Source organism: Saccharothrix deserti, from assembly GCF_009769385.1.
In the GTDB taxonomy this organism is placed as follows: domain Bacteria; phylum Actinomycetota; class Actinomycetes; order Mycobacteriales; family Pseudonocardiaceae; genus Actinosynnema; species Actinosynnema deserti.
The window spans coordinates 1-411,808 of record NZ_VKAB01000012.1 but is presented as its reverse complement, the minus strand read 5'-3'; the positions used below and the strand labels follow the sequence as shown (position 1 = coordinate 411,808).

374 protein-coding genes, 7 tRNA genes, 1 rRNA gene, 1 other RNA gene and 8 pseudogenes are annotated in these 411,808 nt (G+C 69.9%); 202 read left to right on the top strand and 189 right to left on the bottom strand.

What is annotated here, in order from left to right:
- The first annotated feature begins 4 nt into the window (after positions 1 to 4).
- Together rrf and FM051_RS23570 are read left to right on the top strand one after the other, a co-directional pair.
- Positions 5 to 121, top strand: a 5S ribosomal RNA gene (rrf, locus tag FM051_RS23575).
- Between the two features lie 69 nt (positions 122 to 190).
- The gene (locus FM051_RS23570) at positions 191 to 1,054 is read left to right on the top strand and encodes a GNAT family N-acetyltransferase (RefSeq protein WP_158846826.1); all 864 of its coding nucleotides are present in this window, start codon (positions 191 to 193) and stop codon (positions 1,052 to 1,054) included.
- Here FM051_RS23570 and FM051_RS23565 read toward each other — a convergent pair.
- Genes FM051_RS23565 through FM051_RS23555 form a run of 3 tightly spaced genes read right to left on the bottom strand, consistent with a single transcriptional unit; the run spans position 1,035 to position 2,351 of the window.
- A complete protein-coding gene (locus FM051_RS23565) occupies positions 1,035 to 1,241 on the bottom strand; it encodes a helix-turn-helix domain-containing protein (protein WP_158846824.1) in 207 nt (68 codons plus the stop codon). The two genes, FM051_RS23570 and FM051_RS23565, sit on opposite strands and share 20 nt — an antisense overlap.
- Positions 1,238 to 1,855 carry a DUF2975 domain-containing protein gene (locus FM051_RS23560; protein WP_158846822.1) on the bottom strand — a complete coding sequence of 206 codons (618 nt, stop codon included), beginning with the start codon at positions 1,853 to 1,855 and terminating at the stop codon, positions 1,238 to 1,240. Before FM051_RS23560 ends, FM051_RS23565 begins: the two co-directional genes overlap by 4 nt.
- A gap of 31 nt (positions 1,856 to 1,886) precedes the next feature.
- Positions 1,887 to 2,351 (bottom strand): Lrp/AsnC family transcriptional regulator, encoded by a 465-nt coding sequence (locus FM051_RS23555; protein ID WP_158846820.1) that lies wholly within the window; start codon positions 2,349 to 2,351, stop codon positions 1,887 to 1,889.
- A 79-nt stretch (positions 2,352 to 2,430) separates the two neighbouring features.
- Between FM051_RS23555 and FM051_RS23550 the strand changes: the two genes are divergently transcribed.
- The 4 genes from FM051_RS23550 to FM051_RS23535 all read left to right on the top strand — a co-directional run bounded on the left by FM051_RS23550 (position 2,431) and on the right by FM051_RS23535 (position 7,666).
- Positions 2,431 to 2,883 (top strand): rhodanese-like domain-containing protein, encoded by a 453-nt coding sequence (locus FM051_RS23550; RefSeq protein WP_158846818.1) that lies wholly within the window; start codon positions 2,431 to 2,433, stop codon positions 2,881 to 2,883.
- A 15-nt stretch (positions 2,884 to 2,898) separates the two neighbouring features.
- Positions 2,899 to 3,636 carry a type 1 glutamine amidotransferase gene (locus FM051_RS23545; RefSeq protein WP_162470735.1) on the top strand — a complete coding sequence of 246 codons (738 nt, stop codon included), beginning with the start codon at positions 2,899 to 2,901 and terminating at the stop codon, positions 3,634 to 3,636.
- 145 nt (positions 3,637 to 3,781) lie between these two features.
- Positions 3,782 to 6,724 (top strand): bifunctional [glutamine synthetase] adenylyltransferase/[glutamine synthetase]-adenylyl-L-tyrosine phosphorylase, encoded by a 2,943-nt coding sequence (locus FM051_RS23540; protein WP_158846816.1) that lies wholly within the window; start codon positions 3,782 to 3,784, stop codon positions 6,722 to 6,724.
- Between the two features lie 12 nt (positions 6,725 to 6,736).
- On the top strand, positions 6,737 to 7,666 hold the full coding sequence (locus FM051_RS23535; protein ID WP_158846814.1) for an NADP-dependent oxidoreductase: 930 nt from the start codon (positions 6,737 to 6,739) through the stop codon (positions 7,664 to 7,666).
- 77 nt (positions 7,667 to 7,743) lie between these two features.
- Here FM051_RS23535 and FM051_RS23530 read toward each other — a convergent pair whose 3' ends face one another.
- Positions 7,744 to 7,959, bottom strand: coding sequence for a hypothetical protein (locus tag FM051_RS23530; protein WP_158846812.1), 216 nt, complete (start codon positions 7,957 to 7,959; stop codon positions 7,744 to 7,746).
- A 188-nt stretch (positions 7,960 to 8,147) separates the two neighbouring features.
- On the opposite strand from FM051_RS23530, the gene FM051_RS23525 reads away from it, so the two are divergent.
- On the top strand, positions 8,148 to 8,795 hold the full coding sequence (locus FM051_RS23525) for a hypothetical protein (protein ID WP_158846810.1): 648 nt from the start codon (positions 8,148 to 8,150) through the stop codon (positions 8,793 to 8,795).
- Entirely contained in the window at positions 8,796 to 9,200 is a 405-nt protein-coding gene (locus FM051_RS23520) for a YkvA family protein (RefSeq protein ID WP_158846808.1), read from the top strand. It begins immediately after the preceding gene.
- Positions 9,201 to 9,338: 138 nt separating this feature from the next.
- Here the strand turns inward: FM051_RS23520 and FM051_RS23515 are convergent, their stop codons facing one another.
- Together FM051_RS23515 and FM051_RS23510 are read right to left on the bottom strand one after the other, a co-directional pair.
- Complete coding sequence (locus FM051_RS23515; protein WP_158846806.1) at positions 9,339 to 9,680, bottom strand: hypothetical protein; 342 nt, start codon at positions 9,678 to 9,680, stop codon at positions 9,339 to 9,341.
- Positions 9,617 to 10,240 carry a hypothetical protein gene (locus tag FM051_RS23510; protein ID WP_158846804.1) on the bottom strand — a complete coding sequence of 208 codons (624 nt, stop codon included), beginning with the start codon at positions 10,238 to 10,240 and terminating at the stop codon, positions 9,617 to 9,619. Before FM051_RS23510 ends, FM051_RS23515 begins: the two co-directional genes overlap by 64 nt.
- Positions 10,241 to 10,726: 486 nt before the next feature.
- On the opposite strand from FM051_RS23510, the gene FM051_RS23505 reads away from it, so the two are divergent.
- Positions 10,727 to 11,296, top strand: a complete 570-nt coding sequence (locus FM051_RS23505; protein WP_158846802.1) for a hypothetical protein — start codon at positions 10,727 to 10,729, stop codon at positions 11,294 to 11,296.
- A gap of 323 nt (positions 11,297 to 11,619) precedes the next feature.
- Here FM051_RS23505 and FM051_RS23500 read toward each other — a convergent pair whose 3' ends face one another.
- Positions 11,620 to 12,045, bottom strand: coding sequence for an NUDIX hydrolase (locus FM051_RS23500; protein ID WP_158846800.1), 426 nt, complete (start codon positions 12,043 to 12,045; stop codon positions 11,620 to 11,622).
- A gap of 102 nt (positions 12,046 to 12,147) precedes the next feature.
- On the opposite strand from FM051_RS23500, the gene FM051_RS23495 reads away from it, so the two are divergent.
- From FM051_RS23495 to FM051_RS23455, 9 genes are all read left to right on the top strand, one after another.
- The gene (locus FM051_RS23495; RefSeq protein ID WP_238412595.1) at positions 12,148 to 12,897 is read left to right on the top strand and encodes a GntR family transcriptional regulator; all 750 of its coding nucleotides are present in this window, start codon (positions 12,148 to 12,150) and stop codon (positions 12,895 to 12,897) included.
- A gap of 138 nt (positions 12,898 to 13,035) precedes the next feature.
- A complete protein-coding gene (locus tag FM051_RS23490; RefSeq protein WP_158846796.1) occupies positions 13,036 to 13,467 on the top strand; it encodes a hypothetical protein in 432 nt (143 codons plus the stop codon).
- A gap of 13 nt (positions 13,468 to 13,480) precedes the next feature.
- Positions 13,481 to 13,804: a hypothetical protein gene (locus FM051_RS23485; protein WP_158846795.1), complete on the top strand. Its 324-nt coding sequence runs from the start codon at positions 13,481 to 13,483 to the stop codon at positions 13,802 to 13,804.
- Positions 13,801 to 14,052: a transcriptional regulator gene (locus FM051_RS23480; protein WP_238412594.1), complete on the top strand. Its 252-nt coding sequence runs from the start codon at positions 13,801 to 13,803 to the stop codon at positions 14,050 to 14,052. The genes FM051_RS23485 and FM051_RS23480 overlap by 4 nt, the downstream gene beginning before the upstream one ends.
- Positions 14,053 to 14,207: 155 nt before the next feature.
- Complete coding sequence (locus tag FM051_RS23475; RefSeq protein ID WP_158846794.1) at positions 14,208 to 14,438, top strand: hypothetical protein; 231 nt, start codon at positions 14,208 to 14,210, stop codon at positions 14,436 to 14,438.
- Entirely contained in the window at positions 14,438 to 15,910 is a 1,473-nt protein-coding gene (locus FM051_RS23470; protein ID WP_158846793.1) for an FtsK/SpoIIIE domain-containing protein, read from the top strand. The genes FM051_RS23475 and FM051_RS23470 overlap by 1 nt, the downstream gene beginning before the upstream one ends.
- A 59-nt stretch (positions 15,911 to 15,969) precedes the next feature.
- The gene (locus tag FM051_RS23465; RefSeq protein WP_158846909.1) at positions 15,970 to 17,583 is read left to right on the top strand and encodes a replication initiator; all 1,614 of its coding nucleotides are present in this window, start codon (positions 15,970 to 15,972) and stop codon (positions 17,581 to 17,583) included.
- Positions 17,584 to 17,596: 13 nt separating this feature from the next.
- Positions 17,597 to 17,785, top strand: coding sequence for a helix-turn-helix transcriptional regulator (locus FM051_RS23460; RefSeq protein WP_158846792.1), 189 nt, complete (start codon positions 17,597 to 17,599; stop codon positions 17,783 to 17,785).
- A gap of 36 nt (positions 17,786 to 17,821) precedes the next feature.
- Entirely contained in the window at positions 17,822 to 19,021 is a 1,200-nt protein-coding gene (locus FM051_RS23455; RefSeq protein WP_158846791.1) for a tyrosine-type recombinase/integrase, read from the top strand.
- Between the two features lie 149 nt (positions 19,022 to 19,170).
- Here the strand turns inward: FM051_RS23455 and glnA are convergent, their stop codons facing one another.
- Positions 19,171 to 20,595 (bottom strand): type I glutamate--ammonia ligase, encoded by a 1,425-nt coding sequence (gene glnA, locus FM051_RS23450; RefSeq protein WP_158846790.1) that lies wholly within the window; start codon positions 20,593 to 20,595, stop codon positions 19,171 to 19,173.
- A 195-nt stretch (positions 20,596 to 20,790) separates the two neighbouring features.
- On the opposite strand from glnA, the gene FM051_RS23445 reads away from it, so the two are divergent.
- Entirely contained in the window at positions 20,791 to 21,264 is a 474-nt protein-coding gene (locus tag FM051_RS23445) for an RDD family protein (RefSeq protein ID WP_158846788.1), read from the top strand.
- A 113-nt stretch (positions 21,265 to 21,377) separates the two neighbouring features.
- On the opposite strand, the gene FM051_RS23440 is transcribed toward FM051_RS23445, so the two are convergent.
- Complete coding sequence (locus FM051_RS23440) at positions 21,378 to 22,118, bottom strand: DUF4191 domain-containing protein (protein WP_077004193.1); 741 nt, start codon at positions 22,116 to 22,118, stop codon at positions 21,378 to 21,380.
- A gap of 63 nt (positions 22,119 to 22,181) precedes the next feature.
- Here FM051_RS23440 and FM051_RS23435 point away from each other — a divergent pair, with 63 nt between their 5' ends.
- The 5 genes from FM051_RS23435 (at position 22,182) to FM051_RS23415 (ending at position 26,706) form a co-directional block, all read left to right on the top strand.
- Positions 22,182 to 24,245 (top strand): ATP-dependent DNA helicase UvrD2, encoded by a 2,064-nt coding sequence (locus FM051_RS23435; RefSeq protein ID WP_420803619.1) that lies wholly within the window; start codon positions 22,182 to 22,184, stop codon positions 24,243 to 24,245.
- Between the two features lie 632 nt (positions 24,246 to 24,877).
- Positions 24,878 to 25,276, top strand: a complete 399-nt coding sequence (locus FM051_RS23430) for a WhiB family transcriptional regulator (protein WP_158846784.1) — start codon at positions 24,878 to 24,880, stop codon at positions 25,274 to 25,276.
- Positions 25,273 to 25,497, top strand: a complete 225-nt coding sequence (locus tag FM051_RS23425; RefSeq protein ID WP_158846782.1) for a hypothetical protein — start codon at positions 25,273 to 25,275, stop codon at positions 25,495 to 25,497. The genes FM051_RS23430 and FM051_RS23425 overlap by 4 nt, the downstream gene beginning before the upstream one ends.
- Before the next feature lie 121 nt (positions 25,498 to 25,618).
- Positions 25,619 to 26,530 carry a class I SAM-dependent methyltransferase gene (locus FM051_RS23420; protein WP_238412593.1) on the top strand — a complete coding sequence of 304 codons (912 nt, stop codon included), beginning with the start codon at positions 25,619 to 25,621 and terminating at the stop codon, positions 26,528 to 26,530.
- Entirely contained in the window at positions 26,527 to 26,706 is a 180-nt protein-coding gene (locus FM051_RS23415; protein WP_158846778.1) for a hypothetical protein, read from the top strand. Before FM051_RS23420 ends, FM051_RS23415 begins: the two co-directional genes overlap by 4 nt.
- A gap of 26 nt (positions 26,707 to 26,732) precedes the next feature.
- On the opposite strand, the gene FM051_RS23410 is transcribed toward FM051_RS23415, so the two are convergent.
- The 4 genes and pseudogenes from FM051_RS23410 to FM051_RS52000 all read right to left on the bottom strand — a co-directional run.
- Positions 26,733 to 27,287, bottom strand: coding sequence for a hypothetical protein (locus FM051_RS23410; RefSeq protein WP_158846776.1), 555 nt, complete (start codon positions 27,285 to 27,287; stop codon positions 26,733 to 26,735).
- A gap of 81 nt (positions 27,288 to 27,368) precedes the next feature.
- Entirely contained in the window at positions 27,369 to 28,679 is a 1,311-nt protein-coding gene (locus FM051_RS23405; RefSeq protein WP_158846774.1) for an ABC1 kinase family protein, read from the bottom strand.
- 86 nt (positions 28,680 to 28,765) lie between these two features.
- Positions 28,766 to 29,776: a ThiF family adenylyltransferase gene (locus tag FM051_RS23400; RefSeq protein ID WP_238412592.1), complete on the bottom strand. Its 1,011-nt coding sequence runs from the start codon at positions 29,774 to 29,776 to the stop codon at positions 28,766 to 28,768.
- Between the two features lie 161 nt (positions 29,777 to 29,937).
- Positions 29,938 to 30,060: pseudogene (locus tag FM051_RS52000) on the bottom strand (DUF5679 domain-containing protein); the annotation flags it as partial.
- Positions 30,061 to 30,264: 204 nt separating this feature from the next.
- Between FM051_RS52000 and FM051_RS23395 the strand changes: the two are divergent.
- A complete protein-coding gene (locus tag FM051_RS23395; RefSeq protein ID WP_158846770.1) occupies positions 30,265 to 30,792 on the top strand; it encodes a M48 metallopeptidase family protein in 528 nt (175 codons plus the stop codon).
- Positions 30,793 to 30,815: 23 nt separating this feature from the next.
- Here FM051_RS23395 and FM051_RS23390 read toward each other — a convergent pair whose 3' ends face one another.
- Positions 30,816 to 32,129 carry a zinc-dependent metalloprotease gene (locus tag FM051_RS23390; RefSeq protein WP_158846768.1) on the bottom strand — a complete coding sequence of 438 codons (1,314 nt, stop codon included), beginning with the start codon at positions 32,127 to 32,129 and terminating at the stop codon, positions 30,816 to 30,818.
- An 81-nt stretch (positions 32,130 to 32,210) separates the two neighbouring features.
- On the opposite strand from FM051_RS23390, the gene FM051_RS23385 reads away from it, so the two are divergent.
- Entirely contained in the window at positions 32,211 to 33,296 is a 1,086-nt protein-coding gene (locus tag FM051_RS23385) for a YlbL family protein (protein WP_158846766.1), read from the top strand.
- A 130-nt stretch (positions 33,297 to 33,426) separates the two neighbouring features.
- Here FM051_RS23385 and FM051_RS23380 read toward each other — a convergent pair whose 3' ends face one another.
- Positions 33,427 to 33,969: a PPA1309 family protein gene (locus FM051_RS23380; protein WP_158846764.1), complete on the bottom strand. Its 543-nt coding sequence runs from the start codon at positions 33,967 to 33,969 to the stop codon at positions 33,427 to 33,429.
- 129 nt (positions 33,970 to 34,098) lie between these two features.
- Here FM051_RS23380 and FM051_RS23375 point away from each other — a divergent pair, with 129 nt between their 5' ends.
- The 3 genes from FM051_RS23375 (at position 34,099) to FM051_RS23365 (ending at position 37,567) form a co-directional block, all read left to right on the top strand.
- Positions 34,099 to 37,083 carry a UPF0182 family protein gene (locus tag FM051_RS23375; RefSeq protein ID WP_158846762.1) on the top strand — a complete coding sequence of 995 codons (2,985 nt, stop codon included), beginning with the start codon at positions 34,099 to 34,101 and terminating at the stop codon, positions 37,081 to 37,083.
- Positions 37,084 to 37,177: 94 nt separating this feature from the next.
- Positions 37,178 to 37,251 (top strand) — tRNA-Met (locus FM051_RS23370).
- Between the two features lie 242 nt (positions 37,252 to 37,493).
- Positions 37,494 to 37,567: transfer RNA gene (locus FM051_RS23365), tRNA-Met, on the top strand.
- A 55-nt stretch (positions 37,568 to 37,622) separates the two neighbouring features.
- Here the strand turns inward: FM051_RS23365 and FM051_RS23360 are convergent.
- A complete protein-coding gene (locus FM051_RS23360) occupies positions 37,623 to 37,820 on the bottom strand; it encodes a hypothetical protein (protein ID WP_158846760.1) in 198 nt (65 codons plus the stop codon).
- Between the two features lie 378 nt (positions 37,821 to 38,198).
- On the opposite strand from FM051_RS23360, the gene FM051_RS23355 reads away from it, so the two are divergent.
- The 6 genes from FM051_RS23355 to FM051_RS23330 all read left to right on the top strand — a co-directional run bounded on the left by FM051_RS23355 (position 38,199) and on the right by FM051_RS23330 (position 42,931).
- Positions 38,199 to 38,699 (top strand): PadR family transcriptional regulator, encoded by a 501-nt coding sequence (locus tag FM051_RS23355; RefSeq protein ID WP_158846758.1) that lies wholly within the window; start codon positions 38,199 to 38,201, stop codon positions 38,697 to 38,699.
- 51 nt (positions 38,700 to 38,750) lie between these two features.
- Positions 38,751 to 39,851, top strand: coding sequence for a peptide chain release factor 2 (prfB, locus tag FM051_RS23350; protein ID WP_158846756.1), 1,101 nt, complete (start codon positions 38,751 to 38,753; stop codon positions 39,849 to 39,851).
- 67 nt (positions 39,852 to 39,918) lie between these two features.
- Positions 39,919 to 40,608: a cell division ATP-binding protein FtsE gene (gene ftsE, locus FM051_RS23345; protein WP_158846754.1), complete on the top strand. Its 690-nt coding sequence runs from the start codon at positions 39,919 to 39,921 to the stop codon at positions 40,606 to 40,608.
- Between the two features lie 53 nt (positions 40,609 to 40,661).
- Positions 40,662 to 41,564, top strand: a complete 903-nt coding sequence (gene ftsX / locus FM051_RS23340; protein WP_158846752.1) for a permease-like cell division protein FtsX — start codon at positions 40,662 to 40,664, stop codon at positions 41,562 to 41,564.
- Positions 41,565 to 41,594: 30 nt separating this feature from the next.
- On the top strand, positions 41,595 to 42,071 hold the full coding sequence (smpB, locus tag FM051_RS23335; RefSeq protein ID WP_158846750.1) for an SsrA-binding protein SmpB: 477 nt from the start codon (positions 41,595 to 41,597) through the stop codon (positions 42,069 to 42,071).
- A 2-nt stretch (positions 42,072 to 42,073) separates the two neighbouring features.
- The gene (locus tag FM051_RS23330) at positions 42,074 to 42,931 is read left to right on the top strand and encodes an amidohydrolase family protein (RefSeq protein WP_338019493.1); all 858 of its coding nucleotides are present in this window, start codon (positions 42,074 to 42,076) and stop codon (positions 42,929 to 42,931) included.
- On the opposite strand, the gene FM051_RS23325 is transcribed toward FM051_RS23330, so the two are convergent.
- Positions 42,918 to 43,562, bottom strand: a complete 645-nt coding sequence (locus FM051_RS23325; protein ID WP_162470734.1) for a response regulator transcription factor — start codon at positions 43,560 to 43,562, stop codon at positions 42,918 to 42,920. The genes FM051_RS23330 and FM051_RS23325 overlap by 14 nt on opposite strands.
- Complete coding sequence (locus tag FM051_RS23320; protein WP_158846748.1) at positions 43,550 to 44,797, bottom strand: sensor histidine kinase; 1,248 nt, start codon at positions 44,795 to 44,797, stop codon at positions 43,550 to 43,552. Before FM051_RS23320 ends, FM051_RS23325 begins: the two co-directional genes overlap by 13 nt.
- Before the next feature lie 167 nt (positions 44,798 to 44,964).
- On the opposite strand from FM051_RS23320, the gene ssrA reads away from it, so the two are divergent.
- Positions 44,965 to 45,337: a transfer-messenger RNA gene (ssrA, locus tag FM051_RS23315) on the top strand.
- A gap of 240 nt (positions 45,338 to 45,577) precedes the next feature.
- Complete coding sequence (locus tag FM051_RS23310; protein WP_238412591.1) at positions 45,578 to 45,955, top strand: RidA family protein; 378 nt, start codon at positions 45,578 to 45,580, stop codon at positions 45,953 to 45,955.
- Here the strand turns inward: FM051_RS23310 and FM051_RS23305 are convergent.
- From FM051_RS23305 to hrpB, 3 genes are read right to left on the bottom strand one after another with little or no spacing between them, the layout of a single operon-like run.
- Positions 45,952 to 46,563, bottom strand: coding sequence for an alpha/beta fold hydrolase (locus tag FM051_RS23305; RefSeq protein ID WP_158846744.1), 612 nt, complete (start codon positions 46,561 to 46,563; stop codon positions 45,952 to 45,954). The two genes, FM051_RS23310 and FM051_RS23305, sit on opposite strands and share 4 nt — an antisense overlap.
- Positions 46,560 to 46,994 carry a hypothetical protein gene (locus FM051_RS23300; protein ID WP_238412602.1) on the bottom strand — a complete coding sequence of 145 codons (435 nt, stop codon included), beginning with the start codon at positions 46,992 to 46,994 and terminating at the stop codon, positions 46,560 to 46,562. The genes FM051_RS23305 and FM051_RS23300 overlap by 4 nt, the downstream gene beginning before the upstream one ends.
- A gap of 50 nt (positions 46,995 to 47,044) precedes the next feature.
- Positions 47,045 to 49,387 (bottom strand): ATP-dependent helicase HrpB, encoded by a 2,343-nt coding sequence (gene hrpB / locus FM051_RS23295; RefSeq protein WP_238412590.1) that lies wholly within the window; start codon positions 49,385 to 49,387, stop codon positions 47,045 to 47,047.
- Between the two features lie 20 nt (positions 49,388 to 49,407).
- Between hrpB and FM051_RS23290 the strand changes: the two genes are divergently transcribed.
- From FM051_RS23290 to FM051_RS23270, 5 genes are all read left to right on the top strand, one after another.
- The gene (locus FM051_RS23290) at positions 49,408 to 50,508 is read left to right on the top strand and encodes a glycosyltransferase (RefSeq protein WP_158846742.1); all 1,101 of its coding nucleotides are present in this window, start codon (positions 49,408 to 49,410) and stop codon (positions 50,506 to 50,508) included.
- 4 nt (positions 50,509 to 50,512) lie between these two features.
- Entirely contained in the window at positions 50,513 to 51,346 is an 834-nt protein-coding gene (locus FM051_RS23285; protein ID WP_158846740.1) for a GNAT family N-acetyltransferase, read from the top strand.
- A gap of 61 nt (positions 51,347 to 51,407) precedes the next feature.
- Positions 51,408 to 52,715: an MFS transporter gene (locus tag FM051_RS23280; protein ID WP_158846738.1), complete on the top strand. Its 1,308-nt coding sequence runs from the start codon at positions 51,408 to 51,410 to the stop codon at positions 52,713 to 52,715.
- 67 nt (positions 52,716 to 52,782) lie between these two features.
- Positions 52,783 to 53,541, top strand: a complete 759-nt coding sequence (locus FM051_RS23275; protein ID WP_158846736.1) for a DsbA family protein — start codon at positions 52,783 to 52,785, stop codon at positions 53,539 to 53,541.
- 140 nt (positions 53,542 to 53,681) lie between these two features.
- Positions 53,682 to 53,754 (top strand) — tRNA-Ala (locus FM051_RS23270).
- A gap of 206 nt (positions 53,755 to 53,960) precedes the next feature.
- Here FM051_RS23270 and FM051_RS23265 read toward each other — a convergent pair.
- Positions 53,961 to 55,493 (bottom strand): tyrosine-type recombinase/integrase, encoded by a 1,533-nt coding sequence (locus FM051_RS23265; RefSeq protein WP_158846734.1) that lies wholly within the window; start codon positions 55,491 to 55,493, stop codon positions 53,961 to 53,963.
- 1 nt (position 55,494) lies between these two features.
- Between FM051_RS23265 and FM051_RS23260 the strand changes: the two genes are divergently transcribed.
- Both FM051_RS23260 and FM051_RS23255 read left to right on the top strand, forming a co-directional pair.
- Positions 55,495 to 55,773: a hypothetical protein gene (locus FM051_RS23260; RefSeq protein ID WP_158846732.1), complete on the top strand. Its 279-nt coding sequence runs from the start codon at positions 55,495 to 55,497 to the stop codon at positions 55,771 to 55,773.
- Between the two features lie 119 nt (positions 55,774 to 55,892).
- Complete coding sequence (locus tag FM051_RS23255; RefSeq protein ID WP_158846730.1) at positions 55,893 to 56,285, top strand: helix-turn-helix domain-containing protein; 393 nt, start codon at positions 55,893 to 55,895, stop codon at positions 56,283 to 56,285.
- A 285-nt stretch (positions 56,286 to 56,570) separates the two neighbouring features.
- Here FM051_RS23255 and FM051_RS23250 read toward each other — a convergent pair whose 3' ends face one another.
- Both FM051_RS23250 and FM051_RS23245 read right to left on the bottom strand, forming a co-directional pair.
- Positions 56,571 to 57,842 (bottom strand): plasmid pRiA4b ORF-3 family protein, encoded by a 1,272-nt coding sequence (locus tag FM051_RS23250; protein WP_158846728.1) that lies wholly within the window; start codon positions 57,840 to 57,842, stop codon positions 56,571 to 56,573.
- 66 nt (positions 57,843 to 57,908) lie between these two features.
- The gene (locus FM051_RS23245) at positions 57,909 to 58,379 is read right to left on the bottom strand and encodes a UPF0158 family protein (RefSeq protein WP_158846726.1); all 471 of its coding nucleotides are present in this window, start codon (positions 58,377 to 58,379) and stop codon (positions 57,909 to 57,911) included.
- A gap of 119 nt (positions 58,380 to 58,498) precedes the next feature.
- On the opposite strand from FM051_RS23245, the gene FM051_RS23240 reads away from it, so the two are divergent.
- On the top strand, positions 58,499 to 61,069 hold the full coding sequence (locus FM051_RS23240) for an SEC-C metal-binding domain-containing protein (RefSeq protein WP_202918976.1): 2,571 nt from the start codon (positions 58,499 to 58,501) through the stop codon (positions 61,067 to 61,069).
- Between the two features lie 28 nt (positions 61,070 to 61,097).
- Entirely contained in the window at positions 61,098 to 61,439 is a 342-nt protein-coding gene (locus FM051_RS23235; protein ID WP_158846724.1) for a hypothetical protein, read from the top strand.
- 281 nt (positions 61,440 to 61,720) lie between these two features.
- Here the strand turns inward: FM051_RS23235 and FM051_RS23230 are convergent, their stop codons facing one another.
- The 5 genes and pseudogenes from FM051_RS23230 to FM051_RS23215 all read right to left on the bottom strand — a co-directional run bounded on the left by FM051_RS23230 (position 61,721) and on the right by FM051_RS23215 (position 68,044).
- Positions 61,721 to 63,121 carry a hypothetical protein gene (locus FM051_RS23230; protein WP_158846722.1) on the bottom strand — a complete coding sequence of 467 codons (1,401 nt, stop codon included), beginning with the start codon at positions 63,119 to 63,121 and terminating at the stop codon, positions 61,721 to 61,723.
- Positions 63,122 to 63,344: 223 nt separating this feature from the next.
- The gene (locus FM051_RS23225) at positions 63,345 to 63,716 is read right to left on the bottom strand and encodes a hypothetical protein (protein WP_238412589.1); all 372 of its coding nucleotides are present in this window, start codon (positions 63,714 to 63,716) and stop codon (positions 63,345 to 63,347) included.
- A gap of 508 nt (positions 63,717 to 64,224) precedes the next feature.
- Entirely contained in the window at positions 64,225 to 65,979 is a 1,755-nt protein-coding gene (locus tag FM051_RS23220; protein ID WP_158846720.1) for a hypothetical protein, read from the bottom strand.
- 128 nt (positions 65,980 to 66,107) lie between these two features.
- A pseudogene (locus tag FM051_RS54020) lies at positions 66,108 to 66,176 on the bottom strand (hypothetical protein); the annotation flags it as partial.
- A gap of 452 nt (positions 66,177 to 66,628) precedes the next feature.
- Positions 66,629 to 68,044 carry a phosphorothioated DNA-binding restriction endonuclease family protein gene (locus FM051_RS23215; protein ID WP_158846718.1) on the bottom strand — a complete coding sequence of 472 codons (1,416 nt, stop codon included), beginning with the start codon at positions 68,042 to 68,044 and terminating at the stop codon, positions 66,629 to 66,631.
- A 149-nt stretch (positions 68,045 to 68,193) separates the two neighbouring features.
- Between FM051_RS23215 and FM051_RS23210 the strand changes: the two genes are divergently transcribed.
- Genes FM051_RS23210 through FM051_RS23195 form a run of 5 tightly spaced genes read left to right on the top strand, consistent with a single transcriptional unit; the run spans position 68,194 to position 70,368 of the window.
- Positions 68,194 to 68,496 (top strand): hypothetical protein, encoded by a 303-nt coding sequence (locus FM051_RS23210; RefSeq protein ID WP_158846716.1) that lies wholly within the window; start codon positions 68,194 to 68,196, stop codon positions 68,494 to 68,496.
- A 5-nt stretch (positions 68,497 to 68,501) separates the two neighbouring features.
- The gene (locus FM051_RS51995; protein WP_238412588.1) at positions 68,502 to 68,969 is read left to right on the top strand and encodes a hypothetical protein; all 468 of its coding nucleotides are present in this window, start codon (positions 68,502 to 68,504) and stop codon (positions 68,967 to 68,969) included.
- Between the two features lie 6 nt (positions 68,970 to 68,975).
- A complete protein-coding gene (locus FM051_RS51990) occupies positions 68,976 to 69,827 on the top strand; it encodes a helicase-associated domain-containing protein (RefSeq protein WP_238412587.1) in 852 nt (283 codons plus the stop codon).
- A 12-nt stretch (positions 69,828 to 69,839) separates the two neighbouring features.
- The gene (locus tag FM051_RS23200) at positions 69,840 to 70,118 is read left to right on the top strand and encodes a TIGR02679 domain-containing protein (protein ID WP_158846714.1); all 279 of its coding nucleotides are present in this window, start codon (positions 69,840 to 69,842) and stop codon (positions 70,116 to 70,118) included.
- A 19-nt stretch (positions 70,119 to 70,137) separates the two neighbouring features.
- Positions 70,138 to 70,368 carry a hypothetical protein gene (locus tag FM051_RS23195; protein WP_158846712.1) on the top strand — a complete coding sequence of 77 codons (231 nt, stop codon included), beginning with the start codon at positions 70,138 to 70,140 and terminating at the stop codon, positions 70,366 to 70,368.
- Positions 70,369 to 71,091: 723 nt separating this feature from the next.
- Here the strand turns inward: FM051_RS23195 and FM051_RS23190 are convergent.
- Positions 71,092 to 71,538: a hypothetical protein gene (locus FM051_RS23190; RefSeq protein ID WP_158846710.1), complete on the bottom strand. Its 447-nt coding sequence runs from the start codon at positions 71,536 to 71,538 to the stop codon at positions 71,092 to 71,094.
- Between the two features lie 344 nt (positions 71,539 to 71,882).
- Here FM051_RS23190 and FM051_RS23185 point away from each other — a divergent pair, with 344 nt between their 5' ends.
- The 5 genes from FM051_RS23185 to FM051_RS23165 all read left to right on the top strand — a co-directional run bounded on the left by FM051_RS23185 (position 71,883) and on the right by FM051_RS23165 (position 74,147).
- On the top strand, positions 71,883 to 72,254 hold the full coding sequence (locus FM051_RS23185; protein WP_158846708.1) for a hypothetical protein: 372 nt from the start codon (positions 71,883 to 71,885) through the stop codon (positions 72,252 to 72,254).
- Positions 72,255 to 72,379: 125 nt separating this feature from the next.
- Positions 72,380 to 72,925 carry a WXG100 family type VII secretion target gene (locus FM051_RS23180; protein ID WP_158846706.1) on the top strand — a complete coding sequence of 182 codons (546 nt, stop codon included), beginning with the start codon at positions 72,380 to 72,382 and terminating at the stop codon, positions 72,923 to 72,925.
- A gap of 8 nt (positions 72,926 to 72,933) precedes the next feature.
- Complete coding sequence (locus tag FM051_RS23175) at positions 72,934 to 73,344, top strand: YbaB/EbfC family DNA-binding protein (protein WP_158846704.1); 411 nt, start codon at positions 72,934 to 72,936, stop codon at positions 73,342 to 73,344.
- Between the two features lie 16 nt (positions 73,345 to 73,360).
- Complete coding sequence (locus tag FM051_RS23170) at positions 73,361 to 73,684, top strand: hypothetical protein (protein WP_158846702.1); 324 nt, start codon at positions 73,361 to 73,363, stop codon at positions 73,682 to 73,684.
- A gap of 124 nt (positions 73,685 to 73,808) precedes the next feature.
- Positions 73,809 to 74,147 carry a hypothetical protein gene (locus FM051_RS23165; protein WP_158846700.1) on the top strand — a complete coding sequence of 113 codons (339 nt, stop codon included), beginning with the start codon at positions 73,809 to 73,811 and terminating at the stop codon, positions 74,145 to 74,147.
- Positions 74,148 to 74,661: 514 nt separating this feature from the next.
- On the opposite strand, the gene FM051_RS23160 is transcribed toward FM051_RS23165, so the two are convergent.
- Entirely contained in the window at positions 74,662 to 75,102 is a 441-nt protein-coding gene (locus tag FM051_RS23160; protein WP_158846698.1) for a hypothetical protein, read from the bottom strand.
- Position 75,103: 1 nt separating this feature from the next.
- Here FM051_RS23160 and FM051_RS23155 point away from each other — a divergent pair, with 1 nt between their 5' ends.
- Complete coding sequence (locus FM051_RS23155; RefSeq protein ID WP_158846696.1) at positions 75,104 to 75,580, top strand: hypothetical protein; 477 nt, start codon at positions 75,104 to 75,106, stop codon at positions 75,578 to 75,580.
- Positions 75,581 to 75,662: 82 nt separating this feature from the next.
- Here the strand turns inward: FM051_RS23155 and FM051_RS23150 are convergent, their stop codons facing one another.
- The 4 genes and pseudogenes from FM051_RS23150 to FM051_RS23135 all read right to left on the bottom strand — a co-directional run bounded on the left by FM051_RS23150 (position 75,663) and on the right by FM051_RS23135 (position 82,555).
- Entirely contained in the window at positions 75,663 to 78,782 is a 3,120-nt protein-coding gene (locus FM051_RS23150; protein ID WP_238412601.1) for a type ISP restriction/modification enzyme, read from the bottom strand.
- A gap of 1,056 nt (positions 78,783 to 79,838) precedes the next feature.
- Positions 79,839 to 80,528, bottom strand: coding sequence for a helix-hairpin-helix domain-containing protein (locus tag FM051_RS50700; protein ID WP_202918975.1), 690 nt, complete (start codon positions 80,526 to 80,528; stop codon positions 79,839 to 79,841).
- Between the two features lie 658 nt (positions 80,529 to 81,186).
- A pseudogene (locus FM051_RS23140) lies at positions 81,187 to 81,656 on the bottom strand (SDR family oxidoreductase); the annotation flags it as partial.
- A 155-nt stretch (positions 81,657 to 81,811) separates the two neighbouring features.
- Positions 81,812 to 82,555 carry a glycosyltransferase family 2 protein gene (locus tag FM051_RS23135; RefSeq protein ID WP_158846692.1) on the bottom strand — a complete coding sequence of 248 codons (744 nt, stop codon included), beginning with the start codon at positions 82,553 to 82,555 and terminating at the stop codon, positions 81,812 to 81,814.
- 497 nt (positions 82,556 to 83,052) lie between these two features.
- Here FM051_RS23135 and FM051_RS23130 point away from each other — a divergent pair, with 497 nt between their 5' ends.
- Both FM051_RS23130 and FM051_RS23125 read left to right on the top strand, forming a co-directional pair.
- A complete protein-coding gene (locus FM051_RS23130) occupies positions 83,053 to 83,352 on the top strand; it encodes a hypothetical protein (protein WP_202918974.1) in 300 nt (99 codons plus the stop codon).
- A gap of 37 nt (positions 83,353 to 83,389) precedes the next feature.
- Positions 83,390 to 83,956: a VanZ family protein gene (locus FM051_RS23125; RefSeq protein ID WP_158846690.1), complete on the top strand. Its 567-nt coding sequence runs from the start codon at positions 83,390 to 83,392 to the stop codon at positions 83,954 to 83,956.
- A gap of 327 nt (positions 83,957 to 84,283) precedes the next feature.
- Here FM051_RS23125 and FM051_RS23120 read toward each other — a convergent pair whose 3' ends face one another.
- Both FM051_RS23120 and FM051_RS23115 read right to left on the bottom strand, forming a co-directional pair.
- A complete protein-coding gene (locus FM051_RS23120) occupies positions 84,284 to 84,697 on the bottom strand; it encodes a hypothetical protein (RefSeq protein WP_158846688.1) in 414 nt (137 codons plus the stop codon).
- A 33-nt stretch (positions 84,698 to 84,730) separates the two neighbouring features.
- Positions 84,731 to 85,177, bottom strand: a complete 447-nt coding sequence (locus FM051_RS23115; RefSeq protein WP_158846686.1) for a hypothetical protein — start codon at positions 85,175 to 85,177, stop codon at positions 84,731 to 84,733.
- 254 nt (positions 85,178 to 85,431) lie between these two features.
- Here FM051_RS23115 and FM051_RS23110 point away from each other — a divergent pair, with 254 nt between their 5' ends.
- Positions 85,432 to 86,427: a hypothetical protein gene (locus FM051_RS23110; RefSeq protein ID WP_158846684.1), complete on the top strand. Its 996-nt coding sequence runs from the start codon at positions 85,432 to 85,434 to the stop codon at positions 86,425 to 86,427.
- A 189-nt stretch (positions 86,428 to 86,616) separates the two neighbouring features.
- On the opposite strand, the gene FM051_RS23105 is transcribed toward FM051_RS23110, so the two are convergent.
- The 4 genes from FM051_RS23105 to FM051_RS23090 form a co-directional block, all read right to left on the bottom strand.
- A complete protein-coding gene (locus FM051_RS23105) occupies positions 86,617 to 86,826 on the bottom strand; it encodes a hypothetical protein (protein ID WP_158846682.1) in 210 nt (69 codons plus the stop codon).
- Between the two features lie 23 nt (positions 86,827 to 86,849).
- A complete protein-coding gene (locus FM051_RS23100) occupies positions 86,850 to 88,016 on the bottom strand; it encodes a hypothetical protein (protein WP_158846680.1) in 1,167 nt (388 codons plus the stop codon).
- Positions 88,013 to 88,387, bottom strand: a complete 375-nt coding sequence (locus FM051_RS23095; protein WP_238412586.1) for a hypothetical protein — start codon at positions 88,385 to 88,387, stop codon at positions 88,013 to 88,015. The genes FM051_RS23100 and FM051_RS23095 overlap by 4 nt, the downstream gene beginning before the upstream one ends.
- Positions 88,388 to 88,788: 401 nt before the next feature.
- Positions 88,789 to 89,370 carry a hypothetical protein gene (locus FM051_RS23090; RefSeq protein WP_238412585.1) on the bottom strand — a complete coding sequence of 194 codons (582 nt, stop codon included), beginning with the start codon at positions 89,368 to 89,370 and terminating at the stop codon, positions 88,789 to 88,791.
- On the opposite strand from FM051_RS23090, the gene FM051_RS23085 reads away from it, so the two are divergent.
- Complete coding sequence (locus tag FM051_RS23085) at positions 89,356 to 91,260, top strand: AfsR/SARP family transcriptional regulator (RefSeq protein WP_238412584.1); 1,905 nt, start codon at positions 89,356 to 89,358, stop codon at positions 91,258 to 91,260. The two genes, FM051_RS23090 and FM051_RS23085, sit on opposite strands and share 15 nt — an antisense overlap.
- A gap of 34 nt (positions 91,261 to 91,294) precedes the next feature.
- Positions 91,295 to 91,591 (top strand): annotated as a pseudogene (locus tag FM051_RS23080) (BTAD domain-containing putative transcriptional regulator); the annotation flags it as partial.
- Positions 91,592 to 91,866: 275 nt separating this feature from the next.
- On the opposite strand, the gene FM051_RS23075 reads toward FM051_RS23080, so the two are convergent.
- Positions 91,867 to 92,529, bottom strand: a complete 663-nt coding sequence (locus FM051_RS23075) for an alcohol dehydrogenase catalytic domain-containing protein (protein WP_158846672.1) — start codon at positions 92,527 to 92,529, stop codon at positions 91,867 to 91,869.
- Between the two features lie 96 nt (positions 92,530 to 92,625).
- On the opposite strand from FM051_RS23075, the gene FM051_RS53245 reads away from it, so the two are divergent.
- The 3 genes from FM051_RS53245 (at position 92,626) to FM051_RS23060 (ending at position 96,473) form a co-directional block, all read left to right on the top strand.
- Positions 92,626 to 93,588 carry a LacI family DNA-binding transcriptional regulator gene (locus tag FM051_RS53245; RefSeq protein WP_158846670.1) on the top strand — a complete coding sequence of 321 codons (963 nt, stop codon included), beginning with the start codon at positions 92,626 to 92,628 and terminating at the stop codon, positions 93,586 to 93,588.
- A 201-nt stretch (positions 93,589 to 93,789) separates the two neighbouring features.
- The gene (locus tag FM051_RS23065; RefSeq protein WP_158846668.1) at positions 93,790 to 95,319 is read left to right on the top strand and encodes a cellulase family glycosylhydrolase; all 1,530 of its coding nucleotides are present in this window, start codon (positions 93,790 to 93,792) and stop codon (positions 95,317 to 95,319) included.
- A 71-nt stretch (positions 95,320 to 95,390) separates the two neighbouring features.
- Complete coding sequence (locus FM051_RS23060; protein ID WP_158846666.1) at positions 95,391 to 96,473, top strand: cellulose binding domain-containing protein; 1,083 nt, start codon at positions 95,391 to 95,393, stop codon at positions 96,471 to 96,473.
- Positions 96,474 to 96,527: 54 nt separating this feature from the next.
- On the opposite strand, the gene FM051_RS23055 is transcribed toward FM051_RS23060, so the two are convergent.
- Positions 96,528 to 97,877, bottom strand: coding sequence for a toll/interleukin-1 receptor domain-containing protein (locus FM051_RS23055; RefSeq protein WP_158846664.1), 1,350 nt, complete (start codon positions 97,875 to 97,877; stop codon positions 96,528 to 96,530).
- A gap of 107 nt (positions 97,878 to 97,984) precedes the next feature.
- Between FM051_RS23055 and FM051_RS23050 the strand changes: the two genes are divergently transcribed.
- A complete protein-coding gene (locus FM051_RS23050; RefSeq protein WP_158846662.1) occupies positions 97,985 to 98,473 on the top strand; it encodes a nucleotide exchange factor GrpE in 489 nt (162 codons plus the stop codon).
- On the opposite strand, the gene FM051_RS23045 is transcribed toward FM051_RS23050, so the two are convergent.
- The 9 genes from FM051_RS23045 to FM051_RS23005 form a co-directional block, all read right to left on the bottom strand.
- Entirely contained in the window at positions 98,448 to 98,588 is a 141-nt protein-coding gene (locus FM051_RS23045) for a hypothetical protein (RefSeq protein ID WP_158846660.1), read from the bottom strand. The genes FM051_RS23050 and FM051_RS23045 overlap by 26 nt on opposite strands.
- A complete protein-coding gene (locus FM051_RS23040) occupies positions 98,585 to 100,195 on the bottom strand; it encodes a TRAFAC clade GTPase domain-containing protein (protein ID WP_158846658.1) in 1,611 nt (536 codons plus the stop codon). The genes FM051_RS23045 and FM051_RS23040 overlap by 4 nt, the downstream gene beginning before the upstream one ends.
- A 1-nt stretch (position 100,196) precedes the next feature.
- Complete coding sequence (locus FM051_RS23035; RefSeq protein ID WP_158846656.1) at positions 100,197 to 102,458, bottom strand: GTPase-associated protein 1-related protein; 2,262 nt, start codon at positions 102,456 to 102,458, stop codon at positions 100,197 to 100,199.
- Positions 102,458 to 103,558, bottom strand: a complete 1,101-nt coding sequence (locus FM051_RS23030; RefSeq protein WP_158846654.1) for a TRAFAC clade GTPase domain-containing protein — start codon at positions 103,556 to 103,558, stop codon at positions 102,458 to 102,460. The genes FM051_RS23035 and FM051_RS23030 overlap by 1 nt, the downstream gene beginning before the upstream one ends.
- On the bottom strand, positions 103,558 to 106,098 hold the full coding sequence (locus tag FM051_RS23025; protein ID WP_158846651.1) for a hypothetical protein: 2,541 nt from the start codon (positions 106,096 to 106,098) through the stop codon (positions 103,558 to 103,560). Before FM051_RS23025 ends, FM051_RS23030 begins: the two co-directional genes overlap by 1 nt.
- The gene (locus FM051_RS23020; protein WP_158846649.1) at positions 106,095 to 107,675 is read right to left on the bottom strand and encodes an Hsp70 family protein; all 1,581 of its coding nucleotides are present in this window, start codon (positions 107,673 to 107,675) and stop codon (positions 106,095 to 106,097) included. The genes FM051_RS23025 and FM051_RS23020 overlap by 4 nt, the downstream gene beginning before the upstream one ends.
- On the bottom strand, positions 107,672 to 108,835 hold the full coding sequence (locus FM051_RS23015; protein WP_158846647.1) for a VWA domain-containing protein: 1,164 nt from the start codon (positions 108,833 to 108,835) through the stop codon (positions 107,672 to 107,674). Before FM051_RS23015 ends, FM051_RS23020 begins: the two co-directional genes overlap by 4 nt.
- A gap of 84 nt (positions 108,836 to 108,919) precedes the next feature.
- Entirely contained in the window at positions 108,920 to 110,401 is a 1,482-nt protein-coding gene (locus FM051_RS23010) for a toll/interleukin-1 receptor domain-containing protein (protein ID WP_158846645.1), read from the bottom strand.
- Positions 110,402 to 110,554: 153 nt separating this feature from the next.
- The gene (locus tag FM051_RS23005; protein ID WP_238412583.1) at positions 110,555 to 111,136 is read right to left on the bottom strand and encodes an NUDIX domain-containing protein; all 582 of its coding nucleotides are present in this window, start codon (positions 111,134 to 111,136) and stop codon (positions 110,555 to 110,557) included.
- A 31-nt stretch (positions 111,137 to 111,167) separates the two neighbouring features.
- On the opposite strand from FM051_RS23005, the gene FM051_RS23000 reads away from it, so the two are divergent.
- Positions 111,168 to 112,529, top strand: a complete 1,362-nt coding sequence (locus tag FM051_RS23000; protein ID WP_158846643.1) for a toll/interleukin-1 receptor domain-containing protein — start codon at positions 111,168 to 111,170, stop codon at positions 112,527 to 112,529.
- A 25-nt stretch (positions 112,530 to 112,554) separates the two neighbouring features.
- Here FM051_RS23000 and FM051_RS22995 read toward each other — a convergent pair whose 3' ends face one another.
- The 4 genes from FM051_RS22995 to FM051_RS22980 are packed head-to-tail and all read right to left on the bottom strand — an operon-like array spanning position 112,555 to position 118,268.
- Entirely contained in the window at positions 112,555 to 115,215 is a 2,661-nt protein-coding gene (locus tag FM051_RS22995) for an ATP-binding cassette domain-containing protein (RefSeq protein WP_158846641.1), read from the bottom strand.
- On the bottom strand, positions 115,215 to 116,375 hold the full coding sequence (locus FM051_RS22990; protein WP_158846639.1) for an OmpA family protein: 1,161 nt from the start codon (positions 116,373 to 116,375) through the stop codon (positions 115,215 to 115,217). The genes FM051_RS22995 and FM051_RS22990 overlap by 1 nt, the downstream gene beginning before the upstream one ends.
- A 43-nt stretch (positions 116,376 to 116,418) precedes the next feature.
- Positions 116,419 to 117,594 carry a hypothetical protein gene (locus FM051_RS22985; protein ID WP_158846637.1) on the bottom strand — a complete coding sequence of 392 codons (1,176 nt, stop codon included), beginning with the start codon at positions 117,592 to 117,594 and terminating at the stop codon, positions 116,419 to 116,421.
- Positions 117,591 to 118,268 carry a hypothetical protein gene (locus FM051_RS22980; RefSeq protein WP_158846635.1) on the bottom strand — a complete coding sequence of 226 codons (678 nt, stop codon included), beginning with the start codon at positions 118,266 to 118,268 and terminating at the stop codon, positions 117,591 to 117,593. Before FM051_RS22980 ends, FM051_RS22985 begins: the two co-directional genes overlap by 4 nt.
- 171 nt (positions 118,269 to 118,439) lie before the next feature.
- Between FM051_RS22980 and FM051_RS22975 the strand changes: the two genes are divergently transcribed.
- Entirely contained in the window at positions 118,440 to 119,393 is a 954-nt protein-coding gene (locus tag FM051_RS22975; RefSeq protein ID WP_158846633.1) for a hypothetical protein, read from the top strand.
- Between the two features lie 239 nt (positions 119,394 to 119,632).
- On the opposite strand, the gene FM051_RS22970 is transcribed toward FM051_RS22975, so the two are convergent.
- The gene (locus FM051_RS22970) at positions 119,633 to 120,859 is read right to left on the bottom strand and encodes a helix-turn-helix domain-containing protein (protein WP_158846631.1); all 1,227 of its coding nucleotides are present in this window, start codon (positions 120,857 to 120,859) and stop codon (positions 119,633 to 119,635) included.
- A gap of 140 nt (positions 120,860 to 120,999) precedes the next feature.
- On the opposite strand from FM051_RS22970, the gene FM051_RS22965 reads away from it, so the two are divergent.
- Positions 121,000 to 121,239 carry a hypothetical protein gene (locus FM051_RS22965; RefSeq protein ID WP_158846629.1) on the top strand — a complete coding sequence of 80 codons (240 nt, stop codon included), beginning with the start codon at positions 121,000 to 121,002 and terminating at the stop codon, positions 121,237 to 121,239.
- A 69-nt stretch (positions 121,240 to 121,308) separates the two neighbouring features.
- Positions 121,309 to 122,739, top strand: coding sequence for a TIR domain-containing protein (locus FM051_RS22960; RefSeq protein ID WP_158846627.1), 1,431 nt, complete (start codon positions 121,309 to 121,311; stop codon positions 122,737 to 122,739).
- Here FM051_RS22960 and FM051_RS22955 read toward each other — a convergent pair.
- Complete coding sequence (locus FM051_RS22955; RefSeq protein ID WP_238412582.1) at positions 122,709 to 123,788, bottom strand: DUF418 domain-containing protein; 1,080 nt, start codon at positions 123,786 to 123,788, stop codon at positions 122,709 to 122,711. The two genes, FM051_RS22960 and FM051_RS22955, sit on opposite strands and share 31 nt — an antisense overlap.
- A 164-nt stretch (positions 123,789 to 123,952) precedes the next feature.
- Between FM051_RS22955 and FM051_RS22950 the strand changes: the two genes are divergently transcribed.
- On the top strand, positions 123,953 to 124,558 hold the full coding sequence (locus FM051_RS22950; RefSeq protein WP_158846623.1) for a TetR/AcrR family transcriptional regulator: 606 nt from the start codon (positions 123,953 to 123,955) through the stop codon (positions 124,556 to 124,558).
- A 33-nt stretch (positions 124,559 to 124,591) separates the two neighbouring features.
- Here FM051_RS22950 and FM051_RS22945 read toward each other — a convergent pair whose 3' ends face one another.
- From FM051_RS22945 to FM051_RS22930, 4 genes are all read right to left on the bottom strand, one after another.
- Positions 124,592 to 125,758 (bottom strand): DUF1700 domain-containing protein, encoded by a 1,167-nt coding sequence (locus tag FM051_RS22945; RefSeq protein ID WP_158846621.1) that lies wholly within the window; start codon positions 125,756 to 125,758, stop codon positions 124,592 to 124,594.
- A complete protein-coding gene (locus FM051_RS22940) occupies positions 125,755 to 126,078 on the bottom strand; it encodes a PadR family transcriptional regulator (protein WP_077008353.1) in 324 nt (107 codons plus the stop codon). The genes FM051_RS22945 and FM051_RS22940 overlap by 4 nt, the downstream gene beginning before the upstream one ends.
- A 141-nt stretch (positions 126,079 to 126,219) precedes the next feature.
- Positions 126,220 to 126,360, bottom strand: coding sequence for a hypothetical protein (locus tag FM051_RS22935; protein WP_158846619.1), 141 nt, complete (start codon positions 126,358 to 126,360; stop codon positions 126,220 to 126,222).
- A 43-nt stretch (positions 126,361 to 126,403) separates the two neighbouring features.
- Positions 126,404 to 128,443 (bottom strand): beta-galactosidase, encoded by a 2,040-nt coding sequence (locus tag FM051_RS22930; RefSeq protein ID WP_238412581.1) that lies wholly within the window; start codon positions 128,441 to 128,443, stop codon positions 126,404 to 126,406.
- A gap of 168 nt (positions 128,444 to 128,611) precedes the next feature.
- Here FM051_RS22930 and FM051_RS22925 point away from each other — a divergent pair, with 168 nt between their 5' ends.
- Genes FM051_RS22925 through FM051_RS22910 form a run of 4 tightly spaced genes read left to right on the top strand, consistent with a single transcriptional unit; the run spans position 128,612 to position 132,762 of the window.
- Positions 128,612 to 129,898, top strand: a complete 1,287-nt coding sequence (locus FM051_RS22925; protein ID WP_158846617.1) for an extracellular solute-binding protein — start codon at positions 128,612 to 128,614, stop codon at positions 129,896 to 129,898.
- A gap of 11 nt (positions 129,899 to 129,909) precedes the next feature.
- Positions 129,910 to 130,839 carry a carbohydrate ABC transporter permease gene (locus FM051_RS22920; RefSeq protein WP_238412580.1) on the top strand — a complete coding sequence of 310 codons (930 nt, stop codon included), beginning with the start codon at positions 129,910 to 129,912 and terminating at the stop codon, positions 130,837 to 130,839.
- Complete coding sequence (locus tag FM051_RS22915) at positions 130,836 to 131,735, top strand: ABC transporter permease subunit (RefSeq protein ID WP_158846615.1); 900 nt, start codon at positions 130,836 to 130,838, stop codon at positions 131,733 to 131,735. Before FM051_RS22920 ends, FM051_RS22915 begins: the two co-directional genes overlap by 4 nt.
- A gap of 7 nt (positions 131,736 to 131,742) precedes the next feature.
- A complete protein-coding gene (locus tag FM051_RS22910; RefSeq protein ID WP_158846613.1) occupies positions 131,743 to 132,762 on the top strand; it encodes a LacI family DNA-binding transcriptional regulator in 1,020 nt (339 codons plus the stop codon).
- A gap of 69 nt (positions 132,763 to 132,831) precedes the next feature.
- Here FM051_RS22910 and FM051_RS22905 read toward each other — a convergent pair whose 3' ends face one another.
- The 5 genes and pseudogenes from FM051_RS22905 to FM051_RS53240 all read right to left on the bottom strand — a co-directional run.
- Complete coding sequence (locus tag FM051_RS22905; protein ID WP_274383673.1) at positions 132,832 to 133,395, bottom strand: HD domain-containing protein; 564 nt, start codon at positions 133,393 to 133,395, stop codon at positions 132,832 to 132,834.
- A 138-nt stretch (positions 133,396 to 133,533) separates the two neighbouring features.
- Entirely contained in the window at positions 133,534 to 134,781 is a 1,248-nt protein-coding gene (locus FM051_RS22900) for a hypothetical protein (RefSeq protein ID WP_158846611.1), read from the bottom strand.
- Positions 134,782 to 135,009: 228 nt separating this feature from the next.
- Positions 135,010 to 136,482 carry a hypothetical protein gene (locus FM051_RS50695; protein WP_202918973.1) on the bottom strand — a complete coding sequence of 491 codons (1,473 nt, stop codon included), beginning with the start codon at positions 136,480 to 136,482 and terminating at the stop codon, positions 135,010 to 135,012.
- A 32-nt stretch (positions 136,483 to 136,514) separates the two neighbouring features.
- Positions 136,515 to 137,054: pseudogene (locus tag FM051_RS22890) on the bottom strand (LuxR C-terminal-related transcriptional regulator); the annotation flags it as partial.
- 319 nt (positions 137,055 to 137,373) lie between these two features.
- Positions 137,374 to 137,910: pseudogene (locus FM051_RS53240) on the bottom strand (alpha/beta fold hydrolase); the annotation flags it as partial.
- A gap of 405 nt (positions 137,911 to 138,315) precedes the next feature.
- Between FM051_RS53240 and FM051_RS22880 the strand changes: the two are divergent.
- Entirely contained in the window at positions 138,316 to 140,118 is a 1,803-nt protein-coding gene (locus tag FM051_RS22880) for an AfsR/SARP family transcriptional regulator (protein ID WP_158846607.1), read from the top strand.
- A gap of 109 nt (positions 140,119 to 140,227) precedes the next feature.
- Here FM051_RS22880 and FM051_RS22875 read toward each other — a convergent pair whose 3' ends face one another.
- Together FM051_RS22875 and ribA are read right to left on the bottom strand one after the other, a co-directional pair.
- Positions 140,228 to 140,830 (bottom strand): MmpS family transport accessory protein, encoded by a 603-nt coding sequence (locus FM051_RS22875; RefSeq protein WP_158846605.1) that lies wholly within the window; start codon positions 140,828 to 140,830, stop codon positions 140,228 to 140,230.
- Positions 140,831 to 141,070: 240 nt separating this feature from the next.
- Positions 141,071 to 141,718 carry a GTP cyclohydrolase II gene (gene ribA, locus FM051_RS22870; protein WP_158846603.1) on the bottom strand — a complete coding sequence of 216 codons (648 nt, stop codon included), beginning with the start codon at positions 141,716 to 141,718 and terminating at the stop codon, positions 141,071 to 141,073.
- Between the two features lie 89 nt (positions 141,719 to 141,807).
- Here ribA and FM051_RS22865 point away from each other — a divergent pair, with 89 nt between their 5' ends.
- The 4 genes from FM051_RS22865 to FM051_RS22850 are packed head-to-tail and all read left to right on the top strand — an operon-like array spanning position 141,808 to position 145,002.
- Positions 141,808 to 142,206, top strand: coding sequence for a 6-pyruvoyl trahydropterin synthase family protein (locus tag FM051_RS22865; RefSeq protein WP_158846884.1), 399 nt, complete (start codon positions 141,808 to 141,810; stop codon positions 142,204 to 142,206).
- Positions 142,203 to 143,228 (top strand): glycosyltransferase family 4 protein, encoded by a 1,026-nt coding sequence (locus tag FM051_RS22860; RefSeq protein ID WP_158846601.1) that lies wholly within the window; start codon positions 142,203 to 142,205, stop codon positions 143,226 to 143,228. Before FM051_RS22865 ends, FM051_RS22860 begins: the two co-directional genes overlap by 4 nt.
- Entirely contained in the window at positions 143,225 to 144,025 is an 801-nt protein-coding gene (locus tag FM051_RS22855) for a class I SAM-dependent methyltransferase (RefSeq protein ID WP_158846599.1), read from the top strand. The genes FM051_RS22860 and FM051_RS22855 overlap by 4 nt, the downstream gene beginning before the upstream one ends.
- Positions 144,022 to 145,002, top strand: a complete 981-nt coding sequence (locus tag FM051_RS22850) for a lysylphosphatidylglycerol synthase transmembrane domain-containing protein (RefSeq protein WP_158846597.1) — start codon at positions 144,022 to 144,024, stop codon at positions 145,000 to 145,002. Before FM051_RS22855 ends, FM051_RS22850 begins: the two co-directional genes overlap by 4 nt.
- Here the strand turns inward: FM051_RS22850 and FM051_RS22845 are convergent.
- Both FM051_RS22845 and FM051_RS22840 read right to left on the bottom strand, forming a co-directional pair.
- Entirely contained in the window at positions 144,928 to 145,614 is a 687-nt protein-coding gene (locus FM051_RS22845) for a creatininase family protein (RefSeq protein ID WP_202918972.1), read from the bottom strand. The genes FM051_RS22850 and FM051_RS22845 overlap by 75 nt on opposite strands.
- Positions 145,601 to 146,578 (bottom strand): zinc-dependent alcohol dehydrogenase, encoded by a 978-nt coding sequence (locus FM051_RS22840; protein WP_158846593.1) that lies wholly within the window; start codon positions 146,576 to 146,578, stop codon positions 145,601 to 145,603. Before FM051_RS22840 ends, FM051_RS22845 begins: the two co-directional genes overlap by 14 nt.
- A gap of 284 nt (positions 146,579 to 146,862) precedes the next feature.
- Between FM051_RS22840 and FM051_RS22835 the strand changes: the two genes are divergently transcribed.
- A complete protein-coding gene (locus FM051_RS22835; protein ID WP_338019492.1) occupies positions 146,863 to 147,498 on the top strand; it encodes a CDP-alcohol phosphatidyltransferase family protein in 636 nt (211 codons plus the stop codon).
- Between the two features lie 32 nt (positions 147,499 to 147,530).
- Complete coding sequence (locus FM051_RS22830; RefSeq protein WP_238412579.1) at positions 147,531 to 147,905, top strand: DoxX family protein; 375 nt, start codon at positions 147,531 to 147,533, stop codon at positions 147,903 to 147,905.
- On the opposite strand, the gene FM051_RS22825 is transcribed toward FM051_RS22830, so the two are convergent.
- Positions 147,887 to 148,558, bottom strand: coding sequence for a RibD family protein (locus tag FM051_RS22825; RefSeq protein ID WP_158846589.1), 672 nt, complete (start codon positions 148,556 to 148,558; stop codon positions 147,887 to 147,889). The genes FM051_RS22830 and FM051_RS22825 overlap by 19 nt on opposite strands.
- 123 nt (positions 148,559 to 148,681) lie before the next feature.
- On the opposite strand from FM051_RS22825, the gene FM051_RS22820 reads away from it, so the two are divergent.
- The 3 genes from FM051_RS22820 to hisS all read left to right on the top strand — a co-directional run bounded on the left by FM051_RS22820 (position 148,682) and on the right by hisS (position 153,354).
- Positions 148,682 to 150,274, top strand: coding sequence for a sulfatase-like hydrolase/transferase (locus FM051_RS22820; protein ID WP_238412578.1), 1,593 nt, complete (start codon positions 148,682 to 148,684; stop codon positions 150,272 to 150,274).
- Between the two features lie 88 nt (positions 150,275 to 150,362).
- Positions 150,363 to 151,826, top strand: a complete 1,464-nt coding sequence (locus FM051_RS22815; protein WP_158846585.1) for a serine hydrolase — start codon at positions 150,363 to 150,365, stop codon at positions 151,824 to 151,826.
- 241 nt (positions 151,827 to 152,067) lie between these two features.
- A complete protein-coding gene (hisS, locus tag FM051_RS22810) occupies positions 152,068 to 153,354 on the top strand; it encodes a histidine--tRNA ligase (RefSeq protein ID WP_158846583.1) in 1,287 nt (428 codons plus the stop codon).
- A gap of 21 nt (positions 153,355 to 153,375) precedes the next feature.
- Here the strand turns inward: hisS and FM051_RS22805 are convergent, their stop codons facing one another.
- Both FM051_RS22805 and FM051_RS22800 read right to left on the bottom strand, forming a co-directional pair.
- Positions 153,376 to 153,924 carry a nuclear transport factor 2 family protein gene (locus FM051_RS22805; protein WP_158846582.1) on the bottom strand — a complete coding sequence of 183 codons (549 nt, stop codon included), beginning with the start codon at positions 153,922 to 153,924 and terminating at the stop codon, positions 153,376 to 153,378.
- A 176-nt stretch (positions 153,925 to 154,100) separates the two neighbouring features.
- Positions 154,101 to 154,811 (bottom strand): alpha/beta fold hydrolase, encoded by a 711-nt coding sequence (locus tag FM051_RS22800; RefSeq protein ID WP_158846580.1) that lies wholly within the window; start codon positions 154,809 to 154,811, stop codon positions 154,101 to 154,103.
- A gap of 121 nt (positions 154,812 to 154,932) precedes the next feature.
- Here FM051_RS22800 and FM051_RS22795 point away from each other — a divergent pair, with 121 nt between their 5' ends.
- From FM051_RS22795 to FM051_RS22785, 3 genes are all read left to right on the top strand, one after another.
- Positions 154,933 to 155,493, top strand: a complete 561-nt coding sequence (locus tag FM051_RS22795) for a TetR/AcrR family transcriptional regulator (RefSeq protein WP_158846578.1) — start codon at positions 154,933 to 154,935, stop codon at positions 155,491 to 155,493.
- A 143-nt stretch (positions 155,494 to 155,636) separates the two neighbouring features.
- Entirely contained in the window at positions 155,637 to 157,058 is a 1,422-nt protein-coding gene (locus FM051_RS22790; RefSeq protein ID WP_158846576.1) for a helix-turn-helix domain-containing protein, read from the top strand.
- A 140-nt stretch (positions 157,059 to 157,198) separates the two neighbouring features.
- A complete protein-coding gene (locus tag FM051_RS22785) occupies positions 157,199 to 158,437 on the top strand; it encodes an MFS transporter (protein ID WP_158846574.1) in 1,239 nt (412 codons plus the stop codon).
- A 134-nt stretch (positions 158,438 to 158,571) separates the two neighbouring features.
- On the opposite strand, the gene FM051_RS22780 is transcribed toward FM051_RS22785, so the two are convergent.
- From FM051_RS22780 to FM051_RS22765, 4 genes are all read right to left on the bottom strand, one after another.
- Complete coding sequence (locus FM051_RS22780) at positions 158,572 to 160,602, bottom strand: iron ABC transporter permease (RefSeq protein ID WP_158846572.1); 2,031 nt, start codon at positions 160,600 to 160,602, stop codon at positions 158,572 to 158,574.
- A complete protein-coding gene (locus FM051_RS22775) occupies positions 160,602 to 161,567 on the bottom strand; it encodes an ABC transporter substrate-binding protein (protein WP_158846570.1) in 966 nt (321 codons plus the stop codon). The genes FM051_RS22780 and FM051_RS22775 overlap by 1 nt, the downstream gene beginning before the upstream one ends.
- A 29-nt stretch (positions 161,568 to 161,596) precedes the next feature.
- The gene (locus FM051_RS22770) at positions 161,597 to 162,415 is read right to left on the bottom strand and encodes an ABC transporter ATP-binding protein (RefSeq protein ID WP_158846568.1); all 819 of its coding nucleotides are present in this window, start codon (positions 162,413 to 162,415) and stop codon (positions 161,597 to 161,599) included.
- Between the two features lie 94 nt (positions 162,416 to 162,509).
- On the bottom strand, positions 162,510 to 162,968 hold the full coding sequence (locus FM051_RS22765; protein ID WP_202918971.1) for an SRPBCC family protein: 459 nt from the start codon (positions 162,966 to 162,968) through the stop codon (positions 162,510 to 162,512).
- 186 nt (positions 162,969 to 163,154) lie between these two features.
- On the opposite strand from FM051_RS22765, the gene FM051_RS22760 reads away from it, so the two are divergent.
- The 4 genes from FM051_RS22760 to FM051_RS22745 all read left to right on the top strand — a co-directional run bounded on the left by FM051_RS22760 (position 163,155) and on the right by FM051_RS22745 (position 180,278).
- Positions 163,155 to 165,371 (top strand): terpene synthase family protein, encoded by a 2,217-nt coding sequence (locus FM051_RS22760; RefSeq protein ID WP_158846566.1) that lies wholly within the window; start codon positions 163,155 to 163,157, stop codon positions 165,369 to 165,371.
- Between the two features lie 94 nt (positions 165,372 to 165,465).
- Positions 165,466 to 168,399, top strand: a complete 2,934-nt coding sequence (locus FM051_RS22755; RefSeq protein ID WP_158846564.1) for an AfsR/SARP family transcriptional regulator — start codon at positions 165,466 to 165,468, stop codon at positions 168,397 to 168,399.
- Positions 168,400 to 168,489: 90 nt separating this feature from the next.
- Entirely contained in the window at positions 168,490 to 178,017 is a 9,528-nt protein-coding gene (locus tag FM051_RS22750; protein WP_158846562.1) for an RHS repeat-associated core domain-containing protein, read from the top strand.
- Between the two features lie 11 nt (positions 178,018 to 178,028).
- The gene (locus tag FM051_RS22745; RefSeq protein WP_158846560.1) at positions 178,029 to 180,278 is read left to right on the top strand and encodes a DUF8189 domain-containing protein; all 2,250 of its coding nucleotides are present in this window, start codon (positions 178,029 to 178,031) and stop codon (positions 180,276 to 180,278) included.
- Positions 180,279 to 180,342: 64 nt separating this feature from the next.
- Here FM051_RS22745 and FM051_RS22740 read toward each other — a convergent pair whose 3' ends face one another.
- Positions 180,343 to 180,504 carry a DUF397 domain-containing protein gene (locus FM051_RS22740; protein ID WP_158846558.1) on the bottom strand — a complete coding sequence of 54 codons (162 nt, stop codon included), beginning with the start codon at positions 180,502 to 180,504 and terminating at the stop codon, positions 180,343 to 180,345.
- 9 nt (positions 180,505 to 180,513) lie between these two features.
- Positions 180,514 to 181,353, bottom strand: a complete 840-nt coding sequence (locus tag FM051_RS22735; protein ID WP_158846556.1) for a helix-turn-helix domain-containing protein — start codon at positions 181,351 to 181,353, stop codon at positions 180,514 to 180,516.
- Positions 181,354 to 181,442: 89 nt separating this feature from the next.
- On the opposite strand from FM051_RS22735, the gene FM051_RS22730 reads away from it, so the two are divergent.
- Positions 181,443 to 181,676, top strand: a complete 234-nt coding sequence (locus FM051_RS22730; RefSeq protein WP_158846554.1) for a hypothetical protein — start codon at positions 181,443 to 181,445, stop codon at positions 181,674 to 181,676.
- Here FM051_RS22730 and FM051_RS22725 read toward each other — a convergent pair whose 3' ends face one another.
- Positions 181,677 to 184,655: an exo-alpha-sialidase gene (locus tag FM051_RS22725; RefSeq protein ID WP_158846552.1), complete on the bottom strand. Its 2,979-nt coding sequence runs from the start codon at positions 184,653 to 184,655 to the stop codon at positions 181,677 to 181,679.
- A gap of 247 nt (positions 184,656 to 184,902) precedes the next feature.
- Here FM051_RS22725 and FM051_RS22720 point away from each other — a divergent pair, with 247 nt between their 5' ends.
- From FM051_RS22720 to FM051_RS54475, 5 genes and pseudogenes are all read left to right on the top strand, one after another.
- A complete protein-coding gene (locus FM051_RS22720) occupies positions 184,903 to 187,566 on the top strand; it encodes an AfsR/SARP family transcriptional regulator (RefSeq protein WP_238412577.1) in 2,664 nt (887 codons plus the stop codon).
- A 107-nt stretch (positions 187,567 to 187,673) separates the two neighbouring features.
- Positions 187,674 to 188,243, top strand: coding sequence for an NADPH-dependent FMN reductase (locus tag FM051_RS22715; protein WP_158846550.1), 570 nt, complete (start codon positions 187,674 to 187,676; stop codon positions 188,241 to 188,243).
- Positions 188,244 to 188,255: 12 nt separating this feature from the next.
- Positions 188,256 to 188,387 (top strand): zinc-binding dehydrogenase, encoded by a 132-nt coding sequence (locus tag FM051_RS22710; protein ID WP_238412576.1) that lies wholly within the window; start codon positions 188,256 to 188,258, stop codon positions 188,385 to 188,387.
- Positions 188,388 to 188,397: 10 nt separating this feature from the next.
- Positions 188,398 to 191,088, top strand: coding sequence for a helix-turn-helix transcriptional regulator (locus FM051_RS22705; protein WP_158846548.1), 2,691 nt, complete (start codon positions 188,398 to 188,400; stop codon positions 191,086 to 191,088).
- A 421-nt stretch (positions 191,089 to 191,509) separates the two neighbouring features.
- Positions 191,510 to 191,787: pseudogene (locus tag FM051_RS54475) on the top strand (family 20 glycosylhydrolase); the annotation flags it as partial.
- A gap of 155 nt (positions 191,788 to 191,942) precedes the next feature.
- Here the strand turns inward: FM051_RS54475 and FM051_RS22695 are convergent.
- A complete protein-coding gene (locus FM051_RS22695) occupies positions 191,943 to 192,767 on the bottom strand; it encodes a twin-arginine translocation signal domain-containing protein (protein WP_158846546.1) in 825 nt (274 codons plus the stop codon).
- 67 nt (positions 192,768 to 192,834) lie between these two features.
- On the bottom strand, positions 192,835 to 193,071 hold the full coding sequence (locus tag FM051_RS22690; protein WP_158846545.1) for a hypothetical protein: 237 nt from the start codon (positions 193,069 to 193,071) through the stop codon (positions 192,835 to 192,837).
- Positions 193,072 to 193,270: 199 nt separating this feature from the next.
- Here FM051_RS22690 and FM051_RS22685 point away from each other — a divergent pair, with 199 nt between their 5' ends.
- The 7 genes from FM051_RS22685 (at position 193,271) to FM051_RS22655 (ending at position 199,694) form a co-directional block, all read left to right on the top strand.
- A complete protein-coding gene (locus FM051_RS22685; protein ID WP_238412575.1) occupies positions 193,271 to 194,368 on the top strand; it encodes an XRE family transcriptional regulator in 1,098 nt (365 codons plus the stop codon).
- Positions 194,365 to 195,522: a hypothetical protein gene (locus FM051_RS22680; RefSeq protein ID WP_158846544.1), complete on the top strand. Its 1,158-nt coding sequence runs from the start codon at positions 194,365 to 194,367 to the stop codon at positions 195,520 to 195,522. The genes FM051_RS22685 and FM051_RS22680 overlap by 4 nt, the downstream gene beginning before the upstream one ends.
- Before the next feature lie 151 nt (positions 195,523 to 195,673).
- Positions 195,674 to 196,804, top strand: coding sequence for an acyl-CoA dehydrogenase family protein (locus FM051_RS22675; RefSeq protein WP_158846543.1), 1,131 nt, complete (start codon positions 195,674 to 195,676; stop codon positions 196,802 to 196,804).
- Positions 196,804 to 197,829 carry a s-methyl-5-thioribose-1-phosphate isomerase gene (locus tag FM051_RS22670; protein ID WP_158846542.1) on the top strand — a complete coding sequence of 342 codons (1,026 nt, stop codon included), beginning with the start codon at positions 196,804 to 196,806 and terminating at the stop codon, positions 197,827 to 197,829. Before FM051_RS22675 ends, FM051_RS22670 begins: the two co-directional genes overlap by 1 nt.
- Positions 197,822 to 198,487, top strand: a complete 666-nt coding sequence (gene mtnC, locus FM051_RS22665) for an acireductone synthase (RefSeq protein ID WP_158846541.1) — start codon at positions 197,822 to 197,824, stop codon at positions 198,485 to 198,487. The genes FM051_RS22670 and mtnC overlap by 8 nt, the downstream gene beginning before the upstream one ends.
- Positions 198,484 to 199,083 (top strand): methylthioribulose 1-phosphate dehydratase, encoded by a 600-nt coding sequence (gene mtnB / locus FM051_RS22660; protein WP_274383669.1) that lies wholly within the window; start codon positions 198,484 to 198,486, stop codon positions 199,081 to 199,083. Before mtnC ends, mtnB begins: the two co-directional genes overlap by 4 nt.
- Positions 199,084 to 199,121: 38 nt before the next feature.
- Entirely contained in the window at positions 199,122 to 199,694 is a 573-nt protein-coding gene (locus tag FM051_RS22655; protein WP_158846540.1) for a 1,2-dihydroxy-3-keto-5-methylthiopentene dioxygenase, read from the top strand.
- On the opposite strand, the gene FM051_RS22650 is transcribed toward FM051_RS22655, so the two are convergent.
- The 4 genes from FM051_RS22650 to FM051_RS22635 are packed head-to-tail and all read right to left on the bottom strand — an operon-like array spanning position 199,669 to position 202,480.
- On the bottom strand, positions 199,669 to 200,283 hold the full coding sequence (locus FM051_RS22650; RefSeq protein WP_158846538.1) for an HD domain-containing protein: 615 nt from the start codon (positions 200,281 to 200,283) through the stop codon (positions 199,669 to 199,671). The genes FM051_RS22655 and FM051_RS22650 overlap by 26 nt on opposite strands.
- Positions 200,276 to 201,586, bottom strand: coding sequence for a HAMP domain-containing sensor histidine kinase (locus FM051_RS22645; RefSeq protein WP_238412574.1), 1,311 nt, complete (start codon positions 201,584 to 201,586; stop codon positions 200,276 to 200,278). The genes FM051_RS22650 and FM051_RS22645 overlap by 8 nt, the downstream gene beginning before the upstream one ends.
- Positions 201,583 to 202,251 carry a response regulator gene (locus tag FM051_RS22640; RefSeq protein WP_158846536.1) on the bottom strand — a complete coding sequence of 223 codons (669 nt, stop codon included), beginning with the start codon at positions 202,249 to 202,251 and terminating at the stop codon, positions 201,583 to 201,585. Before FM051_RS22640 ends, FM051_RS22645 begins: the two co-directional genes overlap by 4 nt.
- 31 nt (positions 202,252 to 202,282) lie before the next feature.
- The gene (locus tag FM051_RS22635; RefSeq protein ID WP_158846534.1) at positions 202,283 to 202,480 is read right to left on the bottom strand and encodes a hypothetical protein; all 198 of its coding nucleotides are present in this window, start codon (positions 202,478 to 202,480) and stop codon (positions 202,283 to 202,285) included.
- 137 nt (positions 202,481 to 202,617) lie between these two features.
- Between FM051_RS22635 and FM051_RS22630 the strand changes: the two genes are divergently transcribed.
- From FM051_RS22630 to FM051_RS22605, 6 genes are all read left to right on the top strand, one after another.
- Positions 202,618 to 203,562 (top strand): hypothetical protein, encoded by a 945-nt coding sequence (locus tag FM051_RS22630; protein ID WP_158846532.1) that lies wholly within the window; start codon positions 202,618 to 202,620, stop codon positions 203,560 to 203,562.
- Positions 203,563 to 203,779: 217 nt separating this feature from the next.
- Positions 203,780 to 204,466 carry a hypothetical protein gene (locus FM051_RS22625; protein ID WP_158846530.1) on the top strand — a complete coding sequence of 229 codons (687 nt, stop codon included), beginning with the start codon at positions 203,780 to 203,782 and terminating at the stop codon, positions 204,464 to 204,466.
- Between the two features lie 270 nt (positions 204,467 to 204,736).
- Positions 204,737 to 206,524, top strand: coding sequence for an aa3-type cytochrome oxidase subunit I (ctaD, locus tag FM051_RS22620; RefSeq protein WP_158846528.1), 1,788 nt, complete (start codon positions 204,737 to 204,739; stop codon positions 206,522 to 206,524).
- Between the two features lie 99 nt (positions 206,525 to 206,623).
- Positions 206,624 to 207,850 (top strand): phosphoserine phosphatase SerB, encoded by a 1,227-nt coding sequence (serB, locus tag FM051_RS22615; protein WP_158846526.1) that lies wholly within the window; start codon positions 206,624 to 206,626, stop codon positions 207,848 to 207,850.
- 14 nt (positions 207,851 to 207,864) lie between these two features.
- Positions 207,865 to 208,548 (top strand): peptidyl-tRNA hydrolase, encoded by a 684-nt coding sequence (locus FM051_RS22610; protein ID WP_158846868.1) that lies wholly within the window; start codon positions 207,865 to 207,867, stop codon positions 208,546 to 208,548.
- 113 nt (positions 208,549 to 208,661) lie between these two features.
- A complete protein-coding gene (locus FM051_RS22605) occupies positions 208,662 to 210,071 on the top strand; it encodes a phospholipase D-like domain-containing protein (protein WP_158846524.1) in 1,410 nt (469 codons plus the stop codon).
- Positions 210,072 to 210,239: 168 nt separating this feature from the next.
- Here FM051_RS22605 and FM051_RS22600 read toward each other — a convergent pair whose 3' ends face one another.
- The 5 genes from FM051_RS22600 to xrtP form a co-directional block, all read right to left on the bottom strand.
- Positions 210,240 to 212,267 carry an ATP-dependent DNA helicase gene (locus FM051_RS22600; protein WP_158846522.1) on the bottom strand — a complete coding sequence of 676 codons (2,028 nt, stop codon included), beginning with the start codon at positions 212,265 to 212,267 and terminating at the stop codon, positions 210,240 to 210,242.
- Between the two features lie 190 nt (positions 212,268 to 212,457).
- Entirely contained in the window at positions 212,458 to 213,033 is a 576-nt protein-coding gene (locus FM051_RS22595; protein ID WP_158846521.1) for a biotin transporter BioY, read from the bottom strand.
- Between the two features lie 138 nt (positions 213,034 to 213,171).
- Positions 213,172 to 213,495, bottom strand: coding sequence for a YbjQ family protein (locus FM051_RS22590; RefSeq protein WP_158846519.1), 324 nt, complete (start codon positions 213,493 to 213,495; stop codon positions 213,172 to 213,174).
- A gap of 10 nt (positions 213,496 to 213,505) precedes the next feature.
- Complete coding sequence (locus tag FM051_RS22585) at positions 213,506 to 214,816, bottom strand: glycosyltransferase family 2 protein (RefSeq protein WP_158846864.1); 1,311 nt, start codon at positions 214,814 to 214,816, stop codon at positions 213,506 to 213,508.
- A gap of 44 nt (positions 214,817 to 214,860) precedes the next feature.
- A complete protein-coding gene (xrtP, locus tag FM051_RS22580; RefSeq protein WP_238412573.1) occupies positions 214,861 to 215,379 on the bottom strand; it encodes an exosortase P in 519 nt (172 codons plus the stop codon).
- Between the two features lie 265 nt (positions 215,380 to 215,644).
- Here xrtP and FM051_RS22575 point away from each other — a divergent pair, with 265 nt between their 5' ends.
- The 4 genes from FM051_RS22575 to FM051_RS22560 all read left to right on the top strand — a co-directional run bounded on the left by FM051_RS22575 (position 215,645) and on the right by FM051_RS22560 (position 218,711).
- On the top strand, positions 215,645 to 216,418 hold the full coding sequence (locus FM051_RS22575; protein ID WP_158846517.1) for a choice-of-anchor P family protein: 774 nt from the start codon (positions 215,645 to 215,647) through the stop codon (positions 216,416 to 216,418).
- A gap of 3 nt (positions 216,419 to 216,421) precedes the next feature.
- Positions 216,422 to 216,589: an LPXTG cell wall anchor domain-containing protein gene (locus FM051_RS22570; RefSeq protein ID WP_158846515.1), complete on the top strand. Its 168-nt coding sequence runs from the start codon at positions 216,422 to 216,424 to the stop codon at positions 216,587 to 216,589.
- A 166-nt stretch (positions 216,590 to 216,755) separates the two neighbouring features.
- Entirely contained in the window at positions 216,756 to 217,919 is a 1,164-nt protein-coding gene (gene wecB, locus FM051_RS22565; protein WP_158846513.1) for a non-hydrolyzing UDP-N-acetylglucosamine 2-epimerase, read from the top strand.
- Positions 217,920 to 218,051: 132 nt separating this feature from the next.
- Positions 218,052 to 218,711: a hypothetical protein gene (locus tag FM051_RS22560; RefSeq protein ID WP_158846511.1), complete on the top strand. Its 660-nt coding sequence runs from the start codon at positions 218,052 to 218,054 to the stop codon at positions 218,709 to 218,711.
- 230 nt (positions 218,712 to 218,941) lie between these two features.
- Here FM051_RS22560 and FM051_RS22555 read toward each other — a convergent pair whose 3' ends face one another.
- Entirely contained in the window at positions 218,942 to 219,511 is a 570-nt protein-coding gene (locus tag FM051_RS22555) for an isochorismatase family protein (protein ID WP_158846509.1), read from the bottom strand.
- Between the two features lie 8 nt (positions 219,512 to 219,519).
- A complete protein-coding gene (locus FM051_RS22550; RefSeq protein ID WP_158846507.1) occupies positions 219,520 to 220,794 on the bottom strand; it encodes a nicotinate phosphoribosyltransferase in 1,275 nt (424 codons plus the stop codon).
- 99 nt (positions 220,795 to 220,893) lie between these two features.
- Here FM051_RS22550 and clpS point away from each other — a divergent pair, with 99 nt between their 5' ends.
- The 7 genes from clpS to FM051_RS22515 all read left to right on the top strand — a co-directional run bounded on the left by clpS (position 220,894) and on the right by FM051_RS22515 (position 224,829).
- Entirely contained in the window at positions 220,894 to 221,193 is a 300-nt protein-coding gene (gene clpS / locus FM051_RS22545) for an ATP-dependent Clp protease adapter ClpS (RefSeq protein ID WP_053717098.1), read from the top strand.
- Positions 221,190 to 221,747, top strand: a complete 558-nt coding sequence (locus tag FM051_RS22540) for a DUF2017 domain-containing protein (protein WP_202918970.1) — start codon at positions 221,190 to 221,192, stop codon at positions 221,745 to 221,747. The genes clpS and FM051_RS22540 overlap by 4 nt, the downstream gene beginning before the upstream one ends.
- Positions 221,747 to 222,316 carry a P1 family peptidase gene (locus tag FM051_RS22535; RefSeq protein ID WP_158846505.1) on the top strand — a complete coding sequence of 190 codons (570 nt, stop codon included), beginning with the start codon at positions 221,747 to 221,749 and terminating at the stop codon, positions 222,314 to 222,316. Before FM051_RS22540 ends, FM051_RS22535 begins: the two co-directional genes overlap by 1 nt.
- 190 nt (positions 222,317 to 222,506) lie before the next feature.
- Positions 222,507 to 223,001 (top strand): DUF2231 domain-containing protein, encoded by a 495-nt coding sequence (locus tag FM051_RS22530; RefSeq protein WP_158846503.1) that lies wholly within the window; start codon positions 222,507 to 222,509, stop codon positions 222,999 to 223,001.
- A 51-nt stretch (positions 223,002 to 223,052) separates the two neighbouring features.
- Positions 223,053 to 223,508 carry a M67 family metallopeptidase gene (locus FM051_RS22525; protein WP_158846501.1) on the top strand — a complete coding sequence of 152 codons (456 nt, stop codon included), beginning with the start codon at positions 223,053 to 223,055 and terminating at the stop codon, positions 223,506 to 223,508.
- Between the two features lie 51 nt (positions 223,509 to 223,559).
- On the top strand, positions 223,560 to 223,832 hold the full coding sequence (locus FM051_RS22520) for a MoaD/ThiS family protein (RefSeq protein ID WP_158846499.1): 273 nt from the start codon (positions 223,560 to 223,562) through the stop codon (positions 223,830 to 223,832).
- Between the two features lie 46 nt (positions 223,833 to 223,878).
- On the top strand, positions 223,879 to 224,829 hold the full coding sequence (locus FM051_RS22515) for a PLP-dependent cysteine synthase family protein (protein WP_158846497.1): 951 nt from the start codon (positions 223,879 to 223,881) through the stop codon (positions 224,827 to 224,829).
- A gap of 66 nt (positions 224,830 to 224,895) precedes the next feature.
- Here FM051_RS22515 and FM051_RS22510 read toward each other — a convergent pair whose 3' ends face one another.
- Both FM051_RS22510 and FM051_RS22505 read right to left on the bottom strand, forming a co-directional pair.
- The gene (locus tag FM051_RS22510; protein WP_238412572.1) at positions 224,896 to 226,191 is read right to left on the bottom strand and encodes an extracellular catalytic domain type 1 short-chain-length polyhydroxyalkanoate depolymerase; all 1,296 of its coding nucleotides are present in this window, start codon (positions 226,189 to 226,191) and stop codon (positions 224,896 to 224,898) included.
- Positions 226,188 to 226,892, bottom strand: coding sequence for a polysaccharide deacetylase family protein (locus FM051_RS22505; RefSeq protein ID WP_238412571.1), 705 nt, complete (start codon positions 226,890 to 226,892; stop codon positions 226,188 to 226,190). Before FM051_RS22505 ends, FM051_RS22510 begins: the two co-directional genes overlap by 4 nt.
- A 677-nt stretch (positions 226,893 to 227,569) precedes the next feature.
- On the opposite strand from FM051_RS22505, the gene FM051_RS22500 reads away from it, so the two are divergent.
- Positions 227,570 to 228,340 (top strand): MBL fold metallo-hydrolase, encoded by a 771-nt coding sequence (locus FM051_RS22500; RefSeq protein ID WP_158846493.1) that lies wholly within the window; start codon positions 227,570 to 227,572, stop codon positions 228,338 to 228,340.
- A gap of 233 nt (positions 228,341 to 228,573) precedes the next feature.
- Here the strand turns inward: FM051_RS22500 and FM051_RS22495 are convergent, their stop codons facing one another.
- Positions 228,574 to 229,419 carry an SMP-30/gluconolactonase/LRE family protein gene (locus FM051_RS22495; RefSeq protein ID WP_338019491.1) on the bottom strand — a complete coding sequence of 282 codons (846 nt, stop codon included), beginning with the start codon at positions 229,417 to 229,419 and terminating at the stop codon, positions 228,574 to 228,576.
- Positions 229,420 to 229,551: 132 nt separating this feature from the next.
- Here FM051_RS22495 and FM051_RS22490 point away from each other — a divergent pair, with 132 nt between their 5' ends.
- From FM051_RS22490 to FM051_RS22470, 5 genes are read left to right on the top strand one after another with little or no spacing between them, the layout of a single operon-like run.
- Complete coding sequence (locus FM051_RS22490) at positions 229,552 to 230,235, top strand: rhomboid family intramembrane serine protease (protein WP_420803617.1); 684 nt, start codon at positions 229,552 to 229,554, stop codon at positions 230,233 to 230,235.
- Positions 230,232 to 231,029 (top strand): glutamate racemase, encoded by a 798-nt coding sequence (gene murI, locus FM051_RS22485; RefSeq protein WP_158846489.1) that lies wholly within the window; start codon positions 230,232 to 230,234, stop codon positions 231,027 to 231,029. Before FM051_RS22490 ends, murI begins: the two co-directional genes overlap by 4 nt.
- An 18-nt stretch (positions 231,030 to 231,047) precedes the next feature.
- Positions 231,048 to 231,860 carry an MBL fold metallo-hydrolase gene (locus FM051_RS22480; protein ID WP_158846487.1) on the top strand — a complete coding sequence of 271 codons (813 nt, stop codon included), beginning with the start codon at positions 231,048 to 231,050 and terminating at the stop codon, positions 231,858 to 231,860.
- A complete protein-coding gene (locus FM051_RS22475) occupies positions 231,850 to 232,353 on the top strand; it encodes a hemerythrin domain-containing protein (protein ID WP_158846485.1) in 504 nt (167 codons plus the stop codon). The genes FM051_RS22480 and FM051_RS22475 overlap by 11 nt, the downstream gene beginning before the upstream one ends.
- 10 nt (positions 232,354 to 232,363) lie before the next feature.
- Positions 232,364 to 232,765: an OsmC family protein gene (locus tag FM051_RS22470; RefSeq protein ID WP_238412570.1), complete on the top strand. Its 402-nt coding sequence runs from the start codon at positions 232,364 to 232,366 to the stop codon at positions 232,763 to 232,765.
- 137 nt (positions 232,766 to 232,902) lie between these two features.
- Here FM051_RS22470 and FM051_RS22465 read toward each other — a convergent pair whose 3' ends face one another.
- Positions 232,903 to 233,421: a DUF2231 domain-containing protein gene (locus FM051_RS22465; protein WP_158846481.1), complete on the bottom strand. Its 519-nt coding sequence runs from the start codon at positions 233,419 to 233,421 to the stop codon at positions 232,903 to 232,905.
- A gap of 54 nt (positions 233,422 to 233,475) precedes the next feature.
- Here FM051_RS22465 and rph point away from each other — a divergent pair, with 54 nt between their 5' ends.
- Together rph and rdgB are read left to right on the top strand one after the other, a co-directional pair.
- A complete protein-coding gene (gene rph / locus FM051_RS22460) occupies positions 233,476 to 234,240 on the top strand; it encodes a ribonuclease PH (protein WP_158846479.1) in 765 nt (254 codons plus the stop codon).
- Positions 234,237 to 234,842: an RdgB/HAM1 family non-canonical purine NTP pyrophosphatase gene (gene rdgB / locus FM051_RS22455; RefSeq protein ID WP_158846477.1), complete on the top strand. Its 606-nt coding sequence runs from the start codon at positions 234,237 to 234,239 to the stop codon at positions 234,840 to 234,842. Before rph ends, rdgB begins: the two co-directional genes overlap by 4 nt.
- Here the strand turns inward: rdgB and FM051_RS22450 are convergent.
- From FM051_RS22450 to FM051_RS22435, 4 genes are all read right to left on the bottom strand, one after another.
- Positions 234,833 to 237,592, bottom strand: coding sequence for an NACHT domain-containing protein (locus FM051_RS22450; protein WP_420803616.1), 2,760 nt, complete (start codon positions 237,590 to 237,592; stop codon positions 234,833 to 234,835). The genes rdgB and FM051_RS22450 overlap by 10 nt on opposite strands.
- 81 nt (positions 237,593 to 237,673) lie before the next feature.
- Entirely contained in the window at positions 237,674 to 238,147 is a 474-nt protein-coding gene (bcp, locus tag FM051_RS22445; RefSeq protein WP_158846473.1) for a thioredoxin-dependent thiol peroxidase, read from the bottom strand.
- 47 nt (positions 238,148 to 238,194) lie between these two features.
- Positions 238,195 to 238,725: a hypothetical protein gene (locus FM051_RS22440; RefSeq protein WP_158846471.1), complete on the bottom strand. Its 531-nt coding sequence runs from the start codon at positions 238,723 to 238,725 to the stop codon at positions 238,195 to 238,197.
- A 288-nt stretch (positions 238,726 to 239,013) separates the two neighbouring features.
- Entirely contained in the window at positions 239,014 to 240,057 is a 1,044-nt protein-coding gene (locus FM051_RS22435; RefSeq protein WP_158846469.1) for an LLM class flavin-dependent oxidoreductase, read from the bottom strand.
- A 99-nt stretch (positions 240,058 to 240,156) separates the two neighbouring features.
- Here FM051_RS22435 and FM051_RS22430 point away from each other — a divergent pair, with 99 nt between their 5' ends.
- On the top strand, positions 240,157 to 241,194 hold the full coding sequence (locus tag FM051_RS22430) for an FAD-dependent oxidoreductase (RefSeq protein ID WP_158846467.1): 1,038 nt from the start codon (positions 240,157 to 240,159) through the stop codon (positions 241,192 to 241,194).
- On the opposite strand, the gene FM051_RS22425 is transcribed toward FM051_RS22430, so the two are convergent.
- Positions 241,160 to 242,482: a styrene monooxygenase/indole monooxygenase family protein gene (locus FM051_RS22425; protein ID WP_158846465.1), complete on the bottom strand. Its 1,323-nt coding sequence runs from the start codon at positions 242,480 to 242,482 to the stop codon at positions 241,160 to 241,162. The genes FM051_RS22430 and FM051_RS22425 overlap by 35 nt on opposite strands.
- Positions 242,483 to 242,549: 67 nt before the next feature.
- On the opposite strand from FM051_RS22425, the gene FM051_RS22420 reads away from it, so the two are divergent.
- Positions 242,550 to 243,623 carry a sensor histidine kinase gene (locus FM051_RS22420; protein ID WP_158846463.1) on the top strand — a complete coding sequence of 358 codons (1,074 nt, stop codon included), beginning with the start codon at positions 242,550 to 242,552 and terminating at the stop codon, positions 243,621 to 243,623.
- On the top strand, positions 243,614 to 244,252 hold the full coding sequence (locus FM051_RS22415; RefSeq protein ID WP_158846461.1) for a response regulator transcription factor: 639 nt from the start codon (positions 243,614 to 243,616) through the stop codon (positions 244,250 to 244,252). The genes FM051_RS22420 and FM051_RS22415 overlap by 10 nt, the downstream gene beginning before the upstream one ends.
- Here the strand turns inward: FM051_RS22415 and FM051_RS22410 are convergent.
- A complete protein-coding gene (locus tag FM051_RS22410) occupies positions 244,237 to 244,875 on the bottom strand; it encodes a DedA family protein (RefSeq protein WP_158846459.1) in 639 nt (212 codons plus the stop codon). The two genes, FM051_RS22415 and FM051_RS22410, sit on opposite strands and share 16 nt — an antisense overlap.
- Before the next feature lie 462 nt (positions 244,876 to 245,337).
- On the opposite strand from FM051_RS22410, the gene FM051_RS22405 reads away from it, so the two are divergent.
- The gene (locus FM051_RS22405; RefSeq protein WP_158846457.1) at positions 245,338 to 246,288 is read left to right on the top strand and encodes a CobW family GTP-binding protein; all 951 of its coding nucleotides are present in this window, start codon (positions 245,338 to 245,340) and stop codon (positions 246,286 to 246,288) included.
- Between the two features lie 39 nt (positions 246,289 to 246,327).
- Here the strand turns inward: FM051_RS22405 and FM051_RS22400 are convergent.
- Both FM051_RS22400 and FM051_RS22395 read right to left on the bottom strand, forming a co-directional pair.
- Positions 246,328 to 246,401 (bottom strand) — tRNA-Leu (locus FM051_RS22400).
- Positions 246,392 to 246,835 carry a hypothetical protein gene (locus FM051_RS22395; RefSeq protein ID WP_158846455.1) on the bottom strand — a complete coding sequence of 148 codons (444 nt, stop codon included), beginning with the start codon at positions 246,833 to 246,835 and terminating at the stop codon, positions 246,392 to 246,394. Before FM051_RS22395 ends, FM051_RS22400 begins: the two co-directional genes overlap by 10 nt.
- Positions 246,836 to 246,950: 115 nt before the next feature.
- Here FM051_RS22395 and FM051_RS22390 point away from each other — a divergent pair, with 115 nt between their 5' ends.
- On the top strand, positions 246,951 to 247,172 hold the full coding sequence (locus FM051_RS22390; RefSeq protein ID WP_033438423.1) for a DUF3618 domain-containing protein: 222 nt from the start codon (positions 246,951 to 246,953) through the stop codon (positions 247,170 to 247,172).
- A 1-nt stretch (position 247,173) separates the two neighbouring features.
- On the opposite strand, the gene FM051_RS22385 is transcribed toward FM051_RS22390, so the two are convergent.
- Both FM051_RS22385 and FM051_RS22380 read right to left on the bottom strand, forming a co-directional pair.
- On the bottom strand, positions 247,174 to 247,788 hold the full coding sequence (locus FM051_RS22385; RefSeq protein WP_158846453.1) for a TetR/AcrR family transcriptional regulator: 615 nt from the start codon (positions 247,786 to 247,788) through the stop codon (positions 247,174 to 247,176).
- A 54-nt stretch (positions 247,789 to 247,842) separates the two neighbouring features.
- The gene (locus tag FM051_RS22380) at positions 247,843 to 248,148 is read right to left on the bottom strand and encodes a hypothetical protein (RefSeq protein ID WP_158846451.1); all 306 of its coding nucleotides are present in this window, start codon (positions 248,146 to 248,148) and stop codon (positions 247,843 to 247,845) included.
- A gap of 346 nt (positions 248,149 to 248,494) precedes the next feature.
- On the opposite strand from FM051_RS22380, the gene FM051_RS22375 reads away from it, so the two are divergent.
- On the top strand, positions 248,495 to 249,121 hold the full coding sequence (locus FM051_RS22375) for an LPXTG cell wall anchor domain-containing protein (RefSeq protein ID WP_158846450.1): 627 nt from the start codon (positions 248,495 to 248,497) through the stop codon (positions 249,119 to 249,121).
- Positions 249,122 to 249,153: 32 nt separating this feature from the next.
- Here FM051_RS22375 and FM051_RS22370 read toward each other — a convergent pair whose 3' ends face one another.
- On the bottom strand, positions 249,154 to 249,762 hold the full coding sequence (locus FM051_RS22370) for a TetR/AcrR family transcriptional regulator (protein ID WP_238412569.1): 609 nt from the start codon (positions 249,760 to 249,762) through the stop codon (positions 249,154 to 249,156).
- Between the two features lie 86 nt (positions 249,763 to 249,848).
- Between FM051_RS22370 and FM051_RS22365 the strand changes: the two genes are divergently transcribed.
- Entirely contained in the window at positions 249,849 to 251,336 is a 1,488-nt protein-coding gene (locus tag FM051_RS22365; RefSeq protein WP_158846448.1) for a flavin-containing monooxygenase, read from the top strand.
- Positions 251,337 to 251,476: 140 nt separating this feature from the next.
- On the opposite strand, the gene FM051_RS22360 is transcribed toward FM051_RS22365, so the two are convergent.
- The 5 genes from FM051_RS22360 to FM051_RS22340 form a co-directional block, all read right to left on the bottom strand.
- A complete protein-coding gene (locus FM051_RS22360; RefSeq protein ID WP_158846446.1) occupies positions 251,477 to 252,193 on the bottom strand; it encodes a type 1 glutamine amidotransferase in 717 nt (238 codons plus the stop codon).
- Positions 252,190 to 253,440 carry a MurT ligase domain-containing protein gene (locus tag FM051_RS22355; RefSeq protein ID WP_158846444.1) on the bottom strand — a complete coding sequence of 417 codons (1,251 nt, stop codon included), beginning with the start codon at positions 253,438 to 253,440 and terminating at the stop codon, positions 252,190 to 252,192. Before FM051_RS22355 ends, FM051_RS22360 begins: the two co-directional genes overlap by 4 nt.
- Before the next feature lie 43 nt (positions 253,441 to 253,483).
- Positions 253,484 to 253,966: a helix-turn-helix domain-containing protein gene (locus tag FM051_RS22350; RefSeq protein WP_158846442.1), complete on the bottom strand. Its 483-nt coding sequence runs from the start codon at positions 253,964 to 253,966 to the stop codon at positions 253,484 to 253,486.
- Positions 253,967 to 254,098: 132 nt separating this feature from the next.
- A complete protein-coding gene (locus FM051_RS22345; RefSeq protein ID WP_158846440.1) occupies positions 254,099 to 254,767 on the bottom strand; it encodes a SanA/YdcF family protein in 669 nt (222 codons plus the stop codon).
- 73 nt (positions 254,768 to 254,840) lie between these two features.
- Positions 254,841 to 256,295 carry an LCP family protein gene (locus FM051_RS22340; protein WP_238412568.1) on the bottom strand — a complete coding sequence of 485 codons (1,455 nt, stop codon included), beginning with the start codon at positions 256,293 to 256,295 and terminating at the stop codon, positions 254,841 to 254,843.
- A 790-nt stretch (positions 256,296 to 257,085) separates the two neighbouring features.
- Between FM051_RS22340 and FM051_RS22335 the strand changes: the two genes are divergently transcribed.
- Positions 257,086 to 260,031 (top strand): glycine--tRNA ligase, encoded by a 2,946-nt coding sequence (locus tag FM051_RS22335; RefSeq protein ID WP_158846852.1) that lies wholly within the window; start codon positions 257,086 to 257,088, stop codon positions 260,029 to 260,031.
- A 331-nt stretch (positions 260,032 to 260,362) separates the two neighbouring features.
- On the top strand, positions 260,363 to 261,472 hold the full coding sequence (locus FM051_RS22330) for a sugar ABC transporter substrate-binding protein (protein ID WP_158846438.1): 1,110 nt from the start codon (positions 260,363 to 260,365) through the stop codon (positions 261,470 to 261,472).
- Here FM051_RS22330 and FM051_RS22325 read toward each other — a convergent pair.
- Positions 261,465 to 261,947, bottom strand: a complete 483-nt coding sequence (locus FM051_RS22325; RefSeq protein WP_158846436.1) for a winged helix-turn-helix transcriptional regulator — start codon at positions 261,945 to 261,947, stop codon at positions 261,465 to 261,467. The two genes, FM051_RS22330 and FM051_RS22325, sit on opposite strands and share 8 nt — an antisense overlap.
- Before the next feature lie 85 nt (positions 261,948 to 262,032).
- Between FM051_RS22325 and FM051_RS22320 the strand changes: the two genes are divergently transcribed.
- A complete protein-coding gene (locus FM051_RS22320; RefSeq protein ID WP_158846434.1) occupies positions 262,033 to 262,479 on the top strand; it encodes a pyridoxamine 5'-phosphate oxidase family protein in 447 nt (148 codons plus the stop codon).
- Between the two features lie 6 nt (positions 262,480 to 262,485).
- On the opposite strand, the gene FM051_RS22315 is transcribed toward FM051_RS22320, so the two are convergent.
- Positions 262,486 to 263,208 (bottom strand): hypothetical protein, encoded by a 723-nt coding sequence (locus FM051_RS22315; protein ID WP_158846432.1) that lies wholly within the window; start codon positions 263,206 to 263,208, stop codon positions 262,486 to 262,488.
- Between the two features lie 358 nt (positions 263,209 to 263,566).
- Here FM051_RS22315 and cspE point away from each other — a divergent pair, with 358 nt between their 5' ends.
- A complete protein-coding gene (cspE, locus tag FM051_RS22310) occupies positions 263,567 to 263,773 on the top strand; it encodes a transcription antiterminator/RNA stability regulator CspE (RefSeq protein WP_053717138.1) in 207 nt (68 codons plus the stop codon).
- An 82-nt stretch (positions 263,774 to 263,855) separates the two neighbouring features.
- On the opposite strand, the gene FM051_RS22305 is transcribed toward cspE, so the two are convergent.
- Complete coding sequence (locus FM051_RS22305; protein WP_158846431.1) at positions 263,856 to 264,275, bottom strand: ester cyclase; 420 nt, start codon at positions 264,273 to 264,275, stop codon at positions 263,856 to 263,858.
- A 292-nt stretch (positions 264,276 to 264,567) separates the two neighbouring features.
- Positions 264,568 to 266,274: an acyl-CoA dehydrogenase family protein gene (locus FM051_RS22300; RefSeq protein ID WP_158846429.1), complete on the bottom strand. Its 1,707-nt coding sequence runs from the start codon at positions 266,272 to 266,274 to the stop codon at positions 264,568 to 264,570.
- A gap of 144 nt (positions 266,275 to 266,418) precedes the next feature.
- On the opposite strand from FM051_RS22300, the gene FM051_RS22295 reads away from it, so the two are divergent.
- Positions 266,419 to 267,483, top strand: a complete 1,065-nt coding sequence (locus FM051_RS22295; protein ID WP_158846427.1) for a WD40/YVTN/BNR-like repeat-containing protein — start codon at positions 266,419 to 266,421, stop codon at positions 267,481 to 267,483.
- Positions 267,484 to 267,490: 7 nt separating this feature from the next.
- The gene (locus FM051_RS22290; protein WP_238412567.1) at positions 267,491 to 267,769 is read left to right on the top strand and encodes a MoaD/ThiS family protein; all 279 of its coding nucleotides are present in this window, start codon (positions 267,491 to 267,493) and stop codon (positions 267,767 to 267,769) included.
- A gap of 3 nt (positions 267,770 to 267,772) precedes the next feature.
- On the opposite strand, the gene FM051_RS22285 is transcribed toward FM051_RS22290, so the two are convergent.
- From FM051_RS22285 to FM051_RS22250, 8 genes are all read right to left on the bottom strand, one after another.
- Positions 267,773 to 268,588: an SWIM zinc finger family protein gene (locus tag FM051_RS22285; protein ID WP_158846423.1), complete on the bottom strand. Its 816-nt coding sequence runs from the start codon at positions 268,586 to 268,588 to the stop codon at positions 267,773 to 267,775.
- Positions 268,581 to 271,142 carry a DEAD/DEAH box helicase gene (locus FM051_RS22280; protein ID WP_420803615.1) on the bottom strand — a complete coding sequence of 854 codons (2,562 nt, stop codon included), beginning with the start codon at positions 271,140 to 271,142 and terminating at the stop codon, positions 268,581 to 268,583. Before FM051_RS22280 ends, FM051_RS22285 begins: the two co-directional genes overlap by 8 nt.
- Before the next feature lie 587 nt (positions 271,143 to 271,729).
- The gene (locus FM051_RS22275) at positions 271,730 to 271,999 is read right to left on the bottom strand and encodes a GlsB/YeaQ/YmgE family stress response membrane protein (RefSeq protein WP_158846419.1); all 270 of its coding nucleotides are present in this window, start codon (positions 271,997 to 271,999) and stop codon (positions 271,730 to 271,732) included.
- A gap of 39 nt (positions 272,000 to 272,038) precedes the next feature.
- Positions 272,039 to 272,569, bottom strand: a complete 531-nt coding sequence (locus tag FM051_RS22270; protein ID WP_158846417.1) for a hypothetical protein — start codon at positions 272,567 to 272,569, stop codon at positions 272,039 to 272,041.
- A gap of 72 nt (positions 272,570 to 272,641) precedes the next feature.
- On the bottom strand, positions 272,642 to 273,784 hold the full coding sequence (locus FM051_RS22265) for a DNA cytosine methyltransferase (RefSeq protein ID WP_158846850.1): 1,143 nt from the start codon (positions 273,782 to 273,784) through the stop codon (positions 272,642 to 272,644).
- A 13-nt stretch (positions 273,785 to 273,797) separates the two neighbouring features.
- Positions 273,798 to 274,184 carry a very short patch repair endonuclease gene (locus tag FM051_RS22260; protein ID WP_158846848.1) on the bottom strand — a complete coding sequence of 129 codons (387 nt, stop codon included), beginning with the start codon at positions 274,182 to 274,184 and terminating at the stop codon, positions 273,798 to 273,800.
- Between the two features lie 53 nt (positions 274,185 to 274,237).
- The gene (locus FM051_RS22255; protein ID WP_158846415.1) at positions 274,238 to 274,447 is read right to left on the bottom strand and encodes a hypothetical protein; all 210 of its coding nucleotides are present in this window, start codon (positions 274,445 to 274,447) and stop codon (positions 274,238 to 274,240) included.
- A gap of 95 nt (positions 274,448 to 274,542) precedes the next feature.
- On the bottom strand, positions 274,543 to 275,664 hold the full coding sequence (locus tag FM051_RS22250; protein ID WP_158846413.1) for a DUF2786 domain-containing protein: 1,122 nt from the start codon (positions 275,662 to 275,664) through the stop codon (positions 274,543 to 274,545).
- A gap of 89 nt (positions 275,665 to 275,753) precedes the next feature.
- On the opposite strand from FM051_RS22250, the gene FM051_RS22245 reads away from it, so the two are divergent.
- Together FM051_RS22245 and FM051_RS22240 are read left to right on the top strand one after the other, a co-directional pair.
- Positions 275,754 to 276,425 (top strand): hypothetical protein, encoded by a 672-nt coding sequence (locus FM051_RS22245; RefSeq protein ID WP_202918967.1) that lies wholly within the window; start codon positions 275,754 to 275,756, stop codon positions 276,423 to 276,425.
- Positions 276,426 to 276,755: 330 nt separating this feature from the next.
- Entirely contained in the window at positions 276,756 to 278,753 is a 1,998-nt protein-coding gene (locus FM051_RS22240; RefSeq protein ID WP_158846409.1) for a tetratricopeptide repeat protein, read from the top strand.
- On the opposite strand, the gene FM051_RS22235 is transcribed toward FM051_RS22240, so the two are convergent.
- Positions 278,706 to 279,113 carry a hypothetical protein gene (locus tag FM051_RS22235; RefSeq protein WP_158846407.1) on the bottom strand — a complete coding sequence of 136 codons (408 nt, stop codon included), beginning with the start codon at positions 279,111 to 279,113 and terminating at the stop codon, positions 278,706 to 278,708. The genes FM051_RS22240 and FM051_RS22235 overlap by 48 nt on opposite strands.
- Positions 279,110 to 280,306: a hypothetical protein gene (locus tag FM051_RS22230; RefSeq protein ID WP_158846405.1), complete on the bottom strand. Its 1,197-nt coding sequence runs from the start codon at positions 280,304 to 280,306 to the stop codon at positions 279,110 to 279,112. The genes FM051_RS22235 and FM051_RS22230 overlap by 4 nt, the downstream gene beginning before the upstream one ends.
- 199 nt (positions 280,307 to 280,505) lie before the next feature.
- Here FM051_RS22230 and FM051_RS22225 point away from each other — a divergent pair, with 199 nt between their 5' ends.
- From FM051_RS22225 to FM051_RS22210, 4 genes are all read left to right on the top strand, one after another.
- Positions 280,506 to 283,478: an AfsR/SARP family transcriptional regulator gene (locus FM051_RS22225; protein ID WP_158846403.1), complete on the top strand. Its 2,973-nt coding sequence runs from the start codon at positions 280,506 to 280,508 to the stop codon at positions 283,476 to 283,478.
- Between the two features lie 155 nt (positions 283,479 to 283,633).
- Positions 283,634 to 283,861 carry a hypothetical protein gene (locus tag FM051_RS22220; RefSeq protein ID WP_158846401.1) on the top strand — a complete coding sequence of 76 codons (228 nt, stop codon included), beginning with the start codon at positions 283,634 to 283,636 and terminating at the stop codon, positions 283,859 to 283,861.
- Positions 283,862 to 284,319: 458 nt separating this feature from the next.
- A complete protein-coding gene (locus FM051_RS22215) occupies positions 284,320 to 285,042 on the top strand; it encodes a DsbA family oxidoreductase (RefSeq protein ID WP_158846399.1) in 723 nt (240 codons plus the stop codon).
- 44 nt (positions 285,043 to 285,086) lie between these two features.
- Positions 285,087 to 285,551, top strand: coding sequence for a nitroreductase/quinone reductase family protein (locus tag FM051_RS22210; protein ID WP_202918966.1), 465 nt, complete (start codon positions 285,087 to 285,089; stop codon positions 285,549 to 285,551).
- A gap of 28 nt (positions 285,552 to 285,579) precedes the next feature.
- Here FM051_RS22210 and FM051_RS22205 read toward each other — a convergent pair whose 3' ends face one another.
- A complete protein-coding gene (locus FM051_RS22205; RefSeq protein ID WP_202918965.1) occupies positions 285,580 to 286,404 on the bottom strand; it encodes a TIGR03619 family F420-dependent LLM class oxidoreductase in 825 nt (274 codons plus the stop codon).
- Between the two features lie 2 nt (positions 286,405 to 286,406).
- Positions 286,407 to 287,177 (bottom strand): alpha/beta fold hydrolase, encoded by a 771-nt coding sequence (locus FM051_RS22200; RefSeq protein WP_158846397.1) that lies wholly within the window; start codon positions 287,175 to 287,177, stop codon positions 286,407 to 286,409.
- A 53-nt stretch (positions 287,178 to 287,230) separates the two neighbouring features.
- Here FM051_RS22200 and FM051_RS22195 point away from each other — a divergent pair, with 53 nt between their 5' ends.
- The gene (locus tag FM051_RS22195) at positions 287,231 to 287,575 is read left to right on the top strand and encodes a MerR family transcriptional regulator (RefSeq protein WP_158846395.1); all 345 of its coding nucleotides are present in this window, start codon (positions 287,231 to 287,233) and stop codon (positions 287,573 to 287,575) included.
- A gap of 22 nt (positions 287,576 to 287,597) precedes the next feature.
- Positions 287,598 to 287,756, top strand: coding sequence for a hypothetical protein (locus tag FM051_RS50140; RefSeq protein ID WP_162470731.1), 159 nt, complete (start codon positions 287,598 to 287,600; stop codon positions 287,754 to 287,756).
- A 102-nt stretch (positions 287,757 to 287,858) separates the two neighbouring features.
- Here FM051_RS50140 and FM051_RS54015 read toward each other — a convergent pair.
- The 3 genes and pseudogenes from FM051_RS54015 to FM051_RS22185 form a co-directional block, all read right to left on the bottom strand.
- Positions 287,859 to 288,152: pseudogene (locus FM051_RS54015) on the bottom strand (2OG-Fe(II) oxygenase family protein); the annotation flags it as partial.
- Positions 288,153 to 288,194: 42 nt separating this feature from the next.
- Positions 288,195 to 288,365, bottom strand: coding sequence for a hypothetical protein (locus FM051_RS54010; RefSeq protein ID WP_420803614.1), 171 nt, complete (start codon positions 288,363 to 288,365; stop codon positions 288,195 to 288,197).
- A gap of 232 nt (positions 288,366 to 288,597) precedes the next feature.
- A tRNA-Lys gene (locus FM051_RS22185) sits at positions 288,598 to 288,670 on the bottom strand.
- A 377-nt stretch (positions 288,671 to 289,047) separates the two neighbouring features.
- On the opposite strand from FM051_RS22185, the gene FM051_RS22180 reads away from it, so the two are divergent.
- Positions 289,048 to 290,091, top strand: coding sequence for a L,D-transpeptidase (locus tag FM051_RS22180; RefSeq protein ID WP_238412597.1), 1,044 nt, complete (start codon positions 289,048 to 289,050; stop codon positions 290,089 to 290,091).
- 12 nt (positions 290,092 to 290,103) lie between these two features.
- Here FM051_RS22180 and FM051_RS22175 read toward each other — a convergent pair whose 3' ends face one another.
- The 3 genes from FM051_RS22175 to orn form a co-directional block, all read right to left on the bottom strand.
- On the bottom strand, positions 290,104 to 291,735 hold the full coding sequence (locus FM051_RS22175; RefSeq protein ID WP_158846391.1) for an ABC-F family ATP-binding cassette domain-containing protein: 1,632 nt from the start codon (positions 291,733 to 291,735) through the stop codon (positions 290,104 to 290,106).
- 69 nt (positions 291,736 to 291,804) lie between these two features.
- A tRNA-His gene (locus tag FM051_RS22170) sits at positions 291,805 to 291,880 on the bottom strand.
- Positions 291,881 to 291,942: 62 nt separating this feature from the next.
- Complete coding sequence (gene orn / locus FM051_RS22165) at positions 291,943 to 292,554, bottom strand: oligoribonuclease (RefSeq protein WP_158846389.1); 612 nt, start codon at positions 292,552 to 292,554, stop codon at positions 291,943 to 291,945.
- An 83-nt stretch (positions 292,555 to 292,637) separates the two neighbouring features.
- Between orn and FM051_RS50690 the strand changes: the two genes are divergently transcribed.
- Entirely contained in the window at positions 292,638 to 293,018 is a 381-nt protein-coding gene (locus tag FM051_RS50690; protein WP_202918964.1) for a helicase HerA-like domain-containing protein, read from the top strand.
- Here FM051_RS50690 and FM051_RS22155 read toward each other — a convergent pair.
- Positions 292,993 to 294,288, bottom strand: a complete 1,296-nt coding sequence (locus FM051_RS22155) for an MFS transporter (protein ID WP_158846387.1) — start codon at positions 294,286 to 294,288, stop codon at positions 292,993 to 292,995. The genes FM051_RS50690 and FM051_RS22155 overlap by 26 nt on opposite strands.
- Before the next feature lie 71 nt (positions 294,289 to 294,359).
- On the opposite strand from FM051_RS22155, the gene FM051_RS22150 reads away from it, so the two are divergent.
- Entirely contained in the window at positions 294,360 to 295,334 is a 975-nt protein-coding gene (locus tag FM051_RS22150; protein ID WP_238412566.1) for a GlxA family transcriptional regulator, read from the top strand.
- 153 nt (positions 295,335 to 295,487) lie between these two features.
- Here the strand turns inward: FM051_RS22150 and FM051_RS22145 are convergent, their stop codons facing one another.
- The 7 genes from FM051_RS22145 to FM051_RS50125 form a co-directional block, all read right to left on the bottom strand.
- Positions 295,488 to 296,981 carry a PH domain-containing protein gene (locus tag FM051_RS22145; RefSeq protein ID WP_338019490.1) on the bottom strand — a complete coding sequence of 498 codons (1,494 nt, stop codon included), beginning with the start codon at positions 296,979 to 296,981 and terminating at the stop codon, positions 295,488 to 295,490.
- The gene (locus FM051_RS22140) at positions 296,978 to 297,469 is read right to left on the bottom strand and encodes a PH domain-containing protein (protein ID WP_238412565.1); all 492 of its coding nucleotides are present in this window, start codon (positions 297,467 to 297,469) and stop codon (positions 296,978 to 296,980) included. The genes FM051_RS22145 and FM051_RS22140 overlap by 4 nt, the downstream gene beginning before the upstream one ends.
- 81 nt (positions 297,470 to 297,550) lie before the next feature.
- Positions 297,551 to 297,700, bottom strand: coding sequence for a hypothetical protein (locus FM051_RS22135; protein ID WP_158846383.1), 150 nt, complete (start codon positions 297,698 to 297,700; stop codon positions 297,551 to 297,553).
- 223 nt (positions 297,701 to 297,923) lie between these two features.
- A complete protein-coding gene (locus FM051_RS22130) occupies positions 297,924 to 299,261 on the bottom strand; it encodes a helix-turn-helix domain-containing protein (RefSeq protein WP_158846381.1) in 1,338 nt (445 codons plus the stop codon).
- Positions 299,262 to 299,366: 105 nt separating this feature from the next.
- Positions 299,367 to 300,947: an AMP-binding protein gene (locus FM051_RS22125; RefSeq protein ID WP_158846379.1), complete on the bottom strand. Its 1,581-nt coding sequence runs from the start codon at positions 300,945 to 300,947 to the stop codon at positions 299,367 to 299,369.
- Complete coding sequence (locus tag FM051_RS22120; protein ID WP_158846377.1) at positions 300,944 to 301,201, bottom strand: SDR family oxidoreductase; 258 nt, start codon at positions 301,199 to 301,201, stop codon at positions 300,944 to 300,946. Before FM051_RS22120 ends, FM051_RS22125 begins: the two co-directional genes overlap by 4 nt.
- A 67-nt stretch (positions 301,202 to 301,268) precedes the next feature.
- Complete coding sequence (locus tag FM051_RS50125) at positions 301,269 to 301,412, bottom strand: hypothetical protein (protein WP_420803613.1); 144 nt, start codon at positions 301,410 to 301,412, stop codon at positions 301,269 to 301,271.
- A 235-nt stretch (positions 301,413 to 301,647) separates the two neighbouring features.
- Between FM051_RS50125 and FM051_RS22115 the strand changes: the two genes are divergently transcribed.
- The 5 genes from FM051_RS22115 to FM051_RS22095 all read left to right on the top strand — a co-directional run bounded on the left by FM051_RS22115 (position 301,648) and on the right by FM051_RS22095 (position 307,869).
- Entirely contained in the window at positions 301,648 to 302,853 is a 1,206-nt protein-coding gene (locus FM051_RS22115) for an NAD(P)/FAD-dependent oxidoreductase (protein ID WP_158846375.1), read from the top strand.
- 157 nt (positions 302,854 to 303,010) lie between these two features.
- Positions 303,011 to 303,340 carry a hypothetical protein gene (locus FM051_RS22110; RefSeq protein WP_158846373.1) on the top strand — a complete coding sequence of 110 codons (330 nt, stop codon included), beginning with the start codon at positions 303,011 to 303,013 and terminating at the stop codon, positions 303,338 to 303,340.
- Positions 303,341 to 303,376: 36 nt separating this feature from the next.
- Entirely contained in the window at positions 303,377 to 305,530 is a 2,154-nt protein-coding gene (secD, locus tag FM051_RS22105) for a protein translocase subunit SecD (protein WP_158846371.1), read from the top strand.
- Entirely contained in the window at positions 305,527 to 306,696 is a 1,170-nt protein-coding gene (locus tag FM051_RS22100) for a cation:proton antiporter (protein WP_158846369.1), read from the top strand. The genes secD and FM051_RS22100 overlap by 4 nt, the downstream gene beginning before the upstream one ends.
- Positions 306,697 to 306,708: 12 nt before the next feature.
- Entirely contained in the window at positions 306,709 to 307,869 is a 1,161-nt protein-coding gene (locus FM051_RS22095; RefSeq protein WP_158846367.1) for a lactate 2-monooxygenase, read from the top strand.
- On the opposite strand, the gene FM051_RS22090 is transcribed toward FM051_RS22095, so the two are convergent.
- The 4 genes from FM051_RS22090 to FM051_RS22075 are packed head-to-tail and all read right to left on the bottom strand — an operon-like array spanning position 307,841 to position 311,044.
- Positions 307,841 to 308,659, bottom strand: a complete 819-nt coding sequence (locus tag FM051_RS22090) for an ESX secretion-associated protein EspG (RefSeq protein ID WP_158846365.1) — start codon at positions 308,657 to 308,659, stop codon at positions 307,841 to 307,843. The genes FM051_RS22095 and FM051_RS22090 overlap by 29 nt on opposite strands.
- A gap of 16 nt (positions 308,660 to 308,675) precedes the next feature.
- Positions 308,676 to 310,007 carry a hypothetical protein gene (locus FM051_RS22085; RefSeq protein ID WP_158846363.1) on the bottom strand — a complete coding sequence of 444 codons (1,332 nt, stop codon included), beginning with the start codon at positions 310,005 to 310,007 and terminating at the stop codon, positions 308,676 to 308,678.
- Positions 310,008 to 310,012: 5 nt separating this feature from the next.
- Positions 310,013 to 310,624, bottom strand: coding sequence for a DUF3558 domain-containing protein (locus FM051_RS22080; RefSeq protein WP_158846361.1), 612 nt, complete (start codon positions 310,622 to 310,624; stop codon positions 310,013 to 310,015).
- 3 nt (positions 310,625 to 310,627) lie between these two features.
- Positions 310,628 to 311,044, bottom strand: coding sequence for a hypothetical protein (locus FM051_RS22075; RefSeq protein WP_158846359.1), 417 nt, complete (start codon positions 311,042 to 311,044; stop codon positions 310,628 to 310,630).
- Positions 311,045 to 311,194: 150 nt separating this feature from the next.
- Here FM051_RS22075 and FM051_RS22070 point away from each other — a divergent pair, with 150 nt between their 5' ends.
- Entirely contained in the window at positions 311,195 to 312,058 is an 864-nt protein-coding gene (locus tag FM051_RS22070) for a hypothetical protein (RefSeq protein WP_158846357.1), read from the top strand.
- On the opposite strand, the gene FM051_RS22065 is transcribed toward FM051_RS22070, so the two are convergent.
- From FM051_RS22065 to FM051_RS22055, 3 genes are all read right to left on the bottom strand, one after another.
- Positions 312,040 to 312,714: a helix-turn-helix domain-containing protein gene (locus tag FM051_RS22065; RefSeq protein ID WP_238412564.1), complete on the bottom strand. Its 675-nt coding sequence runs from the start codon at positions 312,712 to 312,714 to the stop codon at positions 312,040 to 312,042. The genes FM051_RS22070 and FM051_RS22065 overlap by 19 nt on opposite strands.
- A gap of 59 nt (positions 312,715 to 312,773) precedes the next feature.
- On the bottom strand, positions 312,774 to 314,168 hold the full coding sequence (locus tag FM051_RS22060; protein WP_158846353.1) for a carbohydrate-binding protein: 1,395 nt from the start codon (positions 314,166 to 314,168) through the stop codon (positions 312,774 to 312,776).
- Between the two features lie 114 nt (positions 314,169 to 314,282).
- A complete protein-coding gene (locus tag FM051_RS22055) occupies positions 314,283 to 315,956 on the bottom strand; it encodes a bifunctional 3'-5' exonuclease/DNA polymerase (RefSeq protein WP_158846351.1) in 1,674 nt (557 codons plus the stop codon).
- Positions 315,957 to 316,081: 125 nt separating this feature from the next.
- On the opposite strand from FM051_RS22055, the gene FM051_RS22050 reads away from it, so the two are divergent.
- Entirely contained in the window at positions 316,082 to 317,815 is a 1,734-nt protein-coding gene (locus FM051_RS22050) for an AAA family ATPase (protein WP_158846349.1), read from the top strand.
- Between the two features lie 99 nt (positions 317,816 to 317,914).
- On the opposite strand, the gene FM051_RS22045 is transcribed toward FM051_RS22050, so the two are convergent.
- Together FM051_RS22045 and pruA are read right to left on the bottom strand one after the other, a co-directional pair.
- Entirely contained in the window at positions 317,915 to 318,838 is a 924-nt protein-coding gene (locus FM051_RS22045) for a proline dehydrogenase family protein (protein ID WP_158846347.1), read from the bottom strand.
- 2 nt (positions 318,839 to 318,840) lie between these two features.
- A complete protein-coding gene (gene pruA, locus FM051_RS22040; RefSeq protein WP_158846345.1) occupies positions 318,841 to 320,466 on the bottom strand; it encodes an L-glutamate gamma-semialdehyde dehydrogenase in 1,626 nt (541 codons plus the stop codon).
- Between the two features lie 114 nt (positions 320,467 to 320,580).
- On the opposite strand from pruA, the gene FM051_RS22035 reads away from it, so the two are divergent.
- Together FM051_RS22035 and FM051_RS22030 are read left to right on the top strand one after the other, a co-directional pair.
- Positions 320,581 to 322,116 carry a PucR family transcriptional regulator gene (locus tag FM051_RS22035; protein ID WP_158846343.1) on the top strand — a complete coding sequence of 512 codons (1,536 nt, stop codon included), beginning with the start codon at positions 320,581 to 320,583 and terminating at the stop codon, positions 322,114 to 322,116.
- A gap of 32 nt (positions 322,117 to 322,148) precedes the next feature.
- Positions 322,149 to 323,183 (top strand): fatty acid desaturase family protein, encoded by a 1,035-nt coding sequence (locus FM051_RS22030; RefSeq protein ID WP_238412563.1) that lies wholly within the window; start codon positions 322,149 to 322,151, stop codon positions 323,181 to 323,183.
- Here FM051_RS22030 and FM051_RS22025 read toward each other — a convergent pair.
- From FM051_RS22025 to FM051_RS22000, 6 genes are all read right to left on the bottom strand, one after another.
- Positions 323,092 to 323,760 (bottom strand): YidC/Oxa1 family membrane protein insertase, encoded by a 669-nt coding sequence (locus tag FM051_RS22025; protein WP_158846339.1) that lies wholly within the window; start codon positions 323,758 to 323,760, stop codon positions 323,092 to 323,094. The genes FM051_RS22030 and FM051_RS22025 overlap by 92 nt on opposite strands.
- Before the next feature lie 39 nt (positions 323,761 to 323,799).
- Positions 323,800 to 324,075: a DUF6412 domain-containing protein gene (locus FM051_RS22020; RefSeq protein WP_077008508.1), complete on the bottom strand. Its 276-nt coding sequence runs from the start codon at positions 324,073 to 324,075 to the stop codon at positions 323,800 to 323,802.
- A gap of 19 nt (positions 324,076 to 324,094) precedes the next feature.
- Positions 324,095 to 324,724: a nucleoside/nucleotide kinase family protein gene (locus FM051_RS22015; RefSeq protein ID WP_158846337.1), complete on the bottom strand. Its 630-nt coding sequence runs from the start codon at positions 324,722 to 324,724 to the stop codon at positions 324,095 to 324,097.
- Complete coding sequence (locus FM051_RS22010; RefSeq protein WP_158846335.1) at positions 324,721 to 325,320, bottom strand: ribonuclease FAU-1 family protein; 600 nt, start codon at positions 325,318 to 325,320, stop codon at positions 324,721 to 324,723. Before FM051_RS22010 ends, FM051_RS22015 begins: the two co-directional genes overlap by 4 nt.
- A 55-nt stretch (positions 325,321 to 325,375) precedes the next feature.
- Complete coding sequence (locus tag FM051_RS22005; protein ID WP_158846333.1) at positions 325,376 to 326,965, bottom strand: beta-N-acetylhexosaminidase; 1,590 nt, start codon at positions 326,963 to 326,965, stop codon at positions 325,376 to 325,378.
- An 86-nt stretch (positions 326,966 to 327,051) separates the two neighbouring features.
- Positions 327,052 to 328,527: a CYTH and CHAD domain-containing protein gene (locus FM051_RS22000; protein WP_238412562.1), complete on the bottom strand. Its 1,476-nt coding sequence runs from the start codon at positions 328,525 to 328,527 to the stop codon at positions 327,052 to 327,054.
- A 162-nt stretch (positions 328,528 to 328,689) separates the two neighbouring features.
- On the opposite strand from FM051_RS22000, the gene FM051_RS21995 reads away from it, so the two are divergent.
- Positions 328,690 to 329,481: a hypothetical protein gene (locus tag FM051_RS21995; RefSeq protein WP_158846329.1), complete on the top strand. Its 792-nt coding sequence runs from the start codon at positions 328,690 to 328,692 to the stop codon at positions 329,479 to 329,481.
- Between the two features lie 210 nt (positions 329,482 to 329,691).
- Here the strand turns inward: FM051_RS21995 and FM051_RS21990 are convergent, their stop codons facing one another.
- Positions 329,692 to 330,351 carry an HNH endonuclease family protein gene (locus FM051_RS21990; RefSeq protein WP_158846327.1) on the bottom strand — a complete coding sequence of 220 codons (660 nt, stop codon included), beginning with the start codon at positions 330,349 to 330,351 and terminating at the stop codon, positions 329,692 to 329,694.
- A 71-nt stretch (positions 330,352 to 330,422) separates the two neighbouring features.
- Here FM051_RS21990 and FM051_RS21985 point away from each other — a divergent pair, with 71 nt between their 5' ends.
- Together FM051_RS21985 and FM051_RS21980 are read left to right on the top strand one after the other, a co-directional pair.
- Complete coding sequence (locus FM051_RS21985) at positions 330,423 to 331,466, top strand: sensor histidine kinase (RefSeq protein WP_202918963.1); 1,044 nt, start codon at positions 330,423 to 330,425, stop codon at positions 331,464 to 331,466.
- On the top strand, positions 331,463 to 332,116 hold the full coding sequence (locus tag FM051_RS21980) for a response regulator (protein WP_202918962.1): 654 nt from the start codon (positions 331,463 to 331,465) through the stop codon (positions 332,114 to 332,116). The genes FM051_RS21985 and FM051_RS21980 overlap by 4 nt, the downstream gene beginning before the upstream one ends.
- A gap of 210 nt (positions 332,117 to 332,326) precedes the next feature.
- On the opposite strand, the gene FM051_RS21975 is transcribed toward FM051_RS21980, so the two are convergent.
- Positions 332,327 to 333,274, bottom strand: a complete 948-nt coding sequence (locus FM051_RS21975; protein ID WP_158846325.1) for a methionyl-tRNA formyltransferase — start codon at positions 333,272 to 333,274, stop codon at positions 332,327 to 332,329.
- 73 nt (positions 333,275 to 333,347) lie between these two features.
- Here FM051_RS21975 and FM051_RS21970 point away from each other — a divergent pair, with 73 nt between their 5' ends.
- A complete protein-coding gene (locus tag FM051_RS21970; RefSeq protein ID WP_202918961.1) occupies positions 333,348 to 334,937 on the top strand; it encodes an amidohydrolase in 1,590 nt (529 codons plus the stop codon).
- A 243-nt stretch (positions 334,938 to 335,180) separates the two neighbouring features.
- On the opposite strand, the gene FM051_RS21965 is transcribed toward FM051_RS21970, so the two are convergent.
- The 3 genes from FM051_RS21965 to FM051_RS21955 all read right to left on the bottom strand — a co-directional run bounded on the left by FM051_RS21965 (position 335,181) and on the right by FM051_RS21955 (position 339,419).
- Positions 335,181 to 335,810, bottom strand: a complete 630-nt coding sequence (locus FM051_RS21965) for a hypothetical protein (RefSeq protein ID WP_202918960.1) — start codon at positions 335,808 to 335,810, stop codon at positions 335,181 to 335,183.
- A 168-nt stretch (positions 335,811 to 335,978) separates the two neighbouring features.
- On the bottom strand, positions 335,979 to 336,389 hold the full coding sequence (locus FM051_RS21960) for a MarR family winged helix-turn-helix transcriptional regulator (protein ID WP_202918959.1): 411 nt from the start codon (positions 336,387 to 336,389) through the stop codon (positions 335,979 to 335,981).
- 315 nt (positions 336,390 to 336,704) lie between these two features.
- Positions 336,705 to 339,419 (bottom strand): tachylectin-related carbohydrate-binding protein, encoded by a 2,715-nt coding sequence (locus tag FM051_RS21955; RefSeq protein WP_158846323.1) that lies wholly within the window; start codon positions 339,417 to 339,419, stop codon positions 336,705 to 336,707.
- A 383-nt stretch (positions 339,420 to 339,802) separates the two neighbouring features.
- On the opposite strand from FM051_RS21955, the gene FM051_RS21950 reads away from it, so the two are divergent.
- The 5 genes from FM051_RS21950 to FM051_RS21930 all read left to right on the top strand — a co-directional run bounded on the left by FM051_RS21950 (position 339,803) and on the right by FM051_RS21930 (position 353,711).
- Entirely contained in the window at positions 339,803 to 349,504 is a 9,702-nt protein-coding gene (locus FM051_RS21950) for a LamG-like jellyroll fold domain-containing protein (protein ID WP_158846321.1), read from the top strand.
- Positions 349,497 to 349,982, top strand: a complete 486-nt coding sequence (locus FM051_RS21945) for a hypothetical protein (protein WP_158846319.1) — start codon at positions 349,497 to 349,499, stop codon at positions 349,980 to 349,982. Before FM051_RS21950 ends, FM051_RS21945 begins: the two co-directional genes overlap by 8 nt.
- A 415-nt stretch (positions 349,983 to 350,397) precedes the next feature.
- Positions 350,398 to 351,645: a hypothetical protein gene (locus FM051_RS21940; RefSeq protein WP_158846317.1), complete on the top strand. Its 1,248-nt coding sequence runs from the start codon at positions 350,398 to 350,400 to the stop codon at positions 351,643 to 351,645.
- Between the two features lie 73 nt (positions 351,646 to 351,718).
- Positions 351,719 to 352,618 (top strand): helix-turn-helix domain-containing protein, encoded by a 900-nt coding sequence (locus FM051_RS21935; protein WP_158846315.1) that lies wholly within the window; start codon positions 351,719 to 351,721, stop codon positions 352,616 to 352,618.
- 124 nt (positions 352,619 to 352,742) lie between these two features.
- Positions 352,743 to 353,711: an SMP-30/gluconolactonase/LRE family protein gene (locus FM051_RS21930; protein WP_158846313.1), complete on the top strand. Its 969-nt coding sequence runs from the start codon at positions 352,743 to 352,745 to the stop codon at positions 353,709 to 353,711.
- A 108-nt stretch (positions 353,712 to 353,819) separates the two neighbouring features.
- On the opposite strand, the gene FM051_RS21925 is transcribed toward FM051_RS21930, so the two are convergent.
- A tRNA-Arg gene (locus tag FM051_RS21925) sits at positions 353,820 to 353,892 on the bottom strand.
- Positions 353,893 to 354,017: 125 nt separating this feature from the next.
- A complete protein-coding gene (locus tag FM051_RS21920; RefSeq protein WP_158846311.1) occupies positions 354,018 to 355,073 on the bottom strand; it encodes a LacI family DNA-binding transcriptional regulator in 1,056 nt (351 codons plus the stop codon).
- A gap of 62 nt (positions 355,074 to 355,135) precedes the next feature.
- Between FM051_RS21920 and FM051_RS21915 the strand changes: the two genes are divergently transcribed.
- A complete protein-coding gene (locus FM051_RS21915; protein WP_158846309.1) occupies positions 355,136 to 356,323 on the top strand; it encodes an MFS transporter in 1,188 nt (395 codons plus the stop codon).
- On the opposite strand, the gene FM051_RS21910 is transcribed toward FM051_RS21915, so the two are convergent.
- Positions 356,289 to 356,864: a DUF3558 family protein gene (locus tag FM051_RS21910; RefSeq protein ID WP_158846307.1), complete on the bottom strand. Its 576-nt coding sequence runs from the start codon at positions 356,862 to 356,864 to the stop codon at positions 356,289 to 356,291. The two genes, FM051_RS21915 and FM051_RS21910, sit on opposite strands and share 35 nt — an antisense overlap.
- A 79-nt stretch (positions 356,865 to 356,943) precedes the next feature.
- On the opposite strand from FM051_RS21910, the gene FM051_RS21905 reads away from it, so the two are divergent.
- Complete coding sequence (locus FM051_RS21905) at positions 356,944 to 358,896, top strand: bifunctional copper resistance protein CopD/cytochrome c oxidase assembly protein (RefSeq protein WP_158846305.1); 1,953 nt, start codon at positions 356,944 to 356,946, stop codon at positions 358,894 to 358,896.
- 34 nt (positions 358,897 to 358,930) lie between these two features.
- Here FM051_RS21905 and FM051_RS21900 read toward each other — a convergent pair whose 3' ends face one another.
- The 3 genes from FM051_RS21900 to FM051_RS21890 are packed head-to-tail and all read right to left on the bottom strand — an operon-like array spanning position 358,931 to position 361,322.
- Entirely contained in the window at positions 358,931 to 359,743 is an 813-nt protein-coding gene (locus tag FM051_RS21900) for an ABC transporter permease (protein ID WP_158846303.1), read from the bottom strand.
- Positions 359,744 to 359,757: 14 nt separating this feature from the next.
- Entirely contained in the window at positions 359,758 to 360,687 is a 930-nt protein-coding gene (locus tag FM051_RS21895; RefSeq protein WP_158846831.1) for an ATP-binding cassette domain-containing protein, read from the bottom strand.
- Between the two features lie 14 nt (positions 360,688 to 360,701).
- Complete coding sequence (locus FM051_RS21890) at positions 360,702 to 361,322, bottom strand: TetR/AcrR family transcriptional regulator (protein ID WP_158846301.1); 621 nt, start codon at positions 361,320 to 361,322, stop codon at positions 360,702 to 360,704.
- A gap of 163 nt (positions 361,323 to 361,485) precedes the next feature.
- Here FM051_RS21890 and FM051_RS21885 point away from each other — a divergent pair, with 163 nt between their 5' ends.
- From FM051_RS21885 to FM051_RS21870, 4 genes are all read left to right on the top strand, one after another.
- The gene (locus FM051_RS21885; RefSeq protein ID WP_158846299.1) at positions 361,486 to 361,977 is read left to right on the top strand and encodes a single-stranded DNA-binding protein; all 492 of its coding nucleotides are present in this window, start codon (positions 361,486 to 361,488) and stop codon (positions 361,975 to 361,977) included.
- Positions 361,978 to 362,299: 322 nt separating this feature from the next.
- Complete coding sequence (gene ettA / locus FM051_RS21880) at positions 362,300 to 363,976, top strand: energy-dependent translational throttle protein EttA (protein WP_158846297.1); 1,677 nt, start codon at positions 362,300 to 362,302, stop codon at positions 363,974 to 363,976.
- An 18-nt stretch (positions 363,977 to 363,994) separates the two neighbouring features.
- Positions 363,995 to 367,585 (top strand): hypothetical protein, encoded by a 3,591-nt coding sequence (locus FM051_RS21875; RefSeq protein WP_158846295.1) that lies wholly within the window; start codon positions 363,995 to 363,997, stop codon positions 367,583 to 367,585.
- Positions 367,586 to 367,781: 196 nt separating this feature from the next.
- Positions 367,782 to 372,743 carry an NAD-glutamate dehydrogenase gene (locus tag FM051_RS21870; protein WP_158846293.1) on the top strand — a complete coding sequence of 1,654 codons (4,962 nt, stop codon included), beginning with the start codon at positions 367,782 to 367,784 and terminating at the stop codon, positions 372,741 to 372,743.
- A gap of 424 nt (positions 372,744 to 373,167) precedes the next feature.
- Here FM051_RS21870 and FM051_RS21865 read toward each other — a convergent pair whose 3' ends face one another.
- Positions 373,168 to 373,758, bottom strand: coding sequence for a TetR/AcrR family transcriptional regulator (locus FM051_RS21865; RefSeq protein ID WP_158846291.1), 591 nt, complete (start codon positions 373,756 to 373,758; stop codon positions 373,168 to 373,170).
- Between the two features lie 154 nt (positions 373,759 to 373,912).
- On the opposite strand from FM051_RS21865, the gene FM051_RS21860 reads away from it, so the two are divergent.
- Positions 373,913 to 374,932: an aldo/keto reductase gene (locus FM051_RS21860; protein WP_158846830.1), complete on the top strand. Its 1,020-nt coding sequence runs from the start codon at positions 373,913 to 373,915 to the stop codon at positions 374,930 to 374,932.
- A 107-nt stretch (positions 374,933 to 375,039) separates the two neighbouring features.
- Here the strand turns inward: FM051_RS21860 and FM051_RS21855 are convergent, their stop codons facing one another.
- Entirely contained in the window at positions 375,040 to 376,707 is a 1,668-nt protein-coding gene (locus FM051_RS21855) for a carbohydrate-binding module family 20 domain-containing protein (protein WP_158846289.1), read from the bottom strand.
- Positions 376,708 to 376,825: 118 nt separating this feature from the next.
- Between FM051_RS21855 and FM051_RS21850 the strand changes: the two genes are divergently transcribed.
- Genes FM051_RS21850 through FM051_RS21830 form a run of 5 tightly spaced genes read left to right on the top strand, consistent with a single transcriptional unit; the run spans position 376,826 to position 381,419 of the window.
- Positions 376,826 to 378,376 (top strand): glycoside hydrolase family 13 protein, encoded by a 1,551-nt coding sequence (locus FM051_RS21850; protein ID WP_158846287.1) that lies wholly within the window; start codon positions 376,826 to 376,828, stop codon positions 378,374 to 378,376.
- Positions 378,377 to 378,387: 11 nt separating this feature from the next.
- Complete coding sequence (locus FM051_RS21845) at positions 378,388 to 379,380, top strand: LacI family DNA-binding transcriptional regulator (protein ID WP_158846285.1); 993 nt, start codon at positions 378,388 to 378,390, stop codon at positions 379,378 to 379,380.
- Positions 379,377 to 380,318, top strand: coding sequence for a DNA glycosylase AlkZ-like family protein (locus FM051_RS21840; protein ID WP_338019489.1), 942 nt, complete (start codon positions 379,377 to 379,379; stop codon positions 380,316 to 380,318). Before FM051_RS21845 ends, FM051_RS21840 begins: the two co-directional genes overlap by 4 nt.
- 50 nt (positions 380,319 to 380,368) lie before the next feature.
- A complete protein-coding gene (locus FM051_RS21835) occupies positions 380,369 to 380,800 on the top strand; it encodes an acyl-CoA thioesterase (protein WP_158846281.1) in 432 nt (143 codons plus the stop codon).
- Entirely contained in the window at positions 380,793 to 381,419 is a 627-nt protein-coding gene (locus FM051_RS21830) for a DUF8010 domain-containing protein (RefSeq protein WP_158846279.1), read from the top strand. Before FM051_RS21835 ends, FM051_RS21830 begins: the two co-directional genes overlap by 8 nt.
- A 114-nt stretch (positions 381,420 to 381,533) precedes the next feature.
- On the opposite strand, the gene FM051_RS21825 is transcribed toward FM051_RS21830, so the two are convergent.
- From FM051_RS21825 to FM051_RS21810, 4 genes are all read right to left on the bottom strand, one after another.
- The gene (locus tag FM051_RS21825; RefSeq protein ID WP_158846277.1) at positions 381,534 to 383,129 is read right to left on the bottom strand and encodes a glycoside hydrolase family 13 protein; all 1,596 of its coding nucleotides are present in this window, start codon (positions 383,127 to 383,129) and stop codon (positions 381,534 to 381,536) included.
- Positions 383,130 to 383,186: 57 nt separating this feature from the next.
- Entirely contained in the window at positions 383,187 to 383,573 is a 387-nt protein-coding gene (locus FM051_RS21820; RefSeq protein WP_158846275.1) for a globin, read from the bottom strand.
- 137 nt (positions 383,574 to 383,710) lie between these two features.
- Positions 383,711 to 384,604, bottom strand: a complete 894-nt coding sequence (locus FM051_RS21815) for a mechanosensitive ion channel family protein (RefSeq protein ID WP_158846829.1) — start codon at positions 384,602 to 384,604, stop codon at positions 383,711 to 383,713.
- 31 nt (positions 384,605 to 384,635) lie between these two features.
- Entirely contained in the window at positions 384,636 to 386,729 is a 2,094-nt protein-coding gene (locus FM051_RS21810) for a prolyl oligopeptidase family serine peptidase (protein ID WP_238412560.1), read from the bottom strand.
- Between the two features lie 152 nt (positions 386,730 to 386,881).
- Here FM051_RS21810 and FM051_RS21805 point away from each other — a divergent pair, with 152 nt between their 5' ends.
- Positions 386,882 to 387,547 (top strand): HNH endonuclease, encoded by a 666-nt coding sequence (locus tag FM051_RS21805; protein ID WP_238412559.1) that lies wholly within the window; start codon positions 386,882 to 386,884, stop codon positions 387,545 to 387,547.
- 33 nt (positions 387,548 to 387,580) lie between these two features.
- Here the strand turns inward: FM051_RS21805 and FM051_RS21800 are convergent, their stop codons facing one another.
- Positions 387,581 to 387,829 carry a hypothetical protein gene (locus FM051_RS21800; protein ID WP_158846271.1) on the bottom strand — a complete coding sequence of 83 codons (249 nt, stop codon included), beginning with the start codon at positions 387,827 to 387,829 and terminating at the stop codon, positions 387,581 to 387,583.
- Positions 387,830 to 388,407: 578 nt separating this feature from the next.
- Here FM051_RS21800 and ctaJ point away from each other — a divergent pair.
- Together ctaJ and FM051_RS21790 are read left to right on the top strand one after the other, a co-directional pair.
- On the top strand, positions 388,408 to 388,653 hold the full coding sequence (gene ctaJ, locus FM051_RS21795; RefSeq protein ID WP_158846269.1) for an aa3-type cytochrome oxidase subunit CtaJ: 246 nt from the start codon (positions 388,408 to 388,410) through the stop codon (positions 388,651 to 388,653).
- Positions 388,640 to 389,122 carry a DUF5130 family protein gene (locus tag FM051_RS21790; RefSeq protein ID WP_158846267.1) on the top strand — a complete coding sequence of 161 codons (483 nt, stop codon included), beginning with the start codon at positions 388,640 to 388,642 and terminating at the stop codon, positions 389,120 to 389,122. Before ctaJ ends, FM051_RS21790 begins: the two co-directional genes overlap by 14 nt.
- A 56-nt stretch (positions 389,123 to 389,178) precedes the next feature.
- Here FM051_RS21790 and FM051_RS21785 read toward each other — a convergent pair whose 3' ends face one another.
- Together FM051_RS21785 and FM051_RS21780 are read right to left on the bottom strand one after the other, a co-directional pair.
- Positions 389,179 to 389,340, bottom strand: coding sequence for a DUF397 domain-containing protein (locus tag FM051_RS21785; protein WP_158846265.1), 162 nt, complete (start codon positions 389,338 to 389,340; stop codon positions 389,179 to 389,181).
- Positions 389,337 to 390,179 carry a helix-turn-helix domain-containing protein gene (locus FM051_RS21780; RefSeq protein WP_158846262.1) on the bottom strand — a complete coding sequence of 281 codons (843 nt, stop codon included), beginning with the start codon at positions 390,177 to 390,179 and terminating at the stop codon, positions 389,337 to 389,339. Before FM051_RS21780 ends, FM051_RS21785 begins: the two co-directional genes overlap by 4 nt.
- A gap of 211 nt (positions 390,180 to 390,390) precedes the next feature.
- Here FM051_RS21780 and FM051_RS21775 point away from each other — a divergent pair, with 211 nt between their 5' ends.
- Positions 390,391 to 391,239, top strand: a complete 849-nt coding sequence (locus FM051_RS21775; protein WP_158846260.1) for a helix-turn-helix domain-containing protein — start codon at positions 390,391 to 390,393, stop codon at positions 391,237 to 391,239.
- A gap of 3 nt (positions 391,240 to 391,242) precedes the next feature.
- Here the strand turns inward: FM051_RS21775 and FM051_RS21770 are convergent, their stop codons facing one another.
- Positions 391,243 to 391,890, bottom strand: a complete 648-nt coding sequence (locus FM051_RS21770; RefSeq protein WP_158846258.1) for a response regulator — start codon at positions 391,888 to 391,890, stop codon at positions 391,243 to 391,245.
- A 138-nt stretch (positions 391,891 to 392,028) separates the two neighbouring features.
- Complete coding sequence (gene pepN / locus FM051_RS21765) at positions 392,029 to 394,590, bottom strand: aminopeptidase N (protein ID WP_158846256.1); 2,562 nt, start codon at positions 394,588 to 394,590, stop codon at positions 392,029 to 392,031.
- Between the two features lie 220 nt (positions 394,591 to 394,810).
- Here pepN and FM051_RS21760 point away from each other — a divergent pair, with 220 nt between their 5' ends.
- Together FM051_RS21760 and FM051_RS21755 are read left to right on the top strand one after the other, a co-directional pair.
- Positions 394,811 to 395,425, top strand: coding sequence for a DsbA family protein (locus FM051_RS21760; RefSeq protein ID WP_158846254.1), 615 nt, complete (start codon positions 394,811 to 394,813; stop codon positions 395,423 to 395,425).
- Between the two features lie 68 nt (positions 395,426 to 395,493).
- Positions 395,494 to 396,861 (top strand): aldehyde dehydrogenase family protein, encoded by a 1,368-nt coding sequence (locus FM051_RS21755; protein ID WP_158846252.1) that lies wholly within the window; start codon positions 395,494 to 395,496, stop codon positions 396,859 to 396,861.
- A gap of 170 nt (positions 396,862 to 397,031) precedes the next feature.
- On the opposite strand, the gene FM051_RS21750 is transcribed toward FM051_RS21755, so the two are convergent.
- Positions 397,032 to 397,742: a 2-phosphosulfolactate phosphatase gene (locus tag FM051_RS21750; RefSeq protein WP_238412558.1), complete on the bottom strand. Its 711-nt coding sequence runs from the start codon at positions 397,740 to 397,742 to the stop codon at positions 397,032 to 397,034.
- Between the two features lie 27 nt (positions 397,743 to 397,769).
- Between FM051_RS21750 and FM051_RS21745 the strand changes: the two genes are divergently transcribed.
- Positions 397,770 to 398,237, top strand: a complete 468-nt coding sequence (locus tag FM051_RS21745; protein ID WP_158846250.1) for a ribose-5-phosphate isomerase — start codon at positions 397,770 to 397,772, stop codon at positions 398,235 to 398,237.
- A complete protein-coding gene (locus FM051_RS21740) occupies positions 398,237 to 399,040 on the top strand; it encodes an Fpg/Nei family DNA glycosylase (RefSeq protein ID WP_158846248.1) in 804 nt (267 codons plus the stop codon). Before FM051_RS21745 ends, FM051_RS21740 begins: the two co-directional genes overlap by 1 nt.
- 13 nt (positions 399,041 to 399,053) lie before the next feature.
- Here the strand turns inward: FM051_RS21740 and FM051_RS21735 are convergent, their stop codons facing one another.
- Entirely contained in the window at positions 399,054 to 399,815 is a 762-nt protein-coding gene (locus tag FM051_RS21735; RefSeq protein WP_158846246.1) for a hypothetical protein, read from the bottom strand.
- 62 nt (positions 399,816 to 399,877) lie between these two features.
- Entirely contained in the window at positions 399,878 to 401,086 is a 1,209-nt protein-coding gene (locus FM051_RS21730) for a GNAT family N-acetyltransferase (RefSeq protein WP_158846244.1), read from the bottom strand.
- Between the two features lie 58 nt (positions 401,087 to 401,144).
- On the opposite strand from FM051_RS21730, the gene FM051_RS21725 reads away from it, so the two are divergent.
- Together FM051_RS21725 and FM051_RS53230 are read left to right on the top strand one after the other, a co-directional pair.
- Entirely contained in the window at positions 401,145 to 401,741 is a 597-nt protein-coding gene (locus FM051_RS21725; RefSeq protein WP_158846242.1) for a maleylpyruvate isomerase family mycothiol-dependent enzyme, read from the top strand.
- 47 nt (positions 401,742 to 401,788) lie between these two features.
- Positions 401,789 to 401,911: a hypothetical protein gene (locus FM051_RS53230; protein WP_274383658.1), complete on the top strand. Its 123-nt coding sequence runs from the start codon at positions 401,789 to 401,791 to the stop codon at positions 401,909 to 401,911.
- Here FM051_RS53230 and FM051_RS21720 read toward each other — a convergent pair.
- Positions 401,899 to 402,663: an alpha/beta fold hydrolase gene (locus tag FM051_RS21720; protein WP_158846240.1), complete on the bottom strand. Its 765-nt coding sequence runs from the start codon at positions 402,661 to 402,663 to the stop codon at positions 401,899 to 401,901. The two genes, FM051_RS53230 and FM051_RS21720, sit on opposite strands and share 13 nt — an antisense overlap.
- Positions 402,653 to 403,006, bottom strand: a complete 354-nt coding sequence (locus FM051_RS21715) for a VOC family protein (RefSeq protein WP_158846238.1) — start codon at positions 403,004 to 403,006, stop codon at positions 402,653 to 402,655. The genes FM051_RS21720 and FM051_RS21715 overlap by 11 nt, the downstream gene beginning before the upstream one ends.
- A 50-nt stretch (positions 403,007 to 403,056) precedes the next feature.
- Here FM051_RS21715 and FM051_RS21710 point away from each other — a divergent pair, with 50 nt between their 5' ends.
- Both FM051_RS21710 and FM051_RS21705 read left to right on the top strand, forming a co-directional pair.
- Positions 403,057 to 403,254: a hypothetical protein gene (locus FM051_RS21710; protein WP_158846236.1), complete on the top strand. Its 198-nt coding sequence runs from the start codon at positions 403,057 to 403,059 to the stop codon at positions 403,252 to 403,254.
- A gap of 801 nt (positions 403,255 to 404,055) precedes the next feature.
- Positions 404,056 to 405,450 (top strand): YopA family protein, encoded by a 1,395-nt coding sequence (locus FM051_RS21705; RefSeq protein WP_158846234.1) that lies wholly within the window; start codon positions 404,056 to 404,058, stop codon positions 405,448 to 405,450.
- A 442-nt stretch (positions 405,451 to 405,892) separates the two neighbouring features.
- On the opposite strand, the gene FM051_RS21700 is transcribed toward FM051_RS21705, so the two are convergent.
- Positions 405,893 to 406,333: a hypothetical protein gene (locus tag FM051_RS21700; protein WP_158846232.1), complete on the bottom strand. Its 441-nt coding sequence runs from the start codon at positions 406,331 to 406,333 to the stop codon at positions 405,893 to 405,895.
- 294 nt (positions 406,334 to 406,627) lie between these two features.
- Here FM051_RS21700 and FM051_RS21695 point away from each other — a divergent pair, with 294 nt between their 5' ends.
- The gene (locus FM051_RS21695; protein ID WP_158846230.1) at positions 406,628 to 407,188 is read left to right on the top strand and encodes an HD domain-containing protein; all 561 of its coding nucleotides are present in this window, start codon (positions 406,628 to 406,630) and stop codon (positions 407,186 to 407,188) included.
- On the opposite strand, the gene FM051_RS21690 is transcribed toward FM051_RS21695, so the two are convergent.
- Complete coding sequence (locus tag FM051_RS21690) at positions 407,173 to 407,646, bottom strand: NUDIX hydrolase (protein ID WP_158846228.1); 474 nt, start codon at positions 407,644 to 407,646, stop codon at positions 407,173 to 407,175. The two genes, FM051_RS21695 and FM051_RS21690, sit on opposite strands and share 16 nt — an antisense overlap.
- Before the next feature lie 10 nt (positions 407,647 to 407,656).
- A complete protein-coding gene (locus FM051_RS21685) occupies positions 407,657 to 408,400 on the bottom strand; it encodes a DUF5919 domain-containing protein (RefSeq protein ID WP_158846226.1) in 744 nt (247 codons plus the stop codon).
- Between the two features lie 159 nt (positions 408,401 to 408,559).
- Here FM051_RS21685 and FM051_RS53225 point away from each other — a divergent pair, with 159 nt between their 5' ends.
- From FM051_RS53225 to FM051_RS21660, 5 genes are all read left to right on the top strand, one after another.
- Positions 408,560 to 409,012: a hypothetical protein gene (locus FM051_RS53225; protein WP_202918958.1), complete on the top strand. Its 453-nt coding sequence runs from the start codon at positions 408,560 to 408,562 to the stop codon at positions 409,010 to 409,012.
- Positions 409,013 to 409,041: 29 nt separating this feature from the next.
- The gene (locus tag FM051_RS21675) at positions 409,042 to 409,224 is read left to right on the top strand and encodes a hypothetical protein (RefSeq protein ID WP_238412556.1); all 183 of its coding nucleotides are present in this window, start codon (positions 409,042 to 409,044) and stop codon (positions 409,222 to 409,224) included.
- Positions 409,224 to 409,478 (top strand): AMED_5909 family protein, encoded by a 255-nt coding sequence (locus FM051_RS21670; protein WP_158846222.1) that lies wholly within the window; start codon positions 409,224 to 409,226, stop codon positions 409,476 to 409,478. The genes FM051_RS21675 and FM051_RS21670 overlap by 1 nt, the downstream gene beginning before the upstream one ends.
- Entirely contained in the window at positions 409,468 to 410,202 is a 735-nt protein-coding gene (locus FM051_RS21665; RefSeq protein ID WP_158846220.1) for a hypothetical protein, read from the top strand. The genes FM051_RS21670 and FM051_RS21665 overlap by 11 nt, the downstream gene beginning before the upstream one ends.
- Before the next feature lie 384 nt (positions 410,203 to 410,586).
- Positions 410,587 to 411,708 carry an FtsK/SpoIIIE domain-containing protein gene (locus tag FM051_RS21660; protein ID WP_238412555.1) on the top strand — a complete coding sequence of 374 codons (1,122 nt, stop codon included), beginning with the start codon at positions 410,587 to 410,589 and terminating at the stop codon, positions 411,706 to 411,708.
- Positions 411,709 to 411,808: the final 100 nt, after the last annotated feature.

The window sequence follows — 411,808 nt, the reverse complement described above, 5'->3', positions numbered from 1 at the left end:
GTGTTTCGGTGGTCATTGCGGTTGGGGAACACCCGGTCCCATTCCGAACCCGGTAGTTAAGCCTTCCAGCGCCGATGGTACTGCACTCGTGAGGGTGTGGGAGAGTAGGACGCCGCCGAACATTCTTTCCCTCAGGGGCACCCGATACGGTCGGGTGCCCCTGAGGGCTTTTTTGCGTTACGGTCCGTTTGTGGCCGAGGTGACGAGACACGACGACCTGGCGGAGTTCTGGGAGCGGACCGAGGACTTCTTCAACGCCGACCCGGTGTTCCACACCATCCCCATCGCCGCGGTCGACCGCCGGCTCAACCACCCCGACCCGGACGACGAACCACCATTGCTGGTCACCGTCACGGAAGACGGCGTCCTGGTGGCCGCAGCACTGCGCACGCCGCCGTGGCCGCTGACACTCAGCGGTGTCGCACCGCAGTGGGTGGACGCGGTGGCCGACGCGTTGGCAGGCGAGGTGGAACTGCCCGGCGTCAACGGTCCGCGCGAGTCGGTGGAACCGTTCGTCGTCGCCTGGGTGGCACGCACCGGCTGCGGCGCCCACGAGCACATGGCGTTGCGCCTGTACGAGCTGGGCGACCTCGTCCCACCGGACGTCCCCGGCACCGCACGCCTGGCAACCCCGGACGACCTCGACCTGCTCGCCCACTGGCGCACGGAGTTCGCCGTCGAAGCGACCGCGCAGGCCCGTGACGAGGGCAGCGAGGACCGTTCGGAGCGAATCCTGCGCATCAGCCTGGCCGCCGGGAACGGTCACCTGATCTGGTACGTCGGCGACACGCCCGTGTCGTGGGCGGCGGCGAACGCCCCGGTGTCCGGCATGTCCCGCATCGGCCCCGTCTACACCCCGCCCGAGCACCGCAGGAACGGTTACGGCGCGGCGGCCACGGCGGCCTGCGCGACGTGGGCACGGGAGAACGGCGCGGAGCACGTCGTGCTCTACACCGACCTGGCGAACCCGACGTCGAACTCGATCTACCAGCGGATCGGGTTCCGGCCGGTGGTCGACTCGGCGGAGTTCGTGTTCACCCCTGCCGGTAGCTGAGCAGGTCGCCCGGCTGGCAGTCGAGTACCTCGCACAACGCGGTGAGCGTGCTGAACCGGATCGCCCTGGCGCGGCCGTTCTTGAGGACCGACAGGTTGACCACGGTCACGCCCACGCGTTCGGACAGCTCGGTCAACGTCATCCCGCGCTCGGCCAGCAGCCGGTCGAGGTGTACCTGGATGGTCACACGGTTCCTTCTAGCTCCTCGCGCATCTCCGCGCTGCTCCGCATGATCTTGGCCAGCGACAGCATGCCCAACCCGGTGACCACGGCCCACCACGGCGCGGTCCAGTCGCGCGTGAACTCCATCATGGACACTTCGTACGTGACTGCGCGCCTCAACAACAGGGTGCGCACGAAGGCTTCGACCAGTGTGGCCGCGGGCGCCGCGACGAGCGTGAACCACCCGAAACTCCGCAGCCGGTCAGCCGTGCCGGCGGTGTGGACGCCTTCGTCGGTGGCCCGTTCGAGCAGCCTGAGCAGCAGGAAGAACAGCGCCGCGTAGACGAACCAGGTCGGGACGCCGTCGAAGAAGCCGAGCACGCGGTTGCCGCCGGTCGGGTTGACCGCGCAGTAGCGCAGCTCGGTCGGGTAGTTCGAGACGCCGTCCCGCAACCCGCCCTGGGCTTGGGGCTCCGCGCTGAACTGGCCGGTGACCACCGCGGAAGTGAAGCACAGCGTGGTCTCGCCGATCGCGTTGTAAACCTTGAGCACCACACCGAGCAGGAAGGCGACGGCCGTGATCGACCACATGGCGCGGACCACGCCGGTCAACGGCTGCAACGGGTTCCCCTTCGTCATGACGCATCCCCCGGCATATCGTTTATCGATGTTATCGAGAAACGATACCCCCGAAGATCTCCCGCGTGACAGGCCGGTTGCGGGCGTGGGAGGAGAACACCAGGGACGTGGTCGTGTCGCCGTACCGCTGGGCCTGCTCCACGAACTCCTCCAGCTCGATCGTCGACCGGCACACCACGCGCAGCAGCCAGCAGTCGTCGCCGGTCACGTGGTCCGCGTCGCGCACCTGCGCCATGGTCACCACCCGTTCGCGGAACCGCGGCGTGTCCAGGCTGCGCACGCGCACCCGGACGATGGCCTCGATCGGCAGCCCGAGCCGTTGCGGGTCGACCACCGCCGCGTACCCGGTGACGATCCCGGCGTGCTCCAGCCGCCGCACGCGCTCGGTCGTCGCGGGCGCGGACAGCGAGACCCGCTTGGCCAGCTCGGTGAACGTCATCCGCCCGTCCCGCTGGAGCAGGTCCAACAACTTCCAATCCAGATCATCCAGTTCCACCGTGGAATCGTAAGCGGGAGCGCCCGTTCACCTGGACTTCTCCATGGGGAAGAACACGCTGGTCAGCGACCATTTACTCATGACCAACACACTCCGCTTCCCCGCCGCCGACCCCGCTTCCGCCGCCGCGTTCTTCGCCGCGGAACTGGCCTTCGAGGCCGACCCGGACGACGTGGTCCGCGACCTGAAGGCAGGCACCACCGAGGGCTTCCAACTCGTCGAGACCCGCAGCCCCGAGGCATTCGAGCGCGCACGCATCCCCGGCGCGATCAACCTCCCGCACTGGGAGATCGACGGGACGACGACCGCCGACTGGGACCGCGACCTCGTCTACGTCTGCTACTGCGAGAGCTTCGAGTGCAACGCCGCGACCAAGGGCGCGCTCAAGCTGTCACGGCTCGGGTTCAAGGTGAAGCGGCTGGCCGGCGGCATCACGACGTGGCAGGCGGCCGGCTACCCAGTGGAGGGTCACTCAGCGGAGGGTCACCCGGTGGGGGGCGCGGGCCTGCACGGCATCACCTGCGACTGCTGATCTACCCTCGGTCGGGTGACCCGCCTGCTCGTGCTGCAACCCGACCACGACGACCCGCCCGCCCGCCTCGGCGAGTGGTTGACCGCCGCCGGGGCGGTGCTGGACGTGGTGAAGCCCTACGAGGAGCCGGTGCCGGACACGCTCGACGGCTACCAGGGCGTGGTGTGCCTGGGCGGTGCGATGGGGGCGTTGGACGACGTCGCGCACCCGTGGCTCGCGGACGTGCGCAAACTCCTGTCCCACGCGGTGGCCAAGCGGGTGCCGCTGCTCGCGGTCTGCCTCGGCGCGCAGCTGCTCGCGGCGGCCACCGGTGGGCAGGTGCGGCGCAGTCCGCACGGGCCCGAGATCGGCCTGAACCTGGTGGCGAAGCGGGACGCGGCGAGCGGTGACCCGTTGTTCGGGGAGCTGCCGTGGACGCCGGACGTGCTGCAGTTCCACGAGGACGAGGTCGGGTTGCTGCCGCCGACCGCGCTGCTGCTCGCGTCCTCCCCGAAGTGCGCCAACCAGGCGTTCCGCGTCGGTGACCGCGCCTACGGCGTGCAGTTCCACATCGAGACCACGCCGGAGATGGTTCTGCGCTGGGCGGCCGGGTACCCGGACGTCGTGGCCGGTGCTCGTCCGGGACTGCTCGCCCCGGAGAGGCTCGCCGAGGGGCACGAGGACATCCGGGAGGTCTGGCAGCCGTTCGCCGAACGATTCGTGCGCCTCGCCACGGGTGAGCTGACGATCCACCGGAGTCTGCCGCTCGTGTGACGAACCTCCGGTGAGGTTTCGCCACACGCCCTCGGCCGCGGCGGCGTGCCTGCCGGCGTGTGTGACCGTAGTGTTGTTCGGCATCTACTTGATCGTGGCCGGCTGACGCTTCGTCCCGCGCCGAACCGGGCTACGGTGTTCGTCGATGACCGATCCAGCTCGCCTCCCCACGTCCCCCGCGCGGTTCGGCTTGACCGAGACGCGCAGCGGTGAACACCTGCGTGCCGCGGGTTGGTGGGAGGGGCGGCGGCCGAGCGAGGGCAACGAGCAGATCCTGGTTGCGTTGTCCCGCAGCCCGGACCCGGACCTGGCGTTGCGGGGTGCCGACCGGCTGCGCATCGCGCTCGGTGACGAGTGGCCCGAGCTGGACCAGGCGTTGCGGGACAACGAGGCGTTGCGCGGACGGCTGCTGGCGGTGCTCGGCTCGTCCACCGCGTTGTCGGACTTCCTGGTCGCGAACCCGGACCGCTGGCGCGGCCTGGCCGCCGTCGACCCGGTGGGCGCCGAGGTGTTCGCGCCGATCCTCGTCGGCGCGGTCGAAGGGCTGACCGGCGCGGACGCGGCGCGGGCGTTGCGGCTGGAGTACCGGGCGCTGCTGTGCCGGATCGCCGCCGAGGACCTGGCGCACGTGGTCGAGCCCGAGCAGCTGTACGTGAGTTACGACGACGTCGCGGCCCTGCTGTCGGACCTGGCGGTGGCGGCGTTGCGGGCCGCGCTGGACGTCGCCGCACGGCAGGTGCCGCGGTTCGACGAGTGCCGGCTCGCGGTGATCGCGATGGGCAAGTGCGGGGCGCGGGAGCTGAACTACGTCAGCGACGTGGACGTGGTGTTCGTCGGCGAGGGCGATATCGCGGTGGCGACCCGGCTGGCCAGCACGATGATGCAGATCGCGGGCCAGGCGTGCTTCGAGGTGGACGCGGCGCTGCGGCCGGAGGGCAAGTCGGGCGCTCTGGTGCGAACCCTGGAGGGCCACGCCACCTACTACCAGCGGTGGGCGCGGACGTGGGAGTTCCAGGCGCTGCTCAAGGCCCGGCCGGTGGCCGGTGACGAGGAGCTGGGGCAGCGGTACATGGACGTGGTGCGGCCGCTGGTGTGGACGGCCGCCGAACGGGAGAACTTCGTGCCCGACGTGCAGGCCATGCGCCGTCGCGTCGAGGACCACGTGCCTGCCGGGCTGACCGATCGGGAGCTGAAGCTGGGGCGCGGCGGGCTGCGGGACGTCGAGTTCGCCGTGCAGTTGCTCCAGCTCGTGCACGGGCGCGGTGACGAGGACCTGCGCATCACCACGACGACCCAGGCGTTGGCCGCGTTGGGGCTCGGCGGGTACGTGGGCCGCACGGACGCCGCCGACTTCGGTCGCGCCTACCGGTTCCTGCGCACGTTGGAGCACCGGTTGCAGTTGCAGCGGCTGCTGCGCACGCACCTGTTCCCGGCGGACGACGACGTGTCGGCGTTGCGGTGGCTGGCGCGCGCGTCGGGGTTGCAGGCCGAGGGCGGGCTGTCGGAGAGCCAGGTGCTGCTCGCCGAGTTCCGCAAGCGCGCCAACCAGGTGCGCAGGCTGCACGAGAAGCTGTTCTACCGGCCGCTGTTGCAGGCTGTCGCGAACGTGCCGACGGAGGCGCTGAGGTTGACCACGTCCCAGGCGGCGGCACGGCTCGCCGCGTTGGGTTATGCCGCCCCGGACGGGGCGTTGAAGCACATCGAGGCGTTGACCAGGGGTGTTTCCCGGCGGGCCCGGATCCAGACGGCGTTGCTGCCGGTGCTGCTCGACCTGTTCGCCACCACACCCGACCCGGACGGCGGTCTGCTGGCGTACCGGCGGGTGTCCGAGGCGTTGGCCGAAACGCCCTGGTACCTGCGGCTGTTGCGGGACGAGGCCACGGTGGTCGACCGGCTGGCCGCGCTGCTCGGCACGTCGAAGTTCGTGCCGGACCTGCTGGTGCGGGCGCCGGAGGTGCTGCCGCTGCTGGCCGACACCACGGCGTTGGTCGGCCGCGACCCGATGACCATCGGCAACCCGTTGCGCAGCGCGGTGTCCCGGTACAACGACCTGGACCGCGCGGTCACCGCCGCCCGGTCGCTGCGCCGCCAGGAGCTGCTGCGGGTGGCGGCGGCGGACCTGCTCGGGCTGGTGCCGTTGCGGACGGTGTGCGTGTCGCTGTCCGAGGTGTGGGTGGCGGTGTTGCAGGCGGCGATGGACGCCGTGGTGCGGTCCTCGGGCGGGCGGTTGGCGTCGATCGCGGTGATCGGCATGGGCCGGCTCGGCGGACGTGAGCTGGGGTACGGCTCGGACGCCGACGTGATGTTCGTGTGCGAGCCCGCGCCGGGCGTGACCGACTCGGACGCCGCCCGTTACGCGTCGTCCGTGGTGGAGCAGGTGCGGCGGCTGCTCAGCGCGCCCAGCCAGGACCCGGCGTTGCAGGTCGACACGGACCTGCGGCCGGAGGGCAGGCAGGGGCCGCTGGTGCGCACCCTGGAGTCCTACCGGGCGTACTACGCGCAGTGGGCCGAGCTGTGGGAGGCGCAGGCGTTGCTGCGGGCCCGGTTCATCGCGGGTGACGCGGACCTGGGCGCGCGGTTCATCGAGATGATCAGCCCGGTGCGGTACCCCTCGGAAGGTCTGGACGCCGGGGCGGTGCGGGAGATCCGGCGCATCAAGGCGCGTGTGGAGGCGGAACGGCTGCCGCGCGGCGCCGACCCGTCCACCCACACCAAGCTGGGACGCGGCGGGCTCGCGGACGTCGAGTGGACCGTGCAGCTGCTGCAGTTGCAGCACGCGTTCGAGGTGCCCGGCCTGCGCACGCCGTCGACCGTGCGCGGACTGCGTGCGGCCACGGAGGCGCGGCTGATGTCGCCGGACGACGCGTCCGCGCTGATGGACTCGTGGGTGATGGCGACCAGGGCGCGCAACGCGGTCGTGCTGGTGCGCGGCAAGCCGGGTGATCAGCTGCCGACGACCGGGCGCGACCTGGCGGCGGTGGCGTCGGTGATGGGGCACGACGTCGATCCCGGCGAGTTCCTGGACTCCTACCGCCGCACGACCCGTCGCGCGCGGGCCGTGATCGAGCGGATCTTCTACGGTTCCTGAACACTGGAGTTCGTGAAAGCGATCGCGCAGAACGAATTCGGAGATGCCGACGTCCTCGTGGTGCGGGAGCTGCCGGACCCGGTGATCGCGCTCGACCAGGTGTTGGTCGAGGTGCGGGCGGCGGGGGTGAACCCGGTCGACCGGTACGTCCGCATGGGGTACGTCGCGGGCTCGCTGCCGCACCACTTCCCGCTGATCCCCGGTTGGGACGTGGCGGGTGTGGTGCGTGCCGTGGGGCCCGCGGTGGACGGGTTCAAGGTCGGCGACGAGGTGTTCGGCTACCAGCGCAAGGACCACGTGCAGCACGGCACGTACGCGGAGCTGATCGCGGCCACCGAGCGCGGGTTGGCGCACAAGCCGGCGTCGTTGTCGTTCGAGGAGGCGGGTGGGCTCGCGCTGACCGGGCTGACGGCCGTGCAGGCGTTGCGGAAGGTCGGTGTGTCCGCCGGTGACACGGTGCTCGTGCACGCCGCCGCCGGCGGTGTCGGGCACCTCGCCGTGCAGGTGGCGCGGATCATGGGCGCGTCGCGGGTCATCGGCACGGCGTCGCCGCGCAACCACGACTTCCTCCGGTCGCTCGGCGTGGAGCCGGTGGCCTACGGGGACGCGCTGGTGGACAACGTGGCCGAGCTGATCGGCGGCGACGGGCTGGTCGACGTGGCGTTCGACTGCGTCGGCGGCGCGGCGCTCAACGACTCACCCGCCCTGGTCCGCGACCCGGCCCGGATCGTGTCCATTGTGGACACCAACGTGCTGGAGCTCGGCGGGCGGTACGCGTACGCCAAGCCCGTCGCCGCGGATCTGGAGTGGCTGGCCGGGCACGCCGGGTCGGGTGCGTTGAAGGTGGAGGTGCAGCAGACGTTCCCGCTGGCGCGGGCCGCCGACGCGCACCGGCTGCTGGAAGGCAGGCACGTGCGGGGCAAGGTCGTGCTGACGGTGTGATTTGCGTTACACAGCTTGGGCTTGGGCTCGGGCTTGGGTGAAGGGCCCCCGTCGAGGGCGGGGGCCCTTCGGCTGCCTCACTCCTCGTCGGCGGTCGGAACCGAGGTGAGCAGTTCGACGATCCACTCCTCAACGAGAGTGTCGTCGGACTCCTCGTCCTGGACGAGGCGGTTCGACACCCGGACACCGAGACCGAGCACGTCGGCGGCGCCGATCGCCTCGATCGCCTCGGCGGCGGAGTCGAAGATGTTGGTGGACAGCACCTGCGCGGTGGTTGCGACGTCATCAGACACGGCGTGACCCTAACCTCACTTCCCGATCGGGGCACGGGCAGCCCCGTGTCGACGGCGTGTTGATTGGGGGCTACGCACTGTCGATCAGGGGCCTCTGCGCATTGACTATTGGCGTTCCCTATGTCGAGACTGTCGCTACTCACGGGGGAGATTCGTATTCGCACGCGTGCGCCCGGACGAAGGACGTCATGGACGACGAGATTCACCGCAAGAAGAGCAGCGCAGTTCTCAAGATCAGCATGGTCATGCTCGGCGTGCTCGTGCTTCTCGGCGTGATCCAGGCCGTTACGGCGGGCACGGTCGGCGTCGGCGCGTTGAGCTTCAGCCTGGGCGAAACCTCGTCGACGGCCCCGACCACGCCGACCCGCACGTCCGACGAGACCATCGGCGGCGGCACCCTGGACGGCGCGGTGGGTTCGGCCCCGTCCTCCTCGTCGGCGGACGACGCGCCGCCCAGCGCGGAGAACAAGACCGTCACCGGAGCGTGGAAGCAGGCGCGCGGCCTGCTCACCGTGGAAGTCACCAAGGTCGAGAGCCTGGGTGGCCGCCTCAAGGTGTTCGTCACCGCCATAAACGCCAGCACCGCGAAGATGGACCTGCCGGTCGCGTCCATCTCGGCGGTCGACGACGCGCAGCGCAGCTACGGCGCGTCCCCGTCGACCAGCCGGTGGCCGGTGTCGATCGCGAGGAACTCCAGCATCAACGGGTTCGTCGAGCTGGACCAGCGGGTCGGCGCGTCGAGCACGACGTTCTCGCTGACGTTCGCCGGGATCATCGGCCAGCTCGCGCCCACCGGGGGTGCGGTGACCGTGAGCGGGATTCCGATCCCCAAGTAGGTGGACGTCCTCCTCGGTGTCGTCCTGGGGCTGCTCGGCCTGTGGCTGGTGCTGCTCCTGGGCCTGTTCCTGGTCCGGCCGCGGGGCGGGGCACTGGCGTTGGCCGTGCGGCTGCTGCCGGACGTGCTGCGCCTCGTCGCCCGCCTCGCCCGTGACCCCCGGGTGCCCCGTTCGGCGCGGGTCCGGCTGTGGCTGCTGCTGGCGTACCTCGCCCTGCCGTTCGACCTGGTGCCGGACTTCATCCCGGTGCTCGGCTACGCGGACGACGCGATCCTGGTCAGCTGGGTGCTCCGCTCGGTGATCCGTGCGGCGGGGCCCGAGCTGGTGGCGGAGCACTGGCCCGGCACACCGGAGGGCCTGGCCGTGGTGCGCAGGCTGGTCGGGGTCGATTCCGGTACCGGATGAGGATCTGCACGGCGGTCCCCGCGAACCTGCCCGCGTTCCACGAGTTCTTCCGCGACTGGCTGCTGCCCGTGCAACTGCGCCGTGGCGCCCGCAGCCTGCCGACCACCGAACGGGTGGTCGGCCAGGCCTGGCAGGACGTCAGGGCTTCACCACGTCCGTCACGTCGACGGAGACATCGTCCAGCGGCACCGTGACCTTGAAGAGGACCGGCTTCGCATACGTGCAGCTCGACTTGCCGCCGCACTCCTTTCCGTCCTGGTAAGGAGTCCGTTCGAGGCGGCTCATGCCCAGGGCGACGTCGCGGATGAGGCCGGCGCCGAGGTTGCCGGGGCAGAAGTCGATGGAATCTTTCACGGTCAGGCTCAGGTGGTGCAGACCAAGGGTGACCCTGGGTTCTCCGTTGGAAACCGTCTTGGTCAGCGTGTACTTCCCGGTGATATCGCGAACGTCCGCGAAGGACGTGTCGTCCGGTAGCACCACCCCGCTGAGTCCACCGGCGATGAAGCCGGGGGTGGTGGACAGGTCGCTCCAGGAAATGGGACGTTCCGTCCCAGTCCCACCCGCCTGAGGTCGTACTCGACCCCGAACCTGCGCGGCGCGGTGAGGATCTTGTTCTTGAGCCCGCCGACCATCCCGGAAACGGCGTCACCTGTTTCTTTCGCCGTGCGGAACTGGCCGATGACCTGATCGGTGACCGACTTCGAGTAGATTTGGTTGAGATTCTTCCGGTGCGGGGAGAACTTGCCCGGTGTGAGGTAGTCGCGGTAAAGCTCTTCGGCTCCGGGGACGTCACTGAAGGCGGCCCAGGCGGTGACCACCGCAGCCGCGTTGTCCGCAGCTTCCCGTGCGTCTGCCGTGCTGTTGAAAGGCGTGCACTGCAGTGGGTCCTGCGTGGGGAAATCAGCTGCCTCGGCGCCGGCTTCCGGACCGCCATTCGCCGTTTCCGCCGCGTTCGCCGTTCCACTCGTCGCGCTGAGCACCATGCCAGTGGTGAGAATGGCGAGCACGGCGCCGCGAAGGCGTCGCGTCGTCGCATTCATGTGAATGCGGGTGAGTGGGGACGTTCTCGCCCGTGAACCCTTTGTCGGCACTGACAGCCTCCACTCCGAGCCGTTTATTCGCGGCAAGACGTTACTTGCCCGAATGTAGTCCCGGCGCGACGACGAGTTGTCCCCGATGTGGTCCCGAAAAAAGAGGAAAAACTTCAGGCGGCCATCGGGTCCGCTGAGATCCCGGCCGGTCGGCGGCCTCAGCCGGCCTCCGGGACGCAGGCGTGCAGATGCGCGATGGCCCGCCAGCTGAGGGCTGGCGGGCCATCGTCACGACTCAGCGCTCAACGCGCTGCTGCGGCCGCGAGGCTCACACGTCGTAGGACTGTCAGCAGTCGGCGGTGACCTGCGGTTCGCCCTACTGCACCATGCCTGACCTGCTCGTTCTCCCTCGACGTTCACCGTCATTGACCAACGCTGATCCACGTCTGACGGCCTGAAGACGGCCTGATCATGCGTTAGAGCTAGCCTGCGCCGATGATGTCGGAAACCGGAGATTCTCACGTGCCTATGCCCTGGGGGCCAGTCGATACAGACGTCTTTGCCGCATGGGGCCAGTGGGCGGGCGGCATTGGCAGCATAGCGGCTGTTGTCGTCGCCCTAATGCTTGCCACTCGTGATTCCAGATCTCGCAGGAAAGAACAAAAGGAGCAGCAAGCTGCACGGGCGGCGACAGTTACAGGCTCAACTGAGAGGAAACTTGACGACGGCCCTTTTTACAGTCAATGGCTAGCCTTGGTGATCAGCAACCACGGCACGCATCCTGTTATGGACGTGAAAATTGAAGACGTGAAGATTCGCGTTGGAGAGGTTACGTACGTGAAATGGAAGCTGGCTGGAGGCAAGGCGGATAGCTCGGAGCCGTATCTCTTGGCTCATGTCATTGGACCGCAGGATGAAAAATTTACAAGCCTGTTCTTTGAGGATGCTGAGGGTCAAAAATACGTATACGAGAAGCATCCCATCGACATAACCTTCAGCTTTCTCGATGCGGAGGGTGCGCGATGGCGTCGGACTGGTTACGGCGAGCCTCAACGTGTCCGATAAGGCATCGATAAGTAGCGGAATTACTCCGTGGCAAGGCGGCGGAGCCGTCGCGGCAGTCGATCGCCGTGCCCAGCGCTGGGAGCCGTGTGACCGCGCGATCGTCCCGGCCCTGGTGGCTGGAAGTGGCTTGGCGGCAGTTCGTGTTTGCGTAGCGCGCCGCCTTCCCGGCCACGTGCACCGACTCCGCGCGCGGCCGACGGGCGGAGCGGAGCGGGAGCCCGGCGTGCCGCGATGCGGGGAGTCGGTGCAAACGTGAGGCGGGACTGGCTGCGCGTCGCCGCAGGCGGCGCGCCTTGATCCCATACAGCAGAATTCAGCAGCGGCTACGGCAGAAGGTTGACGCCGTCGTGAGCGCGAGTGTGCAATTCGGACTCGAACGCATCGGTCACTCGCACTGCGTATGCCGGTGACATTGCTTCGCGGACTTCGTCCAGCGTCATCCAACGGATCTCGGTCGCCTCGGCGGTGGCCTGGTCGGGCTCGTCCAGCGGGCTGCAGCGGTAGACCAGGGCCACGATGCCGCGTCGCATGTTCTTGTAGACGCCGGTCAGGCGTTCGACCTGGACCGAGATGCCGGTCTCCTCAAGGACTTCTCGCCTGACGCCCTCCTCGAACGTCTCGGCCATCTCCAGCACTCCGCCCGGTGGCTCCCAGTGGCCGTTGTCCCTGCGGCGGATGACCAGTACTTGCCCCGAATCGTTGACCACGATTCCGGCGACGCTGACCGAATGACGCGGCGTGTCGGCCATTCTCCCGCTTTCGTCGCTGAGTGGACCTGTGGGAGCATGAACACGTCTAGTCGTCTGTAGGAGTAGGTGGCCATGCTCGATCTAGGAACTATAGACAGATCGGTGGACCGTCCGCCGTACCGCCAGATCGCGGACATCCTGCGCCAGCACATCGAGCGTGGCCGCCTGGCTCCTGGTGAGCAGTTGCCGTCCGAGGCGGTGTTGATCGAGCACTACGGCGTGGCTCGGATGACGGTTCGTGAGGCGATCAAGGAGCTGCGATCCGAGGGCCTGGTGGTGGCGCAGCATGGCAAGGGTGTGTTCGTGCGGTCGGCTCCGCCGGTGCGTCGGTTGGCGTCGGATCGGTTCGCGCGGCGGCATCGGCAGGAGGGGAAGTCGGCCTTCCTTGCTGAGGCCGAGGCGGCCGGTCACGTTCCTGGCGTTGATCAGATCAGGGTCACCAATGAGGCGGCCTCGGCCGAGGTGGCGGAGCGACTGAAGCTCAAGCCTCGGGAGCGGGTGATCGTCCGGTCTCGTCGCTACCTCGCTGACGGGCGGCCGGTCGAGATCGCCACGTCCTACATCCCCGAGTCGATCGCCAAGGGCACGGCCATCGCGGAGGTCAACACCGGGCCTGGTGGCATCTACGCCCGGATCGAGGACGCCGGGCACGAGCTGGCGCACTTCACCGAGGAAGTATCGGCCCGGATGCCGTCACCCGACGAGCGCAAGGCACTGGAGATCGGGTCTGGGGCGCCGGTGCTGACGCTGGTTCGCACGGCCTTCGACACCAACGGCACACCGGTCGAGGTCTGCGACACGGTCAAGGTGGCCACGTCGTTCGTGCTGGAGTACGACGTCCCGGCCAAGTGAGTTGGTTGCAAAAGCGAAGAGAAAGGCGGAGTAGTTGAACTCCTCTAGACGACTAGGTACGGTGAACTTGTCTAGAGGACTAGGTGAGCTGATCGGCTCCGATCGAGGAGCCCCGCAAGATCGAGAAGGGTTTCAACGATGGCTATTCCTGCTGGTCACAGGTTCCCGATCACCTTCGACGAGCTGTTCCCGCAAGGGTTCTACGTGCTGAAGGTGGAGCGGGCGCAGGAGTTCAACGAGGGGAAGGCACCGCGTCCGGCGCTGGACAAGGTGTCGGGGCTGCCGGTGTGGACGGTGCAGGGCACGGACCCGTCTGCGAAGGGGAAGAACACCGGTGCGGTGGTGAAGATCGCGTCGGAGTACCAGCCGGTTCCGCCGGAGGTGCTGCCCGGTACGCCGTTCCGGCCAGCGGTGTTCACGGGGTTGAGGGTGTCGCCGTATGTGCGGGACGGCTGGGTGAACTGGACGGTCTGGGCTGAGGAGATGGTGTCGCCGCAGGACGCGGTCAAGGGGCGTCGGGGCAACGGCAAGTCGGACTCGTCGGCGGGCGCTCCGCCGGTTGCGGCCTGAGAAGGGACGGATCGTGGAGTTGGAAGGTTTGTTGACGCCTGGTCCGAACGCCAAGCCGGAGGTGGTCACGCAGCCGGGGACGGACTGGTACGGGCTGCGGCTGACGATGGACCCCGGTGAGGTCGTGTTGGGGCTGCCGGAGGGTGAGGACGGGCGGGAGAGGTTGGCTGCCTTCCTGACCGAGCTGGCCAGGTGCGCGTACTTCCTTGCGGGAGTGCTCGATCCGTCGCCGAATCACGCGCTGATGCCGACGCTGGGGCACGGCTTGTCGAACGGCACTGTGCTGTCCGACGCCTCGATCTATGGGGAGTCGGGTCCGGGGAGTCGGGGGCGATGACCGATGCCGCCGGGGCCAAGCCGAGGTTTGCGGTTTTCCTCCGGGCGGGCTCGTTCGGGCGCGCGATGGCGTTGGCGGGATTCCGGTCGGAGTACGCGTTGGCCAAGGCGATGGGGCTGAATCGGTCGACGGTGAAGCGCGTGCGGACCGGTGAGCTAATGCCGGGTCCGGGGTTCATCGCCGGTGCTTTGAAGGCTCTTGCGCCGATGGCGTTCGAGGACCTGTTCGAGGTTGACGACAACGAGTGACCGCGCTGTGTGCGCGTGACAACTGAACAGATAGCGGCCGGTTGGCATGGGTCGCGGGGAGACAGTCCAAGTCTTGGCGGGCTCCGGCTGTCTCCCTGCGACTCACCTGACTGGCTTCGCCATGCATTTTTGTTGACACACAAGGGATTCCAGTCATGTCAAGGGTATCTCGTCGTGGGGGACGTGCGTCAAGTCGGGCCGTCGCCCCGTCCGGGTGGAAGCTGTCCAACGGTTCGAAGTGCCAGCGGTGCAAGCGGTTCGGGGTGTACGCGCCCGGCCAGCTCGCGTGCTGCACGTGTCTGGGCTGGCTGTCGCTGATCTTCGCCGTGGTGGTGTTGGTCGTGGTGCTGGCGGTGTGGTCGCTCCCGGTCGGGGGTGTGGCCTGATGGCGCGGTGGGTTGATCCGGCTCCGTTCGAGGGTGCGCGGCCTCGGGTGCCGTGGTGGGCGTTGGTGCCGGGCAAGTTGAAGTGGTTGGCCTTGCTGGTGGCTCTGGTGTGGCTGGCGCTGGTCGGCGTCGTGCGCCTGGTGCTCGTCGTGGTCCGCTATCCGGTGGTCGTGTTGGTGCCGGCGCTGGCGGCCTGGTGCTGGTTGCGGTTCGGGCTGTCGCCGCTGGTCCTGGCGCTGCTGAGCCTGAGCGCGACCCTCACGATCTGGGCTGGTCTGGATCGGACGTCGTTCCTGCGGCACGTGTGGTTCCGGCTGGTCACCGAGTATCGGCGGGCGACGGTGTACGTGCCGCGTTGGCGGACCGTGATGCGGCTGTCGGAGCTGGCCAAGGACAGTCGTGGGCGCGAGTACCGGCCGAAGCTGCGGCGGGTGCGGTCTGAGGGATGGCGGGACCGGGTTCGGGTGCGGATGATCCTGGCGCAGGCACCGGAGGCGTGGGAGCTGCGTCGTGACGGTTTGGCCCACTCGTTCGGTGCGCAGTCGTGCCGGGTGCGGGTGCTGCGGCCGAAGGTGATCGAACTCGACTTCGTCCACTCCGACCCGTTGGCCCGGTCGCTGTCGGTGCCGGCGCTGTCTGACGATGCGGACGTGGTGGACCTGAAGCGGGTCGTGGTCGGCCGGACGGAGATCGGTAAGCCGTGGCGGATTCGCTTGCAGGGCAACCAGGTTCTGGGTGTCGGTGTGCAGGGTGCGGGCAAGGGCTCGGTGTTGTGGTCGATCATCTGGCACCTTGCCCCTGCTGTTCGGGCCGGTCTCGTGCGCCTGGTGGGCATCGATCCCAAGGGCGGTATGGAGTTGGGGCAGTGCCCGGATGCGTTCGCCCGGTTGGTGTTCGACAACGGCCGTGAGGCGGTCGAGCTGCTGGAGGAGCTGGCGGCGGAGGTCAAGGAACGGGCTGCGCGGTACCGGGGTGTCCGCCGGCTGTGGGCTCGCTCGAACGGTGAGCCGTTCACCGTGCTCGTGGTGGATGAACTGGCGGACCTGATCGCCTACCAGTCGGACAAGGGCCTGCGTGACCGCGCCGCTCGTGCGATCCAGACCATCACCTCCCAGGGACGCGCGCCGGGGTTCTGCGTGCTGGGCCTGGTGCAGGACCCGCGTAAGGAGGTCGTGGGGTTCCGGCACCTGTTCGGGACCAAGATCGCGCTGCGGCTGGACGAGACGGCGCAGGTGGACATGGTCCTGGGCGACGGTGCCCGTGCCCGTGGCGCTGCGGCCCACGAGATCAGCGAGCAGACACCCGGCGTCGCGTGGGTGAAGACCGACGGCAAGGGCCAGCCGGAGCGGGTCCGGGCCTTCCACGTCACCGACGCGGACCTGGTCGAGCTGGGCGTCTACCTCGCCGACGCGACCGTGCACGAGTTCCGGACCCGACCCGACGGCGACGCGACCGGAGGTGCTGCGGCATGACCGAACCGACCACCAACACCACCCCGGTGGTGCCTGCCGTGCCGCTGGACGTGGCGGGCATGACCTCGGCCGAACGTGCCCGGATGCCGCTCTCCCTCGACGTGGTCAAGGCGGCGGCCGAACAGCACGGCGTCTGTACCCGGCCGGTGCTGCGAGAGGTCGTGGACCTGGACTCGGGTGAAGTCCGCATCGTCGGCATCCGCTGCAACTCGACCCAGGCGTCCAAGTGCCCGGCCTGCGCCGAACGCAACCGCCGATCCCGCATGGCGCAGTGCCGCGAGGGCTGGCACCTCGACCACGAACCTGTGGCGGAACGGCACGCGCCCACGGCCGATCAGGTCGAGCTGGTGACCTACCGGGCTGACCTGATCGCCGAGTACCGCCGTGCCGTGGCTGAGGGCGCGGAAGACCAGATCGAGGACCTTCGGGAAGGCATCCGGGAGGCGGACACCGACATCAAGCGGGAGGGAGTCCGCGGGAACCTCCCCGCCGTCGAACGGCCCGGAAAAACGGCGCCACAACGGTCCACGCGTCGGCGTCAGGACGCGCCGAACCTGCCTCGTCGCAAAGTGGCCAAGCGGACCGTGGGGCGGGAGTTCGCGGGCAAGTACCGGCCTTCGACGTTCGTCACGCTCACGCTGGACACCTACGGCAAGGTGACCTCGGACGGGGCTCCTGTCGATCCGGACTCGTACGACTACCGGCGCGCGGCTCGGGACGCGGTGCACTTCGCCTCCCTGGTCGATCGGTGGTGGCAGAACCTTCGGCGGGTCGTTGGCTTCGACGCCCAGTACTTCGGCACGGTCGAGCCGCAACGCCGCATCACCCCACACGCGCACTTCGCCGTGCGCGGCTCGATCCCGCACAAGGTCATCCGCCAGGTCACGGCCGCGACCTACCTCCAGGTGTGGTGGCCCGACCACGATCACCTCAAGTACGGCGGTGGCCGGCTGCCGGTGTGGGACATGCGCGTCAAGGGGTTCGTGGACCCGGACACCCAGCAGTCCTTGACCACCTGGGTCGACGCCGTGGGGGAGCTGGATGCTCCGGCCCACGTGGCGGAGTTCGGCCGCCAGGTGCACTCCAAGGGCATCCTCGGCGGCACGGAGGAGTCCGGGCGGCACATCGGCTACCTGACCAAGTACCTCACCAAGTCGATCACCGAAGTGGTCGAGTCGAACGCCTCGCCACGCCTGGCTGACCACGCCGACCGGTTGGCGGCCGAACTGGCCGTCACGCCGTGCTCGGAGCGGTGCGCGGTCTGGCTGCTCTACGGCGTCCAGCCCAAGGGCGTCACGTCCAAGACGACTCCGGGCCACTGCAAGGGCAAGGCGCACCGCCGAGACACCCTCGGCCTGCCCGGTCGTCGGGTCCTGGTCTCGCGCCGTTGGTCGGGCAAGACGCTCGCCGAACACAAGTCGGACCGGGCCGCGTTCGTCCGGGAAGCCCTGGCCGCCGCCGGCATCGCCAAGCCGGACACCGACCGGACCCGCCTCCAGTGGGGACCGGTCAGGCCAGGTGACCCGCACGCACCCTCACGAACCGAACTGCTCATGCACATGATCGCCCAGCGTCTGGCGTGGCAGGCCGAGTACCAGCAGGCACAAGCCGCCCTCGTCCACCTGCGACCACCGGGGCCGGATGTTTCAGCAACTTCGTCGGTAGCGGCCTGACGAGAGGGGAGTCGTGGCAGATATCGAACCGCTGTGGGGCGTTGACGATCTCTCGGCGTTCCTCGGGGTGCCGGTGCACACCATTCGAGGCTGGCGCAGCAAGAACTACGGGCCTCCGGCTCGGAAGGTCGGCAAACACCTGCGGTGGGATCCGGCAAAGGTTCGTGAGTGGTTTAACGGCCTCGACCAGGACGCGGCCTAGAACTTTCGGCAATTCGACTCAGGGGAGAAGTCTGCCATGGGCCACGTGCAAGATCGCTGGTGGACCGTCAAGGACGGAAAGCGGGAGAAGACTCCGCAGTTCGGCAAGGGAATGCGGTACAAGGTCCGCTTCCCCGGCCCGGACGGTCGGGAGCGCTCGAAGATGTTCCCGGACCGGCAGAAGGGTACGGCTGACGCGTTCCTGCACGAGATGGAGAACGACAAGAACAAGGGAACGTACCTGGACCCTGACGCAGGCAAGATCACGTTCCGCGACTACACGGAGAAGCACTGGATCGACGCGCGGACGTTCGATGAGTCCACGCGGGAGGGGGTGGAGTTCCGGCTCAAGCTGCACGTGTACCCGTACTTCGGTGACACGGAGCTGCGGCTCATCCAGCCGTCCACGATCCAGGCGTGGGAGCGGAAGCTCCAGCAGAAGGGCCTGGCCGAGACGTACCGGCGGAGCATCTTCGCCAACGTTTCGGCAGTCTTCACCGCTGCGATCGACGATGAGCGGCTGCGCAAGAACCCGTGCAACGGGAAGTCGGTCATCAAGCCTCGGGGCGAGTACCCGAAGATCATCCCGTGGGAGGAGAAGCGCGTTCACGCGGTCCGCGAGAAGCTGGGGGAGCGGTACCGAATCGGCGTCAACCTCGGTGCTGGGTGTGGTCTACGGCAGGGTGAGGTGTTCGGGTTCTCACCTGATGACGTGGACGAGTCGGAGGGCGTCATTCACGTGCTGAGGCAGATCAAGATCGTGCGCGGGAAGATGGTATTCGGTGCGCCGAAGCACGGCAAGAGCCGTGATGTGCCGTTGGCTGCGAGTGTGGCGGCGGCGATCAAAGCTCACGTGAAGAAGTACGAACCGCTGCCCGTCACGCTTCCGTGGGGCACTCCTGACGGCAAGCTCGTGACGGTGCCGCTCCTTATATATACGCGTGAGTCGAAGCAGCTCCATCGGCATTCGTTCAACCACTACGTCTGGAAACCGGCGCTCAGGGGTGCCGGGGTCGAGACGCCGGGCCGTGCCGAGGGCTTCCACGCGTTGAGGCACTTCTACGCCTCGTCGCTCCTGGAGGACGGCGTCAGCATCCGGGCACTCGCCGAGTACCTGGGACACGCTGACCCGGCGTTCACCCTCCGCGTCTACACGCACTTGATGCCGGCCAGTCACGAGCGAACACGGGCGGCAGTGGACAAGGTGTTCGGAGACAAGCCGGAGGAAGCGGCGTGAACGCTGAAACGACCAGGGGCCGGGTGACTGAAGTAGTCACCCGGCCCCTGGCCTGTGGTCTAGCTGACGGCCTCTCCAGCACTGACGGCCTGGAGACGGCCTACGTAGGGCCTCGACCAGTGAAACGGCTGGTCAAAGCCCCGTGTGGATCACACGTCGTAGTACAGCGCGAACTCGTACGGGTTCGGGCGCAGGCGCAGCGGGTCGATTTCCTGCTCCCGCTTGAACGAGATCCAGGTGTCGATGACGTCCGGCGTGAAGACGCCGCCCTCCAGCAGGAACTCGTGGTCCGCCTCGAGGTTGTCCAGCACCGCGTCCAGCGTCGCCGGCACCTGCTTGACGTCGCGGGCCTCCTCGGGCGGCAGCTCGTAGAGGTCCTTGTCGATCGGGGCCGGCGGCTCGATCTTGTTCTTCACGCCGTCGAGGCCCGCCATCACCATGGCCGAGAAGGCCAGGTACGGGTTGCCCGACGAGTCGGGGCAGCGGAACTCGATGCGCTTGGCCTTCGGGTTGTTGCCCGTGATCGGGATGCGGACGCACGCCGAGCGGTTGCGCTGGGAGTAGACCAGCGACACCGGGGCCTCGTAGCCCGGCACCAGGCGGTGGTAGGAGTTCACCGTCGGGTTGGTGAACGCCAGCAGCGACGGGGCGTGGTGCAGGATGCCGCCGATGTAGTGGCGCGCCGTGTCGGACAGGCCCGCGTAACCGGACTCGTCGTGGAACAGCGGCTGGCCGTCCTTCCACAGCGACTGGTGGGTGTGCATGCCCGAGCCGTTGTCGCCGAACAGCGGCTTCGGCATGAACGTCACGGTCTTGCCGGCCTGCCACGCGGTGTTCTTGATGAGGTACTTGAACAGCATCAAGTCGTCCGCGGCGTGCAGCAGCGTGTTGAACTTGTAGTTGATCTCCGCCTGACCGGCGGTGCCGACCTCGTGGTGCGCGCGCTCGACAGTGAAGCCGTTGGCCTCCATGTTGAGCACCATCTTGTCGCGCAGGTCCGCGTAGTGGTCGGTCGGCGTGACGGGGAAGTAACCGCCCTTGTACTTGACCTTGTAACCGCGGTTGCCGCCCTCTTCCTCACGGCCGGTGTTCCACCAGCCGGAGATCGAGTCGATCTCGTGGAAGGACGCGTTCGCCGTGGTGTCGAAGCGGATGGAGTCGAAGATGTAGAACTCCGCCTCGGCACCGAAGTACGCGGTGTCCGCGATACCCGACTCGGCGATGTACTGCTCGGCCTTGCGCGCGATGTTGCGCGGGTCGCGGCTGTAGGCCTCACGCGTGAACGGGTCGTGCACGAAGAAGTTGACGATCAGCGTCTTCTCGATCCGGAACGGGTCGAGACGCGCGGTGTACAGGTCGGGCAGCAGCAGCATGTCCGACTCGTGGATCGACTGGAAGCCGCGGACCGACGAACCGTCGAACGCGAGGCCCTCGGCGATGGCATCGGCGTCGAACGCGGCCGCGGGGAGCGTGAAGTGCTGCATCACGCCGGGCAGGTCGCTGAAGCGGACGTCTACGAACTTCACGCCCTCGTCTGAGATGAACTTCAGGACCTCGTCGGGATTCTTGAACACCCTCGTCGACTCCTCTGCTGCGCTGGGGGCGTGGTTGTACGCCGCTACGTGGTGCGGCCTGCCATCGTGGCGAAACTAGGACTGCGGTGTTGCCCGGTCATCACCCCTATGTTTCGCCAGTGTTAACGGGGTGGGCGACCGGGGCAACCCCACCGCCGCTCCTCACCCGCTGAGCACGGGCTTTACTCTGGTGGGGTGAGCAAGTGGACCGGTTCGTGGCTGTCTGGACCTCGTTCGGCGCTGGAGCCCGGCGCCGACTCCGGTGACGGTACCGGGCAGCGGTGGCGGGGTGAACGCCTCGGTCTGCCGCAGTCCGGTCCGGGCTCGGTGGCGTCCACCGGCCGCCGCGCGATCGCCATCATGGTGGACTTCCTGCTCTCGGCGGGGGTGGCGGGGCTGTTCACCGCGCCCGAGCTGCCGAAGAACTGGAGCCTGCTGGCCTGGTTCGCCATCACCGTCATCGCGGTCGGCTTCTTCGGCTTCACCCCTGGTCACGCGCTGTTCGGGCTGCGGGTCGCCCGGCTGGACGGCGCGGGGATCGTCGGTATCCCCAGGGCCGCCCTGCGCACGGCGTTGATCTTCCCCATCATCCCGGCCGTGGTGTGGGACGCCGACGGCAGGGGCCTGCACGACAAGGCCGCGGGCACCGTCGTCATCCGGGTCCGCTGAGTCCATCCGGGTCCGCTCCGCTGAGTCCGTCCGGGGTCCGCTGAGTCCGCGACACGCGTCAGGCCCGCTCCGAACGACTGCCGGAACGGGCCTGAGCTGCGAAACGCTTGTTCTCAGCGGCGGCGCATGGCGCGCTGCACGTTGCGCATCTTGGCGCCCTGGGGCATCGGGCCCTTGGGCAGCGCCGCACCGCGGCTGGCCAGCGCGGCCAGCCGGTTGTCGATCGTGTCGACCTGGGCGGTCGAGATGTTGCGCGGCAGCTTCATCAGGTGGCTCTGCAGCTTGCGCAGCGACACCTGGCCGTCCTCCGTGCCGACGATGACGTCGTAGATCGGCGTCTCGCCGACCACCCGCGCCACCCGCTTCTTCTCCTGCGCGAGCAGGCCCTTGACCCGGTGCGGCGCGCCCTCGGCGACCAGCACCACGCCCGGCCGGCCGAGCACCCGGTGCACCATGTCGCCGCTCGTCGTGCCCGCCACGGCCTGGGTCACCCGCCACTTCCCGCGCAGGTTGTCCAGCGCCCACGCCGCCGCGCCCGGCTGGCCGTCGGCCTTCGCGTACACGGTGCGCTGCACCCGGCGGCCGAACACGATGACCGCGAGCAGCGCGCCCACCGCGATGCCCATGGGCAGCAGCACCCACTGCATGTCCCAGATGAGGCCGATCAGGAACGCCGCGGCCGTCGCGCCCAGCACGCACGCCAGCATCAACGGCACGAGCGCCTTGTCCTCGCGGCGCTGCATCTTGAACGCCTCGAAGATCTGGCTGCGCTTCGCCTTCGATGCCGCGCGCCGAGCCTTCGCCGCTTCCTTGGAGGCCGCCTTGGCAGCCGCCTTGTCCTGCTTACCAGCCATGCCCACCAGGATACGGCGCGCCGTATCGCCCCATGACGGGAGTACTCGCTGTGCTCTGCGAGGATGCAGCGCATGGACCGGCTGTTGGAGGGACTCGACCCGGAACAGCGCGCCGCCGTGGAAGCTCCGCGCGGTCCGGTCTGCGTGCTCGCGGGCGCCGGCACCGGCAAGACCCGCACGATCACGCACCGCATCGCCTACTTGGTCCAACGCGGCCACGTCTCCGCTGGTCAAGTCCTCGCCGTCACGTTCACCGCACGTGCCGCGGGTGAGATGCGGACCCGGTTGCGGGCGCTCGGCGTGCACGGCGCGCAGGCCCGCACGTTCCACGCCGCCGCGCTGCGCCAGCTGCGGTACTTCTGGCTGCGCGTGGTCGGTGGCGAGCAGTGGCAGCTGATCGACCGCAACAAGCTGCGGCTGGTCGCGCAGGCCGCCAACCGGGCGGGCCTGTCCACCGAGTCCGATTCGCTGCGCGACCTGGCGGGCGAGATCGAGTGGGCCAAGGCGTCGCTGATCGCGCCCGAGGACTACCCGGCCGCGGCCGGCCGCACGAGCCGTGACACGCCCGCGCCCGCCGAACAGGTCGTGCAGGTCTACCGGACCTACGAGGAGCTGAAGAACCAGGCGCAGCTGCTCGACTTCGACGACCTCCTGCTGCACACCGCGGCGGCGTTGGAGGAGCACGGCGAGGTCGCCGAGGAGTTCCGCGACCGGTACCGGTGCTTCGTGGTGGACGAGTACCAGGACGTCACGCCGCTCCAGCAGCGCGTGCTCGACGCGTGGCTGGGCGCGCGCGACGACCTGACCGTGGTCGGCGACGCGAACCAGACCATCTACTCGTTCGCGGGCGCCTCGCCGCGTCCGCTGCTGGACTTCCCGCGCCGGTTCCCCGAGGCCGTCGTGGTGCGGCTGGAGCGGGACTACCGGTCGACGCCGCAGGTCGTGCACCTGGCCAACGAGGTGATCAAGTGGGCGCGCGGGCGTCCCGCCGGGTCGCGGTTGCAGCTGATCGGACAGCGTCCGGACGGGCCGAAGCCGACGTTCACCGAGTTCGACGACGAGTCGCTGGAGGCCGCGGCCGTCGCGCAGCGGGTGAAGGCGCTGCTGGACGAGGGCGTGTCGGCGAGCGAGATCGCCGTCCTCTACCGGGTCAACGCCCAGTCGGAGGTCTTCGAGCAGGCGTTGGCCGAGGTCGGCGTGCCGTACCAGGTGCGCGGCGGTGAGCGGTTCTTCCAGCGTGCCGAGGTGCGGCAGGCGATGGTCGCGCTGCGTTCGGCGGCGGCGCACGAGCCGAGCGGCGAGCTGCCGAAGGTGGTGCGCGAGGTGCTGGCCGGGATCGGCCTGACCGACGAACCGCCCGCCGGCGGGACGGCGCGGGAGAAGTGGGAGTCGCTGCTCGCCCTGGTCGAACTGGCCGAGGAGCTGGTCACCACCGTGGACGGGGCGGACCTGCCGAAGTTCGTCACCGAGCTCGACCTGCGTGCCGAGGCGCAGCACCCGCCGACCGTGGAGGGCGTGACGCTCGCGTCCCTGCACGCGGCGAAGGGCCTGGAGTGGGACGCGGTGTTCCTGGTCGGGCTGGTCGAGGGCACGTTGCCGATCCAGCACGCGGACGGCGACGACGCGGCGATCGAGGAAGAGCGCAGGTTGCTGTACGTGGGCGTGACGCGCGCGCGGGTGCACCTGTGGATGTCGTGGGCGTTGGCGCGCGCTGCGGGCGGACGTCGTTACCGGCGGCGCAGCCGGTTCCTCTACGGGCTGGTGCCCGAGGACCACCCGGTGTCGCGCACGGCCAAGCGCGAGCCGATGCAGCGCAAGCCCAAGCCGCAGTGCCGGGTGTGCGGGTCGGCGTTGGTCGACGCGCGGGCGATCAAGCTCAGCCGGTGCGCGTCGTGCCCGTCGGACCTGGACGAGGAGCTGCTGACCCGGCTGCGGGCGTGGCGGGCGGACCGGGCGCGTGAGCTGAAGGTGCCCGCGTACGTGGTGTTCACGGACGCGACGCTGGTCGCGATCGCCGAGCAGCGGCCCGAGGACGTCGCCGGACTCGTGTCGATCTCCGGCATCGGCGCCGCCAAACTCGACCGCTTCGGCGACGACGTGCTGTCCCTGGTGCGCGGCGGGCGTTGATCGGTTCGGCGGTCGCTTCGGTGATCGGTTCGGCGCGGGCGCTGAGCGGGTTGGTGCCCGCCGGCGGGCGGAGTCGTCCGGACGGGTGATCGTGCCCAGGGCTCTGTGCAGGGAAAACGTCGAAATCTCACACGATCGACAGGTATTTGTAAAAACCGGTTGCACGCCCCGTGCGCAGGGTCATAACCTGCTTAGGCCGGGCGCGAAGCGCCCGCTGGGGATTCAAGAGTCAGCAGTCGAGACGAGACACCCGAGGAGGTGGCCGGTCGTGAACAGCCTTATGCGCTTTGAGACGCCCGGTTGCCCGATGCCCGAGGTGGCCTTGTCGGCGGGCGCTACTCATGTCGCGGGGGAGAAGTCTGCCCGCGATCGCCACGCCCTGAAGTGGGGCGCTGAGCGAGTTCAGCTGATCCAGGTGCCGGCGCCGTACACGCCGACCGTTGTCCCGACTCAGAACGTTGCGCCGTCCGCGCACGAGCGAAGTACCTGACCACCTTGTAGTCAGGCCACCCAGCTCACAAAGGCCGCGGACCCGTAACCGGATCCGCGGCCTTTGTGCTGTTCAAACCCGTTTTACCGAACGCAGTCGCACGACCAAACCCCATGCAACACCCGTGACAGGAGTCCACCTGATGTTGTCCGCGACCGTCCCCATAAACGGGACGCTGTCCACCGAGCCGGAGTTCGCCGGAGCGGGAGTCGCTTCTCTGATCGACACCGCGCCCGACGCCGGCCTGGAGCTTCCTTGCCGTACCAACAACCCCGACCTGTGGTTCGCCGACGCGCCGGCGGAGTTGGAGGAGGCGAAGAGGTTCTGCGCCACCTGCCCCGTCATCGCCGAGTGCCTGGCCGGTGCGCTTGCTCGCCACGAGCCCTGGGGGGTCTGGGGCGGCGAGATCTTCGAGCGCGGAGCCGTGATCGCGCGGAAGCGTCCCCGTGGGCGCCCCCGCAAGGATGCGGCACCCGTTGTTCCCGCGGCACCTGCCGCGACCGTTGTCCGGGGGGCTACCGACCAGGAGGCCGCCGCGTGACCACGTACCGATCCACCAGCGACGAAGCGATGCTCATCGAAGTCAACCCCAAGGGGAACCCCATGCTTCTCGAAGAAAATCTCGCCAGATCCCGAATGCATGACGCGGAGATATTCGCGCAACAGCATCGGCTGGCCCACCGGCTCGTCGTCGCCCGCAGGTGGCGCCGGCTGGCCGGATGGGCCCAGCGCAGAGCCACCCTGAAGGCTCACGCGATCTGATGCACGCCTCGGCCCGCCCTCCCCGTCCCCGCGACGGGGAGGGCGGGCCGCGTCGTACCCGGAGTAATTCGGTGAGTTTTGGGGTGGGAGGGTTCGCCCCGTCGTGGGTACCGTTCGATGTGTGGCCGCTCACACTCACCACCATGCCCGCACCCATGACGGAATCGACTGGGCGTCTCGGCTGAACTCGCTCCGGCAGGCCGACGAGTTGGACGCCGAGGCTCGGCGCGTGGTCGCGCGGAGACTCGTGCACGTACTGCCCGACAAGCCGATGGTGCTGGACGTCGGTTGCGGCGCAGGTGGGATGAGTGTGGCGTTGGTCGAGGCCCTGTCCGCCCGCGGCGGGGGAACCGTGGTGTTGATCGACGCGGTGCCCGAGTTGTTGGACGCCGCTACCAGCGCGGCGCGGTCGGCGGCGACCTACGAGACCGACACGACCACGGCGACCGTCCGGGTTCGGCCGGTGCTCGCCGACCTGGCCGCGGAACGGCCGGTCGAGATCGCCGGGCCCGCGCAGTTGGTGTGGGCGTCGAACGTGGTGCACCACCTTCCTGATCAGCGTGCCGCTGTGCTCGGGTTGATCGAGGCCGTCGCGCCCGGTGGGTGGTTGGCGCTGGCCGAGGGTGGGCTGGACGGCAAGTTCCTCCCGTTCGACCTGGGTATCGGTGAGCCCGGCCTGCAGGACCGGCTGGCCGCCGCACGCGCCCAGTGGTTCCTCCGGATGCGGGAGAACACCGAGGGCTCGGTCCGCATGCACGGCGGCTGGAACCTGGTGCTCGCCGACGCCGGCCTGGTCGACGTCACCGCGTTCACCTACCTCGTCGACCACCCGGCACCGCCCAAGCAGGCGGTGCGCGACTGGGCGGTGAACCGGCTCAAGTGGCACGTGGACGTCGCCGGCGACCTGCTCCACCCCGCCGACCGCCGTACCGTCCGGCAACTGCTCGACCCGCAGGACCCCGCCTTCCTCGGGCTGCGTGACGACGTCTTCCTGCTGATCGCCGACACCGTCTACCTGGGCCGCAAGCCGTGACCGACGCCTGTGCCCGCTGCGGGCGGACGCGGTCGTCCGTCACCGACCCGGCCGAGCTGTTGGCCTGGGTCCGGGAGCGCGAGCGCGGGGTCGACCAGTGGTTGTGCCACGTGTGCGCTCGCGCGCACGTCCGCGATATCGAGGGCAAGCTGCCGGCCGACTACTGGAGTAGCTGAGCGGTTGGCCGGCAAGCGTCAGCCGGTCAGCGGAGCAGGGCGGACAGCAGGCGTAAGGCGGATCTGGGGGTGGCGGTGCCCCGTTTGCTGCCCGCGTTCAGCTCGGCGGTCAGGCCGGCGACCGTGCACAGGCCCGAACGCACGGCCGTCGCCAGCATGTGGTGTTGGCGCAGCGCGTCCGGTTCGTGGCGGGCGGCGTCCAGCACGGCTCTGTTCGGCTCGGCCAACGGCAGGCCGTCGCGGACCACCACCTCGGGCGGGCGGGTGGTGCGTTCCAGCAGCACGTGGTCGGCGCAGGAACGGCGCGTGGTCGCCGGTTGGAGCAGGTGGATCCGGGTCGGCGGAGGTAGGGCCCGGAGGCCGTGGGCGTGCAGCGCGTCCACGCCGGTGACCACGGCGCTCGGACCCGCGTAGGCGACGGCCGCGCGGAGCCGCTGGGCACGGGTCGGCGGACCGGCGCCGAGCAGCAGCACGCCCGGCAGGATGCGCTGCCACGGCCCGCCGGGGCGGCACTTGAGGTCGATGACGTAGCCGGGCACGCCGGCGGCTTTCAGGTCTGCGGTCTTGATCACTTGTTCCACGGGGTCGATCTTCCGGGGGTTCCGGGGACCGGTCCACGGGCTGTCGGTGATCTGTGGACAAGTGGGTGACCTGTGGACAACTCAGTCGTCGAAGCCGGGTTGCCACCGGGCGACGATGGCTCTGGCCTGCACGTTCGCGTCCAGCTGGCAGAGGATGCCCGTCGCGCCCAGCGTCACCCTGTGGATGAGCAGGTACTGCGGCGGGAGGTTCAGCGACCTTCCCGTCTGCGAATCGGGGCTCCGGAGGTCGCCGACGCGCTCCGCCTGCTTCTGCAGCCACCGACGGGTGAAGTGGAACGTCTCCGTCCGCAGCGGCTCCACGAACGGCGCCAGGTAGTTCAGCACGTCCTCGGCCTGCAGTTCGGTCCCGGGGCGGATGAACCGCTCCGTCCGCAGCAGCTCCACCAGGTCCGCCGACCGGCCGTCCAACGCCAGCCTGGTCATCAGGCCGAGCGTCTTCGGCAGCCCGTCGGGCAGCCGGGCCACCGCGCCGAAGTCGAGCACGCGCAGCCGACCGTCCGAGCCGAGCATGAAGTTGCCGGGGTGCGGGTCGGCGTGCAGCAGCCCCGACCGGCTCGGCGCGGAGAAGTGGAACTCCGACAGCAGTTGCCCGGCCATGTCGCGCTCGGCCTGCCCACCCTCACGGATGATCTTCGACAACGGCGTACCGTCGGTCCACTCGGTCACCATCACCTTCGGCGAACTGGCCACCACCCGCGGCACCAGCACCCGCTCGTCGCCGTCGAACGCCTTGGCGAACACCCGCTGGTTGTCCGCCTCGGTCCGGTAGTCCAACTCCTCCAGGTACCGGTCCCGCAGCTCCTCCAGCAGCGGCTTGACCTCGGTGCCCGGCATGATCGCCTGCAACACCCGGCTGAACCGCAGCAGCTGCTTCAGGTCCGTTTGCAACGCCTCGTCCGCGCCGGGGTACTGCACCTTCACCGCCACGTCGCGGCCGTCGTGCCACACCGCCCGGTGCACCTGCCCGATGCTCGCCGACGCGGCGGGTGAGTCGTCGAACGACGCGAACCGCTTCGCCCACCCCGCGCCCAGCTGCTCGGCCAGCACGCGGTGCACCGTGCGCGCGGGCATCGGCGGCGCGGCCGTCTGGAGCTTGGTCAGCGCCTCGCGGTACGGCTCGGCCAGCTCGTCCGGCACCGCGGCCTCGAACACGCTCAGCGCCTGGCCGAACTTCATCGCGCCGCCCTTGAGCTGCCCGAGCACCGCGAACACCTGCTCCGCGGTCTTCGCCGACACCTCGGCGCTGACCTCCTCGGAGCTGCGGCCTGCCAAGCGCTTGCCCCAGCCGCCCACCACGCGGCCCGCCACCCCGAGCGGGAGGCTGGCCAGCTTGGCGGTGCGCTGCACGGTCTTGCGCGGGATCTCGCTCACCCGGTGATTCTCCTCCCGCCCGTTCACGTGGCCGCAGTCGTTCACGCCCCTCCCTCAAAACCTACACAGACCTACCTGAGGGTGGATCACGTCGCGGAACGGCACTCGCAGTGCGGGTGCACCGGCGCGATCCGGTGCTCGACCAATCCGGTGAACGCATCGACCTCCAGGGTCGCGTCCCAGGTGGGCGGCCTGGTCCGGGCCGCCTCCGAGCGGTCCAGGGCCAGCAGCGCCTGACCGACCGCGATACCGGCGGTGGCCGTGACGGTGGCCAGGTCGGCGTGCTGGGCGCGGTCGACCAGCTGGGCGGCGATCAGCGGCCACGCCGGGTCCACGTCGGCCTGGTGCCGGTCCGCACACCTCAGGCAGCTGCTCCGACCGGGTACGACCAGCGGCCCGACCACGCCCAAGCCCTCCCGCACGCGCACGGCCAGGTGCGCCGTGCCGTCCGAGACGAGCTGGTGCAGCAATTCCGGTGCGGGTACGAGCGCGTCGGCCAGCACCACCAGGTCCGCGCCACGCCCCACCGGCCGCACGGTCCCGCACGCCCGCCGCACGGCGTCCTGGGCGGCCTCGGCGCGCGGGCGGCCGACGTCCGCTTCGACATAACCCGATCCGGTGTCTTCCGGCCCCACGCGTCCCCGCGCGACCACCCGAACGTGTGCCACGCCGGAGGCCGCCAGGAGTGCTGCGATCGTGACCGCGAGCCGCCCTTCGCCGTGCACGACGACGGACCGGGCGGCACGGGCGGCGGGCAGCCCGACGGCACAACGGCGGGTCCGCAGCGCCCAGCCCGTCACCTCGGCGGTCAGCCGGGGGTGCGGCACGGGCACGGACTCCTCGACCAGCCCGGCCCCGGCCAGGCCGTGCAGGACGCCGGACAGCTCGGCCGCCTGGTCACCGTGACCGGCGAGCCGTTCCCGCAGGTCGGTGAGGGTGTGCTGGCCGGTGAGGCCGAGCAGGACGGACGCCATGGGCTCGGGCACGTCCTCCACCAGCATGGCGTGTCTCGGGTCGGTGCCGATCTGCACCACGTCGTCCCGGCGGCGCAGCAGCGGCAGGCCGGGCAGGACCCTGGGTCGGTTGGGAAGATCCACACCGGCAGCCTGCCCGGAGCGGCCGGTATGGCAAAACGCCTGTCCACAGGCTTGCGGGTTGTCCACAGAGGCCACAAGGGGCCTTGACGGGCGGCCGGACACCCGAGGGCCCGGCCACCCGCCCTGGGGCAGACCTTCGACTTGCCGAGGATCCGGGTCACCGTGGTCCCGCAGACCGGGCACTTGCCCTTGGCCATCCTGCGGTTGTTGCTCTCGTGCACCTCGCCCGTGAAGTCGCGCTTCTCACGGCACTTGACGCAGTAGCCGTTGTAGGTCTCGGCCACGGCTTCCTCCCTTGTTTCGAGAGTGCGGAGCGATCTGCGCCACACTCGGGGGTTGCGCTGCACGCTACCTCCGGGAACGCCGCTCCGCTGCACGCCGCGTCGAGCGTGTCCAGCCGCCTTTCGGTGGAACCTGTTCGTCCATCCCTCCACAGACCGCCGCTTGGCCGCCGCGGATTGTCGGTCTCTGGCCTTACCGTGAACGCCATGCCCGAACCGCAGGTGGAGGTGCGGCGCAGCGCCCGGCGCCGTCGCATGGTGAGCGCGTACCGCGAGGGGGACACGGTCGTGGTCCTGCTGCCGGCCCGCATGAGCAAGAGCGAGGAGAAGCACTGGGTGGCGGAGATGCTGAGCCGCCTCCAGCGCAGCGAGACCCGCAGGCGGTCGCCCACGCGCACGTCCGACGCCGCGCTGCTCGCCCGGTGCGAGGAGCTGGCCGACAGGTACCTGGACGGCGTGCAGCCGAGCAGCGTGCGGTGGGTGGCGCCGATGCGCACGAGGTGGGCGTCGTGCACACCGAGCGAGGGCACGATCCGGATCAGCGAACGGCTGCGCGACGTGCCCGCGTGGGTGCTCGACTACGTGCTGGTGCACGAGCTGGCGCACCTGAAGGTGCCCGGCCACGGCAAGGAGTTCTGGCACCTCGTGCACAGGTACCCGAGGGCCGAGCGGGCCATCGGGTACCTGGAGGGCATCTCGGCCGCGGCGGGCCTGGGCATCACCGAGGAGGATTGAAGGGACGGGGCGAGGAGTGAGAACTACTCCTCGCCCTTTTCCTCGCCCTTGTCGTCCTTCTCCCGGAGCGTCCGCTCCAGTTCGGCCATCGGGTCCTCCAGCGCCTTGCGCGTCCGGCCGAACCGCTCGGCGAACTCCATCGGGTCGTCCAGGTCCTCCGCCGTGGGCACCAGGTCGGGGTGGTCCCAGACGCTGTCGCGCTGCTCCATGCCGTGCTGGTCGCCGAGCAGCTTCCACAGCGCCGCCGCCGACCGGTGCCTGCGGGGCCGCAGCTCCAGGCCGACCAGGGTGGCGAACGTCTGCTCCGCCGGACCACCGGACGCGCGCCGCCTGCGCAGCGTCTCCCGCAGCGCCTCGGCGCCGGGCAGCCGCTCGCCGACCGCCTCGTTCACCACCACGTCCACCCAGCCCTCGACCAGGGCCAGCAACGTCTCCAGGCGGGTCAGCGCGGCCTTCTGCTCGGGCGTGGTCTGGGGTTCGAGCATCCCCGACTTCATCGCCTCTTCGATGCTGGCCGGGTTCGCCGGGTCGATCTGGCCCGCCAGCTGCTCCAACGCCGACGTGTCGACCGTGATGCCGCGGGCGAACTCCTCCACCGTGTCCAGCAGCCGCTGCCGCAGCCACGGCACGTGGCTGAACAGCCGCTGGTGCGCCGCCTCGCGGGCGGCCAGGAACACCAGCACCTCGCTGGCGGGCCGCTCCAGGCCCTCGGTGAACTTCTCGATGTTGTCGGGCAGCAGCGCGGCCGTGCCCTCAGGCCCGAGCGGCAACCCGACGTCGGTCGACGTCAGCACCTCCGCGCCGAGCTGCGCCAACGCGCCGCCCAGCTGCGAGCCGAACGCCATGCCGCCCATCTGCCCGAGCATCGACAGCAGCGGGCCGGCGGCCTCCTTGGCCTCGGCGGGCATCGCGTCGACCCACGCGCCGGACACGCGCTGCGCCACCGGGTCGCACAGCCGCTGCCACGTCGGCAACGTGCGCTCCACCCAGTCGCGCGCGCTCCAGCCCTGCGACGTGCGCGCGCCCGCGGGCAGCGCCGTCACCGGGTCGAGCCACATCTCCGCCAGGTGCACCGCGTCGGCAACGGCGCTGTTCTGGTCCGGCCCGAACCCGGTGGTCGGGCCGCCCTTGCCGGCGAGCTGCTGGAGTGCGATCTGCTTCGCGAGGTCGTAGTTGACCGGCCCGGACGACGTGCCCGCGTTGCTGAACATCGCACCGAGCTGGCTCAGCATCGCGCCGAGCTGGTTGAAGTCGAAGGGGTTCTCCCCTTGGTCTCCTGGTTTGCGGTTGCGGTCGTCGGGGTCCTGCGGGCTGAACCCGAAGGGCTGGTCACTCATGCCTCCACGGTACGCGGGACGAAGGTCCAGCGCGGGACCGGTTCGCCGGCAGCGTGAAGGGGTGGTCGTACCCTGTCGGGCGTGACCGAAGGCACCGACACCGTCGTGGACCAGGCACCAACCCCACCGCACGCGCCACGGCGCGGCTTGACCCGGCGGACGTGGACCCTCGTGGTCAGCCTCGCGATCGTCCTCGCGCTGGGCCTGCTCGGCGGGTTCGCCCGCGTGCCCTACGTCGCCCTGGGCCCCGGGCCCACCTACGACACGCTGGGCGCCGTCGACGGTCAGCAGGTGGTGTCGGTCGACGGGCAGGAGACGTTCCCGACCGGCGGCAGGCTCACCATGACCACCGTGTCGCTGACCGACGAGGTGTCGCTGTTCGGCGCGCTCGGCCTGTGGATCAGCGGCCGGTACGCGCTCGCGCCGCGCGAGGAGTTCTTCCGGCCCGGCGAGTCGGAGAAGGAGGTCAGCGACCGGAACGTGAAGGCGTTCCAGGACTCGCAGACCAGCGCCGAGGTCGCCGCGCTGCGCTACCTCGACTACCCGATGAAGGTCGTCGCCGCCGAGATCACCAACGACAGCGCCGCGGCCGACGTGCTGCAGCCCAACGACCGGCTGCTCGAGGTCAACGGCAAGCCGATCGCCTCCGCCGACGACGTGCGCCCCGCGTTGGAGACCACCAAGCCGGGCGACCGGATCACGCTGACGTTCCAGCGCGAGTCCGCGCGCCAGACCGCCACCGTCACCCTCGGTCGGACCGAGGGCCGCGAGACCGGCTTTCTGGGCGTGCTGCCGCTGGACCGCGCCGACGTGCCGTTCGAGATCAACATCAGCCTGAAGGAAGTCGGCGGCCCGTCCGCCGGCCTGCTGTTCGCGCTGTCGATCGTCGACAAGCTCACCCCCGGCGAGCTCAACGGCGGCCAGTCCGTCGCGGGCACCGGCGAGATCAACGACAAGGGCGAGGTCGGCCGCATCGGCGGCATCGGGTTCAAGATGGTCGCCGCCCGTGAAAGCGGCGCCACCGTGTTCCTCGTGCCCGCGGGCAACTGCGACGAGGCCAAGCAACACGCCCCGGAGGGCCTGCGCCTGGTCAAGGTCGAGAAGCTGGACGACGCCGTGCAGTCCCTCGAAGCCCTCAACAAGGGCGGCGAAGCCCCAGGCTGCTAACGCGCCCAGCCCGCTACAGGTCCACCCTCCGCTACCGGACCACCACGCGAGGTCGCCGTCGGTCGTTCGTGACTCATTTTCCGGCGATCACCCGGGCGACCGAGCCGCCGTCTGCGGAGCAGCGGCCATGTCAGGGCCGGAGCGTCTCCAGTAGTGCGCGGGTCAGGTTCGGGGCCAGTTCGGGGTGGGCCACGACCTCCTCGGGCACCTCGACGCTGCCCCGCAGCCGCAGCACGCACGCCGCCGAGCCGTCCCGCAGCACCGCCGCCACCAGCCGGGCCTCGCGGCGCTGGGGGTGCTCGGCGGCGAACCGGCGCGCCTCCTCGTCGTCGAGCTCCTGCTCGGTCAACTGCGCCTCGGCGTCCGGCGGCAGCACCACGATCTCCTGCGCCAACGCGCACCCGTGCACGACGTCCGGCCACACGATCCCGGCCAACGCCCGGTCCAGCTCGTCGTCGGGCAGCGAGTCCTGCGCGATCGGCGTCAGCGGCGAGGACTCCGGATCGAGCTGGCCCGCGAGCTCCGGCTGCTGCGCGAGCAGCTCCGAGGTCGGGACCAGCGCGAACAGCTGAGTCGGTTGGTTCCACCCGGCGGTGGACACGAACTCCTCGACCTCGCGGGCGACAGCGGGCAGCACCACGGGCGGCGTTTCACTGGCTGGCACGTCCGCCATGGTCGCATCTGCCCCGGCGGAGCGGACAATCAGATGCAGAAGAGAAGACCCATCGGGGAACCCTCAGCGGCCTCCGTAGAGTTGGACAGAACGTACGAACGCCATTACCGCGATCCAGGAGCGTGCCCCGTGGCCACACGGCCCCCGGTCGGACTGCCCAGGCTGTCCCGTCGCAGCCGGATTCTGCTCATAGTCGGTGCGGTGGGCCTGGTCGGTCTGATCACCGGCTCAAGGCTGCTCGGCACCTACGTCAACTGGCTGTGGTTCGGCGAGGTCGGCTTCCGCAGCGTCTACGGCACCTTGCTCGCGACCCGGTTCGGGTTGTTCTTCGCCGTCGGCCTGCTGGTGGGTGGTCTCGTCGCGATCAACCTGATCATCGCCTACCGCACCCGGCCGGTGTTCGTGCCGGTGTCGGGCCCGGACGACCCGGTGGCCCGCTACCGCGCGGTCGTCAGCCGCCGGATGAGGCTGTTCGCGATCGGCCTGCCGGTGCTCGTCGGCCTGATCGCGGGCACGTCGGCGCAGGGCGACTGGCAGGTGGTCCAGTTGTTCTTCAACGCCACCTCGTTCGGGGTGACCGACCCCGAGTTCGGCCACGACATCGGCTTCTACGCGTTCCAGCTGCCGTTCTACACCTGGATCCTGTCGTGGCTGTTCATCGCCACGGCGGTGGCGTTCGTCGGCGCGGTGGTGGCGCACTACCTGTTCGGCGGCATCCGGCTGGCCGGCCGCGGCGGGCAGCTCTCCGGGCCCGCGCGCACCCACCTGGCGATCGTGGCCGGTGCGTTCGTGCTGCTCAAGGCGGTCGCGTACTTCTTCGACCGGTACACGCTGCTGTTCTCGGACCACGAGAAGTTCGACGGCGCGAGCTACACCGACCTCAACGCGGTGCTGCCGGCCAAGCTGATCCTGCTGTTCATCGCGGTCTTCTGCGCCGTCGCGTTCTTCGCGGGCGCGGTGCTGCGCAACCTCCAGCTGCCGGCGATCGCGACCGTGCTGCTGGTGCTGTCGAGCATCCTGGTCGGCGCGGCGTGGCCCGCGGTGCTGGAGCAGTTCTCGGTGCGGCCCAACGCGATCGAGAAGGAAGCCGAACCGATCTCTCGGAACATCGAGGCCACCCGACAAGCCTTCGGGTTGACCGAGGACAAGGTCGAGAGCAAGCCGTACGCGGGCAAGCAGAACGTCTCGCTGGACGAGCTGAAGAACGACCAGGCGACGGTGGGCAACGTCCGGCTGCTCGACCCGGCCGTCATCTCCAAGACGTTCACCCAGTTCCAGCAGCTGCGGCCGTTCTACGGGTTCCCGGACAAGCTCGACGTCGACCGGTACAAAGTGGACCAGCAGGTCCAGGACTACATCGTCGCGGTCCGCGAGCTGAACACCGCGGGCATCCCGCAGGGCCAGCGCGACTGGATCAACCAGCACCTCATCTACACCCACGGCAACGGCATGGTGTTCGCCGAGGCCAGCAAGGTGAACTCGCCCGCGGACGAGGGCGGCAACGGCGGCTACCCCGTGTTCGAGGTGGCGCAGGTCGGCCAGAACGGCGAGGTCCAGCCCGGCCCGTTCGGCGTGCAGCAGCCGCGCACCTACTTCGGTGAGCTGGGCGGCCCGGCCGACTACGCCATCGTCGGCGGCCGCGGTGACGGCGCAGTCGGCGAGTACGACACCGACGGCTCGTCGTACACCTACGACGGCAAGGGCGGCGTCCGCATCGGCGGGCTGTTCAACAAGCTCGTCTTCGCCGCCGCGTACGGCGAGCGGAACATCCTGTTCAACTCGGCCGTGGACGACGAGTCGCGGATCATCTTCAACCGCCACCCGCGCGACCGCGTGGAGGCCGTGGCGCCGTGGCTGACCGTGGACGGCGACCCGTACCCGGCCGTGGTGGACGGGCGCATCACGTGGATCGTCGACGGCTACACCACGCTCGACAACTACCCGTACGCGCGCCGCACGGCGCTGGGTGAAGCCACGAACGACTCGCTGCCGGGTGTCGCGCAGCAGCCGGACCGGGAGATCAGCTACATCCGCAACTCGGTGAAGGCCACTGTGGACGCCTACGACGGCACGGTGACGCTGTACGAGATGGACACGCAGGACCCGGTGCTCAAGGCGTGGATGGGCGTCTTCCCGGGCACGGTGAAGGCGAACAGCGAGATGTCGCAGTCGCTGAAGGAGCACCTGCGCTACCCCGAGGACCTGTTCAAGGTCCAGCGCGAGATGCTGTCGGAGTACCACGTGGACAACCCGCGTGACTTCTACTCCGGTGTCTCGTTCTGGGACGTGCCGTCCGACCCGACCGTCGACAACGCCACCACCGTCGAGGCCCAGCAGCAGGGCGTGCAGCAGCAGCGCGACCGGCAGCCGCCGTTCTACGTGCTGGCGGGTGACCCGACCGGTGACGCGAACAAGGTCAGCTTCCAGCTGACGAGTGCGCTGGTGCGGCTGAACCGCGAGTTCATGGCGTCGTACGTGACGGTCAGATCAGACCCGGACAACTACGGCAAGATCAGCGTGCTGACGTTGGACAACGAGGCCAAGGGCCCGCAGCAGATCCAGACCACGTTCCTCACCAACGGCGAGGTCAGCGGTGAGCTGAACCTGCTCACCCAGCGGCAGACCAAGGTCGTCTACGGCAACCTGCTCACCCTGCCGGTGGGCGGCGGCCTGCTCTACGTCGAGCCGATCTACATCGAGCGGGCCAGCCAGAACACCCAGTTCCCGCAGCTGTTCAAGGTGCTGGTCAGCTTCGGCGACAAGGTGGGCTACGCGCCCACGTTGGCCGAGGCGATGGAGGAAGTGCTGTCCGGCTCCTCGGCCCAGGTGCCGCCACCGGCCAACAACGGCCAGACGCCGACCTCGCCCACGTCACCGACGACCACCACGCCGCCGGGCAACGGGCAGCAGGGCGGGACGGAGCTGGAGCAGGCCGTGCGGGACATCCGGTCGGCGCTGGACCGCATCAAGGCGGCGCAGGCCAGTGGTGACTTCGCCGAGCTGGGCAACGCGATGAAGGCGCTGGACGACGCGACGAAGAGGTTCAACACGGCCGGCACGTCGACCACGCAGTCGCCGTCGTCGGTCCAGCCGTCGCCGACACCGACGAGCTGACCTGCACTGATACCGCGATCGGGTGGCCTGGGACACGATCCAGGCCACCCGATTTGCATTCTCCGGTAACCGGGGCGTAGAGTTCTAAATGCAACGCGGGGTGGAGCAGCTCGGTAGCTCGCTGGGCTCATAACCCAGAGGTCGCAGGTTCAAATCCTGTCCCCGCTACAAAGTGGGAAAGCCCTGTTCATGGAGTTCATGAACAGGGCTTTTTCGCATTTACATCGGGGGCCCGGCCCTCGAACCCCGGGCAGGAGGGCTTCGCCCCCTGCACCCCCGACCGGGGGCGTTGCCCCTGGACGCCGGGAAGTGCGGCGCAAGTTGGTTGGCAGGCGTGTGAGCTGGGGAAATGTGGTTAGGGGGGCCCGGTGAAAAAGGGGTTTCCGGGGCGTGTATAGTTGTCCTTACAGCGCGGGGTGGAGCAGCTCGGTAGCTCGCTGGGCTCATAACCCAGAGGTCGCAGGTTCAAATCCTGTCCCCGCTACTACGTGAAAGGCCCCCGGAGTTTTCTCCGGGGGCCTTTTGCATTGGGGCTCGGCTCACGTCATGTTCTCGGCCCAGTACTGGGCGCAGGTGAGCGAGCACACCCGGCCTTCGCCGCTGACCGTGCGGTGCCTGCGGATGTGCTTGCCGCACACCATGCACTCGTCCTTGCCCGCCTGCTCCGGGATCGTGCCGGACGCCCACGCGCGGGCGTTGCGCACTACCTTGGTCCCCGTCGTCCACTTGATGCCCACAGCTGACCTCCCAGTCGAACGAACACCCGCCGTAATGGTCCCACCACCCGACGTGTTTGCCACGTCGAGCGCCGGACATCACCGGGTTGTGCTATCGGTCGAGGGCCCCGGCGGGGTGTGGCGGACGCGGCGCGTGACCCCGCGCTGCCGTTCGAGTGAACGCAATATGCGGTTTCCCTTGTGTCTCAATGGATTTCCACGCCGCGTGGACATTCGTGGTCAAGGGGCCGAATGCGTGGCGTTGATCAGCGGGCGGTTACGCAGTGATGCTTCTCGTTGCTCCGCTTGGCCCAACTCCACTAGCCCGTGATCAGCCACAGTGGACAGAACGGCTGACCATTGTGGACAGCGGCCGGTGACCGTGGCACCGTTGGTGGGGTGTCGGACCTGAATGCGACGGCGGCTGCCCTGCTCGGGCTGCTGCACGACGGACCCAAGACCGGTGGCCAGCTCGTGGCTGAGGCCGGAGAGCGCTTCGGCGCGTTCTTCAGCGTCACCCGCAGCCAGGTCTACCGCGAGCTGCCCGCGTTGGCGGACGCAGGCCTGCTTCGCCTCGGCAAGCAGGGCCCGCGTTCCAGCCAGCAGTACGTGCTCACGGCGGCGGGCAAGAAGGCGTTCAAGAACTGGCTCCTCTCCGAGCCGGGACCGGACCACCTGCGCAGCCCGCTGATCCTGCGGCTGGTGCACGCGGGCTCGTTGACCGCGAAACAGCGGCAAGGGCTCGTGGACTCCGCCCGCGCGAGCTACGGCGCCGAACAGGAGGCCGCGAAGACCGCCGTCAAGACCGCCGAGGACGCCTACTCCAAGGCGGTCGCCGAATTCGGCCTGGCCCACGCCAAGGCCGTCCTCAAACTGCTCGACGCGATCCCCACGGCCTGAAGCGCGCCCACCGGTCGCGCTCCGCGACCGGTGCCGGCGTAATCTTTGGACGTGAACCCCGACGTCGAAGCAGACATCAAGGACCTCTCCGCCACGCTTTCGAGCATCGAGGCGGTGATGGACCTCGATTCGCTGCGCGCTCAGGTCGCCGATCTGGAGCAGGCGGCGGCCCGGCCCGACCTCTGGGACGACCAGGAGAAGGCGCAGAAGGTCACCAGCCAGCTCTCGCACAAGCAGGGCGAGCTGCGCCGCATCACGGGCCTGCGCGAGCGGCTGGACGACCTGTCCGTGCTCTACGAGCTGGCCGAGGACGAGGACGACGCGGGCAGCCTCGCCGAGGCCGACGCCGAGCGCGTGAAGCTCCGCGAGGAGATCTCCTCCCTGGAGGTCCGCACGCTGCTGTCCGGCGAGTACGACGAGCGCAACGCCCTGGTCACCATCCGGGCCGAGGCCGGTGGCGTGGACGCGGCGGACTTCGCCGAGATGCTGCTCCGGATGTACTCGCGCTGGGCCGAGCGGCACAACTACCCCGTGGACGTGTTCGACACGTCCTACGCCGAAGAGGCGGGCATCAAGTCCGCGACCTTCCGCGTCACCGCGCCGTACGCCTACGGCACGCTCAGTGTCGAACAGGGCACGCACCGCTTGGTGCGCATCTCGCCGTTCGACAACCAGGGCCGCCGGCAGACGTCGTTCGCGGGCGTCGAGGTGGTGCCCGTGGTCGAGCAGACCGACCACGTCGACATCGACGAGAAGGACCTGCGGGTCGACGTCTACCGCTCGTCCGGCCCCGGCGGTCAGGGCGTCAACACGACCGACTCGGCGGTGCGCCTCACGCACATCCCGACCGGCATCGTGGTGTCCTGCCAGAACGAGCGCTCGCAGCTGCAGAACAAGGCCACCGCGATGGCCGTGCTCCAGGCGAAGCTGCTGGAGCGGCAGCGCCAGGAGGAGCAGGCGAAGATGGACGCCCTCAAGGACACCGGGTCCAGCTGGGGCAACCAGATGCGCTCCTACGTGCTGCACCCGTACCAGATGGTCAAGGACCTGCGCACCGAGCACGAGGTCGGCAACCCGTCCGCGGTGCTCGACGGCGAGATCGACGACTTCCTGGAAGCGGGCATCCGCTGGCGCAAGCAGCACCAGTCCTGACCGGTCAAGCCACCGTTCGGCGGGCGAGACGGAGGCTTTACCCAGGCCACGAGTACACTCGCGCCTCGTGATTCGACTCGAACACGTGTCCAAGGTCTACAAGACCGCCGCGCGCCCCGCTCTCGACAACGTCTCGGTCGAGATGGACAAGGGCGAGTTCGTGTTCCTCATCGGGCCTTCCGGTTCCGGGAAGTCCACGTTCTTGCGGCTCCTGCTGCGGGAAGAAGTGCCCAGCAAGGGCCGCGTGTACGTGTCGAACTTCGACGTGGCCAAGATGTCCCGGCGCAGGGTCCCCCGCCTGCGCCAGTCCATCGGCTGCGTGTTCCAGGACTTCCGCCTGCTGAGCAACAAGACCGTGGCGGAGAACGTCGCGTTCGCGTTGGAGGTCATCGGCAAGCCGCGGAACACCATCGTCAAGGTGGTGCCCGAGGTGCTCCAGCTGGTGGGCCTCGACGGCAAGGCGGACCGGATGCCGCACGAGCTGTCCGGTGGTGAGCAGCAGCGGGTGGCGATCGCCCGCGCGTTCGTCAACCGGCCGCTGGTGCTGCTCGCCGACGAGCCGACCGGAAACCTGGACCCCGACACGAGCCAGGACATCATGCTGCTGCTGGAGCGGATCAACCGCACCGGCACGACGGTGCTGATGGCCACCCACGACCACTCCATCGTCGACTCCATGCGCCGTCGCGTGGTCGAGCTGGACCACGGCCGGATCATCCGCGACGACGCGCGGGGTGTCTACGGCGTGGGCCGCTGACCCCGAGGCCGCCGGACCCCCTCATCCCCCGACCCTGAGGAACGTTCCCCCCGATGCGTACCAGCTTCGTGTTCAGCGAGGTCGTCACCGGCCTGCGCCGGAACGTCACGATGACCATCGCGATGATCCTCACGACCGCGATCTCGCTCTTCCTGCTCGGCCTCGGTCTGCTCGTCGTCCGCATGGTCGACAAGATGCAGGACAACTACCAGGGCAAGCTCGAGGTCTCGGTCCTGCTGACCAACGACGTCAGCGCGAACGACAAGGACTGCACGCAGCAGCCGTGCGCGGGCCTGCGCAGCCAGCTGGAGACCACATCCGGGGTCAAGACGGTCGTCTACGAGAACCGCGAGAAGGGTTTCGAGCGCTTCAAGCGGATCTTCGAGGCGCAGCCGGAGCTGGTGAAGCTGGCGCGTCCCGAGGCCATCCCGGCGACGTTCCGGGTGAGCCTGGAGGAGCCCGAACGCGCTGACGTGATCGTGCAGGCGTTCAACGGCAAGGCGGGCGTGAAGGCGGTGAACGACCAGGGCGAGTTCCTGGCCAGGTTGTTCGACGTCCTCAACGGCGCCAGGGACGGCGCGCTCGGCTTGGCGGCGTTCCAGGCCTTGGCGGCGTTGCTGCTGATCTCGAACACCATCCAGGTCTCGGCGTTCACCAGGCGCACCGAGGTCGGCATCATGCGACTAGTGGGTGCGACCCGCTGGTACACGCAGTTGCCGTTCCTCATCGAGGCGGTGGTGGCGGGCATCATCGGCGCCATCGCGGGTGTGCTGTGCCTGGTCGGGTTCAAGGCCGTGGCGCTCGACCGGGTGTTCGGCGACCTGTTCAACTCGGGAATCCTGCCGCAGGTCGGGATGTTGGACATCCTGGTCATCTCGCCGATCCTGCTGGGTGTGGCGATCGTGATCTCGGCGTTGACGGGCTACGTCACGCTGCGTCTCTACGTGCGCCTATAACCGCTGGCGTGGTCACGTAAGGTTTCGGTCATGGTCAAGGAACGCGGTCAGAAGGTGATCGCGTCGAACCGCAAGGCTCGGCACGACTACACCATCCTCGACACCTTCGAAGCGGGTGTCGTGCTCGTCGGCACCGAGGTGAAGAGCCTGCGGATGGGCCGGGCGTCCCTTGTGGACGCCTTCGCCCAGGTGGACGACGGCGAGATCTGGCTGCACGCGCTGCACATCCCCGAGTACGTGGCGGGTACCTGGACCAACCACGAGGTGCGCCGCAAGCGGAAGCTGCTGCTGCACAAGAGCGAGATCGAACGGCTGATCGGCAAGACCAAGGAGAGCGGTCTGTCGCTGATCCCGCTGTCGATGTACTTCAAGGACGGGTACGTCAAGGTCGAGCTCGCGCTGGCGCGCGGCAAGAAGTCCTACGACAAGCGGCAGGACCTGGCCAAGCGGGACGCGCAGCGGGAGATCCAGAAGGCGCACGGCCGTGCGTTGAAGGGGCGCTACTGACCGTGCCGAACGGCGTCCCGGGTCTGGTCGACGTGCACGTGCACTTCATGCCGCAGCGCGTGCTGGACAAGGTGTGGGCGTACTTCGACGAGGCGTCGCGGCACTACGGCGTCGACTGGTCGATCCGGTACCGGCTGGCCGAGGCGGAACGGCTGGCCGTGCTGCGGTCGTTCGGGGTGGTCGGGTTCGCGCCCCTCGTGTACCCGCACAAGCCGGGCATGGGTGAGTGGCTGACGGACTGGGCGCTGGACTTCGGTTCGCGCGTCGACGGCGCCGTGCCGACCGCGACCCTGTACCCGGAGCCGGGTGTCGAGGCGTACGTGTCGCGGGCGTTGTCGGCCGGTGCCCGGTGCTTCAAGGCGCACGTGCAGGTCGGCGGCTACGACCCGCGTTCGCTGGACGGCGCGTGGGGCCTGTTGGCCGAGGCGCGGGTGCCCGTGGTCGTGCACTGCGGGCACGGGCCGATCCCCGGTGCGCACACGGGGCTGGACGTGTTCGAGGACGTGTTGCGGCGGCACCCGTCGCTGGTGGCGGTGCTGGCGCACGCCGGGATGCCGGACTACCTGGGCGCGTTGGACCTGGTCGGCCGGTACGACGGCGTGCACCTGGACACCACGATGGTCGGAGTGCCGTTCACCGCGGCGCAGGCGGCGCTGCCGCGCGACTGGGCGGCACGGCTGGTCGACGTGACCGACCGCGTGGTGCTCGGCTCGGACTTCCCGAACATCCCGTACGACTACTCCGTGCAGCTGGACGCGATCGAGAGCTGGGCCGCCGACGACGACCGGCTGGGCGAGCCGTTCCTGCGGGCCGTGCTGCACGACAACGGCGCCCGGCTGCTCGGCATCAACCCAGGTTGAGGTAGGCGAGCACGGCGCGCACCCGGCGGTGCTCGGAGGTGCTGGGCTCCAGGCCGAGCTTGGCGAAGATGTTGCCCACGTGCTTCTCCACCGCGCCGTCCGACACGACCAGTGACGCGGCGATGGCGGCGTTCGACAGGCCCTGCGCCATCAGGCCCAGGACCTCCCGTTCACGCTGGGTGAGCGAGTCCACCGGGTTCCGCTTGGACCGGACCATGAGCTGCGTGATGACCTCGTGGTCGATGCTCGTGCCGCCGTCGGCGACCCGGCGCACCGCGGCCACGAACTCCGACACGTCCGCCACCCGTTCCTTGAGCAGGTAGCCGACGCCGTTCGCGCCGCCCGCCAGCAGCTCCACCGCGTACCGCTCCTCCACGTACTGCGAGAGCACCAGCACCGGCAGGTTCGGGATGCGCTTGCGGGCCTCGATCGCCGCCCGCAGGCCCTCGTCGGTGAACGTCGGCGGCATCCGCACGTCCACCAGGGCCAGGTCCGGCCGGTGCTCCTCGAGCGCGGCCAGCAGGGCGTCGCCGTCCTCCACCGCCGCGACGGTCTCGATGCCCTCGTCGGCCAGCAGGCGCTGCACGCCCATCCGCAGGAGGACCGAGTCCTCCGCGATCACCACGCGCACGGCAGCTCCGTCCGGATCACAGTCGGCCCGCCGAGCGGGCTCACCACGACGACCACGCCGTCAATCGTCGCAGCCCGGTCCGCGAGCCCCGCGAGGCCACCGCCCGGACGCACCTCCGCACCGCCGCGGCCGTTGTCGGTGACCTCCACCACCACGGAGTTCTCCGTGCGGGACACCCGCACGCGGGCCTCGGTCGCGCCGGAGTGCTTGGCGATGTTCGTCAGCGACTCGGCGACGGTGAAGTACGCGGTGCTCTCCACGGCTGTCGGCGGGCGCGGCTCGACGTCCACCGACACCTCCACCGGGATCGGGCACCGTGCGGCCAGCGACGACAGCGCCGCGTCCAGACCTCGGTCGCCCAGCACCGACGGGTAGATGCCGCGGGCCAGGTCACGCAGCTCGGAGATGGCCAGCTTGGCGTCCGCGTGCGCCTCGGCGATCAGCTCACGTGCGCTGTCCGGGTCGGACTCCATCTTGCTGCGCGCCCGGCCCAGGCCCATGGCCACCGCCACCAGCCGCTGCTGCGCGCCGTCGTGCAGGTCCCGTTCGATGCGCCTGCGCTCCGCCTCGGCCGCCTCGACGCCCCGTGCCCGGCTGGCCGACAGCCGCTGCGCCTCGGCGGACAGCAGGCTGTTCCGCGACGGGCCGAGCAGGGCCTGCGCGAGCAGCGCGTGCCCCTTGCCGAGGGCCTTGAGCAGCCGGTACGAGAGGACACCGAGCAGCAGGCCCACCACGCTCACCGGGATCGCCTTGAAGAACGTGTCGACCACCCACACGTTGCCCGCACCGAAGTCGACTTCCAGGGTGGCGGGGAGCCACTGCAGGTAGAACGGCAGGAGCGCGGTGGCCGAGACCGCCGACCACAGCGCCACGGTGAGTGCGAACTCGACTGCGCCCAGTGGCAGCATGAGCAGCCAGTAGGACAGGTCGCGCCACGTCGCCGGGTCCTTCGCGATCGTCTTCGCGCGTTCCGTCGTGGTGTCCGGCAGCGGCCGGTACGGCTGGGGGATGTCGACACCCAGGGTGACCCGCAGCCAGGCCCGCTCGGCGGTCGCCGCGGCGCGCGCCAGGACCATCGTCAGCACGCCCAGCGGCACGCCGACCCAGACCACCGCGGTGCCCAGGCTGACCGCGCCCATCGTCACCAGCAGGATGAACCAGAAGAGGCCGGTGGCCAGGTTGAGCAGGAAGTACCCGCTGATCCGGGCGATGTCCGGGTTGACCCGCGTCGTCATGTTCCCCCACCTTCACGGCCGATGTCCCGACCAGCATCGCCTGATCGGGTGGCCGGAACCATCAGGTCCGCCGGTCAGCGGAGGGTGGGGACAGCCCTACCAACCTAATGGGAATGAACGGTGGGTCGCGGGGCGTTATGCTGTGCGGAGCAAGACCCACACGACACGGGGGTGAACGGTTTCGACTTTGTGCGTTGATTCAAGGGAAGCGTGCCGGTGCAGGCGAGAGACCACCGTAAGCGTCATCGCAAACCAATAAGCGCCGAGTCTAACGACCAGCGCGCGTTCACCCTCGCCGCCTGAGGCTAGGAGTGACGCTGTCGGCCCGGGGGCGCCTCCGCTCCGGTCGCCGGCATCAGCTAGGAGGCTCACCGCCGTCCCCGGCCACGGGGGACGGTCGGGACACCCACAGTGGCTGGGCTCATCACGGTGACTTGTCCGCGTGATCACCGGGGCCGAGTAGAGATGTAGCGGACTGCGCACGGAGAAGCCTTGATGATGCGGCAGAGGACCCGGGTTCGATTCCCGGCACCTCCACCACCACGGCGGCCCCTTCCTTCGGGAGGGGGCCGCTTGTCGTTGGTCGGGGCCGTGGGCTCGCCGGCAGGTCGTTCACGCGTCTCGGACGATGGTCCGGGTTGTCGCTTGGGGTCCGCAGTCATTCACTTGCGGGTTTATATGCGCTCGCGGCGCCCGTGGCGTTTGATGTCGGTGACGCGAGCGCGACTTCGGGCTGGAAACAGGGTTGTGGGCTGTGGTTGTGTCGCGGGTGTGGAGACTGTGACGCACACGGCGGTTGACGGGGCGTACGCGCCCACGGCGGACTACGCGCACGCGATCGAGGTGCACGGGGCGCAGCGGTTGTTGTTCGTGTCGGGGACCATGGGGCTTGATCCCGCTGGTGTGCCCGGGGCGTCGCTGGAGGAGCAGCTGGAGCTGCTGTGGAACAACCTGCGGGCGATCCTGGCCGCCGCCGACATGACGGTGGACAACATCGTGCGGTTGACCAGTTACCTGCGGGACGCCGCGTACGCCGAGGCCAACGCCAAGGCCCGCACCGAAGCGTTGGGCGGGAGGGTGATCCCCACCACGGCGATCGTGGCGCAGACCTTGACGCCCGAGTGGCTGGTCGAGGTGGAGGTCGTGGCCGCCGGCTAGCGGCCGTCCAGGTAGCCCTTCACCAGGGCGGCCACCAGGGCGGGGTCGTCGGAGACGACGGAGTGGGACGCGTCCACGCGGACCACCTCGATGTTGGGCGGCAACGTCGCCAGGTCGCGGGCCAGGCCGCGTTGGTACGGCTCGAACAGGGGTTGGCCCGGCATCGGCTTGGTCGCGACGGCCAGCAGCACGGGGCAGCGGAGTTCGTGGAAGACCTCGAAGCAGTCGAGGGACTCGATGGCCTGTTGCAGCTCCGGCTGGCCGTAGCCCCGGAAGAGCTCGCGCAGGGCGTCGATCTCGTCGGCCACCGATGCCGGGTCCGGGTAGCGCTGCGGCTGGGTCGGCACGCCGAGGCCGTCGATGTCGATCACCGCCGGGCACTCGGGGTGGCGCCTGCCCCACAGGGCGGCGACCATCCCGCCCAGCGACATGCCCATCACGGCCGGGTTGTCGGTCGCGTGCGGCTCGATCCGGTCGAGGACCGACTCCCACTCCCACGGACCGTCCAACGGCAGCGGCACGATCTCGTGCACGCCTTCCAATGCCGTCACGATCGGCTCCCAGTCCGCCGGCGAACCGCCGGCACCGTGCAGTGCCAGAACCCTCACGATGTCAACCTCTCCCTCACCGAGGCGACGGTCACGCCGCCGCCGTCCGAGTTCCGCTCCAACTTCCCGCGCCGCACGAGGTCGTGGACGCCCTGTTTGGTGACGCCGAGCATCGCGCCGGCCACCGAGTACGACACCGCCTGTGCCGCCGGGTGTCCCATCCGGCGCGCCACGACCTGGCCGAGCGGCGTCCGCCACCAGTCGGCGGGTGGGTCGAACGGCGCGTCACCGGGGTAGAGCGCGCCGATGAGCCGTGCGATGGCGTGCACGGCGGCCGAGTCGTCGTCCCCCTGCATGGTCTCGGCCATCTGCCGGGCCACCACCTCGGCACGCGACGGCAGGTCGCCGACGTCGTCGAAAAGGATCTCCAACGGGTCGAGCAGCCGGGTGCGGATGATCGTGGCGATCTGTTCTGCGAGCAACGCGAACACCTCCTTGACGGCTATCGTCAAGTACTTGACGCGTGCCGTCAAGTGGCTGGTTATCGGCGCGCCGGGCGTGCGGTCATCGGGTCCTCCGGCCAGCGGTGCTTCGGGTAGCGGCCTCGTAGTTCGGCTCTGACCTGCGGATATCCGGTCCGCCAGAACGACGCCAGGTCGCCGGTCACGGCGGTCGGCCGACCGGCGGGGGAGAGCAGGTGCAGGACGATCGGCACCCGTCCGTCCGCCAGCCGGGGCGTCTCCGTCCAGCCGAACACCTCCTGCACCTTCACCGGCAGCACCGGTTCGGCCGCCGAGTAGTCCACCCGGATGCGTGAACCCGAAGGCACTTCCAGCCGGTCCGGCGCCAGCTCGTCGAACCGCACCGCCGCCGGCCACGGCAGCAACCGCCGCACGACCTGCTCACCGCTGATCCGCGCCAGGTCCGCCTTCCGCCGCGCGTCACCGACGTCCACCACGGCCAGCAGCGCCTCGTCGTCCACCGAAGGCCACGGATCGCCGATCACCCGGTGCAGGAACGCCATCCGCTCACGCGTGCGCAACCCGTCCGCGTCCCACCGCAGCAGCCCCACGCCCTCCGTGCGCAAGCCCTCCAGCAGCGCACGCCGGATCGCCTCGCGGTCGTGCAACGGCTTGCTGGACAACGTGATCGCGCCCAGCTTGCGCAGCCGGTTCGCCACCACGTCACCGTCCCACCGCACATCGTCTTCAGAAGCCAACAGGGACGAAGCGGCCGTCACCGCCAGCTCCTCGTCCGCCCGCGCGGCCAACCTGATCCGGCCGTGCGCGCGACCCGCCTCCCGGTCGGCTACCGCCACCGCGAGCCACTCGGCGTCGGCCAACCCGCTGCCCGGCGGCAGCTCCACCGCCGTGCCACCGGCCATCAGGTACACCGGCGAACCCGGAGAACGCCTGCGCGCCAACCGCTCGGGGTAGGCGAGGGCGACCACCAACGCCGGGTCGCCGTCACCCGAGCCCTGCACCATCGCGGCCAGGCGGCGCACCTCGCGCGGGTCGGCGTCACGGATCGCCAACTCGACCCCCGAGTTGGCCCGGTCGTCGTCCAGCAACGCCACCACCGAAGCGGCCTTACGCGCGCCCACGGCCGCTGCACCGTCCAGCAACGCCCGCGCCAACCGGGGGTGCAGGCCGAGGTCGGCCATCCGGCGGCCACGGTCGGTCGCACCGCTGTCGTCCAACGCGCCCAACGCCCGCAGCACCGACCGGCCCGCGTCCAACGCGCCCGGCGGCGGCGCGTCCCACCAGCCCAGACCCTCGCCGTCCGGCACGCCCCAGCACGCCAGCTCCAACGCCAACCGGGTCAGGTCGGCGGTGCGGATCTCCGGCTCGGGGTAGCGCGGCAACGTGCTGTGCTCGTGCGCGGGCCAGCACCGGTAGACCCGGCCCGGCGCCTCGCGTCCGGCCCGGCCCGCGCGCTGGTCGGCGACCGCCGCGCTGACCCGCACGGTCGCGAGCCCGGACAGCCCGCGCCGGTGGTCGACCCTGGGCACGCGCGACAACCCGGAGTCCACCACCGCCCGCACACCCGGCACGGTCAGGCTCGACTCGGCGATCGCGGTGGCCAGGACGACCCGGCGACGTGAACCGGCGCGCAACGCGTCGTCCTGTGCGCTCGTCGTGAGGCGACCGTGCAGCGGCAGCACGTCCACGTCGTTGCCGAGCAGCGCCGCGCACCGGCGGATCTCCGCCACGCCCGGCAGGAACGCCAGCACATCACCGTCCACTTCGGACAAGGCCTGGCGGATCGCGCGGGCGACGGTGGTCTCGATCCGCTCACCGCGTGCCGGCGGGGTGTGCACGAGGTCCACCGGGAACGTCCGCGCCTCCACCCGGATCACCGGGGCGTCACCGAGGAGCTGCGCCAACCGGTCCGCCGCGACGGTCGCGGACGTGGCCAGCAGCCGGAGGTCCGGCCGCAGCCCGGCGCGAGCGTCGAGCAGCAGCGCCAGCAGCAGGTCCGCGTCCAGGTGCCGCTCGTGGCACTCGTCCAGCAGCACCGTGCCGACGCCCGCCAGCTCCGGGTCGTGCTGCAACCGCCGCACCAGCAGACCGGAGGTGACCACCTCGATCCGGGTGTTCTTCGACGTCTTCCGGTCGCCGCGCACCGAGTAGCCCACGGTCTGGCCGACCGGTTCGCCGAGCAGGCTCGCCATCCGCGCGGCGGCGGCACGGGCGGCGAGCCGGCGCGGCTCGGCCACGACCACGCGACCGTCCAGCGCCAACGGCACCAACGTCGTCTTGCCCGTGCCCGGCGGCGCGACCAGGACCGCCGAACCGTGCGCGGTCAGCGTGCCCGCGATCTCGCCGAGCAGCGGGCGGATCGGCAGGTCCGGCAGGTCCACGCTGAGCCAGTGTTCCCCCATGGTTGTGCCATTGTGGACCCATGGGGATTCGGGGTGTCCTCGGCGCGGCGGTGGCCTTGGCCCGCGCGGCCGTGACGATCAAGGTCTGGCAAGAGGTCAAGCGGCTGCCCACGACACCGGTCGACGCCGGTCCCGTCACGGTCGTCGTGCCCGCGCGTGACGAGGAACGTGCCATCGACCGCTGCCTCGCCGGCCTGCGCAAGCAGGACTACGCGGGCCTGCGGATCGTGGTGGTGGACGACGCGTCGACCGACCGCACCGCCGAGATCGTGCGGCGGCACGCGGAGGAGGACCCGAGGGTGCGGCTGGTCAGCAGTTCCGGGCCGCCGTCCGGCTGGGCGGGCAAGGTGCACGCGCTGCACGTGGGCAGCGCCGACGTGGACACCGACTGGCTGCTGTTCATGGACGCCGACACCGAGGCCGCGCCCGACCTGGTCGGCAGGCTGCTCGCGGGCGCGCGCCGGCACGAGGTCGACCTGGTGTCCACCTCCGGGCGGGCGAGCCGGCCGAGCGCCGGGTGGTGGCTGCTGCTGCCGCCGGTGAACCAGCTGCTGTTCGAGACGACGACCGTCGACGGGCGGCGCGGCATGGCGTTGGCCGTCGGCCACTGCATCCTGGTCAGCCGTGCGGCGTACGAGCGGGCGGGCGGCTGGGCCGCGATCGCCGGATCGCGCGCGGACGACGTCGGCTTCGCCACCCTGGTCCGCGACACCGGCGGCCGGACGCGGTTCGTGGACGGGTCGGACTCGCTGACCACGTCGGGGCTGGACACGTTCGGCGACACGTGGGCGTCGATGCGCAAGAGCATGGTCGCCGGCACGTCCATGTATGCGAACGGGCCGGCCAGCGCGTTCCTCTCGTTGGGGTCGACCGGGCTCGCGCACATCGCGTACGGGGTCGTGCCGGTGGTGACGGCGTTGCGCGGGTCGAAGCTCGGGATGCTGGCGTGGCTGGGCCAGTCGGTGGCCGAGTGGGTGTTCCTGCGGCGCACCCGGCAGCCGCAGTCGGCCGCCGTGCTCGCGCCGCTGGCCCACGCCACGTTCGGGGCGATGTCGCTGGAGGCGGCGTGGCAGGCGCTGCACGGCACCACGAAGTGGAAGGGCCGGGACGTGCGAGGCTGACGTCGTGGTTGACCCGCTGCGCGACCCGGACGATCCCGAACTGCTCGACCCGTACCGGGCCCGTGAGCTGGCCGGGCTGGTGGAGGCCGCCCGGCTGGCGTCCGGCGCCGTCCGGTACGGCAAGGTCGGCCGGGTCGGGGTGGCCCAGGTCGTGGTGAACCGGGACAACCCGCTGCCCGGCGGCAACCACGCGTGCGCGGTGTACGGGTCGTCGGCCGAGGTCGCGGGCACGTTGATGCGGTTGGAGCAGACGTTCGCCGACGTCGGCCGGGCCGAGGCGGTGCTGTACGCGTCACCGACCACGGTGGCCGAGATCGAGGGCATCGCCGACGACACCGGGTGGCACGCGGTGGAGGAGTCGTTGGCCGTGGTGCACCGGGGTGAGGTGCGGCTGTCGCCGCTCGTGCGACCGGCGCGGGACACGGACCTCGAAGGCATCGCCGAACTGCTGGCCGACGACCTGGGGTTGGGCGGGACGCGGCTGCTGCGGCACCTCGGGCAGCGGCTGGACGACCCGCGGTGCGTGTTCGTCGTGGTGGACGACGGTATTGCCGGCTCCGCCGAGGGCGACCGCCTCGGTGGGTTCGCGTCCGGGTTCGGTGAGCGCGGGGTCGGCCTGGTCGAGCACGCGGTCGTGCGGCCGGCGCGTCGTCGTCGAGGGCTCGGTAGCGCTCTGGTCGGCGGCGTGGTGGCGGCGTTGCACGAGGCCGGGGCGTTGCTGGTGGCCTCGCACGTCGCCGAGGGTGGCGGCGGTGAGCGGTTCGTGGAGGCCTGCGGCTTCGACGTCTGCTACCCGGTGACGGCCTATGCGCGGAGAGTCGACGAGCTGCTCGATTGAGTAAACAGTTGCCGCACCCCATATCCTTAGCACAGCTAACGGTGATCGGAAGGGGCGCACAGTGCTGGGGACCGACGTGCAGTCCAAACCCCGGCTACCCGGCGAGGTGTGGGTCCTCGTCGTGGCGAGCTTCATCATCGCCCTCGGCTTCGGCATAGTCGCGCCCGTCCTGCCCGCCTACGCCAAGAGCTTCGACGTCGGCACGTTCGCCGTGTCCGCCGTGGTCAGCTCGTTCGCCCTGGTCAGGCTCCTGTTCGCGCCGATGAGCGGACGGCTGGTGAACCGGTTCGGCGAGACGTGGGTCTACATCGTCGGCATCCTCATCGTCGCGGTCGGCACCGGCGCGTGCGGCTTCGCCACCGCCTACTGGCAGCTCATCGTGTTCCGGTCGTTCGCGGGCATCGGCTCGACCATGTTCACCGTGGCCGCCGTCGGGCTGCTGATCCGGATCACGCCGGCGCCCATGCGCGGCCGGGCGTCCGGGCTGTGGGCGACCGGGTTCCTGCTCGGCAACATCGGCGGCCCGATCGTCGGCGCGGCGCTCGTGGAGATCTCCATCCAGGTGCCGTTCGTCACGTACTCGGCGGCGCTGGTGGTGGCCGCGTTCTTCGTCTGGTGGTTCCTGCGGCGGTCCACGCTCGCCGCCCTGGACAACTCGACCGAGCAGGTGTCGATGTCGGTGGGCGCGGCCGTGCGGCGGTCGGCGTACCGGGCGGCGTTGGCCTCCGGGTTCGCCAACGGCTGGGCGGTGTTCGGCATCCGGATCTCGTTGGTGCCGCTGTTCGTGGTGGAGGCGCTGCGGAGCACGCCCGCCATCGCGGGCATCTCGCTGTCGGTGTTCGCGGCGGGCAACGCCGCCGTGCTGATGATCTCCGGCAAGCTGTCCGACAGCATCGGCCGCAAGCCGATAGCGATCGCCGGGCTCGCGGTGTCCGCGATCGGCACGGTGTGGCTCGGGTTCAGCGGCAACGTGCCGACGCTCATGGCGGCCTCGCTGGTCGCGGGCATCGGCGCCGGTCTGCTCAACCCGCCGCAGAACGCCGTCGTGGCCGACGTGATCGGCGCCAAGGCCAAGGGCGGGCCGGTGCTGGCCGCGTTCCAGATGGTCACCGACTGCGGCGCCATCATCGGGCCGCTGCTCGCCGGTGTGCTGGTGGACCAGTTCTCCTACCAGGCCGCGTTCACCCTGACGGGTGCGATGGCCGTGGTGGCGTTGGTGTTCTGGCTCTTCGCGCCCGAGACCCTGCCGCGTGCGGAGGAGACGCACGTCGCGTCGGAGGTGGCCGGTGAGTCCGGTTGCCTGGACGAGGGGCCCGAGGTGCCCGTCGGTGAGCGCATCTCGGGACGGCCGCGTCAGCCGGACGCGTGAGCACTCAGGTTCCACTCAGCATCGCTCGGTAGCCTGCGGGGCGGGTTTTCACCGGGAGGACAGAGCTGTGGGTGGCGCGGAGCGCAACGCTCGGAAGAAGAAGCAGCAGCAGCGGGCGACCAAGGCGGTGGTCGCGGCGCGGGGGACGTCGAGCGACCGGACCAAGGTCATCATCGGCGTCGTGGTCGTCGTCGTGCTCGCGGTCGTCGTGATCGGCGGGGTCATCTGGACCAGGTCCAGCGCGGAGGACAACACGCTGGCCGTGCCGCAGGGGATCACCGGTGTGTCCGCGCCGATCGTCCGCGAGGGCGGTGTGGTCGTGGTGGGCAAGGACAGCGCGAAGGCCACCATCGACCTCTACGAAGACTTCCTCTGCCCCGCGTGCGGCAACTTCAAGAAGGTCTACGGCGGCCAGATCAAGCAGGAGATCGAGGCGGGCACCCTCAAGGTCAGGTACCACGCCCTGCCGTTCCTGATCAAGTACTCCGACCCGGAGGGCTACTCGCGGGACTCGGCCAACGCGGCGTTGTGCGCGGCGGACGAGAACAAGTTCTGGGAGTACCACGAGACGCTGTTCGCCGAGCAGCCCGAGGAGGGCGGTCCCGGGTACACCAAGGAGGAGTTGGTGAAGCTGGGGACGGACCTCGGGATCACCGGTGAGACGTTCAAGCAGTGCGTGGACAGCGGTGCGCACGAGAAGGACGCGCAGGCCGAGCTGGACGCCGTGAAGGCGACCGGGAACTTCGGCGGCACGCCCACCGTGATGAAGGACGGCCAGATCGTGGACTGGGACGACCAGGACTGGTTGACCAACCTGGTCAAGTAGCCGGTCGCACACCGCCGCACCCCCGCCCAGCAGCCCGGATGCCGTTGCGGGACCCCCCGATTTCGTTCACGACGGGGCCGTGTTGTACGGTATTGCCACACGAGAACGGCGGCCCCAACCGCCGGGAAACGTGCAGGCAAGGGGCTGTGGCGCAGCTGGTAGCGCATCACACTGGCAGTGTGAGGGTCAGGGGTTCGAGTCCCCTCAGCTCCACTCTTTCCTAGAGCCCGTCTGATCGAGCGGTTTCCGCTGGTCAGGCGGGTTCTTTGTGTTCTGGTCTTGATCGCCTCCTATCGCGGGCGCGTTGACCCTGTGGAGGAGAGTTGGAGGACGTTTCTCCAGCATGATCGTCTCGCGGTGGTGTGGCCTCGGTGGTTGCGGTGTCCCTCATGCCAACGGTGTGAGGGGCAGTGAATTCTTTATGCCGCAGCGGTTCCGATGAGTCGACGTCGTACGGGTTCCGGTGCGATGGGGTGCATTCGAACAATGACCGATGCGGTGGTCCATTGGCGTTGAAGGTCGTTGAGAAGCCGCTGTTCGACTTCGGGTGCGACGTGGGAGTAGACCTCGACGACGCGGTTGTGCAGGTGGTGTCCGAGTCGGCGGGCTTGGGCGATTTCGGGGGCGCCGCCGGCGATGAGCCAGGTCTTGTGGCTGTGCCGTAGTCCGTGGAATGTCAGTCCTGGCCGGATGGGCTGAGTGTGGACGCGGGCGCCTGGGTGGTCACGGTTGCCGTTGACGGCCGGGCCGAGCACGCGGCGGATGAAGGTGCTGCGCCACAGCCAGGTTCCGCTCTGCGTGGTGAACACATAGTCGACGGTGTGCCGTTGCAGGTAGGAGCGCAGCAGGCCGACGAGGAACGGCGGCAGCGTGATGGTGCGGGCGGAAGCGGCGGTCTTGGGCGGGCCGAGCCACCGTTCGTGGGTGCTTTCGTGTAGAGCGCCGATGAGCGGGTCGATGGTGAGCGTGCCGGCGTCGAGGTCGAGGTTGTCGCGGTGTAGTCCGGTGAGTTCGCCCCAGCGGCAGCCGGTCCAGGCGGCGGTGATGATGAGTAGTCCGGCGCCTTCGCCGTCGAGCTGGGTGGCTTGGTTGGCGATCCGGAGGACTTCTTCTGGGGTGGCCCAGGTCTTTTCGCGTTCGATGCGACGGGCGCGGCGTCCGCGGCGGCGTCGTCTGCGGATGAGGTTGTCGGGGATGAGGTGTTCGTCGGCGGCGTCGGTGAGCATCATCGACAGCAGTTTCACGATGCTGGCGACGGCGGTGGGTGCGTAGCCGAGCCGGTGGAGGTTGTTGATCCATTTGGTGACGCCGAGCGCGGTGATGGCGGCGAGTGGTGTGCCGCCCCACCGGATGAGGATGTGGCAGCGCAGGATGCTGCGGTAGTTGTCGATGGTGCGCGGGTCGAGATCCAGTGCGGCGAACCAGGTGGCGGCCCACTCGGCGACGGTGATCTTGCCGCGGTTCGGGTCGAGCCAGGTGTTGCGGCGCTGGTCGCTCTCGATGTCGTTGGCGTAGTTGTCGGCGGCTTGTTTGGTGGTGAATCCTGAGATGGAGGCGGTGTGTCCGTCTCCGGTGGGGTAGCGGACTCGCCACGAGTGCGGGCCGATCTGCTCTGTCCAGGCCATGGTGGTCTCCGTGCGGGATGGAGTTGGTGGGCGTCCCGGTATGCGCTGCCGGTGAGGAGCGTGCAAGTCGATCAGGTTTGTCGAACGGTGGCCGTACCCTTGTCGTGCTCGCTGTTCAATGGGCCGGTGTGCGAGCTGAACGCGTGGTCGGCAACGGTCAACCGCGCGGTTTGGCCGGTCCAGTGGCCGAAGAGACGGAGTCGTGGGGGAGTGAGGACTTCGGCGCCGTTTATCTGCTGATCGGTCTGGTTGAGACGGTCTGCCGAAGTTGTTGATCATCGTCTCCTTTGGGATCCAGGTCCGCTCAATGTCGTCGCCGACGAGCACGATGTCGATCGTTGTCGATCTTCTGCTACTACTGTCGTTCATGGTGCGGCTCACGGATCCGCTCAACGACACCCAGGTCGCTGTGCTGAAGTGGATTGCCGACGGATGCTCTGAGGGCGTCATGCATGGCTTTTCGTACAAGACGACAGCGAAGGCGCTGCAGGACCGGCGCCTTGTCTCGGTGTCGAGGAAGCGCGGCGCCTGGCAGGCGCAGATCACTGAGGCTGGACGCTTCTACCTGCAACACGGCCGTCATCCAGGCCCGCCTCCAACGCTCTGACCCGCATGATGGCGGGCGAGGCGGCGGTCGCCATGTCCGACAACGTGGCACGGCGTGCCGCACCACGGAACGCGGCACCCTCGGCGCCCTCAGCCATGCCGCCGACAAGGAGTCATCCCATGCGATACCGCGTCGTCGTCAGCCGCGTTCAGATCGCGGAGCGCTTCGTGCGCGCGGTGAACGAGGAAGACGCCGCCAAGAAGGTGCAGGAAGAGCTCGATCGGCCGTACGGATTCCTCGGCGGCTGGCGCACAACGGACACCGACCTGGATGTCGTTGCCGCGGAGAGTCCGCTGACGCAGGCGCCAGTCCCACTCTCCGAGGATGGCAGCGCACTCATGTCGATCAAACAGGCAGCCGGGCACCTGTGTCTGTCACAAGGAATGATGTACGAGCTTGTGAGGACCGGTGAGATCGAGCACGTGGCCATCGGGACGAGGAAGTTCATCAGCCGCGAAGGGCTCAAGACCTTCATCGAGGCAAACACCCGTCGAGGAGTCCGGTACCGCTGAACGCGGCTGCGGGACAACGCGGATCAGTCGGAGGCGCGCACCGTCGGCTGGTGCGACGCGGTGGGCACGACGACGGCGATGCGGGTCTATCGGGGCTGGGTCGAGAGTGCGGGCCTGCGACCGAGCCGAAACGGTCTATGTCAGCTGGACCAGGGACCGTCGGCGACTGCGGTTCTCCAAGTCGGGAAACCCGAACATCGAGCGGGCGTACCGCACTCACTGGCTATCGCCGAAGCCCAACGGGGACGCGAACCGCGGCGACGACTGAGCCGATGGTGACCTGCGTCAGTGCCGGGCAACGATCGAACCAGCCTGCGACATGGCGATGAGACGTCGGTTGGCCTCATCGGGGGCGAAGTGAGTGGGATCGAGCTGGTTGCGGTCGTCGAGGCCGAGCCAGTCGAGCATGTCCTGGTGTTCCCCGTGACCAGGATCGGTGAGGATCTCGACCAGCCGCGCATAGCCCGGCCAGCCCCCGACATCCTCCGGTGGGCAGGCGCCCTGGCCTGCAACGCACAGCGGGTAGGTCATGCCCGGCTTGGCGACGGTCGCTTCCTCGATGGTGACTTCGTGTTCCCAGCCATCGCCGAAGTCGTAGATGTACACGAGGCGGTGACCCGGCTTCACAAGGTCGTTCAACCTCGTTGTGCGTTCGTCGCGGTACCGCAGTTCGGCATCGGGAACGCCGTAGTACGTCTGCCCATCGATGAAGGCGTGCAGGTGTGAGTTCTGCCAGCCCATCGCGGCCTGGATGACCTCGTGCAGGCGGTCGAGCCGGACTGAGGCCGCAACCAGCACCCGCCGCCACACCGACGGGTTCGCCACCCCCGTCAGGGTGATCTTCATCTGGTAGATGGCGTCACCGGGCGTCGACTCGCCCAGGAGCCGGCGCATACCGGCCCGGCCGAGTTCGGTCAGTCCCACCGCCCCGTTCTCGATCGTCACCGCGCCCAGCCGTCGCAGGACATCGAGCGCCATTCCTGTGTCACGATCGTTGCAGGCGCGCCAGTGGCCGAGTTGGGTTTCGGTGGCGTGATCCAGGACGTATGGCGCGGTCACGACGTTCCACGTCGTCGCGCAGACATTTGGGATGGAGATAGCACGATCGGCGCCGTACAACGAGGTCAACACGGCGCGGATGCCGATGGCGAACTCCCGGCGCAGCAGCGACTCGCCGAAACCGGAGGGCAGGAACGCCTCGCCCAGCTGATCGAACAACGTGAACAGCGTGAGCCACAAGGTCGGCGCGTCATCGAGCAGAGCCGCGTTCTTCTTCACCGGAACCAGCCGGTTGCCCGTTTTGCGCACGAGCCGCGCCGACTTGGCCCACTCCACGACAAGCATGAGGTGGAGCAGTTCCTGGCTTGAGGCGGTCCGGAAAACGCGATCGCCGATAGTCGGGTCGATCACGTCGCCGGTGCCCAGCATCTCCACCAGCATCCGAGCGTCAGCCAGGGTGATGCGCCCTGTCTGGGTGAGCTTGCGACCTGCACCCACCCAGTTGACGAACGCACGCATCTGCCCGATCAGTTCTGTCCTCTCCGCTGAAAACACCATGCCGCACCCTCTCATCCCTGTGGGCCGTCCACGCGCGGCCATGCCGCCGGGCGACTCGGCTGTCCATCAGGGAATGTCTGGGGTGGGGTGCTCTGCGATGTACTGGGTGGCGTCGTCGTCATCGATGAGTGAGTTGTCGGCCAGCCACTGGACCGCGCGGTGACGGGCTCGGGCGTCGCGGAAGGCGTACCAGACCGGCAGCAGCTCCGGATACTCCTCGTGCAGTTCGACTTTGAATCTGCGGAAGGCGCCTCTTCCCTGGATCGCCCGCATGAGTCGCCGCTGAGCGCGCTCGTCATTGACGAGTTCGGCGAAGTCGGCCATGTCCTGGTACCAGACGTACGAGGGCAGTGGGTCGATGCAGATTTCGTCCAGGTCGTCGAGGTCGACGGGTGTCTTGCCGTCGATGCCCAAGTCGGACGTCCAGAACACGACTTCCCCGGTGTCCGGGTTGATCAGCCACCGGTGTTCGTAGTCGGTCTGGTCTGACAGCGCGTGCGCGATCTCGTCCAGGTCAAGTCGACTCAGATCCAGCATTCGAACCACGGTAGCGTCACTGGCGAGATCTGCCAGGTCTGCTGGGGCGGGTACTGTGTTCGGCCGTGGCTGACTCCTTCCTTTCCACGGGTTCGACGCTTGTCGACGTCATCGCGGGTGTGCTGGCCGAGTACGGGCCGATGGCGGAGGAGCGGCTTGGTTCCGTTCTGAACGACCGTGGTCTCGTGCTTGGGGCCGACGCGGATGAGGCGTTGGCGGAGGCGTTGGACGATGGCGCCGGTGTGCTGGCGGTGCTCACCGACGAGCGGTGGGTGTCGTTGCCGGCTTTGCTGGCCGGCCGGGTGTTCACGCGTCGGTTGAGCGGGCTGGAGGTTGAGCACGACTTTCTCGAGTCGAGCCCGGACCTGTGCCCGGTCGACATGTTGACCGAGTACGTGGGGTACCAGCTGCTGGTTGATGGCTCGCCGGTAATCGGGGTGCTGCCGGGGCTCGACGACGACACGCTGGCGGCGCGAGGTGTGCCACCAGAGGTGGTGGATGACCTCGGCGCTTTGTTGCTGTCGGCCGGCTATCTGGTGGGTAAAGGGCTGAGCGAGGGCGACGTGATCTCGGTGCGGGTCACGGCGCAGGGGCTGCTGCTGGAGGCCGTGCCGGACGAGGTGATGTCGACGGAAGGGCTGGCCGTTGTGGGGCGCCGGCTGTCGCAGGTACTGGCAGCACGATCCAACGAGCCTGTGTTGCTGGATGCGGCGGTCTGGACGGCGTGCGCGGACGATGCCACGTTGTTCACCGAGCCGCTGCCTCCGCTCGGGGAGGTGCTGGAGGCGTGCGGGTTGGTGTGCGATGGCGAGTGGCTGGCCCCGCCGGGGTTCGACTTCCGGCGGTGGCGCGCGAACGCACGACGCACGGCGATCGCCGTGCGGCACGATCTGGATGACGACGAGGCGTTCGCGGTCCTGGCGATCGCCGCGCTGTACGAGCGGGTCGCCGACTTGCACGCCGCGGCGTCGGAAACGCACGAGGGCGGCGGTGACGCCGCGTTGACCGCGTTCGCCACCGAGATGACCGGCCAGCCGGAGCCTTCCCGGACCGGATCCGGTACCGGTTCAGGCGCTGTGGTCCGGTCGGTCCTGCCCGTGCTGGCCGAGCCCGCCGTGGCTGCGGCGGTCCTGGCTGAGACGGTCGGAGCCGGTAGTGACGGCGCGGCGGCGCTGGGGTTGTTCGCCGAGACGCTCGAGCCGCTGGCACCACGCGCTGCCCGGCCGGCGTTGTGGTGGCTGCGTGGCAAGGCCCACGAGCGGCTAGGTGACGCCGCTTCGGCTGAGGCCGACTACGAGGCTGCGGAGTCGCTGGATCCGCAGTGGCCGCCGGCACTGGTCGCGCTCGCCCGCTACGCCGGCGATCGCGGTGATGCGACCAGAGGACTTGATTTGCTGCGCCGCGCTGGGGCCTCGCCGGACCATCCGCTGGTCAGGCTGCTCGAGCGGTTCGAGGCCGGGCCCCGCTCGGATGTCGGCCGCAATGATCCGTGTTGGTGCGGTTCCGGTCGCAAGTACAAGAAGTGCCACCTCCACCGTGAGCAGCTCTCGTTGGACGAGCGCGCTGGGTGGCTGTACCAGAAGGCGGGCATGTTCCTAACCGACAGTTCCTGGCGTGCTGAGGTGGCGGACGTCGCGCGGGAGCGGGTGGAGTTCGCTGACAGTCCCCATCGTCTGCTTGACGCGCTGGCTGACCCGCTGGTCACCGACGCGGTGCTGTTCGAGGGTGGCGGGTTCGCGGAGTTCGTGGCCGCTCGGGGCGCGTTGCTCCCTGAGGACGAGCGGCTGCTGGCCGAGCAGTGGCTGCTCGTCGATCGTTCCGTGTTCGAGGTCGAACAGGTCCGCCACGGCGAGGGCTTGACGGTGCGAGACGTGCGCACCGGCGACGTCCATCAGGTCCGGGAGCGTACGGCCAGCCGGCAGCTGAAGGTCGGTGCGCTGATCTGTGCCCGGATCGTGCCCGCCGGCGACACGACGCAGATCTTCGGCGGCATCGAACCTGTCGAGCTGCATGAGCGCGACGAGCTCATTTCGCTGCTGGACGCCAAGCCCGATCCGGTCGACCTGGTTTCCTTCCTCACCCGACGGTTCGCGCCGCCCGCACTGCGCAACACCGAAGGCGACCCACTGGTGCTGTGCGAAGTCATCTTGCGGACCGGTGATCCGGCCGCGTTGGTCGCCGAACTGGACGAGACCTACGCACGCGATGCCAACGCGGACACCCCGCAGTGGTCCGAACACCTCACGGACGGACCTGTCCGCGCGACCCTGCGCCTCGACGGGGCTGACCTGACCGTGCACACCAACAGCGAGGCCCGGCTCGACCGTGTGCTGGGCACACTGCGAAAGCTCGACCCGACGCTCACCGTCGTCGAGGAGTCCCGCCAACCCGCGCGCAACACACGCGAAGTGGCCGCTGTCACGCCCGGTGCTCAGTCCGGCGCGGTCGAACCGCTTGACCCAGCCGATCCCGAGGTCGCGGCCGTGCTCGATCGGTTCGTCCGCGACTACGAGCGGAAGTGGCTCGACGAGCCCATCCCCGCCCTGGCCGGACACACACCCCGGCAAGCCGCCGCCGACCCCACCCGGCGCGACGACCTGATCCGGCTACTTGGCTCCTTCCCCAGCCACCCGGACAAACCTGGCCTCATGAACCCCGACCGCCTACGCGCCGCGCTCGACCTGCGTTAGCAAGACCGTGCAGCCACGCCGTCACCGCATGCGCAAGCCGGCCCGTCTGGACTCCGCGCGGGCCTGGTGCCGCTCCGGCGCGCAAGTCACCGTGGGCACCTTCGCCAAGCGCTACGGCGTCGACCGCTACACCGCCTATGAAGAACTCACCGCGATCGGCTTCCCACTGCCAGCCACCACGTCGAAATGGGCGCGACGACCGCCCCCAGCTCCGCGCACGACACGCCGGCACACCGACGACCCCGACGACACGCGATTCGCCGACCCGGACTGGGCCTGGGGGGACGGCCGGCGGATGTTCGTCGTGGGCCACACCGCCGGCGGTGCTCCGTTCGGCTGCTGGGAGGACGAGCTCGAAGACTCGCCGTAGGCGATGGCGTGGCTGCGTGGCCTCCGGCCGTCGCTCGCGGATAGCCGGGCGGTCACCGGTACGACAAGGCCATCATGATGCTCCGGCGGCGTCCCTGACGCCTACCATGCCATCGGCGACGCGACCGGCTTCGGAACCTACCTCGCCCGCCTACGAGACCGGCACAAACGCAAGACCGCGTTCATCGCCAAGCTCGACCACGCCGACCTGTGACGCCGCGATATGCGTCCAAACGGCCTTGCAGACCATGGTGACAGATGTCGGCCGGCGGAATCGGCGGCCTATTCGGTGACGCGGGCGAGGTAGTCGGGGCCGGTGTTGTCCACGGTGATCTGCGGGTGTGGTTGGCCCTCGGCGTAGGGCAGGCAGCGTTCGGCCAGTTCCGGTGGGGTGGTGTTGCGTGTGGCCAGCCAGCGGGTCCAGTCGGGTAGCAGGGCGACCAGTTGTTTGGCGAAGTCGTCGAGGTAGTAGCCGTGCACGTGCCGCACGAACAGGGCGACGCGGTGTGGGGAGCACGTGGCGAATACGGCGTCGATGTCGTTGAGGCACCAGGAGTCGGCCAGTTCGGTGGCCAGTTCGTCCAGGTCGTCCGGCAGTTCCCGCTGGCGGGAGCCGTGGGCCCGGAGCCATGTGGTGAACTTGGCTGCGGCTGTGGCCGCGTCCAGACCGCGCTCGGGTCGGGTTTGCTGCTGTCGCAGCGTTTGCTTGACGGCTTCGGTCAAACGTTTGCTGCGGTGATATTCGACGAACTGCTCCTCGTTTTCTCCGCCGGCACCTAGTAGTCCTTCCTCGGCGGGGAGCAGTTCGGTCAGCAGCCATGGGTCGTCGATCGGGGCCAGTTCCGTGCCGGCGGCCGCGGTCTGGCCGACGCCGGTCTGCCAGTCGGTCAGCGCTGCTTCTGGTGTGGGGTAGTAGCCGCTGTGGACAGTGAACGCCTGGTGTCCGCAGGCGTCGATGTCCCACAGGTACCAGCGCTCCGGCTGGTCGGCTGTGGTGATCGGAGCAGTGACGGCGAAGCGGCTGCCGTATCGGTCGCGGGTCCACAGCACCGGTCCGGTCACCGTGGGGCCGGGTGGCGCGGCCGGTAGCACCTGCTTGCCCATTGTGTCGCGCAACCGCATGATCGTGTCGGCTGCGGCTTCGCTGTGCGGATACGGCAAGATGTCGGATACGGCGGTGAGTACCCGCCATGGAGCACGCCAGGCGTCGCCGGTGGTCGCCTCCACTGCGGCTGCGGCCGCTGTCACCAGGGCTGGGGCCAGGTGACTCGGGCCCGGTCGGTCATCCAGCGGGGCCTGTTCCGCCTCGCTCAACAGCGCTCCCACCCGCAGACACAAGGCGTCTTCCACGATCATGTCGGGTTGGTTCGCCACGACCGTCACGAGGTCGGTGACCAGATCCGTTGCCGCGGCGGCGGCCCGCGACCTCCGCCCCGCGTGGACCTGCTCACGGTAGGCGGTCAGACCCCGCATTGCCTCCGCCAGCTCACCGCGGTCATGGTCGCTCAGAACAGCAGCGGATCCGCGCTGGCCCATCCGGGCCGGCTTCAGTGGCCGACCGGACTTGCCGGGCTTCTTCTTCCGTTTCCGAGACACAGGCACCCGCCGAAGCATAGGCACCTGGTCCCGACTGTCCGCCGCTTGGGGCCACCATGCCGACATGCCCTGGTCGACCAGCACCATCACCTCGTACTTGGGCTACGCAACTTGGTGGATGCGGGCACCAATCTTTCGTTGAGATCACTCGCTACCGCTTTCGTCTGACCCGGGATGATCAGGGGCGACACGGCGTCTGGATAAGCGAACGGCCAGTGGCGACCGGTCATAAGCCGCTCCGGCGTTGAGCAGGATCGCTGGTCATCTCGGTACTGTGTCGCCCAGCGGTGCGGTCACGGGTACTCGCTCACTACCCGTCCAGTCGCTCGGCGCGGGCAAAGGGCTCCGCCCGGAAGCTGGAGTCGTCTCCCATGTGGAAGAACAGATGTCCCTCGACTTTCGCGTCATCGACGAGGTACGCCCAGCCACGTCCGCTGACCTGGTCGCCTTCGTCGTCGCCATCCCAGGTGAACTCGACGCCGACACGGCCGTCCCGTTCGGCCGGGCGGCAGTCCAGCTCACCGCGGACGGCGATGAAACCGAACTGGCCGCCACCGTCCCGGGTGAACTCGATGAACCCCGGCTCGACCAGGTCGATGGCATCGCGGTCCCAACCGCTCATCTCCACGATCCGCCACCGACCGGTCAAGGACGCCATGGACCTCGGAACACCCCGTGCCATGAGGCGTCATGGTAGTCACCGCGTGGAGGATCGGTTCACGGTGCCGCCATGTGATGGCGCACCTCGAACCGCCAGTACGTGAACCGCCCCGGATTCCGTGGAGACTGTGATGTGTCCTGGTCTGGACCGTTATCGTGTTCGGCGCTTGTATGGGCTGGGGCCCAAGGCTTGCACACCGCGCGGGGTGGAGCAGGACTGGAGCACGGCGTGGAGTGGAACGGCGTGTGGCGACGCGCAGTGGCGCCGAACGGCGGTGAACGGCATCGGTCGACCTGACGGTTCTCCGTTTGCGCAGGTCAGCGTACTGGTCGGTCCGGGCTGGCAGAGTGAGGCTCAGCTTGTTGGCTGCACTTCGCCGTAGTTGGCATGGATTGGCGGTTGTTGGGCGCAGTTCGTTGTGTGGTGCGGTTCGTGCGTCTCGGGTGTGACTGCGGCGCGCGGATCGTCTGGTGGGACCAGGCCCTGGCGGGTGTCCTGAGCCGCGCACCCTGATTTGCGGGGGCAGTGGTCAGATCGTGGCCTCGGATCCAGTCGGTTCGGTAGACCTCGTGCCGGCACTCTCGCTCTTCTCGCCCGTCTCAATGGAGGCGTAGCGCCGCCGTTGAAGCTCATCGCGTTCAGCGTCCGGGATCGTCATCGACTCGGCAAGTACGGCGGCGAGCGCGTCCACTTGAGTGTTGTCGATGTCGGCGTGGAAGAGCCACCGGATGTTCTCGTCGCGCGTGATGAGGTCGATCGCCAAGCGTGAGCTTCTGTCCTGTGTGGTTGTTGCTCGGACGTATCGCACCTGGTCGATCGGGATGTCTTGACGGATCTCGGCTTGCTCGAGGAACGCATTTGTCTTGGCCGTGATGATGCGGCGATCCGTGACGGCGACCAGTGTCTTTGCCGTGGCCTTATCCCTCGCTGCCGCCAACTTCTCCTTCGCTCCGCCGACGATCGCGGAAATGGGACCGAGGGTATCGAGCTGGTCAGGGAAGCCGAGGACACGTAGGGCCTCACCGTCCTCGAAGAGCCATCGCAGAATGCGAAGGTACGGCGCTGAATCCAGCGATTCGGGTGCGCAGACGACGCCCGGAGCCTCGAGCGGAGGGGCCGGCGGATGGAGAGTGTCGGCAAGAGGCTCGATCGCCTCCAGAAGCCGGGCGGAGACTTCGCGGGCTGCCTTCACGTCCTTCCGCTTCCCCGGCAGTGGCCATGCGTCGGGGCCGCGGAGCTTGGCGGTGATCCGCAGCTCCCGCGTCAGCGCGTTGACGAGGCTCGTCGTCTCGGCGAGAGCGGAGTCGAACTCCGCGCGGGTGTCGCGCGCGATGATCTCGGCGTATTGCGCCTCGGCGGCGTCTTCGCGTCCAGCGGCTCTCGCCCTTGCGGCGCGAAGCGCGTGATACCCGGTCCATGCCTTGAGGGAGGACAGGAGGGCGTAGACGTCGAAGGCGATCGCCTCGGCGTTCGTCTGCAGATACTCGCGGTGGCTGCGTGCGTCGGCCTGACCGATCTGCCTGACGTGGTCGCGGGCGTTCCCCTGGTAGAGCTCAAGCTGCTTCTGCAGCAGCGCTCCACTGCCCGCGACGTCCTCCCACAGGGACGTCGGGACCGACTCGATCTCTCGCGCCTGGTCGACCGCGCGATCGATGGCGGCGACGAGCCCTGTCAGTTCGGCCCACTGATCCTTGCGGATGGTGGTGAGGACCTGACTGGTCACCGCGAGGTTGGTCCTGACGAGGCCCGAGAGCTCACTCAGCATCATCTGAAGGCCGACCATAGCCAGCGCCGGCCCGATCGAGGCCGCGGTCTGCGCCTTGCTCACCGCATTCACGGGGGAGAAGCGGGCTTGATGCAGGATGCGGCCGGAAACCATCACCGCTCCGAGGTTCCCGCCGTCCTTGACGGCGAGCGTCGCGCCGTTGTTCAGCAGGGCCTGTGCAGTGTTGCCGATCCTGTAGAGCCCCTGCACGCTGGCGAACGCGTTTCCGAGATTGCCGACCACGGTCGCCGCGTTCCCGATCGAGGCGAGGATCGCTGAGATCTGCTTGCGGTCGGCAGCCGGCACGATCCCGAAGTCGATCAGATCGGGCTTCAGCTCCGGCGGGACCTCACCGGCGACGACAGCCACTCCTGGGAGCACCTCCACCAGGATCGTCGACGTCGTCGAGTCGATGTCCGAGTCGGACGTCGGATCGTCCACGACAGGTGAGTCGGTGGTATCGCTCCGGCCGTTCTCCTCAGGCTCGGCGATCTCCATCGAGTCCGAAGGGTCCTGCATGCGATCTCCTCCCGCAGGCGCGCGCAACGGCCGGATCTCGTCGGCGTTGACTGCCGAAGTCTACGGCTCAATGCCTTGCGGGCAGCCGGAATCCACCGGGGTTGATTCCGGACTGGCTGGTGCCAGGCATGGGTGCACCCGGCGGCGCAGAACCGCTCCCCGCGGTGCTTGTCGGCCACTCCAAGCAGGGGTACCAGAAGCCGAAATAGTGCTGGGGCATGACGAGCGGCGTCGTTCGCGGATCGTGCGGCGGGCGCTGAGGGCGGGGCGCGGTGCGCGGGAGGGCATGTCCTGGAGGTTTCCGGGGCGGGCAGGTGGGTGCTGCGGAAGCGCCGTACGAGGACGTCGCTGATGGCGGCGGCCGGACGTAGGGGTGATCAGCGCTGCCGGGTCTGCGGTTCCTGCGGGTGCGGAGCGGTGGGGGCGCTGCGGCGTGGCCAGCATTGGCTGCTTGGGCTCGTGGGCCGGGTGCGTGTCTTTCGCCGAGGCGGCGGATGCGCCAGTTCAGTCTGATGCTCGAAGTGGCGGCCGGGGGTATCCCGGAGTGTGGAGGACGGGTTCGCGGGCATCGACATGCCGCTGCGGGCCGGCAGGAGCGAGGAACGGCGTGATCCCGTCGCAGGACCGGAACAACCGTGCGACCGGACCGTCAAGCCTCGAAGATCGTCGTACGGTGCCACTCGAAGTAGGGTGCCGATGAAGGTGTGTAGGCAGTGCAGGGGCGTCCTTTCAGGTGGCTGAGACGGTCGCGCATGCTGCCTCGCGGAACTCTGTCCGGTGGTCGTGTCCGTACGAGTCCGTTGTCGTCGACGGTGATCCAGCCGGATTCGTAGAGCGCGTCGCAGCCGAACGTGCAGGCGAGCATCGCTACGTTGTTGAGGTCACGGCGTTCGTCATCAGTGCACGAGGCCCGCTTCTTGATGTGGGCGGCGACGAGGAAGTCTAGTGGAAACAGATCGCCGCAGAGGGCGCACTGCGCGGATGCCCGATGATCGGCGAGCAGGCTGCGCAACCGCCTCTGTTCCAGTCTGATCTTCACCTGGGCAATCGAGTCAAGCCGGCCGTTGTGGTGGCCGCCAGCGGTGTCGTCGACCGACAGCTCGTCGAGCACCACCACGGCAGGTTTGCCGGTGAACCGCGCGCCAGGTAGAACCGCCAGCACAGCACCCACGAAGGAACTTCGATGCCCCAATTCGTCGGTGGTCACCCGTACCGAACCCCGAGTGGCGAGCAGGTTCAAACCCTTCTGCACGGCGCTCACCGGTACAGGTTGCCCCTCGGGCGATCGTTCCGTTTTCACCATGACGTCGTCGCCCCGCACGTGCAGGATGGTGTTCGACTTGCCGGACGCGGTCCGGACCTCGACCCCGATGAGGTCTCTGAGCAGGTCAACGGCCTTCGGCAAGCCCAGCAGAGGATCGCTTCGGGAGGCCAGACCATCCAATGGACCAACAAGGCCGACAGTGGGACGCCCCTCGTGCGTTCTGTTCTTCGACGCCGCAGGAAGACCGGTTCGCTCGTAGTCGTCAGGTCTTCGTAACGAGTTCTCAGCCCGAGCAACGTCCGGTTGCGTTTTCGTTGGATCGGCACTGGTGTCGTCCAGGCCGGTCAGTCTCAGCGCTTCAGCCGTCGGGCTGTCACGGAAGAACCGGTGAAGCAACGCCCGGACTACAGCGTCGCGGGCATCCGCGTTGGTAGCGAGCAGGTCGTAGATCTCAGAGGGAAGTCCGCCCAGCGGGTTGTGCTTCTTCAACCACTTCAGCGGAGCTGAACCATGTGCACGAGGAGTTTTCTCGAGTACCTCAGGCAGTTCCCACCACTGCGTCTCAGCCAACGCCACGAACGGGTACTGCGGCGTCGGACGACTTCCCTCGCGTCCCAGAGCGGTGAGCAGCGGTCGTAACTCTTCCTGCGCATCGGTCCAACGCACCAGTCGCGGCAGCCCTTGAGCCGCTCTGCCGATCGCCCACAACAACAATATTCCCTGATGTCGCACCGGCCGCTCAGACGTGCCGGCTGGAGCTAATCGCTCAACCATCGTCACCAGGTCGCCACCCGTTACCACCCACGCACCTCCCGACATGCCGTGACGGCAGCAGCATAGGAAGAGAAAGCCCACTCCGGACAGGCTTCACGATGACGAGCGGTGCTCGTAGCCCACGCGGTTGTCGCTCCCCGTGCGAGTCCTGTCACCGAATGTGGGAGCCTCACGGCGTGAGCCGATCGAACCGGGTGGCGCGGGACGCGCTGATCGCGGCGGCAACTGTCGACTGCTATGACGACATCGAGTGCGTCACAGGCTTCCAGGCCATGATCGAGGAGCACCTCGCCATGCCGTTCCAAACGGTGGTGCTGGGCGTGGACGTGACCGTGACGGGTGTGGACCTGACCGATGACGAGCAGATCATGGCTGTCTGCGTGCGCGGGAAGTCGGAGCAGCGCGTCCCCGTCCTGAGACTGTCGCTGCCTGCTCCGCAGTGGGTCGACGCCTACCGCCGCTGGGCGAGGGGGACGTGAACCCGATGGATCCCTGGCCGGAGCAGGTGCGGTTCACCGAGGAGGAAGCCCTGGCCAACCTGCGCGCCGTGCTCGAACTGTGCGCGGCCGGGGAGGTGAAGTGCAGTGACAAGACCCGTCGCCCGTCGGCTGCGACTGTGCGGACCGTCGGCGCACACCTGGCGCACGGTGACTTCTACCCCGAGGAGCCCATCGCGGCGTTCGCGTGGCCGCTGCTGCTCCAGGCCGGTGGCCTCGCCTCGCTCGACGGCACCCGCCTCCGGTTGACCCCGAAGGGCCGTGCGGCGCTCGGGAAGCCATCTGCCGAGGCCATTCGGAGCCTGTGGCGGCGCTGGCTCACCCATGCGGTGATCGACGAGTTCAGCCGGGTCGAGCAGATCAAGGGCCAGCAAGCCCGCAACGTGCTCACCGCGGCCAAGACCCGGCGACAGGCGGTCGCCGCGGCGCTGGCCACCTGCCCGCCGGGCAAGTAGGTCGACGTGGACTTCCTGTTCACCGCCATGCGGCGCGGCAACATCAGTCCCACCATCGCCCGCACGGAGGTGGCGTTGTGGAAGCTCTACCTCGTCGACCCGGAGTACGGCAGCCTCGGCTACGAGGGGCACCACGACTGGGAACTCCTCGAAGGTCGCTACACCCTGGCCGTGTTGTTCGAGTACGCGGGCACTCTCGGGTTGATCGACCTCGACTACGTCGACCCACGCGGTGCGCGCGACGACTACGTCGACAACTGGGGTGGTGACGACCTGGACGCGCTGAGCCGCTACGACGGACTCGTGGCGATCAGGCTCACCGCGCTGGGCGCTTACGCCCTCGGTCTGACCGACACCTACCAACCGCCCGAGCCCGGCACCGCCGGGGCCCGGCCGCTGAAGGTGCTGCCCAGCCTCGACGTCGTCGCCATGGGCGACATCGGCGCCGCGGACCGGCTTGTCCTGTCCGCCCACGCGGAGCAGACCGCCGACCGCGTCTGGGCGGTGTCGGCAGCCACCCTGCTCACCGCGCTCGACACCGGCCGCGACCTCGGTGAGTTCGTCGACTTCCTCGCCGGACGGACCGAGCACGACCTGCCCGACGCGTTGCGCACACTGGTCGCGGATGTCGAGCGGCGAAGCGCGCGGTTGACCGACCTCGGCCACGTCCGCGTCATCGAGTGCGCCGATCCCGCGCTCGCCGCGTTGATCACCCGCGACCGCGCCCTGCGCGCGCTGTGCCGCCCGATCGGTGACCGCCACCTCGCCGTCCGACCGGACCAGGAGCTGAGGTTCCGCAAGGCCCTGCTCAAGCTGGGCTACGTCATCCCGGTCGGAGTCCGCAAGGGTGGGCTCTGACAGGGTTGGGTCGTGCGTTCGTTGAACGGGCTCGATTCCGCCGCCCTGCGGCCCTTGTGGCGGGCCGTGCACGACCAGTTGTCGTCGGGGCGGCAGGTCAGCCGGGTGAGGGTGGGCCCCCTCGATGACGAGCAGCGGTCGGCCGTGGCTGACCTGCTGGGGGACGAGCGCCTGCCGGGTGAGTACGCGGCGGTGTCGATGGCCGCGCTCGACGAGTTGCTGGTCTCGTCCGTGGGGGCAGGCGTGCGCGAAGTGGTCGCGGCGCTGCTGGGACCGCTGGACGACCCGTAACTGTTCGGCCGAGCGACTCGTGGCCGAATTCGGTGCGCCGGCCGACCTGGCGGCGGCGATCGATGCGTGGGACGAGGAACTCCAGGCCGTCTACGACCGCGACGACCCGGCGGGTTCAGGCTTCCCCGACGAGGCGACAACGGCGGCGTGGCACGAGCGGGGCGAGCGATTGGCCGGGCGGTTGGCGTCGGCGCTGCGGGTGCGGACTGAGTTCCACACCGCACGCGGCGACCGCGTGTTCGGCCGTTGAGTTCAGCATTGTTGCCATCATTCACGCTGCGGTTGTGGAGCAGATCTGGAGCAGTCGGAAGAGTTGAACGACGTGCGACGGCTTCGAACGGCGGTGGACTGCGCCGGCTGACGTGCTGGTTCTCTGTTTGCGCTGGTCAGGGCGCTTGTGGAACAGCAATGGCAGCATGAGGGTCGGAGGTTCGAGTCCTCTCGGCTCCCCGAGTGGGCAGTTCGTCCGAATCGTTCGTTGACCTGCCGTTATGTGATCGGCGGACGATCTTGACTTGTGTCCACTGTAGACTTTGAGTTGGAACATTTGGAACATGTGGTCGCTTCGCGTGAAATGTTGTCAGCTTTGTGCTTCAGGTTAGGTAACCCGACCGGGTGGTTCCGGGAAGAACTTTGTCGTGGTCACAACTGCTGTTGATGATCGGGTCGAGGTGATGACTCGATGACGGTTCTGTATGGAGGTCGGCGGGCGGTTGGTGCCTGATCTGGGGAACCGGTCTGCCGTCGCTGCGTTGTTCTGCGCCAGGTGTTGTCGCCGACCTTGCCCGCCTGGTTGGGGTCGCCGAGCCGTATCTCCTCGGGAGGCAGTTGCTCGTGCCGCTCGTGGGGATGACAGTGGTCGCCGCGCACGACGACGCGGCCGGGTCGGCGAGCGCGCCGTGACGCCGCGCTCGCCCCGCCTGCGGTGGCGTTCGGTCGTCGGGACGGGTGATTCGGTGACGGGTCGGCCCGGTCACAGGTTCACGCGTGCCAGGCGGGCGATGAGGCTGGGCTTGTTCTTGTGCGCCTGTCGGAGGGCCGCGTGGCGCCGGGCGAACTCGTCCGGTCGGTCTTCGCGGTCGGCCGGGGCTTGCAGGTCGGCGAGGAGTGCGACGGCGGCGTCGTAGTCGGTGGGTTTGCGGGTGGTGATCAGGGCGTCGACGCGTGTCCAGGTGGCTTGCTCGTCCTGCGCCGGCTCGTCCAGCCGCTGCTTGCGGGCGAGGGTCCGATCGTGTTCGCGACGGGCGCTCTCTGTTAACGCCGAGCCGGTGGACGGGTGACTCAGTAGCTGCGACAGCGAGCCGAGCAGGGCTTCTGGCTGCGAGAGCTGCCGCTTCGCGCCGCTGCTCGCTGGTGACCGGGCCCATGGGGCAACCGCAACACGAGTGCCGCAGGAGAACCTGGTCGAATATCGGTGCAACCGGCCCGAGGGCAAGATGCAGCGCCGGCGCACGGGCAAGGCGCCCCTTGGTACCCGGCGATCTCGGGTTCGGCCACCGACCCGACGTGCAGAGCCAGACGGGCGGTGTCGGTCGTCGGCGCGTGATGGGCGCGAACGCAGACGATGTGGGCCGACCTGCACGGCCGACTGCCGATCTCGGCCACGAGGTGGTCAGTGGCCGTGCGGTGGTCGACCTATTGGCGGTGGGAGACGTCGTTTCACCCGTGAGGCTGATCGACTCCGGTCGTTTGTTCGTTCACGGCTGCGGTGGTGGTTGCTGCTGTTACATTGCGACACTGGGTGATCACAGGGGGTGACGTGGCATGGGAAATCCAGGGCGGGGATATGCGCTTGACCCGGCCGAGTTCGATCGGTTGAAGGCAACGCTCAAGGCTGCGGGGGAGGCACTGGGCCTGCGGGACTTCCGCGCCAAGGCCAGTCTCGAGGGCAGCCTGACGGTGCAGTTGGTGAGCCCGCACGAGAACGTCGAGGAGACCGTCGACGGGGTGATCCGGGCGTTGACGAAGTTCGTCGATCAGGACTACGCCCGGACCAGTCAGGCCGTGCAGGACTTCATCAACCGGGTGCACAGCACGATCGATACCGCGGTCGACGGCGTCCACCGGACGCAGCAGGAGTACCTGGAAGCCGAGAAGCTGGTCGGGGACGGTCTGCGTCGGGTCTACCCGGAATGACCAGGAGGAGGAACGCATGGGCTTCCTGCAGTCGGTGATCACGGACTCCTTGCTGTCGGACGCGGGGGAGATCGACGGGGTTCACCGCCCGCCACGCTCCCGGTCTGCCTTCGATCGAGGCCACCTTGAGGGTTGTCAGGGAGATCGACCCGGAGTCGTTTCGCAGGATCGGGCGGGACGTATGGGGCACGGGGCAGTCCGACGGCGCGGACGAGTTGGGTCGGGCCATCAACGAGTGCGTCAAGGGCTTGGAGACGGCGGCCAACCAGGCTTCGGCGTGGACCGGTGAGGCGAGCAACGCCTACACCGAGCGCATCAACCAGATGAAGCAGGCATTGGGTGAGATGCGCAAGCCCGCTCACGACGTCGGTCAGGCGCTGGTCGACCTCGCCGACGGCTTCGAGTTCAAGGCCTCGGACATGTGGAACAACATCTGGAGCGCCATCGGGTTCGTGCTCGGGATCATCGGTGTCATCGCCGGCATCATCGTCGGCCTCACCGGGGTCGGTGCGGTCGTGGGGCTGATCCTGGGCATCCTCGGTGTCCTGGCGGGTCTGGCTGCGTGGTGGCACTCGCAGAAGTTCAAGGCCGACGAGCAGATCGCCAAGTGCGCGGAGGCGTCGGCCGACGCGGTCAAGGCGATGGAGTCGCTGGGCAGGATCCAGCCTTAAGGAGGATCGTGGACCCGCAGGAGATGGTCGCGCAGGCGCAGGAACGGTTCGCCAAGATCAGGAGTGATCCCGAGAAGGCGTTGTTCAGCCAGTACAAGGGTGTGTCGCCCAGCGGTGCGGTCACGGTGTGGGTGGACATGATGGGCAAGCTCGTCCGTGTGCACATGGCGCCCAACACCCTTTACGAAGGCGGGGAGCCCTGGTTGGCCGAGGAGCTCATGGCGGCGAACGAGGCGGCCAAGCGGGCTGCCGAGGTGCTCGACTTCAGCATGGCCGACCTGGCGCGTGAACTCGACGACGCACTGCGATTGAAGCAGCGCGTCACCGCCGCGCCTGAGATCCCGCCGGTTGAGCGGCGCGGCGTCGCACATCGTCCTGATGATGGCGAGTCGTTCGAGAACCGGAGTCACCTGCGCTGACATGTCGCGACCTCTCATGACCGACCGTGGCCTCGTGGTGGCGTGCGCGCTGGTCTTCGCGACCCTCTTCGGAGTCGCGGTGCTCGGGCTCGCCCAGGTCGCATCGACGTATCAGTGGTGCGGGCAGGACGTGGCGGGACAACTCGCGTCGACCGAGGTGGTGGCGGAGTTGCGCCTCGACGCCACCCCGGCCGTCGTCTGCCGAAGCGGCGCGGTGACCTTGGCGGTGCCGATCGCTCCTGTCGTCGCGAGCGTGGTGTTCGCTGTGATCGGAATGGCGATCAGTCTCGTCACCGTGGTCATCACCGCGCGACGTGTTCGTGCTGCCAGGAGACGCTGACGGCGCGAGCAGCCACTTCAACGGTTCACGCGGTCGTAGGGAGGAGTTCGTCCGCTGAGCTGCTGTGACGCAGTCGGCGGGCGATCTTCCACCTTCGGTGGACTGAGCACCGGGGATGGGGAGAATGAGTCGACTGATCTCGGTCCGAGTGGCACCTGAGTGGGAGTGCTTCCCGTTCTGGGTCCGTACCGCGGACGAGGTGATCGCCGATAACTGTTCGGCCGAGCGACTCGTGGCCGAGTTCGGTGCGCCTGCGGACGTGGCGAAGGCAATCGACGCGTGGGACGACGAGTTCCAAGCTGTCTACAACCCGGATGATCCGATGGGCTCTGGCTTTCCGGACGAGGCGACGACGGCGGCGTGGCACGAGCGGGGCGAGCGATTGGCCGGGCGGTTGGCGTCGGCGCTGCGGGTGCGGACCGAGTTCCACACCGCACGTGGGGAACTCGTGTTCGGCGGTTGAGTTCGGCCTCTGCGGCTATTCATGCTGCGGTGTGTGGAGCAAATCTGGAGCAGGCGGTGGAGTTGAACGACGTGCGATGGCTTCGAACGGCGGTGAACTGCGCCAGCTGACGTGGGGGTTCTCTGTTTCCGCAGGTCAGAGCCCTTGCTGGGCCGCGCTGGCAGTGTGGGAGTCGGAGGCTCAAGTCTCTGCGGTTCCACAAGTGAAATAGTTCTGTCCAGATCGCCCGTTGACCTGCGTTTATGTGGTCAGTGGGCGATCTTGCCTCTGCGTCCACTGTGGACTGGTGCGTCTGATCGAGAGTGGCGACTGCTTGCTCCGTGCGAAATGTTGTCTGCTGTGTGCTCCAGGTTTCGATAATTGGTCGGGTGGTTTCGGCAAGAATTCGCTGTCGCCATAGCAGTTGCTGGTGCCCGGGTCGGCGAGCACGCCGCGACGCCGCGCTCATCCCGCTGGCGGCGGCGTTCGGTCGTCGGGACGGGTGGTCGGGTGGCGGGTCGGCGGTCACAGGTGTTCAAACGTGCCAGGCGGGCGATGAGCCTGGGCTTGTTCTTGTGCGCCTGTGGGAGGGCTGCGTGGCGCCGGTGCCGGGCGAACTCGTCCGGTCGGCCAGGGCTTGCAGGTCGACGAGGAGAGCGACGGCGGCGGGCCTTCTCCTCGGCGCGCTCGGGCTCTTCCCGCTGCTGTCGTTCGGCGCGCCTGCGCGCTGTCTCGTCCAGGAGTTCGCCCACGGCGTGTTGCGGCGGTGGGTGGGGTGGTGCTGCCGCGGAACCGGCGCAGCAGTCCCATCCGCACGGTCGCGGCCGACGCGCAGCAGGCGGTCCTTCTCGATGCCGGACAGTGCCGTCACCCAGGCCGCGTCGGTGGTCTCGTCGAGCGGTGGGCTCGCTTCGGCGGCGACCGTGAGCAGGTCGTCGTCGAGGCGGAGGAAGTCGGCCAACGTGCGCTGCCCCACGGTGCGTGCGCAGTCCGGCGGGCACGGGTGGTTCCGGGTCGTCGTTCGCGTCGCGGTCGAATGCTTCTTCGTCGCGTTCCCAGGTGCCGTACCCGGCCAGCCACGCCAGGTACAGCGCGCGGTGGTCGCCAGCGGCGAGCTGGTTCCGGACGCCGACGATGGCAGACAGTGCTCCCTGCGGCTCGTGGTCCTAGTCGCCGGTCTCGTCGTGGTTCTGCAGATCGAGGACGACGAAGGGCTGGCCGTCGCGCTCGCTCCAGCGGCAGTCCATCCACCCGTTGACGGCGATGAAGCCGAACTCGCCAGTCCCGTCCCGCGTGAATTCGATGAACGCGGGCTCGACGAGGTCGATGGTGTCCTGGTCCTACTGGTCCATTTCCACGATTCGCCACCGCCCGGTCAGGCACGTTATCGGTCCTCCACCTTCGACGCTCGGCTCCGGTCATCTCGACCGAAGCCGAGCGATGCCGCCGCGTGAGGGACAGGAGAGTAACGCTGAGCCGGAGCGGCACGTGGAGGAGTTCACAGGAGAGGCAGAGGTGGCCGCGGAGGCCGATGCTTCATCCGACCGAGAAGAGGTTCGGTTGTGAGTCGGCCCTGGGCGGCTTCCGTGCCGCTGCCGGGGGCGGGAGGACACCCGCGGCCGTCAGTTCGTCCACGGTGATCAGCCCATCGTCGAGGACGCGCTGGAGCAGCCGTTCCTGCCGAGGTTCGAGCGCCACCAGGCATCCGAGCACGTTGAGGAGGTCGAGCAGTTCGGTGGTGGTCTTGGAAGTCCACGTGCGTGGGACGATGTCGTCGAGAGGGGACTTGCGGTTGCCTGAGGGGTTCTTCTTGCGGTAGCCGAACCAGTGCTTGACCACAGACATCCCTCCAACCTTGTAGTTCCAGACCTCGGGGGCGACCGGGGCTATTCCACCCGAGCCGACGTGCAGGGTTCTGGTGCTCTCGTCGTAGGTCATGCGGTCCGGCATGTCCTCTTCGGTGTCCGGTATGCCCATCATCCCGACGCGTGGCCGTTCTCCTGAGGGCAGGCGAGGCAGGCCGGCCCGGCCAGCGGCCGGGTCCGCGAAGCGCTCCCCGTAGGTGTGCGACCAGATGACCTCTTTTCCGATGCGCACCGCTTCGTCCCACAGCTCCGGGTTCGCGGTCAGGGGTATGCGGACGCCGGGGGTGGACAGATCGGCGGCGAAGTGTCGTGTGAAACCGGGGTGCGCCGTGACCGTCGCGATGTAGGCGATCACATCCGTGGCCGACACCGAGTGGCGGAGGCGATCCTCCAGGTAGGAGAGCAAGCCGGGCGTGATGTTCGGTTGGGACGCTCCTCCATCGGTGTGGAGGGGAAACGTCCGGCCGCCGCTGTGGCCGCAGTAGTGGTGCATGTCCGGCAGGAGCGAGGTGAAGATCAGTGCGGGGCCGTCTCGGATGGGAATCCTGTGCTGCTCGACCACGAAGATCTGGTGCTCGCTGAGTGTGGACCAGAGCGCCGTTCGCGGGGTGGCGATCAAGCGGGCATCGGGGATCAGCCACTGGCGGTCGAAGCTCCGGTAGCCGATCCTGAGCGGAGCGGGCATCGTGCCCCGCTCGTGTGCGAAGGCGGTTTTGTTATGGGGAAACCCTGGCAGGTCGGGGTTGCTCCTGCGCAGGTTCGCGTCTCGGGTTTCCCGGAACAAGTCGGACTTGGCGTCCGGAGGTGCTGACACCAACTCTCGCCACCGCCGGTCCAGCGTCGTCTCGTCGGGGGCGTAGACCCAGGTCCTGTTGGGTTTGACCCCAGGCGACGCCCACGGCATGAGGTCTGCCGTGGTAGGCATGGATACCCACCGCGCGTTCGAGGAGCGGCGGAACGGAGCCTGCCAGTCGTCGGAGCACACTTGCCACTGCGTCGAGTCCGGTCGCAGGTCCTCCAGGGCGGCGATCTTCTCGGCGACGGTGCCTGTGACAGAGGCGCGTCGGATGACGGCCGGGGTCGCGGTGTCCGGTAGGCCGTGCCTGACGAACACCGCCACGCAGAGGGGTTGTTGGTTCCCCCGGAAGAAGCGCGTCGAGCCCGGTGGTTGGTGTCCCTCGGGGCTGAGGTCGATGATCCAGCCTTCGTCCGCTGTCTCCCTGAGATAATGGCGCACACCGGCCAGCCCGGGAGCACTGGTGAAGCCCGCGGAGCAGACGAACGCGACCAGGCCGATCGGGTGCTCGGGGTGGGCGTCGAAGACCTTCCAGGTCGCCCAGCGCCAGAAGTAGACGTACTTGTTGTGCAATGCGTAGTCGAGCCGGCCTTGGCCGGGCACGCGGAACGCGTCGATGCTGGGCATCGCTTTCCGGTCATTCGACGGGTTCGTGATCCACGGCGCTGTGCCGTACGCCTTGTCGGCGTAAGGCGGGTTGCCGATGACCACCATGACGGGCTCGCTCTGCTTGACTTTGTTCGCGTCGTCACGGGACTTCTCCATCACCCCGTACGCGCTGCCCAGTCTTGGCGGTGAGGTCCTGGGGTCGGCGAGAGTGTCGGCGAGGAAGCGACGCTCTCTGGTGGGAGCCTCGGCTCGGTGGCGCTTTTTGAGTAGGCTGTGAATGCGCAGTTCCGCCACCGCGTATGGAGCGGCCTGGTTCTCGAAACCGATTAGGCGGTCGGAGAACTCGCGCAGGTGGGGTGCGACGGCTCCCGGCCCTTCCTCGGCCTCGATCGTCCGTGCGACGGTGTCGATCACCTCGGCCAGGAAGCTGCCCGTGCCCATCGCCGGGTCAACCACGATCACGTCACGCTCGGCGAAGCCGCGCGGGCGGCCGAGGCGGGTCCGCAGGATCTCGTCGACGAACCGTGTGGTGAACGCCACGAGACTGGCCGGTGTGTAGTACACGCCGCTCTTCTTGCGCAGTTCGGGGTCGTATTCGGCCAGGAAGTCCTCATACAGAGTGGCGTAGGAGTTTTCGGGCAACAGGGACCAGTCCGCCGCCTCCAGCACCCTGAGCATGGTGGTGAGCGCGACGCTGTGCTCCTCTTCGGGTTGGTCGGTGAGCACGGCGAGGGCTCGACCCATCAATGAGTGCTTCTTGCCCAACTGCTTGGCGATCGTGTTGATCGGCTTGTTCTTGAAGTCCACGCCTTCGACGCGGGCGAGCAGGAGAGCGAACGTCACCGTCTGGGAGTACTGATCGGCGAAGTCGGCATCCTCGATGCTCGGGAACAGCGCCTGTCGCCAGTCCATCGCGAGTCCGCTGAACGTTCCGCCGCTCGATTTGCCGGACATCTCGTGCTTCAGTTCGGCGGTGACGTCGTCGCGCAGCAGGCGGCACAGGTTGGCGACGATCCGCACCAGTTCGTTCAACGAGCGCGGTGGTTGGGGCTCCCAGAACAGGAAGTCGCTGATGACCTGCTCGAAATCCGTGTCCGTCGCGCGCAGGGAGCTGCCCGCTGTGGCGAGAGCGGGTTCCAAGCTGGCGACGCGTCCTTGGAGCTTGCCGAAGCTGTAGCGCGCGAACCGCTCGCCGTCGGAGTACAGGACGTTGGGCAGCAGGCTCAGCGCCTGCCACTGCCCGAGGTCGCGCTTGGAGGCGGACCATGTCTCCGGCGTGCCGTAGCCAGGCTTCTTCAACTCGACGTAGCCAATGCGCGCACCCTGGACCTCGACCGCGTAATCTGGCCGGACGGACAGGTCGGGCAGGCTCGTTTCGCCGATCATCGTCACGGACAGCCGGTGTCTGTCACCAACCCGGGTGATCATGCGTTCAAAAGGGCCGCGCAGGTGATCCTCGGCTGACCCGTCGCCCGTGCGCAGTTTTCTCGTCACTTCGCGCCCGAAAGCGGAAACGATCTCGTCGACGGACAGGGGAACGATCCGGCGTCCGGGCCTGCGGCTCGTGGGCATCGTCTGCTCCCGTCAGGCAGAGAACGGCCAAGATCTCCAAAGAACCTGATGATGTGTCCCGCTGTCTGTACGGCCAATGGGTATTTCGACAGGAGTCGCGAATACTTGCCGTGAGTGTGAATTTCATGTCAAGAGCTGTTCGAGTACGTGTGGCGCGGCCCGTGATCCGATTGGGTTATCAGGGAGGAGTCATGCTCACGGAGCACCGAGGAACAGGCTCGCTTGCCGCGAGTACGGGATCCGTAGGCGTCGTGGCCCTCGTCGGCGGCGACGAACAACAGGCACCGTCAAGCAGGCGGGTGGGCGCTCCACAGCGGCGCTTCGAAGCGGTGGGCGACGCGGACTTGCGGCGGTTGGGCGTCGATGCCCAGGTGCTTGCGGTTCCCCGAGCCAGGCGCCGCCAAGGCATGGCGAGACGCGGTGGCCGCGCTGAGCGCCGGTGACGCCTAGGTTCACCGAGGTGAGACCACAGATAGACGCTTGAAGCGGCACCGGAGAGTGCGCACACCGGCGTTGCGCCCGCTCGCGGAACTGATGGAGCGCGTAGCGTTCAGCCCGGATGAGGTCACCCAAGGCATGGCGACGATAGCCCGCGCTGCACAGCGACCAAGCCTTGGGCAGGGTCATCTTGGATCGGGCGTAGGTCGACGAATGGCCTGGCTGTCTGACCCCGGCCCGCTGCCGACCGACCGCAGCCCGGTGAAGCACGCGGACCTGCGCCCTGGCCTGCGCTTGAATTGGTCAGACGTGAGTTCGACGGACGACAAAGGAAACAAGCCGCGCCGGATCATGCTCACAGGATCCGGTTGGGCCGATGACGGTCAGGAGGGAAGCCTTACCCGCTTGATTGCCCTAACAGGCCGAGAGTGTTCAGGAATAGACAACCGCCCGTTCACGGATCAGGTCCCACGCGCTGACATCCAGCTCGGCGAAGACGAGCAGCTCGTCGACCGACTGGAAGGGGACGGGGTGTTGTTGGTGGGCGCGTTCGATCTGGTCGGCGGCGCGGTCATCGAGTCCGCAGCACTGCGCGATGACGGACGGTGGTGCGGTGTTGATGTCGACCAAGTCGCCGTCGTCGTACTGCCGTGGCAGGTCCGGTCGGCCGATCCGGAGGTCCCGTGCGAGTGCCGGGTCGCGTGCGACGAGCGTGCGGGCTTCCTCTCGTTTGGCCCGCAAGACCAGTGCCGCGGCGACAGCGGGGTCCGCGGCCCAGGGTTGCGGTGGCTGCGAGGGTGGCCGGACGGGTTGGGGAAGCCCGTAGACCTCGCGCCGGATGCCGCTGAGCTGGATGCAGGCCGCGACCATGATCGCGATGGCGCCGATGCCGCCGATCGTGCTGCGCACGTCCGTGGTCGACGCTGCGGACTCGCCCTGCGAGGACGGCATTATGAACAGCAGCGCGACGGTGACTGCGGCGTAGAGCGCAGTCCACCACCACAGCGATGGTCTCCGCAGGCGGTGGGCGGCGTGGGCGAAGGGCACGGCGGCGAAGATGCCGGCGCTCGCGATCACCACGACGAAGTACCACGTGCCGCGTGCGCGTCGAAGAAGGCTCATGATTGCGGACCTTTCAAAGCGGCATGGCACGAGCGGGGCGCACGATTGGTCGGGCGGTTGGCGTCGGCGCTGCGGGTGCGGGTGCGGGTGCGGACCAAGTTCCACACCGCACGTGGGAAACGCATGTTCGACGTTTGAGTTCGGCTTCTGCCGCCATTCATGCTGCGATGTGTGGAGCAAATCTGGAGCATCCGGTGGAGTCGAACGACGTGCGACGGCTTCGAACGGCGGTGAACTGCGCCGGCTGACGTGCGGGTTCTCGGTTTGCGCTGGTCAGGGCAATGGTCGGACCGTGCTGGCAGTGTGAGGGTCAAGGGTTCGAGTCCCCTCAGCTCCACTTTTCGAATGAACCCGTCTGATCTAGCGGTTTTCGCTGGTCAGGCGGGTTCTTTTGTGTCCCGCTAGATGATCATGTCGTGATCGTGTTGTGGTGCCCCGGTGGAGGAGATCTGGAGAGGTTTCTCCAGCTCCCTCTTCGCGGAATTCGCAGTCCTGACAACTGGCGCACTTGCCCGGTGTGCAGGCGGTGGCGGGGAACAGGAGGATGCCGTCGATGGGATCGCTGTACACCCGGTGTGCCAGGGGCGGCCGGCTCGACTGGGCGACCTTGGTGGGATCCATCGGTATTCCCGGAAAGGGGCGGCTCGACCTGGTGTTGTCAGCCGCTCAGAGCGTGCGTCGCAGTTGTACCTCCGTCCACGGTGAACTTGCTGCCCGTGCGGTACGTGGTGTTCCTCGCGGGCGAGGAACACCACGACGTTCGCGACATCGTCCGGCTGACCGATCCTGCGCAGCGCCACCCCTGCAGATCGAGGACAGGTCGATCGACCTGTCCAGGGGCTCGCTCACCATCGGTGTGTCGATGGCGCCGGGATGCGACCCGGATGCCGTGCTCGCCCGGCTCCAGGGCGGCCACCTTGGTCATGCCCCGGATAGCGAACTTGCTCGCGGTGCAGGCGACGAGGTACGGCATGCCGGCCAGGCCCTCGATCGAGGACGCGTTCACGATCGAACCGCCGCCCGCCGTCGTCATGGACCCGACCACCGCGCGCATGCCGAGGAACGTGCCACCTGGTTGATCTCGATCACCCGCCGGTAGTCGGCGAGGGTGGTCTTGGCGATGGCCGATCGGGTGGTCTTCCATGAATGACTCGATTGATCCGCGATTCCACGGCGTCCCGCTCGTTGTGCGCCCGCACGACGACGCTGTCCGCCCGGACCGCTTGCTCAGCGTCCGCTCGGCGGCGAGATCCATGCCCAACGCGGATCGACCACCCGCCGCGTCACGCGCCTGCCCTCAGCCCCAGTGCGCGCACTGCCTGAAGGCGTTGCCGCACAACGGTCTGCGACTCGCCGTGCAGTGCCACCCACGACGCCTGGCGGGTGGACTGGCCGAGGTGCCTGCGGTACAGGAATGTCACGTCCGGCGTGAGGAAGCCGGGTGCCAGCTCGGAGAGCGCCACCACCAGCGCCAAGTCCTCGGCGCGGGGCACGGCGGCCCACCCACCCAGTGCGCGGACCGTGGCGGAACGCGCCGTGATCCCGCCGCACGGCACCGGCGTGTGACCGTGGTCGAGGACGAACGTGCCCACCACACCCCGCTCGACGACTCCCGCCGGTAGCAACGCCGGGTACGGCAGCCGCATGTCGCCGGGAAACAGGTCGTCCGCTTGGCCCGCCACCCAATGGATGTCGGGATGTTTGGCGAACGCGGAGATCGCGGTGGCCAACGCGTGCGGCAGAAGCCGGTCGTCGCAGTCCAACACGTGCACCAGCTCACCGCCCGCCCTGGCCAGCCCGAGGTTGCGGGTGGCGGCGATGCCGAGCTGTTCGCCGTTGGCCGCGTACCGGCCGAAGGGGAACCTCCCGACCACCTCCGCGAGCCCCGGCTCCGTCCCGTCCTCCTGCACCACCCAGTCGAACTCCCAACCGTCGGGAAGCTCCTGAGCGGCCAGGCTCTCGCCCGCCTCGACCAGCAGATCGGCCCGGTGTGACTGGGCAGCCGTGAGGACCGACAACAGCGCCATGAAGATCCTTCGGGTGGGGGATCAACGGACGTGGTCAAACCTACCGCCGCCGGCGAGTCGCGACCTTGTGCTTGCCGAAATTGCCATCCGTGCAGGTCAGAAGGCGCGGTGATACTCGTTGAGGACGCCGCCCAGTCGCTGCCGTCGGCGGATGTCGACCTGGGTGACCGCTGCCTGATCGGTGGCCGGTTGTGGCAGCGCGCGTAGTGGTCGGGCATTGGCGATGCCCTGGTGGGGCCGATGCGAGTTATAGAACTGCTCGCACCGGCGCGGGGCGTGAAGCAGGTGCCGTCGGTTCCGGATGAGAGTGCGGTCGAGCAGTTCGTGGCGGCAGGTCGATACCCAGCGTGCCATCAATCGCGTTCATCCGAGGGATTCCGTGTATCGCGGGCGTATCGGAAATCGCATACGCCACCGCAACAGTCTTGCGTCTTCAGTGGAGGCATGGACCACAGCGCATCAACGGTCGGTTTGTCGATCAGGCAGGGACCGTGATCATGGACTCGGATTCCACACGTGGTGCAGACCGGCGGCGGGTGCTCGGGTGGGGCCGGCTGCCGGCGGCCGGTGCGCCGCTGGTGGGCGCCGAGCTCGCCCACGCCGACCAGGAACCGTTCCGGGACGACCGGATCCCGCCGGACACCCGGCCCGGCGGGGCCTACGACCGGTACACGGCGAAGCCGGCCACGCAGGACAAGTTCTCCGGTGTGGTGTTGCTGTCACACCGGGGCCGGACGGACGTGCCGCTGCAGGAGATCACCGAACAGGAGAGGCAGGCCATCGTCGGCGAGAGCTGACGCACGACTGCCGGGACATCGAAGAAACGGAGACAGCGTGCTCAACAATTGGCACGACTGGGTCGGCACGTTCACCGGCGTGGTGGCCACGACGGTGGTCGCACTGCCGTTGGCCGCGCTGGCGGTGTGGGTGCTGGCACGCCGTCGGAGTGCCGGCGGTGCCACGCGGGCGTGGCGCACGGCGCTGGCCGACGTCGGCATCGTCTACGGGACGGTGCCGTGGGTGTGGATGATCCTGTTACCGGGCGACCAGCCCGGCGTCGTCCGGGGTCAGGTGAGCCTGGTACCGCTGCGGGACCTGCTCGAAATGGACACGGGCCAGGTCGTCGGCAACCTGCTGGTGTTCGCGGCGCTGGGGTTCTTCGGCCCGCTGCGGTTCGCGGCGCTGGCGTCGGTACCGCGAATCCTGGCGCTCGCGGCCGGCTGCTCGGCCCTGGTCGAGATCGCGCAGTACCTGTGGCTGGACCGGGTGTCCTCTGTGGACGACGTGTTGCTCAACGCCGCCGGCGCCGGGCTGGCCGCGCTGGCGTCGCGCCGCTGGTGGCGCGCCACGGCCGGAGTGTCGTCAGATCAACCTCGACCGGCCCGGGTAGCGGGACGCTGAGCCGCTCGCGGTGGGTCCGGTTCGCATATGCCGGCGATATGTCGTGCTGCCTGGGCTCCAGGCATGCGCGTGCTGATCGTGGAGGACGAGCCCTACCTGGAGAAGCCGTCCGTGACACCGTGCAGGTGTGGGTGGTACAGGCGATTTCATCGCGGGGTGGCGACTGACGTCAGGTATGCCTGCGCCACGGGCACTTCCTGTCGATGACGGCTGTGTAACCGGCCCTTCGTCGAGCGGGTGGCCGGGTCCTGCCGCCGACGTCGCCAGTGGGCTAGGTCGTGCGGCAGGACCCGACCTGTCACCGTCGTGCGGTCCGGTGTGCCGGGGTCACGCCTGGACGCGCTGGAACGGCAGGCACCCTAATCCGTCGCTGATGCACAGTGTCAGCCACAACGGCGTGCCCTCGGCGATCTCCAGGTTGATCTCGCCGCAGCCCAACTGGGCTCCATCGACGTCCTTGACCGAGGCGCGCAGTTGCATCGTGTCGGTGTAGAGCCGGGCGGTGACGCTGTGCGCGTCGGCTTTGGTGTCGCAGGCCAACAGCCGCTCGCCGTAGGACAGGAACGACGCGTTGCCGTAGGAGCTGGGAATGTACCCGTCGACAGCCGCGTGGGCCGGGGCCGTCGGTCCTGCGAGCAGCGCTGCGGTGGTGGCGAGCGTGGCCCCGGTGCAGGCGGTGACGCGGCGCCGCCACGTCGGGCGGGTGGCCTTGGAGGTGTGGGCGGTGGTCTGGTTGGACATGGTGTGCTCGTTTCCTTTTCGAAGGGTTGGTGGCTAGCGCCGGGGGCTTGCTTCCTGACCGGGCCAGGGCACGTAGCGGGCGGTCCTGGTCGAGGACGGGGTGATCACGGTCTGGCCGGGTTCGGCGAAGTGGCCCAATCGGACGTGGGTCACCGACAGCCCGCCGCCCACGCCGCGAACCTGTTCGAACCCTTGGGCGCTGACGTTCTGCGACGAGGCCATCGTGGTGGTGCCACCGTGCCATTTGCCGTCGCTGCGGCGGGTCGAGACGAACACCCGCACGGTGGTACCCAGCGGCATCCGACTGCCGTCGAGATATACGTAGTGATGGGCGTGCACATATCCGCCGCATCGGTAGAGCTCGGATTTCACGTGCATGTAGTAGCTGTACTTACCGACGATGTTGGCATCCCGCTCGGTTTCGGCCACGGCGATCGGGGTCCCGCCACAACCATCGCCGGACGCGCTGGCGGGGCTCATCCCCGGGATCGTGAGCGCCGTGGCCGCTATCGCGGTCAGAGCCGCCGTTCGCAACCTGGTGACGCATTGGGCTCGCATTCGTCGTCAACTCCTCGTGGGTCGTATTCCACAGGCCGTGCTCGCTGCGGCGCCGCAGTGGGCGACGGGTGTCGCCGTGACCAGTCGACACGGCATCGGCCCTGGTGGGAAACGACTCGCGCGTGACTCACGCCCCTTGAGGACTGCTCACGTGTGGGCGGGAGCACAATGGCGAAGTGACCGGCGGCGACGACAACGCGGAGCAGGAGTTCTGGGACCAGTTCGACCGCGCGTTCAGGCGTGCGGGCAGTCCGCCCTTCAAACGCATCTCGAAAGAGGCGCTGGAAAAATACGACATCGACATCCCCGAATCCACTGTCAGGGAGTGGGTCAGCAACCGGCGGCTGCCCAGGGCGCCTGACAAGCTCGTACCGGTGATGCGTGTTCTCGGCGCGGAGCAGCAATGCGACTGGGTGGGCCTGCTCGACCGCGCCAATACCGCCAGGCGGCTTTCCGACCGGCCTGCCGGCGCACCGCCGGACACGGACGCACCGCCGGAAACCACCGCACCACCGCAAGTGCCCGCGACAACGGACACCACGGCGACGACGAGCACCCCCGCGACATCCGACGCGACGGGCCCGATGCCGCCGCGCGGCCGGCGCATCACCGGGTGGCTGGCGGCTGGCGTGGCCGCCGCGGTGACCATGGTGGTATTCGTTCTCGCCTCGTCCGGCGAGCAGGATGCGCCGCACGACGGGTCGACCGCCTCCGCAACCGTGACGGGCACCAGCGACGGACGTGGTGCGAGCACCCAACCGACGAAGGACGAGGACGGCGGCGTGCCGTGCCGCCCGCCCGCCTCATCCGGCTTCCTCGTTCCCACCGCCCAGGCATCCCCGCGACCGACGGCCTACGCCCCCGGCGGCGCGGGCCACGCCGAACTCGTCCTCGACCAACGCCGCGTCGTCCTGACCGACGACCTCGGCGACGGCTGCTCGATCATCCTCACCGTCCGCGCCGACGGCGCCGAGGCGGGGACGTGGCCCAACTCCGCAGGCAGGACCGGGAAAATCAAGGACGGGGTACCGATACCGCCCAAGACGATCGACCTGCCCTGGCTGGACACCGCCCGGCGGATCGACTTCCGGGTCTGTGTCGGCGAGGTGGTCAACCGCAAGCCCGTCTTCCGGGAAGACGACTGCGGTCCCTGGGTCACCGCGAACCGGTAGCCCGATTCTCTTGGCGCCCGTAGGATCCGCGGCCAGTCGACCACACCGGTCGACCACTGGCGTGGTCATCCGTCCCGGCCCGCCGCCGATTGGTGCGGTGCCGGTCGCGCGCTCGACCTGAAGAGGCCGAAGCCGACCCACGAGCACCTGCTGCGCGGCACCGGGTGCGCGGGGCCGATGAGGCAGCGCTCACTCACCCACCCGTACGAGACCGACCTGATGAACATCGCCTTCGGTCCCCTGGTCGGGTCCTGGCACCTGACGAGGGTGCTCGGCGATCGCTTCCAGCAGCCACAGCAATCGCGTGTTCGCCGAACGCGACTGTGCTGTCAAAGCACGGAGACCCGTGAGTTCTTCCGCGAGTCCCGCGACCTTCGCTGACCGGAGATCGTCGTCCACAGGCCCCACCGTAGGTCGGAGGCTCAGATGCCGGCCCGGTTGAGGCGCTCGATGAGGCTGGGTTTGCGCGCATGTGTTTGCCGCAGTGCGATGGTGCGCAACGTGAACGTGTCGTAGCGGTCCTCGCGTTCGGCGAGTCCTTGGAGATCGGTGAGCAGCGTGACGGCGGCGTCGTACTCGGCCGGTTTCCGCGTGGCGATCAGCGCGTCGACGCGCGACCACGCGGCGTCTTCCTCGTCGGCCAGCTCATCCAGTCGTCGTTCTCGGGCCAAGGCGCGCGCCTGCTCCCGGTGTGCCTCGTCCTCGGCGCGCTGGGTGTCCAGCTGACGCTGTCGGTCGGCTCGTCGGCGTGCCGCGTCGTCGAGCAGGTCGCCCACGGTCCGGCGGGTTGGGGCGGGGGTGGCCGGGGCGGTGTCGTCGCGGAAACGGCGCAGCAGTTCCATCCGCACCCGCGCGGCCTCACCCTGGACGACCCGTTCCAGGATCCGGTCCTTCTCGGCAACCGACAGGCGGGTCACCCAAGCGGTGAGGTCACCGGGATCGTCGGCGATTCTGCCGAGTGGCGGACTTGTCCGAGCCGCGGTCGCGAGCAGGTCGTCGTCGAGGCGGAGGAAGTCGGCCAGCGCCCGCTGTGCCGCGGTGAGCGTGCCGAGTCCGGGCGGAACCGGTGGCTCGACATCGTCGTCGGCCTCGCGGTCGAAGGCGTCCTCGTCGCGTTCCCAGACGCCGTAGGCGGCGAGCCAGGCGAGGTAGAGCGGTCGGAGATCACCGGCGGCGAGTTCGGCGCGAACTCCGACGATCGCCGACAGCAACGCATCGGCGTCGTAGCCGAAGTCGAATTCACCGGCGTGGTCCTCGCTGATGAAGTCGAGCACGATGAACTCGTCTGCGGTCCAGGCGCTCAGGTGGTCGTCTACGCAGTACTCGTCGACGACATCGGGATCGAGCAGGTCGCTTGGCAGGCGGAACATCACCCGGTGCGTGCCCCAGTTCGCCACGTACAGGTGCGCGTCGTAATAGCGCTCCATCCACCGGGTGGAATCACCCTTGAAATCGCCCCAGTGGTACTCGTTCACGAAACTGGTGGCAGTGATCGTCGCCCGGGTGGACGCGGATCGAACCTCGGCCTGCTCGTCGTCGTCCAGTGGCCGGTCGATCGCCAGGAATTCGTAGTACTGGTACTCGCTCACTGCCCGTCCAGTCGCTCGGCAGGGGCAAAGGGCTCTGCGCGGAAGCTGGAGTCGTCTCCCATGTGGAAGAACAAATGTCCCTCGACCGTCGCGTCATCGACCAGAGACGCCCAGCCGCGTCCGCTGACCTGGTCGCCTTCGTCGACACCCTCCCAGGTGAACTCGACGCCGACCCGGCCGTCCCGCTCAACCGGGCGCCAGTCCAGCTCGCCGCGGACGGCGATGAAACCGAACTGGCCGGCGCCGTTCCCGGTGAACTCGATGAACCCCGGCTCGACCAGGTCGATGGCATCGCGGTCCCACCCGCTCATCTGCACGATCCGCCACCGACCGGTCAACGGGACCACGGACCTCGGAACACCCCTTGTCATGAGGCGTCAGGGTAGTACGTGAACCGCCCCGGATTTCCGTGGCACATCACGTGCCCTGCCTGGACCGTTGTCGTGTTCGGTGCTTGTGCGGTAATGGGATGGGCCCGAGGCTTGCGCACTGCGCGGGGTGGAGCAGGACTGGAGCACGGCGTGGAGTGGAACGGCGTGTGGCGGCGCGCAGTGGCGCCGAACGGCGATGAACGGCACCGGCCGACGTGGTGGTTCTCTGTTTGTGCAAGTCAGCGAGGTGTTCTGTCCGGACTCCGCTCGCGTGAGGAAGACCGACCCGGTTCGGCGGGCGAGGTCGTCGGGGGCCGGGACCACCCCAGGACCCGGAGTCACTGCCCCGCGCGTGCGCGTTCGGTGGCCCCGAGTGCTTCCGGAGCCACCGAACGCTCAGGTCAGCACTTCTTCACACCCTTGATCTCGCCGTCGAGGTGGCTGTAGGACTCGAACTTAGCGATCTTGTTGTTGCCGATCGTCCTGCAGACCGGGTCGACCGTGCGCGAGACCTCGATGGTGAACTTCCCCGTGCGGGCGCAGTTCATCACCTCGGCCCACAGGAGGTTCCCGATCTTGCCCTTGTCGATGATGACGGTCTTCGTGGACCCGTAGCAGGGGCCGGGCGGCTCCGCGTTGGCCACGCCCGCGCCACCGCCGAGGACGGCGAGGACCATGGCGATGATCGAGCCGACTGCAACTTTCCTGCTGATCACGACGTTTTGACCTTTCGTAGAGCCGGGTTCGTCCATGATGTCGGGATCGAACCGCTTGCTGTCGGTAGCGTGCACGCCGCGCGTGGCAACTGGCCGGCATCCGGATGACAGCGCCGAAAGGAGCAGTTCGAGGTGCAGATCAAGCTTCTCGGTCCCCTCGAGGTGCACGACGCGGGCGGCCGGTTCGTCCCGGTGACCTCCGCGAAGCAGCGGGTTGTCCTCGCCGCGCTCGCACTGCAAGCCGGACGTGTGGTGTCCGTCGATCACCTCGTCGACTGCCTGTGGGACCGGACCCCGCCGAGTACGGCCAGGGACACGGTGCGCAGCCACGTCATGCGGCTGCGGAAGGTGCTCCCCGAACCGGCGGTGCTGGTCACCAGGGCACCGGGGTACCTGCTGGCCGTCGATCCATCCGATGTGGACGTCAACCGCGCCGCCGCCCTTCAAGCGCACGCCGCTGCGGATCCGCGCCGCGCCGGCGCGACGCTGCGCGAGGCGTTGGGGCTCTGGCGGGGATCTCCGCTGGCCGACATCGACTCCACCGTGCTGCGTGCCCGACACGTCCGGGTGCTGGAGGACGTGTGGACGCGGTTGACCGAGGCGCGCATCGACGCCGAACTCGCGGACGGGGCGCACACCGACCTCGTCGGCGAGCTGCGGACACTGGTGGCGAGCCATCCGCTCAAGGAGCGGTTCCACGGCCAGTTGATGCTGGCGCTCGACGCGACCGGCCAACGGGCCGAAGCGCTCCGCGCCTACCGGAACGCGCACCGGGTCCTCGTCGACGAGCTGGGCATCGAGCCCGGCGACGAGCTGCGCCGAATCCACCAGCGGCTGCTCGGCACCGACCGGCGCCGCGACACCGACGTGCCGCGCCAACCCGTGCCCGCGCTGCTGCCGTTGGACGCGAACGGTTTCGTCGGTCGGGAACGGGAACTCGCCAGGCTCGACACCATCCTCGCGTCAGCCGGGTCGCAGCCGACGGCGACGGTGATGGCCGTGCTGTCGGGAACCGCGGGGATCGGCAAGACGACGTTGGCCGTGCACTGGGCGCACCGCGTCCGCGACCGCTTCCCGGACGGCCAGCTGTACGTGAACATGCGCGGCTTCGACCACGACCGGCCCCGGATGAGCCCCGCCGAGGCGGCGCGGATCTTCCTGGAGACGCTCGGCGTCGAGCCGAAGCGGATTCCGGTGAGCCTCGAAGCCCAGACCGGCCTGTACCGGAGCCTGCTCGCCGGCCGCGGCCTGCTCATCGTCCTGGACAACGCGAGCGACCCCGAGCAGGTTCGTCCGCTGCTGCCCGGCTCACCGGGCTGTGTGGTGCTGGTGACCAGCCGGAACAACATGCCCGGCCTGGTCGCCGGCGAGGGTGCCTACTCAATTCCGCTTGACCTGATGTCCGAGGTGGACGCACGGGCCCTGCTGGACCACCGACTCGGCGGCGAGCGCATCGGGGCCGAGCAGGACGCCGTGCGGGAGATCATCGCCCGCACCGCCCAACTGCCGCTGGCACTCGCGGTCGTCGCCGCCCGAGCGGCGACCCACCCCGATTTCCCGCTCGCCGCGCTCGCCCGCCCGCTACACCTGGCACGACCTCCTGCGGGTCTACGCGCGGGAACTCGTGAGCACGGTCGACAGCGAAGCGGATCGCGCACTGGCGGTCCGCCGGTTCCTCGACCACAACGTGCACACGGCGTGGGCGGCGGCCATGATGATCAGGACGCAACGCGATCCGATCCACCTCGACACACCGGTCCCCGGCGTCGTACCGGAGGAGATGAGCGATCCGGCCCAGGCCATCGCCTGGTTCACCGCCGAGCGCCCGGTGCTGATGTCGGTGGTCACGCAGGCCGTGGAGTCCGGTGCGGACGTCCACACGTGGCAGTTGGCGACCGCGCTGTCGGACTTCCTCACCAGGCAGTCGCACCTGGACGACAACACGACCTTGCAGACCGCCGCCGAGGAAGCCGCCCTGGCCCGCAAGACGTGGCAGCGCGCGCTCACCGTGGTCCGCGAGTCCGCCGGCTCCGTGGTGTTCGAACAGCTCAAGATCAGGTTGCGGGGCGAGCAGGCGGAATCAGCGTGACGGTGTCAGCGGGCGGAAGATCCGCGCAGGCAGACCTGCCCGACGAACAGGCCTACCTCCGCGGTTGACCCGACTTCCGCGAACCCGGCGGCCACCCGGTACGCGCGCCAGGCCATGGCGGACGGTGATCCGGCGGGCGCGGTGGACCACCTGAACGCGGCGCCGGCCCTGTGGCGCGGCCGGCCGTTCGCCGAGCTGACCGGTGAGGCGGCGGCACCCGTGGTGGCTGAGCTGGAGGAGCTGCGGTGGGAGGCGACGTCCTTGTTCCGCACCCGTCCACATTGGACCGTCAACCAGTTCGTGTCGGGATTCGCCGAGGAATCCGGGCAGCTCGACCCGAGGTACGCCGTGCCGCGCCGGACCCCGCTGACCGCGGTTCCCGTTCCGCGAACGGCCTGACCGGTCACGGTGCCGGCGACGATCGCAACGTGACTCCTGCTTCCGGCGCTCGGTGGCGCGGGCGTGTGTTGTGCGGGAGTTCACGATGCTGGCCGATCGCACCAGCCGGCATCGAGATCGACTCGTCGCCCGGGAACGCGCACGACATCCCGCGGAACGCGCACTCGGTGCTGACGGTCGACCTCGTCGACGAACCCGGACACCCGACTCGGGAAGCGCTGGACCGGGTTCTCTCGTTCCTCGGGGCACGGCTCGAGCCATGACCCGCGCCGGGACTAGAACGTGACGACGACCTTGTCCGCCGCACCGGGCGTGGACGCCGTCTTCAGGGCCGCCTCGACCTCGGAGAACGGGAAGCGGTCGCTGATGATCAGGGCGAACTTGTCGCGGTTCGCGGCGATCTCCTCGGTGACCTGGAAGATCTCGTCCGGGTAGCCCATGGCGGTCACGATGTTCACCTCGGCGTCGAGGATCGCCTGGAAGTCGATGGGGACCGGCTTCTTGTGCACGGCGACGATCCCGATCGTGGCGTTCTGCTTCGCGGCGGCCAGCGCGGTGTCGATCACGGCGGGCACGCCGGCGGCGTCGAGGTAGATGTCGGTGCCGGCGCGCGGTTTGCCCATCGCGGTCTTGCCGGGGCCGTGCAGTTCCTCGAGCCGGGCGATGACGTCCTCCTCGGCGGAGTTGATCACCACGTGGTCGCCGGGCTTGACGCCCTCGACCCGGTCACCGACCTCGACGACCTCGCCCGCCGGCTCGTGACCCAGTGGTGTCGCGCCTTCGCGCGGTGGGATGCCGCCTCTGGCGATGTAGAAACCGTCGGAGCCGCAGATGCCGCACGCGCGCATCCGGACCAGGACGTCCGCCGGGCCGGCCGACGGGGTCGGCACCTCCACGATCGCGGTGGCTCCGGGCGCGGTGACGATGACCGACTTCATCTTGATCGTCCTCCTGCGAGGTCAGGTTAATCGAATTACCTGGCACGGTAGGCTTGGTTAAACGAATTAGCAACCGGTGCTGGCTGGAGGCGGACGATGGGTGCGCGACGGGCCACGATGCGCGACGTGGCCGAGGCGAGCGGTGTCTCGACGGCCACGGTGAGCTTCGTGCTCAACGACGCCGGTGGTCAGCGCGTCTCCCCGGCGACCAGGGAGCGGGTGACGCGGGTAGCGCGTGAGCTGGGTTATGTCCCGCATGGAATCGCCAAGGCCCTGCGCGAGGGGGCGTCCCGGATCGTGCTGCTCGCCCTGCCCTCGGGCATCCGGGGCGGCAGCCTGGACGGCTACCTCCTCGGCCTCACCGACGAACTCTCGCAGCACGGGCACGTGCTGCTCGTGCGGCACAACTCGTCCCGCGAATCACTGGACTCCGTGGTCGCCGCCGTGTCACCGCGCGCGGTCATCGACCTGTCCGAGCTGTACCAGCCGGACCCCGACGACGGTGAGGGCGAGGTCGCGACCGGTCGGGCGGACGCGCGGGACGGCGGCTGGGTCGACGGGCTGGCGGCGCACGGCATGGTGCAGATTCGCCACTTGGCGCAGAAGGGCCACACCGCCGTCGCCATGGCGGTGCCGGACGACCCGGGCTGGGCCGGCGTCGCCCGCGCACGCCTGCGCTTCGCGCGCGAGGCGGCGGAGATCCTCGGCCTGGAACCGCTGGCCACGTTCGTCGTTCCGGGTGACGTGCCGGGAGCCGTCGAGGCCGTGCGCGCGTTCCGCGAAGTTCACCCGTCCGTGAGCGCGGTGGCCGCGTTCGACGACGCCCTGGCGCTGCGGCTGCTGTCGGCGTCGCACGAACTCCGCATCGCGGTGCCGGACGATCTCGCCGTGATCGGCTTCGACGCCACCGGGTACGGCGCGTTCGTGACCCCCGCGCTCACCACCGTGCACATCGACGCCGAGTCGTTCGGCCGCCGGGCGGCGCGCATCGCGCTTGGGCTCGACACGTCCACGGTCGTCACCGATGCGGCGAGTGTCGTAGTCCGAGACTCCGCCTGAACTCGTCACGTACCGTGATGGATTAGCCACTTGTTGGGCTGAGCGGGTGGACTGGCCCGCGCTGATCGAGTGAATCGGCCACACCGGGGAACCGATCGATTGACTGTCCCGGCCTTCAGGGGCGACCGTGCTGACGGTCTCCTGGGAGCGCTCCCAGTCGAGACGGAGTGGACTGGACCTCATGTGCACAAAGGAGTGCCGATGTTGGGAAGAGCCAGGAAACGCCGCACCGCGCTGGCCGCGTTGGGCGCCGCGGCATCCGTCGCGTGCACGGTCCTGACGGCCGCGGCGGGATCGTGGGCGAGTGACGCCCCCGCCGCAGCCGCGGCGTTCGCGTGCAAGGTCGACTACTCGACGAACGACTGGGGCACCGGCTTCGGTGCCAACGTGACCGTGACCAATCTCAGCGCGTCGACGGTCAACGGCTGGACCCTGACCTACTCGTACACCGGCAACCAGACCCTGCAACAGGGCTGGAGCGGTGTGTGGTCGCAGTCCGGCAAGCAGATCACCGTCACCAACGCGAGCTGGAACGGCGCCATCCCGGCCAACGGCAGCGTCAGCTCGGGCGCGAACTTCTCCTACAGCGGCACGAACGCCAAGCCGACGGACTTCGCGGTCAACGGTGCCGCGTGCACCGGCACCAACCCGACCACGACGACCACCACCACCACCACGACAACGACGACAACCACGGGCAACCCGCCGACCGGTGTGGCGCCGGCGCTGCGCGTGTCCGGGAACAAGCTGCTCACGGCCTCCGGGGCGACCTACCGCCTGCTCGGCGTCAACCGCGCCAGCGGCGAGTTCGCCTGCGTGCAGGGCAAGGGCATGTGGGACAGCGGCCCGGTGGACAAGGCGTCCGTCGACGCGATGAAGGCCTGGAACATCCGCGCGGTCCGGATCCCGCTGAACGAGGACTGCTGGCTGGGCCTGTCCGGCTCGCCCAGCGGCCCCGCCTACCAGCAGGCCGTCAAGGACTACGTGAACGTGCTAGTCGCCAACGGCATCAACCCGATCCTCGACCTGCACTGGACGCACGGCCTCTACACGGGCAACATCTCGGCCTGCTCGGACGTCAACGCGACGTGCCAGAAGCCGATGCCGAGCATGCAGCACACGCCGACCTTCTGGACGCAGGTGGCCACCGCGTTCAAGGGCAACAACGCGGTCGTGTTCGACCTGTTCAACGAGCCCTACCCGGACGCGTCCAACAACTGGTCCGACATGGCCGCCGCGTGGCGGTGCCTGCGTGACGGCGGCACCTGCACCGGCATCGACTACCAGGTGGCGGGTATGCAGGACCTGCTCGACGCGGTCCGCGCGACCGGCGCCACCAACGTGGTCATGACCGCCGGGCTGACCTGGACCAACGACCTCAGCCAGTGGTTGGCGTACAAGCCGAACGACCCGACCGGCAACCTGATGGCGTCGTGGCACTCGTACAACTTCAACGCCTGCGTGACCGTCTCCTGCTGGGACAGCCAGATCGGCGCGGTCGCCGCGCAGGTGCCGGTGCACGCCGGTGAGATCGGCCAGGACACCTGTGCGCACGACTACATCGACCAGGTGATGACCTGGCTCGACACGAAGAGGCTCGGCTACACCGCCTGGACCTGGAACCCGTGGAGGTGCAGCGGCGGCAACGTGCTCATCGAGGACTACAACGGCACGCCGTCCAAGACCTACGGCGAGGGCTTCCGCGCGCACCTGCTCTCCGTCACGCCTTAACTCCCCGCACGTACTCGGACCGGCCCGTCACCTGTTCGTGGCGGGCCGGTCCGGCCACGGAGGAAACCGCCATGTCCAGGAAGATCACGATCAGAAAGTCCGCCCTGTTCGCTCTGATCGCCGCCCTCGGTGCGGTGTTCGCACTCACTGCGGTCCAGCCCGCGCTCTCGGCCGCCGCCCCGGTGCGGATCATGCCGCTCGGTGACTCCATCACCGCCGGTCCCGGCTGCTGGCGCGCCTACCTGTGGGATCGCTTGCAAAAGACCGGGTACACCGACATCGACTTCGTGGGGACCCAGCCGGGAGGCGGCTGCTCGGTGCCGTTCGACGGCGACCACGAAGGGCACGGCGGCTACGCGGCCACCGGCATCGCCGACAACAACCAACTGCCGCCGTGGCTGGCCGCGGCCAGGCCCGACATCGTGCTCATGCACCTGGGCACCAACGACATGTGGGGCAACTTCCGACCCATCGAGTCCGTCATCGCCGCGTACTCCAAGCTCGTCGACCAGATGCGGGCGAGCAACCCGAACATGAAGATCCTGGTCGCGAAGATCATCCCGATGGCCTGCCCCGAGTGCACGCACGTGGTGGCGCTCAACAACGCCATCCCGGGCTGGGCGGCCGGCAAGACGACGGCGCAGTCACCGATCACCGTGGTCGACCAGTGGACGGGCTTCGACACGGCTACCGACACCGGCGACGGGGTGCACCCCAACGACGCGGGCTTCCGGAAGATGTCCGACCGCTGGTACCCCGCCCTGACGGCAGCCCTCGGTGGCACTCCCGTGCCGACCACTACTACGACGACAACCACGACGCCGATCACGACCACCACCACGCCGCCGAACGGCGCCTGCACCGCGACCTACCGCGTGGTCAGCCAGTGGAGCGACGGCTTCCAGGGCGAGGTGAGCGTGCGCAACGGCTCGTCGGCGGCGACGTCGGCGTGGACCGCCACGTTCAGCTTCGGCAACGGCCAGCAGATCAGCCAGGCCTGGAACGGCACTGTCACCCAGAGCGGAGCCGCGGTGACCGGGCGGAACCTGAGCTGGAACGGCGCGCTGGCGCCGGGCAACTCGGCCACCTTCGGCTTCCTGGCGAGTTGGAGGGGCACGAACACGCCACCGGCGGTCAGCTGCACTCTGAGCTGATCCCGACGCAGATCGCCCGCTGACCAGAAGTCGGGGGTCGGCGGGCGATCTCGTTCACGCGGTGCGGACGAAGATCAGCGGGCCCAGGGTCTGCTGCCACTCGGTCAGCTCGGCCACGACCTGGCTGTCGGTGCGACGTTCGACCAACCTGTTCAGGGCGATCCCCGCCACGGCTGCCGCTGCCGCGATCAGCACCATGACCACGCCGGCGAAGTACAGGCGGGTCGAGGTCGAGCCGGACATCGCGTGCAGGACCGCCGCCGTCACCATCAGCCCGGTGATGCCGGCGGTCCACGCCAGGAAGGTGATCGGCACAACGGTGTGGCCCGCGGTCAGCCACGCCCGCCAGGTGCAGTCCCGTCTCGCGATCAGGATCAGCCTCGTCTCCGCCAGGTCCAGGTAGACCTGCACCGCCTGTTCCTGGTGCAGCCGCGAGCGGGACGGGTACCGACCCGGGGATGCGGTCAGGGCCTCGTGCAGCCGGACCGCTGTCCGGCGGATCTGGTGCCGTTCCAGGGACGGCTCCGGCGGCCATTCCTGGTCGTGCCGGATCTTCCGGTACAGCATCCGGTCGATGTAGTAGAAGCAGAAAACGCCGATGACGAGCGCGACGTAGATTCTCCACTGACCCCCTTGGCGGGCGAAATCGATCAGTTGGATCGCTATCAGCCCGGCGGCCAGGGCGAACACCGCCAAAGACCTGCGGAGGAACTGGCGGTACGGCAGCACGCCGGTGCGGCGTTCCAGTCGCGTACTGGGTTTCACCATCAGTAATTCCACGAGGAAGCTCATCGCGGTCCAGATCATGACCACCAGTGAAATGACCGCTGCCGCCACGTACGTCCACGACTCGTTGCCGTATGCCAGGGCCATGAGAACCGGCAGCAGGACCACTGCGGCCGACCAGGGCGCGGCCCGGAGCCACGGCCGCCGTGGTTTCGGGGACGGGCGCGGCGTTGCGGGTCGACTGGGGGACACCCACTCGTCCAGCCGCAGGACCAGTCGGTCGACGTCCTCGGCCAGGTGGGCGGCGCGCACGCGGGTGGCCTGGCGCATGGCCAGTTCGCCGATGTCCTCGGGGAGTTCGGCACGGGTCGGCGGTGGGGTGTCCTCCAAGAGCAGCGGCACGACTTCCTTGCCGGTGTCCAGTGCGGTCGCGATCTCCCAGCGGACCCAGTCGGGGTCGCGGTCGAACCCGTCGACCCACCCGGTGTGGATGACGGCCACCAGCACGTCGGCCGCCGCCAGGTGCTCGCGCAACTCGTCCGGGTAACGGCTGCCCGAGGCCATCCGGTGGTCCACGAAGACCCGCTCACGGCCGAAGTGGGCCGCCAGGCGGTCCGCGAGCGCGGCCACCGCGACCGAGTGCGGACCGTGTCGGTAGTTGATGAATATTCCGCTCAAGAATTGCTCCGTGAATGCTGACCAGAGGTGTCGCAATAGTTGCGCACCTCGTGTTCCGGCAGATCGGGCTACTTGTCCGACGGGTGTTCTTTCATTATCTTCCGGATGTGGCAGAAAACGTTGAAGCGATCCTGGCGGGAATCAACACCGAACTCGCCGGGCTGCACGCGCAGAGCAAGTTCCTCAACGAGGTGATCGACCGCCTGCACGCGGAGAACGAGCGGTTGCGCAACGCCGAGTCGCAGCGCGGCCTGCAACCGGCGCTGCGCGAGCTGGTCAAGCTCGCCGACGACTGGCGCAGCCGCCGCAACGCGCTGGCCGACGGGGACGCCGAGCTCGTCCGGCTGTGCGACGAGATCGTCGAGGACGTCACGCTCGTGCTGGAGCGCCAGGGCGTCGACGAGTTCCACGCCGAGGTCGGCGCCGAGTTCGACCGCCACGAGCAGCGGTCGGTCGGGACGCGCCCGGTCGAGGACGCGGACCTCGACGGCCGGATCGCCGAGGTCCGCCGCCCGGGGTACCGGGTGGAGACCAAGGTCGTCCGGTTCGCCGAGGTCGTCGTCTTCAAGTTCACACCACCACCGGCGGCGCCGTGACCAACGCCGCCACCAGCCACACCGCGAGCAGCACGGTGATGAGCCCGGCGATCGCCAGCAGTGCCATGGAGACCTTGCGGCCGGTGACGACCGCCTTCGGCACCTCGTCGGTCACACCTCCTCCTTCCGGTTGAGCAGCCACAGCAGCGGCGCCGCCGGGTCGTCGTTGACGACGGCGTCGTGCTCGGCCACCTCGACGGCGTCCTGGTAGCTGACCGCGAAGCAGGACACCGTGCCGAAGTGGTTGTCCAGCGAGGTCAGCAGGGCCCGCTGGCCGACCTCGGCCAACCAGGCGCGGATCGCCTGGTCGCGCTCGTCGCGCGTGGCCCGAACCAGCCCGGCGTACGGGTGGGTCGTGCCGGACGGGTCGAGCAGCCCGTCGCACTTGGTCAGCACCACCGCGACCGGGACGTTGATCCGGTTGCCCCGGCGGGAGAACCCGCGTTCGGCCAACGCCTCGACGAACCTCTCCAGCACCTCCTTGGGCGCGGTGTTCGACGCGCTCACCTTGCCCAGCACCGCGCGGTCGGTGTCGGAGCGCACCTGGCGCAGCGAGAACGGGTCCACGATGAAGACGACGCCCTTGGTGAACGCCAGGAACTGCGCGTCGGCCAGGTGGTCGACGCTCTCCACGTGCTCACCGGCGGGGTCGTAGAGGTAGAGCAGGCGACGCGCCCGGCTGCGGCCGACGAACACGTTGTAGGCGCGGGGTTTGACGGTCGCGGTCTTGAGCGCGCGGCTGGGGTCGCGGTGCACGCCCAGTTCGATGTTGCGCTCGAAGGACTCCTTCGCCCTCGGGTCGGCGAACTCGAACCCGTCGTCGCGCAGCATCAGCCGGGACACCGCGCTGTGCATGAAGACCGACTTGCCCGCCTTGGGGCCCGCGATCACCGGGATGTGCACGGTCGGCGCGGAGAGACCCTTCAACGGCAACTCGTGCCGGCACGAGCCGCACTGGGCGCTCAGCTTGTTCTTGCCCAGCGCCAACAGGGTCGGCAGCGTGTTCTGGCAGCGGCACGTCCGGCGCAGCACGCCCGCCGTGCCCGGCACCAGGTTCCGGTGGGCCGCACCGCACCCCGGCGCGGGACACCGGTAGATCGGCCGCGTCACCCTCTCGTGGCACGACGGGCACTCCAGCGTGATGCCGCGCAGGAACAGCAGGCCGAACTCGACGAGTCGGGTGCCGCCCGCGGTGAGCAGGGCGCCGAGTACCAGCGCCACCAACAGCGCCAGGAACACCAGCGACGCGAACGCGACGAAACCCATGGCGCCCAACGCCCCGCCGACCAGACCCACGGTGGCCGCGACCGCGAGCGGCACCGAGATCGCCCCCGGTAATTCCGTGGTCTCCCGCCACCGCCACACGCGGTCCACCAACGACGGCGGCACCGCGAGGACCTGATCGTCCGACTTGCCCTTGACGACCTTGGACCACATCTGCTCGAAGGTCTTGGTGAGCACCTTCCGGTAGTCGAGCAGCACCGGACCGGCGTAGTAGCTGCGGTACGCCGGGTCGGGGCCGGTCTCGGACTGCTCCGGCGGCTCGATCTTCAGGTGCCCGATCGCGCCGTACGGCGCGAAGCCCGCGAACGCCGCGGTGACGTACTCGACCAGGCCGATGCAGAACGCCACGGCCGCGCCGATGACGATGACGGCACCCAGGACGTACGGCGAGATCGCGAGCACGATGCAGGCCAGCACCAGTACGAAGATGACGTACATATCATCCCTTTTCGCGCCGCCGGAACAGGGACAACAGCCCTCGGCGCTCGTGCCGCATCCGCCAGTCCCGCCACCACTTGGCCCAGTCCGGCTTGGGCGCGGACACGTGGAGCACGTCCGCCATCGGCTTCAGCGACTCGCCGATCCGGTCCAGGTGCTTGGCCCGGCGCTTGCGGAGCGCGGTGGCGAGCGTCACGTTGATGAGCTCGTCCTTGGTCGACGGGTTCACCAGACCGTGCCAGGCGACGACCGCCGCGGCGACGAGGTGCGGCGGTGCGGTGGCGAGGCTTACGCCCGCCGCGTCCCGGTAGGCGGGCAGGAACACCGGCCCGTTCTCGTCGAGCGCGCTGTCGAGCAAGTCGCGGTGCAGCCTCGGGTCCGCGCGCAGGACGAACGACGCCACCGCGGCCAGCAGCCGTTCGCCCACCTCGTTCCGCATGGACGCCGCCGTCGCGATGTTCGACAGCACGACCTTCTCGCTGCCGGGGCCGGGCGCGGCCCCGCGGAGGTACGCGATGCTCTCGGCCGCTTTCAGCCCCTCCCGGTCGCTCTGCCGCAGGTGGGCCGCGAGAGGCGACCGCAGCAGCGCGTCGACGAGCTTGCCCTCCTTGCCGCCCAGCTTGTCCCGGCTCGCGAGGTCGAGCGCCCGCGCCACGATCCGCGTGCCCACCCCGCTGTCGACGAGGACCTGCTCCGGGACGTGGCGCAGCAGCCGGATCGAGTCCTCGGTCGACGGGTCCTCCGGCCACAGGACCGAGCCGAACTGCCGCCAGTCCACCTGGTACAGGCGGCTCGCGTCGGCCATCACCTTCACCTTGTCGAGCGCGCCGTGCCGGGCCAGCGCCATGTCGGTGAGCAGCCTGATCCGCTCGGTGCCCCGGTCCACCAGCATCCGCGCCGCCGGGAGCGGCAGCGCCGTCGCCAGCCGTGCGGTCTCCCGCTGGTCGACCAGCTTGTGCTCCAGCACCCGGATCAGCGCGTCGACCAGGGGACGCTGCTCGGCCAGCCGCTCCAGCACCGCCGATGTCGTCGCGGCGGTGAGGGCGGGCAGCACGACGTTCTCCGCGATGTCCTCCAGGTCCGCCGGCGTCAACTGCGGCAGCCACAGGCGTTCCCGGACGCCCAGCGCCGCGACGAAGTAGGCGCCGAAGAGCTTCGACGGCACGGGTTCGGCCTGGTGCCGCGCCGTGCGCAGGACCTCGGACCACCCGACCACGTCCGCCGGGCCACCGCTGTCCTGCACGTGGTCCGCGATCCGCTCCCAGGCGTGGACGGGCAGGCAGTTGCGCATCCGGTCCACGGCCAGCCGCACGGCGGCGAGCAGCTGGCCCTCGTCCGCCGGTGCGGCGACCGGCAGGTCGAACGCCATCTCCAGCAGCACGGCGAAGTTGTCCAGCTCCGCGGGGGTGAGGTGCGGGTCGGCCTGTGCCGCGAGGGCCAGCGCGGCGGACACCCCGTCGCGGTCCCACAGTTGGGCGAGCGCCGACGCGTACCGCGTGCTGTCGGCGTCACGCGGCTGTTCGGTGGTCAGGTCGATCGCGGTGAAATCACCGTAGGTCGGCAGCCGCACGTCCGGAGTCGTGCAGCTCACGAGCACGCTCGACTCCTCCGGCCGCGCCGTGTACGTGGTGAACGAGACGCGCAGTCCCAGCGGGTGCGGCAGCGACCGGCAGGTGGCGGCGAGCCACAGCGCGGCCGACCGGTCGTCCGGCACCACCAGCACCAGCCGGCCCCGACCGGACACCAGTGCCCGCTGCGTCGCGCCGAGCACCCGTTCCAGCGCGTCGGTCGCGCCCCGGCGCTCCAGGAACCGCCGCGTGCTCGGCAGGTTCGTCTCGTCGCCGGGGGCGAGGGAGGTCACCTCGGGCAGCGCGGTGCCGTTGGTCCTGGCGTGCACCCAGGCCCGGCTGCGCCACAGGTCGATGGGCAGCACGTCGCCGAGTTCGCGCTCCACGTCGTCGAACAGCATGGCGTGGGCGAAGTAGTTGCCCATCCGGCCGGTGAAGTCCGCGCCCGCGTACCGGCTCTGGAACAGCGCCGCCGCGCGGCCGGACGCCACGTAGCCGAACGTGATGGGGAAACCGCTGAGGTCGCGGTCGTCCAGGCGCCCCACCAGGCTCGGGCCCGGTTCGTAGGCGCTGGCGCGGACCGCGAGATCCACCAGCGGGCGCGGGGTGCCCGGCGTCATCGCGCTGACCTGGAAGCCCTGGATGCCCTCCAGGCCGTCCTCGCACGAGGTGTAGTGCAGTTGGCGGACCGCCATCACTTCCCCCTCGTCCTGATCGCCCCGAATCGGGCCAGCAACCACAACATGGGGTCCTCCAGGCGGTAGGGGTGCACACCGGTGGGTGACAGGCGGGTGCCGCTGACCGGCGGTGCGCCGAGCGCGGACATCCCGAAGTACCGGTAGGTCTGGAACGTGTTGGCGACGGTGCGGTCGAAGGCAGGGTCGTACCAGCGGTCGAGCCAGCTGCGGACTTCCTCGTGGACGTCACGGCCGTCGTGCTCGTCGTAGACGCCGTCGTGCCGGGACGGTTGGCGCAGCGGCGATTCCGGGCCGAACGTGTCGCGCAGCAGGTCGACCTTGGTGAGCGCGACGGCGAGTGGAGTGCGCAGCCGCTTGCCTGCCGGGCCGCGGCTGCGTTCGCGCAGCAGTTCACCGAGCCGGTTCACCACGTGGAGCTGTTCGGTGAAGCCGGTTTTCGCGGTGCCGCCGACCAGGTCGCGGACCTTGGGCATCTGCAGCGGGTCGAGCAGCAGGATGATCCCCTCGGCGGCGTCGAGGTAGCTGATGAGCTGGTCCATCGCCTGCGCGCGGGCGACGTCCTCGCCCGCGGTGTCGTAGAAGACGGTCACCACCGGCGCGACGCGCAGCGGGCCGATGCGCCGCTGCTGCCGGAAGCGGAGGCTGAACATCAACGGCTCCGGGGTGGACCGCAGCGCCGTCGGCGTCGGCTGCACCGGGCGGCCCTCCTCGAACAGCGGCTTGGCGAAGTCGCGCGTGTAGCGCAGCCGTGACGCCTCGCCCAGCAGGTCGAGCGACATGCCGGTGAACCGCGCGCTGACCTCGCCGCGCTGGAACTCGTGCACCAGCACACCGACCCACGTGCTCTTGCCGGAGTCCGACGACCCGATCACCGCGATGTTGCGACCGCCGCTGTCGATGTACTCGCGCAGCAGGTCCCGACCGCAGTCGGGGCACACCCGGCGGCTCTGCGGCAGGTTGCCGTGCGGGCAGCGGCCCTTCTTCAGCTCGCGCTCGGGGAACCGGGTGGCCTGGTCCGCGCAGCGTTCGCCGCAGCTCATCTGCAGGTCGGAGCGGCGGTGCGTGGTCCAGCAGTACGGGCACTTCGTGGTCGCCATCAGGCTCCTCGGACGATCTGGTGGTCCGGTCGCAGCGGGACGAGGACGACGCGCTCGTCGAGGGAGAACGCCCGCAGGTGCACCGGCCGGCGCAGGTGCCGCGGCACCTCGAACTCACGGCTCGCCGCCTCGCCCCCGTCCACGCGGAGCAGCACCTCGCCGTCGTCGGCGTCCATCGGCCGGACGCCCGACTTGGCCACCACGACGACGCCCGGCGGCTCGTCGTCCTCCACGGTGAGCGCCCACCGGCGGGAGAAGAACCCGGCGCGTTTCACCGAGTAGCGCACGGTCCGCGTGGTCGACTCCCGGCGCAGCGCCAGCGGGCCGAAGCTCAGCGCGCCGTCGACGGTCTGCGCGGTGCAGACGCCGAACCAGTAGTCGCCCTCGGGCACCGAGATCGAGACGCCGCGGCTGTCGTAGCCGACCTTGGTGATGTCCAGGGAGGACGCCTGCGGGTCGGTCGGCCCGGCCGGTTTGACCGACTCGCGCCAGACCACGCGTGCCGCCGTCGTGCCCCGGGGCCACTCCCAGGTGAGCCGCACCGTCGCACCCAACCGGTCCAGGCGCAGCGTGGTCACCGAACTCTGCCGCGCGTCCACCACGCACGGGGTGCCGATCGCGGCGAGTTCGCCGAGCACCGTGACGGGGACGATGGTCTGCCGCTTGCCGTGCGCGGACAGCCTTCCGCGCAGCGCTCCCCGGCCAGTGAGCGTCACGGCCTGCACCGGTGTGCCGTGCCGGCGCGCCTGGTGCACCGACACCACTTCGGGCGCGGGCGGGTCGTCACCGGCTCGCAGCTCCAGCAGCTCGACGTCGCCGCGCGGCGGTGGGGTCCACCGCGCCACCAGGTCGTCCCGGTCGAACTCGGCGACGAGATCGGTGACGCCGACCGGCACCTCCTGGCAGCTCGCGGTCCGCACCACGCCGTCGCTGAGCGCGGCCGAGCCGTCGGGCAGGCGGTAACGCGCCCGTACCCGGTAGTCGTAGGTCTCACCGGGGCGGACGTCGTGGTCGACGAACGTGGACGAGTGCGTGTCGCGGACCGTCGCGCCGTGCCGGGTGACCAGCGCGCCGATCGAGCCGTCCGGGAGCCGCCACCGGCCCGACACCGAGTCGGAACCGCCGCGCACCTCCAGGTCGAGCACCTCACCGAGGACCGTGACGGGCTCGGTCCGCGCAGCCCGTGCCGACGGGTTGCCGTCCCGCAGCGTGTGCACGGCGTAGGTCAGGGGTGTCCCGCTCGGCGGGTCCGGGTCGACCACCTCGCCGGCCGCGGACTCGCCGAGCACGGTGTCGCCCCGGCTCACCCGGTACGTGATGCGGCCGGCGGTCGCGCCGCTCGCGGCCCACGTCACGACGACCCGGCCGTCGCGCACCACGGCCTTCGCGGACGGCGGCGCGGCCGGGCGGCACCGTTCCAGCGCGGTGTCGATCCGGTCGTCGGCCAGCGCCTCGCGGACCCGGTGGTAGCCGGCCACGGCCGCCTCCACGTCGGTCCGCTCCAGCTCCCGGCACCGGTCGAGTTCCGCGTCCAGTTCGGACAGTCGCTTTTCCAGCTCGGCACGGCGGCGCGACCACTCGTCGGGGAGCGCGGGCTGCTGTTCGAGGATGGTCAGCGCGGTCCGCAGCCGCAGGTCGCGCACCGCCTGCTGGTAGTGCTCCTGCCAGCTCGGTTCCGCCGGGGCGGCGGTGAACTGGCGGTCGCACCACACCGCGTAGGCCACGGCGGTCGGGTCCGTGCCGATCCCCAGCGCACGCAGCCGGTCCGCCGCCGCCCGTGCCGCCTCGACGGCCTCGGCGTACCCGTGGGCCGCCCGGTCCAGCAGGTGGCTCACCACCTCGTGCCGCAGCACGTCGGCCAGGTCACCGCGCTCCAGCCACCCCTGCACCAGCCGGAGCAGCGTCGTCTCCGCCGCGCTGTCGGACGACCGCGCCACGCGCAGCTTCTCGCGCCGCGCCGTGAGGTGCCGTTCGGTCGTGCCGAGACCGCCGAGACCGGACAGGTAGTCCCACAGCGAGTCGTGCCGGAGCTGCACCAGGTGTCCCCGCGCCTCGGCCCATTGACCGGGTTCGGCCAGGCGGGGCAGGTCCACCGGCTTGCGCTCGCCGACGCCGTTCTCCTCCAACGCGGCCAGGATCGCGCTGCGCGGCACCTTCAGCGTGCGGGCCTGCGCGGCGACCTCGGCCGGCGGCAGACCGGGCGCGTCGTGCAGCCGCAGCCGCATGGTGGCGGCCAGCTTGCGCTGCCGCTGCTCGACCCGCGAGCGGTGCGCGCCGCGCCGGGCGGGGTCGAGCAGCGTCTCGGACGCCGCCTTGTGCTGTCCGCGCAGGATCTCCGTGGCACGGCGGAACCCGCGGTACTGCTGCTTGGTGAACTGCCTCCCGACCTCGGTCAACGCGGTCTCGACCGTGTTCTGGTCGGTCACGTCGTGCGGCAGCAGGTAGACGCGGAACAGGTCCTCGTCCGGGCGCCAGCCGTCCTGCACCGGCTTGAGCACCTCGTCCACGAACCGGGTCGCGTCGAACCGCCAGCCCGTCACCGCTGGAGGGCGGGCAGCGGTGCCCGCTTGACGTCTTCCGGTACCAGGCCGCTGATCTTCGCTTCGAGCTTGATCTTCTCGCCGTTGCCGGCGACGGCGGTGATGTGCAGGATGCCGTCCGCCTCCAGGTTGAACGAGACCTCCAGCGGCTGCCCGGCGGGCCCCGGCGGCAGGTTGCTCAACGTGCCCTCGACCAGCTTGAGGTTGTCGTCCAGTTCCACGCTCAACATGTCGGTGGTCGACTCGTAGACCGCGATGTCGACCTCCCGCTGCTGGTCGTGGATGGTGCGGAAGGTGTCCCGCGGACGTGCCGGGATCTCGTCGTTCGGCTTGATCAGCCAGGCCACCACCAGGTCGTGGTCGTCGCGCTTGCGGCTGTCGCGCACGACCGCGATGCCGTAGCCCTTGGACGTCACGTTGACGATCTTCGGCAGCGCCGCGCCGCCCGGCAGGCCGCGTGCCGCCGTGGACGTGTCGCCGTCGCTCTCCGCGACGCTGTTGGCGGCGAACAGCGCCGCGCCCTTGGCCACGATCTGGTCCGGGTCGGCGAGCTGCGGCGTCGGCAGGTCGGGGAACTCGTCGGCCAGCCCCTTCTTCACCGCGGGCGAGTGCGACATGCCGCCGACGAGCAGGAACTCGTCGATCCGGTCCACGCCCTTGTCGCGGGCGTGCCCGAGCACGTCCTGGGTGAAGTCGAGGGTCTTGCCGATGAGGTCGGCCGTCGCCTCCTCGTACTCCTCGCGGGTGATCTCGATCTTGGCCCGCTCGCCGTTGGCGATCACCGTGCTGCTGTAGCTGTCCCGCCGGCTGAGCGCCTTCTTCGCCTCCTCGGCGAGCAGTTCGATGGAGCCCGCGGCGTCGAGGTCCGTGCGCGGGTCGGAGCCGGGGTGCTGCTCGGCGAACTTCTCGCAGACCAGCTCGACGATCCGCGCGTCCCAGTCCGCGCCGCCGAGCTGGTGGTCGCCGCCGGTCGCCACGACCCGGATCTCGGACGCCGAGACCTTGATGATCGTGACGTCGAACGTGCCGCCGCCGAGGTCGTAGACGAGGACGGCGCGCTCGCCGCCGGAGGAGATGAGCCCGTACGCGATCGCCGCCGCGGTCGGCTCGTTGATGATGTTGACGACCTCCAGGCCGGCCATCTCGCCCGCGTCCCGGGTGGCCTGGCGTTCGGCGGCGCCGAAGTACGCGGGCACGGTGATCACGACGTCGGCGAGCGGGCCGTCCGCGGGCACTTCGAGGCCGAGCACGTTGAGCGCGTCCTCGACGACCTGGCGCAGGATGATCGCGGAGACCTGCTGCGGGTACAGCTCCTTGTCGTCGACGTCGACCGTGTACCCCTCCTCGCCCATGTGGCGCTTGATGAGCGAGACGACCCGGCCGGGCTCGTTCTTCAACTCGTTCTTCGCGAACTTGCCGACCGTGACGTTCCCGCTGTGCTCGAAGAACACCACTGAGGGCGTGGTGAGGTCGCCCTCCTGGTTGGGCAGCACCGACACCCGTTGGTTCTCGTCGAGCGAGGCGACGCAGGAGTAGGTCGTTCCCAGGTCGATGCCGAGAACAGGACGACGGGTCATGGGTTGTTGTCCTTCGTGGTGGGTGGTTTCCGGTCTAGGAAGTCGAGGGACATCGACCGGCGCGCGGGCGGGCTCCCGCTGTCGCCGGCGGTGTCCGTGCTCGCGGTGTCGGTGCTCGCGGTGTCGGTGCCGCCGGAGCGAGGGTCGGCGGTGTCGGCGGCGCTCGTCTTGGCGGTGCTCGTGTCAGTGCTGCCGGTGCCGGTGCCAGCGGTGCGGTTGTCGTTGCCGGTGGTGCCGATGCCGGTGGCGCTGTCGCGCAGCTTCTCGGTGAGGTCCCGGTGGTCGATCGCGGACGGCGCCTCGACCCGTTGCCGCGCGGGCCGTCCCGCCGGGCCGACCGCGCCGACCGGGCGGCGCCTGCGGTACCGGAGGAAGGCGATCAACCCGATGGCGAGCGCGGCGGCGAGCGTGGCGGCCAGCACCTCCTGCCACGGGAACACCCCGCCCTCGGGCTGCGGCAGCGCCGTGATCGGGACGCCGCAGGCGCTCGCCACGATGTCGTACAGCCTGCGCAGCAGGCTCGACTGCTCACCGGTGAAGTAGTCCTGCTCCACCTGGGGGCCGGTGACGGCCGCGAGGTTGGCGTCGCCGCCGGGCGGCAGGTCGATGCCCACCGCGACCACCCTGGTGCCCGAGCTCTTGAGCCGGTCCGCCGTCGCGGTCGCCACCGCCAGCGGGTCCTCGGGGCCGTCCAGGGCCGGGTCGCCGTACGCGGTCGGCATCCCGTCGGTGATCAGCACGGCCACGTCGACGCCGTGCGACTCGGCCGTCGCCAGCGCCGCGTCCCAGTTCGTCGCGCCGCCGGTGCTGTCACCGGTGTCGAGTTGGTCGATGTCGTCCTTGAGCCCGCGCCGGAGGCCGGTGTCGGAGACGTCCACATCGGACTGGACGGTGCGGGCCGTGGTGCCGAACCCGATGACCGTGACCCGTGACGGCTTGTCGCGCAGGGCGTCGATCACGTTCCTCGTCGCCTCGCGCACTTCGCCGAACCGGCTGCCCATCGAGTCCGACTGGTCGACCAGCAGGCCGAGCTCCAGCGGACACCGCGCGGGCCAGGGCGGGTTGGCGACGTCCTGCGCGGCCACCGCGGGAGGCGCGAGGAACACCGCCGCGGCGAGCACCGCGGAAATGCGGCCGAACACGCTGGTTCCCCACTTCAACGGGTGTTCTCCCCCTTCGGTGGACCGCGGCAGGTATTCGCAGTGATTTACCACAGACCGGTGGCGGTTGTTAGACGTTTCCCACTACTGGTGAATCCGCAATTTTGCGGCATTGTTGTGATCTGTCGGAATGTGGACGTCGGTGTCGCGGTGCTTCTTCGGCGGCGGCGAAATGCTGGACTGGTCCACCTGGTCACGGAGCCGGGCCAACTTCTCGGGCACCGTCTCGAGGACCGTCTGGATGCGCCAGCGCTGCAGGCGGTAGGTCACCTCGATGGCGGCCAGGTAGAGCGCGGTGCCGGACACCACGCCAGCCGCGCACCAGACCGGCGCCGACCAGTGCGACCACCCGTGCGACCAGTACACGCCGAGGGACGCCACGGCGGTGCCGACGCAGGCGCCGACCAGCAGCGCGTGGCCGAGGGTGAGCCAGGGCGCCGCGGCGCGCAGCCAGGTGGTCCGGCTGCGGCCCGCCAGCTCCCGCAGCAGGGCCGCGATGTCCTCGACCTGGTCGAGCGCGTAGTACGCCTGGTCGCGTTGCAGGCGGTTCAGCGTCGGCGCGTGCTCCTTGAGGTGGTGGGCCACTTCGTTGAGCGTTCCTCGCACATTCGAGGGGGTGACCTCCAGCTCGGGTCTGGGCCATTCACGCATGGCCCGGAAGTTGAGCAGCCAAGGCATGCCGGCGATGACCACGATACCGAGGACGACGCCCATGATGATCATGCGCAGTTCTATGCCGGTCGCCGGGATCGTGGAGATGACGACAACCGCGAACCCGAAGATGACCACACCGATGATGACGTTCACCTTGAGGTCGCGCGGCAGAGCCGAGGACTCCTCGTCCAGCCGATCCACGATCTTGCGCATCCCGTAGACGAACCCCGCCGTCCCCGCGAAGATGAACAACAGGAACACGCACGTCCCCGCCAGCGCGGCGAGCCAGGCGGCGCGGTCGAGTTCCGGCACGAGCAGCGTGGTCGCCACGAAGGGGATCGGCGCTCCCGCGAGCCAGGCCGCGGGCACCTCCACCCACCTGCGCGGTGTGGCGATCTTGGCCGGCACCCGCTCGGGCAGTCGCACCGGCGACAGGTAGTCCTCGACCTCCTGGATCAGCAGCCGCACGTCGCGTTCCCAGTGCCCGAAGTCGATCCGGCGCAACTGCTTGAGCGCGAACGGCCTGATGTCCTCGGGGAGTGAGTTCAGGTCCGGCAGGCCCGCCCGCTCGATCAGCACCGGGAGGATGTGCTTGCCGTCCTCAAGGGCGGTCCTGATCTCGTAACGCACCCAGTCGACACCGTTCTGCCCCATCCGGTGCTTGAGATCGCCCAGCCAATCCCGGTGCAGCACGACGATGAGCAGTTCGGCCTTGTCGAGCTTGCCGCGCAGCGCGTCCGGGTAGTGCTCGCCCGCCCGGATACCGGTGTCGAGGAAGACCTGGTCCTCGCCGAAGTGGCGGCGGAGCCGCTCGGCGACGGCCTCGACCACCTGCACGTGGGGCAGCCGGTCGACCCGGCCGTCCTGCAACCCGTTCTGCCGGTAGTTGACGAAGATGACCTCATCCGGCACGTCCAGCCCCCTCGGCCCTGTCGACGATGTCCCGCCCGGTGTCCCTCACGGCGGGCGGGAGGCCTGTGACCGCATTGTGGCGAGTGTCCAGTTGCCACAACAGGTCAAAAACGTGACACCGGTTGACACTTCCGGTCCACGTGGACGGCACCGCTACGGTCGCGGTGCGGTTTCCCGACGGATGCCGACCGACAGCAGCCCGCACACGCTGCCGGCATGTCGGATCCCACCCTTGGCGACCAGGTCCAACGCCTCCTGGAGGGACAGCCAGTGCACATCGAGATCGGCCTCGGCCGCTTCCCTGCTCGCCGTGCCGAGCGTCAGGTCGGTGGCGAGGAAGACGTGGTCGACGTGGTTGGTGAAGCTGTCCGCGCCGTTGACCCGGCCGATGGCGTGCCACCGGGCGGCGCGCACGCCGGTCTCCTCGGCCAGTTCACGTTCCGCCGCCGCCTGCGGGCTCGCGTCGGTCGCGTCGATCGCGCCGGCGGGGAGCCGCCACTGCCGGTTCGCGTGGGTGTAGATCCACTGCCTGGTCACCGCGACCCGGTCGGCGTCGTCCACCGCGACCACGGTGATCGAGCCGGGGGAGACCACGTGGTGGTACACGTCCTGCACGCCGTCGGGGCGCACGACGGAGTCCTCGTGGACCTCGAACCAGGGCGTGGTGCGCACCGTGCGCGTGCCAAGTCGTCGCCATGAGGGGTGGTGTTCGTGGTCCATCAGCCAATCCAACACGCCGTCCCACCGAATGCGAAAGGCCCATGTTTTGGGTGGCATCTTCATCAACTACCGAACCACCGAGGACCCCGAAAACCTTACGCGCGTACTGCTGCTGCGCGACGTGTTGGCGGAACTCTTCGGTGAGGGGCGGGTGTTCCTCGATCGCAGGTCGATCGACGCGGGCGGCCACTACCCGGTGTTCCTGCGGGAACGCCTGGCGGACGCGCAGATCGTGCTCGCGGTGATCCACCCCGGGTGGCGCGCGACCCTGCTGGAGAAAGAGGAGTCGGCCGGGCTGGACTGGGTCCACGAGGAACTGCGGATCGCGTTCGAGGAGAACGAACGGGACCGGGCGGAGGGCCGGGCCGAGCGCAAGCTGGTCATCCCCGTGCTCGTCGGCGGCGCGACGCACCACGAGTGGACCGACCTGCCGCCCGACATCGCGGCGCTCGGTCACAAGCAGGCCAGGCGGTTCGGCACGCGCGAGGAGGCCGAGGCGCTCGCCGAGGAGCTGACCCTGCACTTCGACGAGGGGTTCGAGCAGGTGCCGGCCGAGCGCACCGGCTCGTCGCGGCCTCGCCGGCACACGCCGTACCTGGTCGGCGCGGCGGCGGCGGTCGGTGTCGCCGGTGGGCTGGCGGGGGCGCCACTGGTCGCGGAGCTGGCGGGGACCGCGGTCCTGGTGCTCGCCGCGTGGTTCCTGGCGGCGGTGGTGATGTTCTCGTCGCGCAAGGGGGTGACGTCGGCCGAAGCGGTGGTGCAACAGATGTCCTGGCGCGACTACAACCTGAGGGTCGCTCTCCCGTTCGCGCTCGCGTGGATCGTCTTCATCGTTTTCCTGGTGATCGGGGTGTCGGATCCGGGCTTCGTCGGGTTCGCGCTGTCCGGCTTCACGGTGATCATCGTGTTCATGGTGGCGTCCTCGCTGCTCAAGACCCGCCGGCTGCAACAGCGGCTGGTCGACCACTGGCCGGTGGCGCTGTCCACACCGGTCCGCCCGGTCGCCCTGCGGGCGGACATGGCCAGGCTCGACCTCAAGCTCGCGGAGTGGGAGCGCAACGGCAAGCGGCTGCCGTTCGGGCTGCGGGTGCGGTGCCGGGTCGCGATCGCCGACCTCCGCCGCGGTCTCCGGCTGCTCCTGCGCGACGGCAGGCGCGGCCGGGTGGCTTGGGCGTTGGCCGATCATCCCGCCCTGTCCGCCGCGGTGGTGTCGTGGGTCGCCCTGACCGCTGGGTTGACCCGGTTCTACCCGGTGACCGTCGTGATCGCGGTCGGTCTGGCGGCAGGGGCGGCCGAGCTGGGGTACCGCCGTCAGCGGTGGGTGCGCTGGGCCGTCGCACGGGAGGTGCGCAACCACACCAACGAGCTGCGGTCGCGCTGGTCCGTGCTCGACCGGCGGCGGAGTTGATCACGGCTGATCACCCCCGCGTTGATCACCCCCGGCCGGCGCGCAGCCGCCGGTCGAGCACGACCACGGCGAGCACCACGAACACCGCGGTCAGCACACCCAGAGCGCCCAGGTCGTGCACCCACTGCGCGGTGCTGTGCCGCCACAGCTCGTCCGCCGGCGCGCCCACCGCGATCGACCGGAGGTCCACCGAGGACGCGGAGGCGGCGAGACCCCACCGCGACGGCAGCAGCACGGCGAACGCGTTCACCACCGGGCTGTCGGACAGGTCCGTCGGCACGCCGTTCAGCGCGACCTGCGCGATGACGGTCAGGGAGGCCAGCGTGACGGCCTGCTTCAACTCCTTGCACAACGCCGACACCAGCAGCCCGAGCGACATCGCCGCGATGCTGGTCGCGGTCAGGTCGACGAGCAGTTCCAGCGCCGGCGCCAGCCCGGTCACCGCGTGCGCCGGTCCCGGTCGGATCAGCACGAAGACGCCGACGACCAGCGCCGTCTGCACCACCGCCACACCCGCGAACACCACCCACTTCGCGAGCACCACACCGGCGGTCACCATGCCGGTCCGGTGCTCGCGCACCACGACGGCACGCTCCTCCACGAGGTTGCTGTAGCTCAGCGCCTGACCGGTGAGGACGCACAGCGTGACCAGGATGCTCAACGCGGTGGTGCCGCCGGTGCCCGGCCCGAGACCGGTGCTCGCGGTGACCACGCCCGCGATCACCGCCGACGCGCAGGCGATGGCGAACGGCAGCAGGGTGGTGGTGAACGCGCCCCTGTCGCGGTGCCGCAGCAGGGGGAGGCTCAACGCCACCTGCCGCGCCAGCAGTGCCGGGAACTGGTGCAGGAACGAGGTGAACGGCCCGCGCCTGCGTTCCGGCTCGTGCTGCTCGGGCGTCCGCCGCGCCAGGTCGGCCACGACCGCCTCGGCTTCCGCGGCCATCGGCCCTTCCAGGTACGCCCGCGCCCGCTCCTCGGGGTGCTCCAACGACTTCATCAGGTCCGCGTACGAGTCGACCCCCAACGCGTCGAGCACGCCGGACGGCGGGCCGCTGTAGACCGCACGTCCCTCGGAGGCCACCACGAGGACCTGGTCGGCCAGCTCCAGGTGTTCGGTGGCGTGCGTGACGACGACGACCGCCGAGCCGTCGGCGGCGATGTCCCGCAACATCGCCATCACGTCCCGGTCCATGCCCGGGTCGAGGCCGGACGTCGGCTCGTCGAGCATCAGCAGCCGCGGGATGGACAGCACCTCCAGCGCGATGGAGACCCGCTTGCGCTGCCCGCCGGACAGCTTGCCCACGACGTCGTCCACGTGGTCGGCGAGCCCCAGCCGGGCGCACACCTCCTCCACCCGGTCGGCCCCGTCCCCGGCGCGGTCGGACGGCCTGCGCAGGCGGTGCGCGTACCCGAGGAGCTGCCGCACGGTCAGCGCCCAGTACATGCTGTGGTCGTCCTGCGGCACGAACCCGAGCTGCGAGCGGATCTGCTCGCGGTGGTCGGCCAGTTCGAGCCCCCGGAAGTACAGCGACCCGGCGGACGGCGGGAGCTCGCCGAGCAGCGCGGCGAACAGCGAGCTCTTGCCCGCGCCGGACGGGCCGAGGATCGCGAGCACGGTGCGCTCCCGCTGCACGAACGACAGGTCGGTGAGCCGGACCCTGGCCTGCCCGTCCCGCACGCTCGCCGCGGACAGCCCGCTCACGGCCAGGTCGCACGCGCCCAGCGACACCACCGACAGCACGTCGAGGTCCTCGCTGAGGCGGAACCGGTGGTCGGCGATGTCGAACACCTCGCCGCCGGTCAGCGCGGCGCGCCGGACCTTGCGCCCGCCCAGGAACGTGCCGCCGGCGTGGCCCAGGTCGCGCAGCTCGACGTGATCGCCGCGCCGGACCACCAGGCCGTGCCGGGCAGCGACGTGGTACCCCTCGACGACCACGTCGTTGTCCGGCGCGAACCCGATGGTCAGCCGGTCCCGCAGCGCGAACGCCCGGACCGCGGGCCCACTCGGCGGCACGGGCGGCCGAGGTGCCCGGCGCGGGGCGGGGACGACCGGACCGGGCCGCACCCAGTCCGGCAGCAACGGCTGGCGGACGTCCACGCCCGCCAGCACGCGCGCTCCCCGCGGATGGCTGCGCACGAGGCGCCGCACGTAGGAGGAGATCCGGCGGTGCGCGTGCTGGTGGGCGCGGCGCACCCGCACACCGGCGACCCGCACGTGCCGTTCGACCCGCTTGCGGGCCACGCCGAGTTCGGCGTCGAGCACGTCGAGCTCGTCACGCGCGGCACGGACGGCCTGCTCCGCCGCCGCCGACCTCTTCGCGTGCTCCCTGGCGCGCCGCAACCGGACCACGCGCTCGCTCCGGTGCTCCTCGCCGACCCGCCGCGCCGTCAGCTGTTCGGGTGACAGCGGGGCCGCCTCCCGTGCCGCCGCCGTCTCCGCCTGCCGCAGCCGGTCGACCAGGTGTTCCCGGAACGCGGTGAGCCGCGCGACCTCGTCCAGCTCCGGCGACCACGCCGCCTCGTGCCGGAGGCGCTCGTGGTCGAACTCCTCCTGCGCCCGCCGCAGCAGCACGTCGCGGTGCGGTGTGGACGGCGAACCCGGCGACGGGATCACCGCCCGGCCGTCACGCCACCCGTGCCACCAGTCGCCGAGCCTGGCCAGCGGGCCGTACCGAACCGCGGGCATCAGCCCTCGCAGGTCAGCTTGACGACGACCTTGCGGTTCTGCGCCGCCGGTCCGGGCAGCAGCACGCCACCCGCGCCGACGTCCGGCACGTGCGTCGGCCAGTCCGAGCCGACACCGCGCGTGGTGATCCGGTCGGCCGCGACACCCAACTCCACCAACGTGCCCTTGACCGCCTCGGCCCGCTGCGCCGACAGCGCGACCCGACCCGGCACGGAACCGCTGCTCGCCGTGCGGCCGATCAGCTCCACCCGCTGGTTCTTCGCCCGCACGACCGAAGCGAGCTGCCCCAACGTCGTCCGGGCGGCGTCGCGGTCCTTGAACTCCGCGCTGTCGGGCAGGAACGAGACGTTGTCCGCCTCACCCAGTTCCACCTCGCCGCACGGGGTCAGCGGCGGTGGCGGCGCGGGCGGCGTCACCACCGCGACTCCCGGCGTGCTGACGACGGCATCCGTCGTCTCGCCCAACGGCAGCGCCTCGACGCACGCGCCCGCCGCCTCGGCCACCGCCGTCCAGATGGCCACCAGGTTGGCGCTCCACCGGTTGTCCAGCCTGGGCTGCGGCGCGGCGGTCTCCCCGAGCCCGATGAGCAGCACGGTCCGCTCGCTCAGGTCGGGCAGCAGCTTCTCCTGCTCGAGGTAGGCGGCGACCTCGGCGGGCTCCGCGGACAGCAGGGGCTCCTCGTCGAAGCGCAGCGGCGGCGTGGTCTGCAGCCCGGAGTCGACCAGGGCGATCGTGCCGCCGGGACCCACCCGCTTGCCGGCGACGGTCAGCGCGGTGAGCGGGTCCGCCTCGGGCGCGCGGGCGGGCGTCTGGTCGCGGTAGGCGGCGGCGATCGCGTTCAGGTGCTCCTCCAGCACCAGCCCGTCGGCGTTCTCGTTGCCCTCGCGTGGCGGCGGGGGCGCGTCGAAGACGACCTTCGGATCACCGTCCACCCGGATCACCGTCACGTCGGCGCGGGCCCGCGCGACACCGGTCATCAGGTCCTGGACGGCCGCGGGGATCTTCGGCTTGGGCACGTTCGCCCGCGCGCCGACCGCCAGCGCCATCGGCTTGTCGACCGACGTGGGGCAGGAGAAGCCGGCCGGCGGATTCCCGGTGTCGGGGGCCTCGGAGCAGCCGACGAGCAGGAGGGTGAGCGCGACGGCGGTCAAGCGGTTCATGACGTCCTTCCACTGGCTGGTGGGTCGGGAGCCTGGTCGCGGCTCAGTTGAGCGAGTGGGGGTGGTACGGGTAGGGGCGCCGGTCCGGGAGCAGGAGCGCGTCGGTGAACGCGGGGTCGTTGAACCTCGCCGAGAAGAGCTGCCGCGCGTGCAGCTTCAGCTCCTCGCCCAGCGCCAGCCGGGACTGCACGGCGGCGTCCAGGATCGCCCTGGCCGCCTCCCGCGCCCGCACCTGCTCGTGCCAGGCAGCCGTCGCCTTGGCGTGCGCGCGGGCCGATCGCCCGGCCCGCTTCGACGCCCGGTCGTACCGGCGGACCGCGACGCTGAACCCGCTGTGCGCCCGGTTGTGCCACAGGTAGGCGCCCAGGCAGGCGGCGACACCACTCGCGATGTACAGGGCGAGGAACGTGCCCGCGTTCACCAGGGCCGCCTGCGTGTCGGCGGTTTGCGCCGGGGCGTCGAAGTCCAGCGACACCCGTCCGGTGGCGCGTTGCGGCGCGACCACGCGTGCCCAGGCCGCGAGGATCCCGACCACCGCCCACGTGGTCAGGCACGTCGCCGCCCCGACCCAGCGGACCCACGTGAGCCCGGCTTTGCGGTCGCGCAGCAGCACGCCCGCGGTGTGCGCGAGGTAGAGCACGACTGCGGTCAGGCCGATCACCAGCAGCACCGCGACCCCGGTGGACTGACCGCGCAGCAGGAGCTCCACCACCTGCACGAACGCGCCGATGTCCGCCGCCGCGCCCAACGTCAGCGCCACCAGGTGCAGGTAGAACGACCGGGGCCGGCCGGCCAGCAGGGTCGGGTTGTCGAAGCCGCTCGCCGTGATGTCGCTCGTCCGGCCGTCACCGCCCAGCCAGCGCGCCGCGGTGTCGCGCGCGGTGGCCGCTTCGGCGAGCGAACGCGCGTCGCGTTCTTTCTCCCGGTCCAGTTCGGCCAGCCGCGCGTTCGCCGCGCCGATCGGCTTCTCCACCGCGACCGAGTACTGCGCGTGCTCGGCCCGCACCGCGCTGATCCACTGGTCGGTCCAGGTGTTCACGGTGTTGTCGAGCGGGTGCCCGCTCGCCTCGTCCACCGCTTCCTGCAGGGTCCGCGCACGTCGCTCGATCTCGGCCCGCGCCGCGTCCGCGTCCACTTCGGACGGTCGGAACACGAGCGGTGTCACGTTGAGCTTCGCCTTGAGCCGCCACCACGTCGTCGTCACTCGGGTCGTTGTCACTCGGGTCGTCCTCCCACTCCGGCCGGCTCGGGTTCGCGCGGTGTCACCCGGGCGTTCAGCTGCGCGCCGTCGGGGTGCCGCCGCACGACGTGCTGCCAGTAGGCGGCGATCCGGCGGCAGCCGTGCGCGTGCAGCCGGGCCACCCGCAGTCGGGCGACCTCGACCGCCCGGTCGATCTCGCGGTCCAGCGAGGCGACCAGGTGCGCCGTGTCACCGACCTGCCGCCGCACCTCGAACAGCCCCCGCGCCGCGCTGTCCCGGACGACGAGGCTCTCCGCCAGCCGCCGGTTGCGGGCCAGGTGCGCGGGGTGCCGGTCGTCCGCCAGTCGGCGCAGGTCCAGGTCCGGTTCCTTGTCCGCCTCGGCCGACCACGCCTCCGCGCGCAGCAGCCGGTCGTGCAGCGCGTCCAACGGCGCCGCGGCCGTGCCCCGCAGGTCGGTCAGCTCGGCGACGACCTGCTCGTGGACGATCAGCTCGGCGGCCATGGCGTCCTCGGTGAGCTTGCGCAGCGCGCGCAACCACGGCGTGTCGCCGTCGCCGTCGACGGCGGGCAGCCCCGCGCGTCCGTCGCGGCGTCCCTGCGCCCGGTCTTCCCACCGGTGGCGCAGCGCGTAGCGGATCGGTTCGGCCGGTGGGCGCGTCCACTCGCGCAGCCGGTCCCGGGAGGTGCGCATGGGCAAGCCGTCCTCGTTCTTCGCTCGCCGGAAGGTGACGATGTGCTCATCTGAATCGTCACCGACGGCGGATGGGCGTTCCAGGTAAGATCGCTGTCCTGTCCGAAGCTGGTTTGTCACTTTCCAGACCAGCTGGAATGGATCGTTCCGGCACGGGAGGAGACCGCCGCTGTGACGGATGTCCAGGACGTCGTCGTCACCGCGTTGGCGGCCTTGCACAAGCGCAATGGAGTGCTGTCGGCCGACCTCGACGAAAGGGTGCGACCGGAGTTCAGCGCGTTGTTCGCGATGCCCGCCGATCGCGGTGAGGTTTTGCGAGAAAAGCTCGTGGAATACCTCGAGCGGTTGCTGGCCGGGCTGACCGACGAACAGGAGCAGGTGGCCAGGGGCACGCTCAACCTCCGGCCGGATCCCGTTCCCGGTTCGCTCACCGACCGGATGGACGTGCTCGCCGGGGAATTGCACGTGGACCGGCGCACGGTGCGCCGCCGGATGAACGACGCGTACCGGAACATGGCGCTGCGGGCGCAACGGGGCGACGCGGCGCTCACCGGCGACGGGTACGGCGGCAAGGGCTGGTACGTCGACGTGTTCGACGTCGTGCTGCGGCTGGACCGCCCGACACCCGAGGCGATCGAGCGGCGCACCGTCGTGGTGACCGCGCCGACCCTGGACCGGATCACCACGTCCGTCGACGTGCCCCGGCACCCCGAAACCGGGCAGGAACAGCCCGGTCTGGAGACGGAACTGGTGTTCGGCGGCACGTTGGCGGGCCAGGCGCGCGGGTCGACGACCAACTTCAGCCTCGACATCGCCCTGCCGCGCCGGCTGGCCAGGGGCGACCGGCACACCTACGAGCTGATCTCGCGGATACCGCCCGGTCAGGCGATGACGCCGCGGTACGTGTGCGTGCCCTACCGGACTTGTCGGTACTTCGTGCTCCGGGTGCGGTTCGACCCGGACAGGTTGCCCAAAGCGGTGTGGAAGCACGATGGCGTCCCCCATAGCGCGGTGCACGACGGTCGGCCGAGTGGAAAGCTGCTCGAACTCGACGGCGCGCACGAAGTCGCCGTCGAATTCCGCGATCTGCTGAACGGGTGCGCTTACGGCGTGCAGTGGTGTTGACCGGGGTGTCGACCGGGGGGCGAATGACGCGACCGCGGCGGAGCGACCGCGCCATTCACCCGGTCGTGGTCAGACGAACAGCAGCGTGAGCAGGCAGACGAGCAGGTGCGGTTCCATGGCTGTTCTCCTCCTGGAGCGGGCTTTTCTGGTCGTCCACCGGTGGTGGATCCAGAATCGGCCGTCCGGAAAGGAGGCGGAAGTGGTTTCCCGTCGGCGACGGGTCGGGAAACGTGAAACCCCTACATCGGATCGCCGTCGTGCAGCGCCGCGGTGATCTCCAGGTGCAGTTCCCGCGCCGGCGGGTGGCCGTGCCTGCGCTGCACCGCCCAGGACAGCCGTTGGAGCTGGCTGCGCACGGTCGCGGAGCCGAGCGGCCGGGCGTCGTCCAGTGCCCGCATCGCCGTGGCGTACATCCGGTCGAGTTCGCCCGCCGCCTCGTGCGCGAGGGCCAGCCGGACGCCGTGCAGGGCGCGTGCCCGGCGCGCCTCGGGCGCGGTGCGGGACAACGCGAGTTCCAACAGGTCGGCGGCCTCCGCCGGGCGACCGAGGTCGTAGAGGCACCAGCCCGCGACCACACCGCCCAGGTCGGCGATCGTCGACGAACCGATGACGGGGCCGCCCGGACCGGAGTCGGACGACTCGGCCAGCGCCAGGTCGGCGTCGTCCAACGCGGTGCGGGACAACGAGTACTCGCCGCGCTGCGCGTAGCCCTGCGCGAGCCGGTGCAGGGCCAGGCCGCGGATGCGCGGGTCCGCGTGGGGATCGGCCAACGCGCGCTGCGCCAGCTCGATCGTGCTGATCGCGTCACCCGCGTACATCGCCAGCTCGGCGCGGCGCACCAGGGCGTACGAGGCGAGGCCCGGGTCGCCCGCGTCCACCGCGAGTGCGGCGAACTGCATGGTCCGGCGCGTCGCCTCGTCCCTCAGGCCTGCTTCCTGCGCCATCCACCCGAGGTACTCGACGTAACGCGCCGCGAGCAGACCCAGCCGACGCCGCGCCTCGGGCTGCCGCGCGGCGAGCAGCACCGCCCGCAGCGACTGCAGTTGCGCGGTGAGCGTCGGGATGACCAGCCGGGGCTCGACCCGCTTGCCCATCTCGCGGATGGTGTCGAACTGCACGCGCAGCAGCACCTCGGTCGCGTCGTCCTCCGCGACCGCTTCGGCCGCTGCCCGGTTCACCCGCAGGTCCGGCACGTCCAGGTTCAGGGGGAAGGGATCGGCCTCGGGCGCGCCGCCCGGTGAGTCGTGCGCCGAGTCGTGCGGGACCAGCCTGCTCAACGCGCCGTCGGCGGCCAGCACGGCGTCCGCGAGGCGGGCGAACTGGGTCGTCGGTCGGGTGGCGCCGGTCTCGATCTTGCTGATGTGGCCCTTGCTGTAGTTCAGCTCGGCGGACAGAGCCTTGAGCGACTTCCCCGCGGCGACGCGCCGCCTCCGCAGCTCGACGCCGAACACCTCGCGCTGGTCCATGGTCCACCTTCTCACCCGCTCGCACCGTGATCCACCGTTTCCTGTTTCCAGTCGCGGTGGGAACCGGTAACCCCTGTCGTCGACGTGTCCCCGGTGGTGACAGTTGAGTCGTAGCAGCTCATCGAACCGAGGAGGAAGTCATGCGCTCCAACCTGTGCACGTGGGGGTACGCCCTGCTCCAGCTGGTGGCGGTCGTCGTGGTGGTCCTGCACGTCCGGGAGGACGGGCTGGTGGGTGCGGCGTTGGCGATCGCGCTCACCGGCACGCTGTTCGGCGCGTGGGCCGAGCTGCGCAACCCCGGCGACCGGCGGCAGGCCGAGGTGTGGCCGGTCGAGCAGACCGAGGATAACGCCGTGCCGGCCGCCGCCGCCCGTAGGTGACACGGTCCTGTCCTGTCTTGGCACGTGCCGATTCGGGACAATGGATCACCACGACCGAAGGCGAAGGACATGCCGCGCAGAGGGATCTTCCTCAACTACCGCCAGAACGACGCCTCCGGCAACCGGCTGCCGCACGCGCTGGTCGTGGAGGCCATCGCGGAACAGCTCCGCCGTCACTTCGGGCGCGACGCGGTGTTCGTGGACACGGGGTTGCGCATCGGTGCGCACTACCCCGCCGAGCTGCGTGCCAAGCTGGAAGGCAGCGAGGTGCTGATCGCCGTCATTCACGACACCTGGTTGCGTGATCTGGAGGGCCGGCGCGGCCGGCCCGACAAGGACTGGGTGCACGACGAGATCGCCTGGGCGCTCAAGTCACGGATCACGGTGATGCCACTGCTGGTGGACGACGCGACGCTGCCCGCCAAGGACCAACTGCCGGATCTGATCGGCGACGTGGTGTTCCCGCAGGCGCACCGGATCAGGTTCGGCCACTGGGAACGGGACGTGCGGCTGCTGATCCAGGCGCTGGAGAACCACGTCGCGCCGGTGGAGGTGCTCGAACACGAGGTGCCGCGCGTGCCGCAGCCGCGTTCGTGGGTGGAGGTGGTGGCGGCGTTCGTGCTCGGTGTGCTCATCCCGGTGCTGCCGATCGTCCTGCTGGCCGACACCGCCGAGCAACGGCGGGACTGGTTGGGCGGGGTGAGCCTGATCGGGTTGGTCGTGTTGTTCTGTGCGGTCGTCTTGACGGGCGTGGCGTACCGCATCCGCCAACAGCTCGACGCCGTTGAGGCGGAAGCGGCGACGATGGCGGGCGACAAGCGCAACGTGATCGTCGGGGTGACCGTCATTAGTTTCACGTTCGCGTTGCTGGTCATCAACAACGACCTCGACTACTTCGTTCTGCTGCTGGTACTGGTTTGCATCTCCGTGGGCGGCATCATGTTCGGCCAGAAGTGGGTGCTGCGGCTGCGCAAGGCCAACGACTGGCCGAAGCCCGTGCTCGACGTCCACCCGGCGGACCTGCGTCAGGCGGTCCACCGGGTGGACGAGTACATCACCGAGCACCAGCCGTTGCTGAACCGCCTGCAACGGGACCAGGCGCTGTTCGCGCTGGACCAGATCGACGACACCGCCGCGCGGTTGGCGGAACTCCGCGCGCGCGGCCGTTGGGCCTGGCAACGGACGGAGAGGTTGTCCTTCTGGGTACGCTTCGTGCTGCTGGGTGTCACCACCGGTGGAGTGGTCGGCGCGCTGGTGGCGCACTGGGCCGCCAGCGGCACGGGTGTCCTGGTGCCGCTGATCGCGGTGGCCGGGGTGGCGTCGGCGGTTGGCTGCACGTGGGGCGTGGTCGAGTTCGGGTACCGGCAGCAGTACTGGCGCAAGGGAATCGTCCTGGACGCGGTGGCCGCGGCGGTGAAGGACCTGCGGGACCGGCTGGCCGAGTCCAGCATTCCCCCGGCCGGGGACGACTACGAACGTACCGAGGTGGCTCGGCCGTAGGTCAGGCGGCGCAGCAACCACTCGGCGGGGCCGTTCTTGTCATTGCGCCGCAAGGCTTCCGCGAGCACGACGGTGGCGAGCCACGTGACCACCGCGATCCCGGACGCCGCCGCCGTGCCCAGTCGGGTGCCGAGCCCGCCCGCGTACGGCACGAACACGGCCACGAACACGACCGACTGCAACAGGTAGCAGGTCAGTGAGCGCTGCCCGCACGCGGCGAGGGCGGTGATGATCCGGTTGGGTGCGGCGACATGGGCTGCCACCGCGCCGACGAGCGCCGCGTACCCGAGTCCGCCCGCGAGACCGGTGAGGCCGTGCAACACGTAGGCCGGCACGGTCAGCGCCGCCGGTGCGCCGGTCAAGACCTGCGTGTCGAGCAGTGCCAGCGGGAGGCCGCCGACCACCGCCAGACCGATGCCGATGACGGCGGCCGTGCGCAGGGCGGTGACGTGCCGGTGCGGTTCCTCCAGCAGACGACGCCGTGCCGCCCACACCCCGAGCAGGAACGGGACCAGCAGTTCGACCAGCAGCATCGGCGTCAGCACGCCCCACAGCACCAACCGCTCGCCGACCCCCGACAGCGGGTCGGCCGCCGCCATCGCGTCGACCGGACCGCCGTGCGTGGCGATCTGCATCCCGGTGAACGTGATCACCGCACCGTGGACGACGAGCCACAGGCCCGCGAACACCAGCAGCGCCCGGTCACTCAACCGGAGCACGCCGACCAGCAGCAGCCCGGCCAGCCCGTACGCGCCGAGGATGTCACCGAAGAACAGCAGCAGGGCGTGGCCGAACCCGAAGGCCAGCAACCACCGGCTCCGCCGGCGCAGCAGCCGACGCGTGCGCGGCCAGTCGCCCGCCTGCTTGGACGCGATCTGCACGAACCCGTAGCCGAACAGCGCCGCGAACATCGGCATCGCCCGTCCGTCGACCAGCGCCACCTGCACTCCCGCGACGACCCGGTCGAGCGTGCCGCCGTCGACGGCGTACCCGCGGAAACCGGTGCGGTGCCCGGACAGGTACATGTGCGCGTGTGCGAGAGCGATCATCAACAACATCGCGCCACGAGCCAGGTCCGGCGCCAGTGACCGCCCGCGCGCCAGTGGGCGGCCGAGCGTGGCGGAAGATGTGGACACGAAACCCCCAGTTAGATACGGATCCGTAGCTTATGAGCCCATAAGCTACAGCACCGTTTCTTAAGTCGGAAGGTGTCATGGCGGAGGAGACGAGTCCCAGGGGCCCGGAGAGGCGGCGGGGTGACGCGCTGCTGCGCGCGATCCACGAGGCCGCGCTCGCCGAACTCGCCGAGGTGGGCCTCGGGCAGCTCAGCATGGAAGGCATCGCCCGCCGTGCGGCGACCGCCAAGACCGTCCTCTACCGACGCTGGTCCACGCCGCACGAGCTGCTGGTCGACGCCCTGCACCAGGCTCACCCGGTGGAGGTGCCCACGCCGTCGGCGGACGATCTCCGGACCGATCTCGTCGCGGCGCTGAAACTGCTCACCGACTGGATGGGCACCCCGGCGGCCGGTGCCGTGCTGGCCGTCATGACCGAGCGCCACCGCTACCCGGAACTGGCGGAAGCCCTCTACAGCCGTGTCTTCGACCCTCGCGGCGGCACGTTCACCAGCACCGTCCTGCGGCACTACGCGAACGCGGGCACCCTGGACCCGCGAAGGCTGACGCCGATCGTGACCCAGATCGGCGAGGCCCTGGTCTTCAAACTGACCCTCGACCTCAACCGCCTCCCGACGGACGAGGAGCTGGTCGCCATCGTCGACGAAGCCCTGCTCCCCGCCCTCGGGTTCCCACTCGGGTGATGACCGGTCGGAAGCGTCGTGGTGCCCGCGCGGTCAGCTGGTGGGCGTGACCGTCGTGGGCTGAGGCGCCTGGGTGGTCGCCGGCGGAGTCGTCAGCGGAGTCGACGTTGCCGGAGACGTTGCCGGCGGAGTCTGCGGTGCGGTGGTCGTCTGCGGTGCGGTGGTCGTCGAGGGCGCGGCGCTCGGCAGGACGATCGCGAACGGCGGGACGCCGGGGACTTCGCGGCAGCCGTTCTCGTCGTGCACGACCCGGGGGCGGGGGTAGCGGTTGTCGTCGCCGTGCGAACGTCCGTCGCAGCCGTACCACGGGGTGTCGAGCGGTCGGCCGTTCTCGTCGTAGAGGTGGACGTCGGTCAGCGGCTTGCCGTCCTTGTCGAACACGTAGATGTTGCCCGGCGTCGGGGGCTGCGGGTTGTACGAGGCCTGAACAGGGGAGGGGCCGTCGAACCGCGACGCCAGTGAGCCGAGGATGAGCAGCAGCACGCCGAGGGCGAAACCGGTCGCGGGCAGGCTGATCCACAGCCACCGCCGGTCGGTCCGCGCCTTCGGGCCGGCCACCAGCGACAGGGCGCCGAGCGCCAGGGCCAGCAGCGCGGTGAGCCCCCCTCCTCGGTACGACATCATGGCCACCGACCCGATGAGCAGCGCTCGACCCACCCACCACACCGGCTGGAACGTGCGCAGGGACGCGAGTACCCGTTGCGTATCGCCCTGCTCAAGGCGCTTGAGCCCGTCCTTGAGGGCGACGGTCTCCGGCAGCCTCGCGATCTCGGGCGGGAGCGCGCTCTGCCGGAACACCAACACGGTGGCCGCGGCCGCGCAGAGGCCGATGAGCAGCAGCAGTTCCTCGCCGTCGCCTCCGCTCAAGCCGAAGCCGAAGCCGATGGCGGTGCAGGCGACGAGGCTCCACAAGGCGAACCGGGCCAGGACCACCGGCCGGGAACCCGTTGGCACGTCGACAGCGGCAGGGGAGGGGTAGCCGGCCGCGGCACGCAGTTCCCGCGCGTACGCGTGCGGCGTGCCCAGTCGGTCGGTCAGCGCGGCGAGGGAGAACTCCTCGCCCATCTCCTCGGCGACCTCGACCACGTGCGCCCCGGCGTCGTCCATGATCTCGCCCACCTCGGCGGCGGGCAGGTCGGACAAGGCCTCGCGCATCCGGTCCAGGTAGTGCTGCACCTCGGCGTTCGTCTGCGTGCTCATGCACCCTCCCCCAACAGATCGTCGAGCGCCTGCGCGAACGACTTCCAGGTCTTGCCCGATTCGAGCAGGCGCGTGCGGCCCGGCTCGTTGAGGCTGTAGTACTTGCGGTGCGGGCCCTCTTCGCTGGGCACTACGTACGACGTGAGCAGACCGGCGTTGTACAGCCGGCGCAGGGTGCCGTAGACCGACGCGTCGCCGACGCCGTCCAGGCCGCCTTGGCGCAGTCTGCGCAGCACGTCGTAGCCGTACCCGTCCTCCTTGCGCAGCACGGCAAGGACGGCGAGGTCCAGCACCCCCTTGAGCAGTTGACTGGTGTCCATGGAGCTCTCCCCGGTGGTGTGCGGTGGATGCTACTACGGAATGCGCAGTACCGTGCACCGGGTTGTAGTGTCAGTTGGCGGCGGGCGGGGAGCGATGACGGACGTGGCCGGGTGCGGGAGGGGTGCACCCGGCCACGTCGGTCAGCGGTTGAAGGTCCAGCCGGAGGTCCCGCTTTCGAAGCCGCCGTTGGTGATGGTGGTCGCGGCCGAGGCCGCCGGTGCACCGACAGCCGCGACGGCGAACACCGCCACGGCCGCGAGCGGCTTTTTGCCACGGGTCAATTCGTCCTCCTCGTTGAGAACGTGCAGGGTTGGTCGAACCCGCTCAGGACCTGAGCACGGCCGTGCCGCCCGCCGGCACGCACAGCTCGGACTCGCAGCGCCGTCCGGTGAGCAGCTCGGTGCCGGACGCGGCGAGCCGCACCTCGGCGTCGGTGTGGTTGAGCACGAACAGGTAGTCGGCGTCGACACCGCGGCGGCGGACCACTTCCACGTCGCGCGGCAGGTCGTCGCGGACCTCCACGCCCGCCTGCGGGTAGACCTCGCGCAGCACGTGGTCGAGCGCCGCGCCGCGCAGCCGGGTCGAGACGTACCAGGCGCTGCCCGCGCCGAGCCGGTGCCGCGTGACGGCGGGGCCGCCCGCCGCCGGGCCGTCGAGGTAGTCCAGGACGCGTTCCGCGCCGGCCAGCCGGATGTGCTCGGCCCACACGTCACCGCGCAGCCCGCCGTCCAGCGAGACCCCCTCGCCCTGGCGCAGCGGCAGGAACTCCTCGACCTCCAGGCCGAGCACGTCGCGCAGCGCGCCGGGGTGCCCGCCGGGGTGCATGGCGTCGTTGGCGTCGACGATGCCCGAGAAGTACGAGACGACGAGCGTGCCGCCACCGGCCACGTAGTCGTGCAGCACCTTCGCCGCCGCGGTCGTCGTCAGGTACAGCGAAGGCACCACGACGAGCCGGTAGCCGCTCAGATCCGCTTCCGGCGCAACGAAATCGACGGTCAGCTTGGCGTCCCACAGCTGTTCGTAGAACGCGCCGACGCGTTCCCGGTACTCGAGGTCGACGGACGGCCGCCAGGCCAGTTCCAGCGCCCACCAGGATTCCCAGTCCCACAGCACCGCGACGTCGGCCTGCACCAGGCTGCCGCGCACCTCGTGCAGCGCGCCGAGGTCGGTGCCGAGTTGCACGACCTCCTGCCACATCCGGCTGCGCGTGCCGGAGTGCGGCAGCATCGCGGAGTGGAACTTCTCCGCGCCGAACCGGGAGGCACGCCACTGGAAGAACATCACCGCGTCCGCACCGCGCGCCACGTGGGTCAGGCTGTTGCGGCCCATCTCGCCCGGCCGCTTGGCGATGTTGCGCGGCTGCCAGTTCACCGCGCCGGTGGAGTGCTCCATGAGCATCCACGGCTGACCGCCCGCCACCGCGCGGGTCAGGTCCGCGGACATGGCCAGGTCGATGTGGTTCCGGTCGGCCTCGGCGGTCAGGTAGTGGTCGTTGGCCACCACGTCGACCTCGCGGCCCCAGCGCCAGTAGTCGATCGACTTGCAGTTGGTGGTCATGAAGTTGGTGGTGACGGGCACCGTCGAGTGGCCGCGCAGGATGTCGCGCTCGGCCGTGTAGCAGGCCAGCAGCTCGTCCGAGCAGAACCGGGCGAAGTCCAGCTCGTGCGCCGGGTTGCCGACGGTGCCGGACACGCGCGGCGGCTCGATCTCGGTCCACTCGCCGTAGCGCTGGCCCCAGAAGCTGGTGCCCCAGGCCTCGTTGAGCGCGTCGAGGGAACCGTGGCGGGCCCGCAGCCAGCGCCGGAACGCGGTGGCCGACTCGGGGCAGTAGCACGCGCCGACCGGCGCGCCGTACTCGTTGTGCACGTGCCACAGCGCCACGGCCGGGTGGTCGCCGTACCGCGCGCCGAGCTGCCGGGTGATGTTCGCGGCGGCCTGGCGGTAGGCGGGCGCGCTCGGGCAGAAAGTAGCGCGTGACCCGCGTTCCAGTTCGATTCCGTCACGCGTGACCGGCCGGATCTCGGGGTGCGCGCGGTAGAGCCACGCGGGCGGCACCACGGTCGGCGTGGCCAGGTTGACCGAGATCCCGGCACCGTGCAGCAGGTCGAGCAGCCGGTCCAGCCAGCCGAACTCGAACTCGCCGGGACGCGGCTCCAGCACCGCCCACGCGTGGATCGCGACGCTGAGCAGGTTGACGCCGGCCTGCCGCATCAGCTCGACGTCCTCGACCCACACCTCCTCCGGCCACTGCTCGGGGTTGTAGTCCCCGCCGTAGACGAGTCCGTCCACGCCTACCGGCATCCGCGGTGAGAAGGGGTCCTCCACGGCCTGCCCATCGGCCTGGCGAGGCACCACAAACGTCATGAACACTCCCGCTGCTGTGAACGTGCACGGTCTGATCGAAGATTACGGTGCAGATAAGACGGCATGTCAAGTAGTTGACAGGCGCGACATGGGGCCAACTACTGTGCACGTTCACAGCGCGGTTCTCGCTGGCAGTGGCGTCAGCGACGCGGAACCCCCGGAGACCCCATGCGACTCGACATCGCGAAGAAGGCCGCGGCACTCGGCCTCGGCCTCGCCCTGCTCGCCGGCTGCGGCGGTGGCGCCGAAGAGGCCACCGACGGCCCGGTCGAACTGTCCTTCTGGGCCTGGGCGCCCAACATCGACAAGGTCGTCGACAAGTGGAACGCGAGCCACCCCGACACCAAGGTCGTGGTGAGCAAGCAGGCCCAGGGCGACGACCTGGTGACCAAGCTCCTGACCAGCGCCAAGGGCGGCAACCCGCCCGACCTCGCGCAGGTCGAGTACCAGGCGCTGCCGACCCTGGTCAGCAACGACGTGCTCGCCGACATCTCGGAGGGCGCGGCGGCGGCCAAGGACAAGTTCGCGCCGGGCATCTGGGACCAGGTGACGCTGGGCGGCAGCGGTGTCTACGCGGTGCCGCAGGACTCGGGCCCGATGATGTTCTACTACCGCGCCGACCTGTTCGAGCAGTACGGCCTGAAGGTGCCGACGACCTGGGACGAGTACGCTCAGACCGCCCGTGACCTGCGGGCCAAGGCGTCGGACAAGTTCCTCGGCACGTTCTCGTCCAACGACCCCGGCTGGTTCGCCGGTCTCGTCCAGCAGGCCGGCGGGTCGTGGTGGTCGGTCGAGGGCGACACCTGGAAGGTCTCCGTCGACGACGCCGCCACCAAGAAGGTCGCGCAGTACTGGAGCGGCCTGGTCGCCGAGGGTGCGATCGACAAGGCCCCGATGTACACGCCGGAGTGGAACAAGGCGCTCAACGACGGCACCCAGATCGGGTGGCTCAGCGCGGTGTGGGCGCCGGGCGTGCTCAAGGGCAACGCGGAGAGCACGCTGGGCAAGTGGGCGATGGCCCCGATGCCGCAGTGGGACACCTCCGCGCCGCGCACCGGCAACTGGGGCGGTTCCACCACCGCCGTGACGGCGGGTTCGAAGAAGCAGAAGGCGGCGACCGAGTTCGCGGTCTGGCTCAACACCGATCCCGCGGCCGTCGAGGCCCTGGTGACGGAGAGCGGGATCTACCCGGCCGCCACCTCGGCCCAGGAGGCGCAGTCCCAGCCGCCGGCCTTCTTCCCGAACCAGCCGGACTTCTACACCCAGGCCGCGAAGATCGCCGCGACGTCGTCCGGCTTCACCTGGGGCCCGAACGTCAACGTCACCTACACCGCGTACAAGAACGCCATGGGTGAGGCGATCAGCGGCGGCACGGACCTGGTCCCCGCGCTGACGAAGATGCAGACCGCGACCGTGGACGACATGAAGGCCAACGGCTTCACCGTCGGCGGCTGAGGAGAACACCCGTGACATCGATTCGCATGTCCGGGCGGGGTGGTGCGGCGCCGAAATTGGCGCCGTACGCCTTCGTCGCCCCGGCGGTGGTGTTGTTCCTGCTGGTGTTCGCGCTGCCGATCGGCTACACCGTCTACCTGAGCCTGTTCCGCACCGAGGTCAAGGGGCTCGGGCTGGGCAAGGGCAGCCGGACCGAGGTGTTCGTCGGCCTGGACAACTACTGGCGCGCGCTCACCGACTCCGAACTCGGCGCGGGCGCGTTGCGGGTGCTCGGTTACGGCGCGATCCTGGTGCCGACGATGCTGGGGCTGGCGCTGGTGTTCGCGCTGCTGCTGGACGAGGAGCGGGTCCGCGCCCGCGGGTTCAGCCGGATCGCGATCTTCCTGCCGTACTCGATCCCGGTCGTCATCGCGTCGCTGCTGTGGGGGTTCCTGTACCTGCCGGGGACGAGCCCGTTCAACCAGTTGCTGCGCGAGCTGTCGTTGCCGGAGGTGGACGTGCTGTCGCCCACCGGGATCTACTTCGCGCTGGCCAACATCGCGGTGTGGGGCGGGGTCGGCTACAACATGATGGTCCTGTACACGGCGTTGCGGTCGATCCCGCGTGACCTCTACGAGGCCGCCCGGATCGACGGCTGCACGCCGTTGCAGGTCGCGATGCGGATCAAGATCCCGTTGTTGGCGCCGGCGCTGGTGCTGACGTCGTTGTTCTCGATCATCGCGACGCTCCAGGTGTTCGCTGAGCCGATCGCGCTGGCCCCGTTGACCAATTCGCTCTCGCTCACCTGGACGCCGTTGATGAAGGTCTACCAGGACGCGTTCGGCCGCGGTGACATCTACTCCGCCGCCGCGACGTCGGTGTTGATCGCTTTCGTGATGTTCGTGATCTCGTTCGGCCTGCTGCGGCTCACCCGCTCGCGGGCGTTCGGGGGTGAGCGGTGAGCGCCGTGCTGGTCCAGGACCGTGCCGTGACGCCGACGCCCAGGCCGCCGCGCGTGCGTTCGATCGTGTCCGCGTTGGGCGCGCTGCCGACGTTCGTGCTGCTGCTGGGCGCGGTGTACTGCCTGTTCCCGGTGGCGTGGGTGCTGGTGGCGGCGACGAAGAGCAGCGGCGAGTTGTTCTCCACCTCGACTTTGTCGCTAGGCTCGTCCCTGGTGGCGAACCTCGGCGAGTTGGCCACGTACCGGGACGGCGTGTTCTGGCAGTGGATGGCGAACTCCGCGCTGTACGCGGGCGTGGGCGCCCTGCTGTCCGCCGTGGTGTCCGGCGTCACCGGGTACGCGCTGGCGAAGTACGCGTTCCGGGGTCGGGCGCTGATCTTCAACGCGTTGATCGCGGGTGTGCTGGTGCCCGCCGTGGTGCTGGCGATCCCGCAGTACCTGCTGTTGTCGAAGGTCGGCCTGACCGACACCTACCTGTCGGTGCTGCTGCCGAGCGTGATCAGCCCGTACGGGATCTACCTGGCCCGCATCTACGCCGCCGCGTCGGTGCCCGAGGACGTGGTCGAGGCGGCCCGCACCGATGGCGCGAGCGAACTGCGCATCCTGACCTCGATCGCGCTGCCGATGATGGTTCCCGGGCTGGTCACGGTGTTCCTGTTCCAGTTCGTGTCGATCTGGAACAACTTCATGCTGCCCTACATCATGTTGGGCGACGACAAGCTGTTCCCGGTCACCATGGGCCTGTACACGATGCTCAAACAGGGCAACACCACGCCCGCGCTCTACACGCTCGTCGTCACCGGCGCGCTCGTGTCGGTGCTGCCCTTGATCGCTCTGTTCCTGACTTTGCAGCGATACTGGCGCATCGACTTGCTCTCCGGAGCGGTGAAAGCATGAGGGAGTCATGAGCGTCGATCGCAGCAGGGCACGGCACCGGCCGACCATCCACGACGTGGCGGCGGCGGCCGGCGTGTCGCGGGGCACGGTGTCGCGCGCGCTGAACGGCGGGCGCAACGTCAGCCCGGCCGCGTTGGAGGCGGTTCTGAAGGCCGTCCGGACCACCGGGTACGTGGCGAACTCGGCGGCGCGCAGCCTGGTCACGCAGCGCGCCAACTCGGTGGCGTTCGTGCTCGCCGAACCGCAGTCGCGGCTGTTCGAGGACCCGAACTTCAGCATCCTGCTGCAGGGCTGCACCCAGGAACTCGCGGAACTCGACGTGCCCGTGCTGCTCATGACGGCCGGCACCGAAGTGGAGCGCAAGCGCGCCAGCCGGTTCATCGCCGCAGGCCACGTGGACGGCGTGCTGCTGGTGTCCTCGCACACCGGCAACCCGCTGATCCACGACCTGCACGACCTGGGCATCCCGGTGGTCGCGTGCGGCAAGCCGATAGGGCACGAGGGTCGGGTCGCCTACGCGGCGGCCGACGACCGTTCCGGCGCGCGGTTGATGGTGGAGCACCTGCGGTCGCGCGGTAGGCGGCGGATCGCCACCATCACCGGCCCGATCGACACCCCCGGTGGCGTGGAACGGCTCGCCGGGTACCGGGACGTGCTGGGCGACGAGGCCACGCCGGACCTGATCGCCCACGGCGACTACAGCCGTGTGAGCGGTGAGGCGGCGATGGTCGAGCTGTTGCGCCGCGCGCCGGACCTGGACGCGGTGTTCGTCGCGTCGGACCTCATGGCGGCGGGGGCGCTCAACGCCCTGCACGACGCCGGCCGGCGGGTGCCCGAGGACGTGGCGGTGGGCGGTTTCGACGACTCCAGCATCGCCACCTCGACCAGGCCCGCGCTGACCACGGTGCGGCACCCGTTCCAGCGGATCACCCGCGAGATGGTCCGGCTGCTGCTGGAGCAGATCCAGGGCGAGCCGCCGGCGGCGTCGATCCTGCCGACGGAACTGGTCGTGCGCGCCTCGACGTGAGGTCGGGTCGGTGGCTCCGGGGCGGTTTCGCGTCCCGGTGATCACGATGTCGCCGGCCGGGTGCTGCCCCTACCGGTCACGCCAGGCCAGCGGCGAGACGGTCGCCGCGGCCTCGGCGATCCGGCGGGCGGTCTCGGTCTTGAGGCTCTTGCGGGCCGAGTCGATCCACCCGTCGACCCGCCGCACGCCGGTGTCGCGGTACTCGACGGCCTGGAGCAGCATCTCCAGCTTGTCGGCGTCGCTCGCGCAGCGGGCCTCGGTCGACTCCTTGGCCTCGTACTCCTCCACGGCGTCGCGGACCACCTGGCGCGACTTCGCGGGGAGTTCGGCGGTCTGGTCGGCGGTGATCGCACGCGGGTCCGGCTTGGTGATGTACCCGCTGATGGTGTGCGGCAGGTCGCCGGTGCGGGTCTCCTGCGTGTCGTGCCACAGGGCGAGGAACGATGCGCGGGCCGGGTCGCCACCTTCCTCGGCCGCGATCAGCGCGGCGAGCTGGGCGACCCGCATGGTGTGCTCGGCCACGGACTCCGGGTCGCGCACACCCACGTGCCACCACCCGGCGCGCCGCATCCGCTTGAGCACGCCCAGCTCGTAACCGAAGGCGGCGAGGGCCGCGGCGTCGTCTGATGACACGTGTTCTCCCTAGTGGCCGCCGGATGCGAAGGGCGTAGCGGGACCGGCGGCCTGGCGCCGGCCGGTCCCATTACGGTAGCGAACCATCCACGCAGCGTAACCGTGGTCAGCCATTCCGGGAGCAGTCCGAGGAAGCGGTTACCGCGTTGCTTTGGCTTCCAGCGCGCTGCGACGGGCGGTGACGTCGTCGGGGTCGTCGCCGTAGACCAGCAGTTGCAGGGTGCTCAACATGACGGGGTTGTCGGTGCGGGTGGTGTCGTGGCCCGAGGTGATCAGGACTCCGCCGGCGGCCAACGCCGGGCGGACGTGGTCCAGGAGTTCGGCCAGTGGCGCGGCGACGGTCAGTTTCACCGACTCGGCGTGGCCGTCGAGGGCGTCGGGCCGGACCGACTGGAGCGCCAGCAACGGGATCGAGCCGCTGGTGATCCGGAAGTTCAGGTCGAGCATGACCAGCTGCCCGTCCCTCGTCTCGGCGCAGTCCAGGCTGCACAGACCGCGGTAGCCGACGTCGGCCGCACGCTGGGTGATCGCCAGGCACTCCGCGAGCAGGTCCGCCGGCGGCGGGCTGACCAGCCCGAACAGCCCGCCGACGTAGACACCGGTGGCGTCGACGCGCTGTTCGGTGACGGCGAGCAGCCGGGCCACCGCGTCCGGCCCGACGTAGAGCTGGATGCCCCAGTTGCGCGCGATGTGCAGGTACTCCTCGACCACGAACTCGCCCAGCACATCGGTGAACGCCGGGAACTCGACCTGCTCGCCCGCCCGGTGCAGGTACACGTCGAGGCTGCCGCCGTGCGCGTCGTTCGTGGCGGCTTTGAGCACCCAGGACTTCTCGGCCGGCGCCGCCTCGGCGAGGTCGCCGCGCTGCACGACACTGCGCCGCGCGTGGAACCGGGGGTCGACGAACGTGCTGATGCTGGCCTTGTTGTTCAGGTAGCCGACCAGCTGCGCGGTCTTGACCACGCGTTCGTCCGGGCACAGCGAGGTCGGCTGCGGGTACTCCATCGAGATCAGCAGGCCGTCGGCCATCGCCTCGGTGACGCGCGCCGCGAACTCGGCCTCACCGCGGAACTCGCGCAGGTCGTCGCCCACCGGCAGGCCACCGTCGCGCAACTGGTCGAGCAGGGCCGGGTCCGTGCCGCCGGCACTGCAGATCACCGGGGTGTCCCCGGCGACGGCGATGGGTCTGGCGGAGAGCGCGTCGACGGTGTTGCGGTGCCGGTTCGCCGCGGCACCCGACGCCGGCCGTGCGCAGACGGCGATACCGGGGCCGTACACGTCGGTGAGCGCGCGAGGCGCGCCGACGGACGGCGACAGCGGGGTGGAGATGCTGATGACGTGCTCCCGTGGGGGGTGAGTCGGGACGGCCTCGCACGCCGCCCGCACGGGTGGTGTGGACGGTGCGCGCCGCGTTGTGCGGATGAGGCCGGAGAACGGTGAAGCGTGCCGTGAGAGGCGGCGTCCACTGTGGGCCCGGTCGATGCTCGGGAGCCGGATTCGCGAACCGTGGGCGAACGAGCCCGGATGCGGGCCGTATGACCTCAGAATGGCACGTCTTCACCATCTCACCCAAATGCCGGCTGTGGTGTGGGACGCCGGGGGTCCGGGGGCTGGTCAGGGGCGGGCGAGCGGGGGGATCGGGCCGAAGGTCAGGCAGAGGCGGAGGGGGTGTTCGCCCCACGCGTTCATCGCGTACATGGTGAGCAGGCCGCCCGCTTCGATCGACTCCCGGGTGGCCGGGCCGTTCAGCGACGCCATGCCGTTCCACATCGGGGCGTCGGCGGGCGGGGCGGGTGCGGTCTGGACGATCGAGACCTGGCGGCCCTCGTGCTCCTGCACCGCCATCAGCACGTACGGCTCGGTGAGGTCGGCGTCGTGGGTGCCCGGTTCCACCACTACGCACTCGCCTCGCTGGGCGGCGGCGACGCTGACCCGGCCGACCCAGCGGAACGCTTCGAGCAGCGTGTCCGTGGTCAGCGCCTCGTGGGCTTCCCGGCCGGTCACCCGGGTCAGCTCGGCCACGCCGCTGGCGATGCCGCCGTCCTCGGAGCGGTAGCGGTTGAGGAGCATGATCGTGGACGACGCCTCGTCCAGGGCGACCAGGTCGCGGAACCGGTGGTCGTTCAGCGGTGCGCGGGCGAGTGCGCCCAGGGCGAGCTTGTCCAGCACCGCTCCCGGCTCGGTCATCCGCCAGAACGTGCACTCGTCGTTGATCCACAGCGGCAGGTAGCCGCCGATCGGGAGGCCGGGGACGACCGTCGTCAGGGTCGACCCGACTGCCGGGCCGGGTGGGACCGCGGACGGTTCCGGTGCCGCGTGTGCGGCTTGGGGTGCGGGCGGTTCGGGTGCGGCGTGCGCGGCTTGAGGTGCGGACGGTTCCGGTGCGGCGTGCGCGGCGTGTTCCGGTGCGGCGTGCGCGGGAAAGCCCTGGGGCGGGGTCGGTGCACCCGCTGAGTCCTGGGCCGGTGCGTCGGCGGAGTCAGGGGAGGGGGCCTGGCCTGCGGGGTGGAAGGGCGGGAGGGCGGCGAAGCGCGGGTCGACGCGCGCCGTGCGGACGGTGTGGTGCGCCCACGCCCTAACCCTGGACAGCGGGTGGTCGGCGAACTGCGCGTCGAACCTCGGGTCGTCACCGGCGTGGAATGGCAGGCGTCCTTCCAGTTCCGGCGCGTACGGGTGCGGCATGACCCAGTTGTCGAAACCGATCTCGGGCAGGAGCACGGCCTCACGGACACCGGTCGTGCCGCGCTCGACCGCCTGGAGCTTCAGCACGGCGCTGCTGTTCGCCCGCGGCACGGTGAAGGAACCGAGGAACGCCTGGCCCGTCGGCTGGTTCGGGATGGGCACCTTCACCACCTGGAACAGCGCGGGCACGTCGCCGAGCCGCACGAGGTGCGCCTCGATCAGGCAGCCGATCTCGCCGATGGTGACGGCCAGGTCGTGTCGGAGCTTCGGCATGTCGTCCAACGAGGCGGGCAGGTCGGGCACCAGGTCGAAGTAGTTGAGGCTGACCTGGTCGCCGTTGCCGGGGTTGAACCACGTCGTCTGGTCGTGCTGCTGGAAGCCGGTCGTGTCGAATGCGATAGGCACCCGTCGACCCTATGCGTGCGGCACGTCCGAGGTCACTGGTTCAGGTAGGCCAGTACCGCCCGGACCCGCCGGTGGGTGTTGTCCGCGGGCGGCAGGTCCAGTTTGGTCAGGATGTTGCTGATGTGCTTCTCCACCGACGGCGGTGCGAGCACGAGTTCGGCGCAAATGGCCGAATTGGACAGTCCTTGCGCCACCAGCCCGAGGACTTCCCGCTCGCGCGCGGTGAGGGCGGTGATCCGCTGGTCACGGGTGTTGCGGGCGAACAGCTGGCGGATCACTTCCGGGTCCATCGCGGTGCCGCCGGCGGCCACGCGTTCGAGGGCGTCCAGGAACTCGTCGAGCGCGGTCACGCGGTCCTTGAGCAGGTAGCCGATGGCGCCGTTGCCGTCGGCCAGGAGTTCGGTGGCGTACGTGCGTTCCACGTACTGGGACAGGATCAGGATCGGCGCCTTCGGGTCCTGCTCGCGCACCGACAGCGCGGCCCGCAGGCCCTCGTCCCGGAAACCCGGCGGCAACCGCACGTCCACAATGGACACGTCGGGGCGGTGTCCGAGCACGGCCCGCTCCAGGTCGGGGCGTGACCTCGCGCAGCCGGGACTCCCACGACTTCAGCACCTGGTAGTCGGAGGTGTACGGGAAGTCGGCGCACATCATGATCCGGGAGAGGTCGGGGTCCCGGCCGCCGACCGGCTGCTCGGCGAACAGCGTGGCGTCACCCGCGTGCGCCTCGGCGATGGACCGGGCCAGGTGCGGCCACTGCCGCTCGGCCCCCGGGTGCGTGCGCGACAGGATCCGGGACGCGTTGACGGTGGTGCCCTGGCCGGGTGCGGGGATCGGCTCACGAGTGGCCCGTGCGAGCAACTCGTCCCAGACGGCGAGGACGTCGCGACCGTGCAGGGCGCAGGTCGACTCACCGGCACACCACTCGGCGAACCGGCCCAGGTTGCGCTCCGCGGTCTCCGCGCGCGGGAGGAGCCAGTCGACCCAGGAGCGGTTGGTGTGGTCCATCACGCTGTCCAGGTACATCCGGCCGATCCGGTGGGGGAAGAACTCGGCGTAGGCCTGGCCGAAGACGGTGCCGTAGGAGTTGCCGTAGTAGTTCAGCCTCGCCTCGCCCAGCGCGGCCCGGATGGCGTCCATGTCGCGGGCGGCCTGCCAGGAGTCGAGCCTGCCCGTCAGCGGTCCGGCCGCCCGGGAGCAGTCGATCCCGAACTGGTGGTTCACCGTGCGGTACTTCTCGTAGGCGACCGGGCCGGGGGAGGCCCACTCGACGTTCTCGGGGATCGGAGCCTGGTGCGGGCACTCGATGCCGGTGCTGGCCTCGAACCCGCGCGGGTCGGAGAAGACGACGTCGAACCACTGGGTCAGGTCGGCGAACGAGTCCTTGACGTGCCGCGCCACCGAGATCTGCTGACCGGGTCCACCCATGTTGACCAGCAGCACGCCCTGTTTCGCGGCCTGGTCCCGGGCGGGCAGCTTCGCGAGGCCGAGTTCGATGCGCACACCGTCCGGGTCGGCCCAATCCGCCGGCACCGTGATGTCACCGCACCGGAGCCCGTCGCCGCAGTCCACCCAGGACACCGCGCCTCCCGTGGCCTGCGCGAACCCCGGCGCCGCGGTGAGCGCGGTGGCCAGGCAGACCGCGCCCGCCACGCCCTTGATCATTTTTCGCATTGGTCCAGCGTGCTCGCCCCGGGCACGGGAGCGCGTCTGTCTTTCGACAGATCTTGGCGATTTCGGCGCGACGAGGTGAACTCGCGATAAGGTGAAATAATCCCAACTACATTGTTGAACTAGTTACTTGGTGACGTCCCACGTCCTACAGTGTGGCCGGTGAAGTTCGGAGTGCTCGGGCCGCTCAGCGTGTCCGGATCGGATGGTGCGCACGTACAGATTCGCGGCCGACGTCTGCGCACCCTGCTCGCGGTTCTGTTGGTGCACGCGGGAAAGCCCGTTTCCGTCCACCACCTCGTGGACGCCCTGTGGGACGGAGACCCGCCCAAGTCCTATCTGTCCAATCTGCACACTTACGTGTCTCGGCTGCGCGAACGCCTGCCCGGTCTGCGGATCGACCACGTCGACGGCCAGTACCTGTTGCGCGTCGAACCCGGCGACCTCGACCTGCACGTCTTCCGCACCAAGGTCGACGCCGCCCGGCTCGCCGCACGTCGCGGCGACCACGCCCTGGCGGCGGACCTCTACCGCAGCGCGTTGGCGCTGTGGCGCGACCGCCCGGTGGTCGACCTCGACATCGCCGCCCTCGAACCGGAGATCTCGCACTCCGAAACCACCAGGCTGATCGTCGTCGAGGACCGGTTCGAGGCCGAACTCGCCGCCGGACGGCACGTCGAGGTGGTCGGCGAGCTGGAGGCGGCGGTGGCCGAGCACCCGACGCGGGAGCGGTTGTGCCGCCAGCTCATGATCGCGTTGTGCGGCGCGGGCAGGCAGGCCGACGCGCTGGCCGTCTACCGGACGACCCGCCACGCGCTCGTCGAATCCCTCGGCCTGGAGCCGAGCCCGGCACTGCGCCGCCTGCACCAGGAGATCCTGCGCGGCGACGTGCCCGAGCCGGCGCCGGAACCGGTGCAGGTCGAGGCGGCGTTCCCGCTGTGCCAACTGCCGCCGGACACCGCCGACTTCGCGGGCCGCGGCGGTGAGCTGGAACAGGTGGTCGCGGCGCTGCGGGCGAACGCCGCGTCGGTCCCGGTCGTCGTCCTCACCGGTGAGCCCGGTGTCGGCAAGACCGCGTTGGCGATCCGGGTCGCCCACCGGATGCGCGCCGAGTTCCCCGACGGTCAGCTGTTCGCGCACCTCGCGGGCACGTCGCCGAACCCCAAGCAGGCGCGTGACGTGCTGGGCAGCCTGCTGCGCGCGCTCGGCGTCACGGGCGCCGCGATCCCGGAGGACCTGGAGGAGCGGACGGCGGCGATCCGCGCCTGCCTCGCCGACCGGCGGGTCCTGGTGGTGCTGGACGACGCCGCGTCCGCCGCCCAGGTGCGCGCCCTGCTGCCGGGAACCGCCGGCTGCGCCGTGCTGGTCACCGGCCGCAACCGGCTGGACGGCCTGGCCGGCTCGACGTCGCTGCCGATCCCGCCGTTCACCACCGACGAGGCTCGGGCGCTGCTGGGCCGGATCGCCGGCCACGACCGCCTCGAGCAGGAACCGCAGGCCGCCGGCGAGGTCGTCGAGCTGTGCGGCAACGTGCCGCTGGCCGTGCGGATCGCGGCGACCCGCCTGGCCGCCCGCCGGCACATGAGCGTGCGGTCGCTCGCCGACCGGCTGGCCGACGAGCACGACCGGCTGGACGAGCTGGCGGTCGGCGGACTCCAGGTGCGGCCCGCGGTCGCGAGCAGCTACGAACGCCTGCGGCCCCTGGCCCGCGCCGGTGTGCGCCGACTGGCGCTGCTCGGTCCCCGTGACGTCGCGGAAGACGTGGTCGCGGCCGTGCTCGACGTGCCGGACGCCGACGGCGTGATCGAGGAACTGGTGCAGTGCAGCCTGCTGGCGCTGAGAGGCGTCGACGCGTACGGCCGACCGCTGTACCGCCTGCCCGAACTCCTCCGCGTCTACGGCTTGGAACAAGCGAACCTGGAGGACCGGGACGCGGCGGACAGGTTGGCCGCCGCACACCGCTGATCCGCTGATCTGCTGATCTGTCGACCCGGCACTCTGTTGATCCGGCAATGGCGGAAGGGCCCGACGGACGAATCCGTCGGGCCCTGGAGTGCCCTGGACTGCCGGCCGATCAGGTGCCGGTGCAGTTCACGGTGGCGAACGGACCGGTTGCGGTCTGGGTCGACACGACCGCGCCGTCGACGGTGATCTTGCACGTCACCGTGCCGCCGTTCTCGTCGGCCGAGGCGGTGAGGATGCCGCCCTTGAAGACGCCCTTGTTCTCGACCTGCTTGGTCCACGGCAGGGTCGGCGTGGTCTCTTCCTTCGGCTCCAGCACCTCGCCGTACATCAGTTCGACGTTCGCGGCGTCGCCGGTCACCTCGTAATCGACCTTGGCGGTCTTGGCGACCTCTTCCTGGATCTCGTTCACCGCGGAGTTGAACACGAAAACCCACACGATGCAGACGATCAGGCCGATCGCGGATGCGGCGATTCCGGTGATCGACAGACCCTTGTTGCTGGCGATTCCCTTGTTGACCCGGGCGAGCCCGATCACGGAGAAGATCAGACCCAGGATGACGAGCGGCCAGGCGATCACGCCGATGAACGGGATGGGCGAGAACACCAGACCCACCAGGCCGAGGACGAACCCGGTCGTGCCCAGGCCGTTGCGGGGCTGCTGGGGGGCCATGGGCTGCTGCGGGGGCGGCGGGTAGGAGGTCTGCTGGCTCATGAGTTCTTCTCTTCCTGAATTGCGGAATGTGTGCGCCGGTCGAGCCGCACATCACGGGAGCAGGCGTGGTCGAGCCCACCCACGTGGGTGCGGAAATCGCCGAATTGCGCGTCGTGTCGTGCCGTTCCTGTTTCCGGGAAACGGCGAAAAAATGACGCACCGGGCGTCGGCGTCGCATAGCCTCGCACGCGTCACCACACGCCCCGCACACACGCCGTGCACAGTCGGGAGAACGTCGGGTTACCGGTCCGCGGCCGTGGGGTAGTCGGCGGCGAACACGTCGACCTGCGGCAGGTCGTGACCCAGCCGGTCCCGCTTCGCGGTGAGGTAGCCGATGTTGTGCTGGTTCGGCCGCATCAGGTGCGGCACGCGGGCCGCCACCTCGATGCCGTGGTCCTCCAGGGCCTGGATCTTGTCCGGGTTGTTCGACATCAACCGCACCGACAGCACCCGCAGGTGCTTCAGGACCCGCGCGGCCGGGGTGTAGTCCCGGACGTCGACCGGCAGGCCGAGCGTGGTCGCGGAGTCGAGCGTGTCCATGCCCTGCTCGTCCTGCAGCACGTGCGTCCGCACCTTGGCCACCAGGCCGATCCCGCGCCCCTCGTGGCCGCGCAGGTAGATCAGGATGCCGCTGCCCTCGGCGACGATCCGGTCCAGCGCGGCGTCCAGCTGGTCGCCGCACTCGCAGCGCATCGCGCCGAAGATGTCACCGGTCATGCACTCCGAGTGCACGCGCACGAGCACGTTCTCGCGCATCCTCGTGCGACCGTAGACGAGCGCCATGTGTTCGTGCCCGTCCGCCCGGAACGCGACCGCGCGGAACGTGCCGCGGCGCGTGACCAGGTCGGACTCGGCCACGTCCTGGTCGTTGAAGGCTTCCTCGTGCATCCGGCTCCCTCGTCACCCGACACCGGCCGAGCGTTCACTACGCTCGGCCGGAACTTGCACCGTAGCTCGCTCACTCGGCGGAGGTCATCCTGTTCAGCATCACCGTTCGTGATCACGTGATGGTCGCCCACAGCTTCCGCGGCGAGGTCTTCGGTCCGGCACAACGCCTGCACGGAGCAACGTTCGTAGTGGACGCGAGGTTCAAACGGGCCGATCTCGACTCGGACAACATCGTGGTCGACATCGGACTGGCGACCGAGCGACTGCGCTCGGTCCTGGGAGAGCTCAACTACCGGAACCTGGACGAGGTACCCGCGTTCGCGGGGATCAACACGTCGACCGAGTTCCTGGCCAAGCACATCGCCGACCAGCTCGCGGACCTGGTCCACGCGGGAGAACTCGGCGAGGGCGCCCGCGGACTGGCCGCGATCGAGGTCTCGCTGCACGAGTCGCACGTGGCCTGGGCGAGCTACGAACGCCCACTGTGACCATCCACTTCGTCCTGCCCGGCGGCGTCGACGACCCGACGTCGCCGAGCGGCGGCAACGTCTACGACCGCCGCGTCATCCAGAGCCTCGGCAAGCTGGGCACCGACGTGCGCGAGATCACGATCACCGGCTCCTGGCCGCAGCCGGACGACACCGCCCGCTCACGGCTGCACCAAGCCCTCACCGGCATCGAGGACGGCGCGGTCGTGCTGCTGGACGGGCTGGTGGCGTGCGGTGTGCCCGAGGTGGTCGTGCCGCACGCCGGTCGGCTGCGGCTGGTGGTCCTGGTGCACCTGCCGTTGGCCGACGAGACGGGCCTGCCGCCCGCCGTCGCGGCACGGCTGGAGGCCGCCGAACGGGAGTGCCTGCACGCCGCGCGCGCCGTCGTGGCCACCAGCCCGTGGGCGGCACGGCGGCTGGCCGAGCACCACGGGCTGGCCGAGGTCCACGCCGTCACGCCGGGCACCGATCCCGCGCCGCTCGCCACCGGCACGGACGGCGTGTCCCGGCTGCTGTGCGTCGCCTCGCTGACCCCGCGCAAGGGCCACGACGTGCTGGTGGAAGCCCTCGCCACGGTCACCGACCTGCCGTGGACCTGCGCGTTCGTCGGTCCCGAGCGTTCCGGACACCCGGTCCGGGAGCTGATCGCCCGGCACGGGCTGGGCGACCGGATCGAGCTGGTGGGCCCCCTCACCGGCGACCCGCTGGACCGCGCGTACGCGGCAGCCGACCTGTTCGTCCTGCCGTCCCGTGCCGAGACGTACGGCATGGTCGTCACCGAAGCGCTGGCACGCGGCGTGCCGGTGATGGCGAGTTGCGTGCCGGACGCACTCGGTGACGGCGGACTCCTCCTCCCACCAGGTGACGTCACCGCGTTCGCACGCGCTCTCCGCCGGTGGCTCACCGACGAGGACTGGCGCCGTGACCTGCGCGACCGCGCTCTGAAACGCCGGCACGAGCTGTCCACATGGGACGAAACAGCGGCGCAACTGGCGAGGGTGCCGGCTAGTCTGCGGCCATGAGCACCTTTGCCCCGGAATGGCTGGCACTGCGCGAGAAGGCCGACGCGGACGCCCGCGCGGTCGACCTGGTCGACCGGCTCCGCAAGATCCATCTGAACCGGACACCCCTCGTGGTGCGTGATCTCGGGTGTGGAACGGGATCGTTGGGACGATGGCTCACCGGACGGCTGGACGGTCCGCAGCACTGGGTGCTGCACGACCGCGACCCCCGTCTGCTCGGCATCGCGGCGGCGAGCATGAGCGGACCGGGTGTGACCGTGGAGACGCGGGAGGGCGACCTCACCGCGCTCACCGCCGCCGACCTGGCCGGCACGTCACTCGTCACCGCGTCGGCTCTGCTCGACCTGCTGACGGCTGACGAGGTGGACGCGCTGGCCGAGGCGTGCGTCGGCGCGGGCTGTCCGGCGCTGCTCACGCTGTCCGTGGCCGGTCGGGTCGAGTTCGACCCCGCCGAACCGTTGAACGCGGAGCCCGCGGACGCCGAGTTCGAGGCCGCCTTCAACGCGCACCAACGGCGGGTCGTGGCCGGTCGTCGGCTGCTCGGGCCGGACGCCGCCGAGGCGACCGTCGAGGCGTTCGAACGCCGGGGCGCGGAGGTGACGACGAGCCCGAGCCCGTGGCGGCTGGGGCCGGACCAGGCCGCGCTGGCGGGGGAGTGGCTGCGCGGGTGGGTGGGCGCGGCGGTCGAGCAGGAACCCCGCCTCGCCGCCGAAGCACCCGCCTACCTGCAACGGAAGCTCGACCACGGTCCGCGCGTCGTCGTGCACCACACCGATCTGCTGGCGATACCGCGATGAAGCGACTCTGGCCGTGGCTGCGGCTGCTCGGCGCGGTCGGCATCCTGGTGGCGCTGGGCTGGCGGCTGGGCGCCGGCGCGTTCCTGGACGGACTCCGCGCCGTGAACGCCTGGTCGGTCGCCGCCGCGCTCGGCATCGGGCTGCTGACCACGGTGACCAGTGCCTGGCGGTGGTGCGTCATCGCCCGCCGCCTCGGCCTGCCGCTCACCCTCGGCACGGCCGTGTCCGACTACTACCGGGGTCTGCTGCTCAACGCCGTGCTGCCCGCCGGCGTGCTCGGCGACGTGCACCGCGCGGTGAGCCACGGACGGCAGTCCGGTGACGTCGGGCGCGGTGTGCGGGCGGTGGTGTTCGAGCGGTTCGCGGGCCAGGTGGTGCTGATCGCGCTCGGGGTCGCGGTGCTGTTCAGCGAGTCCGTGCCGGTCGAGCTGCCGAGCCGGGAAGTCCTGGTCGGGACGCTGGTCGTGCTCGCGGTCGCGGCTGCGGTCGCCGGTCGTTCCGCGAAGGTGCGCCGGGCGTTGAGGACGACCTGGGTGGACGCCCGCACGGGCCTCGTGAACCGTCACGTCCTGCCGAAGGTCGCGCTGCTGTCGGCGGCGACGTTGGCCGGGCACGTGGCGCTGTTCGTCGTGGCGGCCAGGGTCGCCGGCACGGAGGCTTCGATCGGCCGACTCGTCCCGCTGATCGTGCTCGCGCTGCTGGTCATGGCCGTGCCGGTGAACGTCGGCGGCTTCGGGCCGCGTGAGGCGTTCCTGGCGGTGGCGTTCGGCGCGGCCGGTCTGGGCGCCGCGCAGGGGCTGACGACCGGTGTGGTCTACGGGGTGCTGGCGATGATCAGCAGCCTGCCCGGCGTGCTCACGCTGTTCGCACGTGCCCCAGAACAAGGCTCAGCGGAACACGGCTCAGCGGAACAGCGCGAGGTACTGCCCGAACGACTCGACCAGCCCCGCGAGCACGTCCCGGCCCTTGTCGGCTGACGCCAGCGAGGGACGGCCGACCACCCCGGACGACGTGTACGGCGCGAGTCCCAGGGTGAGCATGTGCGGCCGGTCGTCGGCCAGGTGGTCACTCGTCTCGTAACCGGGTTTCAGCAGCTCGGGGTGGGCGTGCAGGAGGATCGACGTCTCCAGCTCGCCCGCGTGCATATCGCTGCGGGACGAGGTCTCAAGTCCGGCGGCGGCCCGCGCCACGGCCCAGTCGCCGCTGCCGGGGAACAGCGCCATCCCCTCGGACTCCTGCACGATGTTCGACAGCACGTAGTTCCCGCCGTGCCCGCTGACCAGGACCAGGTTCGGCACGCCGGACCGGCGCAACGAGTCCGCGACGTCCCGCACCACCGAGTACAGCGTCCGCGCCGAAATGCTCACCGTGCCCGGCCAGTCGGCGTGCTCGTGCGAGCACGAGATCGTGATCGGCGGCAGCAGTTGCACGGGGTGCGCGTCGGCGATCGCCCGCGCGATCGTGCAGGCGATGACCGTGTCCGTCGCCAACGGCAGGTACGGGCCGTGCTGCTCGTGGCTGCCGACGGGCAGGACCGCCACGGTCGCCGCACGCGTCCGCACGTCCTCGGTGGTGTCAGGCGGGTACATGCCCGGCACCGTAGCCAATCCGGTGGCACAGGGCCGGTAGCTCGCCGCTCGCCAACCTCGGCAGCACGGTCGGCAGGTCGTCGAACCGGCTCTCACCGGTGATCAGCGCGTCGAACACGGGATCGGCGAGCAGGTCGAGCGCCAGGGACATCCGCTCTGCGTAAGTGCGGTCCGGCCGCGCGACCACGCCGACCTGGCTGCTGCGCAGCCGCAGCCTGCGGGAGTGGAAGAACTCGCCCAGCGGCACGCTGACCCGGCGGTCGCCGTACCAGCTCAGCTCGACCACCTGCCCTTCCGGCGCGAGCAACGCCAACGACCGCTCCAGCCCCGCGTCGGTCGCGCTCGCGTGCACGACGAGATCGCAGTTCCCCGTCGCCTGATCGGGTGACGCGAAGTCGACGCCGAGCGCGGCGGCCACCGACGCACGGCTCGGATCGGCGTCCACCAGTTGCAACCGCACGCCGGGGAACCGCGCGAGCACGGCGGCCACACTGGACCCGACCATCCCGCCGCCGACGACCGCGATCCGGTCACCGATCAACGGTTTCGCGTCCCACACCGCGTTCACCGCCGTCTCCACTGTCCCCGCCAGCACCGCGCGTGCGGCGGGAACCGAGTCCGGCACGGGTGTCACGGCGTCGGCGGGCACCACGTAATGCGTCTGATGTGGATAGAGGCAGAACACCGTGCGGCCCAGCAGCGGACCCCGTTCCACCACACCGACGTTGAGGTAGCCGTACTTGACCGGCCACGGGAAGTCGCCCTCCTGGAACGGCGCCCGCATCACGTCGTGCTGGCTCTCCGGCACACCACCGCGCAGCACCAGCGTTTCCGTGCCTCGGCTGATCCCGGAGTAGAGGGTGCGCACCAGGACGTCGTCGGGTCCGGGTTCGGGCAGGTCGACCGATCGGATCTCACTTTTTCCCGATGAGGTGAACCAGAGTGCCCTCGCGGAGCGTGTCATCTATACAACCTCCGAACAACCGGGGCCCACCGCCGACGAGGGGCACGATGACCACACTTCAGCACAGCACCACTCCGGCCGTGCGCGGGGTCGCGTCGGTCGTTCGCGACTCATCCCGCGGCGATCACGCTTTTCGATCGTCGCGGGATCAGGCGCGAACGACCGGCCCGACGCGGAGCGTCGCAATCGATCACAGTCGGGTGACCTCGCCCGCGACGCCGAAGGCGGCGCAATTCAACGCAGAACCTGCCGCTTGGGCCGGCATCCAAGTGATCTTGCTCGGCGTGCTGGAGAGCACGGTCGGGCTCGGCGTGATGGGCTGGCTTGCGGGTATTGCCTACGCGGTCGCGACCCAGGCGTTGCTGAGCGGCGCGGTGCAGCGGTCCGCGCGCGGTCTGCTCGGGCCCGCCGACCGCGTCACGCTCGCCAGAGGTTTGCTGGTCGGCGGTGTCACAGCGTTGGTGGCGGACAGGGCGGGTGAGACGGCTGTCCTCGTCGTGTTCGCCTCCGTCGCCCTCGCGCTGGACTTCGTGGACGGCCAGGTCGCCCGCCGCACCGGCACCTCGTCACCGATGGGCGCGCGGTTCGACATGGAGGTCGACGCGTTCCTGATCCTGGTGCTCAGCGTGCACGTCGCCTTGTCGTTCGGGCCGTGGGTGCTGGTGATGGGCGCCCTGCGGTACGCGTTCGTCGCGGCTTCCTGGGGGCTGGACTGGCTGCGGGGCGCTCTGCCGCCCAGCTACGCGCGCAAGGCAGTCGCCGCCGTGCAGGGGATCGTGCTCGTCGTCGCCGCGTCCGGGCTGGTGCCGTACGCCGGTGTGCTGGTCGGACTCGCGCTGGCCTCGCTCATCTGGTCGTTCGGACGTGACATCGTGTGGCTGTGGCGCAACGCCTCCGTCTCGGTTCAAGGAGTCAAGTGATGGCTGTGTCCGGTCCCACACGAACGAGTGTCGTGCGCACCGTCGGGAACGTCGTGCTGTGGGCGTTGCAGCTGCTGCTGGCCGCGTATTTCGTCTACAGCGGGGTATCGCTGCTCGGCGACGACTTCGTGGGCAAGTTCGACAAGATCGGGTTCGGGCAGTGGCTGCGGTACGTCACCGGTGTGCTGGAACTGGCGGGCGCGCTCGGCCTGCTCGTCCCGCGCCTGTGCGGGCTCGCCGGGTTGGGCCTGGTGGGCGTGATGGCCGGTGCGGTCGGCACGGAGCTGGTCATCCTGGGCGACACGGACGGCGCGATGTTGCCCGCGATCCTGCTCGCGCTGGCGGCCGTGGTCGCGTGGTTCCGCCGCGACACCGTTCGAGCCCTGCTTCAGACCTTCGGGAAGTAGCGCAGCACGGCGACGTCACCCAGTTTGGTGACCTCTTCGAGGTGGAAGCGGTGGGCCGGGCCGCCCGGGAACTCGGCCGGGTTGACGAACCGCGGCGCGTTGGCCTGGCCGATCAGCATCGGCGCGACGGCCATCCGGATCTCGTCGGCCAGCCCGGCGGACAGGAACGCGGTGTGGATCGTGCCGCCGCCCTCCACCATGAGCCGGTCCACACCGCGCTCACCGAGGTCGTCCAGCAACGCGCCGAAGTCGATGACCGGCCCGAGGCACACGACCTCCGCCAGGTGACCGACCGCGCCAGAGGCACGCGCACGCCCGGAATCCGTCGTGTAGACGAGCTTGTCGCCGCCGTGGTGCCAGAACTTGAGCGCCGGGTCGAGGTCGCCGCTGCTGGTCACGGTGACCTTCAACGGGTACTCCGGACGTCCTTCGGCGACCCGTGCGGCACGTCGTTCCGCGCTGTTGACGAGCAGCCGCGGGTTGTCCCGCCGGATCGTCGCGGCGCCGACCAGGATCGCACCCGACTCCGCGCGCACCCGGTCGACGTGGTCGAAGTCCTCGGCGTTCGACAACGGGAACCGCTCGTCGCCACGGTCGTCGATGTAGCCGTCCACGCTGACGGCGACGCTGAGCAGGACGTGTGGACGGTTCACGCGACTACCGTACCGACCCCTGAACCGTCGGCAGGTGTGCACGCGTTCTACTCATAGGGGTTGGCACGATCGCGGAGGACTTGCATGGCCGAGGGTGTTGTGGATCATCGTGTCCGCCGGGTCGTGGCGACTGTCCTGACCGTCCTGGCTGCTCTGTTCGTGTTGTTCGCGCTGGTACTCCCCAGGGACTACGACCGGTTCGCGGTCGCCGAGTTCCTGCGCATCCCGGTGGAGGGGCTGCTCGCCGTGGTGCTGGTGCTCGTGCTGCCCGAACGGCCACGACGCGTCGTCGCGGTGGTCGGCGGGGTCGGGCTCGGGGTCCTGCTCGTGGTGAAGGTGCTGGACATCGGCTTCGAGGAGGTGGTCGACCGGCCGTTCGACCTGGTCCTCGACTGGCCGTTGCTGACGCCCGCGGTGGACTACGTGGACGTGACCTCGGGCCGGTTCGCGGCGATCGCGGCGGTGGTGTCGGCCGTGTTGCTGGCGGTCGTGGTGGTGTTCCTGATGACGGGGTCCGCGGTGCGGCTGACCGGAGTGGTGGGTCGCCACCGGCCCGTCGTCACGCGGGTGGTCGCGGTGCTCGCGGTCGTGTGGATCTCGGTTGCCGCACCGGGTCTGCAAGTCGCGCCCGGTGTGCCGATCGCGTCGCACAGCACGGCGGAGTTCGTCTACGACCACGCCCGTCAGGTGCGGGCGGGTCTGCGTGACCAGGAGCAATTCGCGGTTGAGTCGGCTGTGGACGCGTTCCGCGACACCTCGGCCGACCAGATGCTGACCGCCTTGCGCGGCAAGGACGTCGTCGTGGCGTTCGTGGAGAGCTACGGCCGTTCCGCGGTGGAGCACCCCGACATGGCGCCGAAAGTGGGCGCGGTGCTCGACGAGGGCACCCGGCGGCTGGCCGCGGCCGGGTACGCCTCGCGCAGCGCGTTCCTCACCTCGCCGACGGCGGGCGGCGGCAGTTGGCTCGCCCAGGCCACCCTGCTGTCCGGGCTGTGGATCGACAACCAGCAGCGCTACCGCACCCTGCTGGCCAGCGACCGGTTGACGCTGGGCGGTGCGTTCCGGCGCGCGGGCTGGCGTTCGGTCGGCGTCATGCCGGGCATCGTCAAGACCTGGCCGGAGGGCGAGTTCTTCGACTACAACCGGATCTACGGGTTCGACGACCTCGGCTACCGGGGTCCCCGGTTCGGCTACACGACCATGCCCGACCAGTACACGATGTCGATGTTCCAGCGCAACGAGCGCGACGCCGAACACGCCCCCGTGATGGCCGCGATCCCGTTGCTGTCCAGCCACGCGCCGTGGTCGCCCCAGGCGTCGGCGGTCGACTGGGACGAAGTCGGCGACGGCTCGGTGTACAACTCGATGAAGTCGGGCGAGGCCCCGATGGAAGACATCTTCGGCCGTGACCCCTCGGTGGTGCGGGACGACTACGCCAGGTCGATCGAGTACTCGATCAACACCCTCGTGTCCTACGTCGAGACCTACGGCGACGACAACCTCGTGCTGGTCTTCCTGGGCGACCACCAGCCCGCGCAGTTCGTGACGGGCGCGGACGCGAGCAAGGACGTGCCGATCACCATCGTGGCCCGCGACCCGGCCGTGCCGGCCCGGACCGCCGCCTGGGGCTGGTCGGACGGTCTCAAGCCGGGCCCGCAGGCGCCGGTCAGCCCGATGAACACGTTCCGCGACCAGTTTCTGACGACGTTCCGCTAATACCTGAATTCCAGCGGCCTACGTCACCCATTCGCCACCAATGCACTACGGTCGGCGGCGCAGACAGATCCACTTCTGGGGGAACTCTATGAGATCTTTCCGACGCAGGCTGCTGACCGCCACCGCTCTGGTCGGGGCGACGACACTGGTCGGCGCCATGACCACGGTGTCGACCGCGAGTGCGGGCGACAACGTGAGCGCCCGCCTCGCCGAGGCGCTGCGGCAGGCCGTGGTCGCGCAGGACTTCAAGGACGTCATCGACCTGACGCCGCCGGAGCAGGTGACGGCGTCAGGTCGAGCGGGCACGTCCCGGGCGGGCACGTCCCGTGCCGGCGCGCCGGAGAAGTACGACTCGGTGCCCGCCGAGGAGATGGCCGCCGAGCTGTCGGCCTCGTCGAGCGCCGCCGCCGGCCGGCCGATCCACCAGATGCCGAACATGGACCTCGCGGTGATCGAGCTGGACGGCTACGGCCGGCCGATCGCGATGGCCGACGTGCTGCTCAGCCCGCAGTACCCGAACGGCGTCGTGGTGCCGCTGAACAAGCGGAAGCTGGCCACCGACCAGGTGCGCTACCGGTGGTGGGACGACACCGAGTGGGACGTCAACGGCGGCAAGGGCACCCGTGACGTGCTCGCCGGCCGGGAGAACGCGCCGATCGACTTCTCCTCGCCGTACCCGGCCTCGGTGCTCAAGCTGATGGTGGGCTTCGGCGTGCTGCGGCTGGCCGACGCGGGTCGGGTGAACCTCGACGCCGTCTACGACTACCAGCCGGTGACGATCAACCCGGCGTGCGGCGGCGCGTCCAGCAAGGTGATCCGGCAGCACTTCGACGAGATGATCACCAAGTCGCAGAACGAGTCGACCTGCGCGCTGATCAAGATGATCCACGACCTGGGCGCGTGGGACCAGGTCAACCAGATGTTCGTCGACCTCGGCATGCCGACGCTGATGGTGACCGGCACCAACCCGGGCAACGGCGGCCGGTGGATCGGCTCGAACATGAGCAGCATCGACACCGCGAAGCTGCTCCTGCTGGTCAACGGCGGCTACGGCACGCTGTGGACGACCGACGCGGGCAAGGCGGTCACCCGCAACGAGCTGAGCGCGGCCTCGCGCGGCCAGTTCCTCAAGTCGCTGGGCGACCAGGGCCACAACGAGATGCTGTCCACCACCAACTGGTGCGGGCGCGACTACCCGGTCCAGGGCATCCCGCAGGTCACGCCGCAGCGCTGGATCCAGCCCGACGGCACGGTCAAGGTCGGTGACGCCGTGTACGACAGCGACGTGCGGCCGTGCAACGAGTCCGCCGAGGTGACCTACGGGCACAAGACCGGCTGGGTCGACACCACCGGTAGCGACGCGGGCATCGTGAAGTCCTTGCCGGGCAAGGAGAAGCGCAACTACATCGTGGTCGCGTTCTCCAACCTGGGCACCGACTACGTCGACACCTACCGTCCCGCCGACCCGCCCGGCGTCTTCCCGGTGCTGTACACCGAGAAGTACGCCAAGCTGGGTGCGGCCGTGGACCGGATCGTCACTTCGCTGCGCTGATCTCCCGTTGTCCGAGATCGCCCGCCGACTCCCGAGTCGGCGGGCGATCTTTTTGTCGGAACGCGGCCACGTGGTCCCGCACCCAGGTCGCGAAGCTGGTCGCCGGCCGGCCCACCGACGACTGTGCCCGTGGGCGCACCCGCGTTTCTTGGAGATTTCGGCTCAGTCGAGCGCCACAGTGGCGGCCGGTCGACGGAAAAGCTGTTGGCGCGTGCGACCGGTTTCCGGTGGACTTCTGGTCATGAGCGATCAGCCCGTGGTGCGGCCCGTGCCCGTCAGCGGCTTCCCCGAGTGGCTGCCGCATGTGCGCATGGTCGAACTGCGCTGGCTGGACGGCATCCGGGCGGCGTTCGAGCGGTACGGGTTCTGCTCGGTCGAGACGCCCGCGGTGGAGCGGGTGGAGGTGTTGCTGGCCAAGGGGGAGACCTCGAACGAGGTCTACACGCTCGGGCGGGCGCAGGGCTCGGAGGAGGGGCAGCTCGGGCTGCACTTCGACCTCACCGTGCCGTTCGCGCGGTACGCGGCGCAGCACTTCAACGAGCTGGTCTTCCCGTTCAAGCGGTACCAGGTGCAGCGCGTGTGGCGTGGTGAACGGCCGCAGGACGGGCGGTTCCGCGAGTTCACCCAGTGCGATATCGACGTGATCAACGTGGACGAGGTGCCGTTGCACTTCGACGCCGAGCTGCCGCGCATCATCCACGAGGTGCTGACCTCGCTCGACCTGCCCGCGTGGACCATCAACGTCAACAACCGCAAGGTGCTGCAGGGCTTCTACGAGGGCCTGGGCATCGCGGACCCGCTCGACGTCATCCGCGCCGTGGACAAGATCGGCAAGATCGGTGTCGACGGGGTGGCGGACCTGTTGGTCGACCGGCTGAAGCCGGAGCAGGTCGAGGCCGTGCTGGAGTTGGCGCGGCTGCGCGGTGGAGTGGAGGCGGTGCGGAAGCTCGGGATCACGTCGGGCCTGCTCGAAGAAGGCCTCGAAGAGCTGGACTTCGTGCTCCGGGAGCTGTCCGACCTGCCCGAGGTCGTCGCCGACTTCTCCATCGCACGCGGCCTGGACTACTACACCGGCACGGTCTACGAGGGGAACTTCGTGGACTGGCCCGAGTACGGCGCCATCTGCTCGGGCGGCCGGTACGAGAACCTGGCCGGGTCGTTCATCCGCCGCAGCCTGCCGGGTGTCGGCATGTCGATCGGGCTGACCCGGATCTTCGCCAAGGTGCTCTCCGCCGGGCTGCTCGACACCGGACCGAGCACGCCGACCGATGTTCTCGTGGTGCTGCCGAAGGACGGGCGTCAGCGAGCCACCGGAACGGCGAAGGCGTTGCGGGAACGCGGTTTCAACGTCGAGCTGTACCACCAGGAGGACAAGCTGGCCAAGCAGGTCCGGTACGCCTCCCGCAAGGGCATCCCGTTCGTGTGGTTCCCGCCGTTCGAGGACGGCAGGCCGCACGAGGTCAAGGACCTGGCCACCGGCGTGCAGACCACCGCGGACCCGGAGACCTGGTCGCGCGGGCAGGGGTGAGCTGCCCGCGCGACCACGACGTCAGCGCCGGTTCAGGCGGTCCGGGATCGGGCCCAGCTCGTAGGTCTGCCAGAAGAACCGGTCGGCCGCGTGCTGGTCGGCGGCGAAGTTGATCGCCTCGACGATCCGCCGCGCCCGGATCTTGAACGCCAGCGCCCAGGTGATGTCCAGACCCTCCGGGTTGGTGCTCCAGCCGCGGTGCAGGTCGATGACCCAGTCGCCGTCCGGGGCCAGCGCGATCGGCTCGGCGCGGAAGCCCGCCTTGGCCAGTTCGGTGAAGAACGCCAGCACTTCCTCGACGCCGGTCTTGGTGCCCGACAGCGGGTGGTGGCCGGGGATCGTCCACCGGATGTCGTCGGCGAAGAACCGGCGCAGCTCGTTCGGGTCACCCGTCGCGTAGGCCGCGTAGTAGTCCTTGATCAGCTTGACGTTCGGGTGGTCCCGGGTGCCGGGGGCGGCGGTCGCGGTGCCGGAGCCGAGCAGGGAGCCTGCCGCCACTCCCACCGCGGTCATCCCGAAACCGCGCAGCACATCGGCTCGGGACACGCCTGCAGGGTCTTCCGTCGTCATGCTCACTCCTGGTTGAGAGGCCACGAATTCCATCCGGAGTAGGGAATCCGTCGGCACCTCGACCGTATGGTCGCCGAACATGACAGGTCCAATACCTGCGGCGATTACACATGCGCATGGGTGTCGGCTCCTGACCGACTGCGGGGTGCCCGTGGCGGCACCCCGCGGAGGAGTGGTCAGGCGGTGGCCTTCGCGGCCTCGAGGATCAGGTCCGCGACGGCGTCCGGGTTGGACACCGCGACCGCGTGGGACGCGTCGACGCGGACGGTCTTCGACCCCGCGCGCTCGGCCATGAACTCCTGCGCCTGCGCCGGGATGGCGTTGTCCTGTGTGGCCACCAGCGCCCAGGACGGCAGCCTGCGCCACGCGGGCTCACCCGACAGGCCCGTGGTGAGGGCCTTCTCGGTGACCGGGCGCTGGGTCGCCGCCATCACCCGGGTCGTGTCCGCGGGCAGGTCACCGGCGAAGACGTCGCGGAAGTCCTCCGACTTGATCCGCAGCTCCGGCTCGCCGTCGTGCACGAGCACCGCGGTGGTGTCCGGGCCCAGCTTGGCACCCGGGAAGCGGGTCGCGAGCCCCAGCGCGCTGTCACCGGTGTCCGGCTGGAACGCCGCGATGTAGACCAGCGCGTCCACGTTCGGCAGCTCCTGCGCAGCCCGGCTGATCAGCACGCCGCCGTAGGAGTGGCCGACCAGCACGACCGGGCCGTCCACGGCCTTGGCGACGGAGGCGACGTAGGCCGCGTCGCTGTCGACACCGCGCAGCGGGTTCGACACCGCGACGACCTCGTAGCCCCGGTCTTGGAGCAGGGCCACCACGCCGTTCCAGCTGGACGAGTCGGCGAACGCGCCGTGGACGAGGACGACGGTCGGGTTCTTGCTGCTCATCTTCAACCTCACTAGGGAGAACGATCGGTCTTTCTAGTGGAGAGACTAGTCGTTCTCCCTTCGGGGGCAAGGTGACGAGCGCAACGATGCAGAACGACTGGTCTTTCTCTAAGCTTGGGGCGTGAGGAGTGCCCGGGAAGCCCACCCGAAGGACCGGTTGCTGCGCACGGCGTCGCGCCTGTTCTACGCCGAAGGCATCCACGCCGTGGGGGTGGATCGCCTGGTGAGCGAGGCCGCGGTGACCAGGGCGACGTTCTACCGGCACTTCCCCGGCAAGGACGACCTGGTCGCCGCCTACCTCAAGACGGCGAGCGAGGCCATCCGCGAGGCCATTGGCCGGGCCCGCGAGGACAAGACGCCGCGGGAGGCCCTGATCGCCGTCATGTCCGTGATCGGCGACGCGACGTGCGCGGACGACTTCCGGGGTTGCCAGTTCATCAACGCCGCCGCCGAGTACCCGGACTCGGACCACCCGGTGCGTGCGGTGATCGACGACCACCGCACGTGGTTCCTCGGGGTGCTCCGCGACCTCGCCGCCGAACTGGGCCACCCGGACCCCGACCACGCCGCCCGCGTGCTCGTGCTGCTGCGCGACGGCGCCTTGCAGGGCGGGGAACTCGACGACCCCGCCGTGGTCCGCGAGACGCTGCACCGAGCCGTCGAAGACCTCATCCCGCACTAGGTGGACGCGGTGTCACGCCTGGCGCGCCGTGCGGATCTGCAGCGGGCGGCTGAGCTGGACGAACAAACCGAGTACCTACTGTGTCGCCACACGGCTCGAGCCGTTGTGCGATGCTGTCGGCCGGCCTTGGGGGAGGAATCGCAGTGGAAGGCTTGGCACCGCCGGAGGTCCGGGACGCCGCCGAGTTCACCGCGGCCCTGCGCGCAGTGCGGGTCCGCACCGGGTTGAGCTTCCGGCAGCTGGAACGGCGTGCGGCGCGGGTGGGAGATGTCCTGCCGGCGTCCACGCTGAGCACCGCCCTGTCCCGCAACACGTTGCCGCGTGAACACCTGCTGGCCGCGTTCATCCGCGCGTGCGGCGGCGACGACCGCACAGTCCAAGCCTGGACCGCCATCAGAGCCGACCTGGCCGTCGCCTCGCTGAACCCCGCCGACACAGCCCCACCAACCACCCCGCTCGTGTCCCCGCCGCCGCTGCCCACACCGGCCGAGGGCACCCCCGCACCCGCCGCCGAGCCCACACCTCCGGCCGCTGACCCTGCCGTGCCCGCAGCCCCGGCCGCCGCTGAGTCCACAACCCCGGCCGCCGCCGCGCCTGCCGTGCCCGCAGCCCCGGCCGCCGCTGAGTCCACAACCCCGGCCGCCGCCGCGCCTGCCGTGCCCGCAGCCCCGACCGCCGCCGAGCGTGGCGAGTCCGCCGCACTACCCGCCGAACCTCCACCGGCCGTACCCACCACATCCCCGGCGCCACCACCCACCGCACCCACCGCACCCACCGCACCCGCCGCCACCCCATCCCCGGACCCCGCCGCATTCGGCGCCCCCACCGCGTCCCGCACCCGACGCCGGCTGATGGTGGTGGGTGCCGTGGTCGCGGTGGCGGCGATCGCGCTGGCGGTCGTGCTCACCGACGGACTTCCGGCCGGCCAGAACGCCGCCGCACCCACCACGAGCGCGACCACGACCGAGCCGTCCCCCGCACCGACGACCACCGACCAGTCGTCCTCGGTGCCCACCACGACGACCCCACCCGCCGAGTCGCCGAAAGCCCCGCCACCACAAGCACCCACCACGACGACCACCGCAGCACCGGCACCGGCCCCCGCGCCCCAACCGGCACCCGGCAGCCCGAGGAACGGCGTCCAGCCGATCCGCGTGGCACACACCGGTTTCTGCATCGGCGAAGGCCCGCAGATGTTCACCGACCAGAACAAAATCGTTCTGGGCCAGCACAACTGCGCCACCGCCACCCCGCCCACCGAACTGGTGCGCCAAGGCGACGGCAGCTACCTCATCAAGCTGCACAACGCGCAGTACGGCATCGGCTGCGCCACCATGGACTACGGCGGCACCGACAGCGACGTCCTCCTGGCCGGGGACAACTGCGACGCGAGCCGGACCGACCAGAGGTTCACCCTCGAACCGGCCACGGGCGGCTTCCGACTCCGCTCGGTCCCGGGTGCCGCGTACTGCATCGGTGTCCTCGAAGGCAGCACCGATCCGGGCGTCCAACTCATCCAGCGCCCCTGCAGCGGCAAGGCGCACGAGGTGTTCATCTTCGGCTAGCCGTCGACGGCGGCGTCCTGGAACCGGCCCGCGTCCGCAGCGGCGACGAAAGCGGCGACGAAGGTGTGCACGGCATCGGGGTTCACGCCCGCCGCTCGCTTTGAGCACGCTGATCAACGTCAGGTCGTCGGGAGGGCTCGGTGGAGCGGTCGCTGGGGCGGCGGTTCGGGTGGTTGTGGGCGGCGTACGGGGTCAGCGCGTTCGGCACCCGGCTCGCGTTCGACGCGTTCCCGTTGATCGCGGTCTTCGTGCTGCACGCCGAGGCAACAGACGTGTCGCTGCTCGCCGCCGCGGGTCTGGCGGTGGGTGCCGCGGTGGCGGTGCCGCTCGGCCCGTGGGTGGAGTTCCGCCGCAAACGACCGGTGATGGTGGCGATGGACCTGACCCGCTTCGCGGCGTTGACGAGCGTGCCCGCCGCGTTCGCACTGGACCGGCTCACCTTCGCCCATCTCCTGGTCGTGGCGGTCGTCGTGGCCGCATCCGACATCACCTTCCAGGCGGCAACCGGCGCATACCTGAAAACGCTGGTGCGCCCCGAGGACCTGCTCATCGCGAACGGCCGCTTCGAATCCACCGCCTGGACCGCCACCGCACTAGGACCACCGCTGGGCGGGGCCGCGATCGGCCTGTTCGGCCCGGTGACGACCGTGGTGGCCGACGCGGTCAGCTACCTGCTCTCGGCCATCGGCGTCCTGGCGATCGGCGGAAAGGAGCCGCGCCCCACGCGAACCGGTGGACCGAGCCTGCGAGCCGCCGACGTCCTGGAAGGGTGGCGGTACATCCTGACCCACCCGACACTGCGCCCGCTGTTCTGCAACACGGTCCTGGTCAGCGGCCTGATCATGGCGTCCTCGCCGGTGCTGGCCGTCCTCATGCTCGGCGACCTGGGTTTCACGCCGTGGCAGTACGGCCTGGCGTTCGCGGCGCCCTGCATCGGCGGCCTCATCGGCTCACGGCTGTCCCGCCGACTGGTCGCGCGGTTCGGGCGGCACAGGATCATGCTCACGGCCGGGACACTGCGCGCGTGCTGGCCCGTCGGGTTGGCTTTCGTCCACTCAGGCGCCACCGGGCTGGTGCTGGTCATCGTGGTCGAGTTCGGCCTGATCACCTGCATGGGCGTGTTCAACCCGGTGTTCGCCACCTACCGGCTCAACCACGTCCCGACGGACCGCGCCGCCCGCACCCTGTCGGCGTGGTCGGTGACCAGCAAAGCCACCATCGCGGCCATGACCGCACTTTGGGGCCTGCTGGCCGGTCTCACCAGCCCCCGCACCGCGATCGCGATCGCCGGTCTCCTGATCCTGACGACCCCGCTCCTGCTACCCCGACACGACAACGCGCAGCAGCCCGAACAATCGCCGGCCCGCAACCGACCCTGACAACAGCCGCCGCGCACCGCGCCAACCGCCGCGCTTCGCAGGGGTACCCGCCAGGGGACCCCTGCTTTGATCTTACCGACGGGGTCCGACAATTCGGGGCGGAGCGGCGGCACGCGCACGGCGTTCAGGGCAGGTCAGGTGCGCATCTCGCGCGTCCGCCACAGCACCAGCACGAAGTACGGCGTGCCGATCAACGCGATCACCAACCCGGCGGGCACCTGCGCGGGCGCGATCACGGTCCGCCCCAACGTGTCCGCCGCACTCACCAACACCGCACCAACCGCCGCCGCGACCGGAATGACGCGCGCGTGCCGACCGCCGACCAACGACCGGGCCAAGTGCGGCGCGACCAACCCCACGAACGCCACCACGCCGATCGCCGACACGGCCGTAGCCGCCAGCACCCCCGCACCCAGCAGGATCACCAGCCGCGACCGCTCCACCCGCATCCCGAGCACGCGCGGCGTGTCCTCGTCCAGGCTGTGCAAGTCCAGCTCACGGTGCCGAGCCCACAACAACGGCGTCAGCAGCACCAACGCCAGCACCGTCGGCAGCACCTGCTCCAGCGTCCGCCCGTACGTGGACCCGGACAGCCACGTCAACGCCTTCGCCGTGTTCCACGGATCGGACGTCACGATCAGCAACGTGATCAGCGCCATCCCCGCCGACCACATCGCGATCCCGATCACCACCAACCGGTCCGAGTCCAACCCGGACCGCCAAGCCAGCCCGTAGACCAGCGCGAACGCCACCAGCGCACCGACACCAGCCGCACCGGCGATGTCCCACGCCCCGGCCATCGGCACAGCCGTGATCAACGTGATCGCACCCAGCCCGGCACCCGCCGTGATCCCCAGCAACCCCGGCTCCGCCAACGGGTTCCGGCTCACCGACTGGATACCGCACCCCGCCACCGCCAACGCCGCACCCGCCACCAACGCCGCCAGCACGCGCGGCAGCCGCTGGTCGACCACGAACGTCAACGCGGTCCCCGAACGCCCGGACAACCAGTTCGCCAGATCACCCAGCAGCACCAACCGGTCCCCGAACATCAACCCCACGACCGGCGCCGAAAGAACCAACACCGCCAGCACGGCAGAAGTCACCGCGAGCCGACGCGGCGACCCCGCCACACCGACCCGCCCGGCCGGCGCCTGCCGGGGCGTCCCACCCGACCGCCCACGCCGCGCCAACCAGATCAACACCACCGCACCGAGGATCGTCGTAGTGACCCCGGTAGGCACCCGAACCGCCGCCGCAGACCCCATCACGGCCCGCAGCAGCACGTCCGCGCCGAGCACGATGACCACACCGACCAGCCCCGAGACCGGCAGCAACACCCGGTGCCTGCCCAACCCCGGCACGAACGGCGTCAGCAGCCGCGTGATCACCGGCGCGCTCAGCCCGACGAACCCGATGGGCCCGGCGATCGTCACCGCAGCCGCCGTCAACGCCACGGTCAACAGCACCGCGCCGACCCGTGTCCGCCGCACCCTCAACCCGAGCACGGTCGCGTTGTCGTCACCCAGAGCCAGGATGTCCAGCGACCGCCCCATCACCACCAGCGCCGCCACCGAGACCACCACCACGGGCGTCATCTGCGCGGTCGCGTTCAGGTCGCTCACCGTCAACGACCCTGAACCCCAGGCGAACAGCCCGGTCGTCTCCTGCTCGTACATCAGCAACAACAGAACGGTCGCCGACTGCAACGTCAACATGACCGCCGAGCCGACCAGCACCAACCGCGGACTGGTCGAACCCCCACCGGACAGCCCGAGCACGACGACCGCCGCCGCGAGCCCGCCGACGAACGCCGCCCCACCCGCGGGCAACGTCGGCAGGCTCAACCCGAACGCCGCGATCGCGACCACGGCCAGGTGCGAGCCCGCGTTCACGGCGAGCGTGTCCGGTGACGCCAACGGGTTGCGCGCCACCGACTGCATACCCGCACCGGCGACGCCGAGAGCGACACCGAGCAGCAACGCGGCCAGCAGGCGCGGCACGCGCGAACCCTCCAGCACGGCGAGGGTCTGCGCGTCCCCGTTGCCCAGCAAGGCGTCGAGCACGTCGAGCACATCGGTCGACGCGGTGCCCTGGGTGAGGTGGACGGCGGAGAGCACGGCGATGGCCGCCACGATCCCCGCCGTCACGACGGCGGTGCGCATCAGGCGGTGGTGGCCTTCACGAACTGCTCGGCGACGTGGACGACCGACTTCGGCCCGCCGAACATCCAGGTGCCCGGCTCCAGCTTGACCACCTTCTGCGAGACGACGAACGGCAGCCGCTGCCACACCGGGTTCTGCGCCAGGCCGGTGGTGAACACGTCTTCCTCGGAAGCGGCGTAGAACAGCACGGTCTTCGGGTCGGTGATCGCGGTCATGCCCTCGACGTCGGTCGCGCCCAGACCCCACTGCGCGTCGACCTCGCCGGTCCACACGTTCTTCAGGCCGACGGCCTCGGCGGTGTCGGAGACCAGCGAGCCCTTGCCGAACGGGCGGATGTTGACCGTGCTGCCCTCCATCCAGCCGTCGGCCATCAGGAACGGCGTGCCGGTCGCGCCCTTGGCCTCGACCGCCTTCTTGCCCTCGGCCAGAGCGCTGTCCATGTCGGACAGCAGCTGGTCGCCCTCGGCGGACTTGCCGATCGCCTGGGCGATCATCTTCACGTCCTCGCGCAGCCGGTCGAAGTTCCGGGAGGCGTCACTGGACTTGGTGACGACCACCGGCACGTACTTCTCCAGCTGGCCGGCCAGCGTCTCGCCCCGGCCCTGGGGCATGATCACCACGTCCGGGTTCAACGCGACGATCGAGTCGACGCTGGGCTCGTTGCGCTTGCCGACGTCCTTCACGTCGTCGGCGAGCGGCGCGGCCACGTCCCAGGTCTTGTAACCGGCGGTGTCCGCGACACCCACCGGCATGACCCCCAGTGAGGCGACAACTTCGGTCTCGCCCCACTCCAGCACCACGACCCGCTTGGCCGGGGCCTTGAGCTCCACGGCCTTGCCGCGGGAGTCGGTCACGGTGACCGGTCCGCCGGCGGACTCGGTCGGCTGCGTCGCCGGTGTCTCGGTGGTGCCGCACGCGGACAGCAGGACGGCTGCCGCGACGAGGGCAGGGGTCGACAAGCGCATCGCTCGAACCTCTCAGCTTCAGGGACTGGTCAGACCGCTCGTGGGGTGTGCCTGCCGAGGGGACGGCAGTGGATCGCGCCGGTCACCGGGTCGTCGGCGACGTGCACCGTGACGCCGTAGGCGTGGGTGAGGTGGTCACCGGTGAGGACGTCGCGGACCCCGCCCGCCGCGACGACCTTGCCCTCGGACAGCAGGACGACCTCGTCGGCGATGATCGCCGCGTGGTCGAGGTCGTGCAGCACGACGCCCACCGCCACGTCGTGGTCGTCCGCCAGGTCTCGCACCACGTCGAGGACTTCGACCTGGTAGCGCAGGTCGAGGTGGTTGGTCGGCTCGTCCAGCAGCAGCACGGACGTCTGCTGCGCCAGGCACGACGCCAGCCACACCCGCTGCAACTCGCCGCCGGACAGCTCGTCCACGCCGCGGTCCGCCATCGCGGTGACGCCGGTCAGCTCCATGGCGCGCGTGACGGCGGCGTTCCCCTCCAGGTCCACACCGCGCCACCCGGTCCGGTACGGGTAGCGGCCGTAGGAGACGACGTCGCGCACCGACACACCGGACGGCGTGGGCCGCTGCTGGGTGAGCAGGGTGACGTTGCGGGCGAACTCCTTGCCGGACAGCGCGGAATGCCCCCACACCGGGCGCTCGCCCAGCCGCACCTGGCCCTCACGCGGCCGGTGCAGGCGCGCGAGGGACCGCAGCACGGTCGACTTGCCGGACCCGTTGGGCCCGACGAGCGCCGTCACCGCGCCCGCGCGCAGTCCGAGCGAGACCCCGTGCACCACGGCGTGGTCGTGGTACGCCAGTACCAGCTCCTCGCCCGCGAGCAGCGCATCTCCCTTGGACATGAGGGGAGCCTAACCTAAGGTGCCCGATCGCCCGATGGGCGTGATCTACTGCACCTTCCGGACGATCCGCAACGGAGAGCCGGCTCGGCGGGGTTCAGGCGTGGAAATGACGTCGCGTGTCGGCCACCAAGGACGTGAACACCTTCGTGTTGATCCCGCCGCCGAACTTCAGCGCCGGCTCGTACGCGAACGTCCAGGTGAGCCGGCACCCGTCCGGTGTCCGCTCCACCAGGTAGTCCTCCCCGAACCGGCGGAACACCGGCAGGTTGGCCCGCTCCGCCCGGAACGACTGCCGCCGGTGGTCCTCCCAGCGGAAGAAGACCTCGTGCAGCCGCAGCACGCCCAGCACCGCCGCAGTCCTCGTCGTGCCCACCCCGAACGGCCGGGGCGAGGTGTACTCCACCGACGACAGCAGGCGGCACCACCACAGCGGGTTGGAGGCGGTCAGGCCGCGCCACACACGTTCGGGTGACACCGGCAGGTCCAGCTCGTAGCTGCGGCGCTCCGGTGCCGAGTCGAAGAAGTCCACGTCGAACGGCTCCAAGCGGGGCACGTAATCCAGTGTGTCTCGACCCGCCCCGCACCGCACACCCGGCGGCCACTCAGCGCAGTACCGCACTCCGCCAGTCGGGGGTACCCGCCGCTCGAACGTGTAGATCAGTCCCGGTAGGTCTTGGCTGTCACGCCACGGCACTGGTTGCGTACGAGGTGTATGCCACCGACCGAGAGGTGCGAGCCGATGCAGCCGTTCCAGTTGCCGGATTTCTACATGCCCTATCCGGCGCGGCTGAACCCCAACCTGGAACGCGCGCGGGCGCACACGAAGGTGTGGGCCCACGAGATGGACATGATCGACGTCCCCCAGCACGGCACGGTCATCTGGACCGAGGACGACCTCGACTCGCACGACTACGCGCTGCTCTGCTCCTACACCCACCCGGACGCCTCCCCGGACGACCTCGACCTGGTCACCGACTGGTACGTCTGGGTCTTCTACTTCGACGACCACTTCGTCGAGCTGTACAAGCGCAACCCGGACGTGGCGGGCGCGAAGGCGTACCTCGACCGGTTGCCGCTGTTCATGCCGGTCGACGGCCAGATCACCGAGGAGCCGACGAACCCGGTCGAGAAGGGCCTCGCCGACCTGTGGACGCGCACCGTCCACAGCCACTCGCTCGACTGGCGGCGCCGGTTCGCGGACAACACCAAGCACCTGCTGGACGAGTCCATGTGGGAGCTGCTGAACATCTCCGAGGGCAGGCTCTCCAACCCGATCGAGTACATCGAGATGCGCCGCAAGGTGGGCGGCGCGCCGTGGTCGGCGAACCTGGTCGAGCACGTCACCGGCATGGAGGTCCCGGCGCACATCGCGTTGAGCCGCCCGATGGGCGTGCTGCGCGACACCTTCGCCGACGCCGTGCACCTGCGCAACGACCTGTTCTCCTACGAGCGCGAGGTGCTGGACGAGGGCGAGCTGAGCAACGGCGTCCTGGTGCTGGAGAAGTTCCTCGACATCGGAACCCAGGAGGCCGCCGAGGCGGTGAACGACCTGCTCACGTCCCGCCTGCACCAGTTCGAGCACACCGCCGTCACCGAGGTGCCGCCGCTGCTGGACGAGTACGCCGTCGACCCGGCGGGCAGGCTCGCCGTGCTGGCGTACGTGAAGGGCCTTCAGGACTGGCAGTCCGGCGGCCACGAGTGGCACGCCCGGTCCAGCCGCTACATGAACGACGGGGCGGTCACCGCGAACCCGGTCCTCGGTGGACCGACGGGCCTGGGCACGAGCGCCGTCCGCTCGCTGATCGCCACCGCGCCGCAGCGCCTGCGCAGCTTCAGCCACGTGCCGTTCGAGGAGGTCCCGTCGCTGCCGGAACCGGCCCTGGACATGCCGTTCACGCTGAAGGTGAGCCCGCACTGGAAGGACGCCCTGGAGAAGAGCATCGCCTGGGCGCGTGACATGGGCATCTTCGACGACACCCCGCGCGTGTGGACCGAGAGCAAGCTGCGCGACTACGACCTCGCGCTGTGCTCGGCGGGCATCGACCCGGACGCCACGGCGGAGGAGCTGGAGATCTCCGCGCTGTGGCTGACGTGGGGCACCTACGGCGACGACTACTACCCGTACACGTTCGGCCGGACACCCGACATGGCCGCCGCGAAGGCCACCACCGAACGGCTGAAGCAGATGATGCCGCTGGAGGGCGAGGCGCCCGCGCCGGTGACCCCGATGGAACGCGGCCTCGCCGACATCTGGCAGCGCACCACGGCCCCGATGCCGCCGGAGAACCGGCTCCAACTGCGCAACGCGCTGGACCTGATGCTGGACAGCTGGCTGTGGGAGCTGAAGAACCAGCACGAGAACCGCGTGCCGGACCCGGTCGACTACGTCGAGATGCGCCGCCGGACGTTCGGCTCGGACCTCACCATGAGCCTGGCCCGGTTCGGCCACGGCCGGCTGGTGCCGGACGAGATCTACCGCACCAGGACCATCCGCAACATCGAGAACTCGGCGATCGACTACGCGACCATCCTCAACGACCTCTACTCGTACCGGAAGGAGATCCAGTACGAGGGCGAGGTGCACAACATGGTCCTCGTGGTGCGCAATTTCCTGGACGTCGACCTGGAGCGGGCGTACGCGATCACCACCGACCTGGCGAATGCGCGGCTCAAGCAGTTCCAGCACTCCGTCGCGGTCGAGTTGCCGACGTTGTTCGAGGAATTCGACCTGGAACCGGAGACGCGGGCCGCGCTCACCGCGCACGCCGCCGAACTGGAGGACTGGATGGCCGGGATCCTCAACTGGCACCGCGAGGTAGTCCGCTACCACGACGCCGACCTGGCCAAACACTTCGGCGGCCGGGAGTTGGCCGGTACGGCGCAGGCGCTGCGCGGGCCGACCGGGCTCGGCACTGCGTCAACCCGCGTTCTGATGAACATGGTGAACAGCGGGTGACGTGTATCTGAATGGCAATCATCGGAATTGCAAATAATGAGTGGAGGTGATTCGCGGAACTTTTACCCGAGTACCACTCGAATTCGATGGCAGTATGTCTGGCGTGGTCGAGGGTGGAGTTCGCTACCGGTTGTTGGGCGCGGTCGCGGTCCACGTCCACGGCGAGCCGGTCCGACTCGGCGGCCCGAAGCAGCGCGCGGTGCTCGCCGCGTTGCTGCTCAGCGCGAACCGCGTGGTGTCCGAGGAGCAGCTGATCGGGCTCGTCTGGGACGGCGAGCCGCCGACGAGCGCGCGCGGCCAGCTCCAGGTGCGGATCTGGGAACTGCGCAAACTCCTCGGCCGGTCCGCGATCGTGCGCCGGTCGCCCGGCTACCTCATCGAGGTGCGGCCCGGACAGCTGGACGTCCAGGTGTTCACCGACGAGGTCGCGGCAGCCCGCGTCGACTTGGCCGAGGGGCGGGTCGACGCGGGCGTCGCGCGTCTGCGGGACGCCCTGGCGCTGTGGGAGGGGCCGGTCCTCGGCGGGGTGACCGAGGCGCTGCTGGACCGGGAGAGCCGGTTGCTGGAGGAACGGCGGCTGGCCGCCGTGGAGGACCTGTTCGACGCCGAGCTGCGGGCCGGGCGGCACGCGGCCGTGATCGGTGAACTGCGCCGGGCCGGTGCCGAGTACCCGTTCCGGGAACGGCTCCAAGCCGCGTTGATGCTCGCGCTGCACCGTTCCGGGCGCACGTCGGAGGCGCTGGCGGTGTACGCGGAGACGCGGCGGCGGTTCACCGACGAGCTCGGCATCGAGCCGGGGCGCGGGCTGCAGGAGCTGCACGTCCAGGTGTTGCAGGGTGAGGAGCCGGCGTCCGTGCCGGTGACGCGTCCGGCGCAGTTGCCGCACGACGTGCGGGCGTTCACCGGCAGGCAGGCCGAGCTGGCGCGGTTGGACGACGCCGGGATCTGGGTGATCACCGGTGCGGCGGGCGTCGGGAAGACGGCGCTGGCGGTGCACTGGGCGCGGCGCGCACGGGAACGGTTCCCGGACGGGCAGCTGTACGTGGACCTGCGCGGGTTCGACGCCGACCACGAGCCCGTGCCGCCCGCGATCGCGTTGGCGCAGTTGCTGCGGGCGCTGGGGCAGCAGCGGTTGCCGTCCGAAGTGGACGAACTGGCCGCGCTGTACCGGACCGTGCTGGCGGACCGGGAAGTGTTGGTGCTGCTGGACAACGCGCGGGACGCCGAGCAGGTCGCGCCGCTGCTGCCGCCGTCCGGGGTGGTGCTGGTGACGAGCCGGCACCGGCTGGGTGACCTGGTCGCGCAGAGGGGCGCGCGTTCGTTGCGGCTGACCGTGCTGCCGGCCGCCGACTCGCGTGCGCTGCTGACCGAGGTGCTGGGCGGCGTGCCGCAGGTCCTGGGGTCGGTGGAATCGCTGGACGAGTTGGCCCGGCTGTGCGGTCACCTGCCGTTGGCGCTGCGGATCGCGGCGGCGAACCTCACGCCCCACGACTCGGACCCGTGCGTCGACGATCTGGTGGCCGTGCTGCGTGCCGACCCGTTGACCGGGCTGACCGTGGACGGTGCCGACGAGAGCCCGTTGACCAGGGCTTTCGACGTGTCCTACGCGGCTTTGACGCCGGCGCTGCAGCGGCTGTTCCGGCTGCTGGGGCTGGTGCCGGGTGCCGATTTCACGCCGCGCGTGGCGGCGGCGCTGCTGGACGTGCCGGTGGCGTCGGCGGGTCGGCTGCTGCACCGGTTGGCCGCCGCGCACCTCGTGGAGCAGCACGGGCCGGGCCGGTTCCGGTTCCACGACCTGGTGCGGGACTACGCGCGGACGTTCGGCGGGGAGGACGGCGCGTGGGAGCGGCTGGTGGAGTTCCACCTGGCGGCGGCGGACGCGGTGGACCGGCACTTCAGCCGCCACCCGCTGCGGCTGCCCCGGGACGCGGACCCGGTGTGCGAAGTGGACTTCGCGTCGTCCGCCGAGGCCGTGGCGTGGCTGGAGGCGGAGCACGACAACCTGACCGCCGTGCTGCGGCAGGCCGCCGTGCACGGTCCGCACCCGGCGGCGTGGTACCTGGCGGACGCGATCCGGTCGGTGTTCCTGCACCGGGGGCTGCGGGCGGAGTGGCTGGACGTCGCGTTCCCGGTGTTGGAGGCGGCACGAGGGGTGCCGCGCGTCGAGGCGCTGATGCGGCAGGGCATCGGTGCGGCGTGCGTGCACCTCGGGCGGCGTGACGAGGCGATCCGGCACCTGGAGGCGGCGTTGTGCGCGCACCGCGAGGCCGACTGGCCGGAGGGTGAGGCGGCGACCGCGAACAGCCTGGGGATCGCGCTGCTGGCGTCCGGCCGGTACGCCGAGGCAAGCGACCTGTTCACCCACTCACTGCGCGCCGGCACCCGAACCGACCAGACGATGGCCCTGAACAACCTGGGCTTCGTAAAGCGCCACCTGGGTCACGTGGACACAGCCCTGGAGCACTTGACCCAGGCGCTGACGATCAGCATCGAGGACGGCTCCCAGTGGGGCGAGGCCATAGCGCGGGTGAACCTGGGCTACGTCCTCCGTTCCTACGGCGACCTGCCAGGCGCGCGCGAACACCTGATGGCAGCGTGCGCGCTCCACCGTCACCTGGGCAACCAGTACGGCGAGGCATCGGCACTGATCGGCCTGAGCCTGGTCCACACCGACTCCGGCGACTTCCACCGTGCCCAGTCCGACGCCTCCGAGGCCCTGGCCGTCGCCCGCCGCGAGGAAAACCGCGAAACCGAGGTGGGCGCCCTGACCGCCCTGGGCACCGCCGAATCAGCCGCCGGCCTCCTGGCAGAAGCCGAAACGCACCACCGCCAAGCCGTGGCCCTGGCCCGCCGCTGGTGCTCCCCCTGGCAACTGGCCGAGGCCCTGACCACCCTCGGCGCCACGGTCGCCACCCACGACCGCCCCGCCGCAATCCCCCTCTACGAAGAGGCTCTGACCCTCGCCAGAGAGGCCGGTCTACGGCCCGTCGAAGCCCTCTGCCTGCGCCAACTCGACCAGTTCAGCTGACCCGCCACCCGTGGAAGCGGGAGGGAAGTGGGGTGGAAGTGGGGGTCCTTAACGTCCGCGACGGCCTGCTCAGTCGACTGGGGGAGCGGTATGTCGTCGCGTGTGCGCAAAGCGGGGCTGCTCGGAGTTCTGTGGGCGTCCGGGCCGGCCAAGGTGGTCGCTGTCGCTGTTGTGCTGGCGGTTACGGCTACCAGTGGCGGGGACGCCGTCAACGGCTGGGGGCGGTCGGAGACGTTTGCGGCGGATAGCGTCACGACCCCCGGGCCTGGGCAGCGGTGGGGTGAGGCGCAGGCCGATCCCGACCACCTCGAGGGCGCGCCCAACAACAACACGGTCCCGGACTCGTTGAGATCGCGCTACCCGAAGGTCAAGTGGGACGTCCAGCCGCAGAACGCCGCGTCGGTGCAGGAACCGCCGGTCAGCGAGGCGAAGGGCTTCGAAGAGGGCAAGAGCCAGGAGAAGCCCGAGGCCCGGACGAAGTACGAGAAGGTCTACACGAACCCGGACGGCACCGAGACCACCGAGTTCTCCGCCGGCCCCGTCAACTTCCGCGACGGCGACGAGTGGAAGCCCATCCAGACCGAGTTGGTCCAGAGCGACCAGGGCTGGCACAACGCCGCCGACGAGGTGGACGTACGACTCAACCGCCAGGCCGACGCCGAAGAGCTGGCCAAACTCACCGTGGACGCCGACCACGAGGTGTCCTACGGCCTGGCCGGCGCGAACAAGGTCGACGGCACCGCGACCGGCAGCACCGCCACCTACACCGAGGTCCAGCCCGGTGTGGACCTGAAGCTGGAGTCGCAGCCGGGCGGCGTGAAGGAAACCCTCGTCCTCACCCGCCCCGGCGCCACGAGCTTCACGTTCCCGCTCACCCTCAAGAACCTCACCGCGCACGTCGAGAACAACCAGGTCCTGCTCAAGGACGAGAAGAGCAACACCAGAGCCGTCATCCCGCCCGGCGACATGGTCGACGCGAACGGCACCCGCTCCACCGCCGTCACCTACGCCCTGACCAGCCACAACGGCCGTCCGGCCCTCCAGCTCACCCTCGACACAACCTGGCTGAGCAGCGCGGCCTACCCGGTCGCGGTAGACCCCACCGTGCAGCTCCCGGTCACCGGTGAAGCCGCCGACAGCAGCCTCTACGTCAACGGCACCTCGTCCTCACCCGGCGGCAACACCCTCCTCGTGGGCCCCAACGCCGCCTCCTACCTCCGCTTCGGCAGCCTGGTCGACAAGCTCCGCAACCACACGATCTTCGGCGCCCAGCTGTGGCTGGTGAACTACGACTCCGACTCGTGCCGGCCGAGGAACGTCACCGTCCACCCGGTCACCGAGAGCTGGACGTCCAGCAGCGACGTCGACTACCCCGGCCCGAACACCGGCCGCCAGCTGGCCGAACGCTCCTTCGCCCACGGCTACATCGCCTTCGGCCAGTCGTCCTCCGCCTGCCCCACCGCAGGCGAGCTGATCAACCTCGGCGGCGGCGGGCGCGACCTGGTGCAGAAGTGGGTCAACGGCGAGCAGGCCAACAACGGCATCTCGCTGCGCGCGGGCGGTGACCTGTCCGGCAAGAAGTTCACCGGCCCGGCCACCGCGAACCCGCCCCGCCTCTACGTCACGCACAGCCCGTACAACGCGACGTACGCGCTGGCCAACCCGGTGCCGAACCCGCCGGTCCTGCAGAACCAGGACGGCAAGGTCAAGATCGCGGTCACCAACAAGAGCGCCGCGGCCTGGGCGCCGGGCGACTACTACCTGGCCTACCGCGCCTACAACGCCAAGACCGGCGCGTCCGTCGTCCAGCAGCGCTCGGCGAACCTGACCGCCACGGTCAACCGCAACCAGCGCGTCACCCTCGACGCCACGATCAAGGCGCTGCCGCCGGGCAAGTACTTCCTCGACTTCACCATGGTCAAGACCGGTGGTCCGGTGTTCACCGACCACCAGGTCCCGCCGGGCCGGATCGTGCTGGAAGTCTTCGACATCCCGCCGGTAGTCCAGGAGCTGTACCCGCCGAACGGCTACCAGGCGCCCACCCTCACCCCGCAGCTGTGGGCCCGCGCGCTCGACATCGACGCGCCGCCGTCCGTCACCATGCAGTTCAAGTTCGAGATCTGCGAACGCGACGCCGCCGGCAAGCCGATCAACTGCGTGAACTCCGGCTACCAGACCAAGACCGCGTGGACCGTCCCGTCGGGCACGCTCAAGTGGAGCAAGGCCTACGACTGGCGCGCGTACGTCAAGGACGCCACCACCGAGGTCATCTCCCCGTACTCCACGGTGCTCACCAGCGTCCCGCAGCCGGAGATCACCTCACGCCTGGCGGGCGGCCCCTACGGCACGAAGGACCAGGAGTTCGACCCGCAGTCGGGCAACTACTCCACCGCCGCCGTGGACGCCACGATCACCACGGTCGGCCCGGAGTTCCGCCTGGTCCGCACCTACAACAGCCTGGACCCGCGCCGCGACGGCATGTTCGGCGCCGGCTGGTCCAGCCGCTACGACATGAAGCTCGTCCCCGACGACGACGGCTCCGGCAACGTCGTGATCACCTACCCGGACGGCCAGCAGGTCCGGTTCGGCCGCAACGCCGACGGCACGTACGCCGCACCGTTCGGCCGCCAGGCGAAGCTCACCGTCGACAGCACGGCGTGGAGGCTGCTCGACCTGTCCGGCACCACCTACCAGTTCTCCCTCACCGGCCGGCTGTCCCGGATCACCGACAGCGCCAACCGCGCGGTCGTGCTGACCTACGACAGCACCACCGGCAAGCTGATCAGGGCACACGTCTCGAACAGCCAGACCAACACCTCCGGCCGTTTCATCACGTTCACCTGGACCGGCAACCGCGTCACCGCCGTGAAGGCCGACCAGACGACGTGGAGCTACACCTACACCGGCGACCTGCTCACCAAGGTCTGCGCCAGCGGCTGCACCAGCTACGAGTACACCGCCGGCTCGCACTACCGCACCACCGTCCTCGACTCGCGCCCCGAGTCGTACTGGCGGCTCGGTGAACCCGAGGGCACGTTCGCGGCCAGCGAGGTCTCGGTCAACCTCGGCAAGGACACCGGCACCTACAAGAACGTCACCCTCAACACGCCGGGCATCAACACCACCGACACCGCCGCGATGTTCAACGGCACCACGTCGACGGTCGACCTGCCCAAGGGCACGGTGAAGAAGAGCCGTGACGGCGCGGTCGAGCTGTGGTTCAAGAACTCGGTCACCGGCTCGGGCGGCCCGCTGCTCGGCTACCAGGACAAGGCCCTCGGCACCGCGTCAACCAGCGGCGTCCCGATCCTGTACGTCGGCACGGACGGCAAGCTGCGCGGCCAGTTCGGCATCGGTGAGATCAGCCCGATCACCAGCGGTGTCCTGGTCAACGACGGCAAGTGGCACCACGTGGTGCTCAGCTCCATGGGCACCACCCAGACCCTGTTCCTGGACGGCGTCAAGGTCGGTGAGCTGACCGGCAAGACGATCGACCACGAGAAGCTGACGTTCAACCAGATCGGCGCGGCCTACGCGACCGGCACGTGGCCCGCCTGGGGCACCACCCCGCAGCGCCACTTCGCGGGCGTGATCGACGAGGTCGCCGTCTACTCGGGCCCGGTCGGCCCGCAGACCACGACCGCGCACCGCAACGCCAACAACCCGGCCGACCAGCTCGCCAAGATCACCCTGCCCAGCGGCAAGATCGCCGCGACCACCAGCTACGACACCGCGCTGGACCGGGTGAAGGAGCACACCGACGACAACGGCGGCACGTGGAAGATCGGCCCGCCCGCGGTCTACGGCGGTGACGACGACCTGCGCCGCACGGTCGAGGTGCTCGACCCGGCCAACCGGCCGAGCCTGTACGAGTTCGACGCGCTGGGCGGCTGGCTGCTGCGCCTCGGCCAACCGCTGGGTCTGGAAGCACGCTCCGAGGACACGCCGGGCGAGCCGACCAGCACACCCACGCCACCCACCGAGACGTGCAGCAAGCCCGACCCGAACGACCCGTCGTTCTGCACCACGATCCCGAACAGCTCCGGCGGCCCGGTGTTCGTCCGCTACGGCGCGGAGGGCATGAGCATCCGCTCGTTCTCCTACGACGAGAACGGCCAGCTCAGCGTCGTCACCGACGAGAACGGCGACACGGTCACCCTCGGCTACGACGCGCGCGGCAACGTCACGTCCCGCAAGACGTGCCGCACCGCGACCGAGTGCCACACCAGCTACGAGACGTTCCCGACGACCGTCACCAACGAGTACGACCCGCGCAACTTCCTGCCGCTGGAATCGCGTGACGGCCGGTCGGCGAGCGCGACCGACACCACCTACCGCACGACGTTCAGCTACCACTCGACCGGCCAGCTGCTCCAGGAGACCGCGCCGGACGGCAGCTTCGTCCGGCACACCTACACCAACGGCGCGGAGCCCGCGGTCAACGGGGGCTCACCGCCCGCCGCCCTGCTCGCGTCCACTATGGACGCACGCGGCCGGACGACCCGATACGCCTACTACAACAACGGCGACCTGGCCCGCGTCACCCAACCCAACGGCCTGATCACCGAGTACACCTACGACAACCTGGGCCGTCCCGCCACGGTCAAGGAGATCTCGGACAGCTTCCCGAACGGCGTCGTCACCACCTTCACCCACGACGCCATGTCGAGGCTGCAGACCAAGACCGGCCCGATCACCACGGACGTCGTCACCGGCAAGAAGCACCAGCTGCGGATCTCGCACACGTTCGACGCCGACGGCAACATCACCCAGACCGAGGAGACCGACACCCAGGCCAACGACGCGCCGCGCGTCACGAAGTTCGAGTACGACCAGCAGAACCGGCTCGTGCGGGAAACCGACGCCGAGGGCAACGAGACGTCGTACGAGTACGACGCGTTCGGCCACCGGACCTCGGAGACCGACCCGAACGGCAACCGGTTCGACTTCGCCTACACCACCCGCGGCAGCCTCGCCGAGGTGCGCCTGCGCGACTGGCGCAGCGACCCGGCGGGCGTGCCCGCGCCGGCCAACGGGTACCTGCTGGTCAAGTCGCTCTCCTACGACTTCGCGGGCCGGCTCGCCAGCGAGACCGACGCGATGGGCCGCCGCACCGAGTTCCAGTACTGGGGTGACGGCCTGCCGCGCCGCAAGGTGCTCAAGGACTTCGACAACCCCGACGGCAGCAAGCGCGACTACGTCGTCGAGGAGAACACCTACGACGGCGCGGGCAACCTGACCCGCAAGGTCACCGCCAACGGCAAGACCGTCACCGAGCACACGCACGACCGGCTGGGCCGGTTGGCCACGGTCGTGGTCGACCCGACGGGCCTGCGCCGCAGCACCTCCTACACCTACGACGCCGGCGACAACGTCACCCGCACCACGACCGGCGGCAAGGTGTCGAACGTGCCGTGGCCGGTGTCCGAGACCCCGGAGACCGTGACCTACCAGCACGACGACGTCGGCAACGTGATCGAGGAGACCGTCACCGACGGCGCCGCGAACCGCGTCACCAAGTACACCTACGACCAGCGCGGCCACCAGACCTCGGTCACCGACCCGCGGCTCAAGACGACCACCTACGGGTTCGACGAGCTGGGCCGCCAGGTCTCGGCCACGGGCGCCGAGGTGTCGGTGGAACGCGACGGCGGCGCGGCGACGACCACCAAGCCGACCACGAAGACCGGCTACAACACGTTCGACGAGGTCGTCGCGGAGGCGGACGAGCTGGGCAACGTGACGACCGCCGCGTACGACCGCCTCGGCCGGGTCGTGTCCAGGGTGTCGCCGACGCACCAGGCGATCACGCCGGCGGTCTCGACGTCCTACGACGGCAACGGCAACATCACCGAGGTCGTCAACGCCCGCGGCTACGCCACGAAGTTCGCCTACGACCAGCTCGACCGCGTCGTCACCGTCGACGAGCCGGCCACCACCGGGCGGGCGATCTCGCGCTTCACCTACACCCGTTCCGGTCAGGTGCTGTCCACGACCGGTCCGGACGGCGCGCGGACCGAGTCGACCTACGACGACCTCGACCGCGAGATCACCTCGACCGTGTACGAGCGCAAGCCCACGACCGGCACGTTCACCGCGTGGCAGCGCTACGACGACCTCGGCAACGTGACCTCGGCCGTCGCCCCCTCGGGTGCCGCGACGACGTTCACCTACGACACGCTCGGCCAGCTGATCAAGGAGACCGACCCGGCGAGCGTGCCCACGCACTACGGCTATGACGCCGCGGGCAACGCCGTGCGGGTCACCGACGGCATCGGCCGCACCACCCGCCAGGTCTACGACCTGTTCGGCGACCAGGTGGCGCAGTCGGAGCTGAAGCCGGACGGCACGGTCCTGCGCACCACGAAGTTCGGCTACGACCCGGCGGGCAACACGACCACCGTCACCGACGCCAAGCTGAACGTCACGACGTTCGAGTTCGACGCGGGCAACCGGCTGGTCAAGCAGGTCGAGCCGGAGGGCGTCACGCAGGAGTTCGGCTACGACGAGGCCGGCAACCTGACCCGCTACACCGACCCGCGCGGCCACCGCACGATCACCACGTACAACCCGTGGGGCCTGCCGGAGAAGGTCATCGAGCCCTCCACCGCGGCGCACCCGACCGACCGCACGTGGACCTCGGAGTACGACGCCAACGGCAACGAGGTGAAGCTGACCGCGCCCGGCGGCGTGGTCCGGACCCGGACGTTCGACCCGGCCGACCAGCTCACCGCCGAGACCGGCAGCGGCGCGGAAAAGCCCACCACGGCCCGGGACATCGCATACGACCTGGTGGGCCAGGCGATCCGGGTCGGCTCCGACACCTACACCTACGACGACCGCGGCAACCTGCTCACCACGGCCGGTCCCGGTGGCACGGCGGAGTTCGGCTACGACGCCGACGGCAACCCGACCACCCGCCGTGACGCGGCCGGCACCTCGACCTACACCTACCTGAAGGGGCGGCTGAACACGGTCTCCGAAGGACTGGCCGGCGTCACCCAGACGCTCGGCTACGACTCCGCGGGCGAGGTCAAGACCATCGGCTACGGCGCGGGCCGCACCCGGACCTTCGGCTACGACGACTACGGCCGAGAGATCTCGGACGTGCTCACCGGCTCGACCGGCCAGACCATTTCGTCCACGACATACAGCCACGACGACACCGATCTCATCTCCAGCAAGACCGAGAACGGCGTCGCGACCACGTACACGTACGACGCGTTGGGCCGGCTCAAGAGCGCCACCACGGGCGGCGTGACCACGCCGTACGAGTGGGACCCGGCGGGCAACCGCACCAAGGCGGGCGCGAAGACCGCGTCCTACGACGAGCGCAACCGCCTGCAGTCCGACGGCGACTACACCTACACCTACAGCCCGCGCGGCACGCTCGCCGGCCGCACGAGCTCCGGGCACACCGAGCCGTACGCGTTCGACGCGTTCGACCGGATGGTCGGCGCGATCAGCCAGACCTACACCTACGACGGCCTGGACCGGGTGGCCACCCGCAACGGCACCGCGTTCACCTACGCGGGCCAGGACGACCAGATCGTGTCCGACGGCGCGGCCACGTTCGCCCGCGGTCCGGGTGACGAGCTGCTGGCCACGAAGAAGGGCGACACGGCACGCGTGCCGGTGTCCAACGGCCACGGCGACGTGATCGGCGCGATCGCACCGGACGGCCAGGCCCTCGCCGACCGCACCAGCTACGACGCGTTCGGCAAGGTCACCGCGAAGACCGGCGACACCGGACCGCTCGGCTACCAGGGCGACTGGACCGACCCGGCGACCGGCCAGGTCGACATGGGCGCCCGCTGGTACGACCCGACGACCGGTGGCTTCAACGCGCGCGACGACATCCCGTTCCAGGGCGGCGACGGCGTCCGCGCCAACCGCTACACCTACGGCGCGGGCGACCCGGTCGGCCAGATCGACCCGGACGGGCACTGGTCGTGGCCGTGGAACTGGGGCGACGACGATGACGACGAACCGTCCACGTGGGTGGAGGTGGACGACGGCTGCTACCTCGGGATGTGCTACTGGCTCCATGACGACCTCGCCTGGGAGATCCGCCAGCAGGCGGACAACCTGTCGGGCAAGAAGAGGAAGAAGTCCCCGGGGGCGAGCGGCACCTTCCCGAGCTACGCGCCCGGCCCGGCGTACCGGGGCAGTGGCGGCGGCGGCAGCTGTGGCTCTTGCTACAACGCGACCGCGGCGGCGCGCGCCGAGGCGGCCCGGCGGGCGGAGTACGAGCGGAAGAAGCGGGTCACCGCGCAGGCCAAGGCGGCGGCGCAGTACTCGGCGCGGCACGTGCCCAGGACGGTGTCCGGCGCGGCGCACGGTCCCGTGATGAACATGCCGAAGCCGGTGTCGTCCAGTGCGAAGGTGCCCGCGGGCAGGGTCGGGGCCAACCGTGACGTGGTGGCGGACGCCAAGCGCGGCACGGACAAGATCTACGACCAGGCCGTGCAGAAGGCCGGCAACCCGGTGACGAACACGTCCAAGGCCAGCAATCCCGGGTCCGGGTCCTGGTCCGGTGGCATCTCGTGGAAGTGGCCGGGCTGGAAGCAGGCCGCCAAGGACTTCGGCAAGGGGTTCGTGGACGGGCTGGCCGAGATCAGCGGCTTCAACGACGGCAAGCGGTGCATCACCCAGGGCGACGCGGAGAGCTGCATCTGGTCCGTGGTGTCGGTGGCGTCGCTGTTCGCCGGCCCGTACGGCGTCGGCGCGGTGCGTGCGGCGAAGGGCGTCCGGATGGGCGCCAAGTACGGCGACGACATCGTCAACGCGGCTTGCACGGTGGTCGCGGGTGCCGGCAACAGCTTCGCCGGTGACACCGCGGTGCGGATGGGCGACGGTTCCGTCAAGGCGATCAGCGCCGTGCGGGTCGGAGACCAGGTGACGGCGGCCGATCCCACGACCGGGCAGACCGGCTCGTTCGCGGTGACCGACGTGATCGTCGGGTCCGGGGCCAAGAAGATGACCGAGCTGACCGTGTCGTTCGAGGGCCGCACGTCCACCCTCACCACCACCGACGGCCACCCGTTCTGGGCCGACGGCAAGTGGGCCGAGGCCGGTGATCTCGTTGCCGGACAACGGGTTTCCGAGGGCGAGATCGTCGGCACGCGGTCGTGGACCGAGCAGCGGACCGTCTACAACCTGACGGTCGACACCCTGCACACCTTCCACGTCGTGACCGGTGACGCGGACGTGCTCGTGCACAACGCGGGCAAGTGCGGCAAGGCGATCGCGAAGGTGCGCGCCGGCGCGGTCGCGGCGAAGAACGGCGTGGTCGCCGGCGCGAAGGCCGTGGGACGCGGCGCGCAGGCGGTCGGGCGTGGTCTGGCCAACTTCGGCCGCGGCCTGTGGGAGGGCTCCAAGACAGTCGGCCGCTTTGGCCGACAGAAGCTCTGGAGCAACCCGATCGGCTACGTCCAGAAGTACCCCGGGAAGGCGCTCGCGCAGTGCATCGGCGTGAACGGGCTCACAACCGGGGCGACCATCGGGCTCAGCAACGCCAACCCCCTGTTCAAGCCCGAGAACACGGTGATCGTCGGCGTGCTTGGTTGTCTCGGTACCACGGTCAAGGACGCCTGGTACTTCCACCTGGAGCGATGAGAGGAATCACGTTGTCCAAGAGATCCGGTGCGGGGCTGCTGGCGGTAGCCGCCGCAGTGCTCTCGATGGTGGTCGTGCCGCAGGCGCCGATGGCGCTCGCGGACGCGGCCGGCGGTGGCGGTGACTACGTCCAGCTGGGCAACGACGCCGAGGTGTTGGACACCCGTGACGGGACCGGCGGCGCGACCGGCCAGCGCGGTGAGGCGAGCACCACGACGTTCCCGGTGCTCGGTGTCGGCGGCGTGCCGACCACCGGCGTCGGCACGGTCATGGTGCGCGTGGCCGCGCTCGCCGCGACCGAGGCGACCTTCCTGGAGCTGTGGCCGGACGGCACGCCCCGGCCGACGAACCTCACCGCGCTCAGCGTGAAGGCCGGCGAGGACCTGTCCACGTTCACCGCGGTGAAGGTCGGCTCGAACGGCAAGATCGCGGTCTACAACGCGGCCGGCAAGGCGCACGTCGTGGTCGAGGTGCACGGCTACTTCAAGTCCGCGCAGGGCACCAACGGCGGCGGGTTCGTGCCGGTGGCGCACACCCGCACCATCGACACCCGCAACGGTCTCGGCGTGACCACCGGCATGATCCCGGCGGGCGCCAGCCGCACGGTGACGTTGACCGGCGGCCTCATCCCCGCCGGCGCGTCCGCCGCGTACGTGAACCTGGCGGTGCCGGGCGCGGCCGAGAAGGGCTGGTTCTCCTACACGCCGCCCGGTGGGTCGGTGCGGCCGGTGATGAACTACGTGCCGGGCACCACGCAGCAGGCCGCGGTCGTGCAGTTGCCCGCCGACGGCAAGGTGACCTTCACCAACAACGGCGGCGCCGCCGCGCACTTCATGCTCAACGTGGAGGGCTACTTCACCAACTCGGCCACCACGGGCAGCGGTTTCCGCTCGGCCTACGGTCGGCTGATCAACACCCGGTCGGTCGGCGCGGGGCTGCCGATGGCCGCGAACAGCGTCATCGACGTCCAGGTCGGCGGCACCTACGGGTTGCCGACGCGCGGCATCGCGGGTGCGCTGCTGACGGTCATCGCCACCTCGGAGGCCTCGGGTTACCTCAAGGCGTGGCCGGCGGGCGAGGCCGAGCCGTCGCTGACGATGATGGACCACGGCACCGGCTGGCGGGCCAACTCGATCGTGCTCAAGCCGGGCACGGACGGCAAGATCCGGATCCGGAACGGCAGCGCGGACACCATCCACCTGCTCGTGGACATCCAGGGCTGGTTCGCCGAGCCGCTGCCCACCGTGCCGGTGGTGCAGAACAGCCGGACCACGGTGTTCCAGGCCGCGCCGGTCGCCGGTGCGCGGGCCGGGACGTTGGATTACGCCTACAACGACAACGCGGGGCGGGTCGTCTTCGGGCACCAGCCTTTCGTGGACAACTTCAACTCGACCGAGTGGACGGTGATCTCGGGCAACGAGGCGTTCAGCGGCCAGCCGACGATCGCGCAGCTGTCCGACGGGCGCATCCAGGTCACCGCGCAGCACCGCAGCGGTGACGTGTGGTCGATCACCCAGACGGCGGCGGGTGCGGTGACGTGGAACGCGTGGGTGAACCTCGGTGGTTCGATGGCCGCCGCGCCGACCGCCGCCAAGCTGGCCGACGGGACGTTGGCGCAGTTCGCCGTCGACGTCGACGGCAAGCTGTGGGTGTACCAGCAGAAGGGTTCCGTGCCGTTCTGGCGGAACCTGGGCGACCAGAACCTGGTCGGCGGCCTGACGGTCGTCACGGTGCGCGACGGCCTGCGCGTGTTCGGCCTGGACGGTGCGGGTGCGGTGAAGAGCGTGCTGTTCTACAACGACGGCTCGCTGTCCCCGTGGACTGATCTGGGTGGGGCCGGTTCGTCCGGTGCTCCCGCCGTGGTCGTGCGGCCGGGGTACCAGCTCCAGGTCTTCGTGCGCGGCGCGGCGGGCACCATCGTCACCAAGCTCCAGGACGCCGGTGGCACGTGGCCGGGTGACTGGACCGAGGTCGGCACCGCGACCGTTGCCGCGGCAGGTTCTCCCATCGCCGTTCTCGACCCCGGTGTCGGGCGGGTGGCGGTGGCGTACCGCGGCACCGACAACGAGATCTACCGGGTCTGGGAAACCGCGACCGCCTCGAACACGTGGGGCCAGTGGGGCTGGTTCATCGACGGCTTCTCGGACCCGTCGGCAACCGACCCGTCGATGTTGGCGTACTACAACGGCACCAGCGACACCTGGCTGCTGACCTTCCGCAGCCCGAACGGCACCCCGAGGTGGGTGGACCGCCAGGTCTGAGCCGGACCCAGTTCCGAGCCGGACCGAGTAGAACGGGCCGGGGCCCTACCGCCCCGGCCCGTTTTTACTTGCTGCGCTTGACGAACCCGGCCCAAGCGTTCGCCGGGAAGGCGAGCCGCGGCCCGGCCGGGTTCTTCGAATCACGGACGGCAACGGGGCCGGCCGCAGGGAAGGCGACAGCAACGCAGTTGCCGTTCTCCCCGCTGTAACTGCTGGTGCGCCACACGGCGGACTCCTACGTGATCAACGATTCGATCAGAGCCACGCTCTCGGCAGGCGACAGCGCGACTCGTTCCAGGCTTTGCGTACTGAGGGTATACGCACGCACCCGAACGGAGTCGTCCACGAACGCCGCCGCATCCTGCAACTCGACATACACGATCGGCCGCGCATCCGCGAAGTCCAACAGCACGAACTGTCCGTTGACCGCAGAGTGCGGACCCGCCTCCGGGCGGACGACCTGCAAGGTCACATTGGGCAGCTCGGCCATCTTCAGGAGGTGGCGGTACTGCTCGTTCAGCACCTCGCGCGAGCCGACCCGCAGCCGCAAGGCCTGCTCATTGAAGATTGCATGCAGTTGGAGGGGCGTGTCCTTGAAGAGCAGGCGGCTGCGCTGCACCCGGAACTCGACCAGCCGCTCGGCGTGGTCTGGGCGCACCCTGATGGCCGCGTTGGTGAGCTCGCGGGCGTAAGCCTCGGTCTGGAGCAGTGCGGGCAGCAGGATCGGTTCGAAGATAAACTCCTTGCGCGCCAATGCCTCCAAGCCCGCGAAGGTGCGCAGCCAGTCCGACATGACATCCGACCAGGCACCCAACCACGAGGCCTCATCGACGCGCGTGGTCAGCTGCACGATGCGGTCGATGTGCTCCTTGTCGACGTTGCAAGCTTCGAGGACCTTGCGGATGTCGGCGGGGTACTGCACCGAACGGCCGGTCTCCATGTGCCCGAGTTTCGGCCTGCCGATGCCGGTAGTCTCCGACAACTGCGTGAGCGAGAGCCCGGCTTCGTTGCGGTAGCGCGCGATCTCCACGCCGATCAACCACTGGAGCGCCGAGGGCGCGGCCAACTCGAACATGTGGGCAACGCTATCCAACATCTCATCAGCCGTGTATCACTCAATCGTGCGATGGTGAGCCGTAGATGTCTACCGCTAGCGTTTCGGTCATGCACCTCAGCGCGAAGTCCGTCTTCAGCCACACCTACGTCGAAGTCGCCTCCAACACCGAAGTGACCTGCGAGGTGGTGGCCGAGCAGCTCGAAGTGTTCGTCGGCGAACGCAGCGAACTGCTCGGCCTGTCCAACGGAGTGACGCTCCTGCTGGGCGAAGAAGCCCTCAAGCGCTTGCTCGACAACCTCACCGAGGGCCTTGCCGCCCTCGATGCGCACGAGGCTGCCTGATCAACCTCTGGCGTACGGCGTCTGCGACACGACCTCGAACGGCAGGTGCGTGATCGTCGTCCCGCCGCGCTCGATCCGGAACTCGTCCAGCGTGCCCTTGAACCGGTCGACGCCGTCCAGCCTGGCGCCGAGTTGGATACCGTCGACCGCGAACGCGTCGCCGTAGGTCAGCGACCCCTTGACCGCCGCCGTCCCCCGGACCGTGCCGTCCACCGACAGTTCCAGCGTGTCGCCGGTCCTCCGCAACACCACGTGGTGCCACTGCCCGTCCCCGAAGGCATCGGCGTTGGGCGCCGCGATGGCCGTCGCCCCGGCGTCGGTCTGCACCCAGCCCAAGAGCCGGTCCCGACTGGGCTGCGCGCGCAACCACAGCGCGCGCTCCGTCCCGCCGACGCCGTACGCCCACACCAACACCTGATCAGCCGTGCCTGCGGTATACCGCATACGGAAGTCGATCGCGAAGTCCCCGTCCAACCGCTGGTACGGCACCACGACCGCATCATCCGCACCGTCGAACGCGAGCGCACGACCGGTGAACCCGGTGGTGGTCGCCGCACCGCCGAGCACGGCGGAGTGGTGGCACAGGGCGGAAGTGTCCGCCGTCGCCGGACCGAGCGGCGTGCGGACCACGTCGTGCGCCTGCGTGTTCTGGTGCTCGAACCCCCACCACAACACCCGCTGCCCGGCCACGGTGAGCTGGACGTCGTCCAACGCGCCGGTGAGTACGTCGGAACCGTCCGGCTTGGACCCGACCCGCACCCCGAGCGTGTTCGACACCGACCCGGTCAACCCGGTCGCCACCGCCGGGCTGCCGCCGTCGACGCTCATCTCGACCCGATCACCGACCCGCTTGAGCGACAACTGGTGCCAGTCGCCGTCACCGAACCCGGCCGTCACCGACGGGTCGTTGAGCGCCACCTGGACGTGCCCGGTGTCGGTCTCCACCCACCCGAAGAGGCGGTCCTGACCGGGCTGGGCCCGCACCCACACCGACGGCGCGCCGCCGGTCGCCCCGTACGCCCACAACAACGCCTGGTTCGCCGTGCCCTGGTACTGGAACCACAGGGAGAAGGCGAAGTCCCGCGCGCCGGGGTCCAACGCGGGCGTGTACGGCGTTTCCACGCCGGGGTAGGTGGCGTTGGTCGCCAACGCCGCACCCCCGACCCGGCCGGTGACCGTGCCCCGGTAACCGCCCAGCAGGTTGCCGTCCGAGCAGCGCCCGGACAGGTCGTCGGTGATGGGCGCGGTCACCCTGGTCGGTGCCGCCGCCCCGTCCACGATCTGGAAGGGCAGGTTCACGACCTCGACGCCCGCCTTGCGCACGGTGAAGTCCTTCAACGTGCCGGAGAACGGGTCGACGCCGTCCAGCCGCGACCCCAACCGCAACCCCGTGCGGCTCTTCGTCACCGCTCCCGCGACACCCGTGGCGGTGGCCGAGACCCCGTCCACGGTGAGCGTGATCCGGTTGCCGGTGCGGGCCAAGGAGAGCCGGTGCCAGGCGTTGTCGGCGTAGGCGTTCTCCAACGCGACCGAGGCCCCGCCGGTCGTCCCCTGAACCCAGGCCAGCAGTCGTCCCGGTTGGGCGCGCAGCCAGATCTGCGGGATGTCCGCGCCCTGTCCGTAGGCCCAGAACAGCGCTTGGTTCGCCGTCGACCCGCCGTGCTTGAACGACGTCTCGATGGTGAAGTCCTGCGCTCCGACGTCCAGTGAACGCGAGTAGGGGATGTCGGCCTGCCCGGTGAGCCCGGCGTTCACCGAACCGCGCACGTACGCGTCGTTGGCCTGGACCGTGGTGTCCGGCGATGTCGGCCCGGCGGTCGGCGTGGCCTCGGCCGACGGGTTCGTGCCGCCGGGGATCTGCGCCTGCTGCGTGGTGAACCGGTTGAAGCGGATCTCGTCGGCGGAGAAGTTCGTGCCGCCCTCGTACAGCAGGCCGATTTCGCCGGTGGCCAGCTCGGCGAGGTCCGAGTACCCGGCGCGGCTGCCGTTGATCAGGCCGCCTGCCGTCCAGTTGACGCCGTTGTCGGTGGAGTAGCGGATGCGCATGAGTTCGCGGTCCGTCGGGTCGGACGGACCGGAGAACAGCAGCGTGCCGTTCTTCAGCGCCAATACCGCGCCTTGCACGTTCGGCGTGGTCAGGCTGGGCACGGCGGTGGAGACGGACACGGTCGTGCCGCCGTCCGTGCTGATGGCCCGCGTGCGGTGGTGGCCGGTGGTGATCTCGTTGCGGCCGGACACGTACACATCGCCGTTGGCCAGTTCGGCGACGGACATCTCGCCGGGCTTGAGCTTGCCCTCGACGTACGAGCTGGGTGTCTGGCCGGCGAACCAGTTCTCCCCGTGATCGGGGCTGTAGAACACGCCGGCGTAGTTGGCGTTGCCCACGAACTGGTGCGCGCCCACGACCAGCCGGCCGTCACGGAGCTGGACGCCGTGCGACGGCCCGGTGGCGAACCACCCGTTGGTGGTGCCGTCGAAGCTGATCGGGAGCTGCCGTGCGGCGGACCAGGTGATCCCGTCGTCATCACTGTGCTGAACCCAGGGCAACCGAGACCCACCAGGAACAGCCTCGTTGGACGTGGACAACAAGAACACACGCCCGGTGACCCGGTCCACGACGGGCGCCGGGTTCCCCCGCGTGAACGGCCGCTCGGCGTCCCCGGGAACCCCGCTCAACACGACCCGGGCAGGCCCCCAGGTCCGCCCGTCGTTGGTGGAACGCCGAACGACAAGGTCGATGTCGCCGCGATCGGCACAAGACGGCGATTCCCGTGCCTCGGCGAACGCCAACAACGTGTCCGCCGAAGTCCGCACCAGCGCCGGAATCCGATAACACCCGTACCCGCCGGTCCCACCCTTGAACAACACGTGCTCAACCCCGATGGAGGACGGCGACGCCACTATCCCGCTGCCCCCAGCAGGCATCGCCGTCCAGCCCATCAGACCCAGGACCAGCGCAAACCCCAGAAGTCTTCGCATCGAAGCAGGCTAAGTGCCTGCGCTACCAGCCGACTTCCAGTCCGCTATGCGCCCCCGGGTCGCAACCGCGGCGTCCCAACCGGCCAGGGGGGAGAAAACCGGTCGGGACGTCGACCCCTCGGTCCGGCGGAGTTGTGGGGTCTCCGCCGGGTTCCTTCATCGATCCGCGGTCATGGGGACACCCTGACGCCGGGATCGGGAGCGAACCTAGGATGAACCTTGAACCGGCTGTTCGAGGGGGCTGAGCGTGGACTTCGGACTGCTCGGCGGTGTCCGGGCTCGCAGGGACGGCGACGACCTCGACATCGGCCACATCCGCCAGCGGAGCGTGTTGGCGGCACTGCTGCTGGAGGCCGGGCACCCCGTGTCGGTCGAACGGCTGGTCGACCGGGTTTGGGGAGATCAGCCGCCGTTGCGCGCCCGCGAGACGCTGTACGGGTACGTCTCCAAGTTGCGCGCCGCCGGGATCGACATCCAACGCCGTCCGGGCGGGTACCTGCTGGAAACCGACGCGGTCGACCTGGTCGAGTTCCGGGCACTCGCCAAGCAGGCCCGCAACGAACCGGACCAGCGCGCCGCGCGGCTGTACGACCAGGCACTGCGCCTCTGGCGCGGTGAGGCGTTGGACGGGCTCGAATCGGAGTGGTTCGCCCAGGTCAGAGATGCCCTGCACGCCGAACGCGCGACCGTCGAACTCGACCGCAACGACGTCGCGATCAGGCTCGGCGACCACGCCGCCCTGCTCCCCGCCCTCCGCAAAGCCACCCAGGCCAACCCGCTGGACGAACGCCTCGCCGGTCAGCTCGTGCTCGCCCTGCACCTGAGCGGCCGGTCGTCGGAGGGCTTGCAGCACTACGACGCGGTGCGCCGCCTCCTCGCCGACGAGCTGGGCACCGACCCCGGCAAGCCGCTGCAAGATCTCTACCTGCGGCTTCTGGGTCACAAAGATCAAGCAAGCGAACCCCCGGAGGCCCAGGAGAGCGGCAAGGCCGTTCCGCGCCAGCTGCCGGCCCCGCAACGGTGGTTCACCGGACGTGAGAAGGAGATCGCGGACCTCACCGAACCGGCGTCCACCGTCGTCATCACGGCGATCGGCGGCACGGGCGGCATCGGGAAGACGGCGTTGGCGCTGCACTGGGCCCACCAGCACCTGGACGACTTCCCGGACGGCCAGCTCTACGTCAACCTCCGCGGCTTCGACCCGGCCGGCGAACCCGTCGCACCCCAGACCGCCCTGCGCGGTTTCCTCGAAGCCCTCGGCGTCGACGACCCGCCGGCCGACCTCGACGCCCAGGCCGCCCTCTACCGCAGCCTGATCGCCGACAAGCGCGTCCTGGTCGTCCTGGACAACGCCCGCGACACCACCCAAGTCGCCCCGCTCCTGCCCGGCGGCGCGCGCTGCACCGTCCTGGTCACCAGCCGCGTGCAGCTCCTCGGCCTGCTCACGGCCCACGGCGCGCGTTCGGTCGCGTTGGACGTCCTGGACGAGCACGATGCGAAGGCACTGCTCACCGCCCGCCTCGGCGTGGAACGGGTCGAAGCCGAACCGGACGTCACCCGTGAGCTGCTGTCCCTCTGCGGCGGCCTCCCGCTGGCCCTGAGCATCATCGCCGCCCGTGCCGTCACCCAGCCGGACCTCCCGCTGTCCGCCCTCACCGACGAGCTGAAGGACCAGCGCCTGGACGCGTTGGACGACCTCAGCGCCGACCTGCGCACGGTGTTCGCCTGCTCGTTACGGGTGCTCACCCCCGAGGCGAAGGAACTGTTCGGCCTGTTCGGCCTGACCTCCGCACCCGACCTGAGCCTGCGCGCGATCACCGCCCTCACCGGCCGCGCCAACACCCGCAAGCTGCTCAGGGAACTCGAAGCCGCCCACCTGGTCCAGCAACACCAGGTCGGCCGCTACCGCATGCACGACCTCGTGCGCCTCTACGCCGCCGAAGTCGCCCCCGCGCACGCCGACACGAACCTGCGCGATTTCGTCGGCTACTTCGTCGCCACCGCGCACAACGGCGACCGCCTCATCGAGCCCCACCGCCCACCGGTGCCGGCTCCCGAGGGCCACGCGGCACCGCTGGAAGACGTCACCGCCGCGATGGCCTGGTTCGACGCCGAGCACGAATCGCTGCTCGCCGCCCAACGCCTCGCCACCGCCCACGGCCTGCACGACGTCGCCTGGCACCTGGCCTGGGCGCTCACCAACTACCACCTGCGCAGGGGCCACGCGACCGACATCGTGGTCTGGCGGGCCGCGCTCGACGCCGCAGACGTGCTCGATGACCGGTTCAAGCGGGTTTCCGCGCACAAGTACCTCGGCATGGCGTTGACCGACGCGAGCCGTTACGACGACGGCGACTACCACCTGCGCCAGGCGTTGGCGCTGGTCGAGGACGACTACGGCAAGGCGGGCGCACACCGTGCGATGGCGTGGGCGCTGGAACGCCGTGGCGACCTCACCGGTGCCCTGGAGCACGCGCTGGCGCAGCTGGAGGTGTTCCGCGCGCTCGGCATCCCGGTCCGCATCGCCGAAGCGCTCAACGACGTCGGCTACCGCATGGCCCGGCTCGGCGACTACGTCCGGGCCGAGGAGCACTGCGTGGAAGCGTTGGCGCTCAACAAGGAGCTGGGCCACGTCGAAGGCGAAGCGGCCACTTCGGACAGTCTCGGCTACATCGCCCACCACCACGGGCGCGACGCCGATTCGGTCGAGCACTACCGGCACGCCCTCAAGCTCTACCGGCAGTTGGACAACTCCTACGAGGAGGCCACCGTCCTGCGGCACTTCGGCGACGTGCTCGCCGCCGTTGGTCGGCACGCCGAAGCCCGCGAGGCACACCAACAAGCCCTCAGCCTCTTCCGCGCCCAGGGCCGTGCGGAGGATGCGGAAGAGGTCCTGGCGCTACTCGCCTGACGGCACTTGACCAGTCAAATCCGTCAGGTGACCAGTCACGTGACAGATGCCCGTGACCTCCCCTCGCTCATAACGTTGCCACCACAACAGCGAGGGAGGGAAACCCCGTGATCAAGCTGGCGATCATCGTAGGCAGCACCCGCAAGGGCCGGTTCGCGCCGGTCGTCTCGAACTGGTTCGTCGATCAGGCCAAGCAGCGCGACGACCTGATCGTGGACGTGCTGGACCTGGCCGATCTCGGCCTGCCGGACATGCTGCACGAGTTCGGCGCGGACCCGGCCCCGGAGGTCGCGCTGGTCTCGCCGCGCCTGCAGGAGGCGGACGCGTTCGTCGTCATCACGCCCGAGTACAACCACAGCTTCCCCGCGCCGTTGAAGAGCGCCATCGACTGGCACTTCACCGAGTGGCAGGCCAAGCCGGTCGGGTTCGTCTCGTACGGCGGCGTCGGCGGCGGGTTGCGGGCGGTCGAGCAGCTGCGGCAGGTCTTCGCCGAGCTGCACGCGGTCACCGTGCGGGACACCGTCAGCTTCCACGGCGTGTGGGCGCGGTTCGACGAGACCGGGAACCCGGTGGAGCCGGACGAGGTCAACAAGGCCGCCACGACCTTGCTCGACCAGCTCGGCTGGTGGGGAACGGCGCTCAAGGAGGCCCGCGCCAAGCGGCCTTACGGGGCCTGACGTGCGCGTTGGGTGAGGCGGCGTCTCACCGGCTCACCGCCGGTAGTGCAGACGTTCCCGCTCGCGGAGGCGGCGCGGGCGCACGCGGCGATGGAGAGCAGGCACACGGTCGGCAAAGCCGTCCTGGTCCCGGACGCCGGCTAGGGTCGGGGACATGCTGCACGGGAGGTCGGCCGAACTCGCCGTGGTCGATCGGCTCCTAGCCGACGCCCGCGCCGGGCACAGCGGTGTGCTCGTCGTGCGAGGTGAAGCGGGCATCGGCAAGTCGGCACTGCTCGCACACGCCGCCGTCGAAGCCGAGTCGTTCCGGGTTCTGCGCGGCACCGCGATCGAGTCCGAGTCGGTGGTGCCGTTCGCCGGGTTGAACCTGCTCCTCGGCCGCGTCGTGGACCGCGTCGACTCGCTGCCACCGAACCAAGCCGCCGCACTGCGCGGCGCACTCGGCCTCGCCCCGCCCGACGGCGGCGACTACTACCTCGTCGGCCTCGCCGTCCTCACCCTCCTCGCCGACCTGGCCGACCAGGGACCGGTCCTCTGCCTGGTGGACGACGCGCACTGGCTCGACCAGGGCTCCGCGCACGCACTCCTCTTCGCCGCACGCCGCCTGCAGGCCGAAGGCATAGCCCTCCTCTTCGCCGCCCGCGACCTGCACGCACCGCCGTTCCCCGCCCCCGGCCTACCGGAGCTGCGCCTCACCGGCCTGGCCCCCGAACACGCCACCGCACTCCTCGACGAGCACGCCGCCGACCTCCCGCGCTACGTCCGCGAGCAGATCGCCCAAGAAGCCCGTGGCAACCCGTTGGCGCTGCTGGAACTGCCCGCCGCCCAACGCGAAGGCCACCTGCCCGCCGCGCACGCCTACCGCGTCGCCGCACTCCCCACCCACAGCCGCATCCAGCAGACGTTCGCCGACCGCATCGGCACCCTGCCCGAACGCACCCGCACCCTCCTCCTCGTCGCGGCAGCCGACGACACCGGCGACCCGGGCGTCGTGTTCAAGGCCGCCGGTCTCCTGGGCGCGTCCGTGGACGACCTCGAAATCGCCGAGCAACGCCAACTCCTGCGTTCCGACGAGGGCAGGCTGACGTTCCGCCACCCCCTGATCCGCGCCGCCGCCTACCAGAGCGCCTCACTGGTACGACGCCTCGCCGTCCACAAAGCACTGGCCGAAGCACTGGCCGAAGTGCTGGACGACGCCCACCGCAGCGCGTGGCACCTGGCCGCCGCCACCACCGGGCCCGACGAGGACGTGGCCGCCGCGTTGGCCCGCACCGCCGAGGACGTGCGCGGCCGTGGCGGGTTCGTCGCCGTCGCGTCGGCCTACCAGCGTGCCGCCGAGCTGACCCCCGACACCGTGAAGCGGTCGCAACGCCTGGTGTTGGCGGCCGGCGCGGCGGGAGCGGCGGGCCAGTTCGACCGCGCGGTCGCGCTCGCCGGCCAGGCGTGGGACCTGGTGACGGAGCAGGTGGACGGCGCCAGGGTGGCCCGCATCCAGGCGAGGTTGGCCAGTGAGCGGGGACGTCCGGTGGAGGCGGCGACGCAACTCGCCCGTGCCGCGACGTGCGCCGAGCACACCGACCGTGAGCTGGCGGGGGAGTTGCTGTTCCACGCCGCCCAGAACGCGTGGGCGGGCCGGGATCTCGACGCCGTTCAGGAGATCGCGGCACGGGCGGTCGGCCTGCCCGGCGCCGACGACACGCAAGCCCTCGCACGGGCGGCCGTGGGACTGGACGGCGACGACGTGCCCGGCGGCCTGGCGGCGCTGCGGAAACTGCTCGAGTCGCCGTACGTCGGCGGACCGGGGAACGCGGTGACCGCCTGGTGGCACCTGGTCCTGGGCGACGACCAGGCCGCGTACGACTGGGCCTACCAGCTGGAACGCCAGTCCCGCGCGCAGGGCGCCCTCGGCGTGCTGCCCCGCGCCCTCGCCTACCTGGCACGCGGTCGACTGCACCTCGGACAGCACCGCGACGCCCGTGCCACCGCCGAGGAGGGGTTGCGGATCGCGGCCGACATCGGCCAGGAGTTCAGCGTCGGCTTCCTGTCCAGCGTGCTCGCCGAGCTGGCCGCCATCGAGGGCGACGAGGCCCGGTGCGAGGAGCTGGTCGCGACGTTCACCGACGGCCCGCCCGCGTCCGTGCGCGCCGCGTGCTCGTTGGCGTTGCTGGACCTCGGCCTCGGCCGGCACGAGGCCGTGCTGGACCGGTTGGCCGACGTGGCGGCCGGCGCGCACCGGCTGTACGCCATCGGCAGCCTGCCCGACCTGGTGGAAGCCGCCGTCCGGCTGGGGAAGCACGCCTCGGCCGAGGACGTCGCCGACTGGTACGACGAGTGGGCGTTGAACACCGGCCAGCCGTGGGCGCGGGCGGTCGCCTCGCGTTGCCGTGCGCTGCTCACCGATGAAGAGCAGTGGTTCACCCAAGCCGTGGACCTGCACCGCGCCAACGACCGCCGCCCGTTCGAACGCGCCCGCACCGAGCTGCTGTACGGCGAGTGGCTGCGCCGGGCCCGCCGCAAGACCGATGCCCGCACGCACCTGCGTTCCGCGTTGGACCTCTTCGAACGCCTGGGCGCGACGCCGTGGGCGGCCCGTGCCCGCACCGAGCTCCGCGCCACCGGCGAGAGCCGAGCCGTGCCGGGCCCCGATCCGTTGAGCGCCCTGACCCCGCAGGAACTCCAGGTCGTGCGGCTGGCCGCCGAGGGGCTGAGCAACCGGGACATCGGCGCGCAGCTGTTCCTGAGCCCGCGAACCGTCGGCTACCACCTCTACAAGGCGTACCCGAAGCTCGGTGTGGCGTCGCGGGTGGAGTTGGGCAAGCTCGACCTGAGCGGCCAGTTGGTCTAGCCATCAGTGACAGGACCGACTGTGAAACTCGCGGGCGTGCTCGCCGTCCTGGTCGTGGTGTTCGGCGCGACCGTCGTCTGGAACGCCGGCTCCGACACCACCACGGCCTCGGCCGCCGAACCCCTGCAAAGCCTGGTCCCCGTGCCGGTGTCGGTGCAGCCCGCCGCCGGCGTCACCGCCGACTCTCCGACGGACGGCATCGCGCTGCTCATCGGCGGTGCGCCTGCGGCCGTCGGTGACCAGGGCTACCACCTCGTCATCACCGCCGCGTCCGTGCAGATCCGCGCGAACACCCAGGCAGGCCCGTGGACGCTCCCCGGCGCGACGATCACCGACTACCCGCGTTTCGGCCACCGGAGCGCGATGCTCGACGTGGCCCGCCACTTCCACCCGGTCGACACGGTCAAGCGGTACCTCGACCAGCTGGAACCCCGGCGCGTACGTCAGCGGCGTGCCCGAGTCCGCCGTCCACGGCGTGGAAGCTCCACTGTGGACGGAAGCGGTCGTGACGCCCGCCCACATCGACTCATGGCGTTCCCGCGCCTGCCCGCGATAGCCGAACTGGGCTGGTCACCGTGGTCGACGCACGACCGGGACGCCTTCCGCGTCCGCCTGGCCGCCCAAGCCCCGCGCTGGTCCGCGCTGGGCATCGCCCACCACCGCTCACCCCAAGTCCCCTGGCCCCAACCCTCGCCGTGATGATCAACACCTGAACGTTGAACTCACCCACCCCGGGTGTTCGACTCTCGGGACCTGGAGGTTCGACTCTCGCGTGAGTCGAACACTCAGGTAGCGAGAGTCGAACGTTCGGGAGGGGTGAGTTCAACACTCAGGGTCCCGCCAATGGGTGAGGGTCAGGCGATGCGGGCGGCGGAGACGGGGCGTTGGGCCATGGTGAACGTGCCGGCGGACGACGTGTTGACGCTCCAGCGGTACCGGGCGAACTCGCCGGTCGTGTCCGAGGCGTAGAACATCATGTGCCCGTAGCCCGCGCCGTTCGTCTCGGCGGTCGCGTTGAAGATCCGGTTGTCCGGGAACCGGAAGTAGTTGCCCACCCCGTACACGCCGTGCGGCGCGGACGTGCAGTCGACGACCTCCACCGCGTACTGCGTCTCACCGGGGAAGTTCAGGCTGGAGCTGGGCGCGGTGTAGACGCCCTTGACCGAACGCACCATCACCACGTGCCCGGTGTTGGTGTCCTGGTCGTTGCGGTAGTCGACGGCGATCAGATCACCCGGCCGGAGGTCCGCCACTCTGGTGACGCGCTCGAAGTGCGGGATCTCCCGCTCGGCGAACGCGGCCCGGTAGTCACGCGCGAACGGGCTCGCGAGTCCGAAGTGGGCGCTGAAGAAACCCGAGGTCGCCCACCTGTACGTGCGCTTCAGCACGGCCGTCAGGAACGACGCGCACTGGCTCTGGTTGACCCACCCGGACGCGTCACCGGGTGAACCCCACCGGACCACGTTCGGCTGATCCGGCTCCTTGTACGTGTTGTTGGCCAACGGGCAGGTCGGCAACGACAGGTAGCCGACGAGTTGCTCGGCCTCGAGCAAGTGCGGTGTGGACGTCTGATGTGGACGCGGTGGCTGGGCCTCGGCCAACGCGGTCGTCCCGAGGGTCGCGGTCACCCCTACGGCGACGGCGGTTCCCCCCAGGAACGATCTGCGCGACAGGTCCATCGTGCGACTCCCCCTTCGATGCGGGCCCGCATACCGTAGTCGAAGGGGGTTGGCCGCACGCGGCGGTTCAGCGCACGTAGACCAGCAGGACGGTGGTCATGACCGTGCACAGGGCGAGCATCGTGGCGATCCCCGTCATGGCCGCTCCGGCCGACAGGAGGATCCGGGTGAGCATGCCCAGCACCCGGCGGAGCAGCCGGGCCAGGCCCATGACCAGCGCCAACGCGCCCATCATGATCATCACCACGAGTGGCGTCCACTCGGTGGTCTGAGACGTTTGAGCTAATGCGGTGAGCGTGTTCATAGCGACCCCCGGATGGCTTCCTGGGTGAACTTCACCTAGACTCACTGAAGTTGACTGAACCTCAGTAACATGAGGGTAAGTCCAGCTGTACTTGACTGACAAGGCCCTTCTGGGGGTATCGAGTCGTGACTTTTCTCCGCAATCGTGTATGTTTCGCTCTTCAGCTGATATGCTGAAGTTCACTGAAGGGTGCGCGGACGTGGCCGTTACGGGTGACTCCCACTTGCTGGCGCACCGCCTTCGGGCGTTGCGCGAGGAACACTGGCCTGATGTGACGATCACGCAGAGTGATCTTGCTCAGGCGTTCAGTGCCGACAAGCCGGCCAGCGTGCCCCTGCTGTCGTCGTGGGAGAGCCGCAGCAAGCCCAAGACACCGCCGCTGCACCGCCTCGTCGCCTACGCCACGTTCTTCGCCACCAAGCGCTCCGTCGAGCAGCGCCCCTACCGGCTGATCCCGCCGGACGAGCTGACCCCCGACGAACTGCGCCACCGCGAAGAGCTGCTGAACGAACTGACCGACCTCCGGGCCGCCGCCGAACAACGCGACACCGGCACGCCACCGCTGCAGGACCGCGCCAATCGCGGTTTCTGGTACTTCGACGACCGCCACGTCATCACGATCGTGGTCGCCCAGCTCCCACCGGACATGCGCGCCCAGATGCCGTACGCGGATCCCACCCAGCCGGACTACGTCGAGCTCTACACGTACGCGGACCTCGACGCCCTGATCGAGCTGCACGGCCACATCCGCGCGCTCAACCCCAACAGCCAGGTCAACTTCCGCATCGCCTCCGACCTGGTACCGGACGACTACACCACGCACCTCGTGCTGCTGGGCGGCGTGGACTGGAACGTGCTCACCCGCGAGCTGCTGAAACGGGTCGACATGCCCGTCACCCAGGTCGCCAGGCACGACGAATCCGAGTCGGGCGGGTTCGTGGTGCACACGGAGGACGACGAGGAACGCCTCTACGCGCCCAAGCTCGCCAAGATCCGCGGCAACGAGATCCTCCAAGAGGACGTCGCCCACTTCTACCGCGGGATCAACCCGTTCAACCACAAGCGAACGGTGACGATCTGCAACGGCATGTACGGCCGGGGGACCCTCGGAGTCGTGCGTGCGCTCACGGACGGCAGGTTCCGCGACCGCAACGCGGAGTACCTGAAGCAGCGATTCCCAGGCCTCGATTCGTACAGCATCCTGACCAGGGTGCAGGTCGTGAACGGCCAGGTGGTCACGCCGGACTGGAACCTGTCCGAATCCCGACTCTTCGAATGGCCGGAGGGCCAGAGTTGAACGTCGCAGCCCCTGCGCTCGTGCCCCACCGCGAGACGCAAGGCCCCCGGTCGGCGAACCACCACGCGTCCCACCGGCACCTGCTGGCCCGGAACGCCGTCGCCGTCCCGGCGAAGGTCGACGCGATCATCGTGCCGACCTCGCGACCCACCGCCTACCTCGAGACGGTCGTCGCACTCGCGAAGCACCACCGGTGCACGCTGGTCACGTTGTGCAGCCGCCGTTCGTCCGCGGACGCCGCCACCGCGCTGGCCGAACGCGCGGGCGTGGAGATCGTCGCCGCCGACATCGCCGAGGCTCCCGCCGACCTCGTCCCGGACTTCCGGACGACGAAGATGCTCCGCGGCGGCAAGTTCGACCGCCGCACCGACACCAGCCTGAAGCGCAACCTCGGACTGCTGTTGGCGGCCGTGGCCGGCTGGGAACGGGTCGTCTACGTGGACGACGACGTCATGATCCCGCGCCCCGACGACCTGGCCGACGCCGTGGGTCTGCTCGACGACTTCACCGGCGTCGGGCTCTCGGTCGGCGGCTACCCGGACAACTCCGTGGTCTGCCACGCCTACCGCGACGCGGGCGGCGACCAGGACACGTTCATCGGCACCGGCGCGCTCGCGATCGGCCGGGAGTCGTTCACGTCGTTCTTCCCCAACATCTACAACGAAGACTGGTTCTTCCTGCTCAACGACACCGGCCTGTCGCCGTCGGCGGTGACCGGGCTGGCCATCCAGCAGCCGTACGACCCGTACCGGGACACCATGCGCGCCCGCACCGAGGAGCTGGGCGACTGCCTCGCCGAAGGGCTGTTCGGGCTGCTGGACACCGGCCACGGCCTGACCGACGCCACCGCCGCGTACTGGCGGCGCTTCCTCGGCCGGCGCAGGCGGTTCATCGACGAGGTCATCACCATGGTCGACGACGTCGAACCGGACGGCGCCGCCAAGGACCGCATGATCGCCGCCCTGAAAGCCGCCCGCGGCCGCAACCGGCTCATCGAGCCCCAGCTGTGCGTGGACTACCTGACGGCGTGGCGAGCGGATCGCCGGGTGTGGCGGTCCCACATCGACGCCACGCGCCGCCGCTACCGCGGTCAGTCCGTCCAGAAACTGCTGGCCGACGCCGGTCTCATGCACGGCTACCGCCCTGGCGCGTGACCGGCGGACCCGACCAGGACCGGCCGGTCTCCCATGTGGCGGAACGCTCAGCTCACGGCGCTCGCCGGCGATTAGGCTCGCCTGCTGGAACGCGGACGAGCACGCGGACGAGCAGGCGACGGCTGAGCCGTCGGTCAGGTGGAGGCAGGGCATGACGAGCACCGATGGTCGGCAGAAGTGGCTGACCGTCGCCGAGGAGCTGGCCACCGCGTTGCGGGTGGACGCGGCGGAGCGTGACCGGCGCGGTGCGGAGCCCGCGGCCGAGGTCGACGCCCTGCGGCGGTCCGGCGTGCTGGCGATCGGCGACTGGGCCACGCAGCAGGCCGTGACCAGGGTCGTCGGTGCGGCCGATGCCAACGTCGGGCACCTGCTCGGCTACCACTACCTGCAGGTTTGGCGCAGCGGGCTGTTCGACACCCCGGCCGGCGACAACCTGTCCGGCGCCGATCTCTTCTGGGCAGGCGTCAGCAACCCGTTGGACGCGGCGCTGGAACTGCGGCCCGTCGACGGCGGGTTCGAGGTCACGGGCCGCAAGACGTTCGCCACCGGCGCCTCGGTGGCCGACCGGCTCGTGGTCAGCGCCACCCGCACCGACAACGGCGACAAGGTGACCTTCACCCTCGACGCGAAAGCCGAGGGCATCACCTACGCGGGTGACTGGGACAACATCGGCCAACGCCTCACCGCCAGCGGCGGCGTGGTGTTCGACCACGTCCACGTGCCCGCCGACCAGGTCCTGGGCGTGCACGACGAGACGAACCCGCGCCTCTCACTGGCCGCCCTGGGCTTCCAGCTCGTGCTCGCCCAGCTGTACGTGGCGATGGCCGAGGGCGCCCTGGCCGAAGCCGCCCAGTACACCCGCACGACCACCCGCCCGTGGTTCCTCAGCGGTGTCGACACGGCCACCGCAGACCCGTACATCCTCGGCACCTACGGCGAGCTGGTCTCCGAAACCCAGGCCGCAGGTTTCCTCACCGACCACGCCTCGGACCGGCTGCACCAGGCCTCCGAACGCGGCGCCGACCTGACCGCCGACGAACGCGCCGAGACCGCCGCCGCCATCTCGTCCGCCAAGGTCGTGTCGACGAAGGTCGCCAACCAGACCACCAGCCGGGTGTTCGAGCTGTGCGGCGCCCGTGCCACCGCGGCCGGGTACGCCTTCGACCGGTTCTGGCGCAACGCCCGCACGCTCACCCTCCACGACCCGGTGTCGTACAAGGCCCGCGAGGTCGGCGCGTACTTCCTCACCGGTGAGCACGCCCCGTTCACCGGGTACAGCTGATGGAGCCGCTGCTCGCGCGCAGCGTGCGCCTCGAAGACGACGGCGTGCACGTGCTGGACCGGCGGAACTTCCCGTTCGAGAAGGTGTGGGTGCGCTGCGCCACGGTGGCCGAGGTCGCCAAGGCCATCGAGGACATGGTCACGCAGTCCTCGGGCCCGTACTTCGCCGCGCTGTGGGGCATGGTGCTCGCCGCCCGCGAAGCCCGCGGCCTGCCTCGTGAAGAGGCCCGCGCCTACCTCGACCAGGCCGGACAGCTGCTGATCGCCACCCGCCGCACCAACAACCACCTGCGCAAGGCGGTCGCCGCCGTGCTGGCCGGCGTGGACGATGACGACGACCTCGAAGCCGGTGCGCTGAAGGGCGCGGAGGCGGGGGACGAGCGGTACCGCGAACGCAGCCGCCGGCTCGGCGCGCACACCGCCGAGCTGTTGCCGGACGAGGGCGCCGTGCTCACGCACTGCTGGGCCGACCTCTACCTGACCGAGACCGTCACCGCCGCTCAGGCCATGGGCAAACGTTTGCGGTTCGTGTGCACGGAGACCCGCCCGTACCTCCAGGGCGCCCGCCTGACCGCGGAGACCCTGGCCGAGATGGGCGTCGACACGACCCTCATCACGGACGGCATGGGCGCGGCCGTCATGTCGACCGGGCAGGTCGACGTGCTGCTGACCGCCGCCGACCGGGTCACCATGGACGGGCACGTGGTCAACAAGGTCGGCACGCTCGGCCTGGCCGTCGCGGCACAGGCGTTCGACCTGCCGTTCCTGGCCATGGTGCAGGCGCCGGACCGGCTCGCGCCCACCGCCGGCGACGTGCCGATCGAGTACCGGCCCGGTGACGACGTGCTGCACACGCTGGGCCGCCGCACGGCCACCGATCGGGCGCGCGGGCTGTACCCGGCGTTCGACGTCACGCCGCCGCGGTTCGTGACCTCGGTGGTGACCGATCGCGGTGCGTACGCTCCGCACGAGCTGGCTGATTACTACGTTGAGGGCGATGGAGATGGTGGAGCGGTTCATGAGTGAGTGGGTTGTGCTGGACATCGAGGGCACGCTCAGCGCCACCGACCAGGTCCTGGTCACGTTGTACGACTACGCCCGGCCGCGGCTCGGTCCGTGGATCGACGAGCACGCCGACGACCCGGCCGTGGTCGAGGCGGTCGCGCAGATCCGTGAGCTGTCCGGTGTGGACGGTGGTACCGACGAGCTGGTCGCTGTGCTGCACGGCTGGATGGACTCCGATCAGAAGGTCACCCCGCTCAAGACGTTGCAGGGCCTGATCTGGCAGCGCGGTTACGCCGAGGGCGACCTGGTGGCCGAGTTCTTCCCCGACGTGGTGCCGGCGCTGCGCAAGTGGCACGCGGACGGCGTCAAGCTGGCCGTGTTCTCGTCCGGTTCGGTGGCCGGTCAGGTGGCGTTCTTCGCCCACACCACCGACGGCGACCTGACGTCGTTGTTCGAGTACCACTTCGACACGGTGAACGCGGGCCCGAAGCGCGAGGCCTCCTCGTACCTGAAGATCGCGTCCGTGCTCGGTTCGACCGACATCACGTTCTACTCGGACGTCCCCGCCGAACTGGATGCCGCCGTCGAGGCGGGCTGGCAGGCGGTCGGCGTCGCGCGTCCCGGCGAGCCGTACGGCGACGCGGACTTCGGTCCACACCGGACGGTGGTCGCCCTGTGAGGACCGGCTCTGTGACGCCCGGCGAGGCGCTGGCCGCCGAGTGCGCCCGGTACACCGCGATGGGCTGGATGCGCGGCACGTCGGGCAACCTGTCGGTGGTCGTGGACCGCGATCCGCTGCGGCTCGCGGTGACCGTCAGCGGCAAGGACAAGGGCGAGCTGACGCCCGACGACGTGGTGCTGATCGACGCCGAGGGCCGCACCGACGACCCGGTGCGGGTGCCGAGCGCCGAAGCGGGCCTGCACGGGCGGATCGCGGCGGTGTCCGGCGCGGGCGCGGTGGTCCACGTGCACGCCCTCGCGCCCGTCGTCGCGGCGGAGTTCTGGCCCGACGGTGTCGAACTGCGCGACCTGGAGATGCTCAAGGGCTTCGGACGGCAGGCGGACGACGTGGTCGTCATCCCGGTCGTGCCGAACAGCCAGGACATGCGCGTGCTCGGTGACGCGTTCGAGGCCGGGTTCCGCGAGGACGTGCCGGCCTTGCTCGTGGCCAGGCACGGGGTGTACGTGTGGGGAGACGACCTGCACCAGGCCCGGCACCGGTTGGAGTGCCTGGAGTGGCTGTTGCGCTTCAAGACCGAGACCGTGGAGCGCTGAGACGCGCCAGTCCGTCAAGAGCAGAGGAGGTAGGCGCGATGACGTTGCTGACCGTGTGGCCGGACACCGATCCGGAGACCGTGGTGGTGCGCACCGCCGACCCCACCGAGATCGCCGTGGAGCTCAAGCAGTTGGGCGTCCGGTACGAGCAGTGGCCCGTTGTCTCCGGTGTGACCAGGGAGAACGCCCTGGAGGTGTACGCCGAGCGGGTCGCCCGCGTCACCGAGACCGAGGGCTACATCCTGGTCGACGCGATGGAGATGACGCCGTCGGACGACCCGGAGTGGCTGGAGTCGGCGGGGCAGGCGCGGCTGAAGTTCCTCGCCGAGCACACGCACGACGACGACGAGGACCGGTTCTTCGCCCGCGGTGCCGGGGTGTTCTACCTGCACGTCAAGGAGCGGGTGTACGCGGTGTTGTGCGAGGCGGGCGACCTGTTGAGCGTGCCCGCGAACACCACGCACTGGTTCGACATGGGCACCCGGCCGGACTACGTGTCGATCCGGTTCTTCCACGACGACGACGGCTGGGTAGGCAACTTCACCGGCAGCGAGATCGCCCGGTCGTTCCCGACCTTCGACGTGCTTATGGCGGGTCACCGAGCGAGCTGAGTTCGGCGGCGAGGTTGGCCTTGGCGCGAGCCTCCCAGCGTTCGCGTGCCTGACGCGTGACGTAGAGCGGTTCGCGCTGGGCGAGGGTGCGCAGGACGTTCGCCCGACCGGTCCGCCAGGCGTCGTCCGGCACGTGCGCGTACTCGGTGCGCACGGCGGTCCGATAGCGCTCGTAGGTGGCCGGGTCGGAGCCGAGGATGGCCAGGTCGGCGTCCAGGAGCAGGCACGTCAGCGGGTCGTCCGAGGTGTGGTTGACGGTGGCCAGCACGAGGTCGGCCACGTCGTCCGCCTCGGGGAGGCCGGCGAGCCGTTCGCGGACCCACTCGGCGCTGCGGCGTTCGTCCTCGCCCGGTTCGCCGTCGTAGACGACGTCGTGCGCCAGGGCGGCGAGCGTCAGCACGGCTCGTTCACGTGCGGTGCGGTTGTCGGCTTCGGCCAGGACGTTCACGTCCCGGACGACGGCCAGCACGTGGTCGGTGTTGTGGTAGCCGCGGTGCGGTTCGGCGTACCGGTCGGCCAGGTCGCCGGGCCCGTGCGCACCGCCCAACTCGCGGACCGCGTCCCGCCACCGCACGTCCAGCTCACGCATCGGGCAACCTCACCGTGAAAGCCGCGCCGCCCTCGGGCGCGGGACCTGCCTCGATCGTGCCACCGAGCCTGGTCACCAGTCCGTGCACCAGCGCCAGCCCGACGCCCGTGCCGACCGGCCGCGACCGCTCGTACTTCGCGTGCAGCGCGCCCTTGCGGAACGCCACCTGGTAGTCCTCTTCGGACAGCCCCGGGCCGCCGTCGCGCACCTGGAGCACGTCGTGGAGCGACAGCACCACCGGCCGACCTGCGGGCGTGAGCCTGAGCGCGTTCTCCAGCAGCCCGTCGAGCACCTGCCGCAGCCGACGGGCGTCGGTGGTGCGCACGGTCGGGTGCGGCGGCAGTTCGAGGCGGAACTCGACGCCCTTCGCCGCGCACCGGGTCCGCCACACCTCGGCGGCGGCTTTCACGAGTTCGGCCAGGTCGACCGGGGCCAGGTCGACGCGGAAGTCGTCCGCGCCCAGCCGGGCCAGGTCGAGCAGGTCGGTGACCAGCCGGTCGAGCCGGTGCGCCTCCTGCTGGATCGTCCGGCCCACCACCGGCACCTCCGGCCCGGACACCACGCCGTCGGCCAGCGATTCGGCGAACCCGGTCACCGCGGTCAACGGTGTGCGCAGCTCGTGCGACACGGACAGCAGGAACTCCCGCTGCCGGGCTTCGCTGCGGGCCAACGCGTCGGCCAGGGCGTTCACCGCGCCACCGACCTCGGCGACCTCGGCCGGCCCGTGCTCGGGCGCCCGCAGGTCCCGCCGCCCGCCGCTCATCGTGCGCGCGACGGCCGCCGTCTGCCGCAACGGGCGCGCGACCAGCTTGCCGAGCAGCAACCCGGCCACCGCCGCCACCAGCAGCCCGACGCCCAACGCGAACGCGATGTTGCGGAACAGCCTGCGCCCCGGCCCGTTGCCGCTCTCCACCCCCTGCACCAGCGCGACACCGGGCCGCACCTCCACCAGGCGGGTGCCGGCGATGCCGGACTTCGAGCCCGTCACCCGAACCGCGCGCACCGCCTGCGGATCACCGACCAGCCCGCCGTCCGGTCCGATCAGGACCACCGCGATGCCCTGCCCCCGCAACACCTCGGCCACGCGCAGCCGACCCGGCCTGCCGACCTCGCCAAGCTGCTCAGCCACCACGTCCGCTTGATCCGCCAACGCCTCGCGGGTCACCTCGCGCGACGCGGTGAGCACCAGCCGGGCCGACACCAGACCGGCCACCACGACGGCGACCCCCGCGACGACCAGGCACAACGCGGTGATCCGGAACGCGAGACTCGTCCGCGCCGCGCGGCTCACGGGCGGGTTCACGGAGCCTCCACCGAGTAACCGACCCCGCGCACGGTCCGGATAGGACTGCGTTCACCGAGCTTCGCCCGCAACTGCGCGACGTGCACGTCCACCGTCCGGGTGCCCGCCGCCGCCGCGTAACCCCACACCGCGCTCAACAGCTGCTCCCGCGCGAACACCCGCCCCGGGTGGCGCATCAGGTGCGCCAACAGCTCGAACTCGGTCGACGTCAACGCCACCTCGACGTCACCGACCCACACCCGCCGCCGGTCGCCGTCCAGCCGCACGTCACCGACCACGTGCACGGGGTTGACCTGCGGCGTTCCCCGGCGCAGCACGGTGCGCACCCGCGCCACCAGCTCACGCGGGCTGAACGGTTTGGTGACGTAGTCGTCCGCGCCCAGCTCCAGCCCGAGCACCCGGTCCACCTCGTCGTCCCGCGCGGTCACGAACAGGACCGGCGTCCAGTCGCCCGCCGCGCGCATCGCCCGGCACACCTCGACCCCGTCCAGACCGGGCAGGCCGACGTCCAGCAGCACCGCCACCGGCTTCAACCGCCGCACCGCGGCCAACGCGGCGTGCCCGTCCGACTCCACGTGCACCCCGAACCCGTCCCGCCGCAGGTAGAGGCTGATCAGGTCGGCGATGGCCCGTTCGTCCTCGACGACCAGCACGAGTCCCTGCACGCCGCGAATCGTGGCACGGGCGGAGCCGTGATCAGGGGTGCGGCAGTGTTCGGGTTCGGTAAAGGTCGCGCACCACGGCCGTCACCGTGGCCACCCGCGCCACCACCGGGGCGGGGCGCAGCCGCACGAGGAGGTTGTAACCGTCCCTGAGCAACTCCGGGTCGTCGCCCGGCAAGCCGAGCCGACCGGCAAGTGTCACGACTTCGCGCACCGCTGAGGAGGTCTCCACCGGGTGAATTCTGACATCGCGCCCGAACGGACGATAACGACTTGATTACGCAGCGAATGTGGCGAACGGAGTATGGCGATAGAGCTACGCGGAGCAGTCTGATCCGCTGATCAGCTCAACGAGCCCGTGGAGCGTCAATGCGCAAGACAACTCGCATTCTGTTCGGAACAGTCTCCCTCTTCACCGTGATCGCCACCGGTGTGATCACCTCGGGCGCGTCGGCCCTGGCCGGGGCGCCTGGTTCCGGTGACACCCGCGCGACCGTGCGCGAGGGCAACATCGACATCGGTCAACCCGGTGATGCTTGTGACGACGTAGGCCTGCCCGGCAACAAGTCGACACTCCCGTCAGGTGCGTACACCACCGACGGCACCTACATCGACATCACGTCGAACCCGCATGGATCCGTGATCGCCGGTGTCGTGGTGAAGGGCGGCAGCGCCTACAACGTCTACGAGGCCGGCGACCTCGGTGACATGCCGTGGAACGACCTGCACGCGCCGTTGGCCAAAAGCGACAAGCCGGCAGAGATCAGCCACTGGTTCGTCTGCCTGGACACCCCCAAGCCCACGACCACCACCGGTACGACGACGACCAAGCCCACGACGACGACCAAGCCCACGACGACGACCAAGCCAACGACCACAACCAAGCCGACGAGCACCAAGCCCACGACGACGACTAAACCGACGACGACCAAACCGACGACGACCAAGCCGACGACGACCAAGCCGACCACGACGAAGCCGACCACGACGACGACCACCAAGCCGACCACGACGGCACCGACGACGACCAAGCCGACCACCACCGCGCCGACGACCACCACTACGGCGGGCACGACGACCAAGCCGACCACGACCACGACGGCGCCGGCGCCGGTGACGACCACGACGGCGCCGCACGGCCCGGGCGGTCCCACGACCACCAGGCCCCTGGGAGTGGTGAATCCCGATTCAGGCGAACACCTCGCGAACACCGGCTTCAACGCCTGGTGGCTGCTCCTCGTCGCCCTGGGCCTGCTGACCGCCGGCGCGGCGTTCCTCGTCTCGCCGAAGCTCCGCGACCACCTGCGCCGCTGACCACGTCGTAGACAACGGCACGGGCAACATCACTGACCGTGCCGAGCGCTAACCCGATCACCCGGTGGTGACCACAGTGGTCACTGTCGGGTGATCGGCATCACCAAGTCATAACGAATAGGGGTCAACCCGCGTCGTCTGAATGGTCTACCTCGATAGATGGGTGCCGGGTGTAGTTCGATCCCCCGGTCAGCCCTCAAACTCGCGGAGCACCTCCATGCGCATGACCACCCGCCGCCTATTCGGAGCAGCCGCACTGCTCGCCTTCGCCACCACCGGCCTGCTCGGAGGCATCGCCTCGGCAACGCCGGTAGTCGCCGTGTCGGGCGACACCCGCGCCACCGTCGGCGAGGGGAACGTCGACTTCGGACAGCCCGGCAACGGCTGTGAGGTCGCCGGACTGCCCGGCGACGAGAGAGAGACCATGCCCGCGGGCACCTTCAGCGTCGAAGGCGTCAACATCGACATCACCGCGAACCCCGAGGGCTACGTCCTCACCGGTGTCGTGGTGAAGGGCAGCTCCGCCTACAACGTCTACCCCGCGACCGCGCTCGGGGAGATGCCGTGGGAGGACCTGCACCCGCCGATCAACGCCAGCGACGGCCCCGCCGGTATCAGCCACTGGTTCGTCTGCGTCGAGGAGGCTCCCGAGGAGCCCGTCGAGGAGACGACGCCCGAGGAGACCCCGGCGGAGTCCGAAGCGGTCGTCCCGTCGAGCAGCAACACCCCCGCGCCCTCCGCGCCGGTCACCACCTCGCCCGCACCGGCCGCGGCCGGTGCCGAGAACGCGCTGGCCAACACCGGTTTCGAGGGCACCTGGCTGCTGGTCCTCGGCCTTGCCCTGGTGGCGGCCGGTGCCGCGTTCGTCGCCTCGCCGAAGCTCCGCGGCCTGCTGCGCCGCTGACCCCGCGAGGTCGCCGTCGATCGTTCGCGCCTCGTTTCCCGGTGATCACGCTTTTCGATCGCCGGGAAATCAGGCGCGAGCGGTCGACCTCCGGGGCGACCGAGCCCGCCGTCTGCGGAGCAGCGGCCATGAACACTGTGACCTGCGCTACCTCACGTGATCCAGGGGGCGGCCCAGCCGAGACCCCCGGAACGCAGCCGTCTACGATCCGATGAGCCGGCGTGGCCCCGCCCACCGGCAAAGCCAGAACCAGACAGTGCAGGAGGCACCGTGACGGCCGTAGCCCCGCAGCCGATCGCAACGCGGCCCTTCGGGACTCGCGTGGCGGTCAAGGGTTCGTTCCTGCTGCGGATGTTCCGCACCACGGACCACAAGCAGATCGGGATCATGTACCTGGTCACGTCGTTCGCCTTCTTCATGGTGGGCGGCGCGATGGCCATGTTGATGCGGACCGAGCTGGCACGTCCGGGCATGCAGTTCCTGTCGCAGGAGCAGTTCAACCAGCTGTTCACCATGCACGGCACGGTGATGCTGCTGCTCTACGCGACGCCGATCGTGTTCGGGTTCGCCAACTTCATCCTGCCGCTCCAGATCGGCTCGCCGGACGTGGCGTTCCCCCGGCTCAACGCCTTCTCGTACTGGCTGTACCTGTTCGGCGGCCTGATCGTGATGGGCGGCTTCCTCACGCCGGGTGGCGCGGCCGACTTCGGCTGGTTCGCCTACACCCCGCTCTCGAACGCCATCCACTCGCCCGGCGTCGGCGCCGACCTGTGGATCTCCGGCCTGATCGTCGGCGGTCTCGGCACCATCCTCGGCGCGGTCAACATGATCACCACCGTGGTCTGCCTGCGTGCGCCCGGTATGACCATGTTCCGGATGCCGATCTTCACCTGGAACATCCTGGTGACGTCCGTGCTGGTGCTGCTGGCGTTCCCGATCCTGACCGCCGCGCTGTTCGGCCTGCTGGCCGACCGCCACCTGGGCGCCCACGTGTTCGACCCCGCCAACGGCGGCGTGATCCTGTGGCAGCACCTGTTCTGGTTCTTCGGCCACCCCGAGGTCTACATCGTCGCGCTGCCGTTCTTCGGCATCGTGTCGGAGATCTTCCCGGTGTTCAGCCGCAAGCCGATCTTCGGCTACAACGGCCTGGTCTACGCCACGTTGGGCATCGCGGCGCTGTCCGTGGCGGTGTGGGCGCACCACATGTACGCCACCGGCGCGGTGCTGCTGCCGTTCTTCGCGTTCATGACGTTCCTGATCGCGGTGCCGACCGGTATCAAGTTCTTCAACTGGATCGGCACGATGTGGAAGGGGCAGCTGACGTTCGAGACCCCGATGCTGTTCAGCATCGGCTTCATCGTCACGTTCCTCTTCGGCGGTCTGTCCGGCATCCTGCTGGCCGCGCCGGCGATCGACTTCCACGTGTCGGACACGTACTTCGTGGTCGCGCACTTCCACTACGTGCTGTACGGCACGATCGTGTTCGCCACCTTCGCGGGCATCTACTTCTGGTTCCCGAAGATCACCGGCCGGATGATGGACGAGCCGCTGGGCAAGCTCCACTTCTGGACCACGTTCCTCGGCTTCCACGCCACGTTCCTGGTGCAGCACTGGCTGGGCAACGAGGGCATGCCGCGCCGGTACGCGGACTACCTGCCCAGCGACGGCTTCACCACGCTGAACACGATCTCCACGATCGGCGCGTACATCCTGGGCGCGTCCACGCTGCCGTTCATCTGGAACATCTTCAAGAGCTACCGCTACGGCGAGACCGTCAAGGTGGACGACCCGTGGGGCTTCGGCAACTCGCTGGAGTGGGCCACGTCCTGCCCGCCGCCGCGGCACAACTTCACCGAGCTGCCGCGCATCCGCTCGGCGCGTCCCGCCTTCGAGCTGCACTACCCGCACATGATCGAGCGGCTGCACAGCGAGGCGCACGTGACGTTCACCGGCAAGGCGATCGCGCACGAGGACGCCAAGCGCGCGCCGTCCGAAGTGGCCGCCGGCGCTGTGCAATCGGGCACAGCCTCGGAGAACACCGAGGGCGACCACAAGTAACGCTTGTAACCTGAACGCAGGTTCAACGACGAGCCCCGACGACCGTCCCCGGTCGTCGGGGCTCGCCGCTGTTCGGCATGTCTGGCATAGGAGCCATCAGTGACCAAGCCCAGCGCCACGCCCGTCCTGATCACGGTCACCGGACCGGACAAGCCGGGGGTGTCCTCGGTGCTGTTCGCGGTGCTGACCCGGCACGGAGTGGAGATCCTCGACGTCGAGCAGGTCGTCATCCGCGGCCGGCTGGTGCTCGGCGTGCTCGTCGCGGCCGAACACGACCCGGAGGCGTTGCAGGAGGCCGTCGAACAGGCCATGGCGACGGTGTCCATGCACGTCGAGGTGGAGATCGGCGCTGATTCCAAGCGCACCGCGCGGCTGGAGTCCAGCCACGTGCTGATCCTGCTCGGCCGCCCGGTCACCGCCCGCGCGTTCACCGAGGTGGCGCGGCGGTTGGCGTCGCTCGGCGTGAACATCGACGCGATCCGGGGCGTGGCCGACTACCCCGTCACCGGCCTTGAGCTGCGGGTTTCCGTGGCCGACGACACGTCGGAGAGTGACGCGCAGCTGCGGTCGGCGTTGGCCGAGGTGTCGGTGCGCGGCGGGTTGGACATCGCGGTGGAGCGGGCCGGGCTGACCCGGCGGGCCAAGCGGCTGGTGGTGTTCGACGTCGACTCCACGCTCATCCAGGGCGAGGTGATCGAGATGCTGGCCGCGCACGTCGGGGTGGAACCGCAGGTCAAGGAGATCACCGACGCGGCGATGCGCGGTGAGCTGGACTTCACCGAGTCGCTGCGGCGGCGGGTGGCGTTGCTGGAGGGCCTGGACGAGTCGGTGCTGGACGAGGTCGCGGCGTCGTTGGAGCTGACGCCGGGCGCGCGCACGACCGTGCGGACGTTGAAGCGGCTCGGGTTCCGCTGCGGTGTGGTGTCCGGTGGTTTCACCCGGGTGATCCAGCGGCTGGTGGACGAGCTGGGGTTGGACTTCTGCGCGGCCAACGAGCTGGAGGTCGTGGACGGGAAGCTGACCGGTCGGGTGCTCGGCGAGGTCGTGGACCGGGCGGGCAAGGCGGTGGCGTTGCGGCGGTTCGCGGACGAGCAGGGGATCACGCTGGCGCAGACGGTGGCCGTCGGTGACGGCGCGAACGACATCGACATGCTGGGCGCGGCCGGGCTGGGCATCGCGTTCAACGCGAAGCCCGCGTTGCGGGAGGTCGCGGACACCGCGTTGTCGCACCCGTTCCTGGACGCGGTGCTGTTCGTGCTCGGCGTGACCAGGGCCGAGGTGGAGGCCGCGGACGCGGCGGACGGTATGGAGCTGAACCGGCTGTGAACCCGATCCTGCGAATGCTGGTGGACCGGCACTACGCGACCGATTCCGAGGACCCGGAGTCGGTGCGGGCGATGCCGGTGGTGCTGCGGATCGAACGGTCCGCGCCGCCGTCCCGGACGGACGTGCTGGAGGCCGCCGCGGCGGCGGCCATCGCGGTGTGCCTGGACGAGCGCGCGTTGCCCGAGGGGGAGTGGCACGACGAGCTGGTCGCGTGGGTGCGCGGGCGGATCCGGAAGGTCGCCCGGCGGGCCCGTGGCGCGCACTGGGAGGCCGTGCAGGCGCTGCCGGGCGTGACGATCACCGTTGGCAGCGCCTCGGTGCGGGCGTTCGTGCCCGGACGGGTCGTCGACCTGCCCAAAGAGCTGAGCCGGTTGCAGATCTCGGGCAGCGAACTGCCCGAGGACACGCCCGGTCCCGTGCCTCCTGGCGCGTACGAGCTGTGGCTGAACCCGCGCGTGGAGATGACGGCGGGCAAGGCGGCGGCCCAGGTGGGGCACGCGTCGATGCTGCTCGCGCCGCACCTGTCCGACGCGGAGCTGAAGGAGTGGGCGGCGCTCGACTACCGGTGTGCCGTGCGGACACCGTCCGAAGCCGCATGGGACGCCTTGGTGGCGCGGCCGGACGTCGTGCTGGTGCGGGACGCCGGGTACACGGAGGTCGCGCCCGGAACCGCGACGGTGGCCGTCAATAGGTCATGATCTGACCTACATCGGTCCTGGCGTCGCGGTCGTGGTCCTGGTGACCGGGGCTACCGGCGTCGCGGACTTCCGGTGACGTTTGGTGTGCCGGTTTTGCGGTAATCATCCACGGCGTGGGCCTGTTGGACGTGCTCGACGCTCGGCTCGGTGACGGGCTGGAGAGCTTGTTGTGCGCGCACCACGCCCGGCGGCTGCGCAAACTGGGGTGGGGCTCGGTGTTCTCCTCCGAGACCGGCTGGTGGACGCTTCGGCGGCCGGTGCGGTCCGGCAACCGGATCGACGTGCTGATCGACGGGCACGAGGTGCTGCCCGCGATCGCGTCGGCGATCACCTCGGCACGGAGGTCCGTGCACCTCGCGGGGTGGTGCGCCAGCCCGGACTTCCGGCTGACCAGGACGCCCGGCTCGCCCACGTTGCGCGAACTGCTCGCGGTCGCCGCCGAGCGGGTGCCGGTGCGGGTGCTGCTGTGGGCGGGGCCGCCGGTGCCGTTGTTCGAGCCGACGCGTTCGCGGGTGCTGGCGGCTCAGCGGGAGTTCACGCGCGGTAGCGCGGTGTCGTGCGTGGTCGACTCGCGGGAGCGGACGCTGCACTGCCACCACGAGAAGATCGTGGTGGTGGACGATTCGGTGGCGTTCGTCGGCGGGATGGACCTGACCGCGTTGGACGGCGACCGGCACGACACCGCGTCCCACCCGCCTCGGGAGCCGTTGGGCTGGCACGACCTGGGCGCCCGCCTGGAGGGCCCGGTGGTCGCGGACGTGGCCGAGCACTTCCGGCAGCGCTGGGAGGAGATCGCGAAGGAGACCCTGCCTCAGCCGTCACCCTCGTCTCCGGTCGGCTCGTCGTCGGCGCAACTCGTGCGGACGATCCCGGAACGCACCTACGAGTTCGCTGATCGGGGCGAGTTCAGCCTGCTCGACTCGTACCTGCGCGCTCTGCGCTCCGCTTCTCAGCTGGTCTACGTGGAGAACCAGTTCCTCTGGTCGCCCGAGGTGATCGAGGTCCTGATCGACAAGCTCCGCAACCCGCCGGACCCGCGCTTCCGCGTGGTCCTGGTGCTGCCTCGCAAACCGAGCAACGGCGCCGACACCACCCGTGGCCAGCTAGGACGGTTGCTGGACGCCGACGACGGCAACCACCGGCTGATCGCCGCCACCTTGTCGTCGCACGACGGCCAGACGTCGTCTTCGGTCTACGTGCACGCGAAGCTGGCCGTGGTGGACGACCGTTGGCTCAGCCTCGGCTCGGCGAACCTGAACGAACACTCCCTGTTCAACGACACCGAGGTCAACGTGGTGACCGACGACCCCGAGATCGCCCGCGACACCCGCCTGCGCCTGTGGTCCGAACACCTCCAACTGCCCCAGTCCGAAGTCTCCGGCCCACCGCACGAGGTCGTGGACACCCTCTGGCGCCCCACCCTGAACTCGACCGGTAGACACCGAATCACCGCCCTACCAGGCGTCTCCCGCCGAGCCAGCCGCCTACAAGGCCCCCTACGAGGCCTCCTAGTAGACGGCTAACCCCCGAGAGTCCTACGTTCAGACCGCGTGTGTCCTACGTTCAGGCGCGGTGTGTCCTACGTTCGGAACGCGAGAGTCCTACGTTCAGGACGCGAGAGTCCTACGTTCAGGACCCCTGAATTCAACGCTCAGAACACGCGACCTGCGCGTTTGGAAGACTTGCGACGGTCAGTTGTTGGCCGCGTCGAGGCGCTTGAGCGCCGCCCGCACGACCTCCGGGTCGTACGTCGTCCAGAACGGCGGCAGCGAGGCCCGCAGGAACCCGCCGTACCGAGCCGTGGCCAGGCGCGAGTCGAGGACGGCCACCACGCCCTTGTCGTTCATCGACCTCAGCAGCCGCCCGGCGCCCTGGGCCAGCAACAGAGCCGCGTGGGTCGCCGCCACGGTGAGGAAACCGTTGCCGCCCCTGGACTCCACCGCCTTCTGCCGCGCCGACGCCAACGGGTCGTCCGGCCGTGGGAACGGGATGCGGTCCATCACGACCAGTTGCAGCGCGGGCCCCGGAACGTCCACACCCTGCCACAGCGACAAAGTGCCGAACAGGCACGTCTCCGCGTCCTCGGCGAACCGCTTCACCAACTGCCCCGTGGCGTCGTCACCCTGGCACAGCACCGGGTAGTCGACCTTGCCCCGCAACGCCTCGGCTGCCGCCTTCGCCGCACGCATCGACGAGAACAGCCCCAAAGTACGCCCACCGGCCGCGTTCACCAGGCCCTCGATCTCGTCCACATAGGACGGCGGCAGCCCGTCGCGCCCCGGCGGCGGCAAGTGCCTGGCCACGTACAGGATCCCGCTGCTGCCGTGCTCGAACGGCGAGCCGACGTCCAGACCGCTCCACCGCGGCCCGCTCACGTCCGACGGCGGCTCCTTGTCGGTCGCCGTCCCCTCGGCCTTCTTCGCGTTCGACGCCGCCGGCAGCCCCCACTGCCGCGCCAACGTGTCGAACGTGCCACCCAGCGTCAAAGTCGCCGACGTCAGGACCGTGGTCCGCTTCCCGAACAGCCGCTCCCGCAGCAGCCCGCCGACACCCAGCGGCGCGACGCGCAGTGACGGCGCCTTGTTGCGATCGGCGAAGTCACCCGACACCCACACCACGTCGTGGTCCTCGTCGAATGCATCCAATATCCGCGTCGCGCAATCGTGCACGTCGTCCAGCAGCGACAGGGCCAGCTTGCGGGACGTCGCGCCGTCCACGTCCTCCTTGCGCTCCGGCCCCAACGACGTGATGCACGCGTGCGCCGCGTCCTTGGTCGCCCGGAGAGCACCGGCGAGCGCCTGAGGCAGGCTGTCGAGCCGCCCGACCGGCATCTCCTCCAGGATCATCGCCAGGCCGTCACTCGCCTCGGCCATCCGGTCGGCCACGCCCTGGTCGATGAGCCGCCCGCAACGCCGCGCGGCCGTGGCCACCAGGGACGCGCTCAGCTCCTCCGTCGCCACCGACGTCACCCGGTCGACCAGGTCGTGCGCCTCGTCGATCACGACCACGTCGTGATCGGGCAGGACCTGGTAACCCTCCAGGGCGTCCACGGCGAGCATCGCGTGGTTGGTCACCACGACGTCCGCCTTGCCCGCCTCGGCCCGCGCCTTCTCCGCGAAGCAGTCCACGCCGATCGGGCACTTGTTCACGCCGAGGCACTCGCGCGCCGTCACCGAGACCTGCCGCCACGCCTGGTCCGTGACGCCCGGCACGAGTTCGTCCCGGTCACCGGTCTCGGTGTCGGACGACCACTCGTGCAGGCGCTTGATCTCGCGGCCCATCTTGGACACCGCGAACGGGTCGAACAGGCCCGCTTCCTCCGGTTCGTCCGGCGCGCCCGTGTGCAGGCGGTGCATGCACAGGTAGTTGCGGCGGCCCTTGAGGATGGCGAACCGCGGCTCGCGGCCCAACTCCTTGCGCAACGCCTTGGCGAGCCTCGGCAGGTCGCGGTCGACGAGCTGGCGTTGCAGCGCGATCGTGGCGGTGGAGATGACGACCGTCGACTCCTCGGCCACCGCGTGCCGCAGGGACGGCACCAGGTACGCCAACGACTTGCCGGTTCCGGTGCCCGCCTGGACGGCCAGGTGCTCGCCCGTCCGGATCGCGCGCTCGACCGCTTCGGCCATGTCTACCTGGCCCTGGCGTTCGGCTCCGCCTACCGCCTCCACGGCGACGGCGAGCAACGTTCTGGTGTCGGGGATCGCGGAGGTGACGGGCACGGCGAAGACCGTACCCGCACCCTCCGTCAACCGGGTCGCGACCGTTGAACTCAGGGGCCCTGAACGTAGGACTCACGCATCGCGAACGTAGGACACACCTGGCGCGAACGTAGGACACACCGCGCCTGAACGTAGGACTCACGGGACCCGAGCGTTCGACTCTCGAGGTCTGGAGGTTCGACTCTCGGGGTTACTTGCGGTTGATCAGGGCCCAGGTGGCGGGCAGGAGGCCGGCGGCCAGGGCGATCTTCAGCGCGTCACCCAGCAGGAACGGCGTCACGCCCAGTTGCAGCGCCTTGCCGAAGCCCACGCCGGCAGCGGCCATCAGCCACGGCACACCGCACGCGTAGATCGCCAGGTTGCCCAACGCCATCGTGCCGACCGTGCGCAACGGCGTCCGGTCACCGCCACGAGCCGCCAGGTGGCCGACGAGCGCCCCGGCGAACACGAACCCGACCACGTACCCGAGCGACGCGGGCGTGCCCGACGAACCGCCCTGGAACCACGGCACACCGGCGACACCCGCGATCAGGTAGAGCACCATCGACGCGCCACCGCGCTGCCACCCGAGGGCGGCGCCCACCAGCAGGGCGGCGAACGTCTGGCCGGTGATCGGCACCGGGCTGCCCGGCACGGGCAGCGCGACCTGGGCGGCCAGCCCGGTCAGCCCGGCGCCCGCGACGACCAGGGCGATGTCACGCGCGAGAGCGCCCGGGACCAGGTCGGCGAGCACCGCGCGGCGGCCGGGAACGGCGAGGACGGACACTTGAGGACCTCCCAGAGGATCGACTTCTCCGGGAGGTTAACCGGCGATCACTCGTTCGGTCTTTGTCGAAGCTCTACAAAGTTGGGCACGTCACGCCGGAAGACACGTCACGCCGGACGCGGCGGGGGAGTGCCGGGATCAGTCGCGGGTCGCCAACCGCACGGCGGTGCCGGACGCGCTCACCATCAGCATGTCCTGGCCGACGGTGCCGTAGTCGATGTCCACCGCGATCACCGCGTCGGCCTGCAACGCCGCCGCCTTCTGCTCCAACTCGACGAGCACCGCCGTCACCCCGCCTTCCAACTCGCCCTCGTAGGACTTGGAACGCCCGCCGAACACGTTGCGCAGCCCTGCCGCCATGTCCTTGAACGCGTTCACGCCCAACACCGTCTGGGCGGTCACGATGCCCAGGTAGCTGTCGACTTGGGCGCCGTCGATGTGGTGCGTGGTCGTCACGATCATCCGGTCATTATCAGTGGTCGACTGCCACCTCGCCGGTGATCCGTTCCGTGTTCCGCCGCGTTTTCGCCCACCCGTTGCGCCCGCGCGCCAACCGGACCAGCGCCCGCCACGACGTGATGTAGAACGTATATATGTAGATCGCATACACAAACCCGTAGCCCACCGCCCGCCAGAACCCGATCGAGGGCTGACATCGCATTCGGTACACCGGCCCCCACAGCACGAACGGCAGCAGGCCGAACATTCCGTATGCAGTGAACAAGATCCAAGCGCCCTCGACGAACCACGCCCACACCTCGCCCGGCGCGATCACCACGTGGTGGCCGAGCAGGACCAGCGGGATCGGGTAGATCAACGTCCCGAGCAGCTGCATCCACGGCTGGGCCAGGTAGTACGTCATCTCCGCCGCACCCAGCGTGGACAGGTGCGGCGAGGCCCAGATCCGCCGCACGTACCGCATGCACTGCATGGTTCCCTGGCCCCACCGCGTGCGTTGCGCGAGGAACCGCCGCAGGCTGTAGAGCCCTTCCTGGTGCACGTGCGTGTCCATGGTGAACCCGGTGCGCCACCCGGCGGTCAGCAAGTGCACGCCCAGTTCGAAGTCCTCCAGCAACGACCCGCGCCACGGCTGCCCGGCCGGCCCGGCGATCGAGTCCAGCGCCGACAGCCGGGTGAACTGACCGTTGCCGCCCATGGAGATCGTCCCGGTGACGCCGCGCGACACCTGGATCGCCGCGATCGCGGTCCGGAACTCCAGGTCCTGCATCCGCACCAGCAGATCACCGAAGAACCCACGCCACCGCGACACCCCCGGCTGCCGCACACCCGCGTTCACCATCCGCACGTCCACCTGCACCGCGCCGATGGTGTCGTCACCGAACAGGTGCCCCGCCGCGCACACCTCCAGACAGTTGCGCGCGGGCCGACCGTCGGCGTCCACCACGACGATCACCGCACGCTCGGCGTCGGCGTGCCGTCCCATCCACAGCTTCAACGTCCGGTAAGCGTCGTTCAGCGCGTCACCCTTGCCAGTGCGCGCGTGCGGCCGGTGCCGCCGCACGAGGTGGACGTTCCGGTCACCGCGGAACCCGCGCACGACGTCCACCGTGCCGTCGTCGGAGTCGTCGTCTATGACCCACACGTGCGCGATGGGGAACGCCGCGCGCAGGTACCGGACCGTGTCACCGATGACGGCTTCCTCGTCACGGCACGGCACCAGGAAGTGCCACTCGAAGTCGCCGACCCGCCCGACCGGCCGGGGCTTGTGCCGCAGGTACGGGATGACGATGAGGAACACGTAGGTCACGAACGCGACGCTCATCGTCAGCGCCAAGGCCTGGGTGAACCCCAGGATGACATCGAGGCTCACTTCCGCGTCGCCAACCACACGAACGCCACCAGCGCCGCGCCGCCACCGAGCACGCTCACCATCGAGCCGAGCAGCGTGTGGCCCCAGTAGTAGCCGGTGTCCACGCCGAGCCACTCGACCAGCCCGACCAGCGTCAGCACCCGCAACTGGTTGACCACCACCACGGCGACACCGGCCACCGCCAGCGCGAACAGCACCCGCCGGGTGATCCGGGGCCGCAGCGCGATCATCACCGCGCCCACCACGACCAGCGGCAGCAGCAGGAACGCCGACGTGCACTCCGGGGTCATCCGCAGACCGAGCGGGCTGTCCGAGCCGAGCCCGAAGTACACGGTCTGCCGCGACGCGACGACCTCCACCCCGTCGGAACCGAGCACGTCGAGCAGCAGTCCGGACAACGTGATCTCGGCGGTCCGGTAGGCACTGTGTGCCACCACGAGCCCGGCCGCCGCCACCAGCAGTGCGACGACGACCACCCGGTCGAGATGTTCGGTGCGGGGCACGGCAAGCGCCACTGAACGAGTCCTTTCCTCGATCGGGGATCGCCCGAAAGGGCTGCTTGGTGGTCATCGGACATGCATACGGCGAACCAAACCCCCGGATCGAGTGACAACGTGAAGTGCTTTCGGACTGTTGACCCACTTTGGGTGGCAACTGTTGGCCACAGTTGGGCGGTTCGAGTGGACGCCGTCCCTCTTTACGGTCGGCAACCTTTAATCCGACCGGTTGAACGCCGATAGGGGAAATTGCTCGATACAACCGTTTCGAGAAAGGAGTTCCATGCGTGTGCGAATGACGCGTCGCGCCGCGGCGGTCGGACTGGTCGCCGTCGCGGCGCTGGTGGTCGGCGCCGCGCCCGCCTCGGCAGCACCCGGAGACGCCTCGGCCCACGGCGCGAGGCTCGACCTGTCGCTGCTCGGCGGCAACGCGGTGTCGTCCGGCCCGTTCGCCGCCGCCGACGCGAACGGCCCCACCTCCAACACGTTCGCGGGCGTGGACCTGCCCAGCGCTTTGAAGACCGGCGTGATCAACGCGTCCGCCTCCAGGGACGACAAGACCGGCGGCGTCCACTCCACGGCCAGTACCGCCGACGTGCGGCTGGACCTGCTCGAAACCGTCACCGGCGTGGTTTCCGCAGACCTGGTCGAAGCCCGGTGCGCGGCCACCCAGAAGGGCCTGACCGGCAAGTCCGAGCTCGCCGGGCTCGAACTCGGCCGGCTGGGCGAGGTGGACGCCGAGCCTGCGCCCAACACCACCGTCGACGTCGACCTCCTCGGCGTGGACATCGCGAAACTCGTGTTCAACGAGCAGATCCGCAACGCCGACGGCAGCCTCACGGTCAACGCCCTGCACCTCACCCTCATCGGCGGCGCGCTCGGCTCCATCGGCTCCGGTGACCTGGTGCTCTCGTCCGCCACCTGCGGCCCGGCCGGCCTGCCCATCCCGATGGCCTCCGGCGCGGGCCTGTGGATCGGACTCGGCCTGCTCGCCCTGTTCGGCGCGCCCGTCGCCGCCGCGGCGATCCGCCGCCGGCGCGAACTCGCGGCGGTCTGAGCCGTGTACAAGGTCCCCGGCAGCGGTGTCGCGGTCGGCACGGGAATCGGCTCGTTGGCGGCCACCGGCGCCGGCGTCACGTGGTGGGTCGTGGCCGGCGCGGTGCTCCTCGCGACCGGCCTGCTCCTGACCCACGCGGTCCGCAGGCGACGAGCGACAGCCGACGAGTAGCGCGCGTGTGCCCCGGCGCGCGCCCGCCCCCAGGCGCGCTCCGGGGCACCGCATCCACCCGAACATCCGCCCGAAGAGATCCGCCCTCCGCCCTCCGACATCCGCCCTCGCCCTGCCGAACCGCCCAGCCGAAATCCGCCTCAGATCCGCTTGAGAAGGGAGCAAGGTGAAGGAAGTAGTGCTGCTCGCGGGCACCCGACCCGAAGCGGTGAAGATCGCACCGGTGGCCCTGGCGCTGGCCGACCACCCGGTGCTCCGACCCGTGATCGTCCACAGTGGACAACACGCCGGCATGGTCGAACAGGCGCTGCGCGCGTTCGGCCTGCTCGCGAACGTCGAGTTGGACGTGCCGCGGGCCATCGGCAGCCAGGCGGAACTGCTCGCGCGCCTGCTGCCGGAGGTCGACCGGGTGCTGCGCACGCGCGACCCGGCCGTCGTCCTCGTGCAGGGCGACACGACCACGGCGCTGGCGGGCGCGCTCGCCGGGTTCTGGCGCGGCATCCCGGTGGCGCACCTCGAAGCCGGCCTGCGCACCGGCGACCTCGCGGGACCGTTCCCGGAGGAGGCCACTCGGCAGATGATCGCCCGGATCGCCACCCTGCACCTCGCCCCGACCGACGACGCGGCGGCCGTGCTGGTCGGTGAGGACCTGGCGGACCGCGAGATCGTGGTCACCGGCAACACCGTGGTCGACGCCGTGCAGCGGGTCGCCGCCGCCGACCTGCCCGCCCGCGACCCGGACCTCGCGCTGCTGGAACGCGTGCTCGACGAGCGCTCCGAACGCCTGGTGCTGGTCACCGTGCACCGGTGGGAGTCGTGGGGCGAGCCGCTGGAACGCGTGCTGCGCGCCGTGCGGGAGATCGCCGACCGGCACCCCGACGTGCGCGTGCTGCTGCCCGCGCACCCCAACCCGAACGTGCGGGCGGCGGCACGTGACGTGCTCGGCGGGCACGACCGGATCGTGGTGACCGAGCCGTTGGACTACCCGGACCTCGTGCGCGCGCTGCGCCGGGCCGCGCTGGTGCTCACCGACTCCGGCGGCATCCAGGAGGAGGCGCCGTCGTTCGGGGTGCCGGTGCTGGTGCTGCGCGAGACGACCGAGCGGATGTCCGCGGTGGACGCCGGCTGCGCGTGGCTGGTCGGCACCGACCCGATCCGGATCACCGCCGAGGCGGGCTGGGTGCTCGGCGCGCGGCTGCGCCTGCCGCTGGGGCACAACCCGTTCGGCGACGGCTGCGCCGCGTCCCGGGTGCGCGGCGCATTGGAACGACTGGTCGGTCTGCCGAGTGATTTCTCCAACGCACCCTTGCCAGTCCGAATTCCGTCCTGATCGCACAGCGCTATTAGTCACTCGACCGGGTATCGGTTTTTGCCCTTACGGGTGATGTGCGCGCGGGATCGTCAGCTTGCCTCCGCCGGAGTTCGATAGTCCCTCTGGTATGGAAAGCAGGAGGACAACACCATGAATCAGATCCCAGCGCGCCGGGTCGGGGCTCTGACCGCGGCGCTCGTGCTCGGCCTGGCCGCCGCACCGCCCGCGTGGGCGGCCAACCCGGCGGGCGTCGCGTCGGTCGGCTCCGCCGAGTTCACCAAGGCCGGCATGCACGTCAGCGTGCCGCCGCTGGCGCCGTGCGCGGTGGACGGGACGACGTCGAACACGTCCGAGGCGGTGGTCCGCATGGGCGTCCGGTTCGGCGCCGGGACGTCGTCGTGCACCACGGCGGTCGTGGACCCGGCGAACGACACGACCACCACGACGTCCGAGGCGAACGGCACCGATTTCGAGCTGTCCGCGCTGGTGTCGGTGGGCGGTCCCCGGCTGCGGGTGGCCAAGTGGCAGGTGACCTGCACGGCGACCGAGTCCGGCACGAGCGCGGGCATGTCGCTGGGCGGCCTGCGGGGCTTCTCCGGCCTGCCGGAGCAACTCCCGGCGAACCACGTCCACGAGGTGAAGAAGTCCGACGGCACGGTGCTCGCCACCGCGACCTTCGGCGAAACGATCCTGCCCCACCCCAACGACGGCAGCATCGCGATGAACCTGCTCCACCTCCGCTTCACCGAGGCGTCCACCATCACCGGTGACGTGGTCCTGGGCGCAACCGCCTGCTCACCCACCCCCTAGCCCCACACGCCCGCCGAGAGTCGAACGTTGAACTCGGGATACCTGAACGTTCGACTCTCGGTACGCGAACGTAGGACTCTCGCGTGTGTCCTACGTTCAGAGCGCGTGTGTCCTACGTTCAGCGCAGGTGTGTCCTACGTTCAGGACCCCCGAGTTCAACGCTCGGAACGTGCGAGCTGCGTGTTCGGCACCCCGAACCCGACCGGGTTCGGGGTGCCGGAGCGGTTAGGTCAGCCGACGCGCGGCGTCCCCGTCAGCGTCACGCCCGCCTCACCGAGCCGCGTCAACGCGTCGTTCACCGTCGACGGCGCCACCCCAGCCGTCAGATCCAGCAGCACGGTCGTCGAGAACCCGGCGTTGGCCGCGTCCAACGCGGTCGCCCGCACGCAGTGGTCGGTGGCGATACCCACCACGTCCACCTGCTCCACCCCGCGCGCCCGCAGCCAGTCGGCCAGCGACTCACCCGCGCCGGACGCACCCTCGAACCCCGAGTACGCCGCCGCGTAAGCGCCCTTGGAGAACACCGCCTCCACCGCCGTGACGTCCAACTCCGGGTGGAACGACGCCCCCGCCGTCCCCGCCACGCAGTGCACCGGCCACGTGTCCACGAAATCCGGTGTCTCGCTGAAGTGCGCCCCCGGCTCCACGTGGTAGTCACGGGTCGCCACGACGTGGTCGTACCCGCCGCCAGCCACGTGCGCCGAGATCGCCGCCGCGACGGCCGCGCCACCCGCCACCGCCAGGGAACCGCCCTCGCAGAAGTCGTTCTGCACGTCCACCACGATCAGCGCCTTGCTCATCAGGCCCCCTAGAGGAACGTCGTCGGAATCGCGGGTTCACCGCGGGACAGCTTCAGGCCCTCCCACGGCACCGTCACCAGTGCGGCACGCAGCCGTTCCCGGCTCTCCATCAGGGTGTCCAAGCCGTCCACCGGTTGTCCAGCACGGATCAGCGGCACCGCGAGCAGCCGGTCGTGCGTCCCCGACGACGGCTCGGACGAGTGCCGGAACACGACCTCCTCCAACGCCGTCCCGGTCTCCTTGTGCCGCCGCAGCGCGTTCTTCCGCCCACCCCGCGACTCCTTGTGCGAGCTGCGCTTCTCCACCGGCCGCCCGTCCACCTCGACCAGCTTGTAGACCATGCCCGCGGTCGGCGCGCCGGACCCCGTGACCAGGGACGTGCCCACGCCGTAAGCGTCCACCGGTTCGGCCCGCAGCATCGCGATCGAGTACTCGTCCAGGTCGCCCGACACCACGATCCGGGTGTTCCGCGCGCCCAACGAGTCCAGTTGGTCCCGCGCCTGCCGGGCCAGCACGCCCAGGTCACCGGAGTCGATCCGCACCGCGCCCAGCGACGGCCCCGCGACCTGCACGGCCGTCTTGATGCCGTTCGTGATGTCGTAGGTGTCCACCAGGAGCGTCGTCTCCGGTCCCAACGCGTCGACCTGCGACCGGAACGCCTCCTCCTCGCTGTCGTGCAACAGCGTGAACGCGTGCGCGCACGTCCCGGCGGTCGGGATGCCGTGCCGCCGCGCCGCCTCCAGGTTCGACGTCGCGGTGAACCCCGCCAGGTACGCGGCACGGGCCGCGGCCACCGCCGCCTCCTCGTGCGTGCGGCGCGACCCCATCTCGATCATCCGCCGGCCGTTGGCCGCACCCACCATCCGCGCCGCCGCCGACGCGATCGCGCTGTCGTGGTTGAGGATCGACAGCACCAGGGTCTCCAGCACCACGCCCACCGCGAACGGCGCGCGCACGGACAGGATCGGCGAGCCCGGGAAGTACAGCTCGCCCTCCGGGTAGCCGTCCACGTCCCCGGTGAACGAGTAGTCGGCGAGCCACGACAGGGTGGCCTGGTCGACCACGTTCGTGCGCTCCAGCAACTCCAGGTCACTCTCGGAGAACGTGAAGTCGGCGATCGCGTCCAGCAGCCTGCCGGTGCCCGCGACGACGCCGTACCGCCTGCCCTCGGGCAGTCGTCGGGCGAAGACCTCGAAGACGCACGGCCGGTCGGCGGTGCCGTCGCGCAGCGCCGCGGCGAGCATCGTCAACTCGTAGTGGTCGGTGAACAGCGACGTCGACATGGGGACAAAGCCTAGGCGTTCCACGCAGAAGCCCAGGCCCGCGCACACACGTGGCCCTGTGGGCTCCACCACCGACCGGAACATGACACCATTGGCGGTATGACCACGCCCGTCGAGCATGAGCGGACGCAGGTTGACCCGGCCGGCGAGGAGGTCCGCACCGAGGACCGCCCGTGGCAGACCTTGGTCTGGAACGACCCGGTGAACCTGATGTCCTACGTGACGTACGTGTTCCAGAAGCTGTTCGGCTACAGCCGCGACCACGCGACGAAGTTGATGTTGGACGTGCACCACAAGGGCAGGGCGATCGTGTCGTCGGGGACCAAGGACAAGGTGGAGGCCGACGTGGCCAAGCTGCACGCGGCCGGGCTCTGGGCGACCATGCAGCGTTCGTCGTGAAGAAGTGGACACGCACCGGCGATCTGGTGCTCGGCCGGTTCGACCGGCAGGAGGCCGCCGTCGTGCGCGGCCTGGTGAGCCAGATCCAGGACATGCTGATGGCACGTGCCGAAGAGGCGCCGCAGGACGAGCTGGCGGAGCTGACCGGCATCCGCACCGGCCCGTCCACGCCGCCCGACGACCCGATCCTGGGCAGATTGCTGCCCGACTTCCACCGCCTCGATCCGGACGCGCCGGACCCGGCCGAGGTCGACTCGGCCAACGCGCTGCGGTCGTTGCACGAGCCCGAGCTGCTGGACCTGAAGACCGGGGTCGCGGCGGTGGTGCTGGAGACGTGCCCGCCGGACGGCGGTGAGGTGCGGCTGGCGTTGGAGCAGGCCGAGGCGTGGCTGTCGGCGTTGAACGACGTGCGGTTGGCGCTCGGGACGGCGTTGGACGTGCAGGAGGACATGCCGGACGAGCTGCCGCCGGACGACCCGCGCTCGCCGCACCTCGGCGTGTACCACTGGCTGACGTGGGTGCAGGAGACGCTGGTCGAAGCGGTCATGACCTGATGCTGGTCGGGCGCGCGCCGGGGGTGGCGGTGGTGCTGACGCCGGCCGGTGCGGTGGCCGGGGTCGACGTGCGCGGTGCGCCGGTCGGGACGCGTGAGCTGGACTTGCTGGACCCGTCGACGTTGGTGCAGCGGGTGCACGCGGTGGTGTTGGCCGGTGGTGGGCTGGCGGCTGTCGACGGGGTCGTGCGGTGGTTGGCGGAGCGCGGGCACGGGTTCCCGGTGGGCGCGCGGCCGTTCGAGGTCGTGCCGATCGTGCCCGCGGCGGCGGCTTTGGGGCTGGTCGCGGGCGACGGGTACGCGGCTTGTGAGGCGGCGTCGTCCGACGTGCCGCCGGCGTTGGCGTTCGTCGGTGAGACGGCGGTGGGGCTCGTGGTGGTGGATGCCGAAGTCGGGCCGGCCGAATGCCGAAGGGTCGCGATGTCGGCGCACGACGGGTTCGCGCGGGCGGGGGTGACGGTGCCGGCGACCGTGTTCGCGGTGGCCACGGGGGTGGCGACCGGGACGGCGTTGAACGACCTGTGCACGGCGGCGGCGGACGCGCTGGAACGCGCAGTCCAGAGTGCGTGAACGCCCAGGTCGCCTGTCCTGAGCGTCGAATTCAAGGGTCCTGAACGCAGGACTCTCGCGTTCCCAACGTAGGACACACGCGCTCTGAGGGTTCGACTCTCGGTACCTGGGGGTTCGACTCTCGGGGGTGTGGAGGGGCTGGGGTGGGTACTCCTGGGGCATGTCGGCTGTGCAGAGTGTGTTCAGGTGGGTGCGGACCAGTCCGGCGGTGGACAAGGCGGCCGGGGCGTTGGCAGAGGCGGTGCCGGCGGCGTTGCGGCGGCGTGAGGTGACCGACCTGCTGCGCGCGCGGGCGTTGGGGAGGCCGGTTCACCCGGCCGTGGTGGTGTTGCCGATCGGCTTGTACGCGGCGTCGGCGGCCCTGGACCTGATGCCGGGGAGCAGCAAGGCGGCGCGGGCGCTGATCGGGGCCGGGTTGGCGGTGGCGCCGGCGGCGCTGGCGACGGAGCTGGCCGAGTACGGGACGTTGGACGAGAAGCAGCGGCGCGTGGCGTTCGTGCAGTTGGTCGCCAACGCGGCGGCGGATGTGTGCTACCTCACGTCCTTCCGGCTCCGCGGCCACGGCTTCGGCGTGGTGGCCAGGGCGGTCTCGGCAGTTGGACTCGCGGCGCTCGGCGCGGGCGGCCTGCTCGGCGTCCGTCCGGCGGACCCGGCGGCTCCCGGAGGTGTCCGCGAACCGGTGTAGTGCGAGTTCTCACACCGCGGGACACCTTCCCCCACCACGTAGGATGGGGGCGTGCTGGTGATTCGCCGTGACCTAGTGGACGCGATGGTGGCTCATGCCCGTCGTGACCACCCGGATGAGGCGTGCGGGATCATCGCCGGCCCCGAGGGCTCCGACCGCCCCGAGCGGTTCATCGCGATGGACAACGCCGAGCGCTCGCCCACCTTCTACCGCTTCGACTCGATGGAGCAGCTGCGGGTGCACCGCGAGCTGGAACGCAACGACGAAGAGACGATCGTCGTCTACCACTCGCACACCGCGACCGAGCCGTACCCGTCGCGCACGGACATCTCCTACGCCAGCGAGCCGAAAGCGCACTACGTCCTCATCTCCACCCGGGACCCGGAGCAGCACGAGCTGCGCTCCTACCGGATCGTGGACGGCGTGGTGACCGAAGAACCGGTCGAGGTCGTCGAGTCGTACATGTTCGCCCACACCGGCGCCGACGACACGCCCGACTGTCCCTGAGCTGCGTCTTCGCACCACCTTCACCAAACCCGGCTCCTCGGAGGTTCCAGCATGGCCGTCATCGTCTCCATCCCCACGATCCTGCGCACCCACACCGGTGGGCAGAAGTCGGTCGAGGCCGCGGGCGCGACGCTCGCCGAGGTCATCGACGACCTGGAGACCAACCACGGTGGCCTGAAGCAGCGCCTGGTCAAGGAAGGCGCGCTCCACCGGTTCGTCAACGTCTACGTCAACGACGAGGACGTGCGGTTCGCGGGCGGCCTCGAGGCCGCGGTCAAGGACGGCGACACCGTGACGATCCTCCCGGCCGTCGCGGGCGGCTGACCCACCCGGCCGGATCCCCGGCCGATCCAGCACGGAGGACTTCATCGTGGCCCGGTACGAGTCACTGCTCGACGCGGTCGGCGGCACGCCCCTGGTGGGGCTGCCCCGGTTGTCGCCGTCGAAGGACGTGCGGCTGTGGGCGAAGCTGGAGGACCGCAACCCGACCGGCTCGATCAAGGACCGCCCGGTCCTGATGATGATCGAGGAGGCCGAGCGGACCGGGGTGCTCACGCCGGGCTGCACGATCCTCGAACCGACGTCGGGCAACACCGGCATCGCTCTCGCCATGGCCGCCAAGCTCAAGGGCTACGGCCTGGTGTGCGTGATGCCGGAGAACACGTCCGCCGAGCGCAAGCAGCTGCTGCAGGCCTACGGCGCGCGGATCGTGTTCTCGCCCGCGGCGGGCGGCTCCAACCAGGCCGTGGCGTTGGCGAAGGAACTGGCCGCGCAGAACCCGGACTGGGTGATGCTCTACCAGTACGGCAACCCGGCGAACGCCGGCGCGCACTACGACGGCACCGGGCCGGAGATCCTCAAGGACCTGCCGACGATCACGCACTTCGTCGCGGGTCTGGGCACCACCGGCACGTTGGTCGGCGTCGGCCGGTACCTGCGCGAGCAGAAGCCGGACGTGCAGATCATCGCGGCCGAGCCGCGGTACGGCGAGCTGGTGTACGGACTGCGCAACCTCGACGAGGGTTTCGTGCCCGAGCTGTACGACGCCGAGGTGCTGACCGGCCGCTACTCGGTCGGCTCGTACGACGCGCTGCGCCGCACCCGTCAGCTGCTGGAGGTGGAGGGCATCTTCGCGGGCATCTCCACCGGCGCGATCCTGCACGCGGCGCTGGCCGCGGCGGAGAAGGCGGCGGCGCGCGGCGAGTCGGCGGACGTGGCGTTCGTGGTGGCGGACGCGGGGTGGAAGTACCTGTCCACCGGCGCGTACGCGGGCACGTTGGACGAGGCCGCCGAACGGCTCGACGGGCACCTGTGGGCGTGAAGTCGTTGTGGCGCAAGCCTTGTAGGTAGGAGAAGGGCCCCGCGCCGCTGCGGGGCCCTTCTCATTTCAGCCGATCGCGCACGCGTCTCCGTTGAGCGTGAACGAGGTCGGCTTGTCGGTGTTGCCACCGTGGGTGGCCTGGAACCCGATGCCGGTCGACCCACCGGGGTTGATGGTGCCGTTGTAGGACGCGTTCCGCGCCGTGACCGCACCGCTGGTGGGCGAGTAGGTGGCGTTCCACCCGCTGGTGATGGTCTGCCCGCCGGGCAGGGTGAACGCGAGCTGCCAGCCGTTGATGGCGTTGGCGCCGCTGTTGGTGACGGTGATGCTCGCGGTCAGGCCGGTGCTCCAGGCGTTGACCGTGTAGGTGACCTTGCACCCGCCCGTCGGGGGAGTGCCCGTGGTGGTGGTAGTGGTGGTTGTTGTTGTGCTGGTTGTGGTGGTGGTCGTGCCGCCGCTCTGGTCCAGTCCGAAGAACTGGATGGCGCGCAACGCCATGCCCGCGCCCATCAGGTTGTGGCCGGTGCCCTGCATGGAGATGGCCTCGACCTTGGTGCCGTAACGGGTGCGGGTCCAGCCGGACTGCGGGCTGTCGGTGGACGTCGGCGTGGTGGACAGACCGTGGACGTTGGTCCACTGGTCGATCTCCTCGCCGAAGTTCGGGTAGCGCAGGGTGTCGTCCGCGGTGCCGTGCCACAGCTGCACGCGCGGCCGTGCGCCGTTGTAGCCGGGGTAGGCGGAGCGGGCGATGTCACCCCACTCCTGCGGCGTCTTGAGCACCTGGCCGTTGGCGCAGGCGCTGTTCCAGCCGGAGCCGTCGGTGGTCGCGAAGCAGCCGTCCGGCACGCCCGCGAACGCCGCGCCCGCGGCGAACACGTCCGGGTAGTTGGCCAGCATGACGTTCGTGGTCATCGCGCCGGACGAGATGCCGGTGACGAACACGCGGCCGGTGTCGCCGTTGTAGCGCTGGAGCACGTACCGGACCATCGACATCAGCCCGACCGGGTCGCTGCCGCCGTCACGCCGGAGCGCCTGCGGGCTGGACACGTCGAAGCAGTTGCCGCTGCGCGTGGCCGTCGGGTAGATCACGATGAACCCGTACTGGTCGGCCAGCCGGGCGAAGTCCGTGCCGGAGTACATCGCCTGGCCGGAGCCCGTGCAGTAGTGGACGGCCAGCAGCACCGGTGGCCTGGCCTGGGTGCGGTCCGGCACGTACAGGTGCATGCGCAGGTTGCTGGGGTTCGTGCCGAAACCGGTGACTTCGGTGAGCGTGGCGGCCGACGCCTGCGGTGCGACCACGAAGGCCAGCACGAAGGCCGCGGTCGCGATCAGGGCGCTCACGATCGCGCCGAGGACCTTCACGGCGCCACCACCCGTCCGGTGCTGTCGATGCGGCCGGGGCACAGGTTCTTGGCGGCGAGGCCTCGGACGATCCGCGGCACGGCGTCCACGGTCCTCTGGTTGCCGTCGTGCATCAGCACGATGCCGCCGGCGTTGGCGCTGGTCGCGGCGCGGACGATCGCGTCGGTCGAGGCGTTGTTCCAGTCCTGCGTGTCGACCGACCAGAGGACCTGGGCCATGCCCTGTCGTCGTGCCTCGGCCTGCACGGCGGCGTTCGTGTCGCCGTACGGCGGGCGGAACAGGGTCGGCGTCTGGCCGGTCGCGTTCCGGATCGCGTTCTGGGTGTTGGACAGCTCCCTGGTCACCTCGGCCGCGCTGATCCGGGTGAGGTACGGGTGCGACCACGAGTGGTTGGCGATCCACATGCCCGCCGCGGTGGTGGCCCGCGCCAGGTCGGGGTACTGCTGGACGCGCGAGCCCATGTCGAAGAACGTCGCCCGCGCGCCTGCCGCGTTCAGCGCGGACAGCAGTGGGCGGGTGAACTGCGGGGTGGGGCCGTCGTCGTAGGTCAGTGCCACGTACCCGGAGCACGCACGCGCGGCGGGTGCACCGGGCGCGGCGTCGGTGGCGGCTCCGGCGCTTGCGGCGTTCGCGGCGTTCGCGGCGCCCGTGGAGAGCAACGGAGCGGCAACCAGCAGGGCCACGGCCAGAAGGCTTCTCAAGACCATCCCTCCTCCTTGAGGATCACGTCGAGAGTTGTCGCCACTATGTGTTCAGGCCGCCGCCGTCGACAATGAGTTTCGTGAATGTTGCGAGTCTCAAATGGCATGTTGAGCTGCGCGAACTCCCAGTGCACCCATTTGGTGGCGTGGATTGCGGGGAGAAACTTTCGGACGCTCGGCCGGTGCCGTTGCCCCCTCTGGAGCACGACCTGCCGGCCGCCGCCCAGGGGTAATCGGGCGTCGGGCATCACACGTGCAGGCTCAGCTGGAATTGCGGATCAGTCGGCAGTGCGATTTTCAAGAAGCCGTTCGGGTGTCGGTACGCGCGGGTGTCGGCCAAGGGTGACGCGATCCCGCTCACTTTCACGAATGCCGTCGTCCGTTCAGTCAGATGCGATCCGGGCGTTGCGATAAGCCGGTTCGGGTAGTCACTTCACGTACCACGGCAGGAATTGGGGGAATGGTGACCACGTCGTCCTCGCCCGTCACCTGCACCTCCGGCGGTCGGCGTCCGGCTTCCGGATGCGCTTCTCCTCGACTACGGAAACCCGCAGATAGATCTGTTCGAACTCCCCGGTTGATGCATTCGAGTGAACCCATACGGCGTTGATATTGTCGGCTCCGGCCCGTGGTCTTTCCGCATTTTTGCCGTCCGTCGGGCTGCTATCGTTCCGCGCATGCAATTGACGGTGCTCGGGTGCGCGGGCAGTGCCCCGGGGCCTGATCTGCCCACCTCCGGGTACCTGGTGGAGGCGGGCGGCGTCCGGATCGTGGTGGAACTGGGCAGCGGCGTGTTCGGCCCGCTCATGCGGCACTGCGACCCGTTCGACCTCGACGCCGTGCTGCTGTCGCACCTGCACCTCGACCACTGCGCCGACTTCAGCTCGCTCGCCGTCTACCGGCGCGAGCACCCAGAGCCGCCCTACGACGTCACCGAACGCCGGCTGCCGGTGTTCGCGCCGTCGCACGCGCCGTCCCGCCTCGCCGCCGCGCACGCCGCCAGCCGCGCCGAGTTCGCGACCACGGACCTGACGGACACGTTCGACTTCGTGCCGCTCGCGCCGGGGAGGTACGCGGTGGGGCCGGTGGACGTCGAGGTGGCCGCCATGCGGCACATCTGCGAGGCCTACGGGTTCCGCATCTCGTACGAGGGCGTGTCGCTGGTGTTCTCCGGTGACACGGTGCCGTGCCCGGAGCTGGTGCGGCTGGCCGAGGGCGCCGACCTGCTGCTGGCCGACTCGGCGTGGCGGGAGCAGGCGGGCCGCGCCAACTACCTGCACATGAGCGGAAGGGAGGCGGGCGAGGTGGCCACGTCCGCCGGCGTGCAACGCCTGGTCCTGACCCACGTCCTGCCCTGGTCCGACCGCGACGGCGTCCTCGAAGACGCCGAGAAAGCCTTCCCCGGCCCGGTAACCCTGGCCACCCCCGGCGCCGTCTACACGATCTAGCGAGAGTCGAACCCCCAGGTCCCGAGAGTCGAACACTCAGGTGCCGAGAGTCGAACCTTCAGGTCGCGAGAGTCGAACCTTCAGAGCACGTGAGTTCAACGCTCAGGACACGAGAGTCCGGCGTTCGTGCCGGCCCGTCCTGTCCTGAGCGTTGAACTCGGGGTACCTGAACGTTCGACTCTCGGTACGCGAGCGTTCGACTCTCGCGTGTGTCCTGCGTTCAGGACGGGTGGTCAGCCCGCGAACGCGGTGGACGGCAGGCCTTCGCCCACGCCCGGGATCACCAGGACCGAACCGGCCAACTCGCTCAACGCGCCCTCGCTCAACCCGACGCGAGCGGTCGTCACGTAGAGGTCGGTGAAGTCGATGCCGCCGAAGCAGCACGCCGTCGGCTGGCCCACCGGGAGTTCGATCTCCATGTCCAACTCGCCGTCCGGCGTGTACCGGTGCACCGCCGCCCCACCCCACAACGCGACCCAGATCGCCCCGGACGAGTCCACCGTGAGGCCGTCCGGCAGCCCCCGCTGCACCTCGGCCAGCGGACGGCGGTGCGTCGCCTCACCGGTGTCGCGGTCGAAGTCGAGGACGTCGATCCGCCGTTCCGCCGAGTCGACGTAGTACATGCGCGTGGCGTCGGGGCTCCAGCCGATGCCGTTGCTCACGCTCACCTTGTCCAGCACGACCTTCGCGTCACCGCTGGGCTCCACGCGCGCCAGCCAGCCACCCGGCTCCTCGTCGTAGCGCATCGTCCCCGCCCACAGCCGACCCGCCGGGTCGACCGCCGCGTCGTTGCCCCGCACGCCGTCCCGCGCCCAGTAGACGAGCCACGTCTTGGCCCCGTCCCGGTCGATCAGGGCCACGCCGTCGCGCAGGTTCACCACCAGACCACCGCTGGACCGGGGCTTCGCCGCACCGACGTGCTGCGGCACTTCGAGGACCGCGTCGTCGTCACGCGACGGGTTGTAGCGGTGCACCTCGCTGCCGAGGATGTCCACCCAGAGCAGTGTTCCGCTGGCGTGGTCCCACGTGGGGGCCTCACCCAGCGCCGCTTCGGCCCGCACCGCCACTTCGATCGACACCGGCACAGCCTACGGTTACCCGCGGGGCCTCAACCCCTATCCCGCGGGTCGTCGGTTCGGGCACCACGAGTCACCCCTCTGATCACCGCGAACTCACCGCTCGACGCCCTGATCGACGCGTAGCCTGGAGCTGTGGACCCCACCGGCCCCTTCGCCTCACCGACGCCCGAGCCGGTGGTCGGCGCGCCCAAGCCGCCGAAGCCGGCCAGGCCCGCCAAGCCGTTGGCCAAGCGCGTCGTGCCGCCCAGGCCCGTGCTGTCGGCCGTGGTCGTGCTCGGCTTCGTCGGCCTGCTCTACGTGGTCGAGGGCATCGACACCGTCCTCGGCGGCCGGCTGAACGACGACGGCGTGATCCCGCGGGACTTCTCCGAGTGGGACAACATCATCTGGTTCCCGTTCCTGCACGGCGACTGGACGCACCTGACCGGCAACGCGGTGCCGCTGCTCGTCCTCGCCTACCTGGCGACCTCGGGCGGGATCAAGCAGTTCTTCCAGATCACCGCCGTCATCTGGCTGACCAGCGGCCTGGGTGTGTGGATCTTCGGCGCGTACGGCAGCCACATCGGCGCGTCCGGCCTCGTCTTCGGCTTCCTGGTCTTCCTGCTGGTGCGCGGCATCTTCGCGCGCAGTCCCCTCCAGATCGTGCTGGCCGTCGTCGTCTTCGCGATGTACGGCGCGGCGCTGTGGGGCGTGCTGCCCGGCCAGCCCGGCATCTCGTGGGAAGGCCACCTGTTCGGCGCGCTCGGCGGTGTCCTCGCGGCTTGGGGCGTCGCCCGAGATGCCAGGAAGAACGCCGGTACTACGCTCAACGCGTGACCGTTACCGCCGATTCGCCCATCGGGATCTTCGACTCCGGCGTCGGCGGGTTGACCGTCGCACGGGCGATCATGGACCAGCTGCCCGGCGAACGCATCCGGTACGTCGGCGACACGGCCAACTGCCCGTACGGCCCGCTGCCCATCGCCCAGGCGCGCAAGTTCGCCCTCGAAGTCACCGACCGGCTGGTCGCCGACGGCGCGAAGCTGCTGGTCATCGCCTGCAACACGGCCTCCGCGGCGTGCCTGCGCGACGCCCGTGAGCGTTACGACATCCCGGTGGTCGAGGTCGTGCTGCCCGCCGTGCGCCGGGCCGTCGCCACCACCCGCACCGGCAAGGTCGGCGTCATCGGCACGCTGGGCACCGTCACGTCCGGCGCGTACCAGGATGCGTTCGCCGCCGCCCGCGACATCGAGGTCACCGCGGTCCCGTGCCCGAGGTTCGTGGACTTCGTGGAACGCGGCATCACCTCCGGCCGCCAGGTCCTCGGCCTCGCCCAGGCCTACCTGGAACCGTTGCAGCGCGCCGAAGTCGACACCCTGGTCCTCGGCTGCACGCACTACCCGTTGCTGACCGGCGTGCTGCAGATCGTCATGGGCGACCGGGTGGCACTCGTCTCCAGCGCCGAGGAGACCGTCAAGGACGTCGTCAGGGTGCTGACGGAGCAGGACCTGTTCCGCACCGGCGACCCTGACCAGCGGTTCAGCTGTACCGGTCCGGTGGAGCCGTTCACCAGGCTCGCCCGCCGATTCCTGCCCGGCTTGGAAAAGGCGTCCTTCCAAGCCCACGGTTGACCTGGCACGCTTCCACGGGTGCTGTTGACCATCCTCGGCTGCTCGGGCAGCCTGCCGGGACCGCACGGGCCCGCATCCGGCTACCTCGTCGAGGCGGATGGCTGCCGGCTCGCGATCGAACTGGGCAGCGGTGTGCTGGCCTCGCTCCAGGCGCGCCACGACCTGTTCTCGTTGGACGCCCTGCTGTTCTCCCACCTGCACCCGGACCACTGCGGCGACTTCACCACGCTGGCCGTGACCCGCCGCTACCACACGCACCCGCCGTACGACACGCGGGAACGCAGGCTGCCCGTGCACGGGCCGTCCGAGACCGCGGACCGGTTAGCCCGCGCCTACGCGGAGACCGCCGAGGAACTGCTCACCACCGACCTGTCCGACGTGTTCGAGTTCCACATGCTGAGCGAGGATGCGGTGACCCGTATCGGGCCGTTCGAGATCACCGCCGTCCGGGTCGACCACCCCGCCGAGGCGTACGGGTTCCGCATAGCCACCAAGGGCGCGACGCTCGCGTACACGGGTGACACGGGGCCGTGCGACGCGTTGCGGACGTTGGCGGAGGGCGTGGACGTGCTGCTGTCCGAGGCGACGTGGACGCACGCCGACGACCGGCCGACCGGCAAGCACCTGTCCGGCGTGCAGGCGGGACGGGTGGCGGCGGAGGCCGGTGTCGGGCGGTTGCTGCTGACCCACATCGCGCCGTGGACCGATCGGGACGCCGTGCTGGCCGAGGCGCGCAGCCAGTTCACCGGGCCGGTGGAGGTGGTCGACCAGGGCGGCACGTACGTGGTTGACGAGCCGGTGGTCCGGGTAATCGGCGGCCATGGCAACTGATGTCGTCGAGCTGATCCTGGCGGACCACCGCAGGTTCGAGGAACTGTTCCGCGGCCTGCGCGACCGGAACTCCGACCGGTCGACGTTGTTGGCCGAGTTGGCCGCGCTGCTCGTCGCGCACGCCGAGGCCGAGGAGGCCGAGGTGTACCCGGCGCTCAAGCGGTACAAGGAGGTCGACAACGCCGAGGTCGACCACGGCGCCGAGGAGCACGCGGAGGGGCATCAGGCGCTGCTGGCGTTGATGGAGGTCGGCGACACCCAGTCCGACGAGTGGGAGAGCAAGCTGGAGGAGCTGGTCCAGGCGCTCAACCACCACGTGGACGAGGAGGAGCGCACGATCCTCAACGACGCGCGGCAGGAGGTGTCCGACTCGCGGCGCGACGAGCTGGGCCGGCTGTTCGTGGAGATCCGCAAGGACCGGTTGGACGACGACTGCGGTGACATCGCGTATGTGCGCAAGATCGCCGCCGCTACCGAGGACCGGATCGACTAACGTCGATGGCGTGTCGAACGTCGAGGTGCGTCTGGTCGGTCAGCACGATTTCGTGGCCACGAATGACCGGGGCGCCTCGGTGCGCGTCGGCCGCAAGGGTGCCGAGGGGTCGTTCACGCCCGTTGAGCTGCTGCTCGCGGCTGCGGCGGGTTGTGCGGCCGTGACGGCGGAGACCTTGATCACCAGGCGGGTCGACGGTGGTCTGGTGGCGCGTGCGGACGACGTGCGGCCTGCGGGTGCGCACGAGCTGGACACCGTTCCGGTGTCGCTCGACTACGACATCTCGCAGCTGGACGACGCCCAGCGCGCGGCTCTCGAAACGGCGGTGCGCCGCGCCATCGACCAGCTCTGCACCGTGACCCGCACCCTGAAAGCCGCCCCCAGCACCCCTCTAACCCTCCCCACCCCGTGAGTCCTACGTTCGCGCCGCGTGTGTCCTACGTTCGCGCCGCGTGTGTCCTACGTTCGGAACAAGATCGACTGACGTGAGTGTTGAACTCGGGGTACCTGAACGTAGGACACACGCGTTCCGAACGTAGGACACACGGGTTAGTTGGTGCCTACGCCGTCCCAGACTGCGGTGGAGCCGCTGTGTCCGATGCGGACGGTCTGGACGGTTGTGGCGGCGCCGGCGGCGATCACCAGGACCGCCACGACCACGGCGATCCGGCGCCACGTCTTGGGCACGGCCGAGTCCTCGGCGGCGGCGGTGCGTTCGCGGTCCGAGAGCCGGCCCGCGACCAGCATCGCCACGACCACCACGCCGAAGCCCAGCGCGAACGGCAGCAGGTCGTTGCCGAGGTCCGCGTGCCGCTGGATCAACGGGTTCTCCAGCGCGGCGAGCTGCGCGTACAGCTGGTCTCCCGCCCACTGGGCCAGCGGCACGGAGCCGACGCCCATCAGCGTGACGCCCAGCAGGGGCCACGCGTACTTCTGCCGCCAGCGCGGCACCACGGCCAACGCCGCCGCGCCCACCGCGGCCAGCGGGAGCAACACCACCACGGCGTGGACCAGGAGCGGGTGCGCTGGGAGACCGAAGATCGTCACCAGGTCGCTTGCGAAAGCCATGTCTCTCCTTACGCCGGTGGGTTGCTCCCGGGTTCAGCGACATAGGGTAGTGCCGTGCTGAGGACCGATGGCAGGAACGACGACGTACTCCGCGAAATTCGGATCACCCGCGGCTTCCAGCAGTGGCCCGCCGGGTCGGTGCTGATCGAGTTCGGCAACACCCGAGTGCTGTGCGCGGCCAGCGTGACCGAGGGCGTGCCACGGTGGCGCTCCGGCTCCGGCCTCGGCTGGGTGACCGCCGAATACGCGATGCTGCCGTCCGCCACGCACACCCGCAGTGACCGCGAGTCGGTGAAAGGCCGGATCGGGGGACGCACGCACGAGATCAGCCGCCTGATCGGGCGGTCGCTGCGCGCGTGCATCGACCTGGCCGCGCTCGGCGAGAACACGATCGTGATCGACTGCGACGTCATCCAGGCCGACGGCGGCACCCGGACCGCCGCGATCACCGGCGCGTACGTGGCCCTGGCCGACGCCGTCACGTGGCTCGGCGCGGCCGGCCGCCTGGCCGACCCCCAGCCGCTGTCGTGCGCCGTGTCGGCCGTGTCGGTCGGCGTCGTGGACGGACGCGTGCGCCTCGACCTGCCGTACGAAGAGGACTCGCGCGCCGAGGTCGACATGAACGTGGTGGCGACGGACGCCGGCACGTTGATCGAGGTCCAGGGCACCGGCGAGGGCGCCACGTTCGCGCGCTCGACGCTGGACAAGATGCTCGACGTGGCCCTGGAGGGTTGCGCGGAGCTCAACCGGCGCCAGGCCGAGGCGCTGGCCCTGCCGTACCCCGGCGTGCTGCCCGAGCCGAAGGCGAAGAAGAAGTGAAGCTGCTGCTCGCGTCGCGGAACAAGAAGAAGCTCGGCGAGCTGCGCCGGATCCTGCTGGCCGAGGGGCTGGCCGGGATCGAGGTGCTGGGTCTGGACGACGTGCCGCCGTTCCCGGAGGCGCCGGAGACCGACCCGACGTTCGAGGGCAACGCCCTGGCCAAGGCACGGGACGCGTTCAACGCCACCGGCCTGCCGTCGGTCGCGGACGACTCGGGCATCTCGATCGACGCCCTGAACGGCATGCCGGGTGTGCTGTCGGCCCGCTGGTCCGGCGCGCACGGCAACGACCAGGCCAACCTGGAGTTGGTGCTCGGCCAGCTGCGGGACGTGCCGGACGAGCGCCGTGGCGCGGCGTTCGTGTGCACGGCGGCGTTCGTGGCAGGTCCGGGCGCGGAGACCGTGGTGCGCGGCGAGTGGCGCGGCACGATCACCCGCGAGCCGCGCGGCGAGAACGGCTTCGGCTACGACCCGATCTTCCGTCCCGAGGGCCACGAGGTCACGTCGGCCGAGCTGACCCCGGACCAGAAGGACGAAATCTCCCACCGAGGCCGCGCCCTCCGTCTCCTCCTCCCGCATCTGCGGGAACTGGCTCAGGAGTGATAGCGGATCTTGCTCAGGAGTGATAGCGGATCTTGACGCCCGGCCCCAGGTCGTCCAGTCCGATGTAGCGGCTTGATCGGGACATCTGGAGCGTCACCGCCATGTCGCGCAGTGGGCGCAGGTCGATCAGATCCGGCTGCTGCCACGTGCCGAGGAAGACTTCTCGCAAGTGGTGGAGGCGAGCGATGGCGCCGAGGTTGCTGATCACGCGGCCGACCAGGACCAACCGACGCAGGTTCGGCAGGTGCTCTTCGATCCCGTCCAGGACCGCGGGAGACGTGTGCCATGCGAACCGGATTTCGTCCAGCTCGGGCAGCCTGCCGAGAGGTGCCAGGCTGATGCCCTCGGGCCAGCCGTTGAAACTCAGCTTCCGCAGGTTCTCCAGCGTGGCGATGCGGTCGACCTCGGCCGCCGGATCGATCCGGTCGAACGACAGGTAGATCAGGTGGGGTAGGTGTTGCAGGAAGCCCAGGTCGCGTGTGCCGGTGTTCTGGTGCCAGTCCAGATCGCGGAGGTTCGACAGGTTGCGAAGGGCCTCGACGTGGTCGAAGTCGTCCGCATCGGGCAGCGAGAGGCGGTTTAACGACGATTGTCCGGACAAGCGGTCGAAGATCGACGGTTCCGGGTACTCGTACCCAGAGCTCGGTGACGTGGGGAACGTTCTCGATGAAATGGAGATCACGCTGGGGGTTGTCGTGCGACAGCCTCACGTGGAGTTCCGCGAGGTTCCGCAATGCGGTCACGTGCGGTAGGAAACGATGGTTTTCCACCTTGAGCAAGCCGTTGACCAGAGGTGCGTCGGCCAGCACCTCATTGGCGTAGCGCTCCGGGTCGAAGTACTCCCACGCCTGCGCTAGTTGGGTCTGCACGCCCTTGCGCCCGTCCTGGGCGTACCGGGCCAGCCGGGGGATCGCCTCGGCGCTGCCGGTGAGCGCGACGGCACGGACGGTCGCGGCGGCTGCGGCGTCCGAGAGCCCGTCGAGGGTGTCCGGCAGGTAGCGCAGCACCCGGTGGCCGAGTGAGGCGAGTGACCGGGTCTCCTTCATGCTCCGCGGCGGCGCCAACCGTTCGCGGATCACGGTGTCGATGCGTTCGTGCACATCGGCGTCCACATCGGTCACCGTCTCCAGGCACGCCGCCGCCAGCAGCCGCAACCGGCGGGCGTACGGGGGCTCGTCGTCGGCCCGGTCGAGGATCTGGGTGAGCAGCGCCTTCGTCTGCGAACGCTTCCCGTGCCCGCACGCCATGACGATCGTCTCGCGCCACGTGTCGAGGTGCGCGTTGCCGGCCAACGTCTCCACGTGTTCCAGCTCGGTCGCCTCGCTCGCGGCCAGGTACTCCTGGAACGTGCGGTGCACGAAGTCCACCCGTCCGGGTACCGGTTCGCGGAGGACTCCGCTGCGTTCCAACAGGTGCGTCAGCACCGCATCGGCCCCGAGGTCCACTCCGGGCACGGAGCGGAGCTTGTGCGACACGAACTCGGTGGCCCGAGCGATGGGGAACTCGCTCCGGTTCCCCTGGATCAGCCGCCACGCCAGGTCGCGGAGCAGCACCGTCTTCTCGGTTCCGGTGAGCATCCCGGTGATCTGGCGTTCGGCGTCGCGCAGGTCCAGGAGCATCGTCAACGCCGCCCGGTACAGCTCCATCCGGCTTTGCGGCAGCTCCGAGCTCCGACCGAGGTTGAGCGCGCACAGCATCGCGCAGAGCAGTGGGCTGGCCGCCAACGCCCGCAGGTGCGGTCGGTTGCCCGACTGGCGCAGCAGTCGCCGTTCGGCTTCGGGGAGGTCTTCCGGCGCGCACGGCAGGGATTCCGCGTCCCGGGCGGCCTCGTGCCAGCGCCGCAGGAACACCCGGACGTCGTCCGGGCTCATCCGGTCGAGCAGCACCTTGCCCGATCCGGCCTCGCCACGCACCAGCGTGCGGTGGGCGTCGCCGATGGCCGCCTCGACCCGCAGCGAGCCGCCGCGCGCCTGGTCCGGGTCGCCGCCGAACCAGCGGTCCGCACCCGATCCCGGTGTCCGGCGGACCCCGCCGGTGACGCTCGGGCTCAGGTAGGCGACGCTCAACGCCAGCTTCGGGCGGTGGCGCATGGTCAGGCCGAGGAGTTCCAGGCGGTCCAGGGTGCCGGCGATGTAGCGCAGGTACTCGTCGCGGAACTCCTCGTCGGTGTCCGTGCCGGTCGGGGCGTGCAGGCTGGTGCGCGGCAGCCTCGACAGGACGTCTTCCAGCATCGCTGTCTGCAGCGAGGCGCGGTTGAGCACTTCGGCCAAAGCGCGTGGCTGGAACGCGGGCAGGTGGCGGATCACCTGGATCAGGTAGCGGCACGCCTGGTCCAGCGCGATCTCGTACAGGCGGGTCGCCTGCTCGGAGAGACCGGCGTCGCGGACCAGGGTGGCGCGCACCCGGCGGGCCAGCAGCTCCGGGTCGCCGTCGCCGCCGAGCAGTGCCTCGTCGGACAGGTCCAGCTCGGCCAGGCCGTCCACCACGGCGTCCATCGCCGCCCTGACCTCGAACGCCGGCAAGGACGCGAACTTGGCCGCGAGCAGGGGTTCGAGCTGGTCGCCCACCTGGTGGCCGATGCCCGTGATCAGGTGGTCGAGCTTGGCGCGTTGGCGGACCGACGACAGCTCCTCGGCGGCCAACTCGGCCAACGACGCCGTGCGGTCGCGCGACTTGCGCCGCCGTTCCAGCCACGACTTCGCGGCGTGCTGAGCCACGGCTTGGCCGATCTTGGCCGCAGCCGCCTCCAACCCCGTGATGGCGCCCTCCCCGTGCTCCCGGCGACAGGCTCGACCAGAGGAGGGCGTCCCGGCAATCGGGCGGAAGGGTGATCAGGCGGGCAGTTCGCGCAGCAGCTTGGCCACGTGGCCGGTCGCGCGGACGTTGTACAGGGCCTTCTTGATCTTGCCCTGGGGGTCGACCAGGAACGTCGAGCGGATCACGCCCATGACGGTCTTGCCGTAGTTCTGCTTCTCCCCGAACGCGCTCCACTCGGCCAGCACGGTGCGGTCCACGTCGGACAGCAGGGGGAAGTTCAGGCCCTCCGCCGCGGCGAACTTGGCCAGCTTCTCCGGCTTGTCCGGCGAGATGCCGACGACCTCGTAGCCCGAGGCCGCGAGGTCGCCGATGCTGTCGCGGAAGTCGCACGCCTGCTTCGTGCAGCCCGGCGTGCCCGCGGCCGGGTAGAAGTAGACGACCACGGAGCGGCCGAGGTAGTCGGAAAGCGAGACGGGCTTGCCCTCGCTGTCGGGCAGCGTGAACGCCGGGGCCTTGTCGCCCGGTGCCAGGCGCTTCTGCTCGGTCATGGACCCAGACGCTACAACCCGACCCCGACAAAGCCGGCGTCACCGGGTCAGGCGATGCCCTCGAACGTCGCGGTCGGCTCCTGGTTGGTGCCGTTCGGCTCGATCACGAGTTGCAGCCGCACCGGATCGGCGGGCACGGCGAACGCCAGCGTCAGCACGGTCTCCGCACCCGGCGCCACCTCCGTGACGGCGGCCGCTATCCCGTTCAGGCCCTGCACCGAGTCGCGCACCTCGGCCGCCGGCACGCCGTCGACCACCGCGCGCACGGCGAGTTGGCTGGTGCGGTAGGCGGTCTTGGTGCCGTTGACCAGGGTCAGGGTGAACACCGCGGTGCGCGGCGATTGCGGGAACGACGTGTCACTCGGCTTGAGCGAGCTGGGCGGCGACACCGTGACCGCCATGCCGTTGGCCCACACCCGCTGCGTGCCGAACGCGGTGAACGCCGACGCGGAGGACGCGTCGGCACCTTGTTCGACCACCGCGGACGGGGCCGTCGGCGTGGAAATGTCGGAGCGGTCCGCACATCCCGCCATGGCCAGGCCGAGGCAGACGCCGGCGGCCAGTCTGGCGATCTTCACGAACCTCCCCTTCCCGCCCCGGCGGTGGGCTTGACTGCGACTGCCACCACCATGACGGTGTCGGGGGGTGCTCGGGGACCGAACCAGGGCCTTGATTCGCACCTGGTGCCTGCCTGTGGCCAAGCCGTGATGACGCACGGCTGCCCACGTGGGCAGCGCCACACCGGGCGGCGCCCACGCGGGTCGACGGCGGCCGAGCGATCGGGCGGGTGATCCGCCCGGAAGTTGGGGAGCGCGTCGGGGGGCGTGCGCGCTCCACTCTGATCATCGCTGTCGGTGCGCCAACCGCTACACCTCTACTTCGGTCTTCACTCGTTTGGATGAACCCTGAACGGCTGAACGCTGCGCGATGTCCGCGAGGAGTTCATACGAACGGAGGCGGTCCGCCTGCTCGGCGACCATCGTCGTCACCATCAGCTCATCGGCCTTCGTGTCCTCCAGCAACCGCTCCAGCTCCGCCTCGACCGTCTTCGGCGATCCGATGATCTGCGACGCCAGCCGGTCCTCGAAGATCAGCCGCTCGACATCGTTGAACGGGTAGTCGGCGGCCTCCTGGTCGGTGGCCAGCGGAGCGGGCCGCCCGCTGCGCAGCTTGACGAACGCGAGCGCGCCCGGACCGGCGATCCGCTGGGCGTGCTCGTCGGTGTCCGCGACGATCACCGACGCGCAGACCAGCGCGTACGGTTCGCTCAGCCGTTCCGACGGCCGGAACCGCTCGCGGTACAGGGCCAGCGCGGGCAGCGTGTTCTCGGCGCTGAAGTGGTGGGCGAACGCGAACGGCAGCCCGAGCAGACCGGCGACCTGCGCGCTGTAGCCGCTGGACCCGAGCAGGAACACGTCCGGCTTGTTGCCCTCGGCCGGCATCGCGTTCAGCTCTTCGGTGCCGTTGAAGTACCCGGTCAGCTCGCTGAGCTGCTGCGGGAAGTCGTCCACCGACAACGGGCCGGTGGTGCGGCGCAACGCCTGCGCGGTGCGCTGGTCGGTGCCGGGCGCGCGGCCGATGCCGAGGTCGATGCGGCCGGGGTGCAGGGCGGACAGCGTGCCGAACTGCTCGGCCACCACCAGCGGCGGGTGGTTGGGCAGCATCACGCCGCCGGAGCCGACCCGGAGCGTGGTGGTGGCGTCGGCGACGTGGCCGATGAGGATCGCGGGGGAGGAGCTGGCGACACCGGGCATGTTGTGGTGCTCGGCCAGCCAGAACCGGGTGAAGCCGAGCTGTTCGACGTGTTGGGCAAGCTCGCGTGTGTACCGGAGGGCTGTTCGCGCGTCCGTCGCCGTGGTGACCGTGGCGAGGTCGAGTGCGGACAGCGGCACATCACGAAGTCGGCTCATGTCGGGGATCAACGCGGGCGATCCCCGATGCCTTCCGGGTGTGACCGGCGCAACGATCACCCGGGGAAGCGCCCCGGGCAACGCGGTGTTGGTCGGGGTATGGACGTGGTGGTCATCGGTGCTGGTCAGGCGGGGTTGTCCGCGGCCTACTTCCTCAAGCGCGCGAACCTCGACCACGTCGTGCTGGACGCCGACGCCGGGCCGGGCGGCGCGTGGCGGCACCGCTGGCCGACGCTGCGGATGGCCACCGTGCACGGCATCCACGACCTGCCGGGCATGCCGTTCGCCGAACCGGACCCGACCGCGCCCGCCAACGAGGTGCTGCCCGCCTACTTCGCCGACTTCGAGCGCCGCAGCGGCATCGCGGTGCAACGCCCGGTGCGTGTGCACGCCGTCCGCGACGACGGCGGCCTGCTGCGCGTCGAGACCGATCGCGGTGTCTGGGAGGCGGACGCCCTGGTCAACGCCACCGGCACGTGGACGCGCCCGTTCTGGCCCCGCTACCCCGGCCAGGAGCTGTTCCGGGGCCGCCAGCTGCACTCGTCGCAGTACCGGGGCCCGGAGGAGTTCGCCGGGCAGCACGTGGTCGTGGTCGGCGGCGGCACGTCCGCGGTCCAGCAGTTGCTGGAGATCGCGCGCCACGCCACCACGACGTGGGTGACCCGCCGTGAGCCGGAGTTCTCCGACGAGCCGTTCACGCCCGAACTGGGCCGTGCCGTGGTCGCCAAGGTGGAGGAACGCGTCCGCCAGGGCCTGCCGCCCCGCAGCGTGGTCAGCGTGACCGGCCTGAGCCTCACGCCGACTGTCCGCGAAGCCCTCAAGACCGGGGTCCTCGACCGTCGGCCGATGTTCGAGCGGATCACCGAGGACGGCGTGGTCTGGCCCGACGGCAGGCACGAGGAGGTCGACGCGATCGTGTGGGCGACCGGGTTCCGCGCCGCCCTCGACCACCTGGCCCCGCTGCACCTGCGTGCGCCCGGCGGCGGTATCCGGCTCGACGGCACCAGGGTCGTCGACGACCCGCGCGTGCACCTCGTCGGCTACGGACCGTCCGCCAGCACGGTCGGCGCCACGCGTGCGGGCCGTGCGGCGGCGAAGGAGATCAAGGAGTTGCTGTCCCGCCGACAGGCCGCCTGAGCACCTTTTGGGCCAGCAACCCCGCGCCGACGTTGAGCTTGTACCGCAGCACGTCGAGCCGCCCGACGTTGCGCCGCGACAGGAACTCCCGCGTGGCCGCCGCGTCGAAGAACCACGGGAACAGCGACGACGGGTCGTTGAACCCCTCCCACAGCTGCTCCGCGATGTCCTCCCGGTGCGCCGCGGCGATCATCACGTTCTTCTGCGCGTCGGTGAGCGGCGCCAGCAGCCCGTTGGAGAAGTCGTTGGCGTAGCGCCCGTTCGCCCACCACTCGTCGAACCGCCCGGTCAGCCACGAGGCGGTGAACGGCCCGCCGTGCGCGGTCAGCTCGTCGGCGAAGAACCGGGCCATCCGAGTGGCGTTGTTCGCGCCCTGGCCGGCCAGCGGGTCGTTGAGCACGACCGCGTCACCGAGGCCGAGCACGTGCCGACCGGACGGCAGCACGGCCACCGGTTTGCGCACCACCGGCACGATCTCGCCCTTGATCCACGTCACCGGGCTGGTCGGCCGCGCGGGTCGCAGGAACGCCGACTCGTGCGGCAGCAGCTCGTCCACCACGGCCTTGAGCACGTCCAGCCCCTCGTCGGCCGTGGTCACGTCGCGGAACCGGTCCGCCCGGCCGCCCGGCGCGGCCTCCACCACGATGCTGCGCGACTCGCCGACGTCCTTGTCGTGGAACGGGACCCAGAACATCTCCACGGTGCCCGGCAGGAACGAGAACACCCCTTCCCGGTGCTCGGGGCGGGCCGCCATGTCGTAGCCGTGGATGTTGATCATGAACAGCCTGCGCTGCGGCTCGGAGTGCACCGACCGCACCGGGTCCCGCTCGAACAGGCCGGTGAGCGACTTGCGCCCGGCCGTGACGACCACCAGGTCGTGCGTCGCGGCCAGCCGTTCCAGGTCGTCCACCGACACCGCGCCGATGACCACCGACGCGCCGCGCGCTTCGAGTTCCCGAAGACCGGAGGAGAACTTCAGCCGCTGGTCGACCGCCAACGCGGGCTTGCGCAGCGGCGCGTCGACGGAGAACGCCACCGCGCCGTCGTCTGTGAACAGGTCCAGGTGGATGCGCCGCATCCGGGACGCCTCGGGCCAGAAGTCGAGGCCCAGCTCAGCCTCGTATTCGACCTGGTCGCCGAAGAGGCAGGCGGTCGGTCTGCCGCGGTCGGAGAGGAGGTCGTCGGCCGTCCGGTCGGAGTAGAGCGATACCCGCCAACCGGCCCGTAACAGTGCCGCCGATAAGACCACACCCGCTTGGCCTGCGCCAACGACCGCGATTGTGCCCACCTGAAGATCCTTCGCAGAGGTTTGCGCGCTCGCCAATAGTGCGATCGGGTCGACTAGCCTCGACCGCGTGCACAGGGGGTTGCGCGTCGTTGTCGGACTTCTGCTCGGCTTCCTGACGGCGCTGGCGGACCTGCTCGTGGTGGTGTTCGCCCGGAAGGCCGCCGTCGCGGTGGCCCGGCTCGAACGGCGGCGGCTGCGGTCGTTCCTCGGGGTGGACAGCGCCGAGCCGACGCGTGCGCAGGCCGTGCGCTACTTGGCCGTCCGCGCGCCGGTCGGCCTGTTCGGCGGGTTCGTGCTGGCCTGGCTGTTCTACGGGCTGGCGATGGCCGGGGTGATCGCGGTCCGGCTGTTCAACGGGGGGATCGCGGACGGCTTGGACCGGGCGGACGACTGGGTCGAGTTCGCGTGGACCGGCGCGGTGGGCGTCGTCCTGCTGTACATCGAGATCCAGGGCATCATCGGCGTGGTCGCGCTGGAGGGGAAGGTCGCCCGGCGGTGGCTGGGCCCGAGCGAAGCCGAGCTGCTGCGCCTGCGCATCGACGAGTTGGCGTCCAGCCGGGCGGGCATCGTGGCGGCCGTGGACGCCGAGCGCCGGCGCATCGAACGCGACCTGCACGACGGCGTGCAGCAGCGGTTGGTCGCGCTGGGCATGCTGCTCGGCCGCGCCCGGCGCAACCCCGAGCACGTCGACACCCTGCTGGCCCAGGCGCACGAGGAGTCCCGGCACGTGCTGGAGGACCTGCGGGAGGTCGCCTGGCGGGTGTACCCGGCGGCGTTGGACTCGTTGGGCCTGGTCGAGGCGCTGGAGGCGGTGGCGGACCGGTCCGCGATCCCGGTGCGGATCACGTGCGCGCCGCTCGACGCCCCACCGCAGGTGGAGACGGCGGTGTACTTCGTGGTGTGCGAGGCGGTGACGAACGCCGCCAAGCACTCGGGTGCGACCATGATCGGCGTGGACATCACCGAGGACGCGGGCGCGGTGCGCGTGCGGGTCGTCGACGACGGCGTCGGGGGAGCGGACCCGAAGGGCGGGGGGCTGGCCGGCCTCTCACGGCGGGTGCTCGCGCTGGACGGCGCGTTCGACGTGACCAGCCCGGCAGGCGGTCCCACGGTGATCACCGCGGAGGTCCCGTGCGGGTGATCCTGGCCGAGGACTCGACGTTGCTGCGCGAGGGCCTGGTGCGGCTGCTGGTCGAGGAGGGCCACGACGTGCTGGCGGCCGTCGGCGACGCGGAAGCCCTGATCAGCGCGGTGGCGGCGCACCGGCCGGACGTCGTGGTGACCGACGTGCGGATGCCGCCGACGAACTCCGACGAGGGCATGAAGGCCGCGTTGGAGATCCGCCGGCGGTTCCCGGAGGTCGGCGTGCTGGTGCTGTCGCAGTACGTCGAGCAGCGCTACGCCGTCGACCTGCTCACCGAGCACGCCGACGGCGTCGGCTACCTGCTGAAGGACCGGGTGGTCCAGGTGGAGGAGTTCCTGGACGCGCTGCGCCGCGTCGGCGACGGTGACGTCGCGTTCGACCCGGAGGTGGTGCGGCGGCTGCTGGCCCGCACCAGCCACCCGTTGGACGTGCTCACCGAGCGGGAACGGCAGGTGCTGGCGCACATGGCCGAGGGGCACACGAACAACGCGATCGCGTCCCGGCTGCACGTGTCGCGCAGCGCGGTGGAGAAGCACATCAACTCGATCTTCGACAAGCTCGGTCTGTCCGATGTGGACGGGTACAGCCGGCGGGTGCTGGCGATCCTGCGCTACCTGCGCGCTTGAGCCTGTTCCGCCTCCTCGTCCTCGTCCTTCTTCCCGGTGAGCCGTGACACCACGAACCACCCCACGGCCAGCACCACCAAGCCCAGCACGACCTTCGACACGATCCCCATGTACTGCTCGACCAGGTGGTAGTTCGCGCCCAGGACGTACCCGGCGAGGATCAGCGCGGTGTTCCAGATCAGGCTGCCCGCCGCCGTCAGCAGCACGAACCCCGGCAACGGCATGCGCTCCACGCCCGCCGGGATGGAGATGAGGCTGCGGAAGATCGGCACCATCCGGCCGAAGAAGACCGTCGCCTTGCCGTGCCGGGCGAACCACTCCTCGCTGCGGTCCACATCGGACACCTTCACCAACGGCATCCGCCGCGCGATCGCCCTGATCCGGTCACGGCCCAGCACCGCGCCGACGTAGTACAGCGTGATCGCGCCGGCGACCGACCCGGTGGTGGTCCACAGGATCGCGGCGATCAGGCTCATCCCGCCCTGGCTGGCGGTGAAACCGGCCAGCGGCAGGAACAGCTCGCTGGGCAGGGGCGGGAACAGGTTCTCCAGCGCGATCGCGATCCCGGCGCCGGGTGCGCCGAGCGTTTCCATCAGGTCGGTGACCCACGAGACGACATCCATGATCTCCACGTTACGAACGCGCCGAGGCGACCACCATGAAGCCGACCGCACACCGGGGTGTGGAAAACCTCAGTGCTGCCTCTTGCCGGGCATTACCGGGCGCGTCGCCGTCCGGCGCGAGGTCGATGAACGCCTGGTAGTCGCGAATGGCGAGACCCGACAGCAGGACGTGGCCCACCCGCCGGTTCGGCGTCAGTTCGACGACTTCCTCCCTCGTGAGCGCTGTGCGGCCTCGGTTGTGGAATACCCGGACCTCGCCGACCCACTCACATCACCCTCACGCACCCCTGACCCACCCGAGAGTCGAACCCCCAGACCGCGAGAGTCCTACGTTCAGACCGCGTGTGTCCTACATTCAGAGCGCGTGTGTCCTACGTTCAAGTTGGGTGTGTCCTACGTTCAGGAACCCCGAATTCAACACTCAGAACAAGCGACCTGCGGAAACCACTAGGATCGGTCGACGTGAAACGGATCCCGGTGATCGTGGTCGCGGGGTTCCTCGGCTCCGGCAAGACCACGCTGCTCAACCACCTCCTCAGCGGCAGCCGCGGCACCCGGGTCGGCGTGGTGGTCAACGACTTCGGCGCCATCGGCATCGACGCGATGAGCGTGGCCGGACAGGTCGACTCCACGGTCTCCCTCAGCAACGGGTGCCTGTGCTGCGCGGTCGACGTCACCGAACTCGACGAGATGCTGGCCAAGCTCGACTCACTGGTCGACGTCATCGTGATCGAGGCCAGCGGCCTCGCCGAACCCCAGGCCATGGCACGCATGGTGCTCGCCAGTGAGAACCCGCGCCTGACCTACGGCGGCCTGGTCCTGCTGGTCGACGCGGCGGAGTTCCCGGACGACCTGGCCAAGCACCTGCGCGTGGCGGACCTGGTGGTGCTGAACAAGGTCGACCGCGTCGACGACCCGACGGCGTTGGCCGCGGAGATCGACCGGCTCAAGCCGGGCGTGCCCGTGGTCCTGTCGACGTTCGGCCGCGTCGACCCCGCCCTGCTGTTCGACCCACGGCCGCGTGAACAGATCGGCCAGCTGTCCTTCGAAGACCTGCTGGAAGAAGAGCACGACCACGTGCACTACGACAGCGTCGAGTTCACCGGGGAAGCCATGAACCCGGTGCGGCTCATGGCGTTCCTCGACACCCGACCGAAGGGCCTGTACCGGATCAAGGGCTTCGTGCGGTTCGACGTGCCCGGTCACCGGCAGCGGTTCGGCCTGCACACCGTCGGCGCGTTCCTGCGGTTCGAACGCTCGGCGTGGCAGGGACCCCGGCGCACCGAGCTGGTGCTGATCGGCACGGGCCTGGACGTCGACGCGATCCGCGCCGAGCTGGCCGCCTGCGTCGAACCGGACCCGTCCTCGGTGGACCCGCAGTCGATGCTGGAAGTCCTGCGCTACACGGCATGAGCGGCCCTCGGCGACGAACGCCGAGGGCCACCGGCGACGTGGGCTCGGAGAGACTCGAACTCTCACTGGCACGGACCTAAACCGTGTGCCTCTGCCAATTGGGCTACGAGCCCGTCGCCGCCAGCTTATCGGCAGGCCTCAACAGGCCGATGCCGAGGGACGCCACGCCCGCCGCCAGGCTCAGCGCACCGGCGTAGAGCAGCACGATCAGGCCGTTGGCCCTGGTCGCGCCCTCACCGAGCGCGGACAGGAAGAAGCCGGCCGGCATGAAGATCGCGGCGACCGGCACACCCAGCCGGGTGACCCACCCGAGCGGGCCGCGCAGGTTCGCCACGTCGGCGTAGAGCAGGCACACGAGGCCCAGGACCAGCAGCACACCGGCGTGGGCGTGCCCGGCGCGGAAGAACGACTGCTGGAACTCGGTCAGCTCCACCTCGCCCTGCACCACGGTGGTCATGAACCGACCGCCGAACTCGACGCCGACCAGGCTCAGCAACAGGATGCCCGCCAGTCGACGGGACGCGAGGGACAACCGGATGGCGGCCATGACGCTCCTCCCCTTGAATGGAAACAGCGTTATAGAACCATTGACCGGCCGGTCCGGTCAACGTCGTACCGGCGTCTGATCTACGGTTGTGCCCAGACCGCAGCTAGGAGGAGATGTGGCCCGCGATCCCGACACCATCCAGCGCGAGATCGAGCAGGCTCGCGACGCGCTGGCCGTGACCCTGGACGAGCTGGGGACCAGGGCGAATCCCCAGCGTTTCGTCGAGTCCGGCAAGGAGAGCGTGCGCGCGAAGCTCGACGAACCCAAGATCCGGTACTCGCTGATCGCGGTGGCCGTGCTCGTCGGGTTCGCCTTGCTGCGCAAGCTCTTCCGGTGACCTACTGCCCCTTGGCGACGAGGGGCAGCAGCACCTGATCCACCACGCGGTCCACGAAGGCGAGGTCCAGCGGATCCCCGGTGAGCATCAACCGGTAGATCAGCGCCGCGCCCGCGAGTTCGACCGCCATGCCGCGCGGCGCGTCCTGGCGCAGTTCGCCGCGTTCCTCGGCGCGCTCCAGGATGCGGCGCAGCACGTCGCGCTGGGCGATGAGGAACGTCTCGCGGAACGCCGTGGCCAGTTCCGGCTCGTGCGGCAGCTCGCCGACCAGCGCCTGCGCCGCCTTGCCGATCGGGCCGGACAGGAACGCGGCGAACGCGCTGAGGAACTCGCGCAGGTCGCCGCCGAGCGAGCCGGTGTCCGGCTCGGCCAGGTTCTGCTGCGCCAGCTGGGTGCACGTGTCGATCACCAGGTCGAGCTTGGACTCCCACCGCCGGTAGATCGTCGCCTTGCCCGCACGGGCGCGTGCCGCGACGGCGTCCATCGTCAACGCCCGGTAGCCGACCTCGGCCATCACCTCCAGCGCGGCTTGGCGCAACGCGTCGTCCCGGCTGGCGTCCCTCGGTCTGCCTCGCTGCGGGGTCCGTGTCGACCCGCTGTACACCGGTGTGGCCATCTTTGTGCTCTCCTGTCGCCTTTGGCCGGACATCCTAGGCCGGGGCGCCCGGAATCAGGCCTCGATCACCTGCTCATGAGTGGCGCTCGCTTCGGTTTCACCCGTTGCGGGTGGTGGCACGAGGCCCGCGCGGGTGTGCAGGTAGGCCACCGAGAACGCGAACGCGTCGCCGTTCAGCAGGTGCACGACAGCACGGTCGGTGCGCCCGACCGCGATCTCGTCCACCAGTTGGTCGGCCGCGAGTCTGGCCGCGATCAGGCCCGGTGCCGTCGCGTCGAGTCGCCTGCCGTCAGCGAGCACGGAAACCGCCCAATCGTCGCCGTCGCGCCGGTAGTTCGCGGTGATGGGGAGTGTGGACATACCTCGGCCTTTCGTCCGTCGTACTACCCATCTGACCGGCGATTCGGCCCGGATACGTCTTTCTTCCTTCTAACGAGTGACCGGCCGCCGGGTAGTGCGAAACCGGCTCGTGTTCGGCGGCGATCCGCGACACCTGGCGGACGGAATCCTCGTAGCCCGTCGGGGTGAAAAACGCGGGGGCACCTGGCGGGCTGTCCAGGCACGCCGTCGCGTTTCCGCAGGTCGGTCATGTCGCTCGGATGGCGTACCCGGTGGTTGTGCACGCACCGTACATGTTCGGTAACGCGGAGCTGCGGGTGTTCGATGGGCCATTCGGATCAACACCTTTGACCCCTGGGAGGTCCTGATGAATCGTCGAACGACCGCTGCCGTGTGCCTGGCGTTCGGGTTGTTGGTGGTGCCCGGCGTGGCGTTGGCCGATCCGCCGTGGCCGGTGCCGTTCCCGGCGTCGGACATCCCGGGGGTGTGGGGCAACCAAGGCCGGGGTGACGTGTGCAAATACCGTGGTGAACCTCCGTGTCACACCACGACGCCACCGAGGACCACCACGACCAAGCCGACGTACACGACCACGACGAAGCCTCACACCACGACGACGAAGCCTCACACCACGACGAAGCCGCCGCACATCACGACGACGAAGCCGACCTACACGACGACCACGACGCCGTCGACCGGCGGCACCACGTCGACCACCGCAACGACCACCACGACGACCGGCGTCTCCGGCACGTCCGCGACGTCCACCACCACGCGCGTCTCCGGCACCTCGGCCACCACGACCACCACGACCACCGCCGCGTTCACCAAGACCACCGTGCCCGGCGGTGCACTACCCGCGCGGCGCGTCTCGTCCGCGAACAACGCGCTGGCCAACACGGGCGCCACTCCGCTGTGGACCGGCATCGGCGGCCTGGGCGTGCTGCTCGCCGGCGCGGTGCTGCTGCTGTTCGCCCGCCGACGCCGCGCCTGACCGTGCCGCCGGTCCCCACCGCGCCATGACGCTCAAGGCGTGAGCCGGCTCGCCATGCCACGCCACACGACCTCCATGATGTACCCGGTCGCCTGCTCGGGCCCCACGTCGGGCCTGCCCTCGCACCACAGCGCCAACCGTTCGGCCGACCCCACGATGATCTCCGCGAACGCCTCGGCCTCGACCGGGTCCACACCGGACTCGAAGCTCGCGATCACGGCGGCGATCAGGTCGGTCTGCTGCCGCCGGATCCCCTCGACCTCCGTCACGGTCGACGGCACGGTGATCGCGGCCTCCTGTCGCAGCAACGCCCACGACTGCTTGTGCTCGGCGATGAACTCGAAGAACGCCATCAGGCCGTGCCGCATCGCCTCTTCCGGCCCTTCCACGCCGGTGAAGGCGCGGTGCGTGCGTTCGAGCAGTTCCGTTCGCGCCCGGTGGATGCACGCGATGAGCAGGCCCTCCTTGGAGCCGAAGTACTCGTAGAGCATCGGCTTGGACACCCCGACCTGTTCGGCGATCTCGTCCATGGACGCCGCCTGGTACCCGCGTTCGGCGAAGACCCCCTCGGCGATGTCGAGCATCTGCGCCATGCGCTGGGCCTTCGGCATGCGCCGACGGCGCGGCTCGGTGGAGGTCACGAAGTCGAGCCTACCGGAGGCTACCGAAGGTAACTTACTTCGAGTAACCTACTCGGGAGTATGTAGTCGGACGTTGGAGGACGGGTATGCACCGAGAGGTCGAAGTCCTGGTCGTCGGCACGGGCTTCTCCGGCCTCGGCATGGCGATCGAGCTGAAGCGCACCGGGGAACGCGACTTCGTCGTGCTGGAGAAGGCCGGCGACCTCGGTGGCACCTGGCGGGACAACTCGTACCCCGGCTGCGCCTGTGACGTCCCGTCGCACATGTACTCGTTCTCGTTCGAGCTGAACCCGCGCTGGTCGCGCATGTTCGCCCGGCAGCCGGAGATCTGGGACTACCTCAAGCGGGTGGCCGAGAAGTACGGGCTGCGCGAGCACATCCGGTTCAACAGCAAGGTGAGCGGCGCCCGTTGGGACGAGGACGAGAAGGTCTGGCACGTCACCACCGAGAACGGTGACACGTACACCGCGAAGTCCGTGGTGGCGGGCGTCGGCGCGCTGCACATCCCGAACATCCCGGCCTTGCCGGGCATCGGCGCGTTCAAGGGCAAGACGTTCCACTCCGCCGAGTGGGACCACGATTACGACCTCAAGGGCAAGAAGGTCGCCGTGGTCGGCACCGGCGCGAGCGCGATCCAGTTCGTGCCGCGGATCGCCGACGACGTCGCGCGGCTGACGTTGTTCCAGCGCACGCCGCCGTGGATCATGCCCAAGATCGACCGGGCCATCACCACGTGGGAGCAGAGGCTCTTCCGGGCGTTGCCCATCACCCAGCGGCTGTACCGGAACTTCGTGTACTGGGTGCGGGAGTCGAGCGCGCTGGGGTTCGCGGTGAACCCGAAGATCATGGAGTTCGCGCAGACCATCGCCAAGCGGCACATGCGCGCCCAGGTCGAGGACGAGGCGTTGCGGGCCAAGCTGACGCCCGACTACACCATGGGCTGCAAGCGGGTGCTGATCAGCAACGACTACTACCCGACGTTGAACAAGCCGAACGTGGACCTGGTGACGGACGGCATCGCCGAGGTGCGGGCGAATAGCGTCGTGGACCGGGCGGGCGTCGAGCACGAGGTCGACGTGATCATCTACGGCACCGGGTTCCACGTGGTCGACTCGTTCGACTACCTGGACGTCACCGGCAAGGGCGGGGTCGACCTGGCGAAGCAGTGGCGCGAGAAGGGCATCGAGACCTACTACGGCATCACCGTCTCGGGCTTCCCGAACCTGTTCTTCCTGCTCGGCCCGAACACCGGCCTGGGGCACAACTCGGTGGTGTTCATGATCGAGTCGCAGATCCGGTACGTCCGCCAGTGCCTGGAACTGCTCGACCGGCACCAGGCCGACGAGCTCGACGTGCGCCCCGACGTCCAGGCGCGCTTCAACCGCCGGTTGCAGCGCAAGCTGACCAAGGGCGTGTGGACCGAGGGCGGGTGCAAGAGCTGGTACCTCGACGCGCAGGGCGTCAACCGGACCGTGTGGCCCGGCTTCACGTGGTGTTACTGGATGCGCACCAAGACCGTGCGCGCTGAGGACTACACCCTGACCCGAGCCCGCCGCACCCGAGTCCCAGCCTGACCCGAGTGTTGAATTCACCCCACCTGGAGGTACGACTCTCGCGCTCTGAACGTAGGACTCTCGCGTGAGTCCTACGTTCAGGTTGCGAGAGTCCTGCGTTCGGAACGGGTGAATTCAACGCTCGGGACGGAAAGGGCAGGTCAGAGGGAGACGCCGGCGGCCTTGGCGCGTTCGGTGCGCAGGCGGGTCACGTCGGGGAGGTCGAGGGGGCCGGGCTTGGCGCCGGTGGCCCACTCGATCAGCAGGTCGGCGATCTGCGGGTTGCGCGGCAGCACGGGGCCGTGCAGGTAGGTGCACAGGATGCGGCCCTGCACCGCGCCCTCCACCGAACCGTCGTTGCCGGTGCCCACCTTGACGTGCGCCAAGGGCTGGGCGGACGGGCCCAGGACGGTGCGGCCCTGGTGGTTCTCGAACCCGGTCAGCAGGCCCTCGAAAAGACCGCCGGCGGGCGTGGCGATGACCTCACCGATGGCCCGGCTGCCCCCCGCGTGCGAAGTGGAGTCGATCAGCCCGAGACCGGGGTGGGTCACCTGGTCGGCCCTGGTGAACGACTCGCCGAAGATCTGGATCCCCGCACACACACCGAGGATCACCGCGCCACGGGCAGCCGCACGTTGCATACCGGGGTGGTCCCGCAGGTGCCGCACGGCCAGCGTCTGCGCCGTGTCCTCACCGCCGCCGACGACGTAGATGTCGCACGACTCCGGCACCGGCTCACCGAACCGGATGTTGACGATCTCGGCGGGGATGCCCCGCCACGTCATCCGCTTCTCCAGCACCACCGCGTTGCCGAAATCGCCGTACGTGCCCAGCAGGTCGGGCAGGACGAGGGCGATCTGAACCTTGTTCGTGCTCACTGGGCGGCCCTCGCGTTCAGGTCGCGGAATGCGGTGTAGTTGGCGATCACCTCGACCGGGCCCGGCGGCATGGCGTCGATCGCCAGCAGCGGGTCCGGCACGATCGTGTGCTCGACCTCCGCGTAGGTCAACCGGACGGCCAGGTCCGTCGCCCGCTCACCGGACGCGATGACCTGCCGCCCGCGCAGCCGCTCGAACGGCACGTCCCACAGCCACGACAGGTCACGCCCGTCGGCCTCGTGCGCGTTGATCACGAGCACCGCCGGGTGGTCGGCCTCGCGCACGACGGTCAGCGTCTCGCTCCACCCGGCCGGGTTCTTCGACAGCAGCAGCCGGGCCCGGTGCCCGGACCGCTGGATCGTCCGGTACCGACCGGCCACGTTGGACACCGCGCGCAACCGCTGCACGGCCTCCTCCACCGGCACGCCCAGCGCCGCCGCGGCGGCTGTGGCCATCACCGCGTTCGCCTGGTTGAACTTGCCCGGCAGCCGGAGCGACAGCTCGACCTTCACGCCGTTGGGCGCGACCAGGTACCCGTCACCGGTCACCCACTGGGGGCGCGGCCGGGCCAGGTCGCACCCGGTGCAGAACCAGTGCTCGCCTTCCCACCGGATCGGGTCGCCGCAGCGCGGGCACGAGGCGGCGTCGTTGTGCCAGCCCGTCCCGGTGGCGACCCACACCACGTTGGCCGAGTCACGGGCCGCGGACGTCACCATGATGTCGTCGCAGTTGGCCACCACGACCCCGGTCACCGACGCCAGCGCCGTGCGCAGCGACTTCTCGATGGTGCGCACCTCGCCGACCCGGTCGAGCTGGTCGCGGCTGAGGTTCAGCAGCACCGCCACGGCCGGTGACGCGGCCCGCACGACCTCGGGGAAGTACCCCTCGTCGACCTCCAGCACCGCGTACGGCGCGTCGGGCTGCTTGGACAGCGCGGTCACGTGCCCGTCGGGCATGTTCGCGCCGCCGTGGTTCGTGGCGACCTCGCCCAGGAACGACACGGCGCGGCTGAGCATCATCGTGCTGGTGGTCTTGCCGTTGGTGCCGGTCACCAGCGCGACCGAGCGACCGGACGTCAAGTGCGCCAACGCCTGCGGGTCGAGCCGCAGCGCGACCCGGCCGCCGATCATGCCACCGGCGCCCAGACCCATCTTCTGCGACAGCTTGGAGCTCATGTTGCCCAGTCGCACGGCGGCCGCGGTGCGCAGCGGCAGGCGGGCTGGGTCTGCACCTGGAGTGTTCGGCAAGCGACTTCCTGCACGGTCAGAGGAGGGGAGAGGTCCCCCGATGCTACCGGGATCGGTGGTCGTCCAACTCCCGCAGGGTCCTGATCAGGTCCACTGTGCTGAGCTGGCACAACTGGGCCATGTACTCCAACGCGGGCAGGTCGAGGTGCACCTCGGGCGGTTGGCCGGGCACGAGGTGCGCGAGCCTGCCCTGCGCCCAGCGGCGCAGCGGCAGCAGTTGCGGTCGCGTGTCGGCGACGACCGCGGCGAGGTCGACCGAGAGGTGCCCGGCCGGCGCGTCCCCGAACACGCGTTCGTGCACACGTGCGAGTACCTGGTGCGCGGGCACACCCAGCGCAACACAGATCTCCACCAGCCGGACCACCGAGCACTGGCGGGTGCCCAGTTCGTAGGTGGCCAGCGTTTGCAGCGAGATTTCGCTCTGCAGCCGGCGGTTGAGCTCCTTGCGGGTCCATCCGCGCTGCTTGCGAAGGCTGCGGAGCTCATCACCGAGCACGCGTTGGTACGCCGCTGTGTCGATCTGCACCGTCAAGTCCTCCAGTCCGCCGGGGCCCCGACAGACCCCACGGAGATGGAAAGCGCGACATGCCGATCGATTACGCGAGAAGTCCGATTTATCGCCCGATTGGGCTATACGAGTGGTACGGAAAGTAGCGTTTCAACGCTCCAAGGCGCTGGTGACGCCCGATTCCTGCGGACCCAGGAACCTGGGGTCCGGCTTGGCCACCAGCCCGTCCCACATCGCCTTGCCCGCCGCGATCGTCTCCCGGAAGTGGCCGTAGGCGGTGGTCGTCGTGTGCAGCGACCACGTGTCGTGCCCCACACCGAACGCCTCGATGCCCGCCGAGCGGCACAGCGCCACCGCCCGGGGCAGGTGGAACTCCTGGGTCACCACGGTCGCCCGCTCGACGCCGAAGATCCGCTTGGCGCGCGTGCACGAGTCCCAGGTGTCCAGGCCCGCGTAGTCGGCCACCACGGCGTCCTCGGGGACGCCCCTGCCGATCAGGTAGGTGCGCATCGCGCTCGGCTCGTCGTAGTCGACGGTGCTGTTGTCGCCGCTGACCAGCAGCACCTCGACCTTGCCGCGCCGGTACAGGTCGGCGGCCACGTCCAGCCGTCCGGCGAGGAACGGCGTTGGCGTGCCCGCCCTGGTCAGGCCCGCGCCGAGGACCAGCGCCACCGGCGTGTCCGGCACGTCCGCCGCCACGTGCCGGTAGGCCGCGCTGCTGCTCTGCACCCACACCCACGGTGTGGCCGCGAGCACGGCCAGCAGCCCGAGCGCGATCAGCACCCGCTTCCAGCTCAACCGCCCGATGAAGTCACCCACGAACTACCCCCGAAGTTCAGTCGACCCGGCACCGGTGCCGGTCAGGATGGTCAGGTCGGGAAGGTCAGGAAGGTCAGTTGACGCAGCGCACCCCGTCCGCGGTGATGGGCGGCTCGGTCGTCGCGGTGTCCGACTGCTGCTGCCGCGCGCCGTCCAGGCCGACCAGCGGGCTGCCCGCGAGGTTCTGCGTGCCCGGACCGGAGTAGTCGCTGCCCACGAACACGCGGACGTGGCCGGCCGGGACGTTGTTGTCCTGTTCGACGTCGAGCCCACCCAGGGCCTGTGCGACGGCCTCGGCGCCCGCCTCGCCGCCCACGCCGTAGCGGACCACGGACGTGTCCATCGCCGTGGCGTTGTCGGTGCCGCCGTCGACGAACTTCTTGGCCACCAGCGCCTGGAGCACCCGGCCCGCGAGGCCCGGCGAGCCGGAGGCGTTGCGGACCTCGACGGTCACCGTCGCGTTGTCGATGGCGGGCGCGGTGGAGCTCGGCGCGTTCGGGTCGGCGTTGAGGTTCTTGAAGAACTGCTTCACCTCGCGCTCGTTGACCTCGACCGCCATGCCGTCCTCGGGCGTGTCCAGCTCCGGGTTGCCGGTCGGGATCGTCTCGAACTTGAGGTTGCCGCCGGTCAGGTCCTTCATCTGGGTGGCGAACTTCAGCACGTCCCAGTCCTTGTCCAGCACGATCGACTTGGTCAGCGCGTCGATCAGGGCCCTGAGCTTGCCGGGGTCGGACAGCGTGCCGGCGGACAGGATCTGCTTGGCCAGGCCCGCCATGAACACCTGCTGGCGCACGATGCGGTCGAGGTCGCCGCGCAGCAGCCCGTACCGCTGCCGGACGAACGCCAGCGCCTCGCGGCCCTGGATCTTCTGCTGCCCGGCGGCGAAGTTCGCGCCGGACATGTTGTCCCGGGTGGCCTGGTTGAGGCACACGTCCACGCCGCCGACGGCCTTGGTGATCTCGTAGAACCCGACCAGGTTGATCTCGGCGTAGTGGTCGATGGTGACGCCGGTCAGGTCCTCGATGGTGGTGATGAGGTTCTTGGCGGCGTCCTTGCGCGACTGGACCTCCAGCTGCGCCTGGTCGGTGACGCCGTTGCGCTTCAACTCTTCGATCGCGTCGTTCTTGCCGTACCCGTACGCCGAGTTGATCTTGTGTCGGCCGTAACCGCCCGCGATGTCCACGTAGGAGTCGCGGGGGAACGACACCGCGACGGCCTTGCCGCCGTCGTTCGGCACGTGCATCAGGATCAGCGTGTCGGTGTTCAGACCGCCGTCGTTCTCGTTGCCCGCGTGCAGTTCGTTGAGGATCTCCTGGGGCAGCGGGTTGCCCTTGGCGTCGGTGCGGCTGTCCATGCCGACCATCAGGATGTCGATCGAGCCGTCGGCGGGCTTCTCGCCGCCGCCTTCCTCGCTGATCACGTCGGTGGTCGTGATGTTGTTGAGCAGCGACTGGAAGTTCGCCCACGCGTAGCCGGTGCCCAGCAGGACGGTGACCGAGAAGAACGCGAGGATCGTCCGGCCGACCACGGAACCGCCGCTGGTCCGACGTGCGGGCGGACGTCCGCGTGGTGGGCCGGTGCGACCGGCGGGCGGACGTGGCCGCTGACCGGCGGTGGGGCGTTGACCGGTGGTGGGGCGTTGGCCGCCGGCCGGCCGTTGACCGGTGGCGGGACGGGGGCGTTCGGCGCCCGGCTTCGGCCGGTCGGCGGGCTCGCTGCCGGCCCTGGCGCGTTCAGCCGGCCTGGGAGCACCCGCCGCTCGCGAAGCGCCTGCGCGGCCCGGTTCGGCCGCCCTGGGAGTGCCCGCCCGGCCCGGTTCGGCCGGCTTGGGCGCACCTGCCCGGCCCTGGTCGCCCGGCCTGGGCCGTTCACCGGACCTGGGCGGGTTCACGCGGTCGGGAGCGGGGCGCTGCGGCCGTTCACCCGATGTGCGCCCACGTTCACCCGTTGGGTGCTCGGGTCCGCGGCGCGGCGGATCCAGTCGTTCCCGGGGCTCGGAACGCCGCGGCGGCTCCTGGCCGCGCGGCGGCACACCCGCGGCCCGCGGCGGTTGACCTGCGGAAGGACTCCGAGGGGGAACAGGTCGCCTGCGGAACCCATCGGGTTCGCCTGGCCTCGGCGGCCGGTTGTCCACTCCCACTCCTCCCAAGTACCCGGGTTCGCCCTAATGGACGCACGACGGGTCGTCCGGGTTGCCAACAGCGTGGCGCAGCGGTGTGCGCCAAGTCGTGATACCGGGTATCAACGGCACTGACCAGGTCGGTTACCCGATTGTGAGGTCGACCTCGTCACGTTCGTAGACTGCCACCGTGCTGACCATGCAGGATGCGCTGCTCGCGCTGACCAGGTACTGGACCGAACGGGGCTGCGTCGTCGTGCAGCCGTACAACACCGAGGTCGGCGCCGGTACGTTGAACCCGGCCACCGTGCTGCGGGTGCTGGGTCCCGAGCCGTGGCGTGTGTCCTACGTCGAGCCCAGCGTGCGGCCCGACGACGCGCGGTACGGCGAGAACCCGAACCGGCTGCAGACCCACACGCAGTTCCAGGTCATCCTCAAGCCCGACCCGGGCGACCCGCAGGAGCTGTACCTCGGGAGCCTCGAAGCGCTGGGCATCGACGTCCGGGCGCACGACGTGCGGTTCGTGGAGGACAACTGGGCCTCGCCCGCGCTGGGCGCCTGGGGACTGGGCTGGGAGGTGTGGCTGGACGGGCTGGAGATCACCCAGTTCACCTACTTCCAGCAGGCCGGCGGCATGACGCTGGACCCGGTGTCGGTGGAGATCACCTACGGCATCGAGCGGATCATGATGGCGCTGCAGGGCGTCGACCACTTCAAGGACATCGCCTACGCGCCCGGCATCTCCTACGGCGAGGCGTTCGGCCAGGCCGAGTACGAGATGAGCCGCTACTACCTGGACGACGCCGACGTCGAGGCCAACAAGCGGCTGTTCGAGGAGTACGCCGCCGAGGCGCGCCGGATGCTCGACGCCCGGCTGCCCGTGCCCGCGCACAACTACGTGCTGAAGTGCTCGCACGCGTTCAACGTGCTCGACGCCCGCGGTGCGATCAGCACCACCGAGCGGGCCCGCGCGTTCGGTCGGATGCGCGGTCTGGCCCGCGAGGTCGCCCAGCTGTGGGCGGCCCGCCGTGAGGAGCTGGGCCACCCGCTCGGCCTGGCCGAGGCGCCCGCCGCGGCTGCACTGCCGGAGGCGTTCGCCGAGGTCACCGAGTCGAGCACGCTGCTGTTCGAGATCGGCACCGAGGAACTGCCGCCCGCCGAGGTCACCCGGACCGTCGAGGCGGTCGGCAAGGCCGTGACGGACAGGCTGGGCGCGACCAGGCTGGCGCACGGCGCGGTCGAGGTGCACGGCACGCCGCGCCGCATCGTGGTGCTGGTGCCCGACGTCGCACCGCGCGAGCCGGACGCGGAGAAGACCGTGCGCGGTCCCCGCGTGTCCGCCGCGTTCGACGCCGACGGCAACCCGACCAAGGCCGCGCAGGGCTTCGCCCGCGGTCAGGGTGTGGACGTCGACGCGCTCGGCCGGGTCACCGAGAACGGTGTCGAGCACGTCGCCCTCGTGCGCACCGACCCCGGTCGCGGCGCCGTCGAAGTGCTCAGCGGGCTGCTCGGCGACGTGGTGTCCGAGCTGCGTTCCGAGAAGAACATGAAGTGGAACGACCCGAAGCTGTCGTTCACCCGCCCGATCCGCTGGCTGCTCGCCCTGCTGGGCACGACGCCGGTGCCGGTCGCGGTGTCCTCGCTGGCCGCCGAGCCGAAGACCCGCGTGCACCGCACCGCCGACGTCCCCGTGGTCGAGGTGTCCACTGCGGACGGTTACCTGGAGTTCCTGGCGGGGCACGGCATCGACGCCTCGGCGGAGCTGCGGCGGGCCGCGATCGTGGCCAGGGCGGAGGAGTTGGCCGCGTCCGTCGGCGGTGTGGTGGACTTCGACGGCGTGCTGGACGAGGTGACCAACCTGGTCGAACGGCCGACGCCGATCCTCGGTTCGTTCGAGGAGCGCTACCTGGAGCTGCCCGCGCAGATCCTCACCACGGTGATGCGCAAGCACCAGCGGTACCTGCCGGTGCGCGCCCAGGACGGCTCGCTGCTGCCGCACTTCGTGGCGGTCGCCAACGGCGAGGTGGACGCCGACCTGGTCCGCGCGGGCAACGAGGCCGTGCTGCGCGCCCGGTACGAGGATGCGGCGTTCTTCTGGCGTGCCGACCTGCGCACGCCGTTGGAGGACATGAAGGCCGGGCTGGAGAAGCTGACGTTCGCCGACAAGCTCGGCTCGATGGCCGACCGGGCGGGTCGGATCGCGACGCTCGCGGGGCGGTTGGCCGAGGTGGTCGGCGCGGCCGACGACACGTTGGTGCGGGCGGGTGCGCTGGCCAAGTTCGACCTCGGCTCGCAGATGGTGATCGAGCTGTCCAGCCTGGCCGGTGTGATGGCCCGCGAGTACGCCGAGCGGGCGGGGGAGACCCCGGAGGTCGCGCGGGCGCTGTACGAGATGGAGCTGCCGCGTTCGGCGGGTGACGCGCTGCCGTCGTCCACGCCCGGCGCGCTGCTGTCCCTGGCCGACCGGTTCGACCTGCTGGCCGGGCTGTTCGGCATCGGCGCCAACCCGACCGGCAGCTCCGACCCGTTCGGGCTGCGGCGGGCGGCGCTGGGCGCGGTGAGCGTGCTGCGGGCGTTCCCGGAGCTGAAGGACATCACGCTGACCAAGGCGTTGTCGCTGGCTGCCCAGGAGCTGGAGGTGTCGGCCGAGGCGCTCGACGTGGCCCGCGAGTTCACCGTGCGGCGGTACGAGCAGCAGCTGCTGGACGCCGGGCACGACCACCGGTTCGTCAACGCCGTGCTGCCGTTGGCCGAGGCGCCCGCGGTGGCCGACGCGACGTTGACCCAGTTGACCGCGTTGGCCGGTGACGCGGACTTCGCCGCGCTGGTGGCCGCGTTGCAGCGGGTGCGGCGGATCGTGCCCGCGGACACGGTGGGCGAGTACGACCCGCAGGCGCTCGTGGAGCCCGCCGAGGTGGCGTTGCACAAGGCGCTGGCCGACGTGCCCGCCGGTGTCACGGGTCTGGCCGCGTTCACCGCCGCCGCGATCGGGCTGACCGGGCCGGTGAACACGTTCTTCGACGAGGTGCTGGTGATGGCCGAGGACCCGGACGTGAGGCGGGCCCGGCTGGGGCTGCTGGCCGCGATCCGCGACCTGGCCGCGCCGGTGCTGGACTGGCAGGCGCTGGGCACCGCCCTCGGCTGACCGCTGACCTCCGCGTCGTGACGTGATCCCCGCCCTCCGGGTGAACCGGTGGGCGGGGATCGCCGTATACGGATATGTGTGGCGGTTGTCGCGGGGTTCTGCCGCGCGCGTGCCGGCTGCGTGACCAATCGCGTGCGGAGCGTGAGAAAAGGCTCTTCGGTAACGCGGCGACGTGCGAATTCGATGTTCCACGAAGGTCAACTGACCGGACGTCGCGGACATTTGGCCCTATCGGGTTGCTACGTCTTGACTAACCCGCTCCGAGGGGATGGAATTCCGCGACATTCTGTTTCCGCCGTAGTTGATGATGTGCCGTGCAAGGGGTTGGCGAATGCGAAGGCTACCCAGAGTCCTGTCCTGCGGTCTGCTCGTCCTGTTCATGGCTTCCTGCGGGACGTCGGTCGACCCGCTCGCGCCGACCACCGGCAACCGGGCGGCGAAACCGGTGGTCGGCGTGATCCTGCCGGACCGCGCCTCGTCGGACCGGTGGGACGAGCAGGACGCGCCGCTGCTCAAGCAGGCGTTGGGCTTCGCGGGCATCGAGGGCGTGATCGAGAACGCCGAGGGTGACGAGACGAAGTTCACCAGCATCGCCGACGACATGATCGCTCGTAATGTCAAAGTGCTGATGACGACACCGCTGAGCCCCGAAGTCGGCGCGGCGGTCGAGCGCAAGGCGAAGAACGCGGGCATCCCGGTCATCAACTACGACCGGATCAGCCTGGGCGGCCTGGCCGAGTACTACGTCTCGTTCGACAACATCAACGTCGGCGAATTGCAGGGCGAGGGTCTGTTGAAGTGCCTGGGCAACAAGCCGGCCGCGCAGATCATCGAACTCCAGGGCGCGCCGACGGACAACAACGCCACGTTGTTCTTCGACGGCCAGCGCCGCAAGCTCGGCCCGAAGTACGACGCGGGCGTGTTGAAGCTGGTCGACAGCAAGCCCATCGAGCAGTGGGACCCGCTGATCGGCAAGGCCACGTTCGAGCAGATGCTGGCGGCCAACCGCGGTGTGGTGGACGGCGTGGTCGCGGCCAACGACGGGCTGGCGGGCGCGGCGATCGAGGTGCTGAAGGCCAAGGGGTTGGCCGGGAAGGTGCCGGTGACCGGTCAGGACGCCACCCTGGACGGCCTGCGCGCGATCCTGCGCGGCGACCAGTGCATGACGGTCTACAAGCCGATCCGCGACGAGGCCGAGGCGGCGGCGCGGCTGGCCATCGCGGTGGCCCGCGGCGACCTGAGCGGTGCGGACGACCTGGCCACCGGCAACACCCGTGACCCGGTGGCGAAGCGGGACGTGAAGTCGGTGCTGCTGGGCGCGGACCTGATCACCCGGGACAACGTGCGGACGCTGGTGGCCGAGGGCGCGGTCAAGCCGGCGGACCTGTGCGCGGGCGACACCGCGGACGACTGCGCGCAACTGGGCATCCTGGTCAACTGATCCCGGTCGACCGGACGTCACCGGGCGTTGAGGCCGGGCCCGGCAGCACGTCGATGTCGGTGGGGCCCATCGGCTCGCCGCACTCCGAGCAGTGCAGCTCGACGTGCGCGATCCGGCCGCACGCGTGGTGCCGGTAGAGCACGGGCGGACCCGCCTCGCCCGCCGTCCAGCGGTCGCCCCAGCGCACCATCACCATCAGCAGGTTGACCAGTTCGGTGCCCTTCGGGGTGAGCGCGTACTCGTGGCGCGGCGGCTTGGCCGAGTACTCGCGCCGTTCCAGCACGTCCTGCTCAACCAGCCACTTCAGCCGTTCGGCGAGCACCTTGCGGGAGATGCCGAGGTCGTCCTGGAGCTGGTCGAAGCGGGCGATGCCCACGTAGACGTCCCGCAGGATCAGCGGTGACCACGGCTCGCCGATGACGTCCATGGTGCGCGCGATCGAGCAGGTCATGTCGCCGAACCGGGTCCGTTGCACGGCCCCAGTCTAGCCCTGAGGGTTCCTTTAGGGAACCTGTACCTGCTAGGGTCAGTTCCCTAAAGGAACTTGGAGGTGTGTCCCCATGACCCGCACCATGACCGAGACCGAACGGGACGAGTTCTTCGGCCTTCCGCACGTGGCCGTCCTCAGCGTCGCCGCCGACGACCGCCCGCCGCTGACCGTGCCCGTCTTCTACGCCTACCGGGACGGCCGGATCACGTTCTTCACCGGCACGCAGGGCCGCAAAGCCCGCAAGACCCGCCTGCTGGGCCGCACCGGGGCGTTCAGCCTGAACGTGCAGCAGCCGACCTACCCGTACAAGTACGCGACCGCCGAGTGCGTCGTGGAACGGGCGGACCGGGCGCCGTCGGCGGACGACGTGTACGCCGTGGTGAGCCGGTACCTGCCGGAGGAGGACGCCCGCGCGTTCGCCGAGGGCGAGACCGCCGACCCGTCGGGCACGTTCGTCCTGTTCACCGGCCGTCCGGTGCGGTGGCTGACCAACGACATCGGCGAGTCGGACGACTGACGTCCGCTAGCCCTCCTCGTCGTGCCGCCCGGAGATGAACTCCTGCACCCGGATCTTCACCCGGATGAGCGGCTGGCGGATGCGGGCCTCCCGGTGGTACGCGCGGCGCAGCTTGCGCGAGCCTTCGGTGTACCGCCAGCGGGCCCACGGTGAGCCGGGTCTGGCCAGCCGCACCGCGCCGATCTCCGGCAGCACCGGCACCAGCAGCCCGAGCAGCCCCGTCCACACCTTGCCCTTGAGGAGGGCCACTATCGCGAACCCCATGTTGACCAGGATGATCAGCACGCGCAGGGCCACGCCCTCGCCGTAGAACTCGTCGTAGCCCAACGGCCGGGCGCCGAGCAGCAGCAGGCCGGTCATCCCGATGGCGAGGAACACCGCGTCGACCGACAGTCGGCCGTCCTTGGTCCAGTACACGTCCCGCAGGTGCAGGATCAACGCGAACTCGTCGAGCACGAGTGCCGCGCCCACGCCGAGTAACGCGGCTGCGGCAACCCGTACCCCGTGCTCCTCGTCCGGCACGGCCAACCCGATCACGCCGCCGAGCAGCATGAAGACGGCGCCGAACACGACGTGGTGGATGTGCGTCCCGCCAGGGGTGATGTTGCCCGGCCACCAGCGCACCTTGGCCCTGATCAGGCGGACGCTGATCCGGATGAACACGAAGGTGACCACGAGGCCCAGGAAGAAGAACAACAACCGCGACTGGGGGAGGTCGAGCGAGTGCACGACCCCATCTTCACCCCACGGGGTTGCCTCGTGTTGACCACGCCCTGGACCTGGGGTGAGTCCTCGGCGACGCCTTCGGTGGCGGTGACGCCGAGCGGCATCGGTTCAGCCGCGGCAGACCGCCTGTGATCGGGGTCTCGCGGACCGTAGCGGTGCGACTCGCCGCATTCTTCCGCTCGACTGCCGGCGGGATCTCATGGTTGACTGTCTTCGGTCGTACCTTTCTGTGTTCGTGTTCCACCACGCTCGCGGAACGGAGTTGCGGGCGCCGAACTTTCCTCGCCAGGAGGGGCCGGGGCCCTAGCTGACCCGGTGGTCGCAAGCGCGATCCGGCACCTGTTAGAGGAGAAGTAGCAAGATGGCAGTTCAGGGCACCGTCAAGTGGTTCAACGCGGAGAAGGGCTTCGGCTTCATCTCCCCGGACAACGGTGGCGCCGACGTGTTCGTGCACTACTCGGAGATCCAGAGCAACGGCTACCGCACCCTGGAAGAGAACCAGCGGGTGGAGTTCGAGATCGGCCAGGGCCAGAAGGGCCCGCAGGCGCAGACGGTTCGACCGCTCTGACCTAATCCAGGTCACCACCAGGACCTGGATCTTTTCGGGCCGCCAACCCCTCCACCGGGGGTTGGCGGCCTGAATCGTCTCCTCAGGTGGTCAAGGCGGGTGCCGGACCGACCTGTTCGCCGTAGACGCGCTTGCCGACCAGCCGCGCGTCGTCGAATACGAAGAACGCCGTCGTCCGCACCCGGAACGCCCGCCCGGTGGGCTCCTCGCCGTGGAGACTGCCCAGGTGGGTGCCCTGCAGCTCCAGTTCCACGATCACCGCGTCGTCGGCGTGGTGCAGCTCCACCAGCCTGCTGCGCTGGTCGGGGAACGCCTCGCGGAGCCGGGCGTAGTACCCGGCGACCTCGGCGTGGCCGTCGAACACCTGCCCGGTCGCGATGATCTCGCAGTGCGGGTGGTCGAAGGTGCCGACAGCGGCGTCGAACTCGTGTTCGTTCTCCGACTCCAGGTGTTCCAGCACGATCGCCTCCCGCAGGGCCCGCAGTGCCTTGGACGCGGTCATGCGCGCGATTCCCTCCCGGTTCGTCGGTAGCTGACGACGAAACACGGGCGTGACCCACCAGTCAAGACGCATCGGGTGGTCGGCTTCTCGATCTTGTCGGTGTTCACCCGCGCGCGGTGGCCGCATCCGTCCGGTCGGAGTGGTGTGATTGGTGCCATTGCCGGTGTCGGTGACCGCCTACCGGACGCACTTAATCGCTTACCGTGCGGTTTGGCCGCTAAGGCGGTGGCGAACCGGTGGCGAACCAGCCGGGAACCCGCTGGGAACCCGCCACCGCCTTAGCGCGATCGGCTTATGGACGCATTTCGTATGCGCCGGACAGCTCAGCCACCTTGCTCCACACCCGTTCGAAGCGGCCTTGATCGACAACGGGCTTGCGGACCTGATCGAGCGCCCACCGCTGCTGCGCCTCGGTCGACGAAGCCTTGCCGTGCAGTGCGACGGCGTAGGCCGAGAAGTCGCGCACCAGGACGTCGAAGACCTGGTCGAGCACGTCGGCGTCCAAGTCGGTGATCTTCGCCTGCTCCAGCGCCAGCTGGCCGTAGACGACCAGCGTGAACAGGTGGCCGAGGTTGAGCAGGAAGTCGAGGTCCTCCTGCTGCTCGTCGTCCGGCGTGGCGGTGGTCAGCAGGGTGCGCAGCGCCCGTGCCTGCTCGTGGAAGCGGGCCACGTTGGGCACGTGCGCGTGGTCGCGGTAGGCGGTCTCCCAGTCGTGGAACCGGATCTTGCCGAGGCCGCGTGCCGGGCCCTGGTGCCAGAAGAACTGGTCGTCCGCCGGGTCGTGCCTGGTCGGGACCTCGGCGTACTCGGCCGGGTTGAACAGGTAGTTCGGCATGAACTTGAGCACGAGGGCCAGGTTGACGTGGACCGTGCCCTCCAGCTTGGGCAGGGCGCGGATGTCGCGGGCGGCCATGGAGAAGTAGGTGTCCTTCTCGAAGCCCTTGGCCGCGATCACGTCCCACAGCAGGTCGACGACCCGTTCACCCTCGCTGGTGACCTTCATCTTGGTGATGGGGTTGAACAGCAGGTAGCGGCGGTCGTCGGGGGACGCGCTGCGGAAGTAGTCGACCGCGCGGTCGGCGAACAGCTTCATGGCGGTGAGGCGGGCGTAGGCGTCCACGAAGCTCTGCCGGACGTGCGGGAAGTCGGTGACCCGCTTGCCGTACAGGATGCGGTTGTGGGCGTGCGTGATGGCCTCGTAGAACGCGTGCTCGTTGATGCCGATCGAGGCCGTGCACAGGTTGAACTTGCCGACGTTGACCGTGTTGAGGGCGGCGCTGAACGCGTCCGGGCCGGTGTGCAGGACGTCGTCCGCGGTGACCGGGTAGTCGTCCAGGCGGAACTCGCTGACGAACATCTGCGAGTCCACGATGTTCTTGACCAGCGTGAACTTCTCGTGCCGGGAGTCGACGGCGAAGAAGACGTACCCGTCCGGGCCCTCGACGTCCGCGCGGCGGCCGAAGACCGAGACCATGCCCGCGACGTTGCCGTTGCCGATGTAGTACTTGCCGCCGGTCGCGGTGAAGCCGCTGCCGGTGGGCGTGAGGACCATGTCCGTGGAGTAGACGTCCGCGCCGTGCTCCTTCTCGGACAGTCCGAACGCGAAGACCGCGCCGTCGTCCAGGAGTTCGGCGGCCTTCTTGCGGGCCACGGCGTTGTCGCTCATCCAGATCGGACCGAGGCCGAGCACGGTGACCTGCCAGGCGTACCAGTACTGGAGGCCGTAGAAGCCGAAGACCTCGCTCAACGCGGCGTTGCGGGCGGCGTCCCAGCGCTTGTCCGGGTTGCCGTCGGCCTCGGACGCCGGCGTGCAGAAGGTCGCGAACAGCTTCTCGCGCCGGACGAAGTCCAGGAACTCGTCGTACCAGACCTTGGCCTGGTCGTCCGCGATCAGGCGGCGCTTGCCGCGCTCCTCGAACCAGTCGATCGTCGCGCGCAGCAGGCGGCGGCTCTCGGCGTCCAGGTGAGCGGCGTCGTAGGTGTTCGGGTCGAACAGCACCGGGGTTCTCCCTTCCTCGCCGCCGCACGCTACCAGTCAGTAACTTATCCGGTCCCTCGGCTGTGGACGGAAATTGTCGGAGGCCGGGCGTAGCGTGCTGCACGTCACAAATCGGTACGTGTCACGAAACCAGGGAGGGACGCCATGCACCTGCTCGCGATCGGCACCCGCAAGGGCCTGTGGCTCGCGACCAGCGAGGACCGGCGGTCGTGGAGCCTGAGCGGACCGCACCACGCCATGTCCGAGGTCTACTCGATAGCGATAGACAACCGCCGGGAGCGGCCGAGGCTGTTGGTGGGCGCGAGCAGTTCCCACTTCGGCCCGACCGTCGTGACGAGCGACGACCTCGGCGCGACCTGGCAGGAGCCGGACCACGCGCCGATCGCGTTCCCGGAGGGCGCCTCGCTGGAGCGGGTGTGGCAGTTGGCGCTGACACCGGACCCGGAGGTCGTGTACGCGGGCACGCAGCCGTCGGCGCTGTTCCGCTCCGAGGACGGCGGCCGGACGTACTCCCTTGTGGACGGGCTGTGGAAGCACCCGCACCGCGAGCAGTGGGGCGAGGGGTTCGGCGGGCAGGCGATCCACACCGTGCTGCCCGACCCGGCCGACCCGCAGAAGCTGATCGTGGCCATGTCCACCGGCGGTGTGTACCGGACGTTCGACGGCGGGGCGTCGTGGGAGGCGAGCAACACCGGTATCAAGGCGTACTTCCTGCCCGACCCGTACCCGGAGTTCGGCCAGTGCGTGCACAAGGTGAGCCGGCACCCGTCCGTGCCCGAGCGGCTGTTCCTGCAGAACCACCACGGCGTGTACCGGTCCGACGACGCGGGGAAGACGTGGACGTCGATCGCCGACGGCCTGCCCTCCGATTTCGGCTTCGCCATGGTCAACCACCCGCACAAGCCCGAGGTGATCTACAACTTCCCGCTGGCCGCCGACAGCGACCGCTTCCCGCCCGAGGGCAAGTGCGCGGTGTACCGGTCGCCGGACGGCGGGTCGTCGTGGGAGGCGCTGCGCAACGGCCTGCCGGACGGCTTCTGGACGGCTGTGATGCGTGACGCGATGTGCACCGACGCGGCGAGCCCGGCGGGCGTCTACTTCGGATCACGGTCGGGTGAGGTGTACGGCAGCGCGGACGAGGGCGACAGCTGGCAGCGGATCGCCGAGCACCTGCCCGATGTGGTGTGCGTTCGGGCAGCGGAGGTGTGAGTTGCGAGTGCTCGTGCTGATCCCCGGCCCGCTCCGCCAGACCACCGGCAACCAGGCCAAGCTGGAGGTCGACCTACCGGAGTCCGCCACCCTGGGCGCCCTGCTCGACCACCTGGCCGCGCGGTTCCCGCTGCTGGACCGGAGGCTGCGCGACGAGCAGTCCGGCCTGCGCCGTTACGTGAACTTCTACGTGGACGGCGAGGAGTGCCGGCGGCTGTCCGGTTCCGACACCGAACTCACCCCGAACACGGAGGTCCAGATCCTGCCGTCGGTCGCAGGCGGCTGACGACTACTTCGCGATCGCCTGGTACAGCGGCCGCAGTTCGTCGGTCACCGAACGCCCGTCCACGACGAGCGGTTCGAGCTGGTCGAGCAGTGCGTCCGGGCGCCTGCTCACCGGCTCGGGGACGTCCGGCACGACCTCGGCGACCTTCGGGCGTGCCCAGAACGACTCGAACGAGTCCTCCGGTGGCGCGGTCGCTTCCGGGCGCGGCTCCTCGGCGGGGACGGGCGCGCGCAGGTCGCGGAGCCGGTCCAGCAGGTCCTCGCGGGACCGTCCCCGCCAGGCCAGGATCTCGAACGGGTCGGTGTCGAACGACTCGGCGAGCAGGTAGCAGGTGGCGGCGAGGTGCTTGCACGGCACCTCCCAGTCCGGGCACGTGCAGTCCATGGACAGCTCGCGCATCGTGCTCGGGAACAGGGTGAGGCCGAGGTCGGCGAACACGTCCTCGATCTCCGGCGGCATCTCGCCGGCCAGCAGCTTGGCCGCGAAGATCGCCCGGTCCGCCAGTGCGTGCTCGATGCGCCGCCAGTCGTCGTCGCTGAACTTCCGCACCCCGATCCGCGCCCGGTACGGCTCCGGGCGCGTCCCCGTCACCAGCGCCACGACCAGGCTGGTCGACAGCGACAGGCTCATCACCTGACCGGTGCGCGCGTAGGCGCGGCCCCGGCTCAGACGAGCTTCCATGCCGAACGACTCCAGCACCTCCAGGAACCGGCGCGACCACCACGTCTGCGCGATGTCACCCCGCTTGCTGCGCAACGTCAGACCGCCCTCGACCCGGATCGGGCGTGACGGCGGGCGCGACCCGTGCCAGTCAGCCACCGACGGCCTCCCCGGACAGGGCGAACAGCTCGCGCAGCTCGCCGGTCGACAACTCGGTCAGCCAGTCCTCGCCCGCGCCGACCACCAGCTGCGCCAACCCGCGCTTCTCCTCGATCATCCGGTCGATCCGCTCCTCCAACGTGCCGACGCAGACGAACTTGCGCACCTGCACGTGGTTGCGCTGCCCGATGCGGAACGCCCGGTCGGTCGCCTGGTCCTCCACCGCCGGGTTCCACCAGCGGTCCAGGTGGATGACGTGGTTCGCGGCGGTCAGGTTCAGCCCGGTGCCGCCCGCCTTCAGCGACAACACGAAGATCGACGGGCCGTCCTTGCCCTGGAACCGCCGCACCATCTCGTCCCGCGCCCGCTTGGGCGTGCCGCCGTGCAGGTACAGCACCTCGGTGTCGAACCGGGCGGCCAGGTGCGGCACGACCAGGGAGCCGAAGGCGGTGAACTGGGTGAAGCACAACGCCTTGTCACCGTCCGCGAGCGCTTCCTCGAGGATTTCCTCCAGTCGGGTGAGCTTGCCCGACCGGCCGGCGATCCGTGAGCCGTCACCGAGCAGCTGCGCCGGGTGGTTGCAGACCTGCTTGAGGCGCGACATCGTGGCCAGCACCAGGCCCTTGCGCTTGACGCCCTGCGCCTCGGCGATCCGCGCGAGCATGTCGTCCACCACCGCCTGGTAGAGCGTGGCCTGCTCGGCGGTCAACGTGCACAGCTGCTTGACCTCGATCTTGTCCGGCAGGTCGGTGATGACCTGTGGGTCGGTCTTGAGCCGGCGCAGCACGAACGGGCCGGTGATCCGGCGCAGGCGCACGGCGGCGTCCTCGTCGTGGTGCCGTTCGATCGGCACGCCGAAGCGGGCGCGGAACGTGTTGATCGTGCCCAGCACGCCGGGGTTGGCGAAGTCCATGATCGACCACAGCTCGGCCAGCCGGTTCTCCACCGGTGTGCCGGTCAACGCGACCCGGTGGCGCGCCGGCAACGCCCGCACCACTTTCGACTGCCGGGTCGAGCTGTTCTTGATGTTCTGCGCCTCGTCCAGCACGACCCGGTCCCACGAGACGTCGGCGAGCTTCCCGGCATCCCGCGCGACGACCGCGTAGGTGGTGATCACCATGTCGCAATTGACGTCGAGCGCCCGGTCCGCGCCGTGGTAGACGCGTACCTCCAAGCCCGGCGTGAACCGCGCGGCCTCCCGCTGCCAGTTGCCGACCACCGACATCGGGCACACCAGCAGGGTCGGCAGCCGCTTGCCGTGCCGGCGGTTGTGGGCCTCCAGCGCCAACAGCTGGACAGTCTTGCCAAGCCCCATGTCGTCCGCCAGACAGGCACCGAGCCCCAGCCGATCGAGGAACGCCAGCCAGGCCAGACCGCGCTCCTGGTAGGGCCGCAGCTTCGCGACCAACCCCGGCGGCTGCTCGACCGCTTCCAGGTGGTGCTCCACCTCGCCGGACAGCAGGTCGCCCAGCCAGCCGGTGGCGCCGACCCCGTTGAGCGGCAGCGGCAGTTCGGCGTCGTCGGGGTGCAGGCCGGAGTGCAGCAGGACCTGCGCGGCCGTCATCTGCCCGCCACCGCGCTTGAGGAACGCGAGGCCGGCGGCGAGTCGTTTCGGGTCGACGTGCACCCATTGGCCGCGCACCCGGACCAACGGCACCTTCGCCTCGGCCAGCGACAGCAACTCGGACTCGGTCAGGCGTTCGTCACCGATCGCCAGTTCCCACCGGTAGTCCACCAGCACCTTCAGCCCGAGTTCGCTCTCCTTCGCCACCTCGCCCGCCGTGCCGCTGCTGGTGGCCGTGAGCCGCAACCCGAGCCGGTGGGGCTGACGCCACCACGAGGGCAGCATCACGCCGAACCCGGCCTCCGCCAACAACGCCGCGTGCTTGAGGAAGTCGTAGGCGCCCTCGACGTCGACTTCCAACTCCACGGGCCGTTTGGCCGAGAGCGCCCGATCCAACGCCGGGTAGAGCCGACCGGCCCGCCCCAGATCCCCGAGCAGCACGTCCTCGGGCCGACCGACCCACCTCCGGAGCACCGCGTCGTGCTTGTGCCACAACTGTTCCGCGGTCACCACCACACTGGGCTCGTCGACGGCCTGGAGCAGGAACTCGACCCGCCACCCGTCCTTCGACGGGCCACCGTGATCCGGCGAGCTGAGCCGGAAACAGGTCCGGACAGGACTCTCCTGCAACCCGCCGGCCCGCCACGCCGCCAACTTCGACCGCAGCGCCCCAGCTTCCCCGGCCACCAGGGGCTCACCCACCAGCGCGGCCAACCACCGGCCGACAACCCCATCGCCGCCAACGACCGTGCCCGCGAGCCGCCCCCTCACATCACGGTCGACCGCGCGGTCCAACACCTCCTGAACCAGATCACCCGGCCCATCACCACCCCGGAACGACGGCGGCATGCTCGCCCGAAGAGCCGCGAAGCGCACGGAATCCAGCCCGGACAGCGCAGTCCGCCACCGGGCACACCCGTCACCGTCGATCGACGGCAGAACCCGCCCCCGCCGAACCAGTTCCCGCCCGAACTCGAGGACATCGGCCAAGAACTTCCCAGAAGCCCCAAACCGACTGTCAGCCGGTGCACCGGCCAGCGCCCCATCAGTCCACACAACGGGAACCAGCCACTCCCGCCACCGAACAGCCCCCCGCCGAGCTCCCACGGACTCCCGAACCAACTCAGGCGACTCAACCGGCCCACTCGCATACGACGGCAGCCGAACCGACAACGCCCCAACCTCACCGCCCCCGAGCAGCGAAGCCAACTCGTCCCCGGAAACCGCGAACGGATGCCCAACCGCCACCCGCGGCAACCGCCCAGCGACCCGAGCAGGCAAGCGCGAATCCTCAGCCCACAACGCCACCCGCCCACCAGTCACGCCCAGGGCGTGCAGCACCAACACGGACAGCACTATGCGCCCAACACCCCCGCAACCCCCAACCGGGGCCAGGCCGGGCCGGAGCCAGGCGGAGCTGGCTACGCCCAACCAGGGCTACGCCCAACCGGGACCAGGTCGGAGCGGGGGCCAGGCCGGACCGGGGGCTAGGCCGGACCGGGGCCGTGCCGCAGCCGGGTGGTGCCGAGCCGGACCGGACCGGACCACACACCCCGCCCCACCCGGATGTTGCTTGGTCACTGGTGTTGGCGAGACCTCTTCCGAGCCAGGGCTGTCACACCCACGCCGGCCAGACCGACCTGGAGGGCCAGTTCGATCCAGTCGATGCCCGATGTGTCGGCCACCCCGATGGCCGACGCCGCGAACGTGCCCACCAGGGCCGCCGCGACACCCACCAGGAGCGTCATCAGCATCGAGATCTTCTGCCTGCCCGGCACGACCAACCGCCCCAGGCCACCGATGAGCACGCCGATGACCAGCGCCGAGATGAGCCCGGTGATCTCCACGAGAGGTCCTTTCCTCGCCCTACGCGTCCACCACGAGCATCACTCCACGCCCTCCTCTCCCGAATCGGGTTTGCCCCTGACCCGTCCCTGATCCCGACCCTGAACCCGGAACACCCGCGCACCCTGGTCGGACAGCGCCCGCCCCGGCACGTCCGGATCGCAACCGACCTTGGCCAGGCGTGACCTGATCGAGGTGGGGGAGCGCTCGAGGCGTTTGGCGATCGAGCGGATCAGGTCGACGGCCGGGGTGTCCTGGTCCGCCGCCAGCCAGTCGGCGCGCAGGGCGTCGTCCAGGTCCTGGGCCCACGGCTGGTTGGCGTTGGCCGGACGGTCCCTGGGCGAGGCCGACGGCGGTGTGCTGAGCCTGGCCAAGGCCTCCAGGACCTGCGCCAGCAACTTGCCGATCTTCGCGCCGGCGTCCGCGGGCAGGCGGAGCGTGCCTTCGGCCACCAGGGCACCCGCACCGTCGACGCCGGCCAGGTTCACCGACAGTTCCGGGTCGGCGGTGGCCACCAACTGGTAGGTCGTGGCGCCGATCCGGACCGAGTTCTCATACGTAGTTGTCGTCATGGTGATGACGCTAGCGGAGGGGTCCGACAATTCCGGATCGACACCGGACCCGGATCGACACCGACACCGGGGTCAACGACAGAGCGGGCAACTCGGCGCAGTCGACACACTCGGCGCAGCCTGCACGCCCGGCGCAGCCTGCACGCCCGGCACGCTCGGCTCGGCGCCCGTCAGGTACGGCTTCAGGTGGTCGGCAATGGCCCTGGCCAGCGACGGCGGCACCGCGTTGCCGATCTGCCTGGCCACCTCGATCTTCGACCCGCACCACTCGAACGAGTCCGGGAACGACTGCAACCGCGCGGCCTCCAGGTGCGTGATCGGGCGGTCGACCCGGTGCCCGTCCTCGCCCGGCTCCCACTGCGGGTGCAGGTAGCGGCCCTTCTCCGGCTTGTAGAACTCGGTGCGGATGGTCAACGACGGCTCGTCCCACCGCATCCGGCCCATCACATCGGTCGTCCCGGTCTTCTTCTCCCGCCAACACCGCGGCAACAGCTCCGCCGGCAGGTCGAACCGACCACCACCCGGCGGGATGTGCCGGTACCGCTCCAGCGACAACGGCGTGGGGTTGCGGCCGATGTGCAGGTCCTCGCTCTTGAACGGCCCCGGCAGTTCCCGCTCGAAGAACTCCACCACGGAGTCCGGCAGGGCCGTCGTCACCGGCCGCTCCGGCAGGCCGCGCAACACGTCGCCCACGGTGTGCCAGCGCTCACGCGCGTGCGTCGGCGCGGGCAACGGGATGCGCCCGATCCGCGAGCCGATCACGATCGCGCGCCGACGCCGTTGCGGCACACCGAAATCCGCTGCCAACAGCACACCCGAGGTCAGCTCGTAGCCCTCGGTCTCGGCCTGGAGCAACGCGAACTCGGTCGACGCCAGGAACCGGTCGACGTTCTCGATCACGAACACCGACGGCTTGGCCTGTCGAACGAACCGCAGGTACTCGCGCCACAGCGAGTTGCGCGGGTCTTTGACGTCCTTCGAGCCGAGGTTCGAGAACCCCTGGCACGGCGGACCGCCCACGATCACGTCGACCTCGGGGATCGCGCTGTCCGGCACGGCCGCGATGTCGGACCAGTGGATGTGGTCCTCACCGAAGTTCGCCGCGTACGTCGCCGCCGCGTGCAGGTCCCACTCGACCGCCATGACCGGCCGATAACCGCCCGACGCGGCGAAGCCGGAGGTCATGCCGCCACAGCCGGCGAACAGGTCGATCATGGACAGCACGGGCTCAGGCTAGCCGACCACGCCGCTCCAACACCGCGGCCCGGACCCGACCCGCCGCGACGGCCGGGTCCTCGTGCTCCCACACCCGCACCGCGAGCCACCCCGCGTCCGCCAGCACCTGGTCGGTGTTGGCGTCACGGGCCTGGTTCGTCTCGATCTTGGTACGCCAGAACTCGCCGTTGCGCTTGGGCCACGTGCCGTGTTCCGGGCAGCCGTGCCAGAAGCAGCCGTCCACGAACACCGCCACCTTCGCGGGCCCGAACACCACGTCCGCCTCACGCCGGACCGCGCGCACCGGCCGCTGGTGCACCCGGTAGCGCAGCCCGAGCCGGTGCAGTTCCCGCCGCAACGCCACCTCGATCTCCGTGTCACGAGAGCGCTGCTTGCTCATCCGGGCGCGGACGTCGTCCGTCGTCTCCAGGTTCGGCACCCGGCCATGATGGCTCACGCCGGGTGCAGCACCTCCCGCAGCCTCCGCGCCGCGCGGTCGAGTTGGGCCCGCGACGGCAGCACGGCCGCGCCGACGTGGGTGAACTCGGTGATCCCCAGATCGGCGAAGAAGAACGGCGGCATCGCGTGCACCAGCAAGCCCTCCGACCGCTGCGGACCGCCGCGCGGGTTGAGGATCAGCCGCTCCACCCACGCGTCACCCACGCGTCGACCTTACGTTGAACAGCCTGCGCACATCCATCGCGGTAGTCATGACGCAGAGAGTACGGACGACCACCGACAGTTCCAGAAACCGCAGGTCAGGTGATCGACAGGTTCGCCCGGTCGGCCGCCGAACGCCCCGCGTCCCACCCCGCCGCACTGCGCACCGGCGTGGACTTGGAGACGGTCCGCGTGAACATCGCGCCGAAGTACTCCTCCACCGCCTTCTTCCGCTCCGCCAACACCGGCAGCAGCCGGTCGAGCCGGTCGTCGTCGTCGGGCACCTCGTTCGCCGTCCGCAGCCGTTCCCCGATCCGGTGCGCGTAGGACAACAAGAACGACTTCCGGAACGCCGCCGACCGCGCCTCGTCGCCCTTGCGCGCCTTCTCACCCGCCGCGATCATCGCGCGCGTCGCCTGGACCAGCAGCGATGCCGACAGCAGCTCCACGATCTCCAGATCGAGCTCTTCACCGACCAGCGCCACGAACCCCAGGTCGTACACCACGGCCCGGCAGCGGTTCGCCTCCGCGACCACGTGCACGACGTGCGCCTTGCCGTCGAAGTACTTCTTGTCCAGCCACAACCGCCGCGACGTCGTCGTCGCCTCAAGAGGCATCCGTTCCAACGCGTGCCGCGTCACCAGCTCCTGCGCCTTGGTCGACAGCGCCTCGGCCTCCTCGGGGAACGCGGTCGACTCGGCCTTGGCCAGCAGCCCGCGCACCCGGTTGAGGATCTTCGGGTCGACGTGGTGGTGGTCGATCGCGGACAGCGGCGTGCCCGGCTTCGGCACGATCACCGGCAGGGCCGGCAACGTGACGAGCACCGACAACACCGCCACCGCGGCGGCCACCGCGTCCTCACGCAACTCGATGTGCCTGCCCGCCCACTGGTCGACGTGCGGCTGGGTGACGTCCCACCAGATCGTCGCCCCGATCTCCTCCAACTGCTCCTGCCAGCGCGGATGCAACGCGGAGTACCGGGAAGCCTCCAACGCCAGCGAGTCGACCAGGAACGACAGCGCGCGCTCGTCCTCATCGCGGCGCACCATCTCGTACACGTCGTAAGGCAGCCAGCCGTGCTCCCAAAGGTGCTCGAAGGCACGCCTCAGCACCGCCTGAACCGCGTCGTCCACTTCGGCCGGTGGGAGGGAGGAGGTGCGCGGCAGCTTGCCCCGGCGATTCGCCGCGGCCTGCCACAACGCCTCGCGCAGGGAGCTCACGACTGCCGATTGTCCCCTTTCGGGTGTGGTGTCTCCGCAGCCGGTGCCGTTGCGGCCCCGCGCGCGCCCGAACGTGCCAGCCTCGCGCGGTGAGCCGGAAGACGCAGCCCTCGAAGCGGCGCCCGATCGTGGTCATGCACCGTCCACAAGGGACCCCGCTGACCACGGTGCAACGACAGGTCGTCCACCGCTGCCGCACCCTGCCGCACCTCCTGGACCCGCTGGAGGCCGAGCTGACGGTGAGCAGCGCGGTCGCCGACGTCCGGCCGGACGAGGAGTTCTGGGCGGGCCTGATCGAGTACGCGGTCTCCCTGCCCAGCCGTCGCAACCACGCCCTGCTCCGCGTCCTGGCCGCCGTCCTGACCGGCCGTCCCCGCGAATGGGCCGCGAACGCCGTGCCCCCGGCTCGCCCAGCCCTGTCCGTAGGCGGCGCCTGGATCTGCGACCGTTCGATCGACGCCGGCTACCTGGCCCTGATCTGCGCCTACACGTTCGCCGCCGACGAGCACGCCATGGTGTTCCTGATCGACGAACTGGCCGGCGGCGTGATCCGCACCGCCTTCGTCACCCGGAACGTCGACACAGCCCGCCGCCGCCTGTCCGAACAAGGCCCCTTGACCCCGATCGGGGCGGAGGCGGCGCATTGGCTGCTGGCCAAGTCCTACAACCGCCTGGACCGCAACGCCGCGCTGGACGTGCACGACGACGTGAGGCGAACCCGGCTGCTGGCGGGCAGGCGGATCGCGCTCGCGTTCGGGTGAGTGCGAATTCGTCGCCGCGATATGCGGATTCGAGCGGTCGATGTCACCTATCCGGTTGGTCCGAATGCCCGGGAAATTCGCTCGACAGGGCAATACCTTGTCACTGTCCGCATACCGTACGGTCGTGTTGTTGGTCGAATTGACACGCCACGGGGGTAGCGGATGTCGCGATCAGGAGCGGAGCGGGATAGAGGGGCCGTCGCAGACAACACCCTGTCCGGGTCGATCTCCGGTGGTGCCGTGCAGGCTGCGGTGGTCTACGGGGGCATCGCGTTCCACAATGCACCGTCCACTCCGCCGCCGGTGCCGCGTCAATTGTTGGGCGCGCCAGTGCATTTCACCGATCGCACGGCGGAATTGCGTGAGCTGAACGAGGCGCTGGCCGAGAACCGGCGCGACGGAACGCGCATGTTCGCCGTGCTGAGCGGTCCCGGAGGGGTGGGGAAAACGGCGCTCGCGTTGCACTGGGCGCACACCGCGTGCGACCTGTTCGCCGACGGTCAGCTCTACGTCGACCTGGCCGGGTTCAGCGGATCGAGTCCGGTGCCGCCGGAGGAGGCCCTCGGCCTGTTCCTGCGCAGTCTGGGAGTGCCGGCCCGCGAGGTGCCGGTCCAGATCGCCGAACAGGCCGCCCTCTACCGCTCGATGACCGCGGACAAGAAACTGCTCGTTCTGCTGGACAACGCCTACTCCGCCGCGCAGGTGCGGCCACTCGCGCCGAACTCGCCGTCCAGCGCGGTCCTGGTGACCAGTCGCAACCGGTTGACCGGCCTGGTCGCCGAGGGCGCCCGGCTGGTGGAGGTCGGCCCACTCGGCAAGTTGTCGGCGGTGCGGCTGCTGGCCAAGGTGGTGGGGAACAAGCGGGTCACCGACGATCCCGAGCGGGCCGAGGCGCTGGTCGGCATGTGCGGCGGCCTGCCGATCGCCGTCCGGGTGGCCGCCGCGCGGCTCGCCAGTCGCCCCAAGTGGTCGGTGCAGAAGGTGCTCACCGAGTTGACCGACGAGCGCAGCCGGCTGTCGATGCTGTCGGCGCCGGAACTGTCCGTGCAGACGACCTTCGACCTGTCCTACCGCGCGCTTCAACCGACCGCGGCGGCGCTCTACCGCCGGCTCGCACTGCACCCCGGCCGGGAATTCGGCGCTTCGGTGGCAACGTCGGTGCTGGAGAAGGACGACTCGCACACGTTGCTGGAGGAACTGGTCGACGGAAGCCTGGTCGAGTCCGTCGGGGAGAGCAGGTACCGGTTCCACGACCTGTTGCGGCTGCACGCCCGGAGCAAGGCCAACTCCGAGGACGGCGCGGACGAGAGGGCGCGCGCCGTGCGACGGATGGTGGAGTGGTACCTGAGGGGCGCGATGGCGGCCGATGTCGTCGTCACGCCGCACCGCCGCAGGCTGAACTACGAGTTCCTGGCGCCACCCGAGGACGTGCCGGAGTTCGCGGACCGCGAGTCGGCGTTGGTGTGGCTGGAGGAGGAACGGCAGAACCTGATCATGTGCGGTCGGGTTGCCGAGGAACGCGGCTGGTGGGAGCTGGCCTGGCACCTCTCCGACACCCTCTGGCCGCTGCTCTTGCACCACAAGCACTACCGTGATCGCTTGGAGATCGACCGGCGCGGCGTCGAGGCCGCGCGCAGGTGGGGGCACCGGTTCGCCGAGGCGGTCATGCTCAGGCGGTTGGGCATGGTGTGCACGACGGTCCGCAGGTTCGACGAGGCCGAGAAGCACTTGAAGGCTTCGGCCGCGATCGCCGAGAAGATCGGTGACCGGCGGGAGGCCGCAGACGCGGGGGAGGCCTTGGCGCTGCTGCACATGGCCCGTGGCCGGTTCAGCGAAGCGGCCGGGCTGTTCGAGCGGCTGGCGCAGGTCAACCGGGAGTTGAGGGCCGAACGGAGCCTCGGCCTCACGCTGATCAACCTCGGTCGGGCGTTGACCTGGCTCGACCGGACCGACGAGGCGCTGGAGGCGTTGCGGGAGGCGACGGCCCTGTTCCGCGAACTGGATCCGCCGGATCCGTACAACCAGGCGCGGGTCGTGGTGGCTCAGGCGGCGGCGTACCTGCGTGCTGACGACCTGCCGTCGGCCGGCAGGACGGCGCGCAGCGCGCTGGAGGCGTTGAGCGGGCTCGGCTCCAAGCAGGCGATGGCCGAGTCGCACCAACTGCTCGCCGAGATCGCCGAACGGCAGGGGAACGCCGAGCAGGCCGCAGAGCACTGGGAACAGGCTCTGCGGCTCTACACCGACATCGGATCCTCAAAGGCCGACGACATCGCTCGACGACTACGCGGGGCGGACGGAGACCCTGAGCCACCCGCATCCGACAGCTGACCGATGTGCCCGGTGAACCGCGCACCACACGGGCAACCCACGCGGTTGCAGCGCGCTCAGGTCGAGCCGCGCCACATGCCACGCGTAGAGCGACTGGACCGCCGATCGCACGACCGCCTCGACATCGAGACAGCGCGCCTCGACGGCCACGGGCGTCAGTTCGACGACGTGACCGAGTTCGGTCCGCACCACCATGCGGTCCGCCGACACCGCGACGGCCAACGCGGCGAACGGGTTGTCCCGCAGCAGCACCGCGGTAGACGCGACGCCGTCCACATCGGACACATCGGACACGTCGCGCACGACGACATCGGCCAGGCCGTCGGACCTGGTCGTCCACCGCACCACCGGCTCGGTCATCGCAGGTCCCCCGGCACCGGAACAGGCGGCACGGCGCGGTGCCGTCCCGGCTCGGGGAGGTCGAGCAGCTCGTACATGATCCGGCGCAACTCCGCCGACGCCCGGCCGGGCTGGGACGTCAGGCGCTCCCGCACGGCCTCGCCCACGTCCGCGGCGTGCGCTGCCGCCTCCTCGAACTGCCGGCGCACGGGCGTTCCCGGCTGGAACCTGGGCGCGGTGCGGCGCAAGACCTCTTGCGCCGACCCGGCGGACGTCGCGACCCGCACCGGTGCGTCGACCAGCACCACCGGCCGCCCGATGGCCGCCGCGTACACGCCGGCCGAGCCGTGGTCGGCCACCACGTGGTCGGCGGCGATCAGCGCCGCCCGCCAGTCCACGTGCGGCCCGACCACCACCAGACCCGCGTCCCGACACTCCGCGAGCCAGGCGTCCACCTGCCGCCGGCCGTGGCCGAACCACGCTCCCGGGTGTACCAGCGCCACGACGCGGAACCCCTGTGGCGTCAGCTCTTCGAGCAGCTGCGGCAGCAGGTCCTCGAACCGGGCGAACAGCGAATCCAGTCCCCACGTCGAGCTGACCACCACGACCGGCTGTCCGGGCTCCGCACCCAGCGTGGCCCGGTACGCGTCGCGGTGCGGCAGGCTCGCCACCAACCGGTCGTAGCTCGGGTCACCCGCCACGACGGCCACGTCGAGGGCTTCCGGGCACTGTCGGCGCAACACCTCCCGTTCATCTTCGTGCGCGAGCACCAGCGCGCTGGCCAGCACACGGCCGTTGTGCAGCAGCCGTTGCGCGTCCAACCCGTAGACCACCGGCTCCCCACCGGTGGTGAACGACTTGCCGTAGCCCGCGCCGTGCGGCATCACCACCAGCGGCGCGTGCAACTCGTGCAGCCCGCCGTAGGCCGCCGCGACGGCCAGGTCGAACGACTCCCGGGTCACCAGTTCCCACGGCAGCACGAGCCCACCGGTCGACCGCAGGAACTCGGCGACCCCATTGCTGAAGACGTCGGGCGCCTGGGTGAAGACGACCTGCACCCTCGCATCTGTTTCGATCAGCTCCACGGCCTCCAACAAGCGTTGGCCTGCGGTGACCGTGTGCACCACGGCGAGCACCGATCGGCACCCGGCGCGGCTGACCCACTGCGGCGCGTCGAGCCCGATCGGCACCCGCGGCCACTCTGGACGTGTCATGCACTCCCCCTCGCGCTCCAACCCTGGGAGAAGAGTGACGGCCCCGTTTGCCGAGAACTTGCAGTCCGCTTGCACCTGCCGATTGCCGTCCGACTATGTGCTCAATTCGGACGAAAACCCGCGAAAACCACTGTGTAAGTGCCTGCCGGTGAAGCACACTGTGCGCACGGGCAGGTTGGCCAGCGAAAGGGTGGCGCTGGTGGAGTTCAAGATCATCGGTAAGACGCGATTACACATCGATGGGAATGATTACAACCTCGGGCCGGCCAAGCACCGTGGTGTCCTCACAATGCTGCTGTACCACTTCCCGAGGTCGGTGCAGGTGGACCTGATTGCCCAGGTGCTGTGGCCGAGCAGCACCTCGGACCAGGTACGACGCAACCTGCAGCCGATCATCAGCCGGTTGCGCTCGATTCTTGTCAGATCGGGCTCAGGTGGCTCGATCCCGAAGGAGGGCAACGCCTACCGGCTCGACGTGGAACTGCCTGAGGTGATCGACTACCACCGTTTCCGCAAATTGGCGGAACAGGGTAGGAGGGCGGCTGGCAGTGGTGATCACCGGAAGGCCGTAGCTCTCCTCCGGGATGCGCTGTCGCTGTGGAACGAGCGGCCGTTGCAGGAGTTGGAAGGGGCATGGGCCGACCATTGTCGTGACCAAATGGAGACATTCGACCGGATGCCGGCCTTTCACGCGCTGCTGGACAGTCAACACCAACTCGGCGACCACCTGGAGGTCATGGCGGAAGCCGGCAGGCTCACCGCGACCCAGGCGCCGGACGAGGCGTTCGCCGGTCTGTACATACGCTCTCTGGACGCCTTGGGGCGCTACTCCACGGCACTCGACTTCTACGCCGTGTTCAGCCGTCGCCTGCTCGAGCACGTCGGCGCGGAGCCGGGGCCGGAACTGCGGGACCTCTACCGGTCGATCCTGCGGAAGCAGGAGAGCACGGCGTATGCCGGGGTCGTGGTGCCGCATCAGGTCCCACTACCGGCGCGGAACTTCATCGGCAGGGGGAGCCTGCTCACCGAACTCGACGCGTTGCTCGAGGGTGGCGACGAGGGGCGGGTTGTCGCGCTGCACGGGATGCCGAGCGTCGGCAAGAGCCAGTTGGCGTTGAAGTGGGCTTCGCGCCACCTCGACCGGTTCCCGGACGGCAACCTGTACCTGGAGTTGCGGGGTGCCGGCCCGGGGACACCGATGGCCCCCGACGACGTCCTGGCGTTCCTGCTGCGGTCGCTCGGCGCCGAGCGGATACCGGTCACGGGCGACGAGCGGCAACTCGAACTCCGCCGGGTTCTGAGCAATCGCAAGATGTTGATCATCCTCGACGACGCGCACGACAGCGCGCAGGTGCGACCGGTGTTGGCGGCGACTCCGAACTGCTCCACCATCATCACCAGTCGAACCCGGCTGATGGGCCTGAACATCCTCGACCACGTCGACTTGAGGCTCGTCTCACCACTGTCCACAGTCGAGTCGATCACGCTGCTGCGCAACGAGATCGGCCACACGCGGTCGGACCAGGCCCCGGAAGCGTTGCGGGACTTGGCCCACTTGGTGGACGGCTTGCCCTTGGCGCTGAGGATCATCGCGCAACAGGTCGCCCACCGCCCCGGCACTCCGATCGGGGAGTTGGTCGCCGAGTTCCGTGACCAGGACGGGCTCGGCGTTCTGGGCTCCGTCTACGACAGCGACGACGAGAGCGCCACGCTGCCCGTCGCGTTCTCGTGGTCTTTCCGCTACCTGCCCGAAGGCACGGCGCGCCTCTTCCGGTTGCTGGGTCTGCACCCGACCGCCGAGTTCGGCATCGACGCGGCGGTCGCGCTCCTGGGCGAGCCGGAAGACGCGGTCAGCGCCCACTTGAGCGCGCTTGTGCGAAGTAACCTGTTGGAGCATGGCAACGGGCCCCGGAGGTTCCGGCTGCACGACACGTTGCACGGGTACGCCGAACACCTCGTGCGCCGCGATGAGCCCGCGCAGGTCCGCAAGTACGCGGGGATTCGCCTACTCGACTGGTACCTGGCCTCGTGCGAGGCTGCGGCGCACTTGCTCGACCCCCAGACGTCGCCGGTGCCGCCGCTGCCCGGCATGTCCGCGAAGCCGGTCCAGTTGCTCGACGAGACAGAGGCGTTGACTTGGCTGACGCGCCACAGATCGATCCTGATCGCTTGCGTGCCCCAATCCGTACGCCTCGGCTTCAACGAACACGCCTGGCGACTTTCGGCGAACTTCCACGAAGCATACGACCGGTCCTCGACGTTCGAGGATCTGTTGGTCGCACATCGTGCAGCGCTTAAAGCTGCCAGCGCCCTGCGTGACCCGGAGGCGTTGAGCGGGACTTACAGCAACCTCGGTATGGCACTGTACCGACTGCGGAGGTTCGCGGAGGCGCGTGGTCACTTCGAGGCCGGTATGGCGATTGCGCAGGACGCGGGCCTCCGTGAGATCCAGCTCGTTTGCGCGCACAACTTGGCCAGCACGCTCGTGGACCTGGGTGAAATCGCTGCCGCCATCGAGCTTTACCGGGAAACGCTTGATTCGGTGCGTGAGATGGGTTATCGGGATGGTGAGGCCTATGCGCTTGACCAGTTGGCGAACGCGTATCGGAAGATCGAGCGCGACGATCTCGCGCTCGAGCACCACTATGCGGCGCTTGCCATTCGGCGCGCAATAGGGCACGTCCGCGGTGAAGCGATAACGCTCACCGAACTGGGCAAACTCCACCACGAGCGCGGAGAGCACGAGACGGCTCTGGGACGGCTACGGGAAGCGCTCGCGTTGCACCCGCTCAGCGGCGACCACGCCCGTAATGGCGAGGCGTTGGTAACCCTCACCGAGGTCGAGTACGACCTCGGTCGGTTCGCCGACGTCATGACCCATGCGGAGCAGGCGGTCGCGTTGTGCGGGTCCATTGGGGCGAACAAGGACCTGGGGCGGGCCCTGCACCTCTGGGGGCACGCGCTGGTGGCTCTGGGGCAGGTCGAAGAGGCTGAGGAGCGGTGGCTTCGCGCGGCGGACGTGCTGCGCGGCGTGGCCGAGGTCGAGGTGGACGTCCTCCTCGATCACCTGGTGGATCTGAGAAGAGTCCGCGAGGCCATCCCCGCGCCTCGGACGAGCAGTCCGGACTTCAGTGCGGCCCCCTCGAAGGAAGTGACTGAACGTAAGATATGAGAGAGTTTCTCACACTTTTGGGTGAAAATTCATCAACTTGCTAAAGTCGATACCCATCGCCTGTCCCTGTTTGGCCGCACGGTCGGGGGATCGAGGCGCGCTTGAGTGGTGGGGTCGGTCGTGGGACCACCGGGGCGGATGATCTAATCTCCGCCATGAACCGAACAAGCCGCATCACCATGGCGGTCAAGCGCGCCGGCGTCGCCGCAGCGCTGGTTACCGGTGTCCTGTTGACCGGCTCGGGGTCGGCGGGCGCCGCGGAGGCTCCGACTGGCGTCGAGCAGTGGAGTCAGAAGCTCGCCAACACCGAGTCCGACACGGTGGTCCTCGAACCCAACTGGCCTGGGCGGATCAACAGCGTGGAAAGCATGGAGGCCGTTTAGAGTAAAGCCCGGGTGTCTGCGGGTAATTCGCTCCGCAGGTCAATTTGGGTGGCAGGAGGGACGTGGCGCGGCGACCCTCCTGCTTGATTCGGTTCCCAATGGAGACTCGAATATCGCCGAGCGGCGTGAATTGCCGGAGATTTCCGGCAATTCACGGACAGCGGTCGGTCAAGTGGCGTTGGCGGCGTCCAAGTACGCCTGGTCTCGGCGGATTCGGCGCGGTGGGCGCCAGTCAGCTCTGGCGATGCGCGCCGTCGCGTTGCGGGTCGGTAGCGCATCGGCCCGCTCTGCCGGATGGCGATCACGGTCGCACGCGCGTGCCAGTGCCTCCTGAGCTGTGGCTGCATCCATGGCGCACCTCGGCCGCTGGTAGCGCACACGCGTGTGCCTTTTGTAAGACCTTCCATCCCGACGCATGATGAGGGCAACGAACAAACAGTAAGTATTGGAGGTCCATCGTGCGGGTGGAGATCTGGTCCGACATCATCTGCCCCTGGTGCGGGCTGGGGAACCACCGGCTCGGCAGGGCTCTGGAGCGGTTCGAGCACGGCGGGGACGTCGAGGTGGTCCACCGCTCCTTCCCGTTGGACCCGACCCTGCCCAGCGGACCCGCGATGACCGCGCGGCAGATGTTGAAGAACAAGTACGGCATGGACGATTCCCAGGTCGATGCGGCGACCGGTCGGGTGCGGGAACTGGCCGAGCGGGACGGGCTCACGCCGTACGTCGTGGCGGACAACACGGTCGGGAACACCGCACTGGCCCATGAGTTCCTCGCCTACGCCACCGACCAGGGCAAGCACGCCGAGGCGTGGCACCTGATGTTCCGCGCCTACTTCGGCGACGTCCGCTCGATCTTCACCGTCGACGCGCTGCTCGAGGTGGCCGCGGAACTCGGCCTGGACCAGGACGAGACGCGGGAAGTGTTGCGGGACCGCCGTTTCCGGCAGCAGGTGGAGGACGAAACGCGCCAGGCCCAGGAACTCGGCGCGCGTGGGGTGCCGTTCATCGTCATCGACGGCAAGTACGCCATCTCGGGCGCTCAGGACACGGGTGCGCTGCTCGGCGCGCTGCGGCAGGTGTGGGACGAGAGCCACCCGAAGTTCCTCGTCGAGGATGCCGAAGGGCTCTGCGGCCCGGACGGCTGCGCGGTGCCCGACACGCATCCCGCCCACGCCTGACCTCCGCGTCAACACCGCCGGACACCCATCTTCGGGAGCACCTCGTGAGCCAGGCCGACACCACCAAGCAACCCCCGGTCGCGCTGTTCCGGGCGATCAACCGCGTCATCCGACCACTGCTCGCCTCGCCCCTGCACGGCATCGTCAGCAAGCGCCTGATGCTGCTGACCTACACCGGCCGCAAGTCCGGACGCCGCATCACCATTCCCGTCGGCTACTTCGACTGGGAGCCCGGCGCCGTCCTGGCCATGTCCTCGACGTCGACCTGGATGGCCAACCTGCGCACCGGACCCACCGTCCGGCTGCGCATCCGCGGCCGGGACCACGACGCGGTGCCCACCGTCATCGAGGACACCGCCACGATCGCCGAAACGCTCGGCGAATTCGCGAAGCGTTCGCCGCGCCAGGCGAAGTTCATGGGCCTGCCCGCCGACCGCGAGCCCACTCCGGAGGAGTTGCACGCCGCCGCCGGGAAGGCCCACCTGGTCCGGTTCCGCCTCGCCACCTGAGCCGCGGGGTCTTGGCCGTGTGGTCGGATCAATGCGCGCTTCGAAGCCCTGCGGCTTGGGCGAATTCGGCCATCCGATCGGCGAAGCCGTCGTCGGGGCTGAACCACACGGCGACCGCGGCGGCGCCCGCGTCGGCGAACGCGTGCGCCTCGTCGACCGCCTTGGCCAGCTCCGCCGTGCCGCCATGCCACGCGATTCGGGTGGTCGGCTTGACCACCCGGTCTGACAGGTCGCGCAGCCGAGCGACGTGCTCCGCGAACTGTGCGGGACTCAGGCCGACGGCCTGCCACTCGTCGGCCAGCGTCGCCGCGCGGCGCAGGGCGGGCTCGCTGGTCCCGCCGACCATGATCGGAATCCTGCGGCGCGGTCGCGGCTCGAACACCCCCGTCTCGTAGCCGTAGAAACGGCCTTCGAACGGCCCGTCGCCGTGAAAGAGATGCCGCAGCAAGGCGATCGCCTCGTTCGTCCGAGCACCCCGGGTGTGGAAATCCGCGCCCACGGCGGTGAATTCCGTCCGGTCCCAGCCGATGCCCACGCCGAGCGTGAGCCGTTCCCCGGAGAGCCGGTCGAGGGTGGCGGCCTGCTTGGCCACGACGAACGGGTTGCGCATCGGCAGCACCAGCACCGACGTGCCCAGCCCGATCGTGCTCGTGTGCGCCGCGATGTAGGACAACGACACCAGCGGCTCGTACACACCGCCGTAACGCTCGGGGCTGTACCGGCCGGGTGGCAGCAGGTGATCGGGCAACCACGCCGTCCGGTACCCGGTCTTCTCCGCGGCCGCGGCCAGTTCCGCGAGCCGGTGGGGTTCCATCGCGGCTGATTCGTCGGGGAGGACCACTTCCAGATCCACGGTCACCCCACCTTCGCCAGGAAGTCCTGGATCACGCCGAGCCACTCGTCCGGCGCCTCGACCGCGATCCCGTGTCCCGACCTGACCCCGACGAGTTCCGCGCCGGGGATCCCGCTCGCGAGCGTGCCGGACAACGCGGGGACCACCAGGCCGTCCTCCGTGGTCGCCACGACGAGCGTGGGCGCCGTGATCGTGGCCAACTCGGCCCTCGTGTCGACCGAGGCTGTCAGCGCGACGTGTTCCGGACTGCCCGCCGGGATGACCTCGGCGAGTTGGCGGACCGACTCGTCGAGCTCCTCGGCGGTACGGGAGTCCAGGTACGTCTGGCCGGTCCCGGCGAACGTGGCGTACCTGGCCAGCACCATCCGATCACCGTCGAGGAGCCGGGCCCAGGTGTCCAGCGCCAGGCGCAACCGGTTGTCCGGGTGGGCGAACCCGGCTGTCAGCACGAGCGCGGTGACCCGATCGGGATGGCGGACGGCAGTACGCACCGCGACGGCCGTGCCGAGCGAGTAACCGAGGATCGCGAAGCGATCGAGGCCGGATTCCACGCCCGCGCGCACGAGTTCGTCGGCGAGGTCGTCGAGCACCAGCGGTTCGGTGCTGCGCGGCGTCTTCCCGGCGCCGGGGTAATCGACGCCGACCACGGTGTGGGTGAGGGCCAGGTCGTCGAGGATCGACCCGAAATTGGCCTCCACACCGCCACCGGCGCCGTGCGCGAGCAGCAGGCCTGGACCGGAACCGCGGATGGTGCGGGAGAAATGTTCGCTCATGCCGCGACGTTAAGCATTCACATCGGTGTCAAGGTCAAGGCGAGGTGTGACACATGCTGATCGGGGAGTTGTCCAGGCGGACCGGTGTCAGCGCACGACTGTTGCGCTACTACGAGGAACAGGGACTCCTCGGAACCCGCCGCGACGCCAACGGCTACCGGACCTACAGCAACGACGCCGTCGTCACCGTGCGCCAGATCAGGGCACTGCTCGCGGCGGGACTGAGCACCGATGTGATCCGCACCGTGCTGCCGTGCGCCAACGGCGACCAGCCCAAGCTCGACATGTGTCCCCAGCTGGTGCGGACCCTGACCGACGAACTCGCCGCGATGGACGGGCGCATTGACACCCTGCGGCAGGCGCGGGGCACGCTCGCGGCATACCTTCCCGAGAGCTGAGGACGCCGGACAGCGGATCCGGATGTCCGGAAAGAACGGAATAGAAAGCCAGGCCGGCGAGAATGCCGGCCTGGCTTTGTGCTGTCGGCTGCCGATCTGCGGTGCCGTCGCGAACAGCTTCTGTGTCTTCATCGCCATCGACTCCCCGGCGATCACGGGGCGAACGTCGTTCGTCGGCTGACGCGGCGAGCGGGTGCAGGGGGTCGACTCGGGTGTCGTGGTTGGGTTGGTAGAAGAACGGGACGGACAGGCGGGAGGGGATGTCGCCCCGGTCCGGGTTGACGACTCGGTGCATGGTCGACACCCACCGGCCTCCCGTCCACCGGGCCATCAGATCGCCGATGTTCACCACGAAGCTGCCGGGGATGGCCCGGACGTCCGTGCTCTCCGACGTCAACCTGGTCAGGATGAACATCCCGGCAGCGGCGGCGAACACACCTTGCAGCGCACGCGCCCCGAACAGAATCGGAGGGTTCACGGCCGCGCCGCCCAGCGCGGAGGCCGCGGCGAAGCCGGTCAGGCCGATCAGGAACGTGCGCCGGTGGCCGAGCGCACCGCTGATCCGACCGCCGATCAACAGCAGTCCGCCGAAGGTCAGCGCGTACGCGGTGATCGCCCATTACCTGCTCGCGTCGGACATGCCGAGCGCGTCCTGCGCCGACGGCAGCGCGATGTTCGCGATCGTGCCGTCCAAGACCACCAGGAGCTGCGCCGCGCTCACCACCGCCAACGTCCACCACCGGCGGTGTTCTTCCCGGCTGAAGGCGGGCTTGACGGCAGCCTTCGTCACCTGCGGTTTGTGATCTCCGACATCCATACCCCAAGTGTTTCGTCGAAGTCGTCCCGGAGACTTTTCGTCGATTTCGCCCGACATCGCAGCGCCGATGCGCCGAGCACCTTCAAGCCCCAGTCGAAGCGGCTGGGCGCACGAGCGCGACTGGGGACGGTGAGGGCTTGGCGTGAATACACCCGGAAACGAAAAAAGAAGCAGGCCGGGTGAATTCCGGCCTGCTTCTGTGTTGTGCGCCGCCAGGGACTCGAACCCCGAACCCGCTGATTAAGAGTCAGCTGCTCTGCCAGTTGAGCTAGCGGCGCTCGGACTGTCTTGCTCTGTCCGACGCGGAGAACATTAGCACAGCGTCTGACGGAGCTCCCAATCGCCTGGTCAGGGTGGGTGTGCCGCCCTGACGCAGGGGGAACTTCGCCTTGGTAACGATCCAGCATCTCGGGCAACATCGTCAACCCTCCAGGCGTCACCTTGTCAGGGGACACCGGCGGACTCCTGTCGCAGGCGGTCTCGGTGTTGAGGGGATGAACCGGAGGACGGGATGCACCGCAAGCGGGGGACGCTCGCAATCGTCGCGATCGGGTTGGTTGCGACGTTGATCACAAGTTGTTCATCTGGCTCGGCCGCCACCGGGGACGCCGGCCAGACCTCCACCACGACCTCGTCCACACCGCCGCCGAAGCCCGTGTCGTTGACCACGGGCCCCGCGGACGCGGCGGTCGACGTGGCGCCGGGCTCGCCGGTCGTGGTCACGGCCACCGACGGCAAGCTCACCCAGGTCGTGTTGACCAACCCCGAGGGCAAGGCCGTCGCCGGCCAGGTGAGCCCCGACGGCCTCCAGTGGACCAACACGGAACCCCTGGGCTACCAGAAGACCTACACGTTGGCCGTGACGGGTGAGGGCGCCGACGGGAAGCCGGTCACCAAGACGTCCAGCTTCACCACCGTCAAGCCGCGCACGTTGACCTACCTCTCGGTCAACCCGCAGGACGGCACCACGGTCGGTGTCGGCCAACCGCTCGCCTTCTACTTCGACGAGCCGATCGCCGACAAGGCCGCAGCCGAGGCGATGATCTCGATCACCACGGAACCGCGCGTCGAGGGCGCCTTCTACTGGTTCGACGAGAAGACCGCGCACTGGCGCCCGCAGAACTACTGGGCGCCCGGCACCAAGGTCACCATCAACGCCAAGATCTACGGCAAGCACGTCGGCAACGGCGTCTACGGCGAGGAAGACCGCCTCATCACCACGACGATCGGTGACGCGGTCGTCCACGAGGCGGACGGCCAGACCCACCAGGTGGTCACCAAGGTCAACGGCCAGGTCGTGCGCACCATGCCGACCTCGATGGGCGACGCGCAGAACCCCACCCCCACGGGCACATACGTGCTCATGGAGAAGCACGCGCACATGGTGATGGACTCCCGCACCTACGGCCTCTCCCTGGAGGCGGGCGGCTACGTCACCCCGGTCGACTGGGCCTACCGGATGTCGAACTCCGGCATCTTCTTCCACAGCGCGCCGTGGTCGATCGGCGACCAGGGCAGGCGCAACGTCAGCCACGGCTGCCTGAACCTCTCGCCGGAGAACGCCAAGTGGGTGTTCGACAACTCCAAGCAGGGCGACATCGTGGTCGTCACCAACTCCGGCGGCCCGGTCCTGGAGTCCTGGGACGGCTTCGGCGACTGGCAGATCCCGTGGGACCAGTGGGTCAAGGGCAACCGCTGACCGGAGCGCTGACTAGAGGTCTGTGACACGACCCGCCGCCACCACCAGGCGGCGGGTCGTTCGCACCGCGTCCAGCATCCGCCGGTCGTGCGTGACCAGCAGCAGGGTGCCGGTGTACGAGTCGAGCGCGGACTCCAGCTGTTCGATCGCGGGCAGGTCCAGGTGGTTCGTCGGCTCGTCCAGGACCAGCAGGTTCACCCCGCGTGCCTGGAGCAGCGCCAACGCGGCACGGGTGCGTTCACCGGGGGAGAGGGACGCGGCCGGTCGCAGCACGTGCGCCGCCTTCAGCCCGAACTTCGCCAGCAACGTGCGCACGTCGGCCGCCACCAAATCCGGCACGGCGGCACCGAAGGCGTCCAGCAACGGCTCGTCGCCCAGGAACAGCCCGCGCGCCTGGTCGATCTCGCCCACCACCACGCCCGAACCCAGGGACGACGAGCCTGAATCAGGCGTGACGCGGCCGAGCAGCGCGGCCAGCAGCGTCGACTTGCCCGAGCCGTTCGCCCCGGTGATGGCGATCCGGTCCGCCCAGTCCACCTGGAGGTCCACCGGCCCCAGCGTGAACGACCCCCGCGTCACCACCGCCGCCCGCAGCACCGCGACGACCGCGCCGGACCGGGGCGCGGCGGCGATCTCCATCCGCAGGTCCCACTCCTTGCGCGGCTCCTCGACCACGTCCAGCCGTTCGATCAGCCGTTCGGTCTGCCGGGCCTTCGACGCCTGCTTCTCGGTCGCCTCGGAACGGAACTTGCGCCCCACCTTGTCGTTGTCCGGGGCCTTGCGCCGGGCGTTCTTCACGCCCTTCTCCATCCACGACCGCTGCGTCCGCGCCCGCTCCTCCAACGCCGACCGCGTGGACGCGTACTCGTCGTACTCGTCCCGCGCGTGCCTGCGGGCGATCTCCCGCTCCTCCAGGTACGACTCGTACCCGCCGCCGTAGGACCGCACCTGCTGCTGTGCCAGGTCCAGCTCCACCACCCGGGTCACCGTGCGGGCCAGGAACTCGCGGTCGTGCGACACCAGCACGGTTCCCGCGCGCAGCCCCGTCACGAACCGCTCCAGCCGCGCCAGACCGTCCAGGTCCAGGTCGTTGGTCGGCTCGTCCAGCAGGAACACGTCGTACCGGCTCAGCAGCAACGACGCCATGCTGGCCCGTGCCGCCTGGCCGCCGGACAGCGCCGTCATCGGCAGGTCGAGCGACACGTCCAGCCCCAGCTCGGCCGCCACCTCCAGCGACCGTTCCTCCAGGTCCGCGCCGCCCAACGCCAGCCACTTCTCCAACGCCTCGGAGTAGCCGTCGTCGGCGGAACCCGTGGTCAACGCCTCGGTGGCCCGGTCCAGCCCGGCCTGCGCCTGCGTCACGCCCGTCCGCCGCGCCAGGAAAGCGCGCACCGTCTCGCCCGGACGCCGGTCGGGCTCCTGCGGCAGGTGCCCGACGGTCGCGGTCACGGGGGAGAGGCGGATCACACCCCGCTCGGCGGGCAGCAGGCCGGCCAACGTCCTCAGCAACGTCGACTTGCCCGCGCCGTTCGCCCCGACCAGGCCGATCACGTCGCCGGGCGCGACGACGAGGTCCAGCCCGGAGAACAGCACGCGGTCGCCGTGCCCGGCGGCCAGGTCCTTCGCGACGAGTGTGGCGCTCATGACAACTCCACGGCAGGGGGACGGACAAAAGAAGACGCCCCTCGACAAGGTGTCGAGGGGCGTTTCGCTTGGGGTGAGTGACGGGACTTGAACCCGCGACACCTGGGATCACAACCCAGTGCTCTGCCAGCTGAGCTACACCCACCAAGACCGGCTGACCCGGCGGATGAAGCATACAGTGCCCTACCGCCGGGTCTGAAATCGACCCTATTTCAGGCCGTCGGCCGCCAGGAGCTCGGCGGCCACGGCCTGCGCCTGCTCCGACGACGGCCCCGGCTGCGGCACGAACGCCGTGCGCCGGTAGTACGCCAACTCCCGGATGGACTCCCGGATGTCGGCGAGCGCGCGGTGCGCCAGGCCCTTCTCGGGCTGCGCGTAGTAGATGCGCGGGTACCAGCGCCGGCACAGCTCCTTGATCGACGACACGTCGACCATGCGGTAGTGCAGGTGGGCGTCGAGCGCGGGCATGTCGCGGGCGATGAACCCGCGGTCGGTGGCGATGGAGTTGCCCGCCAGCGGCGCGGTGCGCGGGTCCGGCACCCACTCCTTGATGTAGGCCAGCACCTGCGCCTCGGCGTCGGCGATCGTCACGGTGGACCGCCGGACCTCCTCGGTGAGCCCGGACTTGGCGTGCATCTGCATGACGACGTCCGGCATCGAGTCGAGCGCGGTGTCGTCGGCGTGGATCACCACGTCGACCCCCTCGCCGAGCACGTTCAGCTCCGCGTCGGTCACCAACGCCGCGATCTCGATCAAGGCGTCCTTGCCCAGGTCGAGGCCTGTCATCTCGCAGTCGATCCACACCAAGCGATCCATCACCAGGGCGAGCCTAGTCGCCCGGTCGTGCCGGACCCGCGTCGCTTCGGGTGGCGGGCCCTACCAATCTCATTACGCTCGTCGCAATGACGGCCCAGAGCGACATCGCCGCCGGTTGCGCCACGGAGGGTGCGGCCATCGGGTTCGGCGCGGCGCTCGAAGGCGCGCCGACGACGGTGGCGTGGACCCGGCTGCGCGCGCCGCGGTCCTTGATGGACACGATCGGGTCGGATGCGATCAAGCAGGCCGCCGCGTCGTCGGAGTTGCACGGCAAGTACGCGGAGACGGGGTGGCCGCGGGTCGGCCTACGGGAAGCTGACCGCCAGGGTGGCGCCCCCGCTGGACCGGCACGAGGAGGTGCCACCACCGAAGCCGGAACGCGACGAGCCGGGCGTGGTGGAGCAGGTGCTCGGCAACGCGGCGGTGAAGTCGCTCCTCCGATCAGCCTCGGGTGCTCTCGGGCATGAGATCGCCCGTGGGGTTTTCGGGGCTGCTCGGAAGCGCCGGTGAGCGCTTGACCTTCATGGACAGGAACGCGGCGCCGATGCTGAGCAGGCCGGCGACGTACCAGGCGGGCGCGTAGTTGCCGAAGGTGTCGCGGGTGAGGCCGGCGGCGGTGGCGGCGAAGGCGGCGCCCAGTTGGTGCGAGGCGAAGACCCAGCCGAAGACGACCGGTGCGGAGAGGCCGAAGACCTCGCGGCACAGGGCGACGGTCGGTGGCACGGTGGCCACCCAGTCGAGGCCGTAGAAGATGATGAACACGAGCATCGACGGGTGCACCGAGTCGTGGAACAGCTGCGGCAGGAGCAGCAGTGACGCGCCGCGCAGCGCGTAGTAGACGGCGAGCAGGATCCGCGAGTCCACCCGATCGGTGAGCCAACCCGACAGCACCGTGCCGACGATGTCGAAGATGCCGACCATGGCGAGCAGGCCCGCCGCCGTCGTCGTGGGCATGCCGTGGTCGTGGGCGGCGGGGATGAAGTGGGTGCCGACCAGGCCGTTCGTGGTCGCCCCGCAGATCGCGAAGCCGGCCGCGAGGAACCAGAACGGTCCGGTGCGGGCGGCGCTGGTCAGGGCTCCGACGGCACGGCGGGCGGCACCGCCGGTGGTCGGCGGCACGGGCACGATCGCGTCACCGCCGTAGGGCGGAATCCCCAGGTCGGCGGGGTGGTCGCGGAGGAACAGCAGCACCAGCGGCACCACCGCGAGGGCCCCGATGGACACCACGATCGAAGCGGTGCGCCAGCCCGACGACTCGGACACCGTCGCCACCACCGGCAGGAACACCAGCTGACCGGTCGCACCGCCCGCCGCGAGCACGCCGGTGACCAGGCCCCGGTGCTTCACGAACCAGCGGCCGGTGATGGTGGCCACGAACGCCAGCGCCATCGAACCGGTGCCCAGGCCCACCAGCACGCCCCAGAACAGCACGAGCTGCCAGGCCGTCGTCATGAACACGGTCAACCCGCTGCCCACCGCGACCAGCGTCAACGCGCTCGCCACGACCTTGCGCACGCCGAAGCGCTCCATCAGGGCGGCGGCGAACGGCGCGGTCAGGCCGAACAGCATCAGGTTGACCGACACGGCGAAGCCGATGGTGGCGGTGGACCAGCCGAACTCGCGTTGCAGCGGTTCGATCAACGCGCCCGGCGTCGCCCGGAACGCCGCGGCTCCGATGAGCGCGATGAAACCGACACCGGCGACGACCCACGCCCAGTTCTGCCTGTTGCGAATCACGCGGCCAGCGTCCGTGATCCGTTGCGGTTCCGGAAAGTGGCTCGATGGCCATCATGTGCAAGAATCGGGCCATGGACAGCCGTCACCTGGTCGCCGTGCTCGCGCTGGACGAGGTGGTGACGTTCGACCTCGGCACGCCCACGCAGGTCTTCAACGCCGCCCGCGACGAGCAGGCGCGGCGGTACTACCGGGTCAGGATCTGCACGCCCGGCGCACGGCCGGTGCGCAGCGCGGCGGGGTTCACCATCACCCCCGAGCACGGCCTGGAGCTGCTGGCGGAGGCGGACACGGTCGTCGTGGCCGGCGTGCACTACGGCGCGCGGGTGCTGGAGGACGGCACGCTGGACGAGCCGGTGCGCGACGCCCTCCTCGCGGCGGCGGACCGGGGCGCGCGGGTCATGTCGATCTGCACGGGCGCGTTCGTGCTGGCCGCGGCCGGTCTGCTGGACGGCCGCCGGGCCACCACGCATTGGGCGCACGCGGACAACTTCCGCCGCCTGTTCCCGAACGTCGACCTCGACCCGGACGTGCTGTTCGTGGACGAGGGCGACGTCCTCACCTCGGCGGGCGTCGCGGCGGGCGTTGACCTGTGCCTGCACCTCGTCCGGCACGACCACGGCAGCGAGGTGGCGAACATGGCCGCACGCCGGTGCGTCGTGCCGCCGTGGCGGCCGGGCGGCCAGTCGCAGTACATCGTGCGCCCGATCCCGGACGAGACCGACACGTCCACCGCACCCGCCCGCGCGTGGGCCCAGGAACACCTGCACGAGCCGTTGGAGCTGCGCGCCCTGGCGGCGCACGCCCGGATGAGCGTGCGCACGTTCACCCGCCGGTTCCGCGAGGAGACCGGGGTGAGTCCGGGGAAGTGGATCACGCAGCAGCGGGTCGAGCGGGCCCGGCACCTGCTGGAGACCACGGACCTGGCGATCGACCAGGTGGCCCGGCACGCGGGTTTCGGCACGGGTGCGGCGTTGCGGCAGCAGATGAGCGCGACGTTGGGCGTGGCGCCGAGCGTCTACCGGACCACGTTCCGCTCAGTCGGCTAGCTCAGTCGGCTAGCTCTGTCGGCCGGCTCGGCCGCGCCTGCTCGGCGTCGGCCGCGTTGTCCAGCACCAGGCCGGGCCGCCGGCAACGACCGGCACACCGCCGCCGCTTCGTCCACTTCGGACGGCACCCGTCCCGGCGCCCCGATCGGCCGCTCACCGCTCCAGGAACGGCCGCAGCAGGTCGGGCACGGCCTCGTCGGCCAACGCCAGACCGTCGGCCTCGGCCACGTCGATCACGTGGTACGCACCGTCGCCCGCCGCGGTGGTGGCGGAGATCGTCACCAGGCCCGCGCGGCGCTGGAAGAACGAGCGGGAGACGCGCCAGCCGATGATGCCGGTGCGTTGCAGCGCAACGGTTTCCCGGATCGCCGAACCCGCCCGTGCGAGCAGGTAGCGGTCGGTCAACGCGTGGCCGAGCGAGCGGTAGCGGTCCCAGCCCAGGGCGGCGGAGAACGGCACCAGCGCCAGCACGACCTGCCACGCCCAACTCGGCGCGAACCACGCCAGGACCGCCGCCAGCACCAGCAACGGCACGACGGCGCGCACCAACCGGCGGCGCAGCGCGGCCAAGGGGTGGCGGCGCAACGGCGTCGTCGTCGGAGACTCGTCCTGTCGCAGAACGGCCGCGGACACGCGGTGCGCCTCGGTGACCGGCGCGGGCGGCAGCAGGAGGTTGCTCTCGCCCTTGCGGCCCAGACCGGTCGTCACCGTCTTCGCGTGCGCACCCCGTCCGGCCCGCAGCAGCAGCGGTTCGACCAGCTCGACGCCGCGGAGTCGTTGTTCGGCAACGGAAACCGAACGCGTGGTGAGCAGACCACGGCGCACCCGGACCGTGTCGTCCGGCTCGCGGGTCAGCTGGTAGCCCCAGAACTGCACCACGTACACCAGCACCGAGCCCAGCGTGGCGACCAGCAGCACCACGCCCGAGAACAACGCGATGGTCAACCCGATCGGCTGGTCCGCGACCCAGTGCGCGGCCTGCGTCATCGGGTCGAACACCTCGATGTCCAGCTCGCGCGCGAAGTTCATCACGAAGCCGAACAACGCACCCGCCGCCACCAGACCGGACAGCGTCAACGGCGCGTACCGCAGCCACCGCTTGTCCCATTTGGACAGCACGACGCCCGGCCGCTGCTCGGCGACCTCGGTCACCGCCGGGTTCTCCGCCTTGGCGATGGTGAGCAGCAGCACGCGCAGCCGTTCCGCCTCGGCCGACGACACCGCGTCCAGCGTCAGGCCGTCCTCGCCGGGCTGGTCGCGCTGCCCGGTGCCGACCCGGATCGCGGACAGCCCGAACAGCCGGTGCCCGAGCTTCGCGGTCAGGTCGACGGTGCGGATCCGGTCGCGCGGCACCGCCAGGCGCTTGCGCACGAACAGACCGGTGTGCATCTCGACCTGCTCGGTGGTGATCCGGTACCGGGTGGTGAGCCAGCGCAGCAGGCCGAACAGCACGATCGCCGCGATCACGCCCAGACTGGTCAGGATCCGCCACGTCTCGCCCCCGCCGAGCACCAGCAGGCCGACCATCAGCGGCACCAGGCCGACCAGTTCGTTCAGCGGGCGGACGATGAGCATCCGGACGTCCAGCCGGTGCCAGTCCACCACCGGCTCGGCGTACTCCGGCGCGTGGGGCAGGTCGGTGGTCACGTGGCATCACCCGGCGTGGCCTGGGTGGTGGTGGTCAGCTCGTCCGCCAACCGCACCGCGTCGTCGTGGTCCAGGCCCTCGATGTGCACGGGGCCGGCCGCCGAGGCGGTGGTCACGGTGACCGTGGACAGGCCGAGCAGCTGCTGCAGAGGTCCGCGCTTGGTGTCCACGGTCTGGATGCGCGAGACGGGCGCGATGCGCCACTCCTGGTTCAGCCAGCCGGCCAGCGTGTAGACCGCGTCCGGGGTGGCCTCCCAGCGGTGCACCCGGTACCGCCAGCGCGGCATCACCAGCGTGTGCGCGGTGCCGAGCACCAGGGTCGCGATCGCGGCCGCGAACTGCCACGGTGACGAGGCGAAGATCAGCACGACCAGCTGCGGCACCAGCAGCACCGTCCAGCCGATCAACGCGTGCAGGGTCCAGAGGGTGATCGACTTGCGGCTCACCTGGTGCCTCGGCGCACGCAGGCGCAACACTTCGCTGCTCACGCCGTCCACTGTGCCTCAAGGCCGAGCCCGCGTGCGCGCGAACCCGGCCTTGAGTGGAGTGTCACGCCCTGGACGGGCGGGTCAGGGCTGAGGGGCGTACGGCGCCTGGAAGGGCTCGGCCGTAACGCTCTCACCCTGGACGGCCGCCGTGGTGGGCACACCCACGACGACCGCGAGGCCGGCGCAGATGGCAAGCGCGGCCATGATTCTGTGCAGGGAGTGCACAACCATCGTCGAACTCCGTTCGATCGTAGCGGCTTCGTCGGCAGGGGGGAGCCGGACCAGACCCGCAGGGGACCTGTGGCAGCGTCCAAGCGGAGCATGGCACATAGGGGTCGTCACGGTCATCACCCACTTCTGACTCGGCCGACTAGGCAATACCCCCGATGTGGACGACCCGCTCGTCGGGGACATCCCACCATTCCCGTTAACGAGCCGGAAACCGGGAAGTGACTCAGTCGAGCCCGGTCGGGGCCCGCGACTCCTCGTCCAGGTCCACCCACCAGACGGCCGCGCCCGCCCGGTCGCGCACCCCGATGGTCCGGTAGATGCGCTGGAGGTGGTTCTGCACGGTCTTCGGCGACAGCGCCAGCTCGGCCGCGATGGCGGCGGTGCTCTCGCCGGCCGCGACCCGCCGCAGCACCTCGATACCGCGTTTGGTCAGGCCCGCCCGCAACGCCCGCGCGATCCGCCGGTTGTCCTGCTCGGCGGTGTCCGAGCTGCGCAGCGGACCGGGCCGCGGCGACCGGGCGAACCCGTTCTCCCGGCGCAGCCCGAACGTGTGGTCGGCCAACTGGTCCACCAGCCGCGCGGACAGGTCGTGCTCCCGCATCCGCAGCAGGTCACGGCCTTCCTGTAACTCCCACAACCGGTACTGCTCCAACTGGTACCGGGCGTGGTGCAACGCCGAGTCCAACTTCCCGGCCCGCTCGTAGGCCACGCTCAACGCGCCGTGCGCCCGCACCGCGACCTCACGCGCCAGCACGCCCATCGCCAGTTCCGCCGCACGGGTCAGCAGCCGCACCTGGTCGTCGTAACGCTCCCGCGCGCCGCTGATCCGGGCCCGCGCCATCAGCAGCTCGGCCCGCAGCACGGGCCGCTCCTGCCCGGCCAGCAGGCGGTCGGCCCGTTGGCACGACCGGAGCGCGCGCTCAACCTCACCCAGATCCAGCCGCACGTGCGTGAGCAGCAGGTTCAGCCGCGCCATCCGCAGCGGCTGGTCGAGGTGCTTCCACCGGTCCCGGACCTGCGCGCACAGCTCCTCCGCGCGCCGCAGCTTGCGCGTGCACGGCTCGCCGTCCAGGCTGCACCGGCTCGCCGCCGAACGGATCATGCAGTGCTCGTGGTACTGCGTGCGCAGCACGTTGGCCTGCTCGAACAGGATCGAGCCGATCAGCTCGACGTCCTTGGTCAGCTCGGCCAGCCCCAGGGCGCGCGCGAACGAGTGCAGCGACCGTTCCCGAGAGTCCAGCCGCAGCTCCACCACGGCCTGCGAGAAGCCGCACCACGCCTGCAGGCCGACGTGCCGGTTGGCCGCCGCGATCTGCTGCACCCGGTCGATGGTGTCCAGCGCGCCGGGCAGCAGGCCGCGTTTGCCGAGCGCCACCGACTGGGCCAGCACGCTGTGCGCCACGCCCTCCGCGTCGTCCAGCCACGAGAACGCGGCCACCGCCTTCTCGGCGAACTCCAGCGCGTCACCGGGGCGTCCCTCGTCCAGCGCCATCCGCGCCTCGCGCAGGTTGGACACCGCGGCCTCGCGTGGATCGGCCGCTCGCTGGACCGGAATCGTCATGGTCAGCCCCCGCCGGCAGTCGTCTGGTGGTCAGCCCCCGCCGGCTGTCGTCTGATTGTCAATCATTGCCGACTGTCGTCCGACTGTCGGCTCAGCCGACGGTACTCACCGCAACTCCCGCTTCAGCACCTTTCCCGTCTCGTTACGCGGCAGTGCGTCGAGGAACACCACCTCGCGCGGCACGGAGAACTTGGCCAGGTTGCCGCGCACGTGCTCGCGCACCGCGTCCTCGTCCAGCACGCCCGGCTCCTCGCACACCACGTACGCGGCGAGCCGTTGGCCGAACTGCTCGTCCGGCACGCCGACCACGGCCACCTCGCGCACCCCGGCCAGGCCCGCGAGCAGGTCCTCGACCTCGCGCGGGTACACGTTCTCTCCGCCGGAGACGATCATCTCGTCGTCCCGGCCCGCCACGAACAGCAGTCCGGCGTCGTCGCGGTAGCCGACGTCGCCGGTCGCCATCAGGCCGTGCCGGACCTCCTTGTTGCCGCCGTTGGTGTAGCCGTCGAACAGCATCTCGTTGGCCACGAAGATGCGGCCGGTGGTGCCGACGGGCACTTCGTTGCCCTCGTCGTCCAGGATCTCCAGCCGGGTGCCGTGCGGCGGCATACCGGCGGTGTCCGGGTGCCGTTCCAGCTCGTCCGGCCGGGCGATGCTCACCCACGACACCTCGGTGGAGCCGTAGAGGTTGTAGAGCACGGGGCCGAAGTCCTCGAGGCACCGCCGCGCCACCGGAGGCGGCAACGCCGAGCCGCTGGACGCGATGACCCGCAGTTCCGGCAGGTGCGGGCGGCCGGTCAGGTCGAGGATGCGTTGCAGCATCACGGGAACGACGAACAACGCGTCGCTGCCGTGCCCGCGCGCGTCGGCGAGGGTCAGCGCCGGGTCGAACTTGCGCCGCAGCACCAGGGTCGCGCCGAGCACGAGCCCGATCTGGAACGCGGCCAGGCCCCACGTGTGGAACAGCGGCGCCGGCACGGAGAACCGGTCACCGGCCTTCAACGGGATCCGGGACAGCAACGCGGCGGCGGGCGCGAGGCTCGCCGGTTCCGGCCGCCTGGCGCCCTTGGGCGCGCCCGTGGTGCCGGACGTCAGCACGATCATCCGGCCGCGCGGCGGGCGCTTGGGCAGCGGTGTGGCGGGGGAGCCCGCGATGAGCTGCTCCAACGTCCGGCTCTTCGTGACGCCCTGCACCCACGCCATCACCCGGCGCACCTTGCGCGGCGCGTTGACCAGCAGGTCGCGGAACTCGGTGTCGGCGACGACCACCGACACGTCCTGCTCGCGCAGCACGGTCGCGATCTGGCCCGCGCTCAGACCCGTGTTGAGCAGCACGGTGTGCGCGCCGAGCTTCACGCACGCGGTCACCGTCTCCACGAAACCGCGGTGGTTGCGGCACAGCACCGCGACCTTCGTGCCCGCCCGCACGCCCAGGTCGTGCAGGCCGTGCGCCAGCCGGGTGGTGCGCTCGTCGACCTGGGCGTAGGTGAGCGTGCCGGCGTCGTCGACGATCGCGGGCCGGTCGGGGTGCCGGGCCGCGCCGGTCGCGAACCCGAACGCCACCGTGATGTCCCACCTGAGGTAGGCGTCCAGCACGCCGAGCAGCCGACCGGGGCCCATCGGCCGCACCACACCGGCGCGCACCAGCGTTGTCAACGCGCGCAGCGCCCCCACCAGCCGGTTCACCGGGTCGCTCGCAGGGTGTTCACGGCGGCGTGCTCGGTCGTTCGGTGCGGGGAGGGCGGGTGCCGGTCGCGGTCGTCCTCGGTGGACGTGACGTCGCCCAGCACCGGGGTCAGCTCGTCGTGCCGGCCCAGCTCGTCCGCGGACCGCGGCCTGACCAGCGCGAACACCCGCTCACAGGCCGGCCGCCGGAGCAGCCTCCCGAGCGGGCGCCTGCCGGTGAAGCCCGTCGCGCCGGTGACGAAGTAGGTACTCACGGTCCCGATACTGACACTACCTACCCGCGAGTAGGAAGAGTGTCGGGTGAAATCGGAACCCTGGTGATCAGCTTTCCGGCGTGCCGGACGCGTTCACCACCGCGTCGCGCAAAGCCGCGCGCAGGCGACCCACCTCCAACGGCGTCAGCACGGCCGCCTCGCCCGGCGGCACGGTCACGACGACGTGGCCCTGGCTGACGAAAACGGTCATGTCACGGCGACGTGATGCGATGTCGCGGCAAGAGATCTGCCACTCCTTGCCTGTTCCCACGGCCCCCTACCTCCAGCTGTCTCGACACGTGGTGCTCGGACCAATCCGGGCGCTCGCGGGGAAGAGACGCACGCGGGTTGGTGCCATGACGGGGAAAATCCCATCGGGCGACCGTGCCGAGCTATAGCTAGCGTCGCATGCGGTTATCGCTCCAGTCACCTAGAAGGATGAGAAAATGGCTGAACCGCAACGGATCGTGATAATCGGGTCGGGCCTGGCAGGGGCCGCCGCCGCGGGCGCGTTGCGGGAACGCGGCTACACCGGTGACGTCGTCGTCTTCGGCCGGGAGGCGCACCAGCCGTACGAACTCCCCGCGCTGTCCAAGGACGTGCTGCTCGGTGACGCCGACGCGCCGAACCGCGTGCACGAGCCCGGCTTCTACGAAACCCGGCGGATCGAGCTGCGGCTGAAGACCGAGATCACCCGGATCGACGTCGGCGAACGGGTGGTCGTCGACTCGACCGGTGCAGGCCATTCGTACGATCGGCTGATCCTGGCGACCGGCTCGACGCCGCGTCGGCTGCCCGTTCCCGGCGGAGAACTCCCACGTCTGCGCACGCTGCGCACGGTCGAGGACTCGCTGTCGTTGCGTGATGCGCTGACCGAGGGCGCCGAGGTGCTGGTCGTGGGCGCGGGGTGGATCGGGTGCGAGGTCGCCGCCGCGGCCCGGCGGCACGGCGCGTCGGTGACCGTGGTCGACCCGGTCGACCTGCCGTTGCGCCGCGTGCTCGGACCGCGGATGGGAGAGGTGTTCCGCGACCTGCACGCCTCGCACGACGTGACGTGGCGGCTCGGCGTCGGGGTGGACGGCTTCACCGAGGGCGGCGTCCGGCTCGCCGACGGCAGCGAGCTGACCGGTGACGTCGTGGTGCTCGCGGTGGGTGCCGCACCGAACATCGGGCTCGCCCAGGACGCCGGCCTCACGATGGCCGAGGGTGGGGTTGCCGTGGACGCGGCACTGCGCACGTCCGCGCCGGACGTTTTCGCTGTTGGCGACATCGCCGCGCACGACCACCCCCGCTACGGGCGGCGGGTCCGGGTCGAGCACTGGGCGAACGCCAGGGACCAGGGCGCGCACGTGGCGGGCACCGTGCTCGGGCTCGACGAGCCGTACCAGGTCTCGCCGTACTTCTACACCGACCAGTACGACCTGGGCATGGAGTACCGGGGGCTCGCCGACGCGGAGCGCGACGAGCTGGTCGTGCGCGGTGACGTCGAGGCGCGCGAGTTCACCGCGTTCTGGCTGCGTGACGGGCGGTTGCGGGCGGCGATGAACGTCAACCAGTGGGACGACGGCACGGCGTTGCAGGCGTTGGTCGACGCCCAGGCCGCCGTAACGCCGGACCGACTCCGCAACGCAACCCTGGCCGACCTGACCTAGTGCTTTCAGGAAGACCGCGTGGTGCGCAAACCGGCCGTCGCCCAACCGCACCACCGCCGCGAGGTCGCCGTCGATCGACCTCCCGGGCGACCGAGCCCGCCGTCTGCGGAGCAGCGGCCATCAACACAGCTAACCTGGACGTCGGGAAGGGGGACCGATGACCCGGCGTGCGCTGCTCGCGATCTTGGCGTTGATCGCGGGTTTCGTCGTGTCCGGACCCGGCCCGACCACGCCTTCCGACGTCGTCGCCATCTCGGCCACGGTCGACGGCGTCCACCTGCCCGGCACGGCCACGCGCGGCACGCCCGCCGCGCACCCGGTGCAGGTCCACCTGGGCCAACCGCTGGACGGTGTCCAGCCCGCCGTGCACGTCACGCCCGCGCCGCCGGTGCGGGTGGACGTCGTGGACCCGACCCACCGCACCCCCGAGCGGGCCGGCCAGACGCCGCTCGGCGAACGCGCACCGCCCCTGACCTCCGGTAGCTGAACTCACCCGTTCCCCTCGCCCGGAGGTCCCTTCACCATGCCGCGCCCCAGCGCGCGGCGAGCGCTACTCGTCCGTGGGCTGCTTGCCCTCGGCGTGCTCGCCGCGTCCGCGTTCACCCTGCTCACCGTCCAACCGCGCCTCGGTCTCGACCTGCGCGGCGGCACCCAGATCGTGCTGGAAACCCCGTCCGAAGCCACTTCCGACGCCACCGACCGCGCGATGGAGGTGCTGCGCCGCCGGGTCGACGAACTCGGTGTGGCCGAACCCGTGCTGGCCCGTTCCGGCGACCACCGCATCGTGGTGGAACTGCCCGGCGTCCAGGACCCGACCGAGGCCATCGAAGTGCTCGGCCGCACCGCGCAGCTGCGCGTGCAGCCGGTGACCGGGCTCGGCGACGTGCCGACACCCGAGGGTGATGCGATCAGCCTTGGTGACGTCGTGATGACCGGCGAGGGCATCAAGGACGCCCGCGCCACACCCAACTCGCAGGGCGTCGGCTACCTCGTCGGCGTCGACTTCCAAGGTGACGCCCCACAGGCCTGGCAACAGGTGACCGCCGACGCCGCGTGCTCGCCGCCGGGCGACCCGAAACGGCGGGTGGCGTTCGTGCTGGACGGCGAGGTGGTGTCCGCGCCGCAGGTCGACCCGTCGGTGGTGTGCGGCACCGGCATGATCGGCGGCAGCACGCAGATCACCGGGCGGTTCGCCCAGGCCGAGGCCGAAGAGCTGGCGCTGGTGATCCGGTCGGGTGCGTTGCCGGTGCCGGTCGAGGTGGTGGAGCAGCGGACGGTCGGGCCGACGCTCGGTGCGGAGGCGATCGACGCCAGTGCCCGTGCGGCGATCATCGGGGTGGCGTTGACCGGGCTGTTCCTGATCTTCGTGTACCGGCTGGCGGGGCTGGTGGCCGTGCTGGCTCTCGCCGGTTACGCGGCCTTGGCGTACGCCGCGCTGCTGGCGATCGGTGCGACGTTGACGTTGCCGGGGTTGGCCGGGTTCGTGCTGGCCATCGGTATGGCGGTGGACGCGAACGTGCTGGTGTTCGAACGGGCGCGGGAGGAGTTCGCGCGGCGCAAACGCTTGCCCCGGTCGGTGGACCAGGGTTTCCGCGGGGCGTTGAGCGCGGTGGCGGATTCGAACGTGACCACGTTGCTGGCCGCCGGTCTGCTGTTCTGGCTGGCCACGGGGCCGGTGAAGGGGTTCGGCGTCACGCTGTCGATCGGTGTGCTGGCGTCGTTGTTCAGCGCGCTGGTGTTGAGCCGGGTGTTGTTGCAGCTGGTCATGCCGGTGCTGGAACGGAGGCCGCGGTGGAGCGGGCTGCACTCGTTGGGACGGGTGCGGACCTGGCTGACCGCACGCGGGATCACGCTGTTCCGCCGTCCGCGTCGTTGGCTGCTGACCGCCGGGTTGGTGCTGCTGGCGGCGGTCGGCGGCCTGCTGGTGCGCGGGCTGGAGCTGGGCGTCGAGTTCACCGGTGGGCGGATGCTGGAGTTCACCGCGCCCTCTGTGGACGCCGCGAAGGTGCGCGCCGAGCTGTCGTCCGCCGGATTCGCCGACGCGGTCGTGGTGACGTCGGGCTCCGACGGCGTCTCGGTGCGCACGGGCCCGATCGACTCGGCCGCGGCGGTGCGGCTCGGTGAGGCCGTCGACCGCGCGACCGGTGGCGCGGAGCAGGTGAGCAACGAGCTCATCGGCCCCAGCCTGGGGTCGGAGCTGCGGCGCAACGCGTTGATCGCGCTGGCCATCGCGGTCGCCGCGCAGCTCGCGTACCTGGCGGTCCGGTTCGACTGGCGGCTCGGCGTGGCCACCGTGGTCGCGCTGGTCACGGACGTGGTCGTGCTGGTCGGGGTGTTCGCGTGGCTGGGCAAGACGGCGGACGCGGTGTTCCTGGCCGCGCTGCTGACCGTGATCGGGTACTCGGTCAACGACTCGGTGGTGGTGTTCGACCGGGTGCGCGAGCTGAGGCGGACGCGCGCGCCGTTCCCCGAGGTGATGAGTTCGGCGGTGCTGCAGACCCTGCCGCGGACCGTGAACACGGGTATCGGCGTGCTGTTCGTGCTGGCCGCGTTGCTGGTGCTCGGTGACGGGTCGTTGGCCGACTTCGCGACCGCGCTGCTGATCGGCCTGGTCGCGGGCACGGTCTCGACGGTCTTGACAGCGGCGCCCGTGGCGATCGTGTTGGAGGACCGGTGAACACAGGACACGCTTTGCTCGCGGTCGGCGGTGCGTTCCTGGCCGCCGGCGTCATCGCTCGGGCGGGAGTCCGGATCGGACTGCCCACCATCCCGCTGTTCATGGTGGCCGGGATCCTGTTCGGCCCCAACACACCCGGTCTGTCGCTTGTGGACGATCCCGGCGAGATGGGCGTCCTGTCCGGACTAGGCCTGGTGTTCCTCCTGTTCTACCTGGGGCTCGAGTTCTCGGTGGACGACCTGGTGTCGGGCGGGCGCCGGTTGGCGTTGGCCGGTACCGGTTACCTGGTGCTCAACATCGGCGGTGGCCTGGCTTTCGGGTTCGCGCTGGGCTGGGGCACGCGCGAGGCGCTGGTGATCGCCGGGGCGATCGGCATCTCGTCGTCGGCGATCGTGACGAAACTGCTGGTCGAGGCGCGGCGGTTGCGCAACCCCGAGTCACGGCTGGTGATGGGCATCATCGTGATCGAGGACGTGTTCCTCGCGCTGTACCTGGCGGTGCTGCAACCCGTGCTCAGCGGCACGTCCGGTGTGTCCGCGCTGGTGGACTTCGCCAAGGCGTTCGCGTTCCTGCTGGTGCTGGCCGCGATCGCGCGCTGGGGTGGCCGGGTGGTGACCAGGCTGTTCGGTTCGGCGGACGACGAGCTGCTGGTCGTGTGCTTCGTGGGTGTGGCGGTCACCGGTGCGGCCGTCGCGCACGAGCTGGGCGTGTCCGACGCGATCGGCGCCTTCATGGTCGGTGCCGTACTGGGTGGTTCCGGCGTCGCGCCACGCGTGCACAAACTCGTGCTGCCACTGCGGGACGCGTTCGGGGCGCTGTTCTTCTTCATCTTCGGGCTGAGCATCGACCCGAGGGCCGTGGGAACGGTCGTGCTGCCGATCCTGGCGGCGGTCGCGGTGACCATCGTGCTCAACCTGGGCGCGGGCCTGTTCGCCGCCAAACTGCACTCGTTCGACCGGCAGCAGGCCGTGGACATCGGCTTGACCGTGCTGACGCGCGGCGAGTTCTCCCTGGTACTGGCGGCAATGGCGGTAACCGCCGGCCTGGACCCCCGCGTCGCCCCGTTCGTAGCGGGTTACGTCCTCCTGCTGGCCGTCGTCGGTCCGCTGGCCGTGCTGCGGTCGAACCGCCTGACGTGGCTCCTGCCGAAACGCCTGTTCGTGTAGCAAGGTGAACCCATGACCGGATTCGCCGCGTACCAGAACGAGATCTACCTTCAGGGCCTGGCCGGCAACCTGCCACCGTTCACCACCGACCCCGAGGGGCTGGAGGCGTCGGCTCGGGAACGGCTGGGGCCCGGGCCGTTCTGGTACGTGGCGGGTGCGGCCGGTGGCGGGGCTACGGCTCGGGCCAACCGGGAGGCGTTCGACGACTGGCGGATCGTGCCGCGGATGCTCACCAACGCCACCGAGCGGCATCTTGGGGTGTCTGTGCTGGGCACGGACATGCCCGCACCGGTTCTGCTTGCGCCGGTTGGTGTTCAGGCGATCCTGCACCCGGACGGGGAACTGGCTACCGCACGTGCCGCCGCCGAACTCGGTGTGCCGTTCGTGTTGTCGACCGCCTCCTCGCACACGATCGAGGAGGTTGCGGCCGCCGCCGGTGACGTCGCCCGGTGGTTCCAGCTCTACTGGCCGAACGACCCGGACGTGGCCGCGAGCATCCTCGACCGGGCGCGCAAGGCCGGGTACCGGGTGCTCGTCGTCACGCTCGACACGTGGACCCTCGCCTGGCGTCCGCACGACCTCGACCAGTCCTACCTGCCGTTCCTGCGCGGTATCGGGACGGCCATCCCGTTCTCCGACCCGGCGTTCCGGGCGGGGCTCGCCGCGTCACCCGAAGACGACCTGCCGATGGCGATCCTGCGCTGGGTGCAGTTGTTCACCGGCACCGACAAGTCGTGGGACCAGCTGTCGTTCCTGCGCGAGCACTGGGACGGGCCGATCGTGCTCAAGGGCATCCAGCACGTGGACGACGCGCGCAAGGCCGTGGACGCGGGTGTGGACGGCATCGTCGTCTCCAACCACGGCGGACGGCAGGTGGACGGTGCGGTCGGGTCGCTGGAGGTGCTGCCGGAGATCGCCGACGCGGTCGGCGAGCAGGTCGAGGTGCTGTTCGACTCCGGCATCCGCGGCGGCGCGGACATCGTCAAGGCCCTCGCGTTGGGCGCGAAGGCCGTGCTCGTCGGCCGTCCGTTCGCCTACGGCCTGGCGCACGGCGGGCAGGTCGGCGTGCGGCACGTGTTGCGCAGCCTGCTCGCCGACTTCGACCTCACCCTCGGCCTGTCCGGGCACCGCAGCCCGGCCGAGCTCAACCGCGAGGCGCTGCGTCGGCGCTGAGCTGCCGCAACCTGTTCTGCAACGTGGTGAAGTCGGCCGGCTGCACGGTGATCCACGGCGTGCCGTCGCCGCCGGGCGCCTTCGCCGACAGGTAACGACCGGTGATCGTGTCGAAGTAGGTCAGCGGCGCCGCGCAGCGCTGCTTGCGCCCGAACCGGTCACGCCGCGCGGCGTACAGCTGGCCGCCGCCGGTGCGTTGTTCGGCCAGCAGCTTGCGCACCTGCTGCGCCTCGCTGACGTGCGCCCCGGTCGGCCTGCTGGCTTGCAGGAACGACCCGCCCTCCTCGTCCGGCCGGGGCCGGCGCGGCTTGTCGGTCAACGCGTCCGCGGGCAGCGAGATCACGCCGCCACGTCCCGGCTTGGCCTCCGGCAGCGCCGACACCAGCGACTGCACCACGTCCTCGACCCGCACCGGCTCCAGCACGAAGTGCTTGTCCGCCCGCAACACCACGCGCAGCGCCTCGTCACCCGACTGCACCACCAGGGCGGTGCGCGTGTCGCCGTCGCCCTGGTTGAAGAACGCGTAGTACTCGGCGCTCGCGTCCGCGATCAGGCGCAGCGACCGGCCCAGGTCGGCGTGCACCTGCCGACCGCGTGCCAGACCCAGCCGTTCCAACTCGGCCCAGCCGCGGGCGGCGAGGTCGGCCAGGCCCGAGACGTCACCCTCGGCGAGTCGGTCCTCGTCGAAGTCGACCTGGGCCAGCAGCGCGTTGTGCAGCGTCGGCAGACCTTCGGCCTGCCAGGCGTTGTAGAGCGCGACGACCGGGATGGCGACCCTGGTGCGCAGCACGTTCCCCCCTGTTCACCTATTCGCCGATGACCGGCGGGGCCACCATCTTGCCGTCACCGAAGATGTCCTCGGTCTCCTGCAGGTACGACGCGGCCTTGTGTTCCTTGTCCTCGTCACCCTGACCGCGAGCACCACCGGCGCCCATACCCGCTCCCATACCGGCGGCACCGGCACCGCCCCGAGCACCCGCCGCACCGCCGGGCCCGAAACCGCCCGCGCCGCCGCCGGGGCCGAAGCCGCCGCGTCCCTCGCCGTGCCCCATCGCACCGGACGTGCCGCCGGGACCGAACCCGCCGGCACCGCCCATACCGGGACCACCCATGCCTGGGATCCGCCCGGCGCCCATCCCACCGCCACCGCCTCCGCCGCCGCGGCCCATGCCGCCATCGCCACCGCCACCACCGGGGACGCCAGGGACGCGTGGCACGCCCGGCGTGACCGGGGGACGGTTGCGCGGGTTGTTGGGGTTGCGCGGATCGTTCGGGTTGCGCGGGTCGTACGGCAACCTGGGGTCATAGGGCAACCGCGGGTCGTACGGCAGGCGCGGGTCCCTCGTCGGGTCCGGCGGCCGATACGGCACATCGACCTGGGGCTTGTTGACGTCGGGCAGCACCGACGACTTCCTGGTCGTGCCGTCGTCGTTCGTGCCCGGGATCGTCGGGTCGACCCACGACGGCTTCGTCGTACCGTCGCCGGTCTTGTCACCCGTCCCGTCGCCGGTACCGTCCCCGGTGCCATCGGGATCGTCCTTGCCCTTGCCGGGCTTGGGCGGCTGGATCTCGATCGGGTCTTCCTTGAGGTTGCCGTCGACCTCGCCGGGCGACTCGAACGTCGGCATGCTCGCGCTGGCCGCGTTGACCGTGGTGCCGTACGTGCTCAGCACCTGCATGTTGTGCGAGTTGACTTCCTGGCTCTGCTCGACCGCGTCGTCGTAGTCGGTGTCCCACGGGATCGCGTCGTTGTACCAAGGCTTGTCCGGCACGTCGACGGGCTTCTGGACTTCGCTCTCCGCGACCCGGAACGCACGGCTGATCTCGGCGGTGTTCTGCCCGGCGGTGGTGGCGCTGGTACTCGCCGTGTCCGACCAGCTGGCGAGGGGTGTGGTCGAGGCGCGGGCCTGATCGCCCGCCACGCCCTCCCACGCGGCGCCCGATTCGCGCACCGCCCGGTTGATCAACTCGCTGATCTGGTCCTGACCGGTGGCGATGTCGGTCCACGTCTGATCGCCGACGTCGGTCGTCTGCGACGCGCCCTTGCCCTCGCGGAACCAGCCGTAGATCTTGTTCGCACCGATGCCCAGCTGCAACAACGCGAACCCGGGTAGGTCCATCTCGACGTCGCCGGCCATGGCCCCTACCCTCTCAAGTTCCCGATCACGGTTTCCGCGATCGCGCTGGACACTGAGCACGGGTTCCCGTACTCGGGGAGTTTCTTGTCGTTCACGTTGATCTGGACGACGAAGCCCTCGCCCTTGGCCACCCCGACGGCCGTCGAGCACGAGCCGCTCTTTATGTCGATGAGGTCACTGTTCACCGCCGGGTATCCGGCCACCTCGGTCGGCTCGAACACCGCGAAGTCGTCGCGGTTCTGGTAGAAGCCGTCCAGCCCCTTGGACTCGGTCAGGAACGTGGCGCCGAAGCTGGTGCCGAAGGCGCGGTCGTCCGGAGTCCAGTCGCAGCCGCGGCCCGTCGGCGCGGCCCGTTCCTCGCCTGCCTTGGTGACGCCGCGGGCGGACAACTGGGCGGACGTCAGCATGTCGCACGGTCCGCTGAACTTCGACAGGTCCAGTTCGGGACCGGTGATCGCGGGCGCCTTGCCCGACGCCTCCGAGGTGTCGGTGGACCCGGTGGACGTGCTCGTCGCGCTCGTGGTCTCGGCCGCAGTCGGTGAGCCACCGACCGAGGTGCAGCCCGCCGCCAGCGCCAGGGACGCCGCAGAAACCACTGCCAGTACTGCTCGCCTCATCGACTATTTCCCCTCGCCCTTGAAGGCGTCTGCAGTGGTCTCGTCCTGGTTCTTGTATGTGTTCAACGAGGCCTGGATGCTCTGGATCGTGTTGTTCAGGGCGTCGAACGCCATCTTGTTGGCCCAGGCGTAACCGCCCACGTCCTCGCCGGCCGTCCGCTGGATGGCGAGGGTCGCCATCCCGCTGTAGACGTCCTTGCCGGGTGACCCCATGGACTGGAGCATGTTGGCGTCGCGGTTCAACTTCTGCAACCGGTCACGCGCGTCGGCTAGGCCGTCGATCAGCTTCTGGGCCTGCTCCGGGTCGACGCTGAATTGCGTCTGGGTGGACACCAGCCCCGCTCCCGGTCCGCTGGGCGCCACGGTGTCCGCCACGAACCCGATCCGCCGCATGCCCCCGCCGCTCTCGGCGTCCAACATTGCCGTGCTCCCCTCACGCTGAACTGCCCGAAATGATGATGGCACAGGGGTCCGGCCACGTCCGGGGTATCGCGGTGGTTACTCCCGGTGGGGGATGGACGTCCGATCTGTTCAAGACGGCGGGACCTCGGCGGGCCTACCGTCAGTGGCATGATCGAAGCAGCCCGTTCATTCCTCTGGCTCAACGCACGCGTCCTCGAACAGCGGCGGTTCCTGCACCTCTTCGACGGCGGGCCGGTCGAGCCCGTCACGGCGGCGGTGCTGGCCTACCGGAACGACGACGGCGGGTTCGGGCATGCCCTGGAGCCCGACGGGCGTGGGCCGACGAGTCAGCCATTGCACACGTACACGGCGTTGTCCCTGTTCGACGAGCTGGGCGTGACCGACCACGTCGGGCAGGCGTGCGACTTCCTGACCACGATCACCAACCCGGACGGGGGCGTGCCGAACAGCCTGGCCACCGCCCGTGACCACCCGCACGCGCCGTGGTGGCAGGTGTCGGAAGACAGCGACCTGCTGATGACGGCACTGCTGGCGAGCGTCCTGCACAAGATGGGCGTCGAGCACCCCTGGCTGGGCGGCGCGACCGCGTTCTGCTGGCAGCGCATCGGCGACCTGGCCAAAACGCACCCGTACGAGGCCAACGCGAGCGTCCGCTTCCTCGACCACGTGCCCGACCGGCCGAGGGCCGAACGGGAGGCGCAGCGGCTGGGCGAGCTGGTGCGCGACCAGGGGCTCGTCGACGTCGGCGAAGGCCAGGCGCCCGAGGGGTACGCGGCGGGGGAGACGCACAAGCCCAACCACTACGCGCCGACCCCGGACAGCCTGGCCAGGCGCTGGTTCAGCGACGACGAGATGGACCGGGACCTCGACGAGCTGGCCGCCGCCCAGCGGGAGGACGGCGGGTGGACGTTCCCGTGGCCCGCGTGGACCCCCGTGACGACCTACGAGTGGCGGCCGGTCATCACCATCGAGGCGTTGCTGACGCTGCGCGCCTACGGCCGGATCAGCTGACCCAGCGGCACGCCGGCAAGTTCGCGCACCTCGCGCGACAGGTGCGCCTGGTCCGCATATCCGGTGCGGTGGGCGATGTCGGCGAACGGCACGCCCGCCCACGCCAGCTTGACCGCCCGGTCGAACCGCAGCACCCGGTGCAGCACCTTGGGCCCGTAGCCGAACGCGGCCAGGCTGCGCCGGTGCAGCTGGCGGGCGCTGAACCCCAACGACCAGGCCAGTTCACCCACGCTGGACGACGACACGGCCGACGCGATCGCACCCACCACGGGCTCCGGCGGCGTCTCCCGCAACCGCGCCACCGCGGCCGACGCGAGCACCGCGCACGGGTCGTCGGCCGCACCGAGGGCGTCCTCCAGACGTGACGACGGCCCCCACAGCGCCTCCAGCGGAACGCGCTGGTCACGCAGTTCGACTGCGGGAACACCCAACGCCGAGGGCCCCACGCCGGGACCGAAGCGCACGCCGAACAACGCACCCGACCTCATGGGGGTCACGTGCCCGACCGTGTCCGGCCCGGCGACGAACACGTCACCGGTGGCGGCCGAGTAGATGATGTCGGTGCACCCGTCCGGCACGATCCGCGCCACGGCGGTCGACGGCGTGGTCCGCCGCCACACGCAGGCCACACCGGGGAACGGCTGTTCCTCGTACACCCGAACGATGGTAGTGGCGGGCCGCGCAGGAGGAGGCATGCGCGACCCGCCACGAGCACTTACGTGCCGAAACGGATCCAGTTCACGCTCACGTACGGCGCGGGCTGGCCGCTGGTGAACGTGATGTAGACGTCGTGCGTGCCGGTGATCCCGGAGATGTTCGCGGGCACCGTGCGCCAGCTCTGCCAGCCACCGGTGTTGGCGATGGCGAAGCTGCCGACCGGCGCCGCGGTCGGGCTGTCCAGCCGCACCTCGACCAGGCCGCTCACCCCGCCGGACGCGCCGGACGCCGCCCGTGCGATGAACTGCGTGGCGGTGCGGGAGCCGAACCGGACACCCGAGAAGCGCAACGAGTTGCCGTTGCGCAGTTGCGCCACCGCCTGACCGCCCTCGGCCGCCTCGATCGAACCGCCGGACCGCGACGTGGCCTGCTCGGCCTGGATGTCGGCGAACGCGTCCCACCCGCTGCCGCCGGGCGGGTTGGTGGTCGTGGTGGTCGGCGGAGTGCTCCCACCGGCCGTCCAGACCGCGACGTAGTCCACCAGCAGCGAGTGACCGGGCACCGTGGCCGAGGTCGGCGTGGCGTGGCCCGCGACGCCGTCGGGGAACGCGCCGCCCATGGCCAGGTTCAGCAGGATGAAGTAGCCCGCGTGGCCGGTCATGTTGTTCCACGTGGTCGCGTCGACCTGGTTCTGGTTGACGCTGTGGAACTGCTGCCCATCCACGTACCAGCGGAACGCCTTGGGCGACACGCTGTCGTCCCACTCGAACCGGTAGGTGTGGAACGCCGACTGGCACGACGCGCCGGGGCACGTCCGGCTCGCGCCGAGGCCATTGGTCTCGTTGCACGGCCCGCCGGGGTTCACGCCGCAGTGCAGCACGCCCCACACGGAGTTGATGCCGTTGACGTTCTCCATGATGTCGAACTCGCCGATGGACGGCCAGTTCCAGTAGTTGCCGCGGTAGGGCGAGCCGAGAGCCCAGAACGCGGGCCAGTAGCCGAGGGCGGCCTGACCGCTGACGTTGGGCATCTGGATACGGCCCTCGATGGCGAGCTTGCCGCCCGCCGGCGGCTTGAAGTTCGCCCGCTGGGTCTCGATGCGGGCCGACGTCCAGGTGCCCGCGCCGTCGCGCAGCGCGGTGATGCGCAGGTTACCCGCGCCGTCGAGTTTGATGTTGTTCGTGCTGTTGGTGTAGTTCTGGATCTCGCCGGTGCCCCAGTTGCCCGGACCGCCGGGGTAGGCGTGGCCGAGGTCGAAGATCCAGTTCGAGGACGACGGCAGCGTGTTCGCGGCGCCGTTGAAGTCGTCGCTCCACTGGAGCGTCCAGCCCGGCGGGGTCGGTGGCACCGCGGCGTCGGCCGCCATGGTGGCGACGACCGCGAGCGGCACGGCGGTGATCAGGGTGGCGGCGGTCGCGAGGACCCGTCGTCGTCGGCTCCGGCTGAACTCCATGAGCGGTGACCTCCTTGTCACTGTCCCTGCGTTCGGCACGACAACAAATTGCCTTCCACACTCATGAGAGCGCTCTCACGATGATCGTTCAAGCGACCGAACGGCGCAAAGGAGCTACTTCGCGTCCGCGTAGCTGTCCACCGGCACGGCTTTGAGCGGGAAGCGGACCGGTGTCCCGCCGAACACCAGCCGTGACGCCTCCTCGCCCGCCGCCGTCACCTCCGCGCACACGGCTTCGGCCAGCTCCTCCGGGCAGTGCACCAGCACCTCGTCGTGCTGGAAGAACACCAGGTGGGAGCCGCGCGCCGACTGGTGCAACCGCCGCCGCAACGCGCCGAGCAGCGCCGCCGTCCAGTCCGCCGCGCTGGCCTGCACCACGAAGTTGCGGGTGAACCGGCCCCAGTCCCGCGCCGCCCGCCGGGACCGGCGCAACGCGTCCTCGCCGACGTCCGTGTCGCCGGTCGCCTCGTGCCACGCGGCCGACGGCGGCGGGCTCGTCCGGCCCAACCGGGAGCGGACCATCCGGCCCTGTTCACCGGCCAGGGCGGCGGCCTCCACGTACCCGACGGCTTCGGGGAACCTCCGGCGCAGCACCGCCATCGCCGGACCCGCCTCACCGCCCGTGCCGCCGTACATCGCGGACAGCATCGCGAGCTTCGCCCGGCCTCGGTCGCCGTCGAACGCCTCCTCGGCCAGCGACGTGTACAGGTCGTCGTCCCCGGAGACCTCGGTGAACCTGCGGTCGTTCGACAACGCCGCCAGCACCCGCGGTTCCAGCTGCGCCGCGTCCGCCGCCACCAGCTTCCACCCCGGATCGGCCCGCACCGCCGTGCGCAGCGTGCGCGGGATCTGCAACGCCGCACCGCCCCGCGTCGCCCACCGCCCGGACACCACGCCGCCGACCACGTAGTCCGGCCGGAATCGGCCGTCCGCGACCCAGGAGTCCAGCCACGACCAGCCGTGCGCCACCCACAGCCGGGCCAGTTCCTTGTACTCCAGCAGCGGCTCCACGGCAGGGTGGTCCACGCTCTTGAGCACCCAGGCGCGGGTCGACGGGATGTCGATGCCCTCCCGGGCGAACGCGCGCACGATGCCCGGCGGGTGGTCCGGGTTGACCTGCTTTCCGCCGAACGCCGCCGTGATCCGGTCGGCCAGCTCCGCGAGCCTGATCGGCCGGACCCCGTTCACCGGACGTGGGCCGAGCACGTCCACCAGCAGCTTCTCGTGCACGTCCACCCGCCACGGCAGGCCGTAGTGCGTCATCTCGGCGGCGGCCAAGGCGCTCGCGGACTCGGCCGCGAACAGCAGCCGCAACTGGTCGGCGTGCCCGAGCGTGGCGACGAGTCGCTGCTGCTCGGTGTGCACGGCGATCACCGCGTCGAGCGGGTCGGCGTCACCGGGCAGCCGTTCCTGCTCGGGTTCGAACAGGGTCGGCTGGGTGTCGCGCTTGCGCGGCCCGTGGTCGTCCGGCACGGGCAGCCCGCGCAACCGGGCGATCGCCGCACCCAGCCCGCGCGGCTCGCTGTGCCGACCCTGGTACGCCAACAAGAGGTACTCGGCGTGCGCCAAGTCCTGACACCGCTCCACCCGGACACCGCGCGCCAACAGGTCCGGGTAGATCTCGGTCGTTTCGGCCCACAGCCACCGGGGTCTGTGCCGAACCTCCAAATCGGACACGGCCGCCGCCAGGTCCGACGTCTCCACCACAGGTCCTTCGGGCACCCCGGCGTCGGAGAGCACGCGCAACCGACCCGCGTTCTCCGCGTCCGACACCAGGGCAATGAGCATGCCTTTGATTGTGCAAGGAGGGTCCGACAGTGTTGATGGCCGCTGCTCCGCAGACGGCGGGCGAGGTCGCGTGCTGGGGGCGCACTCACCCGATCGTGGTGAAGGTGGGCGGGCACTATGGGCGGGTGGATCCCATCCTGTCGCCCGGTGAGTTGCTCGACCCGCGGCATGAGGTGGTGCCCTTCCACGGACGCGTGGACGAGTTGGCCGCGCTCGCACGGTGGCGCGGCGGCGACGGGATGCTCTCCGCCCTCCTCCTGCACGGTCCGGCCGGCGTCGGCAAGACGCGTCTGGCCAGGCACTTCGCCGCCGGTTCGACCGTCCGGGTGGTGGACGACGCCGACCTGATCCCCTGGCGCGACCTCCACCACCTGCTCCAGCAGCCGACCGGCCGCACGCGCGTCCTCCTCGTCGCCCGCAGCACGGGCTGGTGGTGGTCCGCGCTGCGCCAACGCGCGGCCGATCTCGACTACACTGCCGCCGACCTCGCCGTCACGGCCCGCCCGGACGAGCACGCCGCGTCCTTCGCCGCCGCCTGCGCCCACTTCGCCGACGCCCTCGGCCGCCCACGCCCCACCGCCACGCCTCCCAACGCGGCGACGTACCACGACCTGCACCTGGCCGCCGTCGCCGCCGTGCACGGCTCGCCCGCCGACAACCCGGTCGACCTGGTCCGCCGGCTGATCAACCTCGACCCCAACCCACCGACCCGCGGCCGGCTCGCGGAGGACGTCCTGGCCGTCACGTTGTTGGACGATCGGATCGAGTCCGAACGCACGCCGGACGCCCTGGAGACCCTGCTCCGCGCCGCCGACCGCTGGCCGCACGCCCGCCGTCGCGCCGAGGAGCTGTTCACCGCACACCCCGAACTGGCCGGCACCGCCACCAGCGCCACCCTCAGGGCACTCGTCGAGTCATCCGCACCCGCACCCGCACCCGCCCGCGCCGTCGCCCGCCGCGTCTTCGACGACCCCCGCTTCCACTGCGACCCGCTGCCCGCCGTGCTCACCCGCACCCTGCTGCACGACCGCGCCCACACCTCCGGGAAGCTGGAACTGGCCGAGCTGCACGGCGTGCTCGCCGCCCGCGCCGCCCTGGCCGCCCTCCGGGAAGAAGCGCTGACGGCGGCACAGCACGAAGTCGCCCTCTACCGCGAACTGGCCGAAGAGGACCCCGCCGAGCACCGCCCCGCGCTCGCGGACGCGTTGGGGGACCTGGGTTTGCGGTTCATCGCCGTCGGCCGCGCCGAGGACGCCCTCGCCGCCTCCGAGGAAGCCGCAACGCTGTGCCGGGTGATAGCCGCCGAGGACGACGACTGCACGTCACAACTGGCCGACGCGCTCGACCAGCTCAGCTTCCGCTACGCCGCGCTGGGCCGTCGCGACGAGGCGATGTCCGCGATCGGCGAGGCGTCCGGGTTGTACCGGCGTCTCGCCGCGGCGCACCCGGCGTTGTTCCGGGTGAACCTGGCCAAGGTCACCCACCACCACGCGATGCGGCTGTTCGACGCCGAACGCCACGACGAGGCCGCGTACGTCACGCGGGTCGCCGTCACGCAATGGCGGGCGGTGGCGAACGCGGATCCGCGCTACGAAGGCGAGTTCGCCCGAACGCTGGCCTCGATCGCGTCCCTGCTGTCCGCGCACGGCAGGCATGACGAAGCGTTGGAGGTGGTGGAGGAGTCGATCGAGGTGCTGCGCAGGCTCGCCCGCGCCAACCCGCGCGACTTCGAGCCGGAGCTGGCGTCCGCGCTGGACGGGCTGAGCACGTTGCTGCGCGGGCTGGAACGCCCGGCCGACGCGTTGCGCGCGTCCGAGGAGGCGGCGGAGTTGTTGCGCCGTTACTCGGAGCGAGCGTGAGCAGACCGGACTTGCCACGCCGAGCCGTGGACGCGGTGATCCTGGCGCACGCCGACCCCGGGACGGCGCGCGCCCGGATGCGCTCGGTGCGGGATCCGGCTACCCCGTGGTGACCAGCGACCGCAGGAAGAACGCCACGTTCGCCGGGCGTTCGGCCAGCCGCCGCATGAAGTAGCCGTACCACTCGTCGCCGTAGGGCACGTACACCCGCATGCGGTTGCCCGCGGCGGCGATGCGGTGCTGCTCGTCCGGCCGGATGCCGTACAGCATCTGGAACTCGTAGCTGTCCTGTCCCCGCCCCTTGGCCAGCTCCAACGCGATCGCGATCAGCCTCGGGTCGTGCGAGGCGACCATCGGATAGCCCTCACCGGCCATCAGGACCTTCAGGCAGCGCACGTACGACCGGTCGACGTCCACCTTGTCCTGGAACGCCACCGACACCGGCTCCCGGTACGCGCCCTTGCACAGCCGCACCCGCGACCCGGCGTACGCCAGGTCACGGCAGTCCTGCTCGGTCCGCTTCAGGTACGCCTGGAGCGCCACCCCGACCCACGGGAAGTCCGCCCGCAGCTCGCGCAGGATGCCCAGCGTCGAGTCCGTGGTCGTGTGGTCCTCCATGTCGAGGGTGACCGTGGTGCCGACCGCGCCCGCCGCCGCGCAGATCCGGCGGGCGTGCTCCAACGCGATCTTCTCGCCCTCGTGCGGCAGGAACTGGCCCACCGCGGACAGCTTCACCGACACCTCGGCGCGCAGCGTGTGCCCGGCGGCTTCGAGGCGGCGCAGCAGGTCCAGGTACGCCTCGACGGTGGCCGCGGCCTGCGCCGCGTCACGGGTGTCCTCGCCGAGGTGGTCCAGCGTGACGTACCGGCCGTCGGCCAGTACCTCGCCGGTGGTGGCGACGGCCGCGGCCACGTCGTCGCCGGAGACGAAGCGCTTGACGACCGGCCGGGTCAGCGGCGTGCGTTCGACCAGCCCGCGGATCGCCCCGGACCGGGAGGCGGCGAGCAACGTGGAGCGGAGCATGGTCACCCCTGGTGCGGGTAGCGGTAGGAGGTCGGAGCCGCGAACGTCTCCTTGATCGAACGGGGGCTCACCCAGCGCAGCAGGTTGTGCACCGAGCCCGCCTTGTCGTTGGTGCCCGACGCCCGGCCGCCGCCGAACGGCTGCTGGCCCACGACGGCGCCGGTCGGCTTGTCGTTGACGTAGAAGTTGCCCGCGGCGAACCGCAGCTCGTTCTGCGCGTGCGCGACGGCGGCCCGGTCCTGCGCGATGATGGCGCCGGTCAACGCGTACGGCGCGGCGCTCTCCATCTGCCGCAGCACGGTGTCGTAGTCGGCGTCGTCGAACACGTGCACCGCCAGCACCGGCCCGAAGTACTCGGTGGTGAACACCTCGTGCTCGGGGTTGCTGCCCAGCAGCACGGTCGGCCGCACGAAGAAGCCCTCCGAGTCGTCCGCCGTGCCGCCGGCGACGACCTCCAGCTGGTCGTCACCGCGAGCGGCCTGGAGCACGCCGTTCAGCTTGTCGAACGACCGCCGGTCGATGACCGCGCCCATGAAGTTGGCCAGGTCCGTGACGTCGCCCGTGGTCAGCGACTCGACGTCGGCCAGGAAGTCGTCCTTCATCCGGTTCCACACCGAGCGCGGGACGTACGCGCGGGACGCGGCCGAGCACTTCTGGCCCTGGTACTCGAACGCGCCGCGGACCAGCGCGGTGCGCAGCACGTCCACGTCGGCCGACGGGTGCGCGAGCACGAAGTCCTTGCCGCCGGTCTCGCCGACGATCCGCGGGTACGAGCGGTAGTTCGCGATGTTCGCGCCCACCTGACCCCACAGGTGCTGGAACGTCCGGGTCGACCCGGTGAAGTGGATGCCCGCCAGGTCCGGGTCGGCCAGCGCGACCTCGGACACGGCCAGTCCGTCACCGGGCAGCAGGTTGATCACGCCCGGAGGCATGCCCGCCTCTTCGAGCAGCCGCATGGTGAGGTGCGCGGCGAAGCTCTGCGTCGGCGACGGCTTCCACAGCACCACGTTGCCCATCAGGGCGGGCGCGGTCGGCAGGTTGCCCGCGATGGCGGTGAAGTTGAACGGGGTGATCGCGTAGACGAAGCCCTCCAGCGGGCGGTGGTCCGTGCGGTTCCACACGCCGGGGGAGGACTGCGGCTGCTCGGCGATCAGCTGCCGGCCGAACGCGACGTTGAAGCGCCAGAAGTCGATCAGCTCGCAGGCGGAGTCGATCTCGGCCTGCTGGACGGTCTTGGACTGGCCGAGCATGGTGGCCGCGTTGAGCGTCGAACGCCACTTGGTCGCGAGCAGGTCGGCGGCCCGGAGCAGGATCGCGGCGCGGTCGTCGTAGGACATGGCGCGCCACGCGGGCGCGGCCTGCTTGGCGGCGGCGATGGCGTCCCGGGTGTCCTGCTGCGTGGCGCCGTGCAGGGTGCCGAGGACGGCGCGGTGGTTGTGCGGCTGCACGACGTCGAAGCGCTCGCCACCGCCGACCCGCTGCTCCCCGCCGACGGTGAGGGTCAGTTCGGTGGGCTCCTTGGCCAGCTCGGCCAGCTTCGCCTGCAACTGCGCGCGTTCCGGGGTGCCCGGGGCGTAGCTCAGGACGGGCTCGTTCACCGGTGCGGGGACCGTGGTCACGGCATCCACAAGCAGCTCCTCACGCCACAGGGTTGGGTGAACCAACGGTAGGGCTTCCGACGAAGCGCCCCGTTGTCCACACGTCTAGGCTTGGCCATCCGCCGTTGTACGAATGGACAACAAGTGAGCCTGCGGCAGGTCCTGATCGCGCTCGGCGATCCGCTGGTCGAAGTGCAGGTCGCACCGCACGGGCTGGAGGGCGACGTCCTCGACGTGGTCATCCTCGACCCCGACGACACGCCCGACGTGCGCCCCGGCGACCTCGCGTTGATCATCGGTGCCCGCGGGCGGGCGGCGTTGCCGCTGGTCAGGGCCGCCGGAGCCGGGGGAGCGGTAGCCGTGGCGGTCAAAGTGCCGGTGCCCGTGCTGAGGCAGGCGGCGGCGGACGCGGGCGTCGCGCTGCTCGCCGTGCGGCCCGAGGTCCGCTGGGAACACCTCGAAGCGCTCGCCAAGGGAGTCGTGCACAACGCCCGCGTGACGGCCGACGCGGGCGCGGGCGAAGTCCTCGGCGACCTGTTCGGCCTCGCCCAGACCATCGCCTCGCTGACCGGCGGCATCGTCAGCATCGAGGACACCGCCAGCCGCGTGCTGGCCTACTCGCGCTCCACCGACGAGGTGGACGAACTCCGCCGCCTGTCCATCCTCGGCCGCCAAGGGCCCGAGCCCTACCTCAAGATGCTCCGCGAATGGGGCGTCTACCAGCGCCTTCGGTCCGGCGAGGAGGTCGTCCGCATCGACGAACGCCCCGAGCTGGGCATCCGCCGCCGCATCGCGGTCGGCATCCACGCGGGCGCGCAGCCGCTCGGCACGATCTGGGTCCAGGAAGGCGCCACACCCCTCACCGAGCAGGCCGAACGCGCCCTCCTCGGCGCGGCCCGCGTCACCGCCCTGCACCTGGTCCAGCAGCGCGAACCCGCCGCCGCGTTCCGGGAGAACCTGCTCGCGTCCCTGCTCGACGGCCGGATGGACGCCGGGGCGATCGCCGAGCAGATCGGCGCCGACCCGGAGAAACCGGCCGCCGTCGTGGTCTTCGCCCTGCGTGGTCAGGAGCACGCGGACCGCACCCAGCACGAGCTGCGCCGGGCCGAGATGACCAGTCTGATCTCGGTCCACGCCGCCGCGTACCGGCGCAGTGCACTCGTGAGCCAGCAGAACGGTCGCACGTACGCGTTGCTGACCGACCTGCCGCCGAAGGCCCCGCTGCTCACGCTCACCAAGGAGATCGTGGCCGCCGCCCGCAAGCACATGGGCCTGCACGTGCAGGGCGCGATCGGCTCCACGGTGTCGACCGTGGACGAGGTGATGATCTCCCGGGACGAGGCCGACCGCGTGCTCGACGCCATGTCCCGCGACCTCGACGCCGACGTGGCGACCCTCGAGGACGTCCGGTCACGGGTCTTGATCAGCGAAACGCTCGCCCTGTTGGCCGAGCACCCGCGAATCCGAGATCCCCGGCTCGACAAGCTCGATGGGGAACTGGCACGTTCCCTTTTGGCCTACCTGGACGAATTCGGTGACGTCAAAAGCGCAGCCGCCAAGCTGCACGTTCACCCGAATACCCTCCGATACCGGGTCCGACGTGCTGCGGAGGTCGGTGGTTTCGATCTAGACGACCCGCTACTCCGGTTGTTCGCCCAGTTGCAACTCAGGCTGGGATGAGCAGGTGGCCCAACGCGCCGTACCCTCCGGGAGTGAGCACCCAAGCCCGCGGCAGCGACTTCGCTGAATTGTCCAGGTTGGTCAAGCAGCAAGGTCTGCTGGACCGGCGCATCGGTTTCTACATCACGTTCCTCGTCGGCTTGATCGCCGCACTGGGGCTGACCGGGGTCGCATTGGTGTTGATCGGCGACTCGTGGTGGCAGCTGGCGGTCGCCGTCGTGCTCGCCATCGTCTACACCCAGATCGCGTTCCTCGGCCACGACGCGGGCCACCGGCAGGTGTTCTCCGACGGCCGGGTCAACCACACCACCGGCCTGCTGCTCGGCAACCTCCTCGTCGGCGTCGGCTTCGGCTGGTGGATGGGCAAGCACAGCAAGCACCACGCCAATCCCAACCACGAGGACGAGGACCCGGACGTCGACATCTCGGTGCTGGCGTTCAGCGCCGAGCAGGCCGCCCGCAAGCGCGGCTTCTTCCGGTTCGTGGTCAAGCACCAGGCGTTCCTGTTCTTCCCGTTGCTGCTGCTCGAAGGCTTCAGCTTGCACATCATCAGCACGGCCGCCGCGGTGCGCCGCGAGGTCAAGGGCTGGCGACTGGAGCTGGTGCTGCTGGCGACGCACGTCGTCGTCTACCTGACCACGGTGTTCCTGGTGATGTCCCCGGTGAAGGCGCTGGTCTTCATCGCGGTCCACCAGGGCCTGTTCGGCGTCTACATGGGCATCTCGTTCGCGCCCAACCACAAGGGCATGCCGGTGCTCCAGGCCGGCCACCAGCTCGACTTCCTCCGCAAGCAGGTGCTGACCTCGCGCAACGTCAGCGGCAACTGGTTCACCGACTTCCTGCTCGGCGGCCTGAACTACCAGATCGAGCACCACCTGTTCCCGAGCATGCCGCGACCGCACCTGCGCCACGCGCAGGCGCTGGTCCGCGACTTCTGCCAACGGCACTCGGTGTCCTACGCCGAGTGCGGCCTGTTCACGTCGTACGGGCACGTGCTGAAGTACCTGCACGAGGCGGGAGCTGAACTGCGCGGTACAGGAAAGCTCGCTCCAGCAGGGTCCAGGTAGTCGTCGTCACCAGGTAGACCCCGGCCGCCAGCGGCAGCACGGCGGCGATGAACACGGTCCCGAACGGCAGGAGCCGCAGCAGCTTCGCGAACGGCGGCTGCGGCCCGCCGTTCCTCAAGGCGACCGCCGCCTGCCACCGGGATGTCGCGAACGCGACCCCGGTGAGCACGGCGAACAGCGCGAGGAACACCGGCGTGTGCGCCCACACGCCGAACCAGTGCGTGCCCAGCGGCACGCCGAGCAGCGTGCCGTCCAGCAGCGGGTTCGGCGTGGTGACCAGCCGGTACATCACCATGAAGAACGGCACCTGGACCAGCGCGGGCAGACAGCCCGCGAGCATCGATGTGCCGTTCGACCGGTACAGCTCCAGCGTCTTCTCCTGGAGTTTGACCTTGTCCTTGCCGTACTTCTCGGTCAGCTTGCGGATCTCGGGCGCCAACGCGGCGCGGGCCTTCTCACCGCGCACGGCGGCGCGGCTGAGCGGGTGCATGAGCAGTCGGACGACGACGGTGAAGGCGACGATGGCCAGGGCGGGCGTGGCGAACCCGGCCAGGGCCGAGCCCAGGGCGTGGAACAAGGGGAGAACTCCGTCCTCGGAACAAGCGGAACAAGGGCCTCAGGAGCTGAGGCCGAGTCCGGGTGCTCGAGGACGGGGACGGCCCGCCGCGTCGGGGTCGCGCAGCCGCAGGAAGGCGGCGCGCAGTGATTTCTCGCGGATCGACAGCGACCGCACCCACGCGGGCGCGGCCTGCACCACCGGGGTGGCGGTCAGCAACAACACGACCAGCGCCACGGCCGTCACGGCGGCCAGCACTTCGGTCGGTGTGTTCAGCAGGGTGAGGGCGTAGAGCGCGGGCAGGTACAGCGCCAACAGCAACCGCAGCCTGGCCATACCCACCTCCCCCTTGATCTCAGTGCTCGCCTTCTCGGTCAACTCTACCCACGAGTGCCGGCCGTGCGGGGTGGTCATAGCGCACCGTCACATCGGCGTGCGGCTCGTACGAGGCGTACGCGGGCAGCGTCCACCGCCACTCGTCGGGCATCTGCCGTTCCAACGCGCCCGACGACAGCCAGAGGTGCACGGTCAGCTCGGCGGGCAGCCACTTGTCCAGCAGCACCGTGCCGTCGAGCAGCAGCACCCCGGCCGCGCCGAGCGTGACGTAGTCGGCCCGGTGTGCCCGGTCCGTCGCCGCGTTCCACAGCGCCGGCAGCACCCGTCCCGACCCACCGGGGTCCAGCGGTTCCAGCACTTCGCGCATCAACCCGCCCACGTCCAGCCACGAGTCGCGGAACGAGTCCGGGTCCTCGTGGCCGTACTCCAGCCGCACGGACGCGGGCCGCAGGAAGTCCTGAGCCGAGACGCGCAGCACCGGACGTCCCAGCGCGCGCAACGGCTCCACCAGGGCGTCCGCCAGTTCGCCGGGCTTGGTCGGCAACGCGCCGTCGATCAACACCCGTGCCCACGACGAGCGCGGCAACGCGTCGATCCGCCCGACCAGTTCGTCCACCAGGGTCTGCGGGGAAAGAGGAACGACCTTCACGACAGCGGGTAGTCCTCCCAGCCGTCCGGCAGCACCGGCACGGGCAAGTCCGGGTCCGGTTCCCACTTGCCCCACGCCGGGTCCCACCACGTGGTGCCCGCGGTCAGCATCGCCTCGATCTCCTTGCCGGTGGCGTTGATCGACTCGGCCTGCTCGGCGGTGTACTTGCCCTCCGCGACCTGCTGCTCGAACTCGTCGCGGTCCAGTTCCTCCCAGTCGCCCTCGACCGGCACCCAGAAGTCCAGCGCGTGGTCGAGGGTGTCGAAGCCGAGCGGTGTGCGGCGGAACGGGTCCTGGAGGTTGAGGTACCAGCCCGCGAACCGGCGTTCCTCGCCGTGCCAGTACAGGTCGACCGAGTACGCGTCACCGGGCCGGTGCATCTGGAGCTTGCCCGTGCCGCGCCAGTGCGTCCGGCCGAGGGTCTGCCAGTGGTGGGGCCAGTGGTGCGGCGGGAACCCGAACGCCACGTCCGGCGCGGTGAACACAAGCAGGAGGTCGGGCTCGTCGAGGACGACCCTGGTAGGCGTCACCGCCCACGGTTTGCCGTGCAACACCTCGCGGCGCAACGCCACGTCCCCCGGTCGGAAATGCCCCATGCCGACCAGCCTAAAGAGGGGGAGGCAGGAGCCGGGCCAACCTCCCCCTCGGGCGTCACTTCTTCCAGGGCACCTGCGGCGACGCGTAGTAGTTGACGTCCATCACCCGCCACCGGTCGGCCTGCGCGGCGAGCCGGACCTTGAACTTCTCCCAGTCGTGCGTCGACCACGGCGACCAGCCCAGTTCCGCGATCGCGGGCAGCCGCGGGAACGCCATGTGCTCCAGGTCGTCGGAGTTGGTGATCGTCTCGCTCCACAGCGGGGCCTCGACCCCGCGCACGGCGTCCGCCGGCAGCCCCTCGATGTACGCGCCGGGGTTCCAGTCGTACGCGTCCTCGACGTCGGTGTACCCGGCCCAGTTCAACCCGAGCTTGGTGTTGGCGTCGTACTTCATGTCCAGGTACGCCTTGGTCGCGGGCGACAGCACGATCTCGCTGCCCCGCGCGGCGGCCTCGACCATGTCCGGCGCGACCGTCGTCGTGCCCCAGAACTGCGGCACCGCCGACGCGGGCGGACCGGCCTTGACGAACTCGTGCCAGCCGGTCGCGGTCTTGCCGTGCTTGGCCACCAGCGGCAGCACCTTGTCCATGAACAGGTCGAAGTCCGGTTCCGTCGTGGCGTGCGCCTCGTCGCCGCCGATGTGGATGTACTCGCCGGGCGTGAGTGCGGCGACCTCGCGCAGCACGTCGTCCACGAACTTGTAGGTGATGTCCTTGTCGATGCACAGCGAGCTGAAGCCGACCTCGATGCCGGTGTAGAGCGGCGGTGCGACGCCGTCGCAGTTCAGCTCCGGGTACGACGCCAGCGCGGCGTTCGTGTGACCCGGCATGTCGATCTCCGGGATCACCGTGATGTGCCGTGCCGCGGCGTAGGCCACCAGGTCCTCGTACTGCTCCTGCGTGTAGTACCCGCCGGGGCCGCCGCCGACCTCCGTGCTGCCGCCGTACGTGGCGAGCTTCGGCCAGCTCTTGATCTCCAGCCGCCAGCCCTGGTCGTCGGCCAGGTGCAGGTGCAGCCGGTTGACCTTGTAGAGCGCGATCTGGTCGACGTACCGCTTGACCTCGTCGACGGAGAAGAAGTGCCGGGCCACGTCGAGCATCGCGCCGCGGTGGGCGTAACGCGGGTAGTCCAGCACCCGGCCGCCGGGCGCGGTCCACGGCCCGCTCTGCTTCGTCTTCGCCTCCACCTTCGCGGGCAGGATCTGCCGGAACGTCTGCACGCCCGCGAACAGGCCGGCGGCCGTCCGCGCCCGGATCAGCACGCCCCGCCCGGTCACGTCGAGCTGGTAGCCCTCCGCACCGACCCGCTGGTCCGCGCCGACGAGCAGCAGCGAGATGTGCCGCCCGGACGCGCCGGGCACGACCGGCAGCCGGTAGCCCGTGGACGGGCGCAGCACGCCCGCCAGGAACTCGCCGACCTGCTTCGCCGCCACCGAACCGGGGTGGGTGTAGATCCTGGTGTCGGCGCTGAGCGTGAACGTCACGCCCGGACGCGGGGTGACTGTGACGGGGGCGGGCACGATGTGCTGCAACGGCGTCTCCGGAGCTGCTCGGGCGGGAACCGCCGTGCCCACCGCGCCGACGAACAGCAACGCGACGAGCGCTCGACCGAGCCCGCGCCGTCCGGCGCCTTCTGTAAGAAGCACTGACGTCCTCCTGGTCAGCGTGGATCACCGAGCGGCGGCCGGTTCACCGTTTCAGCCGCACCAGGAGGTGTCAAGGTCCAGACCAATCAACGCAGCTTCGGCTTGCCCAGCTCTCGCCAGACGGCCGGGAACCGGTTCTCCACCCGCTGCGCCGCCGCCGTCTCCAGACCGTGCAGCAGACCGAACGTGAAGCCGTTCTCCCCGTCGAGGTGGGCCTTCCCGCCCAGCTCACGCAGCACCGGCCGCGCCACCACGCTGTCCTGGTGCTCGCCCAGCAGCTCCTGCACCGCCTTGACCTTCTTGCGGTACTTCCTGGCGCTCTTGCCGAACCGCGGCTCGGACACCTCCACCGCGTACCGCAGCCGCTTGGCGGCCTTGCGCGCCTCGTGCAGCTCGACGTCGCTGTGCGCGCCCTCGGCCCGTTTGGCGAGCCTGCGGTAGGTCCTGTCGATCAGGTCCGGCAGCACCTTCGCGGCCTTCTTGCCGGCCAGCGGCGTGAACGGCGGCTCGGCGATCAACGCGTCGACCGCGTCGAGCAGCGCGAAGTACCGACCGCTGTCCAACGCCGCCACGGCCGCCTCGTGCGCGGCGCTCTCCAGCGGCGCGAAGTGCCGGACGAGCTGCGCCTTGGCCGAGCCGAGCACGAGGTCGGGGTCGAGCGCCGCGAGGCCGTTCTCGAACCGGTCCCGCAGCACCTCGAGATCACGTGCCTCGCCGAGCACACCCGCGAGCCACTTCAGCTCGTCGGTCAACTCGCGCGTGTCTTCGCGTTCCACGATCGCGCTGAACGCCTGGAGCGCGCTGCGCATCCGCCGCGTCGCCACGCGCATCTGGTGCACCGCGTCGTCCTCGTCCCGGCGCACGCGCGGGTCCTCGTGCTTCAACGCGTCGGCCTGGGCGCGCAGGTAGCTCAAGACCACGTCACCGGCGGAATCGCCGGTGGGACGCGACGACGGCGTGGTCGCGGCCATCCGGTCGGCCAGCAGCCGGGTCAGCTTCGCCGACGACGAGGACCGCGTGATGCCCGCGTCCGCCAGCCGCGCCTCGACCTGGTCCAGCAGCGCGACGTCACCGCGTTCGCCCAGCTCGACCTCGATCTCGCGCCACGAGTCGACCGGCGAGCCGTCCGCCAGCGACTGCCCGGACACCAGGTCCTCGACCACCTCGCTGAGCAGGTTGCCCCGGTCGTCCACCAGCTGCCAGCGCTGCCGCCTGGTCCGGATGCGCGCGACCGGCGCCAACTCGTTGCCCCGGGCGTGCACCTGGACGAGCGAGCCGAGCTGTTTGGGCGGGCGTTTGGCCGCACGGCCCGGTGGCAGCCGCACCTCTTGGCGGGTGTCCACGCCGACCGGCAGCTTCAGGTGCCAGCCCGCGTCATCGCCACCGGTGCGGCGGCGCAGCGTCAACCCGGCCCTCGCCAGCCTCAGATCGGCGGTGTCGTAGTAGACCGCCTCCAGCCGTTGCTCCTCCGGCCCGGCCACCGCGGCGACGCCGGGCAGATCGGCCAGGTCGGGCAACGGGGTTCCATCGAGTGCCTCGTATTTGCGTTCCGTTTCGTTCACCGAGCTCGACATGTACAAGACATACACCGTTTGGGTGCAGTTCAGACACAGTTACCGTCTGTGATCGGTCGTTAACCAGGTCGGGGGTTTGTGTCGGCCCGTACGCGTGGTCTTTCGGTTTCGTCCCTGGACGGGGCCTCGCGGTGCGGTTGGCTGGTTCGCGTGCCCACGGAGAAGGAGCGGCTCGACGAGGTCGAGCCGACGGTCGCGGACCTCGTTGCCACCACCCAGGCGCTGACGGCCGAACTCGGTCGGGTGAGCGCCCGTCTGCTCGTGCTGGAACGCAGGCTGTCCGGCGCCGGATCGGGGCCGGACGAAGACCTCGACTCGATCGTCGGCATCACCGAGACCGTCGACGCGCTGCGCGCCGCGTGGAACGCCGAACAGGAGTTGCTCGCCGACTCGGTCCGGGCCGAGCTGCAGGCCGACGTCACCGAGTACGAGTCGTTGAGGGAGCAGCTGAACGCGGGCCTGGCCAAGCTCTCGACCGGCCGCATGCCGCGCTTCGAGCGGGACGCGTTGCAGCACGAGGTGCAGAACCTGGAGTGGCGGGTCAACGCGCAGGAACCGGGCGCGGTGGACGCCGCCCAACGGCTGGCCGCCGACCGGTTGGCCGCCGAGACGCCGTGGCGCGCCGAAGCCGTGGTGGCGGGCGACAAGGCCCGCCAGGAAATCCTGGACATCGCCCGCGACCGCCTGAACCGCGCCCTGGCCGCCGACACCCGCCTACCCCTGTGGTTCCGCGTGGGCCTCGGCGAGATCACCAGCCCCGACCCGTCCCGCTGGGTGGAAGCAGCGGTCGCCCTGGTCGCCTACCGCCTCGAATACGGCGTCACGGACCCGATCTCCCCCCTGGGCGAGACCCCCTCCGCCGCCTCCGGCTTCGCCGCCTGGGTCCGCCGGGCCGAGGCCTACACCGACATCGTCGACCAGCTCGAGTCCCTGCGCCCCTGACCGGGAGTTATCCACAGGCAAGCCCCGACGCCCGAATCTTGTCGGTCCCATCTGGCAAGATCAAAACCGGGGATCCCCCGGGCGGGGACCCCTGCGAAGCATCGCCATCGCCACAACACCCCGCGAGCGGTCCGCCCCGCCGCGGAGCGGCGCGATCGACCACAGCCAGGCGACCGGGCCGCCGCCTGCGGAGCAGCGGCCATGTCACAGTCAGCAGGTCTGCAGCATCGCGCCCAGCGCGTCGCGCTCCGCCTGGTCCACGGTCAGCGCGTACAGGGTCTTCACCGACACCACGGCCCGCGCGTACGTGCACCAGTACGTCTGCACCGGCGGTTTCCACTTCGCCGCGTCCTGGTCGCCCTTGGACCGGTTGCTGCTCGCCGTCACCGCGATCAGCTGCAACCCGCCGAGGTCGTTGGCGAACTTCCCCCGCTGCTCGTCGGTCCACTTGTCCGCACCCGACCGCCAGGCCTCGGCCAGCGCCACGGTGTGGTCGATGTCCAGATCACGCGCGTTGGTCACGACCACGCCGTCGTAGACGCTGGTCCACGTCCCGGACGTCGCCTTGCACTCGCCATCGGTCTTCACGTCCGCGCCCTGCCGCTGCAACACCACCTCACGGGTGTCGCACGAGTTCCCCTGGCTGCTCCAGTGCGGGAACCGGTCACGGCTGTAGCCCGTCATCTTCCCCTCGGGCGCCACGGTCAACGCCGCCAGCTGCGCCGCCATGTCGTCACCGGGCGCGGCCGGACCGGTCGGCACGCCGCCGGACGGCGAGGTGGTCGGTTGAAGGGTTCCTGTCACGTTGCAGCCGGCGATGGCCAAAAGGATCACGACAACGCCGCTGACGATCGTGGTCGACCGGCTCATACACACATAATCAGTGATGACCGCACCGATCGGAACACCGGAGGCGCAAACGTCCGGAATAATCACATTTCGTGCGCCGCATCCGACAGCTGCTCGACGTGGTCGTGTCGATCGTGGTCGGGGCGTACGTCGCGCTCGTGGTCATGGGCACGTCCGAATTCGAACCCGCGATCACCGTGCCGACCGCCCTGCTGGCGTTGGCGGCCGCCGCCGCGTTGTGGTGGCGACGCCGCGCTCCCGTGCCGGTCATGGGCTTCACGCTGGCCGCCGACCTGGTCGTGCAACTCGTCGCGCCGGAGACGGTGTTCCCGGTGGCCGCGCTCGTCGCCACCGGCTCGCTGGCCGCCGCGCGTTCACCGTGGTTCTCCTTGCCCGCCTTGGGTTTGCTGCTCGCCCTGATCTCGCTGAACTTCCGCACCATCACCGCCGAGGACACGCAGTTCGTGATGGCGGTCGCGGTAGTGGTGTGGGCCTTGGGCGAGGCGGTGCGCAATCGGCGGGTCGCGGTGTCGCAGGCGGCCCAACGCGCGGTGAGCGAGGAGCAGGCCCGCATCGCCCGCGAACTGCACGACGTCATCGCGCACGGCGTCTCGGTGATCGTGGTGCAGGCCGCGGCGGCGGACGACGTGTTCGACCAACGCCCCGACCGCGCACGGGAAGCGCTGCGCTCCATCGACGCGACGGCACGGGCCACCCTCGACGAGTTGCGCAAACTCCTCGGTGCCGTCCGCCCGGAGGAACGCCCCGGCCTCGACCGACTGGCCGATCTGGTGGAACCGTTGCGGGCAGCCGGTTTGCGCGTAGAAATAACGCATGAATCCGCGCCGCTACCCGCCGGCGTCGACCTGTCCGCGTACCGGATCGTGCAGGAAGCGTTGACGAACACCCTCCGCCACGCCCAGGCCAGCCGTGCGGAAGTGTTGGTGCGCAACGATTCCGGCGTGCTGGACCTGGAAGTCCGCGACGACGGCCGAGGCGGCGTGGCGGGGTTCGGCCGTGGCATCACCGGGATGCGCGAACGCGCCGCACTCCTCGGCGGCACGGTCGACGCGGGTCCGCTGCCCGACGGCGGTTTCCGCGTGCACGCCCGCCTGCCGCTGGCGGTGACCGCGTGATCCGCGTGCTCATCGCCGACGACCAGGCGTTGGTGCGCGGCGGTTTCCGCATGATCCTGGAATCACGCGACGACCTCGACGTTGTCGGCGAAGCGGCGGACGGCGCGGAGGCCGTGGCGTTGACCGCCGACCTGACGCCGGACGTCGTGCTGATGGACGTGCGGATGCCGGAAGTGGACGGCCTGGAGGCGACCCGCCGCATCATCGGATCGGGAAGCCCGGCCCGCGTCCTGGTCCTGACCACCTACGACGTGGACGACTCGGTGTACGCGGCACTGCGTGCGGGCGCGAGCGGGTTCTTGCTCAAGGACGTGCGGCCGGCCGAGCTGGTGGAGGCCGTGCGGATCATCGCCCGTGGTGACGCGCTGCTCGCGCCGTCCGTCACCCGCCGCTTGCTGGACCGGTTCATGGACACGCTCCCCGCACCGTCACCACACGCGTTGGACGCGTTGACCAGCCGTGAGATGGAGGTGCTGCGACTGGTGGCGTTCGCCCTGTCGAACGCCGAGATCGCCGCCCACCTGGTGCTCACCGAGGCGACGGTCAAGACGCACGTGTCCGCGATCCTGCGCAAACTCGGCCTGCGCGACCGCGTGCAGGCCGTGGTGCTCGCCTACGAGGTGGGCCTGGTCCGTCCGCGCTCCATCTGAAGCCGGGCCGGTTCGGCCTGACGATCGTGGCCGCCGTCCTGTCGTGTTGGCGAGGTGGAGCACCGGCACGCGGCGGCGGCCGGCGCCCTCCTCACTCGCACGTGGTCGGGCTGGGTCCTGGTGGAGGAAGTCCACCTGACCGCTCGTCGCCCACGCCGGCCTCATCGTGCTGACGGTGGGCTTTCCTGTTCGTCGTGCGACAGGGAGCGGTCAGGGGCGGCTCGTGAGGTACCCGCCCATGTGCGTGAAGTACTCGCTCGCGGCCAACTCCGCGCCGTCCTCGGTGCGCACCCGCTTGACCAGCAGCGCGTGGTTGCGGCCACGGCGTGCCTCCGCGCCCGCGACGATCGCGACACCGTCACCCTCGCGGTAGAAGATCCGGCCGGGCGTGCCGCCGTAGCGCTCCTCGGACACGTCGGCCTCGACGATCTCCAGCCGCTTGCCCTTGTGGAAGCAGAACGCGCTCGGGTACGGCGCGCACTGGGCGCGGACCAGCCGGTCCAGCTCCTCGGCCTCCCACGTCCAGTCGATCCGCAGGTCCTCTTCGGCGCGCTTGTGGAAGAAGCTCGCCTTCGAGCGGTCCTGCTTGGTGAAGTCCGTGCGGCCCTTGGCGATCTCGGCCAGGCCGTCCACGGTGATCGGCCCGAACAGTTCGAGCGTCTTGCGGAACAGGTCGGCCGTGGTGTCGCGAGGGCCGACCGGGACGGCGCGCTGGAGCACGATGTCGCCGGCGTCCAGCGTCTCGTCCATCATGTGCGCGGTGACGCCGACCTCCTTCTCGTCGTTGATCAGAGCCCAGATCAGCGGCGAGAAACCCGCGTAGGCGGGGAGCAGCGAGTCGTGCACGTTCAGCGTGCCGTGCTTGGGGAGGGTGAAGATGTGCGGCGGGATCCACGTGCGCCAGTTCGTGGCGACGATGACGTCCGGCTCGACCTCCTTCAGGCGCTGGAACAGCTCGTCGTCGTCGGGCCGGTTGCGGATGACCGTCTCGACGCCGTGCTCGGCGGCCAGGTCCGCGACCGAGTCGCTCCAGATGCGCTCGTAGGCGTGGTCGCTCTTGGGGTGGGTGACGACCAGCACCACCTCGTGCTCGGAGTCCAGCAGTGCCTGGAGCGTTCGATGACCCCAGGTCTGGTAGCCGAACATGACGACCCGCATGGGGGCTCCTCCTTGCATAGGCTCGCCTAAGTTACCCAACCCTAACCTAAGTCCCGTGGGCTAGCCTGCGTGGGTGATCCTGGACCTGAAGTTGGTCGGCGGGCAGGTCGTGACGATGGACCCGGCCCGGCCGGTGGCGTCGGTGATCGGCGTCTGGGCCGGGCGGATCGTCGGCTTGGACGACGACGTGGCGCACCTCCCAGCGCGACGGGTCGTCGACCTCGACGGCGCGGTCGTGCTGCCGGGGTTCGTCGACGCGCACAACCACCTGGCGTGGGCCGGACGGGCGGCGCGGACGTTGGACATCTCGTCCTGCGCGACCGTCGCACAGGTCCTGGACGTGCTGCGCGACGCCCCGCGCTCCTCCGGTTGGATCGAGGTGGCGGGCTACGACCACCGAGCCCTGGATCGCCCGCTGACCTCACGTGATCTCGACCTGATCGGCCCGCGGATCTACGTGCAGGACCTGTCCGGCCACGCGTGCGTGGTGAGCGGCGACGTGCTGGCAGTGCTGCCGGCTTCGGCGTTGCGCGAGGCACAGCGGGACGCGACCGGTGCCCTGACCGGCTTCCTGGCAGAAGGCGCCCAGACGGCGGTCCGGGCCCTGCGACTGCCGTACTCGTTGGACGACATCGCGGCGGACGTCGAATCCGGTGCGCGGCAATGCCTTCGGGAAGGCGTCGTACTGGCGGCCGAGGCCGGGGTAGGCGGTGGCCTGCTGGGCAGCAGCCCGTTGGAGATCGAGGCCTACCTCCGCGCCTCGCTGCCGATCCGGGTGCAACTCATGGTCTCCGCAGACCGCCTCGAACCGGTGGCCGGCCACGCCGCCGACCGCATCCGCCGCGCCGTGCCACTCGGCCTGCGCACCGGTCTGGGCGACGACCGGCTGTCCATCGGCCCGCTCAAGCTGTGGACCGACGGCGGCATGATGGCCCGCACAGCGGCGTTGACCTGGCCGTACGAGGGCATGGAGACCGCAGGCCAACTCCAGGACGACCCAGAGCTGATGCACGCCGCGATCGTCGACGGTCACGCCGCCGGCTGGCAGCTAGCCGTACACGCGATCGGTGACCGTGCGGTCGACTTCGCGCTCGACGCGTTGTCGGAAGCCCAACACGCCGTCCCACGAGCGGATGCGAGGCACCGCATCGAGCACTGCGGCTTGGTGCGGCCGGAACAACTGGACCGGATAGCCGAGCTGAACGTGATTCCCGTGATCCAGCCGACGTTCCTGTGGGCGTACGGGAACGACTACGCCGAGATCATGGGCCCCGAACGGGCGCCGTGGATGTACCGGGGCAAGGCCTTCCTCGACCGGGGCATCGTGCTGGCGGGCAGCTCGGACCGCCCGGTGGCGGACGGAAAACCGTTGCGCGCCATCCAGTTCATGGTCGAGCGCCTGTCGAAGGAGGGCCGGCCCATCGGTCCGGACGAGGCGGTCACAGTGGAACAGGCGATCGCCGCCTACACCGTCGGCGCGGCCTACGCCTGCCGACGCGAGCACGTGCTGGGCACCATCACGCCGGGCAAGCTGGCGGATTTCGCCATCCTCGACAGCGATCCGCGAACCTGTGACATCTCCAAGATCGGCGACATCGAGGTCCGGGCCACCGTCGTGAACGGCGAGTTCGCCCACGACCCAACCAACTTCACCACCAACTGACCAACCCCACACCAATCCGCCGGCGACCGACGAGGCCACCAACCCCTGCCGGACCACACCGAACCGGCGGTGGCCGACGAGGCTCGATTTGACATGGGTTCGGGTGCCATAGGCTGGTCGGAGCCGGCAGGCGTGGCGGGACGCTCTTCCCCGCCACGCCTGCCGGCTGCGGCCTGCCTCCGGTGCCCGTAAGGGCCCCATGTCAAATCGAGCCGGGACCGGACCACAAACCCCAAACCACCGTCAGGCGCTCATCCGCCAGTGCACGACGTACCCCGCCGCCTCGGCCGCGATCAGTGCGTCCAGCTTCGCCAGGTTCGTCCGCCGCGACATCCGGAACGCCCGCCCCCGCCGCGCGTCCAGCACGAGCGGAATCGCGCCCGGCAGGGTGTCGGACACCGTCTGTTGCAGGATCCGCAGCCCGACGTTCGCCGCTTCCTGCGTCATCGGCGCCTCCTTCATGTACACCAACACCGCCGCCCGCGACCCGTCCGGCATCCGCAACCCCAGGTGCGGCCGAACCCGCAACGCCAGATCACCGGTCTGCCACCGTGCCGCCCCAGTCGGCACCCCCGTCGCTCTGGTCGCCCGCAACCACGGCAGGAAACCCTCCCTCAACTCCTCGAACGCCCGCGGTTGCCCGGCCCGCGGCTGAAGGTGCGCCGCCGCCACCGCCTTCTCCAACTCCGCCGCCGGATCGGGCGAGTTCGCCGCCCGCCGCATCGCGTCCCGCATCGGGTTGTAGAACCCGGCCACCCACTGCTCGGACGACAGGTAGATGCGCCGCTGGTCGGACACGATGTTGATCCGGCCACGCTGGCCGCTCATGACGTACTCGGTGAAGGACAGGGCGGTGACGCTGATCGGCTCCACGACAAGCTCCCCTCGCGCGATCGAACTCGTGTTCGATTCTACCGTCGGGGTCCGACAATCCGAGGGCTGCGAACGGGGGCCGCACACGATCGGACCGCACGCAAACGGGCTAGTCGCGGACCTTCTGCGGGCCTTTGCGGACCTTCTTCGGTGCGCTTCGGTCGCGCTTCAGTCGCGGACCTTTTTCAGCAGCGGCCCGAGCTCCGGGTCGGCCTCGACCTCGTCGAAGATCCCGGCCAGGACTTTCTCGTAGAACGGCAGCGCGTTGGCGTACACCTCACGCCCAGCCGGCGTGATGCGGCTGAACACGCCCCGCCGATCCGTCTCGCACAGCTCACGCGCGGTCAGCCCGGACTGCTCCAACCGGGCGACGAGCCGGCTCACCGAACTCTGGTTCAGCCCGATCACCTCGGTCAGCTCCTGCATCCGCAACTCGCCGTCCGGCGCGTCGGCCAACGCGCACAGCGCGGTGAACTCCGACATCCCGAAGTGGAACTCCCGCTGCAACGAGCGTTCCAGGTTCGCGTTGATCCGGTTGTGCAGGGCCCGGAGACCGGACCACGTGGCGCGAGCGGACAACTCGACCCCCTGGAGTGCAGGTATGGGTATACATCTTATGCCCGCGGCGTCAGCCGAACGGTCGGCAAGCGGTCTTGCGCCCCACGAACGGCGCAGCGCCTAGGCTTCGGGGTCTTGGGGGAAGGAGCCCCGCGTGAGCGAACGACCGGACATCGACCTGACCAGGCCGAGTGCGGCCAGGGTGTACGACTACTCCCGCAACTCGGGAGCTCCACAACTCCACAACTCCGCTCCCGAAAGCCGACGACTGCGACGCGAACGGCCGGCACCCGAAAAGGGCACCGGCCGTCAGTCATCGCCGCACTACTTGCCGCACTACTTGTCGGCGGGCACCCGTCCCTTGACCACAACACCCTCCGCCGGCGCGACACCGCGCTGGTCGGCAGACGAGGCCGAAGAGCCCAAAGAGCCCGAAGAGGTCGAGGTGGCGGCCGTGATCTGCCACAGGTAGTAGTTGCCCCAGTCGTCGAGGAAGAACACCCGCTGCTCGGTCCCACCCGCAGAGACGAACGTCGGGTCCGTCACCGATGGCTCATCTACGTTCCCGAGCCAAGTCCCGCCCCACGAAGCCGAACCCGGAGCGGTCTGGTTGTTCCGCACCACCTTCCTGTCGCTGTCACGCGCCACCGCCTCCACGACGCCGTGCACGTTGAGCAGCGCGCTCGGCGCGCCGACGAACGTGCGGCCCGCGCTGATGTCGGTCCACCCCGTGCCGCTGAAGCCGGTAGCGCCTTCCTTCTGCGTGTACAAGCGGTTGTCGGCCGCCCGGACCACGAGCTGCACCTTGCCGTCGGCGAACACGACCGCACCCGGAGTCGCGGCAGCGGTGATCCCGCCCGCGACCCTGGTCGGGCCGAACACACCGTTGGTGAACTTCTTCACCGCATACACATTGCTGACAGCCCGGTAGGCGATCTCGAAGCCGTCACCGCTCGGCACGACGGTGAACTCGCCCGTCATGTTGTACGCGGTGGTGCTGGTCGCCTGCCGCCACGGCTTGAACTCGCCCGTCGGGCTGAACTGCTCCGAGTACCAGAGCCTCGCGCCGTCCACGGCGAACGCGATCAGGTGGCCGTTGGCGCCGCGCATGAGCACCGGGCTGCTCGACAGCGCGCCGTTGACCGGTGCCGGACCGGTCCACAGGTTGCTGCCCGTGGTGTTCTGCGTGTACGCCCGGGTCTGCGCCCCGGTGTCGCGGGCCATCGCGACGAGCCGGCCGTCCTGGCGCTGGGCCAGCGCCGCCTGGCCGGAGTGGCCCTGGAAGCCCGACAGGGCCTGCCACTCCACCTGCTCGGAACCGGTCGCGCTCTGGTTGCCGCGCTGGAGCACGCCGCTGTTGGAGACGAACGCGATCTCCAGGCGCTGGGTGCTCGAATTGAGGACCATGTGCGCGCGCTCGTTGTTCGGCGCGGGCACGGCCGGCGGCGTCACCACGGCCGGTGAGACCAGCTTGCAGGCGTCGATGTCGACGCCCACCTCCGAGATGCCGGGCCAGCTGAGGACGTACTCCTTCTCGGTGCCCTCGGCGCCGTGGACGCTCTTCTTGGTCACCGGGTCGTACCGGTACCAGTACACGTCGCCGTTGCCGTACACGCCGTAGATGATGTCCGCGCCCGGCGAGACGATCTGCTTGTAGCCGTTCCAGCCGGTGCCGAACCGGGTGGCGTAGTCGAGCCAGCGGCGGTTCTTCCAGTCGTAGTGGTACCGGTAGAGGGTGCCGTCGTCGACCGCCGGGTCGCGTGCGTAGAGCACGCCGTCACCGGCGGCGAACACCTGGTCGTACTTGCCCCACCCGGTGTCGATGATCGTCTGGGTCCACGTCTTGGCCACGTCGTCGTAGACGCTGTGCTGGAGGTCGCCGACCGCCAGCGCGCCGTAGAAGTGGTTGTTGGAGTCCACGGTGATCCGGAAGTGGTACCGGGGGTCGTCCCAGCCGGTCCAGCCGGTGGCGATCTGCTCGCTCACCCCGCCGTTGGCCCAGGACGTGCCGTTCCAGTGGTGCCGGTGAAGCGCGCCGTCGGTGCGGATTATGTACTTGTACCCGTTGGCGCCGCTGAGGAAGCGCGAGTTCCACTCGTTGCCGATGTGCCGGTCGGTGGTCCAGTTGCCCAGGCCGGTCTCCGGCTCGGCGTGCGGGCGCAGGTGGAACTGGTTGTTGGTCAGGGAAGCGAAGAAGTCGGCGGACGGCTTGCACTGGACGTCGGTCGCGACCTGGCCCAGCTTGCAGCTGTCCACGGGCACCATGAAGTTGTCCACACCGGACCAGGGACCGACGTTCTCCCGTCCGCCCGAGTTGGCGCCGCCGGTCCAGATGTCCTGCGCCGGCAGGTAGCGGTACCACCACAGGTTCCCGCCCGGCTCCATGCCGTAGACGATGTCGGCGCCGGGGGAGGCCATCTGCTTGAAGCCGTTCCAGCCCCAGCCGACGTTCTTGTCCTGCTGGAGCCAGGTCGCCGTGTCGGCGTCGTAGTGGAACCGGTAGAGCGTGCCGAATTGCACGGCGGGGTCGCGGGCGTAGAGCACGCCGTCACCGGCGGCGAAGATCTGGTCGTACTTGCCCCAGCCGGAGGCGATCACGGTGCGGGCCATGGCGCCCGTGGCCTCGTCGTAGACGTGCAGGGCGAGGTTGCCGTCGTAGCCGACGGTGTAGATGTGGTTGTTGGCGTCGGCGGTGACGCGGTAGCGCACCGACGGGTCCTCCCAACCGGTCCAGCCGGTCGCGATCTCCTTGGAGACGCCGCCGTCAGCCCAGCCGCCGTTGATCCAGCGGTGCCGCTGCAACGAGCCGTCTTCCCGGATGTAGAACACGTAACCGTTGGCACCGGCGAAGAAGCGCGTCTCCCAGCCGTTGCCGATGTGGGCGTCCTCGGTCCACGACGCGCGACCCGAGGCGGGGTCGACGAGCGGGCGGATGCGGAGCGCCGGGCTGTTCGTCATCGCGACGAACACGTTGGCGGTCGGAGCGCACTGCGCGGTCTCGACGGCGTTGGCGACGTTGCCCGCGGAGGTCAGCACCGGAAGGCCGACCACCCCCAGGACGGCGACGAGCGAGAGCCGCGCCAGACGTCTCCACGACTGGCGCCAGGGTCTGGTCTTCGAGTGCCCCGGTCCGGCCTTTGAATGCCCCGGTCTGGTCATTGAGTGCCCCTCGATGCGGGCGCGCGAAAACACACGTGGGTGTTCCACGCGTCCGTAGGTAAATAGCTGCCATCCCCCCGTGGGATGTCGACAGCGGGCTTTCTACCAGAAGTTTTTCCGTTGCGGGAGAGCGAGAACGGTGTTGAGACGGCGTTGCTGCGAATGCGCGCGCGTTACCGGAAGTGGTTACTGACACACCTCTTGTGATGCCCGGAAAGCCCACTTAAGCTCCCCGTCGCGCTGTTGGGGCGCGTGGAGTTTCCGGGGGAGATCCGATGGTCGGCCGTCGCGCCGCGCGCTTCCGCGCGCCCAGATTCCTGGTGCCGCTACTGGGTTTGTTCCTCACGACCACCTTGGTCGTGGGGGTCGCGGGCCCGAACTTCGACTGGGCTCCCTGGTCGGGCGGCGGCGGTGAGGACACCGCGGAGCTCTCCGAACGCCTCGACCGCGCCCGGGACATGGCCGCGGACCAGGAGTGGGGCAGCGCCGACGGGCTGCCCGACTCGACCGACAGCCGCGACGGCAACTGGGGCATGCCGGTCTCCGAGCAGTCCAAGTACGCGCGGCCCGAGTTCAAACAGCCCTCCGACGCCGCGCGCAACGAGGCGCGGGTCGTTGACGTCTCCCCGAACCCCACCGGCTTCGACGCGGCCACCAGCACCGAAGTGCCCGCCGACCGGGGCCGCAACGAGCGCACCTACCGCAACACCGACGGCACCCGCACCACCGAGTTCAGCAACACCCCGGTCAACTACCGGCTCCCCGACGGCGGCTGGGCCCCGATCGACCCCGCCCTGGTCGGTGTCGTCGACGGCGACGGCGACGGCTGGCACAACCGCGCCGACCAGGTCGACGTGCGCCTCGGGTGGTCGGCCGCGGCCGGCGACCTGGTGCGCGTGCGGCTCGACGAGGAGCACGAACTGGCCTACGGCCTGCGCGGCGCGCGTGACGTCGCGGGCCGGGTCGACGGCGCCACCGCCACCTACGAGGGCGTGGCCGACCAGACCGACCTGCGAGTCGAATCCGTGCCGGGCGGCGCCAAGGAAACCGTGGTCCTGCGGGACCGCACGGCACCCCGCACGTGGGACTTCCCGTTGCGGCTCAAGGGTCTCACCGCGAAGCTCGCGGACGACGGCGCCGTCTCCCTCGTGGACGGTTCCGGCGCCGAGCGGATGCGCATCCCGACCGGCTACATGGTCGACTCCGCGCCGGAAACCCCGGCCACCTCGCACGGCGTGCGCTACGAGCTGGTCGACGGCGGCGGCACGCTGCGGGTCGCGCTCGACGGCGCGTGGCTGGACGACCCGGCGCGCGTCTACCCGGTGCTGGTCGACCCGAGCGTGTTCGAGGGCCGCGGCACGCAGAGCATGTACGTCGCCGGCGGCACGAAGGTGAACAACCCGAGCGAGCTGCGCATCGGCCTCAACGGCGGCGCGGTGAACAGCTCCTACGTCGCGTTCCCGGACGTGGTGTCCCGCCTGCGCAACCACAAGATCTTCGGCGCGGCGCTGCACGTGGTGAACTTCGACTCGAACACCTGCGCGCCCCGGCCGCTGACCGTGCACCCGGTCGCCCAGCCGTGGTCGGTCGCGGGCGCGCCCGCCGTCGGCGCGCCGATCGCGGGAGCCTCGTTCTCGCACGGCTTCATCGCCCTCGGCCAGACCCGCTCCGCGTGTCCCGCCGCGGGAGAGCTGATCGACCTCGGCATCGGCGGCCAGCAGCTGGTGCAGGACTGGGTCAACGGCGGGGTGAACAACGGGCTCGCGCTGCGCGCCTCGGACAACGCCACCACCGGCGGGTTCAAGAAGTTCACCGGCGGCAACTCGGCGAACCCGCCGAAGCTGTACGTCACGCACAGCCCGTACGACGCGCGGTACACCGTCGAGCAGCCGATCCCGAACCCGCCGGTCACCCGCGTGCAGGACGGCGTGGTGAAGATCAAGGTCGCGAACACGGGCGCGACCACGTGGACCGCGTCCTCCTACGACCTGGCCTACAAGCTGTTCGACGCCAACACCAACGCGCAGCTGGCCACCGTGCGCTCGGCGGGCCTGCCGCACGACGTCGCGCCCGGCCAGGAGGTCACGCTCGACGCGGTCGTCGAGAAGCGCGACCAGGGCGTGTACGTCCTGGACTTCTCCATGCGGCACAACGGCCTGATGTTCACCGACGAACAGGTCGCGCCGGCCCGCATCACCCTCCAGATCTTCAACATCCCGCCGGTCGTCGGCGAGCAGTACCCGCCGGCGGGACACAGCGTGGAGACGCTGCGCCCGCAGCTGTGGGCCAAGGGACAGGACCACGAGAACGACCCGCTGCAGTACCGCTTCGAGGTGTGCGAGAAGGACGGCCTCGGCAACCCGGTGTCCTGCTTCGACTCCGGCCGCCAGCCGAACGTGTACTGGACGCTGCCCGCGGGGAAGCTGCACTGGGACAAGGTCTACCTGTGGCGCACCTGGCTGTGGGACGGCCAGTCGGAGAGCGAGGGCCTGCCGTTCTCGGCGCTGCTCACGTCGGTGCCGCAGCCGGAGGTCACCTCGCGCCTCGGCAACGCCCCGTACACCGGCAACGGCCTGGGTTTCGACCCGATGGTCGGCAACTTCACGACGGCCGCGGTGGACGCCACGGCCGCCACCGTCGGGCCCGAGCTGAACGTCGCGCGCACGTACAACAGCCTCGACCCGCGCCAGGACCTGGCGTTCGGCACCGGCTGGTCGTCACGCTACGACATGAAGATCATCACGGACAGTGATGGTTCGGGTAACGTCGTGGCCACCTACCCCGACGGCCAGCAGGTCCGCTTCGGCCGCAACCCCGACGGCAGCTACACCCCGCCGCCCGGTCGTTCCGCCACCCTCACCGAGTTCCCCGAAGGCGAGGGCGGCGGCTGGCGGCTGGTCGACAAGGACCGCACGGTCTACACGTTCCGCTTCGACGGCGTGCTGAAGTCCGTCCGCGACAGCGCGGGACGCCTCGTCGAACTGGTGCACAACATCGAGGGCCGCCTGTGGAAGGCGATCAGCCGCACCAGCAACCGCACCCTGTTCTTCCGCTGGGAGAACGGCCACGTCGTCGAGGTCAAGACCGACCCGGTGGACGGGAAAGCGCTGACCTGGGTCTACCGCTACGACGCGCACCGGCTGCTGGAGGCGTGCAACCCGGACGGGCAGTGCACCCGCTACCAGTACGACAACGGCTCGCACTACCGCAGCGTCGTGCTCGACTCGCGCCCGGACTCCTACTGGCGGCTCGGTGAGGCGGGCGGCGCGGACGCCAACAGCCAGATCGGCGTCAAGCTGGGCAAGGACATGGGCCGGTTCGTCGGCTTCGGCCCGAACAACCACGGCAGGCCGGGCGCCCTGGTCGGCAGCGACGACCGCTCGGCCGAGCTGAACGGCAGCGCCCACATCGCGCTGCCCGACCGCGCCCTGAACAAGCACCGCGACCTCGCGGTGGAGCTGTGGTTCCGCACCACGTCGGCGGGCCCGCTCGTCGGCTACCAGGACAAGCCGCTGGGCGAGACCCCCGGCGCGGGCGCCCCGCTGCTCTACATCGGCTCGGACGGCAAGCTGCGCGGCCAGTTCGGCACCGGCGTGGTCGACCCGATCACCAGCTCCGGTGCCGTCAACGACGACAAGTGGCACCACGTGGTGCTGTCCGGCTCGCTGGCCACCCAGACGCTGTACCTCGACGGCGTCGCGGTCGGCACCCGCGACGGCGTGATCGACCACCCGCGCCTGGAGTTCGCGCAGGTCGGCGCCGCCCACTCGGTCGGGTCGTTCCCGGGGATCGGCAGCGGGCGCACCTCCCTGGCCGGGTTCGTCGACGAGCTCGCCGTGTACGCCCGGCCGCTGGGTCCGAACCAGGTCGCCGCGCACCACCGCGCCCGCGAGGCGGGCGACCAGGTCACCAAGGTGACCATGCCGAGCATGAGGGTCGCCGCCGAGGTGACCTACGACGGCTTGCACGACCGGATGAAGGAGTACGTCGACGGCGACGGCGGTCGCTGGCAGCTCGGCGTCCCCACGGTCGGCGGCTCCGAGACCAACGTCATCCGCTCCGTCCGCGTCGCCGACCCGGGCGGCCGGGCGCACTACTACGACTTCGACGGCCTCAAGGGCCGCATCCTGCGGCAGGTCACGCCGATCGGCACGGGACCGCGCCCCGAGGACGTCGTCGGCCGTGACTGCACCACCAACGCGGACGGCATCGTCACCTGCAACGGGCTCGTGGTGAGCCTCGGCGTGCGGCTGTACGACTACGACGAGTCGGGCTTCCAGACCACGGTCGTGGACGAGGAGGGCAACAAGGCCACCCTCGTGCACGACGACCGCGGCAACCTCACCCGCAAGACCACGTGCCGCAGCGAGGACAGCTGCCAGACCACCTACCACGAGTACCACCCGGCGACGGCAGACCCGACGGACCCGCGCACCGACAAGCTGGTCGCCGTCCGCGACGCGCGGTCGTCCGGTCCGACCGACAACACCTACCTGACCACGTCCGAGTACACCGACTTCGGCGACCTGGCGAAGGAGACCAACCCGGACGGCGGCTCGACGTTCCACAGCTACACCGACGGCACGTCCGACGCGGTCGGCGGCGGCAAGGAGCCGGCGCGGCTGCTGAAGTCCACCACCGACCCGCGCGGCGCGACGACCGTCAACCGGTACCACAGCAACGGCGACCTGGCCGAGACGCTGTCGCCGTCCGGTCTGCGCACCGCGTTCACCTACGACGCGCTGGGCCGCAAGCTGACCGCGACCGAGTACTCCGACGCGCACCCGGCGGGCGTGCGCACCACGTACCGGTACGACGCGCTGAGCCGCGTAGTCGAGGTGACCTACCCGGCCGCCACCAACGCGGTCACCGGTGTCTCCCGCACCGAGCGCGAGACCACCGAGTACGACCAGGACGGCAACACCACCAAGGCCGAGGTGGTCGACCTGGCCGACCCGGGCAGTCCGCGCACCTCGACGTTCGAGTTCGACGACCGCGGCCGGATGAGCCGGGCGGTCGGTCCCGAGGGCAACGAGGCGTCGTTCGGCTACGACCAGTTCGGCAACCGCACGTGGGCCGTCGACGCCAACGGCGTGAAGACCACCTGGACCTACACCGCGCGCAACAAGGTCGCCCAGGTGCGGCTCGTCGGCTGGCACGGCAAGGCGATCACGCCCGGCGCCACCGACGTGCCGCCGTCCGACCCGGAGACACCACTGCCCGACCTGGTGCTGGAGTCCAACCAGTACGACCACGCGGGCCGGCTCGTGGTGCAGGCCGACGCCATGGGGCGTCGCACCACCTTCTCCTACTACGGCGACGGCCTGGTCCGCGAGATCCGGGCGAGGGCGGACAACAAGCCGGAGACGCAGGCCCTGCTCGTCCAGCACAACACCTACGACGCCGCGGGGAACCTGGTCCGCCGGGTCGGCCTCGGCGGCACGGTCGTCACCCACGAGGTGGACGCCACCGGACGGCTGGTCGCCACCACCCGGGAACCGGAGACCCTGCGCCGGCGCACCGAGTACCGCTACGACCTCAGCGGCAACGTCACCCGGGTCGCCCGCAGCGGTGCCCACTCCGGCACCGGGCCGTTCAGCGCGTCGTTCGCCGAGGTCGTCGACTTCGAGTACGACCTGGCCGGCCGCCAGGTCAAGGAGGCGCTCCAGGGCACCACCGGCCCGGTCGTCACCCGCACCAGCTACGACCAGCGCGACCTGGTCACCAAGGTCGTGGCGCCGCTGGGCAACGCGACCGGCGGCGTGGCCGCCGACCACACCACGGAGTACCGCTACGACGAGCGCGGGCGCACCACGGCCGTCGTCTCGCCGCCCGTGAGCGCGGAGGAGAACGGGCAGGCCGCGACCGTGACCCGGCCGACCACGACCACCGGCTACAACGCGTTCGGCGAGGTCACCGAGATCCGCAACCCGGCGGGCGGCGTGATGAAGCTCGGCTACGACCGGGCCGGTCGGACCACCCTCACCGAATCGCCCGGCTACCAGGCGCCCGGCGCCTCGTCGCCGCTGGTCGCGACCGTGCGGGCCGAGTACGACGCGATGGGCCGGGTCACCAGGACCACGGACCCGGGCGGCGCGGTCGTCCGGATGTTCTACGACCAGCGCGGACGCGTGGTCGAGAAGCAGGACCCGAAGCCGGACGCGCCGGGTGAGCCCGGTGGCAGCTGGCGGTACAGCTACACCCACGCCAACGAGTTGCTGTCGTCGACCGACCCGACGCTGGGCGAGGTGCGGCGCACCTACGACCAGTTCGGCCGGCCGCTCACCGAGACCGCCGTCGAACTGCGGCCGACCCCGGCGGCGCACGAGACGAAGTTCGCCTACGACGCCGCCGGCAACCTGGAGACCACCACCTCGCCGAAGGGCGACGTCACCCGGTACGGCTACGACGCGCTGGGCCAGCGCACCAGCGTGACCGACCCCGCGGGCGTCGTCACCCGCTTCGGGTACGACAGCTTCGGCAACCAGGTCTTCGCCCGGGACGCCGAGGGCCGGGCGCACTACGTGAAGCTCGACCGGGCGGGCAACCAGGTCGCCGAGCTCGACCTCGACGCGGCCGACCGGACCCTCCGCACGGTCCGGCACACCTACGACCTGGTGGGCAACCGGCTCACGTCGGTCGACCCGATGAACCGCACCACCCGGTACACCCACGACACCCTGGGCAGGCTCACGCAGCTGGTCGAGCCGGTGTCGGACACCGAGTCGATCACCACGTCCTACGGCTACGACACCTCCAACAGGCGGACGCGGTTCACCGACGGTCGCGGCAACACCACCGTCTACACCTACAACGCGCTGGGCAAGCCCGAGTCGGTCGTCGAGCCCGCCACCGCCGCCCACCCGACGGCCGCGGACCGCACGTGGACCGCCGCCTACGACGGCAGCGGCCGCCCGACGGTCCTGTCCGCGCCCGGCGGCGTGACCCGCAACCTGACCTACGACGCACTCGGCCGCATGGTGAAGGAGACCGGCGCGGGAGCCTCGGCCGCCACCACCGACCGCGAGGTCCGGTACGACGCGGTCGGCCGCACCACCGCCGTCAGCGCGCCCGGCGGCACCAACACCTACGGCTACAACGCCCGCGGCCTGCTGCTCTCGGCCACCGGCCCGTCCGGTGACGCCACGTTCGACTACGACGAGCAGGGCCGTCTGGTGTCGCGCACCGACGCGTCGGGCACCAGCGGGTTCTCCTACGCGTCAGGCCGCCTCGCCACCGTGCGGGACGGCGTGACCGGGGGGTCGATCGGGTTCGGCTACACCCCGTCCGGTCGGCTGGGCACGATGGACTACGGCGCGGGCCGGGTCCGCGAGTTCGGCTACGACGACCTCGGCCGCGAGGTCTCCGACGTCACCAAGAACGCCGCCGGCGCGATCGCGGCGTCGATCGCCTACACCTACGACCCGAACGACCGGTTGACCAAGAAGGTCTCCACCGGCACGGCGGGCGCGGGCGAGCAGACCTACGCCTACGACCACCTCGGCCGGACCACGTCGTGGACGGCGAACGGCGCCACCACCGAGTACGGGTGGGACGCGTCGGGCAACCGCGTGCGCAACGGCGCGAAGACGGCCGTGTACGACGAGCGCAACCGCGTGCTGTCCGACGGCGACTACACCTACCAGTACACGGCACGCGGCACGTTGGCGTCGCGCACCAGCTCGGGCTACCAGGAGAACTTCTCCTTCGACGCCTTCGACCGCCTGATCCAGGTCGGCGCGACGTCCTACGCCTACGACGGTCTCGACCGGCCGGTGACGCGCGGCGCGCAGGCGTTCCGCTACGCCGGCGCGGAGATCGACGCGGTCAGCGACGGCACGGCCACCTACGGCCGCGGGCTGTCGGGCGAGCTGCTCTCACTCGCGCAGGGCGCCGACAAGCGACTGCTGCTGTCGGACAAGCACGGCGACGTGGTGGGCGGGTTCGACCCCGCGACAACGCTGACGTCCCTGCCGGACTCGACCGCCTACGACCCGTGGGGCAACCGGACCGCGGACGTCGGCACGAAGCGCAACGTCGGCTTCCAGGGCGACTGGACCGACCCGGACACCGGCCGCGTCAACATGGGTGCCCGCTGGTACGACCCGGCCACGGGCACGTTCAGCAGCCGTGACTCGGTCACCCGGGGCGGTCCCGGCTCGGCCGGCTACAACCGCTACCTCTACGGCGTCGGCTCCCCGCTCAACGGCTTCGACCCGGACGGCCACGGCTGGTTCTCCGACGCGGTGAGCTGGGTCGGCGACAACATCAGCACGATCGGCCACACGGCACTCGACGTCGCGGGACTGGTCCCGGGCATCGGCGAGATCGCCGACGGCATCAACGGCGCCTGGTACCTGGCCGAGGGCAACTACGTGGACGCGGGCCTGTCGTTCGCGGGCATGGTGCCGTTCGCCGGCTGGGGCGCCACCGCCGCCAAGTGGGGCAACCGGGGCTACGACGCGGTGCGCGGCGCGGACAACGTGCCGACCCCGCGCACCCCCGACGCGCCGAGTGGCCGCACCCCGGACTACTCGACCCCGAAGAACGTCCGGGGCCCGGACGGCGTGCCGATCAAGAAGAGCAACGGCGTCCCGTCCACGAGCAAGGCCGTGCCGGACGCGCGCAAGCTGGCGGCCGAAGCGGCGGCCCGCCGAGCCGCCGCGGCCCGTGCGGCACTCCAGGCGGCGATCGCCCGCACGTCCGCCGCCAAGGCCGCCGTGGCCAAGGCGGTCAAGAACAACCCGCTGCCCACGATGCAGGCGGCGTTGAAGCCCCGGATCGCCAACGCCAAGAACATCGTCTCCGCCGTTCCCAACGCACCCGCCCGCATCGTGCAGGCGACCGTGACGAACGTGCAGGACCTGAACAAGGTCTACGAGACGATCAAGACGGCGATGCTCGGCGCCGGCAAGGAAGTGATCAAGGAAGCGGCGCAGGCCCAGGTGTCGGAAGTCCTGGCGACGTCCGGCATCCCGTACGCCGAGAACCTGATGGACCTCGGCGGCCGCAAGAAGAAGTCGCCCGGCACCAAGGGCAAGCAGGCCAAGGGGGAAGCGGCCGGTGGCGCGTCCTGCCGGGTGTCCTACGACTCCAACAGCTTCTCCGGCGACACCCCGGTCCTCATGGCGGACGGGAGTCGCAAGCCGATCGCCGGCGTCGCGGTGGGCGACCAGGTCCTGTCCACCGACCCGACCACCGGCGAAACCGGCCCGCGCACCGTCACCGACACCCGCTCGCACCAGGCGGAGCGCCTGCTCTACGAGATCACCGTCGACGGCGCGGACAACCTGGTAGCCACCGACGAACACCCGTTCTGGGTCGAGTCCCTGCAGAAGTGGGTCCACGCCAAGGACCTCGAGCCCGGTTACACCTTCGAAACCGCAGACCACCGCCCGGCCACCGTCACCGGCACCCGCCCGTTCTCCCCGGACCGCGAGGTCCACAACCTCACCGTCGACGGCCTGCACACGTACTTCGTGGGCGCCGGCGCGGCCGCGGTACTCACGCACAACTCTGCTCCCAACGCATCAGCCGGCGGCGCTTGTGAGACCTTCTACCGGGGAGTCTCGACGGCGGAACTGGAGTTCCTCGAAGGTTCCAAAGGCAAGCTCTGGCCGAAGTACGGTGAGTCGTTCGTCACGCAAAGCGTCGACTACATCATCGGACTCGCCGCGCAGGCAGCGGCCAATGGAAATGACCAGTACACCTACGATCACCTGATCCGGTTCGACGTCAAGCCCGGGACGCGTGATGCGCTGCTCGCGGTCGGCGCCCGCGACGGGGTCATCTCGGCGGGTATCGCGGCAGCAGGACTCGGCGGCCTGCCCGTCCTGGCCAAAGGGCGAGCAGGGCGGAACCAGGTGCACATGAAATCCGAAGGTGGTCACTTGAACTACGGGCTCCGCAGGGGCTCGGTCAAGGTCTTCAACTCGGGGATCCTCGATTGGGGAGTGGTGGGGAAGCTCGATGACTGATGTCGACTGCCGGGACTTCGACCGGGCGCTCCGCGATGGAAGCGTCGACCTCCTCGAACGGCTGCGGTCGGTGGAGGTGTCGGACGGGGACGAGCGGTGCATCGTCGAGGGGTTGGAACACACCTTCGCGCGCGAGGATTGGGACGGGTTCGAGTTGTACGTGCTCGCCGCACAGCGAAAACCTTCGGGGGAGGCGGTGCCGCTCTTGTGCGCGGCGCTTCTGCTGAAGGATGAACGGGTCTTCCCCGAGGAGGTGTTGGCCGCTCTGAACCCGGTGGCGGACGCGCGAGCCGTCCCCGCTCTTCGGGAGATGCTCCACTGGCGGCCGGAGTGGGACGAGTTCCACGCCATCGCGGTCAAGGCACTGTGGGCGCTGGCCAAGATCGACGACGACGGTGCCCGCGCCCTCGTGGCCGAATCCGCGGCCCGCGGTCCGCGAGTGCTCAGGGATCTGGCGCGACAGCACCTCACCGGCTGACCGGGGCAGGCGTGGGCTTTCCGGTGATCCGTTCCGCGGCGACTTCGTCGAGCAACTGTGTTTCGGCACCGCCGACCTGTCGGTGATCAGGCACAACGGTGCCCTGTTCTTGATCGACACCCTCGAGGAGGCGTCGAGGACCACGTCCTCGACGGCGAGCGCGGACGACGGCGCGGGGCTGAGCGGGTGGTTGTCCCGATTCCCACCTTCGAGTGATCGAACGGCCTCCGCACCTGCCGGTGTTGTAATTTCGTTACCTGGCAGGTGCGGCTGCCGCCGAGGCTCCTCCTGACCCGGTTGGAGCGGGTGCCTCCAGAGCGCGTCCCGTCGGGCGTGCCCGCATCCCCACCGACTCCCGTGGTTCGGCTTGTGACGAACCCGGTGATGCCGACCGGGCGGCGGCCGGAGGTCCCTCGTGCTGACAAACTCCGACCTGCGCAAGCGCTGCTGGTGCACCGGCGAGACGCCGAACGCGGTGCGCCGGCAGCGCGGTCGGGCCGACGGCGCGCTCGTGCCCGCCGCGGGCCCCGGCCAGGAGCGGTTCGAGGCAGGAGTCCTGCAGGCGGTGGTGCGCGCCATGGCAGGCATGCGACGGCGAGGGCACCCGCTCCGACCGACGTCCCTGATCGGCCGGGTCCGGCTGGACTCCCGGGTGGTCGGCCTGCGCGTGCACGACACCGCGCTCGACCACCTGCTCGCCGAAATGCTGCCGGTGCTCGTCGGTGAACGGCTCCGCGGCGTCCCCGACCTGCGCGCCCGCCCCGGCCGCGACCACCTCGACCTGGGCACGCCCGACGGCGAGTTGCGCCTGCTCGGCGTCACCCGGAAGCGCTGGCGGCAGGCCCTGGAGACCGGTCTGCCCACCGAACCGCCGGACGGCCACGCCACCCCGCGGCCGTCACTGCCCACCGCGCTGATGAGCGGTGTCCTGCGCAGGCTCCCGTTGTGGCGCGGCGCGGCCTGGCTGGACGCCGTGGTCGTCGGGGACGCGCTGGAGCTGTACTGGCGGGGCGGTCCGCCGGCCGAGGCGGTCGCCGCGATCCTGACGCGTTCCGCGTGCGCCCTCCCCGGCACGGACGCGGTGCCGTACACGTTCCGCAACGCCGTGCGAGGCGTGGCCCTGACCGCGTCCACGTCCACGTCCGCTGAAGAGTCCCACCACCCGTACCCGGAGTGGGCATGGGACCTGTGGCTCGCCACCTCCGTGCCGGGCGCGGCCGTGCACGAACGCGCCGTCCGCCCCCTGCGTCCCGCGGCCGGTCTGCCCGACGTGTGGGAGCAGCCGGAGATGCGCGCCGCCCTGGCGCTGCGCGACATCGACACCGTGTACCACCTGCTGCTGCGCCACGGCGTCCCGCGCCACCACCTCGCCGCACTGACCGGCCAGTCACCCCAAGAGGTGGACGACGTCCTGGCGGGCCGCAAGGTCGAGTCCTACGACACCCTGACCGACATCGCGAAGGGCCTCGGAGTTCCCTTGGGCTACATGGGTTTGGCCCACGACGAGCAGGCCGCGCCCGACGTCCGGTGCGACTGCGAGGAACTGGACGAGCGCACCAAACGCGACCAGTTCCTGGCCCACGCCGCACTCGTGACCGTTGGCTCGACCACAACCACCTGGGGCTGTCGGGCCAAGAGCTGCCGTTCCGCCCGTCCCGTGTAGCTCTCGCACCCCTCCCGTGCGTGACCCCGGCAGGGTGTCGCTACGGCGTTGTGGCGATCCAATACTGGTCGACGTGGACAACACGCGACAGCTCGGCGAGTTCCTCCAGGTGCGCCGTTCGCAGCTCAGGCCGGAGGACGTGGACCTGCCGAGCTACGGCGAGCGCCGACGGGTGCCGGGACTGCGGCGAGGGGAACTGGCACTGCTGGCCGGGGTCAGCCCGTCCTACTACGCACGCCTGGAACAGGGCCAGTCGACCAATGCCTCACCCGAAGTGCTCGACGCCCTCGCCGGCGCCCTGCGGCTCAACGACACCGAGCGCCGACACCTGCACGAGCTGGCAGCCGGTAGTCGTCGTCGCACGAAGCCACGTCGGCCCGCACCCGAGCGGGTCGCCCCCGCAGTGCGGCAACTGCTCGCAGCGCTCGGTGACGTGCCCGCCGTGGTGCTGGGACGTCGCAGCGACGTGCTGGCCTGGAACCGGACGGGCCACGCCCTGTTCGCCGGGCACGTGGAACGCGATGCCCCGGAGCGGCCCGACCGGCGGCCGAACATGGCCCGGCTGCTGTTCCTCGACGCGCACACCCGCGCCCTGTACGCCGACTGGCCGGCCAAGGCCAAGGCGGTGGCGGCGTCCTTGCGCACCGTGTCCGGGCAGTGGCCGGACGACCCGGCACTGGCATCACTGATCGGCGAGCTGACGGTCAAGAGCCCCGAGTTCGTGTCGCTGTGGGCGGACCACCGGGTCAAGGCGCCAGGTGATGCCGCCTACGAGATGCGGCACCCGCTGGTGGGCCCGCTGACGGTCACCCAGCAGACGCTGCTGACCGAGCGGGGCCACCACATCGTGGTGGCGACCACCGAGCCGGGCTCGTCCTCGCACACCGCGCTGGCACTGCTCGCGCACAGCGCGTCCGCAGGTCGAGCGGTTGAGCACGACCTGTCGACGCCCACCTCGCCGCTGCGCGGTTAGCCACACGTCCACAAGCCCTCTCCGGGGTCTCTCACCGTTCGTCCCGCGAACGGGTCTCTCCGGGCGCACCCGCGCGCCCAAAAACAGCGTGCGCCTCATCGCGCACCACATCAGTGAGGAACTCATGCGCAAACACAGGATCGCCGCCGGGATCATGACCGCGGCGGCGGCGATGATGGTCGCCACGACACCAGCGGCAACAGCCGATGCCGTGCCAACCGCCCCGGTCGACGTCCAAACGGATGCACGCATCGCGGTGCACTTCGACCTGGCTGCGGGCCAGATGCCGGAGAACGTCGCGTTGGCGCCGGACGGCACCGCCTACGTCACGTTCGCCGCCGCACGTCAGGTGGCCGCGATCGACCGACGCGGGAACACCCGTGTGCTGGCGACCCTGCCCGCACCCGCGGACGGCGGCGTCAACACCCCCGTGCTGCGCTTCGCCCTGACCACGGGCATCGTCCGCACGTACGACGGCGTTCTGCACTTCCTGTACGCCAGCGGCGACCCCACCTCCACCGGCCTGTACCGCCTGGTGCCGGGAGGAACGCCGCAGCGCATCGCCGCGCTGCCCGCCGACGGCCTGCCCAACGGTCTCGCCCTGGACAGCCGCGCCGGTGTCTTCTACATCACCGACTCGGTGCGGGGCACGATCTCCACCGTGCCGCTGCGCGGCGGTCGCGCCACCGTCTGGTCGGCGGCACGGGAACTGGCGCCCTCGGGCTTCCTCGGCGCCAACGGCATCAAGGTGCGCGGTGGCGCCGTGTGGGCCACCAACCTCGACCAAGGAACCCTGCTGCGCATCCCGCTGCGGGCCGCCCGCCCCGGTCCCGTCCGAGTCGTGGCGAGCGGACTGGTCGGCATCGACGACTTCGACTTCGCCGGCGACGACGTCCTGGCCGCCCTCAACGGACCCAACAAGATCGTGCGCATCGCGGCCGACGGCACCGCCGGCACGATGCTCACCAGCGCCGACGGACTGCAAAACCCCACGTCAGTAGCTGTGCGCGGCGGCGTAGTCCTAGTGCTCAGCGCCGCCTACACGACCGCGCGGGACCCGAACATCATCATCGCCGCACTGCCGCGTCGCTGAACGCGAGGGCTCCACATGCGGCACCACGCGGCATGATCAAGACCGCCGACTAGCGGGTTGTTGCCGTCCCCTGACCTGTCGTTGCAGGTCAGGGGCTCGTCCTTCGAGCGCCCCCGGCAGGATTCGAACCTGCGACCTCGGGATTAGAAGTCCCTCGCTCTCTCCACTGAGCTACGGAGGCTGGAGGGGCTGTGACCACGCGCTGTAGCAGCGTAGCCGCCCCACCGGACACATCGTCCGGAAGACGCGGTGCGTTTCCGTCGAGGCACCAGAAGAGTGATCAAGATGGCCAAAAAGTGATGTGGATCACTCTGGAGGGGCTGTCGAGTCGCGGGAAACGAGGGAGACCGCCAGTCTTGTCGGCTCGCCCGGTCTGCCGCCGTTCAGCAAGCGGAGCGCCAGTTCGCCGGCGTGGCGCCCCTTCTCGGCCAGGGGTTGACGCACAGTAGTCAAAGGTGGGTCTGCGTGTTCGGCAGCGGGCACGTCGTCGAACCCGATCACCGAAACGTCGGCCGGCACGCGCAGCCCCAGATCCCGAACGGCCTGGAGCGCGCCGAACGCCAACTCGTCCGAAGCGCACAGCAGCGCCGTCGGCCGCGGCTCTGCGGACATCAGCGCCCGTGCCCCCGCCCGGCCCAACTCGCGACTGCTCCGCGCGCACTCCCATGTCGGGGTGTCTGCCCCCGCCACGTCCAGATAGCCCTGCAGCCGGTCCCATGTCACCCGGAAGGGCGTGGACGTCAGCCGCTCGGGTGTCACGGGGCCGTTGTGCCCGTCCGGGTGCAGCGCGAACGTCACCACCCCGAACCGCCGGTGCCCCAGATCCCACAGCGACGACGCCGCCAACCGCGCCCCGCCGAAGTCGTCCACCTCGACCCGTGCGGTGTCCGGCAGCACGGGCTGGTCGATCACCACCATCGGCAGCCCACGCGCCCGCACGGCCGCCAACGCCGGCGCGTCGTCCGGCAGCGAATACGCCACCACGACGTCCGCCTGTGCCCGCGCCACCGTCTCCGGGCGCGGCCCGCCCTTGTCCCGCCCGGGGATCAGTACCAGGCAGTGGTCGTGTCCGTCCACGGTCGAAGCCAGCCCGTCCAACACGATCGACAGCGCGGCATCGGCGAACGACGCCGACAGTCCCTGCCCGAGCATGAACCCGACGGCCGCGCTGTGCCGGGTGGCCAGGCTGCGCGCCACCGGATCGGGTCCCGGGTAGCCCAACGACGCCGCCGTCTCCATGATCCGCTCGCGCAACGCGGCGGACAGCTGGTCCGGCCGGTTGTAGGCGTTGGACACCGTGGCGCGCGACACACCGACCGCGCCGGCCACCGTGTCGAGCGTCGGCTTGCGAGGGCGGTCCACGTGGTGAGCGTAACCAGCTAATCGAGTGGACGGTCTGAAGCGCTTCAGCCACACTCGGACGCATGCCCACGCCACGCCTCGCCGTCTTCGCGGTGTTCCTGTTCAACGGGGCGCTCTTCCTGTCCTGGGCGGCCCGCATGCCCGCGTTGGCCGCCCAGGTCGGCGCGACCGAGGCCACCCTCGGCCTGGCGCTGCTGGGTGCGAGCGTCGGCCTGGCGCTGACGGCGCCGTTCGCGGCCCGGATCTGCGCGAAGGTGGGCGCCCGCAAGCTGATCATCGCGGGCGTGGTCGTCACCGTGTTGGCCGTGCCCGCCCTCACGCTCGCGGAAACGCCCCTGCACCTGGGCTTGGTCCTGTTCGTGCTCGGCTCGTGCGGCGCGGCGCTGGACGTGGGCATGAACGTCGCCGCGGTGGCCGTCACCCGCAGCCTCGACCGGCCGCTGATGCCCCAGTTCCACGCGGGCTTCAGCGTCGGCGGCCTGGTCGGCTCGCTCGGCGCGGCGGCTGCGGCGAACGCGGGCTGGAGCCTGACCCGCCACCTGATCACCGTCGCCGTCATCGGCGCGGTCGCGATGGCGTGGGTGATCAAGGCCGTGCCAGGCGTGACCGGCGACACCGCCGACGCGCCCGAGGACGACCGCCCGGTGCTCAAGAGGCCGTTGTTGTGGCTGCTCGCGGTCATCACGCTGTTCTCCGCGATCGCCGAGGGCGCCACGTCCGACTGGTCGGCACTGTTCTTCGTCAACGAACGCGGTCTGAGCGAGGCCGCCGCCGCGGCGGCGTACGCCGGGTTCTCCGTCGCGATGGCCGCCGCCCGCATGTTCGGCGAGCCCGTGCAACGCCGCCTGGGCCCGTACCGGCTGCTCGCGGCGGGCGCGGTGGTGGCCGCGACGGGTCTCGCGCTGGCCGTGCTCGTCCAGGCGCCCGCGGTCGGCTACGTCGGGTTCGCCTTCGTCGGCCTGGGCCTGGCCTTCGCGTTCCCGGTGATCATGGACCTGGCGGGCGAGGCGGGCAGGCGCGCCGACGGCACGGGCGGCGAACGCGAGATCGGCCTGGTGACGACGGTCGCCTACACCGGCTTCCTGATCGGCCCGCCGATGGTCGGCGGTATCGCGCACGTCAGCAGCCTGTCGGTGTCGCTGGGTTTCGTGGCGTTCGTGATCGCCCTGATGGTGCCCGCCGTGCTGCTGGTGCGCCGGTCCCGCGCCCGTGAGCTCACGCGGCTGGAAGCCGGCTCAACGCGGCCTTGAGCAGCGGCTGCATCGCGGCCAGCATCTGCTCGGGGACGCCACCGGGCTGGGCCATCGCCACCAGGACGCTGCGGTTGGTGTTCACCGCCAGGGTCGCGGTGCACGCCATCTCGCTGCCGCTCAGGTCGCACAGCACCCACGTCGAGTGCCCCTCCACGACCACCTCTCGGCCCTTGGCCTGCCGCGTCTGCACCTGCTCGTACTTCTGGTAGAGCGCGGCGACCACCGTGCGCCCGCCGGCCGAGCCGTCGTCCAGCACGTACTGGCACGACTCCTGGATCACGTCGTCCTTGCGCGTCGGGTCTTTCTTGTACGGCCCGATGGCCTTGAGGTCGTCGGCGTTGAGCAGCCCGCACGGGTCGACGCCTACGACCGTGCGCGGCTTGGCGATCTTCGGTGCGTTCGACGGCGCCGAGGACCCCGTGGTCTCCGACGGTGTGACCCCGGCTTGGGGCAGCGCGTCGCCGTTGATGGTGTAGCTGCACCCCGCCGAAAGGAGCACGGCGAAGGCCATCACGAGCAGCGTGCGAGAACCGGTCACGTCCAGCAACGGTAGTGGGTGTGATCCGCGCACGTCCGGCGGTTGGTGGAGGCGAACCCGGGCCGCCTACGCTCGTGGCGTGCCCACTGAAGCGCCCACTCGCACCCTGCGCACCGGTCTGATCCCCCTGCTGGTCGTCGGCACGGCGATAGCCGCGCTGGTCGCGGTCGGGCTGCTCACCGTCGCGGGCGGCGAGGCCTCAGGGCTGATCGTCGTGCGCGTGCTGACCGAGTCCGCCGCCGTGGTGACCATCGGCTCACTGCTGCTGGCGGCGTTCCTGGTGCCGCCGCAGGAGAACGGCACGCTGGCCGCCGACGGTTACGCGGCCCTGCGGACGGCGGGCTGGGCGGCGCTGCTGTGGACGTTGGGCGCGGTGCTCTCGGTGCCGTTCACGGTGGCGGACGCGCTGGGCCAGCCGGTGACGGTGCTGCTGGAGCCGTCGGTGTTGTTCCAGGTCGCGGGGCTGGTGGAGCAGTCCAAGGCGTGGATGATCACGGCGGTGGTCGTGGCGCTGCTGGCGTTGGGCTGCCGGCTGGCGCTGTCGTGGGGCTGGACCACGGCGCTGTTCTTCCTGGCGCTGTTCGCCCTGGTCCCGGTCGCGGTGACGGGGCACTCGTCCGGTGGCGGCTCGCACGACGTGGCCACGAACAGCCTGCTGTACCACCTGATCGCGGCGGCGGTGTGGGTCGGCGGTCTGATCGCGCTGCTGGCGCACGGCAGGCGTGGCGGTGATCACCTGGCGTTGGCGACGACGCGGTTCTCCAAGCTCGCGCTGGTCTGCTGGATCGTGATGGCGGCCTCCGGCGTGATCAACGCGTGGGTGCGGCTGCCGTTGAGCCAGCTGTTCGTCAGCGGTTACGGCCTGCTGCTGGTCGGCAAGACGGTCGCGCTGGTCGTCCTGGGTGTCGTGGGGTACTTCCAGCGCGAGAAGAGCGTGAAGCAGGTCGTCGCGACGGGCTCCGGGCGTTCGCTGGTCAAGCTCGCGGGCGTCGAGGTGCTGCTGATGTTCCTCACGATCGGCCTGGCCGCCGCGTTGAGCCGCACGCCTCCGCCGATCCTGGAACGGGCGCTGCCCAGCACGGTGGAGCTGCGCATCGGCTACGACCTGTTCGGCGCGCCGACGCTGTCCCGGCTGCTGTTCGACTGGCGGTTCGACCTGATCTTCGGCTCGGCCTTCATCGCGCTGGCCGTGCTGTACCTGCTGGGCGTGCGACGGCTGCGGCGGCGCGGTGACGCGTGGCCGGTCGGCCGCACGATCGCGTGGGTCCTGGGCTGCCTGACCGTGGTGTTCGCCACGTCGTCCGGCCTCGGCCGGTACGCGCCCGCGATGTTCAGCATCCACATGGAAGCGCACATGCTGCTGTCCATGCTGGCGCCGATCCTGCTGGTGCTGGGCGGTCCGGTGACGTTGGCGCTGCGCGCGCTGCCCACGGCCGGCAAGGGCAATCCGCCGGGGCCGCGCGAGTGGCTGCTGGCGTTCGTGCACTCGCCGGTGGCGAAGGTGCTCACCAACCCGTTCGTGGCGTTGGCGCTGTTCGTCGGCTCGTTCTACGGCCTGTACTTCTCCGGCCTGTTCGACGCGGCGCTGGACTACCACTGGGCGCACCTGGCGATGAACGCCCACTTCATCCTGGTCGGCTACGTCTTCTACTGGCCGGTGATCGGGATCGACCCGGCGCCGAACCGGCTGCCGCCGCTGGGACGGCTGGGCCTGCTGTTCGCCTCGATCCCGTTCCACGCGTTCTTCGGCATCGTGCTGATGAGCTCGCAGACCGTGATCGGCGACGACTTCTACCGCTCGTTGGGCCTGCCGTGGGTGACGTCGCTGCTGGAGGAGCAGCGGCTCGGCGGCGGCATCGCGTGGGCGGCGGGGGAGTTGCCGCTGATCGTGGTGATGGTGGCGCTGCTGGTGCAGTGGGCCAGGTCGGACGACCGCGACGCCCGCCGGGCGGACCGGCGGGCGGACGCGGACGGTGACGCGGACCTCGCCGCGTACAACGCGATGCTGCGCAAGATGTCCGGCAAGGACTAGCGAGGTCGCCGCAGTCTGCCCAGCACCGGCCATGTCACAGCGGGCGCTTGAACCCTCGCACGGCGGCGATCCAGCCCGCCGCGGCCAGCACGGCGCTGGTGACCAGAGCGCCCACCACACCGGTGACGGGCTGGGCGAGCGCCAGGGAGCGCGCCGCGTCCACCGCGAACGTCAGCGGGTTGACGTTGGCGACCGCCTGGAGCCAGCCCGGCAGACCGCTGATCGGCACGTACGCGCTGGACGCGAACATCAGCGGGAACATCGCCAGGAAGCCGACGGTCTGCATCAGCTCGGCGTTGCGCAGCCAGGCGGCGATGGCCAGGAAGATCCAGCCCAGACCCCAGCCGACGGCCAGCGACAGGGCGAGTGCCGCCGCGATGCCGAGGACGCCGCCCGCGGGGGAGAAGCCGAAGACCACGACGGCGAACACCAGCATCAACAGCAGCTGCGAGGCCGTGCGGACCAGGTCGGACAGGCTGCGTGCGACGAGCACCGAGCCGGACCGGATGGGCAGCGAGCGGAACCGGGCCAGCACGCCGTTCTTCATGTCCGTGACCAGGCCGACGCCCGCCTGGAGCGCGGACTGCATGGCCGTGTTGACCAGGATCGCGGGCATCAGGAAGTCGATGTAGGCCACGCCCTGCGGGAAGCCCGGCGTGTTCGCGATGCTGGCGAAGATCTGGCTGAACAGGGTGAGCATGATCAGCGGCTGGAGGATGCTGAACACGATCATCCGCGGGTCGCTGACCAGCGTGCGCAGCGACCGTTGGGTGAGCACGAGCACCTGTGTGCCGAAGTCGGTGCCGCGCCAACGGGTCTGCGGCGCGGCGGTGAGGGTGGCGGTCATTCGTGGGCTCCTGTTCAGGCCGCGTGCTGCGCGAGGGTGAGGTAGACGTCGTCCAGGGTCGGTTCGCCCAGGGCCAGCTCGGTGGCCTCCAGGCCGACCTCGTCCAGGGCGCGGACGACGATGGCGATCTCGCGGGACGACGTGACCGGCGCGGTCAGCGTGTTCTGCGCGGACACGGGCTGCAGACCCGCCCGTTCCAGGGCCCCACCGGCCTTGGGGACGTCCGAGACGTCGGCCAGGGTGACGGTGACCGTGCGCTGGCCCACCTGGGCCTTCAGCTCGGCGCTGGTGCCCGCGGCGACCACCTTGCCCTGGGAGAGCACCGTGATCGAGTCGGCGAGGCGGTCGGCCTCGTCCAGGTACTGCGTGGTGAGCAGGACCGTGGTGCCGTCCGTGACCAGGCCTTCCACGATCTCCCACAACCCGAGCCTGCTGGCCGGGTCCAGGCCCGTGGTCGGCTCGTCGAGGAAGATCACCTCGGGGTGGCCGACGAGGCTCGCGGCCAGGTCCAGGCGTCGCCGCATCCCGCCGGAGTAGGTGCGGGACGGCCGCTTCGCCGCGTCCGCCAGCCCGAACAGCTCCAGCAGCTCGTTGCCCCTGGCCCTGGCCTCACGCGAACTCGCACCGAGCAGGCGGGCGATCAGGATCAGGTTGTCCAGGCCGGACAGCTGCTCGTCCACGGCGGCGAACTGGCCGGTCAGGCCGATCCGGCTGCGGACCTCGTGGCCTTGCGCGACGACGTCGAACCCGGCCACCCTCGCGCTGCCCGAATCCGGCGGCAGCATCGTGGTGAGCACGTTGACCAGCGTCGTCTTGCCCGCGCCGTTGTGGCCGAGCAGGCCGAGCACGGTGCCCTTGGGCACGGCGATGCTCACCCCGTCGAGCGCCTTCTGCGCGCCGAACGCCTTGACGACGTCCGTCGCTTCGATCATCAGGTCCTTCACCGCTTCCCCCTCGTTCACTGGTTTCCCCTCAGTACGCCGTGCAGGAACAGCTCCACGAGCTGCTCGGTGTCGGCGGTGGAGTCGCCGAAGCCCTTGCCGTGCATCCGGTTGGTGAACACGAGCCCGAGCAGCAGGCGTGCGGCCAGGGACGGGTCGACGCGGAGGTCGTCGTCCGGGCCGAACAGCGAGGCGACGTGCTCGGCGAGGCGCTGCATCTCGGCCGGCGGTCCCTTGTGCTCGCGCTTCCCGTCGTGCGGGTCGTGTGGGTCGTAGCCGGAGTCCCGGAGCACGCTGACCAGCTTCCACATCCGGTCCAGGTAGCCGGAGACGGCGCTGATGGCCCACGAGAGGCGCTCGGCGAGGGTGCCCGCCTGCCTCGCGTGCTCGATGAGCTCCAGCTCGGAGTCGATCGCGAGCACGTTGTGCACACAGGTCCGGATGAGCTCCTGCTTGTCCTTGAACGCCCGGAAGACGGTGCCCTCCGCGATGCCGGCCGCCTTGGCGATCTGGCTGGTCGTCACGTTGGCGCCGTGCTCGAACAGGAGCGGCAGGGTGGCGCTGACGATCGCCTCGCGGCGGTCTTCGGGGCTCATCGCGGGCGCTCGCCGACGGCGTTGTGTGGTCTCCTCGGGCATGGTGCCAGCTTATGAGTGAGTCCTCACTCATGTCAACGAGTGAGCGCTCACTCATCCGATTATGCATGTCCCGAGCACTTGTCCACAGATCCGGGATCGCCGCTTCCCGCCCAGCTCAGCCGCAGGCAACCTGGTCCCGAGCGATCAACACCAGGAGGTAGAAATGGCTTACAACGAGTCCCGGGTCACCATCTGCGGCAATGTCGCCAGCACGGTCAGCCACACCAAGGTCGGCACCGGTTTCAGCCGGGCGAAGTTCCGCCTGTTCACCGCCGAGCGGGTCTGGGACCAGGAACAACGCACCTGGGAGGACGGCGCCAGGATGTTCCTGTCGGTCTCCTGCTGGCGCATGCTCGCGGACAACGCGCACGCGTCGTTGAACAAGGGTGACCCGGTGGTGGTCAGCGGCCGGTTGACGATCAAGGACGTGGACTACGAGGGCAAGACCCGCCAGATCGTGGAGGTCGAGGCCACGGCGATCGGGCCCAACCTGGCCATGTGCACCGCCACACCGGTGCGGACCAGGCTCGCGCCGGACGCCGTCGAGGCCCGTGCCGCGCCCGAGATAGCCGCGCCGCGCAAACCGGACGAGTTGCCGCTGGTCCTCACGGGTGAGGCGGAGCACCCGAAGGAGGTGGCCGAAGTGCCGTTCTGAGCCAATCGAGCGACAAGGGCTTCCGTTTTCATGAACGGGGCGGAGAATGCCCGGGCAGTCGTTGCCGTTGCGAGCGTGGAGGAGGGAGGTCGTCGGGCAGGCGCCAGGCCGGGCCAGTCCGCACGCAGGCATCGGGGGGTTGACAGCGCTACGAGTTCGCGTATCAGGTCGGAGTCGCTGGTCGCAGGGTTGCGCCAGGCGCGTCCTACGGTCGTGTTACGACTGTGGGTGACCCACGTTCGCGTTAACTCTGCGTTGGGCCCACGTCCGTTGCCGGCGTCCGAGGTTCGGTCACGTACGGCACCGCTCTACGATCGCGGGCATGGCCGAGTACGTCTACACCATGAAGAAGGTGCGCAAAGCGCACGGGGACAAAGTCATCCTGGATGACGTCACCATCATGTTCCTCCCCGGTGCGAAGATCGGCGTTGTCGGTCCGAACGGCGCCGGTAAGTCGAGCGTGCTGAAGATCATGGCCGGCCTGGACACACCGGGCAACGGCGAGGCTTTCCTCTCGCCGGGCTACACGGTCGGCATCCTCCAGCAGGAGCCGCCGCTCAACGAGGAGAAGACCGTCCTGGGCAACGTCCAGGAAGGCCTCGGCGAGATCAAGGTGAAGCTCGACCGCTACAACGAGATCGCCGAGAAGATGGCCGTCGACTACTCCGACGAGCTGATGGAGGAGATGGGCCAGCTCCAGGAGGACCTGGACCACGCGAACGCGTGGGACCTCGACTCCCAGCTGGAGCAGGCGATGGACGCCCTCCGCTGCCCCCCGCCCGACGCCGACGTCAAGACCCTCTCCGGTGGTGAGCGCCGCCGGGTCGCCCTGTGCAAGCTGCTGCTGAGCAAGCCGGACCTGCTGCTGCTCGACGAGCCCACCAACCACCTGGACGCGGAGAGCGTCCTGTGGCTGGAGCAGCACCTGGCGCAGTACCCGGGCGCGGTCCTGGCGGTCACACACGACCGGTACTTCCTCGACAACCTCGCCGAGTGGATCCTGGAGCTCGACCGCGGTCGGGCCCACCCGTACGAGGGCAACTACTCCACCTACCTGGAGAAGAAGGCGGAGCGGCTGGCGGTCCAGGGCAAGAAGGACCAGAAGCTCCAGAAGCGGCTCAAGGACGAGCTGGACTGGGTCCGGTCGGGCGCCAAGGCCCGCCAGGCCAAGTCCAAGGCCCGCCTCGGCCGCTACGAGGAGATGGCCGCGGAGGCGGAGAAGACCCGCAAGCTCGACTTCGAGGAGATCCAGATCCCGCCGGGCCCGCGTCTGGGCAACGTCGTGGTCGAGACGGAGAACCTGAAGAAGGGCTTCGGCGACCGGGTGCTGATCGACGGCCTGTCGTTCAGCCTGCCGCGCAACGGCATCGTCGGGGTCATCGGTCCGAACGGCGTCGGCAAGACGACGCTGTTCAAGACCATCGTGGGCCTGGAGGAGCCGGACGCGGGCCTCGTCCGGATCGGCGAGACGGTCAAGCTGTCCTACGTCGACCAGAACCGCGGGGGCATCGACCCGAAGAAGAACGTGTGGGAGGTCGTCTCCGACGGTCTCGACTACATCCACGTCGGCAACGTCGAGATGCCGTCGCGGGCGTACGTCAGCGCGTTCGGGTTCAAGGGCCCGGACCAGCAGAAGCCGGCGGGCGTGCTCTCCGGTGGTGAGCGCAACCGGCTCAACCTGGCGCTGACCCTCAAGGAGGGCGGCAACCTGATCCTGCTGGACGAGCCGACGAACGACCTGGACGTCGAGACCCTGGGCTCGCTGGAGAACGCGCTCGAGCAGTTCCCCGGCTGCGCCGTGGTCATCTCGCACGACCGGTGGTTCCTCGACCGCGTCGCCACGCACATCCTGGCGTGGGAGGGCACGGACGAGAACCCGTCGCAGTGGTACTGGTTCGAGGGCAACTTCGAGGGCTACGAGAAGAACAAGATCGAGCGCATGGGTGCGGAGGCGGCGAGGCCGCACCGCGTCACCTACCGCAAGCTCACACGGGACTGAGAGCCGGGTAACTACATCGTGGCGGCGAGGGGCGAGGCGCAGGCGGACGTCGAGGTGAGCACGCTGGTCGTGCCCGCCTGGCGGCTGCGTTGGCGGGCACCGGAGCTTGCTCTGGTGCTGGGCGAGCGCGCCGTCGCCCTCGCCTCCGCCCGCCGTGACGAGGTCGACAGGTTGCGCGCGGAGGCCCTGGTGGTCTTCGCGAGCAACCGCATGGGCCGGGGCGTCAGGACCGCGGACCGGGCTCTGGACGCCCTCAAGGCGGCCGAGTCCGAGTCCGAGCACGAAACGGCCTGGCGCCTGCGGGTCGAACTGGCCGACAGCGCCAGGTCGGTCGGCGCCCCCCTCACGGGCTTCGCCGCCGTCCGCCCGGTCCTGGAAGCCGACAACGTTCCACCGGGCCTCCGCGCCACCGCACTCGTGCAGGCCAGCGAGTGCCTGGTCTCGGTGGGCCGGGGCGCGGCCCTGTCCCAAGCCCTGGACGAAGCCGACCACCTCTACCAGGCGGACCCGGTCCTGGACCACGACACCACCCTCCTGCACCGCGGCCTGCTCCGCGCGGCCGCCGCAGGCCAACACCGCCGTTGGGGCGACCTCCAAGCCGCGATCGCCGCGTGTCGCGAAGGCCTGGGCATGCTGGACCGCCTCAAAGAAGCCGAGTCGGACAACGGCCAGGTCCGCGGCAGGCTCACGGTCGAGCTGGTCTGCGCCCTCTTGGACCTGAACAAGCCCGGCGAGGCCTCCGAGGTGGGCACCCCACTCCTGGAACGCCCGGTACGGGCACCGTCGGCGTCCACCACGGGTTGGCTCCGCGTGGCCCTCGCGACCAGGGTCCACCTCCCAGCCGGACGAGTGGACCAGGCACGTGACCTGCTACGAGACGCCGCGGACAGCGCGGAACGCCACCAGTTGGAGACCCTCCAGGCGGAAAGCCTCCTCGCGCTGGCGCACGTCCACGAGGTAGCCGGCAACCTGACCGAGGCCCTGGCCAACCTCCGCACGGCACACGCCGCCGAACGCAGGCGGGCAAGAGCGGTCTACGCCGTGCGGGCCAGGCTCGCCGCCGAGTTCTCCGGAATCCACCGCCCGCCCACCGGCGGTCTGCACGACGAGTTGGCCTCCCTGCTCCGCACCGGAACCCCAGCCGTCCCGCCACCTCCGGAAGCCGGCCTCGCCCCCGAGGTCAAGCAACAACTCCGCCAGTGGCGCCCGGTCCAGATGCACCGCAACGAGGGCGTCCGGGTAAAACGCTCCCGCCGTGCGGCGGAGGACATGACGGTAGAGGGCATCTCAGCGGCCAGAGCCCACGCGGCCGACCGCTGGCGCCTGGTGCAGCCGTTCGGGGAAACGGAAGGCGAGCCCGAACCAGGAGGTCGCCGCCGAGCCCCGGACCCCGAGCCTTCCCAACCCCCACCCACCCAGGGTCGCCCGGAACACGCGAGAAGCGGCCAAGCAAGGTCCCTCCCACCCCTCGCCCAACCCCCCACCCCTCCACCAGGCGCCCCCTTGGCTCCCCACCCCACCAGCACCCCGCACCCCGGCACCGAAGCCGGCAGCGCGCCCTTCCCCACCGCCACCCCCGCAACCACCACTCCCGCAACCGCCACCCCAGCAACCGACAGCCAGATGGCCGGCGCAGGCGCAGGCAGCGGCTTCAGCAGCACGCACCAGGTCCCGGGTGGCTCGCCCGTCGGTCACCCCGTCGGCGCAGGCCTGGGCGAGGGTGGTTTCGGAATCGCCCAACAGGACACGTCCGCGCAGGTTGGCGGTCACGCAGGTAGTGCCGGCCCGGGCGACGGCGGTCTCGGTGGTGCGCAGCAAGGCTTCGCCCCATCAACCGGCAGCCACGCCGGCAGTGCAGGCCTAAGCGGTGACACGTCCACCAGCGCACACCAAACTCCCGCCGTGCCAGCCGGCGGTGCAGGCCTCGGTGGTGCTTTCGGCGCCGGTCCCGCTAGCGGCACGGGCTTTGGCAGTGACACGTCCGGCAGCGCGCAGCAGGATTCAGCCCCGTTGGCCGGTGGTCCCGCCGGCGGCGCGGGCCTTGGTGCCGGCGAGTTCGGTGGTGCGCAACAAGGCGCTGGTGCGTCGGGCGGTGGCGTCGACGCCGGTGGCGCGGGGGTCGGCGGATTTGGTGGGGCGCATTCGAACGTTGTCGGAAGGGCCTTCGGTGGGTTTGCTGCCGGCAGTGGTCGGGGGATTGGCGCCGATCAATTCGGTGGCGCGCCCGAGCTGAGTGGGGCGGCGCCGGGGGACCCCGGTGAGAACTCGTCCGGCTCCGAACCTGGTGGGGTGGCGTTGGGCGGGGCTGAGAGTGGCGAGGCCTCGGGCGCCGGGAACGAAACCGGTGAGCGGAGTGTGTCGGCGGCCGGGTTGATCGCGGCTGCGGGTGCCGTGCGGAGCGGGCGTCGGCGGGCTGCTCGGGAGGCCGCCGAGGACGAGAGTGAACGTTCCCCCGGTGACGCGGGGTCCGATCCCAATGTGCTGGACGCGTTGAAGGCCGCCGGTCTCCTCGACCCCCAGCGTGCCGGCGGTCGGCGGCGTGCGCCTGACGCCGACGAGGAGGCCGCCGTGTCCGAGCCCACGCCCCCCGCGCAGGCTGAACCGGAGCCGGTGCAGTGGCGGGTCGAAGCTCCGCAACGGCTGCGGGCCGAGGCCGAGGAACCGCCGCCCATCGACATGTTCGACTCGCCGACCATGGTCCAGCCTGCCGTGCGCGACGACGTGCCACCGGTCGGGCTTGGCGCGGCCTTCGTGAAGGGCCCGCTCATCCCCACCGCGCGGGTGCCCGAGCCGCCCGACTTCCCGTTGCCGCCCGTGCCCGACTTCGGGTTGTCGTTGCCCGACTTCTCGGCGATGGCGTCGACGTCGACGTCGGCAGACGTGGCGGAGACGGAGGCTGCCGGGGCGCGGCCGGTCTTCCCCGCGCCGGAAGTCGAATCGGCGCCGGGGAACGCATCGGCAGCCCCCGTGGGCGAACCCATGCAGGCGAACGAGTCGGCCCCCGAGGACCGGTCGGTGCCCGAGCCGACGCCCGAGCCGGACCAGGTGCCGGGCGTTCCCGAGCCCGACCAGGTCCCCCCGGTCCCGCTCCCCGACCCGGTGCCGTCGAACCCGTCCAACCCGTCCCCGGAGGCGGCCCAGACACCTCCGTCGCAGTTCGGCCCCACCGGCTTCCTCAGCGCCGCCGACGTCGAGCACGACGACACCCCGGCGGTGGACCCGGCCGCTGACGCCGCTGCCGACCTCGCTGCCGACCCCGCCGACCCGCACAAGGAGCCCTTCGTCACAGCCGTCGTCGTCGGCGGCAAGACGATCGACCTCCCGGCCATCGTCGAACCGACCCCACCGGCCCCCGACTCGCCCAGCGCCACCCGCGCGTCACGCCGGCACAAGAGCGACCTCAGCCTGGCCGAACTCCTCGCCGAAGCCCTGGTCGCGTACGAGGACGCCCGACGCGAGGACGAGGCCGCCGGCAGGGTGGACGAGGACACCGTGCCCATCACCCCGGTCGGCGGAGCGGCACCCGAGTCCGACACCGAGACGACGACTCCGATCCAGCGCGTCGACCCGCCACCCCGGTTCGACACGTGGACACTTCCCGAATCGTGAAATGATTTGAGGTTCTAATAAGGTTTCCCGTGGGTAACAAAGTGGGAAAATAGTCTGCGTCGCAGCCAATTTCCTACTTTCTCGCAAGTTGTTCGATTCAGTGCGAGGGTTGCGGCGAACGGGTTCGCGCGCGTCTGGTTAAGTGGTGCGCGGACCCGGTACACAGAGGTACCGGATAGCGTGGAGTCGCCTGAACATGACCTCGACTGGAGTCCCGTCCCGATCCGAGCTCGCCGGCCGGCACGACGCCGGCGCGGCCCGCACGGCCAGTCCCGAACAGGCTCGTGACGAATTGATCGAACGGGCCGCCGCCAACGCCCCCGAGCTCGCCGACCTGATCCGCCTGTACTACCGCCACGTCCCCGCCGAGGAAGTCATCGACGACGACCCGGTCGACCTGGTGGGCGCCGTGCGCTCGAACTACCAGCTCGCCGAGAGCCGCGTGCCCGGCCGCCCGGTGGTGCGGATCCTCAACCCGACGCGCGCGCACGACGGCTGGACGTGTCCGGCCACGGTGGTGCAGGTGGTCACCGACGACATGCCGTACCTGGTCGACTCGGTGGCCTCCGAGCTGACCCGCGGCGGCGTGCAGGTGCAGCGGGTGGTGCACCCGATCGTCGTGGTGCGCCGGGACCTGGTGACGGGCGAGCTCCTGGAGGTCCTGCCGACCGCCGACCCGGCCGACCCGCCGGGCGACGCGATGGCGGAATCGTGGATGTACATCGAGGTCGACCTGCTCACCGACCCGGACCGGGCGCGTGAGCTGGAGACCAAGCTGCACACCGTCCTCAACGACGTCCGCGAGGTCGTCGAGGACACCGACAAGATGATCGGCACGGCATTCAGCCTGGCCGACCAGCTGGAGTCCGACCCGCCGCCGCTGCCCGAGCACGAGGTCCTGGACGGCGCGAACCTGCTGCGCTGGCTGGCCCACGACCACTTCACGTTCCTCGGCTACCGCCAGTACGAACTCGTCCGCGACGACCCGGCGACGGACGGTGAACCGGCCCTCAGAGCGGTCCTGGCCAGCGGTCTGGGTGTGCTCAGACAGGACAGCCTCGCGGCGCGCAGCCTGACCGCGGGCCCGGACGCGGGCGCGCAGGCGCTGTCACCCGAACTGCTGGTCTTGACGCAGGCGAGCGCGCAGTCGAGCGTCCACCGTTCGGTCTACCCGTATTACGTCGGCGTGAAGACTTTCGACGCCGACGGCAACGTGACCGGCGAGCACCGGTTCCTCGGCGTCTTCTCCACCACGGCCCTGCACGAGGACGTGCTGGACATCCCGGCCATCGAGCGCCGGGTCCGCGACGTCATCCACCGCGCCGGTTTCCCGCTGCACTCGTACTCGGGTCAGCGGATGCTGGAAGTGATCCAGAACTACCCGCGCACCGAGCTGTTCTCGGTGGACACGGACACGCTCTACCAGACCGTCACGGGCGTGATCGCGCTGGCCGAACGCCGCAGGCTGCGGCTGTTCCTGCGCCGCGACCCGTACGGCCGCTTCTACTCGTGCCTGGTCTACCTGCCGCGCGACCGCTACACCACGACGTCGCGGCTGGCCATGCAGGAAGTGCTGATCGACCAGCTCGGCGGCCTGAACCTGGAGTACAGCGCCCGCGTCGGCGAGTCCGCGCTGGCCCGCGTGCACTTCATGGTGCACACCGATCCGACGCGCCAGGTCGAGCCGGACACCGCCTACATCCAGCAGCTGCTGGCCGAGGCGGTGCGTACCTGGGACGACCGCATGGTCGAAGCGGTCCTGGAGGACCAGGGCGCCGGTCTGGGCGCGGAGTCGTCGTCCGAGCAGGGCCAGCGGATCGCCGCGGCGTTCCCGGAGGCCTACAAGGAGGACTTCACCGCGGTCGAGGGCCTGGCGGACTTCCGGCGCATCGAGGCGCTGGGCCGGGGCGACCTGGACATGGTCTTCTACGTGCCGCGTGACGCCGAGCCCGGTGAACGGCGGTTCAAGCTGTTCCTGGTCGGCGCCCGGCTCACGCTGTCCGACGTGCTGCCGATGTTGCAGCGCATGGGCGTGGTCGTGGTGGACGAGCGCCCGTACGAGCTGGTCCGCGACGACGGCGTCGAGTGCTGGATCTACGACTTCGGCCTGCGCATCGACCAGGTCACGCTCGACAAGCTGTCCACCGGGGACGTGGAGTCGATCCGCACCCGCTTCCAGGACGCGTTCGCCGCCGCGTGGCGCGGTGAGGCCGAGGTGGACGGCTTCAACACGCTCGTGCTCAAGGCGGGCGTCACGTGGCAGCAGGCGGCGATGCTGCGCGCCTACGCCAAGTACCTGCGCCAGGCCGGCACCCCGTACAGCCAGGACTACATCGAGGACGCCGTCCTCGCGCACACCGAGGTCGCCACGGCCCTGGTGCGGCTGTTCGAGGCGCGGTTCGACCCCGAACTCGACGAGGGGAAGCGCTCCGCCCGCACCGAGCACCTGGTCGCCGAGATCACCGAGCTGATCGACAACGTGACCAGCCTCGACGCGGACCGGATCCTGCGCAGCCTGCTCACGTTGGTGCAGGCCACGCTGCGCACGAACTTCTTCGTCCGCGACGCCGACGGCAACCCCCGCCCGTACCTGGCGGTGAAGCTGAACCCGCGCGCGATCCCGGACCTGCCACAGCCCCGGCCGCGGTTCGAGATCTTCGTGTACTCGCCGCGCATCGAGGGCGTGCACCTGCGGTTCGGTCCGGTGGCGCGCGGTGGTCTGCGCTGGTCCGACCGGCGCGAGGACTTCCGCACCGAGGTGCTGGGCCTGGTGAAGGCGCAGGCGGTGAAGAACGCCGTGATCGTGCCCGTAGGCGCGAAGGGCGGGTTCGTGGTGAAGAAGCCGCCGGCTCCGACGGGGGACCCCGGTCTCGACCGCGAGGCGTCGCTGGCCGAGGGCATCGCCTGCTACCGCCAGTTCATCTCCGGCCTGCTGGACCTGACCGACAACCTGAACTCCGGCAAGGTCATCCCCGCGCAGCAGGTCGTCCGGCACGACGGCGACGACACGTACCTGGTGGTCGCGGCGGACAAGGGCACGGCGTCGTTCTCCGACATCGCCAACGAGGTGTCGAAGTCCTACGGCTTCTGGCTCGGTGACGCGTTCGCGTCCGGCGGTTCCGTCGGCTACGACCACAAGGCGATGGGCATCACCGCCAAGGGCGCGTGGGAGAGCGTGAAGCGCCACTTCCGCGAGCTGAACGTCGACACCCAGTCGCAGGAGTTCACCGTCGTCGGCGTCGGCGACATGTCCGGTGACGTGTTCGGCAACGGCATGCTGCTGTCCGAGCACATCCGGCTCGTGGCCGCGTTCGACCACCGGCACATCTTCATCGACCCGAACCCCGTCGCGGCACCGTCCTACGCCGAGCGCAAGCGGCTGTTCGAGCTGCCCCGGTCGTCGTGGGACGACTACGACCGCTCGCTGATCAGCGAGGGCGGCGGCGTGTGGCCGCGTTCGGCGAAGTCGATCCCGGTCAGCGAGCAGGTCCGCGAGGCCCTGGGCCTGCCCGAGGGCGTGGTGAAGCTGTCGCCGCAGGAGCTGATGAAGGCCGTCCTGCTGGCGCCGGTCGACCTGCTGTGGAACGGCGGCATCGGCACGTACGTGAAGGCGGGCACCGAGTCGCACGCCGAGGTCGGCGACAAGGCCAACGACGCGATCCGGGTCAACGGCGCGGACCTGCGGGTGAAGGTCGTCGGCGAGGGCGGCAACCTGGGCCTGACCCAGCGCGGCCGGATCGAGTTCGCCCGCGGTGGCGGCAAGGTCAACACCGACGCGTTGGACAACTCGGCCGGTGTGGACTGCTCCGACCACGAGGTCAACATCAAGATCCTGCTGGACGAGCTGGTCCGCGACGGCAAGCTCGACCACGGGCAGCGCAACGAGCTGCTGGGCCAGATGACCGACGAGGTCGGCGAGCTGGTGCTGGCCGACAACTACTCGCAGAACACCGTGCTCGGCGTGTCCCGCGCCCACGCCGCGCCGATGCTGTCGGTGCACGCGCGACTCGTCGCCGATCTCGAGCAGCGCGGCGCGCTCGACCGGACCCTCGAAGCGCTGCCGAGCGTGTCGGAGTTCAAGGCGTTGGAGAAGGCCGGCGAGGGCCTGACCTCACCGGAACTCGCGACCCTGTTGGCGCACGTGAAGCTGGCGTTGAAGGAGGAGGTGCTGGCCAGCGACCTGCCGGCGATGGACGTGCTCGCTCGCAGGCTGCCCGACTACTTCCCGAGCGAGCTGCGGGAACGGTTCGCCGACGCGATCGCCCATCACCCGCTGTCCCGCGAGATCATCACGACGGTGCTGGTCAACGAGGTCGTGGACGGCGGTGGGGTGTCGTACGCGTTCCGGTTGGCCGAGGAGATCAGCGCGTCGACGACGGACGCCGTGCGCGCGTACACCGTGGTGACCGCGATCTACGACCTGCCGTCGTTGTGGCAGGAGATCCGGGCGCTGGACAACGTCGTCGCGACGGACGTCCAGGACGACATGGTGCTGGAGACCCGCCGCCTGCTCGACCGCGCGTCGCGCTGGCTGCTGACCAACCGTCCCCAGCCGCTCGCGATCGGGTCCACGATCAGCCGGTTCGCCCCGGTGGTCTCCTCGCTCGCGCCGCGCACGATCGACATGCTCCAGGGTCACGAGAAGAAGACCGTGCTGGAGGACGTCGAGCGGCTGGTGGCGAAGGGCGTGCCGGTGGCGTTGGCGCGGCGGATCGCCGGGCTGCTGTTCACCTACGGGTTGCTGGACGTCACGGAGGTGGCCGAACTCGCCGAGCGCGAGGAGGGCGAGGGCGCGACCGGTCACGAGCGGACGCACGAGGAGACGGCCGAGCTGTACTTCGCGCTGTCCGACCACCTGGACGTGGACCGGATGCTCAGCTCGGTGTCGGACCTGGAACGCCTGAACCGCTGGCACGCGCTGGCGCGCTTGGCGTTGCGGGACGACTTCTACTCGTCACTGCGCTCGATCACGATCGACGTGCTCCGGTCGGCCGATCCCGGCGACAGCCCGGAAGAGAAGATCGCCCAGTGGGAGCAGACCAACTCCTCCCGCCTGGTCCGAGCCCGCGCCGCCCTCGCGGAGATCAACCGGGTCAGCAAACTGGACCTGGCCACCCTCTCCGTAGCCGCCCGCCAAGTCCGCAGCATGATCCGCTAACCCCCACCCACCCACCCACCCACCCACCCACCCACCCACCAGCCGCCCCCAGCTAATCCCGAGAGTCGAACCGTCAGGTCCCGAGAGTCCTACGTTCAGGTGCCGTGTGTCCTACGTTCGGAACGCGTGTGTCCTACGTTCCGGTCGCGTGTGTCCTACGTTCAGGACCGGCGAGTTGAACGTTCGGGACGCGCGAGTCGGGTGTCCGGGCAGTTGTCCACAGGCGGGGCTTGGACGCGGCGGATTGTCAGACCGTTGTGGCAGGGTAAAAGCAGGGGTCCCCTTGGCGGGGACCCCTGCGTAGCCCTTCGGGCTTGAGGACGTCCGCGATCCGGTGACCTGCCCCAGCGGGGCTGCCGAGGATCCGCGCTTCGCGCTGATCGCGGCCGGGGTGGCCGGTCTGCACCAGCTGCCTGGCCGATGGTCAGTGCGGTCGGCGTAGTCCTGCGATGAGGAGCTCGACCAGTCGACGCGGGTCGTAGCGGGGATCGCTGTCCGCGCCTATGCAGAGGTTCCCGACGCCGCGCATGAGCTCGTAGGCCTCCACGTCCGATCGGATCTCGCCAGAACCGGCTGCGGCGTCGAGCAGTTGGGTGCACACGGGCACGAGGCGGTCGAGGAAGTACGCGTGCAGCGTGTCGAAGCCGGCGTTGTCGGACTGCAGCACGGCAGCGAGTCCGTGCTTGGTGACCAGGAAGTCAACGAAGAGGTTGATCCACTGCCCCAGTGCGGCGTGAGGAGTCGCGCTGGTCGCCAGCAGGGCTGGACCGGCCTCGGCGCAGGCCTCGACCTGGTGCCGGTAGACGGCGATGATCAGATCCGCCCGAGTCGGGAAGTGGCGGTAGATCGTGCCCATCCCGACGCCCGCCTTGGCCGCGATGGCGCGCACCGGCGCTTCCACGCCTGACGTCACGAAGACCGCGGCGGCCGCGTCGAGCAGGGTCTTCTCGTTACGCCGGGCGTCCGCCCGCTTGGACCGGGCCGCGTGCCCCGCGCCCTCGTCGCTCTCGTTCACCGCGCCGCTCCCTCCGCTACCGAGCTTGCTAAGCGGAACGGTGTTCCGTATCGTTAACGGAGCAACGTTCCGTTTGCTCAGGATGTCAGAGCAGGGCCTGACAACCAACCCGCGCACTGTCACCGCGCCTCACCCGCAATGGAGGAACACGGTCATGCAGTACCGCACCTTGGGTCGCACCGGTGTGCAGGTCAGCTCCCTCGCGCTCGGCGCGATGAACTTCGGCGAGATCGGGCGCACCACCCAGGACGAGGCCACCGCCATCGTCGATGCCGCTCTCGAGGGCGGGATCAACGTCATCGACACCGCCGACATGTACAGCGGCGGCGAATCGGAGGAGATGGTCGGCAAAGCCATCGCCGGCCGCCGCGACGACATCGTGCTGGCCACGAAGGCGAGCATGCCCATGGGCGACGATCGCAACCACCAGGGCAGTTCGCGCCGCTGGTTGGCCACCGAGTTGGACAACAGCCTGCGCCGTCTCGGCGTCGACCACGTTGATCTCTACCAGATCCACCGGTGGGACCCGAGCACCAGCGACGAGGAGACGCTGTCGGCGTTGACCGACCTGCAGCGCGCGGGAAAGATCCGCTACTTCGGCTCCTCGACCTTCCCCGCATACCGCCTCGTGCAAGCCCAATGGGCCGCCCGCGAGCATCGCCTGAGTCGTTACGTCACCGAACAGCCCAGCTACTCGATCCTGCAACGCGGTGTCGAAACCCACGTGCTGCCCGTGACCGAGCAGTACGGGCTCGGTGTGCTGGTGTGGAGCCCGTTGGCTTCGGGCTGGCTGTCGGGCGCGATCCGCGAGGGCCGGGAGATCACCACCAGCCGCTCGACGTTCATGCCCCAACGCTTCGACACCGCCATCCCCTCCAACCGGGCCAGGCTCGATGCCGTCGAGCAGTTGGCCGAGGTCGCAGACCGGGCCGGTTTGACCATGATCCAGCTCGCGCTCGGCTTCGTCACCGCGCATCCCGCCGTGACCAGCGCGATCATCGGCCCCCGCACGCTGGACCACCTGCGCTCGCAGCTCGCCGCCGCTGACACCGTGCTCTCCGCCGACGTGCTCGACGCGATCGACGAGATCGTCGCTCCCGGTGTCGACCTTGCCGCACACGAGAAGTACGACACCCCTCCCGCCTTGCTCGACCCGTCACTGCGGCGCCGCTGAAGCAGCGATGCACGACGTTGCGGCCGTTGTGGTCGCGTGTGTCGAAGCCGGCCGGTGGCCCGCCGCGGGCTCTGCGGCGGGCCCGGTTGCCCGAAGTGTTCGAACGGCTAGGTGCGCCAGGTGTCGGACAGCGTCACGGGTGACGTGGCGGTGCGGTTGGCGCCGCTCTCCCACGTCACCGCACCGTCCGACTCCTTCCGGATGTACTTGTACTGGAACGAGGTCCCGGCCGGCAGCGACGCCGAGCCCCGCCACGTCGGGTAGGTCGCGGACGACAGCGCCACCGCGGCCGCCGGGTTCCACGCACCCAGCGACGGGTGGTCCCCGACCACGAAGATGTTCTGCCCCAACGTGGTCGTGGCGTTCACCGCGAACGACGTCGAACCGGTTGGCGGCGGTGTCCCGGTGGCCCCCACGTGCAACGCCAACGCCTCGCCGGCACCCAACGCCGCCGTGAACTGACCGTTCGACCCCACGGTGTGAGCCACGCACCCGTCCTGCTGCACGTTGCAGTACGACCCGGCGGGCAGCGAGGTCTGGAACGTCCGCGTCAAGGACGAGGACTCCCGGTTGATCGCCACGAAACCCTTGCCACCCCGGCCGAACGCGATCGCGTCACCGCCGTTGTCCCACCAGTTCACCACCGACGTGCCGGCGACGGCGTTGCGGAACCCCACCATCGAAGCGATCTGCGTCCACCGGTGCTGGCACTTCCACCCGGACGTGTAGCACTCCGACCCTCCGGGCGGCCCGGCGTCGTGCGAAGAGAACTCGTACCCCGAGTACACGTTCGGCGCGCCGTAAGGCCACGCCAGCATGAACACGTTCGCCAACGTGTAGGTCGACCCGTCGCGGTACGACAACGTCGACCCGTTGCGCTCGGTGTCCCAGTTGTCCACGAACGACCGCGCCTGCCCACTCGGCAGGTAACCCCACGACTGCCCGAACGTGCTCAGGTAAGCCAGGTTCTCGTTGTTGAAGATCCGCTTGATGTCATACGCGTACCGGAACTCGTCCACATCACCCGACCCGGTGTACTCGCCGGGCTGCACGGCCTCACCTGCCCCGTAGATCACCTCGTGCACCCAGAACACACCGGGGTTGCTCAACCGCGACTTGATCGCCGCCAGATCGGCCGCCGGCATGTGCTTGGCCGCGTCGATCCGGAACCCGTCCACCCCGAGCGAGATCAGGTGGTTCAGGTAGGAGGCGATCCTGCCGCGCACGTAGTCGCTGCCGGTGTCGAGGTCCGACAGCCCGACCAGCTCGCAGTTCTGCACGTTGTCGCGGTTGCGGTAGTCGCTGATGTGCGCCCGGCACGAGTGGAAGTCCCAGTCGCTGTAGGTGCCGGGGTAGCTGTACTTCGCATACGAAGAGCCGCCGGTGCCGACCCCGGACCCGGCGCTCATGTGGTTGATGACCGCGTCCGCGATGACCTTCACACCCGCCGCGTGGCAGATGTCGACCATCTGGCGGAACGCGGCCTCGTCACCGAGGCGTCCGGCGATGCGGTAGCTGACGGGCTGGTAGGAGGTCCACCACTGGGACCCCTGGATGTGTTCGGTGGCAGGGGACACCTCGACGAACCCGTACCCCTTGGGCCCCAGCACGTTCGCGCACTCGGCGGCGACCCGCGGGAACGGCCACTGGAACAGGGTCGCGGTGACGTCCTTGGCGGACGGCGGCGCCGCAAGAGTTTGCGGAACCGGGACCGCCAAAAGGCTGAACAGGAGGACGGCTATCGCGCACAAGGCGCGTCGGGTAGCGGAAACCACGTTGTCTCCTCGCTGGCAGGGATGTGCTCTAGGTCATACCAGCCGGCAGAGTTGCTGAAAACACTTGCAAAGTATTTCATTGCGGACCGGCGCGGAACCGATCCGGAAGGACACCCCGATGACGCAGGACTGGTGGCGCGAGGCCGTCATCTACCAGGTCTACGTGCGCAGCTTCGCCGACTCGAACGGCGACGGCGTCGGTGATCTGCCCGGCATCCGCTCCCGGCTGCCCTACCTCGCCGACCTCGGCGTGGACGCGGTGTGGATCACCCCGTTCTACGCGTCCCCGATGGCGGACGGCGGCTATGACGTCGCCGACTACCGCGCGATCGACCCGTCGTTCGGCACCCTCGACGACGCCAAGGGCCTCGTCGACGAAGCGCACGAACGAGGCATCCGCGTGATCGTCGACCTCGTCCCGAACCACACGAGCGACCGGCACAGGTGGTTCCAGCAGGCCCTCAAGGCCGCGCCGGGCTCACCGGAACGCGCCCGCTACCACTTCCGGGACGGCAACGGCGATCTCCCGCCGAACGACTGGGAGTCCGTCTTCGGCGGTCCCGCGTGGACGAAGACCCCCGACGGCCAGTGGTACCTGCACCTGTTCGCGCCCGAGCAGCCGGACCTGAACTGGGACCAGGCGGAGGTCCGCGACGAGTTCCTCGACATCCTCCGCTTCTGGCTCGACCTCGGCGTGGACGGGTTCCGCATCGACGTCGCCCACGGCATGGTCAAGGCGGACGGCCTGCCCGACGTCGGCACGCCCGGCCACATCAAGCTGCTCGACACGCAGGCGCTGCCGTTCTTCGACCAGGACGGCGTGCACGAGATCTACCGCGACTGGCGCAAGGTGCTCGACTCGTACCCCGGCGGCCGGATCGGCGTGGCCGAGGCGTGGACGCCCAGCCCCGAGCGCACCGCCCGCTACCTGCGTTCCGACGAGCTGCACCAGGCGTTCAACTTCCACTACCTGACCGCCGAGTGGAACGCCGCCGACCTCAGGCAGGTCATCGACGACTCGCTGGCCGCGATGGCGCCGGTGGCCGCGCCGACGACGTGGGTGCTGTCCAACCACGACGTGCAGCGGCACGCGACCCGGTACGGCAGCATGACGCGGGCGCGGGCCGCCGCGTTGTTGATGCTCGCGCTGCCCGGCAGCGCGTACGTCTACCAGGGCGAGGAACTGGGCCTGCCCGAGGTGCTCGACCTGCCCGAGGACGTCCTCCAAGACCCCGTGTGGGAACGGTCCGGCCACACCGAACGGGGCCGTGACGGCTGCCGCGTGCCGATCCCGTGGACGCCGGACGGCCCGTCGTTCGGCTTCGGCGAGGGCGGTTCGTGGCTCCCGCAGCCCGCCGACTGGGCGGAGCTGAGCGTCGCCCGACAGCTCGACGACCCGAACTCGGTGCTGGAGCTGTACCGCAGCGCGCTGCGCGTGCGACGCGAGCACCCGGACCTCGGCGCGGGCTCCGAAGTGGAGTGGTTGGACGTGCCCGAGGGCGTGTTGTCCTTCCGCCGTGGCGCTTTCACGTGCGTGGTGAACTTCGGCCCGGACACCGCACGCCTGCCCGCCGACGGACGAGTGCTGCTGGCCTCGGGTGGTTGCGCGACAGAAGGCGCGGACGTCCTCGTGCCGCCGGACACGACCGTGTGGCTCACACGCCCGTAGAGTCACCCGGTGTGACAGCGCGGCTCAGTGACATCGCGAACCAGGCAGGCGTGAGCGAGGCGACGGTCAGCCGGGTGGTCAACGGCAAGCCGGGCGTCTCCGCCGCCACCCGCCAGGCCGTGGTCGCCGCGATGGACGTCCTCGGCTACGAGCGCCCGCCCAGGCTCCGACAGCGCAGCGCCGGGTTGATCGGGTTGATCACCCCCGAGTTGAACAACCCGATCTTCCCGGCGTTCGCGCAGGTCATCGAGCAGGTGCTGACCCGCGACGGCTACACGCCGGTGCTCTGCACGCAGACGCCCGGCGGCTCCACCGAGGACCAGCTGACCGACATGCTGGTCGACCGCGGCGTCACCGGGATCGTCTTCGTGTCCGGCCTGCACGCCGACACGACGGCCGACAAGGACCGGTACGTCAAACTGGCCGGGCGCGGGGTGCCGTTCGTGATGATCAACGGCTACACCGATCAGGTTTCCGCACCGTTCGTGTCGGTGGACAACCGCGCGGCCGTCCGGCTCGCTGTCACCCACTTGGTTGAACTCGGCCACGAGAACATCGGCCTGGCCGTCGGTCCGCCGAGGTTCGTGCCCGCCCAACGCATGGTCGAGGGCTTCACGCTCGTCCGCCCGCAGGCGTCCGACCTGGTCGAGCACTCCCTGTTCACGGTCGAGGGCGGCCAGGCCGCGGCCAACGCCCTGCTGGACCGTGGCTGCACGGCGATCGTGTGCGGCAGCGACCTGATGGCGTTCGGCGCGATCCGCGCGGCCCGCCAGCGGGGCCTCAACGTGCCGCGTGACGTCTCCGTGGTCGGCTTCGACGATTCGCCGCTGATCGTGTTCGCCGACCCGCCGCTGACCACGATCCGCCAGCCCGTCGAAGCGATGGGCCAGGCCGCAGTGCACGCGTTGCTGGAGGAGATCGGCGGCACCCCCGCACCGCACGCGGAGTTCGTGTTCCAGCCCGAGTTGGTGGTGCGGGGCTCGACCGGCGCCCGGCCGAGATGACCTTGCCAGACCAAGAGGCACAGTGGATGCTCGCCCGGAGAATGCGAGCACAGCGGCTCTCGCACCCCGCGAAGAACGTGACGGACTTGCTGAAATCCGTCTTCGCCCTCCAAGCCCAGGACATGTCCGCGGCACGGCTCGCAGCGCGCGCCCGAGGCGTGAGGTCCCTAGACGGTCCTCTGGTGCGTACGTGGGCCATGCGCGGCACCCTCCACCTGCTCCACGAAGACGACCTGTGGGTCGTCAACCTCCTGGGGCCGACCTTCATCGCCGCCGGACGACGGAGACGCGAACAACTCGGCCTCACCGATGAGCTGTGCGAGCGCGCGCTACCCGCGCTCCGCGAAGTTCTGACCGAACCGCTGGAACGCGCCGAAATCGTCAACCGCCTGGCCGAAGTCGGCATCACCCTCGACCCGAAGTCGCAGGCCCCGGCGCACCTGCTGGCGTTCGCCGCGAACTCCGGCGTGCTGTGCCGAGGCCTGGACGACACCTACCGGCTCCTGCGCATCGACTGCGAACCCCGAGGCGTGGACGAGCTGTGGCGGCGCTACCGGCGTGCCTACGGCCCGGCGACGCCCGACGACTTCGCCGGCTGGAGCGGCCTGCCCAAACGGCAGCTGAAGGACCTCCCCGACGTGGAAGGCGAACCGGCCGAACCCGACGGCACGGTCCGCATGCTCGGCCACTTCGACACCTACCTGCTCGGCTACCGCGACCGCTCCGCCGCCCTGGCCCCCGAGCACGCGCCGCTCGTCCAGACCGGTGGCGGTTTCCTCACCCCGCACGTCGTGGTGGACGGCCGGGTGGTCGCGGTCTGGCGGCGCGACGGCGCGCAGATCGCCGTGCACCCGTTCGGAGCTCTGCCGGATATCGCCGACGAGGTCGCTGACCTGGGGCGATTCCTCGACCTGGATGCGCGCTTAACCTGGGTGTAGCGCGTGGATAGGGTCACTCCACCGCAACAACACCGGGAGGCGCGTTCAACTTGGGTGTGTTCGTGACGGGTGTGCGCCCGCGCTGGTCGGACATGGACGCGTTCGGCCACGTCAACCACGCCAACACGGTGACGTTGCTGGAAGAGGCGCGCATCGACCTCCTGTTCACGGAGGCCGCCCGGCACGGTCTGCCGGAGATGTCGCAGGGCATGGTGGTGGCCCGCCTCGTGGTGGACTACCTCGCGCCGACGGTGTTCACCGGCGACGAGATCGTGGTCGAGATGTCGGTGCGGGAGCTGAAGTCGGCGTCGTTCACGCTCGACTACACCGTCCGCGGAGGTCGCCAGGAGGGCAGCGCTGTCGTCACGACGGCGGAGACCCTTATGGTGCCGTACAACCTGACGGCCGGACGTCCGCGCCGTCTCCTCGAAGCCGAGCGCGACTTCCTCGCGGGCTGGCGTGCCGGAGGTAATGGTGCCTGAATTGGTCCTCGCCGACCCCGCCGAGCGGGACGACCTCGGCGCGTTCGTCGCCCGTGCCGTTCGCCTGGACGCCCAGGCGGTGGTGCGGCTGCGCAACCGCGCGTCCGGCGGCCTGCTGGACGCGTGGGTCGCGACCCCGTTCGACGCCCTGGCGACCCGTACCGTGGCCGGGCAGGTGACCCCGAATGACGTGACCGTGTCGGCGAACGACCTGCTCACCGGCCTGGCCGTGGTGCGGACCGAGACCGTCGACCCCGGTCCGGCGCGGGACATGATGTGGCGTTCGGCGCTGCCTCCGTCGGCGGGCTGGCTGCCGGTGGACCGGCTGCCCGGCAGCGTGGTCTCGGAGCTGGCGGAGAAGGGCGTGGAGGTGGCGCGGGAGAACGCCGGCCCGCGCGGCACCCCGCCCGCGTCGCTGCTGGACCAGACGGTGATCACGGTGAGCGGTTCCGGGTTGGACGTGAAGGTGCCGATGCGGTGCCTGTTCGCGTTGTCCGGCATGGGTTTCCTGGGCGGTGACGACGTGCGCATCACCGCCACCGACTCGTGGCTGCGCATCGACGCCCGGTTCGGCGCGGTGGTCCGCCGCCGTCACTCCATGCTGCCGCTCCTGGTCTGACCCCCGGCGACCTGCTCGAATGCCCGAGCACGTGCCACGAGGCGCAGGACGGCTCCGGCCAGGCGCCGGAGGGGTGGTGGCGCGGTCGAGGGCCGCGCCACCACCACATCGGCGCTAGACGAGCCAGACGGCCGTGTCCGGCGGCAACTGGTTCCCGGTCATCGGGCCACTGGCCAGCAGCACCTCACCGGGCGGCAGCGGCACCGGGCTACCGGACGTGTTCAGCGCGCAGATCAACCCGCCGCCCTTGCGGCGGAACGCGAAGCACCCGGCCGGCGCGCCGTACCACTCCAGCTCGTCACCGCTGAACGCCCCGTGCGATTTCCGCAGCTCCAGCGCGTGCCGGTAGAACGACAGCATCGACCTCGGGTCTTCCAGCTGCGACTCGGCGGTCAGCCCGGCCCACTCGTTGGGCTGCGGCAGCCACGTGCTCACCGCCTCCGAGAACCCGAACGGCGGCATGTCGCCCTCCCACGGCAACGGCACCCGGCACCCGTCCCGGCCCCGGTCGGTGTGCCCGGACCGCAGCCAGATCGGGTCCTGGAGCGCCCACTCCGGCAGCTCCACGTCCGGCAGCCCCAGCTCCTCGCCGTTGTACAGGTAGACGACGCCGGGCAGCGCCAGCTCCACCAGCGTCATCGACCGCGCCCGCTGCGCGCCGAGCGCACCGCCGCCGTACCGGGTCACGTGCCGCGTCACGTCGTGGTTGGACAACGTCCAGGTGGGCGGCGTGTCCAGGCCGCGGATCGCGCCCAGCGAGTGCTCGATGGCCGACCGCACGCCGTCCGCGTCGAACGGCGCCTCGACCAGCCGGAAGTTGAACCCGAGGTGCAGCTCGTCGGGCCGCACGTACCGGGCGAACCGCTCGTCGTCCTGGACCCAGATCTCGCCGACGGCCATCCGGCCGGGGTACTCGTCGATGACCTTGCGGATCATCCGGTGCACCTCGTGCACCCCGTCGTTGTCGAACCGGGGGTCCAGCGAGTTGTCGTGCATGACGCCGGACCCGAGCTCGACCCGCGGGTCGACGTTCGGCAGCCCGTACGGCTTGGCCATCCCGTGGGCCACGTCGATCCGGAACCCGTCCACGCCGCGGTCCAGCCAGAACCGCAGGGTGCGCGCCAGATCCGCGGCGACCTCGGGGTTGTCCCAGTTCAGGTCGGGCTGCTCGGGCGCGAACAGGTGCAGGTACCACTGCCCGTCCGGGACGCGGGTCCACGCCGGCCCGCCGAACTGGCTCGGCCAGTTGTTCGGCGGCACGGACCCGTCGTACCCGCCGCCGTCCCGGAAGATGTACCGGTCCCGTTCGACCGAACCCGGCCCGGCCCGCAGCGCGGCCTGGAACCAGGCGTGCCGGTCGCTGGTGTGGTTGGGAACGAGGTCGATCGTGACGCGGAGGTTGTGCGCGTGCGCCTCGGCGACCAGCCGGTCGAACGCGGCCAGGTCGCCGAACAGCGGGTCGACGTCACGGGGGTCGGCCACGTCGTACCCGTGGTCGGCCATGGGCGAGGTGAAGAACGGTGTGAGCCAGAGGGCGTCCACACCGAGCAGTTCGAGGTAGCCGAGCCGGGAGCGGATGCCGTCGAGGTCGCCCACGCCGTCACCGTTCGCGTCGGCGAAGGATCGGACGTAGACCTGGTAGAAGACGGCGTCACGCCACCAGGCGGACTCGTCGGCGATCTCTGGTTGTAGGTCGGAGGATCGTCGCACGAGAGGTCATCCTGCCATTCGCGACAGACACCACGAGCCCGTTCGGGTGATCAAGAATCACACCCACGCGTTCATCATGCTGTTCGCGGCCATCTCCAGGTACGCCCAGAGCTGCTCACGGTGCTGCGGAGAAAGATCAACCGAGTCGACGCCGACCTTGGCGCAGCGCAGCCAGGCGTCCCGCTCAATGGGACCGATCACGAACGGAGCGTGGCGCATCCGCAACCGAGGATGACCGCGGGTGTCGGAGTACGTGTGCGGGCCGCCCCAGTACTGCATGAGGAACAGCCGGAACCGCTCTTCGGCGGGCCCCAGGTCCTCTTCGGGGTACAGCGGACGCAGGACGGGATCGTTGGCCACTTCCTCGTAGAAGCGCGCGACGATCTTGTGGAACGTCTCGTACCCGCCCACTGCTTCGTAGAAGTTCTCCGGAGGAGTGGTCACCCCTCCATCCTGCCTCAGTCACCGAGAGGTGTCCCACGCCGACCCCGCCGACCCCGCCGACGTCGGTGGCGGGGCGGCCACGGCCGGTGAACGGGCGCGTGACCGCAACCGGCCGGCTGCGACGGGCTGCGCGACGGCTAAGAGGAGGAGGACTTCAGGGAGATGCCGGCGTCGTCCAGGGCGGGCATCAGCTTGGCTCTCAGGGCGCGTTGGACCGCCCACTGTCTGCCCGGCCGCACCTTGACCGTCACCCGCATGGTGATGCCCTCGGGCGTGACCTTCTCCACACCGAGCACCTGCGGCTTGTCGATCACGTCCTTGGCCAGCGACTCCTCGTCCGTCGCGGCCGTGACCGCCTTGTTCAGCACCTCGCTGGCCGAGGCCAGGTTCGCCCCGTACCCGAGCGGCAGGTCGACGACCGCCACCGCGAAGCCCTGCGACGAGTTGCCGACCCGCAGGATCTCGCCGTTGCGGACGTACCAGACCGTGCCGTTGGTGTCGCGGATCGTGGTTATCCGCAACCCGACCGACTCGACCGTGCCGGTGGCGGGGCCGAGGTCGACCACGTCACCGACCCCGTACTGGTCCTCCAACATCATGAACATGCCGGACAGGAAGTCCTTGACCAGGTTCTGCGCGCCGAAACCGATGGCGACACCCAGAATCCCGGCCGACGTCAGGATCGGCGCGACGTTCATCCCCAGCTCGGTGAGGATCTGTATGAACGCCACGCCGAAGACCATGATCGTGACGACTGACTTGAGCACCGAGCCGATGGTCTTGGCCCGCTGCTCGCGCCGCTCGGAGACCAGCGCGCCCAGCGCCTGGGGCGCCCGCTCGCGCAACGGCGCGAGCAACTTCGGCTTGCGGCCCCCGTTGCCGCGCGTCAGCCGGTCGATCAGCCTGCGGAGCAGGAACCGGACCACCACGGCGATGATCAGCGTCAGCGCGATCCGCAGCGCGCCTTCGGCGATCTTCGGCCCGTTGGTCACCCACCACTCGACGGCGAGGGTCGACTCCACGTCGACCATCAGGTCAGTCCTCACCAGGTCAGTCCTCCACTCACAACTCGAGGCCGGTCGCCCAGGCCAGGAAGGTCAACTGGTCCACGGCCAGCCCCACCGACCGGCTCACCGATCGGCCCGCGTGCCCCACCTCCGTCTCGCGGCGGAGCAGCACCGGGTGCTTGGTCGGATCACTCGACGTCGCGTGCTGGAGCGCCGCGCACATCTTCCGGGCGTGGTTGGGGTCCACACGGCTGTCCGACTCGAAGACCGTGAACAGCACCGAAGGGTACTCAACTCCGACCCCTACCTGGTGGTACGGGGAGTAGGCCAGCAGCCATCCCAGCTCCTCCGGCACGGCCGCGGAGCCGTACTCCTCCGCCCACAGCCGCCCGAGCAGGAAGTTCTCGTACCGCACCATGTCCAGCAGTGGCGCTGAGCACACCACGGCCGCGTACAGCTCCGGCCGCTGGGTCAGCGCCGCCCCGACCAGCAGCCCGCCGTTCGAACCGCCCATGACCGACAACTGCTGCGGCGTGGTCCAGCCGTCCCGGATCAACCGCTCGGCCGCCGCGTGGAAGTCGTCGAACACGTTCTGCTTCCGCTCGCGCATCCCCGCCCGGTGCCATTCCTCACCCTCCTCGTCGCCGCCCCGCAACGACGCGTGCACCCACACACCGCCCGCCTCGACCCAGGCCAACGTCGTCGCGCTGTACCCCGGCCCACGTCCCACCGCGAACCCGCCGTACCCGGTGAGCAGCGTCGGCCTGGGCAGATCCGGGTGCTGTTCCCCGGACACCACGAACATTCGCACGACGGTGCCGTCGGACGACGTGTACGAGACCTGCTGTGTGGACACCTGCGGCAGAGCGACCGTTCCGGGGGCCGCCGCCTCCAGCTCCGTCCGGCCCTCGGAGAGGGAGAACCGGTACACCGACAAGGGCGTTGTGAAGTCGGACCACCCGAACCACAGCACGTCACGGTCCGCAACCGTCAGTGCGTCGACTGTGGACAACCCGTGCAGCGACCCGGTTCCGGGCAGCGGGACCTCCCGCAGGTGCTCACCGGTCCCGGGAGAGTGCAGGTGCAGTTCCGACACCGCGTGCCGGGTCCGCAGCAGCACCAGCGACCCGTCCAGCCACGTCACCCCGTCGAGCACCGAATCCGCCTGCTCGGGCACCAACTCGGTCCACTCGGTGGGCGTCGCCGGGTCGGCCACGCACAGCCGGAACCGCGGCGCGTCCAGGCTGGTCCGCAGGTAGAGCCGCCCGTCCGGCGCGACCCACGCCGAGCACTGCGCCCCGTCGTCGGCCGACACGACCTGCTTCAACTCCCCGGACCCGTGCAGGTCCGCGATCCACACCGAGTCGCGCCGCACGGTGCCGGGCGCGCCGTTCACCAGCAGCCACCGCCCGTCCTCGGACAGCGACAGGCCGTAGTAGTACGTGTGGTCGAGCCCGTCCCCGTGCACGTTGACGTCACCGGACGCCGGCGTCCCGACCCGGTGCCGCCACACCCGCCGATGGAACTGCCGCTCGTCCTCGGGCACCAGCGCAGGGTCGATGCGCCGGACGTAGAAGAACTCCTCGCCACCGGGCAGCCAGGCCACCGGCGAGTACCGGCACCGGTCGATCGGCCCGTCCAGCAACTCGCCCGAGTCGACGTCCACCACGTGCAGCAACGAGTGCTCGTCGCCGCCCACGGAGACCTGGTACGCGAGCCGCGTGCCTTCGCGGGACGGCGACCACCGGTCCAACGTGGTCCGGCCGGTCGGGTCGAGCGCCGACACGTTCAACAACACCCGCTCCACGCCGTCCACCCGCACGTACAGCACGGGGTGGTCCTGCTCCGGCCCGCGACGGGTGTAGAACGCCCGCCCGGCCCGCCACACCGGCGTGCCGACGGCTCCGGTCCGCATCAGCTCGCCGAGCCGGTCGCCCAGCGCGGTCCGTCCGGGCATGGCGTCCAGCCACGACCGCGCCAGCCCGTCCTGCTCGGCGGACCAGGCGGCGGTGCGGGGATCCGCAGCGTCTTCGAGCCAGCGGTACGGATCGGCCACCGCGTGTCCGTGCAGGTCTTCGACGAGGTCGAGGCGTTCCGCGGCGGGATAGGTGATCGTCGCAGGCAGCGCTGCGCGGGGGGCTTCGGTCACCCCGCCGAGCGTAGCGACTCTGATGAAAACCATCTTCGATAGGGGTGAGTTCACCCAAGTTTTGGTGTCGGCTCCGTGACACGTCACATATCACAGGTGATTTTTGGGTGCGATCTGTGGTCTGCTATTGCTGAACCGGTGGAGGTGGTCGCGTGCCAGACCGACAACCCACCCCGATCGGCGCCCTGGTGAACGCCGGGATCGCGTCGTCGGCACCGTCCGGCCAAAAACAGCTCGCGGTGCACGCCGTGCACGCGGTGGTCGACGGAGAGGGAGCCGGTCAGGCGCCCGTGGTGTTGCCTTGGGGAAGACGCAAGGTCCTGCTGCTCAACGCCACGTTCGAACCGCTCACCGCGCTGCCGTTGCGGCGCGCGGTGGTTCTCGTGGTGTGCGGGAAGGCCGAGGTGGTGCACGGCGACCCCGCCGGGGCTGTCGTCCACTCCTCGACGTCCGAGGTGGTCGTGCCGTCGGTGATCCGGCTGGCGAACTACGTGCGGGTGCCCTACCGCGGTCGGGTCCCGCTGACCCGTGCCGGGTTGATGCACCGCGACCGGTACCGCTGCGCGTACTGCGGCGGGCGCGCCGAGACGATCGACCACGTCGTGCCGCGCAGCCGGGGTGGCCCCCACTCGTGGACGAACTGCGTGGCCTGTTGCGCCAAGTGCAACCACCGCAAGGCCGACAAGCTCCTCTCGGAGCTGGGCTGGCGTCTGCGCGTGGTGCCCAACGCTCCCCGCGGGCCGCACTGGCGGCTGCTGGCCGGCGTCACCGAAGCCGACCCGCTGTGGCTGCCCTACTTGGGCGAACCCGCGGCCTAGTCGTGGTCTAGCAGTGCTGTAGCCGGCTCCCGCTCACGCTGCCAGGGTGAAGTCCTCGCGGCGCGCCGTGATGCGCACCGAGTCGGACGCGGTGATGCGCACGGAGTCGGACGCGGTGATGCGCACGGAGTCGGACGCCGTGATGCGGACGGAGTCGGAGGCGGTGATCCGGACCGAGTCGGACGCGGTGATGCGGACGGAGTCCGAGGCGGTGATCCGGACCGAGTCGGATGCCGTGATGCGCACGGAGTCGCAGGCCGTGATGCGGACCGAGTCGTCCATCGCGGCCGTGATCCGGACGGAGTCATCACACGTAATCCGGACGGAGTCCCGGCAGGTGATGCGCACCGAGTCCGAGAGTGCGGCAGAGCGCTGAACGTCGGTAACGCTCTGCTCCGATTGGGTGTACGACGAACGAGTGATGGCGGCGACCAGAGCGCGGTTCACGGTGTACATGTCGTGTCCTCCGAGACTCATCGGGCGGGAATTAGTATCCGGAATCGGATGCGCAAGACCCGTACAGGTGAAAAGCTAGAAGCCGAGTGGGTTCAGTACAAGACGCCAAACCGGCCGCCATTCGCCTCCGTCCGGGCGAAGGCCATCCGGGTGTACGGACTGCGACGATCGAGAGCTGGATCTAGTGCATCCGGCGCCGATGGACACCCTCGGTGACGTCGTTCCTGGTCGAGCGTCGTCTAGATCACACGGTGGAAGCCGTGATCACGGCCCTGTCGCCGCACCCGCGTTCACAGACGGAACGGTCGTCGGACGGCGCCGCGCGCCCCGCCCGACCCACACCAGTGCGGAAAACGGGTGCCCTCGCCCCGACGTGACCAGGGCGATCGGTTACCGTAACCGCCGTGACCATCGTGGAGACCGTGCTCGTCTTCGCGCTGATCCCGCTGGCCATCTACGGCGTGATCACGCTACTGACGCTGAGGCCGAAGGCCACCCGCATTCAGCGGTACCGGCCCGGCCAGGAGTGGAACTACGCCCCCGTCTGGTGGAGTGCCAACCCCGCCGGCCTGACGACCGGCGTGCACCAGCCCGCCGAGATCCCGGTCGAGGGCCGTACCGCCAAGGGAGGTGCTCGTGGCAACTGGTGAGCTGACGAGGGCTGAGGTGGACCCGTCGACCCTGGAGGTCGGTGCGGTCGTCACCAACAGCGGTCGGGTGTCCGCCGCGAAGATGTACGAGCCGCACGCGCCGAGCCTGCCGTTCACGCCGGCGCAGCTGGCGAGGCTGGACGAGGCGCTGACGCTGGCCAGCCGCACCACCGGGCTGGACTTCAGCGTGTACCTGGGCGAACTCGGCCCCGACGCCCGAGCGAAGGCCGAGGAGCTGCACGCGAGCACCTCGCGCCCGACGCACCACGTGCTGGTCGCGGTGTCGCCCGGTGAGCGCGTGGTCGAGGTGGTGACGGGCGAGGAGTCCCACCGCCGGCTCGCCGACCGCGGCGCGAAGCTCGCCGTCATGAGCATGGTCGCGTCCTTCAAGGAAGGCGACCTCGCCGGCGGCCTGGTGAGCGGCCTGCGGATGCTGACCGACCAGGCGGGCCAAGCCCCCAGGCACTGACGCACCGAAGCCCGACGAAGTGAAGGCCCCGGCGGATCAAGCCGGGGCCTTTGCTGTCACCAGGTCTTGAGCGCCTGGACGAACGCCCTCAGCCGGGCCGGGTTGACACCCAGCGCTACCTCGGGGTTCTTGCTGTCCCGCACCGCACCCAGGTGGTTCGCCACCTCGACGCAGTCGCCGCCTTCGCTCCTGCTGGACTTCTTCCACCGCACAGTCATGCGACTCCCGTCGTCCTGTCCACCTCCCGTGCGATGAACTCGAAGGACTGTTCCGGGCTCATCGCGACCTCCAACAACTGTGGCACGCACCCTTCGAAGCCGGCTACCGTCTCGGGCTCCTGCACGAACACGGCGCTGACCGGGTTCTCCAGGTGCACGAACGAGGTGCCGTCGCACTTGATCAGCTGGAAGGAGCCGCCGAGTCCCCGATGCCAGCCGGTGGCGGTGGGCACGATCCGGAGATCCACGTTCTCGTGCGCGCTCATCATCAGGAGGTGGTCGAACTGCTCGGCCATGACCTCCGGGCCGCCGAGCTTCTGGCTCAACACGCTCTCGCCGATGAGAGCGGTGTAGCGGACCGGTTTGCGGCGCGTGAGGATGTCGCGTCGTCCCATCCGGACCGCGACGCGGGTGGCGATCTCCTCGTCGGGGATGCGGGCGGACTCCATGATCGTGCGGGTGTAGGAGCTGACCTGGAGCAGGCCGGGGATGATCAGTGGCGACCAGCTCACCACCTCGCGGGCCATCTGCTCGACCTCGACCAGCGCGGCGATCTGCGTGCGTCGTTCGGGCAGTTCGATCACTTCCAGGGGCGATCCAGTGGTGTCCTCGGCCAGCTCGATGATTTCCTCGCGTTCACGTCCGGTGACGTCCAGGGCGTCGAGGATCACGATTACCTCAGCCCGTGTCGGCGTTCGAAGTCCGCTTTCGTTGCGTGAAAGCAACGAATGGGCGACGCCAATCTTCTCCGCCAGTGCACGTTGACTGAGTTTCTTGGCCTCTCGGACGTTGCGCAGGCGCGCGCCAAGGGTGATGGATTTCGAGGTATTGCGCTTCATGGAATGAAGCTTAAGGCGGGACCAGTGGTCCAGTCTCTCGCTCGAAAAGGGTATTGACCGACTGTTCCGCGCCGGACAGGCTGTTGCGCACCAGAGCTACCGACCGGTCCGCACGCTGGTCGGACATGCGCAGCGGGTGGTGGAGCGCGCGAGAACTGCGCAGCGCCCACCACCCGTTGCGTCTTCGCAACAAAGGGGAACCAGGGGAGTCATGGAGTCCGAAGAAAGGCCGCCTGCCCGGCTGAGCACTGCCCGCAGTCGGGAATTGGGGGAGGAATTGCGCCGGGTCCGGCACCGGGCCCGGATGTCGTCGGGTTTCGTCGCCGAGGCCCTGGGCTGGTCGTTGGGGAAACTGTCGAAGCTCGAAACGGGCAGTCGCGGCACGAGCCCGTGGGAAATCGGCACGCTGCTCGGCCGTTGTGGCGCGGACAAACCCACCCGCGACCGCATCCTGGCCATCGCCAGTGAAGCCGATACCGGCAGCTTCCTGCGCCTGCACGACCCGTCGTCGGACACCCTCACGGCGCTGTCCGTGCACGAGAACGTGGCGCGCACCGTCACCACCTACGAGCCGCTGACGATCCCGAGCCTGGCGCAGACCGAGGACTACGCCTACGCGTTGACCAGGGACCGTGCCGTCACCCAGGCCCGCATAGGTCGCCAGGACGTGGTGCGCAGGCCAGGCGGCCCGGAGACCGTGCTCTACATCCACGAGGCCGCGTTGCGGATGGTCGTCGGCGACCCGAAGGTCATGCGCGACCAACTGCTGCGCCTGACGTTGATGTGCGGTTGGTCGCGGGTCAGTCCTCGCGTCATCCCGATGAGCGCGCCGTCGCACGCGGCCCTGCGCCACCCGGCGACCCTGCTGACCTTCCCCGCACCCACCAAGCCGCTGGCCTACACCGAGACCGACACCGCCACCGTCTTCCACGACGACCCGAACGCCGTCACCGCGTACCAGACCAAGATGCGGCACCTGGAACGCCTGGTCCTGACACCCGCCCAGTCACGCGACCTGTTCGCCCGCTGGGCCGACGCCTACGACCGCGACGGCCGCTGACGGTCAGCGCAGTTCGAGCTTCCGGAAGAACTCCGACAGCTCCCACGGCGAGTCGGTGACGAGGTTCGCGCCGGCCGACGTGGCGTCATCGGTCATCGTCCGAGCCGTGCGCCCGGCCGAATAGACAGCGACCGGCACCGCGGGATCCAACACCCGCACCGCGTCGACCAGTTGCAATCCGGCGTCGGGCACCTCGGCCCCGTTCTCGTACCGCCCCATGTCCGTGACCACCGCCCGGTACCGGCCGCGTTCGAACTGGGTCAACCCCTCCTGCGTGGAGCGCGCGAGATCGACCCGGACGCCGCTGGCGCGCAGTTGGGCGATCTCCAGCACGTTGTTCTCCGGGTGGTCGTCCACCCACAAGACCGCGAAGGGCGTGACCTGCTGTTCGGTCGTGACGACAACCGTTTCGTCAGGCGCACCCAGTTGTTCGCGCAACTCGCCGAGCTGCTTCTGGAGGTCGGCGATGGCCTCGCTCTGGACCTCGCTGAGCTTGCCCAAGGAGACGGTCTGCCCGCCTATCTCCAACGTGACCTCGCGCTTGGCGGCGGACTTGATCACCTCGCGCAGTTGAGAGCGGAACCCGAACAACAGGAACAGCACCACCAGCGGCCACAAGAGGGTCGCGATGGCGTTGATCATCTCGGCCATTCAGCGGAGGCTAGCCACGCCCGCCACCGCCCACCCCCGGAACCGCCACCCGTTCACCTGGCCGGCTCAATGCCTCACGACAGGTCGAAAACGAAACGGGGCGACGCTTGCAGCGCCACCCCGTTCACGTCATGCAACTCAAGACCGGTCGAACTCCTGGGCCGCCAGAGCACGCACGATGCCCGCACGGCCCTCCGACACCAACCGCCGCAGGGCCGGCGGCCGGTCCTCGGCCAGCCACTGGTCCGCCGCCGTCACCGTCTCCTTCGAGATCGACCACGACGGGAACAGGCCGATGACGACCGACTGCGCCCGCTCGCTCGACCGCCGGTCCCACACGTTGGCGACGTCGGCGAAGTACCGCTCCACGAACGGCTGCAACAGCGCCTTCTGCCCGGGGTGCTGGATGCCGGCGATAATGGCCTCCGTCACCGCGTTCGGCAGCTCGTCGGCGTTCACCGCCCGGTCCCACGCCTCGGTCTTGGCCTCGAAGGTGGGCCGCAGCGCCCGTGCCGACTCGGCCTTGCGGCGGCCGGTCGCGGTCGGGTCGCGTTCCTCCTCGGCGTTGATCTCCTCCAGCGACGCGGCGCCGTGCGCGACCAGTGCGTGCAGCAGCCGCCACCGCAGGTCGGTGTCGACGTCCAGGCCTTCGAGCACGTCCGTGCCGTCCAACCAACCCCGCAGCAGCCCCAGCGTCTCCTCGTCCAGCACCGAACCGGCCAACGCGTTCACGAACGCCAACTGGTGGTCCGAACCGGGCTCGGCCGCACGCGCCAGCTCCAGCGTCCGCGTGGTGAACCGCCGCCAGCCCTCGTCGCGCCACGCCGCGTCCGCGTACGACGACAGCGCCGTCTGCGCCTGCAGCAGCAGCCGCTGCACCACGCCGACCTCGGTCTCCGAGTGCAGCCCGCCGAGCACCAGGTTCACGAAGTCGCGGGCCTTCAGCTCCGCCTCACGCGTCATCTCCCACGCCGCCGACCAGCACAGCGTGCGCGGCAGCGGTTCGGCGATGTCGGCGATGTGGTCGATCAGCGACGCCAGCGAATCGGCGTCCAACCGCATCGTGCAGTAGGTGAGGTCGTCGTCGTTGACCAGCACGAGCTTGCCGCGCGACACCCCGACCAGCTCCGGCACGTCGGTGCGCTCGCCCGACACGTCCAGCTCCACCCGGTGCGTGCGCACGAGCTTGCCGTTCTCGTCCGAGTCGTACACGCCGATCGCCAACCGGTGCGTCCGCAGTTCGCCCGCACCCGGCCGCGCCCCGCCCTGCAACACGGCGAAGTCGGTGAACCGGCCCTCCGCGTCGACCGAGAACTTGGGCCGCAGCAGGTTCAGGCCGGTGGTCTCCAGCCACTGCGCGCTCCACCACGACAGGTCGCGGCCGGACGCCTCCTCCAGCGCGCCGAGCAGGTCGGCCAGCGTCGCGTTGCCCCAGGCGTGCTTGCCGAAGTACACCCGCAGGCCGGCCAGGAAGTTCTCCAGACCGACGTACGCCACCAGCTGCTTGAGGACGCTGGCGCCCTTGGCGTAGGTGATGCCGTCGAAGTTGACCTCGACCGCCTGGAGGTCCGGGATGTCCGAGGCCACCGGGTGCGTGGACGGCAGCTGGTCCTGCCGGTACGCCCACGACTTCTCGATCTTGGCGAACGTCGTCCACGCCTGCCGGTACTCGGTCGCCTCGGCCTGCGCCAGCACCGACGCCCAGGTGGCGAACGACTCGTTCAGCCACAGGTCGTCCCACCAGCGCATGGTTACCAGGTCGCCGAACCACATGTGCGCCATCTCGTGCAGCACGGTCTCGGCGCGGCGCTCGTACATGTAGCGGGTGACGCGGCTGCGGAAGACGTAGTCCTCCAGGAACGTGACGCAGCCCGCGTTCTCCATCGCGCCCGCGTTGAACTCGGGCACGAAGCACTGGTCGTACTTGCCGAACGCGTACTTCACCCCGAACGCGCGGTGGAAGAAGCCGAAACCCTGCTTGGTCTCGGTGAACAGCCGCTCGGAGTCCATGTGCGGGGCCAGCGAGGCGCGGCAGTAGATGCCCAGCGGGATCGTGGTGTCGCCCTCGGTGAACTCGTCGCGCCACTCCGCGTACGGGCCGGCGACGAGCGCGACCAGGTAGGTCGACATGGGCTTGGTGGTGGCGAAGACGTGCCTGTCCGCGCCGCCGACGCCGTCCACAGTGGACTCGATCGCCGAGTTGGAGACGACCTTCCAGTGGTGCGGCGCGGTCACCGTCAGGTCGTAGACGGCCTTGAGGTCCGGCTGGTCGAAGCAGGCGAACATGCGCTTGGCGTCGGCCGTCTCGAACTGCGAGTACAGGTAGACCTCGCCGTCGACGGGGTCGACGAACCGGTGCAGGCCCTCGCCGGTGTTCATGTACCGGCAGTCGGCCTCGATGGTCAGCTCGTTGACCTCGGCCAGGTCGGGCAGGTGGACGCCGTCTTCCTCGCGGTACTCGGAGACGTCCAGCTCGTGTCCGTTGAGCACGGCGCGGTGGACATTGGCGGCCACGATGTCGACCCACGAGGACGCGCCGGGCGTCAGGCTGCGGAAGGCAACCGTCGTGGTGGAGCGGAACGTGTCCGAGCTGGGCTTGCCGCCACCGTCGGTCAGGTCCAACTCGATCCGGTAGGAATCGACTTCCAGCAGCGCAGCCCGCTGCTGCGCTTGGTCGCGGGTGAGGTTGGGTGCCGCCACAGGTCACCTCGTCTGCCGGCGCCACGGGACCTTGGCGCTGACGTCGTCGGAATGGGAATTGGGTGTCGAGTCGGTGAACACGACAGTCGCATCCAATCACGTGGGACGCCGGGAAGTGGACTGGCGTCCGAGGGAAGACTCCGTGCGGTCGGCTGGTTGTGCACGATGGGGCGCCGAGTCCGGCGAAACCGCACACGAACAGCCACGGAGGGAACACCGCATGTCGACAGAGGGACGCACGAAGGTCGACTTCTACTTCGACCCGATCTGCCCGTTCGCGTGGATCTCGTCCCGGTGGATCCTCGAGGTGGAGAAGGAACGGGAGCTCGACCTGAACTTCCGCGTCATGAGCCTCTCGGTGCTCAACGAGGGGCGGGACCTCCCGGACGAGTACCGCGACCTGCTCGATCGGGGCTGGGGTCCGGTCCGCGTCGCGATCGCGGCGGCCAAGCTCAAGGGCGACGACATCCTGCGCGACCTCTACACCGCGATGGGCACCCGGATCCACAACGGGGGCAACAAGGACTACGACGAGGTCGTCAAGGAGGCCTTGGAAGAGCTGGGCCTGCCCCTCGAACTGGCCGAGGCCGCCCGCACCGACGAGCACGACGCCGACCTGCGCGCCAGCCACCACCGCGGCATGGACCCGGTGGGCATGGACGTCGGCACGCCCACGATCCACATCGACGGCGTGGCGTTCTTCGGTCCCGTGCTCACCTCGATCCCTCGTGGCGAGGACGCGGTGAAGATCTTCGACGGTGCGCGTGCGTTGGCGAGCTACCCGGACTTCTTCGAGCTCAAGCGCACCCGGACGGGGGGTCTGGACTTCTCCTGACGCCGCCGGTGTGACACTCTTGGGCAGGTTTCGTCTTTGAGTGTCACACCGTTCTCGGGGAGTCCGCAGTGATCGAGGTCGTCAACCCGACTACCGAAGAGGTCATCGGCACGGTCCGCGCCGGCACGCCCGGTGACGTCGACGCGGCCGTGACCAGGGCCGTTGCCGCGTTCCCGGCGTGGTCGGCGACGCCTGTGGACACCCGGCTGGCCCTGGTCCGCCGGGTCGCCGACGCGCTCGCGGCGCGGACCGACGAGCTGGCCGCGACCATGACCGCCGAGATGGGTTCGCCCATCACGTTCGCGACCCGGGTCCAGGTGCCGAACCCGGTCGGGATCTCGCGCGGCGTGGCCGACGTGCTCGCGGGCGGGTACTTCGACGGTGAGGAGATCGGGAACTCGCTGGTGCTGCGCGAGCCGATCGGTGTGGTCGCCGCCATCACCCCGTGGAACTTCCCGCTCCAGCAGATGGTCGCCAAGGTCGTGCCCGCTCTCGCGGCGGGCAACGTGGTGGTGCTCAAACCGAGCGAGCTGGCGCCGATGACGGCCGATCTGTTGGCGTCCGTTCTTCGTTCCGCCTTGGCTGACGCCGGTGCGCCCGACGGGGTGTTCTCCGTCGTCCACGGCACGGGTCCGGTGGTGGGTGAGGCTCTGGCAGTTCACCCGATGGTGGACATGGTGTCGTTCACCGGGTCGACGCGGGCCGGTCGGCGGGTCGCCGCGCTGGCCGCCGAGACGGTGAAGCGGGTGGCGTTGGAGCTGGGCGGCAAGTCCGCGAACGTCGTGCTGGACGACGCCGACCTGACGCGGGCGGTGAAGATCGGTGTGGCGAACGCGTTCATGAACAACGGCCAGGCGTGCAGCGCGTGGACCAGGCTCCTGGTGCCCGCTTCCCGCCACGACGAGGCGCTGGAGATCGCCGCAGCCGCCGCGTCAAAATACGAGCCGGGCGACCCCGCTCTGCCCACCACCCGCATCGGCCCCGCCGTGTCGGCAGCCCAACGTGACCGCGTGGTCGCCTACATCCAACGCGGCATCGCCGAGGGCGCAAAGCTGGCCATCGGCGGCCCCGAGCGCCCCACGGACCGCGGTTTCCACGTGGCCCCGACCGTCTTCGGCAACGTGCACCCGGACATGACCATCGCCCAAGAGGAAATCTTCGGCCCAGTCCTGTCCGTCCTGCCGTACACCGACGAGAACGACGCCGTCCGCATCGCGAACTCCACCATCTACGGCCTGGGCGGCGCGGTCTTCTCCGCCGACGCCTCCCGCGCCCTCACCGTGGCCAAACGCCTGCGGACCGGCCAGGTGGACATCAACGGCGCCGCCTTCAACACCAGTGCCCCCTTCGGCGGCTACCGCCAATCCGGCACCGGCCGAGAGTTCGGCCGCCACGGCCTGGACGAGTTCACCGAACTGAAGTCCATCCAACGCTAACCCGAGAGTCGAACGCCCAGGTGCCGAGAGTCGAACCTCCAGGACCCCCGAATTCAACGCTCAGGTGGGTTCGGTGGTGTCCTGAATGTAGAACTCAGGGCACCTGAACGTTCGACACGCACGACCTGAGCGTTCGACTCTCGGCACTTGAGGGTTCGACTCTCGCGGGGTCAGGCGCGTAGGACGCCGTTGGTCAGGCGGGGGACGGCGGTGCTGACGTTCACCTCGGAGGCCAGGGCCACGTCGCCCGCGTGGCCGGCGGCGATGAGCTCGCGGCCGGACACGCAGCCCGCCAGCACGTCCTCCACCGACGCCCGCGCGTACATCTCCGCCGCCAACGCCGCCTCCACCGAAGCCGACCCGTACCCGAGCAACGACGCCATCACCGCGCCCGCGCCGAGCAGGTCCTCGACGGCGGGGCGCAAAGGGCCGACTTCGCCGGTGTTCGTGAAGGCGTTCACGCCCCACCGCTCACCGCCCGGCACCACGCCGATAGGCCCATCGTCCGCCAACGACCGGGCCGCCAACGCGACCGCACGCGCGTTCCGCAAACACCCCGCCAACACGATCGCCCCCGTCGACTCGGCCAACGAGCACAACGTCGCACCGTTCGGCGAAGGCAACTCCAACTCCGTCCCCGCGGGCACCGACACCAGCGACGACGGCCGCAACGACCACGACGGGTCCGCCGGCCGAGCCGCCCGCTCCCGGTCCGCCCAGCGCACCGGCCGCACCGAACCACCTCGTCCGACCACGATGTCCACCGATGTCGAGAACGACAGCACGTCCACGATCACGATCACCGCGCACTGACCCCCGAGCGCGACAACCCCCTCGGGACCCCACTCCAGCCGCAGCCGGTAACCCTCTTGTCCGAACACTCGGCCCAGGATGGCAGACTTGCTGACGTGCGCGTTTACCTGGGATCCGACCACGCGGGCTTCGAGCTGAAGACCCACCTCGTCAAGCACCTGACCGACGCCGGCCACGACGTGATCGACGTCGGCCCCGCGGTGTACGACGCGGAGGACGACTACCCACCGTTCTGCATCGAGGCGGCCCGCCGCGTCGTCGCGGACGAGGGCAGCCTGGGCATCGTCATCGGTGGCTCCGGCAACGGCGAGCAGATCGCCGCGAACAAGGTGCCCGGCGCCCGTTGCGCGCTGGCCTACAACGTGGAGACGGCGAAGCTCGCCCGCGAGCACAACGACGCCCAGCTGATCGGCGTCGGCGGCCGGATGCACACCACCGAGGAGGCCTTCGCGATCGTGGAGGCGTTCCTGTCCACCTCGTTCTCCGGTCAGGAGCGGCACGCCCGCCGCATCGCCATCCTCAGCGAGTACGAGCGCACCGGCGAGGCTCCGGCCCTGCCCTGATGCCCGAAGGTCACACGCTCCACCGCCTGGCGAAGCTGCACCAACGCCGTTACGCGGGCTCGACGGTCCGGGTGTCGAGCCCGCAGGGCAAGTTCTCCGCGTCCCTTGTGGACGGTCGGCTGTTCGAGCGCGCCGAGGCGCACGGCAAGCACCTGTTCCACGTCTACGGCCCGGACGCGACCGTGCACGTCCACCTCGGCCTCTACGGCACGTTCACCGAATCACCGCACCCGGTGACCGAACCGGTCGGCCAGGTGCGGATGCGCCTCGCAGGCCCGACCCACTGGACGGACCTGCGCGGCCCGAACCGGTGCGAGGTCCTCACCGACGTCGAGGTCACCGCCCTGCGCGCCCGCCTCGGCCCGGACCCGCTGCGCCGTGACGCGAAACCGGACCTGGTGTACGCGCGTGTCGCCCGTTCCCGCCAGTCCATCGCCGTGCTGCTGATGGACCAGACCGTGCTCGCGGGCGTCGGCAACGTCTACCGCGCCGAGGTGCTGTTCCGGCACGGCATCCACCCGCTCGTGCCCGGCAACAAGATCGACCGGGCGCTGTGGGACGACCTGTGGCTCGACCTGACCCTGCTGATGCGCGCCGGCGTGAAGATCGGCCGCATCGACACCGTGCGGCCGGAACACCTGCCCGAGGTCACCGGCCGCGCACCGCGCCAGGACCGGCACGGCGGCGAGGTCTACGTCTACCGCCGCACCGGTCAACCGTGCCTGGTCTGCGGCACACCCGTGGCCGCCGCCGGACTGGCCGGCCGCAACCTCTACTGGTGCCCCACCTGCCAACCCGCCTGATCAGGCGGGGTCGTCAGAACCCGCCGAAGTCGCCGAAGTCGCCGCCACCGAAGTCGCCGCCACCGAAGTCGCCGCCACCGGCATCGCCGCCGTCACCGCCCGCGTCACCGCCGTCGCCACCGTCACCGCCGTCGGAGCCGGTGTCCTCGGCCGCAACGGCTGCCGGCACACCGACCATGCCCGAGAACATCGCGCTGAACAGCAGCATCGAGCCGAAGCCCCACGCGCCGGCCACCAGAGCGGGCTTCCACCACGGCTCCGAGTACCAGCCCTGCGGCACCGGCCTGCCCGCGACCACGCCACCGGGGTAGTAGTGCGGCGTGCCCGAACTCGGCTGCGGCGAGGCGACGTAGCGGCGACCCTCCACCGTGACGTCACGCTCTTCCATCACCTTGCCCGCACGGCTCTGACCAGTGAGGTCGGGCAGCTCGGGACCCGGGTCCAAGCCCATCGCGGTGCGCGCGGCCCGCACGTAGTACAGGCCTTCCATCGCGGTCTGCGTGACCAGGCGGCACTGCTCCACCGTGCGGGCCTGCTCCATCTGCGACCCGGCCGCGGTGAACCGCTCGGACGCGTCCGCCAGCGCCTGCTGCGAGGCGACGTCCGAGCCGGTCAGGTTCATCACCTGGCCGCCCAACCGTTCCACCCACCGACGCGCGTCGGCCTGGGCGTCCTCCAACTCGCGTCGGCGCTTGTCGGCGGCGGACCTGGCGAAGTACCAGCCCACGCCCACGACCAGAACCAGCAGCACGAGCAACACGATCGCGGTGGTCATCGACCCTCCCGGTGCCTGTTGTCCGGAAAACGCCGCCCGACCGGCGGAGGTTCCCGAAACGGTCAGAACACCTCCGGGCAGTGAGGGTCCCGGTCACCCGAAAAGGCGTGTGACAAGGCGTTCACGACACCCTCTGTGACCTCACGCACCCGCTGAGCACGCGCCATGGACGTCAGCCTCGTCCCACCGAGGTACGCCGCGCCCAACGCCTGCACGTCCAGCACCACGTCCGCGTCGTCGTCCACCCGCTGCACGGTCGCCTCGCCGTCCTTCACGGTGAACCGCCACCGGCCCGCGTTCCACGGGCAGAACTCGTCCGACACCTCCAGCACCGCGTCCACGTCCGAGGCGTAACGGCGCTGGGTGAGCGCGCGGTCGACGTCCACGACGCGCACCCACAGCGAGTCCGACCGGCTGCGCAACGCGAGCCGCGGGTCTTCCAGCAGGTGGACGACCGGGTCGTCGGAGGCGGTGAAGAACTTCAGCTCCCCCACCATGTCGACGTCGAGCAGGTACCGGTAGATCGCCGCGTAGGCCTCGTCGGTCCGCGCCGCGATCTCTTTCACGTGCAGCTCGTTGCGCGGTCCGCGCTCCTGCCAGTCCGCCTTGACCCGGTAGACCGCGTAACCCTGCGGGTGCAGCACGTACCGGAAGGCGGTGAGCCCTTCACGGTCGCGTTCGGTGTCGGCGAACTGGTGGTTCCAGTTGCCGTCGACCCGGCTCAGCCACCCCGTGCGGCTCGGCCGGATCGCCTCGTACACGGCCTTCATGACGGGCATGGCCTCGTCCCGCGACACCTCGCGCACCCGCTCGCCACCCACCGACACGCCGGGCCGGAACTTCGCACCGCTCGGCACCTCGAGCCGGGCGAACTCCGCCGCGAGTCCGTACCCGAACCGCGGGTAGATCGCCGCCTCCGACGCCCACAACGCGGCCACCGCCTCACGGCCCTCCTCGTGCAGGCCGTGCAACTGCGCCCGCATCACGCGCGTGAGCACGCCGCGCCGGCGATGGCCCGGTTTCACACCTACCGAGGTCACCGCAGCCACCGGCCGGGGACCTGCGCCGGGCACCGTGATCTCGCGGCTCTGGATGCCCCCGCCGCCGATCAGCTCGTCACCGTCGAACACGCCGTGGTGGCGTTCCGGCTCGAAGATGTCACGCCAGCGTTCGAGCTGGTCCTCGACGCTGTCGAAGAGGAACGCCGAGTTGACGACCCGCTGGAACTCCGGCAGATCGTCCGCGGTGAGGGTGCGGAGGGTGAGCGCCATGGCACGTTCATACGCCGGTCGTCCGTTTCGCGCGATCCAATTCAGGGGTCGCATCCGGGTGGTCGATTCCGCGATGCTGCGCCGGCGCGTGACGCGGTGGATCACCCGTGGTGCCCGGCCGGCGGACTGGACGTGCTCGCCGGGTGACGCGGACATGGTCGACTGGTACCGGATCGGCGCGGCCTCGCTGATCGCCGTGCTGGACCCGGCGCGTGCCGCCTCACCTGCGGCGACGTGGTGTCCGTGGGACCACACGCTGGGGTTCTGGCTGCGGCGGATGGCGCACGAGACGGCCGTGCACCGGGTCGACGCACAGGCCGCGATCGGCTCGGCGGCGCCGTTGGAGACCGGGTTGGCGGCCAACGGCATCGACGAGGTGCTGACGCTGTGGCTGGGCTGCCACCAGCCGCCCGGTGCCCACACGTCGGGGCGGGCGGTGTCGTTGCGGGTGCCCGGCCGGGAGTGGACCGTGGCGCTGCACGAGGGGGTCGTGGACTACTGCCCGGAGGCCGACCCGGCGGCCGTGGTCAGTGGGTCGTCGTCGGCGGTGGACCTGTGGTTGTGGGGGCGGGCGGGGGAGGAGCAGCTGTCCGTGGAGGGTGACGTCGCGGTCGTGCGCTCGCTGCGTGCCGCCGTCGCGGCCGTAACCGGTTGATTCCCTGCTGTTGCTCAGAGGTGTGCGGGGTGCCGCACACTGTGCGCGTGACGAAGCTGCGCCTGGCCCTGAGAGGCATGCTGACCTGCACCATCGGCTTCCTCATGGTGGTGGTGGCGATGCGGTTGGGCGAGGCTCTGTGGCGCGCGATGACGTCCTACGGCAGGTAGTCGGCCAGGTTCGCGGGTAGGCCGTGACCGCCGGGGGTCACGACGATCCGGGCGTTCGGGAGTTCCTTCGCTCGGGCGACGAGCTTGCGCGAGTCCTGGGCCCGACTGCGTTCGCCCACGATCACCACCGTCTTCGCTTCGATCGTTCTCCTGATCCGGCGGGGCAGAGGCAGGCCGGAGCGCCAGTGCGTGAGGCCGATGACCGCCGCGTCGGACGGCTCCTCACCGTTCGAGATCCACCGCAGGTAGCGGCGCCAGGCGCGTTCGGAATGGCTGAGCTTGGCCAGGACGGCGTAGAAGATGGCACGGAACCGGTAGGGCGCGAACGTGCCCGCGGCGGGCTCCACCAGCACCGATTCGGTCACCGGGTGCAGCGCGGCGATCCAGGCGCCGTACGAGATGCCGACCAGGAGCGGATCTGCGAGGCCGAGCCTGTCGAGCACCTCGGCCAACCACGCGTTCATGTCCTTCAACGGCGCAGTCTGCACGCTGCCGCCGGCGTCACCGAGGATGTCGACGGCGAACACCGGCCGTTCGATCGCTTTGACGGTGTCCGCCCACATCGCGGACGTCACACCGGCGCCGTGCAGCAGGACGACCGGCTTGCCCGTGCCGGGGCGGTGGTGGACGCGGGTCGTGCCCCACGTCGTCGGCACGTCCAGCGTTTCGTGCGGCGGCCACGCCTCCATCGCCCGGCCAAGCGCCTCGCCGAACCTCTCCCGCGCCGCTCGGTCGGTGAACCTACCGGTCATGGTCGTAGCCCGTGACGAGGCAGAACTCGTTGCCGGCGGGGTCGAGGAGGACTTGGAAGCTGCCCTGTTCGTCGGTTTGGATGCCGCCCTGCGGCGCGGCGCCGAGTTCCGTCGCTCTTCTGGTGGCCACTGCGACATCTTCGACCTCGATGTCCAGGTGCAGCCGGTTCTTGACCGCTTTCGGTTCGGGGACGGGCTGGAAGGAGATGCGCGGCCAGCCGGGTGGCGAGACGTGCGCCCACCCGTGCGCCCGGTCGACGGGCTCACCACCGAGCAGTGCCGCCCAGAAGCGCACGAGGCGTGAGGGTTCGAGGCAATCCACCACGATCTGGTTCAGGTGCATGGCTCCATCATGCGGTGGCCTAGGCCCCCTTCGGCGCGTCGAGCCGGACGTTGTGGATCACCGTTGGCCAGTGGGCGGGGAAGAGCACGGCGGCCCGCACCCTGGCCGTCCAATATGGACTGACCGCGCACCACCACGACTACCACGACGCCCGCGGACACCTGGCCCGCCGGATCGCGAACGACGGCTCACAAGACGCCGAGGCCGTAGCGGACGACGTAGCGACCCACTTCAACCTGACCACCTGAACGGCAGCCCTCAGCAACCAGCCGCCGTCCCCGGGCTCGCGACGGGGCCTGCAGAAGCAAAATGACCGTCCACAGGGGACGGTACGTAGCGACTACCAGCAGGAAGAGCTTGGAGCGGGTGACGGGAATCGAACCCGCATGACCAGCTTGGAAGGTCTGGCAGCGATCAAGCCCTTGACCAGCTAACCCTCTGACCTGCGCCTTAGCCGCCATCCTGACCGCCCGTGCCCCTGATTGACCGCTGTTGACCCTGAGATGGGGCACGCCAGGGGCACGGGCGGCGGTGACATGCCTGGCGCGATGTTGAGCTTGTGGTGGGATGGTCTGACTCAGACGTCGTAGTACTGCCAGCGGTCGGCAACTACCTGCGGTTCGCCCTACCGCACCATGTCTGACCTGCTTGTTTCCTCTCGACGTTCACTATCGTTGACCAACGCTGATCCACGTCCGACGGCCTGGAGACGGCCTGATCATCCTGTTACACGCAAGGACACGGCGCGGGCTCATGAGTGGTGCCTGCGTCGGCCGATGCCCGTCCCCGTTCGAGGCGTAGTGCTGAAGCCGGATGATCTCCTGGCTGACATGGCGGTCAAGCTGTCGATGCGGCAGATTGCTACGTCTAGTACTAAAATCTGATCTCAGATAAAACGTTGATTGATATTGCAATACTGGGAGGCGTGTGTGACGTCCCGGTCAAGCGACGAGCATGGATCACAAAAGCCGAAGAATGTCTCCGTCGACCATGAAAACGGTCAAAGAGTAGTCCGATTTCGGCACCTGACTACGGATCGGGGAGAAGTAGTGATAGAACAGCGCTTCCCTGATGCTTTGAGTCACCTGTACGTCGATCAGGGGATTAATCAGAAAGTTCCATTGTATAGCGGGCGCTTCCAGTTGAATGAGGGTAGCGGCCCGGGGGACTTCGATGGGGAAATCTGTTTCAACTGGCTTCCTTCTGCGCGTACCGAGGCTTCAGGTGAGGCGGAGATAAGTTTCGAGTCTCTGTCCGAAATTTTCCCCGCAGATGATGATTCGCACTGGTCGGAGACACCGACGGCGTCATTTGCAGGTCTGGATGCTGTAGTAAAGCCCCCTGGTGAATGTCGATTCCGATGGTCGAAAGCTGATCGTACACACTACATTAACGAGAGGTTGGGTGATCAGTACATTGGTGATGAGGCTGCCCCTGTGGATAGGGTAACGTTCTTTGTTCCTAATGGGTGGGCTCAGTCCTCCGGGGCAATCAACATCTGTGATCCGAATGAGCCGTGGGTATGGTGGCGAGGGCGGTTGGAGATTGATCTCGACGACTGGATCATAAATATCGATCTGCTTCGCGATATGCGGTGGAGGGAAAATTGGGCGGAATTGAGGCGTAGTGGCGGGTCCAGGTTTACGCATGTGGGCGAGTTGCGGAGAAAAGATGGCTCCGATTTCGCTTACGCCGATATCGTTGATTTGCTGCATCAGTTGGGCTTGTCGATGAGTCTCACACTTGGTCGTTGGGTCCGGCCTCTTCTTCCTGTCGGCTGGAGTGGGGACAATCCGAGATGGTCATCGTGGCGAGTCCAGCCGATAGACCGAATGATATCGGTTCATACGTGGAGTGACTCCACGGAATTTCCGGCTCAGCTCTCGGAGGTGACTCGCCGTGTAGTCGAGTTTTGCAAGGATGCACACCAGGCGGAAGTCCTCCAATATGCCGTAGCTTATTACGTGAGTATCAATGTCAACACTAGCGCAGAACTGACTACAGCTATCCCTATTTCTGCGCTTCAGATGCTTGCTTACGATCTATTTGTTGAGCAGCGGAGGACGTACACTAGGTCGAAGTGGGAGAACTTGCCGCGGACCGAAGAGGAGATCCGCCTACTCCTTGACGACTGTGGTATCGATCTGAATATTCCTGATCACATGCCTTACCTCAAGACTGTCTCGGATGTTCTTGGTCCAACACCGGAAGGTCATTCGAGGGATGCGCTCCGGTGTATTGTTGACATGCGTAACCTGGTGATTCACCCTAAGCGGGATAAGCCGATCAAATGGCAATTCGAGCAATGGGTGGAAGCTTCAATTATTGCATGTCACTATCTTGAGCTTGCAATACTGCGCGTTATCGGCTTTGCGGGCAAGGCTCGTTCGCCACTGCGCCCTTCTGTTGCTGCCGGAGCGGTATATCCAGTCCCGTGGATTTAGCGACTCTCGTTCATGTCATGCCTGAACCGTCGAAGAGCTACCCGGTGTAGCCCTTGTGCTTAGTGCTTGAGGTTGATCGACCCGCTTCATCGAAGTCACAATCCAATACCGATGGCAAGGCGGCGGAGCCGTCGCGGCAGCCGATCGCCGCGCCCAGTGCTGTCAGCCGTGTGACCGCGCGATCGTCCCGACCGTGGTGGCTGGAAGTGGCTTGGCGGCAGCTCGCATCTGTGTGGCGCGCCGCTCTCCCGGCCACGTGCACCGACGCTGCGCGCGGCCGACGGGCGGAGCGGAGCGGGAGCCCGGCGTGCCGCGATGCGGGGAGTCGGTGCAAACGTGAGGCGGGACTGGCCGCGCGTCGCCGCAGGCGGCGCGCCTTGATCCCATAGAGCCGAATTCGGCAATGGTGTCACTCTACTAGCAACGGACGTTCCGCAGCGTTCTACAGCCCAAGCGTCTCAGCTTCAGAGGGCGGTGTGGTTCCGATAGGCGTGTAGATGAAGGTGAGTGAGGTGGAACTGCGCACCAAGATCGTGAGGTCGTAGAACGATCCTACGGTGATGGTGGTGCGTGACTGTGTGAGCATTGAAAGCCGGGGTAGTGCATCCTTTTGGAATGCCTCGACTGCATCGCTAGAAAGCGTGTTAAGTGATGCGCCGATGCCGCTCAACAAGCGAGCGGGTGTCTGAACCGAGCCGCCACTGCCGGTTACGTGGGCGGTAACGGCGCGTGTCTTGCTGAACGCGCTGCTTTCCGGTAGTAGATAAATTTTCGTGTTAGACGTTGCTCGGCCGCCGAACACTCCTTCCTTAACGATCGTTGTGGGGAGAGGTGAGGAGTCATCCGTGAGAATCGGTAGTTGAAGATTGATCTGAGTGATCACGTCATTTATCGATGAGTCGAATGGCTCGGCCCGTGAGTATGTGGTAGGTGTTGTCGTCTTCGGTGACTCACTAGTGGCGGACGTGCTTGATGTCTGTGTCGAGGTGGTGGCTCCACTCCCGCAGCCCATCGCCGTCGCTGTCAGAATAAAAAAAGAGCAGAGTAAGAGTCGCTGCAACATCAGTTCCGCCTGTGCATCGTGTCGGGCCGGTTGCGTCTCGTATCGGCGGCTGTGCGACGAGCGTTAGCATGAGACTGACAGCGTGTCTGGTTCGGTGCTGACTATGGTGTGAGCATGGTGGCATGGGCTTTTGAGCTGGCAGAACACCTTCTACGGGAACCGCTGCCGCGCCGATGGGTGCATGTTCAGGGAGTGGCTGATCGTGCACGCTCTGTTTCGGTGCTGTTCTCCACAGACGATGCCACGCTCCTGGTGGAGGCAGCGGTGCTGCATGACATCGGCTACTCTCCGGCCTTGGCGTTGACTGGATTCCACCCGCTGGATGGAGCGCGATACCTACGTGAAGCCACTTCGCCGGAGAGGCTTTGTGCGCTAGTTGCGCACCACTCCTGTTCGTACCTTGAAGCGAGACTTCGTGGGCTATCGAAAGAGCTGGATGAATGGGGTGATGAAGAAACTTCGTTGCGTGACGCGCTCTGGTGGGCAGATATGACTACGACGCCTGATGGTGAACGAACGAACATCAACGACCGGATTGAGGAGATCCAGAATCGGTACGGTCCGACGGACCTTGTAACGGCTTTCATCGCGGAGGCGAAGCCAGAACTGACGGCTGCTGTGGAGCGGACTGAGGAGCGGTTGCGGGCGGCTGGGTTGGCTCACTTGGCGAAGTAGGGCGTGGTCCGCGGTTCGAAGCCATGTTGGATCCGTAGGCGGATCGACGGGTGGATGTTGAGCGCCGCCAGGTCTTCGCGGGCCACCCAGTGGACCTCGCTGGACTCGTTGCTTGTGTGCAGCTCGCCTCCGATGAGTCGAGCGCGGAAGCAGATGGAGAACTCCTGGCGGACTTCGCCGTCTGTGTAGGAGATGACGTGGGCCGGGTCGGAGTAGACGCCGATGATGTCGGTGGGGTCTACGTCGATGCCGGTCTCTTCCTTGACCTCGCGGATGACGGTGTGGCCGATCGTCTCGCCTACGTCTTGGGCTCCACCGGGGATGGAGTAGAGGTCGTTGTCGGTGCGGCGGATCATGAGTAGGCGGCCCTGGTCGTCTTGGACGAACGCGGTCACCGCGACGACGATGTTGGTCGCCTTGGGGGCGTTCGGGTCGTTGTAGTGATCGGTGCGCGCCATGTCTTCCTGCCTACCACTTGGGTGGCTTGGCGTCGTCCCAGACGCCCTGGAAGCTCTCGGCGTAGGTCTCGAAGAGGTCCCCTCCGGAGAGGCGGCGCAGGTGGAGGACCGGGGCGTGGGCTGCCATGAAGCCGTGGACGTGAGTGTTGACCAGCATCTCGTCGTCGAAGCGGTAGATCGAGTTGTACAGCGTGGTCTTGTGGCAGCGGATCTCGGCGTGGCCGCTGTCGGCCAGGGGCTTGAAGATCGCGAGAGAGTTGCGGACCTTGGCGGCCAGAGTGCCCTTGCCGATGCCTTCTTCCTCGCTGCGGCGGGCCACCTCGCGGCTGGTCGGGTCGCCCAGGAGTAGGCGGATCTTGACACCTGCCTCGGCCTTCTGGCGGAAGGTCTTGATCAGGTTCGGGTTGTCGGTGAGGAACATGCCAGAGTAGATCAGGATCGAGATGTTCAGGCGGGCCTGGTCGACCAGGTGCGTCCACTGCTCCTGGGGGACGGAGTGGCGGTGCGGGTAGACCTGCACGACCTCCGACTGGGTGATCTCCTTCTTGGCGTCCGGGGCGAGTGCGTTGGGCCAGAGGTAGGTCTCGGCCTCCCTGACCATGGCCGCGATGGTTCGGCGGTGGCGGGGGTACGGGGTCCGGTCGAGGTTGATCCAGCGTTCGACCGTCTTGGGGTCTACGCCGGTGGCTTTGGACACCTGGTTGAGGTCGAAACCGTTGCGCAGCAACGAGTCTCGTAGGCGTTGGTTCGGCATGACTCCCCCTGTGGAACGAGTTGGGACGTCTTCAATATAGCAAGGACGTCTGTAGATGTCCGGCCATGCGGTGCTGACGTCCCGCATTTCTGCCGAGAGTGGTTGGTGTCAAGGTGCCGGACATGGGGTCCGGCCGACGCTGACGACAGGAGATCGGCTGTGGCGATCACGGGTGGGAGCAGGCTCCCCACGTCGCACGACTTCGTGTTCCCGCGTGGTGCGCTGGTGATGGGTGTGGAGCCGGTGTTGAGGTTCCAGTCCGCCGAGGAACGGGCGAAGGGGTTGCCGGTCCAGCAGGAGACGGACAAGGAGTCCGGGCTGCTGGTGTGGTCGGTCCTGGTGATCGACCAGGCGGCGGAGCGCAAGACGGATGCTGCGGTGACGGTGAAGATCGCTGCTCCTCACCAGCCGGTTCCACCGGAGGCGATTCCGGGGACTGATGTCCGGCCGGTGGTGTTCGAAGGGCTGACGGTGACGCCGTGGATTGACGACAAGGCGTGTCGGGGGAGTCACGGCGGTGAGCGGCACCGGTGCCGGGCGAAGCTCGGGTACAGCTTGCGCGCGTCCGGTATGAAGCCGGTCGTCGTCAAGGCCACCTCCAAGGCCGCGTGACCCCGGTGGCGGACATGGTGCGTCTTCATGTGACCGCTGACCTGCCGATTCGGGTCGAGCCGCTGGCGTTCGCGGGGAGAGTGGAGTTCCGGCTGGGCAACGCTTTTCCCGCCGTGCTGGTCGTGGACCGCGATGCGCTGCCGCGTCTGGCGCAGGCGGTTGCCGAGGGGCAAGCCGCGTTGGGCACCGTGTCTGGGTCTGGGGGTGAGTGATGGCTCAGCCGAAGAAGGCTGACCCGTGGGAGTACGCGCGGGCGGCGACGACGCTGAAGCAGGCGCATGAAGTCGTCGGGAAGTTGATGCCTGCGCCGGATGCGTCACCGCAGGTGCGGCGGGAGTTCTACCTGCGGTCGGCAGAGGTGTACGCGCGGGTGGCGGAGGTTGATCGGGGTCATCACCACGAGGCGCTGTATTGGGCAAAGCGTGAGCGTGCCAAGGCTGAGGGGGTTGAGTCGGATGAGCGTTGATCAGGCTGTGGAGCGGGATCGTCGTCGGTCCGGCGGTGTCGATGGTGGTCTGGCCCGTGTGGTGCGGGACGGGTTGCCGTTGGAGCGGTTGTCCGATGCCGGGTACACGCCGCTGATGTTCGAGGCGGTGATGCGTCAACTGGTCGGCTACCCGGACAAGGAGTGGTCGTTGCGGTCGTTGGCGCGGTCGGCTCTGGTGCCGTACTCGGCGCTGCGCAACGTCTGCCGTGACCTTGTCGAGTTGGGGCATGTGATCGTGCGGGTGGGACCGCAGGCCGGTGCGGGTCGGCCGGCGCACTTGCACCGGCTGTCGTCGGAAGGGCTTGCCTACTGGGGTGGTCCGGTGGTGGCGCACGACTGGTTGCGTGACGCGGACTCGTGGCGTGATCCCCGGCTGACGCCGGTGATGGGGTCGCGCCTGTCGCCGGAGGATCGGACGCGGGGCGAGGTGGTGGGCTACTCGTTTCCGGTGTTGTACCGGGTGGCGGACGCGCTGGTGCTGGTGCCGTCGCGGGAGTGGAGCGTCACGGACCTGGTGACGGCGGCGGGGGCGGATGCGGAGATGGTGCGTCTGGCCTGTCTGGACCTGGTCGCGGCCGGACATGCCATGGCCCACGAGTGGCGGGAGGACGGCGGACAGGGGCGTGCGGAGACGCGGTTCAAGATCTCCCTCGCCGGTCTGGTGGCCTGGCTGCCCTGGATGCCCGATCCGCTCGACTACTAGCCGGTGGTGTGGGCGGGCATCGGATGCGGCGGTGTCCGCCCACATCGCGGTAGTGACATCTGAAGTCGATCACTGACCTGTCGGTGGTGGTCGCCGGTGAACGGACCTCAAGTCTTGGCGGGCCTGGAGCTGTTCACCGACGACGCACCGACCGGAACTGTCGCGCGCTTTTGTTGACACACAAGGGATTCCGGTCATGTCAAGGCTATCGGTACGTGGGGGCCGTGCGTCAAGTCGGCGTGGTGCTCCGTCGGTGTGGAAGTTGTCCAACGGTCGCCCCTGTGGGGAGTGCAGGCGGTTCGGTGTGTATGCCCCGAACCAGCTCGTGTGCTGCTCCTGCCTGGGTTGGCTGCCGCTGATTTTCGCCCCCGTGGGGCGTGCGCGATGAGCGGCGGGAAGTGGGTTGATCCGGCTCCGTTCGAGGGTGTCCGGCCTCGGGTGCCGTGGTGGGTGCTGGTTCCGGGCAAGGCGAAGTGGCTGGCTGCACTGGTCGCTCTGGTGTGGCTGGCGGTGGTCGGCGTCGTGCGCCTGGTGCTCGTCGTCGTGCGGTATCCGGTGGTCACGGTGGTGCCGGTGTCGGCGGCCTGGTGTTGGTGGCGGTTCGGGCTCTCGCCCCTGGTCCTGGCGCTGTTGTCGCTGGTCGCGGCGCTGGCGATCTGGGCGGGCCTGGATCGACGGTCGTTCCTGCGGCACGGCTGGTACCGGTTGGTGACCGAGTGGCGGCGGGCGACGGTGTACGTGCCCCGGTGGCGGTCGGTGATGCGGCTGTCGGACCTGGCCAAGCGGGACCGGGGCCGTGAGTACCGGCCGAGGCTGCGGCGGGTCCGGTCGGAGGGCTGGCGGGATCGGGTCCGGGTGCGGATGGTGCCTGCCCAGTCACCGGAGGCGTGGGAGTTGCGGCGGGACGGCCTGGCGCACTCGTTCGGCGCTCGCTCGTGTCGGGTGCGGGTGCTGCGGCCTCGGGTGATCGAGCTGGACTTGATCCACCGTGACCCGCTGGCGCGTCCTCTGCCGGTGCCCGTGCTGGCGGACTCGGCCGAGGTGGACCTCAAGCGGGTGGTCGTCGGCCGGACAGAGACCGGCAAGCCGTGGCGGCTGCGCCTGCTCGGGTCTCAGGTGCTCGTGGTTGGCGTGCCCGGTGCCGGTAAGGGCTCGGTGTTGTGGTCGATCGTCTGGCAGCTCGCTCCGGCCGTCCGTGCGGGTCTGGTGCGGCTGGTGGGGATCGACCCGAAGGGCGGGATGGAACTCGGGCAGTGCCCGGACGCCTTCGACCGGGTCGTGTACGACAACGGGTCGGAAGCCGTTGCCCTGCTTGAAGAAATCGCCGCAGAGGTCAAGGAACGCGCCACCCGGTACCGGGGTATTCGACGGCTGTGGGCGCGGTCGACCGGGGAGCCGTTCACGGTTCTGGTGGTCGATGAGCTGGCGGACCTGATCGCCTACCAGCCGGACAAGCAGCTCCGCGAACGGGCAGCGCGGGCTACTGACCTTTTCAGTTCAGGGTGACGTCATGGTGGCGTAGTGATCAATCCGGTTTGTGCGATGAACCCGTCGAGCAGGTCGGGGCGGTACTGCATCCGTTTGAGGCGGTTGCGGACCACCGCCG

Bases quoted from the DNA above. Each gene is read 5' to 3' on its own strand.
- FM051_RS23560 (WP_158846822.1), bottom strand. From the start codon at position 1,855: ATGACGAAGGGGAACCCGTTGCAGCCGTTGACCGGCGTGGTCCGCGCC.
- FM051_RS23550 (WP_158846818.1), top strand. From the start codon at position 2,431: ATGACCAACACACTCCGCTTCCCCGCCGCCGACCCCGCTTCCGCCGCC.
- FM051_RS23540 (WP_158846816.1), top strand. From the start codon at position 3,782: ATGACCGATCCAGCTCGCCTCCCCACGTCCCCCGCGCGGTTCGGCTTG.
- FM051_RS23525 (WP_158846810.1), top strand. From the start codon at position 8,148: ATGGACGACGAGATTCACCGCAAGAAGAGCAGCGCAGTTCTCAAGATC.
- FM051_RS23510 (WP_158846804.1), bottom strand. From the start codon at position 10,240: ATGAATGCGACGACGCGACGCCTTCGCGGCGCCGTGCTCGCCATTCTC.
- FM051_RS23505 (WP_158846802.1), top strand. From the start codon at position 10,727: ATGATGTCGGAAACCGGAGATTCTCACGTGCCTATGCCCTGGGGGCCA.
- FM051_RS23500 (WP_158846800.1), bottom strand. From the start codon at position 12,045: ATGGCCGACACGCCGCGTCATTCGGTCAGCGTCGCCGGAATCGTGGTC.
- FM051_RS23490 (WP_158846796.1), top strand. From the start codon at position 13,036: ATGGCTATTCCTGCTGGTCACAGGTTCCCGATCACCTTCGACGAGCTG.
- FM051_RS23480 (WP_238412594.1), top strand. From the start codon at position 13,801: ATGACCGATGCCGCCGGGGCCAAGCCGAGGTTTGCGGTTTTCCTCCGG.
- FM051_RS23475 (WP_158846794.1), top strand. From the start codon at position 14,208: ATGTCAAGGGTATCTCGTCGTGGGGGACGTGCGTCAAGTCGGGCCGTC.
- FM051_RS23470 (WP_158846793.1), top strand. From the start codon at position 14,438: ATGGCGCGGTGGGTTGATCCGGCTCCGTTCGAGGGTGCGCGGCCTCGG.
- FM051_RS23465 (WP_158846909.1), top strand. From the start codon at position 15,970: ATGACCTCGGCCGAACGTGCCCGGATGCCGCTCTCCCTCGACGTGGTC.
- FM051_RS23455 (WP_158846791.1), top strand. From the start codon at position 17,822: ATGGGCCACGTGCAAGATCGCTGGTGGACCGTCAAGGACGGAAAGCGG.
- FM051_RS23440 (WP_077004193.1), bottom strand. From the start codon at position 22,118: ATGGCTGGTAAGCAGGACAAGGCGGCTGCCAAGGCGGCCTCCAAGGAA.
- FM051_RS23435 (WP_420803619.1), top strand. From the start codon at position 22,182: ATGCAGCGCATGGACCGGCTGTTGGAGGGACTCGACCCGGAACAGCGC.
- FM051_RS23430 (WP_158846784.1), top strand. From the start codon at position 24,878: ATGTTGTCCGCGACCGTCCCCATAAACGGGACGCTGTCCACCGAGCCG.
- FM051_RS23395 (WP_158846770.1), top strand. From the start codon at position 30,265: ATGCCCGAACCGCAGGTGGAGGTGCGGCGCAGCGCCCGGCGCCGTCGC.
- FM051_RS23390 (WP_158846768.1), bottom strand. From the start codon at position 32,129: ATGAGTGACCAGCCCTTCGGGTTCAGCCCGCAGGACCCCGACGACCGC.
- FM051_RS23380 (WP_158846764.1), bottom strand. From the start codon at position 33,969: ATGGCGGACGTGCCAGCCAGTGAAACGCCGCCCGTGGTGCTGCCCGCT.
- ftsX (WP_158846752.1), top strand. From the start codon at position 40,662: ATGCGTACCAGCTTCGTGTTCAGCGAGGTCGTCACCGGCCTGCGCCGG.
- smpB (WP_158846750.1), top strand. From the start codon at position 41,595: ATGGTCAAGGAACGCGGTCAGAAGGTGATCGCGTCGAACCGCAAGGCT.
- FM051_RS23320 (WP_158846748.1), bottom strand. From the start codon at position 44,797: ATGACGACGCGGGTCAACCCGGACATCGCCCGGATCAGCGGGTACTTC.
- hrpB (WP_238412590.1), bottom strand. From the start codon at position 49,387: ATGGGGGAACACTGGCTCAGCGTGGACCTGCCGGACCTGCCGATCCGC.
- FM051_RS23290 (WP_158846742.1), top strand. From the start codon at position 49,408: ATGGGGATTCGGGGTGTCCTCGGCGCGGCGGTGGCCTTGGCCCGCGCG.
- FM051_RS23260 (WP_158846732.1), top strand. From the start codon at position 55,495: ATGTCGATCGTTGTCGATCTTCTGCTACTACTGTCGTTCATGGTGCGG.
- FM051_RS23255 (WP_158846730.1), top strand. From the start codon at position 55,893: ATGCGATACCGCGTCGTCGTCAGCCGCGTTCAGATCGCGGAGCGCTTC.
- FM051_RS23250 (WP_158846728.1), bottom strand. From the start codon at position 57,842: ATGGTGTTTTCAGCGGAGAGGACAGAACTGATCGGGCAGATGCGTGCG.
- FM051_RS23245 (WP_158846726.1), bottom strand. From the start codon at position 58,379: ATGCTGGATCTGAGTCGACTTGACCTGGACGAGATCGCGCACGCGCTG.
- FM051_RS23235 (WP_158846724.1), top strand. From the start codon at position 61,098: ATGCGCAAGCCGGCCCGTCTGGACTCCGCGCGGGCCTGGTGCCGCTCC.
- FM051_RS23230 (WP_158846722.1), bottom strand. From the start codon at position 63,121: ATGGTGCTGGTCGACCAGGGCATGTCGGCATGGTGGCCCCAAGCGGCG.
- FM051_RS23225 (WP_238412589.1), bottom strand. From the start codon at position 63,716: ATGGCACGGGGTGTTCCGAGGTCCATGGCGTCCTTGACCGGTCGGTGG.
- FM051_RS23220 (WP_158846720.1), bottom strand. From the start codon at position 65,979: ATGCAGGACCCTTCGGACTCGATGGAGATCGCCGAGCCTGAGGAGAAC.
- FM051_RS51995 (WP_238412588.1), top strand. From the start codon at position 68,502: ATGGATCCCTGGCCGGAGCAGGTGCGGTTCACCGAGGAGGAAGCCCTG.
- FM051_RS23185 (WP_158846708.1), top strand. From the start codon at position 71,883: ATGGGAAATCCAGGGCGGGGATATGCGCTTGACCCGGCCGAGTTCGAT.
- FM051_RS23170 (WP_158846702.1), top strand. From the start codon at position 73,361: ATGACCGACCGTGGCCTCGTGGTGGCGTGCGCGCTGGTCTTCGCGACC.
- FM051_RS23165 (WP_158846700.1), top strand. From the start codon at position 73,809: ATGAGTCGACTGATCTCGGTCCGAGTGGCACCTGAGTGGGAGTGCTTC.
- FM051_RS23150 (WP_238412601.1), bottom strand. From the start codon at position 78,782: ATGATCGGCGAAACGAGCCTGCCCGACCTGTCCGTCCGGCCAGATTAC.
- FM051_RS50700 (WP_202918975.1), bottom strand. From the start codon at position 80,528: ATGAGCCTTCTTCGACGCGCACGCGGCACGTGGTACTTCGTCGTGGTG.
- FM051_RS23135 (WP_158846692.1), bottom strand. From the start codon at position 82,555: ATGGCGCTGTTGTCGGTCCTCACGGCTGCCCAGTCACACCGGGCCGAT.
- FM051_RS23130 (WP_202918974.1), top strand. From the start codon at position 83,053: ATGGACTCGGATTCCACACGTGGTGCAGACCGGCGGCGGGTGCTCGGG.
- FM051_RS23120 (WP_158846688.1), bottom strand. From the start codon at position 84,697: ATGTCCAACCAGACCACCGCCCACACCTCCAAGGCCACCCGCCCGACG.
- FM051_RS23115 (WP_158846686.1), bottom strand. From the start codon at position 85,177: ATGAGCCCCGCCAGCGCGTCCGGCGATGGTTGTGGCGGGACCCCGATC.
- FM051_RS23095 (WP_238412586.1), bottom strand. From the start codon at position 88,387: ATGACAAGGGGTGTTCCGAGGTCCGTGGTCCCGTTGACCGGTCGGTGG.
- FM051_RS23075 (WP_158846672.1), bottom strand. From the start codon at position 92,529: ATGAAGTCGGTCATCGTCACCGCGCCCGGAGCCACCGCGATCGTGGAG.
- FM051_RS53245 (WP_158846670.1), top strand. From the start codon at position 92,626: ATGGGTGCGCGACGGGCCACGATGCGCGACGTGGCCGAGGCGAGCGGT.
- FM051_RS23065 (WP_158846668.1), top strand. From the start codon at position 93,790: ATGTTGGGAAGAGCCAGGAAACGCCGCACCGCGCTGGCCGCGTTGGGC.
- FM051_RS23060 (WP_158846666.1), top strand. From the start codon at position 95,391: ATGTCCAGGAAGATCACGATCAGAAAGTCCGCCCTGTTCGCTCTGATC.
- FM051_RS23040 (WP_158846658.1), bottom strand. From the start codon at position 100,195: ATGTACGTCATCTTCGTACTGGTGCTGGCCTGCATCGTGCTCGCGATC.
- FM051_RS23035 (WP_158846656.1), bottom strand. From the start codon at position 102,458: ATGGCGGTCCGCCAACTGCACTACACCTCGTGCGAGGACGGCCTGGAG.
- FM051_RS23030 (WP_158846654.1), bottom strand. From the start codon at position 103,558: ATGGCGACCACGAAGTGCCCGTACTGCTGGACCACGCACCGCCGCTCC.
- FM051_RS23020 (WP_158846649.1), bottom strand. From the start codon at position 107,675: ATGACCCGTCGTCCTGTTCTCGGCATCGACCTGGGAACGACCTACTCC.
- FM051_RS22995 (WP_158846641.1), bottom strand. From the start codon at position 115,215: ATGCCCGCGGTTCGGTACGGCCCGCTGGCCAGGCTCGGCGACTGGTGG.
- FM051_RS22990 (WP_158846639.1), bottom strand. From the start codon at position 116,375: ATGAACCGCTTGACCGCCGTCGCGCTCACCCTCCTGCTCGTCGGCTGC.
- FM051_RS22980 (WP_158846635.1), bottom strand. From the start codon at position 118,268: ATGCGCACCTCCCGGGACCGGCTGCGCGAGTGGACGCGCCCACCGGCC.
- FM051_RS22970 (WP_158846631.1), bottom strand. From the start codon at position 120,859: ATGGACCAGCGCGAGGTGTTCGGCGTCGAGCTGCGGAGGCGGCGCGTC.
- FM051_RS22965 (WP_158846629.1), top strand. From the start codon at position 121,000: ATGCGCTCCAACCTGTGCACGTGGGGGTACGCCCTGCTCCAGCTGGTG.
- FM051_RS22960 (WP_158846627.1), top strand. From the start codon at position 121,309: ATGCCGCGCAGAGGGATCTTCCTCAACTACCGCCAGAACGACGCCTCC.
- FM051_RS22955 (WP_238412582.1), bottom strand. From the start codon at position 123,788: ATGATCGCTCTCGCACACGCGCACATGTACCTGTCCGGGCACCGCACC.
- FM051_RS22950 (WP_158846623.1), top strand. From the start codon at position 123,953: ATGGCGGAGGAGACGAGTCCCAGGGGCCCGGAGAGGCGGCGGGGTGAC.
- FM051_RS22945 (WP_158846621.1), bottom strand. From the start codon at position 125,758: ATGAGCACGCAGACGAACGCCGAGGTGCAGCACTACCTGGACCGGATG.
- FM051_RS22940 (WP_077008353.1), bottom strand. From the start codon at position 126,078: ATGGACACCAGTCAACTGCTCAAGGGGGTGCTGGACCTCGCCGTCCTT.
- FM051_RS22930 (WP_238412581.1), bottom strand. From the start codon at position 128,443: ATGACGTTTGTGGTGCCTCGCCAGGCCGATGGGCAGGCCGTGGAGGAC.
- FM051_RS22925 (WP_158846617.1), top strand. From the start codon at position 128,612: ATGCGACTCGACATCGCGAAGAAGGCCGCGGCACTCGGCCTCGGCCTC.
- FM051_RS22910 (WP_158846613.1), top strand. From the start codon at position 131,743: ATGAGCGTCGATCGCAGCAGGGCACGGCACCGGCCGACCATCCACGAC.
- FM051_RS22875 (WP_158846605.1), bottom strand. From the start codon at position 140,830: ATGAGCCAGCAGACCTCCTACCCGCCGCCCCCGCAGCAGCCCATGGCC.
- ribA (WP_158846603.1), bottom strand. From the start codon at position 141,718: ATGCACGAGGAAGCCTTCAACGACCAGGACGTGGCCGAGTCCGACCTG.
- FM051_RS22855 (WP_158846599.1), top strand. From the start codon at position 143,225: ATGAGCACCTTTGCCCCGGAATGGCTGGCACTGCGCGAGAAGGCCGAC.
- FM051_RS22850 (WP_158846597.1), top strand. From the start codon at position 144,022: ATGAAGCGACTCTGGCCGTGGCTGCGGCTGCTCGGCGCGGTCGGCATC.
- FM051_RS22845 (WP_202918972.1), bottom strand. From the start codon at position 145,614: ATGTACCCGCCTGACACCACCGAGGACGTGCGGACGCGTGCGGCGACC.
- FM051_RS22840 (WP_158846593.1), bottom strand. From the start codon at position 146,578: ATGACACGCTCCGCGAGGGCACTCTGGTTCACCTCATCGGGAAAAAGT.
- FM051_RS22815 (WP_158846585.1), top strand. From the start codon at position 150,363: ATGAGATCTTTCCGACGCAGGCTGCTGACCGCCACCGCTCTGGTCGGG.
- hisS (WP_158846583.1), top strand. From the start codon at position 152,068: ATGAGCGATCAGCCCGTGGTGCGGCCCGTGCCCGTCAGCGGCTTCCCC.
- FM051_RS22805 (WP_158846582.1), bottom strand. From the start codon at position 153,924: ATGACGACGGAAGACCCTGCAGGCGTGTCCCGAGCCGATGTGCTGCGC.
- FM051_RS22800 (WP_158846580.1), bottom strand. From the start codon at position 154,811: ATGAGCAGCAAGAACCCGACCGTCGTCCTCGTCCACGGCGCGTTCGCC.
- FM051_RS22780 (WP_158846572.1), bottom strand. From the start codon at position 160,602: ATGCGCACCGCCGTCGTGACGGCGGGGATCGTGGCGGCCATCGCCGTG.
- FM051_RS22775 (WP_158846570.1), bottom strand. From the start codon at position 161,567: ATGCGCTTGTCGACCCCTGCCCTCGTCGCGGCAGCCGTCCTGCTGTCC.
- FM051_RS22770 (WP_158846568.1), bottom strand. From the start codon at position 162,415: ATGTCCAAGGGAGATGCGCTGCTCGCGGGCGAGGAGCTGGTACTGGCG.
- FM051_RS22760 (WP_158846566.1), top strand. From the start codon at position 163,155: ATGCAGCCGTTCCAGTTGCCGGATTTCTACATGCCCTATCCGGCGCGG.
- FM051_RS22755 (WP_158846564.1), top strand. From the start codon at position 165,466: ATGTCTGGCGTGGTCGAGGGTGGAGTTCGCTACCGGTTGTTGGGCGCG.
- FM051_RS22750 (WP_158846562.1), top strand. From the start codon at position 168,490: ATGTCGTCGCGTGTGCGCAAAGCGGGGCTGCTCGGAGTTCTGTGGGCG.
- FM051_RS22735 (WP_158846556.1), bottom strand. From the start codon at position 181,353: ATGTTCGAGTTGGCCGCGCCCTCGGCGCTCCAGTGGTTGATCGGCGTG.
- FM051_RS22730 (WP_158846554.1), top strand. From the start codon at position 181,443: ATGCACCTCAGCGCGAAGTCCGTCTTCAGCCACACCTACGTCGAAGTC.
- FM051_RS22725 (WP_158846552.1), bottom strand. From the start codon at position 184,655: ATGCGAAGACTTCTGGGGTTTGCGCTGGTCCTGGGTCTGATGGGCTGG.
- FM051_RS22705 (WP_158846548.1), top strand. From the start codon at position 188,398: ATGCTGCACGGGAGGTCGGCCGAACTCGCCGTGGTCGATCGGCTCCTA.
- FM051_RS22695 (WP_158846546.1), bottom strand. From the start codon at position 192,767: ATGGACCTGTCGCGCAGATCGTTCCTGGGGGGAACCGCCGTCGCCGTA.
- FM051_RS22690 (WP_158846545.1), bottom strand. From the start codon at position 193,071: ATGAACACGCTCACCGCATTAGCTCAAACGTCTCAGACCACCGAGTGG.
- FM051_RS22675 (WP_158846543.1), top strand. From the start codon at position 195,674: ATGACGAGCACCGATGGTCGGCAGAAGTGGCTGACCGTCGCCGAGGAG.
- FM051_RS22670 (WP_158846542.1), top strand. From the start codon at position 196,804: ATGGAGCCGCTGCTCGCGCGCAGCGTGCGCCTCGAAGACGACGGCGTG.
- mtnC (WP_158846541.1), top strand. From the start codon at position 197,822: ATGAGTGAGTGGGTTGTGCTGGACATCGAGGGCACGCTCAGCGCCACC.
- FM051_RS22655 (WP_158846540.1), top strand. From the start codon at position 199,122: ATGACGTTGCTGACCGTGTGGCCGGACACCGATCCGGAGACCGTGGTG.
- FM051_RS22650 (WP_158846538.1), bottom strand. From the start codon at position 200,283: ATGCGTGAGCTGGACGTGCGGTGGCGGGACGCGGTCCGCGAGTTGGGC.
- FM051_RS22630 (WP_158846532.1), top strand. From the start codon at position 202,618: ATGCGCAAGACAACTCGCATTCTGTTCGGAACAGTCTCCCTCTTCACC.
- FM051_RS22625 (WP_158846530.1), top strand. From the start codon at position 203,780: ATGCGCATGACCACCCGCCGCCTATTCGGAGCAGCCGCACTGCTCGCC.
- FM051_RS22610 (WP_158846868.1), top strand. From the start codon at position 207,865: ATGCTGGTGGACCGGCACTACGCGACCGATTCCGAGGACCCGGAGTCG.
- FM051_RS22590 (WP_158846519.1), bottom strand. From the start codon at position 213,495: ATGATCGTGACGACCACGCACCACATCGACGGCGCCCAAGTCGACAGC.
- FM051_RS22585 (WP_158846864.1), bottom strand. From the start codon at position 214,816: ATGAGCGTCGCGTTCGTGACCTACGTGTTCCTCATCGTCATCCCGTAC.
- FM051_RS22575 (WP_158846517.1), top strand. From the start codon at position 215,645: ATGCGTGTGCGAATGACGCGTCGCGCCGCGGCGGTCGGACTGGTCGCC.
- FM051_RS22560 (WP_158846511.1), top strand. From the start codon at position 218,052: ATGAATCAGATCCCAGCGCGCCGGGTCGGGGCTCTGACCGCGGCGCTC.
- FM051_RS22555 (WP_158846509.1), bottom strand. From the start codon at position 219,511: ATGAGCAAGGCGCTGATCGTGGTGGACGTGCAGAACGACTTCTGCGAG.
- FM051_RS22550 (WP_158846507.1), bottom strand. From the start codon at position 220,794: ATGTCGACGTCGCTGTTCACCGACCACTACGAGTTGACGATGCTCGCC.
- clpS (WP_053717098.1), top strand. From the start codon at position 220,894: ATGACCACGCCCGTCGAGCATGAGCGGACGCAGGTTGACCCGGCCGGC.
- FM051_RS22535 (WP_158846505.1), top strand. From the start codon at position 221,747: ATGCTGGTCGGGCGCGCGCCGGGGGTGGCGGTGGTGCTGACGCCGGCC.
- FM051_RS22520 (WP_158846499.1), top strand. From the start codon at position 223,560: ATGGCCGTCATCGTCTCCATCCCCACGATCCTGCGCACCCACACCGGT.
- FM051_RS22500 (WP_158846493.1), top strand. From the start codon at position 227,570: ATGCAATTGACGGTGCTCGGGTGCGCGGGCAGTGCCCCGGGGCCTGAT.
- FM051_RS22475 (WP_158846485.1), top strand. From the start codon at position 231,850: ATGGCAACTGATGTCGTCGAGCTGATCCTGGCGGACCACCGCAGGTTC.
- FM051_RS22465 (WP_158846481.1), bottom strand. From the start codon at position 233,421: ATGGCTTTCGCAAGCGACCTGGTGACGATCTTCGGTCTCCCAGCGCAC.
- bcp (WP_158846473.1), bottom strand. From the start codon at position 238,147: ATGACCGAGCAGAAGCGCCTGGCACCGGGCGACAAGGCCCCGGCGTTC.
- FM051_RS22435 (WP_158846469.1), bottom strand. From the start codon at position 240,057: ATGAGCCGACTTCGTGATGTGCCGCTGTCCGCACTCGACCTCGCCACG.
- FM051_RS22430 (WP_158846467.1), top strand. From the start codon at position 240,157: ATGGACGTGGTGGTCATCGGTGCTGGTCAGGCGGGGTTGTCCGCGGCC.
- FM051_RS22410 (WP_158846459.1), bottom strand. From the start codon at position 244,875: ATGGATGTCGTCTCGTGGGTCACCGACCTGATGGAAACGCTCGGCGCA.
- FM051_RS22395 (WP_158846455.1), bottom strand. From the start codon at position 246,835: ATGGCCGCCATCCGGTTGTCCCTCGCGTCCCGTCGACTGGCGGGCATC.
- FM051_RS22385 (WP_158846453.1), bottom strand. From the start codon at position 247,788: ATGGCCACACCGGTGTACAGCGGGTCGACACGGACCCCGCAGCGAGGC.
- FM051_RS22380 (WP_158846451.1), bottom strand. From the start codon at position 248,148: ATGTCCACACTCCCCATCACCGCGAACTACCGGCGCGACGGCGACGAT.
- FM051_RS22375 (WP_158846450.1), top strand. From the start codon at position 248,495: ATGAATCGTCGAACGACCGCTGCCGTGTGCCTGGCGTTCGGGTTGTTG.
- FM051_RS22365 (WP_158846448.1), top strand. From the start codon at position 249,849: ATGCACCGAGAGGTCGAAGTCCTGGTCGTCGGCACGGGCTTCTCCGGC.
- FM051_RS22335 (WP_158846852.1), top strand. From the start codon at position 257,086: ATGCAGGATGCGCTGCTCGCGCTGACCAGGTACTGGACCGAACGGGGC.
- FM051_RS22330 (WP_158846438.1), top strand. From the start codon at position 260,363: ATGCGAAGGCTACCCAGAGTCCTGTCCTGCGGTCTGCTCGTCCTGTTC.
- FM051_RS22320 (WP_158846434.1), top strand. From the start codon at position 262,033: ATGACCCGCACCATGACCGAGACCGAACGGGACGAGTTCTTCGGCCTT.
- cspE (WP_053717138.1), top strand. From the start codon at position 263,567: ATGGCAGTTCAGGGCACCGTCAAGTGGTTCAACGCGGAGAAGGGCTTC.
- FM051_RS22305 (WP_158846431.1), bottom strand. From the start codon at position 264,275: ATGACCGCGTCCAAGGCACTGCGGGCCCTGCGGGAGGCGATCGTGCTG.
- FM051_RS22295 (WP_158846427.1), top strand. From the start codon at position 266,419: ATGCACCTGCTCGCGATCGGCACCCGCAAGGGCCTGTGGCTCGCGACC.
- FM051_RS22270 (WP_158846417.1), bottom strand. From the start codon at position 272,569: ATGACGACAACTACGTATGAGAACTCGGTCCGGATCGGCGCCACGACC.
- FM051_RS22265 (WP_158846850.1), bottom strand. From the start codon at position 273,784: ATGATCGACCTGTTCGCCGGCTGTGGCGGCATGACCTCCGGCTTCGCC.
- FM051_RS22260 (WP_158846848.1), bottom strand. From the start codon at position 274,184: ATGAGCAAGCAGCGCTCTCGTGACACGGAGATCGAGGTGGCGTTGCGG.
- FM051_RS22235 (WP_158846407.1), bottom strand. From the start codon at position 279,113: ATGACCGAGCCGGTGGTGCGGTGGACGACCAGGTCCGACGGCCTGGCC.
- FM051_RS22230 (WP_158846405.1), bottom strand. From the start codon at position 280,306: ATGACACGTCCAGAGTGGCCGCGGGTGCCGATCGGGCTCGACGCGCCG.
- FM051_RS22220 (WP_158846401.1), top strand. From the start codon at position 283,634: ATGAACCGAACAAGCCGCATCACCATGGCGGTCAAGCGCGCCGGCGTC.
- FM051_RS22200 (WP_158846397.1), bottom strand. From the start codon at position 287,177: ATGAGCGAACATTTCTCCCGCACCATCCGCGGTTCCGGTCCAGGCCTG.
- FM051_RS22195 (WP_158846395.1), top strand. From the start codon at position 287,231: ATGCTGATCGGGGAGTTGTCCAGGCGGACCGGTGTCAGCGCACGACTG.
- FM051_RS50140 (WP_162470731.1), top strand. From the start codon at position 287,598: ATGTCCGGAAAGAACGGAATAGAAAGCCAGGCCGGCGAGAATGCCGGC.
- FM051_RS22175 (WP_158846391.1), bottom strand. From the start codon at position 291,735: ATGAGCGCCACACTCGTCGCGAAGGACCTGGCCGCCGGGCACGGCGAC.
- FM051_RS50690 (WP_202918964.1), top strand. From the start codon at position 292,638: ATGACGGCCCAGAGCGACATCGCCGCCGGTTGCGCCACGGAGGGTGCG.
- FM051_RS22150 (WP_238412566.1), top strand. From the start codon at position 294,360: ATGGACAGCCGTCACCTGGTCGCCGTGCTCGCGCTGGACGAGGTGGTG.
- FM051_RS22135 (WP_158846383.1), bottom strand. From the start codon at position 297,700: ATGGTTGTGCACTCCCTGCACAGAATCATGGCCGCGCTTGCCATCTGC.
- FM051_RS22130 (WP_158846381.1), bottom strand. From the start codon at position 299,261: ATGACGATTCCGGTCCAGCGAGCGGCCGATCCACGCGAGGCCGCGGTG.
- FM051_RS50125 (WP_420803613.1), bottom strand. From the start codon at position 301,412: ATGACCGTTTTCGTCAGCCAGGGCCACGTCGTCGTGACCGTGCCGCCG.
- FM051_RS22115 (WP_158846375.1), top strand. From the start codon at position 301,648: ATGGCTGAACCGCAACGGATCGTGATAATCGGGTCGGGCCTGGCAGGG.
- FM051_RS22110 (WP_158846373.1), top strand. From the start codon at position 303,011: ATGACCCGGCGTGCGCTGCTCGCGATCTTGGCGTTGATCGCGGGTTTC.
- secD (WP_158846371.1), top strand. From the start codon at position 303,377: ATGCCGCGCCCCAGCGCGCGGCGAGCGCTACTCGTCCGTGGGCTGCTT.
- FM051_RS22095 (WP_158846367.1), top strand. From the start codon at position 306,709: ATGACCGGATTCGCCGCGTACCAGAACGAGATCTACCTTCAGGGCCTG.
- FM051_RS22085 (WP_158846363.1), bottom strand. From the start codon at position 310,007: ATGGCCGGCGACGTCGAGATGGACCTACCCGGGTTCGCGTTGTTGCAG.
- FM051_RS22080 (WP_158846361.1), bottom strand. From the start codon at position 310,624: ATGAGGCGAGCAGTACTGGCAGTGGTTTCTGCGGCGTCCCTGGCGCTG.
- FM051_RS22075 (WP_158846359.1), bottom strand. From the start codon at position 311,044: ATGTTGGACGCCGAGAGCGGCGGGGGCATGCGGCGGATCGGGTTCGTG.
- FM051_RS22070 (WP_158846357.1), top strand. From the start codon at position 311,195: ATGATCGAAGCAGCCCGTTCATTCCTCTGGCTCAACGCACGCGTCCTC.
- FM051_RS22060 (WP_158846353.1), bottom strand. From the start codon at position 314,168: ATGGAGTTCAGCCGGAGCCGACGACGACGGGTCCTCGCGACCGCCGCC.
- FM051_RS22055 (WP_158846351.1), bottom strand. From the start codon at position 315,956: ATGCTCATTGCCCTGGTGTCGGACGCGGAGAACGCGGGTCGGTTGCGC.
- FM051_RS22045 (WP_158846347.1), bottom strand. From the start codon at position 318,838: ATGCTCCGCTCCACGTTGCTCGCCGCCTCCCGGTCCGGGGCGATCCGC.
- FM051_RS22020 (WP_077008508.1), bottom strand. From the start codon at position 324,075: ATGGCCAGGCTGCGGTTGCTGTTGGCGCTGTACCTGCCCGCGCTCTAC.
- FM051_RS22010 (WP_158846335.1), bottom strand. From the start codon at position 325,320: ATGGGGCATTTCCGACCGGGGGACGTGGCGTTGCGCCGCGAGGTGTTG.
- FM051_RS21990 (WP_158846327.1), bottom strand. From the start codon at position 330,351: ATGAGCCGGTCGACCACGATCGTCAGCGGCGTTGTCGTGATCCTTTTG.
- FM051_RS21975 (WP_158846325.1), bottom strand. From the start codon at position 333,274: ATGCGGGTCGTCATGTTCGGCTACCAGACCTGGGGTCATCGAACGCTC.
- FM051_RS21950 (WP_158846321.1), top strand. From the start codon at position 339,803: ATGGTCGGCCGTCGCGCCGCGCGCTTCCGCGCGCCCAGATTCCTGGTG.
- FM051_RS21945 (WP_158846319.1), top strand. From the start codon at position 349,497: ATGACTGATGTCGACTGCCGGGACTTCGACCGGGCGCTCCGCGATGGA.
- FM051_RS21930 (WP_158846313.1), top strand. From the start codon at position 352,743: ATGCGCAAACACAGGATCGCCGCCGGGATCATGACCGCGGCGGCGGCG.
- FM051_RS21915 (WP_158846309.1), top strand. From the start codon at position 355,136: ATGCCCACGCCACGCCTCGCCGTCTTCGCGGTGTTCCTGTTCAACGGG.
- FM051_RS21900 (WP_158846303.1), bottom strand. From the start codon at position 359,743: ATGACCGCCACCCTCACCGCCGCGCCGCAGACCCGTTGGCGCGGCACC.
- FM051_RS21890 (WP_158846301.1), bottom strand. From the start codon at position 361,322: ATGCCCGAGGAGACCACACAACGCCGTCGGCGAGCGCCCGCGATGAGC.
- FM051_RS21885 (WP_158846299.1), top strand. From the start codon at position 361,486: ATGGCTTACAACGAGTCCCGGGTCACCATCTGCGGCAATGTCGCCAGC.
- ettA (WP_158846297.1), top strand. From the start codon at position 362,300: ATGGCCGAGTACGTCTACACCATGAAGAAGGTGCGCAAAGCGCACGGG.
- FM051_RS21870 (WP_158846293.1), top strand. From the start codon at position 367,782: ATGACCTCGACTGGAGTCCCGTCCCGATCCGAGCTCGCCGGCCGGCAC.
- FM051_RS21860 (WP_158846830.1), top strand. From the start codon at position 373,913: ATGCAGTACCGCACCTTGGGTCGCACCGGTGTGCAGGTCAGCTCCCTC.
- FM051_RS21850 (WP_158846287.1), top strand. From the start codon at position 376,826: ATGACGCAGGACTGGTGGCGCGAGGCCGTCATCTACCAGGTCTACGTG.
- FM051_RS21840 (WP_338019489.1), top strand. From the start codon at position 379,377: ATGACCTTGCCAGACCAAGAGGCACAGTGGATGCTCGCCCGGAGAATG.
- FM051_RS21815 (WP_158846829.1), bottom strand. From the start codon at position 384,604: ATGGTCGACGTGGAGTCGACCCTCGCCGTCGAGTGGTGGGTGACCAAC.
- FM051_RS21800 (WP_158846271.1), bottom strand. From the start codon at position 387,829: ATGGACGACTCGGTCCGCATCACGGCCTGCGACTCCGTGCGCATCACG.
- FM051_RS21785 (WP_158846265.1), bottom strand. From the start codon at position 389,340: ATGACTGTGCGGTGGAAGAAGTCCAGCAGGAGCGAAGGCGGCGACTGC.
- FM051_RS21780 (WP_158846262.1), bottom strand. From the start codon at position 390,179: ATGAAGCGCAATACCTCGAAATCCATCACCCTTGGCGCGCGCCTGCGC.
- FM051_RS21775 (WP_158846260.1), top strand. From the start codon at position 390,391: ATGGAGTCCGAAGAAAGGCCGCCTGCCCGGCTGAGCACTGCCCGCAGT.
- FM051_RS21770 (WP_158846258.1), bottom strand. From the start codon at position 391,890: ATGGCCGAGATGATCAACGCCATCGCGACCCTCTTGTGGCCGCTGGTG.
- FM051_RS21760 (WP_158846254.1), top strand. From the start codon at position 394,811: ATGTCGACAGAGGGACGCACGAAGGTCGACTTCTACTTCGACCCGATC.
- FM051_RS21740 (WP_158846248.1), top strand. From the start codon at position 398,237: ATGCCCGAAGGTCACACGCTCCACCGCCTGGCGAAGCTGCACCAACGC.
- FM051_RS21735 (WP_158846246.1), bottom strand. From the start codon at position 399,815: ATGACCACCGCGATCGTGTTGCTCGTGCTGCTGGTTCTGGTCGTGGGC.
- FM051_RS21730 (WP_158846244.1), bottom strand. From the start codon at position 401,086: ATGGCGCTCACCCTCCGCACCCTCACCGCGGACGATCTGCCGGAGTTC.
- FM051_RS21720 (WP_158846240.1), bottom strand. From the start codon at position 402,663: ATGACCGGTAGGTTCACCGACCGAGCGGCGCGGGAGAGGTTCGGCGAG.
- FM051_RS21715 (WP_158846238.1), bottom strand. From the start codon at position 403,006: ATGCACCTGAACCAGATCGTGGTGGATTGCCTCGAACCCTCACGCCTC.
- FM051_RS21695 (WP_158846230.1), top strand. From the start codon at position 406,628: ATGGTGGCATGGGCTTTTGAGCTGGCAGAACACCTTCTACGGGAACCG.
- FM051_RS21690 (WP_158846228.1), bottom strand. From the start codon at position 407,646: ATGGCGCGCACCGATCACTACAACGACCCGAACGCCCCCAAGGCGACC.
- FM051_RS21685 (WP_158846226.1), bottom strand. From the start codon at position 408,400: ATGCCGAACCAACGCCTACGAGACTCGTTGCTGCGCAACGGTTTCGAC.
- FM051_RS21670 (WP_158846222.1), top strand. From the start codon at position 409,224: ATGGCTCAGCCGAAGAAGGCTGACCCGTGGGAGTACGCGCGGGCGGCG.
- FM051_RS21665 (WP_158846220.1), top strand. From the start codon at position 409,468: ATGAGCGTTGATCAGGCTGTGGAGCGGGATCGTCGTCGGTCCGGCGGT.
- FM051_RS21660 (WP_238412555.1), top strand. From the start codon at position 410,587: ATGAGCGGCGGGAAGTGGGTTGATCCGGCTCCGTTCGAGGGTGTCCGG.